General features: G+C 55.4%; 394 protein-coding genes, 3 tRNA genes, 2 pseudogenes and 1 riboswitch (1 of these 400 only partly in view). Of the genes and pseudogenes, 174 read left to right on the top strand and 225 right to left on the bottom strand.

All coding sequences use genetic code 11. From position 1 onward, the window contains the following. On the bottom strand, positions 1-596 hold the 5' portion of the coding sequence (locus tag M9H61_RS10100) for a CoA ester lyase (protein WP_250284895.1). It extends 391 nt beyond the left edge of the window; only the first 596 of its 987 coding nucleotides appear in the window; it begins with the start codon at positions 594-596; its stop codon lies off the left edge, out of view. Between the two features lie 377 nt (positions 597-973). Between M9H61_RS10100 and M9H61_RS10095 the strand changes: the two genes are divergently transcribed. Then, complete coding sequence (locus M9H61_RS10095) at positions 974-2,134, top strand: GGDEF domain-containing protein (RefSeq protein WP_068516919.1); 1,161 nt, start codon at positions 974-976, stop codon at positions 2,132-2,134. 54 nt (positions 2,135-2,188) lie between these two features. Here M9H61_RS10095 and M9H61_RS10090 read toward each other — a convergent pair whose 3' ends face one another. After that, positions 2,189-2,710 (bottom strand): glycine cleavage system protein R, encoded by a 522-nt coding sequence (locus M9H61_RS10090; protein WP_068516918.1) that lies wholly within the window; start codon positions 2,708-2,710, stop codon positions 2,189-2,191. Positions 2,711-2,977: 267 nt separating this feature from the next. On the opposite strand from M9H61_RS10090, the gene M9H61_RS10085 reads away from it, so the two are divergent. After that, positions 2,978-3,466 (top strand): fasciclin domain-containing protein, encoded by a 489-nt coding sequence (locus M9H61_RS10085; protein ID WP_068516917.1) that lies wholly within the window; start codon positions 2,978-2,980, stop codon positions 3,464-3,466. A 150-nt stretch (positions 3,467-3,616) separates the two neighbouring features. Here M9H61_RS10085 and M9H61_RS10080 read toward each other — a convergent pair. Continuing rightward, a tRNA-Arg gene (locus tag M9H61_RS10080) sits at positions 3,617-3,693 on the bottom strand. 56 nt (positions 3,694-3,749) lie between these two features. Next, positions 3,750-3,826, bottom strand: a tRNA-Arg gene (locus tag M9H61_RS10075). 336 nt (positions 3,827-4,162) lie between these two features. Between M9H61_RS10075 and M9H61_RS10070 the strand changes: the two genes are divergently transcribed. Both M9H61_RS10070 and M9H61_RS10065 read left to right on the top strand, forming a co-directional pair. Continuing rightward, the gene (locus M9H61_RS10070) at positions 4,163-5,281 is read left to right on the top strand and encodes a hypothetical protein (RefSeq protein ID WP_068516916.1); all 1,119 of its coding nucleotides are present in this window, start codon (positions 4,163-4,165) and stop codon (positions 5,279-5,281) included. A 131-nt stretch (positions 5,282-5,412) separates the two neighbouring features. Beyond that, positions 5,413-5,805: a DUF4169 family protein gene (locus M9H61_RS10065; RefSeq protein ID WP_250284892.1), complete on the top strand. Its 393-nt coding sequence runs from the start codon at positions 5,413-5,415 to the stop codon at positions 5,803-5,805. A 466-nt stretch (positions 5,806-6,271) separates the two neighbouring features. Here the strand turns inward: M9H61_RS10065 and M9H61_RS10060 are convergent, their stop codons facing one another. From M9H61_RS10060 to lipB, 3 genes are all read right to left on the bottom strand, one after another. Then, on the bottom strand, positions 6,272-6,811 hold the full coding sequence (locus M9H61_RS10060; RefSeq protein ID WP_250284890.1) for a hypothetical protein: 540 nt from the start codon (positions 6,809-6,811) through the stop codon (positions 6,272-6,274). Positions 6,812-7,166: 355 nt separating this feature from the next. Further along, complete coding sequence (locus M9H61_RS10055) at positions 7,167-8,096, bottom strand: diguanylate cyclase (RefSeq protein ID WP_068517010.1); 930 nt, start codon at positions 8,094-8,096, stop codon at positions 7,167-7,169. A 65-nt stretch (positions 8,097-8,161) separates the two neighbouring features. After that, positions 8,162-8,824 carry a lipoyl(octanoyl) transferase LipB gene (gene lipB / locus M9H61_RS10050; protein WP_206928107.1) on the bottom strand — a complete coding sequence of 221 codons (663 nt, stop codon included), beginning with the start codon at positions 8,822-8,824 and terminating at the stop codon, positions 8,162-8,164. A gap of 117 nt (positions 8,825-8,941) precedes the next feature. Here lipB and M9H61_RS10045 point away from each other — a divergent pair. From M9H61_RS10045 to mgtE, 3 genes are all read left to right on the top strand, one after another. Beyond that, positions 8,942-9,028 (top strand) — tRNA-Leu (locus M9H61_RS10045). A gap of 343 nt (positions 9,029-9,371) precedes the next feature. Beyond that, the gene (locus M9H61_RS10040) at positions 9,372-11,663 is read left to right on the top strand and encodes an NADP-dependent malic enzyme (RefSeq protein WP_068516912.1); all 2,292 of its coding nucleotides are present in this window, start codon (positions 9,372-9,374) and stop codon (positions 11,661-11,663) included. Between the two features lie 201 nt (positions 11,664-11,864). Further along, positions 11,865-13,268, top strand: coding sequence for a magnesium transporter (gene mgtE / locus M9H61_RS10035; protein WP_101247078.1), 1,404 nt, complete (start codon positions 11,865-11,867; stop codon positions 13,266-13,268). A 106-nt stretch (positions 13,269-13,374) separates the two neighbouring features. Here mgtE and M9H61_RS10030 read toward each other — a convergent pair whose 3' ends face one another. After that, entirely contained in the window at positions 13,375-16,002 is a 2,628-nt protein-coding gene (locus M9H61_RS10030; protein ID WP_068516910.1) for an EAL domain-containing protein, read from the bottom strand. A 390-nt stretch (positions 16,003-16,392) separates the two neighbouring features. Here M9H61_RS10030 and M9H61_RS10025 point away from each other — a divergent pair, with 390 nt between their 5' ends. Further along, positions 16,393-17,784, top strand: coding sequence for a class I SAM-dependent RNA methyltransferase (locus M9H61_RS10025; RefSeq protein WP_250284887.1), 1,392 nt, complete (start codon positions 16,393-16,395; stop codon positions 17,782-17,784). A 260-nt stretch (positions 17,785-18,044) separates the two neighbouring features. Next, entirely contained in the window at positions 18,045-19,091 is a 1,047-nt protein-coding gene (locus M9H61_RS10020) for a hypothetical protein (protein ID WP_250284885.1), read from the top strand. Between the two features lie 224 nt (positions 19,092-19,315). Here M9H61_RS10020 and M9H61_RS10015 read toward each other — a convergent pair whose 3' ends face one another. Continuing rightward, the gene (locus M9H61_RS10015) at positions 19,316-19,831 is read right to left on the bottom strand and encodes an SH3 domain-containing protein (RefSeq protein ID WP_114113000.1); all 516 of its coding nucleotides are present in this window, start codon (positions 19,829-19,831) and stop codon (positions 19,316-19,318) included. Between the two features lie 200 nt (positions 19,832-20,031). Between M9H61_RS10015 and M9H61_RS10010 the strand changes: the two genes are divergently transcribed. From M9H61_RS10010 to M9H61_RS09980, 7 genes are all read left to right on the top strand, one after another. After that, entirely contained in the window at positions 20,032-21,018 is a 987-nt protein-coding gene (locus tag M9H61_RS10010; RefSeq protein ID WP_068518754.1) for a D-glycerate dehydrogenase, read from the top strand. 171 nt (positions 21,019-21,189) lie between these two features. Continuing rightward, positions 21,190-23,937 carry a cation-transporting P-type ATPase gene (locus M9H61_RS10005; protein WP_250284883.1) on the top strand — a complete coding sequence of 916 codons (2,748 nt, stop codon included), beginning with the start codon at positions 21,190-21,192 and terminating at the stop codon, positions 23,935-23,937. A gap of 66 nt (positions 23,938-24,003) precedes the next feature. Further along, positions 24,004-24,690: a fumarylacetoacetate hydrolase family protein gene (locus M9H61_RS10000; protein WP_250284881.1), complete on the top strand. Its 687-nt coding sequence runs from the start codon at positions 24,004-24,006 to the stop codon at positions 24,688-24,690. A 76-nt stretch (positions 24,691-24,766) separates the two neighbouring features. Then, the gene (xth, locus tag M9H61_RS09995; RefSeq protein ID WP_068518756.1) at positions 24,767-25,564 is read left to right on the top strand and encodes an exodeoxyribonuclease III; all 798 of its coding nucleotides are present in this window, start codon (positions 24,767-24,769) and stop codon (positions 25,562-25,564) included. A gap of 182 nt (positions 25,565-25,746) precedes the next feature. Beyond that, positions 25,747-26,589, top strand: coding sequence for a hypothetical protein (locus M9H61_RS09990; RefSeq protein WP_228194418.1), 843 nt, complete (start codon positions 25,747-25,749; stop codon positions 26,587-26,589). Between the two features lie 559 nt (positions 26,590-27,148). Beyond that, positions 27,149-27,913: an OmpA family protein gene (locus M9H61_RS09985; protein WP_228194417.1), complete on the top strand. Its 765-nt coding sequence runs from the start codon at positions 27,149-27,151 to the stop codon at positions 27,911-27,913. A gap of 30 nt (positions 27,914-27,943) precedes the next feature. Beyond that, entirely contained in the window at positions 27,944-28,141 is a 198-nt protein-coding gene (locus tag M9H61_RS09980) for a YqaE/Pmp3 family membrane protein (protein ID WP_068518759.1), read from the top strand. Positions 28,142-28,248: 107 nt separating this feature from the next. On the opposite strand, the gene M9H61_RS09975 is transcribed toward M9H61_RS09980, so the two are convergent. The 3 genes from M9H61_RS09975 to htpG form a co-directional block, all read right to left on the bottom strand. Next, the gene (locus tag M9H61_RS09975) at positions 28,249-28,479 is read right to left on the bottom strand and encodes a hypothetical protein (RefSeq protein ID WP_250284879.1); all 231 of its coding nucleotides are present in this window, start codon (positions 28,477-28,479) and stop codon (positions 28,249-28,251) included. Between the two features lie 3 nt (positions 28,480-28,482). Further along, complete coding sequence (locus M9H61_RS09970) at positions 28,483-29,817, bottom strand: deoxyguanosinetriphosphate triphosphohydrolase (protein ID WP_250284876.1); 1,335 nt, start codon at positions 29,815-29,817, stop codon at positions 28,483-28,485. A 156-nt stretch (positions 29,818-29,973) separates the two neighbouring features. Further along, the gene (htpG, locus tag M9H61_RS09965; protein ID WP_068518761.1) at positions 29,974-31,854 is read right to left on the bottom strand and encodes a molecular chaperone HtpG; all 1,881 of its coding nucleotides are present in this window, start codon (positions 31,852-31,854) and stop codon (positions 29,974-29,976) included. 312 nt (positions 31,855-32,166) lie between these two features. Here htpG and M9H61_RS09960 point away from each other — a divergent pair, with 312 nt between their 5' ends. Beyond that, complete coding sequence (locus M9H61_RS09960; RefSeq protein WP_068518762.1) at positions 32,167-32,493, top strand: HPF/RaiA family ribosome-associated protein; 327 nt, start codon at positions 32,167-32,169, stop codon at positions 32,491-32,493. 219 nt (positions 32,494-32,712) lie between these two features. On the opposite strand, the gene M9H61_RS09955 is transcribed toward M9H61_RS09960, so the two are convergent. Further along, positions 32,713-33,303, bottom strand: coding sequence for an NADPH-dependent FMN reductase (locus tag M9H61_RS09955; RefSeq protein WP_250284874.1), 591 nt, complete (start codon positions 33,301-33,303; stop codon positions 32,713-32,715). Between the two features lie 115 nt (positions 33,304-33,418). Here M9H61_RS09955 and soxR point away from each other — a divergent pair, with 115 nt between their 5' ends. Next, positions 33,419-33,880: a redox-sensitive transcriptional activator SoxR gene (soxR, locus tag M9H61_RS09950; RefSeq protein WP_250284872.1), complete on the top strand. Its 462-nt coding sequence runs from the start codon at positions 33,419-33,421 to the stop codon at positions 33,878-33,880. 48 nt (positions 33,881-33,928) lie between these two features. On the opposite strand, the gene M9H61_RS09945 is transcribed toward soxR, so the two are convergent. Then, on the bottom strand, positions 33,929-34,690 hold the full coding sequence (locus M9H61_RS09945) for a hypothetical protein (protein ID WP_250284865.1): 762 nt from the start codon (positions 34,688-34,690) through the stop codon (positions 33,929-33,931). A gap of 497 nt (positions 34,691-35,187) precedes the next feature. On the opposite strand from M9H61_RS09945, the gene M9H61_RS09940 reads away from it, so the two are divergent. From M9H61_RS09940 to ftsY, 15 genes are all read left to right on the top strand, one after another. Beyond that, a complete protein-coding gene (locus tag M9H61_RS09940) occupies positions 35,188-38,028 on the top strand; it encodes a helicase-related protein (protein ID WP_250284863.1) in 2,841 nt (946 codons plus the stop codon). 95 nt (positions 38,029-38,123) lie between these two features. After that, positions 38,124-38,531, top strand: coding sequence for an RNA-binding S4 domain-containing protein (locus M9H61_RS09935; protein ID WP_250284861.1), 408 nt, complete (start codon positions 38,124-38,126; stop codon positions 38,529-38,531). 199 nt (positions 38,532-38,730) lie between these two features. Continuing rightward, complete coding sequence (locus M9H61_RS09930) at positions 38,731-40,452, top strand: peptidase domain-containing ABC transporter (protein WP_068518767.1); 1,722 nt, start codon at positions 38,731-38,733, stop codon at positions 40,450-40,452. After that, entirely contained in the window at positions 40,449-42,590 is a 2,142-nt protein-coding gene (locus M9H61_RS09925) for a peptidase domain-containing ABC transporter (protein ID WP_250284859.1), read from the top strand. Before M9H61_RS09930 ends, M9H61_RS09925 begins: the two co-directional genes overlap by 4 nt. Next, entirely contained in the window at positions 42,587-43,942 is a 1,356-nt protein-coding gene (locus tag M9H61_RS09920) for an HlyD family type I secretion periplasmic adaptor subunit (protein ID WP_250284856.1), read from the top strand. The genes M9H61_RS09925 and M9H61_RS09920 overlap by 4 nt, the downstream gene beginning before the upstream one ends. A 146-nt stretch (positions 43,943-44,088) precedes the next feature. After that, a complete protein-coding gene (locus M9H61_RS09915) occupies positions 44,089-63,630 on the top strand; it encodes an Ig-like domain-containing protein (protein WP_250284854.1) in 19,542 nt (6,513 codons plus the stop codon). Between the two features lie 159 nt (positions 63,631-63,789). After that, positions 63,790-63,924 (top strand): 50S ribosomal protein L34, encoded by a 135-nt coding sequence (gene rpmH / locus M9H61_RS09910; protein WP_007091264.1) that lies wholly within the window; start codon positions 63,790-63,792, stop codon positions 63,922-63,924. 4 nt (positions 63,925-63,928) lie between these two features. Then, a complete protein-coding gene (gene rnpA, locus M9H61_RS09905) occupies positions 63,929-64,390 on the top strand; it encodes a ribonuclease P protein component (protein ID WP_068517297.1) in 462 nt (153 codons plus the stop codon). After that, entirely contained in the window at positions 64,387-64,698 is a 312-nt protein-coding gene (yidD, locus tag M9H61_RS09900; protein WP_101248177.1) for a membrane protein insertion efficiency factor YidD, read from the top strand. The genes rnpA and yidD overlap by 4 nt, the downstream gene beginning before the upstream one ends. Before the next feature lie 45 nt (positions 64,699-64,743). Continuing rightward, positions 64,744-66,456, top strand: coding sequence for a membrane protein insertase YidC (gene yidC, locus M9H61_RS09895; RefSeq protein WP_068517296.1), 1,713 nt, complete (start codon positions 64,744-64,746; stop codon positions 66,454-66,456). A gap of 72 nt (positions 66,457-66,528) precedes the next feature. Further along, complete coding sequence (gene yihA, locus M9H61_RS09890; RefSeq protein ID WP_114114343.1) at positions 66,529-67,191, top strand: ribosome biogenesis GTP-binding protein YihA/YsxC; 663 nt, start codon at positions 66,529-66,531, stop codon at positions 67,189-67,191. Positions 67,192-67,228: 37 nt separating this feature from the next. Beyond that, positions 67,229-68,158 carry an acetylglutamate kinase gene (argB, locus tag M9H61_RS09885; protein WP_250284850.1) on the top strand — a complete coding sequence of 310 codons (930 nt, stop codon included), beginning with the start codon at positions 67,229-67,231 and terminating at the stop codon, positions 68,156-68,158. A gap of 196 nt (positions 68,159-68,354) precedes the next feature. Then, the gene (locus M9H61_RS09880) at positions 68,355-69,380 is read left to right on the top strand and encodes a GGDEF domain-containing protein (RefSeq protein WP_101248196.1); all 1,026 of its coding nucleotides are present in this window, start codon (positions 68,355-68,357) and stop codon (positions 69,378-69,380) included. Positions 69,381-69,591: 211 nt separating this feature from the next. Beyond that, positions 69,592-70,848, top strand: coding sequence for a tRNA (N(6)-L-threonylcarbamoyladenosine(37)-C(2))-methylthiotransferase MtaB (gene mtaB / locus M9H61_RS09875; protein ID WP_068517293.1), 1,257 nt, complete (start codon positions 69,592-69,594; stop codon positions 70,846-70,848). Continuing rightward, positions 70,845-71,780 carry a signal recognition particle-docking protein FtsY gene (ftsY, locus tag M9H61_RS09870; RefSeq protein WP_068517292.1) on the top strand — a complete coding sequence of 312 codons (936 nt, stop codon included), beginning with the start codon at positions 70,845-70,847 and terminating at the stop codon, positions 71,778-71,780. The genes mtaB and ftsY overlap by 4 nt, the downstream gene beginning before the upstream one ends. Before the next feature lie 56 nt (positions 71,781-71,836). Here the strand turns inward: ftsY and M9H61_RS09865 are convergent, their stop codons facing one another. Together M9H61_RS09865 and M9H61_RS09860 are read right to left on the bottom strand one after the other, a co-directional pair. After that, entirely contained in the window at positions 71,837-73,216 is a 1,380-nt protein-coding gene (locus tag M9H61_RS09865; RefSeq protein ID WP_250284849.1) for a diacylglycerol kinase family protein, read from the bottom strand. Positions 73,217-73,291: 75 nt separating this feature from the next. Beyond that, positions 73,292-73,795, bottom strand: a complete 504-nt coding sequence (locus tag M9H61_RS09860) for a Dps family protein (protein ID WP_068517290.1) — start codon at positions 73,793-73,795, stop codon at positions 73,292-73,294. A 226-nt stretch (positions 73,796-74,021) separates the two neighbouring features. On the opposite strand from M9H61_RS09860, the gene M9H61_RS09855 reads away from it, so the two are divergent. Together M9H61_RS09855 and M9H61_RS09850 are read left to right on the top strand one after the other, a co-directional pair. Further along, positions 74,022-74,489 (top strand): hypothetical protein, encoded by a 468-nt coding sequence (locus M9H61_RS09855; RefSeq protein WP_114114354.1) that lies wholly within the window; start codon positions 74,022-74,024, stop codon positions 74,487-74,489. Positions 74,490-74,586: 97 nt separating this feature from the next. Then, the gene (locus M9H61_RS09850; protein WP_250284838.1) at positions 74,587-75,171 is read left to right on the top strand and encodes a YqaA family protein; all 585 of its coding nucleotides are present in this window, start codon (positions 74,587-74,589) and stop codon (positions 75,169-75,171) included. A 71-nt stretch (positions 75,172-75,242) separates the two neighbouring features. Here the strand turns inward: M9H61_RS09850 and M9H61_RS09845 are convergent, their stop codons facing one another. Beyond that, on the bottom strand, positions 75,243-75,452 hold the full coding sequence (locus tag M9H61_RS09845) for a hypothetical protein (protein ID WP_068517289.1): 210 nt from the start codon (positions 75,450-75,452) through the stop codon (positions 75,243-75,245). Between the two features lie 344 nt (positions 75,453-75,796). Between M9H61_RS09845 and M9H61_RS09840 the strand changes: the two genes are divergently transcribed. The 4 genes from M9H61_RS09840 (at position 75,797) to chrA (ending at position 80,036) form a co-directional block, all read left to right on the top strand. Further along, positions 75,797-76,324 (top strand): RNA polymerase sigma factor, encoded by a 528-nt coding sequence (locus M9H61_RS09840; protein WP_068517288.1) that lies wholly within the window; start codon positions 75,797-75,799, stop codon positions 76,322-76,324. 1 nt (position 76,325) lies between these two features. After that, the gene (locus tag M9H61_RS09835) at positions 76,326-76,568 is read left to right on the top strand and encodes a hypothetical protein (RefSeq protein WP_068517287.1); all 243 of its coding nucleotides are present in this window, start codon (positions 76,326-76,328) and stop codon (positions 76,566-76,568) included. Between the two features lie 516 nt (positions 76,569-77,084). Beyond that, positions 77,085-78,554 (top strand): AMP nucleosidase, encoded by a 1,470-nt coding sequence (locus tag M9H61_RS09830; RefSeq protein WP_228194404.1) that lies wholly within the window; start codon positions 77,085-77,087, stop codon positions 78,552-78,554. 279 nt (positions 78,555-78,833) lie between these two features. Next, positions 78,834-80,036, top strand: coding sequence for a chromate efflux transporter (gene chrA / locus M9H61_RS09825; protein WP_250284837.1), 1,203 nt, complete (start codon positions 78,834-78,836; stop codon positions 80,034-80,036). A 61-nt stretch (positions 80,037-80,097) separates the two neighbouring features. Here the strand turns inward: chrA and M9H61_RS09820 are convergent, their stop codons facing one another. From M9H61_RS09820 to M9H61_RS09795, 6 genes are all read right to left on the bottom strand, one after another. Then, entirely contained in the window at positions 80,098-81,558 is a 1,461-nt protein-coding gene (locus M9H61_RS09820) for a serine hydrolase (protein ID WP_228194402.1), read from the bottom strand. Positions 81,559-81,654: 96 nt separating this feature from the next. Continuing rightward, positions 81,655-82,821 (bottom strand): CynX/NimT family MFS transporter, encoded by a 1,167-nt coding sequence (locus M9H61_RS09815; protein ID WP_250284834.1) that lies wholly within the window; start codon positions 82,819-82,821, stop codon positions 81,655-81,657. Between the two features lie 166 nt (positions 82,822-82,987). Beyond that, positions 82,988-83,575 (bottom strand): helix-turn-helix domain-containing protein, encoded by a 588-nt coding sequence (locus M9H61_RS09810; protein WP_233433189.1) that lies wholly within the window; start codon positions 83,573-83,575, stop codon positions 82,988-82,990. 133 nt (positions 83,576-83,708) lie between these two features. Then, the gene (gene rsmD / locus M9H61_RS09805) at positions 83,709-84,242 is read right to left on the bottom strand and encodes a 16S rRNA (guanine(966)-N(2))-methyltransferase RsmD (RefSeq protein WP_250284832.1); all 534 of its coding nucleotides are present in this window, start codon (positions 84,240-84,242) and stop codon (positions 83,709-83,711) included. Positions 84,243-84,284: 42 nt separating this feature from the next. Next, positions 84,285-85,661 carry a pseudouridine synthase gene (locus M9H61_RS09800; RefSeq protein ID WP_250284830.1) on the bottom strand — a complete coding sequence of 459 codons (1,377 nt, stop codon included), beginning with the start codon at positions 85,659-85,661 and terminating at the stop codon, positions 84,285-84,287. Then, entirely contained in the window at positions 85,658-86,380 is a 723-nt protein-coding gene (locus tag M9H61_RS09795) for a gamma-glutamyl-gamma-aminobutyrate hydrolase family protein (protein WP_250284828.1), read from the bottom strand. The genes M9H61_RS09800 and M9H61_RS09795 overlap by 4 nt, the downstream gene beginning before the upstream one ends. 296 nt (positions 86,381-86,676) lie before the next feature. On the opposite strand from M9H61_RS09795, the gene M9H61_RS09790 reads away from it, so the two are divergent. Further along, on the top strand, positions 86,677-87,129 hold the full coding sequence (locus M9H61_RS09790; protein WP_068517281.1) for a nucleoside deaminase: 453 nt from the start codon (positions 86,677-86,679) through the stop codon (positions 87,127-87,129). Between the two features lies 1 nt (position 87,130). Here the strand turns inward: M9H61_RS09790 and M9H61_RS09785 are convergent, their stop codons facing one another. Next, on the bottom strand, positions 87,131-87,604 hold the full coding sequence (locus tag M9H61_RS09785) for an Rrf2 family transcriptional regulator (RefSeq protein ID WP_101248164.1): 474 nt from the start codon (positions 87,602-87,604) through the stop codon (positions 87,131-87,133). A 156-nt stretch (positions 87,605-87,760) separates the two neighbouring features. Here M9H61_RS09785 and M9H61_RS09780 point away from each other — a divergent pair, with 156 nt between their 5' ends. After that, entirely contained in the window at positions 87,761-88,402 is a 642-nt protein-coding gene (locus M9H61_RS09780; RefSeq protein ID WP_250284827.1) for a bifunctional 2-polyprenyl-6-hydroxyphenol methylase/3-demethylubiquinol 3-O-methyltransferase UbiG, read from the top strand. A 62-nt stretch (positions 88,403-88,464) separates the two neighbouring features. Here the strand turns inward: M9H61_RS09780 and M9H61_RS09775 are convergent, their stop codons facing one another. Then, entirely contained in the window at positions 88,465-88,824 is a 360-nt protein-coding gene (locus M9H61_RS09775) for an Atu4866 domain-containing protein (protein WP_206928084.1), read from the bottom strand. Further along, positions 88,824-89,558: an SDR family oxidoreductase gene (locus tag M9H61_RS09770; RefSeq protein ID WP_371922227.1), complete on the bottom strand. Its 735-nt coding sequence runs from the start codon at positions 89,556-89,558 to the stop codon at positions 88,824-88,826. The genes M9H61_RS09775 and M9H61_RS09770 overlap by 1 nt, the downstream gene beginning before the upstream one ends. Before the next feature lie 182 nt (positions 89,559-89,740). Between M9H61_RS09770 and M9H61_RS09765 the strand changes: the two genes are divergently transcribed. Then, on the top strand, positions 89,741-90,658 hold the full coding sequence (locus tag M9H61_RS09765) for an AraC family transcriptional regulator (RefSeq protein ID WP_206928083.1): 918 nt from the start codon (positions 89,741-89,743) through the stop codon (positions 90,656-90,658). 58 nt (positions 90,659-90,716) lie between these two features. On the opposite strand, the gene M9H61_RS09760 is transcribed toward M9H61_RS09765, so the two are convergent. Continuing rightward, complete coding sequence (locus tag M9H61_RS09760) at positions 90,717-92,318, bottom strand: glucan biosynthesis protein (RefSeq protein ID WP_250284819.1); 1,602 nt, start codon at positions 92,316-92,318, stop codon at positions 90,717-90,719. 170 nt (positions 92,319-92,488) lie between these two features. Then, a riboswitch (cobalamin riboswitch) is annotated at positions 92,489-92,688 on the top strand. Between the two features lie 226 nt (positions 92,689-92,914). Here M9H61_RS09760 and M9H61_RS09755 point away from each other — a divergent pair. The 3 genes from M9H61_RS09755 to M9H61_RS09745 are packed head-to-tail and all read left to right on the top strand — an operon-like array spanning position 92,915 to position 95,842. Next, positions 92,915-93,940 carry an ABC transporter substrate-binding protein gene (locus M9H61_RS09755; RefSeq protein WP_250284818.1) on the top strand — a complete coding sequence of 342 codons (1,026 nt, stop codon included), beginning with the start codon at positions 92,915-92,917 and terminating at the stop codon, positions 93,938-93,940. Between the two features lie 40 nt (positions 93,941-93,980). After that, positions 93,981-95,045, top strand: coding sequence for an iron ABC transporter permease (locus M9H61_RS09750; RefSeq protein ID WP_250284816.1), 1,065 nt, complete (start codon positions 93,981-93,983; stop codon positions 95,043-95,045). Beyond that, a complete protein-coding gene (locus M9H61_RS09745) occupies positions 95,042-95,842 on the top strand; it encodes an ABC transporter ATP-binding protein (protein ID WP_068517274.1) in 801 nt (266 codons plus the stop codon). The genes M9H61_RS09750 and M9H61_RS09745 overlap by 4 nt, the downstream gene beginning before the upstream one ends. A 33-nt stretch (positions 95,843-95,875) precedes the next feature. On the opposite strand, the gene purD is transcribed toward M9H61_RS09745, so the two are convergent. After that, positions 95,876-97,159, bottom strand: coding sequence for a phosphoribosylamine--glycine ligase (purD, locus tag M9H61_RS09740; protein WP_250284814.1), 1,284 nt, complete (start codon positions 97,157-97,159; stop codon positions 95,876-95,878). 119 nt (positions 97,160-97,278) lie between these two features. On the opposite strand from purD, the gene xseA reads away from it, so the two are divergent. From xseA to M9H61_RS09725, 3 genes are read left to right on the top strand one after another with little or no spacing between them, the layout of a single operon-like run. Continuing rightward, complete coding sequence (xseA, locus tag M9H61_RS09735) at positions 97,279-99,006, top strand: exodeoxyribonuclease VII large subunit (RefSeq protein WP_250284812.1); 1,728 nt, start codon at positions 97,279-97,281, stop codon at positions 99,004-99,006. After that, entirely contained in the window at positions 99,006-99,860 is an 855-nt protein-coding gene (locus M9H61_RS09730) for a M23 family metallopeptidase (protein WP_250284809.1), read from the top strand. The genes xseA and M9H61_RS09730 overlap by 1 nt, the downstream gene beginning before the upstream one ends. A gap of 15 nt (positions 99,861-99,875) precedes the next feature. After that, entirely contained in the window at positions 99,876-101,432 is a 1,557-nt protein-coding gene (locus M9H61_RS09725; protein ID WP_250284807.1) for a gamma-glutamyltransferase family protein, read from the top strand. 31 nt (positions 101,433-101,463) lie between these two features. Here M9H61_RS09725 and M9H61_RS09720 read toward each other — a convergent pair whose 3' ends face one another. The 7 genes from M9H61_RS09720 to M9H61_RS09690 all read right to left on the bottom strand — a co-directional run bounded on the left by M9H61_RS09720 (position 101,464) and on the right by M9H61_RS09690 (position 108,450). Then, on the bottom strand, positions 101,464-101,967 hold the full coding sequence (locus M9H61_RS09720; RefSeq protein ID WP_068517269.1) for a MarR family winged helix-turn-helix transcriptional regulator: 504 nt from the start codon (positions 101,965-101,967) through the stop codon (positions 101,464-101,466). A gap of 113 nt (positions 101,968-102,080) precedes the next feature. Next, positions 102,081-102,674 carry a hypothetical protein gene (locus M9H61_RS09715; RefSeq protein ID WP_068517268.1) on the bottom strand — a complete coding sequence of 198 codons (594 nt, stop codon included), beginning with the start codon at positions 102,672-102,674 and terminating at the stop codon, positions 102,081-102,083. 100 nt (positions 102,675-102,774) lie between these two features. Next, positions 102,775-103,674, bottom strand: coding sequence for a lauroyl acyltransferase (locus tag M9H61_RS09710; protein WP_250284805.1), 900 nt, complete (start codon positions 103,672-103,674; stop codon positions 102,775-102,777). After that, positions 103,667-104,638 (bottom strand): tetraacyldisaccharide 4'-kinase, encoded by a 972-nt coding sequence (lpxK, locus tag M9H61_RS09705; RefSeq protein WP_250284803.1) that lies wholly within the window; start codon positions 104,636-104,638, stop codon positions 103,667-103,669. Before lpxK ends, M9H61_RS09710 begins: the two co-directional genes overlap by 8 nt. Beyond that, positions 104,631-105,923, bottom strand: coding sequence for a 3-deoxy-D-manno-octulosonic acid transferase (locus M9H61_RS09700; protein WP_250284801.1), 1,293 nt, complete (start codon positions 105,921-105,923; stop codon positions 104,631-104,633). Before M9H61_RS09700 ends, lpxK begins: the two co-directional genes overlap by 8 nt. Further along, complete coding sequence (locus M9H61_RS09695; RefSeq protein WP_250284798.1) at positions 105,920-106,693, bottom strand: lysophospholipid acyltransferase family protein; 774 nt, start codon at positions 106,691-106,693, stop codon at positions 105,920-105,922. The genes M9H61_RS09700 and M9H61_RS09695 overlap by 4 nt, the downstream gene beginning before the upstream one ends. Positions 106,694-106,719: 26 nt before the next feature. Then, positions 106,720-108,450 (bottom strand): ABC transporter ATP-binding protein, encoded by a 1,731-nt coding sequence (locus tag M9H61_RS09690; protein ID WP_256469501.1) that lies wholly within the window; start codon positions 108,448-108,450, stop codon positions 106,720-106,722. A gap of 256 nt (positions 108,451-108,706) precedes the next feature. Here M9H61_RS09690 and M9H61_RS09685 point away from each other — a divergent pair, with 256 nt between their 5' ends. Beyond that, a complete protein-coding gene (locus M9H61_RS09685; RefSeq protein ID WP_250284795.1) occupies positions 108,707-109,507 on the top strand; it encodes a lipopolysaccharide kinase InaA family protein in 801 nt (266 codons plus the stop codon). Between the two features lie 48 nt (positions 109,508-109,555). Here the strand turns inward: M9H61_RS09685 and M9H61_RS09680 are convergent, their stop codons facing one another. Further along, positions 109,556-110,695: a glycosyltransferase family 1 protein gene (locus M9H61_RS09680; RefSeq protein WP_250284794.1), complete on the bottom strand. Its 1,140-nt coding sequence runs from the start codon at positions 110,693-110,695 to the stop codon at positions 109,556-109,558. Continuing rightward, a complete protein-coding gene (locus tag M9H61_RS09675; RefSeq protein ID WP_250284793.1) occupies positions 110,692-111,609 on the bottom strand; it encodes a UDP-2,3-diacylglucosamine diphosphatase in 918 nt (305 codons plus the stop codon). Before M9H61_RS09675 ends, M9H61_RS09680 begins: the two co-directional genes overlap by 4 nt. Positions 111,610-111,828: 219 nt before the next feature. On the opposite strand from M9H61_RS09675, the gene M9H61_RS09670 reads away from it, so the two are divergent. After that, positions 111,829-112,776 (top strand): diacylglycerol kinase family protein, encoded by a 948-nt coding sequence (locus M9H61_RS09670; RefSeq protein ID WP_068517260.1) that lies wholly within the window; start codon positions 111,829-111,831, stop codon positions 112,774-112,776. A 498-nt stretch (positions 112,777-113,274) separates the two neighbouring features. Here the strand turns inward: M9H61_RS09670 and M9H61_RS09665 are convergent, their stop codons facing one another. Then, the gene (locus tag M9H61_RS09665) at positions 113,275-113,436 is read right to left on the bottom strand and encodes a hypothetical protein (protein WP_170310314.1); all 162 of its coding nucleotides are present in this window, start codon (positions 113,434-113,436) and stop codon (positions 113,275-113,277) included. On the opposite strand from M9H61_RS09665, the gene M9H61_RS09660 reads away from it, so the two are divergent. After that, positions 113,426-115,384: a methyl-accepting chemotaxis protein gene (locus M9H61_RS09660; RefSeq protein WP_250284792.1), complete on the top strand. Its 1,959-nt coding sequence runs from the start codon at positions 113,426-113,428 to the stop codon at positions 115,382-115,384. The genes M9H61_RS09665 and M9H61_RS09660 overlap by 11 nt on opposite strands. A gap of 103 nt (positions 115,385-115,487) precedes the next feature. Here M9H61_RS09660 and M9H61_RS09655 read toward each other — a convergent pair whose 3' ends face one another. Next, positions 115,488-116,837 (bottom strand): TldD/PmbA family protein, encoded by a 1,350-nt coding sequence (locus M9H61_RS09655; RefSeq protein ID WP_250284791.1) that lies wholly within the window; start codon positions 116,835-116,837, stop codon positions 115,488-115,490. Between the two features lie 251 nt (positions 116,838-117,088). Between M9H61_RS09655 and M9H61_RS09650 the strand changes: the two genes are divergently transcribed. Next, positions 117,089-117,676 (top strand): hypothetical protein, encoded by a 588-nt coding sequence (locus M9H61_RS09650; protein ID WP_250284790.1) that lies wholly within the window; start codon positions 117,089-117,091, stop codon positions 117,674-117,676. Positions 117,677-117,725: 49 nt separating this feature from the next. Here the strand turns inward: M9H61_RS09650 and M9H61_RS09645 are convergent, their stop codons facing one another. Then, positions 117,726-119,252: a UbiD family decarboxylase gene (locus M9H61_RS09645; protein ID WP_101248187.1), complete on the bottom strand. Its 1,527-nt coding sequence runs from the start codon at positions 119,250-119,252 to the stop codon at positions 117,726-117,728. Positions 119,253-119,506: 254 nt separating this feature from the next. On the opposite strand from M9H61_RS09645, the gene M9H61_RS09640 reads away from it, so the two are divergent. The 3 genes from M9H61_RS09640 (at position 119,507) to M9H61_RS09630 (ending at position 122,647) form a co-directional block, all read left to right on the top strand. Beyond that, positions 119,507-119,863 (top strand): DUF4170 domain-containing protein, encoded by a 357-nt coding sequence (locus M9H61_RS09640; RefSeq protein WP_068517306.1) that lies wholly within the window; start codon positions 119,507-119,509, stop codon positions 119,861-119,863. Positions 119,864-119,880: 17 nt separating this feature from the next. Beyond that, positions 119,881-120,630 carry a hypothetical protein gene (locus M9H61_RS09635; RefSeq protein WP_250284789.1) on the top strand — a complete coding sequence of 250 codons (750 nt, stop codon included), beginning with the start codon at positions 119,881-119,883 and terminating at the stop codon, positions 120,628-120,630. A 319-nt stretch (positions 120,631-120,949) separates the two neighbouring features. Next, positions 120,950-122,647 carry a PAS domain-containing methyl-accepting chemotaxis protein gene (locus M9H61_RS09630; protein WP_068517255.1) on the top strand — a complete coding sequence of 566 codons (1,698 nt, stop codon included), beginning with the start codon at positions 120,950-120,952 and terminating at the stop codon, positions 122,645-122,647. A 273-nt stretch (positions 122,648-122,920) separates the two neighbouring features. Here M9H61_RS09630 and M9H61_RS09625 read toward each other — a convergent pair whose 3' ends face one another. From M9H61_RS09625 to ubiA, 3 genes are all read right to left on the bottom strand, one after another. Continuing rightward, positions 122,921-123,628 carry a methyltransferase gene (locus M9H61_RS09625; protein ID WP_101248144.1) on the bottom strand — a complete coding sequence of 236 codons (708 nt, stop codon included), beginning with the start codon at positions 123,626-123,628 and terminating at the stop codon, positions 122,921-122,923. A 69-nt stretch (positions 123,629-123,697) separates the two neighbouring features. After that, entirely contained in the window at positions 123,698-125,497 is a 1,800-nt protein-coding gene (locus tag M9H61_RS09620; protein WP_068517253.1) for a sodium:proton antiporter, read from the bottom strand. Between the two features lie 213 nt (positions 125,498-125,710). After that, positions 125,711-126,664 (bottom strand): 4-hydroxybenzoate octaprenyltransferase, encoded by a 954-nt coding sequence (gene ubiA / locus M9H61_RS09615; RefSeq protein WP_250284788.1) that lies wholly within the window; start codon positions 126,662-126,664, stop codon positions 125,711-125,713. Between the two features lie 73 nt (positions 126,665-126,737). Here ubiA and M9H61_RS09610 point away from each other — a divergent pair, with 73 nt between their 5' ends. Next, positions 126,738-127,538, top strand: a complete 801-nt coding sequence (locus M9H61_RS09610) for a 16S rRNA (uracil(1498)-N(3))-methyltransferase (protein ID WP_068517252.1) — start codon at positions 126,738-126,740, stop codon at positions 127,536-127,538. A gap of 11 nt (positions 127,539-127,549) precedes the next feature. Continuing rightward, positions 127,550-128,920: a glutamate--cysteine ligase gene (locus M9H61_RS09605; RefSeq protein WP_250284786.1), complete on the top strand. Its 1,371-nt coding sequence runs from the start codon at positions 127,550-127,552 to the stop codon at positions 128,918-128,920. An 82-nt stretch (positions 128,921-129,002) separates the two neighbouring features. Here M9H61_RS09605 and glpD read toward each other — a convergent pair whose 3' ends face one another. The 5 genes from glpD to phnD all read right to left on the bottom strand — a co-directional run bounded on the left by glpD (position 129,003) and on the right by phnD (position 133,997). Then, the gene (gene glpD / locus M9H61_RS09600) at positions 129,003-130,523 is read right to left on the bottom strand and encodes a glycerol-3-phosphate dehydrogenase (RefSeq protein ID WP_250284784.1); all 1,521 of its coding nucleotides are present in this window, start codon (positions 130,521-130,523) and stop codon (positions 129,003-129,005) included. A 1-nt stretch (position 130,524) separates the two neighbouring features. After that, complete coding sequence (phnE, locus tag M9H61_RS09595; RefSeq protein WP_068517249.1) at positions 130,525-131,349, bottom strand: phosphonate ABC transporter, permease protein PhnE; 825 nt, start codon at positions 131,347-131,349, stop codon at positions 130,525-130,527. Continuing rightward, positions 131,343-132,149 carry a phosphonate ABC transporter, permease protein PhnE gene (gene phnE, locus M9H61_RS09590; RefSeq protein ID WP_250284782.1) on the bottom strand — a complete coding sequence of 269 codons (807 nt, stop codon included), beginning with the start codon at positions 132,147-132,149 and terminating at the stop codon, positions 131,343-131,345. The genes phnE (M9H61_RS09595) and phnE (M9H61_RS09590) overlap by 7 nt, the downstream gene beginning before the upstream one ends. Continuing rightward, complete coding sequence (gene phnC / locus M9H61_RS09585) at positions 132,146-132,943, bottom strand: phosphonate ABC transporter ATP-binding protein (RefSeq protein ID WP_068517247.1); 798 nt, start codon at positions 132,941-132,943, stop codon at positions 132,146-132,148. Before phnC ends, phnE (M9H61_RS09590) begins: the two co-directional genes overlap by 4 nt. Positions 132,944-133,028: 85 nt before the next feature. Beyond that, on the bottom strand, positions 133,029-133,997 hold the full coding sequence (phnD, locus tag M9H61_RS09580) for a phosphate/phosphite/phosphonate ABC transporter substrate-binding protein (protein ID WP_228194372.1): 969 nt from the start codon (positions 133,995-133,997) through the stop codon (positions 133,029-133,031). 228 nt (positions 133,998-134,225) lie between these two features. Here phnD and M9H61_RS09575 point away from each other — a divergent pair, with 228 nt between their 5' ends. Further along, a complete protein-coding gene (locus tag M9H61_RS09575; RefSeq protein ID WP_068517245.1) occupies positions 134,226-135,029 on the top strand; it encodes a DeoR/GlpR family DNA-binding transcription regulator in 804 nt (267 codons plus the stop codon). A 160-nt stretch (positions 135,030-135,189) separates the two neighbouring features. Next, positions 135,190-136,581: a class II fumarate hydratase gene (gene fumC, locus M9H61_RS09570; RefSeq protein ID WP_371922220.1), complete on the top strand. Its 1,392-nt coding sequence runs from the start codon at positions 135,190-135,192 to the stop codon at positions 136,579-136,581. 75 nt (positions 136,582-136,656) lie between these two features. Here the strand turns inward: fumC and M9H61_RS09565 are convergent, their stop codons facing one another. Further along, positions 136,657-137,157 (bottom strand): DUF2867 domain-containing protein, encoded by a 501-nt coding sequence (locus tag M9H61_RS09565; RefSeq protein ID WP_250284779.1) that lies wholly within the window; start codon positions 137,155-137,157, stop codon positions 136,657-136,659. A 59-nt stretch (positions 137,158-137,216) separates the two neighbouring features. Here M9H61_RS09565 and M9H61_RS09560 point away from each other — a divergent pair, with 59 nt between their 5' ends. The 4 genes from M9H61_RS09560 (at position 137,217) to M9H61_RS09545 (ending at position 139,671) form a co-directional block, all read left to right on the top strand. Beyond that, complete coding sequence (locus tag M9H61_RS09560; protein WP_371922226.1) at positions 137,217-137,735, top strand: DUF2946 family protein; 519 nt, start codon at positions 137,217-137,219, stop codon at positions 137,733-137,735. Positions 137,736-137,802: 67 nt separating this feature from the next. After that, positions 137,803-138,330 (top strand): copper chaperone PCu(A)C, encoded by a 528-nt coding sequence (locus M9H61_RS09555; RefSeq protein ID WP_250284775.1) that lies wholly within the window; start codon positions 137,803-137,805, stop codon positions 138,328-138,330. Positions 138,331-138,442: 112 nt separating this feature from the next. Continuing rightward, positions 138,443-138,946 carry a cupin domain-containing protein gene (locus M9H61_RS09550; protein ID WP_068517240.1) on the top strand — a complete coding sequence of 168 codons (504 nt, stop codon included), beginning with the start codon at positions 138,443-138,445 and terminating at the stop codon, positions 138,944-138,946. A gap of 77 nt (positions 138,947-139,023) precedes the next feature. Continuing rightward, entirely contained in the window at positions 139,024-139,671 is a 648-nt protein-coding gene (locus tag M9H61_RS09545; protein WP_250284773.1) for a LysE family translocator, read from the top strand. Between the two features lie 136 nt (positions 139,672-139,807). Here M9H61_RS09545 and M9H61_RS09540 read toward each other — a convergent pair whose 3' ends face one another. From M9H61_RS09540 to M9H61_RS09485, 12 genes are all read right to left on the bottom strand, one after another. Continuing rightward, the gene (locus M9H61_RS09540) at positions 139,808-140,803 is read right to left on the bottom strand and encodes a dipeptide ABC transporter ATP-binding protein (RefSeq protein ID WP_101248134.1); all 996 of its coding nucleotides are present in this window, start codon (positions 140,801-140,803) and stop codon (positions 139,808-139,810) included. After that, the gene (dppD, locus tag M9H61_RS09535) at positions 140,803-141,816 is read right to left on the bottom strand and encodes a dipeptide ABC transporter ATP-binding protein (protein WP_068517237.1); all 1,014 of its coding nucleotides are present in this window, start codon (positions 141,814-141,816) and stop codon (positions 140,803-140,805) included. Before dppD ends, M9H61_RS09540 begins: the two co-directional genes overlap by 1 nt. A 3-nt stretch (positions 141,817-141,819) precedes the next feature. Continuing rightward, the gene (locus tag M9H61_RS09530; RefSeq protein ID WP_068517236.1) at positions 141,820-142,743 is read right to left on the bottom strand and encodes an ABC transporter permease subunit; all 924 of its coding nucleotides are present in this window, start codon (positions 142,741-142,743) and stop codon (positions 141,820-141,822) included. A 14-nt stretch (positions 142,744-142,757) separates the two neighbouring features. Next, a complete protein-coding gene (locus M9H61_RS09525) occupies positions 142,758-143,768 on the bottom strand; it encodes an ABC transporter permease subunit (protein ID WP_068517235.1) in 1,011 nt (336 codons plus the stop codon). Between the two features lie 119 nt (positions 143,769-143,887). Continuing rightward, positions 143,888-145,495: an ABC transporter substrate-binding protein gene (locus tag M9H61_RS09520; protein WP_101248133.1), complete on the bottom strand. Its 1,608-nt coding sequence runs from the start codon at positions 145,493-145,495 to the stop codon at positions 143,888-143,890. Between the two features lie 408 nt (positions 145,496-145,903). Further along, complete coding sequence (locus tag M9H61_RS09515) at positions 145,904-146,923, bottom strand: low specificity L-threonine aldolase (protein WP_250284771.1); 1,020 nt, start codon at positions 146,921-146,923, stop codon at positions 145,904-145,906. Positions 146,924-147,038: 115 nt separating this feature from the next. Further along, a complete protein-coding gene (locus tag M9H61_RS09510; protein ID WP_250284770.1) occupies positions 147,039-148,058 on the bottom strand; it encodes a low specificity L-threonine aldolase in 1,020 nt (339 codons plus the stop codon). A 132-nt stretch (positions 148,059-148,190) separates the two neighbouring features. Further along, positions 148,191-150,356, bottom strand: coding sequence for a CHASE2 domain-containing protein (locus M9H61_RS09505; RefSeq protein ID WP_250284768.1), 2,166 nt, complete (start codon positions 150,354-150,356; stop codon positions 148,191-148,193). Positions 150,357-150,509: 153 nt separating this feature from the next. Further along, positions 150,510-151,961: a FecR domain-containing protein gene (locus M9H61_RS09500; protein WP_250284766.1), complete on the bottom strand. Its 1,452-nt coding sequence runs from the start codon at positions 151,959-151,961 to the stop codon at positions 150,510-150,512. Between the two features lie 2 nt (positions 151,962-151,963). Next, a complete protein-coding gene (locus tag M9H61_RS09495; RefSeq protein WP_250284764.1) occupies positions 151,964-153,433 on the bottom strand; it encodes a M48 family metallopeptidase in 1,470 nt (489 codons plus the stop codon). A 251-nt stretch (positions 153,434-153,684) separates the two neighbouring features. Further along, positions 153,685-155,118, bottom strand: coding sequence for a metalloprotease TldD (tldD, locus tag M9H61_RS09490; RefSeq protein ID WP_101248129.1), 1,434 nt, complete (start codon positions 155,116-155,118; stop codon positions 153,685-153,687). Positions 155,119-155,346: 228 nt separating this feature from the next. Further along, positions 155,347-156,402 (bottom strand): COX15/CtaA family protein, encoded by a 1,056-nt coding sequence (locus tag M9H61_RS09485; protein ID WP_250284762.1) that lies wholly within the window; start codon positions 156,400-156,402, stop codon positions 155,347-155,349. 255 nt (positions 156,403-156,657) lie between these two features. Here M9H61_RS09485 and M9H61_RS09480 point away from each other — a divergent pair, with 255 nt between their 5' ends. After that, complete coding sequence (locus M9H61_RS09480) at positions 156,658-157,218, top strand: bifunctional precorrin-2 dehydrogenase/sirohydrochlorin ferrochelatase (protein WP_228194365.1); 561 nt, start codon at positions 156,658-156,660, stop codon at positions 157,216-157,218. Then, positions 157,215-157,958 carry a phosphoadenylyl-sulfate reductase gene (locus M9H61_RS09475; RefSeq protein ID WP_228194364.1) on the top strand — a complete coding sequence of 248 codons (744 nt, stop codon included), beginning with the start codon at positions 157,215-157,217 and terminating at the stop codon, positions 157,956-157,958. The genes M9H61_RS09480 and M9H61_RS09475 overlap by 4 nt, the downstream gene beginning before the upstream one ends. 51 nt (positions 157,959-158,009) lie before the next feature. Here M9H61_RS09475 and M9H61_RS09470 read toward each other — a convergent pair whose 3' ends face one another. Together M9H61_RS09470 and M9H61_RS09465 are read right to left on the bottom strand one after the other, a co-directional pair. Next, on the bottom strand, positions 158,010-159,464 hold the full coding sequence (locus tag M9H61_RS09470) for a deoxyguanosinetriphosphate triphosphohydrolase (RefSeq protein WP_228194363.1): 1,455 nt from the start codon (positions 159,462-159,464) through the stop codon (positions 158,010-158,012). A 133-nt stretch (positions 159,465-159,597) separates the two neighbouring features. Continuing rightward, positions 159,598-160,017 carry a hypothetical protein gene (locus tag M9H61_RS09465; RefSeq protein ID WP_250284760.1) on the bottom strand — a complete coding sequence of 140 codons (420 nt, stop codon included), beginning with the start codon at positions 160,015-160,017 and terminating at the stop codon, positions 159,598-159,600. Positions 160,018-160,243: 226 nt separating this feature from the next. Between M9H61_RS09465 and gor the strand changes: the two genes are divergently transcribed. Beyond that, a complete protein-coding gene (gene gor, locus M9H61_RS09460; RefSeq protein WP_250284759.1) occupies positions 160,244-161,605 on the top strand; it encodes a glutathione-disulfide reductase in 1,362 nt (453 codons plus the stop codon). 58 nt (positions 161,606-161,663) lie between these two features. Here gor and M9H61_RS09455 read toward each other — a convergent pair whose 3' ends face one another. The 4 genes from M9H61_RS09455 to M9H61_RS09440 form a co-directional block, all read right to left on the bottom strand. Then, on the bottom strand, positions 161,664-162,971 hold the full coding sequence (locus M9H61_RS09455) for a TRAP transporter large permease subunit (protein WP_250284756.1): 1,308 nt from the start codon (positions 162,969-162,971) through the stop codon (positions 161,664-161,666). A 73-nt stretch (positions 162,972-163,044) separates the two neighbouring features. Next, a complete protein-coding gene (locus tag M9H61_RS09450; protein ID WP_250284755.1) occupies positions 163,045-163,662 on the bottom strand; it encodes a TRAP transporter small permease subunit in 618 nt (205 codons plus the stop codon). A gap of 156 nt (positions 163,663-163,818) precedes the next feature. Further along, complete coding sequence (locus M9H61_RS09445; protein WP_250284753.1) at positions 163,819-164,847, bottom strand: TRAP transporter substrate-binding protein; 1,029 nt, start codon at positions 164,845-164,847, stop codon at positions 163,819-163,821. After that, the gene (locus M9H61_RS09440) at positions 164,844-165,443 is read right to left on the bottom strand and encodes a gluconokinase (protein ID WP_250284751.1); all 600 of its coding nucleotides are present in this window, start codon (positions 165,441-165,443) and stop codon (positions 164,844-164,846) included. Before M9H61_RS09440 ends, M9H61_RS09445 begins: the two co-directional genes overlap by 4 nt. Before the next feature lie 164 nt (positions 165,444-165,607). Here M9H61_RS09440 and M9H61_RS09435 point away from each other — a divergent pair, with 164 nt between their 5' ends. Next, positions 165,608-166,633 carry a LacI family DNA-binding transcriptional regulator gene (locus M9H61_RS09435; RefSeq protein ID WP_250284749.1) on the top strand — a complete coding sequence of 342 codons (1,026 nt, stop codon included), beginning with the start codon at positions 165,608-165,610 and terminating at the stop codon, positions 166,631-166,633. A 23-nt stretch (positions 166,634-166,656) separates the two neighbouring features. On the opposite strand, the gene M9H61_RS09430 is transcribed toward M9H61_RS09435, so the two are convergent. The 3 genes from M9H61_RS09430 to M9H61_RS09420 form a co-directional block, all read right to left on the bottom strand. Beyond that, positions 166,657-167,229, bottom strand: a complete 573-nt coding sequence (locus M9H61_RS09430) for a YigZ family protein (RefSeq protein ID WP_250284747.1) — start codon at positions 167,227-167,229, stop codon at positions 166,657-166,659. Positions 167,230-167,281: 52 nt separating this feature from the next. Then, the gene (locus M9H61_RS09425; RefSeq protein WP_250284744.1) at positions 167,282-167,926 is read right to left on the bottom strand and encodes a hypothetical protein; all 645 of its coding nucleotides are present in this window, start codon (positions 167,924-167,926) and stop codon (positions 167,282-167,284) included. Positions 167,927-168,052: 126 nt separating this feature from the next. After that, a complete protein-coding gene (locus M9H61_RS09420) occupies positions 168,053-168,796 on the bottom strand; it encodes a sulfite exporter TauE/SafE family protein (RefSeq protein WP_250284741.1) in 744 nt (247 codons plus the stop codon). Positions 168,797-169,217: 421 nt separating this feature from the next. On the opposite strand from M9H61_RS09420, the gene M9H61_RS09415 reads away from it, so the two are divergent. Continuing rightward, entirely contained in the window at positions 169,218-170,603 is a 1,386-nt protein-coding gene (locus M9H61_RS09415; RefSeq protein ID WP_068517216.1) for a class II 3-deoxy-7-phosphoheptulonate synthase, read from the top strand. Between the two features lie 392 nt (positions 170,604-170,995). Continuing rightward, positions 170,996-171,481 (top strand): hypothetical protein, encoded by a 486-nt coding sequence (locus tag M9H61_RS09410; RefSeq protein ID WP_068517214.1) that lies wholly within the window; start codon positions 170,996-170,998, stop codon positions 171,479-171,481. 129 nt (positions 171,482-171,610) lie between these two features. Here the strand turns inward: M9H61_RS09410 and M9H61_RS09405 are convergent, their stop codons facing one another. The 3 genes from M9H61_RS09405 to M9H61_RS09395 are packed head-to-tail and all read right to left on the bottom strand — an operon-like array spanning position 171,611 to position 173,912. Beyond that, positions 171,611-172,186, bottom strand: coding sequence for a hypothetical protein (locus M9H61_RS09405; RefSeq protein ID WP_068517213.1), 576 nt, complete (start codon positions 172,184-172,186; stop codon positions 171,611-171,613). A 31-nt stretch (positions 172,187-172,217) separates the two neighbouring features. After that, the gene (locus tag M9H61_RS09400; protein ID WP_250284739.1) at positions 172,218-173,549 is read right to left on the bottom strand and encodes a M48 family metallopeptidase; all 1,332 of its coding nucleotides are present in this window, start codon (positions 173,547-173,549) and stop codon (positions 172,218-172,220) included. Positions 173,550-173,567: 18 nt separating this feature from the next. Next, positions 173,568-173,912, bottom strand: coding sequence for a YbjQ family protein (locus M9H61_RS09395; protein WP_082817668.1), 345 nt, complete (start codon positions 173,910-173,912; stop codon positions 173,568-173,570). A gap of 260 nt (positions 173,913-174,172) precedes the next feature. Here M9H61_RS09395 and M9H61_RS09390 point away from each other — a divergent pair, with 260 nt between their 5' ends. The 6 genes from M9H61_RS09390 to M9H61_RS09365 all read left to right on the top strand — a co-directional run bounded on the left by M9H61_RS09390 (position 174,173) and on the right by M9H61_RS09365 (position 181,992). Then, complete coding sequence (locus tag M9H61_RS09390) at positions 174,173-175,849, top strand: NAD+ synthase (protein ID WP_250284736.1); 1,677 nt, start codon at positions 174,173-174,175, stop codon at positions 175,847-175,849. 24 nt (positions 175,850-175,873) lie between these two features. Further along, the gene (gene gltX / locus M9H61_RS09385; protein ID WP_250284734.1) at positions 175,874-177,226 is read left to right on the top strand and encodes a glutamate--tRNA ligase; all 1,353 of its coding nucleotides are present in this window, start codon (positions 175,874-175,876) and stop codon (positions 177,224-177,226) included. 67 nt (positions 177,227-177,293) lie between these two features. Next, positions 177,294-178,670, top strand: coding sequence for a cysteine--tRNA ligase (gene cysS / locus M9H61_RS09380; protein WP_250284732.1), 1,377 nt, complete (start codon positions 177,294-177,296; stop codon positions 178,668-178,670). Positions 178,671-178,706: 36 nt separating this feature from the next. Continuing rightward, positions 178,707-180,128, top strand: coding sequence for an HAD family hydrolase (locus M9H61_RS09375; RefSeq protein ID WP_250284731.1), 1,422 nt, complete (start codon positions 178,707-178,709; stop codon positions 180,126-180,128). 172 nt (positions 180,129-180,300) lie between these two features. Further along, positions 180,301-181,242: an aldo/keto reductase gene (locus tag M9H61_RS09370; protein WP_101248181.1), complete on the top strand. Its 942-nt coding sequence runs from the start codon at positions 180,301-180,303 to the stop codon at positions 181,240-181,242. 24 nt (positions 181,243-181,266) lie between these two features. Next, on the top strand, positions 181,267-181,992 hold the full coding sequence (locus M9H61_RS09365) for a DUF6064 family protein (RefSeq protein WP_101248111.1): 726 nt from the start codon (positions 181,267-181,269) through the stop codon (positions 181,990-181,992). Here M9H61_RS09365 and M9H61_RS09360 read toward each other — a convergent pair. From M9H61_RS09360 to lsrA, 6 genes are all read right to left on the bottom strand, one after another. Beyond that, a complete protein-coding gene (locus M9H61_RS09360) occupies positions 181,982-182,653 on the bottom strand; it encodes a LysE family translocator (protein ID WP_250284728.1) in 672 nt (223 codons plus the stop codon). The two genes, M9H61_RS09365 and M9H61_RS09360, sit on opposite strands and share 11 nt — an antisense overlap. A 158-nt stretch (positions 182,654-182,811) precedes the next feature. Further along, a complete protein-coding gene (locus tag M9H61_RS09355; protein WP_250284726.1) occupies positions 182,812-184,059 on the bottom strand; it encodes a class II aldolase/adducin family protein in 1,248 nt (415 codons plus the stop codon). Positions 184,060-184,151: 92 nt separating this feature from the next. Further along, on the bottom strand, positions 184,152-185,177 hold the full coding sequence (gene lsrB / locus M9H61_RS09350; RefSeq protein WP_114114024.1) for an autoinducer 2 ABC transporter substrate-binding protein LsrB: 1,026 nt from the start codon (positions 185,175-185,177) through the stop codon (positions 184,152-184,154). A gap of 10 nt (positions 185,178-185,187) precedes the next feature. Then, positions 185,188-186,189: an autoinducer 2 import system permease LsrD gene (locus M9H61_RS09345; RefSeq protein WP_101248107.1), complete on the bottom strand. Its 1,002-nt coding sequence runs from the start codon at positions 186,187-186,189 to the stop codon at positions 185,188-185,190. After that, a complete protein-coding gene (lsrC, locus tag M9H61_RS09340; RefSeq protein ID WP_250284725.1) occupies positions 186,189-187,238 on the bottom strand; it encodes an autoinducer 2 ABC transporter permease LsrC in 1,050 nt (349 codons plus the stop codon). Before lsrC ends, M9H61_RS09345 begins: the two co-directional genes overlap by 1 nt. Then, positions 187,231-188,736, bottom strand: coding sequence for an autoinducer 2 ABC transporter ATP-binding protein LsrA (gene lsrA / locus M9H61_RS09335; protein ID WP_250284724.1), 1,506 nt, complete (start codon positions 188,734-188,736; stop codon positions 187,231-187,233). Before lsrA ends, lsrC begins: the two co-directional genes overlap by 8 nt. 236 nt (positions 188,737-188,972) lie before the next feature. Between lsrA and M9H61_RS09330 the strand changes: the two genes are divergently transcribed. Genes M9H61_RS09330 through M9H61_RS09320 form a run of 3 tightly spaced genes read left to right on the top strand, consistent with a single transcriptional unit; the run spans position 188,973 to position 191,838 of the window. Beyond that, on the top strand, positions 188,973-189,917 hold the full coding sequence (locus tag M9H61_RS09330; protein WP_101248104.1) for a sugar-binding transcriptional regulator: 945 nt from the start codon (positions 188,973-188,975) through the stop codon (positions 189,915-189,917). A gap of 3 nt (positions 189,918-189,920) precedes the next feature. Continuing rightward, positions 189,921-191,486 (top strand): autoinducer-2 kinase, encoded by a 1,566-nt coding sequence (lsrK, locus tag M9H61_RS09325; protein ID WP_250284723.1) that lies wholly within the window; start codon positions 189,921-189,923, stop codon positions 191,484-191,486. Positions 191,487-191,532: 46 nt separating this feature from the next. Next, positions 191,533-191,838, top strand: coding sequence for an antibiotic biosynthesis monooxygenase (locus M9H61_RS09320; RefSeq protein WP_101248102.1), 306 nt, complete (start codon positions 191,533-191,535; stop codon positions 191,836-191,838). 116 nt (positions 191,839-191,954) lie between these two features. On the opposite strand, the gene M9H61_RS09315 is transcribed toward M9H61_RS09320, so the two are convergent. Together M9H61_RS09315 and M9H61_RS09310 are read right to left on the bottom strand one after the other, a co-directional pair. Further along, positions 191,955-192,650, bottom strand: a complete 696-nt coding sequence (locus M9H61_RS09315) for a DsbA family oxidoreductase (RefSeq protein WP_068517206.1) — start codon at positions 192,648-192,650, stop codon at positions 191,955-191,957. 208 nt (positions 192,651-192,858) lie between these two features. Beyond that, a complete protein-coding gene (locus M9H61_RS09310) occupies positions 192,859-193,119 on the bottom strand; it encodes a hypothetical protein (protein ID WP_068517205.1) in 261 nt (86 codons plus the stop codon). Between the two features lie 307 nt (positions 193,120-193,426). On the opposite strand from M9H61_RS09310, the gene cimA reads away from it, so the two are divergent. The 3 genes from cimA (at position 193,427) to rpsD (ending at position 196,997) form a co-directional block, all read left to right on the top strand. Continuing rightward, positions 193,427-195,040, top strand: a complete 1,614-nt coding sequence (gene cimA, locus M9H61_RS09305) for a citramalate synthase (RefSeq protein ID WP_371833744.1) — start codon at positions 193,427-193,429, stop codon at positions 195,038-195,040. 262 nt (positions 195,041-195,302) lie between these two features. Further along, a complete protein-coding gene (locus M9H61_RS09300; protein ID WP_101248100.1) occupies positions 195,303-196,085 on the top strand; it encodes an RNA methyltransferase in 783 nt (260 codons plus the stop codon). A 294-nt stretch (positions 196,086-196,379) separates the two neighbouring features. Beyond that, on the top strand, positions 196,380-196,997 hold the full coding sequence (rpsD, locus tag M9H61_RS09295; RefSeq protein WP_068517202.1) for a 30S ribosomal protein S4: 618 nt from the start codon (positions 196,380-196,382) through the stop codon (positions 196,995-196,997). 196 nt (positions 196,998-197,193) lie between these two features. On the opposite strand, the gene M9H61_RS09290 is transcribed toward rpsD, so the two are convergent. From M9H61_RS09290 to M9H61_RS09275, 4 genes are all read right to left on the bottom strand, one after another. Beyond that, a complete protein-coding gene (locus M9H61_RS09290) occupies positions 197,194-199,323 on the bottom strand; it encodes a mechanosensitive ion channel family protein (RefSeq protein WP_250284721.1) in 2,130 nt (709 codons plus the stop codon). A 303-nt stretch (positions 199,324-199,626) separates the two neighbouring features. Further along, positions 199,627-199,962 (bottom strand): Grx4 family monothiol glutaredoxin, encoded by a 336-nt coding sequence (gene grxD / locus M9H61_RS09285; protein WP_068517200.1) that lies wholly within the window; start codon positions 199,960-199,962, stop codon positions 199,627-199,629. A gap of 93 nt (positions 199,963-200,055) precedes the next feature. Continuing rightward, the gene (gene rarD / locus M9H61_RS09280) at positions 200,056-200,964 is read right to left on the bottom strand and encodes an EamA family transporter RarD (protein WP_250284718.1); all 909 of its coding nucleotides are present in this window, start codon (positions 200,962-200,964) and stop codon (positions 200,056-200,058) included. 168 nt (positions 200,965-201,132) lie between these two features. Next, positions 201,133-201,366, bottom strand: coding sequence for a BolA family protein (locus M9H61_RS09275; RefSeq protein WP_068517198.1), 234 nt, complete (start codon positions 201,364-201,366; stop codon positions 201,133-201,135). A 308-nt stretch (positions 201,367-201,674) separates the two neighbouring features. Here M9H61_RS09275 and M9H61_RS09270 point away from each other — a divergent pair, with 308 nt between their 5' ends. Beyond that, the gene (locus M9H61_RS09270) at positions 201,675-202,169 is read left to right on the top strand and encodes a glyoxalase superfamily protein (protein WP_250284717.1); all 495 of its coding nucleotides are present in this window, start codon (positions 201,675-201,677) and stop codon (positions 202,167-202,169) included. Further along, a complete protein-coding gene (locus tag M9H61_RS09265) occupies positions 202,166-202,624 on the top strand; it encodes a DUF123 domain-containing protein (protein ID WP_250284715.1) in 459 nt (152 codons plus the stop codon). Before M9H61_RS09270 ends, M9H61_RS09265 begins: the two co-directional genes overlap by 4 nt. Here the strand turns inward: M9H61_RS09265 and moaA are convergent. The 3 genes from moaA to M9H61_RS09250 form a co-directional block, all read right to left on the bottom strand. Beyond that, a complete protein-coding gene (gene moaA, locus M9H61_RS09260; protein WP_068517195.1) occupies positions 202,621-203,619 on the bottom strand; it encodes a GTP 3',8-cyclase MoaA in 999 nt (332 codons plus the stop codon). The genes M9H61_RS09265 and moaA overlap by 4 nt on opposite strands. A 233-nt stretch (positions 203,620-203,852) precedes the next feature. Next, the gene (locus M9H61_RS09255) at positions 203,853-204,668 is read right to left on the bottom strand and encodes a hypothetical protein (protein WP_068517194.1); all 816 of its coding nucleotides are present in this window, start codon (positions 204,666-204,668) and stop codon (positions 203,853-203,855) included. A 202-nt stretch (positions 204,669-204,870) separates the two neighbouring features. Beyond that, positions 204,871-205,056, bottom strand: a complete 186-nt coding sequence (locus tag M9H61_RS09250; protein WP_068517193.1) for a DUF3553 domain-containing protein — start codon at positions 205,054-205,056, stop codon at positions 204,871-204,873. 556 nt (positions 205,057-205,612) lie between these two features. Between M9H61_RS09250 and M9H61_RS09245 the strand changes: the two genes are divergently transcribed. The 7 genes and pseudogenes from M9H61_RS09245 (at position 205,613) to M9H61_RS09210 (ending at position 213,972) form a co-directional block, all read left to right on the top strand. Next, on the top strand, positions 205,613-206,218 hold the full coding sequence (locus M9H61_RS09245; RefSeq protein ID WP_101248095.1) for a histidine phosphotransferase family protein: 606 nt from the start codon (positions 205,613-205,615) through the stop codon (positions 206,216-206,218). A gap of 143 nt (positions 206,219-206,361) precedes the next feature. Next, positions 206,362-209,046: a chemotaxis protein CheW gene (locus M9H61_RS09240; RefSeq protein ID WP_250284713.1), complete on the top strand. Its 2,685-nt coding sequence runs from the start codon at positions 206,362-206,364 to the stop codon at positions 209,044-209,046. Between the two features lie 15 nt (positions 209,047-209,061). Next, positions 209,062-209,568: a chemotaxis protein CheW gene (locus M9H61_RS09235; protein ID WP_068517189.1), complete on the top strand. Its 507-nt coding sequence runs from the start codon at positions 209,062-209,064 to the stop codon at positions 209,566-209,568. Positions 209,569-209,654: 86 nt separating this feature from the next. Beyond that, a complete protein-coding gene (locus tag M9H61_RS09230; protein WP_068517188.1) occupies positions 209,655-210,020 on the top strand; it encodes a PleD family two-component system response regulator in 366 nt (121 codons plus the stop codon). A gap of 74 nt (positions 210,021-210,094) precedes the next feature. After that, the gene (locus M9H61_RS20675) at positions 210,095-211,834 is read left to right on the top strand and encodes a chemotaxis protein CheB (protein ID WP_371922219.1); all 1,740 of its coding nucleotides are present in this window, start codon (positions 210,095-210,097) and stop codon (positions 211,832-211,834) included. Between the two features lie 9 nt (positions 211,835-211,843). Next, positions 211,844-212,653 (top strand): annotated as a pseudogene (locus M9H61_RS09215) (protein-glutamate O-methyltransferase CheR); the annotation flags it as partial. A gap of 671 nt (positions 212,654-213,324) precedes the next feature. Continuing rightward, entirely contained in the window at positions 213,325-213,972 is a 648-nt protein-coding gene (locus tag M9H61_RS09210; protein ID WP_250284711.1) for an isoprenylcysteine carboxylmethyltransferase family protein, read from the top strand. 98 nt (positions 213,973-214,070) lie between these two features. Here the strand turns inward: M9H61_RS09210 and ctrA are convergent, their stop codons facing one another. Then, positions 214,071-214,766, bottom strand: a complete 696-nt coding sequence (ctrA, locus tag M9H61_RS09205; RefSeq protein ID WP_068518026.1) for a response regulator transcription factor CtrA — start codon at positions 214,764-214,766, stop codon at positions 214,071-214,073. A gap of 403 nt (positions 214,767-215,169) precedes the next feature. On the opposite strand from ctrA, the gene fliI reads away from it, so the two are divergent. Further along, positions 215,170-216,753, top strand: a complete 1,584-nt coding sequence (fliI, locus tag M9H61_RS09200; RefSeq protein WP_250284709.1) for a flagellar protein export ATPase FliI — start codon at positions 215,170-215,172, stop codon at positions 216,751-216,753. Between the two features lie 79 nt (positions 216,754-216,832). Beyond that, on the top strand, positions 216,833-217,261 hold the full coding sequence (locus tag M9H61_RS09195) for a flagellar FliJ family protein (RefSeq protein WP_068518024.1): 429 nt from the start codon (positions 216,833-216,835) through the stop codon (positions 217,259-217,261). Positions 217,262-217,506: 245 nt separating this feature from the next. Here the strand turns inward: M9H61_RS09195 and M9H61_RS09190 are convergent, their stop codons facing one another. Both M9H61_RS09190 and M9H61_RS09185 read right to left on the bottom strand, forming a co-directional pair. Continuing rightward, positions 217,507-217,986: a YbaK/EbsC family protein gene (locus tag M9H61_RS09190; RefSeq protein ID WP_250284707.1), complete on the bottom strand. Its 480-nt coding sequence runs from the start codon at positions 217,984-217,986 to the stop codon at positions 217,507-217,509. Continuing rightward, a complete protein-coding gene (locus M9H61_RS09185; protein WP_170310308.1) occupies positions 217,983-218,723 on the bottom strand; it encodes a TerC family protein in 741 nt (246 codons plus the stop codon). The genes M9H61_RS09190 and M9H61_RS09185 overlap by 4 nt, the downstream gene beginning before the upstream one ends. A gap of 202 nt (positions 218,724-218,925) precedes the next feature. Between M9H61_RS09185 and M9H61_RS09180 the strand changes: the two genes are divergently transcribed. From M9H61_RS09180 to M9H61_RS09165, 4 genes are all read left to right on the top strand, one after another. Beyond that, positions 218,926-220,167, top strand: coding sequence for an ABC transporter substrate-binding protein (locus M9H61_RS09180; protein WP_250284705.1), 1,242 nt, complete (start codon positions 218,926-218,928; stop codon positions 220,165-220,167). A 6-nt stretch (positions 220,168-220,173) separates the two neighbouring features. Beyond that, on the top strand, positions 220,174-221,859 hold the full coding sequence (locus M9H61_RS09175) for an ABC transporter permease (protein WP_250284702.1): 1,686 nt from the start codon (positions 220,174-220,176) through the stop codon (positions 221,857-221,859). Positions 221,860-221,862: 3 nt separating this feature from the next. Then, positions 221,863-222,513, top strand: coding sequence for an ATP-binding cassette domain-containing protein (locus tag M9H61_RS09170; RefSeq protein ID WP_250284699.1), 651 nt, complete (start codon positions 221,863-221,865; stop codon positions 222,511-222,513). Between the two features lie 145 nt (positions 222,514-222,658). Beyond that, on the top strand, positions 222,659-223,213 hold the full coding sequence (locus M9H61_RS09165) for a 2OG-Fe(II) oxygenase (RefSeq protein ID WP_206928019.1): 555 nt from the start codon (positions 222,659-222,661) through the stop codon (positions 223,211-223,213). Here the strand turns inward: M9H61_RS09165 and M9H61_RS09160 are convergent, their stop codons facing one another. The 26 genes from M9H61_RS09160 to M9H61_RS09035 all read right to left on the bottom strand — a co-directional run bounded on the left by M9H61_RS09160 (position 223,214) and on the right by M9H61_RS09035 (position 256,513). Further along, positions 223,214-223,615 carry a hypothetical protein gene (locus tag M9H61_RS09160; protein ID WP_068518018.1) on the bottom strand — a complete coding sequence of 134 codons (402 nt, stop codon included), beginning with the start codon at positions 223,613-223,615 and terminating at the stop codon, positions 223,214-223,216. Positions 223,616-223,709: 94 nt separating this feature from the next. Then, positions 223,710-225,341 (bottom strand): hypothetical protein, encoded by a 1,632-nt coding sequence (locus tag M9H61_RS09155; protein ID WP_250284697.1) that lies wholly within the window; start codon positions 225,339-225,341, stop codon positions 223,710-223,712. A gap of 7 nt (positions 225,342-225,348) precedes the next feature. Continuing rightward, the gene (locus M9H61_RS09150; RefSeq protein ID WP_068518016.1) at positions 225,349-226,140 is read right to left on the bottom strand and encodes a MinD/ParA family protein; all 792 of its coding nucleotides are present in this window, start codon (positions 226,138-226,140) and stop codon (positions 225,349-225,351) included. Then, entirely contained in the window at positions 226,137-227,117 is a 981-nt protein-coding gene (locus M9H61_RS09145) for a GTP-binding protein (protein ID WP_250284695.1), read from the bottom strand. The genes M9H61_RS09150 and M9H61_RS09145 overlap by 4 nt, the downstream gene beginning before the upstream one ends. A 57-nt stretch (positions 227,118-227,174) precedes the next feature. Beyond that, entirely contained in the window at positions 227,175-229,337 is a 2,163-nt protein-coding gene (flhA, locus tag M9H61_RS09140; protein ID WP_068518014.1) for a flagellar biosynthesis protein FlhA, read from the bottom strand. 92 nt (positions 229,338-229,429) lie between these two features. Beyond that, positions 229,430-231,004, bottom strand: coding sequence for a sigma-54 dependent transcriptional regulator (locus M9H61_RS09135; protein ID WP_250284694.1), 1,575 nt, complete (start codon positions 231,002-231,004; stop codon positions 229,430-229,432). An 88-nt stretch (positions 231,005-231,092) separates the two neighbouring features. After that, complete coding sequence (locus tag M9H61_RS09130; protein ID WP_068518012.1) at positions 231,093-231,887, bottom strand: motility protein A; 795 nt, start codon at positions 231,885-231,887, stop codon at positions 231,093-231,095. A gap of 21 nt (positions 231,888-231,908) precedes the next feature. Then, positions 231,909-232,271: a flagellar motor switch protein FliN gene (gene fliN, locus M9H61_RS09125; protein WP_044827611.1), complete on the bottom strand. Its 363-nt coding sequence runs from the start codon at positions 232,269-232,271 to the stop codon at positions 231,909-231,911. Then, on the bottom strand, positions 232,264-233,880 hold the full coding sequence (locus tag M9H61_RS09120) for a FliH/SctL family protein (RefSeq protein WP_250284692.1): 1,617 nt from the start codon (positions 233,878-233,880) through the stop codon (positions 232,264-232,266). The genes fliN and M9H61_RS09120 overlap by 8 nt, the downstream gene beginning before the upstream one ends. A 79-nt stretch (positions 233,881-233,959) precedes the next feature. After that, positions 233,960-235,561 carry a flagellar basal-body MS-ring/collar protein FliF gene (gene fliF, locus M9H61_RS09115; RefSeq protein ID WP_068518010.1) on the bottom strand — a complete coding sequence of 534 codons (1,602 nt, stop codon included), beginning with the start codon at positions 235,559-235,561 and terminating at the stop codon, positions 233,960-233,962. 355 nt (positions 235,562-235,916) lie between these two features. Then, complete coding sequence (locus tag M9H61_RS09110) at positions 235,917-237,662, bottom strand: flagellar hook protein FlgE (protein WP_101248081.1); 1,746 nt, start codon at positions 237,660-237,662, stop codon at positions 235,917-235,919. A 50-nt stretch (positions 237,663-237,712) separates the two neighbouring features. Then, positions 237,713-238,477: a flagellar hook assembly protein FlgD gene (locus M9H61_RS09105; RefSeq protein ID WP_068518008.1), complete on the bottom strand. Its 765-nt coding sequence runs from the start codon at positions 238,475-238,477 to the stop codon at positions 237,713-237,715. Between the two features lie 21 nt (positions 238,478-238,498). After that, positions 238,499-240,139 (bottom strand): flagellar hook-length control protein FliK, encoded by a 1,641-nt coding sequence (locus tag M9H61_RS09100; protein ID WP_250284690.1) that lies wholly within the window; start codon positions 240,137-240,139, stop codon positions 238,499-238,501. Positions 240,140-240,414: 275 nt separating this feature from the next. After that, a complete protein-coding gene (gene fliS, locus M9H61_RS09095; protein ID WP_101248079.1) occupies positions 240,415-240,930 on the bottom strand; it encodes a flagellar export chaperone FliS in 516 nt (171 codons plus the stop codon). 57 nt (positions 240,931-240,987) lie between these two features. Beyond that, positions 240,988-242,757: a flagellar filament capping protein FliD gene (gene fliD, locus M9H61_RS09090; RefSeq protein WP_250284688.1), complete on the bottom strand. Its 1,770-nt coding sequence runs from the start codon at positions 242,755-242,757 to the stop codon at positions 240,988-240,990. A gap of 101 nt (positions 242,758-242,858) precedes the next feature. Then, a complete protein-coding gene (locus M9H61_RS09085; RefSeq protein ID WP_068518003.1) occupies positions 242,859-243,224 on the bottom strand; it encodes a flagellar protein FlaG in 366 nt (121 codons plus the stop codon). 97 nt (positions 243,225-243,321) lie between these two features. Beyond that, on the bottom strand, positions 243,322-244,665 hold the full coding sequence (locus M9H61_RS09080; protein ID WP_228194335.1) for a flagellin: 1,344 nt from the start codon (positions 244,663-244,665) through the stop codon (positions 243,322-243,324). 545 nt (positions 244,666-245,210) lie between these two features. Then, positions 245,211-246,551, bottom strand: coding sequence for a flagellin (locus tag M9H61_RS09075; protein WP_250284686.1), 1,341 nt, complete (start codon positions 246,549-246,551; stop codon positions 245,211-245,213). Positions 246,552-246,968: 417 nt separating this feature from the next. Next, a complete protein-coding gene (locus tag M9H61_RS09070; RefSeq protein ID WP_228194332.1) occupies positions 246,969-248,309 on the bottom strand; it encodes a flagellin in 1,341 nt (446 codons plus the stop codon). A 266-nt stretch (positions 248,310-248,575) separates the two neighbouring features. After that, positions 248,576-249,922 carry a flagellin gene (locus M9H61_RS09065; protein ID WP_228194331.1) on the bottom strand — a complete coding sequence of 449 codons (1,347 nt, stop codon included), beginning with the start codon at positions 249,920-249,922 and terminating at the stop codon, positions 248,576-248,578. Positions 249,923-250,032: 110 nt separating this feature from the next. Beyond that, complete coding sequence (gene fliW, locus M9H61_RS09060) at positions 250,033-250,503, bottom strand: flagellar assembly protein FliW (protein ID WP_068517440.1); 471 nt, start codon at positions 250,501-250,503, stop codon at positions 250,033-250,035. A gap of 367 nt (positions 250,504-250,870) precedes the next feature. After that, a complete protein-coding gene (locus tag M9H61_RS09055) occupies positions 250,871-252,100 on the bottom strand; it encodes a flagellin (protein WP_114113351.1) in 1,230 nt (409 codons plus the stop codon). A 26-nt stretch (positions 252,101-252,126) separates the two neighbouring features. Further along, complete coding sequence (flgK, locus tag M9H61_RS09050; RefSeq protein WP_250284684.1) at positions 252,127-254,535, bottom strand: flagellar hook-associated protein FlgK; 2,409 nt, start codon at positions 254,533-254,535, stop codon at positions 252,127-252,129. Between the two features lie 17 nt (positions 254,536-254,552). Further along, entirely contained in the window at positions 254,553-255,014 is a 462-nt protein-coding gene (locus M9H61_RS09045; RefSeq protein ID WP_156480807.1) for a hypothetical protein, read from the bottom strand. 3 nt (positions 255,015-255,017) lie between these two features. Continuing rightward, positions 255,018-255,362: a rod-binding protein gene (locus tag M9H61_RS09040; protein ID WP_231856664.1), complete on the bottom strand. Its 345-nt coding sequence runs from the start codon at positions 255,360-255,362 to the stop codon at positions 255,018-255,020. Between the two features lie 2 nt (positions 255,363-255,364). Next, positions 255,365-256,513: a flagellar basal body P-ring protein FlgI gene (locus M9H61_RS09035; RefSeq protein ID WP_250284682.1), complete on the bottom strand. Its 1,149-nt coding sequence runs from the start codon at positions 256,511-256,513 to the stop codon at positions 255,365-255,367. A 388-nt stretch (positions 256,514-256,901) separates the two neighbouring features. Between M9H61_RS09035 and M9H61_RS09030 the strand changes: the two genes are divergently transcribed. Together M9H61_RS09030 and dksA are read left to right on the top strand one after the other, a co-directional pair. Then, the gene (locus M9H61_RS09030; RefSeq protein WP_068517445.1) at positions 256,902-257,345 is read left to right on the top strand and encodes a flagellar assembly protein FliX; all 444 of its coding nucleotides are present in this window, start codon (positions 256,902-256,904) and stop codon (positions 257,343-257,345) included. Between the two features lie 150 nt (positions 257,346-257,495). Continuing rightward, complete coding sequence (gene dksA / locus M9H61_RS09025) at positions 257,496-257,912, top strand: RNA polymerase-binding protein DksA (RefSeq protein WP_008890403.1); 417 nt, start codon at positions 257,496-257,498, stop codon at positions 257,910-257,912. A gap of 259 nt (positions 257,913-258,171) precedes the next feature. Here the strand turns inward: dksA and flgH are convergent, their stop codons facing one another. The 4 genes from flgH to flgF all read right to left on the bottom strand — a co-directional run bounded on the left by flgH (position 258,172) and on the right by flgF (position 262,064). Next, positions 258,172-258,945: a flagellar basal body L-ring protein FlgH gene (gene flgH / locus M9H61_RS09020; RefSeq protein ID WP_068517446.1), complete on the bottom strand. Its 774-nt coding sequence runs from the start codon at positions 258,943-258,945 to the stop codon at positions 258,172-258,174. Between the two features lie 139 nt (positions 258,946-259,084). Continuing rightward, the gene (flgA, locus tag M9H61_RS09015; RefSeq protein WP_068517447.1) at positions 259,085-260,047 is read right to left on the bottom strand and encodes a flagellar basal body P-ring formation chaperone FlgA; all 963 of its coding nucleotides are present in this window, start codon (positions 260,045-260,047) and stop codon (positions 259,085-259,087) included. 398 nt (positions 260,048-260,445) lie between these two features. After that, positions 260,446-261,231, bottom strand: coding sequence for a flagellar basal-body rod protein FlgG (flgG, locus tag M9H61_RS09010; RefSeq protein ID WP_068517449.1), 786 nt, complete (start codon positions 261,229-261,231; stop codon positions 260,446-260,448). Positions 261,232-261,296: 65 nt separating this feature from the next. After that, positions 261,297-262,064, bottom strand: coding sequence for a flagellar basal-body rod protein FlgF (flgF, locus tag M9H61_RS09005; protein WP_101247569.1), 768 nt, complete (start codon positions 262,062-262,064; stop codon positions 261,297-261,299). Between the two features lie 128 nt (positions 262,065-262,192). On the opposite strand from flgF, the gene M9H61_RS09000 reads away from it, so the two are divergent. The 11 genes from M9H61_RS09000 to M9H61_RS08950 all read left to right on the top strand — a co-directional run bounded on the left by M9H61_RS09000 (position 262,193) and on the right by M9H61_RS08950 (position 273,953). Then, on the top strand, positions 262,193-262,576 hold the full coding sequence (locus tag M9H61_RS09000; RefSeq protein WP_250284679.1) for a hypothetical protein: 384 nt from the start codon (positions 262,193-262,195) through the stop codon (positions 262,574-262,576). Between the two features lie 222 nt (positions 262,577-262,798). After that, the gene (locus tag M9H61_RS08995) at positions 262,799-263,335 is read left to right on the top strand and encodes a flagellar basal body-associated FliL family protein (protein ID WP_068517452.1); all 537 of its coding nucleotides are present in this window, start codon (positions 262,799-262,801) and stop codon (positions 263,333-263,335) included. Between the two features lie 42 nt (positions 263,336-263,377). Further along, positions 263,378-264,523, top strand: coding sequence for a flagellar motor switch protein FliM (gene fliM / locus M9H61_RS08990; RefSeq protein ID WP_068517453.1), 1,146 nt, complete (start codon positions 263,378-263,380; stop codon positions 264,521-264,523). Beyond that, positions 264,523-265,242: a DUF6468 domain-containing protein gene (locus tag M9H61_RS08985; protein WP_250284677.1), complete on the top strand. Its 720-nt coding sequence runs from the start codon at positions 264,523-264,525 to the stop codon at positions 265,240-265,242. The genes fliM and M9H61_RS08985 overlap by 1 nt, the downstream gene beginning before the upstream one ends. 149 nt (positions 265,243-265,391) lie before the next feature. Further along, positions 265,392-266,135 carry a MotE family protein gene (locus M9H61_RS08980; protein WP_068517455.1) on the top strand — a complete coding sequence of 248 codons (744 nt, stop codon included), beginning with the start codon at positions 265,392-265,394 and terminating at the stop codon, positions 266,133-266,135. A gap of 217 nt (positions 266,136-266,352) precedes the next feature. After that, positions 266,353-266,739 (top strand): response regulator, encoded by a 387-nt coding sequence (locus tag M9H61_RS08975; RefSeq protein ID WP_008890394.1) that lies wholly within the window; start codon positions 266,353-266,355, stop codon positions 266,737-266,739. 35 nt (positions 266,740-266,774) lie between these two features. Continuing rightward, a complete protein-coding gene (locus M9H61_RS08970; protein ID WP_068517456.1) occupies positions 266,775-267,416 on the top strand; it encodes a protein phosphatase CheZ in 642 nt (213 codons plus the stop codon). 11 nt (positions 267,417-267,427) lie between these two features. Next, entirely contained in the window at positions 267,428-268,312 is an 885-nt protein-coding gene (locus tag M9H61_RS08965) for a flagellar motor protein MotB (RefSeq protein WP_082817696.1), read from the top strand. Beyond that, positions 268,312-269,037, top strand: coding sequence for a flagellar motor protein MotB (locus M9H61_RS08960; RefSeq protein WP_068517457.1), 726 nt, complete (start codon positions 268,312-268,314; stop codon positions 269,035-269,037). Before M9H61_RS08965 ends, M9H61_RS08960 begins: the two co-directional genes overlap by 1 nt. A 2-nt stretch (positions 269,038-269,039) precedes the next feature. After that, on the top strand, positions 269,040-272,534 hold the full coding sequence (locus M9H61_RS08955) for a hypothetical protein (protein ID WP_250284675.1): 3,495 nt from the start codon (positions 269,040-269,042) through the stop codon (positions 272,532-272,534). Positions 272,535-272,633: 99 nt separating this feature from the next. After that, a complete protein-coding gene (locus tag M9H61_RS08950) occupies positions 272,634-273,953 on the top strand; it encodes an SEL1-like repeat protein (protein ID WP_068517459.1) in 1,320 nt (439 codons plus the stop codon). A gap of 164 nt (positions 273,954-274,117) precedes the next feature. Here the strand turns inward: M9H61_RS08950 and fliP are convergent, their stop codons facing one another. From fliP to csrA, 5 genes are all read right to left on the bottom strand, one after another. Then, positions 274,118-274,825, bottom strand: a complete 708-nt coding sequence (gene fliP / locus M9H61_RS08945; RefSeq protein WP_068517636.1) for a flagellar type III secretion system pore protein FliP — start codon at positions 274,823-274,825, stop codon at positions 274,118-274,120. 107 nt (positions 274,826-274,932) lie between these two features. Next, positions 274,933-275,298, bottom strand: coding sequence for a flagellar biosynthetic protein FliO (locus tag M9H61_RS08940; protein WP_068517460.1), 366 nt, complete (start codon positions 275,296-275,298; stop codon positions 274,933-274,935). Between the two features lie 194 nt (positions 275,299-275,492). After that, positions 275,493-275,828: a hypothetical protein gene (locus M9H61_RS08935; protein WP_068517461.1), complete on the bottom strand. Its 336-nt coding sequence runs from the start codon at positions 275,826-275,828 to the stop codon at positions 275,493-275,495. Beyond that, on the bottom strand, positions 275,825-276,241 hold the full coding sequence (locus tag M9H61_RS08930) for an EscU/YscU/HrcU family type III secretion system export apparatus switch protein (RefSeq protein ID WP_068517462.1): 417 nt from the start codon (positions 276,239-276,241) through the stop codon (positions 275,825-275,827). The genes M9H61_RS08935 and M9H61_RS08930 overlap by 4 nt, the downstream gene beginning before the upstream one ends. 245 nt (positions 276,242-276,486) lie before the next feature. After that, entirely contained in the window at positions 276,487-276,765 is a 279-nt protein-coding gene (gene csrA, locus M9H61_RS08925; protein WP_068517463.1) for a carbon storage regulator CsrA, read from the bottom strand. 281 nt (positions 276,766-277,046) lie between these two features. Between csrA and M9H61_RS08920 the strand changes: the two genes are divergently transcribed. The 8 genes from M9H61_RS08920 (at position 277,047) to M9H61_RS08885 (ending at position 285,707) form a co-directional block, all read left to right on the top strand. Then, positions 277,047-277,448 (top strand): flagellar basal body protein, encoded by a 402-nt coding sequence (locus M9H61_RS08920; RefSeq protein ID WP_068517464.1) that lies wholly within the window; start codon positions 277,047-277,049, stop codon positions 277,446-277,448. A gap of 23 nt (positions 277,449-277,471) precedes the next feature. Further along, on the top strand, positions 277,472-277,879 hold the full coding sequence (gene flgC, locus M9H61_RS08915; protein WP_044829525.1) for a flagellar basal body rod protein FlgC: 408 nt from the start codon (positions 277,472-277,474) through the stop codon (positions 277,877-277,879). 46 nt (positions 277,880-277,925) lie between these two features. Continuing rightward, positions 277,926-278,252: a flagellar hook-basal body complex protein FliE gene (gene fliE, locus M9H61_RS08910; protein ID WP_068517465.1), complete on the top strand. Its 327-nt coding sequence runs from the start codon at positions 277,926-277,928 to the stop codon at positions 278,250-278,252. A gap of 166 nt (positions 278,253-278,418) precedes the next feature. Continuing rightward, on the top strand, positions 278,419-278,688 hold the full coding sequence (gene fliQ / locus M9H61_RS08905) for a flagellar biosynthesis protein FliQ (RefSeq protein ID WP_068517466.1): 270 nt from the start codon (positions 278,419-278,421) through the stop codon (positions 278,686-278,688). Between the two features lie 47 nt (positions 278,689-278,735). Continuing rightward, positions 278,736-279,500: a flagellar biosynthetic protein FliR gene (gene fliR / locus M9H61_RS08900; RefSeq protein WP_068517467.1), complete on the top strand. Its 765-nt coding sequence runs from the start codon at positions 278,736-278,738 to the stop codon at positions 279,498-279,500. Positions 279,501-279,550: 50 nt separating this feature from the next. Next, positions 279,551-280,621: a flagellar biosynthesis protein FlhB gene (gene flhB / locus M9H61_RS08895; RefSeq protein WP_250284673.1), complete on the top strand. Its 1,071-nt coding sequence runs from the start codon at positions 279,551-279,553 to the stop codon at positions 280,619-280,621. Positions 280,622-280,853: 232 nt separating this feature from the next. Further along, positions 280,854-282,857 (top strand): methyl-accepting chemotaxis protein, encoded by a 2,004-nt coding sequence (locus M9H61_RS08890; RefSeq protein WP_250284671.1) that lies wholly within the window; start codon positions 280,854-280,856, stop codon positions 282,855-282,857. Between the two features lie 237 nt (positions 282,858-283,094). Beyond that, positions 283,095-285,707: a PAS domain-containing sensor histidine kinase gene (locus tag M9H61_RS08885; protein ID WP_250284669.1), complete on the top strand. Its 2,613-nt coding sequence runs from the start codon at positions 283,095-283,097 to the stop codon at positions 285,705-285,707. On the opposite strand, the gene M9H61_RS08880 is transcribed toward M9H61_RS08885, so the two are convergent. The 3 genes from M9H61_RS08880 to M9H61_RS08870 all read right to left on the bottom strand — a co-directional run bounded on the left by M9H61_RS08880 (position 285,691) and on the right by M9H61_RS08870 (position 288,296). Then, positions 285,691-286,284 carry a PIN domain-containing protein gene (locus M9H61_RS08880; protein WP_250284667.1) on the bottom strand — a complete coding sequence of 198 codons (594 nt, stop codon included), beginning with the start codon at positions 286,282-286,284 and terminating at the stop codon, positions 285,691-285,693. The genes M9H61_RS08885 and M9H61_RS08880 overlap by 17 nt on opposite strands. Further along, complete coding sequence (locus tag M9H61_RS08875; protein WP_250284664.1) at positions 286,274-287,311, bottom strand: sodium:calcium antiporter; 1,038 nt, start codon at positions 287,309-287,311, stop codon at positions 286,274-286,276. The genes M9H61_RS08880 and M9H61_RS08875 overlap by 11 nt, the downstream gene beginning before the upstream one ends. 85 nt (positions 287,312-287,396) lie before the next feature. Continuing rightward, positions 287,397-288,296, bottom strand: coding sequence for a DMT family transporter (locus tag M9H61_RS08870; protein ID WP_250284663.1), 900 nt, complete (start codon positions 288,294-288,296; stop codon positions 287,397-287,399). A gap of 333 nt (positions 288,297-288,629) precedes the next feature. On the opposite strand from M9H61_RS08870, the gene M9H61_RS08865 reads away from it, so the two are divergent. The 3 genes from M9H61_RS08865 (at position 288,630) to M9H61_RS08855 (ending at position 290,568) form a co-directional block, all read left to right on the top strand. Beyond that, positions 288,630-289,337 carry an ABC transporter substrate-binding protein gene (locus M9H61_RS08865; RefSeq protein WP_250284661.1) on the top strand — a complete coding sequence of 236 codons (708 nt, stop codon included), beginning with the start codon at positions 288,630-288,632 and terminating at the stop codon, positions 289,335-289,337. A gap of 123 nt (positions 289,338-289,460) precedes the next feature. Then, on the top strand, positions 289,461-290,180 hold the full coding sequence (locus M9H61_RS08860) for a hypothetical protein (protein ID WP_250284659.1): 720 nt from the start codon (positions 289,461-289,463) through the stop codon (positions 290,178-290,180). Between the two features lie 235 nt (positions 290,181-290,415). Beyond that, the gene (locus M9H61_RS08855; RefSeq protein ID WP_156480808.1) at positions 290,416-290,568 is read left to right on the top strand and encodes a hypothetical protein; all 153 of its coding nucleotides are present in this window, start codon (positions 290,416-290,418) and stop codon (positions 290,566-290,568) included. A 109-nt stretch (positions 290,569-290,677) separates the two neighbouring features. Here the strand turns inward: M9H61_RS08855 and M9H61_RS08850 are convergent, their stop codons facing one another. Next, complete coding sequence (locus M9H61_RS08850; RefSeq protein ID WP_250284656.1) at positions 290,678-291,439, bottom strand: PH domain-containing protein; 762 nt, start codon at positions 291,437-291,439, stop codon at positions 290,678-290,680. A 202-nt stretch (positions 291,440-291,641) separates the two neighbouring features. Between M9H61_RS08850 and M9H61_RS08845 the strand changes: the two genes are divergently transcribed. Next, on the top strand, positions 291,642-292,541 hold the full coding sequence (locus tag M9H61_RS08845; protein WP_250284649.1) for a DMT family transporter: 900 nt from the start codon (positions 291,642-291,644) through the stop codon (positions 292,539-292,541). 36 nt (positions 292,542-292,577) lie between these two features. Here the strand turns inward: M9H61_RS08845 and M9H61_RS08840 are convergent, their stop codons facing one another. Then, positions 292,578-293,126 (bottom strand): hypothetical protein, encoded by a 549-nt coding sequence (locus M9H61_RS08840; RefSeq protein ID WP_250284648.1) that lies wholly within the window; start codon positions 293,124-293,126, stop codon positions 292,578-292,580. Between the two features lie 4 nt (positions 293,127-293,130). Next, positions 293,131-293,925: a DUF4198 domain-containing protein gene (locus M9H61_RS08835; protein ID WP_250284646.1), complete on the bottom strand. Its 795-nt coding sequence runs from the start codon at positions 293,923-293,925 to the stop codon at positions 293,131-293,133. Positions 293,926-294,022: 97 nt separating this feature from the next. On the opposite strand from M9H61_RS08835, the gene nikR reads away from it, so the two are divergent. Continuing rightward, complete coding sequence (gene nikR, locus M9H61_RS08830) at positions 294,023-294,502, top strand: nickel-responsive transcriptional regulator NikR (protein ID WP_068517479.1); 480 nt, start codon at positions 294,023-294,025, stop codon at positions 294,500-294,502. 90 nt (positions 294,503-294,592) lie between these two features. Here nikR and M9H61_RS08825 read toward each other — a convergent pair whose 3' ends face one another. Next, the gene (locus tag M9H61_RS08825) at positions 294,593-296,071 is read right to left on the bottom strand and encodes an autotransporter outer membrane beta-barrel domain-containing protein (RefSeq protein WP_250284644.1); all 1,479 of its coding nucleotides are present in this window, start codon (positions 296,069-296,071) and stop codon (positions 294,593-294,595) included. A gap of 900 nt (positions 296,072-296,971) precedes the next feature. On the opposite strand from M9H61_RS08825, the gene recA reads away from it, so the two are divergent. Further along, positions 296,972-298,045 carry a recombinase RecA gene (recA, locus tag M9H61_RS08820; RefSeq protein ID WP_068517480.1) on the top strand — a complete coding sequence of 358 codons (1,074 nt, stop codon included), beginning with the start codon at positions 296,972-296,974 and terminating at the stop codon, positions 298,043-298,045. A gap of 103 nt (positions 298,046-298,148) precedes the next feature. Then, positions 298,149-298,454 carry an NIPSNAP family protein gene (locus M9H61_RS08815; RefSeq protein ID WP_101247606.1) on the top strand — a complete coding sequence of 102 codons (306 nt, stop codon included), beginning with the start codon at positions 298,149-298,151 and terminating at the stop codon, positions 298,452-298,454. Positions 298,455-298,466: 12 nt separating this feature from the next. Here the strand turns inward: M9H61_RS08815 and M9H61_RS08810 are convergent, their stop codons facing one another. Continuing rightward, positions 298,467-299,537, bottom strand: a complete 1,071-nt coding sequence (locus tag M9H61_RS08810; protein ID WP_250284642.1) for an AraC family transcriptional regulator — start codon at positions 299,535-299,537, stop codon at positions 298,467-298,469. A 130-nt stretch (positions 299,538-299,667) separates the two neighbouring features. On the opposite strand from M9H61_RS08810, the gene M9H61_RS08805 reads away from it, so the two are divergent. The 6 genes from M9H61_RS08805 to alaS all read left to right on the top strand — a co-directional run bounded on the left by M9H61_RS08805 (position 299,668) and on the right by alaS (position 305,019). Further along, positions 299,668-300,720, top strand: a complete 1,053-nt coding sequence (locus tag M9H61_RS08805) for a hypothetical protein (RefSeq protein ID WP_250284640.1) — start codon at positions 299,668-299,670, stop codon at positions 300,718-300,720. Positions 300,721-300,958: 238 nt separating this feature from the next. After that, complete coding sequence (locus M9H61_RS08800) at positions 300,959-301,099, top strand: entericidin A/B family lipoprotein (RefSeq protein ID WP_068517483.1); 141 nt, start codon at positions 300,959-300,961, stop codon at positions 301,097-301,099. 62 nt (positions 301,100-301,161) lie between these two features. Further along, positions 301,162-301,338, top strand: coding sequence for a DUF1328 domain-containing protein (locus M9H61_RS08795; RefSeq protein ID WP_082817698.1), 177 nt, complete (start codon positions 301,162-301,164; stop codon positions 301,336-301,338). A 205-nt stretch (positions 301,339-301,543) separates the two neighbouring features. Next, positions 301,544-301,687: an entericidin A/B family lipoprotein gene (locus M9H61_RS08790; RefSeq protein WP_068517484.1), complete on the top strand. Its 144-nt coding sequence runs from the start codon at positions 301,544-301,546 to the stop codon at positions 301,685-301,687. Further along, on the top strand, positions 301,680-302,195 hold the full coding sequence (locus M9H61_RS08785; RefSeq protein ID WP_250284638.1) for a GNAT family N-acetyltransferase: 516 nt from the start codon (positions 301,680-301,682) through the stop codon (positions 302,193-302,195). The genes M9H61_RS08790 and M9H61_RS08785 overlap by 8 nt, the downstream gene beginning before the upstream one ends. Before the next feature lie 169 nt (positions 302,196-302,364). Next, positions 302,365-305,019 carry an alanine--tRNA ligase gene (alaS, locus tag M9H61_RS08780; protein ID WP_250284637.1) on the top strand — a complete coding sequence of 885 codons (2,655 nt, stop codon included), beginning with the start codon at positions 302,365-302,367 and terminating at the stop codon, positions 305,017-305,019. 85 nt (positions 305,020-305,104) lie between these two features. On the opposite strand, the gene M9H61_RS08775 is transcribed toward alaS, so the two are convergent. Next, positions 305,105-306,001, bottom strand: a complete 897-nt coding sequence (locus tag M9H61_RS08775) for a DMT family transporter (protein WP_250284635.1) — start codon at positions 305,999-306,001, stop codon at positions 305,105-305,107. Between the two features lie 143 nt (positions 306,002-306,144). Here M9H61_RS08775 and M9H61_RS08770 point away from each other — a divergent pair, with 143 nt between their 5' ends. Next, a complete protein-coding gene (locus M9H61_RS08770; protein ID WP_114113376.1) occupies positions 306,145-306,585 on the top strand; it encodes an Lrp/AsnC family transcriptional regulator in 441 nt (146 codons plus the stop codon). Positions 306,586-306,696: 111 nt separating this feature from the next. Here the strand turns inward: M9H61_RS08770 and M9H61_RS08765 are convergent, their stop codons facing one another. Beyond that, positions 306,697-307,689, bottom strand: coding sequence for a GyrI-like domain-containing protein (locus tag M9H61_RS08765; RefSeq protein WP_250284634.1), 993 nt, complete (start codon positions 307,687-307,689; stop codon positions 306,697-306,699). A 110-nt stretch (positions 307,690-307,799) separates the two neighbouring features. After that, complete coding sequence (locus M9H61_RS08760; RefSeq protein WP_250284632.1) at positions 307,800-309,179, bottom strand: DUF2254 domain-containing protein; 1,380 nt, start codon at positions 309,177-309,179, stop codon at positions 307,800-307,802. Between the two features lie 267 nt (positions 309,180-309,446). Between M9H61_RS08760 and M9H61_RS08755 the strand changes: the two genes are divergently transcribed. Beyond that, on the top strand, positions 309,447-310,193 hold the full coding sequence (locus M9H61_RS08755) for a TetR/AcrR family transcriptional regulator (RefSeq protein ID WP_101247548.1): 747 nt from the start codon (positions 309,447-309,449) through the stop codon (positions 310,191-310,193). A gap of 85 nt (positions 310,194-310,278) precedes the next feature. Beyond that, positions 310,279-311,538 (top strand): MFS transporter, encoded by a 1,260-nt coding sequence (locus M9H61_RS08750; protein WP_250284630.1) that lies wholly within the window; start codon positions 310,279-310,281, stop codon positions 311,536-311,538. A gap of 47 nt (positions 311,539-311,585) precedes the next feature. Here the strand turns inward: M9H61_RS08750 and M9H61_RS08745 are convergent, their stop codons facing one another. The 7 genes from M9H61_RS08745 to M9H61_RS08710 all read right to left on the bottom strand — a co-directional run bounded on the left by M9H61_RS08745 (position 311,586) and on the right by M9H61_RS08710 (position 318,883). Then, positions 311,586-312,437 (bottom strand): lipopolysaccharide assembly protein LapB, encoded by an 852-nt coding sequence (locus tag M9H61_RS08745; RefSeq protein WP_250284628.1) that lies wholly within the window; start codon positions 312,435-312,437, stop codon positions 311,586-311,588. A gap of 215 nt (positions 312,438-312,652) precedes the next feature. Beyond that, entirely contained in the window at positions 312,653-314,077 is a 1,425-nt protein-coding gene (locus tag M9H61_RS08740; RefSeq protein WP_250284622.1) for an aldehyde dehydrogenase family protein, read from the bottom strand. Positions 314,078-314,145: 68 nt separating this feature from the next. Then, complete coding sequence (locus tag M9H61_RS08735) at positions 314,146-314,877, bottom strand: MBL fold metallo-hydrolase (protein ID WP_250284621.1); 732 nt, start codon at positions 314,875-314,877, stop codon at positions 314,146-314,148. Beyond that, complete coding sequence (locus M9H61_RS20670; RefSeq protein ID WP_371922217.1) at positions 314,874-315,995, bottom strand: ABC transporter ATP-binding protein; 1,122 nt, start codon at positions 315,993-315,995, stop codon at positions 314,874-314,876. Before M9H61_RS20670 ends, M9H61_RS08735 begins: the two co-directional genes overlap by 4 nt. After that, entirely contained in the window at positions 315,992-316,783 is a 792-nt protein-coding gene (locus M9H61_RS08720; protein ID WP_250284619.1) for an ABC transporter permease, read from the bottom strand. The genes M9H61_RS20670 and M9H61_RS08720 overlap by 4 nt, the downstream gene beginning before the upstream one ends. A 1-nt stretch (position 316,784) precedes the next feature. After that, positions 316,785-317,648 carry an ABC transporter permease gene (locus M9H61_RS08715; protein ID WP_250284618.1) on the bottom strand — a complete coding sequence of 288 codons (864 nt, stop codon included), beginning with the start codon at positions 317,646-317,648 and terminating at the stop codon, positions 316,785-316,787. A gap of 146 nt (positions 317,649-317,794) precedes the next feature. Continuing rightward, complete coding sequence (locus tag M9H61_RS08710) at positions 317,795-318,883, bottom strand: PotD/PotF family extracellular solute-binding protein (protein WP_101247540.1); 1,089 nt, start codon at positions 318,881-318,883, stop codon at positions 317,795-317,797. A gap of 141 nt (positions 318,884-319,024) precedes the next feature. On the opposite strand from M9H61_RS08710, the gene M9H61_RS08705 reads away from it, so the two are divergent. Both M9H61_RS08705 and M9H61_RS08700 read left to right on the top strand, forming a co-directional pair. After that, positions 319,025-319,648, top strand: a complete 624-nt coding sequence (locus M9H61_RS08705) for a TetR/AcrR family transcriptional regulator (RefSeq protein ID WP_206927979.1) — start codon at positions 319,025-319,027, stop codon at positions 319,646-319,648. A 694-nt stretch (positions 319,649-320,342) separates the two neighbouring features. Continuing rightward, the gene (locus tag M9H61_RS08700) at positions 320,343-321,848 is read left to right on the top strand and encodes an autotransporter outer membrane beta-barrel domain-containing protein (protein WP_250284616.1); all 1,506 of its coding nucleotides are present in this window, start codon (positions 320,343-320,345) and stop codon (positions 321,846-321,848) included. Between the two features lie 329 nt (positions 321,849-322,177). Here the strand turns inward: M9H61_RS08700 and M9H61_RS08695 are convergent, their stop codons facing one another. Next, positions 322,178-322,897: a hypothetical protein gene (locus M9H61_RS08695; protein WP_068517501.1), complete on the bottom strand. Its 720-nt coding sequence runs from the start codon at positions 322,895-322,897 to the stop codon at positions 322,178-322,180. Positions 322,898-323,142: 245 nt separating this feature from the next. Here M9H61_RS08695 and M9H61_RS08690 point away from each other — a divergent pair, with 245 nt between their 5' ends. Beyond that, positions 323,143-324,129 (top strand): helix-turn-helix transcriptional regulator, encoded by a 987-nt coding sequence (locus tag M9H61_RS08690; protein ID WP_250284614.1) that lies wholly within the window; start codon positions 323,143-323,145, stop codon positions 324,127-324,129. Between the two features lie 97 nt (positions 324,130-324,226). After that, complete coding sequence (locus tag M9H61_RS08685; RefSeq protein WP_068517503.1) at positions 324,227-325,075, top strand: MoxR family ATPase; 849 nt, start codon at positions 324,227-324,229, stop codon at positions 325,073-325,075. A gap of 20 nt (positions 325,076-325,095) precedes the next feature. On the opposite strand, the gene M9H61_RS08680 is transcribed toward M9H61_RS08685, so the two are convergent. Next, positions 325,096-325,617, bottom strand: a complete 522-nt coding sequence (locus tag M9H61_RS08680; RefSeq protein WP_250284613.1) for an isoprenylcysteine carboxylmethyltransferase family protein — start codon at positions 325,615-325,617, stop codon at positions 325,096-325,098. A 177-nt stretch (positions 325,618-325,794) separates the two neighbouring features. Between M9H61_RS08680 and M9H61_RS08675 the strand changes: the two genes are divergently transcribed. The 5 genes from M9H61_RS08675 to M9H61_RS08655 all read left to right on the top strand — a co-directional run bounded on the left by M9H61_RS08675 (position 325,795) and on the right by M9H61_RS08655 (position 330,874). After that, positions 325,795-326,982 carry a VWA domain-containing protein gene (locus M9H61_RS08675; protein WP_250284610.1) on the top strand — a complete coding sequence of 396 codons (1,188 nt, stop codon included), beginning with the start codon at positions 325,795-325,797 and terminating at the stop codon, positions 326,980-326,982. Between the two features lie 135 nt (positions 326,983-327,117). After that, entirely contained in the window at positions 327,118-328,167 is a 1,050-nt protein-coding gene (gene glpQ / locus M9H61_RS08670; protein WP_250284609.1) for a glycerophosphodiester phosphodiesterase, read from the top strand. Between the two features lie 127 nt (positions 328,168-328,294). Beyond that, positions 328,295-328,897 carry an NAD(P)H:quinone oxidoreductase gene (wrbA, locus tag M9H61_RS08665; protein WP_068517507.1) on the top strand — a complete coding sequence of 201 codons (603 nt, stop codon included), beginning with the start codon at positions 328,295-328,297 and terminating at the stop codon, positions 328,895-328,897. Between the two features lie 178 nt (positions 328,898-329,075). Next, positions 329,076-329,939 carry a pirin family protein gene (locus M9H61_RS08660; RefSeq protein WP_068517508.1) on the top strand — a complete coding sequence of 288 codons (864 nt, stop codon included), beginning with the start codon at positions 329,076-329,078 and terminating at the stop codon, positions 329,937-329,939. A 176-nt stretch (positions 329,940-330,115) separates the two neighbouring features. Then, entirely contained in the window at positions 330,116-330,874 is a 759-nt protein-coding gene (locus M9H61_RS08655; protein ID WP_250284607.1) for an ABC transporter substrate-binding protein, read from the top strand. 63 nt (positions 330,875-330,937) lie between these two features. On the opposite strand, the gene M9H61_RS08650 is transcribed toward M9H61_RS08655, so the two are convergent. The 3 genes from M9H61_RS08650 to M9H61_RS08640 all read right to left on the bottom strand — a co-directional run bounded on the left by M9H61_RS08650 (position 330,938) and on the right by M9H61_RS08640 (position 333,290). Continuing rightward, positions 330,938-331,933, bottom strand: coding sequence for a hypothetical protein (locus tag M9H61_RS08650; protein WP_250284605.1), 996 nt, complete (start codon positions 331,931-331,933; stop codon positions 330,938-330,940). A gap of 107 nt (positions 331,934-332,040) precedes the next feature. Then, entirely contained in the window at positions 332,041-332,817 is a 777-nt protein-coding gene (locus M9H61_RS08645; RefSeq protein WP_250284603.1) for a hypothetical protein, read from the bottom strand. Continuing rightward, a complete protein-coding gene (locus tag M9H61_RS08640) occupies positions 332,814-333,290 on the bottom strand; it encodes a sigma-70 family RNA polymerase sigma factor (RefSeq protein ID WP_233433128.1) in 477 nt (158 codons plus the stop codon). The genes M9H61_RS08645 and M9H61_RS08640 overlap by 4 nt, the downstream gene beginning before the upstream one ends. Positions 333,291-333,525: 235 nt before the next feature. Here M9H61_RS08640 and M9H61_RS08635 point away from each other — a divergent pair, with 235 nt between their 5' ends. Then, positions 333,526-334,377: a hypothetical protein gene (locus M9H61_RS08635; RefSeq protein WP_250284601.1), complete on the top strand. Its 852-nt coding sequence runs from the start codon at positions 333,526-333,528 to the stop codon at positions 334,375-334,377. A gap of 267 nt (positions 334,378-334,644) precedes the next feature. Here M9H61_RS08635 and M9H61_RS08630 read toward each other — a convergent pair whose 3' ends face one another. From M9H61_RS08630 to M9H61_RS08610, 5 genes are all read right to left on the bottom strand, one after another. Beyond that, a complete protein-coding gene (locus M9H61_RS08630) occupies positions 334,645-337,251 on the bottom strand; it encodes a tectonin domain-containing protein (RefSeq protein ID WP_250284598.1) in 2,607 nt (868 codons plus the stop codon). A 36-nt stretch (positions 337,252-337,287) separates the two neighbouring features. After that, complete coding sequence (locus M9H61_RS08625; RefSeq protein WP_250284596.1) at positions 337,288-339,009, bottom strand: hypothetical protein; 1,722 nt, start codon at positions 339,007-339,009, stop codon at positions 337,288-337,290. Between the two features lie 458 nt (positions 339,010-339,467). Next, a complete protein-coding gene (locus tag M9H61_RS08620; protein ID WP_250284595.1) occupies positions 339,468-341,972 on the bottom strand; it encodes a tectonin domain-containing protein in 2,505 nt (834 codons plus the stop codon). Positions 341,973-342,408: 436 nt separating this feature from the next. Continuing rightward, positions 342,409-343,389, bottom strand: a complete 981-nt coding sequence (locus M9H61_RS08615; RefSeq protein ID WP_250284593.1) for a helix-turn-helix domain-containing protein — start codon at positions 343,387-343,389, stop codon at positions 342,409-342,411. 338 nt (positions 343,390-343,727) lie between these two features. After that, positions 343,728-344,942, bottom strand: coding sequence for an NADP-dependent isocitrate dehydrogenase (locus M9H61_RS08610; protein ID WP_250284590.1), 1,215 nt, complete (start codon positions 344,940-344,942; stop codon positions 343,728-343,730). A gap of 11 nt (positions 344,943-344,953) precedes the next feature. Between M9H61_RS08610 and M9H61_RS08605 the strand changes: the two genes are divergently transcribed. Continuing rightward, positions 344,954-345,295 carry a hypothetical protein gene (locus M9H61_RS08605; protein ID WP_170310256.1) on the top strand — a complete coding sequence of 114 codons (342 nt, stop codon included), beginning with the start codon at positions 344,954-344,956 and terminating at the stop codon, positions 345,293-345,295. 77 nt (positions 345,296-345,372) lie between these two features. Then, a complete protein-coding gene (locus tag M9H61_RS08600) occupies positions 345,373-345,543 on the top strand; it encodes a hypothetical protein (protein WP_170310255.1) in 171 nt (56 codons plus the stop codon). Positions 345,544-345,671: 128 nt separating this feature from the next. On the opposite strand, the gene M9H61_RS08595 is transcribed toward M9H61_RS08600, so the two are convergent. After that, positions 345,672-346,310 (bottom strand): TetR/AcrR family transcriptional regulator, encoded by a 639-nt coding sequence (locus M9H61_RS08595; protein WP_068517641.1) that lies wholly within the window; start codon positions 346,308-346,310, stop codon positions 345,672-345,674. 95 nt (positions 346,311-346,405) lie between these two features. Here M9H61_RS08595 and M9H61_RS08590 point away from each other — a divergent pair, with 95 nt between their 5' ends. Together M9H61_RS08590 and M9H61_RS08585 are read left to right on the top strand one after the other, a co-directional pair. Next, on the top strand, positions 346,406-347,509 hold the full coding sequence (locus tag M9H61_RS08590) for an HlyD family secretion protein (protein ID WP_250284588.1): 1,104 nt from the start codon (positions 346,406-346,408) through the stop codon (positions 347,507-347,509). Further along, positions 347,509-349,100 (top strand): annotated as a pseudogene (locus M9H61_RS08585) (DHA2 family efflux MFS transporter permease subunit). Before M9H61_RS08590 ends, M9H61_RS08585 begins: the two are co-directional and overlap by 1 nt. 361 nt (positions 349,101-349,461) lie before the next feature. Here M9H61_RS08585 and M9H61_RS08580 read toward each other — a convergent pair. From M9H61_RS08580 to M9H61_RS08545, 8 genes are all read right to left on the bottom strand, one after another. Then, positions 349,462-350,442: an EamA family transporter gene (locus M9H61_RS08580; protein ID WP_250284586.1), complete on the bottom strand. Its 981-nt coding sequence runs from the start codon at positions 350,440-350,442 to the stop codon at positions 349,462-349,464. Positions 350,443-350,661: 219 nt separating this feature from the next. Beyond that, positions 350,662-351,510: a carbohydrate ABC transporter permease gene (locus tag M9H61_RS08575; protein WP_114113402.1), complete on the bottom strand. Its 849-nt coding sequence runs from the start codon at positions 351,508-351,510 to the stop codon at positions 350,662-350,664. Further along, on the bottom strand, positions 351,507-352,400 hold the full coding sequence (locus M9H61_RS08570) for a carbohydrate ABC transporter permease (RefSeq protein WP_250284584.1): 894 nt from the start codon (positions 352,398-352,400) through the stop codon (positions 351,507-351,509). Before M9H61_RS08570 ends, M9H61_RS08575 begins: the two co-directional genes overlap by 4 nt. 91 nt (positions 352,401-352,491) lie before the next feature. Continuing rightward, positions 352,492-353,757, bottom strand: coding sequence for an ABC transporter substrate-binding protein (locus tag M9H61_RS08565; RefSeq protein ID WP_068517521.1), 1,266 nt, complete (start codon positions 353,755-353,757; stop codon positions 352,492-352,494). A 16-nt stretch (positions 353,758-353,773) separates the two neighbouring features. Next, entirely contained in the window at positions 353,774-354,895 is a 1,122-nt protein-coding gene (locus M9H61_RS08560) for an ABC transporter ATP-binding protein (protein WP_250284578.1), read from the bottom strand. Continuing rightward, a complete protein-coding gene (locus M9H61_RS08555) occupies positions 354,892-355,677 on the bottom strand; it encodes a DeoR/GlpR family DNA-binding transcription regulator (protein ID WP_068517523.1) in 786 nt (261 codons plus the stop codon). Before M9H61_RS08555 ends, M9H61_RS08560 begins: the two co-directional genes overlap by 4 nt. A 259-nt stretch (positions 355,678-355,936) precedes the next feature. Further along, positions 355,937-357,007 (bottom strand): cytochrome-c peroxidase, encoded by a 1,071-nt coding sequence (locus M9H61_RS08550; RefSeq protein WP_068517524.1) that lies wholly within the window; start codon positions 357,005-357,007, stop codon positions 355,937-355,939. Between the two features lie 196 nt (positions 357,008-357,203). Beyond that, positions 357,204-357,788, bottom strand: coding sequence for a TIGR00730 family Rossman fold protein (locus M9H61_RS08545; protein ID WP_250284576.1), 585 nt, complete (start codon positions 357,786-357,788; stop codon positions 357,204-357,206). A gap of 397 nt (positions 357,789-358,185) precedes the next feature. Here M9H61_RS08545 and M9H61_RS08540 point away from each other — a divergent pair, with 397 nt between their 5' ends. From M9H61_RS08540 to pssA, 4 genes are all read left to right on the top strand, one after another. After that, positions 358,186-359,163, top strand: coding sequence for a hypothetical protein (locus M9H61_RS08540; protein WP_250284574.1), 978 nt, complete (start codon positions 358,186-358,188; stop codon positions 359,161-359,163). Between the two features lie 295 nt (positions 359,164-359,458). After that, on the top strand, positions 359,459-360,577 hold the full coding sequence (locus M9H61_RS08535) for an Ig-like domain-containing protein (RefSeq protein WP_250284572.1): 1,119 nt from the start codon (positions 359,459-359,461) through the stop codon (positions 360,575-360,577). Positions 360,578-360,763: 186 nt separating this feature from the next. Then, positions 360,764-361,453 carry a phosphatidylserine decarboxylase gene (locus M9H61_RS08530; RefSeq protein ID WP_231856667.1) on the top strand — a complete coding sequence of 230 codons (690 nt, stop codon included), beginning with the start codon at positions 360,764-360,766 and terminating at the stop codon, positions 361,451-361,453. Further along, positions 361,453-362,313 carry a CDP-diacylglycerol--serine O-phosphatidyltransferase gene (gene pssA / locus M9H61_RS08525; protein ID WP_068517528.1) on the top strand — a complete coding sequence of 287 codons (861 nt, stop codon included), beginning with the start codon at positions 361,453-361,455 and terminating at the stop codon, positions 362,311-362,313. The genes M9H61_RS08530 and pssA overlap by 1 nt, the downstream gene beginning before the upstream one ends. Before the next feature lie 122 nt (positions 362,314-362,435). Here the strand turns inward: pssA and M9H61_RS08520 are convergent, their stop codons facing one another. The 5 genes from M9H61_RS08520 to M9H61_RS08500 form a co-directional block, all read right to left on the bottom strand. Next, on the bottom strand, positions 362,436-363,365 hold the full coding sequence (locus M9H61_RS08520) for a hypothetical protein (RefSeq protein ID WP_250284571.1): 930 nt from the start codon (positions 363,363-363,365) through the stop codon (positions 362,436-362,438). A gap of 89 nt (positions 363,366-363,454) precedes the next feature. Next, on the bottom strand, positions 363,455-364,381 hold the full coding sequence (locus M9H61_RS08515; RefSeq protein WP_250284569.1) for a TIGR02285 family protein: 927 nt from the start codon (positions 364,379-364,381) through the stop codon (positions 363,455-363,457). A gap of 339 nt (positions 364,382-364,720) precedes the next feature. Continuing rightward, positions 364,721-367,924 carry an efflux RND transporter permease subunit gene (locus tag M9H61_RS08510; RefSeq protein WP_101247511.1) on the bottom strand — a complete coding sequence of 1,068 codons (3,204 nt, stop codon included), beginning with the start codon at positions 367,922-367,924 and terminating at the stop codon, positions 364,721-364,723. Between the two features lie 23 nt (positions 367,925-367,947). Next, complete coding sequence (locus M9H61_RS08505; RefSeq protein WP_250284560.1) at positions 367,948-369,120, bottom strand: efflux RND transporter periplasmic adaptor subunit; 1,173 nt, start codon at positions 369,118-369,120, stop codon at positions 367,948-367,950. Positions 369,121-369,233: 113 nt separating this feature from the next. Further along, a complete protein-coding gene (locus M9H61_RS08500; RefSeq protein WP_068517533.1) occupies positions 369,234-369,818 on the bottom strand; it encodes a PadR family transcriptional regulator in 585 nt (194 codons plus the stop codon). Positions 369,819-370,216: 398 nt separating this feature from the next. Between M9H61_RS08500 and M9H61_RS08495 the strand changes: the two genes are divergently transcribed. The 3 genes from M9H61_RS08495 to M9H61_RS08485 all read left to right on the top strand — a co-directional run bounded on the left by M9H61_RS08495 (position 370,217) and on the right by M9H61_RS08485 (position 373,920). Continuing rightward, positions 370,217-371,680, top strand: coding sequence for an AraC family transcriptional regulator (locus M9H61_RS08495; protein ID WP_250284548.1), 1,464 nt, complete (start codon positions 370,217-370,219; stop codon positions 371,678-371,680). Beyond that, on the top strand, positions 371,677-372,990 hold the full coding sequence (locus M9H61_RS08490) for an AraC family transcriptional regulator (protein WP_250284547.1): 1,314 nt from the start codon (positions 371,677-371,679) through the stop codon (positions 372,988-372,990). The genes M9H61_RS08495 and M9H61_RS08490 overlap by 4 nt, the downstream gene beginning before the upstream one ends. A 168-nt stretch (positions 372,991-373,158) precedes the next feature. Then, positions 373,159-373,920: an isoprenylcysteine carboxylmethyltransferase family protein gene (locus tag M9H61_RS08485; RefSeq protein ID WP_250284542.1), complete on the top strand. Its 762-nt coding sequence runs from the start codon at positions 373,159-373,161 to the stop codon at positions 373,918-373,920. Positions 373,921-374,070: 150 nt separating this feature from the next. Here M9H61_RS08485 and M9H61_RS08480 read toward each other — a convergent pair whose 3' ends face one another. The 5 genes from M9H61_RS08480 to M9H61_RS08460 form a co-directional block, all read right to left on the bottom strand. Further along, on the bottom strand, positions 374,071-374,418 hold the full coding sequence (locus M9H61_RS08480) for a hypothetical protein (RefSeq protein ID WP_250284540.1): 348 nt from the start codon (positions 374,416-374,418) through the stop codon (positions 374,071-374,073). Between the two features lie 595 nt (positions 374,419-375,013). Next, positions 375,014-375,805: a 7-carboxy-7-deazaguanine synthase QueE gene (gene queE / locus M9H61_RS08475; RefSeq protein ID WP_250284538.1), complete on the bottom strand. Its 792-nt coding sequence runs from the start codon at positions 375,803-375,805 to the stop codon at positions 375,014-375,016. After that, positions 375,802-376,158, bottom strand: coding sequence for a 6-carboxytetrahydropterin synthase QueD (gene queD / locus M9H61_RS08470; protein WP_114113511.1), 357 nt, complete (start codon positions 376,156-376,158; stop codon positions 375,802-375,804). Before queD ends, queE begins: the two co-directional genes overlap by 4 nt. Positions 376,159-376,247: 89 nt before the next feature. Further along, on the bottom strand, positions 376,248-377,000 hold the full coding sequence (gene queC, locus M9H61_RS08465; RefSeq protein WP_250284532.1) for a 7-cyano-7-deazaguanine synthase QueC: 753 nt from the start codon (positions 376,998-377,000) through the stop codon (positions 376,248-376,250). A gap of 180 nt (positions 377,001-377,180) precedes the next feature. Further along, complete coding sequence (locus M9H61_RS08460; RefSeq protein WP_250284529.1) at positions 377,181-378,152, bottom strand: methyltransferase domain-containing protein; 972 nt, start codon at positions 378,150-378,152, stop codon at positions 377,181-377,183. Between the two features lie 106 nt (positions 378,153-378,258). Between M9H61_RS08460 and M9H61_RS08455 the strand changes: the two genes are divergently transcribed. Both M9H61_RS08455 and M9H61_RS08450 read left to right on the top strand, forming a co-directional pair. Further along, entirely contained in the window at positions 378,259-378,753 is a 495-nt protein-coding gene (locus M9H61_RS08455) for a hypothetical protein (protein WP_250284527.1), read from the top strand. A gap of 150 nt (positions 378,754-378,903) precedes the next feature. Further along, positions 378,904-379,824 (top strand): hypothetical protein, encoded by a 921-nt coding sequence (locus M9H61_RS08450; RefSeq protein WP_250284525.1) that lies wholly within the window; start codon positions 378,904-378,906, stop codon positions 379,822-379,824. Between the two features lie 100 nt (positions 379,825-379,924). Here M9H61_RS08450 and M9H61_RS08445 read toward each other — a convergent pair whose 3' ends face one another. From M9H61_RS08445 to M9H61_RS08420, 7 genes are all read right to left on the bottom strand, one after another. Further along, positions 379,925-381,277, bottom strand: a complete 1,353-nt coding sequence (locus M9H61_RS08445; RefSeq protein ID WP_250284523.1) for a flagellin — start codon at positions 381,275-381,277, stop codon at positions 379,925-379,927. 550 nt (positions 381,278-381,827) lie between these two features. Beyond that, positions 381,828-382,520, bottom strand: a complete 693-nt coding sequence (locus M9H61_RS08440) for a hypothetical protein (protein WP_250284522.1) — start codon at positions 382,518-382,520, stop codon at positions 381,828-381,830. A gap of 11 nt (positions 382,521-382,531) precedes the next feature. Then, positions 382,532-384,463: a hypothetical protein gene (locus M9H61_RS08435; RefSeq protein ID WP_250284519.1), complete on the bottom strand. Its 1,932-nt coding sequence runs from the start codon at positions 384,461-384,463 to the stop codon at positions 382,532-382,534. Then, entirely contained in the window at positions 384,450-384,560 is a 111-nt protein-coding gene (locus M9H61_RS20665) for an ABC-three component system middle component 5 (RefSeq protein WP_371922225.1), read from the bottom strand. Before M9H61_RS20665 ends, M9H61_RS08435 begins: the two co-directional genes overlap by 14 nt. An 89-nt stretch (positions 384,561-384,649) precedes the next feature. Next, positions 384,650-384,979, bottom strand: coding sequence for an ABC-three component system middle component 5 (locus tag M9H61_RS08430; protein WP_250284517.1), 330 nt, complete (start codon positions 384,977-384,979; stop codon positions 384,650-384,652). Beyond that, positions 384,967-385,452, bottom strand: coding sequence for an ABC-three component system protein (locus M9H61_RS08425; protein ID WP_250284516.1), 486 nt, complete (start codon positions 385,450-385,452; stop codon positions 384,967-384,969). The genes M9H61_RS08430 and M9H61_RS08425 overlap by 13 nt, the downstream gene beginning before the upstream one ends. Positions 385,453-385,681: 229 nt before the next feature. Then, a complete protein-coding gene (locus M9H61_RS08420) occupies positions 385,682-386,365 on the bottom strand; it encodes a DUF5610 domain-containing protein (RefSeq protein ID WP_206927943.1) in 684 nt (227 codons plus the stop codon). A 452-nt stretch (positions 386,366-386,817) separates the two neighbouring features. Between M9H61_RS08420 and M9H61_RS08415 the strand changes: the two genes are divergently transcribed. After that, positions 386,818-389,820 carry a leucine--tRNA ligase gene (locus tag M9H61_RS08415; RefSeq protein WP_250284514.1) on the top strand — a complete coding sequence of 1,001 codons (3,003 nt, stop codon included), beginning with the start codon at positions 386,818-386,820 and terminating at the stop codon, positions 389,818-389,820. A gap of 134 nt (positions 389,821-389,954) precedes the next feature. Next, complete coding sequence (locus M9H61_RS08410; protein WP_114113422.1) at positions 389,955-391,244, top strand: nucleotide sugar dehydrogenase; 1,290 nt, start codon at positions 389,955-389,957, stop codon at positions 391,242-391,244. A gap of 8 nt (positions 391,245-391,252) precedes the next feature. Here the strand turns inward: M9H61_RS08410 and M9H61_RS08405 are convergent, their stop codons facing one another. The 8 genes from M9H61_RS08405 to M9H61_RS08370 are packed head-to-tail and all read right to left on the bottom strand — an operon-like array spanning position 391,253 to position 399,280. Then, positions 391,253-391,627, bottom strand: a complete 375-nt coding sequence (locus M9H61_RS08405; protein ID WP_250284512.1) for an MmcQ/YjbR family DNA-binding protein — start codon at positions 391,625-391,627, stop codon at positions 391,253-391,255. Further along, complete coding sequence (locus tag M9H61_RS08400; RefSeq protein WP_250284510.1) at positions 391,624-392,784, bottom strand: glycosyltransferase family 4 protein; 1,161 nt, start codon at positions 392,782-392,784, stop codon at positions 391,624-391,626. The genes M9H61_RS08405 and M9H61_RS08400 overlap by 4 nt, the downstream gene beginning before the upstream one ends. Next, positions 392,784-393,533, bottom strand: a complete 750-nt coding sequence (locus M9H61_RS08395; protein ID WP_250284508.1) for a glycosyltransferase — start codon at positions 393,531-393,533, stop codon at positions 392,784-392,786. Before M9H61_RS08395 ends, M9H61_RS08400 begins: the two co-directional genes overlap by 1 nt. Further along, the gene (locus M9H61_RS08390; protein ID WP_250284506.1) at positions 393,526-395,040 is read right to left on the bottom strand and encodes a hypothetical protein; all 1,515 of its coding nucleotides are present in this window, start codon (positions 395,038-395,040) and stop codon (positions 393,526-393,528) included. Before M9H61_RS08390 ends, M9H61_RS08395 begins: the two co-directional genes overlap by 8 nt. Beyond that, a complete protein-coding gene (locus M9H61_RS08385) occupies positions 395,025-395,768 on the bottom strand; it encodes a hypothetical protein (RefSeq protein ID WP_250284504.1) in 744 nt (247 codons plus the stop codon). The genes M9H61_RS08390 and M9H61_RS08385 overlap by 16 nt, the downstream gene beginning before the upstream one ends. Beyond that, positions 395,765-396,952 carry a hypothetical protein gene (locus M9H61_RS08380; protein ID WP_250284503.1) on the bottom strand — a complete coding sequence of 396 codons (1,188 nt, stop codon included), beginning with the start codon at positions 396,950-396,952 and terminating at the stop codon, positions 395,765-395,767. Before M9H61_RS08380 ends, M9H61_RS08385 begins: the two co-directional genes overlap by 4 nt. Beyond that, the gene (locus M9H61_RS08375; protein ID WP_250284501.1) at positions 396,945-398,156 is read right to left on the bottom strand and encodes a glycosyltransferase family 4 protein; all 1,212 of its coding nucleotides are present in this window, start codon (positions 398,154-398,156) and stop codon (positions 396,945-396,947) included. Before M9H61_RS08375 ends, M9H61_RS08380 begins: the two co-directional genes overlap by 8 nt. Continuing rightward, on the bottom strand, positions 398,147-399,280 hold the full coding sequence (locus M9H61_RS08370; RefSeq protein ID WP_250284499.1) for a glycosyltransferase family 4 protein: 1,134 nt from the start codon (positions 399,278-399,280) through the stop codon (positions 398,147-398,149). Before M9H61_RS08370 ends, M9H61_RS08375 begins: the two co-directional genes overlap by 10 nt. 167 nt (positions 399,281-399,447) lie before the next feature. Here M9H61_RS08370 and M9H61_RS08365 point away from each other — a divergent pair, with 167 nt between their 5' ends. Both M9H61_RS08365 and M9H61_RS08360 read left to right on the top strand, forming a co-directional pair. Further along, positions 399,448-400,977, top strand: a complete 1,530-nt coding sequence (locus tag M9H61_RS08365) for a WecB/TagA/CpsF family glycosyltransferase (RefSeq protein ID WP_250284497.1) — start codon at positions 399,448-399,450, stop codon at positions 400,975-400,977. After that, entirely contained in the window at positions 400,974-403,100 is a 2,127-nt protein-coding gene (locus M9H61_RS08360) for a tyrosine-protein kinase domain-containing protein (protein ID WP_250284491.1), read from the top strand. Before M9H61_RS08365 ends, M9H61_RS08360 begins: the two co-directional genes overlap by 4 nt. A gap of 282 nt (positions 403,101-403,382) precedes the next feature. Here M9H61_RS08360 and M9H61_RS08355 read toward each other — a convergent pair whose 3' ends face one another. Then, on the bottom strand, positions 403,383-404,759 hold the full coding sequence (locus tag M9H61_RS08355) for an O-antigen ligase (RefSeq protein ID WP_250284489.1): 1,377 nt from the start codon (positions 404,757-404,759) through the stop codon (positions 403,383-403,385). 136 nt (positions 404,760-404,895) lie between these two features. Between M9H61_RS08355 and M9H61_RS08350 the strand changes: the two genes are divergently transcribed. The 4 genes from M9H61_RS08350 to hrpB all read left to right on the top strand — a co-directional run bounded on the left by M9H61_RS08350 (position 404,896) and on the right by hrpB (position 410,049). Continuing rightward, entirely contained in the window at positions 404,896-406,056 is a 1,161-nt protein-coding gene (locus tag M9H61_RS08350) for an O-antigen ligase (protein WP_250284487.1), read from the top strand. Further along, positions 406,034-407,122 (top strand): hypothetical protein, encoded by a 1,089-nt coding sequence (locus M9H61_RS08345; protein WP_250284485.1) that lies wholly within the window; start codon positions 406,034-406,036, stop codon positions 407,120-407,122. The genes M9H61_RS08350 and M9H61_RS08345 overlap by 23 nt, the downstream gene beginning before the upstream one ends. A gap of 3 nt (positions 407,123-407,125) precedes the next feature. Further along, positions 407,126-407,467, top strand: a complete 342-nt coding sequence (locus M9H61_RS08340) for a hypothetical protein (protein WP_250284484.1) — start codon at positions 407,126-407,128, stop codon at positions 407,465-407,467. Positions 407,468-407,544: 77 nt separating this feature from the next. Continuing rightward, positions 407,545-410,049, top strand: coding sequence for an ATP-dependent helicase HrpB (gene hrpB, locus M9H61_RS08335; protein WP_250284482.1), 2,505 nt, complete (start codon positions 407,545-407,547; stop codon positions 410,047-410,049). A gap of 14 nt (positions 410,050-410,063) precedes the next feature. Here the strand turns inward: hrpB and M9H61_RS08330 are convergent, their stop codons facing one another. The 13 genes from M9H61_RS08330 to M9H61_RS08270 form a co-directional block, all read right to left on the bottom strand. Further along, positions 410,064-411,335: an amidase gene (locus M9H61_RS08330; protein WP_250284480.1), complete on the bottom strand. Its 1,272-nt coding sequence runs from the start codon at positions 411,333-411,335 to the stop codon at positions 410,064-410,066. Next, positions 411,332-412,465: a M20 family metallopeptidase gene (locus M9H61_RS08325; RefSeq protein WP_250284478.1), complete on the bottom strand. Its 1,134-nt coding sequence runs from the start codon at positions 412,463-412,465 to the stop codon at positions 411,332-411,334. Before M9H61_RS08325 ends, M9H61_RS08330 begins: the two co-directional genes overlap by 4 nt. 44 nt (positions 412,466-412,509) lie before the next feature. Further along, positions 412,510-413,226, bottom strand: a complete 717-nt coding sequence (locus M9H61_RS08320; RefSeq protein ID WP_250284476.1) for an ABC transporter ATP-binding protein — start codon at positions 413,224-413,226, stop codon at positions 412,510-412,512. Positions 413,227-413,228: 2 nt separating this feature from the next. Then, positions 413,229-414,014: an ABC transporter ATP-binding protein gene (locus tag M9H61_RS08315; protein WP_068517566.1), complete on the bottom strand. Its 786-nt coding sequence runs from the start codon at positions 414,012-414,014 to the stop codon at positions 413,229-413,231. A gap of 1 nt (position 414,015) precedes the next feature. Then, entirely contained in the window at positions 414,016-415,167 is a 1,152-nt protein-coding gene (locus M9H61_RS08310) for a branched-chain amino acid ABC transporter permease (RefSeq protein ID WP_250284459.1), read from the bottom strand. A 3-nt stretch (positions 415,168-415,170) separates the two neighbouring features. After that, a complete protein-coding gene (locus tag M9H61_RS08305; protein ID WP_068517571.1) occupies positions 415,171-416,091 on the bottom strand; it encodes a branched-chain amino acid ABC transporter permease in 921 nt (306 codons plus the stop codon). A gap of 106 nt (positions 416,092-416,197) precedes the next feature. After that, positions 416,198-417,370 (bottom strand): branched-chain amino acid ABC transporter substrate-binding protein, encoded by a 1,173-nt coding sequence (locus M9H61_RS08300; RefSeq protein ID WP_068517573.1) that lies wholly within the window; start codon positions 417,368-417,370, stop codon positions 416,198-416,200. Between the two features lie 246 nt (positions 417,371-417,616). Further along, positions 417,617-418,180 (bottom strand): cupin domain-containing protein, encoded by a 564-nt coding sequence (locus M9H61_RS08295; RefSeq protein WP_197460770.1) that lies wholly within the window; start codon positions 418,178-418,180, stop codon positions 417,617-417,619. 327 nt (positions 418,181-418,507) lie between these two features. Beyond that, a complete protein-coding gene (gene greB / locus M9H61_RS08290) occupies positions 418,508-418,987 on the bottom strand; it encodes a transcription elongation factor GreB (RefSeq protein WP_068517575.1) in 480 nt (159 codons plus the stop codon). 99 nt (positions 418,988-419,086) lie between these two features. Continuing rightward, positions 419,087-420,352: an MFS transporter gene (locus M9H61_RS08285; RefSeq protein WP_228194244.1), complete on the bottom strand. Its 1,266-nt coding sequence runs from the start codon at positions 420,350-420,352 to the stop codon at positions 419,087-419,089. A 78-nt stretch (positions 420,353-420,430) separates the two neighbouring features. Next, positions 420,431-421,378: a LysR family transcriptional regulator gene (locus M9H61_RS08280; protein ID WP_250284458.1), complete on the bottom strand. Its 948-nt coding sequence runs from the start codon at positions 421,376-421,378 to the stop codon at positions 420,431-420,433. Positions 421,379-421,471: 93 nt separating this feature from the next. Continuing rightward, the gene (locus tag M9H61_RS08275; RefSeq protein WP_250284456.1) at positions 421,472-422,647 is read right to left on the bottom strand and encodes a DUF3095 domain-containing protein; all 1,176 of its coding nucleotides are present in this window, start codon (positions 422,645-422,647) and stop codon (positions 421,472-421,474) included. 77 nt (positions 422,648-422,724) lie between these two features. After that, on the bottom strand, positions 422,725-422,943 hold the full coding sequence (locus tag M9H61_RS08270; RefSeq protein ID WP_068517582.1) for a SlyX family protein: 219 nt from the start codon (positions 422,941-422,943) through the stop codon (positions 422,725-422,727). A 66-nt stretch (positions 422,944-423,009) separates the two neighbouring features. Here M9H61_RS08270 and M9H61_RS08265 point away from each other — a divergent pair, with 66 nt between their 5' ends. Continuing rightward, positions 423,010-423,576 (top strand): trans-aconitate 2-methyltransferase, encoded by a 567-nt coding sequence (locus M9H61_RS08265; protein ID WP_250284454.1) that lies wholly within the window; start codon positions 423,010-423,012, stop codon positions 423,574-423,576. A 27-nt stretch (positions 423,577-423,603) separates the two neighbouring features. Here the strand turns inward: M9H61_RS08265 and M9H61_RS08260 are convergent, their stop codons facing one another. From M9H61_RS08260 to M9H61_RS08250, 3 genes are all read right to left on the bottom strand, one after another. Next, positions 423,604-423,870, bottom strand: a complete 267-nt coding sequence (locus M9H61_RS08260) for a GDCCVxC domain-containing (seleno)protein (protein ID WP_250284452.1) — start codon at positions 423,868-423,870, stop codon at positions 423,604-423,606. Next, on the bottom strand, positions 423,857-424,741 hold the full coding sequence (locus tag M9H61_RS08255; RefSeq protein WP_068517657.1) for an NAD(P)-dependent oxidoreductase: 885 nt from the start codon (positions 424,739-424,741) through the stop codon (positions 423,857-423,859). The genes M9H61_RS08260 and M9H61_RS08255 overlap by 14 nt, the downstream gene beginning before the upstream one ends. Positions 424,742-425,075: 334 nt before the next feature. Further along, a complete protein-coding gene (locus tag M9H61_RS08250; RefSeq protein WP_082817709.1) occupies positions 425,076-425,489 on the bottom strand; it encodes a tellurite resistance TerB family protein in 414 nt (137 codons plus the stop codon). 363 nt (positions 425,490-425,852) lie between these two features. On the opposite strand from M9H61_RS08250, the gene M9H61_RS08245 reads away from it, so the two are divergent. Further along, a complete protein-coding gene (locus tag M9H61_RS08245; RefSeq protein WP_250284450.1) occupies positions 425,853-428,990 on the top strand; it encodes an EAL domain-containing protein in 3,138 nt (1,045 codons plus the stop codon). Positions 428,991-429,116: 126 nt separating this feature from the next. On the opposite strand, the gene M9H61_RS08240 is transcribed toward M9H61_RS08245, so the two are convergent. Continuing rightward, the gene (locus M9H61_RS08240; RefSeq protein WP_101247479.1) at positions 429,117-429,761 is read right to left on the bottom strand and encodes a Crp/Fnr family transcriptional regulator; all 645 of its coding nucleotides are present in this window, start codon (positions 429,759-429,761) and stop codon (positions 429,117-429,119) included. A gap of 189 nt (positions 429,762-429,950) precedes the next feature. Continuing rightward, the gene (locus M9H61_RS08235) at positions 429,951-430,397 is read right to left on the bottom strand and encodes a DUF2946 family protein (RefSeq protein ID WP_068517587.1); all 447 of its coding nucleotides are present in this window, start codon (positions 430,395-430,397) and stop codon (positions 429,951-429,953) included. Between the two features lie 388 nt (positions 430,398-430,785). Here M9H61_RS08235 and M9H61_RS08230 point away from each other — a divergent pair, with 388 nt between their 5' ends. Both M9H61_RS08230 and M9H61_RS08225 read left to right on the top strand, forming a co-directional pair. Further along, positions 430,786-431,355, top strand: a complete 570-nt coding sequence (locus M9H61_RS08230; protein ID WP_068517590.1) for an HdeD family acid-resistance protein — start codon at positions 430,786-430,788, stop codon at positions 431,353-431,355. A gap of 112 nt (positions 431,356-431,467) precedes the next feature. Next, complete coding sequence (locus tag M9H61_RS08225) at positions 431,468-433,390, top strand: heavy metal translocating P-type ATPase (protein WP_250284448.1); 1,923 nt, start codon at positions 431,468-431,470, stop codon at positions 433,388-433,390. 54 nt (positions 433,391-433,444) lie between these two features. Here M9H61_RS08225 and M9H61_RS08220 read toward each other — a convergent pair whose 3' ends face one another. The 8 genes from M9H61_RS08220 to M9H61_RS08185 form a co-directional block, all read right to left on the bottom strand. Further along, positions 433,445-434,821, bottom strand: coding sequence for a PepSY domain-containing protein (locus M9H61_RS08220; protein ID WP_250284446.1), 1,377 nt, complete (start codon positions 434,819-434,821; stop codon positions 433,445-433,447). A gap of 127 nt (positions 434,822-434,948) precedes the next feature. Further along, positions 434,949-435,368 (bottom strand): DUF2946 family protein, encoded by a 420-nt coding sequence (locus M9H61_RS08215; RefSeq protein ID WP_250284444.1) that lies wholly within the window; start codon positions 435,366-435,368, stop codon positions 434,949-434,951. Positions 435,369-435,471: 103 nt separating this feature from the next. Beyond that, complete coding sequence (locus tag M9H61_RS08210) at positions 435,472-436,800, bottom strand: glycosyltransferase (RefSeq protein ID WP_250284441.1); 1,329 nt, start codon at positions 436,798-436,800, stop codon at positions 435,472-435,474. 100 nt (positions 436,801-436,900) lie between these two features. Beyond that, a complete protein-coding gene (locus tag M9H61_RS08205) occupies positions 436,901-439,681 on the bottom strand; it encodes an ATP-dependent DNA helicase (protein WP_250284439.1) in 2,781 nt (926 codons plus the stop codon). Between the two features lie 252 nt (positions 439,682-439,933). Next, on the bottom strand, positions 439,934-441,217 hold the full coding sequence (locus M9H61_RS08200) for a TRAP transporter large permease (RefSeq protein WP_250284437.1): 1,284 nt from the start codon (positions 441,215-441,217) through the stop codon (positions 439,934-439,936). 11 nt (positions 441,218-441,228) lie between these two features. Continuing rightward, positions 441,229-441,702, bottom strand: a complete 474-nt coding sequence (locus M9H61_RS08195) for a TRAP transporter small permease (protein WP_250284435.1) — start codon at positions 441,700-441,702, stop codon at positions 441,229-441,231. Between the two features lie 62 nt (positions 441,703-441,764). Beyond that, positions 441,765-442,754 carry a TRAP transporter substrate-binding protein DctP gene (gene dctP / locus M9H61_RS08190; protein WP_250284433.1) on the bottom strand — a complete coding sequence of 330 codons (990 nt, stop codon included), beginning with the start codon at positions 442,752-442,754 and terminating at the stop codon, positions 441,765-441,767. A 45-nt stretch (positions 442,755-442,799) separates the two neighbouring features. Beyond that, entirely contained in the window at positions 442,800-444,443 is a 1,644-nt protein-coding gene (locus M9H61_RS08185; protein WP_250284431.1) for an amidohydrolase family protein, read from the bottom strand. Between the two features lie 299 nt (positions 444,444-444,742). Here M9H61_RS08185 and M9H61_RS08180 point away from each other — a divergent pair, with 299 nt between their 5' ends. Together M9H61_RS08180 and M9H61_RS08175 are read left to right on the top strand one after the other, a co-directional pair. After that, positions 444,743-445,585 (top strand): AraC family transcriptional regulator, encoded by an 843-nt coding sequence (locus M9H61_RS08180; RefSeq protein ID WP_250284429.1) that lies wholly within the window; start codon positions 444,743-444,745, stop codon positions 445,583-445,585. Between the two features lie 312 nt (positions 445,586-445,897). Continuing rightward, positions 445,898-446,929 carry a substrate-binding domain-containing protein gene (locus M9H61_RS08175; protein WP_250284427.1) on the top strand — a complete coding sequence of 344 codons (1,032 nt, stop codon included), beginning with the start codon at positions 445,898-445,900 and terminating at the stop codon, positions 446,927-446,929. 13 nt (positions 446,930-446,942) lie between these two features. On the opposite strand, the gene M9H61_RS08170 is transcribed toward M9H61_RS08175, so the two are convergent. The 4 genes from M9H61_RS08170 to M9H61_RS08155 all read right to left on the bottom strand — a co-directional run bounded on the left by M9H61_RS08170 (position 446,943) and on the right by M9H61_RS08155 (position 450,404). Next, positions 446,943-447,539, bottom strand: coding sequence for a LysE family translocator (locus tag M9H61_RS08170; RefSeq protein ID WP_101247472.1), 597 nt, complete (start codon positions 447,537-447,539; stop codon positions 446,943-446,945). A gap of 233 nt (positions 447,540-447,772) precedes the next feature. Beyond that, positions 447,773-448,225, bottom strand: coding sequence for a YqaA family protein (locus M9H61_RS08165; protein ID WP_114113445.1), 453 nt, complete (start codon positions 448,223-448,225; stop codon positions 447,773-447,775). 118 nt (positions 448,226-448,343) lie between these two features. Beyond that, positions 448,344-449,366 (bottom strand): 4-hydroxythreonine-4-phosphate dehydrogenase PdxA, encoded by a 1,023-nt coding sequence (gene pdxA / locus M9H61_RS08160; protein WP_250284412.1) that lies wholly within the window; start codon positions 449,364-449,366, stop codon positions 448,344-448,346. A 33-nt stretch (positions 449,367-449,399) separates the two neighbouring features. After that, positions 449,400-450,404 carry a 2-keto-3-deoxygluconate permease gene (locus tag M9H61_RS08155; protein ID WP_068517605.1) on the bottom strand — a complete coding sequence of 335 codons (1,005 nt, stop codon included), beginning with the start codon at positions 450,402-450,404 and terminating at the stop codon, positions 449,400-449,402. A gap of 210 nt (positions 450,405-450,614) precedes the next feature. Here M9H61_RS08155 and M9H61_RS08150 point away from each other — a divergent pair, with 210 nt between their 5' ends. Both M9H61_RS08150 and M9H61_RS08145 read left to right on the top strand, forming a co-directional pair. Then, positions 450,615-451,403: a DeoR/GlpR family DNA-binding transcription regulator gene (locus M9H61_RS08150; RefSeq protein ID WP_068517607.1), complete on the top strand. Its 789-nt coding sequence runs from the start codon at positions 450,615-450,617 to the stop codon at positions 451,401-451,403. Continuing rightward, positions 451,396-452,433: a four-carbon acid sugar kinase family protein gene (locus M9H61_RS08145; RefSeq protein WP_250284411.1), complete on the top strand. Its 1,038-nt coding sequence runs from the start codon at positions 451,396-451,398 to the stop codon at positions 452,431-452,433. Before M9H61_RS08150 ends, M9H61_RS08145 begins: the two co-directional genes overlap by 8 nt. 97 nt (positions 452,434-452,530) lie before the next feature. On the opposite strand, the gene M9H61_RS08140 is transcribed toward M9H61_RS08145, so the two are convergent. Next, the gene (locus M9H61_RS08140; protein WP_068517610.1) at positions 452,531-452,956 is read right to left on the bottom strand and encodes an organic hydroperoxide resistance protein; all 426 of its coding nucleotides are present in this window, start codon (positions 452,954-452,956) and stop codon (positions 452,531-452,533) included. A 148-nt stretch (positions 452,957-453,104) separates the two neighbouring features. Beyond that, a complete protein-coding gene (locus M9H61_RS08135; RefSeq protein ID WP_250284409.1) occupies positions 453,105-454,148 on the bottom strand; it encodes an alpha/beta hydrolase in 1,044 nt (347 codons plus the stop codon). A 418-nt stretch (positions 454,149-454,566) separates the two neighbouring features. Here M9H61_RS08135 and M9H61_RS08130 point away from each other — a divergent pair, with 418 nt between their 5' ends. Further along, entirely contained in the window at positions 454,567-455,022 is a 456-nt protein-coding gene (locus tag M9H61_RS08130) for a MarR family winged helix-turn-helix transcriptional regulator (protein ID WP_082817715.1), read from the top strand. 88 nt (positions 455,023-455,110) lie between these two features. Here M9H61_RS08130 and M9H61_RS08125 read toward each other — a convergent pair whose 3' ends face one another. The 3 genes from M9H61_RS08125 to M9H61_RS08115 form a co-directional block, all read right to left on the bottom strand. Beyond that, positions 455,111-457,174 (bottom strand): methyl-accepting chemotaxis protein, encoded by a 2,064-nt coding sequence (locus tag M9H61_RS08125; protein ID WP_305879854.1) that lies wholly within the window; start codon positions 457,172-457,174, stop codon positions 455,111-455,113. Positions 457,175-457,402: 228 nt separating this feature from the next. Further along, a complete protein-coding gene (locus tag M9H61_RS08120; protein ID WP_250284407.1) occupies positions 457,403-457,822 on the bottom strand; it encodes a DUF1801 domain-containing protein in 420 nt (139 codons plus the stop codon). Continuing rightward, positions 457,822-458,235, bottom strand: a complete 414-nt coding sequence (locus tag M9H61_RS08115) for an MAPEG family protein (RefSeq protein WP_114113452.1) — start codon at positions 458,233-458,235, stop codon at positions 457,822-457,824. Before M9H61_RS08115 ends, M9H61_RS08120 begins: the two co-directional genes overlap by 1 nt. A gap of 422 nt (positions 458,236-458,657) precedes the next feature. On the opposite strand from M9H61_RS08115, the gene M9H61_RS08110 reads away from it, so the two are divergent. After that, positions 458,658-460,250, top strand: coding sequence for a lysine--tRNA ligase (locus tag M9H61_RS08110; RefSeq protein WP_250284405.1), 1,593 nt, complete (start codon positions 458,658-458,660; stop codon positions 460,248-460,250). A 126-nt stretch (positions 460,251-460,376) separates the two neighbouring features. Here M9H61_RS08110 and M9H61_RS08105 read toward each other — a convergent pair whose 3' ends face one another. Next, positions 460,377-461,243 carry a LysR family transcriptional regulator gene (locus M9H61_RS08105; protein ID WP_250284403.1) on the bottom strand — a complete coding sequence of 289 codons (867 nt, stop codon included), beginning with the start codon at positions 461,241-461,243 and terminating at the stop codon, positions 460,377-460,379. Positions 461,244-461,373 lie beyond the last annotated feature (130 nt).

The raw sequence follows: 461,373 nt of genomic DNA, 5'->3' as shown, positions 1-461,373 counted from the left end.
CGCGGATTGTCGCCATCCTTGTCGGTTAGAACGCCATAATGCGGGTTCGGGCCACCAATGCCGGTCGTCATCGCCTTGGTCGAGGCCGCGTAATCGGCAACACCGAAATGCAGGCTTTCATTGCGCGGGGAGGCCGCGGCAATTTCGTGAATGTTCTGCATGCCAAGGGCGGTTTCAATGATCAGTTCAAACCCGATCCGCTTTTTGCGGCCTTTGGCCGTTTCGATCTGGGTTGTCAGCATATCAAGGGCATAGACGTCGGACGCGGTCCCGACCTTGGGGATCATGATCAGGTCAAGCCGGTCGCCGGCCTGTTCAAGGACATCAACAACATCACGATACATATAATGTGTATCAAGACCGTTGATCCGGACCGACAGAACCTTGTCACCCCAGTCAATGTCGTTGATTGCCGCGATAATGTTTTTGCGGGCCTGTTCCTTGTCGCTGGGCGCTACCGCGTCTTCCAGATCAAGGAAAATGGCATCGGCTTTGGATTTGGCGGCCTTTTCAAACAGCTCGATCCGGCTGCCGGGGACGGCAAGTTCCGATCTGTTCAGGCGTGCTGGCGCCGGGGTCGGTGTGGTGAAGCTCATGATAACGTCTCTCCAGAACCTGTCATTTCAAGTGGACTTCACGGGCAAGCAATCCCGTGAATGTCGCTGGCGTGTTTTGCGTCCCGTTTTCGGGATCGTACCGTGGCCGCCGTGACAGTTATGTGGTCCGCGATCATTGTGCGTCGCGGTAGTCCTGATCTCAATTTATGGTGCATATGCGAAGGCTGGCAAGCTTAAAAAGCGTGCGTTCCATTGTGCTTTCGACGCAGACGGGTGTTTAATAAGAAAAAGTGGAGATAAGCCCGATAAAGCAATAGCCCCTTAACAGCTCAGCCGCTAGATTACCGCCGATATCCGGGGGCGGCGTACTGCAGCCATTCCCGATGGTCACATCAGCAGGTAGTAAAAATCGACCCATGCGTCGCGCTTATTCCATCATTGTTTCCGCCGGTATGGCACCTGTCCTGATCATGGGGGCATGTCTGGTTCTGGCGATTTCGCCAAACCTTGTACCGAACGAACTGGCCGGGCTTGTCCGGTATGGTCCGTTTTTGCTGGCGGTTCTGGGCGGTGCGATCGCGTGGTGGTTCAACCGCGGGCGCGCGGTGTTTGTGATGCTATTGCTGCTGATCTGTTATTGGCTTCTGGTCGGTAACGGGGCGGGGTTTTCGCCCGACGGGTTGGCCTTTTTACGCATTGCGACGCTGTATCTGATCCCGATCAATCTGCTGATCCTTGGCTTTACCGCGGAACGTGGTGTTTTGAACCCGCGGGGCATCGCCCGGATGCTGGTTCTGGGATTGCAGATTTTTGTCATGCTGATGCTTGCCGGGCAGCCCGATGTCGGCTCGGCACTGTATCATCTGCTTGATACCCGGTTTTTCGTCAGTGCCGGTTTCCTTGACGCAATGCCTCACCCGGCCATGATTATCTCGTTTGTCGCCGTGGTGTTGTTGCTGATCCGTCACAAGCCGCTTGAAACCAGTTTTGCGGCGGCGATCATTGCCATTGATGTCGCAACAGTCATGGGGGCGGGCATTATCCAGTATGGATATCTTGCCGCCACCGGGGTGGTGTTGGCGGGGCTGGCCCAGGAAGCCTGGCGCATGGCATTTGTTGATGATCTGACGGGGCTGCCCGGGCGGCGCGCGCTTGGCCATGCGATGGCCGAACTTGGCAATCAATACACGGTTGCGATGCTTGACGTTGATCACTTCAAGAAATTCAACGACACCTATGGGCATGATGTTGGTGACATTGTTCTGAAAAAGGTGGCGCGTGAATTGTCACGTGTTGGCGGGGGCGGCAAAGCGTTCCGTTATGGCGGCGAAGAATTCACCGTACTGTTTGCCGGCCGGACCGCGCAAAAGGCCACAGAGCCGCTCGAAGCGCTGCGCAAACGGATTGCTGAAAATAAAATTGCCGTTCCTGAAAAGAACAAAACCGTTTCCGTGACGATTTCGGTCGGGGTTTGCGAACGCGACGATGATGCGACCGATCCATGGGGCGTTTTGAAACGCGCCGATCAGAAACTTTATGAAGCCAAGCAGGCCGGCCGTAACCGCGTGGTTGCTTGATCAGACAACAAAACTATCGGTTCGGGCCGGTGTCAGGCTTGGCTGCCTTGCTGCTCAAAGCTCATCAAATTTGAACACAAGTCGCATGGAACCCGCCGTATTGGCAAGGGTCGCCAGGCAGTTTGCCGCCCGTTCGGCCGGGATTTCGACAGCAAAACGGGTGGTATAGATGCGCGCATCCTTTTCATCGGTTGCCGATGCCGCCATGCGAACGATATTGGCATTATATTCGATGAAAATTTCCGACAGCCGGGCGATCAGGCCCGGCTGATCAATGCCGGAACATTCGATCAGATGGGTCGCGCCGGGGGCGGTGGTCAGTTCCGGGGCAGCCGCGATCTGTTCAACAACAATGTCGGCATTGGTCATCGGAAGTTCGCTGACAGCGGATTTGCATTCGGCAATGGAACAGCTTTCAGGCAGTTCGCAATCGGTTTCAAAGATCGCTTTTGCGTCCTTCATGGTGAAGGAAGTCGTGCCAAGGTTCGCTCCAATGTCAAACAGGCGTCCGGTAATGTCCGAAATAAGACCGACGCGGTCATCGCAAGAAATCATAATGCGTGCGTTGGCGTTCATCTGTCGCGCTCCGTATTGTGGAAGTTCCCTAAGGCTTTGTTTTGAATTGCCATCCTATCAATAGCTATATGCGCTTCGCACGGTCTTTTGTCGATTGTTCGAAACAAAGAAAAATAAGGTCAGTACGTGCGGGATCAGACATCCGATGAGGCATCCGGGTTCACATTTATATGATTGAACCAACCGTCAAACCGTGAGCGTAAGCGATCTCTGACAGCGAAATGCGGAATGCAAAATTCCGTAATCACGTTCCAAGGAGATTGAAACATGACTGCTTTCAGAACTTCGCTTATTGCTGTTAGCGCCGCTGCGGGCCTTTTGCTTGGCGCGGCATCGGCCAAGGCTGCCGACATCGTCGATACCGCCGTTTCGGCCGGTTCGTTCAAAACGCTGGTTGCTGCGGTACAGGCAGCAGGCCTGGTCGATACCCTTAAGGGCGACGGACCGTTTACCGTATTTGCCCCGACTGATGATGCCTTTGCGAAATTGCCGGCGGGCACGGTCGAAGACCTGCTGAAGCCCGAAAACAAGGACAAGCTTGTTGCGATCCTGACCTATCACGTGGTGCCGGGCAAGGTGATGTCGGGTGACATCGCCGGCAAGGAAATGGCGGTTGCCAGTGTGCAGGGCGACACTATTGATGTGAACGCCACCAGTGGCGTCATGGTCGATGACGCATCGGTCGTAACGGCCGATATCGAAGCCGATAACGGTGTCATTCACGTGATTGACAGCGTGATCATGCCATCGATGTAATTTGCCATAATTGGCACCCGTGCAGCCCGTCGTGCAATTGCGGCGGGCTGTTTTCTTTTGGGGATTGTGATCGAAGGGCAGTGGCAAAGTGCAAAAACAACAAAGGCCCCAAAAGAACAAAGGCCCGACGGGTAACGTCGGGCCTTTGACTGGCGCGCCCGGAAGGATTCGAACCTCCGGCCTTCTGATTCGTAGTCAGATGCTCTATCCAGCTGAGCTACGGGCGCTTTTTAAAGCTTATGTAAATGGTAAAGGCTCGACGCGGTAACGTCGAGCCTTTCACTGGCGCGCCCGGAAGGATTCGAACCTCCGGCCTTCTGATTCGTAGTCAGATGCTCTATCCAGCTGAGCTACGGGCGCATTGCCTTAATTTCCGGCGGTTTGCTTGGGTGTGCTCCCCGTCGGCGGAGCGGAACTTATGCAAACGAGCAGGGCATTGCAAGCAGTAAATTTCAAAAAAAGGTATTTTTTCACAAGCCACCGTTTACAGGACTGCTACGCACTTGTTTTGCCCGGCTTTGTCCGGTTTGTCGGACTTATGGACAAGACTCGGCAAAAAAGGGGCAAATGCGTCTTGTTCCATAAGTGGTCGTGGACTAAGATGCTTTCAATCCCGGGGGAGCAGGGGCTTGTTTCACCACATAAAAAGGCAAGCCCAGGGAGATTCGCATATTTCTACTTAGGTAATAGATCGAAATGGCCGTTCGTAAAACCTACCTTGCCGTAATCGGCACCGCCCTTATGCTGGGGGGATGTTCTTTTTCTTCTGAGGCCCTTTGGCCGACACTTGCTGGTGAAGAAGATACGACCCAGAACAATGTGGTCGCATCCGAGCCGGTTGGTGCCAATGCCACCACCAGTTACGATGTTGCTGCAAGCACGCAGCCGCTGACCGGTGTTTCTCAGACCGGGACCTTTGTCGGTTCCAAAGTCGAGAACATGCAGCAGGAACTCAACCGCCTGAAGGCGGCTCTGAATGAACACAACAACGAATTGCAACAGCTTCGGGCACAGACTGTTTCGCACTCGCAGGCCTATCACGGCACTGTGGCGGCAATCAGCGCGCGTCTGCAGGTTGGTACCACCCCGGGTAACCCGGTTCTGGTGCAGCAGTGGAACACGGCGCAGTCCGAACTGGATCGTGTGAATGACGATATCGCCGCGCTGAATTCGCTGGCAAACAAGGTTGCCGCCGACAGCACGCTTTCGACCTTCCTGCTTGAGTCGGTTCGTTCGGCTTATCAGGTATCGGGTGCTGTTGACGAAGATCACCGTCAGCTCGCGCTGCTTGAAGACGAAACCAACCGCACCACGGTGCTGATTGACCGTCTTCTCAATGAAATCAGCGAAAGCCTGTCGCGTCAGACATCCTATGTCAGCACCGAACGTGCAAACCTGAACGCCCTGGCACTGGCCGTCAAAAACGGTGAAATCTTCGGGGATTCGCTTTCCAAGCGTGTCTTCCAGTCACAGGCCGCACCGGCATCGAGCAGCCCGCGCATGGCCGCAACCAGCGACCGTCCGCTGGTGGTCATCCGGTTTGACAATGCCAACGTGAAATACGAGCAGGCGCTTTATAACGCGGTAAACCGTGTTCTGGAACGCCGCCCGCAGGCAAGCTTTGACGTGGTTGCCGTGACCCCGAATCGTGGTACCCCGGCGCAGGTTGCGTTGAATTCCAACAAATCCAAACGTAATGCGCAGGCGGTTCTTCGCTCGCTCACCGATATGGGCATGCCGAGTTCGCGCGTGCGTGCATCGGATGCCACCAGCGCATCTGTTTCGGCCAACGAGGTGCATGTCTTCGTGCGCTAAGTCCGGCTGACATACGGATTTTAAGAACGGCTATGGCGGGTGCTTCGGGAAATCGAAGCACCCGTTTGTTTTGGATAATGTGACCCGACAGATCCCCTGTCGGTTTGATAATGTTCCAAAGAAGAAGTGTGATGGGTGATCTCGTCAATTTGCGTCAGGTGCGCAAACGTAAGCAGCGCAATGAAAAGGCCAAAAAAGCCGACGAGAACCGGGTTCTCCACGGGCGCACCCGGCATGAACGCGATCTGAATGACGCCCGCAAACAATCGGCGGGCAAGCATCTTGATGGTCATCGCCGTGATGATCCTGATGCGTCCAATGCGCCCAATGGGCCCAAAGTGTCCGATGAACCGGATAATGCCGATGTGACTGATGCCCGGGATGCGGCTGTCAAAGACCATGATGCCGATCAAAGCCCGCAGCCGTCCGAGGCCGCGCTGACAAAAAGCCAATCAGACGAAACCGCGCGGGATAATGTCGTATCGATTTTCGGTCACGGCAAACCGGGGAATGATCCGGCCTGATCAGCCTTCCTGTCATAGATAATTTTCCAATCCTGTCGTCGCGTGTGACAGCGTGATGGTGGTTCATGTTCGCGTTCGTGTGTGATGGGGGTGCCCCGCAGTGCTTCTTCATGGGGGCAGTCAGCAGTCGTGTCTGCCTGCTGGGTGGTGGAGGCGATGTTGGACGTTCAAGGCATCACTGGCGCGCTTTTGACCGGTTAAGGGCGCCATTGTCGTTGAGCGTGGACATTGAATAGGGACATTGAACTGGGAAGCAGGGGGCAGAATACCGTCACCCGGGTCGGAAATGCAGTGTCAGGGGCCTGATGCCATCACTGCAAAACACGCGGGCAAATTCGGACCGTTACATCGGATGAGCACGGCAGTACCGGCGATATGCCGGGAATTCAAATCGCAGCACCAAAACCATTTTTGATCCGGTGCCGGTCACAGGTCTTTTGGGCGGATATTCCGGATGAACCGGAAATCAGTTCAGAAGCGTTTCGGCTTCGCGTTTGCTTTGATCAAGTGCCTCGTCCCAGCCCATAAGCCAGTCTTCATGATCGCGCGAATCTGACGGATAGGGATTTTCCGTCAGGCGATGCGCATCAAGCCCGGCGGAAAAGCCGGAACCATATGCCGAATTGGGCAGATGACGTTCATGCATCACAGGGGCATTGGTTTCATAGACCCGGTTGCGAAATGCCGGCAGCGAACACAGCACACCATCATCAATGCCCAGCGGATAGGCCATCATCATGGCTGTTCCAAGGGATGTGATCGAAAGTTCGTCACCGGTGGTCACACGAATAAGCCCGGCCATTTGCAGATTGGCAATGGCGGTGTCGATGCGCCGTTGCAAATCCGGACCATCTTCAATGGCAACCTGATTGCCATCATCGTCTGTGCAGAAAAGGGATAAAACGCGCCGCAACAGCATGTTGCGGTCAAGATTTGCTTCGGCACTGCGCAACACCGTGAGCATCAGCGCGGGATCGCCAGGTGCAAAATCCATAGAACTGGACATTCAGGGGCCTCCGTTCAGATAGAACCGAATTCCCTCCCAAGCTGGCAGCTTTTCTCTCTCACCTCGGCGTCGGGGCCGAAGCCATGCTGCCTTTTATTATTATAGTTTGCAGATATGTTTCCAACTTGTGAAGACAAGATTGCAGACCGAAAGAATTTTTTATTCCTGTGTGTGAAATGCATCGCACCAAAGCACCAGGTGTCTGTTTTTCCGTGAAAATCGACAGACCGGCAAAAGGCGATGATCACCCTATAAACCCGATGCAAACCCGATCATGGCGCCATGAAAACACGTCTGCATGCGCAAATCGCATCCACTTGGTCACTGTTCAGGGATCGGGAATGCGCCTTGCGCGCTATTTAGACGGTTTTGGGGCCGGTTTTGTGTCGGGGCTGCGCCAGACCCGCACCCGGTTGCGACCGCCTTCCTTGGCGGCATAAAGGGCCCTGTCGGCCTTTTCGATGATTTGTTCGATTGTGCGGCTTTTGGTCATCGGGGCCGCCCCGATGGAGGCAGTGACCGGAAGGGTGGTGCTATCGGATATTGTTACCGGGGATGCTTCGATCACCCGGCGCAGACGTTCCAGCACGCGCGCGCATTGTTTCATGTCTGCATTGGGCAGACAGATCAGGAATTCCTCGCCGCCATATCGGTAAACCTTGTCGAACGGGCGGACATGGGATTGCAGGATGCCGGCAACCGATTGCAGCACCAGATCGCCAGCCTGATGGCCATAGGTATCGTTAACCGATTTGAAGTGATCAAGGTCAACAAGGGCAATGGCGGTCGGGACCTGGGTTCGAATCGCACGTTCGCGTTCGGAATTCAGATCCCCCATCATGGTTTGACGGTTATAGGTCCCGGTCAGCGGGTCAACATCGGAGCGCGCCGTGCGAAATGCGCGTTCCAGACGACGCAACTGGGCAAAAAACGATTCGGCGCGCAGGGCCATCATATCGAATTCGGCCGAATCGATTTCGCCATCAACAGCGCGCGCACTTAAAAGTCGTTTGGCCGAATCGTGCAATTGTTGATGGGTGGCTGCCAGCGCATGCATGGCGGGTTGATCAATCAGGCGGTTATTGCGGTTAAGTTCGTACCAGGCGCCAAAATCGCAGTCATGTTCGTCATCGTCCATTTCGGACGGATGCGGAGAATCGGGAAACATCAGCTTCCGATTCCAGCGCAATATCAGTGCGATATGTTCGCCAAGTGCCTTTTCGAGCTCGGCCAGAATGTCGCGTTCAGCATCGGCCATGCCGCCCTCGGCAACGCTTTCGGGCATTTTGTGGCCCTTGCTGTTGCCTTTCGCCGATCGGGTGGCATTCGATGCTGGTTGCGACGTGTCATTCATTCAGCTGGCCCGGGAAATACTTCGGTAAAGGTCTGTTTTAACAGGCGATCAAGTTCATCCATAGTAATATCGACCCCAAGGTCGGCAAGGCTTGTGACCCCGTGATCGGAAATTCCGCACGGAACAATGCCACCGAAATGCGAAAGATCCGGGGCAAGGTTGATGGCAATGCCGTGGAAGGTCACCCAGCGGCGCACTCGTACGCCAATGGCGGCAATCTTGTCTTCACGACCATCCGCCCGCACCACCCAGATGCCGACACGGCCGTCCCGGCGTTCGCCCTTGACCCCGAGCAGGGCAAGTGTGCGAATCACCCATTCTTCAAGATTATGGACATAGGCACGCACGTCACGACCGCGATTCTTGAGGTCGAGCATCAGGTAAACCGTGCGCTGACCCGGTCCATGATAGGTATATTGGCCGCCACGGCCTGCGTCATAGACAGGAAAACGATCCGGATCGACCAAATCCTCCTGATGGGCGCTGGTGCCGGCTGTATAAAGTGGCGGATGTTCAAGAAACCAAACAAGTTCATTGGCTTCGCCAGCATGGATGGCCTCGGCACGGGCTTCCATTTCGGCAAGGGCTTCGGGGTAGGAAACCAACTCGGAGGTGGTGCGCCACTCTAGGATTTGCGCGGTTGGGGCGATGCTTTGCATTTTTCCTGTCAAATAAGTGAAAAGATCCCTTGATCAGGGGTAATCAATTTGCTATCTCCCTTTCCGCGCCAAGGCAAGCCCACTTCGAAACCTCACGGGACTTGCTGCAGACAATATGCGGTCGTGGCGGAATTGGTAGACGCGCAGCGTTGAGGTCGCTGTGGTAGAAATACCGTGGAAGTTCGAGTCTTCTCGACCGCACCATTATCTGGCCCACCCGGGCGACCGGGAAAGCCACGAAAAAGAGCCCGCCAGAAATGGCGGGTTTTTTCGTTTCAGGACCTTCCCCATATATGTCCTACAATGTTCCGGTCAGGCGGTGTCGGGCGATGTCCGGTAATCAACGCAGTTGCGATACAACTGATTGATTTATTGTGCAGTGCCGCGTTGAGAATTATGCAATGCAGCCCATTGGCCGTGCGTTACACTGAGTGCTTCTATCGCAGGGAAAACTGCTTTAGTCTGGGCGTCCCGCTAGAGTGAATTATCAGGATTTAACCATTTCGTGGTTAATTAATGTAAATACCTGAAATTAAAAGGTATTATAATGGCAAATAGAAATGACAAGCTGCGCGAAGCAGCTTTGGACTATCACCGGTATCCCACCCCGGGGAAATTGTCCGTAACGGCAACCACCACACTTGCCAACCAACGTGACCTTGCGCTGGCCTATTCGCCGGGCGTTGCGTTCGCATGTGAGGAAATCGTCAAGAACCCCGATACTGCGGCGGAATTTACCGCACGCGGCAATCTGGTTGGTGTGATTTCCAACGGTACGGCTGTGCTTGGTCTTGGTCCGATCGGCCCGCTGGCATCCAAGCCGGTGATGGAAGGCAAGGCGGTTCTGTTCAAGAAGTTCGCCAATATCGATGTCTTCGACCTTGAAGTCGCCGAAACGGACCCGCAGAAATTTATCGACATTGTCGCAGCGCTGGAGCCGACCTTCGGGGGTGTTAACCTCGAAGACATTAAGGCACCGGAATGCTTCATCATCGAAAAGGCATTGCGCGAACGCTGCAACATTCCGATCTTCCATGATGACCAGCACGGCACGGCAATCTGTGTGGCCGCGGCCGTCCTGAACGGTCTGCGTGTGACCGGCAAGGATATCAACAAGGTCCGTCTGGTGGCATCGGGTGCCGGTGCCGCGGCACTGGCATGTTTGAACCTTCTGGTGTCGATGGGCCTGCCCAAGGAAAACATCACGGTCACCGACCGGTTTGGTGTGGTCTATAAGGGCCGTCAGGAAGAAATGGATCCGTGGAAAGCGGAATACGCCATTGAAACCAACGCCCGCACCCTGAGCGATGTGGTCGAAGGTGCCGATATCTTCCTTGGTCTGTCTGCGCCAAATGTCATGGGCGAGGACGAGCTGCGCAAGATGGGCGAACGCCCGATCATCATGGCGCTGGCCAACCCGACCCCGGAAGTATCGCCGGAACTGGTCAAGGAAATCCGTCCCGATGCCGTTATGGCAACCGGGCGTACCGATTACCCGAACCAGGTGAACAACGTTCTTTGCTTCCCGTTCCTGTTCCGAGGTGCCCTTGATGTCGGCGCGACCGAGATCAACGAGGAAATGAAGATTGCCGCGGTCGAGGCAATTGCCGATCTGGCAACCGCCGAAGTATCGGACGTGGTGGCGACCGCCTATGGCGGGGAGGAGCTTAAATTCGGTCCGGAATACCTTATTCCCAAGCCGTTTGACCCGCGCCTGATGCTTGAAATTCCGCCGCGCGTTGCCAAGGCCGCGATGGACAGCGGTGTTGCCAAACGCCCGATCGAGGATTTCGATCATTATCGTCAGCAGCTTGAAGGCTTTGTCTTCCGGTCCGGTCTGGTGATGAAGCCGGTCTTTGACATGGCGCGTGCGCACAAGAAACGCGTTGTCTATCCCGAAGGCGAATCGCGCCGTGTGCTTCAGGCCTGCCAGGTGCTGGTCGATGACGGTGTGTGCCATCCGGTGGTGATTGGTCGTCGTGAAGTGATCCTTGACCGGATTGCCGAGCTTGGCCTGCGTCTTGTTCCTGATGAACAGATCGAAATTCACGATCCCGATGACAATCCGCATTTCGAACAGGATTGGCAGGATTTCCACAACATCATGGGCCGTCGCGGGATCAACCCGGAATATGCCCGTTCCATCGTGCGTACCCGTCCGACCGTGATTGCGGCCCTGATGCTGCGTCGTGGCGAAGTCGATGCGATGCTGTGCGGCTGTCAGGGCGGTTTCCTGCGTCATCTGCGCTATGTCCGCAACCTTGTGGGCCTGCGCAAAGGTGTCACCGATTTCTCGACCGTCAACATGATGATCATGAAACAGGGGACGTTCTTCCTGACCGATACCTATGTGTCGGTGGATCCGACCCCGGAACATGTGGCCGAAACCACGATCATGGCAGCCGATGTGGTCAAGCGGTTTGGCATCACGCCAAAAGCCGCGCTGATTTCGCATTCCAACTTTGGCAGCCACGAAAACAAGTCGGCCTGCAAAATGCGTGATGCGTTGCAGCTGATCCGCACCCAGGCCCCTGATCTTGAGGTCGAAGGTGAAATGCATGCCGATGCCGCAATTTCGCAGCCGATCCGTGATCGTATCTTCCCGCATTCGATGCTTAAGGGTTCTGCAAACCTTCTGGTGATGCCGACCCTTGATGCCGCCAACATCTCGTACAATCTCGTCAAGATGCTGGGCGACGGTTTGCCGGTTGGTCCGATTCTGGTGGGTGCGGCAAAATCCGCACACGTCGTCAGCCCGTCCATCACGGTACGCGGTATTGTCAACATGACGGCGATTGCCGTTGTTGACGCGGTGACGCGCAGCCAGGAAGGCCAATAAAAAATAGCCTGAACCCCACTTGAATTATTCGGCGGGGTTCAGACTTTAATCTTCTATCGGGGCCCTTGACCGGGGCCATGTGATAGCGCAGAAACAGCCGTGTCGGGATTTTGATTCTCAACTTCCCGGCGCGGCGTTTTCTTGGCGCAGTCGAAATCTGGTGCGGGACCAAAAAGCAGCACATCATTCAGGGAGGGGCAGATGACAGGTCAGGTTGAAGAACTGGACCGTCCGGCGGAAACGTCGACTGGCGATGAATATGTCGATCTGACACCTGAATATGCGCGCGAGATTTTCGACGCGCTTGGTGAAGATGACAGCAACACCGCATCCGAACTGCTTTCGGAACTTCACTTTGCCGATATTGCCGACTTGCTTGGCTGGGCAAGTTCCAACCAGCGTGCGCAGCTTGTCGAACTGATCCGTCCCGATTTCGATCCGGAATTCCTGACCGAGCTTGATGACGAACTTCGCGAAGAAGTCATCAATCTGCTTGGTACCGATGTGGTGGCAGAGGCCATCACCGAACTGGATTCCGATGACGTCGTCGAGGTCATCGAGGATTTCGACGAGGACGAACAGCGCGAACTTCTGGGTGCACTGTCCGATATCGAACGTGCGCGTGTTGAAGAAGCGCTGTCCTATCCGGAATATACCGCCGGCCGTATCATGCAGCGCGAGCTGGTGGCGATCCCGGATTACTGGTCGGTCGGCCAGACGATCGATTTCCTGCGTTCGGCCAAAAGCCTTCCGGATGATTTCTATGACATCATTGTTGTCGATCCGCGCTATAGCCCGGTCGGGATCGTGCCGCTGTCGCGTGTGATCCGCACCAACCGCCCGGTTCTGGTGCGCGATGTCATGGAATCAGAAGAAATGCGCACGGTTCTGGTCACCGAGGAACAGGAAAACGTCGCCCATCTGTTCCGTCAGCGCGACCTTATTTCCGCACCGGTGGTTGATGACAGCGGCCGTCTGGTCGGTGTGATCACGGTCGATGACGTCGTTGACGTTATCGATGAGGAATATGAAGAAGACATGATGCGTCTTGCCGGTGTTGGCGAGGAGGATGACCTTTCCAGTGCCATCCTTGATACCACGCGGTCGCGCTTTACCTGGCTTCTGGTCAATCTGGGCACCGCGATCATGGCGTCGCTTGTGATTGGGATGTTCGAAGGAACGATTCAGCAGCTGGTGGCACTTGCCGTTCTGATGCCGATTGTTGCATCGATGGGCGGCAATGCGGGCACCCAGACCCTGACCGTTGCGGTGCGTGCGATTGCCACCCGTGAACTGACCAGCACCAACGCCTGGCGCGTCATCCGCAAGGAAGTGGCCGTGTGCGGGCTGAACGGGCTTGCCTTTGCCGTGCTTTCGGGGGCGGTGACCTGGTTCTGGTTTGGTGATGTCATGCTTGGCGCTGTGATTGGTGTGGCAATGATTGTCAATTTGCTGTTTGCCGGATTGTTCGGAGCGCTGATCCCGCTTGGGCTTGAGCGCGCAGGCATTGACCCGGCGGTATCGTCATCGGTGTTCCTGACGACGATTACCGATGTGGTCGGCTTCTTTGCCTTTCTGGGACTGGCCGCGGCATTCCTGCTTTAGGACCGGACATCGCACAGCATAAATAAAAAGCCCCGCCTCAGTCCGAGCGGGGCTTTTATCATTTCGCGTGACAGGAACCGCAGGGGGGCGCACAGCCAGCACAGCTTTACTTGCCGGACTGTTCATCCTGTTTGGGTTTTGATTTGGGTTGAGCCCGCGTCGAGCTTTTCTGACGGGTCAGGAGTTCGGTCGTGTCCTGCGCATCAAGCGGAGCTGAAAGCAGGAAGCCCTGCATTTCATCGCAATCGGCGGCTTGCAGGACCGCCAACTGTTCTTCGGTCTCAACACCCACGGCAACGACTTTGCGGTTCAGGCTTTTGCACAGGCGGATTGCCGGCTGCAAAATGCTGTTTTCGGGCTGTTCATCGAGTGAAAGATTAAACAGCGATTTTGACAGCTTGATACGCTGAACCGGGAAGCGTTTCAGATAGCGCAAGGACGTGTTGCCGGCCGCAAAATGATCAAGTGTCAGGCCAATGCCTGCCTCGGCAAAGCGATAGAACTGGCCAAGTGCCCGTTCGGGTTCGCGCATGGCGATGTCTTCGGACACCTCGATCTCGATCATGGCCGCATCAATTTCATGTTCTGTGGTCAGATCCATGATGTTCTTGATCAGATCGGCCTGAATGAACTGGCGGCTTGAAACGTTCAGCGCAATCGGAACCGGGACATATCCCTGTGCCCGCCAGTCGGACAGTTGCTTGCACACGGTTTCAATGATCCATTGACCAAGCGGGGACAGCAACCCGGTACGATCGGCAACCGCGATGAAGTCGGGCGGCAGGCGGCGTTTGCCACTGTCATCGATCCAGCGCAGCAATGCTTCGAACCCGGTCAGGCTGCGATCCGATGTCCGGTAGCGCGGCTGATATTCCAGCACAAAGCGTTTTTCATCCACCGCACGGCGCAACTGCGTTTCCATCGACAGGCGCGCATGCATGACGTTGTTCATTGTTTCAACAAAGAAGCAATAAGACGATTCTGCCGATTTTTGCGCGCGATACATTGCCGCATCGGCATTGGCCAGCAATTGCGACGGCGCACGTGCGTCATTGGGATACAGGGCAACACCGACACTGACATGCAAGCGGATTTCATCGCCGGTTGCGGTCTGAATGGGTTGCGACATGGCTTCGACGACACGTTCGGCGACCAGTGCGGCACCCTCGGCTTCTGACAGGTCGGTTGCGATGATTGCAAACATGTCGCCGGAAAACCGCGCACAGGTATCCTTTTCGCGCACGGTCGCACGCAGACGCCCGGAAATGGTCCGAAGGGTTTCATCCCCGATATCCGCACCAAAGCGATCATTGATTGCGCGGAAATTGTCGATATCGACCACCAGAACCGACAACAGCTTTTCATAGCGTTTGGCATGCGCAACCGCCTGATTAAGGCGGTCTTCAAACAGTGCGTGGTTTGGCAATCCGGTCAGCGGATCATGGGTTGCCAGATACCGCAAACGATTGACCGACGCATTGGCAGCCGGATTGTGATGCAGGGTGATATCGACGCAATCGGCATTGGTCGTCGATGGCTTCATCGACAGATTGCAGACGACATGAACGCCCTCGGCGCTGCGCACAATCCATTCACGGCGCAATTCTTCGTCACCGCGATTGATCGCAAGCAGCATCTTTTCCTGTGACCGGCGCGATGCGGTGCCGTCCGACTGGAATTCGGGGGCCAGATTGTAAAACCGGATAAAGCCGTAATCTTCTTCGCGCAGGTCAAAGAATTCGGCGGTTTCGGGCGACATCGATTTCAGGTGACCATCAAGCTTGGTAATCGACAGCGCCAGATCATTGATGTCATCACCGGCATTGATGTGATGCATGGTCCGGCGGCCCGCCGGTCTTTGCCGGTTACAAAGCATGAAGATCAGAACGGTGAATATGACGGTCGCCGTTCCGCCGAACACAAGAATCAGTTCAGGATTGATGGTGCTTTGAGTTGCCAGTTTCGGATCGGCAATCACATCAACCAGCCATTGGCGTCCGACGATTTCGACCGGTACGGTCCGCTGCAACAATTCATTGTCGCCTTCGCCGCGGATTTCAAACAGGACGGTGTCACCTTCGCGGACGCGAACGGTGTAATCTTCGACCTGTTCGGTATTGATCACTGCTGCCAGCATGGACCGGATGCGAAACGCACCGTTGATCACGCCGATAATTTCCCCATCCCGCCCGAGGACCGGGCTATAGGCAGCAAAACCGCGCCCGCCCTGAAGAAGTTCAAGTGTCGGGGTGATCTGGGTGCGGCGTTGATCAAGTGCGATATCAAGCACAGGACCGGCAACCGGGTGACGTTTAAGGTCGGCACCGATCGCGGGCACATTGCCCTTGATCGGGGCGACATACAGAATGATGTAGTTGGGCGAAATCCAGTTGATGGCCTGAAGTGCGGGGAAGCGGCTTTGTAACGGCGTTGCAATCGACAGATATGCGCGTTCGTCTTCCGGTGCGCCGTCCTGCCAGTTATCGGCAAAACTTTCCAGCACAGCCAGATTGCTGGTGACGATCTGATTGACCTGCTGGGCAACGGCATTGGCGGTGATCTGGGCCGCAGACAGCAAAATGGTCCGGCGGTTGTTTTCAAACGTCTGCCAGAAAAAGAATGTCACTGAGGCAAAGAAAAGAGCCGTCAGAAAACCAGCCACCAAGGCCCGCTTTTTCAAACGGGTCGTTTGCGTGGATGTGTTTTCGTCGGCTTGCTTGTTTTCTTCTTCCATATCTCCCCCATACGTGACCCGCCAAACAGGTCCCCCCGACCTGTCAATACGCGCAGAAAACGTTTCCGTCGCGCCATTTGCGCTGATCATCAAACCCATGATGTCGCACAAATGGTGTCGTGTCACGCGGCCGATTAACAGTTCCCTGTATGTTTTATGGTGTTATTCTTACACGATTTTAAGGGTTTGGTCGCGTTCATTTGCGGATAAATTTTCGCGTCATGGTAATGCTGCCCCGGCCTGTCAGGCGATTGCGCGACATGATCGGGAGATAAATCTTTGATCGCCCCTGTTCGCGGTGCGTCAACTGGTGTATCTCAGGCAGGCATCTGACAGTGGCGTCGATCTGTCAGGCAAAGCGTGACAAAGATCACCCCCGAGAGAGAATTTATGAAACATCATCATCGCAATCCCCGGGCCCGCGGGGGACGCAAGCGTCAGCCGTCGCGGCGCGATCCGTTGATTGGTTTTGAAGCGCCGGTCACAATCGAACAGGTTGGGGCGCGTGGTGATGGTATTGCCCATGTCCAGGCGCCAGACGGCAAGTCCGTGCTGGTCTATGTCGATTGCGTTTTGCCCGGGGACGAGGTGCGTGTTGCCCTGCGTCAGAAGCGCGGTGATGGCTATGGCGCCGAAGTCATCGAGGAACTGAAAAGAAGCCCCGCATTCAATCCGCCGCGCTGTTCGCATTTCAAGGAATGCGGTGGCTGCGCGCTTCAGCATATGAATGATGATGATTACCGCGCCTGGAAACATGACAAGGCCAGAACGGCCGTTTTGCGGGCCGGGATTGACCCTGAAGATGCCGATGACCTGATTGCCGATGTTGAAATCTCCCCGCCGGCAAGTCGCCGACGGGCCGGTTTTTCGGTACATGTCGGGGCGGCTGGCGTGTTTGTCGGGTTCCATGGCCGGTTCAGCCATACTGTTCTCAATGTGCCGGATTGCGTGGTTTTGCGCCCTGAACAGATGGCATTTCGCGAAGCATTCGTGACGTTTCTGTCCTCCTGTCCGCCCGATCAGGCGCGCGACATCAAGGAAGTCTTTGTCACGCATGCCGATAACGGGCTTGATGTTCTGATCCATGCGACAGCCGATCCTGATCTTGATATGCGTCAGGACCTGGCGGAATTTGCAGACAGCCTGAATATTGCCCGCCTGAGCTGGAAGGTCGGTGATCGCCCTGATGAACCGGTTGCGGCCCGTCATACGCCAACGGTCGGTTTTGAAAATGTCGATGTGCCAATCGCCCCGGGCGGCTTTTTGCAGGCCACCCGCGAAGGTGAACAGTCACTGGTCACGGCCCTTAAGGCCGCATTGGCCGATATTGCGCCCAAACAGGTGGCCGATCTGTTTTGCGGAGTTGGCAGTTTCACCTTTGCCTTGGCCCTTTCCGGGAAAAGGCGTTCGGTCACCGCGGTTGAAAGCGATCCGCGTGCAGTTGAATTGCTGCAATATGCGGTCGGACAATCAGGAAGCCCGATCAAGGTCGTCAAACGGGATCTTTTCCGACAGCCCCTGACCGCGACCGAATTGGCGGGATTTGATCTGGTTGTGTTTGACCCGCCGCGCGCCGGGGCGCTTGCCCAGTGCGAGGAACTGGCGATTGGTGGTCCGGAATGGGTTTTGGCCGTGTCGTGCAATCCGGCGACATTCACCCGTGACATGCGGGTTCTGCGCAATGGCGGCTATGAAATCCAGAAAATTGTCCCGGTCGATCAGTTCCTGTGGTCTTCGCATCTTGAACTGTTTGCAGTATTGCGACGCACAAAGGCCGCTTGATCAAGGATCGATTCGGCGCCGATTTATGGTGCGGTTGGGTCCGGCATCACCATTGATGCGGGTCGATCAGGCCGGAAATCCCGATATCGCGCGCTGATTGTGCATTTGCGCTTAATGTTTAACGCCGAATAATCTATACTAATGGCTGGTATTTCCGCCGGACACCAGGAAGGTCAGGCGGGCAAAAGTTTGAAAGCAATTCAAATTCTTTGTCCGCGCAGCATGTAGTTGCCTCGCCGGCTTGTTTGTGCGGAAAAGCGATGGAACCACTGGCCAGCCAGCTTACGATCTATACCAATACTGCGCGTGCAATCGCACCGCAGAACAGGTTGATTGCGGGCGATGCGAACCAGTCTGCCACCAATGCCGGATCGGCCGGGCGCAATACCGATGCGGTGCGCGGCGCAAATTACACATCTGAAAAACTGCGTGGCACACTTGGCAGTGCCAGCGATCTGGTCTCGCAGGCCGCAAATGATCTGTCACGGATCGGCGATGCGCTTGATGAAATAGATGCGCTGATCAAAACCGCCGAAGAAAACCCGACCCTTTCTCGACAACAACGCGCCCAGCTTAACGCCCAGATCGAAGATTATCTGACCTCAATCGACGATATCGCGGCAAACAGCAGCTATGACGGTCGCAATCTTTTGGCCGAAGACCAGACCATCACCGTTCAGGCCGGTTCGGGAACCTCGTCGGACAACCGGATCAATGTCGATCTGTATGCGTCATCGGCCGATGATCTGGCAGCGGGGCTGTCATCGATTGACCTGTCGGATGCGGCGGGCGTCACCGATGCGCGCACCCGCATTGACGAGGCACAGCAGGCCCTTCGTGATCGCGAAATCTCGCTGGCGGCTGATAGCAGCAGCATATCGATTGCCCGCGATCAGAACCGTATTTCGCAGGTTGCCGGTGACAACATTGTCCAGGCACAGCTGGCGGCAAATGATGCTTCGGTAACTGACGATGTGCAGGCCAGAATTTCTGAAAACCTTCAGGCCTATCTGGGGGATATCGCCAGTCAGCTTGCCAACCAGACCGTGACGGTCGGTGGCTTTGCCCTGCCGGAACCGCAACCTGATCCGTTCCTTGAACAGAATGACACGGCGGCCTTCGATCCGAATGCTGATGATGACACCGGCTTTGAAACCGGATTTGGCGGCACGACACCAAATAGCCCCGCAGGCACACGCACCACCAGCACACCGGTCTTTGGCGGCTATGACAGTGGTGGTCAGGCGACCTCAAGTGGCGGTGGCGGCAATACACAGCGCCCAAGCCGGGTGTCTGTTGATGCCTGATGCCTGATGCCGCACCGGGCTATGGCGGGGTTATTGCCCTGAACCAGTGAGCTTTTTGGGTACGGGGCAATGACGACATCGGAAATCATCACCCTTAATTGCCCACAATCATTGGGTCGTATTCAGGTGATTACAATCAGTCGGTCAATTGCGATGACACGTGCATCCCGGGCTGCGAAGGTGATTGAGCGGGACGTGCTTTGGAAATGGACTGGGCATGGAGCCTAGCCTTCGACGGTTTCATCCTCATAGACGCCCCAGAACCCGTGGCGGGGCGCCCAGCCTTCAAAATCGCCAAAGCGCAGCTGACACCAGTTAATGTTGGCGGGGCAATCTTCGATGCGTCCGATGACACTGGCCGAAACCATGGCGATTTTCCGGGCGTTTTCATCTGCTGCGGAATAAAGCGTGATGCTGTCATCGGTAACGATGACATGACGCGACCCGACCAGAAGACTTTGATGAACCCAGCCTTCGCTGCCTTCCCAGTCGCGGACCTTGCGCCATGTATCAAATTCCGAAACGACTTCCATCGGCATGTTGCGGCGGTGATAGATCCAGACCTTCGGGTATCGCAAACCCGGGCCCGAACGCAGAAATACCTTGTCTGACCGCAGTGCGACAAATCGCGGAATGGGCAAGCCGGATTCTTGTGCGCTGGCCACGATCGGGGTGGTCAGGCTGCCCAAAATCGCCAAAGCCATGAAGCGATACAGAAATTTGCGCAAAATCTGCGGCATCGTGTTGGTATTCCTTCGTTTATTTTCTCTGACAGCGTCCTGCCAGAACTCTTCTTTGTGTAATAAAATTACAAAAACTGTGTCAAAATCCTTGCTTTTGTACCTTTGAGCGTGGCATCACTGCAATGCGGCAGGGCACAAAAGCGCGTCATGCCACATTTTGTCAGAAAAAGAGTTAAAAGACCGCATAGGATCGGCAGATGACCAAGAAAAAACCGCTTGTCGTCGTGACCCGGAAACTGCCGGAAGCGATTGAAACCCGCATGATGGAATTGTTCGATGCGCGTCTGAATATTGATGACGCTGCAATGAGCAAACAGGAACTCATTGATGCCGTCAAAGAGGCCGATGTTCTGGTGCCGACCGTGACGGACAAGATCGATGCGGCCGTGCTTGCCCATGCGGGGCCGAACCTTCGACTGATTGCCAATTTCGGGACCGGTGTTGATCATGTGGACCTGCAAACAGCGCGGTCGCGCGGGATTACGGTTACCAATACCCCCGATGTCCTGACCGAAGACACCGCTGACATGACCATGGCGCTGATCCTGTCGGTTTCGCGCCGCCTTGCCGAGGGCGAACGTCTTATCCGCAAAGGCGAATGGGCCGGATGGGGCCCGACCCTGATGCTGGGGCATCGTATCTGGGGCAAGCGTCTGGGGATTGTCGGCATGGGCCGTATTGGCCGTGCCCTGGCGCGCCGTGCCAAGGGGTTTGGTCTGTCTGTGCATTACCATAACCGTCGGCGTGTTCATCCCGAGATCGAAGACGAACTTGATGCGACCTATTGGGAAAGCCTGGATCAGATGTTGGCACATGTCGATATCGTTTCGGTCAACTGCCCGCATACGCCGGCAACCTATCATCTGTTGTCGGCACGCCGTCTTAAACTGATGCAGCCGCACGCCATTCTGGTCAACACGGCACGCGGGGAAATCGTTGATGAACCGGCCCTGACGCGGATGCTGGCCGATGGCGAGATCGCCGGTGCCGGTCTTGATGTGTTCGAACACGAACCGGCGGTTAATCCCAAATTGCTGGAACTGCAAAATGCGGTTCTGTTGCCGCATATGGGATCGGCGACCATCGAAGGCCGTGTTGATATGGGCGAAAAGGTTCTGATCAATATCAAGACCTTTGTTGATGGTCACACGCCGCCAGACCGGGTGATCGAAGGCCTTCTGTGACCCGGTTACAGTCCGGTTTTTCAAAATCCGACCAACAAATTTCGGGACGTCACCACATTTGAAACGTGTGGTGACGTTGCCAATTGCGTTCATGATCACAGTCTGTAATTGCGCTGCGGTGCAGCATGGTTATGATTGATGCCGGGTTCGAATTCGGCAGCAGGTGCTTTGATGGCGTCACGCAATGGTTCCAACAACGGTCAGTCTTCGCAGGACAAAACAGCACCCGCAGCCTGGCATGGTCTTGCCATTGAGGCGGTCTGTGATCAGCTAGAATGCGATCGCACCGGACTTTCCCATGACGCCGTTATTGCCCGCCAACGCCAATATGGCCCAAACAGCCTGCCGACGGCCAAACCCAAAAGCGCGCTCGTACGTTTTGCCAGGCAATTCAACAATCTTTTGATCTATGTATTGCTGATTGCGTCATCGGTAACCGCGATGATGGCGCACTGGATCGACACGGTGGTTATTCTGGCGGTGTGCTTTTTGAATGCGACTATCGGCTTCATTCAGGAAGGCAAGGCCGAAGAAACGCTGCGCGCCATCAAGAACATGCTTTCGCCAAGCGCATCGGTGCTGCGCGATGGACAGCGCAAGACAATTCCGACCACCGAACTCGTCCCGGGGGACGTTGTGCGTCTCGAAGCAGGGGATCGCATCCCGGCGGATATTCGACTTTTCATGGTCAAGAATTTCGGGGTGCTTGAATCTGCCCTGACGGGGGAATCCCTGGTGGTTACCAAAAATGCCGATCCGGTGGCCCGGGAAGCAGCCCTTGGTGATCGCAAATCGATGGCCTATGCCGGAACACTGGTTACCACCGGTCAGGCCCAGGGGCTGGTGGTGGCAACCGGATTCCAGACAGAAATCGGCAAGATCAACCGTCTTCTGGGCGATGTTGCGGCCCTGACCACGCCTCTTCTGCGCCAAATGAGCCAGTTCGCCAAGATCCTGACCGGCGTCATTTTGCTGGTTGCGGTGATGGTATTTGCCTTTGGCGTTGTGGTGCAGGGCATGAGCATCGACGCCACCTTTGTCGCGGTCGTCAGTTTGACCGTGGCCGGCATCCCAGAAGGTTTGCCCGCCATTCTGACCATCGCGATGGCGATCGGTGTTCAGCGCATGGCCGGCCAGCACGCCATCATCCGGCGATTGCCGGCGGTGGAAACGCTGGGCGCGGTATCGGTAATCTGTTCGGACAAGACCGGGACGCTGACGCGCAATGAGATGACGGTGCAATCGGTCTGGATGCCTGATTGCAATGTGAATGTTTCCGGGATCGGCTATGACCCGCATGGCGGCTTTGTTGTCAGTGGGGTCGAACAGGATGCCGATGACATTCCGGGCTTGGCGCTTCTGACCCGCGCGGCCATGTTGTGCAACGATGCCAAACTGGTGCGCAAGGACGATGCGTGGAACGTTCTTGGCGATCCGATGGAAGGTGCGCTTCTGGTTCTGGCGATGAAGGAGGGGTTTGATCATGACCGGCTTGATGAAACTGTTCCGCGTCTTGATGTTCTGCCATTTGATTCCAGCTACAAATACATGGCGACCCTTCATCATGATCATGCGGGGCATAAACTGATTGTTGTCAAAGGTGCGCCGGATCGTCTGGTTGCCATGGCAAGCCATCAACGCAACAGCGATGGCCATGATCATGAAATTGATCGGGAAAAATGGACTGCCGGGATTGCCGGACTTGCCGCACAGGGCATGCGTGTTCTTGCGATTGCCATTCGCGAAATGCCCGCAAGCCATCAGGAACTGACATTTGATGATGTCGAAAGCGGGCTTGTGATGATCGGGTTGCTGGGGCTTGTTGATCCGCCACGCCCCGAAGCAATCAGCGCGGTGGCAAATTGTCGTCAGGCCGGCATTCGCGTCAAAATGATTACCGGCGATCACGGCATTACCGCACAGGCGATCGGGGCACAGCTGGGCCTTGAAAATACCGAACGCTACCTGACCGGGCCCGAAATTGATGCGATGAACCAGGCCGACCTTCAACAGGCCATCGAAACCACCGACATCTTTGCCCGCACCAGCCCGGAAAACAAATTGCAACTGGTCATGGCGTTGCAGGCCGCAGGACGGGTGGTGGCGATGACCGGGGATGGCGTCAATGATGCCCCGGCACTCAAACGGTCCGATGTCGGCATTGCCATGGGCATATCGGGCACCGAGGCCGCAAAGGAAGCCGCCGAAATGGTGCTGGTCGATGATAATTTTGCCTCTATCGTCAATGCAGTACGCGAAGGACGCACAGTTTACGACAACCTGAAAAAATCGATCACGTTCCTGTTGCCGATCAATGGCGGGGAAACGCTTGGTGTTCTGGTTGCGCTTATGATGGGCGTCGTTTTGCCGATTTCGCCGTTGCAAATTCTTTGGGTCAATATGGTCAGTTCAATCGGGTTGGCATTGTCGCTGGCCTTTGAAAAGGCCGAACCCGATCTGATGGCACGCAAGCCACGGAATGTTGCCGAACCGGTTTTGTCGGGATTTCTGGTCTGGCGTATTGTGTTTGTGTCGCTGTTATTCATGGCGGGCATTTTCGGATCATTCGAACTGGCACTGATGCAAGGGGCATCTGTTGAAACTGCGCGTACGGTTGCGGTCAATGTTCTGGTCGCGATGGAGGTCTTCTATCTTTTCAGTGTGCGTTATCTCGGTGGCACATCCTTGACCTTGCGCGGCATGGTCGGGACCCGACCGGTTTTGATTGCCATATCGTCGGTTTTTGTCCTGCAACTGATCTTTACCTATGTGCCGGTGATGCATTTCCTGTTTGAAACCCGACCGGTCAGCATTGTTGCGGGCATCGGGATCATTGGGGCCGGGATCGGGCTGTTTGTCATTCTCGAACTGGAAAAACTGGTGATCCGTGTTGTTACGGATCGAATTGGCAAAACGTGACCATTTTCTTTTAGACGCAGAGCGACTATCACTATCTCAAACATGATTTTTTGAGGATGATTTCGAATGCGCAGCGTCTTTGAACCAGGTCAGCATACAACGGTTCCGGTTACCGGTTCGGATCAGGTTTTTCCTGTGAACCGCATTTTCTGTATCGGTAAGAACTATGCCGAACATGTGCGTGAAATGGGATCGGACCCGTCTGATACCCCGCCATGTGTTTTCATGAAACCGGCCGATTGCCTGGTGGTTGGCGATGGTGATCTGCCCTATCCGTCGGCAACCGATGACCTGCATTACGAAGGCGAACTGGTGGTTGCCCTGTCCAAGGGGGGCAAGGATCTTGACCGTGCGGCGGTCGAAGATGCGATTTTCGGATATGCGGCCGGACTTGATATGACACGCCGCGATGTTCAGGCAGGTCTCAAGGAACGCCGTTTGCCGTGGGACATGGCTAAATCCTTTGACGGTTGTGCGGCGATTTCGGAAATCAAGCCGAAAGCCGATGCCGGTAACCCGCATGCCACCAATCTGAAACTTTCGGTCAATGGTGATGTGCGCCAGAATGACACCACTGCGAAAATGATCTGGCCGGTTGTCGATGCGTTGGTGCATCTGTCCACACTGATCGAATTGAAGCCGGGTGACCTTCTGTTCACCGGTACGCCCGAAGGTGTCGGTCAGGTTGTGCGCGGTGACCGTATGGATCTGGTGATTGCCGATGTTGCGGAACTGTCGGTAACGCTGAAATAAGCCTTTTGGTTTTTATAGACTTTCCGGGGTTGTGGGGCAGGGGCCTTTCCCCAACAAGACTTGAACGGAGCCCGTTTTGAAGATTGTAAGTTGGAATATCAATTCCGTGCGCCTGCGCATCGAACAGGTGGTCCGGTTTCTCGAAGACCAGCAACCCGATGCATTGTGCCTTCAGGAATTGAAATGCCCGGATGAACATTTCCCGCATGAGGCATTCGAAGCCGCCGGGTATGTTCATCGCCATAACCATGGCATGAAAAGCTATAACGGTGTGGCGATCGTTTCGCGATTGCCCTTCGTTGAAACCGACATCACTCATTTCTGTGGCAAGGAAGATCGCCGCCACTGCATGGCGAAATTCGAAAACGGTGTCGAGCTTCACAATTTCTATATCCCGGCTGGCGGTGATGAGCCCGATCCGGCGATCAATGAAAAATTCGCCCACAAGCTGTCCTTCATCGATGAAATGACCAATTGGTGGTCCGATCGGCGTGCCGCAGATCCGAACCGCAAGGCGGTTCTGGTCGGGGATTTCAATATCGCGCCGTCGGAAAATGATGTCTGGTCGCACAAGCAGCTTCTGCGTGTCGTCAGCCATACCCCGATCGAGGTCGAAATTCTCGAAAAGTTCCGTCAGTCCGGCGATTTCATTGATTCGGTCCGTGAAGTCGTGCCCGAACCCGAAAAGCTTTTCAGCTGGTGGAGCTACCGGGCGCGCGACTGGCGTGCAAGCAACAAGGGACGCCGTCTTGATCATGTCTGGATGACACCGAACATGGCTGGAACGGTCCGCACCGCATCGGTTTATGACCTTGCGCGTGATTGGGAAAAGCCGTCCGACCATGCACCGGTGGTTGTTGAATTCAATTTGTAATCACGGCTTGACCATCACACTTCCAAACAGCGGGCCCGGGTCATCCGGCCCGCTGTTTGTCATTTGAAATAACTTGATTGTCCTGCCAATCAGCGCAACTCTTTGGGGAGCATGAAGCAGGACAGGTGCCCATAAGGTCAATGTCGCACCGTTTCGATGACTAATTACGCAGGATACGGGCAATGAAAAAGATACTGTTTGGTTTGGCAGCGATCATCGTACTGGTCGTGGGCGGGCTTGTTTATGTCTATGTCAATCTTGATGACATCGTGAAAACGACGATCGAAAAGGCCGGAACGCGGGTGACCCTTGCGGATGTCACGGTTGATGCCGTATCGATCGAGACAACGCAAAATACTGCGGCCATCAAGGGGCTGGTGATCGGCAATCCCGAAGGTTACAAAACCGACCATGCCTTTTCACTTGGCAATATTTCGGTACGTCTTGATGGATCGACGCTGACCAGCGACACCATCCGCATCATCGAAGTGGTGGTGGATGCGCCAAGTGTGACCTATGAACTTGGCAATGGCAGTTCCAATATCGCGACCATTCAGCGCAACGTGGAAAGCTTTGTCCATCGTGTTTCCGGTCCGTCCGGTGGTCAGGGCACAGATGACAGTGCTGCTGGCGAAGACGGCGCGTCGGGACCCAAAATCATCATTGATAATGTGTATGTACGCAACGGCAATGTCGGTGTTTCCGCAGCATTGCTTCAGGGCAAGTCACTGTCGGCCAATCTTCCGGAAATTCATCTCAAGGACGTTGGCAAGGAAGATAACGGCGCAACCCCGGCCGAAGTTGCCGGTGAAATCCTGACCGCGATCAACGCATCGGTGTTCAAGGCAGTTTCCAACCTTAATGTTGATGGCCTGCTGCAAGGAGTTGGTGATCTTGGCAAGGGCGTTGTCGGTGCGGTCGGTGCCGTTGGTGGTGCTGCCGGAACAGGTGGCGAGAAACTTAAAGACGGTGCCAATGCGCTTGGCGGGGCTGTCAAAGGATTGTTTGGCGGATCGTCCGACTGATCTTTTCTTTCTGCCGGATTTCCGGGACATATAATCAATCATGGCCTGATCGGGTGAAATGCCCGGTCAGGCTTTTTTATGCGTTTTGCAACAGCTTGTCACCCGTTCGGGAAATGGGGTGGGACAAAATCGCGCGGGATCAACGGTCTATGTTCGACCGTGAAGTATGAAGATTGTGAATTTTCTCTATCCCACTGCTTTTTTTCATGAAATTGACTTCTATATATCCTTGGATAGGGGTAATTATATCCCCGTCCATGTTGTGATGATGCGTTCGGGATATGAACTGGTTTCACATCCTTCTATTCGGGGTCGGTTCCGGGGATCTGATCGATGGCAAACAGAGCATGGAAAAACAGACAGGCAAAAACGACCTGTCAGGTGCATGTAAAAATCCGTCACATGATGACGCCAACATCACCGTCAAAAAATTGGGATTGGGATCAAAATGTCGGTCAGACAAGGAGTAATACCGATGAAAGCTAAACTGCTCGCTGTTGTGTCCGCCGCTGCCTTCTTGAGCGCGTGTGCAAATATGAACATTCCAGGGGTACGTGAGATGGCTGACGAAGGGTCGGCATTTGACGCAGCCCTCCATCAGAATTACGCCGACCTTGCCCAGGCAGAATATGACGAAGCCGATTGGGCGGATGCGCGGTACTTCACCAGCCGTGCCAAAATGGCTGCGATGAGCCAGGATACCGGCCCACAGATGATTTCCGAACGTTCCCTGCCCGAAGGCAGCACCGGTGAAGTCGAAGTCGCGCGCAGCGACCTTCTGGCAGCACTTGATGCCGGTGGCCGTGAAAAGGCCGCAACGGCTGCTGCACGGGCACAGGCAAGCTTTGATTGCTGGTTGCAGGAACTCGAAGAAAACATCCAGCAGGAAGACATCGACAATTGCCGTGCCGCCTTCTATCAGGCGCTGGCAATTGTTCAGGCTGAAATCGACACCGCACCGGCCCCGGTTGCCGCGATGGCAATGCCGGTTCCGATGAATGTCTATTTCGGCTTTGACAGTGCCACAATTGACGGCAAAGCTATGTCGGTCATTAACGGGATTGTCGAAGCATATGGCAAATACGACCCGGCTGCGATCAGCCTGGTTGCCTATGCCGACCGTGCCGGTGATGCAATGTATAACGATATTCTTGCAAAATCGCGTGTCGATGCGGTTGTAAAGGCGCTTCGTGATGGTGGTGTTCCGGCAAGCAAGCTTGCGATCAGCATCAGCGGCGAAGCCAATGTTCCGGTCGCAACCGAAGACGGTGTGGCCGAACAGGGTAACCGTGTCGTTGTTGTCACCTTCAAAGACAGCATGTAAGCACGTCAACGCAACAAGGGGATTTCATCCATGCGTCTTTTGATCGCACTTCTTCTGCCCTGGTTACTGTTCTTTACCATCGGGCGCCCAATCGCAGGCGTCATCTGCCTGATTTTGCAGATTACCCTGATCGGCTGGGTACCGGCGGCGATCTGGGCTGTCTATTCGCTTAGTCAGTACAATACTGACAAGAAAATCAGCAGTGCCATGGGTGGCGGTCAGGACTAACTGACTGTGTTTGCTCCATATGGGCCAAACAGACATTCCCAAGAATAAAGGCAGGCCTTCGGGCCTGCCTTTTTGATTGTCCGGACGTGTGGTCGGGGTCGCTGGCATCAACGCAGATGGCGTCTGACCCCGCCGACAAAACGCCCGATCAGGCGCGACACAACCAGCCGGGTGATCATAAAGCTCGTCGCGGCAAGGGCGGCGGGCCAATACCATGCCTGAACTTCCGGACGGGTACTTTGATCAACCAGCCCGTAAATGACGGCTGCCATTGCGCTTGCGGCAATAAAGGCGGTCCGTCTGCGATAGCGCGCAATAAAGGGGCCCAGCGTCCACATTGATCAGTGCTGACCGCCGCCAATGTCGCGCGCAAGGCGGGCGGCAAAATCATCGGTCATGCCCGATACATAATCCAGGATCACCAGATACAGATCATAAAGCGACGCACCGATCGGCATGGCATCATTGCCGATCAGTTCCCGAACACGTCCGGCCCGATAGGGAATGTCTGCTTCTGATCGGGCTTTGTGGACTTCAAGTGCGGTTTTGCAGAATGTCTCAAGCAGGGTTTCAAGATGGGCAAAGGCGCCGACCTCGATCTGGACCTTGCGGCGGTTCAGGATGATTTGTTTTTCCGAAAATGACTTGGCAGTGGCGATCAGCTCGTTATAGGGGCCATCGGCACAGGCAAGAAGATCACCTTTCCACACACCGGCCAGAAGTTCTTCCTCGTGGCGGACAAAGGCATCGACAAGCGCATCAAGAAGGCCCGACATGATCTTGCCGCGCAGGAAGGATATCTTGCGGCTGATATTCTGTTCGCGGTGATATTCGGCGGGAAGGTCCCCTTCGATACAGGGGCGCAGCATCTTTTCCAGCGTTTCGAATTCCACAAGTTCAAGCTCGACCCCGTCCTCGATATCAATCAGGGCATAGCAAACATCATCGGCGGCCTCGACCAGATAAACCAGCGGATGGCGGCAAAATGCCTGGTCGCTTGTCCGGATCAGACCGGTGGCATCGGCCACTTCCTCAAGCAGTGCGAATTCCTTCTGGAATGCCCCGAATTTCTTTTTCTGGGGAAACGGGCTTCCCGATGCCGACCACGGATATTTCAGGAAACTTGCCAGCGTCGCATAGGTCAGCCGCATCCCCCCATCATACAGACCAGTCCGTTTGTTGGTCAAAAGCCGGAACCCTTGCGCGTTGCCTTCATAGGTCGTCAGATCGGCAAACTGTTCACGGAACAGGCTGCCGGTAAAGGCCGGGTCGGCATCGATAAACCATTGGCGGATGGCATATTCACCGGCATGGCCAAATGGCGGGTTGCCGATATCATGACACAGGGCGGCGGCCTGAACGATGGCGGCCATGTGATCGGGGTCGATGGTATCAGGCAGGCTGCCCTTTTCCGAAAGACGATGACCAACCATCAGGCCAAGCGACCGGCCGATACAGGAAACTTCGAGACTGTGGGTCAGGCGGGTATGGACATTGTCATTTTCGGGCAACGGGTGAACCTGGGTCTTGCGTTGCAGGCGCCGGAACGCGGCCGAGAAAATGATGCGGTCATAATCCTTGTGAAAATCGGACCGGCCAAAAGCGCCGACACTTGAATGACGGGTGCCAAGGCGTGCGGGTGACAACAGTTTTTGCCAGTTCATCATCGCAGTCATGGTGTTTTGGGCCTTCCCGTCGGTTCCGAGCTTCTTTCACATGTGGGGCCTTTATGCCCGTTGTTGGTAAATAAGCATTTTAAATTTCGCAGATTTCCAAAAGAAAACGGCGCATCTTGTGACGCGCCGTTCTCAATATTGGTTGGTGTGTCGGGTTTATGCACCCAGACCCTTTTCCATGATCAGGTCCAGACGACGGGCAAAGCTGACCGGATCGGGCAGGGCTTCGCCTTCGAGAATGCGGGCCTGATCAAGCAGCAACTGGGCGGCATCATTAAGAATCGGTGCCTTGGCATCCTTGATGGCAATGTCAGACAGCTTTTTGATCAGGCTGTGCTTCGGATTGATTTCAAGGATACGCGGGCTGATTTCATCAACGCGGTTATGCTGCTTCATCAACCGTTCCATCCGCAGATCCATGCCGGTTTCATCGGCAATCAAGCAGCAGGCCGAACTGGTCAGACGATCAGATTCCCGAACGTCCTTAACACCGGTGCCAAGGGCGATCTTGATCGATGCGATCAATGCATCAAGTGACGCGTCGCTGGCGGCATCGTCCTTTTTATCGTCCTTGGCGTCATCCTTGTCATCGGATTTGACGTCATTGAGATCGGCACCGCCACGGGTGACCGATTTGAAGTCCTTTTCTTCAAACTGGCCAACTGACGGCATCCAGAATTCATCGACCGGATCGGTCAGAAGCAGGACCTCGATCCCCTTGGCGGCAAAGCCTTCAAGCTGCGGGCTGCGTTTCAGGGCTTCGATATCTTCGCCGCTGATATAGTAGATGGCCTTCTGGCCTTCTTTCATGCGTTCGACATATTCCGAAAGCGTGGTCCAGCCATCGCCATGGGTCGAACGGAACTTGGCGATTTTGAGGATGCGCGCACGGTTGGACTGGTCTTCGTAAAGCCCTTCCTTGACCACGGCACCAAAGTTTTCCCAGAAGGTGTCAAACCCTTCGGCGTCCTTCTTGGCGGCTGTTTCCAGTTCGGACAGGACCTTTTTGGTCAGGCCGTTCTTGATCTTGGTCAGGACGGGGTTGTGCTGCAACATCTCGCGCGAGACGTTAAGGGGCAGGTCCTGACTGTCGACCACACCGGAAACAAAACGCAGCCATGGCGGCAGCAATTCGTCTGCACCTTCGGTGATGAAGACCTTGCGGACATAAAGTTTCAGATGGCCTTTGCGCTGCGGATCATAAAGATCGAACGGCCGCATGGTCGGAAGGTAAAGAAGGCCGGTATATTCAATCGCGCCTTCGGCCTGATAGTGGATGGTTTTCCAGGGATCATCAAACGCATGCGAATTGTGTTTGTAGAATTCCTTGTACTGTTCCTCGGTGACTTCGGATTTCGGACGGGTCCAAAGGGCGGATGCCTCATTGAGTGTCTCGTCACCATCGGCCTTCATCAGAACCACCGGAATGCCGATATGATCGGAATAGGTTTTGACGATGTGGCGGAGCTTGTATTCCTCGGTGAATTCCTTGAATTCGTCGGTCAGATGCAGGGTGATCTGGGTGCCGCGGCCTTCCATTTCGGCTTCGGAAATGGTGTATTCGCCCTTGCCGTCCGATGACCATTTCCATGCCTGGTCTTCGCCGGCCTTTCGACTTACGACATCAACCCGGTTTGCCACCATGAAGGCGGAATAGAAACCGACACCAAACTGACCAATCAGGTCGACATCCTTCGGATTGTCGGATTTGGAGACCGCATCAAGGAACTTGGCAGTGCCGGAATTGGCAATGGTGCCAAGATTGTCGATCAGGTCTTCCTTGTTCATCCCGATCCCGTTATCGGCAATCGTCAGGACATTGCGGACATTGTCTGTCAGAAGGCGGACCTTGAATTCAGCGTCCCCTGCGAGCAGTTCCGGTTTGGCAATCGCTTCGTAACGCAGTTTGTCGCACGCATCCGAAGCGTTGGAGATCAGCTCGCGCAGGAAGATGTCCTTGTTCGAATACAGCGAGTGGACAACGATATCGAGCAGTCGGCTGACCTCGGCCTCGAACCGCATTTTTTCTTCCGTCATGACCTCTTTATTCTCCTTTGTTTCAAGCGTCTGTTGAACTTCCCCGCAATCGGCAGAAGTTGCAACACTTCAACGGGCTACACGAAATAGCAATGTGACCTGTTATTGCTACTGACCGCGCTTGATATGCGTCAACGCACCTTGCAGCGCAAGTCCTGTATCCTAAGTATAGATATAGACGGTTTTTCAAAAGGGGCGCGAAACCAAAACCCAAGCGTTCCTGAATTTCCCGGGACAGCAAATGGACCGGGGGTAAACGGCAGGGTGCAACGCCCTGCTTTGCGTCCAAGGCTTTAAACAGGAGGCCGTATCATGAAGGTTCCCGTTCAAATCACCTACCGTGATGTTGATCAGTCTGATGCGCTTGACGAGCGTATCCGTTTCAAGGTGCAAAAACTGGAAGAAACCTTCGATCGCATGACCAGTTGTCATGTTGTGGTGGAACGACCCCAAGCATCCCATAACCACGGTAACCGTTTCGCCGTGCATTTCGGGATCAATGTGCCGGGCAAGGAAATCATGGTAAAGCGTGACAGTGCTGATCATGCCCATGAAGATGTTTATGTCGCGCTTAAAAACAGTTTCCAGGCCGCTCGCCGACAGCTCAAGGATTATGCGGACAAGATGCGTAACCATTAATGACCCGACCGGTGATGGTCGAATGATGATGACCGACCGGCATTGATTGGCGGGGCGACTTTATGGTCGCCCCGTTTTGCTTTTGGGGTCTGATTTGTTTGAGCCTGATCTTGCGGTTTTCCGGCAAATGCGGTGGTGGCGCGCGAAGGGCAATGCACAAAAGTCGCAGTCGGACGGATATCGGGCTTTCGCCTGCCGGGTTTTGGCTGTTTTTATTGGTCAGGATGCAACAGCGCTTCGAAGCTGCTGGCTGCTGTTCGGATACCGGGCATCACGCAATGCACCGGCCCACCATTTCAGGTCGCCCACCATGTGATGCAGTGCCTGGTTTGTACTTTCCTGGTCGATTGGTTTTCCGTCCTCGTCAAAACGGTCCCAGACGTTTGCAAAGCTCACCACATCGCGCATGGTCACGGCATGAAGTTCGGCAAAGACAAGACGCAATTGCTCGACTGCGCGCAATCCCCCTGACATCCCGCCATAGGAAACAAAGGCGACCGGCTTGCGACGCCATGGCTGTTTGGCAGCATCAATCAGCAATTTCAGCTCGCCGGTAAAGCTGTGATTGTATTCGGGTGTCACGACGATAAAGGCATCGGCCTCTGAAAGGGCGGTGTGCAGTTCATCAATGCCCGGATGTTCTGAACGCGTATGTGCCGCCGGAAGGTTCAGGACAGCCGGATCAATCGTATCAAGTGAAAGATCGCGATCCGATCCGAGTGTTGTCAGTACCCAGCGCGCAACCATGTCACAAAGCCGCCCCTCTCGTGCACTGCCATAGATGACGGCGACATTGAATGATTCTTTCACGGATTTGACTCCTTGATAATTTCGCTTCAATGCGTAAGCTTCTAGAACCTCAACTAATGTTAAGGTCAACAACGAAATTCGATACCTGTCAGAAGGCAGGATGCAGGAGGGGGAAATGGCCGGAAGCGGTGTATTACAGCGTTATCTGAGCGTCGGAGAAGTCGCCAGCCGCTGCGGGATTGCGGTTTCGGCTGTGCATTTTTATGAACGCAAAGGTCTGATCAGTTCGATCCGCACCGATGGCAATCAGCGCCGGTTTCACCGCGGCGTGTTGCGCAAGCTCGCCATCATCAAGGTCGCCCAGAAAACCGGGATACCGCTTTCTGAAATTGCAGAAGCCTTTGACAAGTTGCCCCACAACACGGTCCCCAATGCCAAGGACTGGGAAAAACTGTCTTCGCAATGGCGCGATGACTTGAACGAGCGGATCGATCAACTGACCCGACTTCGTGATCAGTTGGGGCAATGTATTGGCTGTGGATGCCTGTCGATATCAGATTGCCCGCTGCGCAACCCGGCAGATGAGCTTTCGGGTGATGGGCCAGGCGCGCGTCTGCTGGAGCTGGAACACGAATAACAATCTGACGGAGATACCTGTTGATCACTTGAGAGTGCGCTTTGCGCACTACGTCATGTCACGTTGTTCGGAATAAGTCGGGCCCGTGTTGTCAGCTAGAAATCTGGGGCCATAACTTTCTTCTGTAATGTGTTCCAAATACCTCTGCCTATTGATCAAAGTGACAAAGCCTTTGTGAGCAGGGTATATCTGCTGAGCTTTCGCGTGGTTACAGACAGAGCATAGAAATGCAATGTTGGTCACGTCGAACCGGGCGAGATCGTAATAAAAGGTTAAATTATCGCCCCTGTGGACTCTGACGGCATTGTCTGCCATGTCGTCAACGCGGATTTGCTCTACTGTGACCTCGAAACTTCCCCTCGCCAAGGCGTCAACGTCTTGGGCAATCATCTTGATTTGGTCGTAACCGCCATCCCATGCGTCCACCTCGAAAACTCTCAATTTCTCGTAGTCAGGTAACTTGAAAGCAGAATTTTTTAACTGAACCGACCAACCATCATCGTCTTCAAAGCGTTTCTTGTTGGCAGACCGGGCTGCAGCAGAGAAAGTTGTCCAGTCTGTGTAAGAGAAGATCACACTCCCCATAACGCGGCGCAATGCCTTTTGAGGAAACATATGATCGGCCTCGGCATACGCCGTTGGCAGCAATCGTTTGCAAGTGGGACAAGTAAAAACATTCTCCTCGCCAAACCCGAAATTCTTGTTTTCGCTTATTGGGCTGTTAAATCGCCAATTATTAAACCACGCCGCTGTCTCTGGTGCGGGAAGAACTGGCCTGAAGGTTCGCGAGCTGGATGAAAAAATGATCATAAAGTTTCCTTCGCGTCCTCGTCCGAAAGACGCTTAAACAACTGCCAATATGTCAGGGGTTTGTCGAATGGCCCGAGGCCTATGTTCGGAAGGCCTGGTTTGTGTTGTTCCGAGGGTGGTTTGAGCGCTTTGCGCCATTGATAGTCCGACGGTGGACAGTCGTGGGGGTAGTCCGGTGGAATATCGGGATGCTTTGGGTCTATTTCTTCGGTAGTTTTCGTGGCTTCCCAGATTGTTTGTGGACTCCGTTTTATGGCTTTGGCTTTTGTTTTCGGCCATGGGGCCGCACAGCCATTGTCGGATTGTGTGTCATCATCGGTCATGGGAATGCCTGCAGTGTCTGTGTATCTCATAGGGAGTGACGCAGGACGTCTCGCTTTGTGAAGTTGGTAGGTGTTTCGATATGGCAGAAAGCTTGACATTGCGCCGGTTCGCGTGTTGAAAGGCCCAAAGATTGCGATGGTCCTGATCAATGGGCTGTCGATTGGAAAAGTTTGATGCAGATTTCAACCCGAACCGGTCCTCGTATCCTTGCCATATTGGGGCCGACCAACACCGGCAAGACCCATCTGGCCATGGAACGGATGTTGGCGCATACGACCGGGATGATCGGGTTCCCGTTGCGGCTTTTGGCGCGTGAAAACTATGATCGCGCAGTGGCCAAGGTCGGCAAGGGGGCGGTGGCGCTGATCACCGGCGAAGAGCGTATCTTGCCGAAAACCGCACGTTATTTCCTGTGTACCGTCGAAGCCATGCCCGTGGCCAAGCAGGTCGATTTCCTGGCAATTGACGAAATCCAGATGTGTGCCGATCCCGAACGCGGGCATGTCTTTACCGACCGGCTGTTGCATGCGCGCGGGCGCTCAGAGACCATGTTCATGGGGGCGGAAACCATCCGCCCGGTGATCCGCAAGCTGGTTGATAATGTCGAATTTGATCGGCGCGAACGGTTTTCGACCCTAAGCTATAACGGATCGAAGAAGATCCAGCGCCTTCCGGCCCAGTCGGCTGTGGTAACCTTTTCGGCACAGGAAGTCTATGCGGTGGCCGAACTGGTGCGCCGTCAAAAGGGCGGGGCAGCGGTGGTTCTTGGCGCGCTAAGCCCGCGCACCCGCAATGCCCAGGTCGAAATGTTCCAGAATGGCGAGGTCGAACACCTGATTGCGACCGATGCCATCGGCATGGGTCTTAACCTTGATCTTAACCACGTAGCCTTTGCCGCGCTGACCAAGTTTGACGGCAAGTTCAATCGTGGTTTGACGGCGGCTGAAACCGCGCAGATTGCCGGGCGTGCGGGCCGTCACATGAATGACGGGACATTTGGTGTTACCGGCAACCTTTCGGGCATTGATCCCGATATCATCGAACAGATCGAGGCCCACGAGTTCGAACCTCTTGCCAAAGTGTTCTGGCGGAATGCGCGGCTTGATTTCCGGTCTGTGGATGCGTTGCAGAAATCCTTGCGCCGGCGATCGGATGACCCGACCCTTATTCTGGCGCGCGAGCCTGTTGATGAAATCATGCTCGATCATCTGGCGCATAACGAAGATGTCGCACGCATTGCCTCGGCCCCGGATCGGGTACAGTTATTGTGGGAAGTCTGCCAGATTCCCGACTTCAGAAATATCCATACCGATGCCCATCCAAGGCTGCTAACATCTATCTATCGCTATCTTGCGAAACCCGGAAGCAAACTGCCCATCGACTGGTTGGGCGAACAAGTCTTGCGTCTGGATCGTTATGATGGTGATATCGATCAGTTGTCATCACGTTTGGCAGGTATTCGCGTCTGGACATATGTATCGCACAAGCATCACTGGCTCGAAGATGCCAATCATTGGCAGGAACGCACGCGGGCCATTGAGGATAAGCTCTCAGATGTGCTACATGAACGCCTGACCCAAAGGTTCGTTGACAGACGGACCTCGGTTTTATTGAAAAGTCTCAAGGACAAGTCTGAACTCATGTCTACCATCACTGCGAATGGTGAAGTACAGGTCGAAGGTGAATTTGTCGGCCGTCTTGATGGATTCCGTTTCATCCCTGATGAAACCGATGCTGCTTTCGAAGGCAAGGCTATTGCCAGTGCCGCACGTCGCGCGCTGACCGGCGAAATCGCCCAGCGTGTCAAACAACTTGAAACCGACGAAGACGACAAGTTCGCGGTGAATGGGCAGCTTGATGTCCTTTGGAACGGTGCGCAGGTTGGCGTGCTGAAAAAAGGTGACACAGTTCTGTCGCCCGAAGTTCAGGTGATCGACAGCGAGTTCTTTGACGGTCCGACACGTGAGCGTGTGCGCACCCGTTTGCAGAATTTCGTCAATGCCCATATCGAAGCGCGCCTTAAAATGCTGACCCGCCTGCGCGATTGTCAGTTGTCCGGTCCGATTCGCGGTCTTCTGTTCCAGCTGAACGAAGGTCTGGGCTGTGTTCCGCGCTCGGAACTCGAAAGCCTGGTCAAGGACCTGTCGGACGAGGACCGCAAGGCACTTGCCAAACTTGGCGTGCGTCTGGGTGTTGAAACCGTCCATGTGCTTGATGCGCTCAAACCCGATCCGGTTGAGCTGCGCGGCATTCTTTGGGCGGTTGCCCGTGAACTGGATGCGCTTCCGGAATTGCCGCCGGCAGGCCGGACATCGGTTCCCAATGATCGTGCCAATTCCAAGGGCTTCTACCTTGCTGCTGGCTATATGCCAGTTGGTCCGCTTGCGGCACGTGTGGACATGCTTGAACGTTTCGCAGCCCTTCTGCGTCAGAAGGCCCGTGAAAACGATGGCAAGGTACGTCCTGATCCCGATTTGCTGTCACTTCTGGGCTGCACGGTCGAGCAGGCCGAAGGCGTATTTACCGCTCTTGGCTGGCGTGCCGAGGTAACCAAGGTCAAGAAATCCGAACTTCTTGCCAAGGAAGCCGAGAAAAAGGCCGAAGAAACCGCCAAGACCGATGCCGAAGTCAAAACCGAAGAAGCTGCACCGGCTGAAAGTGCCGAAACAGCACCGGCAAATGACGCCGCATCCACCGACACCGCAGAAGCAACCCCGGCCGAAGCCGCGGAAACCGATGCGGATGGCGATGAACTGGTCGAGGTCAAATACTTTGTCCGTGTCGATCGCCGCAAGCGTGGCGGTGCCGGTCGTGGTCAGCAGCGCGGTCCGCGTCAGGATGCACGCGGCAAAGGCGGTCCCAAGGGCAAGGGCGGCAACCGTCCGAACCATGGCGGCAAGGGTGGTCGCGGTGGCAAGCCGGGCGGACGTGGCCCGGCCCCGGATAAAGGCAACCAGATCAACGAAGATTCTCCGTTTGCCAAACTTAAGGAGATGCTCGAAGCCAAAGGCTGATAGCATCCTGGAAATCGGAATTGAACGGCGATCCTTGCGGGTCGCCGTTCTGCGTTCTATGTCTTTATAATCACTTGATGCAGGATCGGATGGTTGTGAGCGAACAGTCAGAAAAGCTCAGGGTCGACAAATGGCTTTGGCATGCCCGGTTTTACAAAACCCGGTCATTGGCCAGCAAAGCCTGCCAGTCCGGGCATATCGTTCTGAATGGTCAGTCCGTCTCCAAGGCAAGTGCCACGGTCGTCGCCGGTGACCGGTTGCAGTTCTTTCAGGGGCCGCATTTGCGTGTGGTCGAAGTCATCGCCCTTGGCGAACGTCGCGGGCCCGCCCCGGAAGCCCAGGGCTTGTATGTGGACCATTCCCCCCCAAGATTACCGAAAAAGGAAGTTGCGTCAGATATACGAACCGCGCCGGTTGCGGAACGCGAAGCCGGTGCCGGACGCCCGACCAAGGCAGAGCGCCGGGCGCTTGACCGGCTGCGGGGTGACAGGGATGTCGGCTAGGACTTTTTAAGTTTTTTCTGATATTTAGGCGATCTCTGCGACTTAACGCCAGGATGGCAAGAATACAAAATTATCCGGTTGTGTCTGGTGCACGAATTTCTTGCACTGGGATTAGTGATCGGCTATGTATCCTATCTGATGGTATAATATCACCACTTTAGGATGGTATTTTCTGCATAACCTGGAGCATCCCCGCTTTATGACACGTCGTCCGGGCTTGAATATCGGGACATTGTCGCATCTGCGCACCGGCCGTTTTTCGCTGTTGATTGCCGCACTGGTGATCAATCTGCTGTCGCTTGCGCTGCCGATTACCCTGCTTCAGGTTTATGACCGTGTCCTGCCGCATAATTCCATACCGACGCTTACCTTGCTGATCCTGGGCGTTCTTGGCGCTCTTTTGATCGAGGCTGTGCTGCGTCTTGGCCGGGCCTATATTTCTTCGTTGTCGGCGGCGAAATTCGAACATGAAAGTTCGCAAAAGGCCGTCGGTCATTTGCTTTCGGCAAGTCTGATCGACTATGACAAAACCGCACCGGGGCTGCATCTTCAGCGTTTGAACAGTCTTAATCTGCTGCGCGATTTCTATTCCGGTCAGGCGATTGGCGCGATCGTTGACCTTCCGTTTGTCGTGCTGTTTCTGGCCTTGATTGCGGTTATTGGCGGGGTGCTTGTTGCCGTGCCGGTCGGCATATTGCTTGCCTTCTTTCTGACCGCGATGATTTTGGGGCACCAGTTGCGTGCCGCCCTGGACAAGCGCAGCCAGTCTGACGAACGCCGGTACAACTTTATCATCGAGACCCTAACGGGCATTCACACCATCAAGTCGATGGCGATGGAAAACCTGATGGTGCGCCGTCATGAACAGCTTCAGGAACAATGTTCGGGTGATGACCTGATTGCGGCGCGCTCGGCCCATGCAGCGGTCAATGCCAGTGCAACCTTTTCGATGCTGACCATGGTGATGGTTGCCGCGATCGGCAGTGTGCTGGTGATCAATGGTGATCTGACCGTTGGTGGACTTGCGGCCTGCACCATGTTGTCGGGGCGCTCGATCCAGCCATTGCAGCGCGCCATGAGCCTGTGGACACAGTTCCAGAATATCCGTGTTGCCCGTCAGCGCGTGAATGAACTGTTTGAAATCAAACCCGAAGACAGCGCGGTAACCGCGGAAATGCCGCTGCTTGAAGGCAAGATCGAATTGCGCAATCTGGGCTTTTCGCATGCCGACGGAAAGAAGATCTTTGACCGGCTTGATCTGGTGGTTGAACCGGGGGATTCAGTGGCGATCACCGGCGATAACGGGACCGGCAAAACCACGTTGCTGTGGCTTTTGATGGGGGCACTGCGCCCTGACAGCGGTGACATATTGCTCGATGGTAAAAATCCGTCCGACTATACGGCGGAATCAACGCGCCGCCAGATCGCCTACCTGCCGCAACATGGCGTGATGTTCAAGGGCACCATTCTTGAAAACATTACCGGTTTCCGCAAGGAAATCGGTGTGGACAGGGTGGTTGAAATTGCCCGTCGTCTTGGCCTTGATGACATTGTCATGCGCATGCCCGAAGGCTATGACACCGAAGTCGGCGGACAGGCATCCGAAACACTGCCGCGTGGCGTGAAACAGCGTATCGCGGTTGCGCGGGCACTGATTGATTATCCGCGCATCGTGCTGTTTGACGAAGCCAACAGTTCGCTTGATATGGCTGGTGACAACATCATGGCCAGCCTGATGCTGGAACTGAAAAAGCACTGCACCCTTGTCATGGTGTCGCACCGACCGTCATTGATTGCGCTGGCAAACAAGCAATACCGGATTGTCGACCATCATCTTGTGCCGGTTCTTAAACGCAGCAATGCCCGCGTTACCCGTGCAGAATCGAATTTCAGTGCACCAGTAGAGACGGGGGCACAATGAAACAGCTCGAAAACATGAACTATGCGCTGGGCTATCGCATGGGGATGGCAAGCATTGATGCCCAGTCGGATTTCGATGCCTGTCTTTGGCCGTTGCTTCAGGCGCTTGGCTGGCGCGGGTTGCCCCGCCAGGTCGCAGAAGCCCTGCCGCATCTGGACCAGACGCTTGATATCACGGATTTCCGCAACGTTCTTGCGCATCTCAACTATCAGTCGCGCGAAATTGACGCGACCTTCGATCAGATTGACGAACGCATGATGCCCTGCCTGTTTGTGCCCGATAACGGCACCGCACTGGTGGTCATTCGCCCCGAAGATAACGGTATCCGGGTTTTTGATGGCGGAACGGATCGTGAAATGGTCATCCGGTCATCTTCACTGCCGGGCAAGCTGTATCAGTTCACAATGGCCGATCGCCGCGCCCGCTATTTCGAAGATGACAAGCGCGGCTGGTTTGGTGGCATTGCTGCGCGGTTTTCCTCGCTCGGTTATCAGCTGCTGCTGCTTACGCTTGTTCTCAATATCATGGCGCTGGCAACGCCGGTTTTTGTTATGAGCATTTATGATCGGGTGATTGGAACCCGGTCCATTCCGATGCTGATCCAGTTTTCAATCGGGATCGTGATTGTCATGGTTCTGGGCTGGATCCTTCGATCCTTGCGCAGTCAGATCGTCAGTCATTTTGGGGCGCGTCTTGATACGCTGGTCAGTGGCGCGATCTTTGAACGGTTGCTGTCGTTGCCGCCGACCTTTACCGAACGGGCTCCGGTCGGGGTACAGATTTCGCGTATTCGCGACTTTGAAAGTGTGCGTGAATTCTTTACCGGGCCGATGGCCATGGTGATGCTTGAAATGCCGTTTGTTCCGATCTTCCTGATTGCCATGTTCTATCTCGGGGGCTGGCTGGCAGTCATTCCGATTGTCCTGATGGCGGTCTTCCTGCTGATCGGGATTATTGCCTTTCCGGTTGTTTCGCGCCGGGTGGTCGAGCTTGGCCGTCATGGGGCCAGCCGCCAGGAATTCCTGGTCGAAACGGTCGGCAAGATGTCGGTTTTGAAATATACCGCATCCGAGAAACGCTGGCTGGCGCGGTTCCGCGACATATCGGCCGATACGGCCTATGCCGGGTTCCGGGTATCGATGGTCAATAATATCATCAACACATCGGCCCAGATCCTGATGATTTCTGCGGGTGCGCTGGTTCTGGCTTTTGGTGCGGACCAGGTGATGAATGCGCAAATGAGTGTCGGTGCGCTTGTGGCCTCGATGATGCTGGCCTGGCGTGTTCTGGGGCCGATCAACCAGGCCTTCCTTGGTTTGCCGCGTCTGGCACAGCTGCGCGGAAGTGTCCGCCAGATCAACCGGCTGATGAACCTTCAGCCCGAAGGTGACCTTGTGCCGCGCTCGGTCGAACAGCGCCGCTTTGAAGGTGCGATTACGTTTTCGCGCGTCAGTTTCCGCTACAGCTCGGATTCCGATCCGGCACTGGTCGGGGTCAATTTTGACATCAAACCCGGACAGGTCGTTGCCGTGGTCGGGGCCAATGGTGCGGGCAAGTCATCCCTGATCAAGCTGGTGGCAGGCATGTATCAGCCCCAGGCCGGTGCGGTCCTGATTGATGGGGCGGATATCCGCCAGATGGATCCGCAAACCCTGCGTCAGGCCATTTCCTATGTGCCGCAGGATATCGAATTTTTCCGGGGATCGATCGCCCAGAACCTGCGTTTGGCCAATCCGGTCGCATCGCCTGATGACCTGCGCATGGCGTGCATGTCTGCGGGCATTTTGCAGGAAGTCGAAGCCTTGCCCGACGGGTTTGATACCCGTGTCGGTGATCAGCATTCCTCGCGGTTTTCGGCAAGCTTCCTGCAACGGCTGGCACTGGCGCGCGCCTTTGTGCGTGAAGCCCCGATCATTTTGTTTGATGAACCGACCAACGGTCTGGATCAGCGCGCCGATCGCGCCTTCCAGCACACAATCAACCGGTTGCGTGGCGGGTCGACCATTTTCCTGATTACCCATCGGCCAAGTCACCTTGATCTGGCCGACCGCATACTTGTTCTTGAAGCCGGACAGTTGCGCGGCGACGGCCCGCCCGAACGGATCAAGCAACAGGTGATAGACGGAGGCTACCTATGAGTGATGCAGCTGTGCAGAATACTGCGATTGAACGGTTCCGCCGGTCCCGTCGCATGGCGCGTTATCTTTCGCATGCCGTGCTGCTTGAAGAAGGCGGCATTTCGGTCTTTATCCGCTCGGCCATGGTGCTGCTATCGGTGGGCTTTCTGGCGCTTGTTGCCTGGGCTGCGACCACCGAGATCAAGGAAACGGCCATTACATTTGGCCAGGTGATGCCAACAGGTGCAGTCAACAAGATCCAGCATCTTGAAGGCGGCATCATCGAACAGATCATGGTGCGTGACGGCGATCTTGTTGAAAAAGGCCAGGTTCTTGTCCGGCTCAAGGCCGACGGCGCGCAGGCCGAACTGTCCCAGACGGAAACCAAGCTTGGCAACCTTCAGCTCGAAGCAGAACGCTATCGTGCGCTTGCCGAAGGCCGCGACCCGGACTTTGCCAGCCTGCTTGAGCAATATCCGGAACTCGCACGCAATCAGCAGGAAATCTATAACATCCAGACCGAACTTGATCGCAACCAGAACGAAATCCTTCAGGTTCAGATCAAGGAACGCAACGCCGAACTCGCCCAGCTCAGTGAACAGGAAGCAACGCTTCGCAAATCGGTTGATTTGCTAAGCCAGGAAGTCACCATGCGCCGTTCGCTTTATGAGCAGGGGCTGAATTCCAAGGTGCTGTTCCTCAATATCCAGCGTGAACTGAACGAAGCCCAGGGCAATCTTTCAGGGGTCGTTGCCGAACAGGCCCGGGCCCGCGAAACCATTGCCGAGGCCAAGCTGCGTCTGAATGAACTTGAAAAAAGCCAGCGCGAAGAAGCAATTACCGAGCTTGGCCGACTGGGCGGTGAAATTGCCCAGACCCGCGAGGCATTGCGCAAACTGCGTGATCGCGTTGCCCGCCTTGAAATTGTTGCGCCAACGCGCGGTTATATCAAGGGCCTGCAATTCACCACGATCGGCGGGGTTATTGCCCCGGCCCAGATCGTGATGGAACTGGTGCCGGTTGATGATGACCTGATTGCTGAGACCCGCATCTCGACCGAAGATATCGGTCATGTCCATCTCGGGCAGCCGGTGACGGTCAAGATCAGCGCCTTTGACTTTATACGTTATGGTGGTATTTCCGGCGAATTGGTATCGATCTCTGCATCTACTTTTATTGATGAGGAAGGACAACCATATTATAAAGGAAAGGTCGCGCTTGATACCGACATGGTTGGTGAAGGCGCTTCGGCTCAACGGATCATACCGGGCATGACTGTGCAGGCAGACATCCAGACCGGGGAACGTACCCTTCTTCAGTATTTGCTGAAACCTGTGTATGTCTCGCTTGATCAGGCGTTCAAAGAACGATGAGCTTTCATTTGGTCCCGCTGGAAATGCCGAAACCATTTCTACTGCCTGGCCGCACAAAACTCTGGCATGTGTCAGGGTGTCTATACTAAGGTATAGAAGTGTGAGTCGGGTTATACCCGTCTTGCGTTTCACGGAGAATGGGTTAGATGGCGGACGATCCTCGCGATACGGAAAATTCACGCAGTGAAGATATCAGCAGCGTCAATGAGGAAGCGACGCCAGAAGAGCTGATGCGCGTGGAGGAACAGGATGGGGAAAGTAATGAACTGGTCGAACTTCATGACGACCTGAACAATACTGCGCGTCCGCCGGAAGAGGAGCTTGGCTCTGTCCATTATGGCAACCAGGTTTTCAACCCCCAGGCCGAAGCCCAGCAGGCCTTCCGTCGACAGAATGCCGCGACGCAGCGCCAGGAACGCGTCCAGGCAGAAGAAGCGACCGAAAAGCAGTCAATCGCACAGGCGATAAATGCCGAGATTGAAAACAATCTTGATACGGTCGATGGAACCTTTGACGGCAATCTTGACAGCTTCGGTCATGACGACATTTCGCTGAAATCCGATCCCAGCACGATCGAGCTGCCTGAAATTCCGCTTTCGACCAGCGACACCAACCAGTTGCGTGGTGATCGCGAACAGCCGCGCGGCACCGGCCGCGGCGAACGCGGACCCGATTTCATCCCGTCCGGGGAAGAAGCACCTGCGACCGATGCGGATGCAACCGCCCTTGCAGATGATGCCGTCCAGTCCGAGATCACCGATGATGCGATCACTGATGACGTGATCGAAGTTGAAAAAGTCGCCGACGCGCCGACACTGTCGGCCGGCAGCGTCACCGGGTCGGAAGACAGTGCCATTTCGCTCAATGTGTCTGCTGCGCTTAATGACCTTGATGGCGGAAGTGAAACACTCTCGGTGGTGATCTCCGGCGTGCCCGAAGGTGCTATTTTGTCGGCTGGTACCAATAATGGCGATGGCACCTGGTCTGTTCCGGCAGGGCAGCTTGGCGGATTGAAAATCACGCCGCCGGAAAATTACAGCGGCAGTTTCAGCCTCACCGTGACCGCAACCAGCCGCGAAGCAAATGGCAGCACCAGCTCGACCTCTTCAAGCTTCACGGTTGATGTTGCCGGTGTTGCCGACGGCGCGACGCTTGATGTTTCGGATGCTTCCGGACGCGAAGACAGCGCGATTGCACTTGATATCGATACCGAACTTCTCGATGGCAGCGAAAGCATTTCCGTCAAGATTACCGGTGTCCCGGACGGCGCCACACTTTCGGCCGGGACCAACAATGGCGATGGCAGCTGGACGCTCAGCCCGGATCAGCTCGAAGGCCTGACCATTACCCCGGCACCGGATTTCAGCGGCGAAATTGACCTCTCGGTCCTTGTCTCGACCACCGATGGCGACGACACCGCCGTTGTGATGGAAGAAATCAAAGTCGATGTCGAAGGCATCGCAGATGCCCCGACGCTCGAGACTTCAAATGCTTCGGGCGCCGAGGATAGCGCGATTGCGCTGAACATCGATGCAGGCCTGACAGATTCCAGCGAGACGCTGACGGTTACCATCTCCGGCGTTCCGGACGGCGCGACCTTGTCGGCAGGGACTGATAATGGTGATGGTACCTGGACCCTGAACCCGGACCAGCTCGAAGGCCTGACGATCACTCCGGCTGAGGACTTCAGCGGGTCGTTCGATCTTGGTGTGACGGCACAATCTGCTGATGGTGAAGACGTCGCGACGACCACCGGTTCGATCACGGTTGAAGTTGCAGGTGTCGCAGATGCGCCGACTTTGGATGTGTCCGATGCTTCCGGCAACGAAGATACTGCCATTGCACTTGATATCGATGCCGGTCTGACGGACAGCTCGGAAGTTCTGACGGTAACGATCAGTGGTGTGCCAGATGGCGCGACCCTGTCGGCGGGGACAGATAATGGTGACGGCACCTGGACGCTGAACCCGGATCAGCTTGAAGGCCTGACGATCACCCCGGCTGAGGACTTCAGCGGGTCGTTTGATCTTGGCGTGACCGCGACCTCTGCCGATGGCGAGGACATTGCCAAGACCACCGGTTCAATCACGGTTGATGTTGCTGGTGTTGCCGATGCGCCGACTTTGGATATTGCAGATGCCTCTGGCAATGAAGATTCCGCAATTGCACTCGACATCGATGCGGGTCTGACGGATAGCTCGGAAGTTCTCAGCGTTACGATCAGTGGTGTTCCGGATGGCGCGACCCTGTCGGCAGGGACAGACAATGGCGACGGCACCTGGACGCTGAACCCGGAACAGTTGGAAGGCCTGACGATCACGCCTGCTGAAGATTTTAGCGGGTCGTTTGACCTTGGTGTAACGGCAGCTTCAACTGATGGCGAAGACGTCGCAACGACGACCGGCTCGATCACGGTTGATGTAGCTGGTGTTGCAGACGAACCAACGCTGGATGTGTCCGATGCTTCCGGGAACGAAGATTCAGCGATTGCACTCGACATCGACGCAGGTCTGACGGACAGCTCGGAAGTCTTGTCGATCACGATCAGCGGCGTACCGGACGGCGCGACCTTGTCGGCGGGTACCGATAATGGTGACGGGACCTGGACGCTGAGTCCGGATCAGTTGGAAGGTCTGACGATCACCCCGGCGGAAGATTTCAGCGGATCGTTTGACCTTGGTGTGACCGCGACCTCCGCCGATGGTGAGGATGTTGCAACGACCACGGGCAGCATTACGGTTGACGTCACGGGCGTTGCTGACGCACCAACCCTCGAAACCTCGAACGCCTCTGGTTCTGAAGACAGTGCCATTGCGCTCGATATTGATGCAGGTCTCACAGATTTCAGTGAAGTTCTGACGGTAACGATCAGTGGTGTTCCTGACGGCGCAACCCTGTCGGCCGGGACCGACAATGGAGACGGCACTTGGACACTGAACCTGGACCAGCTTGAAGGACTGACGATTACACCGGCTGAGGACTTCAGCGGGTCGTTTGACCTTGGTGTGACGGCGACCTCGGCGGATGGCGAGGATGTCGCAACCACCACCGGTTCGATCACGGTTGATGTTGCTGGTGTCGCGGATGCTCCGACGCTTGATGTCGCCGATGCATCCGGCAACGAAGATTCGGCCATAGCACTAGAAATTGACGCAGGTCTGACCGACATCTCGGAAGTTCTCAGCGTTACGATCAGTGGCGTTCCGGACGGCGCGACCTTGTCGGCGGGTACTGATAATGGTGATGGCACCTGGACGCTGAACCCGGACCAGCTTGAAGGTCTGACGATCACCCCGGCTCAGGACTTCTCCGGCAGCTTCGATCTGGGCGTGACCGCGACCTCTGCTGATGGAGACGATATCGCAACCACGACCGGTTCGATCACCGTTGATGTGGCTGCCGTTGCGGATGCACCGACCTTGGATGTCGCTGATGCTTCCGGTTCGGAAGATTCTGCAATTGCACTTGATATCGACGCAGGCTTGACCGACAGCTCGGAAGTTCTGAGCGTTACCATTTCTGGCGTTCCGGACGGTGCGACTTTGTCTGCTGGTACCGATAATGGTGATGGCACCTGGACACTGAGTCCGGATCAGCTTGAAGGTTTGACGATCACGCCGGCTGAGGATTTCAGCGGATCGTTTGATCTGGGCGTGACCGCGACCTCTGCTGATGGCGATGACGTCGCAACGACGACCGGTTCGATCATCGTCGATGTGGCTGGTGTTGCGGATGCACCGACCTTGGATGTCGCAGATGCATCTGGCAATGAAGATACTGCCATCGCACTCGACGTCGCCGCCGGTCTGACCGACAGCTCGGAAGTTCTGAGTGTTATCATCTCGGGCGTTCCGGACGGTGCGACTTTGTCGGCTGGTACCGATAATGGTGATGGCACCTGGACGCTCAGCCCGGATCAGCTCGAAGGCCTGACGATCACGCCTGCTGAAGACTTCAGCGGTTCGTTTGATCTCGGTGTGACAGCACAATCTGCTGATGGTGACGATATCGCAACCACGACCGGTTCAATCACGGTTGATGTTGCTGGTGTTGCCGATGCACCGACGCTTGATGTGTCCGATGCCTCTGGTTCTGAAGACAGTGCGATTGCACTTGATATCGATGCGGGTCTTACAGATTCCAGTGAAGTTCTGAGTGTCACTATCTCGGGTGTTCCGGACGGTGCAACCCTGTCGGCAGGTACGGATAATGGCGACGGCACCTGGACACTGAACCCGGACCAACTGGAAGGCCTGACGATCACGCCGGCTGAAGACTTCAGCGGATCGTTCGAGCTTGGCGTTACCGCGACTTCCGCCGATGGCGAGGATGTCGCAACCACGACCGGGTCGATCACCATTGATGTGGTGGGCGTTGCAGACGCCCCGACCCTTGATGTTGCTGATGCATCTGGCTCCGAGGACGGCGCAATTGCGCTCGACATCGATGCCGGTCTGACAGATTCCAGCGAAGTTCTGACGGTAACGATCAGTGGCGTTCCTGATGGCGCAACCTTGTCGGCAGGGACTGACAATGGTGATGGCACCTGGACGCTGAACCCGGACCAGCTTGAAGGTCTGACGATCACGCCGGCTGACGACTTCAGCGGTTCGTTTGATCTTGGTGTCACCGCGACTTCCGCCGATGGCGAAGACGTTGCGACCACAACCGGCAGCATCACGGTTGATGTTGCCGGCGTTGCCGATGCGCCGACTTTAGAAGTCTCCGATGCTTCGGGCAGCGAAGATTCCGCAATTGCATTGGATATTAATGCTGGTCTGACCGATAGCTCGGAAGTTCTCAGTGTCACGATCAGCGGCGTTCCGGACGGTGCAACCTTGTCGGCTGGTACCGACAATGGTGACGGCACCTGGACATTGAGCCCGGATCAGCTCGAAGGTTTGACCATTACACCGGCGGAAGATTTCAGTGGGTCGTTTGACCTTGGTGTGGCGGCTCAGTCAGCGGACGGTGAAGACTTCGCCACCACCACCGGCTCGATCACCGTTGATGTAGCTGGTGTTGCTGACGCACCGACCCTTGATGTGTCCGATGCTTCCGGCAACGAAGATTCGGCGATTGCACTTGATATCGATGCCGGTCTGACTGATAGCTCGGAAGTTCTGAGTGTTACCATTTCCGGCGTTCCGGACGGTGCAACCCTGTCGGCCGGGACGGACAATGGTGACGGCACCTGGACGCTGAACGCGGATCAGCTTGAAGGTCTGACGATCACGCCGGCTGAAGATTTCAGCGGTTCGTTTGACCTCGGTGTTACGGCGACCTCCGCCGATGGTGAAGACGTTGCAACGACGACCGGTTCGATCACGGTTGATGTGGCTGGTGTTGCCGATGCGCCAACCCTCGAAACTTCGAACGCCTCTGGTTCGGAAGACAGTGCAATTGCGCTCGACATTAATGCCGGTCTGACGGATTCCAACGAAGCTCTGACGGTAACGATCAGCGGTGTTCCGGACGGCGCGACCTTGTCAGCTGGTACTGACAATGGTGACGGCACCTGGACGCTGAATCCGGAGCAGCTTGAAGGTCTGACGATCACACCGGCTGAAGATTTCAGCGGATCGTTTGACCTTGGCGTTACCGCGACTTCCGCCGATGGTGAAGATGTTGCGACCACAACCGGTTCGATCACGGTTGATGTGGCTGGGGTTGCGGATGCGCCGACATTGGATGTCGCCGATGCGTCGGGCAACGAAGATTCCGCAATTGCGCTTGATATCGATGCGGGTCTGACGGACAGCTCTGAAGTTCTGACCATCACGATCAGCGGCGTTCCGGACGGCGCGACCTTGTCGGCGGGTACCGATAATGGTGATGGCACCTGGACACTGAACCCGGACCAGCTCGAAGGTCTGACGATCACGCCGGCTGAAGACTTCAGTGGGTCGTTTGATCTTGGCGTTACCGCGACTTCCGCTGATGGCGAAGACGTTGCCACCACGACCGGTTCGATCACGGTTGATGCTGTGGGTGTTGCGGACGCACCGACTTTGGATGTTGCGGATGCATCGGGCAGCGAAGATTCCGCAATTGCATTGGATATTGATGCTGGTCTGACCGATAGCTCTGAAGTTCTGAGCATTACCATCTCGGGCGTACCGGACGGCGCGACCCTGTCGGCTGGTACCGATAATGGTGACGGCACCTGGACGCTGAATCCGGATCAGTTGGAAGGTCTGACGATCACGCCGGCTGAAGACTTCAGCGGATCGTTTGATCTCGGTGTGACGGCAACCTCAACCGATGGTGAAGACGTTGCAACGGCGACCGGTTCGATCACGGTCGATGTGGCTGGCGTTGCTGATGCTCCGACGCTTGACGTGGCTGATGCGTCCGGCAACGAAGATTCGGCCATCGCACTCGATATCGACGCAGGTCTGACGGACAGCTCGGAAGTTCTGACGATCACCATCTCAGGCGTTCCGGATGGCGCGACCCTGTCGGCTGGAACCGATAATGGTGACGGTACCTGGTCGCTGAGCCCGGACCAGCTTGAAGGTCTGACGATCACACCGGCTGAGGACTTCTCGGGCAGCTTTGATCTCGGTGTTACAGCGACTTCCGCCGATGGTGAGGATGTTGCCAGTGTTAGCGGTAACATCACCGTCGATGTTGCGGGTGTTGCTGATGCTCCGACGCTTGATGTCGCCGATGCATCGGGTTCTGAAGATTCAGCGATTGCATTGGATATCAATGCCGGTCTGACCGACAGCTCGGAAGTTCTGAGCGTAACGATCAGCGGTGTTCCGGACGGTGCAACCTTGTCGGCAGGTACCGACAATGGTGATGGCACCTGGACGCTGAACCCGGATCAGTTGGAAAGTCTGACAATCACACCGGCTGAAGATTTCAGCGGATCGTTTGATTTGGGCGTGACCGCGACCTCAACTGATGGCGAGGACGTCGCAACCACGACCGGGTCGATCACCGTTGATGTTGCGGGTGTTGCTGATGCGCCGACTTTGGATGTTGCGGATGCCTCTGGCTCCGAAGATTCTGCCATTGCGCTCGACATTGATGCTGGTCTCACGGATTCCAGCGAAGTTCTGACGGTAACGATCAGTGGTGTGCCAGATGGCGCGACCTTGTCTGCTGGGACCGATAATGGTGATGGTACCTGGTCGCTGAATCCGGACCAATTGGAAGGTCTGACGGTCACGCCGGCTGAAGACTTCTCGGGCAGCTTTGATCTTGGCGTGACCGCGACTTCCGCTGATGGCGATGACGTCGCAACGGCGACCGGCTCGATCACGGTTGATGTGGCGGGCGTTGCAGACGCCCCAACGCTTGACGTGGCTGACGCCAGTGGTTCTGAGGATTCCGCTATTGCATTGGATATCGACGCTGGTCTTACCGACAGCTCGGAAGTTCTCAGTGTCACGATCAGCGGCGTTCCGGACGGTGCGACCTTGTCGGCGGGTACCGATAACGGTGACGGCACCTGGACGCTGAACCCGGATCAGTTGGAAGGTCTGACGATTACGCCGGCTGATGACTTCAGTGGATCGTTTGATCTCGGAGTGACGGCAACCTCTGCCGATGGTGAGGATGTTGCGACCACAACCGGCAGCATCACGGTTGATGTAGCGGGTGTTGCTGACGCACCGACCCTTGATGTGTCCGATGCTTCCGGTAACGAAGATTCCGCCATTGCACTTGATATCGACGCAGGCCTGACGGACAGCTCGGAAGTTCTGTCGATCACGATTAGCGGTGTTCCCGACGGTGCGACCCTGTCGGCAGGTACGGATAATGGCGACGGTACCTGGACGTTGAACCCGGACCAGCTGGAAGGGCTGACAATCACTCCGGCTGAAGACTTCAGTGGATCGTTTGATCTCGGCGTTATAGCAACTTCCGCTGATGGCGATGACGTTGCGACGACAACCGGCAGCATCACGGTCGATGTGGCTGGTGTTGCCGATGCACCGACCTTGGATGTCGCAGATGCCTCTGGTTCTGAAGACAGTGCGATTGCGCTCGATATTGATGCAGGCCTGACGGACAGCTCTGAAGTTCTGACGGTAACGATCAGCGGCGTTCCAGATGGCGCGACCTTGTCGGCTGGTACCGATAATGGGGATGGCACCTGGACGCTGAGCCCGGATCAGTTGGAAGGGCTGACGATTACACCGGCTGAAGATTTCAGTGGATCGTTCGATCTGGGCGTGACCGCGACCTCTGCCGATGGTGACGACGTCGCGACGACCACGGGCAGCTTTACGGTTGATGTCGCGGGTGTTGCCGATGCGCCGACTTTGGATGTTGCGGATGCCTCTGGCTCCGAAGATTCTGCCATCGCGCTCGACATTGATGCTGGTCTGACGGATTCCAGCGAAACGCTGACGGTAACGATCTCCGGTGTTCCGGATGGGGCGACCTTGTCGGCTGGAACCGATAATGGTGACGGCACCTGGACGCTGAACCCGGTTCAGCTGGAAGGTCTGACGATCACACCTGCTGACAACTTCAGTGGATCGTTTGACCTTGGCGTCACCGCGACTTCCGCCGATGGCGATGACGTTGCGACCACGACCGGTTCGATCACAGTTGATGTGGCGGGTGTTGCAGACGCCCCGACGCTTGATGTGTCCGATGCTTCCGGCAACGAAGATAGCGCCATCGCGCTCGATATCGATGCAGGCCTGACGGACAGCTCGGAAGTTCTGAGTGTCACGATCAGCGGCGTTCCGGATGGCGCGACCTTGTCGGCTGGTACCGATAATGGTGATGGCACCTGGACACTGAGTCCGGATCAGCTGGAAGGTCTGACGGTCACGCTGGCTGAAGATTTCAGTGGCTCGTTTGACCTTGGTGTGACAGCACAATCTGCTGATGGTGAGGATGTTGCAACGACCAGTGGTTCAATCACGGTTGATGTGGCCGGTGTGGCTGATGCGCCGACGCTTGACGTAGCTGATGCTTCCGGCAATGAAGATTCCGCAATTGCATTGGATATTGATGCAGGCCTGACGGACAGCTCGGAAGTTTTGTCGATCACGATTAGCGGTGTTCCAGACGGCGCAACCTTGTCTGCGGGGACTGATAATGGTGATGGCACCTGGACGCTGAACCCGGACCAGTTGGAAGGTCTGACGATTACACCGGCTGAGGACTTCAGCGGGTCGTTTGACCTTGGTGTGACGGCGACTTCCGCTGATGGCGAGGATGTCGCCACCAGCACTGGTTCGATCACGGTTGATGTTGAGGGTGTTGCGGACGCTCCGACCCTTGATGTCGCAGATGCATTTGGCAATGAAGATTCCGCCATCGCGCTTGATATTGATGCAGGCCTGACGGATTCCAGTGAAGTTCTCAGCGTTACGATCAGTGGTGTACCGGACGGCGCAACCCTGTCGGCTGGTACGGATAACGGTGATGGCACCTGGACGCTGAACCCGGGCCAGTTGGAAGGTCTGACGATTACACCGGCTGATGATTTCAGTGGATCGTTTGATCTGGGCGTGACCGCGACTTCCGCTGATGGCGATGACGTTGCCACCACCACCGGCTCGATCACGGTTGATGTAACTGGTGTTGCCGATGCCCCGACGCTTGAAGTGTCTGATGCTTCCGGGAACGAAGATTCAGCGATTGCACTCGACATCGACGCCGGTCTGACCGACGGCTCGGAAGTTCTGAGTGTTACCATCTCGGGTGTTCCGGATGGCGCGACCTTGTCAGCTGGTACGAATAATGGTGACGGGACCTGGACGCTGAACCCGGATCAGTTGGAAGGTCTGACGATTACGCCGGCTGAGGACTTTAGCGGTTCGTTTGACCTTGGTGTGACGGCACAATCTGCTGATGGTGAAGACGTTGCAACGACCACGGGCAGCATTACGGTTGATGTTGCGGGTGTTGCTGACGCACCGACCCTTGATGTGTCCGATGCCAGTGGCTCTGAAGATTCTGCAATTGCACTCGACATCGACGCTGGCCTGACGGATAGCTCGGAAGTTCTGACGATCACGATCAGCGGCGTTCCGGACGGCGCGACCTTGTCGGCTGGTACGGACAATGGTGACGGCACCTGGACGCTGAGCCCGGATCAGCTCGAAGGACTGACGATCACGCCGGCTGAAGACTTCAGCGGATCGTTCGAGCTTGGCGTTACCGCGACTTCCGCCGATGGCGAGGATGTCGCAACCACGACCGGGTCGATCACCATTGATGTGGTGGGCGTTGCAGACGCCCCGACCCTTGATGTTGCTGATGCATCTGGCTCCGAGGACAGCGCAATTGCGCTCGACATCGATGCAGGCCTGACAGACAGCTCTGAAGTTTTGAGTGTCACGATCAGTGACGTTCCGGATGGTGCAACCCTGTCGGCAGGGACTGACAATGGTGATGGAACCTGGACGCTGAGCCCGGATCAGCTTGAAGGCCTGACGATTACGCCGCCGGAAGATTTCAGCGGAACGTTTGATCTTGGCGTCACGGCGACGTCGGTTGATGGCGAAGACGCGGCATCAACAACCGGATCGATCACGGTTGATGTTGCCGGCGTTGCCGATGCGCCGACACTTGAGACCGCGAACGCGTCGGGTACAGAAGACAGCGCCATTGCACTTGATATTGATGCGGGCCTGACCGACGGTTCCGAAACATTGACCATCACCATTTCCGGTGTGCCGGACGGGGCAAGCCTTTCGGCCGGTACCGATAATGGTGACGGCACCTGGACGCTGAATCCGGACCAGCTTGAAGGTCTGACGATCACGCCGGCTGAAGATTTCTCCGGCAGCTTTGATCTCGGTGTTACAGCGACTTCCGCCGATGGTGAAGACGTTGCAACGACGACTGGTTCGATCACGGTTGATGTGGCTGGCGTTGCTGATGCGCCGACTTTGGATGTCGCTGATGCTTCCGGTTCGGAAGACAGTGCAATTGCACTCGACATTGACGCGGGGCTTACAGACTCTAGCGAGACGCTGACGATTACCATCTCGGGTGTTCCTGACGGTGCAACCTTGTCGGCGGGTACCGATAATGGTGATGGCACCTGGACGCTGAATCCGGACCAGCTCGAAGGTCTGACGATCACACCGGCTGAAGACTTCAGCGGATCGTTTGATCTGGGCGTGACCGCGACTTCCGCTGATGGCGATGACGTTGCCACCACCACCGGCTCGATCACGGTTGATGTAACTGGTGTTGCCGATGCACCGACGCTTGATGTGTCCGATGCTTCCGGGAACGAAGATTCAGCGATTGCACTCGACATCGACGCCGGTCTGACCGACGGCTCGGAAGTTCTGAGTGTTACCATCTCGGGTGTTCCGGACGGCGCGACCTTGTCTGCCGGGACGGATAATGGTGACGGAACCTGGACCCTGAACCCGGATCAGCTTGAAGGTTTGACGATTACGCCGGCTGATGACTTCTCTGGCAGCTTTGATCTGGGTGTGAGAGCTCAGTCTGCGGATGGAGAAGATGTCGCAACGACGACCGGGTCGATTACCGTTGATGTTGCTGGTGTTGCGGATGCACCGACGCTTGAAGTGTCCGATGCTTCCGGCAACGAAGATTCAGCAATTGCATTGGATATTGATGCGGGTCTTACGGATTCCAGTGAAGTTCTGAGTGTCACGATCAGTGGTGTTCCGGACGGCGCGACCTTGTCGGCGGGTACGGACAATGGTGATGGCACCTGGACGTTGAACCCGGACCAGTTGGAAGGTCTGACGATCACCCCGGCTGAAGACTTCTCCGGCAGCTTTGATCTTGGCGTTACCGCGACTTCCGCCGATGGCGAAGATGTTGCGACGACCACCGGCTCGATCACCGTTGATGTCGCTGGTGTTTCAGACGCCCCGACGTTGGATGTGTCTGATGCATCTGGCTCTGAGGACAGCGCAATTGCGCTTGATATTGATGCAGGCCTAGCGGACAGCTCGGAAGTTCTGTCGATCACGATTAGCGGTGTTCCGGATGGTGCGACCTTGTCGGCTGGTACCGATAATGGTGATGGCACCTGGACGCTGAATCCGGATCAGTTGGAAGGTCTGACGATCACGCCAGCTGATGACTTCTCTGGCAGCTTCGATCTTGGTGTGACAGCGACTTCAGCGGATGGCGAAGATGTTGCGACCACCACGGGCAGCATCACCGTTGATGTTGCGGGTGTTGTGGATACTCCAACGCTTGACGTGGCTGATGCTTCGGGCTCCGAAGATTCCGCAATTGCGCTTGATATCGATGCGGGTCTGACGGATAGCTCGGAAGTTCTGTCGATCACGATTAGCGGCGTTCCCGATGGCGCGACCCTGTCGGCTGGTACCGACAATGGTGACGGCACTTGGACGCTGAATCCGGATCAGTTGGAAGGTCTGACAATCACGCCGGCTGAAGACTTCAGCGGATCGTTTGACCTTGGCGTTACCGCGACCTCTGCCGATGGCGAGGATGTTGCAACGACCACGGGCAGCATTACGGTTGATGTATCTGGCGTCGCAGATGCCCCGAGGCTTGATGTGGCTGATGCTTCGGGCAATGAAGATTCCGCAATTGCATTGGATATCGATGCGGGCCTTGCCGATTCCAGTGAAGTTCTCAGCGTTACGATCAGCGGCGTTCCGGACGGTGCTACCCTGTCGGCTGGTACCGATAATGGCGACGGTACCTGGACACTGAACCCGGATCAGTTGGAAGGCCTTACAATCACGCCAGCTGAAGATTTCAGCGGATCGTTCGATCTTGGCGTTACCGCGACTTCCGCCGATGGCGACGACGTCGCAACCACGACCGGCTCGATCACGGTTGATGTGGCCGGTGTGGCTGATGCGCCGGCGCTCGACGTAGCTGATGCTTCCGGCTCCGAGGACAGCGCAATTGCGCTTGATATTGATGCAGGTCTGACGGATAGCTCGGAAGTTCTGACGGTAACAATCAGTGGCGTTCCGGATGGTGCGACCTTGTCTGCAGGTACCGATAATGGAGACGGCACCTGGACACTGAGCCCGGATCAGCTTGAAGGTCTGACGATCACACCGGCTGAGGACTTCAGCGGATCGTTTGACCTTGGTGTGACCGCGACCTCTGCAGATGGTGAAGACGTTGCAACGACGACCGGGTCGATCACGGTTGATGTAGCGGGTGTTGCGGACGCGCCGACGCTTGACGTAGCTGATGCTTCCGGCAATGAAGATTCCGCAATTGCATTGGATATCGATGCGGGTCTGACGGATTCCAGTGAAGTTCTCAGCGTTACGATCAGCGGTGTTCCGGATGGTGCGACCCTGTCGGCCGGGACGGACAATGGCGATGGCACCTGGACGCTGAACCCGGACCAGTTGGAAGGTCTGACGATCACACCGGCAGAGGACTTCAGCGGATCGTTTGATCTTGGTCTTACCGCGACTTCCGCCAATGGTAACGATGTTGCAACTACCACCGGCTTGATCACCGTTGATGTCTCCGCTATAGCGGATGCGCCGTCCCTGACTGTTTCGATTGGGGAGGGAACGCCAACCGGTGGGGGGACTGGCGGGGGCCAGAACGACTTTGTCGATAATGGCAGTTCCAATCATCAGGGCACCGGTGGCGATGATACATTTGTCATCGACCGTGACCTGAACATGAACGAGAATTTTGATCTGCAGGGCGGTAATGATCAGGTCATCCTGAATGGCGATACCAATCTGGGGAACAATATCCGTCTTGGCGATGGCAATGACAGCCTGACAATCAAGGGCGATATCGGCGAGACATCGGCCGTGGATGGCGGTTCGGGTAGTGATGTCCTGTATCTTGGCAAGGCATCCACTTCCTATTCCCTGCAGAACTTCACCAACAATCAGGGCGTCATCAATACACAGATCATTGATCTGGATACCGGCAAAACCCTGACCGTCAATCAGATCGAGGCGATTTCGTTTGGTGACGGCGTCGTGGTTGGAAATGCCGATCTGGTCCAGGCCCCTGAAACAGGCGGCATTTCATATCCGGTAACCATCGAAGCAGCCCTGAATGATGCCGATGGTTCGGAAAGCCTGAGCATTACCATCACCGGGGTCCCTGAAGGTGCGACCCTGAGTGCCGGTACGCAAAATGAAGATGGCAGCTGGAGCCTTGATCCTGATGATCTTGAGGGGCTGACGCTGACCACGCCGTCGGACTTTGAAGGCAGCATTGATCTTGTTGTTACGGCAACGGCAACCGATGGTACGGACACCAATTCGGTATCGGTAAGCCGCAGCATCGCAGTAGATGATGTCGCAAATGCCCCGGCGCTTGAGACTTCGGATGCCTCGGGCAATGAAGACAGTGCGATCGCGCTTGATATTGATGCTGCCCTGACCGATAGCGCGGAAACACTTACCGTCACGATTTCGGGCGTGCCCGATGGAGCAACCCTGTCGGCCGGAACCGATAATGGTGACGGCACCTGGACGCTGAGCCCGGATCAACTTGAAGGTCTGACGATCACGCCGCCGGAAGATTTCAGCGGAACGTTTGATCTTGGCGTCACGGCGACGTCGGTTGATGGCGAAGACGCGGCATCGACAACTGGCTCGATTACGGTTGATGTTGCCGGTGTCGCCGATGCACCGACACTTGAGACCGCGAACGCGTCGGGTACAGAAGACAGCGCCATTGCACTTGATATTGATGCGGGCCTGACCGACAGTTCCGAAACATTGACCATTACCATTTCCGGTGTGCCGGAAGGGGCAAGCCTGTCGGCCGGTACCGATAATGGCGATGGCACCTGGTCACTGACCTCAGACGACCTTGAAGGCCTGACGATTACCCCGCCGGAAGATTTCAGCGGCAGTTTCGATCTGGAAATCACGGCAAGCACACAGGATGGTGTGGATATCGCCAGCGTGACAGACACCGTGATGGTCAATGTCATTGGGGATGCTGATCTGCCGACACTTGATGTGTCCGACGCATTGGGCAACGAAGATAGTGCCATTGCGCTTGATATTGACGCTGGTCTCACGGATTTCAGCGAAGTTCTGTCGATCACGATCAGTGGTGTTCCGGATGGCGCGACCCTGTCGGCTGGGACTGACAATGGCGACGGCACCTGGACGCTGAACCCGGAACAGTTGGAAGGCCTGACGATCACGCCTGCTGAGGACTTCAGTGGGTCGTTTGACCTTGGTGTGACAGCGACTTCAACTGATGGTGAAGACGTCGCAACGACGACCGGCTCGATCACGGTTGATGTGGCGGGCGTTGCGGATGCGCCGACGCTTGATGTCGCTGATGCTTCCGGTTCGGAAGACAGTGCAATTGCACTTGATATCGACGCTGGACTGACCGACAGCTCGGAAGTTCTAAGCGTCACCATCTCCGGCATTCCGGACGGTGCGACCTTGTCTGCGGGTACCGATAATGGCGATGGTACCTGGACGCTGAGCCCGGACCAGTTGGAAGGTCTGACGATTACCCCGGCGGAGGACTTCAGCGGATCGTTTGATCTCGGTGTGACGGCGACTTCAGCTGATGGCGAAGACGTCGCAACTACGACCGGTTCGATCACGGTTGATGTTGCGGGCGTTGCGGATGCACCGACGCTGGATGTGAGTGATGCCTCTGGTTCTGAAGATAGCGCCATTGCACTCGATATTGATGCAGGCCTGACGGACGGCTCGGAAGTTCTGAGTGTAACGATCTCTGGCGTTCCGGACGGTGCGACTTTGTCGGCGGGTACGGACAATGGCGACGGCACCTGGACGCTGAGCCCGAACCAGTTGGAAGGCCTGACGATCACGCCGGCTGAGGACTTCAGTGGATCGTTCGAGATTGGTGTGACCGCGACCTCAGCGGATGGCGAAGATGTAGCGACGACCACGGGCAGCATCACGGTTGATGTTGCGGGTGTGGCGGACGCGCCGACTTTGACGGTCTCGAATGCCAGTGGTGGCGAGGGCAGTGCCATCAGCCTTGCGATTGCAGCAGGGCTAACCGATGCATCCGAAATTCTGTCGGTAACGATTGCCGGTGTGCCCGATGGCGCAAGTCTGTCGGCCGGAACCGATAACGGTGATGGCACCTGGACCTTGTCGGCGTCCCAGCTTTCCGGGCTGAAGATCACGCCCGCGGACAATTATTCGGGCAATTTTGATCTGACGGTGACCGCGACCTCGGTTGATGGAGCTGACAGTGCAAGCATTTCGCAGAACCTTCAGGTTGAGGTCATTGATAACCCGAACGAGACCGTAATTGGCACGGACGGCACCGACCGCATCACGACCGGTGATGGCGATGACTACATCAACGCCAAAAGCGGGCACGACACCATCAGCTCCGGTGGAGGTGCCGACACGGTTTATGGTGGCGGCGGCAATGACATCATCGATAGTGGCGGCGGCGATGACAGGGTCTTTGGCGGCAGCGGCAAGGACACGATTACCGGTGGTGCCGGGGATGATTACATCAATGCCGGTGGTTCGCATGACACTGTCGATGGCGGTGAAGGCAATGACACCATCTTTGGCGGCGGCGGCAAAGACACGATTACCGGCGGTGCCGGGGATGATTACATCGATGCCGGAAGTTCAAGCGACACTGTTGATGGTGGTGCGGGCAACGACACCATCCTTGGCGGCAGCGGTCATGACACCCTTGATGGCGGTGAGGGCACCGATACGCTGTATGGCGGGAATTCGAACGATATCCTGATCGGGTCGGGCGATGACAAGCTGTATGGCGAATCCGGATCGGATGAAATCCGCTATACGGTCGATCTGACCGGCGAGGGGACGGGCATTGTTGATGGTGGCAGCCAGACCGATACCCTGAAGCTGTATCTGACCTCGGAACAGCTTTCGGGCGATGGTGTCCTTGATGCGCTTCAGGATTTGCAGGACCACATTGCATCTGGCGGTGAGGGCAGCCTTACGCTTGAGGCACTGGGTGTTGAAGTCGACAATGTCGAAAATCTTGAAATCTATGTCGATGGCGAACTTTATGACCCGTCTGCAGAAAGCCCGACCCTGTCGGTTGCCGATGCAAGCGGCAATGAAGATACAAGCATTTCGCTTGATATTGCTGCCGGGCTGAATGACAGCACCGAAACGCTGACGATCACGATTTCGGGCGTTCCGGACGGGGCGACTTTGTCGGCCGGAACCGACAATGGTGATGGCACCTGGACGCTGAACTCGGACCAGCTTGAAGGTCTGACGATCACACCGCCCGATGATTATTCCGGGTCGTTTGATCTGTCGGTTACCGCCGTTTCAACGTCTGGTGCTGACAGTACATCAACCAGTGACGTCATCACGGTTGATGTGGCCGGGGTTGCCGATATGCCAAGTCTTGAGGTTGCCGATGCATCGGGCAACGAGGACAGCGCGATCAGCCTTGATATCAGTGCCGGGTTGAGCGACGCGTCCGAAATCCTTTCGATCACGATTTCCGGTGTACCCGACGGGGCAACCCTGTCGGCCGGAACCGATAATGGTGATGGTACCTGGACCCTGTCGGCAGGCGATCTTGACGGCCTGACCATCACACCGCCCGAAGATTATTCCGGCGGGTTTGATCTGGATGTGACGGTCACATCGACCGATGGCAATGACACATCAAGCATCAGTGACACCATCACGGTTGGTGTGACCGCGGTTGCCGATGCGCCTGACCTTGCGGTTTCCGACGCATCGGGCAATGAAGACAGCGCGATCAGTCTTGATATCAGTGCCGGGCTTGGCGACGCATCCGAAACCCTGTCGGTGACGATTTCGGGTGTACCCGATGGGGCGACCCTGTCGGCCGGAACCGATAATGGTGATGGCACCTGGACCCTGTCGGCAGGCGATCTTGACGGTCTGAGCATCACGCCGCCCGATGACTATTCCGGATCGTTCGATCTGAACGTCACGGTGACATCAACCGATGGCAATGACAGTGCAAGTGTCAATGACACCATTACTGTGGACGTTGCCGGCGTTGCCGATACACCAACGCTTGAGGTGTCTGACGCCAGCGGGGATGAAGGCAACAGTGTTCCGCTTGATATTGATGCTGCGGTTACGGACAGCAGTGAAACCCTGTCGGTGACGATTTCCGGTGTACCCGATGGCGCACGCCTGTCGGCCGGAACCAATAACGGCGATGGAAGCTGGACGCTTGGGGCTGCACAGCTGGTCGGGCTGACCATCACCGCGGCAAGCGACTATTCCGGTACGTTCGAACTGACGGTGTCTGTTCAGTCCCGGGATGGTGACGATACGGCAACGACAACGGCCATTCTGGAAGTCACGATCGAAGAACTGGCAGACAGCAACGAAACCCTGTGGGGGACGGATGCCAATGAAACCTTCGAAACCGGTTCGGGCAACGATACCATCGGTGCCGGTGGCGGTCATGACACGGTATCGACCAATGTCGGCAATGACACGATCTGGGGCGGGAATGGCAATGATGTGATCTATGCCGGGGACGGTGATGACAGTGTCACCGGTGATGACGGCCATGATTATATAGATGCCGGTTCCGGCAATGACACGGTGCATGGCGGCGAAGGCAACAACACCATCTATGGCGGTGCCGGCAATGATTACATCACGGCCGGAAGCGGTCATGACAAGATCTTTGCCAGCGATGGTGACAACATCATTTATGCCAATGAAGGCAATAACTATATCGAAACCGGTGACGGCAAGGACACCCTGTATGCCGGCGGTGGCAATGACACGATCATTGGCGGCGACGGTGACAACTTTGTCAGTGCGGGCGAAGGCCGCAATGTCGTCTGGACCGGCACCGGGAATGACACGATCAGCAGCGGCTCTGGCGACGACATCATCTATGACGAAGGCGGAGATAACAAAATCTCTGCCGGTGAGGGGCGCAATACCGTCTGGACCGGCGCAGGAGACGACAGCATCAGTGTCGGTTCCGGCGATGACAAAATCTTTGCCGGAGACGGCAACAACACCATCGGCGCTGGCGAGGGTCGCAACTATATCGAAACCGGCAGCGGCAATGACTCCATCACGGCGGGCAGTGACAATGACACGGTCTCGGCCGGGTCGGGCAACGACAATATCGACGTTGGCAGCGGCAAAAACACCGTCTGGGGCGGGGATGGCAACGACTCCATCCATGGGGCCTGGGGCGATGACACCTTCCTTGGCGGCGATGGCAATGACATTCTTAATGCCGATGGTGGTGACAACTATTTCGATGGTGGTTCTGGCAATGACACCCTGACCGGGGGCTGGGGCAAGGATACGTTCTATGGCGGGTCGGGCAACGACACACTCGATAGCGGTGGCGGTGACGACAAGCTGTATGGCGAAGAAGGCGACGACACCCTTTCGGGCGGTGCCGGGCGCGATACGCTAAGTGGCGGGGACGGTAACGATCTTCTGCTTGGCGGGGATGACGACGATACGCTGATAGGCGGCATCGGGGATGATACCCTGTATGGCGGCGGCGGTTCGGATCTGTTCATCTTTAATATGGGCGATGGCAAGGACCATGTAGATGGTGGTGCCAACGGCTGGACGACCGATACTATCGAATTGCATGGTGTTGGGGGTGGCCATCTCGATTCGTGTGACTGGACCCTGATTCTTGATGAAGGGACAATCACCGATTCGAAGAAACACTCGCTTGAACTTTCCACCGATTCGTCGGGAACCATCGTCTTTTCGGATGGTTCTGAGTTGACTTTCTCCAATGTCGAACGTATCGAGTGGTAACGAATTCACATTTCGGGTGCCGTCGGGACGAAATCCCGGCGGCATTGCCGGTTTTCTGGGGGGAATCACCCTGTCACGAGTTGACAGCCATTGTGTGAAGCCCTATACAGCGGACCTCGAATTTTATCGGATTACCTTATTTAGAACGGAGTAAGTGCAGTGAAGCGCACCTACCAGCCAAGCAAACTCGTACGGAAACGCCGCCACGGCTTCCGTTCCCGCAGCGCGACCGTCGGTGGCCGCCGTGTGCTGACCGCACGCCGCGCCAAGGGCCGCAAGCGTCTGTCGGCCTAATGTTGTGACCATTTCGGTGGAACGCCTTAAAAAGCGTGCGGAATTCCTCCGTGTTGCGGGCACCCGCCGAAAATGGGTTACACAAGGGTTGATCCTTCAGGGCGCACCGCGCCCGGGGATCAAGCCGGATACAGAATACGCCGGTGAAGATCGATTCGCACGAGTCGGATTTACCGTCACCAAAAAGGTGGGAAAGGCCGTCGTCCGCAATCGCGTTCGGCGGCGTTTGCGTGCTGTGGCAGAGCAATTGATGAGCGAACTCGCATTACCCGGTTGGGATTATGTCGTGATCGGTCGTGCCCAAACCATTGATCGGCCGTTTGACAAGCTGATTGATGATATGAAGTTTGCTCTGCGTCGGGTTCCTGATGCCAAACCGTCAGCACCGGATTCGCGCCGTCCCCGCAAGGGTCGCGGTGGCAATCCGTCCAGTGCCCAGACAAAGGCAGGAGGCCAGTCAAAATGACCTCCCGGACTCCCGCACCCGGTTTCGTAGCCCGTCTTCTTCAAATCGCTGTTCGCGGTTACCAGCTGTTTTTGTCGCCTTATATCGGGTGGTCCTGTCGCTATCAGCCGACCTGTTCGGCATTTATGATAGAAGCATTGGCCCGTCACGGGGCAATAAAAGGCGGCTGGATGGGATTTAAACGGATAATGCGTTGCCATCCATGGGGTGGTCATGGTTATGATCCCGTGCCCGGATGTGGCTGCGAACAAAACAAAGCGTCGTCGGACGGTGAAAACCGGTCCCCGGCGCTTTCGTCATGTAAATAGAATAAGCGGTCGGCGCGTGCTGGCTGAGCAAAGCGGAAAGAGGCGATGAACGAACAACGTAACCTGTGGGTGGCAATTGCATCGGCAGTTGTGATTCTTATCGGGTGGCAATTCTTCTTTGCGCCGGAGCCTGATACCCAGGTTCGTGAGGCGCAAGTTCGTGAACAGCTTGATGCAAACGGCACCAACACGCCGCAGGTATCAAACGGTACACCGCGTGTACCGGGCGGTGGACCGGCAGTGCCGACAGTCAAACGTGAAGATGCACTGGCGAAATCGCCACGCATCGCGATTGATACCCCGCGCATCGAAGGTTCGATTCGCCTTGTTGGCGGCGTGATCGACGATATCCAGCTTCAGGATTATCGCGAGACCGAAGAACCCGACAGCCCGCTGATCCATGTTCTGAACCCGACCGGCAGCGATGATGCCTATTTCGCCGAATTCGGCTGGGTCGGCGCTGACAGGAACATCGCCCTTCCCAACAGCGACACCCGCTGGACGGCAAGCAGCGACAAGCTGACCTCGGAAACCCCGGTTGTCCTGTCCTGGGACAACGGTGCGGGCCTGACCTTCAAACGTGAAATCGCCATTGACGAGAACTATCTGTTCACCGTCAAACAGTCGGTCGAAAACAATAGCGGTGCGGAAGTTACCCTGCATCCCTATGGTCTGATTTCGCGCAAGGGCATGCCCCATACATCGGGCTTTGCCGTTTTGCATGAAGGCCCGATTGGCGTCATCAATGGCAGCCTTGAGGAATACAAATACGATTCCCTTGCCGATGATGGTGCGGTTGAAGAAACCACCACCGGCGGCTGGCTTGGTTTCTCGGACAAATATTGGCTGGTCGCGCTGGCGCCGGCATCTGATGAACAGATGACCACGCGCTTTAGCCACCATATCGATAACAATACCGACAAGTTCCAGACTGATTACCTTGGTTCGGCCCGCACGGTTGCCGATGGTGCGTCCGCATCCTCGGAAAGCCGCCTGTTTGCGGGTGCCAAGGAATACAACCTGCTGGTCGAATATCAGGATGAATTTTCGATCAAGCTTCTGGACCGTGCGATCGACTTTGGCTGGTTCTGGTTCCTGACCATTCCGTTCTTTGAAATGCTGCAGTGGATCAACCATCTGGTTGGCAACTTCGGCGTTGCCATTCTTCTGCTGACGGTTCTGGTCAAGGCCGTGATGTTCCCGCTGGCGAACAAGTCGTACAAATCCATGAGTGCGATGAAAAAGCTTCAGCCGAAAATCACGGCGATGCGCGAACAGTTCAAGGATGACCGTCAACGTCAGCAGCAGGAAATGATGGCGCTTTACAAGCGCGAGAAGATCAACCCGGCTTCGGGCTGTCTGCCGATTATTGTTCAGATCCCGGTCTTCTTTGCGCTCTACAAGACCCTGTTTGTGAACATTGAAATGCGCCATGCGCCATTCTTTGGCTGGATCCAGGACTTGTCCGCACCGGATCCGACCACGATCTTCAACCTGTTTGGCCTGATCCCGTGGGATCCGCCCCAGATGTTGATGATTGGTGTCTGGCCGCTGATCATGGGTCTTACCATGTATCTGCAGCAGAAACTGAACCCGGCACCGGCCGATCCGACCCAGGCGAAGATCATGATGTTCCTGCCGTTCATCTTTACCTTCATGCTGGCAAGTTTCCCGGCTGGTCTGGTGATCTACTGGGCATGGAACAACACGCTGTCGATCATTCAGCAGCGCTACATCATGTACAAGATGGGGGTTTAACCCCCATCTACCCTTTACGGGTTTATCTTCCCTTCGGGGGAAAATCCCCGCCAGTTCGGGGAAGGAATGACAATGACACAAGAAAATTTGCCCTCGGATACTGCTATTCCGAAGCATGAAGACTCAGTAATCGAAGCCGGGCGGAAGCTTTTTAGCCGCCCGGTTAACTTCGTTCTTGGTGTGGCGCAGCTCGAACAGTTGCCGCCCGAGGAAAAAACAGAAATCTGTTTTGCCGGACGTTCCAATGTCGGCAAGTCCAGCCTGATCAATGCGATCACGGGCCGCAAGGACATTGCCCGGACGTCAAACACGCCGGGACGTACCCAGCAGCTGAACTATTTTGATCTGGATGGCGCGTGCTATGTCGTCGATTTGCCGGGCTATGGTTTTGCCCAGGCGCCAAAGGATATCGTCGATACTTGGCATGCACTGATCAAACAGTATCTGCGCGGGCGTGTGACCCTGCGTCGTGTGTTCGTGCTGATTGATTCCAGGCACGGCTTCAAAAAGGCCGATCTGGACATGATGAAGCTGCTTGATGAGTCAGCGGTGCCTTATCAGGTTGTGCTGACCAAGTCGGACAAGCTAAAAAAGGGACAGCTTGAAAAACGCATCAAGGAAGTGGTCGATGCCCTGGTGAAACACCCGGCCGCCTTGCCACAGATTTTTGCGACATCAAGTGAGAAGAATACCGGACTTGCGGAATTGCGGGCAGAAATATCCACGCTGCTGTAACATCGTCAGGTTCATCGCTTAATTATGGGGAAGTGAGATGAACGAAGAAATCCGTTCTGAAGAAGACCAATCGGAATCCAGCGCATACCGGACGCTGGCACGTGCCAAAGTCCTTTCCGAGGCTCTTCCCTATATGCGACGATTTAACGGTCAGACGATCGTGATCAAGTATGGCGGCCACGCGATGGGTGACCCGGAACTGGCCCGCCTGTTTGCCCAGGATATGGTGTTGCTCAAGCAGGTCGGCATGAACCCGATCGTGGTGCATGGCGGTGGTCCGCAGATCGGCCAGATGCTCAAGCAGCTCAATATCCAGTCGGAATTTGTCGACGGTCTTCGTGTGACCGATCAGCAAACCATCGACGTTGTCGAAATGGTTCTGGCCGGCAAGATCAACAAGGAAATCGTTTCCAACATCAATGCCGCTGGCGGTATCGGTGTCGGTCTGTGCGGCAAGGATGCGCATCTGATCACGGCGCGCAAACTGACCCGGACCAAGCGCGACCCGGAAAGCAACATCGAAAAGGTGCTTGATCTGGGCTTTGTCGGTGAACCGGCAAAGGTCAATCCGCATGTGCTTGATTGCTTCATCAATACCGACATTATCCCGGTCATCTCACCGATCGGTGTTGGCGAGGATGGTCAGACCTATAACATCAACGCCGATACGGCGGCCGGGGCGATTGCCAAGGCGGTCGGTGCGCGTCGTCTTTATATGCTGACCGATGTGAAGGGCATTCTTGATAAGGATAAAAACCTTGTAAGGGATGCCGATACCGACCACATCAACGAGATGATTGGCGATGGCACCATTCAGGGTGGCATGATCCCGAAAACCGAAACCTGCATGGATGCGGTACAGAACGGGGTCGAGGCCGCCGTGATTGTCGATGGGCGTGCCCCCCATGCCGTGTTGCTGGAACTGTTCACCGAACGCGGTGCCGGGACCATGATCCGCGGGAACTGATCAACGGGTACCGGTCCTGTCAATCTGGCTTGAATGATCAGCCGGACGGGCGGGACCGGATCCCTGCAATGAACCACCACTTTCGTATAGTTTCCCGCGACGGATATCGGGTTCCGTGATATGTTGATGCGCAGATTTACGCCGTTCTGGCGTAGTGCATTGACATGATTACCGAAAACGAGCCGGAGCAACCGTGGTGACGACGACGGACCAACAGATAACCCGTCATTGGGAATATGCGGATGCGACTTTAAGGGCTCTGCGCGAGCGCGGCCTGCGCCCCACGCCAGAGCTGTACCATGTATGGTTCGTCTATTTCGCCGAAGAAAATCCCGAAATCTTGCGCGTCATTGATGCGGTCCAGGCCAGCGGCGACCAACTTGCCGAAGACACCCTGCTTCAGCTTTATTACCGTTATATCTTTGACCGTCAGGCTGCCGATTTCCTGCAACGTGGCATGGAAGACTTTTCCGAGCTGGTGGAAAACAGCGACGAATGTCTGAGTACGGCGCGTGCCGGTCTTGGCAAATATGGCGATCTTCTTGGCCGGTCACTTGCGACCCTTAAGGATCACCGCGAACTAAGCCCGATCCTGACCGAGGTCATCGATCAAACCGATCAGATGCGCCAGACGATCGACGGTTTGCACAAGCGCCTTGATAGCTATCTGAGCCGCGTTGCCATGTTGCAGCGTGAACTCGATGAAACCCGCGAGCGATCCTATACCGACGGCCTGACGCGGGTGTCCAACCGCATGTATTTCGAAGAACAGCTGACCTTGCTGGCGGCGGAATATGATGCATCTGATCATCCCGAACCGTTTTGTGTGATGATGGTCGATCTTGATCAGTTCAAATCGGTTAATGACCGGTTCGGGCATCGCATCGGGGATGAAATTCTGGTTCTGATTGCTTCGATGCTGAAGGCTAATATCAAGGGGCGGGACATTGTTGCGCGTTATGGCGGTGATGAATTTGCCATCCTGCTGCCCCAGACGCCGCTTGGCGATGCCATGGCGCTGGCCGAAGATATGAGCAAACGCATCGCCGCACGCGAAATCAAGGCCAAGAGTTCCGGGACATCCTATGGCCAGATGACCATTTCGGTCGGTGCTGCGGAATATATCGCCAATGAAGGCGGTGCAAAGCTGATTGATCGTGCCGACAGTGCCCTTTATCGCGCCAAGAAGAATGGCCGGAACCGGAATTTCGCCGCCGAGTGACACGGGTTCTACTGTCGATTGGGGCAATGGGCGTGGTTTTGCACTTCAATGCATGTGTGCCATGACGGTGGCAGACTTGCATTGAAGCGTTCAAAAGCGTATGTAACCAGCGCCCGGCATGGTCTGATGACTGTGCCGGGCGTTCCGCACTTGCAGTCATCAACAATGTTGCGCAGGCGCAGAGTTTCCCGAACCAACAACAGATCGCAGAATGCAAAGCACCAAAGAGCCGCGCGTAGTTACATTTGGATGTCGCCTGAACACCTATGAATCCGAGGTGATGCGCGACCATGCCAAAAATGCCGGCCTTGATGATGCGATCATTATCAATACCTGTGCGGTCACGACCGAGGCCGAACGTCAGGCGCGGCAAAGCATCCGCCGCCTGCGCCGGGAAAACCCCGATGCCAAGATCTTCGTGACCGGGTGTGCTGTTCAGGTCAATCCCGACAAATTCGCCAAAATGACCGAGATCGACCGCATCTTTGGCAATGACGCCAAGATGAAGGCCGAAACGTTCCTTATGCCCGAACATGAACGCGTTGTCGTCAATGACATCATGTCGGTCGAAGAAACGGCAAGTCATCTGGTCTCGGGGTTCGAGGGCCGCGCACGCGCCTTCGTACAGGTTCAAAACGGCTGTGATCACCGCTGCACCTTCTGCATTATCCCTTATGGTCGTGGAAATTCGCGTTCTGTGCCGATGGGTGAAATTGTCAGCCAGGTGCGCGAACTGGTCGCCAACGGGTATGGCGAAGTCGTCCTGACCGGGGTTGATATCACGTCCTATGGGCATGATCTTCCGGGGCAGCCGACATTGGGCCAGATGTCGCGCCGGCTTCTGGCACAGGTGCCCGAACTGCCGCGTTTGCGCATTTCATCAATTGACCCGGTCGAGGTGGACGAAGACCTGTTTCGTCTGATCGAAACCGAACCGCGTCTGATGCCGCATATGCATATCAGCTTGCAGGCAGGCGATGACATGGTGCTCAAACGCATGAAACGCCGCCATCTGCGTCAGGATGTGGTCGATTTCTGTCAAAAAGTTCGCCAATTGCGCCCGGATGTGACATTCGGCGCCGATATCATTGCCGGTTTCCCGACCGAAACCGACGAAATGGCGGATAACACCCTGCGTCTGGTTGATGAGTGCGGTCTGATTTATCTGCATGTCTTCCCGTATTCCGCACGTCCGGGGACCCCGGCGGCACGGATGCCCCAGGTGCCCAAAGACCTGCGCAAGGAACGGGCAAGTGCACTGCGCGAAGCAGGTGATATTCAGCTCAACAAATTCCTGCAATCACGCATCGGCATGATCGAGAATGTGTTGGTCGAAAAGGAAAATACCGGTCATACCGAGCATTTTGCTCCCGTTCTGCTTGATCGCGTGATAGAACCGGGCTCAATAGCCAAGGCCAAGGTAACCGGCCTTGAAGATGGAAAACTGATAGCGGAGCTTGTGGGATGAGTGAAGAGGGGAAGAAAAGCTGGTTTAGCCGCCTGAAAGACGGGCTGAAGCGGTCCTCCTCAAAACTGACCACCGGGATTGCCGATATCTTCACCAAGCGCCGTCTTGACGACGATGCGCTTGAAGAATTCGAAGATCTTCTGATTACATCGGATCTGGGTGTTACGACCGCTGCCAAGCTGAGCGCGGAACTGGCCAAGACCCGTTTCGACAAGGAAGTTGATTCCGCTGAAATCCAGGAATTCATCGCCGACGAAGTCGCCAAAATCCTTGATCCGGTTGCCAGGCCGCTGGTTATTGACGCGACCAAGAAGCCGCATGTGGTTCTTGTTGTCGGGGTCAACGGATCGGGCAAGACCACGACGATCGGCAAACTTGCCAAGACCTATAAGGATCAGGGGCTCAAGGTCATGATGGCGGCGGGCGATACATTCCGTGCCGCCGCGGTCGAGCAGCTTAAAGTCTGGGGCGAACGCACCGATTGCCCGGTGATTGCGCGCGATACCGGCGCGGATGCCGCGGGCCTTGCCTTTGACGCGATCGATCAGGCACAGCGTGAAGGTTACGACCTGTTGCTGATTGATACTGCCGGTCGCCTTCAGAACAAGGCACATCTGATGGATGAGCTTAAAAAGATCGTTCGCGTGATCAAGAAACGTGATGACAGTGCGCCGCATGACACGCTTCTGGTGCTTGATGCAACGACCGGTCAGAACGCCCATTCCCAGGTCGAAACCTTTGGCGAGGCCACCGATGTCTCGGGCCTGATCGTGACCAAACTTGATGGCACGGCCAAGGGCGGCGTTGTCGTCGCGCTGGCTGAAAAATTCGGCAAGCCAGTTCATGCCATCGGCGTTGGCGAAGCGGCCGAAGATCTGCGTCCGTTCGAAGCCAAATCATTCGCCCGCAGTTTGGCCGGGCTTTCCGACTGATTTAAACGCACTGTTTCCCAAATCAAAAGGCAGCCCCGCGGGGCTGCCTTTTTGCGTCAGAATTTCGCGATGATATCGCCGATCGACTTTCGGAAATTTGCGATTTCCTGTGTCAGGGTCGCAATCTGCTTTTTCAGCTCATCTGGCAATGCATTCTGGTCAAGATGGTCCAGTTCGGCGGCAAGTTCCTTTGCACGGTGATCAAGCCCGTTTGCAAGGCGCTGGTCGGCATTGTCAAACAGCCACTCCATCACGCGGTCCCGAAGTTCTTCAAGGCTGTGCAAATCCGGATCGGGTGACGGTGCGGTGATCCCGAAGGGCCGCAAGCTTAATTCCAGCTGACGATACAGGTCGCGCAATGTGCGCGTGCTGTCATGACAAAGCGATTTGAGCTGGCCGTCATGAACAACCGGCAGGATGGCTTCAAGGCGCAAGGTGAAATCAACCGTGTCACGCACGACGTCATTGATTTCATTTTGCTGGTCGATGGTTTCGGGCATGTCGCTGCGATTGCGTTTTTCTTCAGCGACATAGCTGTTCGGGGCGAAAACCGGCAGCGCACCGGCGCGCAGGGTAAAGCGGGCCGGCAATTTACCGATGATTTCACCATCGGCAAGGATCGGCGCGCCATCTTCGCCCTCGATCGTGATGTCGTCGCATTCCATGGTCAGCGCATAGCTGCTGTTATCGACCGAGCCAAATAAAAGTTCGGCGGCGATATCAAGACCACTAAGTGTGTCGACACTGTCGCGAATGGCAAACATGTGCAAAAGACCGTCTTCCGGGCTTTTGGATTCGCTCGGACGCAGGCCGCCGCCAAAATACCGACCATTGGTAATGGTCAGCTGGCGCAGCTTCATTTTTTGCGGTTTCTCATCGCCGCAGGTAATCGTCAGATCCAGCGGATCCATTTCGTGCCAGCTTTGCCAATTGGCAACGGCATAGCTGATTGCGCCCAGGGTACGCTTAAGATCGGGATTGATCCGTTTGCGCGCATCGGCCGGAACACCGATGCTGGCCGCATTGATAAAGCTGTGGTCATTGACCCGCCCGACATCCAGCATCCTGATCTGACCATGAATGGCAGCGCGCGCGGCATCAACCAGATCATCGGGCAGGCCAAGGGTCCGTGCAAAGTCGTTTGCCGTGCCAAGCGGTACGGGGATCAGAACGGTCCCGGTTTCAATGACGGTTTCAAGAACCGCATTGATGGTGCCATCCCCGCCACCCACAGCGACAATGTCACCGGGTTTGGCAGTGGATTTCAGGTGTTTGCAAATATCATCCGGATTGTCACACAGCGTAAGATCGGTCTGATAACCGGCATCTTCGAACACGGTGCGCAGGGGTTCTGCGCCATTGGTACGCCAGTCATCAGGCAACTTTTTGCGGGTTAACAGCAAATGTACCTTACCGGTCAGATCGGAACTTTTCACGGCAATGGACTTTCACAAGATGAGAGGGGCTGGGGGCGAACCGGCGCCACCAGGCGCCGGTTCATAATATATGTATCAGGAAATCGTTGCGCGCAGCATCCAGGCTGCTTCTTCATGCACGCCGATACGTTCGGTCAGAAGATCGGCGGTTTTTACGTCATCGACTTCCTCGGCTGCGGCAACGCCGTCACGGATCAGGCGGGCCATTTTTTCGTGGTCATCAACAAGCTCGGCAACCATGTCATTGGTTTCAAGCAGCTTATCCTGATCAGAAATGACAGAATTTTCCATCATTTCCTTAAGACCGGTCGGTGCTGCAAAGCCGATGGCGCGAATACGTTCGGCCATATCGTCAATGGCGGCATGCAGGTCTTCATACTGCTCTTCGGTCATTTTATGCAGCGAATAGAAGGCCGGGCCGACCACGTTCCAGTGAACACCGCGCATTTTGGCATAGAGTACGTGCGACGAGCCAATGATCTGGGTCAGCATCGTGGCCAGTTCGCGGCGATCCTTGCGGTTCACGCCGGTTTCGACGGGAAATTCCTTTGCAACGGTCTGCATACTGCTATGTGCCATTTTAAAACTCCTTTGGTTTTGAGGCGCCCCCGCACGGCACGATATATATATGTCATGTGCCTTATTGCGATTTGGCGGGGCCGCTTTGACCATATAAACGTTGGCCTTTTTCAAAAGTTCCATGAAATAAAATCACCATAATTGGAACATTCTTTTGCACCATCCGTTTGTCAGTGTAAGCAGCGCGCAAGTAATTGTGCTGCCTATTATGAATAAGGAGGTTGTGATGTTGAGCAAGAAAACGCTGATGATTGGTACTGTACTTATGTCGATGGGTGTTGCGGTTCCGGCCTATGCCGGTTCGGCGAATGCCACCGACGCATCGGGCACGATCAAGACCGATGATGCAATGAAGTCGGACGCCAACAAGCTGGGCGACAAGATTGCGGCCCAGTATGAAGAAGCCAAAGACTTCACCTTTGAACAGAAAGAAGATTTCCTGGCGTGGGTCGATGAAAAATCCGACCAGCTTGGTGATCAGTATGACGACGTGTCTGCCCGTGTGAAAGATGACAGCGAAGACGCTGTTGATGAACTGGCAGAAGCCTGGGATAGCGCTACCGACGAGTTGAGCGATGCCATGGCATCGGCCAAGGACGCATCGGCAGATACGTGGGAAGACGTCAAACGCGATACGCTGAACGCGCTTGAAAATGCGCAGAAAGCCATCTCGGACAGTCAGTCCGCCGAATAAGACGTCACAACCTGAACTCGGCGATTGACGTCCGAGGGTGACAGCCCGCCCGTTTTGGGCGGGCTGTTCTTTTTTGTGCGGCAGGAAGGACATCATCTTGAAAAGCGATCAAAATCGTTCTTTCGGACGGCTCGGGGATTTTTTCCGTGCAGCCCAGGAACGGCTGGCAAAACTTGCCGCCGGGCGCAAGGGACTGGCCGGTATTGCCGGGGCGTCGTTTCTTGAAACAACCATCATCCCGATTCCGATTGAAATCGTGATTGCTCCGGTGATGGCGGCATCGCGTGCACGCGGCTTTATCGTCGCCACGGTGACTTTGGCCGGCAGTGTGGCCGGCGCGGTCGGGCTTTATTTCCTGGCCTGGGCATTATTTGATGATTTGGCCCAGCCCCTGATTGACATGATGGGCAGTCAGCAACAGTTTGATGAACTTCAGTCGAAATTCGAAGATGGCGGGTTCTGGCTGGTCTTTCTGGTCAGTGTCACACCCGTTCCCATGCAGATTGCCGCATTGGCAGCCGGGGCCGCGTCCTATCCGGTTTGGCTGTTTCTGATTGCCATTACGATATCGCGGGCTTTGCGATATTACGGATTGTGGGCAATGGTTTTGGGATTCGGCGCGGGAATCGCCCGCATTTTCGAAGGAAAGAAACCCAAAAACATTTCCGTTCCCGGAAAATAAGTCCTGTATTGGGAAAAAATAGATATGAAAAAGGCCCGCTTTTGACGGGCCTTTTTCATGGAAGATTTGTTTTATTCCGGCTCAACACGAAAATCTGTCGTGCTTTTGCCTTCTGTCTCCGGTTCTTCGACGTCCTCGGCGATAAGACCGCGGCGGATCAATTCACGGATTGCGGCGGCACGCGTTGGCATTCGATGATCGAAGCGCCAGTCATCAATGACCTTAAGCTCCTCGTCATCCAGCATGATCTGGAGCTTTTCTGTTCTTTTCGGCGTTGGCACGTGGGGTTTCCTGTCAATTTCAGGAGCTTTAATTAGCCCCTGAAGCCTTTGAAAATCAAGGCATTCAAAAATTTTGGAGTAACTTACGTTACCTCCGTTTCCTCCATAAGACAACCATCTTGCTGACTCTCGGTAAGTTCGAGCAGTGATGTAAGTAATGTAAAGTAATTACAGGCAGTAAATAATGTAACGTGATGCACTTAACTACATTGTGTCAGGTATGTGTTTTGATAATGTTGTGTATGTGCTGTTTGTTCATTGTATTGCCTAAGTTAACTATACGATTTTACTTTAAATTTCATTTTCTTTTGTTACGGTAAGTTCATCCGAACAAGGAGGTTGTGATGTCTACTCAAGTGATGAACGAAATCGAAGACCATGTGCCAGCACTGCGCCGTCATGCATATCGCCTGACCGGCAGCACCGATCTTGCGCAGGATCTGGTTCAGGACACTTTGTTGAAAGCCATCAGCAAGAAGGACCAGTTCGAAGAAGGCACGAGCCTTAAGGCCTGGTTGCACCGGATCCTGTTCAACACCTTTATTTCCAGCAAGCGCCGTGAAAAAACCCGCGGCCCGCAGGTCGACTGGGATGATCTTGGTGATGTGTATGGTCATGGCAGCAACCAGATGGCGCGTCTGCAATTGCGTGATGCTGACCGTGTTCTTGAAGAATTGCCCGAACAGGAACGCCAGGCCATCCTGCTGACCGCTGTTGAAGAAGTATCCTATCAGGATGCTGCCGATCAGATGTCTGTTGAAATCGGTACCGTGAAATCGCGTGTTGGACGTGCACGCCGCAAACTGCGTGCGTCGGTTGGTCGAATCGAAGCGCGCGAGCACGCCTCACGCTACGTCTCAGAGGCCGCATAATATGAGCCCGGTTCTTGCGATATATGGCAAGGAGCACATTCTTGGCTATGTACGCGGGACACTTCAGGACGACGAAGAGAAACACGAAATCGAAAGCCTGGTCCAAAGTGACCCGCGTGCCGCCAGAATTGTAAGTGACTTGAAAATGACCCATCTAGGTGACTCGTGGGCATTTGATCAGGGCGCGAAGCGCAGGCTTGAATACCTGCAAGAGATCGCCGAAGACGCCGATATATTAGCATGAGATATGCGTCAGGCGAATGGATGCTACGCGTCGATTAAAATTGACATTAATGACCAATGGTCATATAAAACTCACATCAGGGTTGACCGTCTTTTCCCTCAACGTCTAAGGCACCTCCCTGAAATTGCCGAAACCGTCCCCCGGTTTCGGCACTTTTTTTGCCCGGATTCCGGCACCCGCGATAACGTCACCGGTGCGCAGAATATTTGAGACCGGCCTTGTTATGGGCCGCGCATCAAAACTGTCATTTGGAATTCTTGAAAATAAATCCGACATATAAGTCATAAGCATCTGAAACCGCCGGAAAAGCGGGTTGTTTCGGCACAGCCGGTTCCCTGTATTTCAGGATATTCACCCAGGGATAGAACGGGATGAAAAAGTTTTCGGTTGTCAGAAGGCGGGCGGGCGGTGATAAATCTCTCGCTCCAAGGGCCTTTGTAATTGATCGGGCGTGATTTCACGCACCTTGATCAGACAGGGGTTCTGAAACAACAATAACAAAAAGGAGCATCCATTATGGTTTCTGGAGTACACGGATCGGTACGCGATCTGTTTGAATTCACTGACGCTGACAAGGCACTTGCGCGCATCAAGGATATCTATGCGACCGGTGCCAATGCCGTTCAGGAGGCCTTTAACCGTTTCGGTCAAGGTCAGCAATCTTCCCCCGTACGCGCCTATTACCCGTATCTTGGCATCGAAGTGCCGCCGGAAAAGCTGCATGTCGAAAGCACGCTTTCGTTCGGCGCACCACGCGATCCGGGAATTTACGGCACGACGCTGACCCGTCCGGACCTGTTTGAAGAATATTACCGCGAGCAGATCGAACTTCTGCTTAAGAACCACGACGTGCCTGTTGTGGTTGGTGTGTCTGATCGCCCGATCCCGCTGCCATTCCTGGTCGAATCGGCAACCGACAGTATCGGTCCGACCGATATCCGGTCGATGCAGCTGATCTTTGACATGCCCGATCTGGCCCGTACCGATGATGATATCGCCAATGGCGTGCATTACGGCAACAGTGACGGCCCCAAACCGCTGTCGCTGTTTTCCGGGGAACGTGTTGATTATTCACTGGCACGTTTGCGCCATTACACGGCGACTGCACCGGAACATTTCCAGAAGTTCGTGCTGTTCACCAACTATCAGCGCTATGTCGATGAATTCATCGAATTCGCCAAATTGCAGCTCGAAGATCCGCAAAGCCCCTATGTCGCCTTTGTCGAACCGGGGCCGAAGGTCCATGTGCGCAAAGACGCCCCGACGGGTTGGCAGGAATCGGGCGAGGCGGTCAAGCAACTGCCGCAAATGCCGTCCTATCACCTGATCCGTGAAGACGGGCTTGGTGTGACGCTGGTCAATATCGGTGTCGGGCCGTCCAATGCAAAAACGGCAACGGATCATATTGCTGTGTTGCGTCCGCATTGCTGGTTGATGCTTGGTCACTGTGCGGGGCTGCGGCGCAGTCAGTTGCTTGGTGACTATGTGCTGGCCCATGGTTATGTGCGTGATGACCATGTTCTGGATTCGGATTTGCCCTTGTGGATTCCGGTCCCGCCGATTGCCGAAGTACAGGTCGCGCTTGCCGACTCGGTTGCCAAAATCACCGGTCTTAAAGGCCGCGAGATGAAGGCACGCATGCGAACCGGCACGGTGGCAACCACGGATAACCGTAACTGGGAACTGCGTTACAGCGAACTGTTCGGCCGTTTGAACCAGTCACGCGCAATTGCCGTGGATATGGAAAGTGCGACAATCGCTGCCAACGGTTTCCGGTTCCGTGTTCCGTATGGCACGCTTCTGTGTGTTTCCGACAAGCCGGTCCATGGCGAATTGAAACTGCCGGGCATGGCCAACAATTTCTATCGTCAGCGGATCGGTCAGCATCTTCAGGTTGGTCTCGATACCATCGATACCCTGCGTCAGGACGTCAATCAGCTGCATTCACGAAAATTGCGTTCGCTTGACGAACCGGCATTCCGCTAAAACCCGGATTTCCGGTCTGGCGCTTTGATCTTGCCCCTGTCACCGCATCACGCCGGTGGCAGGGGTTTTATTATGGTTTGATGACGAACGGGCATGGGGCTGCTTTTGACTTTGCAGGTGCTGCCCGGTTGCGTAAGTTCAGGCAAAACGATCCTGACGAACGTGATCATGGGGCAATAACCCGCAATGTCTGACAACATGACAAACCCTGACTCGGACCCTAACTTTGACCCTGCGCCGGTGTCATCTGTCTCACCTGCTTCACTGCCGGAAAATGGTGTGGGGCTGTGGCAGATTTTCATGATTTTCCTGCGTCTTGGTTTGACCAGCTTTGGCGGGCCGGTCGCCCATATCGGTTATTTCCGCGAAGAATTCGTCGCCCGGCGCAAATGGCTAAGTGATGCGGCCTATGCCGATCTGGTTGCGCTGTGTCAGTTCGCACCGGGACCGGCCAGTTCACAGGTTGGCATGGGGATTGGCATGGCGCTTGGCGGTGTGCGAGGATCCCTTGTGGCCTGGCTTGGTTTTACGATGCCGTCGGCCATTGTGCTGGCGGTTCTTGGCATGGCGTTTGTCGGGTTTGATCTGGCATCGGTTGACGGGGTTCTGCGCGGTCTCAAGCTGGTGGCGGTGGGCGTGGTTGCCCATGCCTTGTTTGGCATGGCACGAAGCCTCTGTCCCGATATTGCGCGTGCGGTTCTGGCCATTGTTGCCGCCGCCATCATGATCGCAAGCAGCACGGTCCTTGCGCAGTTTGCGGTCATTCTGGGCGGGATGCTGGCCGGTTTTGTGATGCAGCGCGCCAAGGTCGATGACCATCCGATGGCGCCGATGGCCCCCCGTTCGGCCACGGGGGCGATTGTCGCACTTTGTTGTTTCTTTGCCCTTTTGGTCATTTTGCCACTGGCAGCCCATTTTGATCAAAGCGGGCTGTTTGCGGTGATTGACGGATTTTATCGCAGCGGGGCGCTGGTATTTGGCGGCGGGCATGTTGTCTTGCCGCTTCTGGAAAATGCTGTGGTCGATCCGGGCTGGGTCGATACACAGACCTTCCTTGCCGGTTATGGCGCGACCCAGGCGGTTCCCGGGCCGATCTTTACCTTTGCGGCGTATCTTGGTGCTGCCTTGCATAACGGGTCGGCCATGGATGGCAGCATCGTGATCAGTGCGGTGACGTCGATGATTACCCTGGTGGCGATCTTTTTGCCGGCCTGGTTGCTTGTTGTCGGACTGTTGCCGTTCTGGGACCGGGTGCGGCATATCGGCGCAATGCGGGCCGGGTTGCTGGGCGTTAATGCCGCGGTGGTTGGGTTGCTGGCGGCGGTTCTTTATGACCCGATCTGGACCGGTGCAATCCATGACATGTTTGATATCGGCTGTGTCGCGATCGCCTTTGTTGTTTTGCAATGGCGGATCATGCCGGTCTGGGCGCTGGTCGGGACCGGGGCAGGTGCCGGGTATGTTGTGGCGCTGCTGGCCTAGGATCTGAATCCGATTGAATGTTCTGGCCCTTGTTCGGCCCCCACAAATCAATCGATGCTAATCAATCAGTGCTGGGCCCGGTGGCATCCTGGATGTCTTCGCCGTCCGGGCTGTTGTGCGATGCAGTCGGGGCATCGGGAAACAGGTTGCTGATATCGGATACGAAATTGCGCAGGCTGAATGCTTCGCGCTTGCGGGTAACGCCAAGCCGCACGATGACCAGTTCCTTGGACGGGATGACGCTAAGTGACTGGCCATCATGGCCAAGTGCAAAGAACGCATCATCGGGCAGTTCGGCGATGCCGTTTCGCGGGTTGCCTTCGTCATCACGGTCGCCGGGCAGATCAAGCCACCAATGCGCTCCGTAAATGCCGTCGGGATCACTTTCATCCGGGCTGCTGGTGTAATCGACCCAGCCTTCGGGCAGCAAACGCTGTCCTTCCCAAACGCCATCCTGAAGATAAAGCTGGCCGATCTTGGCCCAGTCACGCGCCGTTGCATGCATAAAGCTTGATGCGATGAAATATCCTTCGGGATCGGTTTCGATCACCGCACTTTTCATGCCAAGCGGCCGGAACAAAAGTTCGGTCGGGCGGGCAAGATATGTGCTGCGTGAACCGCTCAGATTGCGAACAGCAGCCGACAGAATATTTGATGCCCCGGAATTATAGGCAAAGACTTCACCCGGGCTGTGTTCCAGCTGTTTGGACACGGCATAGCCCGCGGCGGCCGGCTGGACAAACAGCATCTGCACCACATCGGAAAGCGGGTTCCAGTAGGATTCGCTAAATTCAATGCCGCTGCGCATCCGAAGCAACTGGTCATAGGTAATGGCCGCGCGCGGATCATTTGTCTGTGCCTGCCATTCATTGATCAGAACCGGATCATGAATGTCGGGCATCATGCCTTCGTTCTGCATGCGGCCCAGAACGGTGTTCCAGACACTTTTGGTCATCGACCATCCCGGAAGCGGCGTCTGTGCGGTAATGCCGTCGGCATATCGTTCGGCAATGACCTTGCCGCGATACAGGATCAATACCGCGCGCGTGCGCCGTTCGGGGCGGACACCGGGTTCGTCCATGACATCAAACAGGATATTGTTCAATGCGCGGCGGTCGACTTCGGCCGGAAGGCTTGTGGTCAGAAGCGGCTTGGCGGCAATCGGTTTGATCACCGGTGTCGAATTGCGCAGGCGCGCAATATGGGCCTGATCATCGGCCAGCGTGCAGCCCAGATTCGGCCGATAAACCGCAAACCGTTTCCGGAAACCGAAAGCATGGGCGCTGACCGTCTGGTTGCGCAGATCGACATTGGTGGTGATCAGTGACAGCAACGCATTGTTGTCGGCAAGAACGTCTTCATCGCGCGCACGGCTGGAAGGCAATCCGTTTACAAAAATTGCCGAACACATGATCTTTGCGCTATAGGCCGCACCGACCGGCGCAAGCCAGATAAAGAACGCGGCAACAACAGACAGGCCAATCAATATCGTTCCGATAAAGATGGCCTTGATCAACTGCATCCCGCTTCCCTGCCCTGTGTGTCATTGCCTCTTTGATTGAGGGGATTGGAGGGTCGCCTGCTTCGCAGGATAGGTCAAGTCATCGTATCGTATAGGTCAGGCGGTTACGCGGCGTATGGGGGACCTGATCACCGAGATCATGAAGCCTGCAAAATAGAAACCGGCAAGGATCACCGCCGCACCACCCCAGCCATTGAAATCAATCATGGCCCCGGTAAGCGGTGGGACAATGACCACAAAAATCTCGGCAAACTGGGCAAGCATCCCCTGAAGGGCGGGCATTGAAAGACTGTCCTTGGCGATGGCCGGCAACAGGGCAAAACAGGTGCCGGCAACCGCCCCCTGACCGATATTGAAAATCACCAGCGCGATCAGGCTGATTGCCATGTCCATGCTGACAAACAAGGTCGCAATGGCGGCTGCCATCATCGGCAAAAACGCGATCAGAATGCGCCGCCCGGCAACCTGACGGCCAAGGGCAACGCCCGCACCGATACTGCCGATAATATTGCCGACAATCGCGGTCGTTCCAATGATCCCGGCTGCCGGTGCGATCCCGATATCAAGATTGTCGACCATCATTGCCGGCATGAAGGCAAGGGCTGCGGATGTTGCCCCGGCAAAGGCGGAAAATGTCAGCGCGACTTTCAGCGCGGAACGTGATTTCAGAACCCCCATAACCCCGCTGCCAAGGGATTTGCGCACGGTCGGGGTGGGCGGTTTTTCCATCAATGCCAGAAGCGGCAATAAAACAAGAACAGGAACCGTGCAGGCCGCAACCGCCAGACGCCAGTCCAGCCACACAACCATCGCCGCACTGATCCAGTTGCCCAATGCAATGCCCACCGGAATAAAGGTGCCCCAGATGCTCATGGCCATGGCGACCATTTTCGGATTGTCAAAGCCCGCCATCCAGCTCGGCGCACCGACCACAATCAGCAAATAGCCGATCGATGTCACCAGCCGCCCGGCATAAAGCAGTGGCGTCGCATTGGCCGTGGCAAAGATCACGGCACCGGCAATCATCATAAGCCCGCCCAGGACCAGTGATTTGCGCAAACCGGCGCGCGCAGCCCACACACCGGTTGGAATGGCGGCAAGTGCCCCGGCCGCGGTGATCAGGGATGCAACCAGACCGAATTCCGCCTGACTAAGGCCAAAGCCCGCCCGCAAATCGGGGGCAATCGGCCCGATCAGGCCAACCTGCATGGATGCAGTCAGTCCCAATCCATACAGAATGATGATGGCGAATATCGGTGGCATGTGGCGTTTCCGTCAGGTGGTGTTTTTTTATGGTTTGAAATGGCAGATCGCCGGGAATGCACGGCACTTCAAATGCACGGCAATTCCGGTGTCGCTATGACTACCCGAAATCGGGGGCCGGTGACCACGTATGAAATATGCGTGTGGATGGGAAAGTCGAACCGGATTAGATGTGGTTCGGTGCCTGGTCATAGCCGGTGGTCAGGCGCACCGCCGTTCCATCCGACAGGAAAAAACGTTCCCATAGGATGAAGCTGTCAACGATGCGCATCGGCGCACCGTCCCGTCGGGACGTCTCGAAGGTCAGATGATCGGCCTGATCTTCGTGCCATCCCATGTCATGCAGGCTTTTTTCCGCGGTTGCGATTTCCGGCGTGGCAAACCGCCAAAGCGATGTGCCAAGCAGTTCGGTGCAGTCGCGCTGCCATTCATGGGCCCGGGCATGGGATGCGCATAGCAGTCTGTGGGACCGGTCCTCGATCAGGTGGACCCGCTGGCTGGAATGGGTGACCAGCCGCTTGATCGCATGATCAAGACGGAAATTGCGTTTGCGCGTCATCATCTGATGGATCAGATCATATTGCAGCGGGGCGGGGCGCTGTGTGCCGTTTTCCCAGCGCGAAACGGTTGCCTGTGTAACACCCAGAATATCGGCCAGACGCGATTGTTTAATGTCGCTCATGCGGCGCCATTGGCGCAACAGGCGTCCAAATTCCTTGTCCGGGGCGGGTGTCGACAGGGCTTTCATGATCATCAACCGTTTCAATGCTGTCTGAACGGTATCACAAATTGCGCAATCTGGCAGCAGGCGGGTGGGAATGGCTGATCTGCGCGATCATTTCAATCGTGCCTGTAAGTGGCACTTGTAAGTCGCGTTTGGGCGATGATCAGCCTGCCATGCGGCCGATATCAATCTGGCAGCGGCCATATTTGCGTGAATCACAAAGTTCAAACCCGGCAAGGCCGATTTGCGGATCACGGGGATCACGTTCGGCAATGATCAGGGTATTGGCATCAATCCATCCGGCAGCGGCAAGGGCGGTGATGCTGGGTTCGAGCAAATCCTTGCCATAGGGCGGATCAAGGAAAATCATGCTGGCCGGTTCGATGGCGCGGGGCGGTTTGGTGGCATCCGCGCGCTGTGCCTTGGCCTGATTGCTGACCTTCAGGGTGTCAATATTCTGCTCGACAATGGCGATGGCCTTGCGGTCGGTGTCAAAGAACACGGCCTTTGACGCCCCGCGCGAAAGGGCCTCAAGACCCAAGGCACCAGACCCGGCATAGGCATCAAGCACCACGCCGTCATAAAGCGGATGGAAGTCATCCTCGTACCAGCGTGATGCGTGCGACAGGATGTTAAAAAGGGCCTCGCGCACACGATCAAGGGTCGGGCGGGTGTCACGCCCTTCTGGTGCGTTCAAAACCCGTCCACGATGACTTCCGCCAACAATCCGCATTTATGGTCAGTCCTTTTTGCCGCGCGGGCGGTTGCCTGCGGGTTTGCGACCCGGTGCGGAATTGCCCGATGATGCGGGCTTGCCGCCGCGTGCACCTGAACGACCGACCGGCTTGTTGCTGACATCGTTGAAGTTGCCACCCGAACGGTTGCCGGAACGACCACCGCCTGCACCTGCATTCGATCGGCTGTCCGCACCGGCACCAGAACCGGCACCACGGCCGCGACCGCGCCCGTTGCCGGGGCCATTGCGGTCATCGGATGCACCGGCCTTGCCGCCGGTGCCGTAACGACCGCGACCCTTGTTGGTCGGACGTGCTGCACCGCGTTCATCACGCTCTTCGCGTTCCGGGCGGGTATTCTGGGCGGCGGGCTTGCCACGTCCACCCGGACGCGGGGCAGCACCAATGCGCGGGCCCTTGCGGGCGGCACCGGAACTTGGGCGGGAAGCCGTGCGGTTGTCGCGCGCATCCTCGCCATCACTGGTGTTCTGGGTGGTGCCTGCCGGGCCACCCTGATTGCCTTGCGGGCGTTTGCGCTGGGCGGGTTGGCCAAATACGGTACGCGGTGCCTTCGGGCGACCGGTGCCGCCACGGGCAACCGATTTCTTTTCGGAAACCTTGCTGTAATCACCGCGGAAGAACGCAGCGAGCTGTTCTTTCATCACCTTGCCGGTGATTTCCTCGCACTCGCCCGGGGCCAGACTGCCCAACTGGAACGGGCCGTAAGATACGCGCATCAGGCGCGTTACCGGCCAGCCCAGATGTTCCATCACCCGGCGGATTTCACGGTTCTTGCCTTCGCGAAGGGTAACGGTCATCCAGGCATTGGTGCCTTTCTGAACGTCAACTTCGGCCTGGATCGATCCGTAATGGACGCCATCAACCGTGATGCCTTCTTCAAGCTGTTTAAGTTTTTCTTCCTCGATCCGGCCATGCACGCGCACACGGTACCGGCGCGCCCATCCGGTTGCCGGAAGTTCCAGATAACGGGCAAGTTCCCCGTCATTGGTCAGCAACAGCAACCCTTCGGAATTAAGGTCAAGACGACCAACCGAAATCACGCGCGGGACATAGCTTGGCAGATGTTCAAACACCGTATCGCGGCCCTGTTCATCGCGGTGGCTGGTGACCAGCCCGCGCTTTTTAAACAGTCGCCACAGACGCGGCTTTTCCTTTTCCGGCAATGGCTTGCCATCGACGATGATTTCGTCCTCGTCGGTGACCGTTACGGCGGGGCTATCAAGCTTTTTGCCATTCAGGCGCACCAGACCTTCGGCGATCATGCGTTCGGCATCGCGCCGGGAACAGACACCGGATCGCGCAATGCGTTTGGCAATGCGTTCGGGTTTGTTGTCGTTCTGGGTGTCGTTTTTGTCGCTCATTTGCGGGCCTCGGAAATCAGGGCGTCAAAGATTTTGGCATCGCCCGAGCTGATATGAAATTCGGGATGCCACTGGACCCCGAGACAATAGCGGTATTTCGGATGTTCAATCCCCTCGATCACGCCATCAGGCGCATAGGAATTGATGATCACATCCGGGCCAACCCCATCAACCGCCTGATGGTGGGCGGAATTGACCGACAGTGTTTTGACATCGCCAACGATTTTGGCCAGAAGCGTATCGGGCTCGACCGTGACGGCATGACCGGCCTCGTCGCGCGGGTTTGGCTGTTCGTGGGGAAGGCAGTTTTCGATCGCGTCTGGGATATGCTGGATCAATGATCCGCCCAGAATAACGTTCAAAAGCTGCTGCCCGCCGCAAATGCCCAAAACCGGCATGTCGCGTTTAAGCGCACCTTCGGCCATCGCCCATTCAAATTTGGTGCGTCGATCCTTGGTGACAACCGTGTCGTGTTTTTCGGTCGCGCCAAACAGACCGGGATCAACATCAAACGCGCCACCGGTCACCACCAGCCCGTCAATCAGATCAAGAAGATCGGGGACCAGTTCAATTTCATGGGGCAGGGGCATGGGAATGCCACCGGCTGCCGTGACCGCACCGGCATAGTTTTCACGCAGCGCATACCACGGAAATTTGGAATATCCGCCCGGTTCTTCGGAATCGAGTGTAATGCCAATGATCGGCTTGCGCGTGGTCATGACGATGCGAACCTTGATGCTGGTGACGGGATGGCGAAACAAGTTTGGCGGAAACTACCTTTCTAACCCGTGAAGGGCAACGGCAATTCACGCCGACAGTCTATGCGTTCTGCGCAGGCGGGCAAGGGTGTGTTGATCCGCCGATGCCGGTGATCATGGCTTGACCGACCCTGTGGAGTGATAGGACAATGTCATGAACCCAAAAAGGACCAAATGTCCTGAAATAAACTAAAAGACCGGACCCGGCAGGGATGACGCCGGTCTGTCACTGGTTCGATCATCGGGATGGAAAGACTATGAGCGCAGACAGCTATATGGACATGGCCCTTGAAGAAGCCCGCGCAGCCGCACGTCGCGGCGAAGTACCGGTCGGGGCGGTTCTGGTTGATGCCGATACCGGCGAAGTTCTGGCGCGCGCCGGAAACCTGACCGAAGAAATGAACGACCCCACGGCCCATGCCGAAATTCTGGTGATCCGGGCCGCCGCCGGGGCAAAGGGCGAACCACGTCTTCCCAATTGCGATCTTTATGTCACGCTGGAACCCTGTCCGATGTGCGCGACCGCCATTTCATTTGCCCGCCTTCGGCGCGTCTATTTCGGGGCCTACGACCCCAAGGGCGGCGGTGTTGATCACGGCCCGCGCGTGTTTGAAAGTTCAAGCTGCCATCACCGGCCCGAAGTTTACGGCGGGATTGGCGAGGTGGAGGCTGCAACCCTTCTGAAGGAATTCTTTGGCAGCCTGCGCTGACTCAGTGGTGCTGGTCAGCAAAATGATGCAGGTTATCCGGACTTAATCCCAATTCCGCCAGCCGCTTTTCAAAATCAACGGCCAGATCGGCCATGGTGACGGATGATAGTGCGGTGATGAATGTCTCGGATGCCAATTGCAATGCGCGCGCAGTCGCCGTATTGGCCGCCTTTTCCATCAAGCATTGAGACTCTTCGTCCCCGCAGCCAAGGGCGAAAAGGGTCGGTGCGCCCAGCGCCTGATAAATTTCCGCCAGTGTGATCTTTTCCAGCGGCCGTGCCAGTTGCCAGCCGCCGCCATGGCCCTTGATGGATGTTAATATCCCACGATCACGCAGCCCCGCCATTGTCCGCCGGACAACTGCGGCATTGGTATTGAGCATCCCGGCCAGTTGTTCGGATGTGGCGGGGTCTTTCATGTCGCTCAGATGCAAAAGCGCATGCAAAACCCGGGGCAGGCGGTTGTCCTGACGCATGAAGGCGGTCCTGTTCGTCGATCAGATGTTCCGTCATTTTTATCACATGTAACAATCAAAGATACATGAAATTGACAGGTGCGACAAATCATGTAACTTTTAATGTTACGTGATTCGCAATCACGGATATCCCCCGACTTTATCAAGAGAACCCCGATGAAATTTGATCCCAATGTTGATCCCAAAATGGACGCCAGAACCTTTTGGGAAGAAACCTATGAAAAGCAGTCCCCGCAAACCAGCGGCAAGCCGTCTGCTGTTCTTGAGCGGTTTGTTGCCGGTCGCCCGGTGGGGCGCGCACTTGAACTTGGTTGTGGTAAGGGCGATGACGCCGTCTGGCTGGCAAAAGGCGGGTGGCAAGTGACAGCTGTCGATATTTCGGAAACGGCACTGGGCTATGCGCGGGCCAATGCCCTGCGAAGTGGCGTGCAGGATAATATTACCTTCGCGGCCCATGATCTGGACGCAAGCATGCCCAATGGCATGTTTGATCTGGTAACTGCGCAATTCCTGCAATCGCCACTCGAATTTGCCCGCGACAGGATTTTGAACCGGGCAGCACAGCAGGTTGCGACAAACGGCTTGTTGCTGATTACCACCCACGGATCACGTCCATCATGGTCATCGGCCCCCGAAGACTTGGTGTTCCCGACACCTGAACAGGCACGCGATGCGCTGGGGCTTGATATGAGCCAGTGGAAAACCGTCACGGTGGATAATTTCGAACGCATGGCGACCGGTCCCAAGGGTGAAAAGGGCTCGGTCATTGATACGGTCATTGCACTTGAACGTATCTGAGTAAGACAAAACCGGGCGGGCCCGTATGCTCGCCCGCGTTGTCCGGGGGTCGGCAGGCTGATCTAGTTTATGGTCGCCTCGCGGAACATCACCATACCGCCGTGATAAAGAACGTCATTTTCAAAATATCCATCGGCGGTAAAGCCGGTGTCATCCTGATAGGTGATGTAATTGCCCGATACCTGATAATCGCCCTGATAGGCCGATTGACGGGTGCCACGGGCTTCGTCATAGCGACCATTGGGCAGCAGTTCCTGACGGACATGGCCGTCCTTGGTCACCCACATGCCGATATAGGGATGCGGGGCGGTTTGGGTGGTTTTGCGCATCTCGGTCTCCTGTTGGGCCGATGCTGATGGTGCAAGCACCACCAGCATCATCAGCAAAGTTGCAAAGCCGGATGAAAGGACGGATTTCCCCATCAGAAGGCCGATGCCGTCGGGCGCACGATGACTTCGTTGATGTCAACATCGGCAGGTTGATCAAGCGCATAAAGAACCGCACGGGCAATCGCATCGGGTGTCAGGGCGATCTGGCGGAACTGGGTCAGCAATTCCTTGCTGGTCGGATCGGAAATATCGTGGCCCAGTTCGGTTTCAACCACGCCCGGCGAAATGGTCGTGACGCGGACATTTTCGCTTTCCTGGCGCAGGCCTTCGGAAATGGCCCAGACGGCGTATTTGGTGCCGCAATAGACCGCCGCACTTGGCACAACGACATGTGCGCCAATAGATGCGGTATTGATGACATGGCCGCCGCCCTGTGCCTTGAAAATCGGAAGAACAGCAGCAATCCCGTTCAGAACACCACGGATATTGACGTTGATCATGTTTTCCCACTCATCGGTTTTAAGTTCCGACATCGGGGCAAGCGGCATCACACCGGCATTGTTGAAAATCGCATCGACGCGCCCGAAAAGGTTCTGGGCGTTATAAACCAGTGCCTCGACGCTATCGGCATTGGTGACATCAACCGACCGGGCCATGGCAGTCCCGCCGGCAGCCTCGATTTCAGTAACAATCTGATCAAGGCGTTCGGTACGCCGTGCGCCAAGGACAACCTTGGCCCCGCGCGATGCCAGAAGCCGGGCGGTGGCCTCCCCGATGCCGCTGCTGGCGCCGGTGATGATGACGGTCTTGTTTTCGAGATAATTGATCGGGTTCGTCATGACATGCTCCTTTGGTTTGTGTCATGGCGCTTACTGTGTCGATCAATGGGTATTTGTTGAATACACAGAACTCGAATTGGATTGCCTGATCCTCCAACTCGGGCAAAGTCCGCTTTTTCCAGTGTGCTGGGTGTGTATACTGCATCCAAGGAAATCAAAGGGATTTGGCCATGGACAGTTATCGGCGGCTTTGCGAACTGATTGATAAATACTGCGATGCGGATGGATCGGTGCGCACCGCGATCGAACCTGTCTGGATGTTTCGTTCGACCGCACCAAGCCTTAAGGTGCCAACGATTTACAAGCCCTGCCTGTGTCTGATTGTGTCGGGGGCCAAGGAAGTCACGCTGGGTCAGGAACTCTATCGATATGAACCCGGACAGCTTCTTGCGGCATCGGTGGATTTGCCCCTTGTCGGGCATGTGACACTGGCAAGTGATCAGCAACCCTATCGCAGTTTGTCGCTTGATCTTGATGGCAAGATTTTAAGCGAGCTGGTCACGCATATGGATCTCAAGATCGGGGCAGAAGGCGAAAGTGCCCGCGGACTGTTTGTCGAACAAACCACCGACAGCCTGATTGACGCGGTGTTGCGCGTGGTCGAGTTGCTTGAAAGGCCCGATGACATTGCGGTCATGTTGCCGCTTCTGATGCGCGAAGTGCATTACCGACTGTTGCGCACCGGCAAGGGCGCGCTGATTGCCGGTCTTGCGATTGGTGGCAGCAATATGCAGCGGATATCGGCGGTGTTGCGGTTGATGAAGGATAATTTCGACAAGCCGCTGAAGATCGAGGAGCTGGCAGATTTCGCCAATATGAGCCCGTCATCCTTCCATCATCATTTCAAACAGGTCACCGCGATGAGCCCGCTGCAATATCAAAAGCGCCTGCGCCTGACGACGGCGCGTCAGATCATGCTCGCAGAAATGAAGGACGCGGCCAGTGCGGCCTATGCGGTCGGCTATGAAAGTGCATCGCAGTTCAGCCGCGAATATGCGCGCATGTTTGGTGCACCACCGATGCGTGATGTCATGGCAATCCTTGGACAATCGGCCCAAGCGCGCCCGGGCGAAGGCATGGCGTCGTGAACATAAAAAAGCAGGGGGCGGTGTTGCCCGCCCCCTGATCATTCTTGCCGGGTTTTGATCAGCCTTGATGCTGATTACCCAATGCCGGCAGATGCTGGAACATCCAGGTTTCACTGAGCGGAGCGTCCCCGCGTTTGAGATACATGCGCAGATCAACCGGATCGGTGCCGGCCGCCTTCAGGTCAAAGGCCGCCCGCCAGATACGGGTATCCATGATCGGTTCGATCTTGGTGCGGGTGATTTCACCACGCGATGTCGATACGACGATTTCCGGGAACTCGCCATAGGCAAGGGTGCCAAGAACATCGCCTTCGAATTCGACGGAAAACTTGACCTCGTCTTTCGGGCGGTTGGTGCCCGGTTCGCCGCCGCGTCCCATGCGGGTCGAAGTTGCCTTTGCCAGTTCGGCAACCGGGAACGGGTTATGGGCCTGCCAGTGAAGGCGATATTTGAACTGATAGCTGTTCCCGGCCTTGGCCGGGGCGTTCGGAACCCAGAATGCCGCGATGTTATCGTGGATTTCATCGTCGGTCGGAATTTCGATCAACTGTACGGCACCGTCATTCCAGTCTTCCTGGGGTTCGACCCACAGGCTTGGGCGACGGTGATAGCGCACACCATCAAGATAGTTCTTCACATCGCGGTCGCGCTGCATCAGTCCAAAACCGCGCGGATTATGATCGGCAAAGGCCGATGCGCGGATGGTTTCGGGGTTGTTCAGCTGCCGCCAGATGCGTTCGCCACTGCCGGTCCACAGTTCCAGGCCATCGCTGTCATGGACTTCCGGGCGCCAGTCAAACCGGAATGATTTGTTCTGTTCGGAATACCAGAACATGCTGGTCAGCGGCGCAATGCCAAGCCGTTCGATATCGCGACGGACAAACAGGTGTTTTTCGATATCCATCGTCACACCCTGCCCGCGATAGAGCAGGAATTTGTATGCGCCCGTAATGCTTGGGCCATCAAGCAGCGCATAGATGGTGACCGGGTCTTCGGCATTTTTGGCCGGCTCGATAAAGAACTGGCGGAAATCGGGGAATTCTTCGGGTTGGGATGTGGCGGTATTGACCGCAATCCCGCGCGCGGACAGGCCATACTGGCCTTCATCACCGATGGCACGGAAATAGGAAGCGCCAAGAAACGCCGCCCAGTCCTGGGTTTTCCAGTCATCGCGCGACAGTTCTTCATGAAGTCGGAACCCGGCAAAGCCGCTGTTTTCGGGCAGCTGGCGGGCAATACTGTCGGCTGGCATGTCAAAGTAATCGGGTTTATAGATGACTTCGCGTGCCGTGCCGTCTTCCAGAAGATACATGTGCACGGGCTTGGCGAAATACATGCCCAGATGGAAAAACGTCACCGGATAGGTGCCTGATCCATCGGAAAACGGCGAATGGTCGCGTTTGTAATGCAATTTGCCATGGGTGTCGTAATCGATCCGCCCGACAATTTCCGGGTTGGGGGCGACTGGCGGCTCATAGGCGGCCTGCGCCATCGATTCGGCACGCGCAATCAGATCGGCAAAATCAAACGGCTGTTCCGCACCAAGGTCAAGCCCCGGTACTTCTGCCAATGCATGCTGATAGATCGACATTCCCGGCAGGATAAGACCGGCTGCCGCGATGGATTTCAAAAAGCGTCTGCGTTCAACAGAAGTCGTCATGTGCATCATGTTCCAATGGTTTCATTTGTCGGCAAGCATACCAGACAGTGTGGAGGTAATCGGGATGAAACATGGCAAATTCAAGGTCGTGTCGACTGCAATTTCTGCATGGACCCCTGTGTAAATGCCTCTGGTCATCTGCCAATTTCCTTGACCGGGTTTGGGCTTTAATCTAACGGTCAGATGTCGGTATCCGGATATCGGATAAAGGGAATTCGATCTGGGCTGCATGCCCATCAACCGAAGCTGCCCCCGCAACTGTAGGCGGTGAGCGTTTTTCTGACCAATGCCACTGGGATGAACCCGGGAAGGCCAGGAAAAGTGCTTTGACCCGCGAGCCAGGAGACCTGCCGACATGAATGCGACGGACCGGGCGGGGTGCCCCGGAGAATGTCGGCATATGTCGCGGTTTCCGGCAGTTTTTTGTAAATGCGCCTGAATACCGGTCCTGACATCTTCCGCCATTTCCCGACACTTTTGCCAGTCCCTTGACGATAGTAAAGTGTATGTTATGTTATAACATAACATTTGCGATATGCTGTGCAGTGGCCGGTAATTGCCGACCCTTGCCGGTATGTCTTTGAAAGGAAGTCAAAGTGATCAGTCACTATAAAAATGCGCTGGCAGTCGGGGTGTTTGCTGCCGGTTTTATGATTTCGGCCCCGTTTGCGGCTGCGACGGAGTATCCGCTTGCCATCGAAAATTGCGGCAGCACGCTGCACTTTGATGCAGCCCCCGAACGGGTTGTGTCGCTTGGACAAAGCACGACGGAAATCCTCTATTCGCTGGGGCTGGCCGATAAGGTCAAAGGCACCGGGGTCTGGTTTGGTCCGGTCATGGATGAATTCAGGGATGTGAATGCGTCCGTGCCGCGTCTGGCTGATAATGATCCGGGTTTTGAAACCGTGGTTGCCCAAAAACCGCAACTGGTCGCCACCCAGTATCAATGGCATGTCGGCCCCAAGGGGATTGTCGGCACCACCGAACAGTTCAATGAACTTTCCATTCCGGTCTATACCGCGCCTGCCGATTGCGTGGGCAAAGACAATGCCGGCGGCGGCGACGGGGTGCGCCATGACCGTTTCTCAATGGACCTGATTTATCGGGAAATTTCCGACCTTGCGCAGATTTTCGATATCGAGGATCGCGGCGCGGCCCTGATTGCCAGGTTGAAAGATCGTGAAGCCCGGTCCCTGGCACAGGTCAATGCCAGCGGGAACAGCAATGTTTCGACCGTCTTCTGGTTTTCCAGTGCCGAGATTAAAAGCGATCCCTATGTCGCGGGCAAAAACGGGGCCGCTGGCTATATCGCGGAAAAACTTGGCGTAACAAACATCATCGACAGCGACGAAGAATGGCCGACAGTGGGGTGGGAAACCATTGCGCGCGCCAATCCCGATATCATTGTGATCGGTAAAATGGGCCGTCGCCGGTTTCCGGCAGATGATTGGGAAGTCAAAATGAACTTTTTGAAAACCGATCCGGTTACACGCCAGATGAAAGCAGTTAAAAACGGCAATATCGTTGTGATGGATGCACAATCGATGGACCCGACAATTCGTCTGATTGACGGTATTGAAACGCTTGCCCAGGCTGTCGAACGCCTGAGTGCCTCGAACTGATTGCGTAACCCGATGGCGCTCGATATGCCCGGAGACTTCAATGTTTGAAAAAGCACCCCCTCAGCCCCCCGCACGATCGCGGGCGGGGCGGGCATATCTTGCGCGAAGCGGTGCCGCCGTGGCGGCTTTGATCCTGCTTGCCGCTGTGGTTGCAATTGCCGCTGCCAAGGGGGAGACACACATTCCCCTTGGTACGGTTCTTCAAACCATTGCCAATCATCTGTGGCAGGCGGGTTATGAGATTGATCCAATCGATTCCGGGATCATCTGGAATTACCGGATTTCGCGTGCACTTGTGGCTGCGGCCTGCGGGGCGTCACTTGCGTTGTCTGGGGCCGTATTACAGGCGCTTTTGCGCAACAGTCTGGCCGATCCCTATTTGCTGGGCATTTCGGCGGGGGCATCTACCGGCGCGGTCAGTGTTGCCATTCTTGGTCTTGGGGCGGGGATGGTTTCGCTGTCAATTGGCGCGTTTGTCGGTGCACTGGTGGCATTCGGGTTTGTCGCGCTTCTGGCCATTCCGGCCGGTCGTGGTGCGGGCGCGATCATTCTGGCCGGGGTTGCCGGATCACAGCTTTTCAACGCCCTGACATCCTTTATCGTCACCAAGGCAGCAACCGCGGACGAGGCGCGCGGCATCATGTTCTGGTTGCTTGGCAATCTGAGTGGTGTGCGCTGGGACGATGTCTATCTTGCGCTGCCCGTTGCGTTTGGCGGGCTGGTTGTGTGTCTTTGGTATGCGCGCGCACTTGATGCTTTTACCTTTGGTGTGGAATCGGCGGCATCGCTTGGCGTGCCGGTGCGCCGTGTTTATGTGGTTCTGATTGCGGTGGCGGCATCCATGACGGCTGTGATGGTCAGTCTTATCGGTTCGATCGGTTTTGTCGGTTTGGTCATCCCGCATGCGGCACGGTTCTTTGTCGGGACCCGGCATGGGCTTTTGCTGCCGGTTTCGGCCCTGATCGGGGCGATATTCCTTGTTGCGGCTGACATTGTTTCACGCATCATTCTGGATGGTCAGGTTCTTCCCATCGGGGTTATTACGGCCCTGATCGGGGCACCGGCCTTTGCGCTTATTCTTTGTCATGGAAGGGTTCTGCGATGACATTGGAACTGCGCGATGTTGGCTGGAATGCCGGTTTCAAGAAAATCATCACTGACGTGTCGTTGCGGGTTGAACCGGGGGAATTCCTTGGCCTGATCGGGCCGAACGGGTCTGGCAAAACCAGTCTGATGTCGGTTCTGGCCGGTATTCGTGCCCCGTCTCGTGGACAGGCCCTGCTTGACGGGCAGGCGATGAAAAAAGTCGGGCGTCGCAATCTGGCGCGACGGATCGGCTTTGTCGAACAACAGGCCGACACCATTGACCGCATTACCGTGCGCGAGGCGGTGGCGCTTGGCAGAACACCGTATCTGAGTTTGCTGTCACCCTGGTCGGAAGATGACCAGGCAATTGTCCAAAAGGCGCTGGAAGCAGTTGAGATGCATCTGATGGCTGACCGGATGTGGCAAACATTGTCGGGCGGTGAAAAACAGCGCGTTCATATCGCCCGGACATTGGCGCAACAGCCTGATTTCCTGTTGCTGGACGAGCCGACCAACCATCTTGATATCCATCATCAACTGGGATTGCTTGATCTTGTCCGTACCCTTCCGGTGACGGTGGTGGCGGCCCTGCATGATCTGAACCATGCGGCGATGTTCTGTGACCGGATTGCGATGATGGATCGCGGCAAACTGATTGCGATTGGCACGCCCGAACAGATTTTGACATCGCAAAACCTGCGTGATGTTTTCGGGGTTGCCGCCGATATCGAACGCGATGATCAGGGCCGCTGTCATATCCGCTATCAGGTCGGTATATCGGGCCAGTCGGGCATAAAAAAAGACCGGGTTGCGTAACCCGGTCTTTTGAAAATCGGTTTGGATGCGGGCTTATGCCTGTTCGCGGGCCACGGCGCGCCAGCCGATATCACGGCGGCAAAAACCACCTTCCCAGTCAATCGCATCAACCGCCTCATAGGCGCGTTTCTGGGTTTCGGTGACGGTTGCACCGCGCGCGGTGACGCCAAGAACACGACCACCGGTCGCAACCAGTTTGTCACCATCCATCTTGGTGCCGGCATGAAGGACTTTGACCTTGTCCATGGCATCGGCCGCCGGGACGTTTTTGATCTCGGTCCCTTTTTCATAGGACCCCGGATACCCCTTGGCGGCCATAACGACGACCATCGCGGTTTCCTCATACCATTCCGGTTTGACGGTATTAAGCGTGCCGGTGGCCGCACCATCAAGGATATCAAGCACATCTGATTTCAGGCGGGTCATCAGGACCTGACATTCCGGATCACCGAAACGAATGTTGTATTCGATCAGTTTCGGGTTGCCTTCATTGTCAATCATAAGGCCGGCAAACAGCACACCCTTGAACGGGTGGCCTTCATTGGCCATGCCTTTGACGGTCGGGATGATGATCTGTTCCATGACCTTGGCTTCGACCGCATCGGTAAAGACCGGGGCCGGGGAATAGGCACCCATGCCGCCCGTATTGGGGCCGGTATCGCCTTCGCCAACCGCCTTGTGATCCTGGGCTGCAACCAGCGGAATGACGTTTTCGCCATCACAAACCGCAAAAAATGAGGCTTCCTCACCTTTGAGGAATTCTTCAATCACGATTTCCGCCCCGGCATCGCCGAACTTGCCACCGACCATGCATTCATCGATCGCAGCAAATGCTTCGTCCGTGGTCTGACAGATCGTAACACCTTTGCCTGCGGCCAGGCCGTCGGTCTTAACGACAATCGGCGCACCGTGCGTTTCAACAAATTCCTTGGCATCAGCGGGATTGGTGAAACGGCCATAGGCAGCAGTCGGGACACCGAACTTTGCCACCATGTCTTTCATGAAACCCTTGGAGCCTTCAAGCTGGGCGGCCGCCTTGGAGCAACCAAACGACTTGATGCCCGCGGCGTCCAGTGCATCGACAAGGCCCGCAACCAGCGGGGCTTCGGGGCCGACAACGACCAGATCAACCGCATTGTCCTTGGCGAAGGTTACCAGACCGTCGATATCGCCATCAGAAATCGCGACACATTGCGCGGAATCCGCAATGCCGGCATTGCCCGGTGCGCACCAGAGTTTGGAAATGCGCGGGCTGCGCGCAATGGCCCAGCATAGTGCGTGTTCACGTCCGCCGCCGCCAACGACCAGAACCTTCATGACTTTATCCTTCGACTTGTCCGATTGCTTGATGGTCCATGCGCGATGAACTAGGCTAGACCCAAACGCCATCCCGCAGAATGATTCAATGTGCGGGCTTTTAGCATAAAGTGCCCTTGATGACGCAAGATTTGTTCGACCCTTATGCCCCGGTACCGGAAACCCCTGTGAAATCGGGAAATGCGCCCGAATTTTCGGTATCCGACCTGTCCAATGCACTCAAACGCACGGTCGAGGATGCCTTTTCCTTTGTCCGGGTGCGCGGGGAAATTTCCGGCTTCAAACAGGCCAGCAGCGGCCATATGTATCTGGCACTCAAGGACGACAAGGCGGTTCTTGATGGCGTGTGCTGGCGCGGGCAGGCGGCCAAACTTGGTCTGGCGCCCGAAGACGGCATGGAAGTCATCGTTACCGGACGCCTGACGACATTCCCGGGCCGTTCGAAATATCAGATCGTGATTGAAAGCATGGAAGTCGCGGGCGAAGGCGCGCTTCTGAAACTGCTTGAAGAACGCAAAAAGAAACTCGCTGCCGAAGGGCTTTTTGACCCCGATCGCAAAAAGCCGATCCCGTTCCTGCCCGATGTCATCGGCATTGTGACATCGCCGACCGGGGCGGTGATCCGCGATATCATGCATCGACTGCGTGACCGTTTCCCGCGCCGGGTTCTTTTGTGGCCGGTGCTGGTTCAGGGCCAGGGTGCCGCCGAACAGGTGGCCGAGGCCGTGCGCGGTTTCAATGATCTGTTGCCCTATGGCCAGATCCCGCGACCAGACGTTCTGATCGTGGCGCGTGGTGGCGGGTCGCTTGAAGATTTGTGGTGCTTTAACGAGGAAATCGTTGCCCGTGCAGTGGCGGATTCCAATATTCCGGTCATCTCGGCGGTGGGGCATGAAACCGACACCACCCTGATTGATTTCGTGTCGGACCTGCGCGCCCCGACCCCGACCGGGGCTGCGGAAAAGGCCGTGCCGGTGCGCATGGACCTGATCGGGCAGGTCGAAGAAGACGGTCTTCGACTGGCCCAGGCCGTCCGTCGTCTGGGACTTGAAAAGAAAACCGCGCTTGAAAGTCTTGCACGTGGTCTGGGGGATCCCAAAAGGATGCTCGAAGAACGCGCACAGACACTCGATAACTGGGCGGATCGTTTGCCGCGTGCGGCTGTTAACCTGACGCAGCAGGCGCGTGCGCGCCTGAACGAGGCCAGTGCGCGACTGGTCAGTCCGCGTGAACAGCTTTCGGAAAAGCGCGGGCGTCTTGAAAATGCGGCCCTTCGTCTGGACGGGGCGATGAAATCCGCCCTTCAGATCCAGCAAGCGCGTCTTGACCGCGCGGCTGCGGGCTTGCGCCCCGGTGATGCCAAACGCGATGTTGTGCGGGCGGAAAAACAGATTGCCGATCTTGGTGCCCGGATGCAGGCAGCGGTTGGCAATATCGTCAAACGCGAGGCCGAAGGACTGGCGCGTTATGACCGGCTTCTGGAAAGCTATTCCTATCGTAATGTTCTCAAACGCGGCTTTGCCGTGGTCCGTGATGGGGCGGGCAATCTTGTTGGCAAGTCGGGCGATCTTGTTACCGGGCAGTCCTATGATCTTGAAATGGGCGATGGCATCACCCGCGTCACCGCCGGCGAGGGTACCGCGACGTCGGGGCCGGAGGGCGCGAAACCGTCAGAACGGTCACAACCGTCAGAACCGGCAGAACCGGCACAGCGCAAGGATGATAGCGCTAACATCGTGGTTGAGACAGCTGGCGCAACCGTGGCGCCAAAGCCTGCCAAACCCAAGCCGGCGAAAAAGAAAAATCCGCGTCCACAGGACGATGACAGGCAGGGGAGCCTTCTGTAATGCGTTTGGCATTTAAAACCGTGATCGCAATTGCCGGTCTTTTGGGCGCAAGCATCACCGCACAGGCGGCCGAGCCGACCTATCAGGGGCAATTTGTTCAGGGCGGGATTGTTTTTGGTCAGACAAATGCCGGTGATGTTGTTCTGCTTGACGGGGATGCGATTGATACCATTGCCCCGGACGGGCGGTTCATCATCGGATTTCCCCGCGATTATGAAGGCCCGGCCAAACTAACGGTTCGCCATGCAGATGGCAGCACCGAAGAATTCGCCTATGCTATTGCCGATCGCGAATTTGATATTCAGCGCATTGACGGTCTGCCGCCCAAAATGGTCACGCCCGATCCCGACGTCATGAACCGGATCAAGGATGACAGCCGTCAGGCCCGCGAAGCCCGCACCGAACGCTTTACCGAGAATTTTCTTGAGAACGGCTTTATCTGGCCTGCCCTTGGCCCGATCAGCGGGGTTTACGGATCACAGCGTATCCTGAATGGCGAACCGCGTGCGCCGCATTGGGGGGTGGATATCGCCGTTCCGACCGGAACCCCGGTGGTGGCCCCGGCTGACGGGATCGTGACCCTTGCCCATCCCGATATGTATTTTTCGGGTGCCACCCTGTTTATCGATCACGGGCTTGGCATGGTGTCGGCCTTTTTGCATCTGTCTGAAATCGACGTCAAAGTTGGTGATGTCGTCAAACAGGGGGATGTGATTGCCAAGGTGGGCGCATCAGGTCGGGCAACCGGTCCGCATCTGGACTGGCGGATCAATGTCGGGGCGGCCCGCGTTGATGCCCAATTGCTCGTGCCCCCGATGGACCAAGCCCAAAAGGCGGCAAACGCCAATAATTAACGGGAAACGCAAGCCATGAAAAAGCACGGGGCCGTCGCCGCAGGACATGAAGTCACCGCACGCGCCGCCGCCCGTGTGCTTGATGATGGTGGCAATGCGTTCGATGCGGTGGTGGCGGCCATGTGGGCGGCCTGTGTTGCCGAACCGGTTTTGGCGTCCCTTGGCGGTGGCGGGTTTGTGATGGCACGCCCGGCCGGTGAACCGCCGCGTCTTTATGATTTCTTTGTTGAAACCCCGCTTGAAAAGCGATCCCGCGAAGATCTTGAATTCGAAAGCCGTCTTGCGACTTTTGCCGGGGGTGTCACCCAGGAATTCCACGGCGGTTATGGATCGGTGGCAATGCCGGGCGTTGTTGCCGGCCTGTATGAAATTCATGATGATCTGGCGACATTGCCAATGGCGCAACTGGCCGAACCGGCAATTGACGCGGCCCGCAATGGCGTGATTCTGGATGATTTTCAACGCTATGTGATGGGGATTGTCGAACCGTTGCTGGGCTTTTCGGCGCAAAGCCGTGCCGTTTTTGGCAAGCCGGGCCATACCGACGAAGCCGGGTTTGAACTGCTCGAAACGGGTACCCGCCATGTTCAGTCCGATCTTGCAGACAGCATTGAATATCTGGTGCGGACCGGTGCCGACGGGTTTTATCACGGTGACATTGGACATGCGCTGATCCGGGAATGCCGGGAATTCGGCGGATATCTTGGGGCGGATGATCTTGCGGCTTATCGTGTTTTAGTGCGGGACCCGCTTCTGGTTGGCGGGCGCAAGGGCCGGTTTGTCCTGAACCCGCCCCCGGCATCGGGCGGGGTGCTGGTGGGATTTGGTCTTAAGCTTGCGCGGGAAATGGCACTGGGTGGTTTCGGGTCGGCCCGCCATCTTGAAGCAATTTCACAGATCATCCACGCAACCGGTTTGGTGCGCGGGGAATATGGCGCGACGTCGGCGATCCTGTCGGACGAGCTTTGCGAACGCTATCGTCTGATGATTGGGGAACGCCCGCTTAGTCAGCAGGGCACGACCCATATTTCGGTTGTCGATGAAGACGGCAACCTTGCCGCTGCGACCATCTCAAACGGGTCAAGTTCCGGGCGGATCGTGCCGCAAACCGGCATCATGATGAACAATATGCTTGGCGAAGCCGATCTTTCGCCCGACGGGTTCCATATGTGGCCTTGCGGGGTGCGGATGACATCGATGATGACGCCTGCGCTTTATCTTGGTGATGATGGCGGGGCGATTGCGCTTGGATCGGGGGGATCAAATCGCATCCGGTCCACCATGCTTCAGGTGCTTTTGAATATTGATGCGTTTGACATGACCCTGCACGGGGCGGTATCCGCGCCGCGCATGCATGTCGAAGACAGCCTTCTGTCGGTGGAACCGGGCTTTGATGATGCGTTGCTTGATCAGCTTAGTCTTGAAAATCAAAGCCGCTGGGACCGCGAAGACATGTTCTTTGGCGGGGTTCACGCCGCCAAGGTCAGCGCGGATGGCGCCAGATTTTCGGCGGTTGGCGATGCCAGACGCAATGGAAACCAGATCATCGGTTCGCCCGAACAAGGCGTCTGATCGCGACCGGACTTGGGCGTGGTTGTGCGGTCTATCCGTTCTGGCCGCTTTGCGGCGGCACCCAGTCGGCGGCCTTGACGTCAAGGATTGGGGCGGCGTCAATCTGTTCTGCGTCCATCATGGTTGCCACGCGCTGCATTGACGACAAAAGCTGTGTTTTTTCCCAGTCGGGCAGGGCTTCGAACTGGGTAATGAATTCTTCATGCAGCATGGTCGGCGCCGTTGCCAGAACGTCACGCCCGGCATCGGTCAAAAAGGTGTTTACCACCCGTTTGTCGGTTGAACTGCGGCGGCGTTCGGCAAGGTTGCGCTGCTCAAGACGGTTCAAAATGGTTGTCACAGTCGCCTGGCTAAGCGACACGTGATTGGAAATGCGCTTGACCGTTACATTCTGCAATTCGTCAATGGCGCGCAACACCATGACTTGCGGGATGGTCAGGCCACATGCCTTCATCACACGTTTGGAATGGAGATCCGTCGCCCGGATAATCTGGCGCAAGGCGACAAGAATGTCCTGCCAATAGGCTTCGGTCATGACGGTTCCCTTTGACGTTTCGGGCGTGTGAAGGTGTGAGTTACCGGGTAACGACCTTTGCGTGATTGATCAAGACCAATTGTCCTGTGACAAACGCGATGGGGCGTTGAATTCTATCTGAACCGCTGGATCACGGCAAAAATCAGCGAAAAGATCGCAAGCAGGATAATCGCCACTGTTGCGATCAGTAAGGCCTGCTTGGTGCGCAATTCATTGGCCTGTTTCAGTTCGATATAGGCAATGACATTGTGGCGCAACTGATCCATTTCGGGGCCGACATCAAGACTGTTCATGTAAAGTTTGGCGCCAGCACGCGCCAAAAGATCATTGGTCTTGTTCATTTGCTGGGTAAACAGGGCAAACCGTTCTTCGGTATCGGCAAGATCGCCTGTCAGGTCGTCTTCAGTATCGCCCGCACGTGCAATCGTGATTGCCGTTCGGGTCAGGTCATTGGCGTCGGCTTCGACACATTCGGCAAGTGTGGACCGTGGATTTTCGTCCGAACATTCGACCGGGCGGTCGCCATATTCCTCGATGGCCTTGCGCAGATGTTCCTTGAGCTGCTGATCAAGTTCGGATATCCGCAGCCGGATTTCACGGGCGGTTTCGCGGATATCGGCAATGTCATGATCAAGCGCCATGCTTGGCCAAACGACAAACATCGATCCGGCGATCATCAAAGTCAGAATGATCAATAAGCGGCGCAAGAAAGGGTAGCTCCTGACCCCGGGGTTCAAATTTCAGAACCGCAAGTCTGAAGCAATGATGTTCTCAATGCGTTAATAAATGCCCGAAAATTTGCAAATGCTAATTTGGCCAGCGCCGATGGACCCAAAGCCACTGGGCGGGGCGTTCGCGGATCCAGGATTCCATCATCGCATTCACATCGGTCATGATTTTGGCGACATCGGCGTGACGGTCGCCGGTTTTGGTGACCGTAACGGGGGGATAGAACGTCATGCGAAAATGCGCACCATTGATCCGTTCTGAACGCACCGGAACAATCGGCGCGTCATATTTAAGTGCAAATTGCGCAAGTGCAGGGGCCGTCATTGCATCGCGGCCAAAGAACGGGACCGCGATGCCGTCGCTCATTTTCTGATCGACCAGCATGCAGGCATGGCCGCCATCTTTCAGGCAACGCGTCAGTTTGCGGGCGCCGCTTGGACCTTTTTGTACCAATTCGCCCCGGAATGTCTTGCGGGCGCGCATGAACAGGTTATCGACCCACGGATTGTCGGGCGCGCGATAGACGCTCATCATTTCCATGTCCAGCACGGTGGCAATGCACATGGTGACTTCCCAGTTGCCGATATGACCGGTAAAGAACAGGCCGGGTTTGCCATCGTCCTTTAGCGCCAAGCCGTTTTCCACGCCAACGATCTCGATGCGAGGTCCGCCCGGGCGCAATTTGTGAAGATGGGGGATTTCCCCGGCCGACCGGCCAAGATTGTCCCACATATCAACGATGATCTGATCAATTTCGGCCGGTGACTTTTCCGGGAATGCCTTGACCAGATTGTTGCGGGCCTTTTTGGACTGTCCCAGTTTGGGGCCGATTGTTCGCAGCAGCCAGCCCCCAAATCCCGATGCCATATCGATCGGCATGATGGCGAACATCCAGTAAAGCAGATAGGCCCCGAACCCTTGCAACGGGTGGGACAGGTATTTTTGGCGCATCCGGTAAAGGTCGCTGTTTTTATCCATCGGCGAGTACTGTCTTCACAATCTGGGAAAGCTGATCGGGTGCCTCGAACACCAGTCGAATGTCGAGACTGTTTATGCCGTTCCGGCTGTCGGATGGCAAGCGCATCAGGTCTTTTTGCGTGGTCACAAGTTCCGCATCGAGTTTTGCCGCTGTCATGCGCAAAGCTGTCAACTCATCGGGCGCAAACACATGATGGTCGTCAAAATCCTGTGTGGCGACGATCCGTGCCCCGACCGACGCCAGACTGTCATAGAATTTCTGCGGGCGGCCAATGCCGGCAAAGGCGACCACATTCTTGCCGGCAAAGCGGTCGCCGTTAACAGGCACGATCCGCGCGCGCAGGATCGGTACGGATGCCGGAAGATTGGTGATGAAGTCCGGGGTCTTATCGCCGATCAGAATGATCGCATGCACTTTTTCAAGGCCGCTGATCAGGGGTTCGCGCATGGGGCCTGCGGGCATGACGCGACCGTTTCCGATGCCATAATTGCTGTCGATAACGGCAAAGCTGCAATCCTTGATCAGGGACGGATTTTGCAATCCGTCATCAAGAATGATCGCATCCGCGCCGTTATCCCGGGCCATTTCCGCACCCAGAAATCTTTCGCGCGATATCCATGCCGGACCATGGTGCGCCAGAAGCAACGGTTCATCCCCGACCTTTGATGCGTCATCAAGATCAGGGTCGACGCGATGGGGACCGGCAATGGAACCGCCATAGCCGCGGCTGACAAAATGCGGGTGACGACCCAATGCGCTTAGAACGTCGAACAGGGCAACGGATGTCGGTGTTTTGCCCGCACCGCCGACGGTGAAATTGCCAACGCAAAATACCGGGCAGCCCGGATGGCGCGCGGTTGTGGTTTTTGCGCGCAGACATGCCCCGGCACGCCACAGCAATGACAACGGGCTTAGCAGCTTCGGAACCAGACCATCTTTCTGCCAGAAGCGGGGATCACGCATGATCGGCCTCGTCGATTGCTTTTTGCGCCATCAGCGGGCGCAGCGCATCAACGGTTCGGTCAAGAACTTCGGCCTTTGAATTGGCATAGTGCAGGGCGGCTTCGGCGATCGTTCGCGCGGTTTCGCGATCACGCAGCAGGGCGCCGACCTGACGGCATAGATCATCTGCATCCGATGCCGGGCGGCATGCACCCGCAATACGCATTTCTTCGCTGATGGTGGCAAAGTTGCTCATATCCGGGCCATGCAGGATGGCGCAATTCAGGCGGGCCGGTTCAAGCGGGTTTTGCCCGCCCGATGCGCAAAGCGTCTTGCCCATGAAGCAGACCGGCGCGATCCGGTAAAACAGGCCCAGCTCGCCAATCGTGTCGGCAAGATAGATATCCGTGCCCGGGGTGATGATGTGACCAAGGCTGCGTCGGGCAACTTGCAACCCTTGTGCGATCAGCTCGGCCTCGATCTCGTTTGCGCGGTCCGGGTGGCGGGGCACGATGATGGTCAAAAGCCCGACCTGTTCGGCTGAGAGCTTTTTGTGAATGTCCCCGGCAATGCGTTCTTCACCGGCGAATGTGCTTGATGCCAGCCAGACCGGGCGCAGTCCGATCTGTTCCTGAAGCTTTGCCAGTGCGCTTTCATTGGCAGGCAGCGGCGGGGCAGCGAATTTGAGGTTCCCGACCGTTTTGACATTGCCAGCGCCTAGTGAGGCAAACCGATTTGTTTCGTCATCACTTTGCGTCAGGACAAGATCAAACGCCGATATGACCGGGCGAATGAATGACGGATAGCGGGAATAGCCCTTAAAGCTTTTTTCCGAAATCCGGCCATTAAGAAGGGCAAGTTTCACACCGGCCTTTTGTGCCTTGGTCAGCATATTGGGCCAAAGGTCACTTTCAAGCCACAGTGCGACATCGGGTTTCCAGTGATGCAGGAAACGGGCAACGCAGACCTGTCGGTCGATTGGAATGAATTGATGGATCACACCTTCCGGCAGGCGGGCATTCATCAGTTCGGCCGAGGTAACAGTCCCCGTCGTCACCAGAATGGACAGGCCGGGATAACGACGGCGAATTTCATCAATCACCGGCAAGGCAGATAATGATTCACCAACACTGGCGCCATGGATCCAGACAAGATGACCCTTGGGGCGAACCGCACTTGGATGACCGAAACGTTCGCCAATACGGCCCGGATCTTCCTTGCCGCGTTTTTTTCGCCGGTTCAGATAAAGATGAAGTGCCGGACCAAGCAGGCGGGTCGCCGCGCGATAGGCGTAAAACAGGCTCATTTGCCGGTTTCCCCCGCTGCGATTTCGGACCGTTTCTGTTTGGGCAATTCATCGGGCCCGGCAGGTGCAATGACGTCAAGTCCAAGACCGCGATCGGTATCCTGGGTCAGTTTGGTCAGGGCGTTTTCGATTTCAAGCCGCTTTGCTTCAAGACCGGCATCATCGAGTTTGCGCTCAACGAAAACCGGCTCCCCCCAATGAAAGACACCGCGGGCAAATGGCACCGGCAGGGGCAGGACAAAACGGTCCCAGCTTTTGAAAATCTTGCGGCTTGATGCGGAATAGGTCAGCGGAAAGACCGGAACGCCGGCCATGCGGGCTGCCTGTACGACCCCGTCGGATGCCCGCATTCTGGGGCCGCGCGGGCCATCGGGGGTCATGCCGACAACATCACCGGCCTTGAGTGCCTTTATGATCTGACGCAGGGCCGCAGCACCGCCTTTGCCAACCCCGGTGGAGCCCGCGATGGTTTGAATGCCGAAATGGGCCACGGTGCGCGAAATGATTTCACCATCGCGATGTGAAGAAATCAGCATATGAAACGGCAAATCACCGCCAACCGCACGCCAGGTATAGGGCATCATCAACAAACGTTGATGCCAGAACGCAACGATGAATGGTTTGCCGTCGCGCAAATATTGCGCGGGCAAGTCGCCGCCTTCTGTTTTCCAGCGGCCGGTCACGCGGACAAGGCGCACATAGGCCGCTGCTATCCAGCACAAGGTGCTGCGCATCGTGTCGCTTTTGATGATCCGCTTATGCCACTGCACGCCCGATTATCCCGAAATTGCCCGGATCAGTTTCCGTTTTCTTCTGAGAATTGCAGATTATAGAGGTTTGCGTAAGCCCCTCCAAGTTCAAGCAATTCTTCGTGCTTGCCCTGTTCAATGACGCGCCCGTTATTGATGACACAAATCTTGTCGGCATCAACAATGGTCGAGAGACGGTGCGCAATCACAAGTGTGGTGCGGCCCTTCATCAATTCGGAAAGCGCGCCCTGGATATGGCGCTCGGATTCCGTATCAAGGGCCGATGTTGCCTCGTCCAGAAGCAGGATCGGTGCGTTTTTAAGCATCGCGCGCGCAATTGCAATACGTTGACGCTGCCCGCCTGAAAGCTTCACGCCATGTTCGCCAACAATGGTGTCATAGCCGTGTTCAAGCTGAAGGATAAAGTCATGGGCGGCGGCGTGACGGGCGGCTTCCTCGATCTCGGCGTCGCTGGCACCGGCGCGACCATAGGCAATATTGGCGCGTACCGTATCGTCAAACAGGGTGATTTCCTGACTGACCAGTGCGGTTGCCTTGCGCAGGGATTCAAGCGTAACGTCACGGATATCCTGACCATCAATGGTGATCGCACCGGCATCAATGTCATAGAAACGCGGGATCAGGTTCAGGATGGTGGATTTGCCTGCACCGGACGGACCAACAAGTGCGACGGTTTCCCCGGCCTTGATATCCAGATCAATATCGCGAAGGGCGGTGATTTCCGGATTATAGGAAAAGGCGACGTTTTTGAAGCTAATATCGCCACCTGAAACCGTCAGCGCTTTGGCATCCGGCGCATCCTTGATTTCGGGTTCTATATCAAGAACTGTGAAAACGCGCTGTGATGCTGCCAGACCTTGCTGCAGGGTGATGTTGATATTTGCCAGACGTTTTACCGGCTCATAGGCCAGCAAAAGGGCCGTGATAAAGGCAAAGAAGCTTCCGGGATCGCTGGCACCGTCGATCACCCGGCTGCCGCCATAAATAATAATCGCTGTAATCGCCGCACCCCCAAGCGTTTCCATGATGGGGGATGAACGGGCACTGACGGTTTGTGCCTTGAAGCTCAGTTTGAAGACTGTCTCAACCAGCTTGCCCATACGTGAGCATTCGTAAGGTTCCATGCCATATGCCTTTACATGGCGGATGCCCTGGAATGTCTGTTCAAGCAGGGTGGCAAATTCACCAATTTGCTGCTGGGTGTTGGCCGACACCTTGCGCATCCGGCGACCCAGTCGCGCAATCGGGTAGATCGCAGCGGGAAAGACCGTGAATGCAATGATGGCAAGCAGCCAATCCTTGTAGAACATGACGCTGATCAGGACGATGGCAGTCAACAAATCCTTGCCAAATCCGGTCAGCGAGTTGGAAACGGCCGCACGCATTGCCGTGATGTCGTTGGTAAAGCGCGTGATCAGCTTGCCGGTATTGGTGCTGTGGAAGAAGCCGATATCAAGACGAATGACATGTTCGTACAGACGGTTTTGGATGTCGGCCAGAATACGTCCACCGACATAGCTCATCAAAACGGTCTGGCCGTAATTGGCGAAACCTTTCAGGGCAAAGGAACCAAGAACTGCGGCGCCGACAGGAACAAGCATCGCTTCGCGCTTGTTGATGAAGACATCATTGATAATGGGGTCCATCAGAAGCGCATAAAGGCCGGTTGCACCAGCCATTAAAGCCATACACAGAAGAGCAAGAAGAATTTTCCCGAAGTATGGAGCAACGGCATCTTTAACGATGCGCTTGACCAACGGCCATGTGCCCCAATGTTCTGTGGTGTGGTCCAAGGAGTTCTTGGGCAATTGCTTCTTCCTGGTCGTTTAGGCCATTTCCACATTGTATCGAACTGATACTGTCTATATGGATTAGGCTTCAAATAAATATTCAAATGTACGCGCTGTTGCTAGCACGCCGAGCCATAAGCGGCAAGCCGCAGTAAGCTTCATACGGACACAAAACTGATCTGTAGATCAGCAGGTCACAAAGAGCGACATATAAGACAAAATAATGAACGAGCAACTGCACGCACTTGTCGAGCACACAATAGCCCAGGGCGTGGGCGCACGCGTTTTCCCGTTAAGCTGGAATGGTCGGCGGATATGGGTCAAACAGGCGGTGCCTGCAAAGGAAAAAGTCTGGCATCGGTTGCAGCGTTTTCTGGCCAATGTCACGGGCATTCCGCTTTTGCGTCCAACGGTGTCGCCCGGCGGCAAGGCGGGGCTTGTGAATGAAGCCAATACCCTGCGCAAACTGGCTGCACATGGTGTACTTGTGCCCGATCTGATTGGCGAAGGGGCGAACTGGATCGCAATCGGTGACAATGGCGGTATCCTTCAGACCAGGATCGAAGATGATGTTCGGTCCGGCAATGAAGACTGGGTCAAACAGCATATCACTGCTGCTGCATCCGCTTTGGCGCGACTGCACGCATCGGGTGTGTCGCACGGTGCACCGTTATTGCGAAACATGACGATACGCGATGATGGCCAGATCGGCTTCATTGATTTTGAAGAAGACCCGAATGCACGTATGCCATTGGAAGATGCGCAGGCCCGCGACATTTTGTTGTTCGTATTTTCCATTCAGCGCGAATTCAAAAAACGTCCGGAATTGTTGCGGTCAGGATGGGCAACCTATGTTGCCACAGCGGGCGAGACTGCCGGGCAACTTGTCCCTTTGCGCAAGGTCATCAGGCTTTTGCGACCGGTTTACATGATTTTGCGTCCGTTCCGCAGATGGCTGGGAACGGACGCGTTGAATGGTATTCTGGCTTATCGCACTTTGCGCAAAAGCCTTTATCGCAAATAGAACTTCACCCGTTCCACGCTTTCCGTCGGTTTCCCCGGGGCTTGCCACTTACTGGGCGGGTTGACCGACCGGAGTTGTGCCAAGGCTTTCCTGATCTTGATCCGGGGATGTCGCCGGGTTTGTGCCCGCATTGTGGCGGGTGGCATCGTCGACCGAAATCCGGACGGCCTCGATCCCGTCAAACCCACCGGAAAACGGTGCCAGATTGTGCAGGAACTGGGTGGCGGAATTCTGCCAGCTATATTGTTCAGCCAATGCACGGGCATCGTCGGATGTCAGCTCTAGTGCAGCCAGGGCTGCTTCGCGCAGGTCGGCATCAATCGCACCGGCCTTGGTGCCGCGCACGATATCGGCTGGTCCCTGAACCGGGAAGACAGCAACCGGGGTGCCCGATGCCAGTGCTTCAAGGATCACAAGGCCGAAGGTGTCGGTCTTGCTTGGAAACACAAAGACATCCGCCGAAGCAAAGGCTGTTGCCAGTTCTTCGCCAACCTTTTTGCCCAGAAACTGCGCATTGGGATATTTGCCCTTAAGCTCGTTAAGTTGCGGGCCGTCGCCAACCACGAACTTTGTCCCGGGCAGGTCAAGGTCAAGGAAGTGGCCGATATTCTTTTCCACCGCAACCCGCCCGACAAACAGCCAGTGTGGTTTCGGGAAATCGCCAAATGAGGCGTCTGGTCGGGGCCGGAACAGATCAAGATCCACCCCGCGCGACCAGATATGTAGGTTTTCAAAGCCCCAGTCGGACAGTTCCTGACGCAGGCTTTCGGTGGCGACCATGACCGAGCGTGATTTGGAATGGAATTTGCGCATCCCGCGATAGGAAATCGACAGCGGCAGCCGCCAGCGCGCATGAATATATTCCGGAAACCGCGTGTGATAGGCGGTTGAAAACGGCAAGCCGTGTTTCAGGCAATAGGAACGGGCCGCCTGACCCAGCGGGCCTTCGGTCGAAATGTGGATGGCGACCGGGTGCAATGCCTCGATCATTTTGGCCATCTTGCGTTTGGCAAACAGGGCCAGACGGATTTCCGGATAGGTCGGGCATGGAACGGTTTTGAACTGATCGGGCGAAATGATGTGAACATCATGTCCCATCGCGCCCAGCTCGCCACGTACGGTTTCAAGGGTACGGACAACACCGTTTACCTGCGGATACCAGGCATCGGTTACGATCAGTATTTTCATGCAGTCTTTCCAATCGGGGCATCGCTGCGTTTTTTGGACGCACCCGATGCGGAATTGTCCGTGCCATGGGCAATGCGGAACATGGAGATCAGTTTGCCAAGACCCAGTGACGGGGTGCTTGCAGCGTCCCGGCTGGGGCTGGAATGGCTCATGGCCATCTGGCGCATTTCGGTCCAGTGCAGAAGTTCAAGCTTGCCATCCTTGTCTTCGACAAGGGCGGTGCAGCTTTCGACCCAGTCTCCGTCATTGCAATAAAGCACATCACCGATCATGCGTTTTTCGGCATGATGGATATGACCGCAAACCACGCCATCGACCTTGCGCTTGGCGGCTTCGTGGGCGACGGCATTTTCGAAATTGCAGATGAACTGAACGGCGTTTTTGACCCGGTTTTTAAGATAGGCCGAAAGCGACCAGTAACCGTATCCAAGGCGGCGGCGAATGCCGTTATAGTAACGGTTAAGGGCGATGGCCAGGTTGTAGGCCGTGTCCCCAAGATAGGCCAGCCATCTGGCATATTTGACAACCCCGTCAAATTCATCGCCATGAATGACCAGCAGGCGTTTGCCATCGGCTGTTTCGTGGATATCGTTCATTTTGACATCGACATGCCCAAAGGTCATATCGACAAATTCACGGGCAAATTCATCATGGTTTCCGGGGACAAAGATGACTTTGGCGCCATTTTTTGCCTTATCCATGATTGTCGTGATAACAGCATGGTGACTTTCCGGCCAATACCAGCTTTTCTTGAGCCGCCAGCCGTCAATAATGTCACCGACCAGATAATAGGTATCTGCTGTTACTTCATTGAGGAAATCCAAAAGAAGATCTGCCTGACATCCACGTGTCCCCAAATGGACGTCTGAAATCCAGACCGTGCGGTAATGCGGTTGCAGCGTCATCGCTGTCATTGCCGCTCCTCCGTATCCTGCCAAAAGGATGGCTGGAATTCGGCGTTTCGAGGTGCCGAATACTGTCCCCAACCAGTATCGGTTTAAAATAAAAAACGTGATTTTATAACCCGTTCACAGAAATTTCGTCGTTCTGTAAAGCAACTGTTACATTTTTTCTTTCATATGGTAGTGCGTGTGTGTGATTTATTTCGGTTTTATTTCGGAAGTATGTTCTGAATGACCCATGCCGATGTGACTGTGATTTTCAATCCCCGTGCGGGGGGGAACAAACAGCGGTTTCTGTCCAAGATTTTGCAACATGCAGGGATCAGGGTGGAATTGTTGCAGACCACCCATCCCGGCCATGCCCGTGAATTGGCGCGCAAGGTGCGTGCCCATCAACGCCTGTTTGTTGCCGGCGGCGACGGATCATTGAACGAGGCGCTGAATGGTCTTCTTGATGCCCAAATCGATGGTCACGAAGTCCCGCCACTTGGCGTGATCCCGCTCGGGACGGCGAATGTTCTGGCCGTCGAAGTCGGGCTGGAACGCAAGGCAAAGGCAATTGCCGACTATATCAATAATCCTGGTCAGGTCTGGATCCGGCCCGGACTGGTCAATGGGCGGGCCTTCTTTTTGATGGTCGGAATGGGGGCCGATGCCGATACGGTTGCCAATGTGTCGCTCAAGCTCAAGCGGATGATCGGCAAGGGTGCCTATGTTCTTGAAGGGTTGCGGAACATCTTTTTCCCGCGTCATCGCGACTTTGAAGTCAATATCGGGCGGGAAAACTATCGGGTGGCCGGGGTTGTGGTGACCCATGCGCAGCATTACGGCGGCGAATTCATTATTTCACCGACGGCGAAGCTGACCGATAACGGTTTTGATGTTGTTCTGATGCCCGGCAACGGTATCGGTGCATTGTCGCGCTATGGGCTGGCCCTGACGTTAAACAGGTTGCATGAACAAAGCGATGTCTCGGTTGTGCGGTCTGAACGCATCACGATCACCAGCCATTGTGGCCCGGCTCCGCTTCAGATTGACGGTGAAAGTGCCGGAAAACTGCCATGCGAAATCAGTCTGTCGCCCTATCCGGTGCGGCTGATGGTGCCACAGGCCTATGCAATGGCCGCGGGTGGTGTGGTTGAAACCGGTCCGGAACCACTTCGCCTGACCAGCGGTTAACCCCGATAGCTAAATCTTTATTGCAAATGCACGATATCCCGGTTGTTTGCGGCCGGGATATCAGAAGGCATGTGATCACGCTTGGAAGTTGCAAAGCAAAGATCAGGCATTCTTTGAAAATCCCCATGATCTTACTCGTCATTTCGCGGTTTTTCCGCGTGTAAATCAGCGTTTTATCAACCGGTGTGCCGGGGCTGATTATTGATGCCCTTGGGTTGATAGCAGGGGATGGTCCAATGCGTTTGCCCTGCTTTGCAGCGTTTGCCAGCTTGTCTGGAAATTACGGTGTTTGGTGTTGTCAAACAGGGAAACTGATCCGCCGAATTGGGCCGATCTGCCGGGCATATTCGAAAGGACAGGTATACAGGTCTTCTGGATAGGTCGGCCTTACTTTTCCTTGTAATTTCGCATGTTACGCCAAACCTTTAAGTTAGTTGCAATATTGTGATTATCTAAAACAAGGGTTGTGTACTCCCCATATGGGGAGGGTAGTGACTGTCATGAGCAGATACCTTGGTAATCAAAGAGATCGTAGCGCGGTGCTGCGAACACGGAGGGTATGATGGTGTCGCGTGTTTCTTCTGCGCCGACGGGGGCGTTTTTGGAAAACTTGGGTGTTAAGACAAAGATTCTATTGGGGTTTTCAGCAGTGCTGGTCATTCTTGTCTCAGCGCTGGCATTCGCATTCTACAGCTTCACCAAAGTTGCACATGATGTTGATGAATATGCGTTGCGGGTCGAAGAGGCCGCACTTGTTGCCCAGATTGAAACGCGGTTTTTGCGTTTCAAAAGTCATGCCCGCGAATTTGCCAACAAGGCAAGCGCCCATGACGCGGAACAGGTGTTCGTCATCGCCGATCAAATCCGCCCAATTCTTGACAAGGCATTGCAAAGTTTCGAATCAGCTGAACATCGTGCCCGGATCGAGAAAATATCAGGGGCACTTGATCGCTACATGCAGGATTTCGAAAAAGTCCGTGATCTGAGTGATGAATATCACGCCCTGATCACGGACCGGCTTGAGCCCGACGGGATCAAGGTCGTTTCCGATCTCAATGCATTGATCGCACGTGCAGAAACCACTCAGAATATCGATGCCCTGAAAAAGGCGGTGGCCGCGCGCGAACATGCGCTTCTGGCGCGTCTTTATTCCAATATTCTGATCGGGCGTCAGGATGACAGCTTTGGCGAAAAGGCAGCCAGCGAGTTCGGCCTTCTCAAGACCGGGCTGATTGAAATCAACCAGACAGTACCCGATGCGGAATACAAAAAGACCATCGGCGAAGTCATGACATTGTTTGATGATTACCGTGATGCATTTGACAAGATCAGGTCAAATGAACTGGTCATTATTGAAACGGTCAATGGCGATATGGAACAGGCATCCAGTCTGTTGCTGTCCGAAGCAGCCGATCTGATGGCGGAATTTTCGGCGACCGAACATTCAATTTTTGAACGGGTTGTTGATGAAATCGGTCTGGCGGAAACCGAAATCCTGATCGCGTCGCTGATCGGTATGGGGCTTGGCATCGTCATTGCCCTTCTGATCGGTGATCGTCTGTCAAAGCCGATCATTGCCATCACCCAGATCATGCGCAAGCTTGCCGATCATGATCTGACGGTCAATGTACCCTGGCAGGAACGGCGCGATGAAATCGGCCAGATGGCCGGCGCGGTTCAGGTCTTCAAGGAAAATGCCATTCGCAATGACGAACTTGAAGCCAAGGCAATCGAAGATGAAAAACGCGCCAAGGAAGCCCAGCGCCAATTCATGAACCAGACGGCCGACACGTTCAATTCCGATGTCGGGCAAATCATTGAAACCGTTGCCGCGGCTGCGGTGGAATTGCAGGCAACCGCAGACAGCATGTCACGGCTGGCAAGTTCGGCATCCGAACAGACGGTGGCTGTGGCATCGGCAACCGAAGAAGCCAGCGGCAATGTGCATTCTGTTGCCTCGGCCACAGAGGAACTCAATTCCTCGATCGAGGAAATCAACCGGCAGGTTGTCCATTCATCTGATGTGGCTCGCAGTGCAGTCGGGCAGGTCAACAAGACCCAGGCGGACCTTCAGCAACTGGTCGAAGCATCGGAAAATATTTCAAATGTGCTGAAACTGATTTCCGATATTGCCGATCAGACCAACATGCTGGCCCTTAATGCCACGATTGAAGCCGCACGGGCCGGTGATGCCGGGCGTGGTTTTGCCGTGGTGGCAAATGAGGTCAAAAATCTTTCCGATCAGACCGCCAAGGCGACCGAGGAAATCACCCGTTATGTCGAAAACCTTCAGGCCCGCACCGGAAGTGCAGTCAATCAGGTCGAGGCAGTCGGCAAAACCGTCAGTGAAATGGATGCAATTATTGCTACCATTTCATCGGCGATCGAAGAACAGACCGCAGCAACCCGTGAAATCGCCTTTAACGTTGAACAGGCGGCAACCGGCACCACCACGGTCAGTTCAAACATCGCAACCGTCAGTTCGGCCGTCAATGAGGCCGGAACAGCATCCGGGGATGTCTTGCGCGCGGTCAGTATGCTTTCGGAAAACTTCACGACCCTGAAAGGTGCCACGGACAATTTCGTAAACACGATCCGCGCAAGCTGATCGGTGAGGTAATCTGACGATTACAAAAGATCCGAAAAAAAAACGCCCGGCACATTCAAGTCCGGGCGTTTTTGTATCGGGATGTCTGTTGGTGTCGGTCAGGTTACTGACCGGCCAGCGTCATGCCATCAATGCGCAAGGTCGGTGCATTGGTGCCGTATTTGAAGGTCAGATCATTGGCCGGAACCACGGATTTGAATATGTCCTTGAGGTTCCCGGCCACCGTGATTTCCGATACCGGATAAGCCAGTTCACCATTTTCAATCCAGTAACCCGACGCACCGCGCGAATAATCGCCGGTAACGCCATTGACGCTGCTTCCGATCATTTCGGTGATATAGAGACCCGATTTGATATCCTTGATCATGTCTTCGGGCGAAATGGTGCCCGGTTCCATGTAAAGGTTGGTGGTTGACGGCCCCGGAAGGCTTCCGGCCCCGCGCGATGCGTTGCCCGTTGATTTCAGCCCCAACTGGCGGGCCGAGCGCAAATCAAGAATCCAGGTTTTCAAAACGCCGTTTTCAATCAGGTAGCGTTTTTCATTGGCGACACCTTCGGCGTCAAACGGTTTTGAGCGCAGACCGCGTTTGCGGTGGGGGTCGTCGACAATGTTGATATGCGGGGCAAAGATTTCCTTGCCCATCGCATCAAGCAGGAAGCTGGTTCCGCGCGCAATGCCTGATCCGTTGATCGCACCGGACAGATGGCCAACGATTGAGGATGAAACACGCGGATCATAAATGACAGGAACCTGCGTGCTTTTGACTTTGCGCGGGTTCAGACGGCGCAGGGTTTTTTCTGCGGCCTTTTTGCCGATTTCGACCGGGTCACGCAGGTCGGTCGAAAAGACCGCGCTGTCATAATCATAGTCGCGTTCCATTGCCGTTCCGGTCCCGGCCAGCACCGAAACCGAAATGTGACTGCCCGAACCGGCATAGGAATTGGCAAAGCCATTGGTCGCGGCCAGCGTGATCTGATGGCGGCCCCAGCCGGCTTCTGATCCTTCGGAATTGGTGATGCCTTCGACGGAACGGGCGGCTTCCTCGCAGGCACTTGCCCATTCGATCAGTTTGTCCTGGCTGACTTCGCCCGGTTCACAAAGTTCAAGCGCGTCGACATCAAAACTTGCGGCAAGTTCGGACGGGTCGGCAATACCGCAATACGGGTCTTCCGGGGCGTTCTTGGCCATGGCAACGGCCCGTTCGACCAGTTCGTTCAAGGCGGCGTCGCTGGTGTCCGATGATGACACGACAGCCTGCTTTTTGCCGATCAGAACGCGCAGACCAAGATCGGCGCCTTCGGATCGTTCTAGCTTTTCCATCTTGCCCAGTCGCTGGGCAACCGAAAGAGATGTTCCTTCGACATAGACGGCATCTGCGTCATCAGCACCGGCTTTCTTGGCGCGCGCCAGCAGATCATTGATACGATCAAGTGTCATGTCGGTCTTGGGCATGGAAGCTCCCTTATTTCGGAATGTATCTATCGGCTAGTTATAGGCGGCAGGGACGTATTCGCAAAGAACAGAAACGGTTTGATGCATCTGCATTGCAGGTGCCCTTGGTCTTGTTCCCAAAGGTGGCGTGAATGTATCTGTGGGGCAAGGGGCTGGACGTTCTGTTTTCATCCCTGTTTCTGCTATAGTCCGGAAAACAGCAAATAATTGGCGGTGATGCCGCCAGACAAAGCACACGGGATAAAATGCAAATGCGGAACATAAGGTCGGGCGCAATCGGCTTGGCAATGATTTTGGGAATTTCCCATCCGGCTTTGGCAGATGAGCCGGGTAATCCGTCTGGTCCCGATGAAAATGGCGTTTGGGAACTGAATCCCAATGGCAATGCCGACCCGGTGTCAAGCGCGCAGCTTTATAGCGAAATGCGCATTCAGGGTGGCCAATATGCGCGCAATTACCGGCATCAGATGCTGACCGGGGATTTTACCTGTGACGATGTGGTCGACCGGGTTGCGGGCTGGGTCGATCTTGACAGTCCGGACGGTCCGAAATTTGCCATGCTGTTTGTCACCAACCATGGCGGCAAGGCACAAAGCGAAATCCGCTACCTGCCGTTCGAGCAGTCCGAACAATATGCACTTTGCATCCATGATGAAACCGCCCCGCCGGTCATGAGCTGGCAGGAAAACAGCCCGGAATTCATGGAAGAAGTCATCGGATCGAAAGAGATGTGCAATTTCGCCATCCGGGTGGATGACTTCATGTGCGACGCGCCACAATTCTTCTATTCCGAACAACCGGCGGACAATGGCGACCACTGGTTCTTTTTCCGAAATTGATCGTGAGTTCTTGAAAAGAAAAGGCGGGTTAGAAGCCCGCCTTTGTCAACTAATCCCGCCAGATTTTCTTGCCTGATCCGGGCAGGCCATAGCGTTCCCATTTCTGATCAACCCGGTCGATGATGTCATCATCCATATAGATTTTTTCGCCCCATTCGCGGTCGGTTTCGCCCGGGAATTTGTTAGTGGCATCAAGGCCAAGCTTGCCGCCAAGGCCCGAAACCGGGGATGCGAAATCAAGATAATCGATCGGGGTGTCGGTAACCGTGGTGATGTCGCGCACCGGGTCCATCCGGGTCGAGATCGCCCACATGACGTCCTTCCAGTCGCGCACATCAATGTCGTCATCCACGACGATGACGAACTTGGTGTACATGAACTGACGCAGGAATGACCACACACCCATCATCACGCGCTTGGCGTGACCGGCATAGGCCTTTTTCATCGATACAACTGCGATGCGATAGCTGCATCCTTCTGGCGGCAGCCAGAAATCGACGATTTCGGGGAATTGCTGTTGCAGGAGTGGCACGAACACGTCGTTGAGTGCCTCGCCCAGAACCGACGGCTCGTCTGGCGGACGCCCGGTAAAGGTCGACAGATAGATCGGGTTCTTGCGCATGGTGATCGCGGTCACGGTAAAGACCGGGAAATCTTCAACCGAGTTATAATATCCGGTATGGTCGCCATACGGTCCCTCGGGCGCATATTCATCAAGCGAGACATAGCCTTCAAGCACGATTTCGGCCGTTGCCGGTACCTTGAGCGGCACGGTCTTGCAATCAACCAGTTCAACCTTTTCACCGCGCAGAAGCCCGGCAAACTGATATTCCGAAAGGGTATCGGGCACCGGGGTAACCGCGGCAAGGATCGTACCGGGATCGGCGCCCAGCACGATGGCAGCCGGAAGCGGATCACGCTTTTCCTGTTTCCAGCGGGCATGATGTTGTGCCCCGCCACGATGTTTGAGCCAGCGCATGATGGTCTTGTTCTTGCCAAGCACCTGCATGCGGTAAATGCCAAGGTTAAACACATCGCGCTTGTCGCCGCCTTTTTCACCGGCCGTCGGGCCCTGGGTCACAACCAGGGGCCAGGTGATCAGCGGGGCGGGTTCGCCGGGCCAGCAGGACTGAACCGGGATTTTGGACAAATCAATATCGTCGCCCTGAAGCACCACTTCCTGACAGGGGGCCTTGGAAACAGTTTTGGGTTTCATCGCCATGACGGTCTTGGCCAGTGGCAACATCGAAAATGCTTCGCGGATGCTTGCCGGTGGTTCGGGCTGTTTGAGGAAGGCCAGCGTTTCGCCGACTTCACGCAATTCTTCGGGTTTGCGGTTCATGCCCGCGGCAACCCGGTCCACCGTGCCAAACAGGTTCACCAGAACCGGCATGTCATATTTTTTGCCGTCATCGCCAACGACGTTTTCAAACAGAACCGCCGGGCCGCCTTCGGCCAGAAGTCGGGTCTGGATTTCCGTCATTTCAAGATTGGGGGATACCGGTTCAGTGACACGAACAAGACGGCCGGACTTTTCCAGCGCATCCATGAAGTCACGAAGGGATTGATAGGGCATGGCACCTGTCATCTGCAAAGCTTTGAAACCTGATTGTCTTCATACGCGTGCACGCGGGCTTGGACAACCTTGCTGTTATCAAATACGCCATTTGTAACTGGACCGATCGCTTCCTACATGAAACCGGGATGCTGCGTTGCATAATTTTGCGGTTTTGGTTGACGCATCATTTGGTTATACATTGGCTTAGAATTGAGTCGCGTGGCCCACAACACGCGACATGGCAACTCACCAAAAGCATGAAGGACGCACAGATGGCCAAATACTGGGTTATCGGGGGCACCTATCAGGATACCGGTTTCGACAAGCCGATCGGCGAAGAAACCAAAGTCGGTCCGTTTGGCAGCTTCGAAGACGCGGAACAGGAATGGTCGAAAATGGCCTGGCAGTCGGTCGATGACGCGAATTCGCGCTATCGCATCGAACGCCTTGAAGAATACTGGGTCGTTGGCGGTGAATATGAAAGCACCGACTTCGAAAAGCCGGTTGGCGGTTCCGAAGAACGCCATGGTCCGTTCGCCACATTCAGCGACGCTGAAAAAGCATGGTCGAAACTGGCCTGGCAGCATGTTGATGACTGCAACTTCCGCTACCGTGTCGTTGAAGGCTAAGCCGGATCGACCAGACAATGTTTTCGATATCCGATGTGCGGGCGATCAGTGACCCCGTACTCCGTGAACAGATCGAACATCATCCACGCGCGCAGGATCTTCTGCGCGCGTTTTTGTATCCCTATGCCGCCCCGGACCGGGATTTCCTGTTTCGTGGTGGATCGGTAACGCCGCTTGATGCATCGGAAGTCGGCGACGCCATCGCCGGGAGGGTCCCGGTTCTGGCCGTCGGGTCAAACCGTGCACCGGTTCAGTTGACGCGCAAATTCACCCATCAAAATCTGCCCGATGATGTTCCGGTGACACTGGGATGGATGCGCCATCATGATATTGTCTATTCGGCACATGTCACCGGGTATGGTGCCTTTCCGGCAACCCTTGCCCCGTCACCGGGGACACGGGTCCGGGTTGCGGTGACCTGGCTTACGGCGGCGCAGCTTGGACATATGCATGTAACCGAAAGCGTTCCGACACATTACCGTTATCAGCAATTGCATGGCCGTGATCTTGACCTTGATTGCGGTATTACGACCGACCATGTCGGTCTTTATCAGTCGGTTGCCGGGTTTGAATTCGCATGTGGCCAAATCTTTGCCCTGAACGCAGTTGAGGCAACCGGGCGCAGATATCCGTCCCTGGAACAGTGGCAGATGGTCGCACATGTCGCGCGCCTTGCAGGGCAGGTTTTTCGACCTGATCTGGTGATCCGGCTTATTGACGATCCGGCCTTCAGAAAGTCGTTTGGCGATCTGGATCACACAAAATAGCGCCGACCCTGTAATTGCCATTGGTGTGACCCTATATATATTCCAGAAATGTGTTTTGATACTTGAAATTGTGTCAGGATTTTCGGTAAGTACTTGAAAATTAAATGCTTCTGTAAAATCCGGTAAGCCGTCCAAAGAACGGTGTATTCAACCGGCTAATTTCGGAATGAACGGTTGAATTGTAATTTCAAAGGTACCAATTGTGCAGCAAGGGTACCGAAATTTGGGTGAATCAATCTGGGAGAATGCCGACGACGCGGTTTGCGTGCGTTATGTGTTCGCGTGCGTGTTTCACGCTTCGTGATTAAGGGAGAACTAAATGTTTGGCTCTGGTTCTGATGACCGTCATATCGTTCAGGCTATAAAGCAGTCACAAGGTACGATCGAATTTACGCTCGATGGTAAAATCCTTGATGCAAACAAGAATTTTCTGGATCTGGTCGGATATGATCTGTCAGAGGTGCGTGGCAATCACCACAGCATGTTTGTTGATCCGGAGTTCGCCAGAAGTGCGGAATACAAGAATTTCTGGGATCGCCTGAAGGGCGGAGAATCCTTCACCGCCGAATTTCAGAGGTTCGGCAAGGGTGGCAAGGAAATCTGGATCCAGGCGACCTATAATTCGGTCAAAGGCAGCAATGGCAAACCCTATAAGGTGTTCAAGGTTGCAAGTGATGTCACTGCGCAGAAATTGCAGGCCGCCGACTATGCCGGGCAGATTGACGCCATCAGCAAGTCGCAAGCCGTGATCGAATTTGATCTTAAGGGCAATATCCTTAATGCCAACGAGAATTTCCTTGTGACGATGGGCTACAAGCTGTCGGAAATCAAAGGAAAGCATCACCAGATCTTTGTTGATCCGGCCTATGCCAAAAGCGACGAATACAAGGATTTCTGGAAACAGCTTGCCGCGGGCAAGCATCTGATGGCCGAATATCAGCGGTTTGGCAAAGGCGGCAAGGAAGTCTGGATTCAGGCCAGCTATAACCCGATCTTTGATATGGCCGGGCGGCCGTTCAAGGTGGTGAAATACGCGACCGACATTACGGAGCAAAAGCTTCAGGCGGCCAACTTTGCCGGACAGATCGAAGCAATCCACAAATCACAAGCCGTCATTTCGTTTGAAATGGATGGCACCATCCGCAATGCCAATGCCAATTTCCTTAATGCGATGGGATATAGCTATGACGAGGTGATCGGCAAGCATCACAGCATCTTCATGGATCCGGCCGAAGCCCAAAGCACCGAATACAAGGAATTCTGGGATGCCTTGCGGCGCGGAGAGCACAAGGTTGCCGAATTCCGACGCTTTGGCAAAGGCGGCAAGGAAGTCTGGATTCAGGCCAGCTATAACCCCGTGATGGATATGAACGGGCGTCCGATCAAAGTGGTGAAATATGCGACCGACATCACCAAGCAGATCTATGCCCGCCGCAAGGCCAAGGATTTGGCCGAAGGATCAAGCACCAGTGCCGAAGCCGTGGCCAGCGCATCCGAGGAAATGCTGGCAGCCATTCAGGAAATCAGCGAAAGCATGCACCGGTCACAAATCGCGATGAACGATATCGTGTCCAAGACCGAAGAAGCCAACGAAGTACGTGCCGATCTGGAAACCACGTCGGAATCGATGGCGGGCGTGGTTCAGATCATCCGTGATCTGGCTGAACAGGTGAACCTGCTTGCGCTTAACGCGACGATCGAAGCCGCGCGCGCCGGTGAAGCAGGCAAGGGCTTTGCCGTGGTCGCAGGCGAGGTCAAAAACCTTGCCAACCAGACCGCCAAGGCAACCGATGAAATCGAAACCCAGATCGAAGCGATGATGAATATTACCAAGCGGGTTGTTGCGTCGACCGCCGGGATTTCGACATCGGCGGAATCGGTCAGCAGCTATGTCGATTCCATCGCATCAGCCGTCGAGGAACAAACAAGCGTCACCCAGGATATTTCCAAGAATATCCAGTTTGTTTTTAACGGGATTTCCGAACTGAATGATTGTGTGAAAAGCATCGCAAGCTGACGCACAACAAACATCCCTGATCACGCAAAAGCCCGACGGTCCCAAAGACGGTCGGGCTTTTTTTTCAGGCGATATGCAATGTGTTCCAGAGCCGTTTCCGTTTGGGATGCCCCGGCCCGTAGGGTCCGCAAGGTCCGCAGGCTTCAGTTTGGCAATGTTTTGCGGCGTTACACCGCTTGAACGGTGCCCCCCATCGCCCTTGCGCACAGGGCCTTGTCAAACAATTCGCCAAACACGACCGAAACGCTTCAATCTAACGAAACAGAAATTGCCCTAGCCGCGATCGGGCAACAGTTGCCAGATGCGGGTGAATTTGGTGTCGGCATCTTCGACCGCGACATCGACGGGCACATCATATGTTTCGAGCTCGTCAATATTGTGGGTCGGCGCATAGGTCCGGCCCGGATCGGCCAGAATGACCCGGGTGCCAAGACGGGCTTCGGCCATCAGCCATTGCAGAACCGCATTTGCCATATCCTGCTGATAGCAGACATCACCGGCAAAAATCACATCCCAGCGTTTTTGCGGGGCGCTGGTGCCGACAAAATTGTCCGTCGTGGTGGCAAATTCGACACCATTGCGTTTGGCATTGAGGCGCGTGGCAGTGATGGCCACCGGATCAATGTCATTTGCCGTGATGTCCGCCGCATCCGCCATCACACAGGCAATCGCCTGCATGCCGCCGCCGCAAGCAAAATCAAGCACCCGCTTGCCACGCACCAGTTCGGGGTGGTCCAGAATATAGCGCGTGATTGCCTGCCCGCCGGGCCAGGCAAAGGCCCAATAGGGGGGCGGGATATCAAGGATGCCCAGAATATCCTCGGTCGCCTGCCACAGTGGCGTGATATGGGTCGCCAGATACATTTCGATTTCCGGCGCCAGCGGCACGCGCGCGGGCACGGTGAAAGTTTCGATCAGATCGGCAAATTGCGGATCATCGACATTTGGCACCAGGGCATCGGCAAAGACGTTATCGGTCATGCTGGGCTGCTTTGACTATGAACATTTGCGCCGGAGTAACGGCTTTGCCGATCTTGGGCAAGCAGTTCTTCATGATGCGGTTTCGGTTTCAGCCATCCCGAGATACAGGATCACGTCACGCGGTTTGGCTTTGGGAATTTCGGTTCCCAGAAACAGCTGGTTGCCGCGCACCATGGCAAGAACGGTGGGCGCTTCGTCATGCAGGGCAATAAAATCATCCCAGCCAAAGCTGTCGGTGAACCGTGTCTGACGGACGGAAACGCCGCTGCGATAATCATAGCGGATGTCATCAGTGGTCAGCGGTTTGGCACATAGCGGCAATCCGCCAAGCGTCTGGCTGGCACTATGACGGCTGCGATCATCCGACCCGCGATGAATGCCGGTCTGGAAGACCGAGCGTCGCCCGAATTCCGGGGCGAAGTCGGTGCAAACCAGCGTGTTGTAGGCATCATTGTCGGTGGCCGCGATCAGTTTGCCCAATGCGCTAGTATCAAGGTGATGTTCAAACACCTCTGACAGGACTTCACCGTAAAATGTCGTCAGGCCCGCTTCACGTGCCGGGCGCAAGGCGTGCCAGCGTGAATCGGTCACCACGACCGGAATATCAAGTTCATCAAGGCGGGTGGCCAGGTCAATTGTCCATTGATGGGCACCGACAATCAGAACGCCGGGCGGACCATTGACCGCAAGATCAAGATAACGGGCCATCGGCCGGATCGAAAATCCGTGCAGAACCACGGTTGAAAACACCATGGCAAAGGCAAGCGGGATCAGAAGCGCCCCATCGGCATACCCAAGATGGACAAGCTCGGCGCCAAAAAGACCGGAAACAGCAACCGCGACAATCCCGCGCGGTGCGATCCAGCCGACCAGCAACCGTTCACGCCATTCAATCTTGGAAAAACTGAGCGCGCCAATGATCGAAACCGGGCGCACAATCAACAACATTGCCGCCACAAACAGGCCATGCCCCAGGGTCAGTTCTTCGACCATCGACCATTTCAGGGTGGCGGTCAGAATGATAAAGACGCTTGAAACCAGAATGACCGTCAGGGTTTCCTTGAACCGGCGGATTTCATCAATCGCCATCAAATGGGCGTTGCCGATGACAAGACCAAGAACAGTCACGGCCAAAAGACCGGTTTCTTCCTGAACGATATTGGCCCCGGCAAAACAGGTCAGCAACACGCCCAGAACCAGCGGCGCCTTGAGAAATTCCGGTATCCAGCCCCGGCGAAACACCTGGGCTGTGCAAATGCCGGCAATCAGGCCGATGGCGATGGCGACAAGGATGTTAAAGGCCAGATGGCCGATCACACCACTTAGTCCGTTGCCATGTTCGGTCGCGACAATGATTTCATAGACCAAAACGGCAAACAGCGCCCCGATCGGGTCATTGACGATGCCTTCCCATTTCAGAAGTGTGCTGGGATGTTTTGCCAGACGGGCATGACGCAACAACGGGGCAATCACGGTCGGCCCGGTCACAATCATGATGCCGCCAAACAGGGCCGCGACCGGCCAGCTCAGCCCGGCCAGATAATGGGCGGCGAAAGCACCAAGCAGCCAGGCCAGAAGCGGCGCAATCGTCGTCAGGCGCAATATGCCGCTGACACTGTGGCGCAATTCACGGAAATCAAGCGCCAGACCGCCTTCAAACAGGATCACGGCAACTGCAACCGCAACAAGGGGCTGCAATAACGGACCGAAATCGGCAACCGGATCAAGAAGCCCGGTCCCCGGTCCAAGAATAAGCCCAAGTGCAGACAGCAACACAATGGCCGGCACACCTGCGCGCCAGGCAAACCACTGTGCGCCAACGCCAGCCAGGATCAAGCTTGCAATCATCAAGGCAATCGGTGCGGCCATCTATGCGCCTCTGTTGTTGGTATCAGTTAATCGAAAAAGGTTTCAGACAGATGGTGTCTGGTTTCCAAAAACCTATACGGCGCGTTCAATTCAATTGGCTGAAATTGCACAAAAACTTTCGATCCGGTTGCGCCCGATCATCCCGCAGGCAAACGCCCACAGTTTTCTTAGCATCTTTTGACGGTGTGTAATCCTTACAAACCTGTGACGCTATCAGGCAGCAGCAATCAGATGCGAAAGAACGATGGCCACAAGCACCAGAAGTCCATAGTCGCGATTTGATTTGAAACGCCGCAGGCAATTGGCCGCATCGTCGAGTTTGACGGTTGCAACCTGCCAGCCAAGATGAATGCCCGCCAAACCCAGCAAGATGAAATAGGACCAGTGCAGATCGGCCAGCATCCCGGAAATGCCCAGCAACAGCGTGGTCAGGGTATAGAAACCCTTGGCCCATTTCGGGGTGTCATCCCCCAGACGCAGGGCAAGGGATTTGAGCCCGATCTTGGCATCATCATCCTTGTCCTGATGGGCATAGATGGTGTCATAGCCAAGCGTCCAGAAAAAGCCCGCTGCATACATGGCAATCGCAGCCGGTTCGACCGTGCCGGTAACCGCCGCCCAGCCAACCAGCGCGCCCCAGTTAAACGCAAGTCCCAGAACCGATTGCGGCCAGTAGGTGTATCGTTTCATGAACGGATAGACGATGATGATCGGGATCGAACACAGTCCGACAATGATCGCTTCAATCCGGAATTGCACCAGAATGGCCAGGCCCAGCAACATCATGAACCCAAGAAACAGCAAGGCCTGCCAGACCTTGACCTGACCGCTGGGAAGCGGACGGGTGATGGTACGTTCGACCTTGCCGTCAAAATTGCGATCGGCCAGATCATTGATGACACAGCCCGCACCACGCATAATCACCGCACCAAGCCCGAACAGGGCCATCATGATCACGATCTGTTTGGCATCGACGTCCGGTGTGATGCCGCCTGCCATGGCTGTTGACCACCAGCACGGCAATAACAAAAGCCAGGTGCCGATCGGGCGATCAAGACGCAGCAGCTTGAGATACGGCCGTATGGGTACGGGCATATAGCGGTCAATCCAACCATCTGCCGGCATGTCGTTTTTGGTATTCTGTATTGGTTGGTTGACCTGTGTCATAATTGGCCTATCTAACGATTTAATCTTATAAAATCCCGGCGCGACCATTGCCCGGGCATCTTTGGGGACATCCATGACCGCAGACGCCACCCGCGCCCGTCAACGCCTTTTCGTTCACGATCCTATCACGGCCGGTTGCGAGATCGAACTTGCTCCTGAACAGTCTCATTACCTTGAACATGTGATGCGTCTCAAGCCCGGAACGCCTGTTAAGATTTTTAATGGTCTGGACGGCGAGTGGCTAGGCACGATCAGCGAACTTCGCAAAAAGAAGGGGCGCATCACCGCAGAGACCCGATTGCGTGAACAGGGGACCGAAACCGGACCGACTCTTGTCTTTGCACCGATCAAAAAGCAGCGGCTTGATTTCCTGATTGAAAAATCGGTTGAGCTGGGTGTCGGAAAACTTCAACCCATCATCACTCAGCATGGCATCACCGACAAGGTGCGCCTTGACCGGTTGCAGGCACAGGTGATCGAGGCCGCCGAACAATGCGAACGCCTGACTGTGCCCGAAATTGCCGCCCCGGTACGGTTGCTTGACTGGGTCGCAAACGGTGCTGAAAATCACCATGTTCTGTTCTGTGACGAAACAGGAACCGGGTCACCAATTGGTGAAGTGTTAAGTCAGCTATTGGCAAAGGGCGCTGGCTCGGTTATCGACAATACCAATGTTGTTAACCATGCACTCGTGATTGGACCTGAAGGCGGCTTTAGCGCCGACGAACTTGAACGTATCCGCAAACAGCCTTTTGCAACGCCTGTCAGTCTCGGCCCGCGTATCCTGCGTGCCGAAACAGCGGCAATTGCTGCATTGGCGGTATTTCAGGATCGCATCGGCGATTGGTCGCACCGGCCAGTTACGAGAGATTAGGGGAAGCCCTTATGACTGTCAGCGCCTCCACTGGCGACAGCCCGGTTATTGAAAGCCGGCGCCAGCTTGTCGAATGGTTTGAGTCCGGTTGTAAACCGAAAAGTGACTGGGCCATCGGCACCGAACACGAAAAATTCGCCTTCACCCGCGATGATCTTCGCCCGATCCCCTATAAGGGGGAGCGCGGTGTCAAAACCCTGCTTAATGCCCTTGCCGAACGCTATGACTGGGAACCGATCATCGAGAACGGCAATGTCATCGCCCTGACCAAGGACAAATGTTCTGTGTCGCTTGAACCGGGCGGTCAGATCGAATTGTCGGGTGCCCCGCTTAAGAATATTCACCAGACCTGTGGTGAAGTTCATACCCATCTTCATGAATTGCGCGAAATTTGCGGTGATCTTGGCATCGACATGCTTGGTGTCGGTCATCAGCCGAAATGGTCGCGCGAAGATACGCCCTGGATGCCCAAAGGGCGTTACGGGATCATGCGCGACTATATGCCAAAGGTCGGCAAGCTTGGTCTTGATATGATGCTTCGGACCTCGACCATTCAGGTCAATCTGGATTTCAGTTCGGAAGCCGACATGGTGAAGAAGTTCAGAACGTCATTGGCACTTCAGCCGGTTGCGACCGCGCTGTTTGCCGCATCCCCGTTCGTCGATGGCAAGCCAAGCGGTTTCCTGTCGTCGCGATCCAATGTCTGGACCGATACCGACCCGGATCGTTGCGGCATGTTGCCATTCGTGTTCGAAGACGGTTTCGGCTTTGAACGTTATGTCGACTATATGCTTGATGTGCCGATGTATTTTGTCTATCGCGATGGCAAATACATCAATGCTGCGGGCAAGTCGTTCCGTGACTTCATGAATGGCAAACTTGATGTTGTTCCGGGCGAACGTCCGACCATGAATGACTGGTCCGATCACATGACCACGGCTTTCCCGGAAGTGCGCCTTAAGAAGTTTCTGGAAATGCGCGGGGCCGATGGTGGTCCGTGGAAACGCATTTGTGCCTTGCCGGCTCTTTGGGTCGGGCTTCTTTATGATGATGCGGCCCTTGATGCGGCCTGGGAACTGGTCAAGGACCTGTCGGTTGAGGAACGCGAAGCCCTTCGCAATGATGTGCCGCGCACGGCCCTTGCCACCAGGTTCAAGAATGGCACGGTGCAGGACCTGTCGAAGGATGTTCTGGCGGTTGCCAGACAGGGTCTTCAGGCGCGTGGCCGCATGGATGGCTATGGCGATGATGAAAGCCACTTCCTTGACAGTCTTGACGATGTCGCCCAAAGCGGCCGGACTCTGGCCGAGGAATTTCTTGATAAATACGAAACCGAATGGAACGGGTCGGTCGATCCGCTCTTTAAGGAATACGCCTATTAAGGGGGGCGCTATCCCGGTATCGGCAAAAAAGGGCAGTGAAATCACTGCCCTTTTTTCATGTGTCGATTGTCGATACGACGGCTTACTGTGCAGCCTGACCAAGTCGGGCTTGGGTGGCAAACCAATGATGGACAGCATCGATCTGATCAGGCTGCATCCCGAGACCAAGCTTGGTTCTGCGCCACAGGACGTCGTCTGCGTCACAGGCCCATTCATTGGCAATCAGGTAGTGCAGTTCAGCTTCATACAGGTTTGGGGCAACCTGTTGACCCAATTGCGCCACTGACGTGGCAGTACCCAGAACGGTTCTGATTGCTGTGCCATAACAGCGTGCAAGGCGTTCAAGCAGGGGTTGCGGCAACCAGTCAAACTCTGCGCGAAGATCACCGAGGAAACGGTCATAGTCGCCATCTGCCATATCCCCGCCGGGCAGGGTTGCCGATGCGGTCCAGTCGGGGGCCTTGTTGCCAAGGACCGGGGCCAGTTTTTGCATCGCATGTTCGGCAAGTCTGCGATATGTCGTGATCTTTCCGCCGTAAATCGACAGGATGGCAGGCGCGGTACCACCAGTGCCGGTATCAAGATCAAACACATAGTCGCGGGTCACGGCAGATGCATTGGCATTCTTGTCGTCATAAAGCGGCCGGACCCCGGAATAATCCCAGACAACATCATCGCGTGTCAGCGGCTTTGCCAGATAGCCATTGACCAGATCAAGCAGGTAATCGACTTCCTGATCGCTGATCTTTACCTGTGCCGGGTCCCCGTCATAGGGCACATCGGTCGTGCCGATCAGGCTGTAATCGCGCTGATAGGGGATGGCAAAGGCAATGCGGCCATCGTCATTCTGGAAGATATAGCAATGATCATGGTCATGGATGCGCGGCACGATGATATGGCTGCCCTTGACCAGTCGAAGACCGGCGGCCTTGTCGCCAAGACCGGCATTTTCCACCATCTGCGTTACCCATGGTCCCGCCGCATTGACAATCGCGCGCGCCTTGACGGTGCGTTGCGATCCGTCGGCCTGCGCCAGTTCGGCCGTCCAGTGGTCAATCTGGCGCGACAGGCTTGTGCATTTGGTGCGCGTGCAAATTTCGGCACCGCGCGCCATGGCATCCTGCGCATTGAGAACCACCAGACGGGCATCATCAACCCAGCAATCCGAATAGGAAAAGGCACGGGTGAATTGCGGCTTTAACGGGCTGCCTTCCGGGGTTCCGGGCAGTGACAGGGCCTTTGAGCCCGGCAGTCGTTTGCGTTTCGCCAGATGGTCATACAGAAACAGACCGGCACGCAGCATCCATTGCGGGCGCAAACCCTTGTGATGGGGCAGAACGAACGTCAAAGGCCAGATGATATGCGGGGCAGCAGCCAGAAGAACTTCGCGTTCCTGAAGGGCTTCACGCACCAGACGGAACTCATAATGTTCCAGATATCGCAGGCCGCCATGAATGAGTTTGGTCGAAGAAGAAGAGGTGGCCGAGGCAAGGTCGCGCTGTTCGACCAGAAGAACAGAAAGTCCGCGACCGGCGGCATCACGTGCAATACCTGCACCATTGATGCCGCCGCCTACGACCAGAAGGTCGTATGTTTTATCCACGTCAGATCACCTTTTTACGCAGGTAAGCTGAAATGGCCTCGCCAATAATCACCAGACCGATGATCGCCAGAAGAATGGTGGCAACCGTCTGCCAGGCAAAGGTGTCAATCGCCCCCTGAAGGATGATCCCGATGCCGCCTGCACCGACCAGACCCAGAACCGTACTTTCACGCAGGTTGATGTCCCAGCGCAGAATGGACACGGCAAAGAAGGTCGGCATGACTTGCGGAATGATCCCATAGATCAGAATCTTGAAGCGCGACGCGCCAACAGATTCCAGGGCTTCGATCGGTGCGCGGTCGATTTCCTCGATCGCTTCGCCCAGCAATTTGCCAAGGAAACCAAGCGACCGGAAAATGATTGCCAGAATACCGGCAAGCACACCGGGGCCGAACACCGCCACAAACAGCAATGCCCAGATGATGGTGTTAACCGAACGCGATGACACCAGAATGAACCGGCCAAGCCACAGCGTGAAGCGGTTCGGCGTCGTGTTCTGGGCGGCGATCAGGGCAATTGGCAAGGACAGGAACACTGCAAAGAATGTCGCAATCGTTGCGATATTGACGGTTTCAAGCAGCGTCCAGGCAATGTCTTTCCAGCCATCCAGCGATGGCGGGAACATGCGTGCAAACAGATCGCCCATCTGTTCGGGCGCATCCCAAAGCCACGGCCAGATGATGTTGATGGTCGACAGTGACCAGACAACAGCCAGTGCAACCAGTGCCATGACACCATAGCGGCGCCAGCGTTCTTTGGTGGTGTAACGTGACCATTCGCGATGGGCGATTGCGTCCGGTCCGGTAGGTTGAGTGGTGGCTACCATAGGTTCCTCCTGATCCGGCCGCTGATGGCCTCGCTGACAAGGATCACACCGATGATGCAAAGGGTGATGGCCAGCGCAAAGTCATAGTCATATCGGCCAAACGCATTCAAAAGCGTCGATCCGATGCCGCCCGCACCGACAATGCCGACAATCGCCGACGCACGCAGGTTGCTATCAAGCTGATAGATCGAAAGACCGATCTGACGGGGCATGATTTGCGGAATGACGGCATAAAGCAGGGTGACAAAGGTCGCCCCGCCCGCAGCACGGATGGCTTCGACCTGTCCCCAGTCGATTTCCTCGATCCGTTCGGCCAGCATTTTGGCAACAAAACCGATGGAATAGACCGTCAGGGTCAGGATACCGGCAAGCGGGCCGAAACCGACTGCTTTGACAAACAGGATGGCGACAATGACCGGGTGGAAGGAACGGGCAACGATGATCACGCCACGCCCGATGGTATAAAGCCATTTCGGTGCGATGTTCGATGCCGATGCAAAGGCAATCGGAACGCTCAGTGCCAGACCCAAAAGAGTCGAGACAATGGCGATCTTGATGCTTTCCATAAAGCCGTCAAACAGCAACTCGCCACGGATGAAGCTTGGCGGGAAGGCACCCTTGAAAATGCGAATGGCGCGCGGAACACCATCCTGGATACGGTCCCAGTCAAAGGGCAGGCTGGTCAAAGCCCACCAGACATAGGCCACAGTCGCGATCAGAAGACCCCAGCGCAACACAGGGTTGGCAATAAAGGGTGGCTTCTTCCATGTGCGGCCCGTTGATTGAACGGTGCTGCTCATCGTGCTGCTACCTCGCGCAGGTGGGTGTTGCTTTCGGCACCACCGCGTTCTTCGGCCGGAACACCGGCATAGATTTCATCCATCGCGTCATTGTTCAGATCAGTCGGTTCGCCGTCAAAAATGATGCGGCCAAACCGCATGCCGACGATGCGCTGGGTATATTCCTTGGCTTCGTTGACGTTATGGATGTTGATCAGAACCGGCAGATGCAGCTCTGACGCCAGGGCGCGCAGCAGTTCCATGATCTGGCGCGACGTTTTCGGATCAAGCGACGCAGTCGGTTCGTCGGCCAGCAGGATTTCTGGTTCCTGCATCAGGGCGCGGACAACGCCAACACGCTGACGTTCGCCGCCGGAAAGTTCGTCGGCGCGTTTGTCGGCATAATGGGCGATCCCGACACGTTCCATCAGATGAAATGCACGGTCGATGTCTTCTTGCGGATATTTGCGGGTCACGGCACGCCAGGCCGGAAGATAGCCAAGGCGCCCGGATTGAACATTTTCCATGACCGTCAGGCGGTCAATAAGGTTAAAGCCCTGGAACACCATGCCGATACGGCGGCGCGCCAGACGCAGCGCCTTTCCTTCAAGCTTGGTCAGTTCGGTGCCATTGAGTTCGATGGAGCCCGATGATGGCTCAACAAGGCGGTTGATACAGCGCAGAAGGGTACTTTTACCCGCCCCGGATGCGCCAATGATCGAAACCACGCTTTCGCCAGGTACTTCAAGGTTCAGGTTCTTCAACACTGCCTTTTCGTCGCCATAGCGTTTTACAAGTTCTTTGATACGCAGCATTGCGTTACCCCGGTTTGAATGGGAGACGACACAGGGCCACGGCAAGCCGGGCCCTGTGATGTTTTCGTCAATTGATTGAGGTGAATTACTTCAGGTTGTCCGGGGTGTATTTGACACCGTTGGCAGCCTGGATTTCACGAATGACGGCCCAGTCTTCCTGATAGGTGACCGGCAGGAACTTCGACACACCCTTGAATTCTTCACCAAGGGCGGTGCCCTTCATGTCGAAGGTAAAGAAGGCTTCCTTGATCTTTTCGATCAGTTCCGGCTTCAGGTTATAGGCATAGTTGAACGAAGTGGTCGGGAACGGCTTGCTTTCGTAGATGATCTTGACTTCTTTGGGATCATAAAGGTCGCGCTGGGCCATACGTTCGACAACTTCGGAGGCAACCGGGGCTGCGTCATAGTCACCGGCGACAACACCGAGGATCGACTGATCGTGGGAACCGGAATAGACGACTTCGTAATCCTGTTCCGGAACAATGCCCTGACCCGGAAGAAGGGCGCGCGGTGCCAGGTTGCCCGAGTTCGAGGTCGGCGAAGTGTGGGCAACACGCTTGCCTTTCAGGTCGGCCGGGGTGTTGATGCCGCTGTCAACGCGGGTGTAAAGCTGAAGTGTGTAACCGAAACGACCATCATCGCCACCCATCAGGGCGAACGGAACCGCACCGGCAAGGTTGACGGCAAACGGGGTCGGACCGGTCGAGAAGCCCGCAACATGCAGACGGCCGGAACGCATGGCTTCGACTTCGGCCGAGTTCGACTGAACCGCAAAGAAGTGAACGTCCTTGCCGGTTACTTTTTCAAGATGCTCAAGGAACGGCTCCCAGATGTCGGCATAAACGGCCGGGTCTTCGACCGGGGTATATGCAAAGACAAGGGTGTCGGGATCAACAAGCTGATCGGCGGGCGGTGCATCGGCAACCAGATCGCCATCCATGTCGCAATAAATCGGATCAAGATCGCCACGCGCGATGCAGTCGTCAGCCGCAGCTGCCGGGCTGGCGGCGAAGCCAAACATACCAACCGCAGCAAGCAGTGTGGTGAGTTTCAAAACGTCAGTTTTTTTCGGATGTGAAAACACGGCTACCGAACCTTTCTTCCCTGTGAACGCTGGATTTCAGCCATTTGTGATGTGGTTTTGTTGGTTTTATTGTTGCTTTTAACAACATTATGGGTTCGGAAAAGTTGAGAAATCAACATAAAACTGTAACAAAAGATTTCAGCAGAGGTTGCTAGAATGCCTGTATCATCATGAAAGCCGCCAATATTCAAAGGGGATATGGCTTTGCGTTTGGGAAAAAAAGAACGCCAACAACGCATTCTCCATGAACTTCAGGTTCACCCGCATGTGAGAGTTGCCACATTGGCCGAGCGATTCGACGTGGCGACCGAAACAATTCGCCGCGATCTTGATGCGCTTAGCAACGAAGGCCTGATCAAGCGCGAGTTTGGCGGGGCATCTGCCCGACCGATGGGCCATCAACCCGATCTGGCCGAACGCCAGTTATCCGCCGTTGCCGGGTTTGAACGGATTGGCATGCTGGCCGCGGATATGGTGCGTTCAGGCGATGTTGCGATGATCGATGCCGGATCAACCGTGGCACAGATCGCCCCGTTTCTTGCAGCACGGCGCAGCCCCTTGCCCCGGACCTTTCTGACCAATTGCTATGCGGTCGTGCAGGGCATGGCTGATCTTTGCGATTATGATGACGTCCTGATGTGCCCGGGTCAGTATGACCGGCGTGAAAATGCGGTTTACGGGACGGATACGGTTGAATATCTGCGCCGTTTTCATGCCAATATCGCCTTTATCGGGGCATCGGGCGTATCGCGCCAGGGATTTAGCGACGTCAACCGTCGCGCAGTTGCGGTCAAGCGCGCCATGATGGAACGCTCAGACGAAACCTGGCTGATGGTGGATCACACCAAGTTCGATCAGCGCTATCTTGAAAATGTCGCACCACTCGAAGATCTGACCGGGATCATAACCGACCGTGCCCCGGCCCCGGAAATCGCATCCCAGCTTGAACGGGCCGGCATCAGATTGCTGGCCTGGCAGGAGCAGATGGAAAAGGCGGGCTAGGCCGATCGGGCAATAAATGCAAACAAATCTTATTTGCATTTGCCTTTGCGCATGTTCCGAACCATATTTCTGGGCGACGTCCCGCGTTGAAGCGCACGGGATTGTTGCACCGGGTTTCCCGCCCCGGTCAGTTTGACGTCTGACACGGAGGATATCTATCGTGACTACAACAGTGACCACCCGTACTGAACAGGACACCATGGGCGAAATCGAGGTGCCAGCAGACCGGTATTGGGGGGCGCAAACCCAGCGTTCAAAACAGAATTTCCGCATTGGTGGCGAACGGATGCCTGATGCCCTGATCAAGGCATTCGGCATTCAGAAGCTGGCAGCATCACGTGCCAATGCCGTCCTTGGCAATCTTGACCCGGAACTGGCCAAGGCGATCGAGGCCGCGGCACTCGAAGTTGCCGATGGCAAATTGCTTGATCATTTTCCGCTGGTTGTCTGGCAGACCGGGTCGGGTACCCAGACCAACATGAACACCAACGAAGTGATTGCCAACCGTGCGTGTGAAATCCTTGGCAAACCGATGGGCATGCGCGATCCGGTTCATCCCAATGATCACGTCAATCGCGGGCAATCCTCCAATGACAGTTTCCCGGCTGCGATGCATATCGCCGCGGTGGTGGAAATTGAACGGGCGCTTAAACCGGCCCTGAAACATCTGAAACAGGCGCTTGATGACAAGGTCGCGGCCTTTGCCGATATTGTCAAAATCGGCCGAACCCATATGCAGGACGCCGTCCCGCTGACATTGGGACAGGAATTTTCCGGTTATGCGGCACAAATCGAACTGGGGCTGGAACGGATCGAAGATGCGCTGAAACGGCTGCGCAAACTGGCGCAGGGCGGGACTGCTCTTGGCACCGGGTTGAACGCGCCCAAGGGCTTTGACGTTGAATTTGCCAAACAGGTTTCCGAGATTACGGGACTTGATTTTTCAACCGCTGAAAACAAGTTCGAAGCCCTGGCCGCACATGATGCCTGTGTTGAAATGTCGGGTGTCATGAATGTGCTGGCCGCGTCCCTGATGAAGATCGGCAACGATATTCGTTTGTTGGGATCGGGACCGCGCTGTGGTCTTGGCGAATTGATCCTGCCGGCCAACGAGCCCGGATCATCCATCATGCCGGGCAAGGTGAACCCGACCCAGGCCGAAGCATTGACCATGGTCTGCGCACAAGTGATGGGCAACCACGTGGCCGTGACGGTTGGCGGTTCGAACGGGCATCTTGATCTTAATGTGTTCAAGCCGGTGATCATTTATAACCTGCTGCAATCGGTGCGCCTGATTGCCGATGCGTCGGTCAGTTTTGCTGATAATTGTGTGGTCGGGCTTGAAGCCGATCAGGAAAAGATCGACCACTATGTCGAGCAAAGCCTGATGCTGGTAACCGCGCTGGCCCCGCATATCGGATATGATAATGCGGCCGCCGTTGCCAAAAAGGCCCACAAGGATCGCAGCAGTCTTAAGGAAGCCTGCATGGCGCTTGGTTTCCTTGACGGGGAAAAGTTCGATGAACTGGTTCAGGCCCGCGACATGATCTGATCACACTGATCCGATCCATTCCGATTTTCCAAGGCCGGGCACTGTTTGTCCGGCCTTTTTGCGTGCCCGAACAAGTTATCCGCGGCCATAGGCAGCATTCAGCATCGCCGGCACAATCAGGTTGTGAAACGGCAGGACCGCTGCAAGATAGATCCGCCCAAGGGTATTGTTGCGCCGGACAAGTGTGATGCTGCGGACAAGGGTGCGATTGCGTTCCAGTGCTTCGGTCTCGAACACAATGCGGAAATTCAGATGATGGTCATCCAGACCAAGGATGACGCAGTTATCTGTTTCCGATATCACCGGAAACACGCCGATCGTATCGACCTTGGTCATGGCGGCGGTATCAAGGTCGGTCTTCAGTCCAAGCGGCCTGACAATGGCGTTTCGCAGTGCCAGCAGATGATAATACCAGCGCGGTGCCGAATTGATGACGTGACGGGCGGCTTCACGGGCGCCAAGCCCGGGCTTGTCGACCGTAATGACAAATGAATCCCCCCAGTCTGCATCTTTAAGGGCGCGGTGGGGCAGTTTGACGGGACGGGCACTTGCATTGGTGCTGGCGGGGTGGTGCATCGCGGGACTCCCGGTGGGGCGACAGGATCGCATCATCATCGCAAGATGTGATCTTGGCAATGATCAATGTCATTGCAGGTGATGATGAATTCGGGCATATCAACCAGATGATCTCAATCCGGCGCCATACCCGTCATGATCCGGGACCATCAATCACCCGCGTTTTGCAAACGTGGCTGATGGCGTTTGTGATCCTGCTTGCCGGGGTTACCCAGTCCGGTTTGATCCCGGCCTTGCTTGGCGGGCAGGCAAGCGGAATTGCCCGGGCCAGCGCGACTGATGTGTTTCCGGGTGGTGATGTTCTTCTGATCTGTACGCCAAACGGCATCAAGTCGGTGACTATGGCCGACGGGGATGTCGGACACGCGTCGGCACCCGACGGGATACCGTCACCCGCAGGACATGCGTTTTGTTCGCTTTGCGCGACCCATCACGGGGCGGTGGTTGCGGTCGAACTGCCCGATATTGCGCTGGTTGCTGTTGTTCATGATGTTCGCTTTGCCGCGGCAAATGGCGTGGCCAACGGGCATGAATGGCCACGCATCCGTCATTCGCGCGCCCCGCCAGCCGTCGTCTGATTTTCAATTCCCACTCAATTGATGAAATCGGACCCGCATGTGGCGGGCAAAAGACGGATGAATTTTCATGAAAAAGCTGTTTGCTGTTCTGGCGACTTTGGCGTCGCTGTTTGTTGTGACCAATGCCTTTGCGGCTGATATCGAAATCAAGGATGCCTGGGCAAAGGCATCCCTTGGACAGGTGCGCAATGGCGCGGCGTTTTTGACGGTTGTGAACCATGGTGGTGCGGACCGCATCATTGGTGTACGCAGTGACCTTGCCGATAAAACCGAACTGCATACCCATATCATGGCCAACAATGTCATGAAGATGCGCCAGGTCGAAGGCGGCATTGAGGTGCCGATGCATGGCGAAGTTCTTTTCAAACCGGGCAGCTATCACGTGATGATGATGGGCCTGAAAAAGCCGCTTGAACAGGGCGAGATGGTTCAGGTGACGCTGGAATTTGAAAAGGCCGGTGACATTCCGGTGATGATCCATGTGATGGATGCCATGGCCAAGGGTCCGGCAGGCATGGATCATGGCCAAATGGACCACAACCAGACGGAACATGGTCAAAAGGACCATGGCGGCATGAACCACAACGCCAACTGATCGGGTCCGTATCTTCGGATCGATACTACTATTTTGCGGGGGAAGGTTTGCGCCTTCTCCCGTTTTTCGTCATGATGGGAAAAACAATCGCGCCGGTCAGAGGGAGCCCGTCATGTCAGAAAACATCACCATCGACGATCTGATTACCAAACTCGGCCTGCAACCCCATCCCGAAGGCGGCTATTACACCGAAACGTTTCGCGCCTTTGAAACATGCAATCCCGGGAACCGTTATCTCGGTGTGCGCAGCACCGGTACCGCGATTTACTATTTGCTGACACCCGATACCTTTTCGGGGATGCATATTCTGACCAGCAACGAGATTTTCCACCATTATCTGGGCGATGCGGTTGAACAGCTTCAGCTGTTTGATGACGGCACCCACAAACAGGTTGAAATCGGCAAGGACCTGTTGGCCGGGCAAAAACCGCAAGTGGTCGTGCCCAAGAATGTGTGGCAGGGGGCGCGTCTGAAACCGGGCGGGAAATATGCCTTGTTGGGATGCACGGTCGCGCCGGGATTTGATTTTGCCGATTTCTCCATGGGCAAACGCGCCGCGCTGACCGCAAAATGGCCTGCGGCGGCGGATATGATTGCGGCATTGACGCGCGACTGATTTTCGGGCGAAATCACACGGTCACCCAAACGGGATGTATTTACGCAATACGATCCCGCCTTACAGGATTTTGCCCCATGCAGTTCGATACCTGGCTTTTATTTGCCGGGGCTGCGATCGCTTTGGCGATGGCCCCGGGACCAAACAATCTTCTGGCGATGTTTAATGGTGCGCGTTTTGGTGTCTCGTCCGCTGCAATCGGGGGGATCGGGCGCATTGTCGCCTTTGCACTGATGATCGCCATTACCGCGACCGGACTTGGTGTTATTCTTGCGGCCAGTGAAACCGCATTCTTTGTGATCAAATGGGTCGGGGCGATTTATCTGGTATGGCTTGGTGTCAAAAGCTGGCTTGCCAAGGTCAATGATACCGATGAAACCGATGGCCAGATGGCGCTTATGACCAATCCCGGGGCGCTTAATCTGGCGCGCACGGAATTCATCACGGCAATCGGCAATCCCAAGGCAATCCTGATCTTTACGGCCTTCTTCCCGCAATTTCTCGATCCGGCTGTGGCTTACGGTCCGCAATTCGCCGTGATGGGTACGACCTTTATTGCGATGGAAGCGACTGTTTTGCTGGCCTATGGCCTGATTGGCGGCCAGGTCAAAGGTCTGATCCGGTCGGCAACCCACATGCGGATGCTCAATCGGGTGTCGGGAACGCTTCTGGTGGGGGCCGGTGTGCTTTTGGCCTTTACCGACCGGACGCGCTCAGCCGCCTAGGCAAAGGGCGGAATGCCCGCAAATGGGCGCACCGCGTTCAATCCGTTTTTCATTCAGAAATGCGCAGGGGCGCAGCTCGTTAAAGCGCGCCCCCTTGCTCCCTTGTCTACCCGGACATCCGGGTGATCGCCTGTTCTCAGGCGATTTCTTCGACCCGATGGCATGCCACCTCGCGGCCTTCGAATGTGCGCAGTTCGGGTCGAACTTTTGCGCATTCCTCGGTCGCAAACGGGCAGCGTTTATGGAACGCACAGCCCGAAGGCGGATTGATCGGCGAAGGCAATTCACCGGTAAGCGGTTCTGCCTTTACACGATGTGCCGGGTCGATCTTCGGTGCCGATGCCAGAAGCGCCCGTGTATAGGGGTGCAGCGGCTTGGCAAAGATTTCTTCGGTCGGTCCTTTTTCAGCGACGCGCCCGAGATACATCACCATGACGTCATCTGCAATATGTCTGACGACAGAAAGATCATGAGAGATGAAAACATAGGCGACATTCATCTCTTCCTGAAGGTCCATCATCAGGTTGAGAACCTGTGCCTGGACCGACACATCAAGGGCCGAAACCGGTTCATCGGCAACGATGACTTTTGGTTCAAGAATAAGCGCACGGGCAATCGCGATACGCTGACGCTGCCCGCCCGAGAACATGTGCGGATAACGCTGATAGAACTCGGGGCGCAGGCCAACCTTGGCCATGGTTTCGCGCACACGTTCTTCGCGTTCCTTGCGGCCCAGCTGATCCATGTTCAGCAAAACCGGCTCGGCCAGGATCTGACCGACCTTTTTGCGCGGGTTCAGCGACCCGTAAGGGTTCTGGAAAATCATCTGAACCGTGCGACGGAACAGTTTGGCTTCCTTGTCCGACAGGTTGCCGACCGTGTTGCCGTTGATTTTCAGTTCGCCGGCACTTGGCTGTTCAATCAGGGTCAACTGACGGCCAAGGGTCGATTTGCCGCAACCCGATTCACCAACAACCGCAAGGGTCTTCTGGGCTTCGAGCGTGAAGGATACGCCATCAAGCGCCTTGACCGTGGCATTGGGTTTGCCAAAGCCGCGATTGACGTCGTAATGGCGGACAAGATTATCGGATTCCAGAAGCGGAACACCGGGTTTGGTTTCCAGAAAGCTCATTATACATTCTCCCCGGTGGCCATATCGGCAGTCAGGCCGGTGGGCTGGCCCTGATCGTTTAGCGGATAGAAGCAGCGGACATCGCGTCCGTTGAAGTCACGGACTTCCGGACGGGCAGTGATGCAGCTTTCATTGGCGTAGCGGCAACGCGGTGCCAGTAGACATCCCGTCGGGCGGTCATACTGACCCGGTACCACGCCGGGGATGGTGCGCAGGCGGTCATGGCCTTCTGAACGTTCCGGCAATGCTTCGAGCAACGCCTGCGTATAGGGATGACGCGGGGCGGCAAAGATGCTGTCGGCCGGGCCGCTTTCAAACAGCTGACCGGCATACATGACCTGAATGCGGTTGGCAGCTTCGGACACCAGTGCCAGATCGTGGGTGATCAGGATCAGCCCCATGTCACTGTCTTCCTGAAGCTTGAGAAGAAGATCAATGATCTGGGCCTGAATGGTGACATCAAGCGCCGTGGTCGGTTCATCGGCGATCAAAAGGCGCGGCTTGCAGGCAATCGCCATGGCAATGACGATACGCTGGCTCATGCCGCCCGACAGCTGATGCGGATAGGCGGTCATGCGCGACTTCGGATCGGGAATGCCAACCTGATTAAGAAGTTCGAGTGTGCGTTCGCGACGCTGCTTCTTGGTGCCGCCTTCATGGACCTTGAGGGCCTCCATGATCTGGGCTTCGACCGTGAAGCATGGGTTAAGCGCCGACATCGGATCCTGAAAGATCATGGCGATGTCTTTGCCGGTGATTTCACGACGACGCTTGGCGGGCATGCCCAGAAGATCCTGACCATCAAAGGTCAGGGCATCTGCGGTGACACGCCCGGGGAAGTCGATCAGGCCCATAACGGCCAGGGATGATACCGATTTACCGGAACCCGATTCACCGACGATGCCAAGGACTTCGCCGCGATCGACGGAATAGCTTACTGAGTCAACAGCACGAAACGGCTTGTCTTCGGAGCCGAACTCGACTGTCAGGTTTTTTACTTCGAGAAGAGCCATGACTTACCGTTTCATCTTGGGATCAAGGGCATCGCGCAGACCATCACCCATCAGGTTGAAGGCAAGCACGGTGACAAGGATGCAAAGGCCGGGGAAGGTGATCACCCACCAGGCCGAACCCACGAATTCACGGGCTTCGGACAGCATGGTGCCCCATTCCGGCAGCGGCGGCTGTGCGCCAAGGCCAAGGAAGCCAAGGGCGGCAGCGTCAAGGATCGCACTCGAAATACCAAGGGTGCCCTGAACAATCAGGGGCGCCATGCAGTTCGGAAGAATGTTCACAAACATCTGGCGCATATGTCCGGCACCGGCAATCTGCGATGCGATGACATATTCCTTGTTCAGTTCGGATACCACCGATGCACGGGTCAGACGCACATAATGCGGCAACTGGACGATCGCGATGGCCAGCATGGCGTTTTCAAGACCCGGGCCGAGGATGGCGACAATGGCAAGCGCCATGATCAGGCTGGGCAGGGCCAGCATGATGTCCATCAGGCGCATGATGCAAACTTCGACCCAGCCGCGGAAATAACCCGCAACCATGCCCAGGCAAATGCCTGAAATCATCGACAGGATCACAACGAACACGCCGATGGACACCGACAGCTGTGCACCATGTATCAGACGCGACAGGATATCGCGGCCAACCGCATCGGTTCCAAGCAGGTAACGCGGGTCACCGCCTTCCATCCAGACCGGCGGTTTCAGGAACGCGGTGCGGTCCTGTGCAATCGGATCAAACGGTGCAATCCATTGGGCGGTTAGTGCCAGGAACAGGATGAAGGCAATGACCATCAATCCGACATAAGCACCACGGTTCTTACGGAAATAGTCCCAGGTTTCGCGCAGCGGGCTGGGCGGAGCACCAATCGGCTCTGCGACATTGGCTGCCGGGGCTGCGGACGGGGTGGTATTCTCGCTCATCTTTCGCAGTCCCCTTAGCGTTTATGACGAATACGGGGGTTAACAATCCCGTACAGAAGATCGACGATCAGGTTCACGCCCATAACCAGGAAGGCAATCATCAGAATGCCGCCCTGAATGGTCGGATAATCGCGACGGTTCATGGCTTCGATGATCCATTTGCCAATGCCCGGCCAGGAGAAGATCGTCTCGGTCAGGATCGCACCGGCCAGCAACACACCGACCTGAAGGCCGATGACGGTGATAACCGGGATCAGGGCATTGCGCAGGGCGTGGACCATGATGACACGGATCGGTGCCAGACCTTTGGCACGGGCAACGCGGATATATTCTTCGCCGAGAACTTCAAGCATCGAAGAACGTGTCATACGCGCGATCACGGCCATCGGTATGGTGCCAAGCGCCACCGTTGGCAGGATCATATGGCGCAGCGCGCTGATAAAGGCACCTTTTTCATCACTGATCAGGGTATCGATCAGCATGAAGCCCGTGGTTGGCTGAATGTAGTACAGCACCGACAGACGCCCGGAAACGGGGGTCCAGCCAAGTGTTGTCGAAAAGAACATGATCAGAAGAAGCGCCCACCAGAAAATCGGCATCGAATACCCGGTCAGGGAAACTGACATGGTCAGATGGTCGATCCATTTTCCACGATGGATGGCAGCCAGCACACCGAGCGGCACGCCCAGGATAACGGCAAACAGGATCCCCATGATGCTGAGTTCAACCGTTGCCGGGAACAAAGTCAGGAATTCTTCAATGACCGGCTTCTTGGTGACAAACGATTTGCCCAGATCACCCTGGAATACGCCCATCAGGTAATCGAAATACTGAACGATAATCGGTTGGTCGAAACCGTATTGTGCCTGAAGTTCTGCGTATCGTGCTGCATCAACACCACGTTCACCGGCCATCATCAGAATCGGGTCGCCGGGAATGAGGCGTATCAGGAAGAATACCAGAAGGGTGACACCGAAGAAGGTCGGGATGATGTCCCCCAAACGGCGAAACAGGAATCCTAGCATGCCATCGGGCCTTTTTGTGCATCCACGCGTGTTCTCGGCACGGGTGGACGTCTCTCTCTATTGCGGAATTGCAAAGAGGCCCGGAAGACCGGGCCTCTTCGACAAGGTTTTAGGTCGTCTTATTCTTTGATGTCGACGCCATAGAAGATGTGACCGCCAAACGGATCAATCTTGTAGTCAACGACTTCGTTACGGATCGGTTCGAAAACGATCGAGTGTGCGATGGTTGCCCACGGTGCTTCACGTTTGAAGACCAGCTGAGCTTCTTCGTACAGACGGGTACGCTCAAGAACGTCCGAGGTGGTTTTTGCCTGCTGGATCAGCTTGTCGAACTCTTCGTTGCACCACTGTGCACGGTTCGAGCCGCCAACTGCATCGCAGCCAAGCAGAACAGCAAGGAAGTTGTCGGGGTCGCCGTTATCACCGGTCCAACCGAGCATGAAGGTACCCTGTTCACCTTTTTTGGTGCGCTCAAGGTATTCGCCCCACTCGTAAGACACGATTTCGGCATCAACACCGATTTTCGCCCAGTCAGCCTGAATCAGCTCGGCCATACGGCGTGCGTTCGGGTTGTAAGGACGCTGAACCGGCATGGCCCAGATGTCGGTTTTGAAGCCTTCCGGGAAACCTGCTTCTGCAAGCATTGCTTTTGCAGCTTCCGGATCATACGGGTCATCAACGGTGTCGTTGTTGTAAGACCAGATGGTCGGCGGGATCGGGTTTTTGGCAGCAGCACCGGCACCCTGATAAACACCTTCGATGATGGCGTCTTTGTTGATCGCCATGTTCAGTGCTTTACGGACTTTCGGATTGGTGAACGGTTCTTTCTGGGTGTTGTAGCCCAGATAGCCGACGTTCAGACCTTCCTGGCTCATCAGGTTGATCGACGCATCTGCATCCATCTCGGTCAGGTCAGCCGGGTTCGGGTACGGCATAACATGGCATTCGCCAGCTTTAAGCTTCTGGTAGCGAACGGTGCTGTCCGGGGTAATGGCAAAGATCAGGTTGTCGATTGCGGCTTTGCCTTCCCAATATTCCGGGAATGCCTTGTAACGGATGACCGCATCTTTTTGATACTGAATGCGCTGGAACGGACCGGTGCCGACCGGCTCAAGGTCAACCTGCTCCGGCGTGCCGGCTTCCATCATCTTGTCGGCATATTCTGCCGACAGAACGGATGCGAAATCCATTGCCATGTTGGCGATGAACGGTGCTTCCGGACGGTTCAGAACAAATTTAACGGTGTAATCGTCAACTTTGACGATGTCCTTGATCAGGTCCGGCATGGACATTGCGTTGAAGTACTCGTACGAGCCGCCGGAAACACCATGATACGGATGATTTTTGTCAAACTGACGCATGAAGGTGAAGATCACGTCATCAGCATTGAAATCACGGGTCGGTGTGAACAGGTCAGTCGTGTGGAACTTCACACCTTTACGCAGGTTAAAGGTATATTCCTGACCATCAGCCGAAACGTCCCAGCTGGTCGCAAGACCCGGAACGATGGTGGTGGTGCCGCGTTTGAACTGTACCAAACGGTTGTAGATCTGACGCGAAGAAGCGTCAAACGTGGTACCTGCGGTGTAAAGCGACGGGTTGAAGCCTTCCGGGCTACCTTCCGAGCAATATACCAGGGTTTTTGCCGAAGCGGCGGTCGGAGCAGCAAGTGCAGTGGCCGCAAGCAGGCCTGCACCAATCGCCACTTTGACGAAATTCGCTTTCATTAAATGCCTCCCTCAAGGCTGGTCCGTGCAAATCAAGGCGGCCTGCATGATCTTGTTCAGGTCATGTTTGACTTCGCCATATTGGAACGGACGGGGTTTACCCGATCCAACAGAAATTTATGTTGGCAATCGACGAGGGAAAATAATCAGGGTTTCTACGTATCGTCAACGCTTGCTGCGTGGTTCTACGTAGTTTGGACATGACATCCGAATGATGAATTTATGTCAAGTGTTTGTTATTTTTATGAAAATCACCCCAACATTTACGTATGGGAGATGTGCATTTTTTTCGGGGCTCGGACCGGCAAGGATGAATATCACGTCATTCAGATGTGCTTTTAAACGATTCATAATCCGTTGAATTTTAATGATTCGTTTGATTCGCAAGCCGGTCCGAAAGCCAGTTTACTACCCCAGGGTAGTATTCAATTCGGTGATTTGCCCGATATCCGTGTTCCAGGCCGCAACAAAGCGATAGATATCCGCCCCGAGTGACGGCCACGGATGGAACATTACCCCGGCGTCCCGCAATTGCGAAGCCAGTTCAGGCGACAGTTTGACAAACAGTTCGTTGCCATCGGCCGGATGGGCCAGGCTTGCACCACGCCCGATCAGGATGTCGCCAAGGGTCGCGGCGGCCTTGTTGGCATGCGCGGCATTCTTGAGCCACACGTCATTTTTGACATAGGCCAGAAGCTGGGTCGCCAGATAGCGATGTTTGGAATGCAAATGACCACTGCGTTTGCGGGCCTGCTCGACCCGATGTTTCAGGCTTGTGTCAAACAGCACAATGGCATCAACCGCCATTGCACCATTTTTGGTGGCGCCGAAACTGATGGCGTCCACGCCGGCTTTCCAGGTGATGTCTGCCGGGGAACAATCAAGATGGGCAACCGCATTGGCAAAACGTGCGCCATCCATGAACAGGCGCAGACCGTGTTTGCGGCACACATCGCCAATGGCCGCAACCTCGTCCGGGCGATAGACCGTGCCAAGTTCGGTGGCCTGGGTGATGGCAACGCATTCCGGCGCAACTGAATGCACCCCGCGATTGACCTGACCGGCAACAAAGCGGTCAAGGGCATCTGCTTCAAGCTTGGCGGTCGGGCCGTCCATCGCAATCAGTTTTGCCCCGCCGGTGAAAAAGGCAACCCCGGTGCTTTCATCTTCGTTGATGTGGGCCTCGTGATGGCAAATGATGCCGCCATAGGGGGACACAAGTGCCGACAGGCTGATGCAATTGGCGGCTGTGCCGGTCGCAACCGGGATGACGGCCACTTCCTTGTCAAACAGTTCGGAAAAGGCATGGTCAAGTTGCTGACTGATGTCATCACCACCATAGGCCGGGGCGTTGCTTTTGGCTTCTGCGCTCAGGGCTTCAAGGATTTCCGGGCAAAAGGGCGACACATTGTCAGAGGCAAAATTCATCTTCTATCTCGCAGTTATCTGGTGGCAGTCCGGTGAACCCTGATCGGGTGCAACCGGGCAGGCGGGCTTTGAATGCTTATCACATGGCGGGCGTTATTTTGGCAAACAGCGCGGATCAGGCAAGTGTGCGTGGCAGATCGCGGATGGCCTCAATCGGGCTGTTCCAGGCACAGACAAACCGATAGGCATCCGGGCCAATGGATCCCCACGGGCGAAATACCAGGCCATTGTCGCCCAGGCGTTTGGCAAGATCGTCATTCATATGCATGAACAGCTCGTTGCCTTGTGGCGGAAAGGCCGCAGTTGCACCAAGCTGTTCAAGGCTTTTTTGCAGTTCTTTGGCCGCTTCATTGGCGTGGCGGGCGTTGCGCAGCCAAAGATCATCTTCCAGATATGCCAGCAATTGTGCGGCAAGATAGCGGTGCTTTGAAAACAGGTGTCCGCCACGTTTGCGGTTTTTTTCGGTGTGACGGCGCAAGGCCGGGTCAAACAGCACAATCGCATCAACCGCCAATGCGCCATTCTTTGTCGCCCCGAAGCTCAGAACATCAACACCAGCCTTCCAGGTGATGTCGGCCGGATGACAATCAAGGGCTGCGACCGCGTTGGCAAAACGTGCCCCGTCCATGAAAAGACGGGTCTGGTGTTTCTGGCAGACCTTGCCGATCGCCCGAATTTCGGAAACGTCATAAACGGTTCCGAATTCCGTACTTTGGGTGATCGCAACACATTCCGGATCAACCGAATGCATGCCATTGGAAATATGGGTGCTCAGATACCGGTCAAGGGTTTCGGCCTCGATCTTGGCTGACGGACCGTCAATGCCGAGAAGTTTGGCGCCATTGCCATAAAAGGCCACACCGGTTGATTCCGTCATATTGATATGGGCGTGATGGTGGCAAACAATCCCGCCGAACGGGGAAACAAGCCCGGATAATCCGATAAGATTGGCCGCCGTCCCGGTCGCCACCGGCACCACCGAGACATCTGTGCCAAACAATCTGGAAAAGGCAGCATCAAGTTGCCTGCTTTTATCATCTGCCCCGTATGGAAGGGCGGCACTTTCGCTTTCGGCGGCAATCGCGTTCAATATTTCCGGACAGATTGGCGACACATTATCAGACGAGAAATTCATCAGGGCCTCGTTACATTGGTGGGGCGCAAGGCAGGTGGCAATCAATCCGATAGTGGTCGGTATTTTCCAGCCACCATCAAGACTGCCTGTTTTCTTTCACAGTGTTGCGAAACCGGCCTTTTGGCAAGCCAGCTATTTGCTGGTTGCCACAAACACCCCGTTCCAGTCGGCGGGCGGCGGGCTTGTGCGGAATGTGGCAATGCGGTCGGCATACATGTCATACAGACCTGCAAGCGCGCCAATACCGCGTGATGCCTGACGACATTGCGCAATCAGGTTTTCGGCCTCTTGCCACTGTTGCTGGCGATAGGCCGCAAGCATGGATTTATGAAGTGTCACACAGTTGCGGAATGCGTCAGTCTGGCACAGCTTGCCATCACCAAGCAGTGCAAAGATGTGGACAGCTTCGCTTTTGCCTTTGACTGCAATCAGGTCAAGTTCAAGGGTGGCGAAATCGTTTTCCACCCGTTTGGCGACCTCTTCGCCCAGAACGATATCAACACCGTAATTCTTTGACTGACCTTCAAGGCGCGACGCCAGATTGACCGCATCGCCCAGCACCGAATAATCAAACCGCTGATCGGATCCCATATTGCCGACCAGGCAATCCCCGCAATTGATCCCGATCCCGATATTCAGCGGCAGGAAGGGTTCATTGTCGCGTTTGGCTTCGGCAAGGCGTTCGGTATTGAGAACATCAAGTGCTTGTCGCATGGCAAGGGCGCTGTCACACGCATGGTGGGCGTGGTTTTCCACATCAAGCGGCGCATTCCAGAAGGCCATGATGCAGTCGCCCATATATTTGTCGATGGTGCCTTCGCGATCGAGAATGCATTTGGTCAAAGGTGTCAGAAGCCGGTTGATCAGGCGTGTCAATCCTTGCGGATTTGATTTGAAACCTTCGGAAATGGATGTAAATCCGCGGACATCACAAAACATCAATGTCATGTCGCGGGTTTCACCGCCCAGTTTCAGGCGTTCGGGATGGCGCGACAATTCATTGACCAGTGCCGGGGACAAATAGTTGCCAAATGCCGTGCGCACCTGGCGACGTTCGCCTTCGGTCCGCATGAAGCCGATTGAACTGGTGGCAAGATACACTGCCAGCAAACTGACCAGCGGATAGACCGGATCAATCAGCAGCAGTTTGGCATCATATGCCCACCAGGAAATGCCGGCCGCACCGAATGCAAGGGTGCCGCCAATCACGGCTGGCCAGACCGCACCAAGTCGCGGAACCGCAAACACAAAAAACAGACCGATCAAAAGCAGGGCAAGGCTTTCGCTTTCCGCGGCCCAATAGGGGCGGGTCAAAAAATGCCCAAGCAGCATCTGTTCAAGCATTTCGGCATGGACCTCGACACCGGGAAGAACCCGGTCAAGCGGGGTCGAGCGCAAATCAAGCAGGCCGGCTGCGCTGGTGCCGATCAGAACATATGTGTTGCGCAGGCTGTCGGCTGGCAGCTTGTCGGTCATGACATCAACGGCTGAAATGTAACGTTCGGGCTTATGACCGGTAAAATGCACCCACATATATCCGGCATAGTCGGTCGGGATGATGACCGCGCCAACGCGGATGGCTTCGACCCCTTCGGACTGGGTCCAGCGGGCGCTGCCGCTTGCACCCGAAAGACGGACATTCATGGTTCGCGGGGCATCTTGCAGAACGCGCAGCATCTCCATCGACAGGGTCGGATAGATCGGCATGCCAATCGCGGGCAGGTCATAGTCAAGGGCGGCCAGCAACGGAACCCGCCGGACCACCCCATCCTGACCGGGTGAAACATTGACCAGTGCGTTGCCGCTTGCGGCGTCTTCTATGACATCAAGGTTCTTCGCAGCCCCGGGCAATACGGCGATGAAATCGGATAATTGACGCCCGGCTTCGCCGGAAACACTGAAATTGCCAATCTGGCGCGGCGGGGTTTCAAGCTTTTTGGTGCTAAGCTGAATGGCTGTGACGACCTGCCCCGTACCGCGGATGAATTTGGCAAATAGGCTGTCATGATCAGGAAGGCTTTCGGCCAGTGCCGTGATTTCGTCGATCTCACGACCCTTGGGCCAGTCCTTTACCACGCGCGCCGGCGACGTCCGGTCGGGTTCGGCAAAGACCACATCAAAGCCGACAACCCGTGCACCTGCCGAACGCAACCGATACACCAGCCCGGCAAGCCGGGTGCGCGGCCAGGGCCATTGGCCCAGTTCCTCAAGACTTTTTTCGTCGATATCAATGATGCGCACCCCGACATCTTCAAAAGGACGCGGTGCAATACGTTGATAGGTGTCAAAAACACTCATCCGCATCTGATCGACGAATGGAACATCCTGCCACCGCAAAAAGATGCAAGTCAGCAGGATGCCCAATGGAATCAGATAATTAAGAACGCGAAGCAGGCTGTTTTTGCTCAGGCGCATGTCTGGTCCTGTTTTCGTATTACAGCCTGCATCAGCCTAGTTCAGTGTCGCGCTGCCGTCCGTCCCCGAAGTGTAGGTCGTGGTCGACAAATTGAATTCGACATTATAGGCGTCCTTGAACGTGGCAGTCGCGCTACATCCGAGTGAGGAGCAGTTCGGATCGTACGAGAAATCCCCGCTTGCAAACTCAACATTGCCCGAGCTGCTGGTGTAATCGAGGGTCGTTGGATTGAAGCTGCCATCCAGAATACCAGCCTTGCCGGTCAGGCCCGATCCAGTCTGGGTGATGTTCGAAAACAGGACGGCAATTGTCCGGTTGGCGAAATCGACTGTCGAGCTGAAGCTGTAATCCACGTCTGCTCCGTCAATATTGATCGTACCGGTCGACACGGAACCACTGGTGATCTGGCGCAAAGCATCGTAGGTGAACGGATCATTGCTGCTGTTGTTATTGCTGCTAGCAGTATCAACATTGCCAAGAATTGACGTGATTTCGCCTTGTGAGCCCGATGCTGCTGTTGCACCAAGTTGCGCCATGGCCACTTCGATGCTGCCGGCCATGTTCGAGCCGGTTTGTGCATTTGCCTGTTGGGCCTGGCCGGCGGTCAGGCCGGTTTGTTGCGGGGATGCAGCATTTTGTGTGGTTGATGTGCCACTGCTGGTGCCGTCACTTTCATCATCGCTGCGCGATGCCGTGCGAACAAGGTTGGTCGAGAAATCAAAACTCGCTGCACCAAGCGGGAAGCGTGATGGTTCTGTCACCACGTTGCTGCCAACAAACACCCCGAAATTTTCCCCGGTGATGTTTTCACTGTTGCCATTCTGATCGGTCACAGCGAAGGCGCCCGGGCGCGATGTTGTGTCGTTACGTGCAAGGCCGGGGCCCTGATTGACCGCCATAAAGATCTGCTGATTGGCGGTGTCGGGATCGGATGTATCAAAAGAACCCGGCAGAATTGCATTGGCCTGTTCGACCGAAACCGACCGGATCAGGCCGATGGTTCCCCGGATGCCGATTGAGCCGACCGGAAGGTTGATATCCATGCTCGACGGGTTATTTAGCGGAATTTTGCCGGTGACAAACCGCATGACCCCGCGCGCCATATCGGCAACAATCCGTCCATCGCCCGTGGCCGGGTCATAGACAAACTCGTCAATGGCAACGTCGCTGTCCGGACCAATGGTGAAAACGGTTTCGTCAAGCAGCAGGATCTGCATTCCCGAATTGGGGGATGTGATGACCCGGTCGCCCAGATAGACCGGCATGCCGCTTTCGACAAGGATGCCGATTTCGCCTGTTACCTTGTTAAGTGTCACATCACCGGTAACAGCGGCGGATACGCCTGCCATTTCAACGGTGACTTCGGCCCGGGCCGGTGCTGTTTGCATCAGGGGCAGGGCACAAACGGCACAAACGGCACAAAGCGCAGCACCGCGCACAAGGCGTTTGAACCGGTAGTGAAGGGTGGTGGTCGCATTGTTCAGCATCACTAGAACTCCCATCGCCGGGTCAGATAAATCTGCGCCCTGGCATTGTGGTATTCATAGTTGGGAATGTTCGATTTAGTGTTCAGATATTCACCTGTGATCGACCAGTTGATTGGCGCAAGCAGGTCATAAATCTGATTTGCCGTATTACTATCCCCAAACAAATCCGATGGCAGTATTTGTGAAAGAGGCGCGCCATAGGTCAATCTTGTCCGTGCGCTGCGATCCATGCGGTGGCGGGGTGAATTGCCCGTCACCAGATAATCCGGATCGCGATACCGGTCGATCCCATAGCGGAAACTTCCACTTATGTAACTTCCCCCACCAAACAGATAAGCATGGATCAACTCGCCACTCAAGCTGTCATAGCTGTAATAGTTGCGCGCAGCCTCCTTTTTACCTGCAGAAAGGTTAAACGAGGTGCGGTTATTGGGGGTCCAGCTGTAATTCGTGCCCAGCCTGCTGCCATAACGTTGACCGGAATGAAGGCGCAATGCACTGGATTCACTCGTATTCTGAAAGCGCTCATCAGCGTAGCTGACTTCGCCATTGAGGTTGAAAAACGGGCGCGGGTTCCAGTCAAGGCGCAGCCGTCCTGAACGGGATGTCAGGTATTTTTCCTTGCTCAGCGATTGGACGGTCTGGTTCACACTTGGTGTCAGCATCCAGTAACCGCCGCGCAGACGGGTTCCGACGTCAACAGAAAACGAACCAAGATCAAGGGAATCAAGCCTGACCTGATCACTGCCATAACCGGTTACGCTGGCAAAGACTTCGTGCCCTTCCTGATAACCCAGGTCATAGCTGATGTCGTAACGCAGCGCCCCGATATAGGCGATGTCGTTTTGCGGTTTGTCACCACTTGCTGTGATGTTTGTCAGGGTGCCGGTCACCAACTGCTGTTTATCATTCGGGGCCGAGTTTCTGTTGCTATCGACTTGCGAACCCAGCGTGACAGTCAGTGCCTGACGAAGCCGTTGGCGCCGTCTTTCGATGGCATCAACATAGCTGTCGATACTGGCGGCGACCTCGGGCGAGATGTCCATATGGCGCAAACGGTCAAACTGTGCGCGTGCCTCATCAAGACTATCAAGACGATACAGCACGATAGCGTAGTAAAGCCGCACCGGCGCAAGATCCGGGTCAAGAACCAGAATGCGTTCAAGGGTTGCCGAAGCGCCACGGACTTCACCGCGCGCCAATTGCGCTTTGGCCCAGCGGAAATTCAGAACAATGTCGTCAGGATTGGCAAGAATATCGGCATAGGTAATGTCGCCGCCATCGTCGGTGCGCAAAAGCAGGTTAGCACGTTCCGTGGCGTCTCGCAGGCGGTCAAAATCGTCCGAAAGCTGACGTGCTTCATCTGTGCGCACATCAACGCTTTGCTGGGCATTGGCACCGGAAACCCCCATTACCAGTGTGCCAAGTACGGTTGCAATTGCAGAACCGTGCCGCCATCGGCTTGTCTTCAAGCTTTCCCCCAAATGTTCTCGGATCGTGACGGCCGCCTCGACTTGATCATGACAATCAAGCCGGGTGGCAAACTTCAACCCTGACGCGTCAAAACCTTATTGATCTTCTTTAGACAGATTATGAACTATGACGGGCCGATGGAAGCCATTCAGGTGACCGGTGAGATTGGATTTGTCTGTATAGTTTTCTTATACTTGCGGATGCAGGAATTGGCGAAAACCCCTGCATCCGGATGAGTCGGGTCGGATTATCAGACAGCGGTCCCACCCACTGTCAGGCCATCAATGCGCAAGGTCGGCTGACCAACGCCAACCGGTACACCCTGTCCATCCTTGCCACAGGTGCCGATGCCGTTATCAAGGGCCATGTCATTGCCGATCATGGAAACCTTGGTCAGGCTGTCAGGGCCATTGCCGATCAGGGTCGCGCCCTTGACCGGGGCGCCGAGCTTGCCGTCTTCGATCAGGTAGGCTTCCGATGCGGAAAATACGAATTTGCCCGACGTGATGTCGACTTGGCCACCGCCGAAATTCACGGCATAGATGCCTTTTTTGACGGACGCCAATACTTCTTCGGGTTCCTTGTCACCGCCCAGCATATAGGTGTTGGTCATGCGCGGCATTGGCGCATGGGCATAGGATTGGCGACGGCCGTTACCCGTTGATTTTACCCCGGTCAGGCGCGCATTGAGGCGATCCTGCATAAAGCCTTTGAGGATACCGTCCTCGATCAAAACGGTGCGCTGGGTCGGGGTGCCTTCATCATCAATGGAAAGCGACCCGCGGCGATCATTTATGGTGCCGTCATCAACCACTGTGACACCCGGCGATGCAATGCGCTGACCAAGCAGCCCGGCAAAGGCCGATGTGCCCTTGCGGTTAAAATCACCCTCAAGCCCATGGCCGATGGCTTCGTGCAGCAGAATGCCCGGCCAGCCCGGGCCAAGCACCACGGTCATTTCACCCGCAGGGGCGGCAACGGAATCAAGGTTCACAACAGCCTGACGAAGCGATTCATCAACGGCCTTTTTCCAGGTTTTCTCATCAAAGAAACCGTCATAGCCGATCCGGCCGCCTTCGCCATGCGATCCGGTTTCCATGCGGTCGCCCTGTTTGACAACGACCGAGACATTGAAACGTACCAGCGGGCGGATATCGCCAATGCGCTGCCCACCCGAACGCCAGATCTGCACGGCCTGCCAGTTGCCGGAAATCGATGCGGAAACCTGAACAACGCGCGGATCACGCGACCGGGCATAGGCATCAATCTGGGCCAGAAGATCAACCTTGGCCTCGAACGTTGCTTCGCCAAGCGGGTTCACATCGGAATAAAGTGAAACATTGGTGCCGATTGATCCCAGATCGACCTTGCCCGAACGACCCGATCCGACCGCCTTGACGGTTTCGGCGGCACGGGCAACCGCATCATTGGACAATTCGTTGGAATGGGAAAAGGCCGTGGCTTCGTCGGCAACCGCACGCAGGCCAAAACCCTGGGCCGTATCGAAATTCGCACTGCGCAGGCGTCCGTCATCCCAGACAAGGCTTTCGGACTGGCGGTATTCCAGGAACAGTTCCCCGTCTTCGGCGGTACCCAGCGCGTCATTGACCTGTGATTCAAGCCGGTCACGATCAAGATCGCCCTTGGCGAAAAACAGATTATCAGTGGTGCGAAGATCGGTCATGGAACCTCCTTGGGGGCTGAAAATTTCAGCCTGGGCAATTTGACTTTCCCTTTGTGGCAAATGGCTGTGACGCCAGATATTCCCGAAAAATGTCCGGGTATCCATCCGTGCCGACCGGTGCCGTCAAAGGTACTTTTCGGTCAATGGCAAAGAACCATTGCCGTAGCGTTTTATATAGACCGCAAAGCACGATTATGAAAGCCCGCGGCACTGTTTGTTCGATATTGATCAGTTCTCGGAACGTAACCGGTATGCGGCATAGGTTGCCGTGCCGACCAGAACCACCGCCCCGGCCTGATGTGCAACGCCAAGCGGAAGCCAGATGACACTGAGCAGGGTCGAAATGCCAAGCGCAACCTGAAGGCAGGCCGCAGCCAGAACCAGATGTGTGGCAAAGCGCTGATCAGATGTCAGGTTCCATTTGCCCGCACGCCACCAGAAGACCAGAACCATGACAAAGGTCAGTTTCGCCAACCAGCGATGATCCCATTGCACAGTCATATGGTCCTCGAACGGGGCCAGCCAGACCGGATCAAACACATAAAGCCCGTCGGGGATCAGTTGCCCGTCCATCAGCGGGAAGGTATTAAAGGCATATCCGGCATCAAGCCCGGCAACAAAACCACCGGAAAGGGCGGTAAAGACAATAAGCCCCAAAAGCTGCCAACTGCGCCCTGATGCATTTGTGGCAATCACACGCGGTGCAAACTGTTGCAGCCCGACCCACAGAAGGGCGATGAAAATCACCAGTGCCAGCCCGAAATGTGCGGTCAGGCGGTACTGGCTGACATCGGGGCGGTCGACCAGACCGCTCATCACCATGTACCAGCCCATCAGTCCCTGAAGACCACCAAGAATGAAAAGCCCCCACAGTTTCCACTTGGTGGTGCCATCAATCGACTTTTTGGCCAGGAACCAGACGAACGGGATAAAGAACACAACCCCGATCAATCGACCCCAAAGGCGATGGATGAATTCCAGCCAGAAGATCGATTTGAAATCTTCGACCGACATCCAGGCATTGATTTTCTGGAATTCGGGATACTGGCTGTATTGCTGATAAAGGGCGGTCCAGTCTGCTTCGTTCAGCGGCGGGATAATGCCGGTGAACGGACGCCATTCAACGATTGAAAGTCCCGACTCTGTCAGGCGGGTCAGGCCACCGATCACCACCATGATAAAGACCATCGCCGCACATCCGAAAAGCCAGATGGCAACATTCTTGTGGGCAACAGGGGTGGTGGTCGGGTGATCGGACAGGGCAGGGGCGGCACTGCTTGGCATCGGGACGCTCTCTTGGTCGTTATTCTCAAGGGCACAGATGTGCCTGAATTTGGCCCAATATAGGGGCTTTTTCGAAAAATTGCAGGAAAAGCTTTACGGGCGCAGGTGGCCTTTCGGATCAAAAATCACCGCGCTTAATAAACACAAAATAAACTGTTGTATAAATATAAAACACATAAAAAATGTATTGAATGTTTCCATTTCCACACCCATAGTCATGGACAACAAACAGAAACTACGTTTAGAGGATCGACGATGTTTCCCATCAATCTGGACCTTACGCGACTTTCGGTCGCTTTGGTTGGGAACGGTCAGGCAACCCTGAACCGTTTGCGCCAGTTTGACGGTGATGGGGCAAAATACGTCACCGTTTATTCAGAAAACCCGATACCCGAACTGGTCGATCAGGCCGGTGATCGTCTGCATCGCTATTTGCCGAATTCGGCGGATGTCAATGCGGCATCGATCATGTTCATTGTCGACCTTGGCGAAGAAAAGGCAGCCGAACTTGCCGCCATTGCCAAGGCCGTCGGCACCATTGCCAATGTCGAAGACGTCAAAGAATACTGTGATTTTTTTTCGCCAGCGCGGGTACAGCGCGGTGACCTGATGATTACGGTATCGACCAACGGTAAAAGTCCGAGACTTGCCGGACGTATTCGACGTGCGATAGAACGTTGGTTGGACCCTAACTGGTCCGAACGTCTTTCCATGCTCGCTGCTGAACGCGAGAAATGGAAAGCAAATGGTGCGGACATGAAGCAATTGCTTGAAAAGACAGACGACTATATTGACCGTCGCGGATGGTTGCCATGAATGTCATGCGAGAAGAGGACATCGTCTCCGGTGGCTCCATGTCAGTTGAGGAAGCAACCGATCGTGCGGCGGAATTGATGAGCAGATATGGCAACCTTCAAGGCGTTGCCCTTATCGAACCGATGGTGCATGAAGAATTCCAGGGCCGCGTGACCATGACCTCGTCCTTCGGGACCGAGGCCGCGGCTTTGCTCGCACTGGTTGCCGAGGTGGATCGTGATCTGCCGGTGATTTTCCTCGATACCCGCAAGCTGTTTGGTGAAACCCACAAATACCGGGAACAGCTGGTTGATCAGTTGGGCCTGACCAATATCCGGATCATGCGCCCGGACGAGGAAAAGCTTAAAGCCGAAGACCCAAACGGGATGCTGTTTGCCTCGGACACGGCGAAATGCTGCTACCTGCGCAAGGTCGAACCGCTGCAACGTGCACTGGAAGGCTATGACGCCTGGCTGACCGGTCGCAAACGGTTCCATGGCGGGGAACGTGATGCCCTTCCGGTGATCGAACCGGCTGGCACGCGGATCAAGATCAACCCGCTGGCGGGCTACAAGCGCGAAGATATCGAAGATATCTTTGAACATCGTGCGCTGCCACGCCATCCGCTTCAGGCCGAAGGTTTCCTGTCGATCGGCTGCATGCCCTGCACGGACCGCGTTGATCCCAATTCAACCGATGTTCGTGCCGGTCGCTGGGCCGGTCAGGACAAGACCGAATGCGGTATCCACTACATCATCTAGGCACATTGTTGCTTGAAACGAAAACCCGGCCATGTGGCCGGGTTTTTTCATTCAGATCGTAATGCCCTGAAGCTTGCGAAACAGGGTGACGGCATAGCGATCCGTCATGCCAGATATGTAATCCATCACCCGCATCAGACGGCTGTAAAGATCGGGCGCCTCGGACAGTTTGCCCGACAGAAGCTTGTCAATCCGGTCCGCCTGGGGCGGCAAGCGCTTGCCATGATTTTTATGTTCGTCAATGTCGATGGCAGCACGGACAAAGCTGTCGAGAAGACCGTTTATGACCTCGAACCCGGCCATCTCGATCGGCAGGACATGGGGCGCATTGTAAATCTTTTCGACCGCAAGTTTCTTGCAGGCCTTGGCATGCGGGCCAAGCGGGGTGTTGGCCAACAGATCGCCTTCAAGTGTGCCGGCCAGAAGCGCGTCTTCATGTTCGATAAAGGCATCAACCGCGGCCTTGACCAGATTGCCAATCGCCTTGCCGCGCAGGAACCCGATCCGGTCATTTTCCGATTTCTCGGCATACCAGCCCTCGGCGCGAAGGTCTTTCCAGCGTTGTTCGGCATCACCCTGATATTTTTCCGGATGGCGCGCAATCGGGGCAAGGGCACGTTCGACTTCCTCGAAACTGACACAGCCCAGTTCCCAGCCATCTTCAAGATCAACCACCGAATAGCAAATATCGTCCGCCGCCTCGACAAGGTAAACCAGTGGATGGCGCCGCCATGCCCCGTCAAACCCGTCAAGCGGGCTAAGCCCGCAAACGCGCGCAATGGCAAAGGCGATATCGCGTTCCGCCTGATAATAGCCGGGCTTTTTAAGGCCGGTATATTCGCGGCGGCGGCTATCGGGGACCGACGTGCTGCGCGGATATTTGATGAAACTGCCAAGCGTTCCGTATGTCAGGTTAAGCCCGCCGTCAAAGCGCTTCATTTCAAGCTGGCTGATGATGCGCAACCCTTGCGCATTGCCTTCGAAATGACGAAGGTCTTCAAGCTCCGGCCCGGAAAGACGCGATGTCAGCTCATCCTTGGCAAGGCGCGATGTGGTGAACCATTCATTGATGGCATCTTCGCCGGAATGGCCAAAGGGCGGGTTGCCGATATCATGGGCAAGACAGGCCGCCTGAACCATATAGCCGATATCGGCGACCGTGGTTTCCGATCCTTCGGGCAGGTTTTTGACGATATGTGCCCCGGCCATCAGGCCAAGTGACTGCCCGACCGATCCGACTTCGATTGTATGGGTCAGACGGGTATGGACATGGTCGTTATCGGAAAGTGGATGAACCTGTGTCTTGTTCTGAAGGCGACGGAACGAGGAGGAAAAAATCACCCGATCCACATCGATCTGAAACGGGCTTCTGCCATCTGGCGTCGGATAGGGCGCACCTTCGGGCAGGCGGATTTTGCCATCCCGAAATTCAAGCCGATGAGATGAAAGAAGGTTTTCCCAGCGCATTTTATCGCCAGACCCTTGCGCAGACGACGCCAATGTCATGGCGGTGCTACCCCTGTCCGTGTCGTATGTCTTGTGTTCCGACTGACTTTAACGGGCGAGGGAGTCCGGTGCAATCGGGCAAAGTGATTTCGGGCCGATTGCACCATATTTAAAGCATCTTTGGAGTGCGGAATTAGCCGAAGAACCAGCTTTGCGGGTTGTCGATCGGACGCCCGTTAAGGGCACGTAAAAGCCCGATCACATTGCGCCCGATGAACCAGGCAGTGGTATAAAGGCCCATCAGGCCGACAATCGCCCAGCCCAGAAGCGGAACCCAGCCAATCACAAAGGTAAAGAAGCCCAGAATGATGGCATAAAGGATGCTGATCCAGAATGTGCGGATCACGAATGTGTAATGGCTGTTGGTCCAGTGATTGTCATCTTCGCGCGCGATATAGGAAACGATCAGCGCAATCAGCCCGGTGGCAAAGGCCGTAAACAGGGTTGCGATCATAAGCCCGTAACAGACAAGGGCGGTATTGCCGCCACGCTCGTCCGCATAATGCGGTGCATTGTCAAAAGACGCGTCCTGACCTTGAATATGGTCGTTCATCGAGTTTTTCCTTTATTCATCGCAATCCCCATCGCGTCTTGCCCATCATATAGCGCGAAAGTTTAAAAATGCTATCTCGGGTTGGTTAATCTGATCATCCTTTTTGATCTTCACGGCCCTTCACACGAAATTTACGGCCACTTTGCTTGGTTTTACCTCGACTTTGGGAATTATCGCCCTACATTTGGCGCCATGTTGTCAATTGACCGAAAATAGGGATTTCCGCATGTCGGACTATGATTTTGATCTGTTTGTAATCGGTGCCGGATCGGGTGGCGTGCGCGCAGCCCGCGTGGCATCGGGATATGGTGCAAAGGTCGCCATCGCCGAGGAAAGCCAGGTCGGCGGCACCTGTGTCATCCGGGGCTGTGTGCCCAAAAAGCTGCTGGTGTATGGCGCACATTTCGCCGAGGATTTCGAAGACGCATCTGCCTATGGCTGGACCCTTCCGGGGGAGCCGACCTTCAGCTGGAAAACGCTGATCGCCAACAAGGATGCCGAAATTGACCGTCTGAACGGCATCTATAAAAAGCTTCTGGCTGGCTCGAATGTCGAACTGTTTGAACATCGCGCTACTTTCAAGGATGCCCACACCGTCATCGTTGGCGACCGCGAAGTCACGGCCGAGCGCATTCTGATTGCCGTTGGTGGCCATCCGACCAAGCCCGACATTCCGGGGGCGGAGCATGCCATCACCTCGAACGAGGCATTCTATCTTGATGAGCTGCCCAAACGCGTTGTCGTGGTTGGCGGTGGCTATATCGCGGTTGAATTTGCCGGGATTTTTGCCGGTCTTGGATCCCGCGTGACCCAGCTTTATCGCAGTGAACAGATCCTGCGCGGCTTTGATAACGACATCCGCAACCATCTGGCCGAGGAAATCGTTAAAAAGGGCATCGATCTGCGCGTGAATATCAACGTCACCGCGATTGAAAAACAGGCTGATGGCAGCCTGTCACTGACCCTGACCGATGGTTCGACCATGATTGCCGATCAGGTGATGTTTGCCACCGGGCGCGCCCCCAATACGGCGGGCCTTGGTTTGGAAAAAGCCGGTGTTGAAACCGATAAACGCGGTGCTGTCAAAATCAATCAGGGCCTTCAGACCACGACCGAAAACATCTATGCGGTTGGCGATGTGACCGACCGGGTGCAACTGACCCCGGTTGCGATCAAGGAAGGCATGGCCTTTGCCGATACTGTTTATGGCGGCAAGCCTTGGCACATGACCTATCAGGCGATCCCGACCGCCGTATTCAGTCAGCCGCCGGTCGGCACCGTCGGCCTGTCCGAGGAAGAAGCACGTGCCAAGGGTGGCGAGGTCGTGATTTACAAATCAACCTTCAAACCGATGCGCCACACGCTTTCGGGGCGTGATGAAAAAACGCTGATGAAGCTGATTGTCGATAAAACGACCGATGTCGTTCTTGGGGCCCATATGGTCGGTCCGGATGCGGCCGAGATCATTCAGGGCATCGGCATTGCGGTTCGCATGGGTGCGACCAAGGCCCAGTTCGACCAAACCGTCGCAGTTCATCCGTCCGCGGCCGAGGAATTCGTCACAATGCGGTTCCCGGTTGGCGAATAAAACTGACTGGACAAGCTGAAACTTAAACAGGCGGTGCTGTATGGCACCGCCTGTTTTGTTATCCGCCGGCAAGTCCCGGGAACAGGATCAAAAGTCCGACTGCCAAAATTTGAAGACAAATAAAGGGCAAAAGGGCCTTGAAGATATCGCCAAGTGTGATGTCCGGTGGCGCGACGGATTTAAGGTAAAATGCGGCAGGACCAAACGGCGGTGACAGGAAGCTGACCTGCATGTTCATGGCAAACAGAACGCCGAACCATACCGGGTCAAAGCCAAGCTGTTTCACGATCGGGACAAAGATCGGCATGGTCAGAAGTGCGATACCAACCCAGTCAAGGAACATGCCCAAAATGAACAGGATCAGCATCATGAACAGGATGATCATGGTCGGATCATCGGAAATGCCGGTAATCAGGCCCGAAACAAACTTGATCCCGCCCATCAGGTTGAATACCCCGACAAGGGCCGATGCGCCAATCCCGATCCAGACAATCATGCCACAGGTCGAAAGTGTTTGAATGGCCGCGGCCTTAAGCATCGAAAGCGAGAATTCACGACGCAGGATGGTCGATGCAATCACACCGGCAACACCAACAGCTGATGCCTCTGTGACCGATGCAATCCCCCCGTAAATCGAACCCAGAACACAAATCACCACAAGAATGGGCAGGAACAGGCCCTTGAGCAGACGGACCTTTTCCGCATGTGGGATTTTTTCGGTCTGGGGCGGCGGGGCGATATTGTTGCCGGTATAGGACCGGAACAGGACATAGGCGACATAAAAGCCCGCCAACATGAAGCCCGGCACAAAGGCCGATGTAAACAGATCACCGATCGAAACATTGGCGGTCAGGCCGTAAATGATCAGAACGATCGAAGGCGGGACCATGGTGCCAAGCGACCCGCCCGCACATACCACACCGATCGCAAGGTTCTTGTCATAGCCTTGACGCAGCATCTGGGGCAGGGCAATCAGGCCCAGCAGTACAATTTCGCCGCCGATAATGCCGCTCATGGCGGCCAGAATGACCGCAACAAAGATCGTCTGAACCGCAACACCACCGCGCAAACGCCCGCCAAACAGCCGCATAGCATCAAACAGATCACGCGCAATCCCCGATCGGTCAAGGATGGCTGCCATCAGCACGAACATCGGGACCGAGACAAAGACAAAGGATGAAACGAATGAATAAACCCTGCTGGTGATCAGGGGGACGGCCATCGGGCCAAACCAGCCAAGGGTGAAAATCAGGGCAATCAGGAGCGTCACAAACGCCAATGGCATGCCGGTAATCAAAAAAACAAGCAGCATGACGAACATGGCAAGGGTGCCGTATTCAATGCCCAAAGACTGTAAATCAAACATCAAAAGTTATCCTGTCGCGCCGGTCGCATTCAAAATGACGTTCCGGCTGTCGGTGCATCAAATGAAGGTCGGTCTATTCGTTCTGTTCCGAACCGGTGATCGGCGCGCTGCGCATATAATTGATGGCCTGCCAGAAAAACTGGACCATCAACACAATCAGGGTCAGAAGCAGGAAAGCCTTCAATATGCCGGGATAGGGGGCATTAAATGCACTCCCCGTGGTTTCAAAATGAATGTCACCGGCGGGTGTCATCGTTGCACGTTTGACCATCAGCCAGGCCGCCCAGGCAAAGAAGCCCGATGCGATCATGCAGACAATCGAAATGCCGACATCAAGGGCCTTGCGCAGTTTTGGCCCGGCAATGTCATAAAGGATCACGACACGGATATGTTTATCCCTGGATGCGCAGTAAAGCCCGCCAAACACAAAGCCGACAGCAGACAGAAAAGTGGTTGTTTCATGGGCCCAAAGGGTCGGGCTGTTGAAAACATGGCGCATGAAAATTTCAAAAATCAGAATGCCCATCGCCAGTAAAAAGCCGAATGCAAATACCGGACTGATTTTGTTTACAGCCGATCCAAGCCGTCCGGAAACAGCCGGGAGTGTCTCGGTTCTGTCGTCCGGTTCTATTGGCGGGTCTATAGACGGGGTGGGGGTGTCACGCGTGTTATCAATGGGACTGGTAGCCATACTCAGCATTCCTTGCGATGCAGAGAATACAATCCGGCAACAGGGAGGTTGCACCCCGTTATCGTCTCTTATAACGGGGATTCCGGATTGTATTCAGGTCGTTACCGGTGGCGATGTTTGGGCATCGCCACCGATGATCCAGTTATGATATCGGGCTTAGATCAAACCTTGTGCGGTCAGATATTTAACAAGGGTATCATAAACCCGTTTTGCATCGTCGGAACGTGCTGCGACTTTTTCCCACTGGCTGGTGGCAATCTGACGGAATTTGGCACGTTCTTCTGCCGACCAGTTGTGAATGGTTACGCCACCTTCAGAACGGGCCTTGGCCACGGCTTCCATGTCTTTCATGGCAAGGCGTGCGTCCATGTCCTGTGCCAGATCACGAACAGACATTTCCAGAATGGCCTGGATGTCTTCTGGCATGGAATCCCATTTGGTCTTGTTGATCGATACTTCCAGCATCGGCATGGAATGGAAACCCGGATAGACTGGATGTTTTGCAACATCATGCAGGCCCATTGCCTGGTTGGTCGAGAACACGGTCGCATCGGCCGCATCGATTACTTTTTTATCAAGCGATGTAAAGACCTCGGACTGCGGGATGTTAACCGGTGCGGCACCAGCCGCGGCAAAGACCTGCTGGACCATGCCTTCCGGGGCGCGCATTTTAAGGCCCTTAAGGTCGGCAACACCATCAAGCGGCACCGAGGAGACAAAGGCTTCTAGGCCCGGTGTTACCGCACCAATGAATTGCAGGCCACGTGGGTTCAGCAGGCTGTTCATCAGTTCCTTGCCGCCACCATATTCAACAAAGCGCAGCATTTCAGACGGTGCCGACCATGCACCGACCGGGTTGGCAATCAGGCCGAATGCCGGGTCTTTGCCAGAAAAATAGCTGGTGTCGGTGATGTGGCCGTCAAGGATACCTGCGGCGATGGCGTCCTGGGTTTCGGCATGTTCGACAATCGAGTTAACCGGAAGCATTTCCACTTCGACACGGCCGCCGGTCATGACGCCAACGCGTTTGGCCCATTCCTGTTCCAGTTCGAAGTTGGGAACGCCTGCGGCGTCACTTGATTGCACTTTAAGGGTAAATTCCTGTGCATTAGCGGCAAAGGGCGCTGCTGCAATAAGGGTTGCGATAAAGGTTGCTCCTGCGAGCGATTTGAAAGTCTTGGTCATCGTTCTTCTCCCTGGCATACCGTTTTTCCGGTGATGTTATCTTTGACAAAAGAGGAACTGCCGTTTTCGCAGTTTTTCAGTCTGGTAATGACTGTCGAAACAACAGCATCAATCGGGGCATCGACAAAGACAGTCACACAATTCTCGTCCGGCCCCGGCGTTTCGAGATCTGCAAGCTGACTGTCCAAGAGTGCGGAAGGCATGAAATGTCCGACGCGACGTTCCAGTCTTGATTTGATCACGTCACGGGTGCCGTCCAGAAATACAAATGTGACCGGGTCCAAATTCCGGCCCAGAACATCGCGGTAACTGCGCTTGAGCGCGGAACAGGCAATGAAAATGGTGTTTGCTGTATTGCCCGGGGGGCACTGATCGGCTTTGGCCTGTGCAGCCCGGCTCACAGCTTCAAGCCATGGCCAGCGCATTTCGTCATTCAATGGCTGTCCGCGGCGCATATGTTCGACATTGTTGGCAGGATGATGGTCGTCTGCATCAAGCCACGGGCAATTCGTTTCCGTTGCCACACGGCGGGCGATTTCAGTTTTTCCCGAACCTGAAACCCCCATAACCACGACATATCGCGCCTGTCGATCCATCAAGATATTTCCGCCCGTTTATTGTTTTCAGGGTCGTTTTTAACGTTGTTTCGCCCTGTGATTTGCAATGTTAGCGCTAACATAATGTTAGCGCTAACATTGAGTCAACTGCCTAATTCACAAGGCTCTTGTCCATATTGAAAAGACGTAATAAATCTAATGGCATGAGAAAACGCAAAGGGGCCGGGCGGCCGACCATTGCTGATGTTGCCGACAAGGCAGGGGTCAGCACGATTACAGTTTCACGTGCTTTGCGCGATCCTTCAAAGGTGTCCGATCACCTGCGCAGGAAGATCAACAATGCCGTGAGAAAGCTCAATTATGTGCCGCACAGCCATGCAAGTGCGCTGGCGTCGACTCGTTCCAACATTGTTGGTGTGATTGTGCCGTCGCTGACCAACAACGTTTTTGCTGACACGTTGCGCGCCATTTATGACGACCTTGAACAAGGACCGTTTCAGGTCCAGTTGGGGAATTCGCGTTATGTGGCCGCCGATGAGGAACGCCTGATCAGGACCTTCCTTGGGCAGGGGCCATCCGCGATGATTGTTGCGGGCATTGACCAGACCGATACCGCACGTGAACTTTTGCAAAATGCCGGTTGTCCGGTCGTGCAGGTCATGGATATCGGCGATGACCCGATTGATATGATGGTCGGCTTTTCTCATTTTGAAGGCGGGCGTGCGGCGGGTCGTCATCTGGTGCAAAAGGGCTATAAGCGGATCGGGTTCCTTGGCGCACGTATGGACCCGAGGTCCCATCGCCGGCTTGAAGGTTTCAAGGACGCCCTGCAATCAGGCGGGCGTTATGACCCCGATTTGATCATGACCACCACGGTTTCATCCAGTGTGTCGCTTGGTGCGGAACTGATTGGTCAGTTGTTGGCGCGCCGTTCCGATCTTGATGCCGTGTTCTGCAACAATGATGACATGGCACTTGGCGCCTTGTTCGGATGTCAGAAGGCCGGTATTTCCGTGCCTGATGACATGGGCATCATCGGGTTTAACGACCTTGAAATGATGGCGGCAAGTCACCCGTCCCTGACCTCAATCCGAACCGACCGCTATGCCATTGGCAAACGTGCGGTCGAAATGATCAAGGCCGAACTTGACGGCGAAGTGCCCGAACAAAAGATCGTCGATCTCGGGTTTGAGCTTCAGCAACGCGAAAGCACGTCACGCCAGAAGTAACGCACGCCTGATTTGTCACTGGCCTAATCGGCATCGGGTAACGGGAAACGTTTGGTAAGGTCGCCAAGTATCTCGCGCGGCCCGGCAATTTTGATGCGCGTGCCTTGGGTGTCAAACTGCCGATCAAGGATGGTGATGCCATCCTGCGCACAGGCCTGTTCAAGTGTGCCGGCATCGGAAAACCCGGCAAACAGATCAGCCTCGCCCTGCGGGATATAATCAATGATTTCCGCAACGTCACAAACCGCATTGGCCGCCCCGCTATAGGCGCGAACCAGCCCGCCGGTGCCGAGTTTTGTGCCGCCGAAATAGCGGGTAACGATCACCGCCACATTGATCAGATCATGCCCCTGAAGAACCTTGAGGCACGGGATGCCCGATGTGCCCGACGGTTCGCCATCATCCTTGCCATGCTCGATCAGCTGATCTTCCTCATTGAGGTAGCGATAGGCATTTACGTGATGGTTGGCCTTGGGATGAAGGGCGCGCAACGCGTCAATCCGCCGGGCCAGATCGTCATGAAAAACGAGTTCGGCCAAAAAGCGTGATTTCTTTTCTTCGGTTTCGGCAAAAGCGGGGCGGGCGATGGTTTTCATTGAAGCGTTGATATCAAAATCCCTCAGCGATCACCAGTCAGGATCGGTTTTGCTATTGGGTAGCGGAGATGAAGCTGACAGTCTGACCGAATTCTTCGAGCAGGACAGCGTTCCAGACGTCATCAATCGCCACAGAATGCTGTTTGCTTGCCGCCGAGAAATCCGGCTTTTCGGGGGCCGGGCTGTTCCAGTTCATGGTTTGCGGATCGATGAATTCAAAGACATGCTGCATTTCGCCATCGACATAGCGATAAAGTGTCGCGCGGGGTTGATAGAATACGCGCGCGTTCGGTTGGCCGATATGTTGTTTGATCTTGCGATGGCCAATGACGGTGTAGAACAGCTTTCCTTCGATATTAAAGCCCTTCAACATTGCCAGAAAATCCGATGTGCCGCCCTCAATCCGTTCGCCTTCGTGGTAAAACGTCCATCCGGTATTGGCAATGCTGCGCCCTTTCAGCGCGCGCATACACAGCAGCTCGAAAACGTCATTTTCTTTGGTTGCCTTGGAAAGGTCGCTGGCTGACATGATGTTGCGGTTGCTGTCGCAGAACTGCAAGGCCTGTACATGCATGTACTTCAAGTCGCGCAAAAACGCATCCATCGCCGTGATACTTTGGGCATGTGCGGTTTGGTGGGCTGCAGTGGCAAGCCAAAGGGTCGCCGCCGCAATGGCGATCGTCAAAATGCGTGTCATCAAATCAGTTTCCGGGCTTTGCGCTGTGCGGGTGTGCTTCGGGATTACTGATCCACTATAAATTCCATGCGATTGATTGCACGCGCTTTTCTGCCACATCCCCCGTGCGGGGGATGTGTGATTGCCTTAGTTGGTCACGAATTTCGCAGCAAGGATCACGCCAAAAATAATCAGCATGATCAGAACGACCTTGCGGAATGTTTCGGCATCCATGCGGTTGCGCACAGCACTGCCAAGTTTCGTTCCGATATAAACCGGAACCAGTCCGGCAAGTGATATCCAGATGGTTTCAAGCGTCATCAAGCCCATCCGGCTCAGGCCAAAAGCCATTACGATGCTTGAAAGACTGAACGAGATATTGATGGCCTGGATAAAGCGTTTGGGATCAAGGCGCATGGAAAGCAGAAAGGGTAGAACCGGCATCACCTGTGACCCGGTAATGCCATTGACCAGCCCGGTGGAAAAACCGGAAATCGGTGCCAGTCGGCGTGCGATCTTGTCCGAAATCGGCTTGCCATGGCGAAACAGCGTGATCGCCCCGTAATTCATCAGAACCAGCCCCAGAACCGCACCCGCCACAATGCTGTCGACCATTTCAAGGACAGCAAGCCCGATCAGAAGTCCCGGGATGGTCGCCAGAAACATTGGCCAGAACCGGTTGACGGTTTCGCGGAAATGCCCGGCCTGGACCATGATGATTGAATTGCTGACAAGCGACGGGATGATGACAAGCGGCATGCCGGCCTTTAACCCCAGTCCAAGGGCCAGGATCGGCAGGGCCGATGTCGAAAACCCGAGACCCGTTGCGCCCTTTACGAAGGCGGCAACAAAATAGGCGCAGGCAATAATGGCAATGGTTTCAATGGGCATGGAGGGTCCGGACAATGGTGTGACGCGTGCGCAGTGTGCCCGCATTTGCCAGACTGTGCAATTGATCAGCGTTGTGGGTCAGCGGAATTGGGTGGCGTAACTGGTTGGGATAACTCGTCCGGCGATTGCGCATGGGCGGATTCGCACCTAGTTGATTGCTATGACTGTTTGGTCAAGCCCGCCGCCATCCGGATAATCTGGCGGGAATGAGTGGAATTTTGCGTGGTTTTTGGGTGTGTTGGCAAAAAATTGCGGGTTTTTATCGTCCTTAAGTCTAGAAGGGGTGGAAATGCGTGATCAAAACCCGTATCAAGTTTGGCCCGGTTCAATGACCGGACCACAGGGCGGAAATCCGCCGAAAAACCGGATTTGTGTTATAATGGCGGCATGATCAAGAACATGCCGGATTGAGAGGAAGCAAATGAGCAAGAGCTGGAGCATTGATAGCTGGCGCAACCTGCCGATCAAGCAGGTGCCGACTTATCCAGATGCACAGGCCCTCGAGGCCGTAGAGCAAGAGCTCGGCAGCTATCCTCCTTTGGTATTTGCTGGCGAAGCGCGCGCACTTAAAGAAAAGCTTGGTGAAGTCGCAGAAGGCAATGCCTTCCTGCTGCAGGGCGGCGACTGCGCCGAAAGCTTTAAGGAATTCCATCCGAACAACATTCGCGACACCTTCAAGGTCATGTTGCAGATGGCGGTTGTTCTGACCTTTGGCGCGTCCTGCCCGGTGGTCAAGGTCGGCCGTATGGCCGGCCAGTTTGCCAAGCCGCGTTCGGCGGATACCGAAACCATCAATGGCGTCGAACTGCCAAGCTATCGCGGTGACGTGGTCAACGGGATCGAGTTCACCGAAGAAGCCCGCATTCCCGACCCGCAGCGTCAAATTCGCGCCTATAACCAGTCGGCCGCGACGCTTAACCTGCTGCGTGCGTTTGCCCAGGGCGGTTTTGCCGATCTGACCAAAATCCATCGCTGGAACCTGTCATTCGTTGATGGCAGCCCGGCGGCAGAGCGTTACAGCAAGCTGACCACCCAGATTGACGAGGCGGTCGCCTTCATGCAGGCGTGCGGCATTACCGCCGACAGCGCCCCGCAGCTGCGCGAGACCGATTTCTATACCTCGCACGAAGCATTGCTTCTGGGTTATGAGCAGGCCCTGACCCGTCAGGACAGCCTGACCGGCGAATATTATGACTGCTCGGCGCATATGCTGTGGATTGGCGATCGTACCCGTAACCTTGACGGGGCCCATGTTGAATTCATGCGCGGGGTCAAAAACCCGATTGGCATGAAATGCGGCCCGACCATGGATGAAGATGACCTGATCCGACTGATTGATCGTCTGAACCCGCAGAACGAAGCCGGTCGTCTGACCCTGATTGCCCGTATGGGTGCTGACAAGGTTGGTGATCATCTGCCGCGTCTGGTCAAACGTGTTAAGGCCGAAGGCCGCAAGGTCGTCTGGTCGTGCGATCCGATGCATGGCAACACGATCAAGGCCGCGAACGGTTACAAAACCCGTCCGTTTGATTCGATTCTGTCGGAAGTCAAAAACTTCTTTGACGTTCACAAGGCCGAAGGCACCCATGCCGGTGGCGTTCATTTCGAAATGACGGGAACGGACGTGACCGAATGCATCGGTGGTGCACGCGAAGTGACCGAAGACGCGCTTTCGGATCGTTACCACACCCATTGCGATCCGCGCCTTAATGGTGGTCAGGCGCTTGAGCTTGCCTTCCTGATGGCCGAAATGATCAAAAAAGAACGCGACAGCATCCGCGCAGAGCAGCTTGCGGCTTCTGCCTGATCTGATTTCGAATATTTCGACATGCGTGTCGATCAGCAAGGCGTCCGGGAAACCGGGCGCCTTGTTTTATAAGGGGCCCCGATGGCCAATAAGGACCGTGATCGACAAGAAACGAACATCGCAGCCGCATTGCTGCGGACGAATTTCTTGCGATTTTGGTGTGTTCGGGGTGATGATGGTTGGTGATGCAGGCAATTTCACAAAATTGAATCCCGTTTGGGGGCTGAATATCAGTATTTTGTGGGTTAAATTGCGTTACAGGAACGTTTCGTCGTGCAATCAAGGGGCCTGGCTGTAAAAAAACCTCTACCAAACGCCAAGAAATATCCTTAAGTATAAAGAAATTCAGGGCAATCCTGCACAAGAACAAAATTCAAGAGGTCGCAACGCGGATGGTGGATGAAGCGGATTTCACCGAATGGCAACAGAAAGTAGAGGGAACAAATATTTCCTCGACCACGCTTTTGGCGACCGATTATCTCAATCATTTCAATGAGATCGTGATGCTTCTCGAAATGGTGCCGGACATGCCTGACATGATCGAGGATTGCAAGGAATGGGCACCGAAAAGCTATCAGGACCATTTCCGCGATAGCACCTTTTCCGACAAGGAACTGGCGATCGAGGCCTATGAACATGTGCCGCCGCGATTCCGTCAACCGTTTGAAGAAACGATCAATCACCTCAATACCATTGTTGCCCACGCGATAACCCAGCTTGAAGCCATCATTGCGGACGGGAACGAGGCATTGTTGCGCGAAACCGCGCATGCCATCACCGTATCGCTGCAAAAATTCATGGATGTCGCCAGTGGCATTATCCACGGTTCGGCCAAAACCATGAGCCAGGATGAAATTGACGCCGCACTTGCGCTTTGAGCGGTCACTTTGGCGTGCAGCTTGGCGGGGCGTCAGTCGTCGTTCGGCCTGCTTTCCCGGATCCACCGAAAGAAAAAGCCGGGACAGTTTTGCCCCGGCTTTGTGATGATCGGATATGGCGGATGATACTCAGTCCGTCATGTCTGCCAGTTCCCCGTCCAGACGTTCGATTTCCGATCTGAGCAACGGCAGGACGCCGTTGCGTGCCGTGGCGACGATTTCCCCCATATTCTTAAGGGCATTGCGTGCCATGCCATTGGCATTTTGCTGCATGAACATGATGGTCATCTGGGCGTCAATGTCGGAATAGAACCGGCGCACACCGGTAATGATTTGCGGATCGACCTCGAAAGTGCGCGGGGAATAGCGCATGGTTTCCCAGACCATATCATCAAGTTTGTGGCGTTCGCGCGGTGCAAGTTGCGGGGCATGCCAGGTCATGGGGCCTTCCGGATATTCGGCAATCCAGGTTTCGACTTTTTCGATATTGTCGACAAATTCCGCTTCGAGCGATCGTTCAAGGTTATAGACATCCGATGTGCTTTGATAGCGGTCGAAATCGACGGCAATCTCAAAGCCGGCAAAGCTTGCCAGATACACACCCAGAACGGTTGATGCCAGAATGATGCACTGGGTCAGCCAGAATTCGGTATTGGGCTGGCCGCTGACGCTCAGAAAGCGGAACGGGGCGAAAAGTCCACGCATTGTTCAATATCCTGTGTCGGAAAGTTGTTGTTTATTGGAATTCCAAAGACTGGGCCGGGATTTCGTCAAACTTTTTAAGAAAGTTATCAAACCCGGTTTGCAGATCGATCGTCTCGCCAATCGGAAGTCCCCGTTCACGGGCCATGTCATCAAGCCGGTTTACGCGGTCCATCGGGTGGGGATGTGTCGACAGATAGTCCATGACGCTGTGATCCCCCTGCATGGCGGCCAGTTTTTCAAAGGTCCGCGATACGCCGCCAACATGACCGTATTTCGCCATCAGGATCTTGAGGCTCCAGTCATCGGCATCGAGTTCCTGACTGCGTGAATGATCCCGGTCAGCCAGCAATTTCGGCCATCCGGCGACCCATGTTGTCAAAATCGCATCGGTCTGGAACATCATGGCGGACAAGGCGACACCGACAATTTCGCGTCCCAGTCCTTCAAGATGATCGCGGCCGTTATAGTGACCGATTTCATGACCAAGGATCGACAGAAGCTCGTTCTCGCTTTCGACCAGATCAAGCATCCCGCTATTGACCAGGATCAGGCCGCCGGGTAGGGCCGCGGCATTTGGCGACGAATCAGGAATGATCATGACGTCAAAGTCATAATCACGTGCCGGACCAAGGGCCTCTTTGGGGACAGAATTGATCAGATCAACCAGATAGTTTTCAAACACATTGCGTTGGGAACCGACGCGATGGCCGTCAATGATTTCCGGTTCAAGTTCAGACCAGATCGCGACTTCGTCCTTTACCGAAATGCTGCTTGCCGCCCATTCGATGGCAAAGCCGCTTGCCGTATAAATCCCCCAGCAGATTAAAAGAAATGCCATGCTGGCCGATGCCAGTTCGGTCAACAGATTGCGGTGACTGATATTCACCCCGTCATCGGGCAGGGAGGCCGGTTTGCCACCCGTTGGACGATGATCGGTATAAAGGGCGGTGCCCGATGCGATCATTTCGATCATGCCGCGACTGATTTCGGCCGACTGGAACCGAAGCCCGATGATGTGGCTTGCCCCCTTGGCATTGATGCGCAGGCGCAGGACGGCTTCGCGTTTGGCGCGGATAACGGCGGCCTCGTGGGCGGCAAGACGTCCGCCAACAAAAACGCGCAAGCGCGCCAGCAGATTGCGAAAACGGTCTTCGGCAATGACGACCTTGCCGGTCACCATGCGGGATTGCTGTATTGAAACTGTGTCGGGAACTGCATCCCCGGAATCAAGATATTGATGGGGCAACAATGCTTCGTCGCGCACAAGCGCGCGTTCATGTGCCCTGTCGGCCAGACGGCCGGTCAAATAGGCGATTCCGATCAGGATGGTCAGTGCAATTCCCGGAAGAAACAGGTCTTCCATGATAAATGCACCTGTTCCTTATTTCAGTCTTACGGCCGTGCCGTATGCAAAAATCTCGGCGGCTTTGTAGGCAACCTGGGATGTGGCGAAATGGACGTCAACGACAGCATCGGCATCCATTTTTTGTGCCTGGGCGACCAGACGGCTGGTGGCTTCGTGCTGGGCGTCTTCAAGAAGTCGGGTATAGGATCGGACTTCGCCACCGAAAAGGTTTTTGAAAGTGGCGAAAATATCAAACAGGAAGCTGCGGCTGCGCACCGAACTGCCAAAAACGATACCAAGATTTTCGCTGATCTCCCGACCCGGGATATGGGAAATGGTTACCACCGCCATTTCGGCGGCAGAGGTGGGGCTGTTGGCCATTTTGTTTGCTCGTATCAATTGTTATGTTTTTTGCCGTGTGTTCACGGTCGGGTGAAATAGACCGGGCTGCTTGCGGAATTGCAAGTCATTATCAACATGAAAAAATCATGACAGATGCAGAAACAGACTGCGATCCCAGTCAATTAGCGGGATTCGAGGTGCTGCAATTCTGCCATGCAGGAATGGCAATCTCGTTTGAAACATGGGATATTGCGTATTCCGCAATTGACACCGCGTAAGGCGGCTCCTATTCCAACATCATGACAAATATGCTTGCCATTGCGATTGCCCAGCTTAACCCGATTGTCGGCGATGTTGCCGGTAACCGGGACAAGGTTGTGGCTGCCTGGGAATCTGCGGCCGATCTGGGCGCTGATATTGTTTTGTATTCCGAATTGGTGTTGTCGGGTTATCCGCCGGAAGACCTGGTGATGAAGCCTGCTTTCATGCGTCACCTGCATGAAGCAGTCGCCAGCATTTGCGAACAGACAGCCAATCGCGAAAATGGTCCGGCATTGCTGTTGACCACGCCATGGGAAATTGACGGTATCCGTCATAACGCGGTTCTCCTGATTGATCAGGGAAAGATCGTTGATGTCCGGGCCAAGCAGGATCTGCCGAATTATGGCGTGTTTGATGAAAAACGCGTTTTCGCAGCCGGTCTGATGCCCGAACCGGTTTCGTTCAGGGGTGTGAAGCTTGGCGTTCCGATTTGTGAAGATGTCTGGACCCCCAATGTGGTCGGCCATCTTGCCAAAGCCGGGGCCGAGATTTTCCTGGTGCCCAACGGATCACCGTTCGAGGCAGACAAGGGCGATTTGCGCCGCAAACTGATCGAGGACCGCGTTTCGGAAACCGGCGCGCCGATGATCTATTGCAACGAAGTTGGCGGTCAGGACGAGCTGGTCTTTGATGGCGGATCGTTCGGGCTTAATGGCGACGGATCGCTTGCGGTTGCCCTGCCGGCCTTTGCCGAGGACGTCGTCGTGACCACATGGTCGAAGGACGATAACGGCAAATGGCGTTGCGGCGATGATGCGCCCAAGGCCGATTACCCGGTTGGTCTTGATGCGATCTATCAGACCCTTGTTCTGGGCTTGCGCGATTATGTGAATAAAAACCGGTTCCCCGGTGTCGTGATCGGCATGTCGGGCGGCATTGACAGTGCGCTTTCGGCCGCGGTTGCGGTTGATGCACTGGGGGCGGATCGGGTGCGTCTGGTGATGATGCCATCGCCCTATACGTCGCGCGAAAGCCTGGAAGACGCGGAAATTTGTGCGGGGATGCTGAAAACCGGGATTGAAAGCATCAATATCGGTCCGGCCATGGCTGCGTTCGAACAGATGCTGGCCCCGGCCTTTGACGGGCGTGATGCCGACATCACCGAAGAAAACATTCAGGCCCGTTCGCGCGGGATCATCCTGATGGGGATTTCAAACAAGTTTGGCCACATGGTGCTGACCACCGGCAACAAGTCGGAAATGTCGGTCGGCTATGCCACGCTTTATGGCGACATGTGTGGTGGCTATTCGGTTCTGAAAGACCTTTATAAAACCACGGTGTTTGCCCTGTGCCACTGGCGCAACGAACACAAACCGGCCGGGGCACTTGGCCCGGATGGCATGGTGATCCCCGAACGGATCATTACCAAACCGCCATCCGCCGAACTGCGCCCGGACCAGAAAGACGAAGATAGTCTGCCGCCTTATGATGTTCTTGATGATATTCTTCATCAGATGATTGAAGGCGAGCGGTCAGTACGCGATATCGTGGATAGTGGTCACGACGAGGCCACAGTACGCCGGGTCTGGCGGTTGCTGGATCGGGCGGAATATAAGCGCCGTCAGGCACCGCCGGGGGTCAAGATCACCCCGCGCGCCTTTGGCCGTGACCGCCGCTATCCGATCACCAATGGCTTCACGAACCTTGTTACGTGATTCAAGTGAACTGAAAAGTTAGATATGACAAAACCTGTCCTTCGATTTGCCCCCAGCCCGACCGGGCTTCTCCATGTTGGTAATGCCCGCGTTGCCATGATGAACTGGCTTTATGCCCGTAAATCGGGTGGCCAATTCATTCTGCGCTTTGACGATACCGATCCGGAGCGTTCCAAGGATGAATATGTTGATGCCATCCGTGAAGATCTGGAATGGCTTGGCATTGACTGGGACCGCGAAGAACGCCAGTCGCTTCGTCAGGACAAATATGATGCGGCAATTGCCGACCTGAAAAAGCGTGAATTGCTTTATCCGTGCTATGAAACCGAAGGTGAGCTGAACTGGAAACGCAAGGCCGCCCGCCAGCGTCACCAGCCTTTCATCTATGACCGCAAGGCGCTGACCCTGTCGGCTGACGAGATCAAGGCACTCGAAGCCGAAGGCCGCAAACCGCATTGGCGTTTCCTTCTGACCGACGGCATGGTCGAATGGGATGATCTGACGCGCGGGATTTGCTCGTTTGACACCGAACATGTGTCTGATCCGGTCTTGATCCGCGAAGACGGATCGCTGCTTTATATGCTGGGCTCGGTGGTGGATGACCTTGAAATGGGGGTTACCCACATCATTCGCGGCGAAGATCATGTGACCAACACCGTGTCGCAGATTTTGCTGTATCTTGCCCTTGGCGGTAAGCCGGGTGCGCTTGAATTTGCCCATATGCCGCTTTTGGCCGGACCGGGTGGTTCGCAGCTTTCCAAACGTCTGGGCAGTCTGTCACTGCGTGAATTGCGCAATGACGGGTTCGAGGTCGAAGCCCTTGTCGGTCTTCTGACAGGTCTTGGGGCGTCCGATAAAATCGAACCGGCCAGCCTGACCCAGGTTCTTGATAAATTCGATCTGGATCATTACGGCCGTTCAACGCCGAAATTCGATCCGGCTGAACTGGCCAGCCTGAACGAAAAAGTCATCCATGACATGCCGTTTGAAATCGCACAGCCGAAACTGGTTGCTGCGGGCATGAATGATGCCAACGAGATGTTCTGGAATGCGGTGCGCGGCAATTGCTGGCGCGTGGCCGAGGCCCTGGAATGGTGGGATGTTATTCATCAGACCGTGATCCCGGAAATCGATGCCGAGGATGCCGAGTTCGTCAAACAGGCGGCCGATATGCTGCCTGAAGGTGAGCTTGACGCAACCAGCTGGAAATCCTGGACCGGCGCGCTCAAGGAGGCGACGGGCCGCAAGGGCAAACAGCTTTTCATGCCGCTTCGCAAGGCGTTGACCGCGCGTGAACATGGCCCGGAAATGTCGGCGATGCTGGTTCTGATCGGGTCTGAAAAGGCGCGTGCGCGGTTGTGTGGGAAGGCGGTCTGAGCATCTGCTTTGATCGCCGGAAATGCCCGCATTCAATCGCCAATACAGCCAAACGGACAATTTTGACATGACCAAGACCCTTCGTATCTATGACACGCTGACCCGCGAAAAGCAGGTATTCGAGCCGATTGATCCCGATCACGTGCGCCTTTATGTCTGCGGCCCGACCGTTTACGACTATGCCCATGTCGGCAATGCGCGCCCGGTGGTGGTGTTTGATACGCTGGTGCGCGTTTTGCGCCATATCTATCCCAAGGTAACCTATGTCCGGAACGTCACCGACGTTGACGACAAGATCAATGCCCGTGCCAAGGAAAGCGGCGAGCCGATTTCCGAAATCACCAAACGCACGCATCAGGCTTATCTTGATGATATGGGCGCGCTTAATGCCGCCAAGCCCGATATCGAACCGCGTGCGACTGAACATATCGCCGAAATGATCGCCATGTGCGAAAGCCTGATCGAACAGGGCTTTGCCTATGCCGCCGAAGGCCACGTTCTGTTTTCGGTCAGCAAGTTTGACGACTATGGCAAGCTTTCGCGTCGCGATCGCAAGGAAATGATCGCTGGTGCCCGCGTTGAAGTCGCCCCCTACAAACAGGACCCGGCGGACTTTGTTCTGTGGAAACCGTCCGAAGATGACATTCCGGGATGGGACAGCCCGTGGGGCCGTGGTCGTCCGGGCTGGCATATTGAATGCTCGGCCATGTCGACCCGTTATCTGGGCGAGAATTTCGACATTCATGGCGGCGGTTCGGATCTGGTGTTTCCGCACCATGAAAACGAACTGGCGCAAAGCTGCTGCGCGAACAAGGGTTCGAGCTATGCCAAATACTGGATGCATAACGGCCATCTGATGGTCGAAGGTGAAAAGATGTCCAAGTCGCTTGGCAACTTTGTCACCGTGCATGAGCTTCTGGAAAAATGGCCGGGCGAGGCCATCCGTCTGGCGATGATGGGCACCCATTATCATCAGCCGATCAACTGGACGGAAGAAAACCTGCGTCAGGCCAAAGAGGCGCTTGATCGTTTCTATACAGCCCTTCGCCAGAGTTCCGACGTGACCCCGGAAAATGTGCCGGTGCCGCGTGCGGTTCTTGAGGCGCTGTGTGATGATCTTAATACGCCGCTTGCGATTGCCGAGTTCCATAACCTTGTGACCCGTTTCAACAAGGCGGAAACCAAGTATGAACGCGCCGAGGCCAAGGGCGAAATCCTGGCCGCGGCCAAGCTGCTTGGTATTCTTGAAGGTGATCCGGAAGCCTGGTTTACCGGTTCTGCCGATGCGGATGAGGCCGCCGAGATCGAAGGCCTGATTGCCCAGCGTGCGGACGCCAAGAAGAACAAGGATTTCGCAACTGCTGACAAGATCCGTGATGATCTTCTGGCGCGCGGCATCATCCTTGAAGACTTCAAGGAAGGTACTAGCTGGAAGCGGGTATAGGCAGACAGAAACAAAGATGCATGGGAAGGGCAGATTATGTCAGTGAGTTTATCTCCAAAGGCTAGTGTGTTGATTACAGACTTGGACAATACACTTTTTGACTGGGTTGATGTTTGGCATGCTTCTTTTCAGGCAATGGTGGAGGAGATATCGCGGATCAGCGATATTGGTTTGGATGAGTTGCTGCCAGAAATAAAAGAAGTACACAAAAAACATGGTACTTCGGAATATGCGTTTCTGATTGAAGAGCTTCAGTGCTTACGGAAAAAGTTTCCAGACCAGAATCTCCTTGAAGTTTTTGCACCTGCAATCAATGCCTTCCGAGAGAAGAGGCGTGAACACCTTAAACTTTATGATGGCGTGAAAGAGACTCTGATAGAATTAAAAAAACGCGGGGTCCTAATAGTAGGATACACAGAGTCCAAAGCGTTTTACTCAAACTATCGAATGAGAAAGTTGGAACTCGATGGTTTAGTAGATTACTTATATTCTCCACCAGACCATAAAATTCCGAATAATCTTAGCCGGCAAGAGATCCGGAAATATTCTGAAGATAGCTACGAGTTTAATTATACTGAGCATAGATACACTCCTGAGCATGAGCTAAAGCCAAGTGTTGATGTTCTGAACAGTATTCTCGTCGACTTGGCGGTTTCACCCGAGGAATGCGTTTACATCGGCGATAGTTTGATGAAAGACATCGCTATGGCGCAAGGGGCAGGGGTGCTCGACGTGCATGCCGAGTATGGCAAAGCACAGGACCGAGAGGCCTACGATCTGCTGAAGCAAGTTACTCATTGGACGGATGCTGATGTTGCCCGCGAGAAAGCAATTCTTGAGGGGGAAACAGTAAGACCGACAGTTAAGTTGACAGCTTCAATGAAAGAACTTCTTAGCCACGTCAATTTTGTAAGGTTCCGAAGACCAGTTGATCACGAAAAGCGGATTGAATTGATGTTTCGTACCTGGGATAAAATTGTAGACGTGCAGAAGCATTTTAACGATTTACAGATGAAGGTGCGAAGTTTTGCAATTGCTGTGGTTGGCGCCTTCATGGGTGGTGCTGGTTTAGCGATAAAGAATGAAGTTTTTGTTCATCTTTTTGGCAAAGAGTTTCCTGTTTCCGCTTTAATTGTCGGCGGTGTGATTCCTATTTGGTTCGTGTTTTTTTTGATGGATAGGTATTGGTATCATAACTTCCTCACAGGAGCTGTGAAGCAGGGGTTATACTCTGAGAAAATACTTAAGCCTTTCATTCCTAATGTTGGTTTGACAACTGCAATCGGTAAGGAAAGTCCCAGCAAGATTGGAGGAATGGTCATTCACTCACGACACAAGATAAATTCCACCTACATGTTGGTTGGCCTTGCGCTGGTTGCTGTGTGTATTGGCTTGGCAACTGCTACGCCTAACAGCGCAATAAAGCATATTGATACAAACACAACCGCTACAGAGTGATTTTGTAGGTGGCGATATGAAAAAGGCCGCAGCATCGACTGCGGCCTTTTTGTTTGGGCGGGCAACAGTCGGGCAATAAATACCAAAGGTTGCGCATGGGCAGATTTCTGCCCAATTCATGTTGGATCATAGTTCGGAACGGATTGGACCCAACAGGAAGGCAACGTCTTTCATGTCTGAAATTGACCGTCGCAGATTTATGCAAGGGGCCGGTGCGCTTGGCCTGTCGGCCTCTTTGGGGGCCTTGATGCCCGGTGTGGCGCATGGCGCCCTGCGCAAGGATGTGCCTGACATTATCCGCAAACAGGTACCGTCCACCGGCGAAGCAATTCCGGCGGTCGGACTTGGCAGCTGGATCACGTTCAATGTCGGCAATGACATGGCCCTGCGTGATCAGTGCGCGGATGTGGTATCGGCGTTTTTCAATGCCGGCGGGCGGATGATCGACAGTTCGCCTATGTATGGATCGGCCCAGGAGGTTATCGGTTATTGTCTTGATAAACTTGGTGCCCATGACCGGGTGTTTTCAACCGACAAGGTCTGGACGTCCGGGGACGGGCTTGATCAGATTTCCGAAACACGCAAACGCTGGAACACCCGAAAATTTGACCTTTTGCAGGTCCATAATCTTTTGGGGATCAATGATAATCTGCCGCTTCTTTTCCGTCTGAAGAATGAAGGGCAGTTGCGCTATGTCGGGGTGACGACATCCCACGGGCGGCGGACCGAAGACCTGATTGCGGTGATGAAAAATGAACGGCTTGATTTCGTTCAGGTGACGTACAACCCGGTCGACCGCAAGGTCGAGGAATATTTGCTGCCGCTGGCCTATGACCGGGGCATTGCCGTCATCGTCAATCGTCCGTTTCGCGGTGGCAGTCTTCTTGATCAGCTCGAAGGTGAACCTTTGCCGGAATTTGCCGCCGAGCTTGAAGTGGAAAGCTGGGCACAGCTGATTTTGAAATATTTGATTGCCCATCCGTCCGTGACCTGTCCGATCCCGGCAACGACCAACCCGGCCCATGCGGCGGAAAACATGCGCGCAGCAACCGGACGTTTGCCCGATGACAAGATGCGCGAACAGATCGCAGCGGTTATCGGCGTTCTGATCTAGGAAACAGGATATGGGAAAGCTGGCATGACCGAATGGTGGGATTACGGACTGGCGGATTTTCTGCTGTTTTCGCCGCGTGTTTATTACCGTTTGTTTGAAACCATGAACAGCGTGTGGTGGATGGCGGTACTGGCGGCCTTTGTTGCCGGTCTGGTGGCGGCTGGCATGGCGATGCGCCATGGCCATCGCGGCAACCGGGTGATCCTTGTTTTGCTGTCGCTGATCTGGGCTTGGGCCAGCTATGGCTTTGTCTGGCAATATTATCAGCCGATCAACTGGGCGGTGGCCTATATCCTGCCGGGCTTTGTGATCGAGGTCCTGTTGCTTCTGGTTTTTGCCGCCCGTCCGTTGCCGTTGCGGTTTGGCTGGCGCGGGGATCTGACATCTTATGTCGGGGCGGCGATCATGGTTGTGGCAATCGTGATCTATCCTTTTGTCGGACTGCTTGAAGGGCGTGATCTGATACAGGCGGAACTGTTTGGCAGTGCTGCCGATCCGACCGCACTGGGCACATTGGGGTTTGTTCTGATGGCGCGCGGCACGTGGCGCTGGTTGCTTCTGCCGGTGCCGCTGATCTGGTGTGCCTTTGCCGCGGCCACGCTTTGGGTGATGGATCAGCAGATTGCCTATGTCATGCTGATTGCTGTTTGGCTGACGATCTTTTCGGGCTGGCTTGATCTTAAAAATGGGGTGACGACCCGTCGGCTGACCAAGGCCGAACTGGCCGATCCCCCGCCAATCAGCGATTGACCAGCAGCCGCAATCCAACCACGGCAAAAAACACGCCAAGCACCCCGTTGATCCAGTTGGCTGCCCGGCGATAGATCGATATGGCCGGGGCCGTCGAAAAGGCGGTGGCATAAAGCAAATGGATGCTGGTCGAAATCATGCCGCATCCGATCACGATGGCTGCGCCAACCCATAAGGGTGCGCCCTGGTGAAAGCCGATCGAAATGATCGCAATCCAGGTCAGGATGGCTTTGGGGTTGGTCAGATGAAGCGCAAGCCCGCGGAAATAATATCCGCGTCCGGAAATCTGGCGTGGTGACGTGCCATCGGTCGCGTTGCCTGTCCCTTGTGGATCGGCAGATGGCGCCTTGCGAAAGGCGGTGCGAAACGCCCGATAGGACATCCAAAGCAAATACAGGCCGCCAAAAATGCGAATGGCGGTCATGGCATCGGCATAGGCGGCAAGAACCGCCGACAACCCGGTCAGGGTCAAAAGCCCGATGGAAAACGACCCGGTTCCAATTCCCAGCGCAAAACGCTGTCCGGCGAAGCGTCCCTGTTCAAGCGATACCCCCATCAGGCCCAAAAGAGCAGGGCCGGGGCTGATCAATCCGACCAGAAGGGCGGCATAGGATAGCAATATTCCGGGCAAATACAGCCCGATCTCGGCAAGTGACGGCATGGGGCAGGTTCCTTTGCTGGTGGCAAAAGAACAGTAAGTCGCCAGCTACCCAATGTCGAGCAAGCAAAAAGAAACCCCTGTCAAAGACAGGGGCGAGTTGAGCTTGCGGTTGTTCCAACACCAAGTGGGGGAGTGAAAAGCATTGGAGCAACAGGGAGTTATTTCTTCTGGAGTTTCGCCTGTTCAAGCGACCAGTATTCCATGTCAAACAGATCGGCTTCGTTGATCGGGGCGAAGGTGCCGACTTCTTCGGCGGCATTGATGATGCGTGCGGTCTGTTCGCCAAGATCACCGGCAATGCGTGCGGCCTTGTCATTGGCACCAAGACCGATCAGGCCGACACCCTTGACCAGAACCATGCGCGGCCAGGCATCAAGCATGACTTTCGGTTCACTGGCATTCGGGGCATTGCGTTCGAAATAGGCCGCATATCGGGTTTTGAAATCAGCCAGTGCGGCGGCGATGTCATCAATGCCTGCATTGGCGGCGATGATCAGCGGGAACGGCTTGATGCGGATCACGTGATCGGGCGTTGCCGTGCCGCGTGCGGCAATGGTTTCAAGGTTATCATTTTCAAGATAACGCCGGATCGAGGGGGTGCTGCGGAAATCAAGGGCAATGCCGCCGGCAAAGGGGGAGTTACCAGCGCGCAAAACGGTTTCAATATTCTTCGCCAGCACCGGATCAATGTCGCGGTCCGAGCTTTCCGGACCGGGCAGGGCAATGCCCTTGGCGCTCAGATAGTTTTCGGCATCGGTGACGAAATCGATCATGCGGTCATAGGATTGCTTGGCGGTATCGCCAAAGGTGAACAGGCCATGGTTTTTAAGCCACAGACCTTCGCAATTCGGGAACTGGTCAAACAGATCCGCACCGGCAATCGAAAGATCATAACCCGGCATGACATAGGGCAGGAATGCAAGGCGATCACCATATATTTCCCGCATGATTTCTTCGGAATGGTCCTGGTTGGCGAGCGCGAGGACGGCCGTGGAGTGGGTGTGGTCGACGAAATCAAACGGAAGATAGGCATGCAGCAATGCTTCGACCGACGGGTTCGGGGCGGACGGATCAAGCAGGTTGCTGCGCAGAAGTGCGACCATTTCAGGATCGGAAAGCTTTTTGCTTTTGCGTGCGGCATGAAGCGGGGCGAGCTTCACCGCCGGCAAGCCGGGGGCTTCGATGGTTTCAAGGTCCCAGCCGCTGCCTTTGACATGCATGATGGCGTCGCCGTTGGTATCGGTAACCTTGACCGATGTATTGCCACCGCCATGCAGGACAAGATCGGCGACCTGACCAATGATGCGCGAGGTATAAACGCGCAGGCCAAGGGCCTCGGGCTGGCCGGCTTCGCGGGCCTGGTTGGCATAGCGCGCGGCGTCGTTATCGTTCCAAAGGTTTTCCATCAAAAAATCCGTAGGGTTAACAAGGGGGAGCTGGTCTGAAGAAATCCGGGTACGGCAAACCCCCAGGATCGCCGTACCCGTGGTGCCAAAGATCAGAAATCGAAATTGTCGATATTGTCTTTGGTAAAGACGGTGCGGTGCGGCAGCAGGATGATGCCGTTACCTTCGGCTTCGTACTCGTAACCCTGAACACTGTTCGGGGAAACTTCGACGGTGCCGACACCCGGAATGTCGAGCTTGTCGCCAACATTCATCGGGCCGTTATCAAGAACGTGGTTGGCAACAAAGACCGAAATTTTGCCCTGTTCGGTGACGTCCCAAAGGCCGAAACGCTCAACCGTGCCGCGTTTGACATAAGGACGCATCACGTTCGGGGTCGAGAAGCCGACAATGGTTACCTTGCCAGCGCGGTCAAGGTTCTCGGCAGCCTGTGCCGATGCCGGAAGGGCGTTGGCATCCGGGGCGATGATGGCATCAAGATCCGGATAGGCTTTCAGGATGCTTTCGGCAGTCTGAAGGGATTTCTGCGCATCGTTATAGCCATACTGGGTGGTAACGATTTCCCAGCCCGGATGTTCAGCAGCAATTTTGGCCTTGGCGGCATTGGCCCAGGCATTCTGGTCGGTCACGGTCGGGCTGGAATAGAAGAAGGCAACTTTTGCCTTTTCCTTTTTCACGCCGTCATTTGCCATATCGACAAGAAGACCGCCAAGCTGTTCCGGGGTTCCCTGGTTGATATAGTACGAACGGCATTCCGGTTTGACATCACTGTCCCAGGTCATGACCAGAACGTCGCGCTTCATGGCGCGCTGCAGGGCCGGGCAAAGACCATCCGGGGAAACCGACGACAGAATGATCGAGTTGTAACCCTGGTTCACGAAGTTGTTCACGAACTGGACCTGACCGGAAACGCTTGGTTCGGTCGGGCCATCATAGGTCACATCAATGCCCAGTTCCTTGCCAGCGGTGGTGGCACCATTGCCGCCACTGGTAAAGAAGCCGACACCGACAAGTTTCGGAATGAAGGCGATCTGGTTTTCGGCAAATGCCGGTGCTGCTGCCAGAAGCGAGCCGGCAATGGCCGCGGCTGACATCAGTTTTAACGTTCTTCCTGACATTTCTTCCTCCTTATGATGCTGCGCGTTTCCGGTTCATCGCCATTATTCGCGCAGCGACAAAATCGGCCAGCACGGCGCTTCCGTGGCGCAATGCGACCGCAACGACCAGCAACGCACCTGAGAGCGCGCTGGAAATCTGGCTGGGGACACCGCTCATTTGCAGGCCCTGCTGCAAATAACCGATGACAAGGGTGGCCAGAAGGGTGCCGATGATCGACCCCTGACCGCCGTAAATGGATGCACCACCAAGGACCGCTGCGGTGATCGCAGGCAGCAATGTCGCGGTGCCCAGGTCCACACGTGCCGATCCGAAATAGGATGACAGAACAAGTCCGGCAATCGCGGCAAAGACACCGGTCATGACATAGGTGATGGTTTGAATGGTTTTGATCGGAAGGCCGCTATAACGGGCGGCATGTTCGCTTAGTCCGCACATAAATACCGACCGGCCAAAGCGCGAATAATGCAAAACAACAAACAGGATTGCCGCTTCGACCAGCAGGACCAGGAACGGGGCGGGCAAACCACCCAGTTCGAAATAGGCAAAGGCGGTAAAGGCATCGGGGAAGTTGCCGATCCCTTCGTAACCGCTGGCCCCGACAACACCCGAAAGCACGGTCGCCGCACCGCCAAACAGGTACAAGCTGCCAAGCGTTACAACAAGTGGCTGAATGCGGGACACATGAATGACGGTGGCATTAAACAGGCCCGCCGCCGCACCCGCCGCAAGCGATGCCAAAATCGATACCGGCAACGGCATGCCAAAGAAGTTGGCAATGCCAAAGACAATGGCGCAAAGGCCAACCGCAGAGGCGAACGATACGTCAATCCCGCCAGCAATAATCACGATGGTCAGAGGCAGGGCAACAATCCCGATCTGGGCAAAGTCACTGGTGCTGTAAAGCAGGTTCGACAGATTAAGAAAACGCGGATTGATCATGCCAAAGATCGCAAATTCAGCGACCAGCATGGCCAGAAGGGCAGTTTCCCAACGCAGAAGATAACGTTTCATTATTCACCTGCCTCCTGGGTGCGGGGTTTGGACATGGTTTCGGGGCTGGACGCGGTTGACTGGTCGGGGTTGGTGTGGTGATGCACCGCATAGCGTTTGGCGCGAATGGCACGATCAACGGCCATGCGCACACGACCATCAAGCAGCAAGACCAAAAGCAACACCGCACCGGCAATGAAATCGTTCCAGAAGGCCGGGATTTTCAGGAAAACCAGTGCACTGTCGATCGAGGTCAGGAAAATGACGCCGACAAAAATGCCCGGAACCGTGCCGCTGCCCCCAAGAAGGCTGACGCCACCCAGAACGTTTGCAGCAATGGCTTTCAGCTCCAGCCCGTTACCGGCCTGATTGGGGATAAAGCCGATCTGGGCGGCAAAGATCATGCCGGCGATGGCGGCCAGAACGCCAGCCGCAACAAAGGCCGCGATCTGTACCAGTTTGACCGGAATGCCAAGATGGCGGGCGGCTTCGCGGTTATCGCCCACGGCATAGAAATAGCGCCCGAAACGGGTTTGGCGGACAAACAGGCCAACCACGATCAGGGACGAAATGACAATGACGGTCAGAACCGAAAACCCGACAGCGCCGTTATCAGCCAATGCCTTAAGCGACAGCGGAAGTTCTTCGATCCAGTTGCCGCCGGTCAAAATCAGCATCACACCGCGAAACAGGCCAAGTGTGCCAAGGGTTGCGATGATCGACGGCACATTAAGCATGGTGACAAGCAGGCCATTGATCAGTCCGGCAACCGCCCCGGTCAACAGGCAGGCGGCTATCGCAAGGCCAAGGCTGTGCCCGTCATTGAGCATCATGCCAAGCACCACGGCACTCAGTCCCAGCACAGAGCCGCTTGAAACATCGATATTACGGGTCAGGATCACCAGCATGGTGCCCAGTGCGACCGACATCAGAACAAGGCTGTTGGACATCACGACCGATGCGGTCGACAGCGACAGATATCCCGGTGCCGCCGCCCCGATCAGAAGAAAGGCAAGAATGGTGACAGCACACAGGGTCGCCACGCGATTACGTGCGAAAAAATCAAGCATGTGCCGGGCTCCCAGATTCAAAGGCAAGATGGGCAATGGCATCAACCGTCACCGCGTCACGTTCGAGCGCACCGCATTGCAGGCCATGGGCCATGACGACAACCCGGTCGGCAAGTTGTTCGATTTCGTCAAAGTCCGACGAAATGAGAACCACGCCCAATCCCTTGGCGGCCAATTCGCGAATAAGACGGTAAATGTCGTTGCGTGCGGCCACATCAACGCCGCGGGTTGGCTCATCAAGGATCAGAACCCGCGGATCGGCGGCAAGGCATTTTGCCAAAAGAACTTTTTGCTGGTTGCCGCCCGACAGGCGACCGGCTTGCTGGCCTTCGCCTTCGCACTTGATGCCAAGACTTTGACGGAACGTGTCAAAGGCCGATGTCTCATCCTTGCGTTTCGGGAAGAAACCAAGACGGTGCATGGTATAACCCGACATGTTCCAGGCAAGGGATGCTTCAAGAAACAGGCCGTTTTGCTGACGGTCTTCGGGAAGGTAAACCAGACCGGCATCAACGCAATCACGCGGGGAGCGTTTGGTAAGCGGCGTGCCCAGAAGATTAAGGTTGCCGCTGCGTGCCGGGCGCAGTCCAAACAGGGTTTCGGCCAGTTCCGATCGACCCGCACCAACAACACCGGCCAGACCGACAATTTCACCAGCCCGTACATTAAAGGAAATGTCGTGGAAGCCTTCGCCGCTGAAACGGTCGATTTCAAGAACCACGTCGCGGGTAGTGAAATCGATGTTGTTTTCTGTGCGTTTCACCGGCTGGGCGGACTGCACGGTTTTGGTCATGACTTCGACGATCCGATTGTCGTCATAATCGGAAAGAGGACCGGAAAGGACAATCGCACCATCGCGCAGGACGCTGATCACGCTGCAAATTTCGCGGATTTCGCGCAGCTTGTGCGAAATAAAGAAGATTCCGACACCTTGGGCCTTGAGCTGACGGACGCGATCAAACAGGGCGTTGGCTTCGTGCGGTGTCAGGGCCGATGTCGGTTCATCAAGGATCAGCACGCTGGCCTTGCGGATAAGTCCGCGCATGATTTCGACAATCTGGCGGTCGGCAATTTCAAGGGTGGCGGCCTGCGCATCAAGATCAAGCGAAACCGCAAGATCGCGCAGCAGAGCTTCGGCCTCGGCGCGAAGGGCGCGCGGCTTGGCTTTCAGGCCAAGGCAGATGTTTTCAAGCACGGACTGGTTCGGAAGAATATGCGCTTCCTGCGGGACCAGATACAGACCAAGCGACTGGGCAGCTGACGGTGACGCAGTGCCCAGTGTCTGTTCGTTGATTTCGACACTGCCCTGATCGGCATCCACCAGCCCGGCAATTGTTTTCATCAAGGTGGATTTGCCCGCACCGTTCCCGCCCAGAAGGGCATGAACCTGTCCGGCAAGCAATTCGATGTTGATCCCCTTAAGAACCGGTGTTCCGCCATAGGATTTCCATATGTCGGCGACGCGGACCGCGGTCCGGGGTGTTGTATTCTGTTCCATCCCTGGGAGCCTGTTCATTTGTTTTTATGAAAAACATTTGATCATATGATTCCAAATTCGTCAATAACCATGATTTCGAATGAAGATCAGTATATTTACGAATAAATGGCGATATATATGCCGCGTTGCAGTATGGAAGGCTGCAATTTTACGCTGTGCGCGGACCTGTTGACGTGATCATTTGTTTCATAGATAATCAAATGAACAGCGATACAGAAAATTCAGGGACTGGAAATATGGCGTCGGATGCAAACGACTGGAGTTATGCGGATGCGGAGGAGGAAACTCTAACCCGTATTGCGTGGTACTACTATAACGATGGCATGACCCAGGGCGAGATCGGCGAAAAGCTTGGTCTTTCGCGGATCAAGGTTTCCCGTTTGCTTGAAAGTGGTCGCCGCACCGGCATCATTCAGGTGCGAATCAATTCCCGTTATCAGGGATGCCTTGAACATGAACAGCGCCTTCAGGATGCCTGGGGTCTGCGCGAAGTTCGGGTGGTTCCCCATCTTGAAAATGGCGATCTGAATGAACGCCTTGGTCAGGCGGCTGCACAGTTTCTGATGCAGCGCCTTGGTAATGATGACCTGCTTGCTGTTGGTTGGGGGGCGACTGTCAGTCACACCATCCAGCGCATTGGTCATATGGCCAATGAACGCAATGTGTCGCTGGTCAGCCTTACTGGCGGGGTCGCGACCTATGTTGATGGTATGCGCACGGCAAACTGGGGCAGCAGTGTGCATCTGTTGCCCGCGCCACTTGTTGTGTCCGAGGATGCGGTTGCAGCCGCCCTTATGGGCGAACCGGGCATTTCCAATGTTCTGGAAATGGCGCTGAATGCGGCCTATCAGCTGGTCGGTATTGGCGAATTGAATAACGAGTCGACCGTTGTGCGTAGCGGATATGTCACCCCGGCCGAGGTTGAACCTTTGCGCCGCAAGGGGGCTGTCGGTGACATCCTGTGTCAGTTTTTCGATGACAATGGCGATGTGCTTGATCTGTCGCTGCATCAACGCGTGATCGGTGCGCGCCTCGAATCCCTGAATAAATCAAAGAATGTCATCGCCGCTGCCGGTGGTGACGGCAAAGTGCGCGCGATTCGTGCCGCGCTTAAAGGAAAATATGTCGACATCCTGATTACGGATGAAAAAACGGCAGAAAAATTGTTGGAGGACGTCTAGGGAATGGCAGCAGGAAATTACCTGCTTGCGATCGATGCCGGTACCGGCAGCGGTCGGGCAGTTGTGTTTGATCGGGATGGTCATCAGCTTGGCGCTTGTCAGCGCGAATGGTGGCACAAGGAGGATCCGCGTTTTCCCGGGTCGATGGATTTTGATGTTGATGGCAACTGGAAGCTGATTTGCGACTGTATTGCCGGTGCCCTGTCCGAAGCCGGTGTTTCAGGTGATGATATTGCGGCCGTCAGTGCGACATCAATGCGCGAGGCCATTGTTGCCTTTGATGCGGATGGCAAGGAAATCTGGGCCTGTGCCAATGTGGACGGTCGCGCGGTTGATCAGGTGCGCGCGCTTAAGGAAAGCTTCCCTGCTGTTGAAAAGGATCTGTATGGCAAAACCGGGCAGACCTTTGCGCTTGGTGCCTTGCCGCGTCTTCTTTGGATCCGCGAACAGATGCCTGACATCTATGAAAAGATTGATCGCATCGCGATGCTGTCTGACTGGGTGGTGGCACGGCTTTCGGGTGTGATCGCATCTGATCCGTCAAATGCCGGAACCACCGGGATTTTCGGTCTGCGTGAACGCGACTGGCTGCCTGAAGCCATGCGCGCGGTCGGGCTTCGCGATGATATCTTTCCCCAGGCCTATGAAACCGGGACCGCCGTTGGTCATGTGACGGCAAAGGCAGCCGTGGAAACCGGACTTTCGACCAGAACAACGGTTGTTGTCGGCGGTGGTGATTGTCAGCTGGGTACGGCCGGGCTTGGTGTTACCGGGATCGGGGATTGTGCGGTTCTTGGTGGCACTTTCTGGCAACAGATCGTCAATGTTGATGCAACCCTGACCGATCCGTCGATGAATTTGCGCATCAATCCGCATGTCATCACCGGGCTTAATCAGGCCGAGGCGATCAGTTTCTTTGTCGGTGCGGTCATGCGCTGGTTCCGCGATGCCTTTGGTCAGGAAGAATTGGCCAAGGTCGATGACCCGGGCAAGGCCTATACACTTTTGGAAAATCTGTCGAAGGATGTCCCGCTTGGGGCGCACGGGGTTATCCCGATTTTCTCGGACGTGATGCGCTATGGTAGCTGGTATCACGCAGCCCCGTCGTTCCTTAATCTTAGCATCGATCCGGAAAAATCGGGCAAGGCCGTGCTGTTCCGGGCGTTGCAGGAAAATGCCTGTATTGTCGCGGCGCGCAACCTTGATGCGATCTTCAAGCTTAGTGGCAAACGCCCTGACAAGATCGTCTTTGCGGCCGGTGCGGCAAAAAGCCCGCATTGGTCACAGATGCTGGCCGATGTGACCGGCATTCCTGTTGCAACCCCCGTGATCAAGGAGGCAACCGCACTTGGCTGTGCCGCTGCGGCGGCTGTTGGTGGCGGATTGCATGATGATCTTGCGGCCCTTGGACGGGAATGGGTGCGTTGGGACGGCATGTTTGAACCAAATGACAAGGTCAAATCTGACTATGACGCATTGGGGGAACGCTGGGCGCGGGCCTATGCCGCGCAGCGCCAACTGGTCGATCAGGGGGTTACGACCTCTATGTGGAAAGCCCCGGGTATCTGATCCGGAATGATTTTATCGAAGTGAATTAAGTTAAAAAGGATACATCATGCTCGTACAAATGGTGCATATCGAAGTCAAACCGGGACATGTCGACGAATTCATCGAAGCGTTCCGGATCAATTACGAAGGCACACGCAAGAACGAGGAAGGCAACCTGCGTTTTGACGTGCTGCGCGACCCGGAAAACGAACATAAATTCATGATTTACGAAGTGTTCCGTTCCGAAGACGATTTTCAGGCCCATCGCCAGACGGATCATTACAAGGAATGCGTGCGCCGCATCGACCCGATCATCACCGGTCCGCGCACCAAAACCTATTTCAATGCGGAAATGGCCGATTATCTGGCCTGAGTTTTCGTTGGATACTTGCAGGCGGTCTGTCAGCGCCTGTCAAATGACAAAGCCCCGGCAAATGACCGGGGCTTTGTGCATTATATAATGTGTCTGATCTTTGTTGTGCTGATTGATCAGGCTTCGCTTTCGGCTTCTGCGAGGATTTCATCCCCCTGACGGGCGATTTCGGAAAGTGCCTGTTCAAAGACTTCGGGCGGGTGACCGCCGGAAATGGCGAATTTGCCATTGACGACATAGGTCGGGACGGAGCTGATGCCTGCTTCGCCAAACTCGTCTTCTTCGGCGCGGACTTCCTTGGCGAATTCGTCGCTGGCAAGGATTTCTGCGGCACGGTCCGGCGAAAGCCCGACTTCCTCGACTGCGCGTTTGAGAACACCGTGATCAGCCATATTGTCGCCACCCTGGAAGTAGGCGGCAAACAGGTTGAGTTTAAGGGCGGTCTGCTGCCCGTACTCGCCTTCCTTGCCCGCCCAATAGAGCAGGCGGTGGGCGTCAAAGGTGTTATAGATGCGGCTGTCCGAGCTGAAATGGATCGGGAAGCCGACATTTTCACCCATCATGGTGATGCGCGCACGGTTGTCCGCACTCTGATCGGCGGTCAGGCCGTATTTTTCCTTGATATGCTCGGCGAGGTCCTGGCCTTCTGGCGGCATGTCGCGGTTCAGTTCGAACGGATGCCAGCGCAGTTTGACGTCGATCTCGCCATCAAGACGGCTGATGGCATCTTCAAGGTTTTTATACCCGATAATGCACCAGGGGCAGACAACGTCCGAAACGATGTCGATCTGCATGGGAATGGCGTTCGTCATTGGTAAGCCTTGCGTTTATTCGTGTGATCCTGCCCATCACATAATGCAACCGCCTTCAAACGCAAGAACTGATCGCAATCGATTGTCAGAAAACGGGCCGGCACAGCATGCCAAATGCCCCGGATCACGCGGGCACAAACATCACCGGATTGGCGCCCAAAAAATCCGCCTGACAGACGCAGGATAAATAAGGTGAAGTAGGAAAAAGTCAGTCCAGATCGTCCGTCGGGCTGCGCCGGGCGTGATCGACCATATATTCGGCAAAGGTTTCAAGGATCGGACAGGACCAGTTCGCGCGAATACGTTCGCCATCGCGTTCCCATTCCCCGTACCAACGTTCGTCGATATCGCGGAAAATGGTGTAATGGGCGAACCTGTCAGAAGCTGTCCAGCAATTCTTACCCGTACGTTCCCAGGTAAGTCCGGCAAGCATCATTAAATCAACGCTGGTGGTGGCTTCATGTGCCATCGTCGATGTCCCTAGACCGCAACCGGGCGACTTCAATTTATGGAGCAGTCCCCGGCCACTTTGCAATGTATAGTAGAGTTAAGCATTGATAGGTGGGGGTTACAATCATTCAAGGGGACAGGTCCGCTATCCTAAAGATGGGTTAGGGAGGGGATAGGGGGTGAAATTGCCCGAAAACCCCATTTTGCGTAATGCTGTTGCGCTGTGGGGTGTTTTGCGGCAATTTGCCAGACCCGTTTGCGGATCAGGGCTGCCGTAACGTAAAGCCCGGATCCCGAAGAGAGATGATCGATCAGTTGGAATGAATATGTCAGACAAGCGCGTCTATCTTTATGACAGTACCTTGCGCGATGGGCAGCAGACCCAGGGCGTGGATTTTTCGGCCGCGGACAAGACCGCGATTGCCAAGGCACTGGACGAATTGTCGATTGACTATATCGAAGGCGGCTGGCCCGGGGCAAACCCGACCGATGATGCATTTTTTGCCAATCCGCCCAAACTTAAAAATTCCAAACTGACAGCCTTTGGCATGACCCGTCGTGCCGGTCGTTCGGCATCGAATGATCCGGGGCTTGCCAGCCTGGCGCAGAATGCACCGATTGTGTGCATGGTCGGAAAAAGCTGGGATTTTCAGGTGACCGAGGCACTCGGGATCGAGCTTGATGAAAATCTGGCGATGATTTCGGACTCCATTGCCCATCTGAAATCAAAGGTTTCCGAAGTCATGTTCGATGCCGAGCATTTCTTTGACGGCTATAAGGCCAACCGTGATTACGCGATTTCGGCAATCAAATCGGCCTATGATGCCGGGGCGCGCTGGGTGGTGCTGTGTGACACCAATGGCGGCACATTGCCCGACGAGATTTTTGACATTGTGACCGATGTCTGCACGGTCATTCCGGGCGGGAATGTCGGCATTCATTGCCATAACGATACCGAGAATGCGGTTGCGAACTCCTTGGCCGCGGTCCGCGCCGGTGCGCGACAGGTGCAAGGGACGCTTAATGGTCTGGGTGAACGGTGCGGCAATGCCAACCTTATTTCGATCATCCCGACCCTGATGCTCAAGATGGGGTATGACGTTGGTGTTTCGCGCGAACAACTGACCCATCTTCGCCGGATTTCCCATATTCTGGACGAACGCCTGAACCGTGAACCGCTGCGTCAGGCGGCCTATGTCGGTGACAGTGCCTTTGCCCATAAGGGCGGTTTGCATGTCTCGGCGGTGGAAAAGAACCCGGCCTGCTATGAACATGTCGAACCGGAACTGGTCGGCAATCAGCGCCATATCCTGGTATCGGATCAGGCGGGGCGTTCAAACATTCTGGCCCGGTTCCGCGAGATCGGTGTTGAAGTCGATCCGAAATCCGAAGCAGTCGGCAAACTGGTTGAAACGGTCAAGCAGCGTGAATTTGACGGCTATGCCTATGACGGGGCCGAGGCCAGCTTTGAATTGCTGGCGCGCAAGGCCATGGGCGAACTTGATCGCTATTTCCGTGTGACATCATTCCGCGTGATTGACGAACGGCGCTGGGTCGATGAGCAGGACGAACAGGTCATCACCATGAGTGAGGCCACCGTCAAGGTCGTGGTCGGTGACGAACAATATATGTCGGTCGCCGAAGGGAACGGCCCGGTCAACGCCCTTGATGCGGCGCTTCGCAAGGTTCTGGTGACGGTGCCGGAATATCGCGAAGCGGTCGAGCAGATCGAACTGATCGACTATAAGGTCCGCATCATAACGCGCGGCGACGGTACGCGTGCGGTGACCCGTGTCATGATCGAAAGCCGCGATGCCGATGGCAATAACTGGGCGACAGTGGGCGTTTCGACCAACATTATTGAGGCATCCTATAACGCGCTTCGGGATTCCATTACCTATAAGCTGTTCAAATCCGGCGTCCGCAGCCAGCATGGCTGAGCGGTCTGGAATGGCATGATGCATATGGCGGCCGGGGTAAATGCCCCGGCCGTTTTGATTTGGCCGGGCTGGGAAGTTCAGCCTCTGCATCCCAAGGGGCGTGATGCTTGCGGACTGGCGTCAGGCGACGGGGCAAGGCGACTGGCTTTATAAGACCGGCTTAAGGAGACTGGCGCAAGCGGTTGGCTTTTGCTAAGTAAGCGCCAATATGGACGGGAATATCCGTCACCAACCCGCATATCACGACCGGAGATCTGACCCGATGAGCGACGCCGTAGGGAGTGCCAAACCCGAAACCGGTGGCATTGCCAACCCGCCCGTAATCATTCTGATTGAACCGCAGCTTGGCGATAATATCGGCAAGGCGGCGCGTGCGATGTTGAATTGTGGTCTGGTTGACCTGCGTCTGGTCCGTCCGCGTGATGGCTGGCCCAATGAACGGGCAACAGCCAATGCATCGGGTGCCGATATCGTGATTGATAACACCAAGGTGTTCGAGCGCGAAGAAGATGCGCTTGCCGATCTGAACCGTGTCTATGTGACAACCGCACGCACGCGCGATGCGATCAAACCGGTCTTTACCCCCAAGGGGCTGGCACCGGAAATGCGCAATGTGATTTCGCGGGGTGAAAAGGTCGGCGTGATGTTCGGCCCGGAACGGACCGGCGTTCGTAACGAACATATCGCCATGGGCGATGCGGTGGTGACCGTGCCGCTTAATCCCGGTTTCACATCGCTTAATCTGGCACAGGCAGTTCTTCTGATCGGCTATGAATGGTGGCAGGCCGGTGTCGACGTGCCCGATTATCAGATGATGATGAATGACACCTTCCCGGCGACCAAGGATGATATGGAGCGCCTGTTTGTGCATCTGGAGGCCGAGCTTGATGCATCGGGATTCTTCCGGGTCGAGGAAAAGCGCCCGAACATGCAGCGCAATATCCGCAACATTTTCAACCGTGCCAACCTGACCCATCAGGAAGTGCAAACCCTGCGCGGGATGATTGTTGCCATGCGCGGTGGCAAATACAAATCCAAGGATTGATCAGGCCAAAGCCGATATCTTCCAGACGGTTAGCCGCGATACGGCCCGGTTGGAGCGGGCAGTGTGATCGACCCGATCTGCCAGATCGCCCAAGATCGCAGAAATGCAGGGCTTCCATGCAGGTCCGGTGCGGCGATTAATGTTTGACTCTTGATCAATCATCTCTATATTGCGCCTCACTTCCGAGAAAGCGGGTCGAAAAAGGTGTTTTCGTCCCCGTTCCGCATGTCCGTTATTCGGGCGGTTGGAAACTATCGGGACAATAAGTGATCTTTAAAAAAAGAGAGTTACAAAATGTCGAAACGTATTGCTGCAAAGCATAAGATTGACCGCCGCCTTGGCGTGAACCTTTGGGGTCGTGCAAAATCGCCGCTGAACAAGCGCGAATACGCACCGGGCATGCATGGCGCAACCCGTCGTAAGAAGCCGACCGACTATGGTACCCAGCTGTTCGCTAAACAGCAGCTCAAAGGCTACTACGGTTCGATCTCCGAAAAACAGTTCCTGCGTTACTTCAAAGAAGCATCGCGTCGTCCGGGCGATACCTCCGAGCATCTGGTTGGTATTCTTGAACAGCGTCTTGACGCAGTTATCTACCGCATGAAATTCGTTCCGACCGTGTTCGCCGCACGTCAGTTCGTTAACCACGGCCACATTCTTGTCAACGGCAAGAAAGTAACCATTCCGTCCTACCTTGTTAAAGAAGGTGACGTTGTCGAAGTGAAATCCGCTTCGCGTGAAATCCCGATGGTTCTCGAAGCTGCCAACCTTGCAGAGCGTGACATTCCGGAATATCTCGACGTTGATGCGAAAGCCTTCAAAGGTACCTTCGTTCGCGTTCCGAAATTCGCAGAAATTCCGTACCCGGTTCAGATGCAGCCGAACCTGGTCATCGAATTCTACTCGCGTTAATCCTTACGGATTTCGCGACGAAACGATACGAAGACGCCCGCTGGAAACAGCGGGCGTTTTTGTTTGTCCGGATCGTTGGTAAAATTGCCGCTGACCGACCATAAAACCCCCGACGCGAAACAGGCATCGGGGGTTTTGGTGTTTGGGGCCACTTTTCGGGGCGGGCCGGTCTATTGTTTTTGGCTTTTCTTGTGGCCTATGGCTTGTTGAGCTGCTCGGACGCCTGTTGGGCGGCCGCGGCAACGGCTTCGTGTTTCTGTTCGGGGGTGGCATCGGCGGGGACGTCGACCTTGACGTTGCGCGATGCCATCTGGATGCCGTTTTCCTTGAACATCGCAAGCACGCTTTGATAGACGGTTTTGCGGATGGTGAATTGTTCGCCGGGTTTGGCGGTGTATTTCAGGCCGATCACCATGTTGAATTCTTCCATCCGGCGCACACCCTGGGATTTCAACGGTTCAATGAAGCTGTCACCGATCAGCGGATCATTCAAAAGTTCCGCAGCCAGCTTTTTGACCAGTTTCTTGATCTTGTTCACATCGGTATCAAACGGCACCCGGAATTCCAGTTTGACGATCACCCAGTCGCGGCTGTGATTGACGATGGATTTGATTTCGCCAAACGGGATGGTCTGAAGCGGGCCGCGATGATGGCGCAATTGCATGGACCGGATTGAAATGTTTTCAACGCGCCCGCGCAGGTTATCGACTTCGATATATTCGCCAAGCCGGAAGGCATCATCAAGCAGGAAGAAAACCCCGGCCACCACATCGCGCACCAGTGCCTGACTGCCAAAGCCAAGGGCAAGGCCGACCACACCGGCACCGGCAATCAGTGGCCCGATATCAACGCCAAGCGATGACAAGGTTACCATCGCCACCATGATGACAATCACGGTCAGGGCAAAGTTTTTAAGCAACGGCAACAGGGTCTCAACCCGCGAAAGCCCCGATCCGCCGCCTTCATCCCCGCCATGCCCGGCGTTTGACGCGCTCATGCGTTCGTCAAGGAATGCCTTGATCAATGACCAGATCAGATCGGCAATCAGCAGGATCATGATGATTTCGGTCGACGCATCAATGACGCGGGCAACGATGCCGGCATCCTCGGCCATGGCCAGCCGGTCAAGTCCCCAGATCCGCCACATGCTGCCCAGAACAAACACAAGGGCAAGCAACCTTACCCCGCGTTTGAGAACCTTGGTAAAGACCGGAAGTTTGGGAGCGACCGGTTCGAATTCGGTATCGTTTTCAAGGGCCGCGGCCTGTGCGATGGCGTTTTGTTCGTCTGCTTCCTGCTGTGCTGTTTTGACCTTGAGGCGGTGCTGGCCTTCGATGATGTTGCGAAACACCACATCAAACACACAGGCAAGCCCGATGGCGATCAGCGCCTTGAGAATGCGTTCCGCACCAATGATCGCAGCCCCGCCCATCAGGATGATCCAGGCCGAAACAATCACCGGCCAAAGCCGCGCAATCGAAGTCGGAAGGGCGATCTTTTCGATCCCGTCGCCGGACTGATGGCGGGCAAAGAACCGGCCCAGCCACCAGGTGGCAACACAAAACGAAATCACCGAAATCACCACGGCATGGTCAAACAGGATGATATCGCCCTGAACCATGGTGGGGGCGGCACTGAAAACCCCGGCAATGCCAAATGAAAACAGCGAAATCCCCGCCGCCCAGGCCAGGCTTCCGGTCAGGGCGCTTGCGGTTTGCGGATCGACATTGATCATGCGCAGGCCGTCGGCCTTTGGCGCGAACAGGAATTGCAGGACAATCATGATGATGCGCAGCAGGAAGAATGCTGTCAGCAACGACATGATCGCGGCCTTCATGATCGGAGGCCAATCAAATATCAGGAACGTGCCCACCGACCCGATGGCAAACACACCAAGTGACAGCAGCGACAAAACACAAAGGGCCGCCATCTGTTTGAGGCGGTCGGAAAACTTTTGCGGGGATTGGCGTTCAAGATAGGCACATATCGATGCCGAAAAACGGCGATATATCACTTCGGCGACAATGCCCACACCAACAAATATCGCGGTAAACAGGGCAATCCACATCAACCCGGTCTTGCCGACATCCGATGATATCAGATCAAGGGTGGCGGCAACTTCATGCGGAAACGCTTCAAGCCCGCGCAGGGTCGCGTCGATATGGGCCTGGGTGCGGTTAATGCCTTCGTCAAGGAAGGCATAATAGCTAAACGTTTCGGCAACAACGGTGTCGGGTGCGCGATTGGTTGTAGCATCTGGTGCCGTGGCATCCGGGGCCGGTGCTTGGGCATCGTCCGATCCGCTGATGGCGGCAATTGCAGCCATTTGTGCCTGTGCGGGGGCCGGTGGATTGGCAATCCAAGCCAAGCCGGAAAATAGCAAAAGACATGCTATTGATTTGATTGCTGCTTTCATCCCCGGTCACTTCCCCTGTTGCGCGAAGAATAGCATCCCTCAAGGATGGGGGAGAGCGCGCCAAGCATCAAGAAATAGTTTTACGAGGATGCCTGTAATGAACGCAAAAGATGTGCCCGGGATGTTTCCGGGATATGCACGGATGGATCGCAGGCACAAAAAAACGCGCTGGCGATCATCGCGCAGCGCGTTTGATGTCGGGCTGGTCGCGCCTTAGGCAGCGACGGCAACGCCCTTGTCTTTAAGATGCTGGGCCAGTTCGCCCGATGCAAACATCTCACGGACGATGTCACAGCCACCAAGGAACTCGCCCTTGACGTAAAGCTGCGGAATGGTCGGCCAGTTGGAGAAGTCCTTGATGCCCTGACGGATTGCCGGGTCGACCAGAACGTTCACGTCTTTGAACTGAACACCGAGTTCAGCCATGACCTGAACCACAGCAGCAGAGAAACCGCACTGCGGGAACATTGCAGTACCCTTCATGAACAGAACGATATCGTTATCGTCAATGTCCTTCTGGATGCGATCGAAAACCGGATTGTCGGTCATAATGATTGTCCTTGGCTTGGGCGGCGATCTCTCGGCCGCGAAAAACGGGTTAAACTTTTATGGCCGAAGATATGGCTGGAACCTGTGGTTCTGTCAACTGTTGCGGCGGTTTTTGCGCACATTGCGCAGGTTATCCCACGTGAAAATGCCAAGTCCGAACCACACCAGCCCATAGGTCACCATATGCGCGCTGGTAAAGGTTTCGCCAAATACCAGAACCGCGACAATGAATTGCAGGGTCGGGTTAAGATACTGCATCAGACCAAGCACGGAAAACTTCATATTGCGCGCGGCATAGGCAAACAGAACCAGCGGAATGGTGGTGCAGACCCCAAGTCCGATAAACAACAGATCGTTGGTCATGCCGGTATGGCCAAATGCCATCTCACCCTGCGCGCCAAGCCAGACCATGTAACCAAGGGCAATCGGCGTGATCAGCGCGCATTCAACAAAAAGACCGGCAATCGGATCGGCCGGAACAAATTTGCGGATCACGCCATAAAACCCGAACAGCGACGACAGGCTAAGCGCGATCCAGGGCAGATGCCCATAGGAAACCAGAAGGTTCAAAACCCCGAGTGCGCAAATACCCACAGACAGGATTTGAACGCGGTTAAGCTTTTCGGCAAAGAAAATGCGCGCCAGGATCAGCATGATCAGCGGCATGATGTAATAGCCAAGGCTTGCTTCAAGCGCATTGCCGGTATTGACCGCCCAGATGTAAATCACCCAGTTGCCCGCCACCAGAAGGCTGCTCAGAAACAGAAGGCCAATTGTCTTGGCCGATGAAATCAGCACCCAGAGTTGCTTGCGCCGGCCAAGGGCAATGATCATCGCAAATGTCAAAACCGCCGACCAGATGATCCGGTGGGACAGGATCTCAAGCGGCACCGCAAAGGATACCATTTTGAAATACAGCCCGAAAATGCCCCAGATGGTGAAGGCACCAAGTCCGGCGAGCGGTCCGGCACCGATCAGGGCCGGCTTATCTTGTGATGACATTTGATGAGCCGTGGTCAGTTAATGGGGCTGGTCATGCCGGATGTCGTCGGGTGGCGGCAAATCCGGTCTTGACGGGATCGGGCGCCGATGGTTGGTCGGCGCCCGAAAAAATCATCATCGCGCATCAAAGGGTGGCTTGCGCGTCTGGTAATCAGGGCAATCGGGGACTTATTCCGGTGCAGAGGTCTGAAGGGCAAGGGCATGAAGATCACCGCCCATTTTGCCTTTCAACGCGGAATAGACCATCTGGTGCTGAACCACGCGGGTTTTGCCGCGGAACTGTTCGGACACCACAATTGCAGCATAGTGATCGCCATCACCGCGCAGATCTTCGATCCGGACTTCAGCATCAGGAAGAGCTTCCTTGATCATGCTTTCGATTTCATAGGCTTCCATGGCCATGGCGTTTATTCCTTATAATGGACCGGTGCCCGGACGGGCCCGGTAAAACCTGTTTTCTCTGGTATATGTTGTTGTCCCGGGGGCTGTCAATTTCTGCGCAACAGCACTGCCCAAACATCTCGCAAAGTTGCGCGCAGGCTTGTCTTGCGCCCGATATTGCGGTAATTAGCCTGCCCTGGGTTGCCCACACCTGCCGTCCGCAAGGTCGATCCTTTGGTAAAGTGGTGTTTTGAAATCTTTCGGACCCGTTTCCCGATCAGGGTACGGCCCGGCAATGCGGACACCCGGCCTCCTGTGTGGAGACGAAAATGACTTCAAACAGTCTGAATATCGGTCGTGCGGATATCGAAACCGACCCGACCGAAAGCTTCAAGGCACAGGCAAAACGCCTGCGCAAGGCCCTGGCTGGGCGTGATGTTGCGATATCACATGCCGGGTCGCTTGAACTTCTCGCCCAAAGCCACGGCTTTCGCGACTGGAACACCGCCGTTGCCATGGCACGTCGCAATATCCCGACCAATGTTTCCGATCTTGGGATCGGCAAACGGTTTGCCGGATCATACCTTGGTCATGCGGTGACCGGCCTGATCCGTTCTGTGACCGCGACCCCGACACCGGGCGTGTTCCGGGTCGAGGTGCATCTTGATGAACCGGTTGATGTGGTGGAATCCAAACGCTTTACCGGCTTTCGCCAACGCATCGCAGCCCGGATCAACGAACATTGCGAACCGGTTCTGACCAACGGTATGGCCGGACCGGGGCTTTCGATTGATCTGCTTTTGCGTGATCAAGACGGCCAGTGACCCGGTTTATCAAAACGATAAATGACGAAACGCTCCGGCAGCTTCCAAAAGTTGCCGGGGCGTATGTTCTGGTGATCGAGCTTGTCGCGGACCTGACCCTTCAAAACAAACGCTTTGCCGAAACAATCCTGCGCAAAGGCACCTACTTTTATTGTGGCTCGGCCAACGGCCCCGGCGGTATTGCGGCCCGCGTCAAACGCCACTGCAAGGCAACCAAGAAACCCCACTGGCATGTCGATGAACTGACATCAAACGGGGCCGGGCGGGTTGTTTCGGTGCTGGTGGTGCCGGGCGGGAATGAGTGCGAGCTTCGCGCACGTTTGCAAGGGCCTGATGGCGGTATTCCTGCGCCCGGATTTGGGAGCAGTGATTGCGCAAGCTGTCAGTCGCACCTGATCGGGTGGTCTGCCCGTGATCTAACCGACATTATGATCACACTAGCAGGCGGTGTTTAGCCGCCCGTCATGCTCATATGCCGACCGACGGCCGGTTTCTGGCCTTTGCGGTCGATGACGAAGTCATGGCCTTTGGGTTTGAGGTCCATGGCGGCATCAAGCATCTGATCAAGCGAACGCGGATCGCCGGTGCGGAGCGCTGCGCGCAGGTCAACATGATCTTCCTGGCCCAGGCACATGTAAAGCGTGCCGGTGCAGGTCACGCGCACGCGGTTGCAACCTTCGCAGAAATTATGGGTAAGCGGCGTGATGAAGCCCAGACGTCCGCCGGTTTCGGCCACCGTGGTATAGCGGGCCGGGCCGGGGGTGACATGGTCGGACGGGATCAGGGTGAATTCCTGTTCCAGGCGTTCGCGCACCACGGTCAGTGGCAAATACTGGTCGGTGCGATCACCGTCGATATCCCCCAGCGGCATGGTTTCGATCAGGCAAAGATCAAAGCCTTCTTTCCCGCACCATGACACTAGACGCGACATTTCATCTTCGTTGAAGTTGCGCAGCGCGACCGTATTGATCTTGATGCTGATGCCGGCGGCCTTTGCGGCCTCCAACCCGGCCAGAACCTGTTCAAGGCGGCCGCGACGGGTGATTTCGGTGAATTTCCGGGAATCGAGACTGTCGAGCGAGATATTGAGGCGCTTCACGCCAAGCCGCGCCAGATCATCGGCATAGGTGGCAAGCTGACTGCCATTGGTGGTCATGGTCAGTTCATCAAGCGCGCCGGTTTTAAGGTGCCGCGACAGATCGGAAATCAGATCCATGATGCCACGGCGCACCAGCGGCTCCCCCCCGGTCAGGCGCAATTTGCGCACACCCCGATTGATGAAGGCCGTGCAGAGCTGATCAAGTTCTTCAAGGCTGAGAACTTCGGCCTTTGGCAGGAAGGTCATGTTTTCCGCCATGCAATAGGTGCAGCGGAAATCGCAGCGATCGGTTACCGAAACGCGCAGATAGGAGACATGCCGGCCATATTTGTCGATCAGTGGTTTGGTCATGGCGTTGATTTGAAACAGTGTCGTGGTTGTCGCGGGGCGTTGTTTCTTGCAAGGTGACTGTGGCACAGCAGACCGGGTTTTGACCAGCCTGTTTAGATCGCGGCACATCACCTTTCCGTCAGATGAAAACAAAAAGCCGCAGGCGATACCCGAAGATATCGACCATGCGGCTTTGACTATTGCTGTTTACCGGGTAACCGTCGGGTAAATGCCTGGCGGTTGTCCTGCGCCGGTCAGCTGTTGGCGTGGGCGGCGACGTCGGCGTCGATTGATTTCATGACTTCGCGCAGGGTTGCGACATCTTCACTGCCCATTTTGGCGACCAGTTCGGCCGAATGTTGCGGAACGGTCAGGATTTCGCGCACGTCGCTGAACAAGGCATCGAGCAGGCGCACACAATGGGCCTCGGTAAAGGACCAATGCACTTCACCCGATGGCAGATTGTCATTGACCAGTTGCAGCAACCATTTCTTGCGGCGTTCATATTCACGGAAATGCAGCGCCATGCGCGCAAATACCAGATTGATGCGCAGCTTGACCGCCGGTTCCTTGGCCAGATGATCCCAATATTCGGCGGGGTTGCGCAGCTCGTCCTCGTCTTCGGCATGGGCTTCGATGATTTCGTGAATTTCGCGGTCGATTTCCTGAAGCATGTCCATGCCGACCATCATGCGGATGACCTTGAAGAACGGTTGCAGGATTTCACGCGACAGTGCGCCGTCTTCGATGCTGCCTGCGGCATTGCCTTCCAGAAGGTGGTCAAAGCGCGATACCAGCAAACGCCCGAACGGATCGTGGCGGACGGCGGCATGTTCGCGGGCCTTGATGGCTTCGAGATCGCTTTCAAGCACGGCCCAGGCCGCATCAAACAGGTCTTCCTTTTCGCGGATGCCGTCGATGGCCTTGATGATCTGTTCTTCGGAAATCGAACCACCGTGGTTGCGCGCGTAATGGATCAGCCCCTGGGTAAATTGTTCCAGTACCGTAAAGGCGGCGACATGGTGGCGCTGCTTGAAGGTGTCTTGGGGTGGTTTGTTGGCTGCAATCATGAAGTGTCCAGACCTTGATTATGACGGTTGTGCATGATCAGGCAGATCCATCGGCGGGGATGGAATCCATGCGGCCCTGATTCTGCATACGCCGAATTTATTAATAAATTGATGTCAGCAAATCGTGTGCCAAGGACAGCCAGGCATGGGCCAAACCGGTCTGTGATCCGCCTGATCGGGACTGATCGGGGGAAACGGCCCCTTATTCGTAACCGACCGCGGCCTCGACAATCTCAAGCACGACATGGCGGGGCCGGATGATCTGGCGACCGGCTTCCTCGAAATTGACGGCGATTCTGTCACCATCGACAGCCTGAATGCGGCCAAGACCCCAATCGGGCTGGTTGGGGTGGCGAACGATGGTGCCCGGTGTCAGCAAGAAATCCATGGGGTGCTCTGTGTTCAGTGTATCTTGTTTACATATAGGTCAAACGCCGCCGATCCACAATTTCACAGATTGCAAAACCTGATCCGGTCGGTGTTTCGGTCGTCAGTCGGCAAAAATTGCCGGGTCGGATGGCGGTCTGTCACCAGACATCCTGACGGGCCGGTGCGGGTGTTTTCTGTGGTCGGGATCAATCGCCAGGATGCGACCGGCATTTTTCAAATACCTTCGTCATCAAGGCGTCGGTTCGATCAGAAGTCAAACTGGTTTTACCGGATGGGGGATTGGGTGCGATGGGTGCGGGCTTCTTTGCCATGTCGATGGCCGGAATGGCAAAATCGCGATGGGTCGGGTCTAAATTTCGTTCTGGCTAAATAAGCTCTTAACATATCACGGTCAATCTTGGGCATCAGAGACCCGCTTTGAGGGCGCGATATTTCGTCGTCCCGTCACGGAACGCCACCGGTGATAAAATCGGGCGGGGGACAGAGACCGGGCATCATGTTTGGGGATGTGATGCTTTGAAGAATAAATAGAAATACCTTGGAGAACCCGCGTAATGGTTCAGGACATCGCCCTTGAAATGACGCTGATCGAGTTGATCAGTTCGCGCATTTGTCATGATCTTGTCGGTCCGGTCGGGGCCGTCAATGCCGGGGCGGAACTGATGGGCGAAGACGGTGTTGCCGATGACGAGGCGCTTGCGCTGATGCGCAAAAGCGGCCTTGAGGCAGCCCGCCGTCTGCAATTGTTCCGGCTGGCCTTTGGCCGGGCGGGCAACAGCGTGGACACCAAGTCCATGCGCGATGCTGCGCGCCAGACCTATGAAGCCGAAGGCAAGGTCAGCCTGGACTGGCCGGATCTTCCGATTGATCCAGCTCATGGACGAGTCGTATTGAATATGGTGATGCTCGCCCGCGAGGCTCTGCCATTTGGGGGGACGATCACTGTTTCGCACGAATCCGGTCGCACGACCGTTCTGGCAGAAGGCAAACGTGCCGCATTCCGTCCGGAAGTCATGGAGGTGTTGGAAAAAGACGTGTCGGCAGATGCACTTGATCCACGCACAGTGCACGGATTCTTCGTGAGAAATCTTGCCAATCGGACGGGTGGGGCGCTTTCGGTCTTGCAACAGGATGCAAATATTGCATTGATCTATGGATAAAAAATTGACCTGTGGGTCTGGTAATAACGTGTGGTAGCTTCTACGTAAGTAACCGATGTAACATACGTTTCTCGCCATGCGCGTGTTAAATGGGAGTTCCGGTTCCGGTAAATCTAGCTTTGCCGGAGATTTGGAGGGGGTATATGGACGATCTATTAAGTGAATTTCTGACCGAGACTTCGGAAAGTCTCTCGACGCTTGACGTTGAGCTGGTGAAGCTCGAGCAGAACCCGAATGATCCGGACATTCTGTCTAACATCTTCCGTTTGGTGCATACCATCAAAGGGACGTGTGGATTCCTTGGCCTGCCACGCCTCGAAGCGGTCGCGCATGCCGGCGAAAACGTTCTGGGCAAGATCCGCGACGGTGAACTGGTGGTCACACCGGAAGCCGTGACGCTGGTTCTTGAATCCATCGACACCATCAAATATCTGCTGGGCGAGCTTGAGCAGAACGAGGCAGAGCCGGATGGCAATGATGCCGAGTTAATTGCACGTCTCAACCATTTTGCCGATACCGGCACGATGATGGGCGGCGCTGCACCCGCAGCCGCACCGGTTGAAGAACCGCCGATAGAAGAAGTTTCCGAAGGCGGCGCTGTTGATAGCGACGCGCTTCAGGCGGCATTCGATGCCGCAGAAGTTGATCCCGAATTTGCCACTTCCTCCGAACCGGAAACCCCGGCACCAGCCGCAACACCGCCTGCTGCTGCAAAATCCAAGGAAGTCGCACCGGCTAAGAAACCGGCCGAGCAAAAGGCAGAAGCCCCGCGCGGCGAAGCCAAGGAAAGCTCGGTTGCAGCCCAGACCATTCGCGTGAATGTCGAGCTGCTTGAAAACCTGATGACGCTGGTTTCCGAGCTGGTTCTGACCCGTAACCAGCTGTTGCAGATGGTTCGCGGCAAGGATGACAGTGAATTCACCGTTCCGTTGCAGCGCCTGTCGCACATTACGACCGACCTTCAGGAAGGCGTGATGAAGACCCGTATGCAGCCGATCGGCAACGCCTGGGCGAAGCTGCCGCGTATTGTTCGCGACCTTGCCCTTGAAATGAACAAGAAGATCGATCTTCAGATGATCGGTGCCGACACCGAACTGGATCGCCAGGTTCTTGAACTGATCAAGGATCCGCTGACCCACATGGTACGTAACTCTGCCGACCATGGTCTGGAAGATATCCCGGGCCGTCGTGACGCCGGCAAGCCTGAAACCGGTACGGTTACCCTTAATGCGTATCACGAAGGCGGTCACATCATCATCGAGATTTCCGATGACGGTCGCGGTCTGAACCTTGAACGCATCAAGGCCAAGGCAATTGCCAACGGCCTGACCACCGAAAGCGAACTGGAAGGGATGGCTGATCAGCAGATCCAGCAGTTCATTTTCAAGGCCGGTTTCTCGACAGCAGAAAAAGTCACCTCGGTCTCCGGTCGTGGTGTGGGTATGGACGTTGTGCGTACCAATATCGAAAAGATCGGTGGTACGGTTGAACTGAAATCGGTCGAAGGCCGTGGTTCGACCTTTATCATCAAGATCCCGCTGACCTTGGCCATCGTGTCGGCCCTGATTGTCGAAAGTGGCGGCGAACGCTTTGCCATTCCGCAGATCAGCGTTCTGGAACTTGTTCGTGCATCGAACAATTCCGAACATTCGATCGAACGCATTCACGACACCCCGGTCCTGCGGTTGCGTAACCGTCTGTTGCCGCTGGTGACACTGAAGAAGATCCTCGGTCTCGATACCAAGGAGGCCACCGACGAGGGTGTCGATGAAGAAGCATTCATCGTTGTGGCGCAGGTCGGGACCTATTCGTTCGGCATCATCGTTGACCGCGTCTTCGACACCGAGGAAATCGTTGTCAAACCGGTTGCACCGATCCTGCGTGATCTGTCGCTGTTCTCGGGGAACACGATCCTGGGCGACGGTAGCGTGATCATGATCCTTGATCCGAACGGCATCGCGACCCGTACAGGTGAAATCACCGTTGGTGGTTCGCAAGGTGTTGAAGGCAAGGCCAAAACCGACGCGTCCGATCGTGAAACCACCTCGATGCTGGTGTTCCGTGCCGGTGGCAGCGAAGTCCGTGCGGTTCCGCTGGCCCTTGTTGCCCGTCTTGAAGAAATCGATGTCGAGAATATCGAACATTCCAACGGACGTCCGCTGGTTCAGTATCGTGGCAAACTGATGCCGCTGGTCTTTATTGACGGCAGCTATCAGATGAAGGCCGAAGGCCGCCAGCCGACCCTGGTCTTCCAGGATCGCGAACGGACCATGGGTCTTGTGGTGGACGAGATCGTCGACATTGTCGATGACGTGCTTAATGTTGAATTGACCGCAGATCAGGACGGGCTGGTTGGCTCGGCCGTGATCGACGGCAAGGCGACCGACCTGATTGATGCCGGTTACTATCTTGAACTGGCCTTTAGTGACTGGTTCGGGACCGAAGACAATGGCGGCGAGAAGAAGCGTGTTCTTCTGATCGATGACAGCCCGTTCTTCCGCAACCTGCTGACACCGATGCTGTCGGTTGCAGGTTTCCGGGTAACGGCAGTCGAGACCGCCGAACAGGCGATGGAACTCAAGAACCGTGGCCAGTTGTTTGATGCGATCATCAGCGATATCGAAATGCCGGGCATGAACGGCTTTGAATTCGCCGAGGCGCTTCAGAATGACGAGCTGTGGGGCGAAGTTCCGATCATTGCCCTGTCTTCGCACACCAGCGAAGAAGACTTCGAACGCGGCCGTCAGGTAGGTTTCAGCGACTATGTCGCGAAGTTTGATCGTGATGCCCTTGTCTCGACCTTGGTCCAGACCTTGAGCAACGTTTAATCGGGAGAAAGTCCAATGAGCGATAGTAACGCACTCGTCCCGAGCCACGATAGAGGCGGCGCACTGGATCTTGGCGGTGATAGCCAGGATTTCGTCACCGCGAATATCGGCAAACAGCTTTTCGGTATTCCGGTTCTGACGGTTCAGGACGTTCTTGGTCCGCAGCGTATCACCCGTATTCCGCTGTCTCCGCCCGAAGTCGCAGGGTCGCTTAACCTGCGCGGGCGTATTGTGACGGCGATTGATGTCCGCAAACGTCTTGGTTTGCGCGACAAGGATGACGATGATCCGGGTATGAGCATCGTTGTCGATCAGGGTGGGGAACTTTACAGCCTGATGGTTGATCAGGTGGGCGAGGTTCTTAGCGTTCCCAAGAAGGCGTTCGAGCAGAATCCGGCAACGCTTGATCCGCGTTGGCGTGAATTTTCCGACGGTATTTTCCGTCTGGATAAAAAACTTCTGGTTATTCTGGACGTTACGCGTCTGCTTGATTTTACCTCATCGATCAAGCAGGCTGGGTAACCGATATCTTGATATGTCGGGCGCGCAATGCGCCCGGTATTCTGCCGTTAGTGGCTTAACGACCTAAAGAAACGAGAAGGAAGTCGATGAAGAGTTGTCTCGTCGTCGATGATTCGAAAGTCATCCGAATGGTGGCGCGCCGTATCCTCGAAGAAATCGGGTTTGCGGTCGTAGAGGCGGTGGATGGACAGGAGGCATTGGACAAATGTCTCGAATCCATGCCTGATGCAGTTCTGCTTGATTGGAACATGCCGGTCAAAAGCGGGATCGATTTCCTGCGTGACCTGCGCGCAACTCCGGGAGGAGATGAGCCAGTCGTCGTCTTCTGTACAACGGAAAACGACCTGGAACATATCCAGGAAGCAATCACAGCTGGTGCGAACGAATACATTATGAAACCGTTCGACAGCGAGATCATTCAGGCGAAGTTCGAACAGGTCGGCCTGATCTAGTCCGGGTGGCACAGATTCTGTGCCATGCCGGGACTTTGAAATTGATCTCGTGACTCAAGCGGGGACGCTGCTACGTGGAAGACACGCCTATCCATTCGCCATACAAAGTTCTGATCGTGGATGATTCCGCCATCGTGCGCGGACTTGTGACACGCATGATGACCGAAGACAGCGATATTGACGTCGTCGGATCGGTCAATAATGGCGAAGAAGCATTATCGGTAATGGAACAGGGTGGCGTCGAAGTCATTGTTCTGGATATCGAAATGCCGGTCATGGATGGCCTGACCGCCTTGCCCAAACTGTTGGAAATCGATCCGACCGTTCGGGTGATCATGGCCTCTACCCTGACCAAGCGAAACGCCGATATCAGCTTCCAGGCCATGACCCTTGGGGCGGTGGATTACATTCCCAAACCAAGTTCGTCCAAGGACCTCAATGTCGGGGCAGGCTTCCGGGCCGAGCTTCTGGACAAGGTCAAGGCATGGGCCGAACAGCGTCGCAAGATGCTGGAAGTCGAGCAGGCGGCAGCTGCCGCTGCTGCTGCCGAGGCCCAGCTTGAGGACGAGGAAGAGCTTGCGCAGGACGCAGCCGCACAGACAGCGGTTGAGACAGCGGCTGAGGCCGCGCCAGAAGCCGCACCGGAGCCAGAGCACGATGGTGACGGCGATGGCGGCGATCAGGACGGAAAGTCGACGACCTTCCGTGCTGAAATGTCGATCGAACATCAGCAGCTCCATAAGCCTGGCCGGATCCAGCGTAAAAGATTTACCGCCGAATTGCGCCCGCGTCCGATGCAACAGCATCCGCGTCCGCAACAGGTCCAGATGCGTCCGGCCCAGCCACAGCCAAGCCCGGCCGCGCAAAGCCAGTCTGCACCGCCATCCCAGGCCGCAGCAGACAGCAACGCGGCCGAGGCCCCGCGCACGGCACGCAGTGCGGCGGCAGCCAATCCGATGCCGACCCGCCCGCAGACACCGGCCCGTGATCCGGGGCGTTTGATCCGCGATGCGGCGATTGCCGCGGGTGGCGGTCACAAATCAGCGGCACAAACGTCAACACGCAGTTCGCCGACTGCGGCAGCGGCAAGAACCGTTGCGGCTCCCAAACGGGCGGCGAGCAATGCCCCGGAAGGCGCGAAAGCAGCCCGTGCAAAAACCGCACGGGGTGGTTCCGCACCGGCGCCGGTCCGTCGACAGGCGTCACGCGGGGCGATTTCGCTGTTGCCGGAAAAGCGGGTCAATGTCGAAGCCATCGCGATCGGCAGTTCGACCGGTGGCCCCCAGGCATTGTTTGAAGTTTTGCGCGGCCTGAATGGCGTGCGTCAGCCGATTTTTATTACCCAGCATATGCCTGCAACTTTCACCACAATTCTTGCCGAACATATCACCCGCCTGACCGGGTTGAAGTGTCAGGAAGGCAAGAACAACATGCCGATTGTGGGGGGACAGGTTTATCTTGCGCCCGGCGATTACCACATGACAGTAGAAGGACGTGGCGGTTCACGGCATCTTATGCTTAATCAGAACCCGCCAGAGAACTTCTGTCGCCCGTCTGTCGATCCGATGTTGCGCAGTCTGGTGGCAAGTTATGGTGGAAATATTCTAACCGCGATACTGACCGGAATGGGACAGGATGGTATGCTGGGAGGCCGTGACGTTGTGAATGCCGGGGGCATGGTCGTTGCGCAGGACGAACAAAGCAGTGTTGTATGGGGGATGCCTGGTGCTGCTGCGCATGCGGGCATTTGTTCTGCTGTTCTGCCGGTTGGCGGAATTGCGGCCTATATCAAAAAATTTGCGGGGGGTCGTTAACCCACAATGATGAAGCCGGAAGACTTCGATTTCGTAAGCAGACTGATAAAGTCCAAGTCCGGGCTCGTTCTGAGCGAGGACAAGACTTATCTGCTCGAAAGCCGGCTGATGCCGATTGCGCGCAAGCGTGGCCTTAAGGATCTGGGCGAACTGATTGGCGCATTGCGTGGCGGTGACCGCAATCTGGTCGAAGAAGTCGTCGATGCGATGACGACCAATGAAAGTTTCTTCTTCCGCGATACCAAGCCGTTTGACCAGTTCCGTCATGTCGTTTTGCCGCACATGATCAAGGAGCGCGCGTCCAAGCGCCACCTGCGTATCTGGTGTGCGGCGGCGTCATCGGGTCAGGAACCCTATTCGCTGGCGATGATCCTTGATGAATTCAAAACCCAGCTGTCTGGCTGGCGGGTTGAAATCATCGGTACTGATATTTCGCGTGAAATTCTGGCAAAGGCCCGGGCCGGGCTTTATTCCCAGTTCGAAGTCCAAAGGGGCCTTCCGATCGGGCTTCTGGTCAAGTATTTCCAGAAAAAGGAAGACCAGTGGCAGATTTCCTCGGAAATCCGGTCAAAGGTTCAATACAAGGAGTTCAACCTTCTTGAGGACTTCCGTCCGCTCGGCCAGTTTGACGTGGTTTATTGCCGTAACGTGCTGATCTATTTTGATCAGCCGACCAAAAGCGATGTGCTGGCGCGTGTCTCGGCATTGATGCCTGATGACGGCTTCCTGTTCCTTGGCGGGGCGGAAACGGTTCTTGGCATTTCCGATAAATTCAAGCCGCTTGCCCGTCAGCGCGGTATTTACCAGCTGAACCGTCCCGGCGCGCCGGATGTCGATCTGACCGCACTTGAAAAGGTGCAGGCAGGCGGTGCCGCGGCTGCTGCGGCCGGCGGGGCTGCGGCGGGGGGCTTTGCCTTCCCGAAACCGAAACATATGCAAACCGGCGCCGGGACCACCGGAACAGCTGGTGCGGGGACGACTCCGGCACGCCCGGGGACAACCGGGACCACTGGCACCACCGGCATTCGGCCGATCTCTGCAACCGGAACGTCCGGACTTGGCAGCACGACGCGTCCTGGCACCACCGGAACGACCGGGTCCACCGGCACGGCAGGTGGCACCACCGGGACAACGCCGCGCCCGCTGGGCGGGGCAGGAGGGTCGACTACGCGTCCGACCGGCACCACGGGAAGTTCGTTCAGCAAACCGTCAGGTTCGACTGGTACTGGTTCGACAACCCGTCCGGGGACAACAGGAACGACCGGTACCACCGGTTCGACCTATCGCCGGCCGCTTGGTACCGGCACAGGTAGCAGTGGCACGACATCAAGGCCGACGACAGGCACCGGGAATACAAGCGGTTCTTCCGGAACGACACGCCCGTCCACGACCTTTGATCGATCACGTTTTGGCAAACCGGACGACAAAAAGTAGTCGGCAGCCGGTGTGACCCCGACTGTTTCCGTTAAACCGAAACGTCGGGAATGAATATGATCCCACAATTGACCGAGACCGTCGCAGCCCCGCGTCAGGCGCTGACTGTTTTGCAGCGCCGCCGCAAGCTGGTTATTGCGGCGCTTGCGCTGGTGTTGCTTGGTACATTGCCGCTGATCCAGTCTGTTGCCAAAGTTCAGATGTCGCTTCACGAGGGGATCGAGCTGGGTGGTATTGGCCTGATCGCGGTGGCGATTTTCGGCCGCGCCTGGTGTACGCTTTATATCGGCGGGCGCAAGGCACAGCAGCTTACCGATCGTGGTCCCTATTCCATCAGCCGCAATCCGCTTTATGTCTTCAGCTTTATCGGTGCAGCCGGTGTCGGTGCGCAAACCGGAAGCCTTGTGATTTCGGCCATCTTTGTTCTGGGCGCAGTTGCGGTCTTCCTGCCGGTCATCCTGCGCGAGGAACGGGCCCTAGCGCAGCTGTTCGGTCTGCAATTCGAACGCTATCAGGCCCGGGTTCCACGGTTTGGCCCGCGTTTTTCGGCATGGAGGGATATGGACGCCATCGAAGTGCGTCCGAAGCTTCTATGGCGGACCTTGCGCGACGGGCTGGCCTTTTTCCTGGCGGTGCCGTTGTTTGAGTTTTTTGACTGGTTGCAGGTCAGCGGGATTGTTCATCCCCTTGTGCATTTGCCCTGAGGGGGCAAATGCAAAACGCCCCGGTGCAGAACCGGGGCGTTTTGTGTAACGAGCACTGCTGTGACGTTTCCGGGCGCTTGGACAGGAAAGGTCAGATATCAGGCCGCAGCACTGTTGGTGTCGGGATCGCGCAGGACATAGCCCCGGCCCCAAACCGTATGAATGTAGTTGTCGCCTTTGGTTGCCGACTGGATTTTCTTGCGCAGTTTGCAGACAAAGACGTCAATAATCTTGAGTTCCGGCTCGTCCATACCGCCATAAAGGTGGTTGAGGAACATTTCCTTGGTCAGTGTCGTGCCTTTGCGCAGCGACAGCAATTCAAGGATGCCATATTCCTTGCCGGTCAGATGCAGCGGCGATCCGTCGACATCGACGGTGCGAGCATCAAGGTTGACGTTGAGTTTGCCCGTCGAAATCATCGACTGGGCATGCCCACGCGAGCGACGGACGATCGCCTGGATGCGTGCCAGCAATTCGACCTTGTCGAACGGCTTGGTGAGATAGTCATCAGCGCCAAAGCCAAGACCTTTGACCTTGTCTTCGGTTTCGGTCAGACCCGACAGGATCAGGACCGGCGTGTCGACGCGTGCGTCGCGCAAACGTCTGAGAACCTCATAGCCGTCAATATCTGGCAGCATCAGGTCCAGAAGAATAATATCGTAATCATACAGCTTGCCGATCTCGAGACCATCTTCCCCAAGGTCGGTTGTGTCAATCACCATGCCTTCCGACTTAAGCATCAGTTCGATGCTATCAGCATAGGTGTTGTCATCCTCAACAAGCAGCACCCGCATGTTTCTGCTCCGTTACCGTGTTCCGCAATAAGTCCGTGTTAATCCGGATATTTGACAAGCGCCCCAACGTTTGTCGGTGGGAAATTTTTTCCCATTCCGTTAACGATACGTTGCTTTGCGACTCGTGGCAAGCAGGCGAGTCGCATCTCGTTAACTTTTTTTCATCACAAGAAGCGACTCGGGGCCGGAATGCGAGTTTTCCCAACGGTTTGCGGCGTTAACCGTCATGGGGCGCGCAAACAAAAAAATTTGCGATTTGCTGTCTACACAGCTTTTTAACATCGATTATGCCAATATATTTGGTACGACGCGGCGCGATTTGCCACCCCCATGTCATGTTCGGGGAGCAAAATCGCCTGCTTGGAAAAATTGAAATCAACTGCTGGCTGAGAAGGTCCGGGGCGTGTTTCAGATTGGTCGCAACATCATCGCAGAACTCAGACGCATTCCCGATTACCGGGTTGTCGGGCGCGTAACCGCGGTGCTCGGCCTTCTGGTCGAGATCGGCGGTGTCGAAGGGGCTCTGTCGGTTGGCGACCGCTGCAAGGTGAAGCGACGCGACGGCAAGGCGGTGATTTGCGAAGTCGTCGGTTTCCGCAATGAACGCGCGCTTTTGATGCCGTTTGGCATTCTTGACGGGATCGGGATCGGTTGCGAAGTCGAACTGGGGGATACCCAACCACAGGTCTATCCCGATGAAAGCTGGCTGGGGCGGGTGGTCAATGCCTTTGGTGAGCCGGTGGACGGCAAAGGTCCGCTGTCTGAGGGCAACAAGGCCTATCCGATCCGCAACATGCCGCCATCGGCCCATTCGCGACAGCGTGTCGCGGGCAAGATCGATCTTGGCATCCGGGCGATGAATACGTTTCTGACCTGTTGCCGCGGGCAACGTATGGGCATCTTTGCCGGGTCCGGTGTCGGTAAATCCAGTCTTTTATCGATGATGACACGCCATACGACATCGGATGTGTCGGTGGTCGGGCTGATCGGGGAACGTGGCCGCGAAGCGCGCGAATTCATCGAAGACGATCTGGGCGAAGAAGGCCTGCGCCGGTCGGTGGTCGTGGTAGCGACATCGGACGAACCACCGCTTATGCGTCGTCAGGCGGCCTATATGACCATGGCGATATCGGAATATTTCCGCGATGTCGGGCGTGATGTTTTGTGCATGATGGATTCCGTGACCCGTTTTGCCATGGCCCAGCGCGAAATCAGTCTATCGGTTGGCGAGCCGCCCGCATCAAAGGGCTATACGCCAACCGTGTTTGCCGAATTGCCGCGTCTTTTGGAACGTGCCGGCCCCGGTGGCCCGGGGCAGGGATCGATTACCGGCCTGTTTACCGTGCTTGTTGACGGCGATGACCATAACGAACCGATTTCCGATGCGGTGCGCGGCATTCTTGACGGGCACGTGGTGCTGGATCGATCGATCGCCGAACAGGGGCGCTATCCGGCGATCAATATTCTGCGCAGCGTGTCGCGTACCATGCCCGGCTGTAACAGCGAGGAAGAAAACCAGATCGTGGCGCGTGCCCGCCAACTGCTGGCAACCTACGAAGACATGGCCGAGCTGATCCGGCTCGGGGCCTATCGCCAGGGGACCGATCCCAAAGTTGACGAGGCGATCCACTATTTCCCGCTGATCGAGGAATTCCTGAAACAGCGCAAAACAGAATGCACGCGCCTGAATGAAGGATATGTCGAACTGGCCCGCCGTCTGGATCTTCTGGCCGAAGAACCCGAAGACCCCCGTATCGCCAAGGGGCGCCAGTCCCAACAGGCGCAGGCCGCACAACAAAACGCCCAGGCTGGTGGTGCGCCACAGGGTATCCCCGATGAAATGCCCGCACCCGCCCCGGCACCGCCGCCGTCCATCGGTCCGAAAATCAATCGGGGGCCAAAGGTCAACAGTCGGTCACGCGCTGGCAGCGAACGCGAACTCAATGATGCCAAACGCGCCCTGCGCCGCGACAAAAAAGAAGGCTAGTGCGCCGATGATGGGGATGCCACATGACAGGCGCGGCCGTCAGGGCCGCTTGGGCAGCCTGAACAGCAGGACATAATCCATGGCCAAGGATTTCAAAACACTGGTGCGCATGCGCAAATGGGCGCTTGATGACAAGCAGCGTGAACTTGGTGAAATGTTGGGTGTTCTTGGCAAACTGGAAGCCGAGAAAGAAGCACTTGAACAGGCAGTGATCAACGAACAGCGAATTGCAGCGGAAAATCCCGAACTGGCCGGATTTGCCTATGGCGGGTTTGCCAATGCGGTGATTGCCGAGCGCGAAGCAATTTCAAAAATGATCGCCCAGCAGGAAGAAAAGATTGATGCCTTTCGCGATGAAGTTGCCGATGCCTTCAAGGAACTGAAAACGGCCGAGATCGCCGAACGCAACCGGGCCGAAGCCGAACGCGCAGAAGAAGAAAAGAAAGAACAGGACGAACTTGATGAAATCGGCACCCGTTCGGCAACCCGCGATGATGGCCTGATTTAACGCGTGATTTAACACCTGATCTAAGGCCCGGGCTAATGCGCCTGAAACGATTGTGTCGGTGCCTGGCGAACGCGCTTTGACAAGGAACAAAACGCAAAGCACACGGCATTGAGGCCGCGTTCCTTGACCGGTGGGCAAGGAAAACATCCGACCCACCCAAAGCCAAACAATATCAAAGCGGTCAGGTGACGATCAGGCGGGTTTCAAAAAACCGCATATGCTTGTTTGCAAATACCGTCCGTTGATCACGCGGCAATCGTGACCCCGGTTTCAATGCCGGTAACGTTGCGCAATTCATCCGGGCTCAGGGCAAAGACCGTTTTTGGTGTGCCCGCAGCAAGCCAGATGGTTTTCTTTGCCAGCAATTTGGCATCAATCAGGGTTTCAACCGGATGGACATGGCCAAAGGGCGGGACGCCGCCAATGGCGTAACCCGTATGTTCGCGGACTTCATTGGCATCGGCCTTGCGGATCGAAAGTCCGATCAGGCTTGCGACCTTGTTCAGGTCAACCTGATCGGCCCCGTTCATGATGATCAGGACCGGTTTGCCGGCTTCGGTCATGAAGACCAGTGATTTCCCGATATCACTGATGTCACAGCCGATGGCATTTGCCGCGTCGGCCGCGGATCGGGTGCCATCGGGGAATTCGAATACGTCAATATGACCAAGATTGTTGGCATCAAACGCATTTTGCAGACATTGCGGCGGAGAAACTTTTTTCATTGGCCTGTCTCTTGTGCGCGACGGTTCAGTTTGCGTTTGCGGTTGAGAAGATTAAGCGTCTCGACCGAAAGGCTGAAGACCATCGCGAAATAGATGTACCCTTTGGGGACGTGAATTTCGACACCGTCAAGCAACAGCACAAACCCGACAAGAATAAGGAATGATAGCGCTAACATTTTGACCGACGGATGCTTTTCAACAAAGTCGCCAATGGTCTTGGCCGCGGCCAGCATCACCAGAACCGACAGGATGACGGCGATCACCATGATCGAGATGTGATCAACCAGACCGACAGCGGTAATCACGCTGTCGAGCGAGAAAATCATATCAAGCAGCATGATCTGCACGATGGTCATGGCAAAGCCCGACATGATTTTGCCCGGCCCGTGTTCTTCGGGTTCGTCAATGGTGTGATGAATTTCCTTGGATGCCTTGGCAATCAGGAACAGCCCGCCAATGATCAGGATCAGGTCACGTCCGCTGATTTCCTGACCAAAGGCGGAAAACAGCGGGGCGGTCAATTGCATGACCCAGGCAATCCCGGCCAGAAGTCCAAGCCGCATGCCCATCGCGGCCAGCAATCCGACCCGGCGTGCCGGTGCCTGCTGGTTCGGGGGCAGTTTGGAAACGATCACTGACAGAAAAACGATATTGTCGATCCCGAGAACGATTTCCAGCGCGGTCAGGGTGGCAAGACCCATCCACATGTGCGGGTCGCTCATCCATTCAAACATCATCAAAACCCCGTAACAGGCAGCACAGACAAAAATTGACCGCAGATAAGGTGTGGCTCATCGTGTTCTAACGCAAGCGTGAATTGATTTTACCCAAGGCCGGCTTAAAAAAATGCCAACACTAAAATCAAACGGCTAACCATGGTCATGCCCATATCAAAATGGGGTATGATGACAGGTCATCAGGTGAAAAGGATTGTCCGATATGCGTTCAAGAATGCGTGCTTTTGTCTCTGCGTTGGCCCTGGCGACAGGCATTGCAACAGCATCGGTGTCATTGCCGGCATATGCGGACCCGGCCCCCGATGTCGGGAACTGGCAGTCGGTTCTTGATCAGGCCCGCGGGCAGACCGTTTATTGGCATGCATGGGGCGGGGAGCCGCGCATCAATGATTACATCGCCTGGGCCGGTGATCAGGTTTTTGAACGTTACGGGGTCAAGGTCGTTCAGGTCAAACTGACCGATACCGCCGATGCCGTGACCAAGGTGCTGTCGGAAAAGACCGCCGGGGTGAATGATGGCGGTGCGGTTGATATGATCTGGATTAACGGTGAAAACTTTGCCGCGATGAAGCGCAATGAATTGCTGTTTGGTCCGTGGGTCGAAGAAACGCCAAATTTCGAATATGTCGATGTTGAAGGCAAACCCACGGTGGTCAACGACTTCACCGTTCCGACCGACGGGCTTGAAGCGCCGTGGGGCATGGCACAGGTCAGTTTCTATTACGACACCGCCAAACTTGATAGCGTGCCGAAGTCCGCGCAAGCCTTGCTGGAATGGCTGGCAAAAAATCCCGGGCGCTTTACCTATCCGCAGCCGCCAAACTATATGGGATCGACCTTCCTGAAACAGATCCTGACCGAACTGGTCCAAGACCCCAAGGTCTTGCAGCAACCGGCTGACGAAGTTGATGCCAAGGCGGTTCTTGAACCGCTTTGGGGATATCTTGAAGATTTGCAGCCGCTATTGTGGCGCAATGGTCAGGCCTATCCGCAGAACGGGGCGGCGATGCGGACCCTGCTTGGCGATAACGAAATCGATATCGCGTTTTCATTCAGCTCGGGCGAAGTGTCATCGGCGATCGAAGCGTTCGAGCTTCCCGATACGGTGCGATCCTATGTGTTTGACAATGGCACATTGGGCAATACCAACTTTGTGGCCATCCCCTATAACGCATCGGCAAAGGCCGGTGCGGTCGTACTGGCCGACTTCCTGATGTCACCGGAAGCCCAGCTGCGCAAACAGGACCCGCAATATTGGGGCGCTGATACGGTTCTTGCGATGGATAAGCTGCCTGCCGACATGCAGGAAGCCTTTGCCAATCTTGATCTTGGTATTGCATCCCTTGCACCGGCCGAACGTGGCACGGTTTTGCCTGAACCCCATCCAAGCTGGATGGAGCTGGTCGAAACCGAATGGCAGAAACATTACGGCGTGGTGCAATAATCGCGCATGTTGCGATTTGTCCCCATCATCACGATTGCCTTTATGATCGGCCCGGTATCTGCCGGGCTGATTGGCACTTTATTGCCGGCATTTGGCATCTTGCCAGCACTTGGCGGAACTGAGCCCGGACTTGATCCGTGGGCCGCAATTTTCGCGCAACCGGGGATCTGGCAGTCGGTGCGGCTGTCGCTGATCAACGGCCTGATTGCAAGTTTCGTTTCGGTTGCGATTGTCATGCTGTTTTGTGCCGCCTGGCAGGGCACCCGAATTTTTCGAGCCATGCAGCGGATATTGTCACCGATCCTGGCGGTTCCGCACGCGACCGCGGCATTCGGACTGGCGTTTCTGATTGCGCCGTCGGGCTGGATTGCACGTTTGATTGCCCAGTTTGCCGGATGGGATCGTCCGCCCGATATCGCGATCATTCACGATCCGCTGGGGATTGCGATGATTGCCGGGCTGGTGGCCAAGGAAATCCCGTTTCTGTTTTTGATGACCCTTGCAGCCTTGCCGCAGGCCGATACCGACCGCACCGCCCAGATTACCGCCACATTGGGCTATGGCCGGATTGCCGGATGGTTCAAGGCGACATTGCCACGGATTTACCCGCAAATCAGATTGCCGGTATTGGCGGTTCTGGCCTATTCGACGTCGGTTGTTGATGTTGCGATCATTCTGGGCCCGACAACACCGGCACCGCTGGCGGTTCGGATATTGGGGTGGTTGTCCGATCCTGATCTTGCATTGCGGTTCATGGCATCAAGTGCGGCAATCTTGCAGTTGCTTGTCGTTGTGGTGGCCATCGGGATCTGGGTGGCCGGGGAACGGATCATAGCACTGGCCGGGGGCCAGATCGCCGCAAACGGCCAGCGGTTCCGCCATGATGGCGGCATGCGTGCCGGAAGTGCGGTTTTGGCCGGATTGTCGGCCGGGGCACTGATATTGGGGCTTGTGGTCCTTCTGATCTGGAGCATTGCCGGGTTCTGGGGATTTCCCGATATTTTGCCCCGCAGTTTCAGTCTGCGTCTTTGGCAGCGCGAATATGATGCGATCGGAAGCAGCCTTGTCACCACGCTTTTGATCGCGGTGCCGACTGTTGTGATTGCGATTGCGCTTGTTCTTGGATGTCTGGAGCACGAAACCAGAAGCCGTCACAAACCCGGTCGCGGGGCGATTTGGCTGCTTTACCTGCCGCTGATTGTGCCGCAGATCAGCTTCATGTTCGGATTGCAGGTATTCTTTACCCTGATCGGGCTTGAACGGACGTTGATATCGGTTGTGCTGTCGCATCTGGTGTTTGTGTTGCCCTATGTGTTCCTGTCGCTGTCTGATCCGTTTCGGGCACTTGATCCGCGATACGGGCAGACGGCACTTTGTCTTGGGGCATCACCAATGCGGGTATTTTGGCACGTGCGTTTGCCATTGCTGACCCGTGCGGTTCTGACCGCGATGGCGGTTGGGCTGGCGGTGACGGTCGGGCAATATTTGCCAACACTTCTGATCGGGGCGGGGCGGTTTGCCACCGTCACGACCGAGGCCGTGGCACTGGCATCGGGGGGCGACCGCCGCATGATCGGGATATACGGATTGTTGCAGATGGTTTTGCCATTTGCCGGATTTGCCTGTGCATTGCTGATACCGGCCATCCTGTTCCGCCATCGGCGGGGCATGAATGCACAGAACAGGGGATAGAAAATGCCATCGGATCATTCCGAAACCGGGCTTGAACTTCGCACTGTCAGTATCCGTCTGGACGGGCAGGAATTGCTTGCGGTTGATCTTGTGATTGCGCCTGGTGAAATCGTCACCCTGATGGGGCCAAGCGGTTCTGGCAAATCAAGTTTTCTTGGCCATATCTGTGGCACCTTGCCCGCGCAGTTTGATGTTTCAGGACAGGTCGTTCTGAATGGCAGATCCCTTGATGGATGCCCGCCCCAGGATCGCCATGTCGGTATTCTGTTTCAGGATGATTTATTGTTTCCGCATCTGTCTGTTGGCGGCAATCTGGCCTTTGCGCTACCGGCATCAGTCAAGGGCAAAGCCAAGCGCCGCATGCTGGTTGAGAACGCCCTGAAAAATGCGGATATGGACGGGTTTGCCGATCGCGATCCGGCAACCCTGTCGGGTGGGCAGCGTGCGCGTGTGGCCTTGTTGCGCGTCTTGTTGTCCGAACCTTGTGCGCTGTTGCTTGATGAGCCGTTTTCGAAACTTGATAGCGAATTGCGCGGTCAGTTCAGGTCATTCGTGTTTGAACAATGCCGTAAAAACCGCCTTCCGACATTGATGGTCACCCACGATCCCGAAGACGGCAGTGCCGCGGGCGGAAGGGTGATCAATCTTGCATAGATCCCTGTGAATTATGTCATGGCCAATAGCGGCAAATTTGCTGGTATTGGGGGGAGTTTGGTCGTAATAGCAATTCACCGCAAAGAATTGTCTTTGGGGCCGGGGCAACCAATACCGGTCCTGTGCGGCATGGAGAATGTCGTGAATGTTTCCAGAAGAAATGTTTGCCATCATCCCGAACGCATTGGACGCAGCCACCTGTGACCGTCTGATCGCGGGATTTGCGCATGAAATGGACGAAGGCGGCCTCGTACAGGGGCAAACCGCAACCCATATCCGCCGGTCAAAAATCACCTGGTTCAACGAAGAACAGGAACCGGTTGTTTGCCGCAGGATCATCGACCTTGTGGCCGATGTGAACCGCAATGTGTTTGACTTTGCCCTGACCGATTTTGCCGAAGAAGCCCAGATCGCCTGTTATGCCGGCGACTTGCGCGGTCATTATGACTGGCACAGTGATGTTGGCGCATCCGAAGTCGCCCGTCGGCGCAAACTGACCATGGTGATCCAGCTGTCCGAACCCGACCAGTATGAAGGCGGTCAGTTGCAGCTTAACCCGGCGGGGAATTTCCTGGATGCGCCGATGGAACGCGGAACCGCGATCTTTTTCCCGAGCTTTGTTCTGCACCGTGTTGCACCGACAACCGCGGGTCTGCGCTATTCGCTGACCCAATGGGTGCACGGAAACCCGTTCCGCTGATCAGTAGCGTTCCAGACGATCGAGCAGGCGCGGGTTGCCCCATTTCGGCTGACGGTCTTCAAGGGCGGTTTCGTGATGGAAGACCTGATCATTGTCCGCGGTCTGTTTATCAAGACGCAGGCTGATCCAGCGCGGCACCAGTTCGTTGTTGAAATCATCCATCAACAACACGGCCGCGGCCTCGAAGCTTTCGAAGGTGATGGTGGAAATTTCGGCGTAATAATCCGCCAGACAATCGGTTTTCAGGATCAGCCTGTCGGGCACATAGCGCAGCGTCATGCGTGCCGGAAAGACATTTTCCACACCCGTCAGGTTGCTTTGCAACGTCACCACATAATCGACCTGTGGTCCCGGGTTGGCTTCGGTCAGGATCAGATTGCGACGTTGATAAATTTCAAGCATGACGTTTAACCGTTCTTATATATGAAAATCAGGCGATCAGGATACGCTTGTGCACCGGGCAGTAAAAGCATTCATTTCATAAGCTTGTCGTGAATTACGCCTGAATCCCGCTGTGGGAATTGGGGCCGCTGCTGTCGGCAGGCGGGGCGATATGGACAAAACGCGATCCGTCCTGAAACAGGATATGCCCGCTATAACCGGAAATCTGAAGTGCCTCGCGGAAGATGCCGCGAATGTCATCGCGGTTATGTGACTGCAATGGATTTTCGGTACGAATGATCAGATCGAACTTGCTGTCTTCGCCTTTGACAAGGCCGTCAAGCTGGGTATGTCCCACGACGCTAAAGGACAGATCCAGCAGGAAACGCGTGCCCTGATCGTCCTTTTTCTCGGGATCGTCTTCGCGATCGCCATGGCGCCAGCCAAATTGCAACTGTTCGATTTTGCCACCCATATTGAACGGCATCGCCATGACACGCCAGCCATCGGGGCGTTCGTCGGCTGCCATGGTACGCAACTGGCCAAAGTCACCTTCAAGACGTTTTAACCCGCCGCCATCGGCCTCTGACAGGGATGACAGGCTGTTGGCGGCACGATCCCCGATCCAGCTACGCAAACCGCCCTTTGTGCCGGTCATCGCGGCAAAAAAGAACATCATCGTGGTTGTCAATTTCGGGCCGGGTTGTGGCAGATTGTTCAACAGGCTCATCGCCGCACCCGGGTCATGCTGTTGCAGGGCATGAACCGCCTTTTGCAGGCTGTCCCAATCATGGGTCAAAGCCGCATTTTGCCCGCGCAGGATCAGGTCGGCCTCGGTCATCGGCATGGATGTGGCAACGCGCCCGCTGCCCGCAGCATCAACACTGAATGACAGGGTCGCACCGGTTGGTGCCGGAACCGGCAATTTGATGCCGACAATCCCGGCTGACGTCCGAAGGGCGGTAACGCCCTGTGGCAGCAGGCGGGCCTCGGCACTGTCAGGGGGCAAGACCGTCCCGCTCAGCAACAAGCCCGGTGCCTGTCCGGCTGCGGTTTGTGCAGCAATTGTCGGCGCGATGCCAGCCCCCGGTGTTGCCCCGGCAACCGTGCCACCGGCCACTCCACCCGCTATTCCACTGGCCGCATTCAGAACATTGGCAGCCTGTTGGGCTGTGACTGTGCCCTGACCAAGAAAAATCACCTGTGTCTGACTGCCGGCGGGCAATTGCGTGCCATTCGGCATCGTCAGGACAGAGGTGGTAACCGCATTGAATGTCTGGCCGGGGGTAAGGGTGGTCGCACCGATATTGCCAGATGCCAGACTGCCCGACATAGCCGATGATCCGGGCATCAACGTTTGCGGCAGCAATTGCAGGCGCAAGCCATCACCGGGATTGGTCGCACCCATTGTTGCCGAACTGGTGGCGGCATTTGATGTCGGCAAGCGCGCCCAAAGCAGATCACCGAGATTTGTTGGCAAGGCGCTGGGAAGTTTGACCGTAACCTGCCCAAGTGCTGTGACAAGGGTCAGTTGATTGCCCGATTGTGATTGGACGGATGCCTGAAGCAGCGTTTCAACCGGCAGCTTTGCAAGGGCAGCGGCAACCTGTTGCGAGGTCGCGCTGGTCACGGTTGCCGTGACCTGGGCCGGGACCGAGCCCTGGGATGCCTGTCCTGTCGTTCCGCCCGCCGAGGCCTGCCCACCGACCGCGGTTCCGGGCGAGATAGCCTGTGGCGGGAGGGTCATGACAAGGTTACTCCTCGTCCAGGAGGGTCTGGGCGATGGCTTCTATGTCACGGGCGGCATCGCAATTCGGATGGCGGGTCAAAAGCGGCGTCTGATTGCGAATGCATTCCGAAACGCGCGCATCGGCCCGAATAACGCCAAGCAGCGGTGGCGAAATTTTGAGGAAGCCCTCACACGCCTTGAGCAGCTTGTTATAGATCGCCTGACCTTCTTTTTTGTCCTTGGCCATATTGATCACCACCCGGATATCTGTTTTCGGACGGGCCATATGGGTGATCTTGATAAAGGCATAGGCATCGGTCAGTGACGTCGGATCGCCATTGGTGATGACAATTACGGTATTGGCAAGGCCGGTCATCTGGCGCACGCCCTGATCAACGCCCGCACCAAGGTCAATCAGGACCTTGTCATAGGATTTCCCGGTTTGCAGAAGATCGTCGGAAAGGGCCTGCAAACGGCTGGCCGGAAGGTTGGCGAGACTGCCCGAACCACTGCGACCGGCGATGATGTCAAAACCGCCATCGGGGAAATGGGTGATGGCGTCTTTCAGGCTGATGCGCCCGGAAATGACACCGCCCAGATCATGCTTGGGCATCAGGCCAAGCTGAATGTCGATATTGGCCAGACCAAGGTCGCCGTCAAACAGAAGCGCGTTATGCCCTTCGAGCACCATTGCATGGGTGAGCGTAATGGAAAACCAGGTCTTGCCCACGCCGCCTTTACCAGACGCGACGGCAAGAACATTGCGGCCTCTGGTGCGCGGGGCAGTTTTGGGTACAGCATCAGACTTGGTAGTCATTTCACGACCTCGGAGAAGCTCGGTTTTGCGGTGTCAGCGCGATGGGACGGTATCAGAAGTTTAGCCAAGGCAAGGGGACTTAGCGCGGTCAGGCCGTCCGCAACCTGGGCTGTCATACTGACATTGCAAAGGGAAAGATTTCCTGAATCCGCACCGTATAGCGCACCACCAAGGCGGGCGACAACATCAAGACGCGATATCATGACACGCGTCGCCCCCCCATCAGCAAAGGCATTGGCGATATCGGCGGACTCATAGGCATCAATCCCTGCCGGGTTAACCAGTATCGGTTCACTCGGAATTGCCTTCATGAATTCACAAAGCGTGCCAATATCGGTTTCAAGATACGGATTGCAGCTTGCCGTATCGATCAGGATCACATCGGCTTCGCGGATATCGGCAAAGCGCGATTTAAGTTCATCGGGTGACTTAGCCTGAAGCAGCTCGACCTTGAGAATACGGGTAAAAGCTTCAAGCTGCGCGATGCCGCCAGCCCGTTTGTAATCGGTTGAAAGAACGGCAACTTTGCGTTTTTTCATCACCGCACGCGCAGCTGTTTTGGCAACGGCCAGCGTCTTGCCCGAACCGGGTGGACCGACAAAGGCCAGGGCGCGCGGCGTGTTTTTTTCAGGCAGCGGTGAGAAATCAAAAATTTCATCAAGCGCCCCGGCCAGAAGTTGCTGCGCAGAAGCGGCCGCGGTTTCGCGTGCCATGATGTCACACAGGCGAATGCGCAGCCGTTCCGGCAAATTATGCCGCGTCAAGGCGGCTTCTGCGGTTTCAAGCTGTTCCTGCAAGGCCGGGGCAGGGGCAATATCGTCATCAAAATCAGGATCGCGATCAAGGGCCGCGGTCAGGCGCACGCCGCTTCCCGGGATGTCCTGGGTCGAAACGATGATGGCATCCGCGCCCATGTGCTCTTTTACAAGGGCCATGGCCTCGGTCATTGTCGGGGCGGTAAAGGTCTTAAGACGCATCAATCCCCCCTGTCATTTCCCTGACCACAATGCCGGTGGTCATGATGTTGTTGATCATCAGACCTGCCCCAATGTTTTCAATTGTGCCTTGGGATGAATTTCGTTCTGCGACATCACCACGGTGCTTGGGCGGAAGCGTTCAACGATCGAGCGCACATAGGGACGAATGCCCGGGCTGGTCAAAAGAACAGGTGATTCCCCCATCATGCCCAGCCGTTCAAACGTGGTGCGGACCTTGTTGATGAATTCCTGAAGCTGGCTTGGCGGAATGGAAAGCTGCTTTTCCTCGCCGGAACCGACAAGGCTTTCGGCAAAGATCTGTTCCCATTGCGGTGACATGGTCACCAGCGGAATGACGCCATCCTGATTGGTGTTCACATCCGACAGTTGGCGCGCAAGGCGCGAACGCACATGTTCGGTCATGAAGGTCGGGTTGCGGGTAAAGGCGGTGGATTCCGCAATCCCTTCAAGAATGGTCGGCAGATCGCGGATCGATACGCGTTCGGTCAACAGGTTCTGAAGCACGCGCTGAACACCACCAACCGATACCTGACCCGGAACGATGTCTTCGACCAGTTTCTTCTGATCTTCATCAAGTTCATCAAGCAGCTTTTGCGTTTCGGCATAAGACAGCAATTCGGGCATGTGGTCCTTGATCACTTCGGTAATGTGGGTCGTGATCACGGTTTGCGGGTCAACCACGGTATAGCCGCGGAACATGGCTTCTTCCTTCATGCCCTGTTCGATCCACATGGCCGGCAGGTTGAAGGTCGGCTCCATGGTCTTTTCGCCCGACAGGGTGATTTCCTCGCCGCGCGGGTCCATCACCAGCAACATGTTCGGGCGCAGATCACCACGGCCGGCCTCGATCTCCTTGACGCGCAGCACATAGGTATTGGCCGGAAGCTGCATATTGTCCTGAATACGGACCGAGGGCATGACAAAGCCCATGTCACCGGCAAGCTGACGGCGCAGGGCCTTGATCTGGTCGGTCAGTTTCTGACCGCGTTCGGTACTGATCAGCGACAGCAGGCCATAGCCCAGTTCAAGCCGCACATAATCCATGCGAAGCGCATTGGCGATCGGTTCTTCGGGCGGTGGGGCGGCGGCTTCTGCGGCGGCCTGGCTTTCCTTCATCTGTTCTTGGACGACGGCGGCCTTTTGGCGCTTGCCCATGTAATAGGCCAGATAGCCAAGGCCGACCGCCAGACCAAGGAACCAGACCATCGGAATGCCCGGCAGAAGCGACATGCCCGCCATCAGGGCTGCGGCAACGCCAAGGGCAGCAGGGTAGTTACTGACCTGGCCAAAGACGGCCTTTTCGGTTGCGCCATCAAGGCCGCCCTTGGTGACCAGAAGACCGGCCGCGGTCGAGACGATCAGGGCAGGGATCTGTGATACCAGACCGTCACCCACCGTCAGGATGGTATAGGTTTCCGTTGCCTGACCCAGTGACAGGCCCATCTGTGCGGTACCGATGATGATGCCGCCAACCACGTTGATAAAGGTGATCAGAATACCCGCAACCGCATCACCACGAACGAATTTGGATGCACCATCCATGGAACCGAAGAACGAACTTTCGTCTTCGAGTTCCTTACGGCGTGCCTTGGCTTGTTCTTCGTTGATCAGGCCCGATGACAGATCGGCGTCAATCGCCATCTGTTTGCCGGGCATGGCATCAAGGGTAAAGCGGGCGGCAACTTCGGCGATACGGCCAGAACCCTTGGTGATCACGACAAAGTTGATGATGACAAGGATGGCAAAAACAATGATCCCGATGACGAAATTGCCCGAAATCAGGAAGCTGCCAAACGCCTCGATCACGGCACCGGCGGCATGTGTGCCTTCGTGACCATGACCAAGGATCAGGCGTGTGGTCGCAATGTTCAGGGCCAGTCGAAGCGATGTCGCGACCAGAAGGATGGTCGGGAACGAGTTGAATTCAAGCGGCTTTTGAATGAACAGCGACGTCATCAGAATCAGCACGGAAAAACTGATCGATAATGCCAGCATGAAATCAAGCAGCCATGGCGGCATCGGGAACATCATGACCACAAGGATCATGATAAATCCAAGCGCCATGGCGATATCGCCACGCTTCATTGCCGATGCAACACGCGACTGCACGGCGCCGAAATTTATGCCTCCGGACGCACCGCCACCCTGGCCGTCAGAGCCGCCAGAACCAGTCGGTGTGATATCTTGACCTTCGGCCATGGTGTTTGCTTGTTATCCTGTTGGTTGCTCTGTGTCGCTTGCGCTTTTGTTGGTTCCCCTTGATATGGGGCGCGCAAAGCCGGATGTCATCGTCAGTCCTGGCCATCACCCGGGGCGGGAACTGCCAGACCTTCGTCGGTATATTGGCGCAATTTGTTGCGCAATGTGCGGATCGAAATGCCCAGAATATTGGCCGCGTGCGTACGGTTGCCAAAGCAATGTTTCAGGGTATCAATGATCAGATCGCGTTCAACATCGGCCACGGTACGCCCGACAAGGGCGGCGGTTATGGACCCGTCATTGCCATTACCCGTGTCGGTGTCATTCGCATCGGACCCATTTTCATCGGATGTGGCATGTGCCGGTTCGACCGGGGCCTGTGGCGTTGGTTGGGCTGGTGCCGGTGTGCCGGACTGATAGGCCGATGATGCCGCCCCATAGGCCGCATTCGCATTGGCGTAGGCCGAACTTGCGCGTGCTGATGCCGGGGAAGCAGGGGAAACAGGGGCCGCCGGTGCGGGCGATTGCGTATCCGGGCTTGTCTGGGTGCGTGCGGGTTCGCTGCTGCCGGTGCCCGACAGCATGATGGCCTCGGGCCCGATTTCATCGGGACCGGCGGTCAGAACGGCACGGTGCATGGTGTTTTCAAGTTCGCGCACGTTGCCGCGCCAGTGATGGGACAGCAGACGCTGGATGGCCAGCGGGCTGATCGGGCGGATCGGCACATCATTGGCATCGGAGTATTTCTTGACGAAAAATTCGGCCAAAACCGGAATGTCATCGGGACGTTCGCGCAAGGACGGAATATCAAGATTGACGACATTCAGGCGGAAATACAAATCTTCGCGGAAGTTGCCGGCATTGACTTCGGCCTCGAGATTGCGGTTCGAGGTCGCAAGAATTCGGACATCGACCTTGACCGGGGTTTTGCCACCCAGACGGTCGATTTCCTTTTCCTGGATCGCACGCAGAAGCTTGGCCTGAAGACGGACATCCATTTCGCTGATTTCATCAAGCAAAAGGGTCCCGCCATTGGCTTCTTCAAACTTGCCGATACGCCGCGCCTGTGCGCCGGTAAAGGCCCCTTTTTCATGACCGAACAATTCGGATTCAAGAAGGTTATCAGGGATGGCAGCACAGTTGACCGCAACAAACGGCTTGTCCGCGCGGTTGGACTTACGGTGCACATAGCGTGAAATGATTTCCTTGCCGGTGCCGCTTTCACCGGTGATCAGGATCGAGGCCGAACTGTTGGCAACCTGGGATGCCAGACGCAGCGTTTCGGCCATGCGCGCATCGCGATGGATCAGCGCATGGCTTTCTTCGGTCACAGCTTCGAAGATGGCCGCAATCAGATCTGCTTCGGGCGGAAGGGGGATGAATTCCTGGGCACCGGCCTTGATCGCATTGACCGCACCATTGACGTCATTGCCAATGCCGCACGCAACCACCGGAACATTGATGCGTTCCTTGCTGATCGCATCGATCAGGGCAGCCACATCAAGGGCGATATCGGCCATCACCAGATCAATGCGGTTGCCTGCCCGCAGGATATTAAGCGCAGTCGTGACGCTTTCGGCCAACTGGACCGATGCGCCGCGCGCCATTGCGATCTTGCTGGCTGCGCCTATCTGTCCGCCCAGTCCACCAACGATCAGTACCTGCATAGTCTCATCTCTTTCCGATCATTTCCAGATGGCCCCGGCGACCTGCCCATATGGACGGTTTTCGGGGCCGGAATATTCACGTTTCAGATCAATCGAAATAGCTGACGCGTTTTGACGGCGGCAGGATCGAGTTGATCAGCATTTCCAGACGGCGCGGGTTTTCCTGACGGCCGATGGAAACAGCGCCGACCATATAGACCGAATTCAGAAGTTCTTCGTCGCTCGAGTTACGTTCAAGTTTACCGGCAAGCGGCATGAACACCATGTTGGCCAGAACCGCGCCATAGAAGGTCGTCAGAAGCGCAACCGCCATGGACGGACCAATTGACGATGGATCATCAAGGTTGCCAAGCATCTGCACCAGACCGATCAGCGTCCCGATCAGGCCCATGGCCGGGGCAACGTCACCGGCCTTTTTCATGATGTTCGCACCTTTCTGGTGGCGGCCGATGGTAGCGTTCATGTCTTTGCGCATGATCGCTTCGACTTCTTCGGCCGGCGTGCCGTCAACAACCAGCGACAGGCCTTTCCACAGATATTCTTCGCTTTGCAGACTGTCGAGATGCCCCTGAAGGGAAAGCACGCCACCTTTACGGGCGATTTCGGCCAGCTGCAGGATTTGCAGCGCCGCATCCGCAGGATTGCGCGACTTATGGAAAATCGTCCGCATCAGGATTTTGCCCGAGCCAAGAAACTCGCCCAGTGCAAAACTGACCGCGGTGATCGCAGCCGTACCGCCGATAACAATCAGCACAGAAGGGATATCGATAAAGGCACCCGGCGAGCCGCCGAAAATAATCGCGGCAATCACCAGCGCAAAACCGATGATCAGTCCCCCGACTGTCGCAATGTCAAACGACGTTTTAGTCCCCCCTTCGGCCATAGTCGCAGATCCTCTCTTACGTTAGCTTTTCTCAGATTTGATGATTTCCGTCATGGTCACACCAAGACGATCTTCCACAACCACCACTTCGCCACGTGCGACCAGACGGTTGTTCACATAGATATCAATAGCTTCACCAACTTTGCGGTCAAGCTCTACGACAGCACCACGACCAAGTTTCAGCAACTGACTGACCTGCATGGTTGCTTTTCCAAGGACGGCAGAAACCTGGACGGGAATGTCATAGACGGCTTCAAGGTCCTTGGATGTCTTCATTTGCTCGCTTCCGGCTTCGGCAGCGGCAAGAAGTTCGGTACCTTCGCCCTCCAACTCGATATGATCGTCGTCAAGTTCCGAGAGTTCGAGATCGTCATCATCAGCCATTTTCGTCTCCTGCGTCTTTGGTCGGTTGCTTCACAGCAGCCTGCTTCTCGGCGTCGGTCGGCGTCGCAGCCGGTTCTGTTGCAGCATTTCGAGGCGGTTGGTTCTGCCCCTGAGATACCTGTGGCGCGGCCTGCGGTCCGGATTGCATGGCGGTCGTGTCCCCAGTGCCCTGCGGTCCGGTTGTGGGTTGCCCTTCGTTGTTTTTTGTCTCGCCCGCGGATCCTGATGCCGGTTGGGTACCAGGTGCGGGTGCTTTTGCCTGATCTGCCGGGTTTTCCAGTGCGTTGTCAGGTTTCGGCATTGCATTATCTGTCGATGTTTGCACATTCCGCGCGTCGGTGCCATCGCCTTCTTTGGGCGCGGTGTTTTGGCCTGTTGCACTATTTTGTGCAGGACCGGCATTCGCGGCTGCCATATCGGGTTTCGCATTGCCAGAAACCTGGGGCGGGGCGGGCTGCGCCGGGGTTTGTACCGTGGTTTGCGCTGGCGTGGCAGCCGGGCCGTTATGTGGTCCGGCTTGCTGTGCCGCCGGTCCCGTTTGGGGCGATGCGGGCGCACTGTTTGATTGTGTTGCCTGTGCCCCCGGATTTGCCGGTTGGCCCGGATTGGCGGATTGCGGTGCCGGTTGTGGCGCGGGTGCGGTTGCCGCGGGCTGCGAAGGCTGGCTAGCCGGGGCGGGCGGAGTAGGCTGCGCTGTGGCAGGGGTGGGTTGTGCCGTGGCTGCCTGTTCCGGTGCGGCTGTTGCCGGGGTTTGCGCAGATGTTTGCGCAGGCGTTGGTGTCGACGCCTGATCTGGTGCGGACTGCGCGTTTTGGGATGCCGGTTTTTCCGGCGCGGGTGTGGCCTGAATTTCCGGGTCACCCATGTCGCTTTCGGGCAGGTCGTGTTCACTGGCATGCAGGCTCAGGGCATTTTCAATAATGCCATTGATTTCAGACCAGACGCGCGCACTGTCACGCACAGCCGTACCGTCGCCCCACGATACCATGCAATCACCAACCGCGACATCGGGTTCGCCAACAACGACGACCTTGCCGGAAAAGCCCCGCGATTCCGCAATGCGATGGGCGACTTCGACCAACTGGGTTTCAAGCCCCGGATTGACCTTGATCATCACTTTCGGGGCGTCAAACAGATTGGCCAGACATTGGCGAATGATGTCTTCGATTTCGACAAGCTGATATTGCTTTGACCAGGCCGGAGCCAGTTTGCGAATGACCCCAAGCGCAACGTGAATGGCGTCTTCGTTGATTTTGGCATTGGCGCGTTTTTGCTGTTCGTCGATCTGGCCCAGCTTCTCGGCAATTACGGATTCAACATCGCCGATGGCCTTTTCGACAGATGCCATGACTTCCTGATAGCCTTGTTCAAGCCCCTTGGCGTGACCTTCGGCATAGCCTTGCTCGTGGCCTTTCTGTTCGGCCTCGGCAACCATCTGGGCGGCTTGTTCTTCGGTATAGACGGCCGGGGGCGGCGGTGGCGTGTCGTCTTTTTTCTTTTTCTTCTTTTTGCCCAGCTCGTAATGCTCATCATCATCGCCGGCAGAACGGATCACGTTGTCTGCGTCGTCGAAGCTTAGGGCAAAAGTGAACTTTTCAATGGCCGTCATATCGAACTGTTAAACCGCCTTGAGCGACAAAAGGAAGGCAGCCAAAGGGCTGCCAGTGAGCCGTCGACTGATCGGAACATCAATTTTCCTGATACAGCCAGTTGCGAATGATCGAAAGAGCTTCTTCCGGATGCTTTTCCACGATCTCGCCGATTTTCTTGACCGAGGATGCCTTAACGCGGCCTTCGACCTGCGACAGGTTGATCAGTTCCTCGCCGTCATCCATGCCCGGGGCCATCGGAACCGGTGCCGGTCCTTCAAGGGCCGGCGTGCCTTCGGCGGTCATGTCATCTGCCAGAAGCTGACGCTGGGCCATGTCCGCTGCACTTGGCAGGGTTTCAAACGCACGGGTCAGAAGCGGGCGAACCACCAGCAGGATGACCAGGATGGCGACAATGGCCAGAACCAGCATTTCAGCAATGCGGAAGATTTCGGCTTTGTCCAGACCAAGGAAGGTCTCGATTTCTTCATCCGGGAACAGATCACCGGCATCGGCGAACTGCATGTTGATGACTTCGACCTGGTCGCTGCGCTGCGGGTCATAGCCGATCGCGCTGCGCACAAGGGCTGCGATCTTTTCGAGATCCTCGGGGGAGCGTTCCTGATACTGACGTTCGCCATTCTCGTCGGTGGTATAGGTCCCGTCGACAAGGACTGCGACAGTAACGCGCGAAATTTCGCCGATTTCCTTGACCTGGGTCGTCGTGGTTTTGGAAATTTCGTAATTTACGGTTTCTTCGGACCGGCTTTCCTGACTTTGGGCGCCGGCACCGTTGGCCCCGCCAAGGTTGGGATCAGGCAGGTTGTTTTGCAGGGTAACCGGATCGGTGCCTTCGGTCTCGGAATTGGTCGAGTTTTCTTCGATCGTCTGGCTTGAACGGATCACACGTTCATCCGGGTTGAACCGTTCATCGGCAGTGGTGACCTTGTTGAAGTCCATTTCAACGGAAACTTCGGCACGCACTTCGCCATATCCAAGCGACCGTGACAGCAGATCTTCGATCGTATTGCGCAGGCGGCTTTCAGTGCGGATGCGCATTTCATCGGCCGTCTGGGTCAGGAAGGTCGATGATTGCTGTTCGCCATCGCCGCGCGCCAGAAGGCGACCACGTTCGTCGATGATCGAAACCTTGCTTGGCTGCAACTGCGGAACGGCGGCCGCGACCAGATGCTGGATGGCGACAACCTGTTCGGGTTTGAGTTCACCACCGGACATCTTGACTGCGATCGATGCACTGGCTTCCTGGGTTTCGCGCGAGAACATCTGACGTTTTGGCAGAACAAGATGCACACGGGCCTGCTGGATCGACTGGATCGATGCGATGGTGCGGGCCAGTTCGCCTTCCAGGGCACGAACATGGTTGATATTCTGCTCAAAGCTGGTGGCGCCAAAACCGTCGGAATTGTCAAAAACTTCATAGCCGACAGAACCGCCGGCGGGCAGGCCGCTTTCGGCCATGCTCAGGCGCATGCGGTTGACCTGATCGGCGGGAACCAGAATTTCCGTGCCGCCATTCAGAAGCTGATACTGGACTTGCTGATCTTCGAGACGGTTAACGATCTGGCTGGCATCAGCCGGCGACAGATCGCGATAGAGCAGTTCCATATTCGGCGCGGATACACGCAAAATCAGGAAGGCAAAGAATACAAGCAGCAACACACCCACGCCGCTGATGGCCATCAGGCGTGTAGGTCCAAGACTCTTGAGTGTTTGCAACAAGCCGCCCACGTTCGACTGCTCCGAAACCAAATTTAACCACTGTCCCCGATGCGGGTCGGTCCATACGGAATTCGACCAGCATCAACAACGAATAGTTCTCCATGCTGAAGAACAGGTTAACAACCGGCAATTTTTGCCCAGTTGCGTGATTCAAATTCACCAGTGATTTGAATCATTTGTATCTTTGTTGACCGGTTTGGCCTGCGTTTAATGTAGTGAGTCATTGTGCCAAAAAGAAGCCCGGCACAAGTGCCGGGCGAGTCCCTGTAAAAGCAGAACATCGCAGGGCGGGCTAACGCCCTGCAACAGATATCAATTACCGTTTGATCCGGATCAGCTCGTCGAGCATTTCATCGGTCGTGGTAATCGTCTTGGTGTTCGCCGAGAAGGCACGCTGGGTCACGATCATGTTGGTGAATTCTTCACCGAGATCGACGTTCGACCCTTCAAGGGCGGATGCCACAACGTTACCGGCACCGTTCAGGCCCGGTTCACGCAGCAGATAGTCACCCGATTCACGTGTCTGGCGGTAAACGTTGCCAGTGTGGTTTTCCATTTCATCGGGGGCCTCGAAGGTGGCGATTGCCAGCTTGTAGACCGGGCGTTTCACACCGTTGGCGAATTCGACTTGCAGGAAGCCTTCTTCGGTCAGGGCGTAGTTCACCATGGTCCCGGCCTGTGCGCCGTTCTGGTTGATGAAGTGGGTGGTGTAATTGACAAGGTTACCGTTTGCATCGGCACCGGCAGCGAACTGCGTGATACCGTTACCAAGGCCGATGGTCCCGAAATCAAGGCTGAAGGTGCTGTCATCGGCACCATTGGTCCATTCCGCAGAAATATCGGCATCGTCAAGGTCACCGGTCGTGCCGACAGTTACACCGCCGATGGTTGCTGCAACACCAGTAAAGGTCTGAAGGTTGCCCGACCCGTCAAAGGTGATGATACCAGCCTGAATAAGACCGTTCGGGTGATCTGTCGCGTCGAGTTCACCAGCTGTGGTGTTGCCGGTCAGCTCAAAGCCCCAGCGGTTCTGACCAAGTTTCACGACCTGAAGGTTGACCGTATGGGCCGAACCCAGCGAGTCATAAATCGTGACAGGCATGGTGTTGTCTTCGGCAACAGTGCCGGTTGCAAGGTTACCAGCAACATAGGTCGGTGCCAGGGTGCCCGGCACACCCGGAACCGTGATGCCGGTTGCACTGAATGGCGTGCCGGTCACGTTGGCAAAGGTCACGCCCTGATCGGCAAAGGCCGCAGTCAGGGTCAGGGTATCGTTGGTGCCGGTTGTGGTGGTTGTCGCATTGATCCCGGTCACGGCACTGATGGCAGCGGCCAGATCTTCAAGCGTGTCACCGGTACTGATCGTGATGTTGGTTGTCGTACCGTTATGGGTGATGCTGAACTGGTCACCGTTGTTGATACCGGCAAGGGTGGTCAGGTCGGTGGTGTCATAGTCGATACCGGTCGTGGTCGAGGTGGCGGTGCCACCTGTCACAGCGGTTTCGTCAGCGTTAAGGTTCGCACCGAACTCGATCGAGGTCGTCGAAGCCGCAGCCGTCAGGATCGAGTTGATGTCGAGAACCTGAAGATCCGTAACAGCCGAGCTGTTTGATGTCGTGGTGTTACCATTTGCATCAAGAAGCGTACCTTCACGGTCGGTTGCCCAACCCTGAACATAGTAGCCCGCCGTATTGCGCAGATAGCCGTCATCATCAGGCTTGAAGTCACCGGCGCGGGTAAAGAACAGTTCGTCATTCGTGCCCGGGTTCGCATTATCGCGGACGATAAAGAAACCGTCGCCGGAAATTGCGGCCGCCGTGGTCGATGACGTTGCCTGAAGCAAGCCCTGCTTGCTGATCAGGGCAGTCGGGTGGAACAAGACACCGCCCGGGGTGTAACGGGTGTTGGTGGCGGATTCCGTCACCAGGGTCGAAAAACGACCAACCGTACCCTTGTACCCGATGGTATTAAGGTTCGAGATGTTGTCCGAAATGACGCCCAGGTTCTGCGACTGCGCGTTCAGGCCGGATACACCGGAAATCATTGCACCAAAAAGGCTCATTTTTCTTCTCCTGCACTTACAGGGTGTTGATCAAAATCGGAAGAAAGCCCTCAGGCTGCTTCGTCCTGTTCGTCACTTCCGGTATCATTGCCGCCCGTGTTCGTATCTGTAGAGCTCGCACCCAGCTTGACGTTGGTAAGGGTCGAGAACGGTACAGAGACGTCACCAATGCGGAGATAGATGTCGCTATCGTCGATATCGACACTATCGACAGACCCGATGATGCCAATGGCAACAGATGCAGGTTTGCCTTTGTCAGTCTGGAATGTGTCGCCGTTTGCGGCCATCGGCTTGAGAACCAGGGTATAGGCCCCGGCTGCCTGTTCGACGCCGCTATTGTTTTTGCCGTCCCAGGTAAAGGACTGCAGACCGGACACATCGGTAAGTTCTTCGGAATAGATGGTTTTGCCGCTCTGATCCTGAATCTGCAGTTGCAGACGCGGAACTTCGGGCGAAACGTTGTATTTGTATTTCAGCTCGCCGCCTTCTTCGAGCCAGTTGGTATCACCAACGGCTTCGATTTCGGCCCCGACATAGGACAGGGCAGAAAGCTGACGCTGCTGACTTTGCATCGCAATCAGGTCTTCGAGGTTCTTGTTGCTCTGGATACCCTGTTCAACCTGGGCGAACTGGCTCAGTTGGTCGGTGAATTTATCACTTTCCATCGGCGAGGTCGGGTCCTGGTTCTTGAGCTGGGTGGTCAGAAGCGTCAGAAACGTATCAAAGTTCTGCGCAAGCTGGCTTGCCGAGCTGCTGGACGCGGCGTTGGTATCGCTTTGGGACAGACCAACGTTGGTTAGGGATGAAATGGCCATGGGAAGTTCCCTCTACCTTTCCTAGATCCGAATATCGACAAGGCCGTTGGGATTGATCCCATAGCCAATGCCAACATGTTCGGCGAGTTCGGCTCCGCTCAGGATGTCGCCATCGCCCGGGCTGCTGCCCTGGTTGGCGGTCATCCGAGATTGGCTCTGGCCTTCCTGACCCCGGCCACCTTGATCTCTGTGTTCAAAGGTGAAGCTCTGACTGTCTGCATTCAGGCCGGCATCCTTAAGAGCCTGCTGCAATGCACGGGAATCCTGGCGCAACATGTCCAGTGTTTCGCGTGTATCTGCCTGAATGACACCCTGGATACGGCCATCGTGGCCGATCTCCATTTTCACATCCACCCGCCCAAGATGTTCAGGGCGAAGCTGGACCGAAATTTTATCAACACCGTCACTGGCGGCGTTTTTGATCGACACGGCAACCTGCTGCTGGACCTGCTGGGCGGGGGCCTGACGCGCGGTCTGTGCGGTTTGGCCACCGGTATTGGTCTGATGCAGGCTGTTGGTGCTATTAAGCTGTCCCGGCGCGGTCTGGGCGGTTGCTTCGCTTGCGCCGGCTGCTGTTACCGTGCCATTTGCAGCGGCATTCGCCTGTGCCTGCGGGCTGCCAGCTGCATTTTGCATGTTCTGGGCACCGGCTGCTGCGGCCATGGCTTGCTGTGCTGCCTGTGCGGTTTGTGCCGGGTTGGTTGCGGTTGACTGTGCACCATTGGCGTTTGCCGACTGGCCATTGACCGTTGCGTTGGTGATGCCTGTTGCGTCGGTTTTGGCTTTGCCATCGGCGCTCATTGCATCAACAATGCGCGACAGGAATTTATCAGACGAGACGTCATCACCGGCGGTCGTATCCACGCCATTCATCGCCATTTTTGCCGATGAAGCGGCGGCCGGCTGCGAGAGTGCTGTTGAACTCATCAGACCGTCGGTCGTGCCATCGCTGGCAGCTGCATTGGCGGCCATTCCCGGATTGACCTGACCGTTTGCCGGTGTGCCGTTCTGGCCGTTGGTGCCGGCATTTGCATTGATTGATTGCGATGCGGCGGCCTGTGCTTTGGCCAGATCAATCGCCTGCTGCGATCCCGGAAGCGGGACGGTCTGGGCGGGCTGATTGGGATCGGTTACGGCAAGCTCGACCTGGGTGTCGTTACCTTCGGCAGTTTCTTTATCGCCAGCGGCAGATTTTCCATCTTCCGACGGTGCGCCATCATCATCAGAGGCCGCGACATTTCCGTCAGAAGGCTGATCGCTATCTGCGCTTTGGGTTTGATCCTCAGCGCGGTCGGCATCACGGCTGCCGGTATCGACATCGCGATTGTCATCGGCCTTGCGATCATCGGTTTTGCCATGATCGTCGCGGTCATTGCGCTCTGCGCGCATCGGTTCATCATCGCGTTTGTCATCGGAACGTGATGCGCTTTTGGCATCGTCATTTTCAATGCTGCGATCGGCATGCCTCTCTGCGCGGCTATCGTCCCAGGTGCTCTGGGCAGATTTTGCCGTGTCATATTTGATCTGGCTTTTGCGCTCCGACCAGTTTTCCGTGATCGATGCCATGACATCGCCAAAGCCCGAACCCGCACTTTCATTGGCGGTTGAGCCCGGAATGGAGATGGTTGGCATGGTGCTGTTTGTAATCGCAGAGCTGTTCATGACCTTGGTCCTTTTGGAAACAGTGTCAGAACATTTGCAAGCGCCGGGCCAGTTTCAGGTGTTAACAAATTGTATAGAATTTCAGCGCCTTAGCGGGCTGTTACCGGCAGGGGAAATTTTTGCCCGACCTGTCTATCCCCCCGGAACCGGGCAAAAATGATCCTGTTTCGGGAGGGCCGCAACGAATGGCTTGGCTCAGACATGCAAAAGGCCCCGACAAATATGCCGGGGCCTTTATGCGGGGCAAATGACCGAATTTGTTTCCGCGATCCGGATCAGGCCGAAATTGACAGGCCCGATTTTGCCGGTGCGGGCGCTTCTTCGGTGCCCGATGCCGTATCCGGTGCTTCGATCTGTTCCGATGCGGCGGGTGCCGGGCGGTCCTGCTGGGCAATCATGATGGCCTGACGCAGTTCGCCTTCGCTTTTTTCAGCCAAGGCAGCCCACGAATCACGAAGCGGTGTCAGAAGACGGGCGACTTCATCGGCAGGTGCCGGGTCATTCTTGCGATCAACATCCATCAAGCGGATCAGGCAATGCGCATAAAGGCGCTCCAGATTGGCGGCGATTTCGCCACCCTGTTCCATATCCAGCGTATTTGAAAGATGGGCAATCAGTTCCTGTGCGCTGCAATTCGCGTTGCAGCGCCCCTGAATGTCGTTGCGCTCAATCGCGTTCTTTGCCTCTTGCAAGCGCGACAGGGTCTTTTCGAACAGCATATACACCATCTTGGCGGGTGAAGCTGTATTGACCTGCTGGTGCTTGTACGTTTGGGCGGCGTGTTCATTCATGCGACACTCCTTGGTATGCGACGCGTCTCTTTAGTGTGCATGTATGGCATGGAAAAGTTAACTACTATCTTTACCTGCAGCCATCAATTCGTCGAGAGAGCTCTGAATGTTCTTCATCCGTGCGAGGGCAGATTCCATCGCAATGAACTGATCCATCAGGACTTCTCGCTGTCGGGAAAGGCGGTCGTCGATCCGCTCAACTTTTTCGTCATAGGACGTGTTTTGCGTTTCGAGATCCGAAATTGCCTGGGTCAATGTGCCGTTTTCATCATCCAGGATTGAGTCGAGTTCAAAATAGAACTGCGCACCAATACCAACAGATGTGGTCACAGTGGCCGTGTCGTTTGCCAGACCATCGCCACCATAAATCAGGCGAAGACCATCGGCTGTACGAATGCTGTTCCCGGTCACAACGGCGTTTTTGCCCGTCGTGGTCACGCCATCAACCGTGATGTCATAGGTCACGCTGGTGATGGCACCGCCGGACGCATTGATGTTGAAATCATAGGTCGCGGCATTGGTCTTGTTGCTAAAGCCGGTCATGGTGACGTCGGAATTGTTCGATTTCCCGCGGAACAGGAACAGTTCCATCACCTCATCGGGCTCATTGAGCAGGGCCGCATTCAGGGCTGCTTCATCGACTTCGATGGTTTTGCTGACAAGCGGGTCTTCGTTCGAGCCATAGGCCACGAAATCCAGACCGATTTCAGCCAGTACCGAATAGTCATCCTCGCCTGCACGGTCGGTTACACCATTGGCAAAGGAACCGGCAATCTGCTGAAGTGCGGACTCAATACTTTTGACAGACGTATTGCCAAGCAGAATCGCGTCTTCGGATGCTTCGCCGGTAGTCGGATCGACAAAGGTCTTTTCGTTGATAAAGGTCTGAACCGCGTTATAGGCATCGACGAAGTCAAGGATTGCCGTTTTCGCCTGGTTCAGGTCCTGTTCGATCTCGATCGTGATTTCGGTGCCCGGTTCGGCATCATAAAGGCTGATGGTCAGGCCATCGATCAGATCGGAAAATTCGTTGGTGCCACGGGTAACGGTAATGCCGTCAAGGGTAATGGAGGCATCATTGCCATCATCAATCACATTGGCGGCGTTGATCGTGGTCGGATCGGTCAGAATGCCCAGACTTTGCAGGACGTTACCGGTATCGTCACTAAAGGACATCCGGTTATCAACGCCTTCTTCGGTCGAGGTGAAGATGATCGTACTTTCGGTCGCCGAAACCTTGATAACAGACGCCTGAACGCCGGTGGTGTCCTTGACGTTGTTGATCTTGTCGCGAATATCCTGAAGCGTATCGCCAGCCGAAACCGTGATCGACGAACTGCCCACACCACCGGTAATGGTGAAGCTGCCAGTGCCGGTAAGACCGGTGACGTCTGCGCTTGCCGCGACGGCCTGGGTATCACTGGACAGTTTGTGCTTGCTTGCGACATCGACGATTTCAAACTTATAGCTGCCGGTCGCCGCAGCATTGGTCGCGGTAACCCCCATCAGGGACCCGGCGTCGCTGCCGTTCGAGGCGGCGAAAATCTGTTTTGCTTCGAAGATGTTCTTCGATTTGTCGAAACTGGTCGCACCATAAAGGTTCGCCATGGAATCCTTGAGCGTACCAACAAGGGTTTGCAGCTCTTTCAGGGCGGCAATTTTTTCGTCGTTTGCTTCGATGCGTTTTTCAAGATTGTCCGCAGGAATACGACGGGCAGCAATCATCTGGTCGACAGTGTCGACGAAATCGATGTTGGATGAGCCGCCAGACAACTGGACGCGGCCGTTATCGCCAACATAGATGTTATTTAAATTCAAGCTGCTCATTGGTTTAGCTCCTTGGGCGCGCCCGGTCGATTTTGCCTATGTGCGGACGTATCTGTCCGAAATGTTTGCAAAAACCGTGCCTGATGTGCCCGCTGGTCCCGTTAAATTTCTTCGTCCACGAAGCTGCCGAGATATTCGCGCATCTGGGAAAACAGTTGCTGCAACTCTTTGGACGGGATTTCACGCAGGACATCGCCGCTTACGCGATCGGTAACCTTTGCGACAACACGACCGGTGTCCTGATTAAAGTTCAGCTCGACACGTGCCGATCCGTCAGCGACATCAGGCAGATCAAGGCTTGCCAGCGCGTCCTGCAATTCTTTGGGAACAGCAGACTGCTTTTCTGCCGACTTCGCAGCAGTGCTTGCCGCGGTCGTGTCGATTTTCGGGGCAGGTGCAGGCGACGCAGCAGCGTAACTGCTGCCCGCTGAACCTGGTGAACTATAACTGTTGTTTACAACTTCCATTTTCCTAAGCTCCTAAGCCGCCATCCTGTGACAGCAGGATGTCTTGTTGAATTACAAAGGCAATCCAACATGGACGTGCCCAAGTGAGACAGCGTGCTTACTGCAACAGACGCAGCAAATTCTGCGGCATCTGGTTTGCCTGTGCAAGCATTGCTACACCGGACTGAACAAGGATCTGCTTGGAGGTGAAGGCGGTCATCTCGGCCGCAACATCAAGGTCAAGCAGGGTCGAACGCGCAGATTCAGTGTTTTCCTGCGTGGTTGCAAGGTTCTGTCCCGCAAAGTCCAGACGGTTCTGGGATGTACCCACGGCTGCACGTGCGCGCTGTAGATCGTCAATCGCGCGGGTGACAACTTCAACCGAAGACTGCGCATTGGCTGCGGTGCTGATCGCAGTCGCGCCAAGGTCCTGCAACGATGTCTGGGTTCCCAGCGCACCGGCACCCAGGGTGTCGGAATCAACCGCGTTCAGGGTGATCGAAAGACGGTCATTTGCGGTGTTGCCACCACCGACCTGGAATTCGATGGAACTCTGAAGCTGCTGACCGTTATCGGCTGCCATGGATACGATATTGCCGGTTGCGGAGTTGATGCCGCTCGCGCCAAAGGTTGTATCAGTGCCAAAGTCGGATGCGCCGGTATTGTCAGCGCGAATAGCTGCAACAGACGTCGAGAAGTTGGTGTTGACTGTGAAAGTCAGACCCAGTTCGTCAAAATTAAGCGTCGCATTTTCGCCGGCGCTAATAGCGGTCGTGCCGCCTGTTCTATAATCGGTGATATCAATTGACTGCGTGCGATCAGCGGCACCGTCGATGGTGCTGGTAACGGTCATGATGACCTGGTCGCCCGCACCGTAATTGATATTGACTTCGAAGCTGTTGTCAGTCAGGTCGGTGTCGGTATCTGTTGCCCAATAATTGTTATCGGTAATGACAAAATTATCAAAACCGTTTACCGGAACAAGGGCCTGTCCTTGTTGACCAGCCGCCAGATCACCAAACTCAAGTGCCACGTCACCGCCATCGCCCAGCAGCTGAATGCCGTTGAAATTGGTGGAAGATGCGATACGATCGATTTCTTCACGCAGCTGAACGAATTCATCGTTTAGGAAGCCGCGTTCAGTGTCTGAAAGGTTGCCAGAGGATGCCTGAACAGCCAGCGTTTTCATACGCACAAGGATGTTATCGATGGTTGCCATGCCGCCATCGGCGATCTGGAGCATCGAGTTGGCCTGGCCAACGTTTACAGAAGCGGTTTTAAGGGCCTCGGTCGTCGCGTTCAAGCGGGCGCCGATGGCCATGGAAGCTGCGTCATCGCGCGCGGAAACCACACGCGTACCGGACGACAATTTCGACAGCGAACGGGTCGCCATCGTGTCAGAAGCCGAAAGGTTACGGTGTGCTACGTTCGCAGCATAGTTCGAAATAATATTAAGAGCCATGACGCATCTCCTACTTGGACAGCTCTGAACAACATCTTGCTGTTCGTATCCGGCACATTTGCCAGAATTGCTTTTGCTGTTCTACATGGCAACAAAAGCGAAACTACAGGTAAGATGAAATATACTTTTAGGTTAGTTGCCTGTCCAGTGAAAAAATTAATCTGTAGTTAATCATAAAAAACAAAAGGTTAGTGGGTCGGAAAATATTGTCCTGTTGCCAAAGTCGCAGATTTCAAGGCGAATCCGAGCTGGATTTACTCGGATACTGTATATTGCAGTGCGGGAGACGTCATTCGTATAGGTATGCTTGTGGCTGTTCTGGTTGTGGGTGCTGTGTCGTGTGGTTGCAGTCGGTTTACAATTTCGAGGCAAGCAGCAGGGCAGTTTCGTCTTCGGTGATGGTGTAACGTCAACGTGGAGCGAGGAGCTGTAGTCATCCTCTGCGGAGCTCATGCGCGCCAAGGCCAGAAGATGGTATTGGTCACCACGAAATAAAAAAAGGCGGCCAAGAGGCCGCCTTTTCGTGAATTTTCAGGTCGCCAGGATTACTGGAGCAGACGCAGCAGGTTCTGCGGCATCTGGTTTGCCTGTGCGAGCATGGCCACACCGGACTGAACCAGGATCTGCTTGGAGGTGAAAGCGGTCATTTCCGCAGCCACATCAAGGTCAAGCAGGGTGGAGCGTGCCGATTCAGTGTTTTCTTGCGTCGAAGCAAGGTTCTGACCAGCAAAGTCCAGACGGTTCTGCGAGGTACCGACAGCAGCACGTGCGCGCTGCAAGTCGTCAATCGCACGGGTGACAACTTCAACGGTGCTCTGAGCAGCGGCAGCAGTTGCAATGTCAACAGTTGCGGCATTCAGAGCGGTTTCAGTGCCACCAACGCCGGTTCCGAGGGATCCGGAGTCAACGGATGTCAGGTTGATCGACAGACGGTCGTTTGCGGTGTTGCCACCACCAACCTGGAACTCGATGCTGTTTGCCAACTGCTGGCCATTGTCAGCTGCCATGGTGACGACGTTACCGGCAGCAGAGTCAAGGCCGGAGCCATTGAAGTCGGTGTCGGTGCCGAAGTCGGATGCGCCGGTGTTGTCAGCGCGGATTGCAGCGACCGAAGCCGAGAAGTTGGTGTTAACCGTGAAGCTCAGACCAAGTTCGTCAAAGTTCAGGGTTGCGCTTTCACCTGCGCCAATCGCCGTGGTGCCGGCTGTCCGGAAGTCGGTCACGTCGATCGACTGGGTACGGTCAGCAGCGCCATCAATGGTGCTGGTGACGGTCATGATGACCTGGTCGCCGGCGCCATAATTGATATTGACCTCGAAGTTGTTATCGGTGAGGTCCGTATCGGTATCGGTCGCCCAGTAGTTGTTGTCGGTGATGGCAAAGTTGTCAAAGCCGTTTACCGGAACAAGGGCTTCACCAGATCCTGCTGCTGCAAGATCGCCGAACTCGATAGCGACATCACCACCGTCACCCAGCAGCTGAATGCCGTTGAAGTTGGTGGAAGATGCGATACGGTCAATCTCGTCACGCAGTTCAGTGAATTCGTCGTTCAGGAAGCCGCGTTCGGTATCGGACAGGTTGCCCGAAGAAGACTGAACAGCCAGCGTCTTCATACGAACCAGGATGTCATCGATGGTTGCCATGCCGCCATCGGCGATCTGGAGCATCGAGTTTGCCTGGCCAACGTTAACGGTTGCCGTTTTAAGGGCCTGGGTGGTTGCGTTCAGACGTGCACCGATCGCCATGGAAGCGGCATCGTCACGTGCAGAAACAACACGGGTACCAGAAGACAGCTTCGACAGCGAACGGGTCGCCATCTCGTCAGATGCGGTGAGGTTACGGTGCGCAACGTTGGCGGCGTAGTTTGAAATGATATTGAGAGCCATTTTTCATCTTCCTACTTGGAATGAGTGCTGAAACGACATGTAACAGCGGAATGGAACCCTGAAGTTCTTCTTGAACAACATTTATGGGAACCCTGTTAGATATTGATAATCGAATTTCTTTTGGCGTCTACAAAAAATTCAAACTACGGCTGATATTGATATTAACATATTGAAAATAAATAAATAAATTTTATAAATCGAGGTCGTATAAATCGAGCATCTCTGCTTGTAGGGTAGGATCAGGCCGAATCGAAGAGACTCGAACCTATAGTTTTTCAACTGCCATTTCTTTGCCTGGCTTAGAATGGTCGGGGTGCCCAGTGATGGCGGCTGTGTGTAATGAGTGGCCTTCGATAGGTAGTAAACAAAAAAGGCGGCCTGTTGGCCGCCTTTTCGTGAATTTTCAAGTAGCCAGGATTACTGGAGCAGACGCAGCAGGTTCTGCGGCATCTGGTTTGCCTGTGCGAGCATGGCCACACCGGACTGAACCAGGATCTGCTTGGAGGTGAAAGCGGTCATTTCCGCAGCCACATCAAGGTCAAGCAGGGTGGAGCGTGCCGATTCAGTGTTTTCCTGCGTCGAAGCAAGGTTCTGACCAGCAAAGTCCAGACGGTTCTGCGAGGTACCGACAGCAGCACGTGCGCGCTGCAAGTCGTCAATCGCACGGGTGACAACTTCAACAGTGCTCTGAGCAGCAGCAGCGGTTGCAATGTCAACAGTTGCGTCATTCAGAGCTGTTTCAGTGCCACCAACGCCGGTTCCAAGGGATCCGGAGTCAACAGATGTCAGACTGATCGACAGGCGGTCATTCGCGGTGTTACCGCCACCAACCTGGAACTCGATGCTGTTTGCCAGCTGCTGGCCATTGTCAGCCGCCATGGTGACGACGTTACCGGCAGCAGAGTCAAGGCCGGAGCCATTGAAGTCCGTGTCGGTGCCAAAGTCGGATGCACCGGTGTTGTCAGCGCGGATTGTGGCGACCGAAGCCGAGAAGTTGGTGTTAACCGTGAAGCTCAGACCAAGTTCGTCAAAGTTCAGGGTTGCGCTTTCACCTGCGCCAATCGCCGTGGTGCCACCCGTACGGAAGTCGGTCACGTCGATCGACTGGGTACGGTCAGCAGCGCCATCAATGGTGCTGGTGACGGTCATGATGACCTGGTCGCCTGCGCCATAATTGATATTTACCTCGAAGTTGTTATCGGTGAGGTCCGTATCGGTATCGGTCGCCCAGTAGTTGTTGTCGGTGATGGCAAAGTTGTCAAAGCCGTTCACGGCAACGAGGGCTTCACCAGATCCTGCGGCAGCAAGATCGCCGAACTCGATGGCGACATCGCCACCATCACCCAGCAGCTGAATGCCGTTGAAGTTGGTGGAAGATGCGATACGGTCGATCTCGTCACGCAGTTCGGTGAATTCGTCGTTCAGGAAGCCGCGTTCGGTATCGGACAGGTTGCCCGAAGAAGACTGAACAGCCAGCGTCTTCATGCGAACCAGAATGTCATCGATGGTTGCCATGCCGCCATCAGCGATCTGGAGCATCGAGTTTGCCTGGCCAACGTTAACGGTTGCCGTTTTAAGGGCCTGGGTGGTTGCGTTCAGACGTGCACCGATCGCCATGGAAGCGGCATCGTCACGTGCAGAAACAACACGGGTACCAGAAGACAGTTTCGACAGCGAACGGGTCGCCATCTCGTCAGATGCGGAAAGGTTACGGTGCGCAACGTTCGCAGCGTAGTTCGAAATGATATTGAGAGCCATATTGTAACTCCTACATGGATAGCTCTGGTGGACATGTCCACCAAAAGAGTCTGGCAAGCGCCAGTGCTGCAATTGCAGCCTGCACAGTCATCCTGACTGCACCAAGCAAAGCCTAGCTTTATCATGCTATACTTAAGGTTGATGTACTGTCTACGAAAAAATTAAGTAACCCTTAACAGTCACTTTTGATCATTTAATCATGAAAATGAAAAAGGGGGCGGTTATGACCGCCCCCTTTGTAAGGTCGATTACGACTAAGTGCGATGTTATCCCTGAAGCAGACGCAGAAGGTTCTGCGGCATCTGGTTTGCCTGTGCGAGCATGGCCACACCGGACTGAACCAGGATCTGCTTGGATGTGAAAGCAGTCATTTCCGCAGCCACGTCAAGGTCAAGCAGGGTGGAACGTGCCGATTCAGTGTTTTCTTGCGTGGACGCAAGGTTCTGACCAGCAAAGTCCAGACGGTTCTGATAGGTGCCGATATTGGCGCGCGCGCGTTGCAGGTCGTCAATTGCGCGTCCGATAACTTCAACAGCACTTTGTGCATTTGCAGCAGTATCGATCGCGTTGTCGGTAAGATCTGCAATAGAGTCCTGTGTGCCGGCGGAACCGGACCCAAGAGTCTCAGAGTCGACTGCGGTAAACGAAATTGCCAGGCGATCATTTGCCGTATTGCCAGCGCCGACCTGGAAGTCAACGGTTTGTTGCAATTTCTGCCCGTTGTCAGCCGCCATAGTGACGACGTTGCCAGCAGCAGAGTCAAGGCCCGAGCCATTGAAGTCTGTGTCGGTGCCAAAGTCGGATGCGCCGGTGTTATCAGCGCGGATTGCCGCAACCGAAGCTGAGAAATTGGTATTGACCGTGAATGTCAGGCCAAGTTCATCGAAGTTCAGTGTCGCATTCTCACCGGCGCCGATCGCAGTCGTTCCACCCGTGCGGTAATCGGTGATATCAATCGACTGGGTGCGGTCAGCAGCGCCATCAATTGTGCTGGTGACGGTCATAATGACCTGGTCGCCTGCACCATAATTGATATTTACCTCGAAGTTGTTATCGGTGAGGTCCGTATCGGTGTCGGTTGCCCAGTAGTTGTTGTCGGTGATGGAAAAGTTGTCAAAGCCGTTCACCGGGACGAGGGCTTCGCCACCCTGACCTGCGGCAAGGTCGCCGTATTCAAGTGCAACGTCACCACCATCACCGAGCAACTGAATGCCGTTGAAGTTGGTGGAGGAGGCGATACGGTCGATTTCCTCACGCAGCTGAACGAATTCGTCGTTCAGGAAGCCGCGTTCGGTGTCCGACAGGTTGCCGGACGATGCCTGAACGGCCAGCGTTTTCATACGCACAAGGATGTTGTCGATGGTTGCCATGCCGCCATCTGCAATCTGCAGCATCGAGTTGGCCTGGCCGACGTTAACCGTTGCCGTTTTAAGCGCCTGTGTCGTTGCATTCAGTCGGGCGCCAATCGCCATCGACGCTGCATCGTCACGTGCGGAAACAACACGGGTACCAGAAGAAAGCTTTGCAAGCGACCGTGTCGCCATCGTGTCCGAATTGGTCAAGTTGCGATGGGCGACGTTCGCTGCATAGTTGGAAATAATATTGAGAGCCATTTTTTTCCTCCTACACGGATAAGACTGAATGGCCCGGCCATTCGATCTCTCGGCTACATTGCCTTGTGGAACATCAAAGCAATGCGCGTGCCAGTTATGCTAGGCAAAAATTACAGGTCATGCTGCACGGAGTATTTCTCGTTCGGCAGAATATGCTGCCAGGCGACCTGACGGCCGGTATCGACAAGAATGGGGGCGCGCAAGTTGGTTGACATCGTGATGCCCTGGCCACCCGGTGCGCTGCGGATCGTCACAACCATCAGAATGGCCATGTCCGCGCTGTCAATCGCCAGGCTTTTTTGCGCATTCGTAAGGTCTTTTTCAGCATAAACGCCGCTTTCCATATTATAGGGTGCGACGATGAAGGACAGATTGGCGTCCGTCAGGCTTTGATACAGTTTGAACTGATCAAGCGACGTGTTCGGGATATTCGCCAGACCGAAGACATGATGTTCAGGAAAGCCAAGAAGGCCAACCGGCATATAAATGCCCTTGTCCCAACTGAATTCGATATCGCCAAAGCGTGTTTCCACTGTGACGGATTCAGGTGTTCCGTTTTCGGCGACGTTTTCGGTATCCATTCCCGTTATACTCCGGCGGTCGAAAAGTTCTGTCTGCTTGCACGTTATGCGCTATTAAGCGGACAAAACAGTTAAAGAAGCAATTAAATATCGAGGCCCAGCCCCCATTAACATGCTTGCAATGGCAGGTCAGAATTCAAAAGACGCTTCAGGCAAGATATCAGAAAGATCGCATTCTTTCAAAAACTTGCAATTGAATGTTCCCCCGAATTCCCCCGTCATCTCAAAGAACAACTGCACTTTTCGAAACCTTTGCCACCATCCGTGAACCCGGAATGATCGCCCGGATGCCGTGAAACAGTGCCATGTTTTCGAAAATAGCGGTTGTCATCACATTCATGTTAATGAGGTCTGACCCGTTGAATAATCAACGCAAATAGTTAGCCAAAGATAAATCTGACGCCCGCGAAATGGCAATAAAGCTTGCCTGCAGGGCAGTTTCATACTGCGACAGTTCGGCAAGGGTCAGCGGCACGTCAACAGTTTCAATGTCACTGATCGCCTGGGCAGCAAAAACCTTGAAGTCCTGATGGCGCGTTTCAAACCGTTCGACATTGGCGATATCAAGCCCGATCTGGCCCTGAACATTGGGCAGATCGTTGATGGCTTCGTTGATAAAGCCGATCGCAACCGTCATTGCATCTTGATCTTCGGTGCCGGCTGCAATGCCAAGCCCCTGGATCAGTTTCTGGAATGCCGGATTGTCGGCCAGAATACCGTAAGAGACGTTGTATTGTTCATCGACACGCACTTCGAGGATTTGCTTGTCGCCGTCATAATAATCGGCATCCGGACGCGGGTTCGGGATCTTTTCCATCCCCAGTTTGGTCAGGAAATCACCCGCACCGCTTTCGGTGATCGTGATTGTCCCGTTGCCGACATTTTCGATATTGAGCAACGGATTGCCTTCACCGCCAAAACCGCGCAGCGATGCAATCGCGCCATTGGTCGTGACACTGTTGATGGCATCGAGAATATCGTCAATGTCATCGGTCGCAGCGTTATAGTTGACGTTGGTTGTGACACTGTTGCCATCAACATCGGTGCTGACGATCTGAAGCTGTCCGGTGGTAACGCCAAGTGCGGCAAGGGTCGTCGTGCCGGTCAGCGCAACGTCAAGATCGCTCATATAGTTGTCCGGCGCGCCGATCTTGTCGATATCGACAGCCGGATCTTCGGAACGGCCACCGGCAAACAAATAGCGCCCGTCAAGATTGGTATTGAGCAGGTTGGCGATCTGCTGCAAGGCCTGTTCGGCCTCGTCCATGATGTTGACGTCGTCGGCCTGCTGGGCCGAACTTGCCTGAATAAGCAGCGTCTTCATCTGGGTTGCAATTTCCAGCATGCTGTCAACAGCTGTTTCCATGCTTTGCAAACGCAGCTTGGCCTGTGTCGTGTTGCGCAGATACTGCTCGGTACGGGTATATTCGCCCTCAAGATTGAGCAGGCGCTGTGCACTGTCGGCAATACCGGCATAGTCGCGCGATTTATAACCGCTCGATGCCTGGTTCTGCAAATCCGTTACCTTGGCCGCGTTCCGGATCGCCAGATCCGACAACAAGGTATGGTTTGTATAGGTTGCGACACGAGATACCATGATATCCTCACTTCATAAGCCGCAGTTTAAACTGCATTGAGCAATGCATCAAACATTTCATCAACCGTAGAGATCACCTGGGCTGATGCTGTATAGGCGCGCTGGAAGATGATGAGGTCTGACATCTCTTCATCAAGGTTGACGCCTGCTTCGTTCTGGATGCGGGTGCTCAGATCCGTGACCAGTCCGGACTGGAATTCATAGGAGCTTTCAGCCACCTTGGTCTTGGTCGCAGCAGTTGCAACGATGCCGGCTGCATAATCGGTCAGCGACGTGCGTTCACCAGACAGACCGTCGGTTGCTTCGAAATCGATATCGGTGCGTTCAAAGGTGTGGCTTAGCGAAAGGGCCGCGCTGTTGTCGCCTTCATGGACACCGAACTGAATGCCAAGCCCAAGCACCGTGGTCAGGGCGTCCGCATTCGGCAGGCCGCTGTCGGTGAAATAGAATGCATCGCCATCGGCATCGGTGACGCTAAGCTTGTAGCCACCGATCTGGCTGTCAAACACGACTTCGGCGGTAATGTTGTTATCGGTCAGGGTCGCGCTGTTATTGATCGCATCGGCGATATCCTGAAGCGAAGATGTGCTGTCATAGGTGATGTTGACATCGGTGAACTCGCCACTGACCGTAAGGGTATAGTTCAGGGGCGGCGGCACCAGCGGACCTAGGTTGGGAATGGCATTGTCGGGATTGACCACTGCGGTCGTGGTTTCATAGGTGTCGGCATTCATCTGACCGCGCACAATACGTGACGGGTCGTTCTGAATGGCCGAGGAAACGCTCATATTCCCGGAAAGGTTCGGCTGGTCCTCTGTCAGGCCAAGCTTGCTTGACAGGGTACCGGAATCGGTAACCGTCAAGTTGGCGTTATATTCAATGACAAGACGATAGCGATCACCATCCTCGACGATAAAGGCTGTAGACTCTGAATCCGCGACAGTCATGCCGGCCCCCTGCAGGGCCGTACGGATATTGTCACGGATGTCTTCAAGGGAATCAGTTGCCGTGTAATTGACGGTGACCCCGCCAACCAGCACGCCGGACCCTGCCGAGATCGTAAAGGAATTGGCCGTAATATTCAGCGCGTCGGTCGAGCTGCGTTGTGCGGACGTCGTAATGGTGTCCGATTGCTTGACGGTCGCGATAAAGTCGTTCAGGCCGAAATAGTGCGACATGCCCTGTTTGCGACCGTCACCGGTGGTGATCTGACTGTCCATTTCGTTGATGGCAACACGGTTGCCATCTGTGCCTTCGATGACAAGCTTGTTGTCAATCAGCGACGCCGTCAGATAGCTGCCTGCATCAGAGTTGTTGATGGCATCAATAATACCCTGAACTGTCGCCGGGGTCGTCGGCAACGCGATATCGGCCCAGCTGTCACTTGCGACAAGCTGCCCGTCGGCATCCAGTGCCGCCACGCGAAACGCACCGGTTGCAGTCAGCGGATCACTGGCTGCGACGATGCGGTTACCGGAAAGGTTGGCCGGGGGCGGGAATGCGGTGCCTTTGTTATGCTCTTCATTCAGGGCATCACGCAATTCGCCGGCAAGTTCGTTCACCTGATCGTTGATGGCCGGGATTTCAGCATCACGCATTTCAAACAGACCCTTCAGCGTACCGGTACGCAGGGTGTCTGTGATGTCTTCACCATTTAGGGTGATACCGGAGCCACCGGTTCCAGGTTCGAAGCCGGCCGTTTGGGTAAAGGTCAGTTTGTTGGGCGTGCGATCAAGCAGGGTATTTGCACCCGCAGCCGAATAAATCACCATCGAACCGTCGCTGCGGCTAAACGTGGTGATGTCAATGATCTTGGATAGCGCGTTGAGTTTCTGGTCGCGCTGGTCTTCAAGCTCGGTGGTCGGCTGTCCAAGGTTCTTGAGGCGGATGATGCCGGTATTCAGATCTGCAATCTGACTGAGCAGCGTATTGGCGGAATTGACCTCGTCCGTGATCTGGTCGTCGATGTCATCGCGCATATCCTGAAGCTGACTTGACAGCTTCTCGAAGGATTCAACAACCTGAATGGCGCTTTCGATGGCCTCGATCCGGGGTGAGTTCTGGTCCGGGGTGACACCAAGCTGTTCAAACGCGTCTGCAAGATCGTTGATGCGCTGACTGATCGCTGCATCAGACTGAACCGTGCCAAACAGCGTCTGGACACGCTGGAAAAACTCGTAGCGCGCTTCTTCACGACCGGCTTTGCCCAGTTCACCGCGAACTTCGCGCAGAAGGCCTTCATTGACGTTGCGATAGATGTCGGCGATCTGGGACCCGGCACCCGTGCCATCGAGTGTCAGGGTTTCCTGCCCGGCAATCTTTTTGGAATAGCCTTCGGTATTCACGTTCGAAATGTTCGAAGACGTGATGGCTATGCGTGCCTGGGCCGTGTTGAGGCCGGAAATCGCAGTGTTGAGTGCCTGGGTCAGTGACATGATACGCGCCTTTACACTTAGAGCGTTTCATTGACGCTGTATGCGCCGCCGGATTTGTTTAACGTACGCCCGTAACCGCCAAGCGATGCCTTGCTGGTTTTCGCCGACCGGTTATAGGTGGTGCAGTCTTCCTTGGCCTTGTCATTTACAGCGCGGACAATGGCCTGAACGACACGTTCATTGGTGGCCTTGGCTGCCTGGAGTGCCGTCATGTTGCGACGGGCGGCTTCCTGGAACTCGGCTTGGAGTTCACGCAGTTCAGCGCGGTCTTCTTCGGGCATGGCACGAAGTTCTTCACCGCGGCCGCGCAATTTCACGACCAGCTGCTCATACTGCATCGACAGGGCAGATTTTTCCGACAGGAACTGCTCATATTCGCCGCGTGACAGCGTCCGCAGCCCCGTGGTTTCACGTTCCAGCAGGGACATGAGGTCATAGGTGACGCTTTTCAGTTCTGTAACCAACTCTTGAGTGGTCATTTTTTACCCCTCCTGGATTTTGAGGATCTCGCGTGTGACAGCATCTGCAATTCCGATGCCACCTGCGCGGGTCATTTCTTTGGCATATTCATCAACCAGCATGGAGCGCATCATCGTTTCGCCGTGACCACCACCAAACATTTCGTTGGTTTCGATCCCGGAAAACATGTGGCTCAGCATCTGGCCGAGGAACATGGATTCAAATTCTTCACCGGCTTTGCGGGCTTCGGCTTCGGTCTTGATGTGACCATCCGTAAGCGAATTCATCCGCGCGGCCATATTGTTCTGGGTGCCGTATTGTGCGCTGGCCTGGGCCTGCGCCATCAGGGCAGTTGCGCCGTCGGTCATCATCACATCACCTCGATTTCGGCCTGAAGGGCGCCCGACGTCTTGATCGCCTGCAAGATGGTGATCATGTCGCGCGGCCCGACGCCAAGGCTGTTAAGGCCATTGACCAGTTCCTGAAGACTGACACCGCCATCCATGATGCCAAGCTGGTTGTCTTCGCCTTCGTCAACCGCAACATTGGTGCGATCAACCGTCTGGGTGGTGCCGGTTTGCGAGAAGGGCGACGGCTGGGACACCTGCTGGGTTTCGGTGACCCGGATGGTCAGATTGCCCTGCGCAATGGCAACGCGGTTGATCCGGACATTTTCGCCCATGACAATGGTGCCGGTATTTTCGTCAATCACCACGCGGGCAATCTGGTCGGGTTCAACACGCAGCTGTTCGATATCGGTCAGCAGCGAAACCACATTCTGATTATAGCGTTCCGGGATGCTCAGCCGCACGGTGCCCGGATCGCTCGGGCGGGCGGCAACTTCGCCCAGATAGGCATTAATTGCATCTGATACGCGGCGCGCAGTCGTGAAATCAGGGTTGCGCAAGACAACAGATATGTCCTGCATGGAGTTCAGGTTGAAATCGATTTCGCGTTCAACAATACCGCCATTGGCGATGCGGGCCGAGGTCGGAACACCTTTGACAACCGTTTCGGCATTGCCGCCGGCCGAAAAGCCGCCAACCGCCAGATTGCCCTGGGCAACGGCGTAAACTTCGCCATCCGCACCAACCATCGGGGTCACAAGAAGTGTACCGCCCTGAAGGCTTTCAGCCGTGCCAATTGCACTGATATTAACGTCGATGCGCGATCCCTGACGGGAAAATGGCGGCAGGGTCGAGGTTACCATAACAGCTGCGATATTGTCAGAATCAAGGTCGTCGATCTGATCGCGCACATTGATGCCAAGACGTTCAAGCATGGCCACAAGGCTCTGACGGGTGAAGTCGGCATCGCCAAGATCATCACCGGTGCCGTTCAGGCCAACCACAAGGCCGTAACCAACCAGCATGTTGTCACGTACGCCTTCGAAATCGGCGATATCCTTGATACGTGACTGGGCCTGTGCAGGTGCAGTGCCAAGCTGCAAGACGGCGAACAAGCCAAGTGCGACGACCATTGTCGCTTTGCGTGCTGTTTTGCCAAGACCTGTGATCATATTCTCAATTCCGCTTTGACGTGGGATGCAACTGCATCCGGCAAATGGTGCGATTGAAGATGTGAACCGCGTTTGTCAGCTGTTTTGCGAAAATCATGCCAAGTGAGGCTTTCCGCGCGCTATCGGACCAAGCCCGCAGAAAATGGCGGCAAAACATGTCCATATGCAGATATGGGCCTGCGCCGGTGCGATTGTTTCGTCCAACCCGGCATTTTTTTCCCGTTGCGCGCGTCCCGCGATTGAGGGAGACTCCACGTTTCCAGTGAACTGAACGGTAAACGGTTATGTTCAGTCTGGCGAACAGGGCGGGCAAAGCCGATATGGCAGAAACCGGGTGCCTGTTTGCGATAGTGAATATGATCTTACCACAACGAGACGGATACGGGTCATGAAGGTTAGCGGATCCAAAGCAACCGGGACGAGCGGAACATCACGCAAAAAGGCGTCAGGGTCATCTGGCGGCAGCGGTTTTGCCGATACCATGCGTTCGCTTGACTCGTCGGGCGATGCCGGCGGTTCTGTCGGTGTCCACAGTACGGGCAGTGTCAGCGCCCTTGATGCCCTGCTTGCGCTTCAGCAAAGCGGGGATGCATTGGACTCCCCGCGCAAGGCCGCCGTGCTGCGTGCCAAAAGTCTGCTGGAACAGCTCGAAGCTGTTCGGGACGGTTTGCTAAGCGGGGCGCTTTCTGGTCCGCGTCTCAAGCAACTTGTCGGTCTGATGGATCAACAGCGCGAAATGATTGATGATCCTGAACTTTCCGCGGTTCTCGACGAGATTGACCTGCGGGCACGGGTCGAACTTGCAAAACTTGAGGTTTCAGGCCTGATCTGACTGTTTAATTTACAGTATTTTTCAGCTGAAAATCGCAGTTTTCTGCCCGTTTGGTGGCAATTTACGATTTATTTGTTCAATCGGCTTGCACCACCCGCTGGCTCCCTCTATATTGCCGCGCGATCGATGAGTCCTGTATAGAGGGCATACATGACTATCACACTACCACCTGACTATCGTCCTGCTGAGGACGAAGAGTTCATGAACCCGCGCCAGCGGGAATATTTCCGGCAGAAACTTCTGACCTGGCGGGCAGAACTTCTGCACGAATCTTCGGAAACATTAGCGAACCTGCAAGATGGCGGGCTGCAAGAACCTGACCTGACCGACCGTGCGTCGGCTGAAACGGACAGGGCGCTTGAGCTTCGCACTCGTGACAGGGCGCGCAAGCTTATTTCAAAAATTGATGCTGCTTTGCGTCGAATTGAAGACGGGTCATATGGTTACTGCGAAGAAACCGACGAGCCGATCAGCTTGAAAAGACTTGAAGCTCGTCCAATTGCAACCCTGAGCATTGAAGCCCAGGAACGCCACGAACGGATGGAGCGCACGCGTCGCGACGACTGATCGCGCCGGGTGACCAAAAGATCAGGAGCCGCAAAGTCGGCCCTTACCATGTAACATCATGGTCTTGTGGGAGATTACTGGTTAGGGATAACCAAATTCAAAAGCCCGGCCCTTTGGCCGGGCTTTTCCCGTTTTTGAACCGGACACAAAAAAAAGACCGCCGGTAAGGGGCGGTCTTTTTGGATGTCGTGGTCGTCTTTTATATCCTGTCTGACAGGAACCCGGGAATGCGGATCAGACAGGGATCATAGACGCTGCCTTAGAACGGCAGAATGATATCAAGCACTTCGCTGCCATAGCGCGGCTGCTGGACATCGGAAATGGTGCCGCGTCCGCCGTATGAAATGCGGGCTTCGGCGATCTTGTCATAATTGACTTCGTTGGCCGAACTGATATCGGCAGCGCGGATGACCCCGGCAATCTGGACTTCACGAACTTCGCTGTTTACCCGGATTTCCTGACGCCCGTGGATGACATAGTTTCCGTTGGGCAGGATCTGGATCACGATGGCTGCAACGCGAAGATCGATGGCTTCGGTTCGGTCAAGCGACCCGGTACCACGGTTGGACGTGTTGCTGTCCATATTGAACATGTTGCTCGGATCGATCGTCTCGGGCAGAACTTTGGTGAATTCGGACTCAAGCCCGAACAGGTTCGGCACTGCCAGGTCTTCGCTGTTGGTGCGCGACCGGGTTGTGGTGTTGGCCAGTGCCGCACTGTCAGACATGTCGACAACAACGGTCAGGATGTCGCCAACCTGATTGGCGCGCTGATCCTTGAAGAATGACCGTGCCCCGGCCCGCCACAGCGAGTTCGGGTTGCTTTCGGCAAGTTGCGGTGCAGGCATCGGCAGGCTGACCGGACGATAGCTTTCCGACTGGGTCGGATTGTCGATCGAGGACAGCTTCGGCGGTTCGCCGACTTCCGAAAGACGTTTCATCGCATTGCAGCCCGAAAGCAGCGCTGTTGCGCCGATCAGGCCGGTGACAAGCGCAAGGCGCCGCCAAGAATTCTGTGTGGTTTTACTAGGCATGAGGTCCTCCTGGGTTCCTACGCCTATTTACGCAAGGATCATGCCAGTTCGCATGCCCTGATCTGGGAAAAGCTTGCCGGGTGGTGCAGGGACAACGGGGCAGTAGACGACGGGACGGGGAGTGCGGAGCAGGTGCGCCCTATTGCGACATGGCGGGCAGGGCGCGGACTTCGTTTTCGGCAACAACTTCAACCTGGATGGTTTTGTTGCTTGATTGATTGACCACGCGGATCACGTCCCCTTTTGACCCGTTTTCAAGCGCCTTGCCGCGTGCGGTCAATGACATGTTGGCCGTGACCAGCCGGATGGTGACCAATGCACCGCGGCGCACCAGGATCGGATTGGTCAGATCGCGGAACAAAAGTGGCTCGTTCGGTGTGCCGGCCCGCACAACTTCCTTGCCGATCACATCATTGATATCGCGGATCGCCCCGGACGGAACGCGTTCGGATCGGAAATCACGATATTCGACCTGGTCGGGACGAATGATCTGGCCGCGTGACACCGGTTCGACCAGAACCGGCACGGATGACAGCGGGTAATATTTGCCGCTGATGCGATATGTGCGTTGCTGGGCGGTTTGGGCGGCCGCCGTGACGCTGGCAACAAAACGCTGGGTGCGCGAATTGACTTCAAGTGCGGTCACATCAACATTGTTCAGCGCATCAACCGGCAGATGGATCTGGAAATTCTCGCTCGACAGGTCAACCGTGAACGGGCGCTGGATGCCATGGTCAACCAGGGCGATTTCAACCGCATCGCGGATTTCATCAATGGTGATGATCTGGCTTGCGCGTGTTACCAGAACCTGATCGGCGGTGGTGCGCGGACGCCAGTTGATGTTGTGGCGCTGGGCGATGCCATAAAGCCAGCGGTAATCAAGAACAACCTGCTTGCCCGGTTGCGGCGCATGGGCAACGGCGATATCGGCCTGTTGCGGATCAATGCCGGTAAACAAATCCCCCAGCGTCACATACTGTCCTTCGACCAGCGCATCTGGTTTCAGAAGGATGTTGGCTTCGAGTTGCTGGCTGTTATTGCGCGAATTGCCACCGTTCGAGGATTGCGCAAAGGCCGTCCCGACCGGAACAATAAGCGACATAATCGCGAGCGAGAGGATTATTTTCTTTATTTTCATGCGCCTAGGGTCAGGGCCTGTTTGTTTTCGTGTGACAGTCAATCAGGTTTGCGCTGACTTAAAAAGCAAAACCGCAAAAAAGATATGAACTTTTGGGATCTTGCGACCAGTCAACCCGTACCGATCCGACCGGCTTTGAAGACAGCCATTATGTTTGAAAACCCGGTTTTGTGCCGTATTCGGGGCGTGGCCGGGCAACGTGCCAAGGCTTGCAAACATAACGGTTGCCATTGCATCGGATGGCATCGGATCTTGCCACTATAGCATGGAACAGTATACGTGGCGTAAATACAGTTTGCGCAAGTACGCGATGGATCAGACCGCGACTTGCGCACACAAACTGCATTACCGATATCGCGAAATTAACGCAGGTTACTGACTGCGCTCATCATTTCGTCGGTCGTGGAGATGGATTTGGAATTCATTTCATAGGCACGCTGTGCCTTGATCAGGTTGGTGATTTCCTGAACCACGTTGACGTTCGATGATTCAAGATATCCCTGCTGGACCGTGCCATATCCGACATCACCCGGTGCGCCGGTATTGGCCTGACCCGATGCCTCGGTTTCAAGGAAAAGGTTGTCACCCAGCGCATCAAGACCGGCCGGGTTGATAAAGGTCGCAAGCTGGATCTGACCCAGATTGGAAAGCGCGACCTGACCATCGATCTCGGCATAGACTTCGCCGTTGGTATTGATGGTTACGGATGTTGCGTTGCTGGGCACGGTGATGCCGGGCTGAACCGCATAGCCATCCTTGGTGACCAGTGCGCCATTGGCATCAAGTTTCAGCGTACCGTCACGGGTATAGGCGGTTTCACCACTTGGCAGGTCGATCTGAAGATATCCGCGGCCCTGAATGGCGATATCAAGTTCGTTTTCCGTCAGGGTCAAAGTACCCTGACCCATATAGCGGCCGATTGCCGCGGTCTTGACACCCAGACCGACCTGGACGCCGGTGGGCACGATGGTGCCGGTATCAGATGACGGCGAACCGGCACGGCGCAGATCCTGATACAGCAAGTCCTGGAATTCGGCGCGCTGGCGTTTATAGCCGGTGGTGGTCATGTTGGCGATGTTGTGCGATGTGACGTCCACGTTGGTGGACTGGGCCTGCATCCCCAAAGCACCGATATCAAGTGACCGCATCTGTCTTCTCCTTGGCTTGCGCTGTTTGTGCGCTTAATTTCCGTAAAAGGGGTTCAGCGACCGGATCAGGCGCGAACATCCCCGAGTTTGCTGATCATGTTACGCATGCGCTCGTTCTCGCTTTCAAGAGAGCGGGTAACAGACTGATAGGTCCGCAAAACGTCGATCATCTGTGTCATGGCGCTGATCGGATTGACGTTTGATTTTTCAAGTGCGCCCTGAACAATGCCGGCATTGTCGACCTGTTCGATGGTGACTTCCTGGTCATCGCCAGCCTGCAGGCTGGGGGCACGATAAAGGGTGTTTCCGGTAACCACCATGCGCTGGACGTTATCAACCGATACGACCTGCAATTTGCCGATCTGGCCGATATCGGTCGAAACGGTGCCATCGCCCTTGATTTCAATCTGGCCATCCGCCTGATTGAAGAAAAGCGGCTGACCGGCATCGCTCAGAACAGGATAGCCGTCATTGGTGATCAGCTGCCCGCCCGGATCCAGCGTGAAATTGCCGTTGCGCGTATATTGAACGCCCGACGGGGTTTCGACGGCAAAGAACATGTCCGGCTGGCTGAGTGCGACATCAAGCGGGCGGTTGGTATGTTCAATATTGCCGACCGTTGTATTGCGATATTGGGAAATGTCCTGAACAAGGGAAATTTCACGTTCGCCGCGGAACGGAGCGTCTTTGTTTTTCGCAATCCAGTCGGTGAACATCATGCGCTCTTCTTTGTACCCGGTCGTGTTCATGTTCGCCAGGTTCTGCGAAATGTTGTTCATCATGCTGCGAAGTGTCTTCTGACGAGACAGCGCGATATATGAAACGTTTTCCATAGTCAGTATCCCATTTGGGGGCAGTGATTTGCCCAACACAAATGCGAAAGCCGTGCCAGAGTTATTAAGTATATGAAAACAAACAATTAAATTTGAATTCGGCATTTGTTGCCGGGGTGGATTTCACCATGTCTGGCAGAAACTGCCGTGATCAGGACGACAAGCAGGGACAAAGTTTTCCGGGTGGCCGCGCGGCAGTTCTTTCCGGTGTCGCCCGGACGTCGCCCGGAAAGGGGCAGGAACGGGGTCGGGAACGGTATTTTGTTTATCCGGGCCCGCTCAAATCAGCAGGAACGCATGCCCATATTGATGGTAGCGGTCAGATGGTGCGGCCAGATGGCGCGGTAAGACTGCGCGGTTCGATGGGCCCGGTGTCGCGTTGGGCGACCGAACGCGTGTGTGATTATGGCATCCTCCCTTACGGCATCGTGGTCGATTGGTGGTCCTATGGTCGCCATCAGGTCATCGGGCTCCCGGGCTGGATGGCATGGATTGTTGGTCGGTATGCTTGACCTTTTGGCGATGGCAGTGACCGATCGGCAAATTTCACCTGATGACGGCTTTGGAAAGCGAAATGACAAAGCCGAACCATGGGGCCAAACCGTGATGCAACTTACGGTCTAAGCTATGGGAAACGAAACGGATTTTTAACGTGATAGCGTTATGGCTGGTATTCCGGCACAGTGTTTGCTGGATATAACGGCATAACTTCAAGCGCAGGAATTTGCGAAGCTATGGGCGACGACGTCGACGAAATCGATATGGATGAAGGTGGCGGTGGCCGCAGCAAGAAGATGCTTGTTGTGGTGATCCTGCTTGTGTTGCTGCTTCTTGGTGGTGCGGCTGCGGCCTATTTTACCGGGCTGCTTCAGCCGGTGATTGATATGCTGACCGGCGGTGACGGCGCGCAGACCGAAGAGGTGATTTCTGAAGATTCCATCGAAGAAGCACCGGGCGTTCCCGAGAATGTCGGCTTTGTGGATTTGCCGGAAATTCTGGTCAACCTCAATACTGGCGCAGGCAAGCAAAGCTATCTGAAGATTCGTGTCAGCCTCGAAGTTGCCGATCAGGCAATGCTGCCGCAGGTCGAACAGATGATGCCGCGCATTGTTGACAATTTTCAGGTCTATCTTCGGGAATTGCGGCCCGAAGATCTGTCGGGCTCCGAAGGCATGTTCCGGTTGCGTGAAGAATTGCTGATCCGGGTCAGTGCGGCGGCAAAGCCTGCAAAAATTAACGACGTTCTGTTTAAGGAAATGCTGGTACAATAAGCCTGTACCGGCGCGAATGCCAAAATCAGGAAGCAATCGCTGATGGCTGATGAAGAAGATGATGATGCACTCGCCGCTGAATGGGAAGCCATGGCGGGTGGAGATGACGAGGGTGGAGACGACGGCGGCGAGGATATGGCCGCCGAATGGGAATCCATGCTCGGCGATGACGATGAAGACGACGGTGGCGGCGATGACATGGCCGCCGAAATGGGCGGCGGTTCTGCGCGTGTTCTGAACCAGGACGAAATCGACAGCCTGCTTGGCTTTGACGATGGTTCTGGTGCGGGTGACCAATCGGGCATCCAGGCGATCATCAACTCGTCGATGGTGGCCTATGAACGTCTGCCGATGCTCGAAGTCGTCTTTGACCGCCTTGTGCGTATGATGTCGACATCGCTTCGTAACTTCACATCCGACAACGTCGAAGTGTCGCTTGATAACATCCTGTCGCTGCGTTTCGGTGATTATCTGAACTCGATCCCGCTGCCTGCGATGCTTGGTGTGTTCAAGGCGGAAGAATGGGACAACTACGGGCTTCTGACGGTTGACTCGGCCCTGATCTATTCGATCGTGGACGTGTTGCTGGGCGGGCGTCGCGGTACGGCGGCAATGCGTATTGAAGGCCGCCCCTATACCACGATTGAACGCAACCTTGTCGAACGGATGATCCATGTGGTCCTTGGGGACCTTTCGGCTGCGTTCGATCCGCTAAGCCCGGTGACCTTCCGGTTTGAACGACTTGAAACCAACCCGCGTTTTGCCACCATTGCCCGTCATGCCAACGCCGCCATCGTGGCCAAGTTGCGCATTGATATGGAAGACCGTGGCGGGCGGCTTGAACTGCTGATCCCGTATGCGACGCTCGAACCGGTTCGTGAACTTCTGCTTCAGATGTTCATGGGTGAAAAGTTCGGTCGTGACTCAATTTGGGAAAACCACCTCGCAAACGAACTGTGGCAAACCCATGTTAACCTGTTAGCAGTGCTGGACGAACAGGTGATGTCACTTGGGGATGTGCTCAATCTTGAAGTTGGCAACCGTCTGGTTCTTAATACCAGTCCGACCTCGCCGGTTGAGGTTCGGTGTGGCGATGTCCCGCTGTTCAAGGGCATGATGGGACGTAAAGGTGATCGTATCGCCATTCAGGTGCGTGATCGTGCGCGCATAACCGAGGAAGACAAGTGATGGACTTCGCGTTCTACCTGGATCTTTTGATGATCGTCCTGCTGGTGGTGACGATCGTCTATGCGATCATTTTGAACCGCAAGCTCGCGGCATTCCGCCGCAGCCGTGAAGACATGCAGAATTTCCTGACCGCCTTTAACGCGGCCAATGAACGGGCTGAAAGCTCGATCACCGCCCTTAAGGACATGGCGGAACAGTCTGGCGAAAAACTGCGCGAAAATATCGAAAAGGCCAGCGGCCTGAACGAAGATCTGAGCTTTATGGTCGATCGCGGCGAAAGCATTGCCAACCGTCTTGAAAAGGCTGCCAGTGACGCCAACGCGGTTCGCCGGTCCGGTGTTTCGGGGGCGGCGGCTTCTGCCAGTGCGGGGGCTGGTGCATCTGATGGCGCGCGTGCCGGCAAGTCTGGCGGTGCCGGGCTAGGGGGCATGATGGGCGGTGGTGCGGATCGTCCTGATGTGATTGATGATCGTGATCGTGATCGTGTCGGTGTTGAAACGCGCGCCGAGGAACTGGCTGCGCGCATGGTTGGCGAATTTGAACGCAGCGGCAATGCCATGACCGATCGTGAAGATGGATCGCGTCCGGCATCGGCTGGCAATGGTTCGGGAAGTTATGGCGACGGCAATGGCGGGTCTGATTTGTATGATCAGGACGAAGATGCCGGTCGTTCAGAGGCCGAGCGCGAGCTTCTCGCAGCCTTGCGCTCGGTTCGATAAGAGACGGAATTTGGCCGGGATTGCGGTTCCGGTCTTGAGATCATGACATTTCTTTATATCTAAAGAGTGATCGGTCATTCTGACAGAATAAAGATAGTTCGAGCGTGAAGGAGCATGGGCACAAGGTGCCGCATTGCTTAGGTGAATAGATGTCTGGTGTGCGTATCTTGCCATTGGTTGTCCTGGTTGGGCTGATGGTGTTGTCAATGCGGGTGGTAAACCTGTTTTCCGGCGGCGGGGAAGTTGCGACAACTTCTGAGTCACAGCCTGCTGGTGTCAGCATGGTCCAGATGGCACAGGCCCAGGCACCGGCACCGACCCCGGGCGCAACCCCGGAAGGCCAGGGGGCAGATGTGTCTGCTGCGGGTCCGGGGCTGGATGATCCGGCCGGACTGACGATGGAAGGAACCCCGCTTGAAGGTGAAGGCGGCCCGAACGATATCGCGCCGACCCTCGGTGGTGACCCGACCCTATTCACCCAGGAAGAGATTGATCTGCTTCAGAATCTGTCGGTGCGTCGTGGCGAGCTTGACCGCAAGGAACAGCGTCTTGATGAACGCGAAAGCCTGATTGCCGCCGCCGAAGCCCGGATCGATGCCAAGATCGAAGAAATGAAATCCTTGAAAACGGCCATCGAAGGACTGGTCGAAACCAAGGAAGCCCAGGAAGATGATCGGATCAAGAAACTGATCAGCGTCTATGAAAAGATGAAACCCAAAGACGCGGCCAGGATCTGGAACGATCTGGATATGGATATCCTGTTGCAGGTTGCCCTTGGCATGCGCGAAGCCAATACTGCGGCGGTTTTGTCGCAGATGACGCCGGAACGCGCGCGGGCATTGACAGCCGAACTGGCATATAAGCAAGATATCAATATGCTGCCATTGCAATAGGGCAAACGAGAAGACGTTGGGGTGGATCTTCGCCTGTTTCAAGTGAAGAACCAGCCAAAATTTCGAGAATAGTCAATGTGATGAGATGATTTGATCTCTGGTTAAAAACCTTGATTAACCAATATTAAATATGTACATCACGATTATTAGGGGCCTTGTCTGTATTCGTAGGAATATGCGGCAAGGGTGAGAGATCAGATAGCTGATGGAGTTGTGAATGGCCGTCGATCCGAATATGCCGATCCTGATTGTGGATGATTACAAAACGATGTTGCGTATCATCCGTAACCTTCTGCGGCAGCTCAACTTTACGAATATTGAAGAAGCGACCGATGGTAGCATGGCGCTTCGTAAGCTGCGTGAAGCTCCGTTCAGTCTTGTGATTTCCGACTGGAACATGGAGCCGATGACTGGCCTTCAGCTGTTGAAGGAAGTCCGTGCCGATGCCAAGTTGAAGGATATGCCCTTCATCATGATTACCGCCGAAGCCAAGACCGAAAACGTCGTTATGGCGAAAAAGGCCGGTGTCTCCAATTACATCGTGAAGCCGTTCAACGCTGAAACGTTGAAAGGCAAAATGAAAACGGTTATTGGCGATTTCTGATCAGGAGCGCGGGGCCTGTGTCCCGCGATACCGCTATGTCCAAAGCGTCCAAGGACGAACTCCGGAAGTTGCTTAACGATCTTCGTGCGCGCCTTGATGGTGACGATCTGAAGGTCGAGCAACTGTCTGATTTGATGGATCAGCTGTCCCGCTTTATGGGGGATGCGCCGTCCGACGATCAGAAACGTCTGTTTGGTGAACTTGATGAATTGTCGGGCATCATCCGCAAGATGAAGTCCGAAATCGCATCGCTTCGTCCCGATGACATCAAGGCCGAATATATCCCGAACGCCACCGATGAGCTTGATGCCATCGTGGATGCGACGGCCGGCGCCACGCATGAAATCCTTGACGCCATGGATGCGCTGGAAGAATTCGCCACGACCTTGCCGCCCGAACAGGCCAAAGTCGTTACCGATGCGACAATGCGTGTCTATGAAGCCTGTAACTTCCAGGACATCACCGGTCAGCGCACGACCAAGGTGATCAAGGCGCTGAAATCCATCGAAGAACGGGTTGAGGGTCTGGTGACCGCATTTGGCGACGAAATTGCCAAATATGCCGCGGCCAATCCAAAGCAGAAAAAAGAACCGGAAGGCGAAGAAGCATTGCTCAACGGGCCGCAGCTTGAGGGCAAAGGCGTTTCGCAGGCTGACATCGACGCGATGTTCAATTAAGTGGCGTTGACATGGCGGAGATAGAGGACGACGGACCAACACCACCATCCCCCCCTGCGAACGGGGCGGTGGCGCTGTTTCTGGCTCTCTATCTTTTGCTGCTCGCCTTCTTCATTCTGCTCAATACCATTTCGACCTTTGAAGAGGTCAAAACCCGCGAGGTGCAGGAAAGCCTTTCCTCTGCCTTTGCGGCCATCCTGCCACCAACCACCAGCCTGCAAACCGTGACCTCGATCGAAGGTCCGGTTGTTGCCGCCGAGGACGTGCAGGAAAAGCTTGGTCAATTGTTTGAGACCGCCATCAAGGTTGTCCGGGTTGAAGTCATTCAGCCCGGCAAACTGATGGAAATCATCATGCATGTCGATCAGCTGTTTGATCCCAATTCCATTCTGATCCGCGAACGCCAGGCAAGCTTTATGAAACAGCTTGCCGCGGTTCTGGCCGATGACGAAGGCTATGCCTCCTACGAGATGGAAATGGTGATGGGCAGCCAGATCGAATCAAAGGGCGTGATCGAAATCGACAACAATCTTCAGATCGCGCGGGCCGGATCGTTTGCCCGCGAACTGATTGATGTCGGCGCGCCCGAAGATCATCTTTATGTCGGCATTGATCCCGGGGCGGACCCGTTCATTGTCACATTCCGTTTCTTCTGGAATTTCGGCCCGAAAGAGCCGCCAACGCCGATTGAACGCACCAATGCCAATGGATCGGACCTGCCCGCCGGGTCGGGCAACGGCAACGGTTCGTCAAACGGTGCAGGCAACGGTGTGCCAAGCGGTACACCGGGCCAGATGATGATCCCGCCGAAAATGGCCATTCCGCTGCCGGGTAACAATCAGCCCGCCGTGAACCAGCCTATTCCGCTTGGACCGCAGGCCGGAGGAGGTGGCTGATGAGCGATGAAGTCAAAAAGGATACCGGACCCAACGGGCCACCGGTCTGGATGCTCAGCCTTGCGGATCTGATTTCGCTGCTGCTGACATTCTTTGTGATGCTGTTTGCCATGTCCAAGGTCAAGATCGACCGCTGGGACGAGGTTGTTGATGCGCTGTCGCAAAGCATCAAACCCGCCCCCAAGGAAGAAAATGACGAGCCGATGGCAAGTCTGAACATCCCGCGTGTTTATCGCAAACCGGCGATGAACCTTGATTATCTCAGTGCGGTGATTGACGACGCGATTGATGACAACCCGGTACTTGGCGATGCGCGCATGTCGCGCGATGCCGACAAACTGGTCATTTCCCTTCCTGGGGACATTCTTTTTGTTTCGGGCAGTTCGGATATGACCCCCAAGGCAAAGCAGGCCTTGTTCGTGCTTGGTGGTGTTTTGCGCAATATCGGCAACCGCATTGGTGTGCAGGGCCATACCGATCCGCGACCGCTGAGCGGGCGGGGGCAATATGCCTCGAACTGGGAACTGTCACTGGCCCGTGCCGGGGCAGTCGCCAACGAGTTGAAAAGATCGGGCTACACAGATTACATAAATATTTACGGATTTGCGGCATCAAGGTACGACCAGCTTCCGAAGCTGCTTGATGAAGAGGCGCGCTTTGTGATGGCGCGACGCGTTGATATTGTCATCGAGCCGCATGGTGGAAGCGGTATCGGAGGCACGTAAGTATGGCAAAATTTGCCGTGCGCGTCCTGCTGGCGGTTGTAGTCGCGACCACCACGGCAATGTTGTTGCCCGTTAGCGGAATGCGCCCTGCAATGGCCCAGGTAGTGGATCCTGTTATCATCCGCTCCGGGCTGCATAGCGGTTATGGACGAATTGTTCTGCAATGGAACAAGCCGGTCAATTACAGCGCTGAAATCATCGGCAACCAGCTTGTCGTGCGTTTCGACGAACCGCTTGTGGCATCCTTGCGCGGTGTTTTGAACCCGGTTTCCAAATATGTTTCGGACGGCTTTTTTGATCCGGATGGCCGGACCGTTGCCTTTGTGCTGAGTGACGATTACGAAGTGCGCGCCTTTAATGTCGGCAGCAACGTCGTACTCGATATTCTTGACAAGCCACAGGCTGCACCAGCCCCGGCCCCCACACCGCCAACCCGGCCCGGTCCCGATCAAACACCGCAAATCACCCCGGCCCCGGTCAGTCCGGTTGAAACCGTTGCGACCGAAAATACGGCACCGGCGGCATCAGATGCAGCGGCGAACCTTCTTGATGTGCGGGTCGGCCGCCATCCGACATTTTACCGGCTGGTATTTGACTGGCCGAACCGGACCGATTACGCCCTTGAGGGCGATCAGGGGGCGCAAACCATTGCCTTTGACGCCCCGGCGCGGATTGATGCCACCGGTCTGTCACGCCGTCTGCCCGAAGGTGTCCGCATCCGTCAGGCTGCCACCAACCCGCTTGATGTTGTGATTGAAACAAATCCGGCCCGCCCACTGCGCCATTTCCGGTCCGGTAACAAGGTTGTGGTCGATATCATGGGCGCGCAGCGCGCCCCGGCGGCGGAAACGGCACAGACGCGTCCGACAAACCAGACGCGCGGCAATAACACGGCAACCGGGACGGATGCGCCAGCCGCCCCTGCCGCACCAAACGCACCGGCACCACAACCTGCCACCCAAACCGCCTCAGAGAACGCGACAGGGACCGGCACAGCTACATCAGATACCGCCGAAGCCCCCGTCGAGGCACAGGCAGCCGATGCCGCACAGACCGCAACCCCGGGCGCAAATGGCGAACCACAACAACAGGCAAGCATTGGCGACCTGTCGGTAACGGTCGAGCAGACGACAACGGAAATGACCCTTGGCTTCCCGTTCGGGCAGCAGGGTGGGGCGGCTGTCTGGTCGCGCGCCGGGTTCCTGTGGATGGCCTTTGATGTGCGGGCAAATCTTGATCTTGATACTGTCCGTCAGGAAGCTGCCCAGATCATCGGCGTGATCGAACAGATCGACAGCCCCTATGCCACGGTATTGCGCATGACCATCCCTGACGGGATTGGCCTTTACACCACACGAACCCCGACCGGGGACTGGCGTGTGACCCTGCAACAGGGCACCATGCAGCCGGTTGAAAAACTTGGCCCGTCGATCGAACTTGATGACCAGACCCGGGCGCGCCTGATTGTGCCGCTTGAAGATGTCGGACCGATCATTCCGATCGATGATCCCGAAGTCGGCGATACCTTGCGGGTCGTGACCACCACGCAATCGGGTTACGGCATTGAAGTTGCCCTGCGCTATCCGGAATTTGAAGTTCTGCCATCGGTGCAGGGCGTGGTCGTTGCCCCGATGAATGAAAGTGTTCAGGTTGCTGATCGCGACGACGGGCAGGCGGTTATTGTGACCGCGGCCGATGGTTTGAACATTTCGCCCGAAGGCGCACGGTTGCTGGCATCGGCCACCGGGGTCCGCGCCAGCACGGGTGACGGGCGCGAAGGCCTGATCTTTGATCTGGATACCTGGCGCCGGGGCGGCCTTGACAATTTCAATAAATCGATCCGCAAGTTGCGCCGTGAAATTGCAGAAAGCGGGGATGAACACCGCAACAAGGCCCGGCTTGATCTGGCGCAGTATTACATGGCCAATGGCCTTGGTCCCGAGGCCGACGCGGTTGTATCGGCCATGGAAGGTGACGATCCGCTGATTGCCCAGAAATTGCAGTTCCGCGCCCTTAAGGCCGCGGTCAAGTTCCTGGATCGCGATTATGCCGAAGCGGCCCGGTTGCTTGAGGACGAGCGCCTGCGTGCCATACCGGAAATGAAGCTGTGGCGGGCGGTGACCCTTGCGGCCCTTGGTCGTCCCAACGAAGGGGCGCGGGACCTGCTTGAAAGTTTCCATATTCTTGATTTCTATCCGCCGGAATTGCTGTCACGGCTGGGGCCGCTTGCGACCGAACAGGCGCTTATTGTCGGCAACCCGGATGCGGGTATGGATCTGATTGAAAAGATGCTGGTGACCGACGGGCTATCAGAATCCAAAATCATGGATGTGCAGTATCTCAAGGGGTTCTTCGAAGAAGAAGCCGGCGAACTTGAACAGGCCGTCGCAACTTGGGACCAGGTGGCCGAAGGCGACAACCGCAAAGCCCGCGCCCATGCGATCTTTGACCGCACGGAATTGCTAATGCGCTTGCAGCGCCTGACGGTGGAAGACGCGATTGAACAGCTTCAGCAACTGCGTTTTGCATGGCGTGGTGACGGGTTCGAGATGGCGTTGCTCAAACGGATTGGTGAACTTCAGATCGAGAACAAGGATTTCCGCGACGGGCTGAATACGCTTCGTCAGGTGGCGATCTTCTTCCCGAACAAGCCGGTCGCGGCCGAGGCCACCGACCTGATGCACAAGACGTTTGAAAATCTGTACCTTGGCGAGGACATCAACAATATCTCGGCGATCAAGGCGGTTGCCCTGTATGACGAGTTCCGCGAATTGACCCCGGCTGGCGACAAGGGCGATGAACTGATCCGGCGTCTTGCCGATCGCATGGTGGATGTCGAACTGTTTGAACGCGCCGAAAGCCTTCTGGAACATCAGGTCGATTTCCGCCTTCAGGGGGTGGAAAAGGCCCGGGTGGGCGCGCGCCTTGGTCTTGTCTATCTGCTTGACAGCAAACCCGAAGAAACCATTCGCGTTATTGATAACACCGACGATCCGGCGATATCCGAAGAACTGGCAACCCAGCGCCGCCATCTTAAGGCGCGTGCCTTGCTTGATACCGATCGCGGGGCAGAGGCCATCGCATCGCTTGAGGGTGATTTTTCCAAGAATGCGGAATTGCTGCGCGTCGATTATTACCGCCAAACCCGTGACTATATGTCTGCGGCGGAAACCTTCCAGCGTCTGGTTGGCGATGATGAAAAAAGCCCGACCGGCGAAATCAATGACGAACGGGCGCGCTATCTTTTGAACTGGGCGGTCAACCTTGCCATGGCGGGGCAGGAACGCACGCTTAACATGCTTAAACGCCGCTATGGCGAGGGCATGGCACAAAGCCCGTTTGCCGAGGCATTCAACCTGATCACGTCATCACCAACGCAGGGGTTGATTGACTATCGCACCCTTGCCGACAAGGTGGATGAGGTCGAAAACTTCCAGGGCTTCCTTGCGACCTATCGCGATCAGTTGGAAAAGTCGCAGCTTAGTGCTATAAATTAACGTTCGATAAATCTGTAACGTGGGTGAGCTTCGCCAAACTGTGGAGTTTGCGCCCGTTTTCTGCTGGTTTGAACGTGTGATTGCGAGTGTCGTGCTGTGATGGATCGTGCTCTTAAAATGGTCTATTACGATGAGGCGAATGTCGAAAAGGACATTTTCGCGCAGCTTTCGCTTGCCCAAAAGCATTTTCAGGGCGATGGCATGCCGCGTGACGAGTCCGCGACCCGTCGTATTCTTGACCAGATTCACCGTCAAAGCCGTGCGTTTGCCGCCGTTTGCTATGGCTATATGCGCAGCAAGGGACTCGGGGTTTCCGAAGACCTTGGCGAAGGCCAGCAATGGTACCGCGAAGCGGCTTACTGGTTCCACGAAGAAGCATCATCGGGCGAACCGATTTCGGCCAACAATCTTGGCTATCTCTATGCCAAGGGCCTTGGTGTTCAGGAAAATGCCGAGACCGCCGCGCACTGGTTCGAAGAAGCCATCGAATACGGATCGGTTGCAGCCCTTTATAATCTTGGTGTTTGCTATCTCAATGGCTGGGGCGTTGCACAGGATGATGAAAAGGCCATCGAATATTTCGAGCGCGCAAGCGATCTGAACGATCCGTCCGCGGCCAGTGTTCTTGCCTATCTTTATCTTGAAGGGCGCGGTGTGAACCGTGATCCGGCCAAGTCATTTGAATTCAACATGCGTGCCGCCCGTGCCGGCAGCATCGAAGCCGCATCCGCCCTTGGCTATGCGCTGGGTGTCGGGCTTGGTGCGGAACGCAATATTGCCGAAAGCATCAGCTGGTTTGAACTGGCCGCAAGCGAAGGCGATGCCTATGCGCAGGCCAATCTTGCGATGTATTTCTGTCATTCCCCGGAACTGAAACTGTTCAACCGGGGCTGGACGATGTTGATGAATGCCTGTGATCAGGGCGATGCATCTGCGAAATATCAGATGACGCAAATCCTGATCTTTGGGGTGCCGCATCGCGAACCCGATTATGCCAGTGCGCTTGATCTTGCCATGGATCTTGCCGAACTTGGCCATCCGGGCGGCTATCACCTGATCGGGGTCATGTATGAACATGGCCTTGGTGTGCCGGTTGATATGGCGCGATCTGCAAGCTGGTATGAACGTGCCGCGCGTAAGGGATCGTCGAATGGTCAGGCCGCACTTGGTCGGCTTTATGCGATCGGAAGCGGTGTCGAGCAGGATAATATTCTGGCTTATTACTGGCTGCGCATGTCCTCACCGACCGAAGGCAGTCAGGCCCAGCGTGAAATGGGGGCGATCCATGCCCGCATGACCGAACGCGAACGCCAGATCGCCGAAAAGTTTGTTGCCGACAACCCGGGGCCGCGCCGGGGCAGCTTTGGCCTGAAGCCGCTTGAACAGGATGTGTTCAAGGCTGCAAAACGGCGGTCCTGACAGGTTTCGCACATTGAGATTGTGCGCACCGCCATCTGGCAAAAGCCGGAGTGCCTGAGTCTAGGGAACCAATGGGCAAAGCCCGCAAAAAAGCCGCCAGCTTGTGCTTGGCGGCTTTTATAATTCCGGTGTCTTGTCTGTGGTTGGCAGGGGCTATGCGCCCGCTAACGGCCGAAACTTTCGACCAGCGATCCGGCAATCAGATACCAGCCATCAACCATCACAAAGAAAATCAGCTTGAAGGGCAGGGAAATGATGACCGGGGGCAACATCATCATGCCCATCGACATCAGGATACTGGCCACCACCATGTCGATGATCAGGAACGGAATGAATAACAGGAAGCCGATTTCAAAGGCGCGACGCAATTCACTGATCATGAAGGCCGGGATCAGCGACCGCAACGGAATGGTTTCGGGTGTCGTGACTTCAACCCCGGCCAGATTGACAAACAGCTGAAGATCGCGTTCGCGAACCTGGGTCATCATGAAATCATGAACCGGTTTGACGGACCGTTCGAACCCTTCGAATTCGTCAATATTGCCATTGATCATCGGTTCCAGCCCCTCGTCCCAGACGCGTTCAAGGGTCGGCATCATGATGAACAGGGTCAAAAACATCGCCAGACTGATCAGAACCTGGTTGGGCGGGGATTGCTGAATACCCAATGCCGTTCTGAGCAAACTCAGGACCACGATGATACGGGTAAAGGACGTCACCATCATCAGGATGGCCGGGGCGATGCTCAGAACCGTGATCAGGCCGATCAACTGGATCAAGCGCCCGGAGGATGTAACCCCCGGTCCATCGCCCAGATCAAAATTGAATGTCTGGGCCTGAACCGTGTCGCCACCGGCAAGCAATGCGATCATGGGGATCAGTGACCAGATCGCACATAACGTCAACCAGCGCGGCGCGCGCCATCCGGTTTTGGCCGGACGCGGGGCGGGGGGTGACGGGGAATGTTGCTCGGTGCGGCTCATGCAGGGTTTTTCCTGTCGTTGGGATCGGAATCCTGTGTGCTGTTGCTGTCGGTGGTGTGATCGGGGGCTATGTCGCTATCGATCAGATCGACAAAATGTGTGCCGATATTGCGTTCAATCACAGTATCGCCCTGCGGACCAAGCATCACCAGATGTTCGGTGTCATCACGCCGCAACAGAACCAGTCGTCTTTTGGTATCAACGGGAACAACTTCGACCACCGAAAGCCGGCGCTTTGCCCCGCGCCGGTTGATGTTACGCGCACCGGGGATGATGCGCCGCGCCACCAGCGCGAATATACCGATGATCCCCAGCACAAACACCAGGGCGGCAACAAACCGGTAATAGGCGCTTAATTCCATCAGGTATCTTTCCCCGTCAACACCCTGTAAAGGCCATCAGGCCCGACTGCCGGGCCATATCATGACCATTGGCTGCCTTTGATCATTCTGTTTACCGTGCCCCTTGCACGCAGGCAAGTTGCCATCGGCACAAATGGCTTGGCCGGGCCGTTTGAAATCAGTCCTTTGGCGGACTTTTTGCGGCCTGATAGCGGTTATTTCGTGCGTGCAGCCTGTGCATAGGCATTTGTTGCCTGTGCGGTATTGCTGATGCCGCGCAGCTGGCGTTGAATGTCGGAATATTCCTGCTGCATGTTGCTTTCGAGCTGGCCCAGTTCATCTGTCAGAGCCGCCAGCAACGGGGCAATTTCACGGCGTTGCTCGGTTCCCATCGCGCGGGCCTGATCACACAGATCGGCAATCCGGTGTTCAAGGGCCGAAAGTTCGACAACCTTGCCGTCTTCCAGATAACGCTGCCCGGTTCGGATCAGGGACAGAACGCGCTTGAGATCTTTCTTGAACTGATCGGGCTTGAATTGTTCAGGGCTCATGATTGGCCTTCCCCGTTGCGATCAAATGATGTCGTTGCCGCGACCTCGTCTTTCGGCTCGGTCTGGCTGCGTGACGAACCACCGTAAATGCGGTTGATCCGGTAGATATAGTTCAGAATTTCGGCGACCGCGGCAAAGGCCTCCAGCGGGATTTCGCTGTCGACATCCACGGCCATCAGAATTTCCGTCAGATCCGTATCCTTGCGGACCTTGATCCCGTTGGCAAAGGCGACTTGCAAGATCTGTTCCGCAACGCTGCCTTCGCCCTTGGCACTTAATATGGGGGCATTGTCACGCCCATGGGCATACCGAAGTGCAACGGCCTTCTGGCCGTGCTCGCCCGGTGCGGCAAGATTTTCCGTCTTGCTTGCCGGTGTATCGGTAATGTCATAGGTGGGCTTTTTCCCGCTCATAAGGCCCTTCAATTCAGGACACAGGTGCCTGGCTGTCATGATCAAGCGTCGACCATAGATCAAAGATGGTCAACAAATCGTTGTCGGCACAGCAGATCGCCAGCCACAACAAAATCAGTGATAAATGCCAAGTGAGAGCGAGATGAAGGTCAATATCCGGGCTACCTGCCTGGAAGATGACGGTGCCTGAAATCAGGCGATATGTTTGTCTTGCGCACCGGACATCCCGGCATTGCGTGGATTAATCAGCTGTTACCAACATTCTCGTCGGTATCTGATTCCTTGTCGCTGCTGCCCTTGGCAGGACTGTTTGATCCTCCGAGATGGCGGATGATGTCTTCGCTGACCGCAGCCGAACGGTTTTCTTCCTGAATACGGTCATAAAGTTCGCGTCGAAGAACCTGAACATCTTCGGGGAAAGTAAAGCCAAGCTTGACGGTCTTGCCACGGACCTCAACGACGGTGACTTCGATATTGTCGTCAATGACAACGGAGTCGCCGACTTTTCGTGTGAGATAGAGCATACAGTGTCCCGGTTTCGATAGATGGCAACCTCAATTTGCCAGATCGGTCACAATATGCCTGCTTTCAAACGCGGGGTCTAGTACCCGCCGTCAATTGCCCGCAATCCGGGGGATTTCAAAGCTCTTTCATTCTTTGGCACGCTTCATGCATCTCATTTGGCAGGATCATCAGGGGCGGCAAAATCAACCGTCCGGGCGATCCGGCCCCGATCAGGGCGATGGCGTTAACGTCGGCTTTACCCGCGCGATCAATACTCGAAAGCGCAGACAAGGAGCAGGAAATGGATATCGGCAAACTTGGCATGTTCGCCAATCTCAAGGAAAAGATGGACTGGCTCACCCAGCGCCAGGAAGTCATTGCGCAGAATATCGCCAACTCCGATACGCCGAACTACCGCGCCAATGATCTCAAGAAATTCGATCCGGACAATATCGGCCGTGACCGCCAGTTCATTCTGGCCATGCAGGCGACCACGCCGGGCCACAGCCAGGGTCTGAACAAACCGCAGAACTTCAAGGACGAGGAAGTGCGCAAGAACTACGAAGTCGCACCGGGTAAAAACGCCGTCATCCTTGAAGAACAGATGGTCAAGATGAACGAGAACCAGGTCGATTATCAGACCATGACCCGTCTGTATGCCAAACAGAAATCAATGTTCATTTCGGCCCTTGGCCGCGTGTAATCCAAGCATAGAGAGTTAGAAACATGGAACTTTACAAGGCTTTCAAAATCTCTGCTGCTGGCATGCGTGCCCAGGGTACCCGTCTGCGCATTGCCGCGGAAAACGTTGCCAACGCCGACAGCCTTCCGACCGCACCGGGCCAGGACCCGTACCGCCGCAAGCTTCTGACGTTCAAGAATGTCATGGACCGCGAAGTCGGTGTTGAAATGGTCAAGGTCAATAAGGTAATGCCAGACCGTTCCGATTTTGGTATGAAATACGAACCAAGCCATCCGGCAGCCAACGATCAGGGCTATGTTCAGACCCCGAATGTTGAAACGCTTGTCGAAATGATGGATATGCGCGAAGCCCAGCGGTCTTATGAGGCCAACCTCAATGTGATCCAGTCATCGCGCAGCATGTTGCTCAAGACCCTTGATATTCTGCAGTAAGCACGCGATATCAAGCAGGACTGAAGAAGTTTAAGGATTGATACCCATGGTCTCCAGCTTCAACGATGCCATTTCTGCCTACCGCAATGCGGCTGCGGGCAAGACCAATACCGTTGCGGAAACCGTAACCGGCACCGGCACGAAGGTGAACCCGGGGGAAAGTTTTGCCGACATGGTACGCGGTGCGGCACATGATGCCCACGCAACCATGGTCAATAGCGAACAGATGACCCAGAAGGCCATTACCGGGGATGCGGAACTTCATGAAGTGGTGACCGCCGTTTCGGCCGCCGAAGTCACCCTGCGCACGGTGGTCTCGGTCCGTGACAAGGCTGTGGAAGCATATCAGAGCATCCTGAACATGCCGGTCTGATCCCTGTGATCCCGGCCTGATAACGAAACCGCACGTAATTCGTGCGGTTTTTTGTTTGCCGATACCGGTTTGCCGATCAGGAAATCATGGCAATGGCCTTGCCAAATCCTGTATGAATAACAGTGGTACTTCAAGGTACTGCGTGAATGTGAAGGCGGGAAGACCAATGGATCAAGCTGAAATCATGGATGTGGCCTATGATGCAGTATGGACGCTGCTGAAGGTGACCACACCGCTGATGTTGATTGCGCTTGGGGTTGGTCTGATCATCGCGCTGTTTCAGGCCCTGACACAGATTCAGGAAATGACCCTGACCTTCGTTCCGAAAATCCTTGTGATTTTCATTGCACTTCTGGTGTTGCTGCCCTGGATGATTACGGAAATGACCGAATTCATGGGGCGTATGGTGGACCATTTCATTGGCCTGCCCAATTAGCGGCGAAACGCCGGGCTGACGCGTTGATGTAAGGCGGTCGAAGACATATGGATCTTCAGGAGCTTCTTACTCTTAATGTCTATGTTGTCCTGATGGCATTTGCCAGGGTCGGGGCGGCCTTTGCCTTTATGCCGGGCATCGGGGCACGCACGGTTCCGGCGCGCGCACGGCTGATTTTTGCCTTTTGGGTTGCGGTGGTCATCTCGCCGCTGGCAGGGCCGCTTTTCCCGCCGCAACCGGCCGATGCGCCGTCGCTTTTGCTGTTTATCGGCTATGAGGTTACGGTTGGCCTGTTCTTTGGCCTGTTTGGTCAGGTCATGATGGCCGGGCTTCAGACTGCCGGGTCGATCATTGCCTATTTGTCATCAATGGCAAACGCCTTTACCGCCGATCCATTATCGGGTGCGCAAAGTGCGGTAACCGGCAATTTCCTGATGCAGGTCGGGCTGGTTTTGCTGTTTGCGACCGGGATGGATCATCTGATGATCCAGGCGGTTTTTGAAAGCTATTCACTGTTTCCGCCGGGCGGGGTGCTGCCGGTCGGGGATATGAGCGAATTTTTCGCCAATGCACTCAATGACAGCTTCATCATCGCCGCCCAGTTATCCGCGCCGTTTCTGATTGTGGCGATCTGCTTGCAGATTGCGCTCGGCTTGCTGAACAAGCTGATGCCGCAATTGCCGGTATTCTTTGTGGCCATGCCGATTCAGATCGCGCTGGCCTTGCTTCTGTTGACCTTGGCCCTGCCATCCATGATGATGGTCTATCTCGGTTATTTCGAGAACGGGCTTGAGGCGTTTCTCAATCCCTAGGGCGGTACCGCGCAGCAAAGCGCGACTGTCCGTCAAGCACGGGTTAGCCAATGGCAGAAGAAGACGACAGCCAAAAGACAGAAGACCCCACAAGTAAAAAGCTTGAGGATGCCCGAAAAAAGGGTCAGGTGCCGGTTTCCAAGGAAGTCGGCAACTTCATGCTGTTGTTTGGTGGTGGTCTTGTCACAGTGATGATGGGCCCGACCATGGCCGAAAGCGTCCGTGATCTTGCTGTCGGCTTTATCGAACATCCGCACATGTATGATGTGTCCGATGCCGGGCTGCCTCTTTTGTTCAGGGATATCATTATCGGCATGCTCTGGGTGCTGGGCATTCCGTTTGTGCTGCTGGTGTTTTTTGCCGCGGCCGGGCATCTGGTGCAAAACGGCATCGTTGTTGCGGTTGAACGTATCGAACCCAAACCTGACAAGCTCAATCCCCTGAACGGGCTGAAAAACCAGTTTTCTCTCAAGACGCTGGTCGAATTCGCCAAGAATGTCAGCAAGATCGTTCTGGTCGGGGTGGTTCTGGCATTGGTCATCATGCCCGAAATGCTTGATATCGAACTCTATCCCCAGATGTCGCTGGGGCTGACCCTTGAACGGCTTTACGACATGATCGTGATCCTGCTGATCGCGACAATTTCACTGACGGCGGTGATTGCCGGGCTCGATTTCGCCTATCAGCGATACGAGTTCAACAAACAGATGAAAATGTCCAAGCAGGAGATCAAGGACGAATACAAACAGACCGAAGGCAGCCCGGAAATCAAGGCAAAGGTCCGCCAGATCAGAATGGAGCGCGCCCAGCAGCGCATGATGTCAAACGTTCCCAAGGCCGACGTCGTGATCACCAACCCGACGCACTATGCGGTGGCACTTCAATATGATGTCGGTGCGATGGCCGCCCCGGTCTGTGTCGCCAAGGGCCAGGACAATATCGCGCTTAAAATCCGCGAAGTTGCCGAAGAACACAACATCACCATCATGGAAAACCCGCCGGTCGCGCGTGCGCTGTTTGCAACCGTCGAGGTCGATCAGGAAATCCCGCCTGAACATTACAAGGCGGTTGCCGAAATCATTTCGTTCGTGTTCCGCCAAAAAGGCAAGAAGCTGGGCTAAGGCTGTTCATTCGACCGGCGTGTTGCCGGTTTCTTTCAGCTGCCTGTCATCTTTTTCTTCTAGAAAGTCGTTTGAAATTCCAGTCCGCGACGATCCCGATCAACCCGGTTGGCAAATTAGCGGTGTAGTTTGAAAAATAGAGTTCCCTTTGTTTCGTGCAGATATTATACGAATGGCAAGGGATGTTGTCCTTCTGTGCAGGGGCGGTAATGGGACTAACGGGGATTATGTAATGAAATTAAGGATTGCCGGGCAAATTGCCCTGTCGAATGCGATCATTGTGGTTATGTTGATCGTGGTCGCTGTTAGTATAGGGGTGCTGAACTCGGATGGCAGCAAGGCAACGCACGAAGCCGCCGAAATCGGGGTTGTCGCCAGTACCGATATTCCGCGCCTGATCAAAAGCATCGAAGGTGCGCGTTATAATGTGATCCAGGTTCAGCAATGGCTGACCGATATTTCGGCCACACGCGGACTTGATGGGCTGAATGACGGCTTTGACGAAGCCGAGGCCGCGGCAAAGGGATTGGCTGAAAACCTTGCGACCGCAAAGTCGCTTGCCGGCAAACTGGGGCAGTCCGAACTTCTCAGTTCGCTTGAGGCCGTCGATGCTGCCTTCCCGGCATATTACGCCGCAGGCAAGAAAATGGCGCAGGGCTACATTGATGGCGGCCCGGAAGTCGGCAACAAGATGATGGCGAATTTCGACGCCGAAGCGGCAAAGCTTGCCTCAGCCCTGGAAGTGGCAGTCGAAAACACCGATGCCTATGCGATCTCGGTCGAGACCGAACTGGTCGACAAGCTGGTGGCCCTGGATGAAAGCGTTCAGTCGATCTTCTGGCTGACGACCGGGGTGACGATTGCATCGATCGTGATCTGTGCGCTGATTGCCTGGGTAATGCATCGCCGGATTTCCAAGCCGGTCGCCGAAAGTGTCGGCATTCTGGCCAAGCTTGCCGATGGCAATTACGACCTGAAACTTCAGAAATCCGACCGCGGTGATGAGATCGGCGATCTTGTGCGGGTGATGCATATCTTCCGCGAGACCGGCGTGAATAACATCAAGATGCGCGATCAGCAGGAAGCCGATCGGAAAGAAGCCGAAAAACAGCGTCAGAAATCCCTGATGCAGATGGCTGAACGTGTCGAAAGCGAAACCCGTCGCGTTGTCGATACCATTTCGGGGCAGACCAACGAACTGGCCGATGCGGCACAGCGCATGTCGACATCTGCCGATCTGGTGCAGGGCAATTCCGAAACCGTGGCGTCGGCCTCAACCCAGGCACTGGCAACGGTCGAAGCCGTCGCTGGCGCGGGCGAAGAGCTTAATTCGTCGCTGGGTGAAATCAACAGCCAGATCGCGCGCGCCAACCGTGTCAGCGAAGACGCCGTCGAGGCAAGCCGGTCAACCGAAAGCACGGTTTCCCAACTGGCCGAAAGCGTGCGTGGCATTGGCGAGGTGGTCGAACTTATTTCCGGAATTGCCGAACAGACCAACCTGCTGGCTCTTAATGCCACGATTGAGGCCGCGCGCGCCGGGGATGCGGGCAAGGGCTTTGCCGTGGTGGCCCAGGAAGTCAAAAATCTGGCGACCCAGACCAGCCGGTCAACCGATGAAATCACCCGTCAGATCGCGGAAATTCAGTCGGTCACCGATTCTGCGGTGCATGCGGTGGCAACGATTGCCGAAAAAATCCACGAAATGGACGAAGTATCGACAGCAATCGCAGCCGCGGTTGAAGAACAAAGTGCTGCCACGGGCGAAATTGCCCGCAATGTCAGCGAAACGGCCGCCGCGTCGCGCGAAGTTTCCCTGCGCATCAGCGAAGTTTCAAGCGAGGCATCGGAAACCGGCCGAATGGCCGCCGAGGTCGGAACACTTGCCGATCAGGTTGCCGGTGCTGTGCGTGACCTGCGGCTTGTTCTGGTCGAAGTCGTTCGTACATCGACATCCGATGTCGATCGCCGCCGGTCAAAACGCCATCGCACCGCGATCGAGGCCGTGGTACGCCAAGGCAGCAATTCTTGCCGTGTGCGTCTTGAAAACGTCTCGGAAAAAGGGGCGTTGCTCCATACCGATGAAAACTTCGCCAAAAGCAGCAGGATCGAACTTGATCTGCCCGGGATTCCGGGGCCGGTTCGGGCAATTGTGCGAAATGTCGGGGATGGCAATGTCAGCGTTGAATTCGATGGCACCACACTTGACGAGGCACAGATCAAACGGATGGCCCGCTAGGCGCATGATCTGGCCGGGCTTGAAACAGCCTGTTTGCCAAACAATCTGAACAAAAGGCAGGGCCGGAAACGGTTCCTGCCTTTTTGCCGATGGCAGTCCGCACAGGGTGTCTTTTATGGTCGACCCGGTACAAAACCCGCCCGATGCGGGGGACAAAACTTGTCGGTAGCCAGTCGCGTGATAACCAGCTAAAAGTATAGACTATATTGATAAGTTATTGTCGTTAAAGGCGGTCGCGTGCTGTTTCGGGGGCTCATCCTTGCTGTAAGTGTCGCATTCGTTGCGTTTGTCTTTGTCCTGATGGATGTTCTGGCAAAGGCGGGCCTTGATGCGCGTTTAATGTGGATCATCGGTGCAATGGTTACCGGTGTGGCAATTATTGCCGTCGCAGCCCTTTCACTGTCGGCGCGCTGGCGCAATGGCGGGCATTCCGAACTTGGACCGCTGATCGCCGGTCTTGGCAAATCTGATATCGGTGTTGCGCTGATTGATGCCTATGGCCGGACGATTTATGCCAACCCGGCCTTTTCACGAAAACTTGGTATTGAACCGGGATCGGACATGTTGTCCGCACTTGAAGCGCGCCTGTCCTTCCTTGGCATTGGCAGTGAAGAACTGGCCGAATTGCGCACCCGTGCGATGCGCGGTGAAGGCGGTCAGATGTTTGTCGATCTGTCGCGTTCCGAAAAATTTGCAAGCCAGCCCGATGGTGAAACGCAAGCCCCGGCAACTGACGGGGCCGAAAATCCCGCCCTCGGTGATGACGCGGCTTCGGATGATAAAACACCATCCCGGGCAACCTGTTTGCGCATTTCCGTGGCCGAGGCCAATGCACGTGCCGGTCAGATGTTATGGACTGTTGACGGTGTCGATCCGTCGGTAATGGCGGATGCCGATGCATCGATGTTGTTGCCATCGGGGGAAAGCCCGTCTGCATTCGCGCTTTCGGCACCGGTTGCACCGGACCTTGTTGCCAATCTTCCGGTCTCGGCGGCCGCTGGTGGCTTTGAACATGCCGATCAGATGATCGAACGGCTGCCGGTCGGGGTCTGTGGCCTTGATGAAGAAGGCCGTATTCTTTATCTCAACCGCCGTCTGGCAAGCTGGCTTGGCGGTGAACCCGAAGACTTCAATAACGGCACCGTGGAACTGGCCGACCTTATCGTTGGTGACGGCATCAATGGCGAGGTCAAATTCAAGGTTGCCGGGGGCGAACCGATCCGGTGCTTTGTCACCCATTCGATCAATGCGCCGGGCACTGGTCCGGTTCGCAGTCAGGCCGTGATCTTCCCTGATCCGATGCCCGCCCATGAATGGGAACATGCCCTGGCCGAAACCGAACGTCGGGTGCGCTGGTTCTTTGATGAAAGCCCGCTTTCGATTGTTCTGGCCGACATGTCGGGCACGGTTACCGACGCCAACCGCGCCTTTATCGAAACCGCCGGGCAGAACCATGCCAATGTGGTCGGGCGTTCGATCCTTGAACTGATTGTTCCCGAAGACCGCGACGAAGTGGCGCGTTATTTGTCCAAGGCCGTGATGGGCATGGGCAAGGGCGGTCAGATCGAAGCCCGTCTTGCGGGTGCGCGCGGCGTTGCAGCCCAGATTTATCTGCAACGGGTTGCGGGTCGTTCGGGCGAAGCAGGCGCGCTGCTTCTGAACTTCCTTGATACGACCGAACAGAAGAATCTTGAGGAACAATTTGCCCAGTCCCAGAAAATGCAGGCTGTCGGCCAGCTTGCCGGCGGGGTGGCGCATGATTTCAACAACCTTCTGACGGCGATGATCGGGTTCTGTGATCTGTTGTTGTCGCGCCACGGGCCGGGTGATCCGAGCTTTGCCGACATCATGCAGATCAAACAGAATGCCAATCGTGCTGCCAACCTTGTCCGGCAGCTTTTGGCATTCTCGCGTCGTCAGACCCTTCAGCCGAAAATCATCAATATCACCGATGCGCTGGCTGAAATGTCGAACCTGCTGCGCCGCCTGATCGGCGAAAAGATCGATCTCAAGGTCAGTCACGGGCGCGATATCGGTTTGGTAAAGGTCGATCCGGGCCAGCTTGATCAGGTGATCATTAACCTTGTCGTCAATGCGCGCGATGCCATGGCCGGCGAAGGCGGAACTTTGACGGTTCAGACCAGCAGCGAAATTGTTGATGAACCGACCGCAACCGGCACCGAAATCATCCCGCCGGGCGATTATATCGGCATCAAGGTCACCGATACCGGTATCGGTATCCCCAAGGACAACCTGACGCGGATTTTCGAACCCTTCTTCTCGACCAAGCAACGCGGCGAGGGAACGGGTCTTGGTCTTTCGACGGTTTACGGCATCGTCAAGCAGACCGGCGGCTTTATTGCGGTCAACAGCGAAGAAGGCAAAGGCACGACCTTTACCATCTATCTGCCGCGCTATGAGGCAACCGAACAGGAACTTGCCGAAACCCAGGCGGTCACCGAAGAAGCCCCGTCACGCGATCTGACCGGAACCGGTGCGATCCTTCTGGTCGAGGATGAGGATGCCGTGCGCACATTCGGCGCGCGCGCCCTGCGCAGCAAGGGCTATGACGTGCTTGAAGCCAATAACGGCGACAACGCGCTTGAGGTCCTGAATAACACCGACAAGACGATTGATCTGGTGATTTCCGATGTCGTGATGCCGGGCATCGATGGCCCGACACTTGTCCGCATGCTGCGTGAAAAGAAACCCGAACTCAAAGTCATCTTCATTTCCGGTTACGCCGAAGATACCTATCGCGACGAACTGGACGAAGAAAACGGTGTTCACTTCCTGCCCAAGCCCTTCTCGCTCAAGGATCTGGCCACCAAGGTCAAGGAAGTGCTTTAGCGAAAGCCCAAAGTTGATCCCTGTACATAGCTGTTTGCCTGCTATCGTTTAGGTCAATCACTTTGATTTCTTCGGACAGATACTCTTTAAATGCTTTGTCCAGTGTTACTAGACATGCATTTTCGATTTTCGCAATACAGGCAAAAATCAGGTCAGCCCCGCGTAGTCTATCGAAGCCTTTTTTTGCGAAAAGTGGATATGCCTTTGAAATGAGATTTTCATCAATGGGGTATATCTCTTCGTGGTCGCCGAGCATGTAAAATTCGCGCAAAAACCTTTGATTGTCTCTATTTTTTGATGAAGCTGTCGCATTGACCTCAAAGATCGCGATTGACGGAATAATGTTCACGTATTTTTCGGTGAAAACCTCGTCAGATAAATCTCTCCACAAACTGTATGCCGGAGAGTAACCGCTCTCATTACCTTCTTTAATGTTAACGATTGCAGAGCTATCCCAAACAAGTTTTAACAATGCTTTGGTCTCCACTGTCAGGTACTGAAAAAAGAGAACAATCATAATAGATTGGGATAGTTGCGAGGCAAGGAGAGGCTGCAAACGAATATAATTACGCAGCAAGATAAAATGCCGACGCCCCGTAAAGGGCCAGTACCACAAAGCTTTCCCAGCCAATATTGGCAATGCCGCGCCGTTCGCGGTTGAGCATCCCCAATAGCAACACGCCGCTCATCAATATGACCAGTGCGATGGTAAAGACGTGCTGTTGGCTAAAGGCCGCATAGATTGATCCTTCGCGATAGGCGATGTCTGATGCCGCCAGAAACAGTACGTCAAAGGCGTTGCCGCCGATAATGTCCCCAACAGCCAGATTGACCGCCCCCATGCGCACCGCCGCAATTGCAGAGACAAATTCCGGGAAGGACGTTGAAATTGCGGTCAGGAAGGTGCCAACAGCGGTTTCGCTGATATCTGTCACGGCAACAATCGCAAGCCCGGCCTGACCGATAATGTGGCCGGCAACGGCTGTTACAAGCGCAAAGGCAAGAAATTCGCCCCACAGTCGCGCGGTGCTTTCGGGGTGGGTATCGGCGCTGTCATGTTTGGCGTCTTCTTCGGTCAGATCGGTTTTCTTGGGAAGCCACATCGGTTCATCACGGATTGCCGATAAAAGATTAAGGCCAAGCGGATAGATCACCAGAAGCAGGATGGATGCCGGATGAATGTGAAAAATCATCCAGTCCGGCCCGGCATAGGCCAAAAGCGGCAAGGACAGCATGCTGAGCAAAAGGGTGGTCTGGGCAAGGCCGGTGGCGCTGGCCGCGGCATGTTCAAGATTGCCTTTGCGATAAAACAGATCGGCAATCGCCAGAAACGTCGTCTGGGCCGCAATCCCGCCAAGCGCATTGCCAATCGCAAGATCGGTATGCCCCTGCCAGGCGGTGGTCACAGATAACACACTGCCCGGCAGGCTGGTCGACATGCCGACAAACAGGGCACCGGCGATGATTTGTCCCATGCCGGTGCGCTCAGCCAGTTTGACGGCGATACTGGCCAGTCGGGTACCGGCAAAAATGATGATCAATGTGCAGACCGTAAAGGTCGCGACGATAACGCCGAGCGACTGCTGACCAAGGTCAAAGGGCATGCAATGCTTTCCGTGATCAAAGAAGACTACAATATGTAACTTCCGACAGGGTAGCTTGTTCCACGGCTGCTGTCTTTGCGTTGGCTCAGGGGATTTCAGGAACGCTTGGCCGCGGCCGCATCCAGGCCGGCACAAGATTAAGAACAAGCGCACATCCCGCCATGATCGTGATCCCGCCGACAAGCTGCATAGGCGAAAGCCTTTCGCCCAATGCCGTGGCACCGATCAGCACCGCAATCACGGTAACCAGAAATTCGACACTGATCGCGCGGGTCGGACCGATTGATGCCACCAGCCGGAAATAGACGATATAGGTGCAAACACTCATCAAACAGGCGGCAATGATCAGATACAAATAGTCCATGGCAACCGGAATGCGTTCAAGTGGCACGGCAAAGATCATCGGCAAGGTCACGATCCCGCCAAACAGAAACGCACCGATTGTGGTTTCCCAGTTGCCGCTTTGGCGCAAATGACGGCTGGCATAATTGCTGCCAAAGGCCGCGCACAGGGCCGACAGGATCGATGCCACGCAGCCAAGGACAAATTCCGGTGTGACGGCAACCGCGGGAAACCCGACCAGAAGCACAATCCCGCCAATGCCAAGTGCCAGACCGGCGAAACCTTGTTTGCTTGCGCGTTCAATGCCCCAGAACTGACTGATGATCATGGAAAAAAGCGGGATGGCCGCGACAAATATCGCCGTCATCGCCGTTCCGATGCGCGGTGCGGCATAGGACAACCCGATCAGCTGTCCGGCAACGGTGGTCGCCCCGACAATGGCAAAGGGCCGCCAGCCCGCACTGAAATCAAGTTTGCGACGGCAAAGCCTGGCAACCAGGTAAAGCGACCCGGCCGCAATCAGGGCGCGGAATGTTACCGCCCCGACCCAGCCAAAGGCATCAACAACCTTTACGACGACAAGAAACGAAAGTCCCCACACGACGGCAAGGAACAGATAGCGGGCGATATCCCCTGGTTTCATTTGTGATGTACTTAAAACGGGGCGTGGGCATCCTTTGTCGATGCGCAGGCGATGTTGACGGGAAATCGGGTGGTGGCTGTTAGCAGGTGGCGCGGAGGCCCGATATTCCGGCTGACCGCGGGCCTGATGGTGCGACCGGCATCGTTTCCGGTCAAGCGCGAAATGCACGTCCGGGATGCAAAAGTTCCCTTAAGCCTATAGGCAAACCGGGCAATCCTGAGTATCGTCTCAGACAACAGACCAAAAAGGTCTGACAAACAAGGTTTTCATCCGGAATGGAAACCGATTGCGGAGTGGGCGGCATACCGGTATCGGGTGCCGTAATGGGAATTTATGGCAGTCGTCATTTGCGATGGGTCGCATCGACCTTGGGGCTTGTGCGCGCATCTTTTGCGCGGATTTATCCTGTCCGTTCTTTTGGTCCCGTCCGTACAGGCAAAGGATGCCTGTCTTCGGATTGCAATGCCCGAAATTCATGTCAGCCCGGAGAATATGGCGCAATATCGCCGCGTGATGGCGGATGCCGGACTGTGTGTCGAACCCGCATCACTGCCACAGATCCGGGCGGTTGCGGCCCTGCGGGCGGGTAAGATTGACGGGGTGTTTGCCGGACAGGATGATTTCCCCGAACTTGTTGATATTCCGGTGGTCCCCGGCGAGGTCGTCCTTGGGAAATTGCCGGGACTTCTGATTGTGCGCAAAGGCCCGGTCACCGGATTTGATGATTTGACCAATGAAGTTCTGGGCGTGCCGCTTGGCGCGACCTGGCCCAGAAAGCTGATTGCGGGCTATGCCAATATTGTCCGGGTGCCGCGCGGGGCGGAAATGTTAAAGGAAATGCTTCGCGAAGGGCGGATCGATGCGATGTTGCTTGATGGTTATTCCCTGAATTGGGCTGGCGGGGTGCCTGATGGCTATAACGCCATACCCGTGGCAACGATCACGGTTCACAGCTGGCTGCGTGCGGAATTTGCCGAACATATCCCGAAATTCGATCAGGGAACGCGGGCCTATCTCAAGGCTGTGCAGGAAGAAGAATAGGCAAGGCCATGCGTGATGTGAAACAACCGGACCGGATCACCAGAATACAAGAAATGCCGCCCGCGTGCCGGTGTTTGACACCCGGCATATTTGCGGAAAATCCAAAAAGCCGTGGGGGTAGGAATGGCGCGTGATCTGAATTTCAAGGTGTTCAGGGCCTGTCTGTTTGCCGTCGGCTTCGGATTGGCCGGGCTTAGCAGTTTGTTGATGTCATCCGGTGCGCGGGCTGATGAATTCTGTCTTCGCATGGCGATGCCCGAAGTCACCCGTGATGCCGTTGGTGTCGAAGCCTATCGCCGGGCCATGGCCGATGCCGGGCTTTGTATTATTCCGGTATCAATGCCCAATGCGCGTTCCGTGGTTGCCATGCGCAATGGCGAAGTCGATGGTGTATTTGCCGGTCTTGATGATTTTGCCGAACAGGTCGGTCGTCCGCTGATCCGTGGGGATCTTCCGGTCGGGGCGGTATCTGGCGTGCTGGTTGTACGCGACGGCGATATCAAATCGCTTGATGATCTGACCGATCAGGCGGTGGGGATCTGGCTTGGTTCAAGCTGGGCTGAAAAGCTGATGGCGGGTTACCCTAATGTGATGCGCTGTCCGGCCGGTCCCGAAATGATGCAGGAACTGATGCGTGCCGGGCGGCTTGATGCCATGCTGATCAATGAATTTTCGCTGATCCTGACGGGCGGCTTGCCCGATGGCTTTGTGTCGATCCCGGTGATGGAACTTGAAGTCTATACTTGGCTGCGTGCCGAATTTTCCGACTATTTGCCACTTATTGAAAAAGGCAATCAGGCCTATGTCGATATCCTGAAGAAATGGCGGAAAAAGGCATCATGATGCCCGGCGCGTGACGGGGACGAAAAATTCGAAAATGTTTGTTTAGATTTCTTGTATATGTCTTTTCTTTTTATCTATAGTTGATCAGCACAGCAGACGGAAAAACGGTGGCTGTGCGTTAAAATGAACAATGAAGAATTCCGGTCATGACAAGGTGACCGGCACAACAGGCGAGGCCCGGTATCGGCACAAGGTTCATCAAAGAATCAGGCGTGATATCGGCTTGGGGGTTTGAATGGTAAAACGCAAATCAACCGGGATCGTGCGATCCTGTATGGTGGTTGCTATTTTCGTGACGGCATTGCTGTTGTCATTTGAATTGCTGCCCTCGGCTCAGGCCGATGCCGCAAACCAGCAGGCAAAAACCATTACCTGGGTTCAGAAATAACTGCCGACGGCCTGCATTGGGAAATCGGTTATCGCCAACAGGACAAAGCACCAGGGACCTGGCACCTAACACTTTGCACACAGCCTGTGTGTGACCAGACCTTCCTGGATCAAAGGTCTGTCTTGTCCGGTGTCTGGACGTGGGATTCAATGGCCTGATCCGATCCCAGATGGGTGATGTCGATCGGCGTGTTTGTATCCCGGTTGGCATAGACGCGCCCGAAAAAGTCCGACAATTTCTTGGCGACATCTTCGGGCTGGCTGACCTGATGCAGGGTGAATTTGTGGCCGATGCGATCGGTAATATGAAGATCGCCATAATCAAAGATATTGCCAACGATACTTTTGCTGATGCGGGTTGATTTGATGGCTTCGAACCCGCGATCATCCTGATCCTTGCGCAGGACGCCGCTGCGCGTGATGATGCGGTTGCTGGTAATCACGCGTTCAAAAAAGAACAGATCGCGGATCGCAGTCAGCGGCAAAAGAAGACTGTCCTTTGCCGCGCGTGTCGATGCGCCAAGCACGCGGCGCAGAAGGCTCCATACAATCGAAATCGCTGCCAGGATCAAGCCGATCAGCGCAAATGAAAACACGAATTCATACTGTTCCCAGATTTCATCAAGGGCTGAAAAGGCTTCGGGTCCGGTCAAAAGATTTCGAAATTGCGGCATCAGGAAATTGTAAATTTCGCGCCAGTGATAGGATGCGTAAATCAGGGCCACGATCCAGACAATCTTGATCAGGCCGGGCACCAGCACCGATACCGGGGCAACCGGCAAATCCATGATCACCACTTCACCATCCTGAAGATAGCGGCGAATTCCCTTGAACGGTTTGCCGTTATTGTCGGTCTGCTGGGCCTTGGTCATGCCGGTTTCCTTTTGCACGCAATTTCATGAACATACGGTGCGGGCAAAAAATCGCAAGCAGTTGCAAATTTTCGAATTCTGACCGGCGATAATTCTGATTACAAACGCCTGAAAATTTGCGCTTATAGATTAATTGGCCACGCCACCATGGCCACAAACCGGTACATCGCCGGAACAACAACAATGACAGGAAACGCGCCCCATGATCCCCCTGTTTGGTGAGGCCGCCGCCTTTACCGCCGCCCTGTGCTGGGCAACATCAAGCATGATCTTTTCCAATGTTGGCGGCAAGGCCGGTGCGCAGACGGTCAATCGCGGGCGTCTGGCCTGTTCGATTTTTTGTCTGACGGTTCTGCACTGGCTTCTTTTGGGAACACCATGGCCGGAATCAGTTACCTGGGAACAGCTGGGCTGGCTTAGCCTGTCATCGATTGTCGGGCTGGTGATTGGTGATGCCATGCTGTTTCAGGCCTTTGTCCTGATCGGGGCACGGTTGTCGATGTTGTTGATGTCGACAGTGCCGATCATGGGGGCGGTACTGGCATGGGTGCTGTTTGATGAAACGCTCCGCCCGATTGAAATTCTGGGCATCGCCTGTGGAGTGGGCGGGGTTCTGATTGTCATTCTGGGCAAAAAGGGCCGCCCGGTCGGGCTGGTCGGGCGTAACTATGTGATCGGCATCCTGTTCGGACTGGGTGGTGCCATCGGTCAGGTCGCCAATCTGATCACGGCGAAATATGCGCTGATTGATGGCTATTCCGCATTGTCCGCGACCTGGATCCGTACCCTTGTTGCGGTGATTGCCATGTGGGGAATTGCCCTTGTCTTCGGGCGGGTGCGCCGCACGGTGACTGCGTGCCTTGCCCCGGATGTGGGCAAGTGGCTGTTGCTGGGGGCTTTGATCGGGCCTGCGGTTGGGGTCTGGCTTTCGATGTTGGCGGTTCAGAATGCCAATGTCGGGATTGCATCGACCCTGATGGCCTTGCCGCCGGTTTTGCTGATTGTCTATGAAGGCGTGATCCTGCGCCGGCCTGTGGGCTGGCAGGCCGTTATCGGGACCTGCCTTGCCTTTGCCGGGGTGGCGTTACTGTTCCTGCATTAGAGATCAAGAGATCAAGGTGTTTAGGCATTTAGGCAACTAGGACTGATGCGCCTTTCGCATGCGTCCCCACAACAGCAACCCGCCATAAAGGTTCGCGAGCAAGCTTAACCCGAACAACATCCCCGCCCAGACCGGCAAATCAAATATTGCCGCCGTGCCACGCATTGTTGTGTTGGCAACTCGCACGGTCGGGGCAGTCGGGGCTGGTGGACCGGACGTTATGTCGGGTTTGCTCTGATGGGTCAGTTGCACCACATGCCCCATGCCATCACCCACCCGGATGTGCCAGTTTTGCGGTTGTGTGATGTCATGGCCCGGCTGATCCGGGGCAAAGGCAAAATGGCCGCTGCGATCGGTGTGCGCCTTTTGCCAGATCTTGCCATCAGGGGCGGTGACGATGACTTCGGCAAATCCCATGGGGCTGCTGTCGGTATAGCCAAACCGGTATCGAACCGTATTCTCATTGCCAACAGCCTGCCAGCCAGCCCCGTGGGCACGGGCATCTGTCGGTTCCGATATGATCAGAACCGACAACGCCACAAGAACCACAAGAACCGGCACCCGGCTGATACCCGCTAGATGCATTTTCCTAGCCGTCCACATGGAAGCTTAGCGTCGCACGAAGGTTATGAACCCGCACCCCGTCTGCGGTATCGGGGATATCGGTTGCAACCCGCACGACCCACAGGCCGGGTGCCGAAATGCGGACCTTGGCAATGGCACTGCCGCGGTCATCGGCAAGGGTTTCGGTATAATAGGCCCAGGAAGACGGGGTTTGGGTAAACCCGGCATAGGTCGCAAGAACGGTGGTGGTCGAAGGCTGCCCGTCAAGCAGGATGCGGAATTCGGCGTCCATGCCGATTTTGGTCCGGCGCGGATCGCCAAGCGGAACGATTTCAAGCCGATCACCAAGCGGAGTTGTGAGCACGGCATTGTCATCAGTTGCTTGCGGGCCGATCAGATGTTTTGCGAATTTCTCGTAACGCGAAGCGGTCAGGGCATCGGGATGCTGTTCAAGCCCGCCTTCCTGCCAGCCATCGGGCGTCTGTGACCAGACAACCGGCAAACGGTGGGCGGCAATCCAGCCGGTTTGCGCATGATCGTCAACAGATGCAACAAGGTTCGGGGCGTTCGGATTTGGTGTGACATCAAGTTCGCTCTGCCCGGCACCGGTGATCAGGCGGGCGCGCACATTTTCGATGGCTTCGGCTTCTTCAGGTGCGCCGAACTGATGGGTCGAATCAAGGAATATCGTTGCCGGTTGGCCCGGCGCAATGGTGCTTTGTGCGGTGCTGGCGATGAATTCATGGGCGGTTGTCGCACTGCTGATCAGGCACCCGGTCACGCCAATTATCAGGGCGCGTGCGAACTTTGATTGAAACATCTGCTATCCTTTGGGAAATTAGGTCTATGAAATGGCGGTATGAACTTTTCAAAATTGTTCATACGAGTCAAGCTGATGATTCTGAAAGGGAATTGATATGACCCGCGTGACGGTATCAATCGAAGATGATCTGATGGAAGCGTTCGACACCTTCCTTGAAGGGCGGGGCTATACCAACCGGTCCGAAGGATTCCGTGATCTGATCCGCGAAAAGCTTCAGAATGCCAAGCTTGACGAAGACCCCAACGGGGTGGGAATTGCCGTTCTGAATTATGTTTATGACCATGAGGAACGCATGCTGGCATCGCGTTTGATGAGCACCCAGCATGAACATCACAATCTGACGGTCTCGACCGTGCATTTTCACATCGATCATGACACCTGTCTTGAAAGCGTGACCCTGCGCGGGAAGCTTGCCGAAATTCGCGCCTTTGCCGACAAGGTCCTGGCACAGCCCGGTGTGCGCCACGGGCAGCTTTATTCCGTTCCGGGAGAACTGCATATTGAATCCCATCACCACGGGGATGAAGACCACGGCGCGGCCCATACCCACGAACATCTCAAAATTACCACCTGATCGTTCCTGGCTTTGCAGACATGCGCCATAAAAAAACAGCCGCCCCGGTGACAGGGCGGCTGTTATGGTTTTGTTTAGGGATAATGCTGTTTAGAACGCGAGTGTCATGTTGACTTGCGCAACACTGGCGGCATTGCCCGATTGGGAAATGTCATGGGCCAGTGACAGGCGGCTCGACATCGGACCAGTGTCAAAGCCAAAGCCGGTCGACATCGACTGGTTGCCATATTCATCAACATCACTGCCAAAGAACGGGGACATGAAGCCGACGGACGCACCGGTAAGGTCGCGCAGTTCGAAACCATAGCTCAGCGTTCCGGCAAGGGTATATTCATTATAGTCCGTACGACCGGCAAGGTAGCTTGCCTCAAGTGCGGCATTCAACCCCGTCGTCGCATCCGACAACCGCAGGCCGCCGCCGATGTTGAAAGCTGATTTGTCGTTATTGAGTTCATCGGTAAAGTCATAGATCAGACCGGTTTCGACAAACGGTGTCAGTTTCAGGCTGTGCAGCTCGAAATCGTAAGCAGCCTCGAGCGACGGTTTGACCTGACGGGTGTTGGAGCGGGAGCTTTCAACGAATGTGTTGTCGCTCTCGACATAGCTATCAATCGTTTTTTGTGCGGCCAAAAACGATACGGACGGGCTGATAGAGACCGGATAATCGGCAAGGGGCTGATAGAAATAGCTGGTTTTGAGCGAGGCATACCACATGGCGGAGTTGGTGGAGCCATTGATGCTGCCATTGCTGCGGGTAACGTCAATATCGCCTTGTGAATAGCCCGCCTCGGCAACAACCGAAAGGTTGGCAATCGGCTGATAGATGGCATAGGGCGAAATGACCCATGCGCTTTCATCGTAGCTGCCGTTATTGAAGGACGTGGTCAGGTTGGTATCGTTGTAGCCAACAGACGCCCCGGCAATCAGACCATTTTCAAACCGGTAATCCGCGCCAATGTTATAGCCCCAGACATCACCGTCATATCGGTTGTCCTGACCGCCCGAATTGAAATCGTTGTCGACCGATGTGTAAGACCCATGGCCCCAAACTGTGATTGGCGAATAGGACTGAAGGGCAGCACGGCCATCAACCCCGGCAGCTCCGCCAACAGAACCCTCATCGGTCGGGCCAAGGGCCAATGCATGATCGCGCGCCAGATCCGCTGCAATAACAGAGCTATCGAAAGCAGCATTCATCGCCAGTTTGCGCATGACAGCCCGCATATCATCGGCGCTGTCGCGATATGCAAATCCGCCACGAGAGACCGCCCCATATCGGTTGTCCGCAAAGGATGCGGTTTCATCATTTCCAGCCCCCGGTACACCACCAGATGCCCCGCCCGTTGAGCCACCGGTTCCAGTACCACCGGCACCAGCACCACTAGGTGCGCCGACGCCGCCACTGCTTACACCCGCACCGGCACTGCCGACCACCGTTGCAACGCGGGCCCCGATATTCTGTTGAATGACAGAGGTCTGGGACCGCGAAACCGCACTGGTGACGGCTTTGGACGTGGTTTCGGAGGAAGTCTCATTGCTGGCTGTGGGCTGTGCGCAGCTAATTGTCACGCGAAAGTCTGCTGCGCTTGCTCCATTTTTTGAGAAGTACGATGATACTTGGTACTCTGCGCTGGACTGGGCTGTGACCACCAATTGGCCAGTGCCGCCGTTTGCCGAAACGGTTGTCTGTACAGTGTTCTCACTCGTGCTCGTATCCATATTATAAATGGTCAGGTTCGGTGTTGCATCTACCGAGAAATTGTTTTGCCACAGATACGTGACTTTATCGCCGGCTTGTAAGTTTAGCGTGGCAGTTCGGTATAAACTTGAGCTGTTCTGACTAGGTGGCTGGTTCGAGATAAGGCCGTTGATAGACGTGCAGTCATAGTTGGTCGCGGCATGTACAGGTGTTGTGGTCAGTGGAAGCGCGCCAGAAATGCCAAGAAATAAAGCTGATGAAATTGCCAATTTAGATAGTTTCATTAATCCCGATCCATAGCGTTGGTTTAGGTCCAAAACAGAAGGTTTATGAAAATCAGTGCCCGGACATTTTGTGCTTTGGGGTCGGATCACATCCCCGGGATGCCACGTCAAGCTTGGGCGGAAACTTGTCAGTAAGTGTCAGATTTACGAGCAAAATCAGATGTTTGTCCCGGGTCTTATGCAGCCCAGAGTTATGATGCCTAAGCTGTTAGAATAGATACCCGGATCCTTGAGGATGGATGGGGTGTTGTAGGGCAGAAAGACTCCTGTTTGCGTCTTTCTGATCTGAGAAATGAGAACAAACTTGCAACATCCAAAATTTTATGACAATGTTCACATTATGTTCTCAATTCGGCTGCTGACGTGAACAGGGAAACTATTCTGTCTGGGCAGCAGGTTCTTCAAGCGGTGGCGTTCCGCATTTAGGTCCGGGGAACCGCCTGCGTTGCATCCTACCCGGCCCTGTGGAATAAGAGAGTTCGAGCAATGATTCAGACCGCGCTGCATTTGGTGGATAAGGATACTATGGATAAGCAGAAGGCACTCGAAGCCGCCCTTGGGCAGATCGAACGGGCATTTGGCAAAGGTTCGATTATGAAGCTGGGTCAGCGGGAAAGCGCCGTTGACATTTCAGCCATTTCAACCGGATCACTCGGTCTTGATATCGGACTTGGTATTGGTGGTCTTCCGCGTGGCCGTATCATCGAAATCTATGGTCCGGAAAGTTCCGGTAAAACGACCCTGGCCCTGCACACCATTGCCGAGGCACAGAAACTTGGCGGGACCTGTGCATTTGTCGATGCCGAACATGCGCTTGACCCGGGCTATGCCCGCAAGCTTGGCGTGAATACCGACGAACTTCTGATTTCGCAGCCCGATGCCGGTGAACAGGCACTTGAAATCGCCGATACGCTGGTGCGTTCCGGTGCGATTGATGTTCTGGTCGTTGACTCGGTCGCGGCCCTTGTTCCGCGGGCCGAACTCGAAGGTGAAATGGGCGACACCCATGTCGGTCTTCAGGCCCGCCTGATGAGCCAGGCCTTGCGTAAGCTGACCAGCTCGGTGTCGCGGTCGAACTGCATGGTGATCTTCATCAACCAGATTCGTATGAAAATCGGTGTGATGTTCGGCAGCCCGGAAACCACCACCGGTGGTAACGCGCTCAAGTTCTATGCATCTGTTCGTCTGGATATCCGTCGTATCGGCCAGATCAAGGACCGTGACGAAGTTGTCGGCAACCAGACGCGCGTCAAGGTCGTCAAAAACAAGATGGCCCCGCCGTTCAAACAGGTCGAATTTGACATCATGTATGGCGAAGGCGTTTCCAAGATGGGTGAAATCCTTGATCTTGGTGTCAAGGCAGGCATCGTTGAAAAGTCCGGTTCCTGGTTCTCCTATAACTCGACCCGGATCGGTCAGGGCCGTGAAAACGCCAAGAACTTCTTGCGCGAGAATCCGGAAATGACCCAGGAAATCGAAAACAGCATTCGCGAAAGTGCCGGCCTGATCGCCGAAAGCATGACGAATATGAGCGAAGATGACCCGGTCAATGACGATTGATCGCGCTGTTTTTGTACGATGATTTTAAAAAGACGGGCCGTGATTTCGGCCCGTCTTTTTTGTTTGGGCCATCAAACCCTTCACCCCGTTCAAAGGTGCAGCCATGATTACCTGTTATTTGAAATACATAATTGACAGTCACAAAATTCCCGAGTTCGAGGCATATGCCAAACGCTGGATTCCGATTGTCAATCGCATGGGCGGGACCCATCACGGCTATTTCCTGCCCCATGAAGGGGCGAGTAATGTTGCCTATGCGCTGTTCAGTTTTCCAAGCCTTGCCGAGTATGAGGATTACCGCAATCGCATGGCTGACGATCGCGAATGTCAGGATGTTCTGAATATGGAAATCCGCAATCGCAGCATCATTTCCTATGAACGGAGTTTCATGCGCCCGGTCCTGGACTAGGGGCGGGCGGGGCTATGATCCGCGCCGCGTTGCGGTCGTCGCCACTGCCGCTGCCGGGATTTGCTGCTGTTGCCACTGGCTGGGTGTTTGGCCGGTAATGCGCAGGAATTCGCGATTGAAATTCGATTTGGTGTTAAAGCCGCTTGAAAGCATGGTGGTTGTGACATTCTGTCCGCGCAGGAGTTCTTCGCAGGCATGATCAATTCGGAACCTGTTGATATAGCGCGACACATTTTCCCCGGTACTTTGATTGATCGCTGTGGATACCTGTTTCAACGGATAGCCCAGCCGCCGCGCAATCCGCGCCAGCGTCAGATCGGGATCAAGAAACAGCTTCTGACCGCTTATAAGCTGCTCAACTGCCGCCATGATTTCATCGACCGGGATATCGGGCGTATCGGGCGCGGTTTTGTCAGGCGCGCTTGACCGTTCGATATCATCACCCCCGTTGTCATCATCGCCCGATCCGATGGCAAGATCGGGCGAAAGCGCCAGAAACCCGATGGTCAGCACTGCCAGCGACGAAAAGATGCTTAAAATCACACCGGTTGCGCCTTCTGCCCCGAATTGCAGGGCTGCTGCGATCAAAAGATCGCTAAAGGCCGAAACAATCAGCGCAATGGCAATCACCCGCCAGATCAATGCCGGTACATGCCCGGATGCCAGACGCGAATGGGCCAGATCATTGCCCTGACGATGCAGGGCAATCAGGATGGCAGACGCATAGCCGACAAACAGCCCGCCAAGCAGGGCATCAATCAGGACCGGCATGGCAAGGATCACGATCACCATCACCACCGGGGCCAGAAAATGGCAAAGATCGGTGGCGACAAGGCGCGACCGCACACTGCTTTGCAAAAAGGCCATCCAGGCCAGCGCCGGGATCATTGATGCCATGACCGGCTGCAACAACCGGATGGCATCAAACCCGTAATAATGAACAAGCGACACCGTCACACTCTGACAGGCGCAGGCCAGCAGCAAGGCGGCAAGCAACCGGCTGGTCTTTTCAAACAGGATTGCCCGCAAAAACAGATAACCCAGCAACAGGGCGACGATCATGGGTACGGGAAGTGCGATCATGTTTTGTGGCGATCCGATCATAAAACGTCCGAAAACCGGTTTTGCACGTCCTATAACCGGTTCAAGGACGCAAAGCCCCGAAATCAGGAGCAATTTCAACCCGGTGAAGATTAAAACACGGATTGAAATCATGAAACATGTAACTTCTGCGGCCCTGCTTTCACTTGGTCTTGCCAGCGTTCCTTGCATGGCGACCCCGTCTGCGGCACATGAACTGGCGGGTTATGACCGGTTCGATGTCACCGCATCACACAGATCCACGCCGCTTGCTGCGTCCATCTGGTATCCGGCCGGGACTTATATCTATCGTGCGCCGGTCACCAAAAGCGCGATCTGGCAAAGCACGGATGCCTATATCGGGGCGGCGATTGCACCGGGAAAACACCCGCTGATCCTGCTCTCGCACGGATCGGGCGGCAATATGGATGCGCTGGGCTGGTTGTCATCGCAACTGGCACTTCGCGGGGCAATGGTGCTTGCGGTCAATCATCCCGGCACGACATCGGGGGATTCATCGCCCCGGCGCACCATTCATCTGGCGCCGCGTGCGGCCGATATCACGGCCCTGCTTGATCAGGTTCTCGCCGATCCGGATTTCGCCCCCTATATCGACCGGGACCGGATTTCGACGGTCGGCTTTTCGTTGGGGGGGACAACGGTTCTTAATCTGGCGGGGGTGCGATTTGATGGCGACCTGTATCGTGATTTTTGCAAGACACATGGCGATGTGATGCAGGATTGCGCCTTTTTGAAACGTGGCGGGGTCGATTTCGATCATCTGTCTGATGACATTGCCATCGATGCCAAGGATCCCCGGATTTCGCGATTTGTTGCGATCGAGCCCGGCATGACCTATGCGGTTGATGACAACAGCCTGAAAAACACCGATCAGGATGTGCTGTTCATCCGGCTTGGCAAAGAACATGGCTGGCCGGCTGCTGATCTTGAGGCGACCGGAAGCAACTTGTTGGGCAAGCTTGATCATCCGGCCTATGCGGTTTTTGCCCCGGCTGACCATTTGACCTTTCTGGCGGAATGTGTGCCCGGTGCGGCCGAACTTCTGGCGCGGATGGATGATGATCCGGTCTGTTCGGACCCGGCGGGCACCGATCGTGGCCATATCCACCAACAGATCATTGATGAAATCAGCCGGTTTCTCGACCTTGGCATGTCGCCATCCTGATTGGCGCATCTGATGACGGATATCACGGATCATTCCCCGGAAAGCGGCCCGTATGACGGGTTTCTTTCTGGTGCCCCAAAATGATCACGATTTCGCATAACTATATGAAAAATATATCATTAAATGGTGTCGAATGGGGTGAAAAACTCCCTTTAGTGATATGGGGGCGGAACAATTTTGAGTTGTCCCCGTTTGATATCCTGTGAGCAACACATCACGAGCAAACAGGAGAACAAACATGTCAGACCTGATGAAAAAAATTCTCGCCGTTCTGATGATTGGTGGTCTTGGTCTTGGCCTTGCGGCCTGCGAAACCGCCGAAGGTTTCGGCGAAGACGTCGAAGATGCCGGTGAAGCCATCCAGGACAGTGCTTCGTGATCCGGGCTGATTAAACAGGTCGCTTTACCCTCAAAGCACCCAATAACTGCAGGAGAATTCCCATGATTGGTTGGGCCGTATTCTGTCTGATCCTTGCCCTGATTGCCGCCGTATTGGGTTTTGGCGGCTTGGCCGGGACTTTCGTTGGCATTGCGAAGATTCTGTTCTTTGTCTTCATCGTGCTGTTTGCCGTTTCACTTCTGGTGAATGCATTGCGTGGCCGCCGCCCGCCGATGTAACCGGCAACGAAAGACAAAAAAGGGTTGGGATAAAAAACCGAACCGACGAGCACACAAAAGGGCGCCATATTGGCGTCCTTTTGCTGTGTCTGGATGGGGCCGGGCAATGGCGATATCGGTTGCAACCAAAAACCGGTCGCGCCAAAATGGCGTATATACTCAAAGGCGGTATCCGAACCGCACAGCGTTGGAGCATTCAACAAACATGGTAACGATCACAAAACGTCTGTTGGCAGTTGCGATGGTTCTTGGCTTTGGCATGGCGTTGTCGGCCTGCGAAACCGCCGAAGGATTTGGCCGCGATATGGAAAAGCTGGGCCAGCAGATCCAGGAAAGCGTGAATGAGTAACCGTTCAAGCGCCCTTGCCAGCCAACGGTTATATTATGCCCCGGTAAAGGTCGCCGATTTTGGCGACCTTTTTGTGTTTCTGGGGGATGCTGCGGCAATGCGCTTTACCCATTGCGATCAATCGCTTGAAGATTGCCAGACCAGATTGCTGGCCTTTGAAGCACGTCGCAATCAGGATGGCTTTGCCCCCTGGGTCGTACGGCACAGGGAAACCGACAGAATCATCGGTTGGGGCGGGCTTTATATCGACCCGTTCGACCCCGACTGGGGACCGGAAATCGGTTATTTCCTTCATCCCGACCATCATGGTCGCGGCTTTGGCCGTGAACTTGCCGAAACCGCCATCGCCTTTGCGCGGGCCCGAACATCCTGCCGCATGCTGGGTGCCTTTGCCCATCCCGACAATCATCCATCGGCCAAGCTATTGTCCCGATTGGGGTTTGTGCAGATCGGTTTTGTCGCGTCAATGAACCGCAAGCGGTTTCGCCTGATGATTGACCGGGCCTAGCGCGCGGCGATTTTTGCCTTGTTGCAATCACGCAATTCATAAAACTTGATACATTTGCCGCCCAAGCCCTTCGCCTGACTGGACAGGGCAGGGCCGAGCCGCTAAATAGGGCAGTCCGTCCGCCAACATGGCGGATGAAATTGTTCCGCGTTTTCCGGGTTGGAGAGATATGCAGACCGTTAACGATATCCGCACCACGTTTCTGGAGTTCTTCCGCAAGAACGGCCACGAAGTCGTTTCCTCCAGCCCGCTGGTGCCGCGCAATGACCCCACCCTGATGTTTACCAATGCCGGGATGGTCCAGTTCAAGAACGTTTTCACCGGTCAAGAGCATCGCGATTATTCACGCGCGACCACCTCGCAGAAATGCGTGCGTGCCGGTGGCAAACATAACGATCTTGAAAATGTCGGTCATACCGCCCGCCATCACACCTTCTTTGAAATGCTCGGCAACTTCTCGTTTGGCGATTATTTCAAGGAAAACGCGATTGAATTCGCCTGGAACCTGATCACCAAGGAATATGGTCTTCCCAAAGACAAGCTTCTGGTCACGGTTTATCACACCGATGACGAAGCCCATGGTCTTTGGAAAAAGATTGGCGGTCTGTCTGATGACCGCATCATCCGCATTCCGACCTCCGATAACTTCTGGTCGATGGGCGATACCGGCCCGTGTGGTCCGTGTTCGGAAATCTTCTTTGACCATGGCGATCACATCTGGGGCGGCCCTCCGGGCAGTGCCGACGAAGACGGCGACCGTTTCATTGAAATCTGGAACCTCGTCTTCATGCAGTATGAACAGATGGCAAATGGCGATCGCATTGATCTGCCCAAGCCGTCTATTGATACCGGCATGGGTCTGGAACGTATTGCCGCTGTCCTTCAGGGCAAGCACGACAACTATGACATCGATCTGATGCGCGCCCTGATCGAAGCATCGGCCGATGCCACCAATACCGACCCGGATGGTCCGCATAACGTGTCGCACCGTGTGGTTGCCGACCATCTGCGTTCGACCAGCTTCCTGATTGCCGATGGTGTTCTGCCGTCCAATGCCGGTCGCGGTAACGTTCTGCGCCGTATCATGCGCCGTGCAATGCGCCACCTGCACATGGTCGGCACCCAGGATCCGGTGATGTATAAACTGGTTCCGGCACTGGTCCGCAAAATGGGCGGTGCTTTCCCGGAATTGGTCCGTGCCCAGGCACTGATCGAAGAAACGCTCAAGCTCGAAGAGCAGGGCTTTAAAACCATGCTTGATCGCGGTCTCAAGATGCTTGATGACGCGACCGACGGCATGAACGAAGGCGCCACCCTTTCGGGCGAGGTTGCCTTCAAGCTTTATGACACCTATGGCTTCCCGCTTGATCTGACGGCCGATGCGCTCAAGGCACGCAAAATCGGCATTGATGAAGACGGTTTTACTTCCGCCATGGAAGAACAGAAGGCCAAGGCACGTGCCGCATGGTCGGGGTCGGGCGAAGCAGCGACCGAAGAAGTCTGGTTTGACATCAATGACCGTGATGGCGCGACCGAATTCCTTGGCTATGAAACCGAAACCGCCGAAGGTGTTATCACCGCCCTGATCAAGGATGGTGCCGAAGTCAAAACCGTATCAAAAGGTGACGAGGTTGCCGTTCTTGCCAACCAGACCACCTTCTTTGGTGAGTCCGGTGGTCAGCAGGGCGATGCCGGTGTGATCAAAACCGAAAAGGGTGCGATCATTGAAATCACCGACACCCAGAAAAAGCTCGGCGCGCTGCATGTGCATCTGGGCAAGATTGTCGAAGGCGACGTTTCGGTTGGCGATGCGGCTGAATTCCGTGTTGATCATGCCCGCCGCTCAAGCTTGCGTGCCAATCACTCGGCAACCCATCTTCTGCATGCGGTGATGCGCAAGCATCTTGGCGATCACGTCACCCAGAAGGGCTCGCTGGTCGCACAGGATCGCCTGCGTTTTGACGTTTCCCATCCCAAGGCCGTAACAGCCGAAGAAGCCGCAATCATCGAAGCAGACGTCAACCGTCTGATCCGTGAAAACAGCGAAGTCACCACCCGTCTGATGACCCCGGATGAGGCGATTGAACTGGGTGCGATGGCGCTGTTTGGTGAAAAATACGGCGATGAAGTCCGCGTTGTTTCCATGGGCCTTCCCGAAAGCAACGAACATGCCTACTCGCTTGAGCTTTGCGGTGGTACGCATGTCAAACGCACCGGTGACATCGGCATGTTCAAAATCGTGTCCGAGGGTGCGGTTTCAAGCGGGGTTCGTCGTATCGAAGCCCTGACCGGTGCCGATGCTGCCAATTACATGGCGGCCCGTGAAAACGTGCTGGCAACGGTTGCTGCCGACCTTAAGGCCGTGCCCGAAGATGTCCCGGCACGCGTCAAGGCGCTTCAGGAAGAACGCCGTCGTCTGGAACGCGAGGTTTCCGACCTGCGCAAGAAACTTGCGACTGCCGGTTCCGGCGGTGCATCGGGCAGTGATGCCTTCAAGGAAGTCAATGGCGTCAAACTGGCCCTGCGTTCGCTTGACGGCATTCCGGCCAAGGAACTCAAAGGCATGGTTGACGAACTGCGCGACCAGATGGGTTCTGGTATTGTTGCCCTTGTTTCGGGCGATGGTGGCAAGGCATCCATCGTGGTTGGCCTGACCGAAGACCTGACCGCGAAATTCAGCGCGGTTGACCTTGTCCGTATCGGGGTTGAGAAACTCGGCGGCAAGGGCGGCGGTGGCCGTCCGGACATGGCACAGGGCGGTGGTTCCGACCCGTCGCAGGCCGATGCCGCACTGGCCGCGATCGAGGCACATATCGCCGGCTGACGCGATCAAAAGTATGAAGAATAAAAAAGGGCCCCGACCGGGGCCCTTTTGTTTTGTCTGATGATTGCGATTTGGGCAGGGATTGTCAGGGCGCTACATTGCGTTGTGTGCGGGGGCGGATGATTTGCCAGCCAAGGTTCATGCCTGATGCCGCAATCAGGATGGCGATGGCACCGATGATCTGAGCGGTATCGGGGCGATAGCCAAAAGCAATCAGGTCAACAATGATCGCCACCACCGGATAGATGAAGCTGAGCGATCCTTGCAGGTGGGTCGGCAGTTTCTGAACTGCGCCATACATCAATACATACATGATCCCGGTATGGACCACCCCGACCGTGATCAGGGAACCCCAACTGATTGCCGTGGTTGGCAGATTTTCAAAATCGGCAAATGGCGCAAGCATCACAATACCGATACAGACCTGAACAAGGGCGATCAGATGGGGCGGGGTGCCTTTGAGCTTTTTGGTGATGATGGCCGCTGTCGCCCAGAAAAACGCCGCCCCAAGCGCCATCAGAATGCCACCGGCATAATCCGATCCGCCAAGGCCGCCCCGGGATTTGCCAGAAATGATCAAAAGCAGACCGGCGAAGGCAATGCCAAGCCAGACGAATTTGTTGACGGTCAGTTTTTCACCGAAAAAAGCCGCACCAAACAACACCAGCATAAAGGGCTGGGTGTTATAAACCGCGGTCGAGACCGAGATTGAGGCCATCGAATAGGACTGAAACAGCAGGTACCAGTTGGTGACGATGGCAACCCCGCCAAGGGCGGCCCAGCCCAGCATGCGCACATTCAAAAGCCCGCGCAAAAGCCCCATGGTCGCACAGATCACCAAAAGCGAAAGCGCCCCAAAGAAGCAGCGCCAGAAAACCACATCCATGGCCGGGCGGTCCGACATCACAACAAACCAGCCAATGGTGCCCAAAATTGTCATGGCAGCCGTCATTTCGACCGTGCCGCGGACTTGTTCTTTCATCGCAAAGCTCCGTTCAGGAAGTCATTTGATGGGATTACTTTCCGCTTTTTAGGCCGGGTTTTATATGGCTTGTGAAAGGTGAATTTGGCATGTAGCCTTTTTATTCAAGGCCGGATCGTCAATTTTGTGGAATTTGTAAAGTCATGGACGAGATCGATCAGAAGATTCTGAAAATCCTGATGCGTGATGCCCGGATTTCGCAAAAGGAACTGGCCGCCAAGGTCGGACTTTCCGCCCCCGGTGTAGCCGAGCGGGTCCGGCGGCTTGAAGAACGCGGGGTTATTCGCGGTTTCACCATTGATATTGACCCTGAAGCCCTGGGATATCCGTTGCAGGCGATTGTGCGCATTCGGCCGTTGCCCGGGAAATTGCATATCGTGCAGCAACTGATTTCCGAAATTCCCGAATTTGGCGAATGTGACAAGGTGACTGGCGATGATTGCTTTGTCGCGCGGCTTTATATCCGGTCGATGAAGGAGCTGGACGGGTTGCTTGACCAGATTGTCGACAAGGCCGAAACCAACACCGCCATCGTCAAATCCAAGCCGGTCGAACGCCGGATGCCGCCACTTTCGCCGAAATGAGTGTGCGGCCTTGCGCGAGGCATCCGGTGCCATTCGCCATTCGCATACACTAAACGCCATGCGTCACGTGCGATGTGTGATGCCTCATGCGTTGCCTGTGCGCACGGTGTTCTATGCCAGTGGCAGCAGGATATCGGTAACGGCCTGATGGTCCGGGACGTCGGGGAAAAAGGCGACGCGCTGGAAAACAAGCGGGAAGTCGCCGGGCGTTTCACCGCTTTGCGGCAACCAGTCGCGATAGAGCGCAAGCGCGCTGTCACCAAGTGTCTGGTCGCTTCCGACATGACGCAATTTCGCATATCGCCCGGCCGGGATTATCAGGGGATAAAGACAGGCTTTTTCATCCTCGGCTGTCAGGGGCCGTTTTGTGGCAACGCAAAGCCCCATGCGAAATTCATCGGGCGGCGTATCATCGGGATTGCACCAGACAATATTGTATGTCGTGTGTTTTGACGGATGCAGATGATGGATTTTGCGCCAGGCAATAAAACGTTGAATGGTCTCGCCGATGCGCGCAGGCGGGCCGACATGATCCAGACAGGCGGTGGGTGTTTCGGGGAAGTCGATGATTGAAACGGCGGTGTGATCAGGGCTGGTCATCGTGTTTCTCCTGATTTTCAGCAACCCGTCATAGGGGGCCTGCCAATTGTCCCAATCGGTGGATTTGCGAAAGTCACGCGGGGCGATCCCGTGGATCTGGCGAAACGCGCGCGCAAAGGATTCCGGTCCCTCGTACCCGGCAACAAGGGCGATTTGCAAAATCGGGACATCTTGGCGAAAGGCCAGCATATGGGCGGCACGGCGCATCCGGATCAGGCGGATATATTGTCCGACATTCATCCCGTAAAATGCCGCAAATTGCCGATGGAAATGAAAGACCGAAAAGGCAGCAATGCCGGCCAGAGTTTCAAGCGACAAGGCCTTGTCTTCCCGAACCTCGGGACTGGCATCAGGGCCGGTATCAAGACAGGTATCAAGACTTGTATCAATATGGGTAATGACCCGGTCAAAACGGCGGGCGATGTCTGATTTTGCCGGGGCATTCATGATGGCGTGGCCTGACGGTTGCGATTGCTGATTGCGGGCTTGATCCTGTGCCATCATGCACAAATCCGCTGCCCAATACCTGACCGATCTTGCGGACTTGTTTCGGGGGGGCGGAAAAACGGGAATGTGGCCCTGTGCCGAGCTGACAGCATGTTGGTCAGGGTGCTTCAGGAAACCGAATAATCATCCTTGGCCTGTTGTTGGCGCAAGACGCGGTTAACGGCGCGTTCGACGGCCTTGCGATCGGTGGCGTCCGCAATGTCGCGCGCAGCGGCCCGACCGATCAGGCGTGCATGTTCGCGCAGGATTTCCAGATGTTTTGGATGTTTGGCAAGGCCGGTCAGGCTTTCAAGGACCTCTGCCATCGGCAAAAGGACGTCGGGTTTGGCACTGGCCGATTGGCGGATCTGGTTGAATGCCGCGTTCATCATGCCGCCGAAATCCGATAGATGGGCGCAGATGCGTTCCTGTCCCTGATCATCGCGCCACAGCCCCATCGGATAATGGAAATCCATCGCCTGTGGCAAGGCGCGACCCAGCTGATGGATCACGGCAATTGCGGTGAACGGATCATTGATCCCGGGCGAAAGGGCGCGCAAGGCGACCTCGACCAGTTGTCGCAGGGCAAATTCGATATCAAGCATGGCGGTGCGCTGACTGCCGATCATGATTTGTTGGGCGATGGCGTCATGTATTGCATCAGATCGGGTGTCAGAAGGCCCGGTGTCAGAGGGCTTGGTGTCGTTGTTTTCATCCTTGCCGATTTCACCGATAATATCACCGGCAATCACATGCTGTCCGGCGCGGACAGTCAGTGCGACACGAATATCGTTCTTGATGGCAACATCAAGCAGGTCGTCATAATCAATGCCCTGCACATAGCCCGATTTCGCTGCCGTGATCGTGCGATCCGACGTGTTGGCACCCGCATCGGGCAGGGTGCAGCTTTCCCTGGCGGCATTGTCAATCGGCCCCGACAGGGTTTCAAGCGACGAGGAAATCGTTTCTTCAAGATTGGCCCCGACCTTCTGGATCACGTGGTCGGCAACGATGGAACGTCCCAGATGATGGACAAACAAAATCAGCACAAACAGACTGACGACAAAAAGCGCAATGCCGGTCATGGCGGCGATCTGCGGGACCGCGCTATCACCGGTCTGCCCGCCCATCAGGACCAGACCTGTAATCAGAAACAGGATCGTGCCGACGAAACTGCCCAACGCATTTTGGGTTTTGGGATCGCCCATGAAGTTGCGAATGGTGCGCGGCCCCAACGACCCGGCCGCAAGGGTAAGCACCACCATGGTGACCGACAGCGCAAAGGTGGTCATCGTCACAAGCGTCGCCAGCAGCGTCGATGTCAGGTCCTGGACCGTTTCAACCGTTTCAAAGCGCGGCCAGAAATCGGGCAGGCTGGCAATGATATCTTCGCCCGGCAACCGGATGGCCAACAGTGAAAGCACCGCACCGCCAATCGCATAAAGCAACGGGGTGAACCACAGGCTGTGGCCGACAAATTCCCATATTCGGATAAAGCGGTGAAACATGTGCCGTGATCCTGTTGTGAATGCGTGCCCGGGCGACAAATGCCGCCCGTCGGCAAGACCGGACCGGGACAGCGATCAACATATAAACGTCTGGAACTGTGGCCGGTTCCCGGTTTGCTGTTGTGCTGGTCCGGGTCGATATCGCGCAGATCATTTTTGCCGGTTATTGCGGTCAATGTCTCCTGACTTTTTGGGGGAATGACACCTATGCAAAAATCACGATTGCCCGTGTTTGAAAAATGAACCAAATTCGATTTTACGTCAAAAATGATCCAACGGGTAGAAGGCCGCATTGGCATGGTTGCGCAAAACCGCATGGAAAAACGCCAGCAACGCGAAGAAATGATCCTTGATGCCGCCGGGAAACTGATTTCAGAAGTCGGCTTTTTCGAGCTCAAGATGTCGGATATTGCGCGGGCCTGTGACATTTCGGTCGGTACCCTTTATGGCCATTTCGCCAGCAAGGAAGATTTGCTGATCGGGCTTGCGGTCATGGCCGGTGCCAAACGCGCCGAAAAGTTTGATATCGCACGCAATCATGATGGCAGCGCGATTGAAAAATACATCATCGCCAATCTGCTTGATCTGGGTTTTTCCATCGATCATCCGCAATTGTTCGAGGCGGAATATCTTGCCCTTGCGCCGTCGGTCTGGAAACGCGCAACCCCGGCCCGCCATCAGGCCCAGCTTGATCAGATCAATGCCATCACCACGATGTTTCAGACCTTCCTGACCGAGGGGGAGGATGAACTTGGCATTGCCCCGGATATGACCAGCCGAAGCCGCAACCTTAACCTTGGCAGTTGGGGGCTTGGTTACGGGATCAATGTGCTGGTTCTATCCGAAATTACCGACCGTCATTATGGACAGGAACTGCGCAAGAATGCGGTCAGTATCCTGTGCGACGGTCTGGCCGATCTTATGATCGGGGCCGGGTGGCAGGTCGATGATGCCAGGGCCAAGGTCCGTGCCCTTGCCGCCACCTATGTCGATGCCCCCGGTTTTGATCAATGAATTGAAATAACTTCTATCGCCCTTTTGCCCGCCAATAGCCCCTAACAACCGTCGCTTACCAGCGCAGCGCCCCACGGAGTTCCCCATGTCGCAAGAAAACAAGGCAATGTCGGCGGTCTTTTTGACCGTTCTGTTCGGCTTTGCCGGGTTCAGTTTGCCCTATCCGGTCTTTGGACCCATGTTTCTGAAACCTGAACTTGGTTTTCTTGATCCATCCATTCCCGAACAATATCGCACCATCCTGTTGGGCGTTGCCATGGCGCTTTATCCCATCGGGCAGTTTATCGGTGCGCCATGGCTTGGCCGGTTATCGGACCGGGTTGGGCGCAAACCGGTTTTGATGGCATCGCTGTTCGGGGCGGCCAGTGGCTATATCGTTGTTGCCATCGGGGTGGCGAGCGCCAATTTGCCGCTGGTTCTGGTCGGGCGGTTTGTATCGGGCCTGTGCGAAGGCAATATGGCAATTGCCCAGTCGATTGCATCGGATATCAGCACCCCGGCAAACAAGGTCCGCAATTTCGGCCTGATCACGGTGGCGATCAATGTCGGCTGGATCGTCGGGCCGTTGATGGGGGGCTTTTTCTCGGACCCGTCCATTCATCCGTCCTTTAACGTGTCCTGGCCGTTCTTCTTTGCCGCGGGCATGTATGGCTTCAACCTTCTGGTCGTTGCGGTGGTCTTGCATATTCCGGAATATGCCCGCCGTCGCGGACGGACCAAGGATGATCAGGCGATTGCCGGGCGGACTGTCTGGGCGACCTTGACCGATCCTGTGCTGTTGCCGGGCTACGCGGTTTCATTTGCCAGCTATTTTGCGATCTATCTGTTTTTCTGCTTCTTCGGGGTTTACCTGGTACAGACCAGCGATGTGACCAGCAGTTTCCTTGGCATGTGCTCGGCGATCATTTCGATCCCGCTTATTCTGGCCGGATTGACCGTGGAACGCGCGCAGCGCCCGATGGGCCTTCGCGGGGTGGCGGCCCTTGGGCATATGTTGCTGGCCATCGGTTTGATTACCTTTGTCCTGCCTGACGGGCTGGTCTGGGTGTTTGTACCGATGTGTATTGCTGCCTTCGGGATTGCATGGTGCGAAGTTACCACCAGCCTGTTCATTTCAAACGGGGCCGGTGCCCACGAGCAGGGGCAGGCATTGGGCATTTACCGATCCGTGCACGTTTTGGCCGAAGCCGCAGCAGTTTTGACCGGCGGGGTTCTGGCCGGGCTTGATAATACATCACCCTTCATGGTCGGCGGGATCGCGGCATTGATTTGCGTGATCGGCATTCTGGGCTGGGTGAAGTCATCCGCCCTGATCCCGGCCCGCGCGGATGGCACAGCCGAATAGATATCCGGAAAATGAAACGCCCGCACATCAATGCGGGCGTTTTCAATTCAGATATCGGTCGGATCATGCGGGGCCAGTGCGGCACGCCGGATCAATGCCTGTGCGCTATCATTTTCCTGACGGTTTTTATCGGGCAGCTTTGCCACCTGATCGGCAAGGGCGCGGATATCGTCCAGATCTTCCATATCGCCACAGATTTCCATGACCCGCCCCCAGATTGCGTCATGATCCATACCGCCCATCACGGTAAGGGTGATGGCGCGATTAAGGGTGGCTTCGCGGTGTTCGGGATCTTGCGACAGGATTTGTTCAAAGGTTTCAAAACCTGCGATCAGGTGACCTTCGCGCAGATTGATCACACCAAGATCGTTTGACGCGGTCAGTGACGACGGATCAATGCGCAGCAATTGTTCAACAGCGCGTCGTTCCCCTTCAAGATCGCGACTTGCGCGATAGCACGCCGCCATCAGCCGGTGAATGGTTTCCGATCCCGGACTGTGATGTGCCGCGGTCTGAAGGGCAGAAAGGGCATTGTCACTTTGATCAAGTTCAAGCAATGCCTGCGCGCGCAGGGTCAGAAGTTCCGGGTCGGTCGGTTTGGCGCGCAAAACGATGTCGACATGATTAAGCGCGTCGCGCGCATCACCGTTTTCAAGCAGGGCGCGTGCAATGTGATAGAGGCAATCGGCATTGTCCCCATCAGATTGCAGCACCGTGCGATACTCACCGAGTGCTTCGGTAATCGAACCTTTTTCATGCAGGGCACGGGCCAGACCAAACCGTGCTTCAAGATTATCCATATCTTCGCCAAGTGCCTGACGAAGCATATTGATGGCGGCGTTATATTGCCGCCTTTTCAAGGCAGCAAGCCCCATGTCAGCAAAGGACATGGCATTCATTTTTCGTCTCCCAATCCATACGACATCCGTTCCCCGGATCATCAGATTTATCGATTTACGATGGGATTATAATGGCCGGGCCGGGCATTGCCACTATTATGTCATTTGGGAACTTTTTACGGCGATGGCACCTGCTGGTTGCAAAAAAGACAGGGCCCCGGAATTGTCCGGGGCCCTCTCCAATGTGCAATGTGCCGGAATGCGTGCCGTGCAGATCACGGTTTATGCAGCATTTTGATTTCCATGAAATCTTCAAGACCAAACAGACCGCCTTCGCGCCCGATGCCCGATTGTTTATAGCCGCCAAACGGGCTTCCCGGACGGGGGAAGGCACCGTTGATGCGGATCATGCCCGCACGCAGTTTGCGGGCAACGCGGTCGGCCTTGGCATCATCGGGGGTCTGGATATAGGCCGCCAGGCCATAGGGCGTGTCATTGGCAATTTTGATGGCTTCTTCTTCGGTGTCGAACGGGATCATGGCGACAACCGGGCCAAAGATTTCTTCGCGGGCGATGCGCATAGTGTTGTTCACATCGGCAAAGATCGTCGGTTTGACGAAATAGCCTTCATTCACCCCGTCGGGTTTGCCAACCCCGCCAGCCAGAAGGGTTGCGCCTTCGTCAATGCCGGCCTGAATAAGGGTTTGCACCCGGTCAAACTGGATGTGGCTGACCAGCGGGCCGATATGATCGCCTTTGACCCGCGGATCGCCAACCTTGGCGGCATCGCCGACACGTTTGGCAACCTTGACCGCCTCGTCATAAATCGATCGCTGAACCAGCATCCGGGTCGGTGCATCGCAGGTCTGGCCGGAATTGTTGAAAACATCAAGAACGCTAAACGTGATGCGGTCTTCGACATCCACATCGTCAAACACGATGTTTGGCGATTTGCCACCCAGTTCCAGGGTGACGCGTTTGACGTTTTCGGCCGCATCCTTGGTGATGGCCTTACCCGCGCGGGTCGATCCGGTAAAGGACATCATCGCGATATCGGGATGGCGTGAAAGCGTCGCACCGGCCACCGGACCCGCGCCCTGCACAAGGTTGAAGGCCCCGGCGGGGAAGCCTGCCTCGTGGATCATTTCGGCATAAAGCGTTGCATTAAGCGGGGTGAACTCGGATGGTTTGAGAACACAGGTGCAGCCAGTTGCAAGGGCAGGAATGACTTTCAGAACGATCTGGTTGATCGGCCAGTTCCAGGGCGTGATCAGGCCGCAAACCCCGATCGGTTCACGCAACAGCGTTTCCCCGTTATGCAGGGTTTCTTCGAGCTTGAGTTTTCGCAAAACATCAATGAAATCGACAAGATGGTCGGTTCCGGCCGCGGCCTGCTGTTCATGGGCCATGGTTGTGGGCGCGCCAAGTTCGGCGGTGATGGTATCGGCGACCTCGGAATAGCGGCGCTTATAGATCGCAAGCAGATTTTCAAGCCAGCCAAGGCGCTGTTCAATGGTGGTCTGGCTATAGGTTGCAAAGGCGCGTTTGGCCGCGGCAACCGCAAGATCGACATCTTCTTCGCTGGCCAGCGTGATTTGGGTGATGACTTCTTCGGTGGCCGGGTTGATCACATCCATTTTCTCGGACGAAATCGGATCAATCCATTTGCCATTGATGTAAAATTTGCCTGCGTTTTCCATAGGAAGCCTTCCTGATCGTATGGGTGTATCTGGCGCGGTCTGATGCGGTCGGCATCAAACCGGTATCTTCAGGTCCGTTCCCTCAGCCAGCTTTTTATAATCTCGCGGTGGCGTTCGCCGCTGTAACTGGCAAAATGTCCGCCATGGACGACACGAACCGGCAAGTCATAAAGCCGTTCCATCGATCGCACGTAATCCTTTGCATTCGCATGATAAGTGTCTTCGATCAAAGGTCCATCATAAACAATATCGCCCGAAAACAGGATGCCGGTTGATGCTTCCCAAAGGGCAATGCCGCCCGGCGAATGGCCCGGTGTGTGGATGACTTCGAAATGCCGGTCGCCAAGATCAATCACGTCGCCATCTTCGACAATCCGGGTCGCCGGGGCGGCCTTGACCGCATAGGTGGTCGAGGTATAGGGAAGCGGTGGCAATTTGGTAAAGATCTCGTCCGTGACATAGGGATCGGCAAGGGTGTTTTGGCGCGTCGGGTGGGCAAGAAGGTCTGCCTCGCAGCGATGACAGATGCGGTTTTCAAATTCGTGATGGCAGCCGATATGGTCAAAATGCGTATGGCTGGCGACCGCCTGAACCGGGCGTTCGGTGACCAGCGGCACCCAGTCGGTCAATGACACCACACCCATGCCGCTATCAACCAGCATGTCGCCATCGCGCCCGCGAATGTGCCAGATATTGCAGCGATAAAATTCCTCGATAAACGGTTCACCGATATAGGTGACATCATCGCCAACGGATTTGGTGCTGTACCAGTCTTCGGGTTTGGCATGTTCAAGGGTCATGATGCCACGGCCTCCTGCGGCTGGGCGGGGGTGGCGTGACCGGGCAGAATTACCACCGATGACGGATCAATGGTCAGGTCAATCCATGCGCCGGGCTCGATCGTTGCCGATTGCGGCATATGGGCGGTGATCGTCATGTTGGGATAATCAGCCGGACTTAGATGCGCACGGTGATGGGTGCCAAAAAACGACCCGTCTTCGACCTTGGCAGCGCCAAGGGTGATGCGCGGGCCTGCCCCCGTACTGGCGCGGAAATGTTCGGGGCGAATGGCCAGGGTGATTTTCTGTCCGGCGGAAATGGCCGGATCGGCCAGTGCCGTTTCGGGCAGTTTGACCGCGCCCAGAACCGTATTGACGAGAATGCCGTCATCGGTTTTGGCATCAACCGTGCCGGGAATGAAATTGACCTCGCCCATGAAGCTTGCCGAAAACACGGTTTTGGGCCGCATATAGATTTCTTCGGGGCGACCGACATCTTCGATCCTGCCTGCATTCATCACGACAATGCGGTCGGCAATTGCCATGGCTTCTTCCTGATCATGGGTAACATGAACAAAGGTGGTGCCAACGCGTTTCTGGATGGCTTTCAGCTCATCCTGCATCTGGCGGCGCAGTTTCAGATCAAGCGCGCCAAGCGGTTCATCAAGCAACAGCACATCTGGCTCAACCGCAAGCGCACGGGCAAGGGCAACGCGCTGGCGCTGCCCACCGGAAAGCTCGTGGGGTTTTTTGGATGCCGACGCCTTAAGGCCAACCATATCAAGAAGTTCTTCGGCCCTGGCATGGCGTTCGGCCTTGCCGACCTTGCGCATCTTAAGGCCAAAGGCGACATTGTCGCGCAAGGTCATATGCGGAAACAGGGCGTAATCCTGAAACATCGTGGTGGTCGGGCGTTTGGATGGTGCCACTGACCCCATATCGCGCCCGTCAATTTCAATCACCCCGCGGGTTGGCGACAGAAACCCGCCCAGAAGCGACAGCAAGGTGGTCTTGCCACAGCCCGACGGGCCCAGAAGAACGATGAATTCACCCGCCGCGATTTCAAGGCTGACATCATCAAGTGCGGTAAAATCGCCAAAGGTTTTGGTGGCATTGCGAATGGAAACAGGGGCGGTCATTTCTTTGCCGTCCTTCTAAAGACAATCAGTTCAAGAATAAGCAGCAGCGCAACCGATACCAGGAAGACAACGCTTCCGACCGCGTTGGTTTTCGGGTTCAGGCCCGATCGCAGCATGCTCCAGATTTCGACAGGCAGGGTGACGTCAAACCGTGACAGCAGAAACGCGATGATAAATTCATCCCAGCTGAACGTGACCGACAGGAAAAATGCCGCCAAAATCGATGGCATCAACATCGGGGCAGACACCTGTGTCATCACCTGCCATTCAGCCGCCCCAAGATCGCGCGCGGCCCGTTCGATGTTTTTTTGATGATCGCCCATCGATGCATAAATGATGGCAAAGCACAGCGGCAAATTGATCACCACATGCCCGATGCCAACCGTCCACAGCGACAGCGAAACCCCCACCCAGTTAAAGGTCGACAGCAAACCAAGGGCGATGATCAGGTAGCTGACCGTCATCGGTGCCACCAGAAGCCCGCGCTGAAGCCGGGATGCCGGAAGAACAAAGCGCGCCAGCCCGTAAGCGGCACAGAAACCAAGCACACAGGCAACAAGTGACGACCCGATGGCCACGATTAGTGAATTGCCAAGGGCGGACATCAGGCGACTGTCAGTAAAAACCTCGCCATACCATTTAAGGGTCGCGCCGTTAAATGGCGGGACGGGCAGGCGCCCGTCCTGAAATGAAAACAGCACAAGGACCGCGACCGGCAAAAAGATAAAGCTGTAAAGAACCGCCAGATAAGCCCATGAAGCAATTTTGGAAAGGCGTGAAGAGATCATTTTATGTTCTCTCCATCTTGAGCCATCGGGCACAGGCAATATAGGCCAGCGTCACCACCACCATCAGAATGATCGAAAGCGTTGCCGCCATCGGGAAATCGGCCCGTCGGCCCAGTTGCAACATGATGACCTGTGGCAGGGCCAGTTCATTATTGCCGCCCAAAATCTGGGGCGTGATGTAATCGCCGATACACAGCACAAATGTCAGAAACGCGCCAACCATGATGCCCGGCAAGGTCAGCGGCAAGACCACATGCCAGAATACCTGAAACCCGTTGGCGCCAAGGTCGGCCGCCGCCCGGCGATAATTTGGCGGCATCTGCACCAGATTGGCATAGATGGTCAGGGTCAGAAGCATGACAAAGAAATGTACGAACCCGATCACGGTGGCGGTGCGTGTGCTCGCCAGTTCAAGCGGTTCGGCAATCAGACCGACATGCAAAAGCGCGTTATTGATCACGCCGTTTTTGGCCAGAACCAGAAGCCAGGAATAGGACCGCACCACATAGCTGGTCCAGAATGGCAGGATCGCCAGAATCAATGCCATGCGCTGCCATTTTTGCGGGACGCGCTCGGCAATGATCCAGGCCAGCGGATAGGCCAGGATCACCGAAATGATGGTGACGGTAAACGTGATTTCCAGCGAGACAAAAAGGCCCTTGAGCAGATGGGCCTTCTCAAAAAACGTAATGTAATTATCCAGATTCCAGGCCATCACGATGTCGCGGCCCTTGCGGGTGGCAAGGCTGATCGCCGCCATGACAACAAACGGAATGACGAAAAACGCGACCGTCCACAAAAGTGCCGGGGTGACAAATCCCCATGCGCGGCGATTTTCGCGTGTTTCAAGGGTGGCTTGGGCCATCACGGTGTCCTTTGTTGCAACACAGGCATTTTGCCCGGTTACCGGTCTTGGTGTCGTGGAAGGTTGGTCGCCGTTTTGGCAAGCTTAGCAGAACCATTGCCCCGCAAAAAGCGGGGCAATGGCGGGTGGCAATAAGCAAGGGATGCTTACTGCTGGAGCATCTCGACCCAGGCATCCTGCATCTGGGCGTCCAGATCGGCATCCGGGATCGGATAAAGCTGCGAGTTTTTCAGATATTCGGGCTGATCATCCCAGCGAAGGGCTGCTTTTTGCGCATCGGACAGGTTTTCCCCGGCCTTGGAATTGGCAGGCATGCCCCAGTAACAGGACGATGTCGCAAGACGCGCCTGACCTTCGGGGCTCAGGATGTATTGCACGAATTTCAGCGCAAGGTCGGGCTTGGCAGATTCCTTCATCACGCCAATCGACTGGGCCCAGCGCAGGCCGCCTTGTTTCGGGATGACCCAATCAAGGTTCGGTTTGTCTTCGGACAGAACCGCCGTGATCCATTCACCACCACCCACAAGGATATCGACCTCACCCGTGGCCAAAGCCGTCTGGGAGGAAACCACTTCGCCAACCTGTTTGGAGACCTTTTTCATCGCAAACAGCTTTTCCTTGATGGCGTCCATATCATCCGCCCCAAGATCGGCCGTATCAATGCCAAGTCCCAGCCCGACAAGGCCGATAACCGGCAGGTAATAGTCATAAATCGCGATGCGCCCGGCGTATTTGTCCGACCAGATCACCGACATGTCTTCCATGTCCTTGGGATCGACCTTGGTCTTGTCGAACGAAATGGTGTTGTAGCCGAACTTTTCGGTAACCGCATAGGTTTTGCCATCAACCACATTGTTTTCGGCCATCACGACTTCCGGGAAAAGATCGGAAGTCGGAAGGGCATCGGCCGGAATTTCGGCCAGAAGATCCATTTCAACCGCACGATGGACATCAACGCCGTCAATCACGAACACGTCCCAGTCCCCCGGGCGGGATTGTTCGATGATCGAAAGGCCCGCACCCGTGCCTTCATATTCCTTCAGATTGACTTTGACGTCGTATTTCTTTTCGAACGGTTCGATCAAGGCCGGGTCGGTATGATCGCACCAGACAAGCGCGTTGAGTTCTTCTGTGGCCTGTGCGCTGTTTGCAACGGCAATGGCACCAAGCAAGAAGGTCGCAGCACCGCCCAAAAGCTTATTGCGGGTTTTCCCCGTGGAAACGTGACGAAACATAGGCTCTCCCTGATTTCATATTGAGGCCTCCCTTTTATTGGGTAACTCGGCACTCATTCTGGCACCGTTGAAAAAATATTGAACGCGTTCATTTTTTGAGTCAATGTAATTTTTGAACCCGTTCAGTTTTCCGGAGTGACCATGTCAGGTCTGCGCGCCCAGAAGAAAGCCGATAAGAACCGCCGTATTCTCGAGGCGGCGACAACGCTGTTTCGCAAGGTCGGCTATGACAGTGCCCGCATCGAAGACATTGCCGAAATGGCCGGGGTATCGGTCGGAACGTTTTATAATTACTACAAAAACAAGGGCGACATGCTGATGGCGACGGTCTCGATGGAGGTCGAGGAAGTGCTGGCAGCGGGCGAGGGGATCATTGCCAAAAAGCATGATCAGGTCGCGTCGGCCCTGTTTGATCTGATCGGTAAATATTACGACCATTCCCTGACCTATCTGTCCAAGGAAATGTGGCGAACGGCGATGTCGCTTTCAATTGCCCAGCCCGAAACCCCGTTTTCCAAACGCTATACCGCGCTTGACCACCGGCTTTCCAAACAGGTCTGCGACCTTTTTCGGTCGTTGCAGGATCGCGGCATTGTCCGCAAGGATGTCGATTGCACCGCACTGGGCGAGCTTGTCTTTAACAATGTGAACATGATGTTCATCGAGTTTGTCAAAGACGAGGAGATGGATGTTGATGGCCTGAAGGCAAGCGTGGCAAAGCAAAATTTGCCTGTGGCATCGCTGATATCTGTTGGTGCTGACTGACCTGCCATTAAGTTCGTCCGGAAAATCATCGGCCTTCTCCAATGCATCGCATTGGCGAATGGGCGCAGATTTCCATACCGATTTCGGTGTTATCCGCGCCTGACCGGAAAATTTTCGCTAAACCAATTCGTTATCCCGGCCTTCGGAGCACAGCCAATTTCTTTTGCATGTTTTGCGGGAAATCGTGAATTATCTTGCTAATATAAATAGTTGCCCCTAAAAAATAGATATTATTCAAGGGGGTACTTATGCAATGTCTCTTTTGCCAGTTGTAAAAGAGCATGTTGTGCGTCGCGTGAAAGCGGCATCAAGCATGCAAAGCATGTCCGGTCGAGGTGGGGATTTCGTCCGGAATTTGTTTGTTCTGACAATATTTTGTCTTGTTGCCGGCCTCGGCATGGCGCCAAGCAGCGTTCATGCCGCAACCGTTACTTGCACCGGTGCCGCTGCCGATAACCCGTCAACCGTAACATCTGTTCTTTATTCTGCTGCGAACAAGACGTGCACCATTGCCAATAATACGCAAACCCAGAACACAGGTGATATTCTGTTTGTGACATCTGGCGGAGTCAATAACGCCCAATTCTTTGGCGATAGCAGTTTAGATGAGATACCGCAGCTTACAGATCATCTCGGATGTACCATCGGTGATTTGGGTACGGTGACGGCCGGGGGGACATGTAATGACGGGTCTGTGGCCCCTGGAACCTATGCAAACACTCTCAAGGCCAATGTTTCCGCCGGTGTTGTCGCCACAATGACGGTAAACTTCACGGTTGTCGGGACTGACGTTGATATTACCTCTGCCAGTGTTTCGCTTCCTGATGACGAATCATCGTCATCGTCATCGAACGAATCTATATCCCACGAATTGCAGGCTTCTGTATCGCGGTCTCAGGCGGCGGTTGTTGGCAAGAATTTCGAGGCACGCGTTCTTGCCATTTCGCGGGCCCCCACCACGGGTGGTGTCGCAGCACCCAATACGGGTGGTGTGCCTGCTCCGACGACCGGTGATCAACCTTCGTCCAGCAGTTTCTCGGGCCATACCGGTTCGAAGACCCTGGCCAAGCCAGCGATGGTGATGAAGTCGCGTGGCACCTCGCTGCGTGAATTGGCCATGCAGGCCTCGTTTGACAGCTCGCAAACCACGCTGTCAGCGGCCGGTGATGCAAACGCGGGCGATGATCCGCTGCGCGGGATCGAGCAAAGCCTGGGTCTGCTGGCACAGCAGGGTTATACGGTCTGGGGACACGGGTCTTATACCTCGGTTAACAATGACCGGAACAATGCCGCGGGCGACAGCCGCTATGACGGGGATGTGTGGGGCTATAATCTGGGGTTTGATGTGCGTTTGCGCCCGGAACTGGTCGGCGGTATCTCGATGGGATATTCGCAAACGGCCCTGACCACGACCTACAATTCCGGTTATTACGATGAAACCAACTGGACGCTTTCGCCCTATATTGTCTATCAGCCGGCCGCAGGCGTGACGCTTTCGAGCATTATTGGCTACAGCCTTGGCGATATTGACCTTAGCCGCGATAGTTCGGTCACGGGCGATACAGAGTCAGATATGTGGTTCGGGTCGCTCAGCGGGGCATATGCCATGCGTCCGTCAGAAACATTGCCACTGGATGTGACCGTCAATGTCAGCTTCATGGCGGCGCGCAAAACCGTTGATGCCTATACCGAAAGTGACAGCACACAGGTCGGCAAAACCGTGTCCAACACCCGCCGTCTCAAGCCGGGGATCGAGGCGGCCTATAGCTTTGATGCCGCAGAGACAATCTTGCAGCCATTCGCCAAAACAGATTTCGTCTATGACATGACTGATGAAACAAACGGTGACAAGACGGCATTCAATCTGGGCGGGGGGCTTCGCATCATATCCGGTGCAACCGGGCTTTCCGGTTCTATCGAAGGTGAACAGCAATTGGGCACCGATGATTATAGCGAATACACCATTGGTGGCCTGATCGCGTATGCATTTAGCGTCAATGGCAGCGAGGGCGCTTCACTTGGTGTCGTTTCGCCCTATGTTCGCAGTAACTTCACCCCCGACAGCGGTCAGACATTCGGGACCGGTTTTACCTTCACCGCCGAAGATGAAGCATTTAGCACCGAAGTTAACCTGACCCACACCAATGCGGTTTCGTCTCGCGAAACAGTCGCAGAGATCAATATCACTCTTGCATTCTAGGGATGGGGCATCTCAAACCGGTATATTTGATACAGACGCATCTTTGACACCGGCGGCGTGAAACACGTCGCCGGTGTCCGCAAGATGATTGCGCGCCGGGGATTTTGAGTGCGCACTCACCGGACTGCCAGACATCTGCGCGCAAATACCTCCGAGGTTAACCTGACCTGATTGATGACGCTGGCAATCCGATACATGGCCTTGGGCCGAAGTCGCCCGTCAGAATGCGCCGGTTGTGGTGCCGGTTTCACGCGGTGGTGGCGTGGATTGATCAGGGTTAAAAGCGTTACGTGAATACAGGCAGCGGCTTTCGTTTTTATCCCCTGATCCTAGTCGAGAAATTCCGTTTCGATCCGTTCGGCATTGGCCCGTGCCCAACGAATAACAGCTTCAGCATTTTCGGTTTTCTCTTTGGGAGAGAATGCACGCGGTAGCGAGATTTCTTCGCCTGTTTCATAGCCAGGTGCCATTTCGGCGGCGTCCTGCCGGTAGTCAAAGCCATACTCGACAACCAGGAATTTATTGCGCCGTGTGATGCGGAATTCGGCGCTGATCATGTCATAGGGGCGATCAACATCCATCGCGTAAAGATTGCTTGTGCCGACTTTCACAAAATCATCGAAATTGGCAAAGGCACTGATGGTTTTCTTTTTGACGCTAAAGCAGCTCTGATTGCCCAAATCGACATTGGCATTGGTCTGGTGATACAGCAAAGTCACATTTGGATTACAGAAGGACGAAGAATAGAACGAATATCTGATCGGAACGCTGAGCGGGCTGGAGATGGTGATAAAACCGCGCAAGAACTTCTGATCGTCAATCCGGCCCAAAACCATGTTCCCGAAAGGATGGTAGTTGTTGTTGCGGTAAAGTTCGTTGGCAAGAACAGTCCAGTCACCGGGCGGCAGTACCACATCGCCTTGTGGCATGGTTACTTTGTCCTGCACCACTTTCCCGACTGGAAAATCGTTCTGGAACTGGTTGTCGACTGTGGCAAGGCAGGCTGACAGCAGCATCGCAAGCCCGATCGCCAGTAATTTCGTTTGCATCGTTTGTTGTCCCCTGATCCTGTTTTGCCAGATACTAATGCCATGAAAAGAAATAAAAAACTGTCCAAACGGGCAGGTTGAAGACAGGTGTATTGTCGTCCGGGGAACATGGAACGCTGATGCTTGACGTGACAGTAGTCACAAGTAACCCTGTCCGGGAATGATAACAACATCAACGATATGATCGTTTGGCACGTATGTGATCTGGCGACAATTTTGGTAAGGGCAGGTTGGGGATGGGACGGATGGACGAACAGGCCGGAGACGGTTTTGGCTTTGTATCGGGCCATGAACCGGATGCAGATATTGGTGAGCTACGTCTTGCCGACGGTGATTTGTTCGAATTGCCCGGTGTCAGCGGGCGTCTTGAACGCATTGATTTTAGCAATGGCATTTGTTTGCACCGTGCGGAGATCAATGTCCGCGATGATTCCAGATTTGATGTGCAAAATGCCTTGCCACCCGGATGGTTGGCCGGGTCGGTTAACATTCTGGGGCGTCACGATTTTGAATGTCCGGATGGCCAGAAACATACCATGTCGCCCGAAACCGGATTGATGATGCGGGTAGACCCGCCCGGCACCAGATATTTCCTACCCGGTGGGCAATTGATCCGCCATGCCGGGGTGACCATTGACCTTGATGCATTGCGTGCCCGATTTGGTGACGGGATGCCAGATGCCCTAACGCCGTTTCTTTCTGATAGTCACGATGTAATTGATGTCAGACCGCTTGCCCTGAACAACAAGATCAGAAGTATCGTCAGTGCAATGTTCTCGGCGCAAATGACCGGTTTGGGCCGCAAGTTCAAGCTTGAAGGTTTGTCGACCCTGTTTCTGGCTGAGATGATTGATGCCTATTGCCTGCTGTGCGCAGGCAGTGAAAAGACGCCGGAACCAAGTGTTCTTGAGCAGACTGTTACGGAAGAGGCAATTTCAAAGATCACCAATGATCTGGCAGCTCCGCTTTCCGTTGCGCAACTTGCAATTGCCGCAGGCATGACCGAAAGCCGGTTGAACAGCTTGTTCAAGTTGGAAACCGGCAAGACATGCGCTGATTTCGTCCGTTCCAAACGTATGGAGCGGGCCAAGGAGCTTCTGGCAACTGGTGATAGCAACGTCAAACAGGTCGCAGCCGCTGTCGGGTTTAACCATGTCAGCAATTTCTCACGATCCTATCGTGACTGGTACGGCGAAAGCCCCGCTCAGGCACTTAACCGCAGCAGCGGGTGATTGTGGTTCTGGGGTTCCCGCATATCTTTGCCCTCTTGCTCAAGTCGCTTTAACCCCCTAGGTTAACGTAAACGTCAACTTATGTTGCAGGGCAAAAATGAAGTTTCAGGGTACGGAAAATTACGTCGCAACCGAAGATCTGATGGTGGCGGTCAATGCCGCGATCACGTTGCAGCGTCCACTTTTGGTCAAGGGTGAGCCCGGTACCGGCAAGACGGTGCTGGCCGAAGAAATTGCCAAATCACTGGGCAAAAAACTGATCACCTGGTCGATCAAATCCACCACCCGCGCCCAGCAGGGGCTTTATGAATATGATGCGGTTTCGCGTCTGCGCGACAGCCAGTTGGGCGACGAACGCGTTCATGACATTGCCAATTACATCGTCAAGGGCAAGCTGTGGGAAGCATTCGAGGCCGAGGGTGAAGCCCCGGTTCTGCTGATTGACGAGATCGACAAGGCCGATATCGAGTTTCCCAACGATCTGTTGCAGGAACTCGATCGCATGGAATTCTTTGTTTACGAGACCCAGCAAACGGTCAAGGCGACCAATCGCCCGATCGTGATCATCACGTCAAACAATGAAAAGGAATTGCCAGACGCCTTCCTGCGACGCTGTTTCTTCCATTATATCCGCTTTCCCGATGCCGATACCATGGCCGAGATTATCGAGGTCCATTATCCCGGTATTCAGAAACGTCTGGTCGCCGAGGCGCTTAACCTTTTCTATGACATCCGCGAGGTTTCGGGGCTCAAGAAAAAGCCGTCAACGTCCGAGCTTCTGGACTGGTTGAAGCTTCTGATGGCCGAGGACCTTCCGCCCGAGGCCCTGCGCGCCAAGGATGCCAAAACAGCCGTGCCGCCCCTTCATGGGGCGTTGCTTAAAAACGAGCAGGACGTGCATCTGTTTGAACGGCTGGCCTTTATGGCGCGTCGCGAAGGACGTTAGATGCGCGGTGGTTCCCGGCCTTAATAGGCCGGGAAGGTTGCCTTCATTGCCGCTTCTTCCGCCCGAATACGACGCCACAGGATGGCGGCGTAAACCGGCAAACCGACAATGAGTGTTCCCCATGCCTGAAGGGCCAGGCCAAAGCCGATCAGCTCAGGGGCGATATTCAGGAAGTAATTGGGATGCTTGCAGATTTTATAAAGGATGCTGGTGCGGATCTCGTGATTGGGCGAGATGAAAAGCTTGACCGTCCAAAGGTCACGCAGCGTGGCAATCACGCCTGCAAGCATGATGATCGAAACCGTCCAGATCGCAATTCCGGCATAGGTCATGGTGCTGATCGGGGCTGCTTTGAATTCGCTTTCGATAATGCAGGCAACATAAAATCCGACATGGGCGATGGTCAGAATGCGTGTGGTGGCAACATCATATTCGGTGGCGCCGGCCGCACGCAAACGCGCTTCGTTTCGTTTGGAAATGGCCAAGGAAACCAATCGGGCAATGATGGCAATGGCAACAAAGCCATACAGAAAATCAGTCATGAAAAGAATGCTCGTGCGTTTGTTTTTGATAAGCCGCGGCAATCACGCCCGGTATGTGCGGGCGCAAAGTGCCCGATGGGGACTGACTTGTCCAGAAGTGGGTTGCATGGATTGATGTTTTGTATCGCAAAAGTTTCAGTCGCGCCTTTTTGCTTCTGCTGGATCGGGGTGTAAGTAATGTTCACCAGCTTCTTCTATAAGCTCAAGGATGTCCGTATTCCTGTGTCGCTGCGCGAATATCTGACGCTGCTTGAGGCGGTGGAAAAGGGACTGGCGGGCTATTCGGTCGAGGATTTCTATTATCTGGCGCGTGCGGCCCTGGTGAAGGATGAGCGCCATCTTGATAAGTTCGACAGGGTGTTTTCCGAACATTTCAAAGGCATTGCCGATCTGGCTGCGGGCATGGACGAAGTTGCCCAAACTGATATCCCCGAAGAATGGCTGCGCAAACTGGCCGAGAAATTCCTGACTGACGAGGAAAAAGCCGAAATCGAAGCCCTTGGCGGTTGGGAAAAACTGATGGAGACGCTTAAACAGCGTCTTGAAGAACAAAAGGGCCGCCATCAGGGCGGCAATAAATGGATCGGCACGGCCGGAACATCGCCGTTTGGTGCCTATGGCTATAACCCCGAAGGGGTGCGGATCGGACAGGACAAATCCCGGCATCGGCGCGCGGTCAAGGTCTGGGACAAGCGCGAATTCAGGAACCTTGATGACAGTGTCGAAATCGGCACGCGCAATATCAAGGTGGCCCTGCGTCGTTTGCGCAAATGGGCGCGGACCGGGGCGGCGGACGAGCTTGATCTGCCCGGTACCATCACATCAACCGCACGTCAGGGATGGCTTGATGTGCAAATGCGCCCGGAACGCCATAACGCGGTCAAGGTGCTGATGCTGTTTGATGTTGGCGGATCGATGGATGATCACATCAAGGTCTGCGAGGAACTGTTTTCCGCGGTCAAAACCGAGTTCAAGCATCTGGAATATTACTACTTCCACAACTGCCCCTATGAAGGGTTGTGGAAGGACAATGCCCGTCGCTGGAACGAACAGGTTTCAACATGGGATGTGATCAATACCTATGGTGCCGATTACAAGCTGGTGATCGTCGGGGATGCAACCATGAGCCCCTATGAAATCACCTATCCCGGCGGGGCGGTGGAACACTGGAACGAGGAAGCCGGTGCGGTCTGGATGCAAAGACTGCTTGAACATTTCACCCATGCGGCCTGGATCAACCCGCAACCGGAAAACTGGTGGCGTCATCATCAGTCGATCCAGATCATGCATAAATTGATGGAAGGCCGGATGTTTCCGCTGACGCTTGATGGATTGGATCGCATGACCGGGGAACTTAACCGCTAGGCCCGCGTTACCCGGATAGAGTAACAGTTTCATGAAGATTGCCTCGGGATGCCCGACAGGGATTTCTGAGCCGTGAAACCGCGCCTATAGTCCAGAAACCCCGAAAAAGGGGCCGTGATAAAAAGGAAATCTGGGATGCCGGTGAAAAATTTGATCAAGTCGAGTGTTCTGGCCGTCGGGCTGTTGATGGCTGGTTCTGTCAGCCTGGCCCAGGCGCAGGATATTCAGGCAGAGCAGGTCGTGATCGCCCATCGTGGCGCATCGGGCTATTTGCCCGAACATACACTTCCGGCCAAGGCACTGGCCTATGGCATGGGGGCTGATTACATCGAACAGGATGTGGTGCTGTCCAAGGACGGGGTCCCTGTGGTCCTGCATGATATTCATCTTGATACAACCACCGACGTTGCCCGCAAATTCCCCGATCGCAAACGGGATGACGGGCGCTATTACGTGATTGATTTCACCCTGGCGGAGCTCAAATCCCTGACGGTGACCGAACGGTTCAAGGCCGATAGCGGCAAGCAGGTCTATGAAAACCGCTTCCCCGGTGATTTCGCCATGTTTGAAATCCCGACCCTTGAAGAAGAAATCAAACTTATCCAGGGTCTTAATCATTCGACCGGCCGCGATGTCGGCATTTATCCGGAAATCAAGGACCCGGCATTCCATCGTGGCGAAGGTCTGGATATTGCCAAAACCGTGATCTCGGTTCTTGAAAAATGGGGCTATAACAACCCGAATTCGAATTCGTTTGTGCAATGTTTTGACTGGGCCGAGACCCAGCGTATTCGCAACGAACTGCATTACCAGGGCAAGCTGGTGCAGCTTCTGGGCGAGAACCGCTGGGGCGCACCGGCGGGAACCGATTATGACTATCTGAAATCGGGCGAAGGCATTGTTGAAATGGCCAAGGTGGTCGACGGTATCGGTCCGTGGTTGCCACAAGTGATTTCAGGCCTTGGTGAAAATGGCAAGGCCACCATGACCCCGACCCTGATTGCCGCCCAGCGCGCGCAACTGCTTGTTCATCCCTATACCCTGCGTGCCGATCAGCTGCCGAAATGGGCGGGGGATATGAACATTGCCCTGACCGCGATTTTTGACGATGCCGGGATCAATGGCATTTTCACCGATTTCCCTGATCAGGTTGTCCAGTTCCTGGCGCGCAATCCGGCATCCTGACCGGTCGGCGCGCCGGTTCGCTCGATATTTTCGATTTTCGAAGCAGTCTGTTTCCAATCTGAGCGTTATCAGACAGGCACAGGCAAGTCATCATTGCTGTTCATGAAATTCAACCAAGGAGGCAGAAATGGCAAAGGTACTGGTTCTTTATTATTCGATGTATGGTCACATCGAAACCATGGCAAATGCCGTGGCAGAAGGCGCACGTGGCGTTGCCGGAACGCAGGTCGATGTCAAACGCGTTCCTGAAATCATGCCCGAAGATGCGGCCAAGGCCGCCGGCGCGAAACTTGATCAGGTGGCACCGGTCGCATCCGTTTCCGATCTTCCGGAATATGATGCCATCATCTTTGGCGTGCCGACCCGCTTTGGCAACATGTCCGCCCAGATGCGCAATTTCCTTGATCAGACCGGCGGTCTTTGGGCCAAGGGTGCATTGATTGGCAAAATCGGTTCGGTGTTTGCATCGACCGGCACCCAGCATGGCGGTCAGGAAACCACCATCACCTCGACCCATACGACGCTTTTGCATCATGGCATGGTGATTGTCGGTGTGCCCTATAGCTGTTCGGGCCTGACCAATATGGACGAAATTACCGGTGGTTCGCCCTATGGTGCAACAACGCTTGCCGGGGCGGACGGATCGCGTCAGCCGTCTGAAAACGAACTTGATATTGCCAAGTTCCAGGGCAAACACGTTGCCGAACTCGCTGCCAAGCTGGCAGGCTGATTTTTCGGTTTTATCACGATCAAATGGCAGTGCCGGATTCCGGTGCTGCCATTTTTTTTGTTGCCGCCTGGTAAACAATCAGATGCCTGATTACGTCTTGTTTGGCGACAGTTTTGTGCGACAGTGATGGATATGAAGTTCACCCGGTGGCTGCACCGGCACGCACAGGAGATTTGACATGTCTGACACAGTGGCAAATGCACGCGCCGTCAAACGGGTTTTGCGCGCCATGGATACATCTGATGGTGCGGGGGTGTCGCTGAAACGGTCAATCGGAACGCCGCAGCTTGATATGCTTGATCCGTTTCTGATGCTTGATTCCCTGTCGACCGACAATCCCGATGAATATATTGCGGGCTTTCCCGAACATCCCCATCGCGGTTTTGAAACCGTGACCTACATGGTCGAAGGGGCCATGCGCCATAAGGACAGCATGGGCAATGAAGGCATCCTGCGGTCGGGCGGCGGACAATGGATGACAGCCGGCAGCGGCATCGTCCATTCCGAGACACCCGAACAGGAAAATGGTCTTTTGCAGGGCTTCCAGCTTTGGATCAATTTGCCGGCCAAGGACAAGATGATTGATCCGCGCTATCAGAATATGGAACCCGATGAATTACCGGAAATCGAACCGGTGGCGGGTGCGCAATTGCGCTTGCTTGCGGGATCGATGCATGGGGCAACCGGGCCGATCAACGGCATTTCGACCGATCCGGTCTTTGTCGATGCCAAACTTGATGCCGGGGCCGAAGTCACCGTGCCGCTGCCCAAAGGGCACACTGCGGTGGTTTATGTCTTTATCGGCGATGCGGTGGTTGGCGGCAAGGATGTGCCGACCCATCATCTGGCCATTCTTGACGATGGTGATGGCGTGACCCTTAAGGGCGGCTCGGACGGCGGGCGTATGCTGGTGATTGCCGCCCGTCCGATCAATGAACAGGTGGTCCGCTATGGCCCGTTCGTCATGAGCAGCAAACAGGAACTCATGCAGGCCTTTGACGATTATCAGCGCGGCACTTTCGTGCGCAAGGCGGCATCGTGATGATGCGCTGATCGAAAAAATTTCCCGATGAATTCAACGCAAAACGCCCTGATTTTCGTGATCAGGGCGTTTTGCATGCGGCTAAAGGATAGCATCGGGTGCGGGGCCGTTGCCTTGAAACCGCGCCCCTGCTGTCTAACCTGTAAAAGGAACGCAACAAAAGGATAGCGATCCGCATGAACAGGTCGCTCTGGCGCGCATTGAAATGGGTTTTGATCCTGTGGGGGAGCATCCTTGCCGTCTCCGCCCAGGCCAGGGAGTTGCGCTTTGTCACCGGCGATGCCTTTCCCCCCTTTACCGACCGCGATATTGCCGGTGGCGGCATTGTTACCGAGATCGTGCGCACGGTGTTCGAACGCGCCGGATATGAAACCGTCACCATCATCTGGCGTTCATGGCTTAAGGGATATGAATTGACGGTCGAGGGAAATGTCGATGGTACATTCCCCTATGCCTTTACCCGTACCCGTGCCAAATCGGTGCTGTTTTCCGACCCGATCACCAGCCTTAAGGCCTATGGCTGGTATTCGCGCAACGGGGTACGTTTTGATGACAAGGTCGATCTTCTGGGCAAAAGCCTGTGCCTGCCGCTGGGCTATGCCGAACTTGGCTATGCCGGGCGGCTTTTTGGCAATGGACAGGCAAAACGCGTGTCGCCACCCGATATGAAAACCTGTTTCAAACTGCTTGATGCCGGGCGCGTTGACAGCGTCATCAGCCCGATCCCCGAAGCCCTGGGCGCAATTCAGGCCGCCGGACTGTCCTTTGACGATTTCGGCCATATCGAAGAAGGCCTGTCGGACATGCCGCTTCATTTCATTGTCGGCAAAAACAATGCAGATGCGGCAAAAATCATCGCCGATTTCAATGTTGGCTTGTTGCAACTACGTCAAAGCGGCGAACTGGACAGCATCCTGGCCACGGCGGAATATTGACGGGCAGGGCAGTCGAAAATGCGCCTGATCCGGCTTCCATCCAGTTCAAGGCACCGGCCGATTTCACATCTCTGTTGTCTTGACTTCAGCAACCTGATCTTCAATCACCCAACCCGTTTCCGTACGGCACGCCGATTTGACCTGTTGGCTGGTGCGTTTGCGGGCGGTCAATTCTTGACGATACGTTCTGCACCAGATGCCTTTGTCGGTTTGAACGGTTTTGATGGGGGTGACCACAATCTCGATTGATCCGGCATGCGTTTTTTCTGCGTCGCCCGAGTTATTGTTCTCAAGTGCGGTTTGAACGGTTTTGGCCAACTGCTCCTGTGCGTTTTTCGCTATTTTTGTTGGTGCGGGGCCATAGGTCAGAAGTTCCTCGCTATGATCGGTTCCCGAATTCCAGGAACGATCACGTTTGACATAAAAGCCGATCTCGGGCGCATACCACCATTTGGTGGTTTGCATCCACCACTGCTTATAATAGCGCGAACATTCGATGACATAGGTGTCAAAGGTGCCGGCAGGGACTTCGATCCGTTCGGTTGCGGGCACCTTGCAGGTCAGCCACTGGTCATAGCTGTTGACTTTGCCGGTGTCAGGATCGATGTTTTCCGACTTGGTCGAAATCCGAACCATCTTGTCATATTCAAGTGGCCACAGGGATTGCGAGCCCTCCTTAATCTTTGTGGTACCCGACCGTTTGCGGTCTTCCTTGTCGGTATAGGACCATTCCAGATTGGGGCCGGTGAAATCGGCACTGGTTTCAAAGCGATAGTCGCCACCACCATTCCAGACAAAGTTATCGCCGCTTATTTTTTCGACATAGATGGCACGACCACTGTCAAAGACAAAGGCATCACCAATTCCGAAATCGGGGAGGGTGGCAGGCGCCAGTGCGGGACCGGTATTTACCGTCTTCTCGGCATATTGCCCCATGCCGTCATTCAGTTCATTCAGCTTGGCACCAAAATCATCAAGGGTCTGACAGGCCCCCAATGATGAAAGGCCCAAAACGCATGAAAGCGCCCCGAAGTGACGCGAAAGTGTCGGCATCTTCATAGTCCTGATCCTGCTTATTCTTTTTGGTCGATATTTGCGTCGTGTTTTGTTGTGTCGTTGAGCATGACAGACAAGGACGAAGCCCAGCCTTCGTCCCAACCGGGCAATTACAATTTATGATCTGGTGCGGGCGGCTCCAGATCAGGCAAATCAACGCCCGGGATCAGGCGATAAACCGTTTCCCATTGACCTTCGCCGGTACGACATGCCCGCCCGTAGAAAGCTGTTTCACTGCCCGTTATCCGGTCACCGGCGAAGCTGACCTGGTATTCGCGGCAGAAACGGCCTCCTTGTCTGAAGGTTCGAAGGGGCTCAATCAAAGTTTCGGAACCGCCTTTCTGGTCGCTATCCAGTGCTACATGGCGAATTTCACCGCTGAGTGTCTTTTCCAAAGTCAGGCTGATTTCCTGATCAAGAACCGGATTGCCGATCGGGGAAAAGGCCGTCATTTGTGCCGCGTTTTGTGATCCGCTTGCCTGCGGGTCATTGACAAGATTTTCGTTAAACCAGTTACCACCAACGAATGCGATCAGGACAGCGGCGGCCGCACCGATACCGGTCCAGATTGCATTATTGTTGTTCGCGGCACGTGGTCCCGGATGCACATTGCCTGCGTCATGCATGGTGCCACGTTTTTCAACCGGCTTCTGATCAAGGATATCCTGGATGCTTTTGCTCAGCTCCGGATAGACGTGATCATCAAGAAGTCGATTGGACTGGTTGCGCAGAACAACTGCCTGTCCGGCCATGATATTAAACTGGCGGCTCAGCTCCGGGCAATTGGCGATCCGGTCTTCAAGCTTTTGGCACTCGGCCGGTGCAAGTTCGCCGTCGATATAGGCTGACAACAGAATGTAGTCCTGTTCCATAAGTTCAGTGGTCATGGCGAACCTCTTTGGATGCCGTCATTATTTGTCAAATTGCTATCATCGTCATGCAGGGCGGCAAGTGTCTTGCGGGCCCGTGCAACACGGCTCATCACGGTTCCATCGGGCACGCCCAGAATGTCAGCAGCTTCGCGATAGCTGTATCCTTCAATCAAAACCAGTGTCATGGCCGCACGCTGATCTTCGACCAGTGATGCCATGGCAGATTGCAAAAAGATCCGGTCGGTTCCGCCATGTTTTTGCATGGGCATGACGGTGTCACGGGCATCTTCAAATGAAACAACATTGCCGCGTCTTTGGTCGCGACGTTTCTCATCGATCCAGCTTGTCTGGATGATGCGATACAGCCAACTGTCAAGCCGGGTGCCAGGCTCAAACTGATCAATACGTTCGACGGCCTTGATATAAGCAGTTTGCACCAGATCCTCTGCAGCCACCGTATCGCGAGTCAGAGACCTTGCAAATCGCATGGCACGCGGGAGTAGGCCGGTCAATTCTGAGCGAAGTGCAGTCTCCAAACCAAAAGTCCCATTTCCGAATTTGTGGTCCTGTTGTCTAGATAACGCCCGCATGTGGCTATTTCTTCCGTCACAGATGAAAAAAAATATTTGGAAATTATTTGCCGGGGGGCGGAAGAAATTGTTCAGCCGGTGCGTTGTCCCTGCAAACAATGCGAAATCCCGGACAATGGACAGGAGCCTGAAGATGACGACCGAAATGAAAAAATCACTTCGCACCAAGATTGTGACGGCCGGAATCCTTGGTTTTGGCGCTTTTGCGTTGATTGCCGCGCCGGTCTCTTTTGATCTCTCGAAAATGGATCTGACCGATAACGCAGCCTTTGCGCAAGGTAATGGCAATGGCGGCGGCAACGGTAATGGCGGTGGAAACGGAAACGGTGGCGGCAATGGCAACGGTAATTCCGGTGGCAATGGCGGCGGCAACGGAAATGGTAATGGTGGCGGCAACGGCGGTGGCGCGAATGGCGACAGCGGTTCTGGCGGCCCCGATGGTCCGGGTAACAGCGGCAATGCTGGTGGCAATGGTAATGGCGGTGGTAACGGAAATGGCGATAGCGCGGATGGTCCGGGCAACAGTGCCGCTGCACGGTCCAATGCAAAGAGCCTGGGTCTTCAGTCCAATGGTTTAGGTCGTAGTGCTGCGACAACCGACGAAGGTGAAGAAGGCGAGGAAGCCGAGCTTAATGGAAAATCGATGCCACGTGGCATTACCAACGCACCGGGTCTTGCGGGTGCGCTTCCTCCCGGTATCCAGCGTGTCTTTGGCGCACCGGCTGGTCCTGACGTTGATCCTGATGTCGAACAGGAAATCATTACCCATGGCTGGAAAGAACTGACCCGTCCCGACGCTGGTGATGATGTCGATACGCCAGACGATGGCGAACCGGACACTGGTGATACGGGTGACACCGGCGATACTGGGGATACTGGGGATACTGGGAATACCGGCGATACGGGAGACACGGGCGATACAGGCGATACCGGTGACACTGGAGATACCGGTGACACCGGAGATACCGGCGAAACTGCCGCATAATAATCCCATTCAAGGCAGCTGATCCTGCTTTGACCGCCGCGGCCCGTATCCGGGTCGCAAAACTGGAAACCCCGTCAGGTCCCCCGGCCGACGGGGTCCTTTTTGTTCGGACCAAACAGACAGAACCGGATTGATCAGACCTCTACTGCTGCCGGACGTTCATCCAGTTTGTCGATGGACCAGTATAAGTTCAGCCATTTTCAGGTTGGGTTGATCTGCAATTGGGTAATGATTTTGTTGACAATAAATTGGTTGGAAACACCGCACCTAGTCCTTGGCGCGTTTTGCATCCGTATTACTGTTGGTATCTGTGATCCAGGGGCGGCCATCGGAAAGCACGTCGACCTTGTCGGCATTGATGTTGTTGACCTTGTCAAACGAGCTGTTGGTGGCATTCCATTTTTTCAGCACATACGCGTTCCCATCCAACACCGTGACATAGATGCTGCCGTCCGACCCGGCGCCGATATCCTCGATCTTGGTGCTTTGGCCCAACGGGCGGTTTTCGAACCTGGTTCCGGTAAATTGCTGTACGATGTTGTTGGCATCGGCAATCCACAAATCACCAGCGCGGCCAACGGCAACCTTGCGGACATCATCATTGTTGAATTTGGTAAACGCGTTTGTTCCCGGTTTAAGGTGATAAAGCCTGTCGTCAATAACGACATACACCGTGCCATCCGACCCGATCGAAAGGTCTCTGATATTGCCTGATGTGACGGAATAGGTGCGCTGGACAGTGCCGTTCGATGACAGTCTGTAAATCGAACTCGAACTGTTTCCATTGGTCCAGATGCTGTCATCACTTGCCACATCGAACACGATCAGGTCCTGACTGAATGACAGGGAAACTTGCTCAAACTTTTTGGTCTTGGTGTTGAACTTCAATAACTGTTTCGCCCCTTGCGAAAGTGGCGAGCCAAATATGTAGAAACCGTCATTTTGTCCGACGGTCATTGCATCAACCGTATTCAGGTCCGTGGTAAATGTTTCAAAGGTTATGTTTTTTGAAAATGTAAAAGCGTTGTCTGACGGGATATCGACAACGGCGGCTGTATTGCCGCTGCCGGTGGTATCCCCGGCGGTGGATGCGGCAATGCGACGGTCTGCCTGTTCGTCCCGGTCAAAGAATTTCGAGGCCAGAACATGGGTATCTTTGGTCACCACCCAGGGAAAGCCGTTCGGTCCGACCGCGACACTTTCCGGAATATGGCCCGGCGTCAGGACAACTTCGAAATCTTCGCCATTCGCAGCCAGTCGCATCAGAAACTGGGTATCTGACACCACATAGACGCTGCCATCCGGACCGATCGAGATGTTTTTGGCCCGTTGCCGGATGATCTTGCATGGCGATGTATCGCATCTTTGTACCAGCCCGTCAGAACGGATGGTCCACGGGGTTCCTTCGGGGGCAACCGCAACCGAAATACCCTGGCCGGGAATGCGATCGAACCGGGTCATTGTGTCATTCAGTTTGGATAAATTTCCGCTGGCATCGGCGATCACCACCGATCCGTCCCCGCCAATCGCGATGTCTGACCCGGTCGCACCGGGAATTTGTTTCCAAAGATTTCCTGTATGGCGAAATACCCGGCCCAAGGTGGAAATGCCCCACGGGTTGCCATCGGCATCAACAGCAATGCGCACCAGCGTTCCCGGAAAATCTTCAAACCGGCGACGACTGTTGGACCAGCGATAAATGCTTCCGCCAGCATCAAGGCCAAACACACTTCCGTCCCGTCCGATTGAAACGACCTTTGCGGTCTGCCGGGTATCGGTAAAAGTAATATCTTCGCTGGTTGTGATGGTTGCCGGATCAAGCACCGGATCATTGCCGCCTGACGGGGCGACTGTTCTGCTAGCGCCCTGACTTGCCCCATTTCCCGCAGCATCGGCGGACACATCAGATGCGCTTACGATGCCAGGGACCGGAACAGGGGCGCTTGACGGTGCCGCGACAGCCGGGGGCGGGGGCACGGCACCTGGTGGTGATATTGGTGTTGCGGCAACCCCGGATGCGACGGCTTCGGGGGCGTTTTCGACAGGGGCAACGGCCTGGGGCGCCCGGCTTTGCGGTGCCCGTCCTTTTTCGGTCTTGATCTTTTCGGGGGCGACCAGCAAGGTTGTCGCCATGATGGCACCGCCTTCGATAACGGCCCATGGGCCGCCATCAGGGGCGGCGGCGGTGGCTTTTGCGCCATCGACCCCGGCGACAATACGCCAACTGCGTCGCGCAGGGTCCCACATCCTGATCTGGCCTTCGGCATCGACGATCACCACCGCATTGTTGCCGCCAATTGCGATGTCGGTTGCGCGGCCGGGCATGTTGATCCAGTCCTTGCCGTCAAAGGAACGAACCCGCCCGTCCCGGGCAACTGCCCAGGGATTGCCAGTCATGTCGAGCGCAATGCGATACGCTGTCCCGTCAACCTGTCGCCATTCGCTGCGCAACGGGTTCCATTTTTTGAGCGCACCATCAACCTTGGCAATATAGACATTGCCAAGCGTATCGGCGGCCACATCCACAACGTCGGTATCCTTGTTTTCCCACCACAGCCCGTTATAGCGATAAACAACGCCGTCAGAACTGACAGCCCAGGGCCGGTTTCCTTCTGCGGCGGAAATCCGGACAAAATCCCCCGACATTTTACGCCAGCGCTGTTCCTCGGCATCCCAGCGCCATGGTGTGCCATCCGGGGCAACGACATAGGCCTGCCCGTCGCTGTTGATCGATATATCGACAGCTGTGCCCGGCAAACGGGTCCAGTTTTGGGATGCGGGGCTGTTTTGCGCATGCAGGTGCGATATCGGATGAATGGTCGCAAATGCGATACAAAGCAGAACAACACAGGACCGCATGAACAGCAGCGTCATTGGGTAACCTCGCATCACCGTTTTCGAAAACAAATGCTATTCACCAAGCAATCGGTTCTGCACCATCGCGATGTGTTTCTGGTTGCTGGCGTCATTTTGCCAGGAATGAACTTTGACGTCCCCGGACCTGAATTCTTCGAAGAATTCGCGACCTTGCAGTTTTTCGATCACTTCGTTGAACGTCGCACGCGGGGTGAACCAGTCCTTGTGGCGATGCTGAAGACGTTCGATATCGCGTTCAAGATCCGACATTTCCTCGATCGTGACATCGCGATCTGCCTGGGCGCGGCGGGTGTAATGGGGACGGCGCGGGGTCATCAGAATAAGGACCGATCTTTCGAACTGGCGTTCGACACGCTGCGAAAACAACAGATTAAGGATCGGCACATCCATCAATCCCGGCACACCGTCCGCAGATTTCGATGTTTCGCGTTCACTCAGCCCGCCCAGAACAAGGGTTTCACCGAATTTCATCGTGACGGTCGAATTGACATTGGTTTTGGTGGTGTCGAGACGAAATTCAAACACAACCGAGTTGGACGGGTCCGTCAGGAAGGTCCGTTCTGCGACCACATGCAACCGGATCATGTCATCGGGCAGGATTTCAGGCGTCACCGCCAGTTTGACGCCGACCTCCTTTTGCACCGAAACACTGTCACCATTCCCCCCCGAAACCGCAGCGGCCAGAATTTCAGTGCCAGAGAAAAATTCCGACGTTTGTCCGGCCTGGGCCACCAAACTCGGCTTTGCCAGAACCTGATTGTTGGCATCGGCGGAATTGGCGATGTTCAGTGAATATGTGACGGCGGGAATGCTGATGGCCCGGGTGATTGTCTGGGTGCTTTGTTCAAGCCCGGTATCAAGATAATCCTTGGTTCTGGTTGATCCATAGCCAAAACCGGCGGTCCCGGTCAGCGGATCCCCGAATTGCAGCTGCAAACCGTTCAGAAGGTTGATGCCGCGTGAATTGCGCACGTCTTCCTGCGTGCCGATCAGGACGACATCCACCACAACCATGCTGGAATCGGCAAAGCCCTGCTGCATCGGGTCGTTGGCGTTGTATTGCCCGGGTTGTGGTGCGCTATAGGGATCAGATGACGATCCATAGGGATCCGCGCCATACGGGCTGCTTTGACCATATGGGTTGCTTGATCCGTAAGGATCGCTGCCATACGGATCATTCCCGTACTGGGCCATCAGAATTTTGGCGTCGCTGTCATAAAACGACTGCCAGCCCTGAATACGACGTTCAAGATAGGCAACGCTTTCCGGTCCCATGACTGCGTCGCGATAGGCCGAGACAAAGGCCGATGCCCCGGCACGATCATCCATTGCCGCCAGGGACAAGGCCGTTGCCTTGAGAATTTCGGGCTGTTGTCTTGCTTCCGGTGCGACTGCAAGCAATCGCTTCAGGGCAGCTTCGGAAGTTCTCGGGTCCCGGGCGTAATAGGATGCAGAGGCCAGGCTGTAGAGAACGGACGGGTCGTCATCGCGATGAAGGGCGACCGCTGCGAAATATCCCTGTGCCAGGCCATAGCGCCGCTGATCCATATAGAGAAGGCCCAGCTGATATGTCGCCGAAAGATTTCCCGGATCAAATTTCAGCGCCTGCTTGTAACCCTGTTCTGCCAGATCAAACTTGCTGGCGTCACCCTGAACCCCCATCAGGTGATAGGTTAGTCCGTTCAGAAACTGCAAATCCGGGTTGGTGACATCAAGCTTCAGGGCCAGATTGATCAGCCGTGAAGCTTCATCCATCTTTCGGGCTTCCAGTGCCTCGATACTTTGGCGTACCAAAACCTGAACGGCATCTTGCGAAGCAGCTGATTGTGTAAAGGATGATTGTTGCGTGCGGTCATGCGTCGATGACGCAGCAGTGCCGAACCCCAAAGAGTGACCCGGTGTCAAACCCGCAGTTTGACACCCCGCGACCAGAATTGTTGATAAAATCAATGCGCCGCGAAGCGATGTCCCAAGCAACTGGCTTCGCTTGAATTTTTTCGTTAAGTCCCGCAACCGTCATTTCCCCACAAAAATCAGACGATGTGTGATCAAAACCGATGTGCCCCGATCAATTGTCCCGGATATGGCCGATGTCAGACGCACTGCCTTTCGGTGAAAGCAGGCAATCCGCACCGGATGATCCAAAAATGTAAAGTTGAAAACCGGCAAGAGTGCCAAAGCCGAGATCGCGTCGGCACTCTTGCCGGTGGTCGTCAGCGCAGTCGGTAAATGTCGTTATTTTTGGTAACCCGCCATACCTGTCCACCACCGGCACCGATTGCTTGGGCGTCCTCTTCCCGGGAAGTCGCAACCCAATTTCGTTTCGTGCCGTCATAGACAAAGATGTTGCCAGATTTATCAATCACCGTGGCCTTGCCGGGGACGTCGACGGCCACATCAATGCCCTGGCCTGGCAATCTTTGCCATTGCAGGTTGTTGCTGTGGACCCAGATACTCCCTTTCTCGTCGACCGCCCATGGCCGACCATCCTGATCAATGTCGATACGCGACGCTATTCCGGGAACGTTTTTCCATCCATTGCCTTCGCGTTTATGGATTTTCCCTTTGAAATCGACGATCCACACGCCTTTGGCGCTGGCACCGATATCCTTGGCTTGCGGGCCACTAACATGTTGCCAATTGGAACCGGACTGGGAGTAGATCTGACCGCGGAGATTGATAACCCAGGCCGTCGTATCTGAAACAGCAATCCGGTATCCGGCCCCTGGAAGTTTGGTCCATTTATTCGCCGTGCTCTCGCGTTTATATATCTGATAGCCGCTACTGTTGACTTTGGTCGGGCTAATTACATAGGCCGTGCCATCGGTGCCAATGGCAATGTCGGTGGCTTTGCCTGACACGCTTTCCCAACCATCGCTGCCATTTGTACCGGCGGTGGTTGTCGTCGTGATTGCATTAATCTGCGCCATCGGGATGACCGGGATGTCGGGCGCGCCTACGATCACTTTTTCACCGTCAAGAACAACCCTCGGCACAGTATTCGTCGAGGTCTTGCTCGGCATCAAGCGTGCCCAAAGCGCAGTATTCGGCTTGATTGGCTCCTGGGTCATCAAAGCCCAGTTGTTTGCAACTTCGTTCCGTCCGTCGTCAGTTTTAAGTAGGCGGGCAAGAATGACCGGACGCTGTGCGACGGCGAGTGCATCATTGACGAGCGCTTCCTGCTTGTTTTGTTCAATCGCGATGTCCGTCGCGATTGATACAAGGACAGATGCGACGCCCATGCCTACCAATGGGGCGAGTGCAGCACCCATGAACCCTGAGCTACCGATAGTAACGCCTTGAAAGATTTCTTTGGCGCGATAAGGCAGCATTTGAAGGGCTATGCGACCGGCCAGCTGCTTGAATGCAGGCGAAAGTGCTTCTGCCGCGGTGCCTCCGAGATAAAGCAAAGTGAATCCTGCCGCCGGCCCAAGATGCATGATCGAACTGATGGCAATACGAAGGTCAGGTGGTGCAATACCGGTATCGTATATGTTCGAGCCGACCGATGGACGTGACTCTATTTTGGCTCTCAGGCCCTTTTGCCAACTTTCCATTACAAGTTTCATCTCGGACGCTGATAACTTGCGGGTGTCTTGCACATAAGCTGCAATATAGGCGACCATGTCCCTTTCTGGTTTTGTCTTCGCGCCACGCTGGATCACTTCGAATATATGATCGTACACAGCCCCTTTAAGCTCCGGGGATGTTTCAGGTGCATCTTGTATCTGTTTCCACACTTCAATCCGATATGCTTCGGCATCGCTTTTGTTCATCTTCGAGTCTGAGATGAACTTTTCACTTGCCGCATCAACGCGCTTACGTTCAGCAATGACCTCTGCTGCGATCTCGTGTCCACCTGGGATCCCAAAAAGGCCGTTCGGGGTACGTTCGGCAGCTTGCCAACGCATGGTCGTATGTTCACAAGCTTCGTTCGACTTGACACTAAAAATGGACCTTACTGAATCTTTAGGGCAGGTCCAGCAGGTGCCGCCATCAATAAAATCGAAAATTTCACCCGCTTTGCAGGTTAGGGCCGCTGTTTTCTCAGCGGGCATCAAACTTTCATTTCGTAAACATGCATTGCCGGCCGTTACAGCCGCTGCTGTACGGAGAAAACCTTCGGGGCAGGTATAGCAACTGCCATTGAGGTCGGTAATCGTGCCTTCCGGGCACACCCGGTCAATGAATTCTGCACGACGGGCCGATTGACCAAACTTGCCACAGGCATCCCATGCATCCACAGGTGACCAGGTACGGCGAAAGCCTGCCGGGCACGACCAGCATTCGCCACCATTTCGCAGGTCTTTGAACGAACCGGACGGGCAGGATTTGTGTGAACCGATACGCGTTGCCGGTTTGTATTGGGTTGATACCTGCTTTGAACAGGCCTTGGGCGTATCTACGGCAAAACCGGTCCGATTATAACCGGCCGGGCATGAGAAGCACGACCAGGTCCCGATGTCAAAGAATGATCCACGCGGGCACTCGCCAACGGCCTTGCCAGTTTTGGTGGCTTTGCTGAATTCACAGGGAGGCAAGAGGGTATTTGTGCGTAAATCCAGTGCGCCGCAAAGGGCATGACCCGGTTCAGAAAAGGCTGCTTGGGTTTGTTGCGCTGCTGCATTTGATGAACTTGCCAGAATGCTGGCGGCAAACACAGTTACAAGAAGCAATGCCCGCCACACTATGTGACCAGACTTGAAACAGCTTTCCATGGATCCATCCTCAAGCAAACAACGCGCGCGATATCACTGTTGTCCCCTGACTGCGGTCAAAGCAGACAAGGTCATGGTGCAACTGCCATAAGGGCTGCCCTATGGTTTGCATTGGGGATGAGAAGGCGTTCCACGTCAGGTTTTCTGGTCTGACGGCGCCATCAGATTGCGACATCCCAGGGTTTTTCAAACCCCGGTCAACGCAGAAATGAGCGCCGTCAGACACGTCTTTGTTGATGCTTCAACTTCCGTCAAGCAAAGACACCCCAAGACCGGTCAAAGACCGATCAAACCTTTGAATGAACAAAAGATGCCTCACCCCCCGCACCGAGAATTGAACAGCATCACCGAGAATGGAATATGCAAATCAGCGCCGTCATACGTTTGATGCGCTTTGGGGATATGCCGGACGTTTTTTGGATATAGCGGACTGGTTCTAGACGTATTTGCGAATTGTCTCGGATGGAAGTTCGCCAAATTCCCGCTGATAATCCTTGGCAAATCGTCCCATATGCGAGAAGCCCCATTGTCTGGCGACTTCTGCGACGGTTTTCCCGTTCAGTTCCGTCTTGAGAATGGTCCTGACGCGTTTTAACCGAACGGTTCGCAAATAGGCAATCGGGGGCTTGCCATAGGCATCCATGAAGCCCTTTTGCAATCCGCGATACCCGCATCCGGCGGCTGCCGCGATGTCGGCAAGGCCGAGTTTTTTGTGTGCATGGGCATGGATATGGTCGCGCGCGCGTTTAACGTAATAGGGAACGATTTCTGTTACCGCGCGCCCGTTCATGACATCCTGATAGCTGTTGGGCAACAGGCTCAGGCACTGGGTGAACAGCATGTCCTTCATCTGGGTGGTTATGAACGGGTTTTGCACATCGCGTAACGGCCCATCAAGATTGTGGGCCACATAATCAACTGTGTGACGAAACACGTTCCATCCCGGCGTCGCCGGATCAATGGCCGGATTGAAACGCAATCCTTTCAAATCGACATCGTCGCCAACCAGCGAACGGGCATGGTTTTTCAGCTTGTTCTTGGAAAGGCGCAGGACGACTGCGCCAAAATCGTCTTCTGTGGCGCTGACCGGCACAGCCAGATCACGCATGAAGCCCGCATTGGCGGAAAATTCCAGCTCTTCGCCGCAATGTTGTGCGACACCCGTTCCACTGGTGACAAGATAGAGTAACAGGCCGTCATCATCTTCTTCGGAGGATTCAACACTTAGTCGTGCATTGCCAAATGTGACATGCATCAGATTGATGTCGTCACGTTCCACCGCGGCAACACGCGCATGAAAGTCCGCCTGCCGTCCCTTGACGTCAAGGTCGTGTCGCGCCGCAAGGTTCTTTATCGACTCACGAACCTCGTCAAGATCGCCCGAAGACAAAATCGTATGATTTTGCAGATAGGTCATCGCCGTCCCCCGACGTCCATACCCCAAAACAATTGTTCATCATGCCGATGACAGCGCATTCAAGGCTCGTGTTGCCCGTCGATGAATATATGCGGATGATAGTCTTTCGTAACGTAATAATCTATTGTTGATTGATTTTATAAATGACGCAATCGCTTCGTTCCGCCATTGCGCGCAAACGTACTTGCTGCAAGCGGGGCCGGAGTGGGGGCCGGGGCCGGGTCTTGGGCTGGGACTGAGGCTGAGGCGCGCAAGAGGACAAGACAAAGAAAAAGCCCCTGCCGGTTTCCCGGCAGGGGCTTCTTTATTTTGGCAAACTGCCAGTCTGATCAGATGGATCAGGCCATTGCAGCTTTCAGACCTTCGTCCAGTTTGTCGAGGAACTGGGTGGTGGTCAGCCATTTCTGGTTCGGGCCGATCAGCAGGGCCAGATCCTTGGTCATGAAGCCGGCTTCGACGGTGTCGACGCAAACTTTTTCAAGGGTTTCGGCAAACTTGACGACTTCCGGGGTACCATCGAACTCGCCACGGTACTTAAGACCCTGGGTCCAGGCAAAGATCGACGCAATCGGGTTGGTCGAGGTTTCTTTGCCCTGCTGGTGCTGACGGTAGTGACGGGTAACGGTGCCGTGTGCAGCTTCTGCTTCGACGGTCTGCCCATCCGGGGTCATCAGAACAGAGGTCATCAGGCCGAGCGAGCCGAAGCCCTGTGCAACGGTGTCGGACTGAACGTCGCCGTCATAGTTCTTACAAGCCCAAACGAAACCACCGTTCCATTTCATCGCACATGCAACCATGTCGTCGATCAGGCGGTGTTCGTAGGTGATGCCTGCTGCTTCGAACTTGTCTTTGAATTCTTCCTGGAAGACTTCTTCGAACAGGTCCTTGAAGCGGCCGTCATAGGCTTTCATGATGGTGTTCTTGGTCGACAGGTAAACCGGCCAACCGAGCGACAGACCATAGTTCATGCAAGCACGTGCAAAGCCCTTGATGGAATCGTCAAGGTTATACATCGACATCGCAACGCCCGAAGACGGGAAGTCGAAGACTTCGTGTTCGATGGCTTCGCCGCCGTCTGCCGGCTGGAACTTGATGGTCAGCTTGCCTGCGCCCGGAACCTTGAAGTCGGTCGCACGGTACTGGTCACCGAATGCGTGACGGCCAATAACGATCGGCTGGGTCCAACCCGGAACCAGACGCGGAACGTTCGAGCAAATGATCGGCTGACGGAAAACGGTACCGCCGATGATGTTACGGATGGTGCCGTTCGGCGACTTCCACATCTTTTTCAGGCCGAATTCTTCGACGCGCTGTTCATCGGGGGTGATGGTTGCGCATTTGACGCCAACGCGGTGTTCCTTGATGGCATTTGCCGCATCAATGGTGATCTGGTCGTCGGTCTCGTCACGTTTCTGAACCGAAAGATCATAGTATTTCAGGTCAACGTCGAGATAAGGCAGAATCAGTTTGTTTTTAATGAAGTCCCAGATGATCCGGGTCATTTCATCGCCGTCAAGTTCGACGATCGGATTCTTAACTTGAATCTTGCTCATAGAATACTCCCTTGCTGGCCGCTGCCGACTTGCAGCGCGGCTGCCATTCAAGATGGTTAATCTTTGTCTTCCGGCGCGCGAGGGAGCGCCCTGGCCGCGTCGGGAGCCCGCAACATACAGGAAGCCACCAGAAAATCAAAGAGGGCGACGCAACATCATTACTTTCTTTGATGAAATCGCCGCTTTCTGCGCGCGGAAGCGCCGGTTTTGCGCGCTTTGAGCGTGTGAAAAAGGGTAAGTTTGTCCGTGATTTACGCGGTTCTTTTTCAAAAACCGGTTCGGGGGATTTGAAAATGTGTCGTGCAATCATTTTCACGCCCCCTGTGATCAGGATCAAGGAAGCCGTCCTTTAAACAGGTCTAAAGTGATGGCGTGACGGGAAACAGACCAAGACTCCGATATCGTCACATCAGAAAAAAAGGGGATAGACATGATCATGACGACCGAAAACATCATCATTCTTGTCGTATGTGTGATCGGCTTTTGTCTGTTGGGGTTCGGCTTTAACAACCGCAATCAGAATTGGGGCGTTGCCCTGATGTGGGTTGGGGTTGTCACCATGCTGGGTCCGATTGCCTATCGCTTGCTGACCTTGTTCTGAGCCGGACAGCCCGCAAGGAACAATCAGCCAGGCACAATCAGAAAAAGGGCACACAACAGATGGCAAAACAGGGTCGGGGGGCCATGTTGCCGGATGTCTTGGCCCGAATGTCAAACCCGCAATTGGGGTTATTCCATTTTTTGGGGATCAAGCCCGTAACCGCGCAGGAACATGTCAACTGCGGCAATCACATGGGCATGCAAATCCTTGGCCTGCGGTTCCCAGCCGACATAGGTCATCTGCCGGAAATCGTAATCCGCCTTGAGCAGACTGGTAAAGAACACAGCCGCCTGTTTCGGATCGTTTTTCGGAAAATTACCTTCTGCCATCTGGCGTTCGAAAAAGGATGTGATGATCCGCCGACCGGTCATCAGGCCGCTTTCATAAAACACCTTGCCCAGATGCGGGAAACGCGGAACTTCCGATAAAAACAGCCGCATATACCGGATGGTGTCGGGCGTGGTCAGAAGCGTCATCAATGTTTCGCCAAAATGGATCAATGCCTGGCGAAGCGGCAATTGCGACAGTTCCAGATCCGCCATGATCGATGTGACTCGTCCCGTGCAATCGCGAATGACCGCTTCGAACACACCGTCCTTGTTGCCAAACAGCTCATAGATCGTGCGGCGTGACCCGCCGGCCTCGGCCGTGATCATTTCCAGTGTCGTGCCCGCAAGCCCATGTTCGCAAAACAATTCCCGCGCGGCTTCGATCATGGCTTCGCGGCGTTTGAGCGTTCTGGGATCGATCTTTTTGGCTTCAGACAAACGTTTGTTCCAATTCGGCACTTGACGGTTGGTACTGATTGGTACCATAAAGGCACAAATGGTACTGATCAATACCAAAAGGATTTACCAAGACGATGAGTGTGAAGAAAATCATTCTGCCCCTGATCGCAGCGGCGATTATCGGTGGCGGTGGATATTACGGGTTCTATTGGGTGACCGAGGGTCAGTACTTCGAAGGTACCGACAATGCCTATTTGCAGGCCGATGAAGTCGCCATTTCCCCAAAAGTATCGGGCTATGTCGGTGAGCTGGCGGTTGCCGAAAACCAGCCGGTGCGCAAGGGCGACCTGTTGCTGACCATCAATGACGAAGATTACCGGCTTGAAGTCGCACAGGCGACCGCAACGCTTGAAGCCCGCCAGTCCGCGGTTACGACCATGGATGAACAGATCGCCTTGCAGGAAGCCGCAATCTCGCAGGCCGAGGCCAATCTGCGCATTGCCCAGGTCGAACTCGACCGCACGACCGAAGATTACGAACGCTACAAGGATCTTGTGCAAAAGGGTGCCGCCAGCCGTCAGAAATTCGACTATGCAAAGGCCGACCGCCAAAAGGCACAGGCACAGGTTGCGGCTGCCAATGCGACCCTGTCGGTTGAAAAAGGCCGGCTTGGTGTGCTGCGCGCACAAAAGATCGAGGCCGAACGCGCTGTAACCCAGGCCAAGGCTGCCCGCGATGTCGCGATGCAGGCGCTTGAAGATACCAAAATCTATGCGCCGTTTAACGGGGTTGTCGGCAACCGGTCGGTCCAGACCGGTGCGCTGGTGCAGCCGGGTGAACAGCTTCTGGTACTGGTGCCGCTGCCCGGTGTCTATGTGGTCGCCAATTTCAAGGAAACCCAGATCGAACACATGGCCCATGGCCAGAAGGTAAAGGTATCGGTTGATGCCTTCCCGAATGCCGATATCACCGGCACAGTCGAAAGTTTTGCCCCGGCAACCGGCGCGCAATTCAGCCTGCTGCCCCCGGAAAATGCCACGGGCAACTTCACCAAGATCACCCAGCGTGTGCCGATCCGTATTTCGCTTGATGACAGCAAATGGGCGGCTGCCCTGCGCCCCGGTCTTTCGGTGGTGGTCGATGTCGATACCCGTGATCCTGACGGGTCGCAGCATGTGGCGGGCAGCGGTCTTGCGCAGAATGTGCTTCCGGCAACGGAAGTATCGGAGCTTAACTGATGAGCAGTGCCACCAATACCGGTAACCCGACTGCCATGCCCCAGGCGGGCGATCATGCCGGTCATGTCGACCGGGCCAAGCTGATTGGCTGGGTGGCAATGGTTGTCGGTATGTTTCTGGCGATCCTTGATATCCAGATCGTGGCAAGTTCGCTTGAAAACATTCAGGCCGGCCTGTCGGCAAGCCCCGATGAAATCGGCTGGGTTCAGACAAGCTATCTGATTGCCGAAGTCGTGATGATCCCGCTTTCGGGGTTCTTGTCGCGGCTGATGTCGACGCGCTGGCTGTTTGTGATCTCGGCCATCGGGTTCACGGTGATGTCGGTGGCCTCGGCCTTTGCCTGGTCGATTGAAAGCATGATCTGGTTTCGCGCGGCCCAAGGGTTCCTTGGCGGGGCGATGATCCCGACCGTGTTTGCCACGACCTATATCATTTTCCCGCCTGAAAAGCGGAACACCGCATCGGTGATGATCGGTCTGATTGCCACCATGGCGCCGACCATCGGTCCGACCCTTGGCGGGTTTTTGACCCATGGCACTGGCTGTTTCTGATCAATGTGTTGCCGGGCCTTGCGATTGCCGCTGTGGTGGCGATGACGTTGCGCGTTGACCGCGGGGACCCTTCGCTTCTCAAGGGGTTTGATCTTTGGGGGCTTCTGGCGATGGCGGTGTTTCTGGGCAGTCTGGAATATGTGCTGGATGAAGGCCCGAAAGATGACTGGTTTGATGAAACCGCGATCATCTATGGCACCATCGTATGCGTGATTGCCGGCATCTATTTCTTCTGGCGGATGTTTACCTATGACAAGCCGATTGTTGATCTGAAATCCTTTGCCGATCGCAATTTTACGATGGGCTGTGTATTCAGCTTTACACTCGGCGTCGGGCTTTATGGCAGTGTCTATATCATGCCGCTGATGCTAAGCCGGGTGCGCGGCTATGACAGTCTGGAAATCGGCATGATCATGGCGGTGACCGGGATTGCGCAGTTCCTGTCGGCACCGATCGCCGGGAAAATGACAGCCAAATATCCGCCGCGGGTGGTTCTTGGCATCGGGCTTGGTCTGTTTGCCACCGGCCTTGCCATGCATGGTTTCAATAACAGCGAAGTGTCGTTCAATGAACTGATCCTGCCGCAGATCGTGCGCGGTGCTGCTTTGATGTTCTGCATGTTGCCGGTGACCAATCTGGCCCTTGGGACCTTGCCGCCCGAAAAGATCAAAAATGCCAGCGGGCTTTATAACCTGATGCGCAATCTTGGCGGGGCTATCGGGATGGCGGCGATCAATACGCTGCTTGATAAGCGCATTGATTATCATTTCTCGCTTCTGTCCGAACATATCAATCCGGCCAGCACCGCCTTCAAGGAATATCTGGCCACCATGATGGCGCGTTATTCGGAAATGGGCATCGCCGATCCCAAGGCCGCTGCTATGAAATTCATCGTCAATCTGGTGACCCGCGAAGCTTCGATCATTTCGTTCAACGATGTCTATCTTGCGATGGCGGCTACCTTCTTTATTGCCTTCTTGCTGTTGCCTCTTGCCCGCCCGCCACGGGCAACTGCGGGTGGCGGTGGTGGCGCACACTGATCACAAAGGATCCAAAAAGCCGAAATCAGGCCGCACAAGCATTCCCCCGACCCCGCGAGCTTTTCCCGCTCGAGTGCGGCCTGGCCGGTCCCCGTCCCCCGGGGACCGGCATTTTTGTTCTGGAAATGGAAACACCCGGGTGGGGACCCGGGCGTTTCGACCTTTCGGGGGAGACTCCGAAAGGGACAAGATGCGATCGGCACGTAACGACCGGGGAAGTCGTTTGGTGCCACCCTGGGACAAGGCGATACGCATCTTGCAGGGATCAACAGCACAAAAAGCAACAGGTCAAAACTGCGCCAAAAATCGTGCCAAAGAACGCGCAAAAAATGCAAAGGGATCGGGCCCCGGCATATTTGGGTTAGCCTGCATTTTCCGGTGTTGCGGCCGCCGCCGCGATCCGGTCCTGTGCCCTGCGTTTGGCCGCATGACGATGTTTCGATACTGTTATCTGAATAATCCCGATCATCACCAGAAGGGAAGAGATCCAGAACACACTGTCATGGGTCGGCATCGGGGTAAGCGCGAACTGTGCCGCGACCATTTCAAGACCAAGCAGCACAAAGGGCAGAACGCTGGTCGACAGGATGTATTTTTCAATGCCGGCGGTTTTTATCGATCGCAGCGACAGCACCATCGCCGGACCGCGAAACAGGATCCCGATCAGAAGTCCGGCAATCAGCGTTTCGGTGCCAAACAATCCGCTGGTCGAAATATAGGGGATCGGCACCGGACTGATCAGGGCGATCAGGGGCGGCACAATCAGAAAGATCGATGCAGTAATCAGCAACAGCACCCCGGTAAAGCGCAGATGCGCCCAGGTATCCTTGATCTGGTTGTCGGGATGAAGTTCGGCCAGAACCGATGATGAAATCGCCGTGACCTCGGATGCCAGCATCAGCAACACCGCAGGATTGCCAAACCCGCCCGGCAGATGCCAGGCCAGCCAAAGCGCCCCGCAAATCAGGGTCGTATGACCAAACCATTCATATCGCCCGGGCGCCCGGCCCAGAACAAAGGTCGCGGCAAGGGCGGCCAACGGCATCCCGGTCTGGGACAAAATGCCGCTTTCCGGTGCGCTGATATATAAAAGCGACGCGGTCCAGGTAACCCCGGTCATGACACGCAGAAATCCATATGCCCAATTGATCGGCAAGGTGAATTGCCGCCACGGGATGCTGCGCCCCGGTGCCAGAAGCACAAGCGCGATCCCGCCAAAGACCAGCTGCCAGCAGGTCATGGCATAGGGATCAATATCAAAACTGGTAAGCGCAATGCGGTTGCATACCAGAAGCATGGCCCAGATGAATGTGGTGCCAAACAGCAGGAACAGGACAGGCATATGAAGAATTTTTAAAAATTATGATGGCGAGGGTCATGATGCATGAATTGCACGTTTTTGACGACGGAAATTTAACCCGACCAGAAGCCTGAGCAGAAGTCCGGCCAGAATCCTGTGGCGCAAAACGATGCCGCGATCAAAGCAAACCCCGCCGTGCCTCTGCGACGCGACGGGGTGTTGTGTCCTGTTTGTTTGACGGGGTCGGGGGAACAGGCTCCCTTACCGGATGCCTGCACGCAGGAAGGCTTGGATAAACTGGCGCTGGAAAATCAAAAACGCGATCAAAAGCGGCGCGATGGTCATGATGGTCGCCGCACTGATCACCGAAATATCGACCCCGGTTTCCGGCGCGCCAAACAGCGACAGGCCGACGGTCAAAGGCCGGGTGTCGGGTGAATTTGTGACAATCAGCGGCCACAGGAAATTGTTCCAGTGTGTGGCGATCGAGACCAGGGCATAGGCCAGATAGACCGGCTTTGCCGCCGGGACATAGACCTTCCACAAAACACCCATCCAGCTGCATCCTTCGATCCGGGCGGCTTCTTCAAGTTCGACCGGCACGGATTTGAAGGCCTGACGCAACAGGAAAATGCCAAAGGCACTGGCCATGTAGGGCAACCCGATGCCAAGGGCGGTGTCAAACAGGCCAAGCTTGGAAACGATGGCATAGTTTTCGACAATCAGGACTTCGGGCAGGATGAAAAGTTGCAGCAGAACGAGGATAAAGATCGTATCGCGGCCTTTGAATTCAAAGCGCGCAAAGGCAAATCCCGCCAGCGTGCAAAGAACCAGCTGCCCGGCAAGGATCAGGGTAACCAGAATGACCGTATTGGTGAAATAACCAATCCACGGCACTGCATTCCAGACATAGGTAAAATTCTCGAATGTCAGCGGATTGGAAAAATCCAGACCAAGTGCCGTGCCCGATGGCTGCAAGGCTGCCCATGTCGCAAACAGAAGCGGCGAAATCCAGACAATCGCCAGAACCCAGGCGCCAAGGGCATCGAGAACCTTGTCAAAATCGGGCAGGGCGCGTTTGGCAGGATGCGAAGCAAATGCAGTATTCATCGGTAATGGGTCCGTTTTTCAACCAGTCGGAACTGCGCGACGGCAACAAGGCCAAGTCCCAGAAGAACAAGGATGGTCATGGCGGCTGCGTGCGGGCTGTCGAAATAGGCAAATGCCATTTCCCAGATCCAGTAGAGGATCAGTTTGGATGCATTGTTCGGCCCGCCCTTGGTCAGGATGAACAGATGGTCGATCAGTTTGACTGAATTGATCATCGCATTGACGAACACAAAGATCGTGGTCGGCATCAAAAGCGGTAAAAGCACACGGCGTGTATAGGTCCAGCGACCAGCCCCTTCGATCCGGGCGGCTTCGCGCAAATCAGGCGGAATGGTCTGAAGGGCTGCCAGGTAAAAGATCATGAAAAACCCGGCTTCTTTCCAGATCGTCACCACAATCACCGCGGCAAGGGCGGTGTCGGGCTGCCCCAGCCAGTTGGTCGGCGACGCCCCGAAAAATCCGGTGATCTGATCAATAACCCCAAGATCGGGCGTATAGAAAAACAGCCACAAATTGGCCGCCGCAATCATCGGCAGGATGGTCGGGGTGAAATAGGCACTGCGCACGAATGATCGGGCGGGAATATGGGCATTGGCCCAAAGCGCCATGATCAGCGCAAAGATGATCGAGACCGGAATGGTCACCCCGGCATAGATCAGATTGTTCCACACCACGGTCGCGAATGTCGGATCGGCAAACAGGTCGCTATAGTTTTCAAACCCGGCAAAAACCGACGGGCGGCGCGTTGTGCCCCGGGTAAACAGGCTGTGCCAGAATGTTGCAATGGCCGGGTAAAAGGCAAACAGGCTCATCAATGCCAGGGCCGGTGCCGCAAGCATCCAGCCATAAAGCGCAAGCCTTTGTTTTTGAAGTCTTGCCATGTCATTCATGGTCGGCACGTCCGTCAAAATGGATTAAGCAAAATCACAAACAAAAGTGCCGAAGCAGGCATTGGGGGCCTGCTTCGGCGTGCAGATCGGGTTAGTGGAACGCCCGAAGAAGACGGTTTGCTTCGGCCTGTGCACCTTCAAGGGCTTCTTTCGGTGATTTTTCACCGGTCAAAGCCGCCTGAATGGCGTTGTTCAGACCTTCGCGGACGCGTGCCGTGTCATAGGTCGAGAATTCCGGGATCGCGACTTCAAGCTGATCACGGGCAACAACGGCCTGCGGGAATTCGGCCGCATAGGATTTCAGGGCATCGGTTTCATAGGCGTCCGGCGTGACACCGACATAGCCCGTGGCAATCGACCATTCCGCCGCACGTTCCGGCGCGGTCATGTATTTGATCAGCGCAAGGGATGCTTCTTTCTGTGCATCGGTCGAGTTTTTGAACAGATAGAAGTTACCGCCACCGGTCGGAGAACCCGGCTGTTTGTGTTTCGGAAGCATCGCAACGCCGAAATCAAATTTGGCTTCGCGTTTGACAGCCGACAGGTTGCCGGTCGAATGCCACATCATCGCGGTCTGGCCCTGAACAAAGGCCTGACGCAGCGTACCCCATTCAATCGTGCCTTCGGGCATGATCTTTTCTTTGGTGGCAAGACCGCGCCAGAATTCAAGCGCCTCGATCACGGCCGGATCATCAAAATAGGTTTCCGTGCCATCCTTGCTCATCAGTTCCTTGCCATTCTGAATGGCAAAGCACTGGAACATCCAGTACGGATAACCGGTCGACGGCACCATAAGACCCCATTTGCCGTCCTTTGAAAGGGCCTTGCCAGCCGACACCAGTTCTTCCCAGGTGGCCGGTGCGTGTTCCGGATCAAGACCGGCTTCGCGGAACATGTCCTTGTTATAGTACATGACAATGGTTGAACGCTGGAACGGGATGCCCCAGGTTTTGCCATCAACTTCACCATTGGCCATCAGTGCCGGATAGAACGAGTTGAGCCATTCCTTGTCTTCGGCGGTTTTGACAACATCATCAAACGGTACAATCAGGTCCTGTTCGATCAGGTCATAGACATCGATCGAGAACATGACCGAAAGCTGTGCCGGGTCGCCGCTTTTAAGGGCGGAAACCGCACGCAGGCGGGTATCGTCATAGTTGCCGGCATAGATGGCATTGACTTTGACATCCGGGTTTTCGGATTCAAAACCTTCGATCATGCCGTCAATAACGTCGGTCAGCGGGCCGCCGACCGCGATCGGGTAATACATGGTCAGTTCGGTTGCGGCAAAGGCCGGTGATACCGCCGTTGCCATCAGTCCGGCCGCAAAGGCGGCACTGGTTACGATGTTCCGCATGGATTTGTTTTCCCTGTTACAAACTCGGAATTGCAGTGTCAGTGTCGAAGGAGGTATTTGGTTCGCGCGCTGCTTCGCGGGTCGCCGTCGGTGCAAGACGTTGACCGTCTTCGCCAAACCAGTGGGCCGCAGCGCCAGCCCAACTGAGCGAAACCTGTGTGCCCGGTGCGATATGGACCTGACCGGGCAGGCGGGCGGTGGCCCCGGATGTTCCGGGGATCGCGACATAGACAAATGTCTCTGCGCCCAGAAATTCACTGCCGGTCACCGTGGCTGAAATGCCCCACGCCTTCGTGCTGGTGTCTGTGCTCAGAACCAGGTCTTCGGGGCGGATGCCAAATGTCAGGCGTCCGGCATCGGTTTTTGGCGGGATAACCGCATCGGGAAGTGCAGAGGCCGGAAGCAACGCCATGGGCGGGCTTCCGACAAAGCCGGCGGCAAAGGCCGTGGCCGGTTGCAGATAAAGATCGGCCGGATTGCCCGCCTGTTCGATACGGCCATCCTTCATCAGGATGACGATATCGGCCATGCTCATGGCTTCGGTCTGGTCATGGGTGACATAGACAACCGTAATGCCAAGGCGCTGTTGCAGATCGCGGATATCCTTGCGCACCGAATGGCGCAATTTGGCATCAAGATTTGATAACGGTTCATCCATCAGACACAGCGGATGCCCGGCAACAATGGCACGCGCAAGGGCAACGCGCTGGCGCTGGCCGCCGGAAAGTTCGGCTGGTTTGCGGTCTTCATATCCCTGAAGACCGGTGACATTAAGCGCCTCGGTCAGGCGGGACTTGATTTCGTCCTTGCCGGTTTTGCGGACCTTGAGGCCAAAGATGATGTTTTCGGCAACGCTCAGATGCGGGAACAGCGCATAGGATTGAAACACCATCGACAGGCCGCGTTTGGATGGCGGAACATTTGTGACATCCTTGCCATCAATGGCGATTGTGCCGTGATCGGCGGTTTCAAGACCGGCAATCAGACGAAGTGTCGTTGATTTGCCGCAGCCCGACGGCCCCAGCAACACGACAAAACTGCCGCGCGGAATGTCGATGGACAGATCATGGACCCCGTTGCCGCCGTTAAAAACGCGCGAGACGGACCTGATCTGGATGAAAGGCGTTTGGGCAGTCATTTTGAAGTTTCGCTTTTTGCAATTTGCAGACGGGCGCGGACGTCCTGACGGTTGAACAGCGGGTCGAACACCCCGCCGGGGATGCCATCGACAACAATCACGTCCGGGTCGGTGATATGTCCGCCCTTGGCCGGGGCCGGGCGGCCGAATTTCGATTGATCGGCAACAAGGATGGAATTGCGGCAATTGCCGGCAATGGCCTGACGCAACGACACTTCGCGATGGTCAAAGTCGGTCAGCGTGCCATCGGGTTCGATGCCGCCAACCCCGAACAGGCCGTAATCGACCTTGTAATTGTTGAACATCGTTTCGGCATCGGGGCTGATGACATCACGATCAGGCAGGCGCAGCGTCCCGCCGGGAATGACGATCCGGTTGCCGGTATTGTTGCCAAGGGCCATGGCCGCATTGAGATTGTTGGTAATCACCGTCAGATGACGATGTTCAACAAGGTTTAGTGCGACGAGTTCCAGCGTGCTGCCAATCCCGATCAGGATCGATGCCCCGTCCGGGATCATATTGGCGACATGAAGCGATATGGCGTGCTTGGCGGCGATATTGGTGACCTGGCGACTGTCATAGGACAGGTTCATGCCCGGTTCCCCGGCATATTCAACACCGCCATGGCGGCGACGCACCAGATTGGCATCGCTCAGCATATTGACGTCGCGGCGGACCGTTTGCGGCGTGACGTCAAAATGGGCCGCCAGCTTGTCGATCGAGGCAAAGCTGTCACGGCGCAGAATGTCGATGATGTCGCGTTGTCGTGCAGAAATATTCATTTGATCGTTCAATTTGTTGCTTTGAACATGAAAACGATCATACGCGGCTTCGTTGTCACTAAGATTTCAGAAGCATGACATTCATATGAATGTTGCCAGAACCCGTTGAATTGGCGGAATTATGCGGACTTTTGATGCCTGTTGTGCAAATTCGCCTGCCGATTGTGCAGGTGAACATAAAAAAGGCCGCCTTGCTGCGGGCGGCCTTGAGGTTGCCGGATCGGATGACAACCGATCCGGGCTCTGGGGGACGTGATGATCAGTTCGCGATCATCGCTGCGGGTTTCGGGGTTGTCGGGCTGCTGACTGGCAAAACCGGATATTCAACGCTTGGCGTTTCCCCGGTCAGGGTATGCAGGAAGGCGGTAATGGCCTGGACTTCTGCATCATTCAGTTCCGTGCCCAGTTGGGACGAACTCATGATTGCGACCGCCTGTTCAAGGTTCCAGACCTTGCCGGAATGGAAATAGGGGGCGGTCAGGGCAATGTTGCGCAGCGGTCCGGCCCGGAAGACATAGTCATCGGTCGCCGTCTGGGTGACTGCAAACCGTCCCTTGTCATCGGGCGGCAGAATTTCGGCCCCGGGCTGTTCGACAACACCGAACGGATAATAACCGGTGCCGCCGACATTCACCCCGTTGTGACAGGATGCGCAGCCGGTATCGATGAACAGTTCAAGCCCGGCCAGCTCGGTTTCGGTCATTATGGTGTCATTGCCTTCAAGGAACTGGTCAAACCGTGATGCCGGGGTGATCAGGGTTGCCTCGAATGCTTCGATCGCCATTGCCATATTGTCAAAGGTGACCGGGTCGTTTTGCCCGGGGAAGGCGGCATTGAACTGTGCGACATATTCGGGCATCGAATTCAGAACCGTCACAACCCGTTCGGGGGTGCTGGCCATTTCGACCCCGGCCTGAACCGGGCCCTTGGCCTGTGCTTTGAGGTCCTCGGCACGACCATCCCAGAATTGGGCTTCGTTAAAGACGGCGTTGTAAACGGTCGGGGCGTTGCGCGGGCCTTTCTGCCAGCCATGCCCGATCGATGTTTCAAGATTGTCATCGCCGCCCATGCCAAGATTGTGACAGGTATTGCACGAAATGATCGCGCTGGCCGACAGGCGCGGATCAAAAAACAGCTTCTTGCCCAGATCGACTTTTTCGCGGGTCACGGCATTTCCGGCGATGGCGGGAACCATCGATGGAATGACTTCGAAATAGTCTTTGGCACTTTCACGGAGCTGGGCGGGATCAACGGCAAATGCGGCATTGCTGATGCCAACCAGTGTGCCGCCAGATATCAGGATCGTCGCGAGAAATTGATGCGGTCTCATGTTCTCTCTCCCAATTGGTGGAGAAAGTACAAGATCAAATTCTACGTCGGCGTGTGGTGATTTACATCAAGATTCAGAAAATTATTTAATATCAACAAGTTAGTTGAAATTTGACTAAATCGAAATTTTACGTCTTGTTCTTGTAATATCACGGATATTGCCAATGGACCGCAAACGGCCCATTGACATGACCGGATCAGAAAAGCTTTTCGCGCGGGTCGAATTTCGGTGCCGGTTCGGCGGAAAGCTGTTCAAAGATTTCATCAAGCGTGTTGGCGACGGTATAAAGATTCTTGTGGCTTTCGCGGGCAAAGCCTTCGTCAATGATGCCGTCAATCATGTCAAAGCACTTGTCCCAATAGCCAAGCGCATTAAGGAACACCATCGGTTTGTCATGAATGCCAAGCTGACGCAGGGTCATGGCTTCGAATGCTTCATCAAGGCTGCCAAGACCGCCGGCCAGCGTCACGAAGGCATCGGAACGACGGAACATTTCAACTTTGCGCTGATGCATGGATTTGCAGACAATCAGTTCCGAAAGCCCGGTATGTCCGACTTCGATATCATGCAGATGTTCGGGGATGATCCCGATCACTTCGCCGCCATTTTTCATGACGCCATCGGCAACAGCCCCCATAAGGCCGATACGGCCCCCGCCATAAACCAGCGCGATGCCCCGTTCAGCCATCATTTTGCCAAAGGTGATGGCATTTTCCATATGCTGGGGATTTTCCCCGTTCGAAGCGCCGCAGAATACACAGATTGATTTTACTTTAGTCATGGCGACCTGCCTTTTGTTTCTTGTTTCGCAGGTAGCGGGGCGATTTTGGTGCTGTCGCCCCGTACGGAATTTGAACATAGCCGATCAAATCGCCAAGAGGTCAGGAATTTCCGCATGACAGCAATTTAAATTTCAATGACGCTATTGCGCCGTATTTCCGTTGCTTTTGTTTGTCACAACGGCCCGGCCATCCGGCAATCTGATGAAACGATCCGGTGATCGGGCCAACCGTTCTGCATAACGGGCTGATCACGCGCGCTGCTTGTGCTGTGCGGAATTCGCACGAGAGTTAACAAGTTATGAACCTGATTGTGGGATGGGTAATGCTGTGCACATCATCGTGCCCGGCAAAAGCAACAGATAACCAACCAACGAAAAGAAGGCAGGATCGCCCACCGTGTTTGTCGACAATCCCTTATTACTTGCCATTCTGGTATCGGGCATTATTGCCGCGGTTCTGATGCTTGCGCTGTGGCTTGGCCTTGAACGGGCGGTGGCGCGCCGTCTTGTTCTGGGCGCGATTATTCCGGCAGTCGCGGTTGCCGTGCCAGCCGCAATCGGTCTGCCCGATACTGCGCGCGGGGGTGTCGGGGCGGCGTTGCTGATGCTGGTTCTGGGCGGTGTCTGTGGCGCGATCCTTGATTTTTCGCGATTGTCCGAACGGGTATGTCTGGTGGTTTCGGCGGTATTGCTGCTGTTGGGGGCATGGCTTGTGCTTGCGGCCCCGATCAGCGGGCTTTCCTATCATCCGGGCGGGATCAAGATCCTCGCATGGCTGGCCTTTCTAATTATTGGCGGCTGTTTCCTGTGGGTGACACGCCCGGACTTTGATCAGGATGACGACCCTTCCGACAAACCGGCAAGGGGCAAAAAATCCAAGACGGCCAAAACCCGAAATACCAAATCATCGACCCAGGATGCCGGTGCGGGTCCCGCGGGCGATGCCAAGCCCGGCCCGGTTGCCATGCTTATGACGCTGGCATTGGGGCAGGGGATCATTGCCCATCAATTCGGCCTTGGCCAGCATGTGGTGTTTCAGGCCGCCTTATGGATCGCACTGGTGGTTGCCCTGGTGTCGGAAAAGGCCGCCCCGCAATATCGTGCGACGGTGTGGCTGGGCGTTGTCGGGGCCCTGATGGCCAGTGCGGCGGCGATGATGATCCTGATGCCGGCATCATGCTTTGCCTTTGCGGTGTTGTTGCTGGTGGTGTCGGCCGGGCGCGGTGCGGCCCGGCTTGGCGCGCTGGTGCCTGATGCCAATCCGGCACAGGCCGTGCTGGTGCGCAGCGTGATCCGGTTCGGGGTGCTGGTTCTGCCCCTGATCATGACAGCACTGGTTGCCTATGTCGCAGCCCAGATGGCCAGCAGCCTGTAATCGGGATCCGGGCGGTGGCGCGTGACCGGCGATTGATGATTGCTGTGGCGATTTGACTGATTAAGCATTCTGTTATTTAAGCAAACAGACTGATTCTATTCATCTTTACCTAACGGTTGCGCGATATCGTTTGTTCGTTACGTTATGGAAACTGTGATCTGAAAGTAGTACAAGTTTCTAATTAACGCGTCCAAAGGGGTTGTTTGAGGGGAATATGGCAAGCAATTCCAACGATTTGGCCGCGACCATGGGGGTAAAACCCTGATAACATAAACATCGTTCAAGGATATTTCCGGTGAAACGACCCTATATCCTCGTCATTGTCGGCGTTGTACTGATCATTGCGGCGATTGCGCTGAATTACATGTTGACCCAAAGTGCAGATGAAGTCACTGCGCCGGTCACACAGGCGCCCGCGGTTACGACCACAGATACCTCTGAGGTCAAGGCTCCGGAACCGGCAGCATCGCCGGAATCTTCGGCACCGGAAATCACCAATCCAAGTTTTGATGTTGTGCGCATCGGTCCGGATGGCAATGCCGTGATCGCCGGTCGTGCCGCCCCCAACAGCAAGGTCCGCATCCGCGAAGGCGAAGAAGTCATCGGCGAAGCAACAGCTGACGAGCGTGGCGAATGGGTCGTTCTGCCGGGCAAGCCGCTGGCAAGTGGCGACCGCGAACTTTCCCTTGAATCCGAAGATGCCAGCGGCACGGTTGCCAAGGCCGACGACAAGGTCGTGGTGCTGATCCCCGATGCCAAACCCGATGCCACAACGGCGGACGGCGGACCGGAAGGTAACGCTGAAACGGCGGAAACCAAGGAAGAAAGCGCTCCGATCATCGCCCTTAAGGTTCCATCCGAAGGCGATGGTGCCGCAACCGTACTTCAGGGCCCGGCCAAGCTTGAAGAACCGGTCGATGCCAAAAGCGAAGATGTCGGTACTGACGAACCGGGCATGCCGCGCCTGTCGATCGATGTTGTCGATTATGACGAACAGGGCCGCGTTGCCATGTCGGGCAAGGCTGACATGAACCACAGCGTTCAGGTCTATCTTGATAACCAGCATGTCGGGACCGCGCCCGCCGATGAAAACGGCAACTGGGCGCTGACCATTGGCGAGCCGATTGAACCGGGCAATTACACCATGCGTGCCGATCAGCTTGATGATACCGGCAAGGTGACAGCGCGTGTTGAAATTCCGTTTGAACGTGCCCGCCCTGATGAAATTCTTGAGCCGGGGTCACGCTATGTCGTTCAGCCGGGCAACAGCCTGTGGCGGATTGCACGGCGCACCTATGGTGACGGTTTGAAATACTGGGTGATCTATCACCAGAACCGCAAGCAGATCCGCGATCCTGACCTGATCTATCCGGGCCAGATTTTCGCCCTGCCCAACGAAGAAAAAGCTCAGTAAGCATCGCTTTTCTTTTCGAGGCGCAAAACACATGATAAGTGTGTTTTGCGCCTTTCGATTTTTTGGCGAACAGTTTTGTCGGGTTGCGTTGCCCTTTGTCATCACTAGATGCTAAGAACGCGCCCGCATGATACCGATGGTATCGATTTGATATGCCCGATCCATGGCAACCAGGGAATTAAGACTTTGAAATCCGTTCTTGTACCGATCAATCCTGAAGGCTGGAAATTCGTTGCGATTTTCGCGGCAATTACTGTGGGCTTGTTCCTGATTGCGGAACCATTGGGCTGGATCGGCGTGATCCTGACGCTGTGGTGTGCCTATTTCTTCCGTGATCCGGACCGCATCACCCCGACCGATGAAAATCTGGTGATTTCGCCGGCCGACGGGCGTGTCTGCATGATTTCGCAGGCGCCGCTGCCCAAGGAACTGGAACTTGACGACAAGACCCCGCGCACCCGCGTTTCGATCTTCATGAACGTTTTCAATGTCCATGTGAACCGTTGCCCGGTGAATGGCGAAGTCGTTGGCGAGGCCTATGTGCCGGGCAAATTCGTCAATGCCGAACTCGACAAGGCATCGGAAAACAACGAACGCCAGATCCTGCTTGTCCGTGACAAGGAAGGCCGCGAATTCGGTGTTGTCCAGATCGCCGGTCTGGTCGCGCGTCGTATTCTGTGTGATGTCGGTACCGGATCGCAGCTTAAGGCTGGTGAGCGTTTCGGCCTGATCCGCTTTGGCTCGCGCGTTGATGTCTATCTGCCCGAAGGTGTGTCGCCGAACGTGATTGTCGGTCAGACCACGATTGCCGGTGAAACTGTTCTTGCCGATGTTTCGGTCAAGGGCAAGGAAGCCGCCGTCGGGGAGATCCGCTAATGGCTGGCGGCATCGAACCGACCCGTCGTCCGCGTCGTTTCAAGGCGATGTCGCTTACGCGGCTGGTGCCCAATGTGGCGACGATCATGGGTATGTGTGCCGGTTTGACCTCGATCCGCTTTGCGATGCAGGATCGGTGGGAAGCCGCGGTTGCCGCCATTCTGATTGCCGGGATCATTGACGGCCTTGATGGCCGTCTGGCCCGGATGCTTAACGCATCAAGCCGCTTTGGCGGCGAACTCGACAGTCTGTCGGACTTTGTCTGCTTTGGCGTTGCACCGGCGATGATGCTGTATTTCTGGTCGCTTCATGAATTCGGTGGCATCGGCTGGGCTTTGTCGCTGCTGTTTGCGGTTTGCATGATGCTGCGTCTGGCACGGTTTAACACCCAGATGCTGGGTGAACCGGAACTGCCGACATGGGCTTATCGCTTCTTTACCGGGGTTCCGGCCCCGGCGGCAGCCGCCCTTGCCATGTGGCCGATTGTCCTGACCTTCCAGTTTGGCGAAGGCATCTTTGACAGCCCCTATATCGTCGCACCTTATGGTGTTCTGATTGCCGGTCTGATGGTGTCGCGCCTGCCGACCTTCAGCTTCAAGAAGGTCAAGGTCCCGCGCGCATGGGTATTGCCTCTGATGCTGGCCTTCGGGGCGTCGGTGGCGTTTCTGGTGTCCTCGCCGTGGCTGACGCTTTCGGCGATTGCCGCGATCTATTTCATCACCTTCCCGCTATCCTATCGTTCCTATCGCCGCATGGGTGTCGAACATCAGCAGGAACAGGATACCCCGGACGAAGAAGATGACGATGGCGAACCCGATGACGACCCCGACGAGGGGCTTAATCGCGTCCATCAGAACTGATCCGAATTGATCCGCAAAAAGCCGACAGTCTGTCGGCTTTTTTTTGTTTGTGACGGCTGGGAAGGTTGTGCTGGCTGTGCGGGAAGGCTGAAACGTATCGGGACGCAAAGGCGTCATCCGCCTTACTGATCAATCACCTGTGACAGGCTTGAACCGGGCGCACGTTGATAGTTGCGCAGTTTTTGCTGATAGCGGATCTGGTCCTGTTCGGACAGGGACGAGGCATAAAACCGGGTCCAGGGCATGCCGGGATTGTCTTTGACCAGGGTATTGATCGCGGCAACAATCGCATCGCCGACCACGGTTTTGCTGCATGCAATCGATGCCGGCATCAGATGGTCATTGCCCGCGATATGCCAGCTTGAAAAGATTTCACCGGGCAGTTTGGTACGGCGGTAATATTCTGCTTCGGCGGGCAGATACAGCGTCCAGTCCAGCCGGCCAAGCGCAATAAGCTGCAAGAAATTGGCGTCATTGCCAATAAAGCTCAGGCCCGGGTTGGTGATGTTTCGCCGCAGGATCGCGTCAATCGTCGCCCCGTAGGAGCGCTGCGAGCGCAAGGCACCATTAAGCTTGCCAAACGTGATCATGCGTTCAAGATCGATTTCCCCGTCTGGATTGAGAAACGGCTTGATCTGTTCTTCGCGCTGCGGGCTTGTGATCAGGCTGACCGGAAGATGCGGCAGCACCGCTTCGCTGAAATGCAGGAACTTTTTGCGTTCTTCGGTCGGGTTCATGCCGATATTGCAATAGGTGCCCGGCCCGGTAATGGTTTTGACCAGCCGGGGTAGGGGAATGATTTCCTTTTGATGCTGATAGTTGGGAAGGCGGGCGGCAAACCAGTCCAGAATGTCCACCCCGTAACCGACAATCGCCCCGTCCTTTTCAAGCATCGCGGGCGGCAGGGGTGTCAGCGCCCAGGTGACGGGTTGTTTGGTCTGGGCATGGGCGGACATTCCCGCCCCGACCAAGGTCAGGCAGATTGCCAAAAACAGCACAGCAAAACTGGATCGCGCAACCCGGCGCACATGACGGTTCCCGATGGGGCGCATTATCATTTCTCCCCGTTCAAGCAGGAAATTCAACTGCTTACTTATAAGGGAATTCGGGGCGCTAAATGCAAATATTTATTGGTAAAATTCTATTTTTCCGGCCGGTGGTGATATTGCAGCCGGGCTTCGAACTGGTTGGGATTGATGAACTGATCGCGCGCGGCCTTGAACCAGTCGCGGTCCTGCGGGCTTAGCCATTCGGTATAGAAATCGGTCCAGGGCATGGACGGGTGGTCATCGACAATCCTGTTGATTTCGGCAATGGCTTTGCGTCCGGCCGGGGTGTTGGCACAGCCGATGGTCGCTTCGAGCAAGGTGGTACTGCCGGCAATCGGAAGCGCCTTGATTTTAAGGTCCGGGGTCTGGTCGCGGCGGTAAAATTCGGCCTCTGACGGGAAATACAGCGTCCAGTCAATGCGATGAAGTTCAAGCATGCGCAGGAATTTGGTGTCATCGGCGACCTGCATGACATGGACATCATTGCGATGGGCCATCAATTGTTTGTCGACCTGGGTGCCATAGGCCCGGCCGATGCGGATCGCCGTCGTAAGATGCTGATCCGAGACAAGACGCGACAGTTCGACATGGCCGGCATCATCAAGATAGGGCGCAAACAGGTCCTGGTCTTCGACCCGGATGACAACCGAAATCGGCAGATGCAAAAGGATCGTCTTGGCAAAGGTAATATATTCGCGGCGTTCCGGGGTGGGGATCAGGGTCGCCGAACAGCGCAGCTCGCCATCGCCGCTTTTCATTTCGGCCAACAACCGGGCAAGTGGCACTTGCAGGATTTCGTGATGATAGTGCGGAAGACGCTGGGCAAACCAGTTCTGGGTATCGGCGGCGTATCCGGTCAGTTCGTCCTGATCGGTGATAAAGGCCGGGGCAAAGGGCGGCACAGCCCATGTGAATGTCGGACTGTTTTGCGCCCGAACATCACCGGATGCCAGCAATATGCACAGCCATGCCCCAGCCAGCAGGCACAAGCTGGTCGGGCCGAGTTTACCCCTCGCCATTGCAATCCCCTGTTCCCGATTACGAATTCTTTTTTGTATTTTGTTTAACGATACACGCAACTTCCTTAGCAAAGTGTGTATTAGCTTTGCCCGGCATTGCATTGCAATAACGGCCTGTCTACGCCTTTTGTCGAAGGCAGAACCCTGATTGCACGTGTGAATTCGTTTATACGTATATTTCGATATATTGTCTTGAAGGCAAATGGTTAGGGTCCGTGTTTTCTTGGCCGGAAAATAAATCACCAAAATAAGTCACCAAATAAATCACCGGCCCCCGGGGAAGGGGGCCGGTGTAACCGCGCGGCGGGGTCGGGGGAAAAAGTCGCGCGGCTATGCGGATCAGGCCGTCGGGCCGGACTGATTTTTGGGACCACGACCAAGCCAGGTCGCACTGACCGATTTTACCCACGGGCCAAGATGGCGGAACTTGCCGCCAAGCTTGTGACGCATCATCAATGCGCAGGGCGTAAAGATCAGGGTCAGGGCCGTGGCAAAGGCCAGACCGAATGCGATCGAGGTCGAAAGCTGTACCCACCACTGGGTCGACGGCGCGCCGATTGAAACATCCCGGGCGGCAAAGTCGATATTGATCTGAAGCACCATCGGCACCAGACCAAGAATGGTGGTCACCGTGGTCAGCATCACCGGGCGCAAACGCTGTGCACCGGTTTGCAGGATGGCGGCCTCGATGCTTCCGGCGGTGTGTTTAAGCCGGTCAAAGGTATCGATCAGAACGATATTGTTGTTCACAACAATCCCGGCCAGTGCGACGACGCCAATACCGTTCATCACGATCGAAAAGGCTTGCCCGGTGATCATAAGCCCCAGGAACACACCCGCCGTCGACATGATGATTGCGATCATGATCAGAAGCGAGCTCGAGATGCTGTTGAACTGCGTTACCAGAATGATGAACATGATGAACAGCGCGACCGTAAAGGCATTCATCAGGAAGTCCGCAGACTTTTTCTGTTCTTCGTCCTGTCCCTTGAATTCGACCGAAATCCGCGGATCGATATCAAGCGTCTTCATCCATTCCTTGACCTCGCCCAGTTTGGTATCAACCAGCACCCCGTCCTGAACATCGGCCTTGACGGTCAATGCACGGCGGCTGTCCACACGGGTCAGGGTCCCGGTTTTGGGTTTGGGGGTGCGTGTGATGAAGTTCGACAGCGGCACCAAACCCTTGTCGGTCACGATCTGAAGGTTTTCAAGTTCATCAAGTGACCGGTACTGTGCGGGATAGCGCCCGACAATATCGATTTCCTCGGTTGAATCATCCGGACGATAGGTCGAGAAATTGATGCCGTTGGTCACCAGCTTGACGACATTGCCGATCTGGTTGATATCGGCCCCGAATTTAAGCGCCTGGGCACGGTCAACCGTATATTCCCAGTCAATGCCCGGGGGCGATTTGCCGTCTTCGAAGTTATACATGCCGCCCATTTCCTGCAAACCGTTGACCAGCATGGTCGCGGTTTCATCCAGAAGTTCGGGATAGAAGGAACGCAGCTGTATCTGGATGTCCTTGCCCTGGGGCGGACCTGCTTCCTGGGCGCGGACTTCGACATGAATCCCGGCAAGATCGGCCGTTTCGGCCAGAATGCGTTTTTCGATCTCGGTTGCCTTGGGGCGGTTCTGCCAGTCGGCATATTCAAGCTGCACGACACCGATCACATCTTCGGACGCCTCATTGCCACCGGCATTCTTGCCCGACCGGGCATAGACCGTATCAAACCAGTGTTCGCCTTCGTGACGGGCATCAAGGTCAAGAATGCGGTCTTCGACCTCTTTGAGCAACGCATCCTGTTCATAATAGGACAGGTTGCCGCGCGCACGGACCTGGACAACGGCGACTTCCGGTTCGACCGCCGGGAAGAATTCAACACCCTTGCCCAGCACGCCAAACGCACCCCAGACCACAATCAGAATGACAAAGGCCGCAGGCACCACCAGCCAATAGAAGCGAAGCGATGTCCTGAGCATCCGGACATAAAGCCCGGTGCCGCCCTTGACCTTGTGAATGTCATCGGCATGATCAGCAGCAATGGCTTCGAGGCTTTCATTGCTTTCACTGCCCGGTTTGCCAAACCATGCCCCGACCGTCGGGACAAAGATCAGCGCCATGACAAGCGATGCCGATAGGGTAAACAGAACCGTAATCGGCAGGAATTTCATGAATTCGCCAACGATATCGGGCCAGAATGCCAGCGGCAGGAAGGCCGCAAGCGTGGTGGCGGTCGATGCAATGATCGGCAATGCCATGCGTTTTGCCGCAAGCGGATAGGCTTCCTTGCGATGCAGGCCGTCAATCATTTTGCGATCGGCATATTCGGTGACAACAATGGCGCCATCCACCAGCATCCCGACCGCAAGGATCAGGCTGAACAGAACGACGATATTGACCGTCATGCCCAGCGCCCAAAGGATCAGGATCGCCGTCAGGAATGATCCCGGAATGGCCAGTCCGACCAGAAGTCCCGACCGCCAGCCCAGCGACCAGATTACCACCACCATCACCAGAAGGATCGCCAGAATCACACTGTTCTGAAGATCGGTCAGCATGGTGCGGATGTCAGATGACTTGTCCTGTGAATAGCTGACCGTCAGGTTGGGCGGAAAGGCTTGCTGTGCCTCGGCCGTGGTAGCCTTGATCGCATCGATGACCTCGATGATGTTTTCACCGACACGTTTGGAAACCTCGATCGCGATTGCCGGTTCGCCATTCAGGCGGGCAAAGCTTTCGGCATCCTTGAAGGTCCGGCGCACATCGCCGATATCGCGGAACCGGATCACGGAATCCCCGTCAACAATCAGCGGCATGTCAAGAATGTCGGACACGCTTTCAAACAGGCCGGGCACCTTGATGTTGAACCGTCCGGTGCCGGTATCGACCGCCCCGGCGGCGACAAGCGCGTTGGAATTGCGCACCAGCGATACGATATCGATGCCGTTCAGGCGATAGGCCTCGACCTTCATCGGGTCGATGACAAATTCGACCAGTTCTTCGCGGTCCCCGGCAAGATTGGCTTCGAGAACCGCCGGGATGCCTTCGATTGAATCCTTAAGGTCACGGGCCATGCGCAGAAGCGCACGTTCGGGCACATCCCCCGAAAGGGTCACGACCAGAACCGGGAACAGCGACAGGTTCACTTCGTGAACTTCGGGATCGTCGGTATCTTCGGGCAGTTCGGATTTGGCGATATCAACCCGTTCGCGGACATCTGCCAATGCCTCGTCGATTTCAACATCGGAATAGAATTCAAGCGTCACCGATGCCCCGTCCTGATAGGACTGGGAACTCATTTCCTTGACACCTTCGATCGAACGCAATTCCTGCTCCATCGGGCGCAGCAACAGCCGTTCGGCATCTTCGGGCGAAACACCGTCATGATGCATGGTGACATAAAGAACCGGGATCTGGACGTCGGGATCGGCTTCTTTCGGGATGGTGTTATAGCCAACCCAGCCCGCCGCCAGCAGCAGGATCAGAACAAGGATAACGGTTCGCGACCTGTTTAACGCGTGATCAATCAGGGACATTTTCTATCTCCTCATGCACGCGCTTATTGCGCGGTCCGTTCCGAAAGTGTCGTGCCGGTATCGGCATTGCCGGTCGCGGATGCCGCCGCCGGTGCCGGTGCAATCGGAAGACCGTTTTCATCGGTTTCCAGATGCACGACATCGACAATCGCACCTTCCTTGACCCAGTCATGGCCAACCACGATCAGCTCGAACTCCTGGGGCAGGCCGCCGATCCAGACGCGGTCACGCGATCCGCCCTGCAATTCTGCGGGCAGGAAAACGACCTTGTTGCCGTCGGTCACGGCCCGCACACCAAGTTCACCGGCATCATTAAGGGTCAGAACCGATGGCAAAACCTGATGGGCGCGCTTGGTGCCGACCGGGATTTGCAGTTCGGCAGTCATGCCGTCAGGGATATGCTGATCGCGATTGTCGATTTCGACTTCGACCCGGAATGTGCGGGTATTGTTGTCAGAAACCCGCGCGGTATAGCGCACAATGCCATCATGACGGGTGCCGTCATAAAGCGTCACACTGGCAAGCTGGCCCAGCTCGATGGCACCGATCGAATGTTCGGGAACCTGGGCAACCACCAGCATCGGGTCTGTCTGGATCAGGGTCGCAACCGCATCGCCGATCGACAAAAGATCGCCGACCTCGGCCGGGCGCGTTTCGACGATACCGTCAAACGGCGCACGGATTTCGGTATTGTTCAGCTCGGTCCGTGCAATGGTCAGATCGGCCTTGGCTTCTTCGAGCAATGCCAAAGTCTGGGCAACACCGGTTTTGGAGCGATAGTTCTTTTCGGCCAGACTTTTGGCCGCCGAATGTTCAAGTTCGCGCTGGGCGACAAGGGCGCGCGCCTTTTCGACCCGTGCCAGCCGGTCATCAACGGCAAGTTTGGCAATCAGGTCACCCTTTTTGACAGCCTGGCCTTTGGTGGCGCCGATTTCGATCACGCGGGCTTCGGTTTCTGCACGGATATCAACGGAAATGACCGCTTCGGTCCGCCCGGAAATGCGCAGATAATCGACATGATCGACCGCCTTGCTGGTAATGGTGCGGACAGAGGCGCGCGGTTTGGCGGTTTCCTCGGTCGCGTGTTGTTCGGACGGGTTTGCGGCCTCTGCGGAATCTTCACCGAGATAGGCGCTGCCGATCCAAATAACGGTCCCCAAGACCAGTAAAATTGCGATCAGGCGTGAAGCGTTCATGTTCTTGTTCCCTCAAATATTCCGGTGACGGAATGCGTCCTTGGCACTTGGCAGGCACGTCTTTTTGCGTCAATTCGCAGCAGGTCGGGCTGTTTTCCGATCAGATATGGCGATCAGGGTTTCCGCGCCTTGAAGTTTCGCAATTCATCAAGCAGGCCCTGTTTGTTTTCCCGGATGAATTTCAACGTCGCGTCACACATCGCCTGTCCCAGTCCGGCAACAAAACAGCATCCCGGTTTGGGATTGCCATTTTCATCACGGCCATAAGTTGACGGGCTTCCTTGCTTGTCTTCGTTATCCGGATCGATCTGGTGGCTCATCAATTCATGACGGGCGGCAAATTCATCAATCAGGGCTTCGGTCAATTCGATCGGCATTTCTTCGGCAAAGGTCAGCATGAACAGAATGTCCGAACGATAGCGATCCTCGGCCGGGCGTGTTTGCAACAGGGTACGCAGGAATGTCCGGCGGCCTTCCTGGGTCAGTTGATAGACCTTCTTGTCCGGGCGGTTTTCCTGTTCATGTTCGACAAACGTAACCAGGCCATCCTGCGTCAGTTTGGTCAGGGCCGGATAGATCGAGCCAAGGGATGCGATTTGAAAATGGCTGAAAGTGCCATCCTCGAACATCTTGCGAATTTCATATCCCGTTGCCTCGCCACCCATCAGGGCGCCCAGACAGAGTGTGCGTACGTCCATCTTCTGTTCTGTGTCCTTGTTTCTTCCCCCGGACTGATCACGACATGGCGGGGGAAGGTGCCAAAATCGTTATATCAGTCCGATATATGTCGGACTATCATATATCAGTTCGATACAGTCAATCGAATATGATAGAAATTTTTATGACACGGACTCTACCTGGACGATTGGTGCGGGCGATCTGTTACATAACAGGATCGCTGCATCAACCAGCCGCGTCGGGTCGGTGTCTGTTCGGGAATGTGACGCAAAGCGGTGTGCGATGCGTCCGTCTGTGCATAGTCGGACGCCTTTTGTGTCCGATTGTGTCTATTGAAACGATATAGTCGGTTTGTGCGGTAAGCTTGCGCCAAACCCGGATAACAGCAGACCGCAGCAAAGATCAGGAGCACACCGGAATGACCGGTTGGACGGAATATATAAGTATCACCGTGGCCGTCGTTGGATTGATACAGGCAGTTTTCCTGTGTCTTATTCTGCGTTCGGAAGGTGCGCGTGCCTTCGGGGCGAACCGCTGGATGATGATTTTCATCTTTGCGATTGCCTGCAACCTGATCGAAGACGTTATCGAACATTTTGTCTCCCCCGATGTCGATCGGGCGCTTGAACTGTTTTTCGGTCCGATCAATTTTGTCATCGCCCCGGCGATCTATCTTTATTTCCGCGAAATTTCGGGCAAGCCATCGCGGCGGCCATGGATCCATGCGATTTTGCCAATGGTGGTGTTCAACCTGATTGCCTGGATCATCACCCATGATGGCGGGCGGACCATTGCCCTTGATGGTGGCTATACAGTGCGGCAACTGATTGCCGTGTTCTGCTGGACGGCGATTTTTGTCCAGATATCACTTTATATTGCGCTGCTGTGGCGTGTCGCATGCCGCTATTTCCAGCAAACCCAGGAACAGCTCGGGGCTGACCGTGATCTGATGCGGCGCTGGATCGGGGTTATTCTTGGCGGATTGACGCTTGTTTTTGTCACGGTCGCGATTGGCAAGATTGTGGGTCTTTATCTGCCGCGCAGTACCGAAATGTTCGGCACCGAAATGGCCTTTGTCGCGGTTCTGTTTGCCATGACATATGAAATCGCCACAAGGCCGGCCCTGTTTGTGATGGCTGACTGGCCATCTGACACCGACATCGATGATGCCGATGACGGGCCTGTCATCATCCGTCAGGACCGCTTCTTGCGATCCGGCCATCCCGATCCGGTTCCGGCTCCGGCATCGACGCAGGTATCGGCATCAGCACCTACGTCGGAGCAGGGGCACGCCGCCCCAAAAACCGATGACCCAGTCACAAACCCAGTCACAAGCCCGGTCACCAGTCCGGTGCGTCCGCTTCTGGACGAGGAGGGGCTGACACGTGCCATTGCCCACTTAACGGACATTCAAAATCGCGGTGACATATTGCTTGATCCGCTGGTTTCCCTGCCAAAGCTTGCGCGTGCGGTCGGGGTGACCCCAAATCAGCTGTCCTATGTTCTGAACCATCATATCGGGCAAAGCTTCTTTGATTTCGTCAATGCGGCGCGCATCGCCGAAGCGCGGTCTGTTTTGTTGCTCGAACCGGATCGCACCATTCTTGATATCGCGCTGAGTGTCGGGTTCAATTCGAAATCGACCTTTAATCTGGCCTTCAAGAAAATCACCGGCGAAACGCCAAGTGCATTTCGCGAAGCCGGGCGCGACAATGCTGTTGCACCCCCCGCGGATCAGACCCTCGATCAACCGGCCGATCAGCCAGCTGCGACCAAGATTGCCGCGTCATTGGCGCAAAAGGCGGCTGTGCTTGCCAATCCCGGTTCCGGCCCCAATCCCGGCAACGGGGACACAGCACAAGGTGCAGTTGGCAAATCATGAGCAACGGGGTGCTGGATTATCTTGATGTGACAATTGCCGTGGTCGGGCTGTTGCAGGGCGGGTTTTTGTGCCTTTTGCTCAGATCCGAAGGCGTCCGCGCACTTGCTGCCAACCGCTGGATGATGCTGTTTCTGTGTTGTCTGATGCTCAATCTTCTGGCTGATGTTGGCGACACATTCGGATCGGATCAGGTACAGGACCTGATTGTTCTGTTTTTCTTTCCATCCAATTTCGTGATTGGTCCGGCGATCTATCTTTATTTCCGGGAGCTGTCCGGGACCCCGGATCGTCGTGCGTGGGTCCATTTTGTTCCGGCTGCGGTGATTTTCAATCTGCTGGCCTGGCTGTTCACCATTGATGGTTTCGGGGCGGTTCCGGCAACAAACGAACAGTCGGTGATTGTCGAAACGGTCAAGGCGGTGTGCTGGCTGGCGATTTTCGTGCAGGCGGCGTTTTATATCCATCGCCTGTGGCGGTTGTCAGAAACCTATTTCCGTCAGACCCAGCAACAGCTTGGCGCAGACCGCCGGGCCATGCGGCGCTGGATTGCCGTCATTCTGGGCGGTGTTTGCCTGATTTTCGTGACGGTCCTGTTGAGCCGCATCATCGCGTTTTACATTCCTGAACCCATGGCAATGACCGGGACCGGCCTTGCCTTTGTGCTGGTTCTGTTTGCCATGACCTATGTGATTGCCACCAGACCGGCGCTGTTTGTCATGGCCGACTGGCCCGATGGTGACGCAGGCAAAACCGCACCTGCACCCAGACCCGCAATCCCCGCAACCACTGGCCGTGCACAAGTCGCATCGCCAAACCCGGATGATAATCTGGGCAATGACGCCGGGGATGAGGTGCATGACAGCCCGGATGCTGGCCTGACTGGTGGCCTGGAACGTGCGACGGCATCTGACATCCGGCCGACACCTTTGGACGCCGCGCGATCGCTGCTTGATGATGACGGGGTGGAACGCGCACTTGCCAAGCTGGCCGATATCCGGGGACGGCGGGAATTGTTGCTTGATCCGCTGGTATCCTTGCCAAAGCTTGCCCGTGCGGTCGGGGTGTCACCCAATCAGCTTTCCTATGTTCTGAACCGGCATCTGAGGCAGAATTTCTTTGATTTCGTCAATCAGACCCGGATCGAAGAAGCCCGTGCGGTGCTTGTGCTGGAACCGGAAAGAACGATCCTTGATATCGCGCTGAGTGTCGGGTTCAATTCCAAATCGACCTTTAATCTGGCATTCCGGAAATTTACCGGCGAAACGCCAAGTGCGGTGCGCGATGCTGCTTTGAAAAATACCGCCGGATAACGCTGTCCGCCCCAAAAAGGCGGCGGTGGTTTTGGCGGGTAAATCCGCAATCAACGCCGTTGCCTGCGACCGAACCGGCATCCGAACGACCGGATACGCAGCACCGGACGCCAGATGGACCGGGCAGGGGATAGGGATTCTGTGTCATAAATTCACAGGAGCCCGCAAATGTCCCCGGCATCATTTTCCCCGCCGTCATTTTCCCCGGTCACAATCGACGAGCGCGCACAAGCCTTGTCGTGCCAAACGCCATTGCCGTTGCCACCCATTGCCTGCTGCGACGCCCATCACCGCGAAATGGCAAACCGATCCGCCGGGGATGCCGATTTGCAACGTCTTCAGCGTCGGCGCAAAAACGTGATCCGGGTCGGGATCGGCGGGCTTTTGCTGCTTGTGTTGCTCAGCCGGTCTGTCCTTCCGGTGGACAGTCCCGCCCATGACGGGGTCGAGGCCATCGGCCTTGCGGCCATTGCGATCTGTATTTTCGGGCGGGGGTGGTGTTCGCTTTATATTGGCGGGCGCAAAAAGACCGAGCTGGTGACAACCGGCCCTTATTCGATATGTCGCAATCCGCTGTATCTTTTCAGCATCATCGGCGCGTTTGGCATTGGTGCTCAGACCGGAAGCCTTGTGATCGGGGTGCTGTTTGCGATTTTGTGCTGGCTGGTATTTCGGGCGGTTGTCCTGCGCGAAGAGGCCCATCTTGCCGCCCGGTTCGGGGTTGCATTCACGCGCTATAAAAACCTTGTACCGCGGTTTCGCCCGACCTGGCATCGCTGGCGTGACGAGGCCGATCTGGTATGTCGGCCATCGCTTTTTCTAACGACCACGCGCGATGCGCTCTGGTTCCTGATGGCAATACCGGTGTTTGAAGGGATCAAGATTTTGCAGGATCACGGCTGGATCGTGCCGGTCATTCATGTGCCCTAGGGGGAGGGCGGTTTTGGACTGGTAAAGTCCGAAAAACTCGGGAAATGGCCAGAAATGACTGCGAAAAATCAGCCGGGATGCGCCGGGACGCGATGGCGCAGTTTTCAGTGATGACGGCGATGGCGCGATAGGCTGTATCGTGCGGGCGTGTTACGCCGCGTCATTTTCGGGCAATCCGCCAAATGATTTGATCATCTTCTTGCGTTCATCTTCGCGCAGCGGATCGGAATCAAGGGCCAGGGCCGCCTCAAGTTCGCGCGGATTGACCGTCAGGACCTTTTCGCCCTGATCCTGCTTTCCGGTCCGCCTTGTGTCGCCGTCCGACCAAAGATGCAGATGGCATTCCAGTTTGATATAGCTGCGCGTTGCGGCCTCTGTATCAAGCTTTTCAAGTGTATCGACGTCATATTCACCCGCCGGCAGCAATCCGTCATGGCAGGACAGATGGAACGGATGAAAGAACGTCACCGTGCGATGGGTTGTGCGGGTAATGCTCATGATCATGGCTCCTGCGAGCATCCGGAAGATGACCGCGTGCGGGGCTGATCTGGTTTTTATTGTGAATGCGCCCCCTTGCGGGCGATCAGGGTCCGGCAATGAAACCGGGTGCTGTGACCGTTCGGCTGCTCAAACCGTCGGGTTGATGATAAAGCACCTGCAAGACCCGCGCACCGTTCCGGCACAACCGGGCTTGCATATTATATATGGTATGGTGATTGCCAAAACGCAAATTGGCGCTGTGGTGTTTCCAAGCCAAGGCCCAAGCCCAAGCCCAAGCCCAAGCCAAGCCAAAGCCAAAGCCCCAAGTTCCTAGCTCCAAGCTAGGCCTGCGCCCAACAAGCCCCAAGCTACGCCCCGCCGGGCCCACGCTTACGTCCACTCCCACGCCCCAAGCACGATGCATCATGTACGATGCTGATGCCTCCGTCATCGTTTGCTGAGGTTCAGCAAGTGTCCCGTGTGCTGTGTGCCGTATGCCGTGTCTGTGTATTCGGTGCCGAGTGACAGGTGACAAGTAAACAGATGCCGGGCTTGGCGTGCCGGGTGCGTTGCGCCGTTTCCGGGCACAGCATGGCGGTCACAAGTTGTCGGCTTACACCCCGCGCAGATTGCCCCAGACATGGACGTGCCATTGCGGCAAGACACGGACATCAAACCACTGGCGTCTGGCGATTTCATCGACCAGCCAGCGATAGCGGGCGGTCAGGGCCTCGATATCAACGCCGTCTTTGCCATCCGGATGCGGTTCGGCGGGGGTTGTGTTGACCGGCTGTACACAGACCGGAATGCCAATGTGAAGGTTCCTCACATAATCGGCAAACATCAGGTCGGCCTCGTCACGGACCGGGAATTTCAACGTAATTGCAGGACCATCCAGCATCCCGCGGGACTGGGCAGCATCAATGCAGGCGGCCAGGGCATCGGCATCAAAACTGGTTGAGGCACTGGGCGGTTTCGGGCTGATCGTCAGGTAATTAAGGTCGGCAAACCAGTCCTTGGCGATGCTGCCCTGGGTTTCGATGGCAAAGGTGAAACCTTCCTGCTTGCCCATGGCAATCAGGGCGCCCAATGGCTGGATCGCCGGGTTGCCACCCGACAGGGTGACCAGGATCGGCTTGCCGCCTGAAAGTTTTTTGACCGCGTCCAGAACCTCGGCCGCAGTCATCGGTTTCCAGTCAGCCCGGAAGGCTGGATCAACCGCATAAAGCGTATCGCACCAGGAACAGCGAAAATCACAGCCACCGGTACGCACAAACACGGTCGGCACCCCGATCAGCGCGCCTTCGCCCTGAACGGTCGGGCCGAAAATCTCGGATATGCGGATTTTGCCGCGATGTTCGGCCGTGTCCGACATGGCTGCCAGATTGCGATCAATCACCGTCATGGACGATATTCCGCCCAGGTTTTCGGTGTTTCGGAAACCCGCACTGCGCTGACTTCGGGCCAGCGATCATGCGCCCATTGATAAAAGAACAGGGCAAGCTTTTCGGCCGTCGGGTGATCATGGCCCAGAACTTCGTTCAGGTGACGATGATCAAATTCATCATCAATCAGCCGTTTAAGCGGCCCGAGTTCACGGTAATCGCGCACAAAGCCGCGGGCATCAAGGTTTGCGCCTTTAAGTTCGACCTCGACGATATAGTTATGGCCATGCAGGCGCGAACAGGGGTGATCGGCTTCCAGCCCGGCCAGTTGGTGGCTGGCGGAAAAGGCGAATTGTTTGGTGATGGTAAACATCAATCTGTCTTTCATGGCGCGACAGGCCGGGTGCATGCCGGATGGAAATCCATCGGCGCAAGCCCGGTCAAATCACGGTATTTCAGGAATTATTCGGCGGCGTTATTGGATGCAGATGCCGTTTCATGTGCGGCAAGCTGACGCGCACGGTGATCGGCGCGGGCCTGTTTCCAGTATTCGCGATCGACATAAACGGTCGGGTCCTTGATCCCGGCCAGTTCAAGGGCCTCGCGCCGTTCGACACAGGTACCGCAACGACCGCAATGGGTTTCCCCGCCCTTGTAGCATGACCAGGTCAGATCAACCGGCACGCCAAGCCGACCGGCTTCAAGCGCGATATCGGCCTTCGAGACATTCACAAACGGCGTATAAAGGGTGACGTCGCGAACCCCTTCAAGGGCGTGGTCCTGCATGGCCTGGAACGATTTGATGAAATCGGGACGGCAATCAGGATAGATAAAATGATCCCCGCCGTGAACGGCGGCTGCAACCGCATCGGCCCCGGCACTGGCCGCCGCACCAAAGGCCACCGCCAGCATGATGGCATTGCGGTTGGGCACCACGGTGACGCGCATGGTTTCTTCGGCGTAATGGCCATCGGGCACATCGATATCATCACTGGTCAGTGACGATCCGGTCAAAAGGGCACCAACCGGGGTCAGATCAACAATGTGATGTTTGACGCCAAGATCGCGTGCGGTGCGGGCCGCGAAATCGAGTTCCTTTTTATGGCGCTGGCCATAATCGAACGAAATCAGGGAATGCAAATTGTGCTCGGCTGCAACCTTATAGGCCAGCGTGACGGAATCCAGTCCGCCAGAGCAGACGACAATCGTCTTCATAATCATATGTCTTTCGTGTTTTTAACCTGGTGCTACGACAGGGAAGCAATCATCGCTTCAGGGCGGGCATGTGCCATGATGGCCGCCAAAAGGCAAGCAAAAATCACCGCATGCAACCACGCGTTTGGCGCAGGAATGCTGTGATTTTGGCCTTGTCATGTGATGGGAGGCGGGTGTCTGTCAGGCCCGCTTGGCGCTAAGCACATGAAAACAAATCGGAACCTGAAAATGGCCGTCTTCGATATAGGGTGAAAGTGTTTCAAACATCGCCGCATCAATCGCGCCGCGATCCATATCCGATGCATCGCGCAGCACATTGCCAAACAGCATGTCCATTTGCGGTTTCCAGAACGGGACCTTTTCGGGGATGCGTCCGGCCGGGCTGTGGGTGGTGGCGGTGATGCCGGTAAAGCCCGCCGTTTCCATCCGGTCCATGGATTGATCAATATTGCCAAACGAAAACGGATCAAGCCCGGCCTGATCAAACCCGATGCCCAGAATATTGCCCAGAACCGCATCCATCGCGGCAAAAAGCGGGTTATCAACCATCGGTGCCCAAACCATGTAAACCGCCCGTCCGTCGGGCCGCAACACCCGGTGGCTTTCCCGCAATGCCCGATCCGGATCATTGCAAAACATCACGCCAAACCGACAGGACACCACATCAAAGCTTTGATCGGAAAATGGCAGATTTTCCATATCCGCCGGGATCACGGAAATATTGGCGATGCCTTCTTCTTCTGCGCGCGCGGCCAGCCCGTCACACATTTCAGGCACGATATCGGATGCGGTTACATGCCCTGATAGACGGGGCGTGTTAGCGCTAACATCGTTGCTGTTCGCCGGTCCTGCGTCATTCGCGGCCCCGCCACCCGTCGTCGTTTCGCCGGTCAGTGCTGCGAGTGCACGGGCAAAGGAAAAGGCCGGTTCCCCAACCCCGGACGCCAGATCAAGCACATCAAGCGGCGCATCACCGCGCAACCGCGCCAGGGTATCGAGATGCGCCGCCTCGATCATATGGCGGTTGATTTTCTCGGCTGCCGGGGCAAGCCGGTCGGCCCAGTTGATCCAGTCAGAAGAAAGGTGCTGCCAGGTGTTCGGGGAATTGTTGGTCATGTCGATCCGGTCTTTTTCTGATTGTGGTTTTGACAATAGGATCAAATCCTGCCGGACGCAAAGCCCGCAACGGGATTTTTGTGCCCTCACAAGCATTTCGCCTGCCCGTCGATAAAAGGTTCGCAGCGATGGCAGGTAACAGATGGGTCAGGCACAAGAGGATGGTTTCAATATCTGGAGAATGGCCGGATCGATCATTCTGATCGCGCTGACCAGCGCCTTTTATTTCGGCTTTGTGATTACGCTTTTTGCCGGGTTTACCGCCGATATTCAGCGCGATGCCCTGCGCCGGGAATTGGGGGCATCGTCCCCGGGGACGCTGGAACGGCTGGTGCTTCAGGCCTATCACGAGGCCGTCGCCCTTGAGGAACAGGCAAGATTGCGCACCAGCATCCGCGAACTTGACGCCCGCGCCCTTCAGGACACACGCAACGGCCTGATCATGCAAAAGGACGCGGTACTTGCCTGGTGGGAAGCCTTTGACGGCTATTCCCGACTGGCAGCGACCGTGACAAAACACCGGGCGTCCTTTGATAGCGACTTCACCGCAGTCTTTTCCGATGTCATGAATTCCGCCTATCAGCTGGTGTCGGACCAGAAATCGGCCGTCACCATGGACGGGGTGCCAACCCCGTAAAACAGGGTCAATAGCAGCGGCATTGCCGGGAATGCCGGCAATCCTTTTGCTGCTGGTGCTTCTGATGCTGGTGGCGCTGGCATTGGTGGCGCTGGCGCGGGCGTTAGTGATGCTGATAGTGCGGGCAGTACCGATCAATCCGGCGGGAATGTGGCACCACCGGATTTTCTGGTCGATGAAATCACAACCGACACAACGCGCCAGGCCGAGGCCGCCGAAGTGATGGCCAGTTTGCATGTGCTGCTTGATAAGCCGAAATTTACCAAGGATGCCTCACCGGCCCTTGTCGAACAGGTCAATCTGCAAGTCGATGCCATTCGTGCCGCGATGATCCGTTATGACGAGAAAAATGCCCGCGCACAGGTCGAATGGGCAAATATTCATTCGGAAAACCGGCATGCGGCACTTTTGCGCAAAAGTCTTGAAAACGAACTTGAAGAAACACAGGCGCAATTCATCCATCAAAGCGATGATCTGCGTCTTGAAATGCAGTCGCTTGTCGCGCTGTTTCAACATCCGGTCGGGCGTATCCTTTCCTATCTGATCCAGCTTCCGACCATCATGCTTACCTTGCTGGTCACCGTGGCCGCAGGCGGGCTTGGTGCGGTGGTGGCCTTTACCCGGCAGAATTTCGGCCGCCCGGTCGCGCCATATCCCGCCGGTTTCGGTGTGGGTCAGGATAATGGAATCAATGACGCCAATGCCCGTAATCCCGATGCCCTACATGCCAATACGGGCCGGACGGATGTGCAAAGACAGGGCTGGACACATCTGGGGGAACGGGTGTTGCCCGCCGCCCGATTGTTTGTCATGACCGGAGAAGGCATAGCTGCCGCCATGGCCATTTTCCTGTGTGCCGAGGCCGGGATGCTGATGGTCAGTCAGGGCGGACCGGACGGCACCGGACAGATTGATATCAGCCCGTTTCTGGTGACCTTCATGGCGTTCGTTTCGGGCTTTATGGCCGAGGATGCCTTTGCGCGCATTCAGTTTGCCGGCAAAAAGATCTTTCGCATGCCCGGCGGGGAAGGCGATCACGATCCCAAAAAGCCCGACGCGCCAACGCCATAAGGCAAAAGAAAACCGGCGTGCAATGACGCCGGTTGAAGTTTCGTTGGATAAATGCAGGCACGCTTTAACGGGGCGAGAAACCGGTCGAAAAACGGCGCGATCAGCCTTGCAGCAGGCGCAAAAGATTTTGCGGCATCTGGTTGGCCTGGGCCAGCATGGCAACGCCGGACTGCACCAGGATCTGCTTTGATGTGAAGATCGTCATTTCGGCTGCGACATCCAGATCAAGCAGGGTGGAACGGGCTTCTTCGACATTTTCAAGCATGGTGGCAAGGTTCTGCCCCGCGAAATCAAGCCGGTTCTGATAGGTGCCGACATTGGCACGCGCGCGTTGCAAATCGTCAATCGCTCGGGTGACGACCTCGACCGCGTTCTGGGCCGATGCCGCGGTTGAAATGGCATTGACGCCAAGATCATCAAGCCCGTCTTCGGTGCCAGCCGCACCGGTGCCAAGGGCGGCACTGTCAACCGACTGAAACGAAATCGCCAGCCGGTCATTGGACGTATTGCCCGCCCCGATCTGGAACGAGATATTGGTCGGCAGTTTCTGTCCGTTATCGGCCAGCATGCGCACGGTGCTGTTATCGCCGGGCGTCGCACCGCCGCCAATCACCTGTGCGGTGGCAAAACCGTCCGCCCCGGCCCCGTCGGAACCAAGGGTGATGGTGTTGGCGATGATGGTGCTGATATTGTTGTTAAGATCAAAGCTTAACCCCAGCTCGTCAAAGGTCACTGTTGTCTTTTCACCGGCCGACAGGGCCTTGGTCCCGCCGGTGGCAAAATCGGTGACATCAATGCTTTGCACCCGGTCATTCACGCCATCAATCGTCGTGATGACATTGATCAGTGCCGAATTCCCGACCTTGACGAAATGAAGCTTGAATGAGTTGTCATTGACACCGTTACTGTTGGCATCCGTCGCCCAGTAATTGTTGTCGGTAATCGCAATGCCATCAAACCCGTTGGCCGGCGAAATGTCTTCGCCCTGGTTGCCCGAATTCAGGTTGGCATAGTCAAGCGACACATCGCCGCCATCGCCCAGCAACTGAATGCCGTTGAAATTGGTCGAGGACGAGATACGGTCGATTTCGTCACGCAGCTGGGTGAATTCGTCATTGAGAAAGCCGCGTTCGGTATCGGACAGGTTGCCCGACGATGCCTGCACCGCCAGCGTCTTCATCCGCACCAGAATGTCGTCAATGGTGGCCATGCCGCCATCGGCGATCTGCAACATCGAATTGGCCTGACCGACATTGACGGTGGCAGTTTTAAGGGCCTGGGCCGTGGCATTCAGGCGTGCGCCAATTGCCATCGAAGCCGCATCATCACGCGCGGAAACCACACGCGTTCCCGAAGAAAGTTTGGCAAGCGAACGGGTTGCCGCAGCATCGGACGCCGTAAGGTTCCGATGGGCAAGGTTCGCCGCATAGTTTGATATTATATTCAAAGCCATGACGCAGTTCCTACCTGAACAAGCAAGGCGTAAAGAAGATTACGATAAATAACGCGCAACGCCCTACATGAGCGTTTTCGCATCTAGACCCTACGTGACTTTGTTCGGGAATACAAGTGTATAGGATTTCAAAGGTGTCAGTATAAGGTTTTGATTTTTAATGATTTAATTTCGGGCTATTCTTGAGTGTAGGCCGCGTGAAATCCATAACTGCCAAAGCTGGCGTTCCATGGGGGATATGGTGGTCTTATTGCGCGGGGCATCAGATGCCCGATTGCTGGTCCCGACCGGGGAGGAGATTGCTACCGCAATCGCGATTTTCCTGTTTACCGAGGCTGGGATGTTGATGGTTAGCTAAGGCGGCCCGGACGGCTTGGGCCAGATCGATATCCAACCATTTCTTGTCATATTCATGACCTTCGTCTCAGGCTTCATAGCCGAGGATGCGTTTGCGCGGATTCAGTTTGCGGGCGAGAAGTTGTTTCAGGTCACGGCTGATCGATGGCCGGGTTAGAGACGTTTGGAGTAGAAGGGGTTGGAAAGGAAGGCACTAACTGTGGAAAATTGTGCACATAACTCTGAGTGTAAATGCAGTGGAAGGAATTGCGAGCAAAATTGCGCCGAGGATCAGGAATAATGCGGACATTAATACTGTGCCTCTGTTTTGATGTCTGCTTTGAACCTGAAAGAAATTGCGGAGTATATCGAGTATAGTGTCTTCGTTGTCATTCTTGCTGAATTCAACTGATGCTCGTTTTATTGAGATGGATTTATCCACCCAAGGTGCGCTTGATTGAATTTCACCCCCAATTCGAGGGCGTTTGGAGTTAATCGTGCGATACATTGACCTAAGTCGTCTCGCAGTAAGGTTTTTTCGTTCATTCTCAATGAACTCGTTTGCGCTCGGATACATCTGTATCTCTTTTGGGGCTAGTGCTTTAAAAAGTATGGCTGACAAGCCGGTAAAAAATAATCCTAAGTACATTAAGTTGATTTTGCTAAATAACGATATGTATTGAGGGCAGCTTTCAGAAGCTTGTTGTTGGTTGAGTAAGCCGCCCAACTCTCCAAAGTACTTTGAAATCTCTGTGTTGTATAAAATCACATAGCCAAGGAAAGGCATTATTGCTGTTGCAGAGGCTAACTTGGAAGAGCCAAATCCTCTCAAAATTAGCCAATTTACCTTCTCTTGGAGAAAGCTCTCATCAGTGCCTTTTTTTCGAAAAAATGATTTTAGCGACATTTTGTAAATACTCAGGATTTAATTTTCAGAGTTCTGTTTTCGTGAGTGTAATGTTGTCCTATTACAAACTCTGGGGTGTTGAGCTCTTCTGCAATCATTGATGTCGCAATAATGATCTGGTGATCGCTATTTGTATTCTTAGATCGATGTGCAAGTAGTCGCTGGAAGTGCTTGCTTCGTTCTTGCTCCATGCCTTTGTCTTCAATTGTGTCCATCAATAGAAATCGTGGATGACCGAAGTTGCGATCTAAGGCAGAGGCGAAGTGAAAGGCTGCGAGAAAGCTATTACGCAGATATACCATCGAGCTTGCGGAGAAAAAGCTTTCCCCGTCAACCGATAGCCGGTCTCCTTCAAAATCAAAATCAACTTTGGTAGCGTTCTTAAATGTTGATTGACGGTCCAAATCGTCATGTAGAAAACCTAGAACAATCTCTTCAATTTTCTGCCTTGCAAGCGATTTCCGTTCAATATTCTGACGTTTTTCTCTCTCGATTACTGATCGTAAAGCTGAAATTTCCGCTTCAAGGTCACTGCGAGTTTCTCCAAGTTGCCTAAGTTCTTCGACAATTGATTGCTTTGTGACTACTTCCTCCAGTTGACGGTTTTTATAGCCGGCCTTTCTGGTTAGGTCGCGGAGCCGTGATCTGAGTTCTGTGGTCGGGGAGCGTAAGGCAATGCTATAGTGACGACTTGCATCTTCCCAAAGTAAGCGAGTTTTTTCCAGTTTTTGTATTAGTTTCTTCTTCTCGGCTACTCTTTCATTCTGGATGTTTATGGAGCGATCCCGTTGTCTGATAGCTTCGTTTAACATCCTGGCGGACCTGTCGATTACCGCACTGCGTTGGAAAGGTTGCTTGCAGAGGGAGCAGCCACCTTCAAGTTTTTGATCATCGACTAGTCCCAAGCAAGCAGGGCAGATATCGAAGTCAAGGTATTCATACTCTTCCACTACTGCTTTTGCATTGGTCAGATCATCTACTTTTCGCTCCATTGCTGCGATGAACTCAGCTGCTTCGGAAATATCGAGTTCAGTCGCATCCAATTTGCTTCGAATGTCTCCAAGCTGTGTCTGTAACTTTACCAACGCTTCATAAGTTTTCTCCTGATCATTCAATGTCAGGCGATCTTCAAACTGTGTCGAAAATATTTGATCTTCGAGGGCTTCGATCTCTTGCGTGATGAGCGATATTTCCTCGTTGAGTGAAGAAATCTCAGAGCTTAGCCACTCCGAGGTAAGTGGGTGGCCATTCACTTGGTAGCGATCACGTATTGATTTGATTTGCGCCAATATACTTTTGAGTTCGTCGTCTGCTTCCTTGATTCTTAAGGTCGCGGAGTAGAAATCATCGCTATATGCTCCGAGCAGTATGTCTCCAACGGTGGACCTAGTCGTGGCATCATCGGGTTGTTGTTGTCTAAAGATACGTTCAACCGAAGTTAGTTGGTCCGAATAGAGCAAGCGAAGTAACTGATGGATAGTGATCTTTACGTTTTGCTCTTCAATTCGTACTTCCGGTAGGCCGAGTTGTCTGAAAATGGCTTGACTAAAGCTCTCTTTTTTGTTGGTCCCTCCACCGCGGGAATATGGATAGTTTTCCCACTGCGAAATAGGCGCCGAAAGTGCTTCAGAATGTTCTCCAAAAAATATTTCCATAGGTCGGAACTTCTTTGGTTCAATTCCCCTTTTCAGCGTCAGTGTGTTGCCGCTTAACTGAACCGTTATCAAGACATCCGAGCAAAGTAGTGATGTCTCTCTCCATTGGTGTTCAGCAAGGTCGCCACCCAATCCATAGAAGATGAAATCCATGATGCTGGATTTTCCGGAGCTGTTTTCACCGCTGATAATATTCAGCCCGGAGTGGAACTGTTCAGAAAAAACAGTATTTTCCCCGCGTAGAACGGTGAGGTCAGTGACCTTAAGTGACGGCTTAAATGATATCATATCTAAACTCTCCCAACCCGCTCCTGTCCTTCAAACCGCCGGGGCCAAGTAGTGGGACAATTGCTAACTTACTAACCAAGAAGTTCAGCAAATCCATATTGGATTTTGAATATTCATTTAGACGTAACGCGAGCGGTCCGTCATCAAGATGCTGGGGGTGTATCGTTATCATTTGCTCATCTTCGTTTAAATAAAATATTTTTTTCGAATTAAAGCGTTGATTGACGACAATTGGCTTGAGTGCATCCGCTGAAAAACAATAAATTTGTCAGGTATTATTTCGAATTGTGTTGTTGCCGAATTTTTTAAAGCAGCTTTCTTTTCTTTTTGAAATCCTTTTATTTTATTTGTCGATTTGAAGTCATCTAGAAGCCACGGAAATTTGTGATAAAAATCAATAATTCTTAGAGATTCGACAGGTAACGTTACAGGTTTTTCAATGGTAATGGTTAGCGCCAACATTCTAAATACTGTATGATAGGGGTCGTAAGCTGCAGAGTATGTTAAGCTGAACACTTGTCATCCCACCTTACGTAACATCTGTCTGCTAAGAAGTAGACCATTCCTCTTACATGGTTGGCATTGATCGTAAAATGAACCGATCCATTGCCCATGTCTGCTATGATCTTCTCGACGATTTGCGTGCGGATCACGTCATCTATTTCGCTATCCGACAGGTTCTTTCCTTTAATCTGAAATGTAAAAACGTCGTGAATATGCGAAAGGAAAAATGCCAGCAGTTTTTGACCGGATGGAAAGTGTTGATACTTTTCCAAGAGCATAGTGAATCGCTCTAGCGTTCTGTTGGCATGTGATAACTCCTCCTGACGATTGGCGCTCTCTAGTTTTGTATCCAGCGTGTCAGGGTCTTCTTCATCGCGCTGGTGAACGTAGAGATAGAGGTCGCTGGCAAATTCTTTAATTGCTTCTTTTTCGTCAGCACTAATTTCTTTTGATAAGCATTCTAGCAGCGTGGTGATTTGGTTCATTTGACTAGGCTATCTATACGCTTGATATCGAATGTTTTCTGAGGTTGATCAGTACTCTCTGACGATATCTATCAATATAGCCTTAATCAACCAATTGTTGCATTTTCTCAGCGTTTAAGCCGGAAGGTTGATTTAGCTGGCATGTAAGCGCGGTGGATCGCTGGCGGAAAACAACAAACCCGGCTCCAAAGGAGCCGGGTTTTTTGTAAGAACCAAATGTCTGGATGGGTTAGCCAGTGGTGCCGTAGCGCGGGGTGTTGCGCTGGGCGTTGGTGCCGGCTTCGGCGTAGGCCTGGCTTGCCTGTGCGGTCTGGGTGATCTGCGATTGCAGGACCTGTTCATCGCGTTCAGGGGTTATGGATTCGGCGGCTTCTTCTGACGCGCTTGAGTTATAAAGCTCGGTCAGGCGCTGCTCGATCGATTTGAGGCCTTCATTCAGGCGTTCTTCGGTCTCGGTGATGTTGCCGTTGATTTCTTCGTTAAGGGCGCCCAGGCCCTCAAGAAATTCGCGGGCGTCATCAAGACCCTTCTGGATGCCTTCGCTGGCCTTGTCGAAAATCTCGCGGGCTTCGGCTTCTGAATCGGCGTTTGATGCGATCAGGTCGCCAACCCGGGCAAGAATGCGGTCGGCCACGGCTTCGGGGGTGTATTCGCCCGGATCGACATTGCCGATTGAAATGCCGGTCGAAGACAGGCTTTCATTAATCGCAGAGACGATCTGATCCGTGGTCAGGCGGTTGGCCGACCCGGATGACAGGGAAACCGACGTTGCCGCAGCAAAGGCCGAGGTTCCGTTATTGCCGGTTTTTTCAGAATCACTCTGACCCGGAACAAAGGATTGGGCCGAGCGCACCGAGTTTCCGGACTGGGCACCCGATTGCTGGGACGTGAGGCCGCCAATGGTGATATCCATAATCGTCCTCCCTGGACGAAGTCTTTTGAGAGCTGTGCTGGCAATCAGCACTTTTGCCAGACAGAAAATGCACAATTTTTCACGCGCGATCAGCTGTCTGGCGAATTTCACCCCCTAATATGGCATGGTATGGGTGAAAAATCCAGTCCTGACACACAAGTCGGGGTTGATGGGGGCGCAAGGGGGCTGTGCAGATTGTCATGGCTGTTGCGCGAAAATCGTCTGCATTTCCGCTGATTTCAGTCGATCTGATGTTGCACAGTGATCAAAGCGCGCTTATGAACACTGCTGAGGGCGTAAACTTATTCACATGACGGTCGCGCAAACGGATCGGCATGATGTGAAAGAGTTTGGCACCCAATATTATTTTAAAACCCGGTTCGGGATGGCGGGCGCGATGCGAAGCGGTGCCCGGGCCACCGACGGGTGTGACAGGCAGGAGTTGAGAGAGCGTGGCGAACTATCAGGAAAGTGCGCGGGAATTTGAAAAGCGCTGGCAGGAATATTGGCGGGAAAACGATACCTATCGTACCCCCAATCCCGGTGATGCCGACTTTGATGCTTCGAAAAAGAAAAGCGTCATCCTTGATATGTTCCCCTATCCAAGCGGGGTTGGCCTGCATATCGGTCATCCGCTGGGTTATATCGCGACCGATGTAAAGGCACGGTTCGAACGCATGCGCGGGCACAATGTTCTGCATTCCATGGGCTTTGATGCCTTTGGCCTGCCGGCAGAACAGTTCGCCATCCAGACCGGTCAGCATCCGCGCATCACGACCGAAGCCAATATCGAAAATATGCTGCGTCAGCTTCAGGTGATTGGTCTTGGCCATGATCCGCATCGCCGGTTCGCCACCACCGATGTGGATTACTACAAATGGACGCAGTGGATTTTCCTTCAGCTTTTCAACAGCTTCTATGACCCGACTGTCGAATGGAAAGGCCCGCAGGGTCAGACCATCACCGGCCGTGCCCGCCCGATTGCCGAGCTGCGCCCGCTTCTGGAAAGCGGTGAATGGTTGCTTGACGAAGATGGCGTGCCGCAGCCGAAATCCGTGATTGGCGAAGGTGTCAAAGCCGAAGGCAAGGAGATCGACCGGGCGATTGATCGCGGGCGTCTGGCCTATGTCGATGAGGTGCCGGTCAACTGGTGCCCGATGCTGGGTACGGTTCTGTCGAACGAGGAAGTCACCAACGAAGGCAAGTCAGAACGTGGTGATTACCCGGTCTATAAACGTCCGCTGAAACAGTGGATGTTGCGCATTACCGATTATGCCGATCGTCTGGTGGCTGATCTTGAAGGGCTTGATTGGCCCAATGGCGTGGTCGAGATGCAGAAGGGCTGGATTGGTCGTTCTGTTGGCGCGCGGGTCAATTTCCCGGTGAAGACCGTTGATGGTGCGGACGAGAAAATTGCGGTTTACACCACCCGTCCGGATACGATTTTTGGTGCGACCTATATGGTTCTGGCACCGGAACATCCGCTGGTGGACAAGCTGTGTGCCGAGGATAAAAAGGGCGATGTTGCTGCCTATCGCGCGCAGGCGTCCGAGCTTAAGGCCGTTTCTGCCAAGGATGATGCCGAACGTGAAAAGACCGGTGTGTTTATCGGCGCATATGCGACCAACCCGGTGACGGGTGAAGAAATCCCGGTCTGGATTGCCGATTATGTCCTGATGGGCTATGGCACCGGGGCGATCATGGCGGTCCCGGCCGGCGATCAGCGCGACTTTGAATTTGCCCATAAATTCGGCCTGCCGATCAAGGCAACCACCAAGCCGTCCGAAGGCTGGCTTAAGGATAATGCACCGGCCGATGCGGGTGATCTTGACGGGGCTGCGTTGGCGGCCCTTTATGAAGCAAATCCGAGCAGCTTCAAAACAGCCCAGACCGAAATTGGCGAAACGATCAATTCCGCCAATGACGAGGTTTCGATCAACGGTCTTTCGACCCCCGATGCCAAGGCCAAAATCATCGAATGGATGGAAGGCAAGGGCATTGGGCGCGGTCGCGTGCAGTATAAATTGCGTGACTGGCTGTTTTCGCGCCAGCGTTATTGGGGCGAGCCGTTCCCGGTTCTGTTTGACAAGGAAACCGATCAGGTTCACGGCATTGCCGAGGCCGCACTTCCGGTTGTTCTGCCGGAAATGACCGATTTCAAACCGCAATCGAACGAAGACCCGAATTCCGAGCCGGAGCCGCCATTGGCGCGCGCCAAGGAATGGATGGAAGTCACCGGTATCGTCCTTGGCGATGGTTCGGTTCTTCCGGTTGATGCGGCTGTGGGGGCAAAATACGCCCATGACGGTGCGGAATATGAAGTGCGTGCGTTCAAACGCGACGCCAACTCCATGCCGAACTGGGCAGGGTCGTGCTGGTATTATCTGCGCTATTTCGATGCGAAGAACGATGCGAAATTCGCATCAGACGATGCGGCGGCCTATTGGGCGAACAGCACCGACAAGGATGGCAAGGCGCTTCCGGGGGCGGTTGACCTCTATGTCGGCGGGGCGGAGCACGCAGTACTTCATCTGCTGTATTCGCGTTTCTGGCACAAGGTTCTGTTTGATCTTGGCTATGTCGCAACGCCCGAGCCGTTCCAGAAGCTGTTTAACCAGGGCATGATCACGGCTGATGCCTATACCGATGCGCGCGGTGTTTATGTCGACATTCATGATGTCGAAATGCGCGATGTCGATGGCAAGAAAGTCCCGTTCAATGCCAAGACGGACGAACAGCTGACGACCGTGCCGGGCAAGATGGGCAAACGGTATAAAAACGGCATCCCGCCCGAGGAAATCTGCGAGCAGTACACCATCGATACGTTCAGAACGTACGAGATGTATATGGGCCCGCTTGACAGTTCCAAGCCGTGGCAGTCCGATGCGATTGTCGGCATGATGCGGTTCCTGTCCAATGTCTGGAAAGTTACTACCCAGATGGAACGCACCGACAGCGTTGACGGCAAGATCGAAACGCTTGTGCACAAGACGATTGCCAAGGTGACCGGCGATATTGCCGATCTTCGTCTGAATACGGCGATTGCCGCCTTGATCGAACTGACCAATGCGCTGACCAAACAGAATGCGGTTCACGATGACCATGCCAAGGCTTTGGCCTTGATGGTTGCACCGTTTGCGCCGCATCTGGGCGAGGAACTGATGAGCCGGATGGCTTCGGATGAATTCGGCGCCAAGAAGTCGGTGATCAAGTTCGACTGGCCGGAATTCGATGCCGAAAAGGCCAAGGATGACGAATTCGAAGTCCCGGTTCAGGTCAATGGCAAGAAACGCGGTTCTGTCATGGTGGCCGCCGATGCCGATCAGGCAACGGTCGAAGCCCTTGCCAAGGCGGACCCGAATGTTGCGCGCCATCTTGAAGGCATGCAGATCGTCAAGGTGATCTATGTCGCCAAGCCGACACCGAAACTGGTCAATATTGTCGTGAAGGGGTAAGTCCCGTTCACGCAGCGATTTCAAGGCAGGGCATCAGAAATTCTGGTGCCCTGTTGCTTTTTGATCTCGATTATTGACGGTTGAGATGAGGCTGGCTAGAAGTCAGTTCAGCATATCTTAGTAAGGGTTGAGTAATGAGCCACGGGCGCAAGATTTCTGTTATCGGTTTGGGCTATGTCGGGTTGCCGGTTGCGGTTGCATTCGGAACGTCGATCGGGCGCACTGTTGCCTTTGATATCAACAAGGCCCGTATTGCCCAGCTCAAGGCCGGACATGATGCGACGGGCGAAGTCGATGATCACGAACTGGCGGCAGCCGACCTGTTGTTAAGTGACAATCCCGAAGATCTGCGCCAGGCCGATTTCCATATCGTTACCGTGCCGACCCCGATTGATGGGTCGAACCGCCCGGATCTTTCGCCGTTGCGCTCGGCATCGAAAACCGTTGGTGCCATCCTGAAAAAGGGTGACATCGTGGTCTATGAAAGCACGGTTTATCCCGGGGCGACCGAAGAAGAATGCGTTCCGATCCTGGAACAGCTTTCGGGCCTTAAGGCCGGGACCGATTTCACGGTCGGCTATTCCCCCGAACGCATCAACCCGGGGGATCGTGAACATCGTTTCACCACCATTACCAAGGTCGTATCGGGTCAGGATCAGGCGACCCTTGATATTGTCGCCGAGGTGTATGGCAGTGTCGTCACCGCAGGCATTCACAAGGCGCCGACCATCAAGGCCGCCGAAGCCGCCAAGGTGATTGAAAACACCCAGCGCGACCTCAATATCGCGCTGATGAACGAGCTGTCGCTGATCTTTGACCGGGCGGGCATTGATACCCGTGATGTGCTTGAAGCCGCCGGGACCAAGTGGAACTTCCTGAAATTTACCCCGGGTCTGGTTGGCGGTCACTGCATCGGTGTCGATCCCTATTACCTGACCCACAAGTCCGAAGAGCTTGGCTATTACCCGCAGGTGGTCCTGGCCGGTCGTCGCGTGAATGACGGCATGGGCGAAGTTGTCGCCAACAAGGTGATCCGGGCATTGCTGCGCGAAGGGGCGACCAAGAACCCGACCGTGACTGTGCTTGGCCTGACCTTCAAGGAAGATGTTCCCGATATCCGCAATACACGCGTGATTGACATCATCCGGTCGCTTGAAGATGCCGGGATCAATGTTCAGGTCCACGACGTTCACGCCGATGCCGAGGAAGTCACCCACGAATTTGACGGTTTGAAACTGTGTGGTGATGATGATCTGAAACCGGCAGATGCGCTTGTCCTTGCCGTGTCGCACAAGGAATATGTCACCAAGGGTTGGCCGCTTGTTTCGGGGCTTCTGAAAGACGGCAAGGGCTTTGTCGCCGATGTGCGTGCGGTTCTGCCGCGCGACGCGGTTCCGGCCGGTATTGATCTCTGGCGTCTGTAAGCCCGGCCTTAATCAGCGTCATCCTGATAAAGATCAAGCTCGCGCTGCATTTTCTTCGTCAAACCTTTGGCGACAATGCGGTGCGAGCTTTTTATATGATCGCAAAGATCAGCATCACCAAGACCCGGTGCATCATGATGCTGGATCCATTTCATGCCCCTTGATGCCAGATAGGGGGCAGGGCGCAGCCCCGGCATTTCTTTAAGCACCTCATAGCCGATTTCAGATGTCTTGAAGGTGATGCCAAGGGTTTCGTTCCGGGTCCATCCGGCAATGGCAAAGACCTTGCCGCCCACCTTCCAGACATCGGCACCACCCCATTGCACAACATGCGTGGTGTGGGGCAGTGATTTGCAAAAGGCATTGAATTCTTCGCGGGTCATTTGCGGTCATCCGGATTGGGGTTCCCGGCATTCTGATGGGTGGTGCCGGTGATGGGAAGTGTGTTTTGCAAAACATCCATAACCGTCATTTGGATTTGATCGGCAAACCGCGCGCGGTGAAAGCGGTTCTGACACAGCGTCCAGGCATTTCGACGGATCATGTCGGTGCGGGCGGGATCACGGGTCACGTCGATGATAGCACGGGCAAGCAGATCGGGATCGTCTGGCGGGCATAGCCAGCCGGTTTGACCCGGGATGACAAATTCCGGCAATGTGGCGATATCGCTGGTAATTACGGGAATGCCCGCTGCCATGGCCTCAATCACGACTAGCGGCTGCGCTTCGTTGGCATAATTGGTTGGCAACACAAACAGATCGCAGTTTTGATAAAGGGCCGTGCGCGCATTCGGGGCAATCGGACCGACATAATTTGAAAATGTTCTGATCCCATAGAATGCCAGAAGGGTGTCGAGTTCGGCCGTGGTCATATCACCCGGTGCCCCGGCAATGGTCAGGTTGAAGGAAACACCACGTTTACCGAGCAGGGCGCACGCCGCGATCAGGGTTTCAATCCCCTTGGCGCGAAACAGATTGGACAGCCATAAAATGCGCACAGGCGATGCCGGGCACCAATCAGGGCCGGGTGGCCTGGCAAAGGCATCATTATCCAGGCAATTGGCAATGATAGCGGATCGGCAATCCAGGCCGGTAATTTCAGAACGCAGCGTTTCGCCAAGCAAAATGGCGGTCTGGCCCGAAAAGACTCGCTTTTGAAACCATGCTGACCCCGCGGTTTGGCGCATGGCGCAAAGACCACGGCCATGCAGATGGATGATGGTGGGAACGCCAAACAATCTGGCCAGCAAGACATAAAGGCAATCACGGTAATAGGCCCCGCCCGTCGGGGCAAAGCAGATATAAAGGGCATCCCGACCGGGAAGGGCAAAAACAAGCCGGATGGCAAGCCAAAGCGCACGCAGGATTTTTCCAGCAGTTGGTCGGGCGATGTCTGAAAGCTTGTTGGCAAAGCGCATTTCGATGACATGCGTGTCGAACTTTTCCGACAGCGCATCAATCGCATGCCGGTTCATTTTGGCTGCCCCGTGCATGGGTGGGGGCAATTGAACCATGGCAACAAGCCGGTTGCGTTTTGTCATCACCCGGTCCCCCGCGCAAAGCCAAATTTTGTATGCATCATCGCCAGTATCATCCAGTGTGAAAAACCGACATCGGCCCGATAACGGTCCAGAACAGTCTGCAAGGTCGTCCGATAGATATCAGACGGGATCGCGGCATAAAAACGTTCGGCCGGATCAAAGTTGCGGGTCATGAATGGGGTGTCGAGCTGCCAAAGCGATGCGCCAGCCCGGCAGGCCGCGCGCAAATAGAAATCAAGATCGATACAGCACGGAAGGTTGGTGTCATAGCCGCCCGCACGAACCCAGATATCGCGGTGAAATGCCAGGGATGAGTGATGGAACGGATTGCTGACATAAAGGCGGGACGGGGCAATTTGCCGTGATCCTTTACAACGGATGATTGGCCGGTCCGATTGCGCCGGGGTGAATGACAGCGCGTCCGGTCGGGCGACAAGAAAGTCCGCCTGTGCGGCGAGACGACCGGGAAGTGACAGGTCGTCAATGTCCTGAATGGCAATCAGGCCGGTTTTGCAATTGCTGATGGCCAGATTTAAGGCCGCCCCGCGCCCAATCCGTTTGGCTGTGACCAGCTTTATCCGGGTATCTGTACGAAGGATTTCTGGCAAGACAAGCGGCGGATTTGATCCATCATCAAGCAGGATGGCGCGATCTTGCGTGCGCAGTGTTTGAACAAGGTTGCGGGCAAATCCGTCGATAAAACGCGATCCGTTATAGATGGTTGTGATGACCGTGACCGGATCAGTCATTTTGCCTGTTCTCCCACCCGATGATGAGGGTTGCGTTGTTTGTCTTCGGGGCCGTGATGCGCTGGGCCGGGCCTGCAACCGTAAACGCGTCCTTGTCATCAACCACGATCGGCTGATCGCACGTCAAACGAATGCCGGTTTGCGCGATGGCCAGTTCGGTATCGGAAACGCGGTTCAGCTTTGCATCCGCGGTGATGAGAACGCGCAGCAAATCGGGTTTTGGTGAAAGGCGTTCATCGCAACTGTCTGCAATCCGGATTTCGGTATCGTCAAAATCAATGATCCGCTGCCCTGTTGTTCCCGCCAATTGAAAGGTTACTACAACCCGCCGGTCCGATTGGCACGTGGCAGTGATAAAACGTGCGACCGTGCCATCCCGGGGCGCCGGAAGCGGTATGGTCGCCGGGACATACAGGCTAGGCTGATCCTGCTCGCCGCCGGTTGGCGGGAACAGGAGCATCGCACCGCTCCCCTTTCCCGATACAATGACAGGGGCGGGCGTCACATCAAAAATCCGGGCGCCGGAAAGAAGCATCTGTGCGTCATAATGTGCCGATGTGGTGGTAAACAGCATCCGGGTTTGGTGTGGATGATTGGTCGGCGTGCTTTGCGGCGTTTCTGGTGAAAGTCCGGCTGCCTGCAACAGCCAGTAACCGCCAAAAGCCAGATAATCGTCATGACGGTTATAACCATACCAGCCCGGTGTTAAGCGGTTGGTCGGACCGGGATTTTCGGGAACGGGGCACGGTGCAAGAAGATTGAGCGGCAAGGTCGCGGCATTTAGCATGGCATCTTCGATGCGATAAAGAACCGCATCGGCCGCGTCATGAAAACCGTATTTCAACAGAACATAAAACGCACAGACCGCCCCGAAACTTTGCCCCGCACCGCGACCAGCCAAATTCGCATATCCGTGGTTTTGGCATATGGTGGCAATCAGATGCGTTGCCTTGCGTGCCAGTGCCTGATCGGTCCGGTTAGCGCTTTGCGACAGCAGGGCCGCGCAAAAGGCATGATATTGCGCGGAAAAGCATCCGGGTCGATCAAGAAATAGATCGGATCGCCAATAACGCATGCGAATAAAGCAGCGGTGCAAGGAAGCAGACAACCGGCTGAATGCGGCCGAAGTATTTGCCTGACGGTTGCGCAATTGCAGGATCTGCCAGTTTGCGACATCGGGATTTTGATTGCGGGCATTTTTCAGGATGGCGCGACGGGCGGATGCCGATATGCCCGGCATTGAAAGCAAGGCATATTCGATGAATTCACGGTGATAGGTTTTGTCGGGAATTTCGCGTTGAAGGGCGATTTGTGCACGGGTTATCTGTCGATGATACTGATCGCGATCAAGCCCGGACCAAAGCGCGCAGGCAAAAGCCTTGCCGTAAAAATCGGGAAGCACGAAATCGCCATCCGGTTTCTGACGGCGAACCAATTCATCGGCAATGATTTTTGCCAGTCTGAGACAGCGGTCGGTCATCCCGGCATGGGTCAGTGGAAGTGACATGTGACCTCCATCCCGAGTGTCTGACCAGCCTTGAGCCGGTTGAGAGGTGCGGCCTGAATTTCCGGGCAATGTCGGCCCCGACGTTCGCGAAGTCGCCATAAAAATCGCCGAACCGGTCCCATCCTCCAAAGCCGTTTGGCAGCCCAGTCCGGGGCGGAAAGGGTAAAGAACCGGTTGGCCCAGCGCAGCCAGACCTGATCAACCGGGCCGGAGGGCAGCAGGCGGGCATGAATGATCCAGTGATCATCGCGATCACGCAGATAAAGATAAGGATCAAACCGCCCCGCGCCATCGGACCGGGTCAGGGTAAGGACTGCCCGATGGTTGGCATGGCTGACCAGTTCGGCCTGCCTGACAGGGTAAAGACGATATTTGTCGCTATTGACATGTTTAAACGATTGATCGGCAATTATGCCGTGATCAATACCGGTTTTGGCAAAGACAAACCGGATCACCGCATCCTGAAGCATGATGTCATCGAGCGCAGTGAAACTTGCCGACACGGCAAGGCATCGGGGGGCCACAAGATGCGTTTTCAGATCAATCTTTAACCGCCCGCCCGACAGATGCCAGATATTGCCGGTGTTATGGGCATTACGCGGGGTATCGGTCAGGGTGACAAAGGAATGCCGATCCGAACATTCAATGCCCCAATCGGCAAACGAGATATCGCCAAATTGGCCATCCATAACCCGGTTATCGGTAATCGTGACGTCGAGTTTGCTCATGTGCGCACATCCTTGCGCATCAGCCAGACCTGACAGCCTGCCAATATGACGCACAACACGCCGAGCCTGATCTGGGCAATGATCATAAGGTTTGCCAACAAGCCCGGTGTTTTCATTGGTTCGGAAAACAGCGGAAGCGTTACAAACAACAAGATCAGAAGAAGCCACCCCAGCCAGATCACCCGACCGCTTTCCTGCAAGACAAGGCATTGGCGAATAATGACAGCCAAAAGAAGCGGCCAGAACGCGCCGGTGCGCAGGATTGCGACAAGATGCGTGTCTGGCGCTGCATAGATCAGATGTGCGATCAGGTCGGGGAAAAACAGCAGCAAGATGGTGACAGATGCCATCGGTACAAACAGCCAGAATTCCCGTATCAGCCCTTCCTGGCGTTTGGCAAACAGGGTGGCCGCAATCGCAGTTATCAAACCGGCACAAAACAGAAAAACACGTTGCGCAAGGAACAACGCGTGCGATCCATCCCCCAACAACACAAAATCAAGGTTGGGCAGGAAGCCGGCCAGAAGCGTAAAGCCGATCAGGCCGCATATCTGTTTGATATCAGGTGCGGGCGCGACCAAAAGCATTTGCGGTTTGCTGCGCAAGCGCACCGCAAAGCAGATTGATGCAATAAAGGCCGCGATCGAGATCGTCGGTGCGATGGTAAACAAAATGAAATTGTTGTTCGTTGCGACGGCCAAAAATGCAGCCCCGATACCGGCAAGCTGGGCGATCACGGCAATCTGCCCAAGACGGGAAAATGCGGTCCGGGCGGTAATGATCCAGTCGGGCGACAGGGCCGCAGAAATCGGCATGATCACGAACGGCCAGTGGATTGGAAGGACAAATTCCGGTCGGGTCACAAGCAGCGCAATCGCGGCAAAGGCGACCAAAAGCCTGAAAGTGACAACGAGAATAGCGGTGGTGTGCGCCCCGGTCTGAACCAGCCGGATCAAAAGCGGACCGGTGCCCGCCTGTGTCGCGGTAACGGCAAGTCCGGTCATTGCCAGTATCGCAAAATACCCGCCAAGGATGTCGGGTGCAAAACCATGCCCGATCAGCAAAAGAATGATCATGCCACCCAGTCTGGCGATCAGGTTCGCCCCGACCATCCATAACGGAAACAGATTGGCCGTTATTGCCAGAATGACTTTATCAATGACTTTATCGATGGCTTTATCCATGGCGTGACAACACGGCTTCATAGGCCAGATCAACCCGATTGCCATAGCCGGTGACAAGATCCCGGCTGATCTGGTCCCGGGCAGCGTGCGACAGGTTTTTGCGCATGGCCGGATTTTCAATCAGGGCCGACAGGGCGGTTGTCATTGCATCGGCATCGCGTGGCGTAATGATCAGGCCGCTTATGTGATTGATTACCGGGCTTCCGGCATCAGAGGTGGTGACAATGGCGCAACCGGCTGCCATGGCCTCCATCACGGCAAGGCTGCTGCCTTCTGACAGGCTGGGAAACACAAAGATGTCAGAGCCCAGCAACCGGTCGGCGACCGCGGATCGGGGTTGGGGACCAAGCCATTCACAGCCGTCTGGAAGATTGGCCAAAAGTGGTCTGGCACAAGGTTGCGTCGGCCCGATTAGGGTCAGGCAAATGCGCAGGCGATATTTGGCCCGAAGGGTCGACCAGGCGCGCAGAAGGTGCGCAATCCCCTTGGCCAATGACAGATTGCCAACATAAAGCAGCCGGATAACCGTCCCGGCGTGGGCCGGGCGGGCGCGGTGGACAAGTTCCTGGCATTGCGGGGATATGAAGGGCACCAGATAAATCTTGTCCGGATTGATGCCACATGTTTGCAGACCGTATGCGACCGCATCGGATGGTGCCAGAACCGCATCGGCAAACTGTGCTTCACGGGTTCTGCGGCGGGCAAGGAATGCGGAAATTTCGCGATATGTCAGACCATGTGACTGATATTCTGCGGCAAGTTGGCGATGCCGGATCGGGGCCAGTTGGCCGGTAATATCGGCAATGGTCACCATACCGCGTGCCTTGGCGCGGCGCATGGCAGGAAGGCTGTAATTGCCCTGACCGTGGAAAATATCGGCCTTGGGATTGTGAAGCGATGCCAGAACCGACAACGGAATGTCGGAATATAGGTTGGCGGCGGGCAGGCGCAATTTGCGGGCGATCTGCCCCATAAGATCGGGCATCAAATGCCGACCGGGAATTTGTGCAAGGACGGGGTCGGTCGCGCGCGATGGCGGGGTTGGAAAGCCATGCCCGTCATGGCGCCAGAAACTGTCCCAACGGATCAGGCGGTTCTGCCGGGCAAGGTAACCTGCCAGAATTGCCGACTGATCAACCCGGCTGACCATCCACACAGATGGGCCGGTTTTGGACGATGTCGGAACCGGGTGGATCAATTCCATTGGCAATGACCCCGGTTCCTGGCGATGCCGTGACAAACGGCCTGCCACAGAGTGTCGGCATGATGTCGGGCGGTGTTGGCGGTAATCCGGCTTGCCTGTCTTTGCCGGGTTTGACGCCAAAGATCAGGATTGCGCAGAAGGTTTGAACAAGCCGATACCCATGCCGATGGCGCGTTCGTCAAAAGGGTTTCATCGGGATCGAGTATATCGGGGGCACACCCGACAGCATCACTGGCAAGTGCGACCGCGCCACATGCAATCGCCTCAACCACGCCAAGGCCATAGGCATCATTGTGGCTTGGAAACAGGCAAAGCCTGGCCGCGCCAAGATGTGCGGGAAGCTGTGCCGGGGGAAGTTGACCCCATGTTTGGGTAATGTCTGCAAGACCTGTATGGCAAAGGCGATCCTTGATCTTCCGGGTATCGGTGCATCCGACAATGCCGATCTTATGCACAATGTTTGATCGCACCAGTCTTACGGCAATTTCAAGGAAGGTGTCGAAGCCCTTGCGGCGGGTTGTCCGACCACACCACACAAGATCAAAGGGGCGTTCGAAAAAGCCGCGATTGGAAAGGCCGACCGGGATCGCATCATTGCCAAAGGACGCGGGTATCGGCGAGACAAGGATATCTTCGGTTTTGGCGCCGTGGGTGGCAAACCAGTCTTTGCTGCGTGTGCTGGCAGCAATATGGCCATCAGCCGTGCGGACCATCTGGCGTCGGATGAAACGACGTACCGGATTGTCATAAAGGGCGTCCGATGCGGACCATCCGTCAAACTGGACAATGACGGGAATCCCTGATTGTGCGGCCAGATTTCGCGCCCGCCACTGCGCCATGCCAAATCCGGCAAGGATCACGATATCGGGCCTTGTTTTCCGGATGGCCTTTTTGACGCCAACCGGAAAAGTCAGATTGCGGTTTTCACCGAGATATAGATTCAAACCGGCAAGATTGATCTGCGCAAAGGGGGGCGTGAGGTCGGGCCAGTTGCGTTGCGGTTCGGTGCGGTTGGTGCAAATGACGGTCAGGCCGCCACCGGCATTTCGGGCGTGGTGATGCAGGGCGCTGTAACTGTCAAACCGGTACGGCGCAACAATGTTGGTCAGCAACGCTATTTTCACCAGAAGCTCATCCGTGGATGCTGTTGTTGCTGTTTAATCAATCATAAGTTACCTTTTCCATCAACGATACAAAAGTGCAGCCATGGGCATAAGTATCTATGGATGCTGAAAAAATGTGATCTGGTTGGATTTCCGGGCAGTTGGTTCTGGACTGGCGGGGACGATGAATGCGACAGGGGAAAGCTGCGATTTTCGGGTTGCGTCTTGATCTCAGGCAGCGCGAAAAACTATGCGCAGATATCTGTAATTGGCTGGCATCTCGTGACCGGTATGCCAATGGTCCCTGTTTTCGACAGCAATCCCTGAATGCATTGAAATTGCCACAGGCACGAGGTGACGCCCGGTTGTTCCGGGCATTGGCAAATGCCGACAGCCTGAATGCCGATGGCATGGGCATTGTCTGGGCTGCGCGGCTTTTGGGCATCAAGGTGCCCGAACGGGTGACCGGCATTGACGTCATGACCGCATTGTTGCCCCTGTTTGAAAAACAGGGGGTGCGGGTTTTCCTGCTTGGGGCGCGCCCCGATGTTGTGCGCGAACTTCGGGTGGGCTTGATGCGCCGTTATCCCGATCTTCAAATTGCCGGCATTCATCACGGATTTGATCCCGATGACGCCAAACTGGCTGCGATTGTCCGGCAAAGCCGGGCCGATGCGGTCTTTGTTGCCCTGCCATCGCCGCGCAAGGAGATCTTTGTTGACCGGTTTGGTGATCAGACCGGATGCGGTTTTATCATGGGGGTTGGCGGGGCATTTGATGTTCTGTCGGGCCAAATAAGGCGGGCGCCGGTTTTCATGCAAAAGGCCGGGTTGGAGTTTTTGTGGCGGATTGCCTGTCAGCCCCGATACATGTTGCCGCGTTACGGGCGCGGGCTTTGGGCGTTTGCGCGGCTGGTGATGCCGAAAATCATTGCCCATCGCGTCGGACACATGCCCGGTTGGGTCAGGCTGGCGGCAATGATCACACTGGCAACACCGGTGATCCTGTTTGCGCGTGATGCCGGTTCCCAGGTCATCACACCTGCCCCCGATGTACCCCCCGCTGTGCCCACCGATGCGCCCACCGATGCGCCCCCCGGGATTGAAACCCCGGAAATGCGCACGCAGATCGCACAAAAGATCAGCGCCCTTACCACCCCGCAGGACGTCCGGGACATGATTGATCGGCTGCTTGATCTGGCGCTGTTTGGCGAGACGGTGGAAGTGACCGAAAAGGCCGATGCCCGTCAGACCGATTACCGTCAGGTCGATTGGCAGAGTGCGGATGCAACGATTTCGGCGGTGCTTAAAATGATGGAGGTGATCCTGAGTGCTGCGGGGGGAAACAGCTTTTTGGTCGAGGCGGTTTTTGGCGGCGTGTTAAAGCAGCTTCTTGGTCTGCATCCGGAGCCAAGCCGCCTGACCCGCATGATTGAAAATGATGTGCCGACCCTTGCATCACGCTTTTTCGGTGACGGGGCCGTTCGGTTTGTACCGGGCGATGACCGGTTTGATGATGATATCGTAGTTGTCGAAACAGGGATAATCACCCCGTCATCGGGCATAACCGTCCCGCCCGCCCAAGTCCGCCAGGCGGTTTCCTATGACGTGATTTACCGCGTTGTGCAGACAGGCGGGCAGGCCAGCCCGGTCTGGCAGGATCTGGTGGACGAGCTTGGCGATGCGACATATCAGCAGGAGGATGTCAGTCCAAGATGACGGGCCCATCATTTGAACAGTTTGACCCGTCCTTGCGTGAACTGGTTGCGATCTTGTGGCGGCGACGTGGTGTCGCAATTCTTGCCTTTGTCATTGTGCTGGTGGCGTTGCTTGGCGTGATTGCCAATTGGCAGCCGGGATATCGTGCGACGGCGGAAGTCGGCCTGATACCGGTTGTCACGGCGTCTGGTGATCGCGCCAGTGACGGTGCAGGCCCCCGCGCCGGTGAATTGACCGCCCAGCAAATAGAAACCGTGATTGCTGAAATGCGCAGCGAGGAAACCCTGGCGACCGCCACGGCGGTCCTGCGCGGTGCGGGCATCGGTTTCGATCCGGTTGGTGTCGAAAACAGTTTGGCAAATGATCCTGCGCCCCGAACAGGGACATCTGAAACGGGTGCAATCAACTGGTTGCGTGCCCGGTTCGGGGCCGAACGGATCGGTCATTCCGCCGTGATTGAGGCAAGCTTTGTCGCAACGGATGCGACCGTCAGTCAGGTCGCCCTTCAGGCAATTGTCGAAAGCTATGTCTGGCAGCGTGAAGATCGCCAGAAACATGTCATTCGATCCCGTCTTGAGGATGCGGACAATCAGCTTGCCACCGCCCGAGGCGACCTTTTTGCCCGCGAAGGTGATTTGCTGGCCTGGCAACAACAGGCCGGGATGCTTGATCAGGAAGAAGGCGCATTGATGCTTGAACGGATCTATGCGCTTGACGAGCAGGCCGAAAAAATCGGTCAGGAGGTTGCAACCCTTGAACTGGCGGCCCGTCGCCGGGCGATGGCAAACGGGCTTGACGATCTTTTGGCCATTCCCGATATCGCCGGGCATCCGATGGTCGCGCAACTTTCGCAACGCTATGAAACCGAACGTCAGGAGTTTGACAGGCTTGATCAGCGTTATGGGCCCAAACACCCGGTAATGCAGGGCCGCCAGAAGGTGCTTGATGATCTTTATGCGCAATTGGTGGATGTGGCAATGACGGTATCGGGGCAAATGGGTGATGCGCTTGCCAGTGCGCGGGAAAGGCTTCGTCTGATCACCGGGCAACGTGATCTTTGGCAAAGCCGATTGAATGACCGCCATGCCCGTACACAAGGTCAGGGCCAATTGCAGCGTGCGGTGGCACTGGCGCGTGACAATGTCGATCAACTTTCCCGGCACGTTCAGACATTGCGTCGTGAACTGGCATCCTTTCGCGGCGATTTGGAAATTCTGCAATCACCGACCCTTCCGGTGTCGGCGGAATTTCCGGCCAAACGCGATCTGATGGCGCTGGCCATCATGGTGGCATTGTTTGCCGCGGTGATTGCCGCTTTGTTGCGGCACTATTTCGATCAAACCATTGCCGATGATTTCGAACCGCAAGATGTTTTGGGCGTGCCGCTTTATGCGCGCATCCCCGCCCGCAACCTGACGGATGGCAGGGGCCTTGCAATGGATGCCGGGGGGGATGAAGCAACCGGCCATCTGGCGGTTTTGATGCGCATTGTTGATCAGAACCGAAAACCCCCGCCAACCGGATCAACCGCGCAGATCATTGCCATCGGATCGGCACAAACCGGCGAAGGCAAGAGCCACATCGCCCACGCACTTGCATCACGCTTTGCCGGGCTTGGTCACAAAACCCTGCTGATTGATGGTGACCTTCATGATCCGACCGGCGGGGAAAATACCAACCGCGTCTTTGCCGATCTGGTCGCCCTTCTTTCCGGCGAGACGGATGTGGCCGGATTTAAAGACGCCGCTGCCAAGGCCGACGGGCACACCGGGCAATATTGGCATCTGGGGGCAAGGATGGCAGTGCCCGGATCCATCGCGACCGGACTGATTGAGCGACATCTGGGACCGCTTGTTGATCAATTGCGCGATCAGTTTGATTACATCATCCTTGATACGCCGCCGATCCTGTCGGTTGCGGACGGGCTGGTTGCCATGGGGCTTGCCGATGTCAGGCTGTTTGTTTTGCGACACGGATCAAGCAAAAAGCGCGACGCCAAGGACGCGCTTGATCGTCTTGCCACGGCGGGGATTGTTGCCAGCGGCATCGTCTTGAATGGCGGTCCTGCACGACCGGCCTATGGACGGGCCGATATGCCCCAAACGATGGGGGACCGGGCATGATGCGGGGCATGATGCGGGGCATTGTGATGGCCGGGGCACTGGCCGTGATCCTTTATGCTGGCTGGCAACTGGCGACAGAAGCGACCGCATTGCGCAAACTTGATGACCTGCGAGCCGGATTTGCCAATGCAAACGGATTTGAAGCCGCCCTTCGCACCGAGGCATTGCACAAGGCACTGGCGACGGGGGACCCGAAAATCCTTGATCACATCATCACCGATCAGCGCAGTCATGCCCCGTTCGATCCGTTTTTAGTGGCGGTTTCCGCCCTTTCGGGGATGGTTAGGGATGACCGTGATCTGCAACGGCGTGCGGCCCTGTTTGACCGGGCCTTGTTGCTTGCCCCGCATGACCGGCGGATAAGGAAGATGCGCGATGCCGGGCAATTGATGCTTCAAACCCGGCCCCCAGAATGGCGACAACCGGCAAAATCAGGGCCGGAATCCCGATGACCCAGTCAAATATCGTGCTTGTCAGAAACAGGCTGATCACGGCTATCACAAGGCCCCGAAATGGCTGGTTCCATGTGGTGCGCATGATCAAGGCTGCACTGAAAATCACGGTAATTGCCAGTGCCAAAACGACCGGCACCCCAAAGATAATTGCACCATCAAGCCACAGGTTATGCGTACTGAACCAGTTGGCATCTTTATTGAGTTCCGGGGTCGCAAAATGACCCATTACAAGGGCAATGCTGTCTGGTCCAAAGCCGGTGAATGGTCGATCGGAAATGGCCCGAAGGGCCGTCGCCCAGGCATCATCGCGCTGGATCAGGTCAAAGCGCGTCAGATCATGAAACCGCGATACCAGTTCAGGCACGCTAACCGATGCGACAAGCCCGATGCCGATCACACAGAAACCGGCAAAAAGCAGCTTTCCCCAATGCCGCGCGCGCGTCGATCTGCCCGGATGCCGGGCAAAGCCGATCATGAAAAAGGTCGCGATCAGAACCAGGGCAAATGCCAGGCGCGAATGGCTTTGGGTCAGGGCTGCGACAAACAGAATGGCAAGTGCAAGATAGCCGCCCGACTGATCAAGGCGTCGTCCAATCGGCATATGATGGCGGGTATCGGCATCAGCGCCAGCATGACGGTGATTGGTATGGGGGACCATAAACAGATAGATGCTGGCGATATATCCGATCCCCATCAATCCGCCAAACGCACTGCGATTGGCAAGGCTTCCGGTCCAGTCCCCGATATGGGCGGTCTTGGCAAACCAGAATGTTGTCTGTGCGTCAAAAACCGCATTGCCAAGCGCCAGCACCATCTGAAGGGTGCAAGCAATGATGATGGCATGCAAAATTGGCAAAAGCCCGCCATTGGGGGCCTTTTGCGCGATCAGGGATATCAGCGTGACGGTCGCGCAAAGCCAGATGATATCAAAGGTCTGATTGATCCAGGCCGCGGGATAAAGCGCAACAAAGGGAACATCAAACGGAAAGGATTGATCCGGCCAGACCGGGGATGCCTGTATGATCATCCAAATGACCATAATGGCGGCAAACAGCCAGACACCGATCACGTAGCGGGGCAGGGATATGGTGTGCATTCGTCCGCATATGGCGATCAACCCAACCCCGGTCAGGATGGCGAGAACCGCAATCGCCCAAGGCCGCGCCCCACCCAGCATCACGGGGGCAAGAATGAATTCCGCCATCAGACAAAACTGCGCCAGTCGCACCATCGACCTGTGCCAATCTGCTTTAAAATTAAGGAGATGACCCTAGCCCAATTTGATCGGCCTGTCGCCAGCCAAACCGGCAATCCTGATCACAAGCAGCGCGGGGATTGCCATGAACAGCAATAGGCAGACCGTATCATTTGCCAAACCGGGAATTGGCAAAACAGGACCACGCAAACCACCCATTGGCAAACCACACCTTGGCAAAACCGATCGGCATTCCGGCCAGAATGCCCGGCGTCGATTGCCGATATGGGTGGTGATTGCGGGCAACGGGGTGATGGCAACATCATTCTGGTTGCTGGGAGCCGGGGGGATGTTGGCCAAGCTGGTTTTGCTGGTCTTTTGGGTGCTGATGGTGGCGGGTTCGCTCCGCACGATCCGGCTTGGCCCCGGTTTGCTGAGCGGTTTGCTGGTCCTTGCCGGATTGACCGGGCTGATCATGTTCGGGAATGGTGCAGGTGATGAAAAGATCCGCCTGATCGGCAATCTGATGATGGTGCCGGTCGGGCTTGTGGCCGGGGCGTTGATCGGGCGTGATTGTTTGCGCATCCTGATGCCCGCCATGCTGTTTTACCTGATCCTTTCAAGTTCGTTTTATCTGACCCATGAAGGTACGAGGCTTAATCACGCCTTTTTGTTTCTGGGATTTTTTGCCCTTTGTTCTGTTTGCAAATTTGGCCATCGGCGCTGGTTGATGATGGCGACTGCGGGTGCGGTCTTTCTGTCCCAAACCCGGATTGCCGTGATTGCGATGCTGATCAATGCCGTTGGTATGATCCGGTTTTCACGGGCGATGACGTGGATTGCGGGCTTGATCGTTGCCGGCATTGCGGCCGAGGGGGTGATGGCGTATCTGCCCCGTCTTGTGATGACCCATGACAGCGGACGGCTGGCATTCTGGAAGATGTTTGCTGAAATCTGGCGTGACGGATCAGACGGGCAAAGGTGGCTTGGCTTCGGGGCCGGGTCGGTGGAAGAAATCCTGTCTCAGACCGCATCGTTCGGATCATTTGGCGCACTTCACAACGATCATTTCCGTATTCTGTTTGAGACCGGGATTGTCGGCGCGTTGCTGTGGGGGACGGGATGGGCTGTCGTGATTTTGATGGTGCGCCAGACGCGGTTGGCGGTTTGTATCTTGCTGTCGGTTTTCGTCACCATGATTACGGACAACAGTCTGAATTACGGGCATTATCTGATCTGTTGTGCCATTGCGGCCGGGATCAGCGCGCAAGAAGGAAAGAACGGTGAACCGGTCCGAAATGATTGATATCCGCGATCGGGTTTTGGCCAGAATGGCGCAAGGCGATTTTGCCGGTGCCGATCCGTTTGACGGGCTTGAAAGCCGCCTGTTTGCAGCAAGCGGGCTTGGCCGGTTTCGGGTATGTCGACTGATCTGGCTTCAGACGATCAAGCGCGGACCACGCTTTTTGCGCCTGTTGGCCGATATTGCCCCGATGATCAATCCCAAGACACTGGCCTTGCTGAACGGGGCAGGCGACGGGATCAGGCTTGGTGACTTTTCAGACCGGTTGCGTTCCATGCAACAAGCCGATGGCGGGTGGGCTTATCCATTTGAATGGCAGGCGCGCGCCTTTCATGCCAAACGACATCAAAGCAACGCAATCGTTACAAGCTTTGTCATGGACAGCATCATGGATGGCATCTGCAAGGGCGCCGTCACACCCGATGACCCCGCCCTGATCCGGGCGGCAGATTTCATCGAACGGGACCTTTGGCGGGACGGGTATTTTGCCTATTTCGCCCATGATGATGCCGAAATCCATAATGCCAGCCTGTGGGCGGCCTTTGCCCTGAACCACATCAGGCCGGGAAATGCGAAATCGGAAAGCGCGTTGCGCCGGGTTGTCGATGCCCAGCAACGCGATGGCAGCTGGGCTTATGGCACGCGTGGCCATCATGGCTTTGTTGACGGGTTTCACACTGGCTATGTGCTTGATCTTTTGGACCGGTTTCGGGCAGTGGGTGTAGATGGCCTTGATGACGCGATTGCACGCGGATGGGCATTTTATCGCAAAGCCTGCTTTGACGATGCGGGCATCCCGCGCAGCTATGCCGGCCGGGGCGGATATCTTGATGCCCATGCGGTCGCGCAGGCAATGGCAAGCCTGTGCAGGTTTGGTGATCTCGGGGGGGCAATCCATGTGGCAGAATGGGCGGTGCAGACCCTTTATGATCGCAAACGGGATGTGTTTTATGCCGGGATTGGGCGATTGGGGCGCGATAGGCGCGTTTATATGCGCTGGACACAGGCCTGGATGGTCTGGGGGCTGTCAATCGTGATAGAAGCAATGAAACCCACGCAGCAAAAATGACCAATGCCGGAATTTGATCCAACCGCACCACTTTCATTTGCCCATCCCGATCCGGACCGCCCGGCAAAGGAGGCGGCTTTGCGCGCCGTGTCCGAGGATACCTTTCGCGCCCTTTATGCAATCACGCGGGCCGAAGCCACGCGCATGAAAGCCGCCGGTGATATGGAAGCCCTTTATGGCCTGACCCGTGGCATGAAGACGTTGCAACGGATTGGCGGGGAACGCGGGATCATTCTTAAAGCAACCCGCATCGGCTTTCTGAAGGGGGCGGGGATTGAAGTGCCCGGTGATTTTGATCAGATGGGGCAAGCCGAAGTCGTCAAGACGTTTGAAGACGGAAACTAGTCCCGCGCGCTGATATTGCGGGTAGGGCGGCTTTGCGTCATAAACAGCCAGAACCCTGCTGACTGATGAAAGCCAACATGCCCGAATTTCCAGCCCTTCCGATTGACACCGTCCTGCCCGATCTGTGTGCGGCGCTGGAAACCGGGACCAATGTGGTTTTGCAGGCCCCGCCGGGCGCGGGTAAAACGACCAAGGTGCCCTTGGCGTTGCGCAATAGTGGATGGCTTGGTGATCAGAAGATCATCATGCTCGAACCCCGGAGGCTTGCCGCCCGTGCGGCTGCGCGCCGTATGGCGCAGCTTTTGGGCGAAGGGATTGGCGAGCAGGTTGGCTATCGCGTCCGGTTTGACAGCAAGGTATCGGCAAAAACCAAAATCGAGGTCGTGACCGAGGGTATTCTGGTTCGGATGATTCAGGATGACCCGGAGCTTTCAGGCATTGGCGCGATCCTGTTTGACGAATTTCATGAACGATCCCTTGATGCCGACCTTGGATTGGCGCTGGCACTGGAAACCCAGGGCGCGTTGCGTGATGATCTTCGCATCCTTGTGATGTCGGCAACCCTTGATGGCGGGCCGATTGCATCGCTTATGGGCGATTGTCCGGTAATCACGTCCGAAGGGCGCGCCTTCCCGGTCGAAACCCGGTATTTCCCGCCCAAGCCCGATAAATGGGGCAATATCCGCATCGACGGAGAAATGACCGCCGCGATCAAAACCGCCCTTCGCGAGGAAAGCGGATCGATCCTTGCCTTCCTGCCCGGTCAGGGGGAAATCACAAGGGTTGAGGCAGCCCTTAAGGAAGCGGTTGGTAGCGATATCATCATCGCCCCGCTTTATGGCGCGATGGATGCCAAGGCACAGGATATCGCGATCCAGCCCGCACCCGATGGCAAGCGCAAGGTGGTTCTGGCAACCGCGATTGCCGAAACGTCGCTGACCATTGATGGTATCCGGGTCGTGGTCGATAGCGGGCTGCAACGCCTGCCGCGTTTTGATCCGGCATCGGGCATGACCCGCCTGATCACGGTGAAATCATCACAGGCAAGTGCCGAACAACGCCGTGGTCGTGCCGGACGTCTGGAACCGGGTATCTGTTATCGTCTGTGGGCGGAAAATGAACAACGTGCCCGTGCGCCCTTTACCGCGCCGGAAATTGCCGAGGCTGATCTGGCACCATTGACGCTGGAACTGGCCCGTTGGGGTGTCACCGATCCCAAAAGCCTGCCGTGGCTTGATGTGCCCGAAGCCGCCAAAATTGATCAGGCCCGCGATATCCTGCGCGGGTTGGAAGCGATTGATCATGAAAACCGCATCACCGCGATGGGAACGGCGATGGCGGGCATCCCGGTCCATCCCAGACTGGCGCATATGATGTTGCGCGGGGCGGCCTTGGGCCTTGATCAGGTTGCCTGTGCGCTGGCAGCCCTTCTTTCGGATCGGGATTTCATGCGCGGGCGCGGGGCGGATTTGCGGTTGCGGATTGATGCCATCCTGCGCGGCCATGCACCCAAAATGATCAGCGAGGCCGCCAGGCAGCTTGCCCGCAGGCTGGGCGATGTCATGCGCCAGGCCAACCTTCCAAAAGGCAAGGACACAAAGGTTGATCGCGCTGACGAGGTCGGGTTGCTTCTGGCCTTTGCCTATCCCGACCGGATTGGGGAACGGCGCAAGGGGGCCGATGCGCGTTATCGCCTGTCGGGCGGGCGCGGCGGCGTTTTGCCCAATGAAGACAGCCTTGCGAATGAAGCCTATATCGCGGTTGCCGAACTGGACGGGCAGGCACGTGAGGCCAAGATATATCTTGCTGCCCCGGTGGCGCGCGCAACCCTTGAAACCCATTTCACCGATCAGATTTCCGAAGGCACCGAGGTTTTCTGGGACACGCAATCAGATGCGGTACAGGCCCGCTGGCAACGCCGGATCGGTGCATTGGTGCTGAATGAAAAAGCCACCCATGACGAAGCCGATCCCGATGCGATTGCAACCGCGATGATCGAAGGCATTCGCAAGATCGGTCTGCATTGCCTGCCATGGGATAAGGCATCGGAAGGTCTGCGCGAACGGTTATCCTTCCTGCATCGGGTCGATGGCGATCATTGGCCTGATATGTCCGATGACGGGTTGCTGGGATCGCTTGAAGACTGGATCGCGCCCTATTTGACCGGGATTACCAAGCGCGGGCAGCTTAAACAGATCAATCTGTCCGAGGCATTGCTGGCCGGGATCGACTGGAACCAGCGTCAGGAACTTGATCGTTTGGCACCCACCCATTGGCAAGTGCCGACCGGATCAAATATCCGCATTGATTATAGCGGCGAAACCCCGGCCTTGCCGGTGCGGATGCAGGAAATGTTTGGCGCGACCGAAACGCCCAAGGTTGCCGGTGGCAAGGTTGCCGTGACCTTGCATCTTCTGTCCCCGGCCCAGCGCCCGATCCAGGTGACAAGTGACCTGGTGGGCTTCTGGAACGGGTCCTATGCGCAGGTCAAAGCCGAGATGAAGGGACGTTATCCCAAACATTACTGGCCCGATGACCCGCTTCAGGCGGAACCGACACGCCGGGTCAAAAGCCGCATGTAGGTTCCTGCCCGAAATCAGAGATGGCGGGAAATCCAGTCCGCCGCCTTAAGCATGCGGGCATCATCGCCAACGCGGCCAATCACCTGCAAGCCGACCGGCATGTTGTTCGGGCCAGACAGACCGGGAATGTTGATGCAGGGTACGCCAGAGAATGTCCAGATACGGTTAAACACCGGATCACCCGTGGCGTTCAGGCCAACCGGGGCCTCGCCCGGGGCACTCGGACAGATCAGGATGTCATAATCGCCCATGGCATCGGCAAGGGCCGTGCGGCTTTGTTTGGCCTGATCCAGTGCCTTGTCATATTCAGATGTCAAAACCTTCATCCCGGCATCAAACCGTTCGCGGAATTTTGCGCTGACCTGATCGGGGTGGTTTGAAACATCATAAAGGCCGGTGAAGCTGACTTCGTAATCCATCGCAATGCCATGGGCATTGGCAAGCGTTTCAAAGATGTCGGGCAGTGCGAAGCTGGAAACTTTCGCGCCGGCCTTGCCCAATCTGGTTGCGGCATCTTCAAGAAGCGACTGTGTCGATGCCTCGGCCGCGTCCCATTGCGGTGTCTGGCAAAAACCGATGGTGGGGACGAAATCATCGCTATCCTGATGAATGGCGAGTTCGGGACGACGTCCAAGAACAGAAGCAAGGAAACCGGCATCCTTCACCGTACGGGTCATAACCCCGAGGTGATCCATCGATGGCGCGAGGGGACGGATGCCGGTTAACGGCAAGAAGCCGTAACTGGGTTTATAGCCAACAACCCCGCAATAGGATGCGGGACGAATGATCGAACCAGCCGTCTGGGTGCCCAAGGCGGCCGGAACATGATAATCGGCAACTGCGGCGGCCGAGCCACTTGATGACCCGCCCGGTGTACGGCCAAGGTCATTGGGGTTGGCTGTTTTGCCCGGCTGGAAATAGGCAAATTCCGTCGAAACGGTTTTACCAAGAACAATCCCGCCCGCATTGCGAATGGTCGCAACGCAGGTTGCATCCTGTGCCGGTTGGTGGCCTTCATAGATCGATGATCCATAGCCGGTGGGCATATCGACGGTATCAATCAGGTCTTTGATCCCGATGGGAAGGCCCGAAAGCGGGCCGGTCGCAGGATTGCCTGCCCGTGCCTTGGCGCTGTCTGCATTGATATGCATCCATGCGCCAACATCGCCTTCACGTTCGGAAATGCGATCAAGGCAGGATGCCAAAAGCATTTGCGGCGTCAATTGACCGTCGGAAATCGCACTCGCCGCATCGAGAAGCGACAACCTGTTTGGCTGTGACATCATTGATTGTTCCAGTTTTCGGCCAGTGTGCGGTATATGCCAACCGCCTCTTCGATCCGCGAGACATAGCAAAACTCGTCGGTCTGATGAGCCATGGCGGCTTCGCCCGGGCCGAGGATGACAGTTGGGGCAAAGTCATAGGCACGGGTGAAAATCGACGCATCGGTGAAATAGGCCGCGGTCTTGTTGACAATGGGATCGTCATGAAGCGGTGCAACCACCTCGAATACCGACTGCATCCAGGGATGTTCCGGCGATGTCCAGACCGGTTCCAGATTGACCGTCGGGGTCAAGGTCACCTCGTCCCCCAGATAGGAAGCGAGCTGTTTCAGAATGACATCATTATCCTGACCGGGGATGGTGCGCACATCGATGCCGATTTCGGCCCGGTTGGGTACGGAATTGACGTTAATGCCGCCATCAACCGTCCCGACATTCAGGGTCGCAGGACCCATGACCGGATGGCGGGCAACGTTGAAGTCATAGTCTTCAAGCTTGGTGATCGCACGCGATGCCTTATAGATGGCGTTAACGCCAAGTTCGGGCATCGAACCATGGGCGGTAACACCATCGGTCACGGCCTTCATCCACAAGGCCCCCTTGTGCCCGACATAGGGATAGTTCGATGTCGGTTCGGCGACAACGATGGCCCCGGCCTTGCCAATTACATCGCCAAGGCCCGCGATATAGGCCGCACCTTCGCACCCGGTTTCCTCGCCCGCAGTAATCAAAAGAACCACACCGGGACCCTTGGCCAGATCAGAAGCAATTTCAATCACGGCGGCGACAAATGCCGCCACACCCGATTTCATGTCGCTTGATCCGCGACCATAAAGTTTGCCATCCGCAATATCGGCATCGAATGGCGCCATCGACCATTCGGAGTGACCCAGCGGGACGGTATCAAGATGGCCGGTAAAGCAGATCGGCGGACAGGTTTCCGACCCGCCGATCCGGGCAATCAGATTGGTTCGACCCGGTGCGAAGTCATGGTAGGAAATGTCAAAACCGTTTTCGGCCAAAAGCTTGCCGACATATTCGACGCAATCCTTTTCGGGATTGACCGGATTGACGGTTTCAAACCGGATCAGTTGACGGGTCAGTTCGACCGCATCAATTTTGGTGTTGGGCACGTTGTTTCCTCTGCGTTCTTTGGGCGCTGAATTTCGAATTTGGATCAGCCGAAATAAGCCTCGTGGACTTCCTTGTTTTCCGACAGTTCCTGTGCCGTACCTTCGGCGACAACGCGCCCCTGCGACATCACATAGCCGTAATGGGCGATGGCCAGCGTCTGGTGCACATTCTGTTCAACAAGGAACACGGTGATGCCCTGATCGTTGATCCGTTTGATGATGTTGAAGTTTTCTTTGACGAACAGCGGCGACAAACCAAGGGACGGTTCATCGATCAACAGGACCTTGGGGGCGGCCATCAGGCCACGCCCGATGGACACCATTGCCTGTTCACCACCCGACATCGTACCGGCCAGCTGATTTCGGCGTTCCTTGAGACGCGGGAAAATCTCGAACACCTGATCCATGCGATCGCGCAGGACGGCTTCGGTATTTTCCTGATAGCCGCCAAGACGCAGGTTATCGACCACCGTCATTTTCGGAAATACCTTGCGGCCTTCGGGAATGCAAGCGATGCCCGCCGAGATGATCTTGTGGGTCGGAAGCCCGATCAGGCTTTGGCCATCGATCTGGATGTCACCGGAACGCGGTGGCGTCAGGCCAAGAATGGCGCGAATGATGGTCGATTTACCCGCACCGTTTGATCCCAGCAGGCAGGTGATTTTGCCTGCCGGGACCTTAAGCGACACGCCTTCGAGAACGTCGGCGGAATCATAGGCCGCATAGATGTCTTTGACTTCAAGTGCACTTGCCGTGTCCATGATTATTCTCCCCCCAGATAGGCTTCCTGGACAAGCTTGTCCGAGGCGACGTCACGATAGGCGCCTTCACAAATTTTCTGTCCGAAGTTCAAGACAATGCATTTGTCTGTCACACGTTCGATCATGCCCATTTCATGTTCGACCAGAATGATCGAAAGACCATCGATCATTTCGCGGACTTCAAGAATATCATCCATCAATTCGCGGGTTTCTTCGTGGGTCATGCCGGCGGATGGTTCATCAAGAAGCAACAGGCGCGGGTGACTGATCAGCGCACGGCAAATTTCAATGCGGCGACGATCAATCATGCGCAGGCTTCCGACCGGATCGAACATCTTGTCGGCCAGGGCCGGATCAAAAATCTTAAGAAGCTTGCGGGCTTCTTCGTGATTTTCCCGGATCTGTTCGCGAAGGGCCTTGCGCTTGAAAATGTTGAACAACAATCCCTGATCAAGGCGCTTGTGATTGCCGATCATGATGTTGTCAAAAATCGACAATTCAAGGCACAGGCGCGAACGCTGAAACGTGCGGGCAACGCCGGCTTCGTAGACTTTCTGGGCAGGCCAGCTTGTGATGTCCTGTCCGAGAAATTCGATGCTGCCGCCATTGGCTTCATAGATGCCGGTCAAAACATTGAACGACGTGGTTTTACCCGATCCGTTCGGCCCGATCAGGCCGAGGATCTGGCCATTGGTAAGTTCCATGTCGAACTTGTTGAGTGCGACGACACCGCCGAAACGCCGGGTCAGTTCGCGAAAGGCCAATACGGTTTCTTGTTGCTGGGCCATATCAACCTCTCCAGCCTGGAATATATGCACGCAAACCACGCGGAAGGATGCCCTGCGGACGGAACAGCAGGATCAGGATCATCACCACCGCATAGATCAGGAACCGGTATTCCTGAATGACCTGAAGCTTTTCAGGCAGCAGAACGACAAGACCGGCAGCAAGGATCGTGCCCCATAGGCTTCCCATCCCGCCAAGCAGAACAATCGAAACCAGAATAAGGGAGTCCGAAAATGCAAAGTTCGATGGTGCAATAAAGCCAAGCATCATGGCGTAAAGCGCGCCAGCCGTTCCGGCCAGGAAGTTGCCAAGGGTAAAGGCAACAATTTTCCAGCGTTTGATGTCGATGCCAAAACAGGCAGCAGCGGTTTCATCAAGACGTACGGCATCGAAATTCAACCCGATCCACGACCGTTCGATACGACGCATCAGAACAAAGGTCAGAATGACCATGACAAGAGCCAGGATCACGTAGTTCAGATAGAATGAAAGTTCGATGTTTTCGGTGATTTCGATGTTGTTGTTGAAATCCCAACCAAACAGGTTCATGCCCGAAACGCCCAGTCCCTGCGGACCGCCAAGCGTGTCATTGACTTCAAGGAAGGTGCGGAACAGAAGCCCGAATGCAATGGTAACAACCGCCGCATAATGGCCACGTGTGCGCAGAACCGGAATAATCAGCACCGATCCGACAATGGCGGCGATGACGCCCCCCAGAATGATGACCAGCAAAAGCGGAATGGATGTATCGCCAAGAACAGCGGCGGTATAACAGCCAACCCCGAAGAAGGCCGCACCGGCAAAGTTCACAACACCGGTATAGCCGAACTGCATGTTCAGCCCGCAACAGGCAATCACGTACAGCATGACAGTCGCGATCATCAGCAACGGGAAATGGTCTTCGCGGAACCAGAAAATAACCACCAGGGTTGCAGCAATCACCGCCGCATTCATCAGCCGTTCATTACGCGAAAGCGATTGTGCGATTGACCGGGTAAAGCCGAACTTTGCACCGGCAAAGACCAGGGCAGCGGCGAATAAAATCAGTGCGAAAATCTCGGCCTGTTCTTCGATGGCGATGAATGTGATCGTGAACGCCGCCGCAGCAGCGGCCAGAAGAACAATCACGGCCTTGTCTTTAAACGATTGCGTCATTGATCAGACCCTTTCGCTTGTTTTTTCGGCGATCAGGCCGGTCGGGCGCCAGGCGATGATGGCAATGACCACTGCAAACGCGAAAACGTCTTTGTATGCACTGGCAAAGGGCAGGGCGACGGCACCAAGGGTCTGCAATCCGGCAAACAGGAAGCCGCCAAGAATGGCGCCATAAATGTTGCCAAGACCACCAACGATGGCGGCACTAAAGCCAATCACGCCAAGCAGCAGGCCCATGCCGAAGTTGATTTCATTGTAGTAAAGACCGTTCATCACCCCGGCAAAGGCGGCAACACCGGACCCCAGCGCAAAGGTCAGAAGCACGATCATCTTGAAATTGATGCCCATGCATTTGGCGGTTTCTTCATCCTGGGCCACAGCACGGATGGCCAGACCAAGACGGGTGCGATTGATCAGCACATTCACGCCAATAATGACCAGAAGCCCGCCGATCAGAAGGATCACGCTGTCAGCGCGCAATGTGAAAGATCCCAAAGACCAGGATTCCGTCGGCAACAGCGACGGGAAGTGTTTGGGGTTGGAACCGTCGGGATAAAACAGACGGATCGCTTCGCGCAGAACGGTGCCAAGCATAAGTGTCACCAGCAGCGTATTGAGCGGCGGTGCAGATTTAAGCGGAAGCACAAGATAGCGCGCAATAATGGCCCCGAGAATGGCCATCGACCCGACGGCGATCACCAGAACACCGACAAGCTGAATGAACGCGTTATCGATCCCGATCGCGGTCATACCGAGATAGGTCGAAAAACCCGCAAAGGTGCCGACCATCAGGACATCACCATGAGAAAACTTGATGACATCAAGCACACCGAAAAACAGCGTGAAGCCAACAGCAACAAGGGCATACATCATGCCAAGCATCATGCCGTTAACAACAAACTGACCCAGAAGGCCCACATCCATGGCCAACCTACCTCTTTGATTTGATTAGTTGAGTTTCTTGCGAAGAAAACAGCCCGTCCTTCCCCGTCAGGAACAACCCGACAGGGAAGGGAGCGTTTCAACCGGCTTATTTGCCTGCGAGCTTGCGCTTGCCTGTTGCGTATTCGCTGTCTTCCCAGACAACCCATTTGCCGTCCTGGACGACATATTTGGTGATGGCCGCAACGGTGTTCTGACCGTGATCATCGAACGAGATTTCGCCGACAATTGACTCATACCCGTGGATGTCACCAAGGTATTTGGTCAGTTTTTTGCGGTTCGGGCCGACTTCCTCGATACCATCAAGGATCAGGTTCATCGCCGCAAACGCAAACGGTCCATAGGCTTCTTCGGATTCAGCAAAACCGGCTGCCTTGTATTTTTCGGTGAAATACTGGCCACCTGGCAGTTTGTCGACCGGTGCACCTTCAAGGAAGCTGACCACGCCTTCGGACAGGTCGGCACCGACACCGTCAATAAAGGAGTCAGACTTGATGCCCGAAACGCCCTGGAACTGTGCAGTGATGCCAAGTTTTTCCATCTGGGCACGGATGCGCACGCCAAGCGGGGTCAGACCACCGAAATAAATGACATCCGGGTTAAGCTGCTTGGCTTTGGTCAGTTCGGCGGTAAAGTCCTGCTGATCGGCCGGAACACCGAAATCAGCAAGGATTTCGCCACCGTTCTGGGTCAGGTATTCAGAAAAATACTTGTCGTGGCCTTTGCCGTAATCGGTCGTGTCATGAATGATGACCCAGGTTTTGTAGCCCTGTTCCGTCATGAACTTTGCCGCAACATCGTTCTGGTTGATCATCGTGCCGTTGACACGGTGAATTTCCTTGTAGTCATTGCCATAGGTGACATCAGGCAGAACCGCACCCCAGACCGACATTGGCAGGTTGAATTTGTGATAGATATCAACCGCGCCCATTGCGACCGCCGAACAATAATGTCCGACAAGGCCAATGATCGATCTGTCTGCGGCAATTTTGGTTGCGACCTGAACGCCAACGTTCGGTTTGCATTCGGAATCCATTGCAACCAGCTCGTACTCGTATTTGGCATTCGGGTCGGCATTGCGAAGCTGAACTGCCAGTTCTGCCGAGTTACGGCCACCCACACCCACCGCGGAAACACCGCCGGTCAGCGGGCCGATAAAGGCAACTTTTACCTTGTCTTTGGCGTCGGCGAAATGCGCGCCAGCGGTCAGCGCCATCGAGAATGCAATCGCAGAAACAGCCGATTTGCTTAGAAATTTCATAAAGATAAGCCCCCTGTTGGCTTTTTTGAAAACAGCCCGGAAAGACCCTTTGAAAAGGGTTCCGAGGTTTCGCCAGCCACATCGATGCGAGAGTTATGTTTCTTCCCGAACCTGGGTCATTTTGACCTGGCCACCTTGTGTGCGGTGGGTTTGCGAGTTAGCCAGCAGGGGGCATACTGACCAAGTCTTTCCTATTGGTCAAGTCACTTGCCTAATACGCAAGTAATTTTACTTAGGCCTGAAAAATCAGAAGGTCGGCGGGGTGTTGACCCAGAGAACCCGGGTTTCCTTATCGGTCGGATTGCGATAGCCATGTGGCATTCTGGACGGGAAGAAGAATGAGTCGCCCGGCATCAGATGGTATTCGACGCCATCGACATTCAGATCAAGTTCACCTTCGAGCACATAGCCAAGTTCTTCGCCTTCGTGAACGATGGTGCCCGAACTGCCGCCACCGGCGCGGACAATATGGATCGTGCCAAACAACAGATGCCCCGATGACGGGGAAACCAGCGTTTCAAGGCTGACACCTTCGCCCGGACGGATGTTGCTGGTATGCAGGACCTGTCTTGTTCCCGCACGCGAAACGATGCTGTCACTGGCTTCGCTGAACAGGGCGCTGATGGATGTTTCCAGTACTGCGACAATGCGATGCAACAGTTGCAGTGACGGTTTGACCTTGTCGTTTTCAAGTTTTGACAGGAAGCCTTCGGAGCATTCGACCTGATCGGCAAGATCGCACAGTCTCATTCCTTTGAGCTTGCGTGCATGGCGCAGTTTCATGCCAATCGGGAACGTAGAATCACTCATTTTCAATTTCCGGCCGTTTTCTTGAATGTCGATAAAGTTCGTCAGAAATCACGTGTTTCGGGGGAAGAAATCCATCTTCAATCCGCCGCGTTTTACGACCCAATCATGGGCGCGAATTGATTGATTGCGCAAGACTTCTCAGCACAAATTGTTTCATCCTGCCCGCCAAAGTAACGAATTGACGTCCATTCATGACGCCTTTTTCTGACAAAAGATATGCAACTTTTGCCAGAAAAAGATGCCGGGAAAAGTGGCCAGAAAAGCGACAGGCTGACCATGGGCCTGCATGTGCCGATTACGGGCAATTGATGCAGAAATTCTTGCCGGTCAGGCAGGATAGCGGATATCGAGGATTTCGAGTTCGTCCTCGCCAGCCGGGGTACGGACCGTTACGACATCGCCGACACCCGATTTCATCAGGGCGCGGGCGACCGGGGAAATCCAGCTGATCTTGCCATTCAGGCTGTCGGCCTCGTCCTCGCCGACGATACGGATGGTTTTTTCCTCGTCACGGGAATTGACGTAAGTCACCGTCGCGCCAAAGAAAATACGGGAATGATCGGGCTGTTCTTCGGGGCGGACAACCACCGCATCCTCGATCCGTTTGCGCAAATAGCGCACCCGGCGGTCAATCTCGCGCAGGCGCTTTTTGCCATAGATGTAATCGCCATTTTCCGAACGATCGCCATTGCCCGCCGCCCAATGCACAACGGCAACCACTTCGGGCCGTTCCTTTTTCCAAAGGTGGTCGAGTTCGGATTTAAGGGCGTCGAGGCCCTCGGGCGTGATGTAAATCGGTCTGTCCATGACCGGCTTTTACCCCAAAGAACCTGACGAGAAAAGACCGTAAAAAAGGGGCGACCTGCCAAAACAGATCGCCCCGGTTTTCAGATATTCACGCAGCGATCAGGCCGCTTTGGCCGTGCTGCGCAATTCCTTGTCATCAATCGGCATATGGACGAGGGCCGCAAAGATGCCAAGCGCAACCGATGCCCACCAGACCGCATCGAAATTGCCGGTCAGGTCATAGACAATCCCGCCCATCCAGGCGCCAAAGAACGCCCCGATCTGATGGGACAGCATGACGATGCCAAACAGGGTCGCCATATAGCGCGGGCCGAAAACCTGTGCGATCAGGCCACTGGTCAGCGGCACGGTCGAAAGCCACAATGCCCCCATCGATGCCGAAAACAGCAAGATGGTTTCAGATGTTTTGGGCGCAAAGATAAAGGCGACAATCACAAGGGCCCGCATGCCGTAAATCACCGACAGACCATTTTTCTTGCGCCATTTGCCACCGGCCCAACCGGCCGTCAGGGTGCCAAAGATGTTAAACAGCCCGACCAGTGCCAGACCTTCGGCGGCGACAGAACGTGGCAAGCCGCACAGTTCGGTAAAGGTCGGAAGGTGGGTGGCGATCACGGCGATATGGAAACCGCAGACAAAGAACCCGGCATTCAAAAGCAGGAAGCCGCGATGTTTGCGGGCCTCATGAAAAGCCGCGGCCAATCCTTGCGGACCAAGATCGGGGGCCGCGGTCGGGCTGTTGCCTTCGGCCTTGCCGGTCAGCGCAAAGGCGGCCGGAACAATCAGCATCGAAATCGCGGCAAGAATGGCAAGGGTCGTGACATAGCCAAGCGATCCGTTAAGCGCCTGTGCGGTCGGGGCCATGATGAACTGGCCAACCGAACCACCGGCCGATGCCAGACCAAGGGCGAAGCTTCGACGTTCCGGGCTGAATACCCGGCTGATGGCAGCAAGGATCACCGGGAAGCTGGTGGCACCAACCCCGGTCCCGATCAGGAAGCCCGCGGTCAGGTGCAATTCGCCGGGCGATGATGATGTGCCCATCATATAAAGGCCAAGACCATATAATACCGATCCGCCAATCAGGGTACGCGTGGTGCCGAACCGGTCGGCCAGCGCCCCGGCGATCGGTGCCGAAATCCCCCACATCAGGTTCTGGATGGCAAAGGCCAGACCAAAGGTGGCAGCATTCCAGCCGGTATCATTGAGCATGTCGGGAATGAAAAGGCCAAGCGACTGTCGCACGCCAAGGTTCAGCGACAGAACAAGGCAGCCGCAAAGCAGAACCAGCCACGGGAACCATTTGGTCGCGCGCATGATGGTCATGCGTCCCGGACTGTTTTGCGGGCTTTGGGTGGGGCTCATCAGGTGTCCTCCGAAAGGCAGATTGCAAGTTGGTGGCGATTGTGGCGGCGGACCGTCAATGCGTCCAATTCATTCGGTTCATGATGCTGATAACATTCGTGCATGATCGAGGTTGGACATCTCGCCAGCCCGAATGACGATTTCACCAACCTTGTCGATAATGTCGTTAAGGTCCCCGCTGGAGGCCCGCCGGATTAGCGTGATCGCCATGCCCCAGTTCATGCCGGGAATATCAAGAATGCGGATGCGGTCATGGGCGGGACTGTGCATGCAAAAACGCAGTGCCATGATGCCATAACCGGCCCCGGCAGCGACCATTTCGATTTGCAGTTCAAGTGCCGATACTTCGAGAACGGAATTGAATTCGACCCCGTTCTTGTGGGCCCAGGCATTGCCAAGGGCGCGAAAAGTGCATCCTTCGGGCATCAGCACCATCGGGTGTCTGGCAAGTTCGGCGATGGTGGTCGGGTGCTGACGCGCCGATTTCGGACCGATGGCAACGATATGATCATCAAGCAGGGTTTCCGGCAGCAAGCTTGCCGGAAGGTCGCGGCTTTGAACACCGCCGACAATGCCGTGCGGCCCATCAAGCGACAGCATGGCATCGATTTCACCCCGGCGCAAAAGCGGCAGCAGTTCCGCCGACCAGCCGCTTTTGATCGTAAGCGACATGTCGGGGAATGCCTGATGGAGATCGCGCAATTCGCGGGCGGCAAGCAGCGGGGCGGCACCGTGACTGACGCCCAGGCGGAACGGACCATGACAGCGCGCCATGCCGGTGACGGAATCACTGAACCCGTCAAGCCTGCGCAACAGATCGCGGGCCTCGGTCAGGGCGCGATGACCGGCCGGGGTGGGTTGCAGCGGCTTGGTCGAACGGTCAAACAGCGATGTGCCGATGCGTTCTTCAAGTCGTTGAATACGCCGGGTCACCGCAGGCTGGGTCAGGCCCAGCCGGTTTGCCGCCCCGTGAAAGGATTGGGCATCGGCAACAGCAATCAATGCTTCGAGTTCGCGGGTATCCATGATTCATATCCACAGCTGCCAAGGGTCGCGACAGTGTCATGGATTTTTTATCGCGATGCAATCAATCTATTGGTTCGAAATGATTGATGCATTTCATGCATGGTATGAGGGGTCGGCATCGGGAATTTTGGCTTTATAGGCCGATGCGGCGGCAGCATAACCGCCTTCGCCGCCATCCAGAAAATGGAAATGGGCATCATTGGTGATGGACGGCACGATACAGGTCATGATTGCAGTGCGCTGACGATGAAGGCCAAAGCGGATATCACCGCGATCTTCGGCTGCCCACAAAAAGGCATCGATTTCTTCGCTACGCTGTACCGTGCAATTGACCGTCATCCAAAGTCCATCCCCGAACTTGCGAAAATCGGTGTTGTAGCCGGTAAAATCGCGATAGCGTTTGGGGTCAAATTCCCCCAGTTTCCAGCCGGTTTTCATCAGAACCAGCGCAATCAGCGAAATATAAAGCGCCTTGAGCCAGGCCTTGATATAGCCGCCTTCCTTATGCTGGGTCGCCAGGGCTTCGAGTTTCAGGCCCTTGGGCGGAAAGGAAAAGTCGGGACCGCGCGCCGGGATCGGGCTGCTTTTGCGCGGGCTGTCATCGAGAATGTCAAAAAGGCCCGTGACGACGTGATCAAACCGGGCGCGGTCATCGGCGGGATGGACAATGATCGACAGGATATGGTCGCTGCCGGTTGCGCGGATCGGTGACCAGCGACAGGACAGACCCGACAGATCGGGTCGGGTGCCCGGCGGGGCTGGCGGGATCATGTTATGGCCTGATTTCATCTGGTCTTCGGCCCATCTGAGGCCACGGCCATTGAACATGGCATAGGATACCGGCGGTGAAACGGCAAAGCGCGCCACCCGCACATCGCGGCCGGTCGCGCGGATATCGGCAATCGGCACCAGCGCGATGCGCAATTCAAAGCCAAGGGTTTCGCGTGCCCACGTCGCGGTTGCCGCCATTGCGTCACCGACCGCATCAATGCGGTCGGGCGCACAGGCAAAACTTGCACCATCGCCGCCAAACATGAACGGATAGTCGGAATGACCCAGCGCATTGCCAACCGCACAGATCACTGATGCCCCGACCATATTGACATCCTTGAACCGGCCCGCGGCAATGGCCCCGGTCGATCCGACAATATCGGATGTACCAACCCACCAGTCATCGGGAATGGACCGATAGACAGACCCGTCAAGAACCTTGGCAAAGTCGTCAAAGACGGGAATGTCGAGATAAGGGTTGGGGTTGGGGTTGGTCACGTCTTTCTCGCAAGCTCGGTGGCGGGGCGCGATCGATCAGGGCACAGCCAAAAGATCGCGCGAAACGAAGCCCGGCCTTAATAATGTGGCGGCGGGGCGTCGTCTTCGGGGGCTGTACGCAGAAAATCGATCATGCGTTTAATATCAGAAGACATCAGTTTGTTCTGACGTTCGAGAAGATCGATGCGGTCCCACTGGGATTTGATCATGTCAGAAAGGTCGCTTACCACGGAATCCATGTGGGCGAGCTGGGTTTCAAGTTCGGTGATGCGGTTTTCCGTATCGTCGTTATGCATGCTTGTATCTTCTGGATTTGGATGCCGCCATATGGCAGGACTGTGATTGAACCTGGGTCGGAACCCATGGCGGACAGTAACATATTTCGCGGATATATGACGGATTTATCGGTACTTGTTTTTGTTGTGATCATTCTGGCGCTGATTGCGATCTATTCGGTTCGCCTGCAATCGGTGCCGATGCCGACTTTGCGTTCTGCGGCCGATGAAATTATCGCCTATATCCCCGCCGATATCCGATCGGTGACCGATTTCGGATCGGGCTGGGGGGATCTGGCGATCGCGATTGCGCGGGCCCGTCCCGATATTTCGGTCACCGGGATTGAACTTTCGCCTGTTCCCTATGCGATCAGCCGGATGCGCGCGGTTCTGGCGGGTAAGCCGAACCTGCGCTTTATCCGTGGCGATTTTCGCAAACTTGATCGCGATCCCGGGGATGTTGTGGTGTGTTTTATTGATCCGCGCGTGATGACCGATGTTGGCGATGTCTGTTCGCAGCGTCTGGGCGACGGGGCGATTGTCATATCGCGCGGCTTTGCCATTCCCGGATGGCAGGCGTTTGGCGAAGTGCCGATGAAAACCAGCACCGATCGCCTTTACCTGTATCGGTTTGGCAAACATAAACCGGCCTGATGATGGCGGGGAAAATCCGGTAACAGCCTAGTCGTGCGGTGGAACACCCGATCGGGTCGGGGCGCAGCAATCGGCATTTTTGCCATGCAGCTGCACCGGCGGGCAGGGGACGGTGCCGTATGAGCAATACACACAGCAATCCCCTGGAAGGGGGCGCAAAACTGCACCGCATCCCGTGCAGTCATAGAAATACTGGCAGGCGTCCGTCGGCATGGTTTCGGTACTGACATGACCGCATTCCGGACAGGTCAGTACCGATGTCAGTTCGATGCGGTTTTCGTCAGTCTTCTTCATAGACTTTGATCAGGGCCGAATGATCAAGATCACCGTCCCCCATGGCGATGACTTCGTCATAGAGTTCCATCACCAGACGGGTGATCGGCAATTCAAGGCCAAGCTCGCCTTCGGAGAAATCAAGCGCCTGATAAAGGTCCTTGCGCTGGGTGACGACCTTGCCGCCCGGTTCGAAATTGCGTTCGATCATACGTTCGCCATGTTTCTGCAAGATCGCAGAATCGGCAAAGCCCCCGGTCAATGCCGAGCGCAGCTTGCCAAGATCGACACCGGCTTCATCGGCCATGGAAAAGGCTTCGGCGACGGCGCCGATGGTAATGCCGACAATCATCTGGTTGGCGGCCTTGGCGATCTGACCCGATGTGACATCGCCAACATGGGTCACGCGGGCCCCCAGAACTTCAAAGACGCGGTGGGCGCGTTCGAAATCTTCGGGATCAGCACCGACCATGATCGATAATGTGCCGTTTTCCGCACCATGGGTTCCGCCCGACACCGGGGCGTCGATCCATTTGCCACCGGCATCTTCGACCGCATCGGCAAACCGGCGTGTCGCATCAACTGCCGTGGTGCCCATATCGATGACGATTGTGCCTTCTTCCATGCCGTCAATAACCCCGTCTTCGCCCAGAAGGACGTTTTCAAGGGCCGGGGTGTTGGCAACACAAATGATGACGATATCGGCATCGGACACGGCATCGGCCGGTGTGCCGGCCGTTGCAATACCAAGATCTTCAAAGGCATTGAGCGTTTCGGGATTGCGGGTATTGACCGTCAGGTGGGCACCCGCCTTTTCAAGGTTCAGCGCCATCGGGCGCCCCATCAGTCCAAGTCCGATAAAGGCAATCTTTTCCCCGGAAAGAGCAGTCATGACAGCAGTCCCTTTTTGGCGGTGGGCGAAAACAGTTACGTCGATACGCAACCGCACCTGCGCCGGACGGGCGCATGTGCGGCAAAACATGTTGGCAAGGCCATATCACATTGCGGCATGGATGAAAGCTGCGATTTCAAGGGGACCATGCCCGAAATGCGCTTGTTATGCCACAACTTCAATCAGACGGGCCTCGTTCTTTCAGGTAATGCTGATTTATAATGTTGTGTTTTGTGTTGTCCCGTGCGGGACGGTTACGGTCGGCAGAGCCGGGCGATCCGGACCATACATTGAGCATAACAGTGAGCATACAGTCTGGTGTGCCGGGTCGGTCTTAAAAATCGCCGGGGCGGACATAGCGGGCGGCCATGGCCCGTTCGATTGCCGCACCCACAAGCCGATCGATATCAAGCCGGTGACGCAGGAGTTCAAGGATACGCAATTCTTCCTGGCTGATTTCACCGTCAGACAAAACAATTTCGCAGGCAAAGACATAGGCGGTCTCGCGCAATTTGCGCGGGAGGGCGTCGCGAATCATCGTCAGGGCACGGTCCATCCCGTCTTCTTCGCCAAGCAGACTTGCGCAATCGCGGGCAACCGTGGTCACCCCGTCATTGTCAAACCCGGCAAAAATCGGAAGGTAACGCACCCGGCGTCCCATCGCAGAAAGTTCGGCATCGGTAATGTCGTTATCGGCGGCCGAAACCATAACCATTGTGTAGATCAAGGCGTCCTGATGCGAAATCACGTTGGTTACTCCTTTCCAATATGGGTGTCAGAAACGCGTCTCTGCGGACATTTGACGGGGATACCGCCAAACTGTGACAACCATTAGGCGTTCAAATGGTAAGCTGATAACAATTTACGGGCAACAGTTAAGCAATTAAATTTTTTGGATTTTAATGATTGCGTAGGAAAATCTGGCGCAATCTGTTTGCGCCGGTCACGCGGGGGTTAAAAATGCGTCGAATGACGCACGTGTCTCGGGCAAAATAAAAAAACACGTCGGATCAAAATAATAGCGAAATAAAATGGCTGCCTGCTCTCTTTGGGGAAAAATTGCCTTTGCAGTGCATGGGGTAGCAGTTATGGTCTCGCAGCGATAACGAATATGACGATTAAAGCGGATATGGGAGACATCAAAGCAATCAATTCCGTCGACACATTGGCGGCATTGATCAGCCACCTGCGTATGCCGGCTGGATTGTTTGATCCTGTCCGCAAGCGACTTCTTGTCAATTCGTTATGGATTCCCTGGTTCGACAAGTCCCTGGAAGAGTCCGAATGGCACAAGATCGATGATCTTGGCTGCCTGGCGCAACTGTTGCCCGATCTGGCAGACGAAATCCTTGAAAAAGGCGGTTATCACAGCCGCACATCAGAGGTCAAAGGCACCGACAGGGTTCTGTTTGGCTGGAAATTAACCGTGGGCGGACATGATTACATCCGTCTGCTGGTGATGGATGATGATGTGTCATCGGGCATGGGCAGCCTGATATCGCCGCAACCGGTTTTGATTTTTGAACGTGGCGGTGCGTTGCGCTGTGCCAACAGTGCGGCAGAACAGGTTGCGCTTGAAATGGGGTTTGTCACCCCGTTTGCCTTGGCCCATCCCAGCGATCAGCGCGCCCTTGTCGATCATGACGGACCGCAATTTGATGCGGAAAATTCGCGCACGGTCCATTACGGACAGCGTTTCTTCCAATGGCAATGCATGCCGCTGTTCGGGGCCGATTTCGTGGTTCTGTTTGGACAGGAACGCACCCGCGAGGAAAGCTATCGCCGCGCACTTGAACATGCGGTTCACGGGATCATTGAACTGAGTGCCGATGGCACCATTACCAGTGTGAACGAAGAAACCGCGAGCCTGTTTAATTATGATTCCGTGCGCGAGGTCATGCAGGCCTATTTGCGCCGTCCGGAATCCTTCTATGCACAGGACAGTGACCGCATCCAGTTGCGCCGTGATCTGGCGAACGGCATCGGTGTTCAGGCCCGCGATATTGAAATGCGCCGCTCGGACGGCAGTCAGATCTGGGTGCGCTTCAACGCAACCGAAATCCGCGGCGAGGGCGGCGGGCTTCTGGGATATAGCGTCACAATTACCGACATCACCAAAAGTCGGCAGGCGGAATATGATCTGCGTCGTCGTCAGGAACGCTATCGTGCGCTGGTCCAGACTGCGGGCAGCGTGATCCTGTTTTTGGATTCCGAAGGACGCATTCTTGAATATAACCGCGAATGCGAATGGACCTTTGGCTATTCCTGGATGGAGGCCGCCGGTCAGAACTTCTTTGATTTCCTGTTGATCGAAAGCGACCGAGCGCGGGTGCGCATGGCTGTGCGCCGCCTGTTATCGGGTGAAATCATCAAGGATGAAGTGTTTTCGTTCAAACGACGCGACGGGGAAATCCGCCTGTTGCAGTGGAATGCGCGTGCGCATTTCGGCGAGGATGGCGATGTTGCCGGTGTGATCTGTATCGGGCAGGACGTGACCGAAAAGCTTGCGGTTGAACGCGCGCTGCGCCATGCCGAGGAAAAATTCCGCGGGATTTTCGAAAACTCCGCCGAAGGCCTTTATCAAAGCCGGCCACTTGGCCCGGTCCTGTCGGCCAACCCGGCCTTTGTGTCGATCCTGGGATATGAATCCGTTGATGAATTGATGGCCCAGGGTGAGGAACTTCAGCATCATTACCTTAATCCGGTCAGCCGGTTGCGCCTTACGGGGCGGTTGATGCGCGATGGTGCGATCCACGGTTTTGAAACCGAACTGCGCCGCACGGATGGCAAGATCATCTGGGTCGAGGAAAATGCCCGTCTGGTCCGCGATGAAAAGGGCCGGCCGAGCCTGATCGAAGGATCGATCACTGACATTACCGACCGCAAACGCAGCGAAGCCCGCATTCAGTTTCTGGCCCATCATGACGGGTTGACCGGGCTTCCCAACCGCACCCTGTTCCAGGAACGCCTTGCCGCGGCGGTCGAACGGTCCAAACGCGAACGGCGCAATTTTGTGCTGATGATGTTCGATCTTGATAACTTCAAGGATATCAACGACACGCTTGGTCATCCTATCGGCGACCTACTCTTACAGGGGGTGGGGGAGCGCATGCGCGTCTGCCTGCGCAACGAGGATGTGGTGGCCCGGCTTGGTGGTGACGAATTTGCGGTTCTGATCCATGAACCGGGTTCGGTCGAGGAAGTCACCTTTGTTGCCCAGCGCCTGATTGAACGGGTGTCCGAACGCTTCATGCTTGATGGTAACGAGGTGCAGGCATCGACATCGGTCGGGATTTGCATGTATCCGCAAGATGGTCGCGACGAAAAGGACCTTTTGCGCAATGCCGATCTGGCGCTTTATTGCTCCAAGGCCGAAGGCCGCAACCGGTATCATTTCTTTGAACCGAAATTGCAGGTCGAGGTCCAGGAACGCAAGGCGATGGAACGCGATCTGAGCCATGCGATCGAAAATGACGAACTTGAACTGTTCTATCAGCCGATCATTGATATGGGCGGGCATCGCATCATCGGGATGGAGGCACTTGTACGCTGGTTCAGCCCGTCGCGCGGGCCGGTCAGTCCGGTCGATTTCATCCCGGTGGCCGAACGCATGGGCATTATCGGCGATATCGGCAAATGGGTTTTGACCCGTGCATGCGAACAGACCCGCGCCTGGCGCGATGACGGATATGGCGACTTGACGATTTCGGTCAATCTGTCGCCGCTTGAACTGGCCCGTCATGAAGATCTGATCGAAAGTGTCGGAGAAGTTCTGTCGCGGTCGGGGCTTAATCCGCGTCAGCTGCAATTCGAAGTCACCGAAGGTGCGGTGATGGACAATCCGCGCGAAGCGGCCATCACATTGGGCATTTTGCGTAATCAGGGTATCCGGATCGCGATTGATGATTTCGGCACCGGCTATTCGTCGCTGGCCTATCTGAAACGGTTCCCGGTCGACAAGATCAAGATCGACCGGTCCTTTATCATTGATATCGATAGTTCAGACGGCAATGCCGCGATTGTGCGTGCGGTGGTGTTCCTGGCGCGGTCATTTGGCATGGCGGTCAATGTCGAAGGCATCGAAACCGAAACCCAGCTTGAACATATCGCATCCGAGGGTGTCGACGAAGTTCAGGGCTTCTATTTCAGCAAGCCGGTTTCGGCAACCGACATGGAAGCGTTGCTCAAGGCCAACAAAATCGCGCCGACCCACTTCCCGCTTAGCGGTCATGGCAATACCGCCCACTAGCCCTTTGGCCTGCTAAGCCAATAGTGCCGCGGGCCATTTCCCGAAAACCATGAAAAAAGGTGCATGACAAAATGCCATGCACCTTTTGGTTTGACCGGATCGGCCTGGATCGCGCGGATCGGCATTTCAGGCCGCGGATTGTTGCGGGGCTTCGCCCGCCCCCTTGCAGAGTTTGTCACGATTGATCTGCATGACGGTTGGCAAGGCCGGGCTTTTGGAAATGGCCCCTTCACGTTTGAGATTGGCGATCATGCGACTGGCCGTTTCGGTCGTGGTCGCAATGATATTGCCAAGCTTTTCACGGTTGGGCAGGGCAACCTGATCCTTGTGCGACGCCCAAAGCAGGAACCGGCAGATGCGCCGCATCGCCGATCCGGTGCCAAAGCTTATTTTAAGCTGCTGGGCGTCCATGACCTCGGTCGCAAGCAGTGACATGACCGCAGCCTGTATATGCCGATCCTTTTGCTGGGCGGCTTGCACCCGCTGGATCGGCAGGCGTTTGATGATCGATGGCGCAATGGTTTCGATCACCAGTGACGGATCACTGACTGCGAGCATCTCAAGCCCGATAAAGTCACCGGGACGATAGACCCGGCAGACCTGTCTTTCACCGTCTTCTGTATATTTGCACCGAAGCGCAAGGCCGCTTGCCAGAAGATAGATATAGGTCTGATCTTCGGCATGGTGGCCGATGCTGGCATCTGCGGGCAGGTTAAGAGCTGCCGGCTCCGCCAGTTTTTCAAGCAGTTCAAAGGCGTCTTGTTTGTTCATGGGTTGTCCCCCATTGGCAAAATCAGGATACGCGGCAAGTGCGGGGTCGCGTATCGACACCAGTCTTTTGACCCGGCATGGCATCCGGGATGGCCCGATTGGATGGGCAAGGACAACTGTTTCAGGCACGGATTCCGGGCGTCTGGATACATCAGTGGCGCAAAACCGCCCAACGCAGCCGAAACAAAATCAGATCAAAGCGGGCGGGGCGCGCGGTGATGCCGCAATCGGGCAGAAATCATGCAGGCGGGCCGTAATATGAAGGGCCGTAACCTGATTTGACAGCCGGATGCGGTGAACTTGCGGAAGTTCCGGTTCGACGGGCATGCCCACGGCATGATTGCCAAGACCGCAACTGGCGCACTGGAAGCCTTCATAAGCGTCCGAGCTGTGCGGCGATGTGCCGCCATCCTTGGCGATCTCGGCGGGAACCGAAATGGTTTTGATGCCGTTTGCCGTACAGATGATCAACGGCACATAGGTCACATCGGAAGTTTCAATGCCGCTTGGAACTGATGCAAGGGCGACAGGCGCATGCATGAACCCGAACATCAGGGCGTTCACCAGCAACAGCCACCCGACAAAGAGTGACAGTGTGCGTCGAACGACCGGTATGGTGTTTCGGGTGGTTCTCACGGCTTTCTATCCAGATTGGAAAGATACGGATTTTCAATAGACCTTTGAAACCGGCCTGTCAAAGCCTGCATTTGTGAACCAGTTATCACTATTTCTTTATAATACTTCCAGAAAGTCCCGCAATGGCAGGCCACCCGTGCCCTGTGCATCCGGATGACCATCAGGCGGCGCAAAACAGGGGTGAAATTTTTTCGCCAAAGGCCGGGTTTCAAGACCTTGCCGGGGCGGTTTCAGAACCGGTTTTTCATCCCGGCCTTGGTTAGGGACACCGCCAATCACAGCTTCCCAACATATTGCAATTCATAAACTTTTGTATTCAGTCGGAACAAAATGAACTATTTTGAGTTGAAGCTGTTGATACAAACCGCAGTCAGGCAGGAGCAAGCCAATGACCCAGATCGTAAATGACGGCACCCCGGAAATGCGCGGACTTCTTGACAAGGGCCGCAAGCGGCTTCGCAATATTGGCGTGGTCATGCTGGTGCTGGGGATCCTTGCGGTGGCGTTTCCGTTTGCGACCACGATTGCGTTCAAGACGATCATTGGCTGGCTGTTTATCATCGGCGCACTTGGCCATTTTTACGGGGCCTGGAATGCCGATACCCCGACACGCCGCGGTGTTGATATCATTCAGGGGCTTGTATTTGGCGTGATTGGTGTGTGGCTGGCGTTCCTGCCGCTTGGCGGGATTGTGACGCTTACTGTGTTGCTGGCGATCGGCTTTATCCTGCATGGCTTGTTCGAGCTTGTCATGGGGATGTGGCTGCAACAGTTTCCCGGCTGGAAATGGATGCTGTTTTCAGGCGCGATCGCCATTCTTGCCGGTATCCTGATCTTTGCCGAATTGCCAAGTTCGGCCACCTGGGCGATCGGATTGCTTTTGGGCATCAATCTGTTGTCTTCGGGCTTCAGCTATTTGATGGTGTCGATGGCAATGGGCAAGGTCGCGCGCGTCTGATCGGGGTTTGATCGGTCTTTGATCCGTCTCTGACCGCCTTTTGGCTGTTTCCTGAACGCTGGCGTTATCATTCATTTTACGCCATGATAATGTAATGATGTTCGGAGGCGGCATGACGGATCACGCGATTGACAGGGTTCTTGCGCGGATTGATGACGCCCTGTCTGCGCCCGCGCTGAACCGGGCCATTCTGGCGGTGACGCTGATTGCCATGGCGGGGCATTTTGTCCTGATGTGGGGCGCACCCGAGCAGATCGGGGCATATCGAACGGCCGATATTCCACTTTTTATCCTGTTTGTATTGGGCGGATTGCCGATCCTCGGGCAGCTTGCCATCAAGTTGCTCAGACGGGAAATGGGGGCGGATTTTCTGGCTGCGATTTCCTTTGTCACGGGCATTGTGCTGGATGAATATCTGGCGGCCAGTCTGATCATTCTGATGCTGACCGGCGGGCAGGTTCTTGAAAGCTTTGCCATGCGCAAGGCATCCTCTGCCCTGAATGCGCTGGCACGCCGCATGCCCAGTGTCGCGCACCGCAAGGATGCCGATGGCGAAATTGCCGACATTGCCCTTGATGATATTGCAATCAATGACCTGATTGCGGTCTTTCCCCATGAAACCGCCCCGGTCGATGGCACGGTTGTCGACGGGCATGGCACGATGGATGAAAGCTATCTGACGGGGGAACCCTATGTCGTGTCAAAGGCACCGGGAACGGCAGTCCTGTCAGGTGCGATCAATGGCGAGGCGGTCCTGATCATCCGGGCGGAAAAACGCGCACGTGATTCCCGTTATGCCCAGATCATGAATGTCATGGCCGAGGCCGAACAAAAACGCCCGCATATCCGCCGCCTTGGCGATCAGATCGGGGCGTGGTTTGCCCCGGCGGCATTGTTGTTTGCCATTATTGTCGGGTATCTGAGCGGGGATTCATCGCGGTTTCTGGCGGTCCTCGTGGTGGCGACACCCTGTCCGCTTCTGATTGCCATTCCGATCACGGTGATGAGTGCGATTTCGATTGCCGCACGGCGGGGCATTGTCATTCGCGACCCGACCGTACTTGAACGATTGCCGACCTGTCAGACCGCGATTTTTGACAAGACCGGCACCCTGACCTATGGCCGACCTGAACTGGTTGATGTTTTGGCGTGGCCGGGTTTTGATGCCGATCTGGTGTTGCGTTTGACGGCCGGGCTTGAACGTTATTCCAAGCATCCGCTGGCATCGGCGGTTCTCAAAGAAGCCCGGCTCCGAAATTTGCCCCTTGATGAAGTCTCCCACGCATCCGAAAAACCCGGACAGGGTCTAAGCGGGCAGGTCGACGGCCATGATGTGGTGGTGACCCATCGCAACAAGCTGGTGAAATCCGATCCGAAAATCGCGGCCCTTCTGCCGGAAACGGCGGCGGGGCTGGAATGCGTGGTGCTGATTGACGGGCAGTATGGCGCGACTTTTCGTTTCCGCGATACCCCGCGGGCCGAGGGCGAAAATTTCGTCGGGCATCTGGGCGCGATCCATCATTTCAAAAAAGTCATGTTGCTGTCGGGCGACCGCGAAAGCGAGGTCAGCTATCTTTCCGACCTGCTTGGCATCCGCGACAGCCTTGCCTCGCAAAGCCCGGAACAGAAAGTCGCCATCGTCCGGGCCGAGGCCGCCAAGGCCCCGACCCTATTCATGGGCGATGGCATCAATGACGCCCCGGCATTGGCGGTCGCCACGGTCGGTATCGCGTTTGGCAAGGAAAGTGCGGTGACCGCCGATGCCGCCGGGGCGGTCATCCCCGAAGCATCGCTTGTGACCGTTGACGAGCTTCTTCACATCAGCATGGCAATGCGCCGCATCCTTTTGCAAAGCGTGATTGGCGGTATGGTTTTGTCCATCCTTGCCATGGGCTTTGCCGCCGCAGGCCACATCACCCCGGTCGCCGGTGCGCTGTTGCAGGAAGGCATTGACGTGATCGCGATCCTCAATGCGCTCAGACTGGCAATCCGGCATGATATTGATGCCGATATTGTCGAGGAAACCAGATTTTGATGGTGCGATGTGCAGCCCGAATGTGACCCGGGCTGCACCTGTTTTCGTGCGGGATCAGGCAGTTCTTTGCCTGCGTTGCGGACGGACAACGAACAGGTAATCAAGCAGCCAGATCACAATCATGGATGCGCCGACCATCGGATAGATGATGCCGCCAATGGCAAGGATCACGGTTACGACCGTAAGGTTGCGGGTATCACGCGGCATCGGCGGGACGCCAAGTGCGCCAGCCGGGCGGCGTTTCCACCACATGACGCCCGCAGATACCGACATGAAAATGATCAGGCCACAGATCACCAGCAACAGGATCTGGTTGGCGATGCCAAATTCCTGTCCCAGATGGACATTGATGCCAAATTCCATGATTTTGCCAAAGGGGCCGTAATCGTCATATCCCATGTCGATCAGCGGTCGCCCGGAATATTGATCAAGGTGAATGACCCGTTGCAGGGACAGATCATCAGGATAGATCGAAGCAGAGTAAACGCCGGTTTCCCCGCGCGGGAGCGAGATGGCATAGCCCGGTGTCAGGCCCATTTCGTTAAAAATCGACACCGCACGATCAATGCCAATCGGGCCCGGAGTGGCGGTTTGTCCATTTCCGCCATCAACCGATTGCGGCAGCGGGATGTTTTCATTGGTCCAGCTGGTTTCGCCAAAGGCCTCGATCATCGGGATGGTTGAAAGCGGCACATCCACCCGCACCCCGGATGGATAGCCATTGGGCGTGCCATTGGCAAATTCGTTGGCATATTTGCCCCAGAAGACCGACCAGAACATGCCGGTTCCAGCCATGAAGATGATGAAAATGCCGATAAAAATACCGGTCACCGCATGGGCATCACGCCACCAGCGACGACGTTTTGGCGTGTCGCGGAGTGTGACAACACCGCCTTTTTGATCGCCACGAGGCCACCACAAATAGGTACCGGTCAGCACCAGCAAGATCGCCCAGCCCGATGCAATTTCAATCACATAGTTCGGGACGGTGCCGAACTCGGCCAGACTGTGGATACGCCGAACCACCCACATCAAAGTGGTGCGATCGGGCATGTGGCCCAAAACATCCCCGCGATAGGGATCGACATAAACCGCCTGCCGTCCGCCGGCATCGGCGGCAATCACGATCTCGCTGCTGCGTGTCGGATCGGCGGGCGGCATCACCTTGACCGGGGTGCCCGGAACGGCAAGAAGGGCCGCGTCGATCTGGGAACTGATCGGAAGGGCTGTATTGCCGGATGCCTCAACAAACTTAAGATCGGCGTGATACCAGTCGTCAATTTCATCGCGATAAATATAGGCCGCGCCGGTGACCGCCATCAGGATCATGAAGGGCAGGATCAAAAGACCGGCATAGAAATGCCAGCGCCAGACAGCGCGATAGAGGCTTGTATTCCCCTGATTTTCAGAGGATCGGGAATTGTTGGTCATGTTTCTTGTCCAGATGCGTGCATTCCCGGTCGAAGCTTTGTCGACCCGGCAAAGGCACTTGAATTTCAGGAAAAGCAGACCGGAAAACGCCGCGACCGATGGATCTGGTCCGATCGGGTGCGTTTTTTCAGGCGTGCTTGGTCACAGGACAGGAAACAGCAGGCGGGGCACGCGGCGACGGGGCAATGGCGCAAAAGCCATGCATTGTCGCGGTGATATGAAGGGCGGTGACGGCGTTGCTAAGCTCGATCGCGGCAAGCTTGGGCAATTCCGGTGCGACGGGCATGCCAAAGGCATAATTGCCCAAACCACACAGTGCACATTCATAACCATCAGGCGTATCGGCATTTTGGGCCGGTTCATCGGGCAGGCCGTCGGCACGGACCAGAATGGTTTTGAAGGTGGAGCCGGTACAAATCACAATCGGAATGCGAACCACGCCATCCATCATGGATGCCAGCGACGCCCCGTTGGCCTTGGCCATCGGAATATGCATGAAGCCGAACATGATGGTATTGGCCAGGAACAGGACGCTGACCAGCGCCAAAAGGCACTGTCTGCAGATCAGGCTGATATGCCAGCAGCGTCGCACGTATCGCGTTCCATCACGGTTTGACCATGATGCTGTTTATGGGGTTTGGGCGCTGCTGTCAAAGGCTTGCAGTCCGGGGGTGGTCGGTTTCTTCGACCGCACGGATGATTTCGGCAATTGCTGTGTTGATCCCGTCTTCGGCCGCAATCCTGCCCGCGAGATGTTGGGCATTGGCGCGATAGGACGGCGTTTGAAGAACGGTCTTGATCCGGTCTGCCAGAATTGCGGCATCGAGTTTTGCGGGCTTTATCGGCTTTGGCGCAACGCCCAGCGTCCAAAGGCGTTTGGCCCAGAATGGTTGGTCGCCAAAAAACGGAATGATGATTGACGGGCGACCGGCGCGAAGGGCCGCCGCACAGGTACCAGCGCCGCCGTGATGAAGAACGATTTTGACCTTGGGAAACAGCCAGTCGTGGGGGACCTCGCGCACCGCAAGGATATTGGATGGCCAGTCAATGTCATCCATACCACCCCAGCCGGTTGCAACAATGGCTGCCAGATCGGGTTTGCCGGTTTGTGCAACGGCATTTGAAATCATTTGTGCCATTGCGGTCGGATCATTGCCATGCATCGATCCAAACCCGATATAAATCAGGTTCTTGTGGCGTTCGACAAAGTCTTGCAACGCGCGATCGGGTATGCCGGTTTGGGGATCGGTATCGAGAAACCAGTACCCCGTGACACGGGCATGTTTCGGCCAGTCGGACGGACGCGGGATCACGGCGTTGCCAAAGGCATGAATGATCCGAAGGGCACCGGACTGGCATGATTTCACGATGTCCAAAGACCTGCCATCAATGCCGTTCTTGCGTCGGGCCGCCCAGCGACAAAATTGCCGACGCAATGTTGCGTTCAACAACCTGTAAACAAGCTTGCCGGTCAGACGGTTATAGCATCGTGCGAACCGGTTTCGCAGACCAGTATCGGGGACGCCCATATGGGGATAATCGCCGGTCGGGATAAAGCACGGGATCAGTTGCGCCATGACCACCGGAATGCCGAAATGATTGGCAATCGGAAATGCGCCAAAGGTCTTGGGATGAAACACAATGACGTCGGGTCTGTTCTGATCAATTGCGCGGAAAATATCATCGATCAGCCCGTCCTGAAGTCGGCGCGCCTTTTTGCCAATCGCAAACAGAGAAATCAGTTTTTGCAACCATGATGCTTTGGGATCGGACGCCCGGCCAAAGTGCGGATCGTCCATAAGCGCGATCAGCGCATCGCCAAGGGCAGCGAATTCAAGATTGTGACCCGTAACAAAACCGGCAAAGCGTTCGGGGGCGGCAAGTGTGACCTGATGCCCGTTTTCGATGAGACCACGGCCAAGGGCGACAAAGGGCTGCACATCACCGCGTGTCCCATAGGTCATCAGCATGACATGCATGATCTATCCTTTTTGCCGTTCGCAAAAGCGGTTCACGGATCAGAAGCCTGACAGACTTTAATACGCAATTCCGGCAGTGAAAAGGCGGTCGGACGGATAATCAGTTTTCGCTGTTCTGCACATTGCCAAGGAAAAGGCGGGTCTGTTCAATCGCTTCGCGCAGGCCAACACGCTGGACTTCGACATCTTCGGGGAAGGCGCCCAGAAGCCGTGATGGCATGCGGTTATCAAGAAGGACAAACACACCGCGATCCTCGGCGCGGCGGACAAGCCGGCCAAAGGCCTGCTTCATGCGCAGGCGTGTGAGCATGTCGTCATAGCGTGCGCCGTGGAAGGCCGATTTGCGCGCACGGTGCAGGATATCGGGGCGCGGCCATGGCACGCGGTCAAACACGATCAGACGGAGGCTGTCACCCGGGACATCGACCCCGTCACGCACCGCATCGGTCCCCAGCAGGCAGGCATCGCGTTCAACCCGGAAAATATCAATCAGGGTCGAAACATCCATGCCGTCAATATGCTGGGCCAGCAATTGCAGGCCCGCATCATCCATCGGCCCGGTCAACCGTTCGTAAATCGCGCGCAAGCGTGAAATCGCGGTAAACAGGCCAAGCGCGCCACCGCCGGATGCCAGAAACAGTTCGCGATAGGCCGCGGCAATGTGGTCCGGGTTATCACGGCCCAGATCATTGACGATGAAAACGCGGGTCTGTTCGCGGTAATTATAGGGGCTTTTCATCGCCGCCCGGATGGCCGGAAGCGGCATGTGCGATGCCCCGGTGCGGTCCTCGGCCACGGCCCAGTCAAAATCTTCGTCCCCGGTGCCATCGCGAAGGGTCGCGGACGTCACCACCATGCCATGCGCGGTGGGGGCCAGTGCCGATGTCAGCGGCAATGTCGGGTCAAGATAATGACGATGCATGCCGACATCAAAGTCCCGGCCGAACTGGCGTTCAATCGCAAACCAGTCGACAAAGGTTGGCGGCGTTTCTTCGACCAGGGATGCCAGCATTTCACGCCAAGCAGCGACCTGCATGATCGCGCGGCGTTCAAGGGACCGGATGGCGGCATCAAGGCGCTGGCGTTCGGCACTGTCAAGTTCATCGGCCTTTTCATCAAGCATATGGGCGATGATCTTGATCAGCGATCTGGCCGGTTTTTCCATGGCTTCAAGTGCGCGGTCAAGGTCGGCCGCACTGGCCAGAACTTCGTTCAAGGCCGGTTTGCAATCGGTTTCAATCGAATAGCCGCGATCCCCATCGGCGGACCGTGCCATCACCTGTGCGCGCACATGGGCCAGAAATACTTCTGCCGGGCCCTTGGCATGTTGCGATCCGTCGTGAATACGGCCAAGCCATCCCTGTTCGGGAAGGCATTGTGCGGCAACGATGACCGCATTGACCGCATCGCGCAATTCATCACGATCATGGATCAGGGTTTCAAGACGCTGCTTAAGACCGCGCGCCCGCGATGATCCTTTTTGCTCGGCCCCAAGCAGCCAGCGGCGCAATTCCTGCCCTTCCTGTCCGGTCAGGTGCGATGAAAATGCCTTGTCGGCGGCATCAAACAGATGGTGTCCTTCGTCAAAGACGTATCGCGTCGGCATCGAACTGTCATCAAGCCCGCCAAGAGCTGCCTGCACCATGACAAGGGCATGGTTGGCGACCACGATTTCAGCCGAACGGGCGCGGCGCACGGTCTTCTCGATAAAGCATTTCGAATAATGCGGGCAGGCGGCATAGATGCATTCGCCGCGCTGATCGGCCAGCGCCCCGGTAAAGCGATTGCCCAGAAGTTCGGTCAGCCAGGCGGGGAAATCCCCACCGACCATATCGCCATCGCGCGTGGTCGATGCCCATCTGGCAATCAGGCCAAGCGGGGTGGCCTGATGGGGTTGCTGGGCCAGCGGGCGCTGGGCTTCTTCGAAGTTCAAAAGACAGAAATAGTTTTCACGCCCTTTACGCACCACGGCCTTAAGGCGCTTGTCCTTGGGATCGTCATAGAGGCGATCCAGTTCCTGATCGATCTGACGTTGCAGGTTGCGGGTATAGGTCGAAATCCACACCGCCCCGTCATTCTTTTGTGCCCAAAGCGATGCCGGTGCGACATAGCCCAGTGTCTTGCCGGTGCCTGTTCCGGCCTCGGCCAGAACGATATTGGGCGCACCATCATGAAGGCGCGGGCCAAAGGCCGAACAGACAGACGATGCATAATCGGCCTGTTGCGGGCGTTCCTCGGCCCCTTCGCCCAGAAGTTCTTTCAGGCGCTTGCGCGCATCCTTGGGATCAACCGGATAGTTGGCGGGCGGCGGTGGCGGGGCATGTTCGGCCCATTCACCAAGCTTTTTCCAGACTTTTAGCCCTTCATACACCGCATAGCGATGTGGGCCATCGCCATCCGCGCCAAGGGCGGCCAGAACCGAAACGCCCCACGGCCAATGCCCGCGTGCCATCGGCCACGCGATGGATAGGGCCGGGCCGCGTTTGTTACGGTGAAGGGTGGCAAGTTCCTGCAAAAGCCGTTTCATGGCTTCCGCCAGGGCCTCGGCCTGACCGATCAGGTCATCGGCGGGCTTTTGCCCGGTGGCAAGCGCAATACCGCGCGGGGTCGGCACGCAAAACTGTGCGGGGCGGACAAAGGCAAACAGTTCGAGCAAATCATGTGCGGCAAACGGATCAATTTTCAAACGCCGCGCACAGGCCGGGGTATGGACCAGAATGGGCCGCGTTGCGCGTGCCCGCTTGGCCGCCGCACCGTGCGGCAGTTCCTCGATCTCGCCATCGGGCGACAGAAACACAGCATGACGCAATCCAACGACCATGACAGGTGCATTGGGCGGCATGAAACGCGGCTGGGCTTCTTCGGAACGATCATCGAACATTTGGGGCACTATAAGGGCGCACGTGCAGTGGCGCTACCGGGGAAACAGATTTTTGTTTTCAAAATCCGAGCATCATTCGAGGTTGGTAATGTTTGACGCCTGTATCAGGAACGGAGAAAAACAGGAAGCCTTGATAATCAAGACAGGAAGGCCCGGGACAGGTCTAGGTTCGTTGATAAAAAATGGCCGGCAAAAATGTTTGCCGGCCATTGTGGACGTCCTTCGGATCTGGTTGCCTGAAAGGAGCGCCAGCTATCGGATTAGCGATGGCAGGGCCAAAGTGATGAACGGAACATAGGTCACGAGCATCAGGATAACCAACTGTACCAAGAGCATTGGCCACAGAGCCGTTGTAATGCGCTCGATTGAAAGTTTGCTGGTTGCTGCTGCCACAAACAGAGAATAGCCAAAGGGTGGGGTAGCCATGCCGATGGCAAGGTTGATTACAACGATTGCACCGAGATGGGTCGGGTCCAGTCCGATATGTACGCCAATTGCCTGCAGAATTCCGCCCAGAATGATCATGGCCGCAATATTGTCCATGATAGCACCGACAAAGAGCAGGAACAGGTTAAGCAAAAGCAGGATCACATACGGATTTGACGAAACCGACAAGATTCCGTTGGCAATCGTGGCAGGGAGCTGTTCGATGGCAACCAGCCAGCCGAATGCCGAAGCAACTGCAATAATGAAACAGACAACCGTGGCTGTTTTCATTGATTTTAAAGTGATGGCGTAAAGTTCGCTTATGCGCAGTTCGCGATGGACAAAAAGACCGATCACAAGCGCGTAGGTGACGCCGACGGCTGCTGCTTCGGTCGGAGTGAAGATGCCGCCATAGATGCCGCCAAGAATGAAGACTGGTGCCAGAAGCGCCCATTTGCCATCATTAATCGCGGCGATCAGTTCAGATTTGGTGGAGCGGGAGGTTTCCGCAGAAATACCCTGACGACGTGCGGAGAAATAGCACAGTATCATCAGGCCTCCGGCAATCATTGCACCTGGAATGATTCCTGCGAGAAAAAGTTGGCTGATGGATTCTTCGGCGACAACACCCCAGATAATCATCGGAATGGATGGTGGGATCATCTGGCCGATCGGGCCTGCGGCGGCGGCCAATGCCGCGGCAAATGGTTTTTTCCAGCCGCGCTTTTCCATTTCCGGGATCATGATGCCGCCGATTGCGGCGGTGGTGGCGGGGGCGGACCCTGAAATGGCGGCAAAGAAAGTTGCCGCGAGTACCGTGACCATGCCAAGTCCGCCGGTGACATGTTGTACGAGCGTCTGGCAAATGCGCACCAGGCGTTTGGACAGGCCGCCATGCATCATCAGATCGCCGGCAAGAATGAAGCCCGGAATGGCGAGAAGAGAAATAACATTGGTGCCCGAAAGAACACGCTGGGCAAGGATCATTTGCGGGAAATCTGCGACATAAAGGGTCGCGACCGACGCGAGGCCGATACAAAAGACAATCGGGATGCCAGTCAGGAGGCCGCCAATAAAGACAGCGAGCAACGTGATTGCAGCAACGCTCATGGGGGGAACTCCTATTCGGTCCGTGGTGAAATCAGTCGACAGAATGCGTGAATACAGCCAAGCGCGCCACAAACCGGCGCAGCAAGGTTGACCCATCCCATTGACAAGCGTAGCGCAGGGGTCACCTGTCCGATTGTCGATTGCAGATACTGGGTCCCGGCAATCGCAAAAATGATGAAGAAGGCAAAAATTCCAATGCTGATAACACGTTGCCAAAGCGAGCGAAGTGGTTCGGGCAATGCGTTTGCAAGGAAATCAAGGCTGACATGAGAGCCGTCGCGCAATACCGAGGTGGCAGCAAGAAGAATGCACCAGGTAAAGCAGAAAAGGGCCAGCTCTTCGGTCCAGATAAAGGTTGCGCCCAGCACGTAACGGGAAAAAACCTGCAGAACGAGTGCCAACATCATGATGGTAGCCAGAATAACTACCAGAAGGTTGGTTGCGCGGGCTATTTGGTTTGCGAATTTGTCAAAGAAACGCGACATATTGGTTCGTCCGGCTATGGGAAACTGCCCGGCACGAATGCCGGGCATGAGGGGTTGGTCGCTTACTTGAGTTGGGTAAGTGCCTTGTCCATCAAGTCTTCGCCAATCGACGATTTGAAGGTCTCGTAAACTGGCATAACCTGTTCGCGGAACTGGGCAGGGTTCTTTACCTCGTTGATTTCCATACCTGCCTCTTTCAGGCTTTCAACAAGTTCAGCCGAGTTCTTGGCAACTTCCTTGCGTTGGTCGGCAATGGCTTTCTTTGCGGCTTCGTGTACGGCCTGCTTTTGGGTGTCAGAAAGGCCGTTGTAGAATTTCTGCGATACCAGAAGACCCAGTGCAGAATAGGTGTGCTTGGTCAAAGACAGATATTTCGTGACATCGGCGTATTTGTTGGCCCAGATCACCGCAAGCGGAATTTCGAGACCATCAATGGTGCCCTGCTGGGTGGCGGTATAGGTTTCGCCCCATGCCAGCGGAATGGCGTTGCCGCCAAGAGACTGGAACATATCAATGAACACGCGGTTTTGCATGACGCGATACTTGACGCCTTCGACGTCTGACGGTTGTGTGACCGGGCGCACGTTGTTGATCATGTTGCGGAAGCCGCCTTCGGAAAAGCCAAGGCCAACGATCCCGTTCTGGCTGAGGCGCCCCATCAGGTCCTGCCCGATTTCGCCGTCAAGGAAGGTGTGGGCCTGTTCTTCGGAGCCAAACATGAAAGGCATGTCAATGAGCTGGAAGCCGGGCTGAATGTTGGCGATTGCAGCATTGGTGATGACGGCCGCGTCAAGGATGCCGAAATTCATGGCTTCTAGCATTTCACGCTCGTCGCCGAGCTGGTTGTTGGGGAAGTATTGAGTCTTAACCTCTTCACCCAATGCACCTGACAATTCCTTGACAAAATTGCGTACTGTGATTGCGTACGGGTCTTTTTCACCATCAGATGTCGTCCAGCCGACCCGCATTTCCAAGGCAGAGGCAGCGCTCGACATCATGGAGATCGCCATGGTGGCAGCGAGGGCGGTTTGACCAATTTTTTTCAAGAACATTCCTGTTCCTCCCTATTTATGAGGTTTTTTTACGATGTGAGAGAGTTAGTCCGAAAAACCGTAAAGTTTTGCCGGGTTGTCGACCAAGATGCGGTTTCTGGTTTCGCTGTTGGGGCACCAGTCATCAAGTAAATCAAGCAAGCTGCCGTCATTTGGCATTTTGGTGTTTACGTAAGGGTGCGGCCAGTCCGTGGCCCAAACGATACGATCAGGGTTGGTCCTGATGATTTCACGGGCAATCGGGGCAACGTCGTTGTAGGGGGTATCATTTTCAGAAGTGATCCGGTAGGCACCGGAAATCTTCGCCCAGGATTTTCCATCAGCGATCAGAGACAGCATTTCCCGGAAACCCGGGTGGTTGATGCCCGCCGATGTCGGCATGTGGCCCATGTGATCAAATACGGTTTCAATCGGCAGAGAACCGAGCGTGTCCCGGATATCTGAGAATTCCGAGACGTCAATCAACAGTTGCAGGTGCCATTTGAAAGGGGCAATTTTTTCAGCCAGTCGGCGCACGTCCGAAACTTCGATGCCGCTGCGGAACAACAGATTGATGCGCACACCGCGCGCACCGGCTTCGTGCATCTGTTCAAGTTCTTTTTCGGTGACGTCCTCGTCCACGACAACCACGGCGCGGAAGTTATCCCCCGCCGCACGCACAGCATCGAGCGTCGCACGGTTATCGGTGCCATAGACGCTTGGCTGTACGATCACCGCACGTTGCAGGCCAAGAACGCCCATCATTTTCTGATAGGAGCCTAGGCTTGCCTCTGGCGGGGTATAGGTGCGTGGCATCGTCAGTGGATACGTTGCCTGAGGGCCAAATATATGTGCGTGGCAGTCACAGGCACCCTGCGGTGGTGTGAAACGTGGGGCGATAGGGTTCGGATCTGCGGCGTCACAAACAGGGATAAGATTCTCACCGACCTGAGTCATCCGTGTTTCCTCCCAGCCTTGAAGGCCTCGAAGTCCCAGGCGGTCGGCAGAACGCAGAACATGTTGCCAGGCTGCGCGACGCGCTTTATCCGGGTCGCCGACCCGGATTGCAGTCGAAATATTCTCATACTCAGTAATCAACCTTTGTTTTCCGACTTCATCGAGCGGCTTATGCCGGTTGCTTGCTGCGAGACTTTCACTGATCCGGTGACTGAGGAACTGAATGAAGTCACGAAAATGCGAGTTGCCGGTTGCCGCTGCGAGAACCCGGTGAAATTCCGTTTGCTCGTTGACTGCCTGACCGCCGTGGCGGAGTTCGATGCGCAAGTTTTCGAGCGCCTGATCGATCAGTTCCATTTGTGCCCTTGTCCGGCGGCGAGCGGCCATCGCAGCAGCCCCCACTTCCATCTCAAGGCGTATTTCAAGGATCTGTCGCAGGCTTTCAATTGACTCCAGATCGGAGGTTTCAATTCGGAATGACTGCCGGGCCGGGTTTTCCGAAACAAAAACGCCCACACCCTGACGGGTTGTTACCAAGCCTGCTTCGCGCAGTTTGGCAATTGCTTCGCGCACAGCACTTCGCCCGACACCAAGTTCGGCGCAAAGGGTCATTTCTGTTGGCAACTGATCGCCTGCACTCAGATTGCCAGACGAGATCATCTCCGAGATCTGTTCAGCGACCTCATCCGAGCGACGGCGCGGTTTGCCCAAGGAATGGAATTGCATGTGCGTATTGCTGTTCGATTTTGACACGATTTTACCCTGTGATATTTAATCCTATAATCTGATGTCAGTCATCAGACAAGTTGTTTTGTCTCATATGAATGCCGGCTCATTTTGAGCGTTTACTAAGATCAAATTTAAAATTTTCTCATTTGCTATCAAACTGTTATGTGAATTTAACTTGCTTCTCTAATGCTGGATTCTGACAGTGGTGCTGTAGGGCAATGATACTTTTTTGATGAAGTTGTTTGCAAAAGTACCGCTAAAAGGTGGCAAACAAGTAAGCAAAAGCCTATTTTTATTTCGGGAGTCGCAACGGATCATTTGACTTGGCTGCATGGATCAAAAATCAGCATTTCTGGCGCGACGACGCATTGCCGTTTGTCGAGCTTCGGCGTGTGGCGGACGGGCGGGCGGTTTGTTACGAGCGTCACAGCCACGATACCTTTTCCATCGGCACGGTGAATGGTGGTCACAGCACCTATTGGAACCGGGGCAAAACCCATGAAACGCAGGCGGGATCAGTGGTTATTCTGAACCCCGAGGATTTGCATGGCTGCAACCCGGTCAAGGGGGCGGACTGGTGCTATGACATGCTGTTTGTCGATCCCGACTGGCTTTTGGGTCTGCAGGTTGAAATCGATGCCGATGCGGCCGGCAAGTTTGCGATGTTTTCCGATACGCTAAGCCATGATCCCCATCTTTATGGCGGGTTGCTTGATCTGGCCGATACGCTGGTCAATGCGGATATTGATATTCTTGGCAAGGAAACGGCACTGGTGTCGTTCTTTGGCGATCTGCATGTGCGGCTGAACCGGCGCGGGGTGCTGGACGGGACGGGCGGGTCGGTGCATGACCGCAAAATGATCCGGGTCGGCGATTATATCCAGACCCATTATGCCGAAACCATCAGTCTGGACGATCTTGCAGTACTGGCGGGCTATTCGCGGTCCTATCTGGTGCGGGCGTTTAAAAAGACCTTTGGCATGACGCCCTATGCCTATCTGATCAATTGCCGGGTGCAGCGCGCCCGGCATGCGCTCAGGCGCGGGGAAAAGATCGTTGATGTCGCGCTTGAAACCGGCTTTGCCGATCAGGCGCATTTTCAACGCATGTTCAAACGCCTGATGGCAACCACACCACGCCAATATGCGCGCGTGCAGGCCGCCTGATTTTCCCTGATCTTCCGCCGCAATGACCCGTTGACGCGACACCCGGTCAAGCCCGGTGCGCGTTTGTGTGTTCGTGTGTAATCCGTTGTGGCCCGGTGGTCCCGGATGAGGCCGGGGTCGGCGCGGATGCGGTCAGGGTTGGATTCAGTATGTGATTTGTTTTGATTTAAATCTCATTGATCTTAATCAACCAAAACGTGTTTCATTTTAGTTATTCTATTTTAAAGAAGGGGCGAGCAGATAAATCGGGCGCGGCTTTTGGCATGGATCGGGGTGCCAAAACCAGCCGCGCCGAAAAGGAGACCGTTTGGAATGATTTCCTGTGTCAGGGCCGGTTTTGGTCTTCAGTCCTTATTGCTGGTGGTTGCAACAATCAGCATTTTTGCTGGCCCGTCGCGGCATGCCATGGCCGAGCGGGTTTTTGCCCTGATCACCAAGAATGTCGGTGATCCCAATTTCATCGAGGCCTGGCGCGGATGCAATGATGCTGCGCGCATCAAGGGGGATCGGTGTGTGCATCTGGGCGGCGACAATCTGGGATATTTCAGGGCCCAGAACCGCGCGATCGAAGATGCGGTTGGCGAAGGTTATAGCGGGGTTGCCATTTCGGTCACCAAATCGGAATTCATTGCTGAAAACGGGCTGCCCAAGCTGATTGAAACCGGTGTGCCGGTCATTACGTTTGATTCCGATCTGATTGCGCCGTTTCACCATCTCAGACAGGCGTTTATCGGTGTGGAAAACCATCTGATCGGGCGGATGCTTGCCCGTGAATTGCAAAGCCGCCTGCCATTTGGCGGGAATGTCTGTTTGATGAGTGCCGGGCCTTATGACCCCAATCTGAATGAACGGATCAACGGGTTTCGAAGCGAAATCAGAAAGACGTCCGATCTGGGCAGTCAGCCGCCGTTAAATGGCAGTGGCGGCTGGTTCGAAAGCCCGCGCTGTCCGTGGTTCAACAAGGACAATCTTGATCTGGCAATGACGCAGTTCCGCCAAAGCATGCTGGATGACAGGCTTGATGCCTTTATCACGGTCGGATCATGGCCGTTGCATGATCCACAGCGATATGTGCAGACCTTTCGCAATTTGCCGGCAGACGCACGCCAGAACCGGCCGTTGATCCTGATTGGCGGGACAGGCGCGCCAACACCCGAACATGTGTCGATCCTGCGCGACGAAATGGTCGACGGGCTGGTGGCGATTGATTTCTATAACCTTGGCAATGTTGTCTATCACTATCTGGTGTCACTAACCCAGGACAAGGTGCTGGGCGATCTGCCGATTGTTCAGCCGCACTTTATCGGGGAGGATGCCTACAGCAACAAGGACGACACCCAGTAGCCGCACGGTCGGCTTATAGTGTCAGATAGATCGCACTTGCCGCCAGCAGGGCCGCCATGATGCGGTTAAAAATGCGGATGCGGGCGGGATCCCCCAAAAAGCGTGACAAAAACGCACCGGCATAGGCCCAGCAGGCAACAGAAGCAAAACAGATCACGAAATAGATCGCGGTAAATTCCCAGATCAGGGTCGGCGCGCCGGACGCGGCATAGGCGCCCATCCCGGCGATTGATGCCAGCCACGCCTTGGGGTTAAGCCATTGCATCACCGCACCGGTCATGACCGACGGGCCCGTGCCGGCATCGGATTTTCCCAACTCGCCATTTGATGAAAACAGCTTCCAGGCCATGAACAGCAAGAAGGCAACACCGGCCCACTGAATGATCGTGGTCAGCTGCGGAAAGGTTTCAAGCAACTGATGCAGGCCAAGCCCGATCAAAAGCAGCAAAAGGCAAAAGCCCGCCGTCGCCCCGAAGACAAGACGAAGCGAAGGGCGAAACCCGTATTGGACGCCGGAACTCAGCACCAGAATATTGACCGGGCCCGGCGTGATCGAGGCGGCGAGCGCGAAACTTGCCATGGAAAGATAAAGGCTGAGGGTGGCGGTCATCGGATGTTTCCTGCTGGCTGGTGTCCGCTTTGTGGGGCCGGAGCGGTTAAATCGTTGCAGGCAGAATGAGGCCGTTTTGCCGTGATTTATTGAACGATATTGCCCTGTCGGGAATTTTGCCCCGGCGGATGCCGTGCCCAAGCGGATTGCCAGTGCCTATTGCTCATGCGGATTTCTCAAACCGGTGACCCCAGCCGATGGTCCGCATCAATGCAGGGTATGAGGTGATGGCATTATGACAGCATCGATGCCAGTGCCGATGCCCCGCCGGCAATCATGGCATAGCGCGCGGCCTTGCCAATGGTGACCAGGATCAGAAACGGGATGAAACGGACCCGCATCACCCCGGCAAACAGGGTCAGCGGATCGCCAATGATCGGAAGCCAGGCCAGAAGCAGTGACCACAGCCCGTATTTCGAAAACCATCGTGCCGCACGATCAAGTGCCGCGCCCGATACCGGGAACCAGCGACGATCGCGAAACCGGTCGATATAAAGGCCAAGCGCCCAGTTGATGATCGATCCGATGACATTGCCCGCAGTCGCAATCATGACAAGCAGCCAGACCGCGTGATCCCCCTTGGCAACAAGGGCGCCCAGTGCCGCCTCGGACGTGCCGGGCAGGATGGTGGCCGAGGTCAGGGCAGAAAAGAATAACCCGGCAAAAAGGGCGATATCGGTTGTCATCGCACCGGATTAGCCTGCTTTTGCACCGCGGTCCAGCATCGAAGACATAAAAAAGCCCGGCGCATTGACGCCGGGCTTTGGTCGGTCCACCCCCAGAAGCGATAATCTGAAAAACAGATTATGCCGCAGGACCGATAGCGCGATCATTTGGTGCCAGCTGAACCCCATAACGGATGGCCGCGATCAGGCTTTCGTAACGGGCAATGCCCTTGCCGGCGATGTCGAATGCGGTGCCGTGATCGACCGACGTGCGGATAATTCCGCCCTTAAGACCGACGGTGATATTCACACCTTCGTCAATCGACTGCACCTTGACCGGGCCGTGGCCCTGATCGTGATAGCAGGCCACCACGACGTCAAAATCACCGCGTGTCGCACGGTAAAACAGGGTATCGGCCGGAAGCGGGCCCTGAACATCAATGCCTTCCTTTTGGGCGCGTTCGATGCCGGGGATGAGTTTTTCCTCTTCCTCGCCCTCGCCAAACAGGCCGTTTTCACCGGCATGCGGGTTGATGCCGCAAACGGCAATACGCGGCGATGTCTGACCGGCCTTTGACAGGGTGTCATGGGCCAGCCGGATCACCTGATAGGTCCGTTCCGGGTTGATGCGGCGGATGGCTTCGATCAGACCAACATGGGTGGTCAGATGAATGACCTTCATCTTTGGGGTCGCCAGCATCATCGAATAGCTTTCGGTCCCGGTCAGTTCCGCCAGGATTTCGGTATGGCCGGGGAAGATATGGCCACCGGCATGCAGGGCTTCCTTGTTGAGCGGAGCGGTGACAATTGCTGCCACGCGCTCTGCCTTGGCCATATCGATGGCGGCACTCAGATATTCAAAGGCGGCATGACCGGCCTTGGCATTGACGTCGCCAAACGGAAGATCGGCAAGATCAAAGCCCGGATCGGCACAAAGAACGGTGCCCATTTCCGGTTCTTGCGGAACCGGATCGGTTGGCAGGAACGTCTTGATGTCGAATTTTGCACCGACGATATCGCGGGCGACGGCCAGTTTGCCTGCATCGCCAATAACGATCGGGCGGGCCATTTCGTAAGTTTGCGGATCGGCAACGGTGCGTGCAACGATTTCCGGACCTACACCGCAAACATCGCCCATGGTGATTGCTACGATCGGTTTCATGTTTTTACCTTCTTTTATCTGCGTGCCGGGTGATCAGGCGGTGGTTTCGCCCGACCCGGTTGTGGTTTCTGCCTGCTGGTCGGTCATCCCGGTCAAGTCGGTGCGGCGAACAAGGAACGAGATATAGATTGGCAGCAAAATGGCCGTTGTCACGGTCGATGCCGCGACCTGAACGGTTGCAAGGTCGGCCAGCTGACCAAACAGCGGGTTGGCCGCCGCAATCGCCATCGGCGTGGCAACAGCGTTACCGGCAGTCGATCCTTCGGACGCGCCGACAATCGGGTTCCATTTCATGACACGGAACACGATATAGCCCGCAGTACCGGTGACAAAGACCGTCAGGATACCGATCAGAATGCCGGCAAGGCCGCCTTCGATGATGGCCTGGAAATTGATGCCCATGCCAAGCGCAAAGGCAAAGAACGGGATCAGCATGTCGCTGCCCTTGGCAAGGAATGCGCGCAGTTCATGATCAAGGTTGCCAAGCACCATGCCAACAACAATCGGCAGCAACACGGCAACAAACGAAATGATCGAGAAGAAGCCTTCGACAAAGCCCATCGCACCAAAGACCGTCAGCGCGATCATGGTCAGGAAAGGACCGTCATTCAGCGCAAGGATCGAATAGGCAGCCTTGTCATCGGCGCGTCCGTACTGACCGACAATCGCGACATAAAGTCCGCCGTTCGAGTTGGTCATTGCCGCGATGATGGCAATCGGCACCATGCCAAAGAACAGACCGCCACTATCGGCCATGGCATAGGCCAGAAGACCGACCGCAGCACCGGCAATCCATTTGACAACCAGAAGGGTCGCGCCCTTGGCCGCCGCCGTTCCGACATTTGACAGGGTGATCTGTGCACCGGCACAGAGCAGGAAAAGTGCGATCAGTGCGCCCGCGCTATTGACGAAAAGGGCTTCGGTGAAATTGCCGATGCGCAGCAGGTCCGGCGCAAAGGTATTGATGGTCGCGCCAAGCAAAAGCGGGACAATCATCATGCCGCCAGGAATGCGTTCGAGTGTGTGTTTGATTTTCATGGGTTCCTCCCGAAGGACCGCTGTGGGGAAATTAATTTCCCGATTGATTTTGATTGATCGTGGGAGAAATTGACACTAAATGGAATTTATTGGAAGAAAATATTCATAAAAATATCCAAAATTTGTATCCGTTGGGTGATTTTGGAAGATATTGGCTCGTCTTGGCGTGCGGAGATGTGCTAACACAAAGAAAAAACCAAGGAGGCGTTCATGTTGCCAGCCAAGCGACGTGCCAGAATTATCGAATTCCTGCGCCGGGAGGAAATGGCGTCACTCAAGGAACTGGCCGAACGGCTGGACATGTCGGTGTCCACGATCCGGCGCGATGTGGAATATCTGTGTTCCACCGGGCATCTGACACGCACCCATGGCGGGGCGATGATGAATGTCAGCGACCGCAAGGGGTTCGAACCCGAAGCCGCGATTTCATCCGAACTGGAAAGGGATGCCAAGAACCGCATCGGCCAACGCGCGGCTGCACTTATTCAGCCCGGTCAGACCGTTTTGGTAGATAGTGGAACAACCACCCTTGCCGCGGCACATGCCATGGTCGAACGCGATGTGCCTTTCACCGCCTTTACGAACGATCTTTCGATCGCGTCGGTTTTTTCCCAAAGCAACACGATCAATACCTTTGTCGCGGGTGGGAATGTGCGCCCCGGGTCATCGACATTGCTGGGGGCGTCGGCCGTGCGCATGATCGAACAGCTTCGCGCCGATGTCGCGATCATCGGGGCCCACGCGGTTTCAAACGATGGTCTTTCCGACAGTTCAATCGAGCTGTGCGAAGTCAAACGCGCAATCATTTCGGCGGCGGAATTCGTGGTTCTGCTGGTCGACAGCAGCAAGTTTTTCAGCCGCAGCTTCAGTCTGTTTGGCGGTCTTGAGGAAATCGGACTGATCATTACCGATGACCGGATCAGCCCGGACATGCTCAAGGAACTGAAACAAAGAAACATACCGGTCGAAACGGTATCACAAGAGGTGCCCAATGAGTGACGTGCGTATTCTGGCCGATGATTTGACCGGTGCACTTGATGCCGCTGCCCCGTTTGCATCGCCTGATGCGCCGGTGCGCCTGATTTTGTCGGATGGCGGAATGCTTGGCGCCAAGGTGACGATCAGCAGCGAAAGCCGCGATCTGCCCGAAGATCAAAGCCGGGCCGCGGTCGGGCGAGCCTTTCAGTTGCTTGGCGATGGCGGGGATAATGTGAACCGCACGGGTCAGGATCGGGCCCTGTGGTTTAAAAAGGTCGACAGTGTCCTGCGCGGCAATTCGATCCTGGAAACCATCGAGATGATGCGATGCGGGGCGTTTTCGACCTGTATCTTTGCGCCGGCCTTTCCCGAAATGGGACGCCGGACACGCGATGGCATGCATGAAGTACGGTCCGGCAATGACTGGGAACCGGCATCGGTCCATGATTTGCGCCAGGCGTTTGCCGATTTCGGTGCCGATGCACAGATATTTTCACCCGGGAACCCGGTCAAGGGCGTTGTGATCGGCAATGCGGTGACGCAATCAGATCTTGATGTGCTGGTGGCGCGCTGTCGCGATGTGCCCGACATCCTTTGGGCGGGAAGTCGCGGACTTGCACAGGCACTGACCCCGGAATTCACAAGCCGCCCGCAACCGCGGTTATCCGTCATTGTGGCGGGTACGGCCCATCCGGTGACCCGAAAACAGATTGCAAATGCCGTGCGTCACGGTCTTGGATCCGCCGCGAACGGGCCGGTCCTGCTTGATCCGGTGCCGACGGCAAAAAACGCCGAGGAAACAGTCGCCGCACTGATGGAAGAAGTCCCGAAACTTTCGGTGCATCCGGGAACCGGGCTTATGGTGATTGGCGGGGATACATTGTCGGCCATTCTTGCGGCCAGCGGCGCACAATCAATGGAATGTTTTGGCGAAGTCGGACCGGGATTGCCGGTGTCGCGCATTCTGGGCGGGCAGTTTGACGGTGTCGATATCGTGACGAAATCCGGTGGATTTGGCGACGAAGCATTGATCGAACGCATGATTGCCTGAGCGCGCCATAAAAAAGGCCCGGTGCGGGGGACACCGGGCCTTGCAACGCCGATCAGCTTTCGGGGGGAGTGCCGATCAGCAGGGGGGAGCCTTGTGATCAGGCAATGACCGATTTGACATCGACATTGCCGCGCGTTGCATTCGAATACGGGCAGATCTTGTGGGCTTCTTCGACCAGTTTTTCAGCCTCGGCCTTATCAAGGCCCGGAAGCGAGACGGTCAGGGTGACGGCAAGGCCAAAGCCGCCGGCCGAACGCGGACCGATCCCGACATCGGCGGTTACCGAAACATCGGCCGGGATTTTCGGGCCGCCCTGAGAAGATACGAATTTCATCGCACCGATGAAGCAGGCCGAGTACCCCATGGCAAACAGCTGTTCGGGGTTGTTGCCGTCGCCACCCGCACCGCCAAGTTCCTTGGGTGTGGTCAGCTTGACATCAAGCGAGCCATCAGCCGTTTTGGCGCGACCATCGCGGCCACCGGTTGCAGAAGCTTGTGCGGTGTATTTGACATCTACAGACATGGTTTTCATCCTTTGTTTGAACCGTATTTCAGTTCTGGTTGACGACCCGGCTGTCCATCGCATCTTCTTGCATATGTCGCCGGGGGTGGGCAGGCGCAACCGCGCCTACCCGAAAGAGAGTGTGAAGGTTTCGTGTCAGACCGGGTGATCAGTTGCCATGAAGGGCCGTGTGCAGGTATTGGGCTGCCTGGGCAATCGCGCCTTTGGCGGCTGGTGTATCGGCAAGGGCATTAAGCATGACAAAATCATGGATCGTTCCGTTATATCGGGTGACCGTGACATCGACGCCAGCCTGGGACAGTTTGCGGGCATAGGCTTCGCCTTCGTCACGCAGCACGTCATTTTCAGCGGTAATCACAAGAGCAGGTGCCTGTCCGGAAAGCTGTTCGGTGCTGGCATGGATCGGTGTTATTTTCGGGTCTTTACGATCAACGCCTTCGGGCAGGTACTGGTTCCAGAACCATTCCATTGCCGGCTTGGTCAACCATGGGCCATTGGCAAAGGCACGATAGGAGCCATTGTCAAAATCGGCATCGGTCACCGGATAGAACAGGACCTGGGCGGTGATGGCCGGACCTTTGCGTTCCTGGGCCAGAAGCGAGACCACAGCGGTCATGTTGCCCCCGACACTGTCACCGGCAATCGCAAGGCGGGTCGGGTCGATATTAAGCTGTTCACCATGTTCGGCGACATATTTGGTCACGGCGTAATCCTGTTCGATGGCGATCGGATAACGCTGTTCGGGTGAACGTTCGTAATCGACAAAGACAAGGGCGGCATTGGCGCGCACGGCCAGTTCCCGAACCAGGCGGTCATGGGTGCCGGTATCGCCCATTACCCAGCCAGCGCCGTGGAAATAGACAATCGCAGGCAGGCGATCCTGATTTCCGGCCGGGCGGATGATGCGGACTTTTGTCTGGCCGGTCGGACCGACGCCAAAGACGGTATCGGTAATATCGACGGCCGGTTTGGCAATTTTGCCGGACTGGGCACCGGACAGAACATTGCGGGCCTCGGTCGGGGTCAGGGTATAGATCGCCGGGCCGCCCGATGCTTCCAGGGCATTGATGAAGTTCCGGGTGGTCGGTTCAAGAACCGGTTCAGCAAAAGCAGCAGAAGAGGCAATCGCGGTCGAAAAGGCCAGTGCGGCAGATACTGCGGCGGTGGCAATTCTTGATTTCAATGGGCTCATGGGTCTGTTCCTTTGATCGGCCCGGTAGCGGGCGCTGTGTGTCTGTGTGGAATTATGTATCGCACACAATTTAATCGCGCACGATATAAAAATTGAAATAGCAGGCATGCAAATTAATCTCTTGTAATTAAATCGTGCGCGATGTAAATTATCGGGCTTTGTGTTTCACGCCGATCCGGATTGCGCCGAAGGTTTCGTGAAGCAGACAGCAGAAAGCTTAAGAAAAAAGCAGAAAAACCCGCAGGACACCGGCAAGAAAGCCGAAGGTGATCCTGTGATGTCGCCCGAATGCCGGGCCGCGGGTTTGACCATAACCGCTGCCCGATATATGTCAGGGCACCATATATATAGATGTCAGGACACCGTGTGGTGATCTGACAAAGACGCGATGCCCGCCAGTTTCAGACAGGATGAACCGATGAAAGACACGTCCAAGGAAGACTTTTTGCAGCTTGAAAAGTTTCTGTGCTTTTCGGTTTATTCGGCAAGCCATGCCTTTAACCGGATCTATAAGCCGCTGCTTGACCAGATTGGCCTGACCTATCCGCAATATCTGGTGATGGTCAGCCTGTGGCAGGAAGACGACCAGTCGGTTCGCAGCATCGGTGAAAAGATGTATCTGGAATCCAGCACCCTGACACCGTTGCTTAAGCGGCTCGAAGCCAATGGTCTGGTCATGCGCAACCGTGATCCCAATGACGAACGGTCTGTGCGCATCCGCCTGACAGAACAAGGCAAGGCATTGCGCGAAAAGGCCGAGGAAATTCCGACCTGCATTCTTGAGGCCACCGGCCTTGATATCGAAACTGCCAAGCGCCTTAATCGCGACTTGCGGGCATTGCGCGATCAGATCGAAAAACCGCGCCGCGCCTGATCATCTGGTCTGCGCAAGTGTCGGCACACCAAAACGGGGCGGTCATATGGCCGCCCCGTTTCACCACCACTCCCAATTCATTTTATGATTATGCAGCCTGTTTGTTGTGTGTGGTGAGTGTATCGATATGGGCGCGCATCACCGCAAGATGGTCACCATCAAGCGGGAATTGCAGGATGCTGTGTCCGTCTTCATGGCGGGCAACACGGGCATTGATCGGCTGATTGATGCCATCAATCACCAGTTCGACCACTTCGCCCGGGCGCAGATCCGGTGACGGCGAAATCCGGACATGGGCACAGGAAATTTCCGACAGGGTGATGTTCATCGCCTGTTCGCCAAACGTGATCCTGCCGCCGACATTAATGTCATGGACGCTGTAGGTATCGTCATGAATGTCGGAATTCTGTACCGCAGCCAGGAAAATATCGACCTCGCGGCTCAGAAGGGCGGCTTCTTTGGCGGTGGTTTCCGCAACGGTGTGGACTTCGGATGCATTGCCGCTGACATCTTCGACCTGACCGCGGATTTCACCCATATTGCCGGCCACCCGTGTCGCGCTTTCCGATACAAAGGTCACGTTGCGCGAAATTTCGCGGGTTGCGGCATTTTGCTGTTCGACGGCCCCGGCGATCCCGGTGACATATTCGTCGATGCTTTCGATCACGGCGGCAACATCGTCAATCGCACGGGCCGAACGGTCGGCGACTTCCTGAATGCGGGTGATGCGCTGGGCGATTTCATCTGTGGCGTTTGATGTTTGCTTGGCAAGGGTTTTGACCTCGCCTGCGACCACGGCAAAGCCTTTGCCCATTTCACCGGCACGGGCGGCTTCGATGGTGGCGTTGAGTGACAGCATGCTGGTCTGTTGCGCGATCGAGGTGATCAGGCTGACCACTTCGCCGATTTCGCTTGCCACTTCCTGAAGGTTTTTCATTTCTTCGCGCGAGACTTCGGAATGGCGCACGGCATCACGCGACACATCGGTAAAGTTCGAAACATGGTTCGAAATTTCTTCGATCGATGCCACCATTTCCTCGACCGCGGAACTTAGCGAACTTGCATTGCCCGATGATTGTTCGGCTTCGGTGGCGACCGTCAGGGCCAGGTCATAGGTCCGGCCCGAATTGTCACGCACACCACTTGCACGGTTTACCATGCTTTCGGAACTGTTGAGGATACGGCCGAAAACCGCCCCGATCGAGGATCCGAACACGTTGACCAGATGGTTGCGTTCATCCTGGCGGCGCATTTGAAGGGCATCGATTTTCTTTTGTTCTTCTTCAAGTTTGCGGGCGCGGATCATGTTGGCCTGGAAAACTTTCATCGCATCGCCGATATCGGCAACCTCGTCGCGATACTTGCTGGCCGGGATCGGGGTATCGAGTTTGCCATCAGCCAGCGCACCGAGTGCCGACGTCAGGTTCTTCATCGGGCCGGAAATGCTGCGTCCCAGCAGAACCGACAAGATGATGGCAAGCACGGTCGCCGCACTTGAAAGGATGGCGATCATGGTCTGACCGCGAATTTCATCCTGAAGGGCAACTTCCATCGAGGCACGGGTAAAGGCGGAAACTTCCGAAAGAAGGGCTTCGACTTCGTGATCAAGGACGTTTTGTTCTTCCTCGACCTTGATGACGGCCTGCTCGAACGTGGCGGCGTCATAATTGCCGGTGGTGACCTGATCAAAGATTTCCTCGATATGAAGTTCATAATCGAGATGTTCTTTTTCGATCCGTTCAAGCGCGATCAGGACTTTTTCAAATTCCGTGCGCGCCGCATCACTGAGATCACCGGCCAGGAAATCCTTGACCATCTGATGGGCGGTGGCGATTTCGTTGTCGGTCAGGTGAGCGACTTCGGTGAAATGTGCGCGCACGGACTCAAAGGTTTCGCTTTTGTCATGGGCGGAAATATTGGCGATCCGCAATGCCTTTTCCATCAGGATGGCCTGTTCAAGCTGATGCTGCGTGATTTTTTCCAGAATACCATTCAGCGGCAGGTCGCGATGGGCGACTTCTTCGAGCTCATGGCCGATAACCGACATGGTATAGACACCCACGGCACCCAGAATGCCGATGAACACGACCAGCATTCCAACCAGACTGTAAAGCCGGTGCGAAATACGTAAATTCCTGAAAACGCTTGGCATTGACCTTTATCCCCGATGTAGTTCTATCTGTAAAAGTATAGGGAACTACCCATAGGTATATAATACCATAAGATAGGAATATACCCTCATATGGGGAGGTATTTGTCCGCACTCATACAACCATGTACCGCCATCGTGCGGCACACGGGCGTTTCAGGGGTATTTCAGGCGTTTTTTGGGGTGTTTTTTCAGGCTGATTTTTTTAAAACCGGCGGCATGTCGCCGCCATCAGGCGCGCTTTTTGCGGTCCAGATGATAGGTCAGCGCCCATCCCAAAAGGGTCCTGATCGCATTTTCAGGAAGCGGCTGATCAAGGGCGAAGATGACCGCGCGATTGCCCGAACAGGTCAGTTCGGGGTGCAAAAGGCTGCGGGCGCGGTCAATCAGGTCGGTTTTGCAATCAAGGAAGATCATCACCTGATCGGGTGTCCTTTCCTTCCAGTCGGCACGGATGGTGGTGCCCGATCCCGATATCGGGCGCCAGGCCGGTTCCCCCCATTTCAGGCTTTCCTCAATCGCACCAACCCCGTCCAGCCCGGCAGCCAGATCATGGATCATGTCGCGGATCCGGCTGATCTTGTCGCGGGCCGGGGCGGGGAAATGTGCGATTTTTGCCGTTATGGCGGGCGATTTTTGGTCAATGCCCATCACATGCCAGCAGCCATGGTCAGATTGCCAAATGTCTGAACCAGCAACCAGACACCGCAAATCACCATGGTGGCATGTTGCATCACCATGGCCGGCGGGATCAGCCGTTTGCTTGACCAGTTCAGGGTCCCGACTGCATGCATGATGCGCGCGGCAATCAGAATGATCGCAACCACCCAGATAATGTCAGACGTTGCCAGAACGGCCTCAAGCGCAAGCACAAGCAGGGTGCAAAGCGGTGCATTTTCAATGAAATTGCCATGGGCACGAATGCGCCGGCGCAGGATGCGGTCATCACCATCACCGGTCGCGATCCCCAGATCACGGCGGCGCAGCGACACAAACAAACTCAGCCCCGTAAGCATCAGGGCAAAAATCGCAACGGTACAGACGGTCACAGGAAGGGGCAGCATTGGCAAATTCCTTGTCTGATGGCACAGGATGCAAAGATCACGTCCCATACAACCATGCATTCGGGTTGCTATCAACAAAATGCCGGTATCGGGACGCTGGCCACCCCGAAAAGATCGGGGCTTTGCAATGATCTATCGGGAATGTGCGGCAATTATCGGGCAGGTTTGGCAAAGCCGGACCGACATGGCTGTTGCGCCCGGGGGCGGGCGGGGCTGGTGCGGGGCAGGGACGGGGCAAACGGGTTTGCATGAGGTCGCAGGCATGATGAATTCCGCGATTATTTGGCAGCCATGCGCAACAGATGCTTGATCTTGGGCGGTGGTGAGGTATAGCTTCGCGCACGCACGCGATCCGGGTGATCTGCCGTGCATTGGTTTTCCACGTTAATTTAACGATCCAACTGACAAACAAGGTTTCAAAAATGACAGCCGATCTTCGAGATGCCGCACTTAACAGCAACGTCTGGGCTTTTCAGGAAGCCAGCAAGCTGGTCAAGCGGTATAAACAGAAGGCGCCTGAAAAGGGCTATGTCCTTTTTGAAACCGGTTATGGTCCGTCGGGTTTGCCCCATATCGGCACCTTTGGCGAAGTCGCGCGCACAAGCTATGTCCGCCGCGCGTTTGAAACCATGTGCGATATCCCGACCAAGCTTTTCTGCTTTTCCGATGATATGGATGGCCTGCGCAAGGTGCCCGACAATATCCCGAACAAGGACATGGTCGCCCAGCATCTTGGCAAGGCGCTGACATCCGTTCCGGACCCGTTTGGCACCCATGAAAGCTTTGCCCATCACAACAACGCCAAACTGCGCGAATTCCTTGACGGGTTCGGGTTTGAATATGAATTCAAATCTTCGACCGAATGCTATCGTTCGGGCATGTTTGACGATGCATTGCTGCGCGTTCTGGAACGGTATGACGCGATCCAGAAAATCATGCTGCCGACCCTTGGCGAAGAACGCCGTGCGACCTATAGCCCGTTCATGCCGGTCGAACAGGACACCAACAAGGTCCTGATGGCCAAGGTCACCGAACTGAAACCCGAAAGCGGCACCATCGTTTACGAACATCCCGAAACCGGCAAGCTGGTCGAAACCCCGGTCACCGGCGGTCATTGCAAATTGCAGTGGAAGCCCGACTGGGCGATGCGCTGGTATGCGCTGGGTGTGGATTACGAAATGGCCGGCAAGGACCTTATTCCGTCGGTTGAACTTGGCAACAAGATCGTCAAGGCGCTTGGCGGTACCCCGCCGGAAGGCTTCAATTACGAGCTGTTCCTCGATGAAAATGCCCAGAAGATTTCCAAATCCAAGGGCAATGGCCTTTCGGTTGAAGAATGGCTGACCTATGCGCCGGAAGACAGCCTGTCGCTGTTCATGTTCCAGAAGCCGAAAACCGCAAAGCGTCTTTATTTCGATGTCATCCCGAAAACCGTGGATGAATATCTGACCTTTGCCGAGAAGCTCAAAACCGAAACCGATCCGGCCAAAATCCTTCAGAACCCGGCCTGGCACATCCATGCCGGTACGGCCCCGGATCGCGACATTCCGCTGTCGTTTGGCATTTTGCTGAACCTGGTTTCGGTGTGTAACACCGATGACCGTGATCTGCTGTGGAAGTTCATTTCGCGCTATGCCACCGGTGCAACCCCGCAAAGCGCGCCGTATCTCGACAAGCTGGTCGGCTATGCGATCAACTATTATCGCGACTTCGTCAAACCGACGAAGAAATACCGTCCTGCTACCGAGGCCGAGCAAGCAGCCCTTCGCGATCTGCGCGATGCGCTGTCGAAAATCGAACCGGGCACCGATCCGTCAGACATCCAGACCGAAGTCTTCACGGTTGGCAAAAACCACAATTACGAGAACCTGCGTGACTGGTTCAAAACGCTTTATGAAATCCTGCTGGGTCAGGAACAGGGCCCGCGCATGGGCTCCTTCATTGCCCTTTATGGTCTTGAAGAAAGCGTTACCCTGATCGACCGCGCCTTGGCCGGTGAAGATCTGGGGGCCTGATTACAGGTCGACCGTTACCAAGCATGACAAAGGCCTGCATCGTGGTGATGCGGGCCTTTTTGTTTTGGGGGGCGGGCTTGTCGCTTGTTGCCTGTACCTAATGGCAATTGTTTTCAGGTGTGGTTGTCAGCACCGGGCGAATTCAGCGATCAGTTCATTGGTTTCCGGTCTTGATATCTGATGGCGATAGCGCAGGGCGACCACATCGCGCGCGATTTCCATATCGCGGATCGGCAACGATACCAGACCGTCCCCCGCCGGAATTGCCGTTGCCGGCAGGATCACGGCCCCGGATCCCTGACGCGCCAGTTCAATCAGCCAATCCACCCGATTGGAACGATAGGCCGCATACAGCACATGCCCCTGATCGGCACAGGCGGCATGGAGGGTATCGCGCATTTCGCAATTGGGTCGGTCCAGCATGTTGATATTGGCAAGATCGCCAAGTGAAACGCCTTCGCACCGGGCAAGCGGATGATGGGGGGCGACGACAAGTTTATAGTCCTCACGATAGAGAGTATCTATGCGATACAGCGTCGGACTGGCCGGTTGGGCGGTGATGACAATGTCGAAATCACCATCACGCAACCCGGAAAACAACCCGTCAGCCGGTGCGATGATCAGTTCGATTTCGGCCTGTGGGATGCGTGTTCTGAACCGTTCGACCGCCCTGGAAACCCTGCTATGGCCAATGGTTTCGCCGATGCCGATGCTGATCGGGACCCTGTCTAATCGGGTATGGCGGATTGCGTCGGCCTTGGCTTCGATCGTTTCGGCAAGAACCCGGGTCAGGCGCGGTTTGACCAGTTTGCCAAGCGGTGTCAGCCGGCACCCGGCCCGGTCACGGATAAACAGAGGGCCGCCCAATTCATCTTCAAGCTTTTTGATCGCAGTGGTCAGGGACGGTTGCGACACATTCGATGCATTTGCCGCATGGGTGAAGTTGCGATGTTCGCATACCGCCAGAAAATAGCGGATCTGGTTCATCTCCATGACTGTCTCCCGCTTTTGTCACCTTTGACAGGGTCTTCCGATCAATATGCATAGTCAATGGCTATCGTAAAATAGGGCATCGGAATTGGCGCAGACCCGGCACGTCATGGGACAAGTGTGGCACGGGATA

Source organism: Thalassospira sp. GO-4 (assembly GCF_023588965.1).
Taxonomy (GTDB): domain Bacteria; phylum Pseudomonadota; class Alphaproteobacteria; order Rhodospirillales; family Thalassospiraceae; genus Thalassospira; species Thalassospira povalilytica.
This window is presented reverse-complemented; position numbering and strand designations above follow the sequence as displayed.

What these genes read in the sequence shown, in the direction of transcription:
- yihA (WP_114114343.1), top strand. Translation starts at nt 66,529, where the DNA reads ATGACACAAGAAAATTTGCCCTCGGATACTGCTATTCCGAAGCATGAA.
- M9H61_RS09420 (WP_250284741.1), bottom strand. Translation starts at nt 168,796, where the DNA reads ATGCCCATTGAAACCATTGCCATTATTGCCTGCGCCTATTTTGTTGCC.
- M9H61_RS08845 (WP_250284649.1), top strand. Translation starts at nt 291,642, where the DNA reads ATGATCCCCCTGTTTGGTGAGGCCGCCGCCTTTACCGCCGCCCTGTGC.
- M9H61_RS08420 (WP_206927943.1), bottom strand. Translation starts at nt 386,365, where the DNA reads ATGGATATCACCATTGGCGGCCTCACGTCCCAGCAATCGGGTGCCCAG.
- M9H61_RS08660 (WP_068517508.1), top strand. Translation starts at nt 329,076, where the DNA reads ATGTCTGACACAGTGGCAAATGCACGCGCCGTCAAACGGGTTTTGCGC.
- M9H61_RS09410 (WP_068517214.1), top strand. Translation starts at nt 170,996, where the DNA reads ATGGTGGATGAAGCGGATTTCACCGAATGGCAACAGAAAGTAGAGGGA.
- M9H61_RS09150 (WP_068518016.1), bottom strand. Translation starts at nt 226,140, where the DNA reads ATGACTACCAAGTCTGATGCTGTACCCAAAACTGCCCCGCGCACCAGA.
- M9H61_RS09360 (WP_250284728.1), bottom strand. Translation starts at nt 182,653, where the DNA reads ATGCCGTCACTTGCCGAGATCGGGCTGTATTTGCCCGGAATATTGCTA.
- M9H61_RS09920 (WP_250284856.1), top strand. Translation starts at nt 42,587, where the DNA reads ATGAGTGATGCAGCTGTGCAGAATACTGCGATTGAACGGTTCCGCCGG.
- M9H61_RS08800 (WP_068517483.1), top strand. Translation starts at nt 300,959, where the DNA reads ATGTCAGACCTGATGAAAAAAATTCTCGCCGTTCTGATGATTGGTGGT.
- M9H61_RS08390 (WP_250284506.1), bottom strand. Translation starts at nt 395,040, where the DNA reads ATGTCACTTCCACTGACCCATGCCGGGATGACCGACCGCTGTCTCAGA.
- M9H61_RS09575 (WP_068517245.1), top strand. Translation starts at nt 134,226, where the DNA reads ATGGCTTTGCGTTTGGGAAAAAAAGAACGCCAACAACGCATTCTCCAT.
- M9H61_RS08320 (WP_250284476.1), bottom strand. Translation starts at nt 413,226, where the DNA reads ATGGACACGGCAAGTGCACTTGAAGTCAAAGACATCTATGCGGCCTAT.
- M9H61_RS08960 (WP_068517457.1), top strand. Translation starts at nt 268,312, where the DNA reads ATGAGCGATGAAGTCAAAAAGGATACCGGACCCAACGGGCCACCGGTC.
- M9H61_RS09160 (WP_068518018.1), bottom strand. Translation starts at nt 223,615, where the DNA reads ATGCTTGAAATTTATCAACGTCGCAATCTGATCCTGACCGAAGCCAAC.
- fliD (WP_250284688.1), bottom strand. Translation starts at nt 242,757, where the DNA reads ATGAGCAGCTTGAATTTAAATAACATCTATGTTGGCGATAACGGCCGC.
- M9H61_RS08965 (WP_082817696.1), top strand. Translation starts at nt 267,428, where the DNA reads ATGGCGGAGATAGAGGACGACGGACCAACACCACCATCCCCCCCTGCG.
- M9H61_RS09430 (WP_250284747.1), bottom strand. Translation starts at nt 167,229, where the DNA reads ATGAAAACCATCGCCCGCCCCGCTTTTGCCGAAACCGAAGAAAAGAAA.
- M9H61_RS09675 (WP_250284793.1), bottom strand. Translation starts at nt 111,609, where the DNA reads ATGACAGCGATGACGCTGCAACCGCATTACCGCACGGTCTGGATTTCA.
- M9H61_RS08135 (WP_250284409.1), bottom strand. Translation starts at nt 454,148, where the DNA reads ATGAGCCCATTGAAATCAAGAATTGCCACCGCCGCAGTATCTGCCGCA.
- M9H61_RS08425 (WP_250284516.1), bottom strand. Translation starts at nt 385,452, where the DNA reads ATGAACCAAATCACCACGCTGCTAGAATGCTTATCAAAAGAAATTAGT.
- fliN (WP_044827611.1), bottom strand. Translation starts at nt 232,271, where the DNA reads ATGGCTGATGATGACGATCTCGAACTCTCGGAACTTGACGACGATCAT.
- glpQ (WP_250284609.1), top strand. Translation starts at nt 327,118, where the DNA reads ATGCCGGTGAAAAATTTGATCAAGTCGAGTGTTCTGGCCGTCGGGCTG.
- M9H61_RS09980 (WP_068518759.1), top strand. Translation starts at nt 27,944, where the DNA reads ATGCGTCTTTTGATCGCACTTCTTCTGCCCTGGTTACTGTTCTTTACC.
- M9H61_RS09250 (WP_068517193.1), bottom strand. Translation starts at nt 205,056, where the DNA reads ATGGATTTCTTGCTGACACCGGGCACCATCGTTCGCCACCCCAACCAG.
- M9H61_RS08985 (WP_250284677.1), top strand. Translation starts at nt 264,523, where the DNA reads ATGGACTTCGCGTTCTACCTGGATCTTTTGATGATCGTCCTGCTGGTG.
- M9H61_RS08940 (WP_068517460.1), bottom strand. Translation starts at nt 275,298, where the DNA reads ATGGAATTAAGCGCCTATTACCGGTTTGTTGCCGCCCTGGTGTTTGTG.
- M9H61_RS20670 (WP_371922217.1), bottom strand. Translation starts at nt 315,995, where the DNA reads ATGACCGCCCCTGTTTCCATTCGCAATGCCACCAAAACCTTTGGCGAT.
- M9H61_RS08815 (WP_101247606.1), top strand. Translation starts at nt 298,149, where the DNA reads ATGATTACCTGTTATTTGAAATACATAATTGACAGTCACAAAATTCCC.
- M9H61_RS10020 (WP_250284885.1), top strand. Translation starts at nt 18,045, where the DNA reads ATGGAACCACTGGCCAGCCAGCTTACGATCTATACCAATACTGCGCGT.
- M9H61_RS08580 (WP_250284586.1), bottom strand. Translation starts at nt 350,442, where the DNA reads ATGCCTGTCCTGTTCCTGCTGTTTGGCACCACATTCATCTGGGCCATG.
- recA (WP_068517480.1), top strand. Translation starts at nt 296,972, where the DNA reads ATGATTCAGACCGCGCTGCATTTGGTGGATAAGGATACTATGGATAAG.
- alaS (WP_250284637.1), top strand. Translation starts at nt 302,365, where the DNA reads ATGCAGACCGTTAACGATATCCGCACCACGTTTCTGGAGTTCTTCCGC.
- M9H61_RS09290 (WP_250284721.1), bottom strand. Translation starts at nt 199,323, where the DNA reads ATGGCTGCAATTGCCGCCATCAGCGGATCGGACGATGCCCAAGCACCG.
- M9H61_RS09505 (WP_250284768.1), bottom strand. Translation starts at nt 150,356, where the DNA reads ATGAGTGTTTTTGACACCTATCAACGTATTGCACCGCGTCCTTTTGAA.
- M9H61_RS09555 (WP_250284775.1), top strand. Translation starts at nt 137,803, where the DNA reads ATGAAAAAGCTGTTTGCTGTTCTGGCGACTTTGGCGTCGCTGTTTGTT.
- M9H61_RS08695 (WP_068517501.1), bottom strand. Translation starts at nt 322,897, where the DNA reads ATGCAAACGAAATTACTGGCGATCGGGCTTGCGATGCTGCTGTCAGCC.
- M9H61_RS09075 (WP_250284686.1), bottom strand. Translation starts at nt 246,551, where the DNA reads ATGGCTCTCAATATCATTTCAAACTACGCCGCCAACGTTGCGCACCGT.
- gltX (WP_250284734.1), top strand. Translation starts at nt 175,874, where the DNA reads ATGACAAAACCTGTCCTTCGATTTGCCCCCAGCCCGACCGGGCTTCTC.
- M9H61_RS09565 (WP_250284779.1), bottom strand. Translation starts at nt 137,157, where the DNA reads ATGCACCACCCCGCCAGCACCAATGCAAGTGCCCGTCCCGTCAAACTG.
- M9H61_RS08220 (WP_250284446.1), bottom strand. Translation starts at nt 434,821, where the DNA reads ATGACCAACAATTCCCGATCCTCTGAAAATCAGGGGAATACAAGCCTC.
- M9H61_RS09320 (WP_101248102.1), top strand. Translation starts at nt 191,533, where the DNA reads ATGCTCGTACAAATGGTGCATATCGAAGTCAAACCGGGACATGTCGAC.
- M9H61_RS08550 (WP_068517524.1), bottom strand. Translation starts at nt 357,007, where the DNA reads ATGAGACCGCATCAATTTCTCGCGACGATCCTGATATCTGGCGGCACA.
- M9H61_RS09130 (WP_068518012.1), bottom strand. Translation starts at nt 231,887, where the DNA reads ATGGCCGAAGGGGGGACTAAAACGTCGTTTGACATTGCGACAGTCGGG.
- M9H61_RS08200 (WP_250284437.1), bottom strand. Translation starts at nt 441,217, where the DNA reads ATGAGCGTTGCTGCAATCACGTTGCTCGCTGTCTTTATTGGCGGCCTC.
- M9H61_RS09470 (WP_228194363.1), bottom strand. Translation starts at nt 159,464, where the DNA reads ATGACATTGGCGTCGTCTGCGCAAGGGTCTGGCGATAAAATGCGCTGG.
- M9H61_RS08120 (WP_250284407.1), bottom strand. Translation starts at nt 457,822, where the DNA reads ATGGGCATTGACCAAAAATCGCCCGCCATAACGGCAAAAATCGCACAT.
- M9H61_RS09190 (WP_250284707.1), bottom strand. Translation starts at nt 217,986, where the DNA reads ATGAAAAAAGTTTCTCCGCCGCAATGTCTGCAAAATGCGTTTGATGCC.
- M9H61_RS08500 (WP_068517533.1), bottom strand. Translation starts at nt 369,818, where the DNA reads ATGGACGTACGCACACTCTGTCTGGGCGCCCTGATGGGTGGCGAGGCA.
- mtaB (WP_068517293.1), top strand. Translation starts at nt 69,592, where the DNA reads ATGCAAAGCACCAAAGAGCCGCGCGTAGTTACATTTGGATGTCGCCTG.
- M9H61_RS09480 (WP_228194365.1), top strand. Translation starts at nt 156,658, where the DNA reads ATGTTTCCCATCAATCTGGACCTTACGCGACTTTCGGTCGCTTTGGTT.
- M9H61_RS08245 (WP_250284450.1), top strand. Translation starts at nt 425,853, where the DNA reads ATGACGATTAAAGCGGATATGGGAGACATCAAAGCAATCAATTCCGTC.
- M9H61_RS09725 (WP_250284807.1), top strand. Translation starts at nt 99,876, where the DNA reads ATGAAAAAGCACGGGGCCGTCGCCGCAGGACATGAAGTCACCGCACGC.
- M9H61_RS09455 (WP_250284756.1), bottom strand. Translation starts at nt 162,971, where the DNA reads ATGTTTGATTTACAGTCTTTGGGCATTGAATACGGCACCCTTGCCATG.
- M9H61_RS09330 (WP_101248104.1), top strand. Translation starts at nt 188,973, where the DNA reads ATGGCGTCGGATGCAAACGACTGGAGTTATGCGGATGCGGAGGAGGAA.
- M9H61_RS08950 (WP_068517459.1), top strand. Translation starts at nt 272,634, where the DNA reads ATGGATCGTGCTCTTAAAATGGTCTATTACGATGAGGCGAATGTCGAA.
- phnE (WP_250284782.1), bottom strand. Translation starts at nt 132,149, where the DNA reads ATGAGCAGCACCGTTCAATCAACGGGCCGCACATGGAAGAAGCCACCC.
- M9H61_RS10010 (WP_068518754.1), top strand. Translation starts at nt 20,032, where the DNA reads ATGACCAAGAAAAAACCGCTTGTCGTCGTGACCCGGAAACTGCCGGAA.
- M9H61_RS10095 (WP_068516919.1), top strand. Translation starts at nt 974, where the DNA reads ATGCGTCGCGCTTATTCCATCATTGTTTCCGCCGGTATGGCACCTGTC.
- M9H61_RS08130 (WP_082817715.1), top strand. Translation starts at nt 454,567, where the DNA reads ATGAAAGACACGTCCAAGGAAGACTTTTTGCAGCTTGAAAAGTTTCTG.
- M9H61_RS08140 (WP_068517610.1), bottom strand. Translation starts at nt 452,956, where the DNA reads ATGTCTGTAGATGTCAAATACACCGCACAAGCTTCTGCAACCGGTGGC.
- M9H61_RS09620 (WP_068517253.1), bottom strand. Translation starts at nt 125,497, where the DNA reads ATGGCCGCACCGATTGCCTTGATGATTGCAAGCTTGATCCTGGCTGGC.
- M9H61_RS08510 (WP_101247511.1), bottom strand. Translation starts at nt 367,924, where the DNA reads ATGTCCCTGATTGATCACGCGTTAAACAGGTCGCGAACCGTTATCCTT.
- M9H61_RS08855 (WP_156480808.1), top strand. Translation starts at nt 290,416, where the DNA reads ATGGTAAAACGCAAATCAACCGGGATCGTGCGATCCTGTATGGTGGTT.
- M9H61_RS09835 (WP_068517287.1), top strand. Translation starts at nt 76,326, where the DNA reads ATGAGCCCGGTTCTTGCGATATATGGCAAGGAGCACATTCTTGGCTAT.
- flgG (WP_068517449.1), bottom strand. Translation starts at nt 261,231, where the DNA reads ATGCGGTCACTTGATATCGGTGCTTTGGGGATGCAGGCCCAGTCCACC.
- M9H61_RS08265 (WP_250284454.1), top strand. Translation starts at nt 423,010, where the DNA reads ATGGCGGACAGTAACATATTTCGCGGATATATGACGGATTTATCGGTA.
- M9H61_RS08240 (WP_101247479.1), bottom strand. Translation starts at nt 429,761, where the DNA reads ATGAACAAACAAGACGCCTTTGAACTGCTTGAAAAACTGGCGGAGCCG.
- M9H61_RS08775 (WP_250284635.1), bottom strand. Translation starts at nt 306,001, where the DNA reads ATGAAAGAACAAGTCCGCGGCACGGTCGAAATGACGGCTGCCATGACA.
- M9H61_RS09700 (WP_250284801.1), bottom strand. Translation starts at nt 105,923, where the DNA reads ATGAGCCTGTTTTACGCCTATCGCGCGGCGACCCGCCTGCTTGGTCCG.
- M9H61_RS09375 (WP_250284731.1), top strand. Translation starts at nt 178,707, where the DNA reads ATGTCAGTGAGTTTATCTCCAAAGGCTAGTGTGTTGATTACAGACTTG.
- dksA (WP_008890403.1), top strand. Translation starts at nt 257,496, where the DNA reads ATGACTATCACACTACCACCTGACTATCGTCCTGCTGAGGACGAAGAG.
- M9H61_RS09650 (WP_250284790.1), top strand. Translation starts at nt 117,089, where the DNA reads ATGCGGAACATAAGGTCGGGCGCAATCGGCTTGGCAATGATTTTGGGA.
- M9H61_RS10030 (WP_068516910.1), bottom strand. Translation starts at nt 16,002, where the DNA reads ATGGAAGAAGAAAACAAGCAAGCCGACGAAAACACATCCACGCAAACG.
- M9H61_RS08645 (WP_250284603.1), bottom strand. Translation starts at nt 332,817, where the DNA reads ATGACCACTGAACTTATGGAACAGGACTACATTCTGTTGTCAGCCTAT.
- M9H61_RS08195 (WP_250284435.1), bottom strand. Translation starts at nt 441,702, where the DNA reads ATGTCGCGTTTCTTTGACAAATTCGCAAACCAAATAGCCCGCGCAACC.
- M9H61_RS09040 (WP_231856664.1), bottom strand. Translation starts at nt 255,362, where the DNA reads ATGACCGACGGCGCAACTGCCCTGATGGCGCAGGCCCAGGCCAGCGCA.
- M9H61_RS08110 (WP_250284405.1), top strand. Translation starts at nt 458,658, where the DNA reads ATGACAGCCGATCTTCGAGATGCCGCACTTAACAGCAACGTCTGGGCT.
- M9H61_RS08760 (WP_250284632.1), bottom strand. Translation starts at nt 309,179, where the DNA reads ATGTTTCACCGCTTTATCCGAATATGGGAATTTGTCGGCCACAGCCTG.
- M9H61_RS08385 (WP_250284504.1), bottom strand. Translation starts at nt 395,768, where the DNA reads ATGAGCAAACTCGACGTCACGATTACCGATAACCGGGTTATGGATGGC.
- pdxA (WP_250284412.1), bottom strand. Translation starts at nt 449,366, where the DNA reads ATGAAACCGATCGTAGCAATCACCATGGGCGATGTTTGCGGTGTAGGT.
- M9H61_RS10005 (WP_250284883.1), top strand. Translation starts at nt 21,190, where the DNA reads ATGGCGTCACGCAATGGTTCCAACAACGGTCAGTCTTCGCAGGACAAA.
- M9H61_RS09120 (WP_250284692.1), bottom strand. Translation starts at nt 233,880, where the DNA reads ATGACGGCCATTGAAAAGTTCACTTTTGCCCTAAGCTTCGACGACGCA.
- M9H61_RS09790 (WP_068517281.1), top strand. Translation starts at nt 86,677, where the DNA reads ATGAGCGCAGACAGCTATATGGACATGGCCCTTGAAGAAGCCCGCGCA.
- M9H61_RS09085 (WP_068518003.1), bottom strand. Translation starts at nt 243,224, where the DNA reads ATGGAAGTTGTAAACAACAGTTATAGTTCACCAGGTTCAGCGGGCAGC.
- M9H61_RS08790 (WP_068517484.1), top strand. Translation starts at nt 301,544, where the DNA reads ATGGTAACGATCACAAAACGTCTGTTGGCAGTTGCGATGGTTCTTGGC.
- M9H61_RS09975 (WP_250284879.1), bottom strand. Translation starts at nt 28,479, where the DNA reads ATGTGGACGCTGGGCCCCTTTATTGCGCGCTATCGCAGACGGACCGCC.
- xseA (WP_250284812.1), top strand. Translation starts at nt 97,279, where the DNA reads ATGACGCAAGATTTGTTCGACCCTTATGCCCCGGTACCGGAAACCCCT.
- M9H61_RS08570 (WP_250284584.1), bottom strand. Translation starts at nt 352,400, where the DNA reads ATGAATGACATGGCAAGACTTCAAAAACAAAGGCTTGCGCTTTATGGC.
- M9H61_RS08155 (WP_068517605.1), bottom strand. Translation starts at nt 450,404, where the DNA reads ATGAAAATCAAACACACACTCGAACGCATTCCTGGCGGCATGATGATT.
- M9H61_RS08105 (WP_250284403.1), bottom strand. Translation starts at nt 461,243, where the DNA reads ATGGAGATGAACCAGATCCGCTATTTTCTGGCGGTATGCGAACATCGC.
- M9H61_RS09860 (WP_068517290.1), bottom strand. Translation starts at nt 73,795, where the DNA reads ATGGCACATAGCAGTATGCAGACCGTTGCAAAGGAATTTCCCGTCGAA.
- M9H61_RS08340 (WP_250284484.1), top strand. Translation starts at nt 407,126, where the DNA reads ATGCCGGAATTTGATCCAACCGCACCACTTTCATTTGCCCATCCCGAT.
- M9H61_RS09425 (WP_250284744.1), bottom strand. Translation starts at nt 167,926, where the DNA reads ATGACACGCATTTTGACGATCGCCATTGCGGCGGCGACCCTTTGGCTT.
- flgC (WP_044829525.1), top strand. Translation starts at nt 277,472, where the DNA reads ATGGAACTTTACAAGGCTTTCAAAATCTCTGCTGCTGGCATGCGTGCC.
- fliR (WP_068517467.1), top strand. Translation starts at nt 278,736, where the DNA reads ATGGATCTTCAGGAGCTTCTTACTCTTAATGTCTATGTTGTCCTGATG.
- M9H61_RS09100 (WP_250284690.1), bottom strand. Translation starts at nt 240,139, where the DNA reads ATGAACAGCTCTGCGATTACAAACAGCACCATGCCAACCATCTCCATT.
- M9H61_RS09775 (WP_206928084.1), bottom strand. Translation starts at nt 88,824, where the DNA reads ATGGGGAAATCCGTCCTTTCATCCGGCTTTGCAACTTTGCTGATGATG.
- M9H61_RS08495 (WP_250284548.1), top strand. Translation starts at nt 370,217, where the DNA reads ATGACCGGTTGGACGGAATATATAAGTATCACCGTGGCCGTCGTTGGA.
- M9H61_RS09155 (WP_250284697.1), bottom strand. Translation starts at nt 225,341, where the DNA reads ATGACCCTCCCGCCACAGGCTATCTCGCCCGGAACCGCGGTCGGTGGG.
- M9H61_RS09045 (WP_156480807.1), bottom strand. Translation starts at nt 255,014, where the DNA reads ATGACCACTCAAGAGTTGGTTACAGAACTGAAAAGCGTCACCTATGAC.
- M9H61_RS08955 (WP_250284675.1), top strand. Translation starts at nt 269,040, where the DNA reads ATGGCAAAATTTGCCGTGCGCGTCCTGCTGGCGGTTGTAGTCGCGACC.
- lipB (WP_206928107.1), bottom strand. Translation starts at nt 8,824, where the DNA reads ATGCAAAGCATCGCCCCAACCGCGCAAATCCTAGAGTGGCGCACCACC.
- M9H61_RS08770 (WP_114113376.1), top strand. Translation starts at nt 306,145, where the DNA reads ATGGACGAGATCGATCAGAAGATTCTGAAAATCCTGATGCGTGATGCC.
- M9H61_RS08615 (WP_250284593.1), bottom strand. Translation starts at nt 343,389, where the DNA reads ATGACCTATCTGCAAAATCATACGATTTTGTCTTCGGGCGATCTTGAC.
- M9H61_RS08805 (WP_250284640.1), top strand. Translation starts at nt 299,668, where the DNA reads ATGAAACATGTAACTTCTGCGGCCCTGCTTTCACTTGGTCTTGCCAGC.
- M9H61_RS09110 (WP_101248081.1), bottom strand. Translation starts at nt 237,662, where the DNA reads ATGAGCCTTTTTGGTGCAATGATTTCCGGTGTATCCGGCCTGAACGCG.
- M9H61_RS09745 (WP_068517274.1), top strand. Translation starts at nt 95,042, where the DNA reads ATGACATTGGAACTGCGCGATGTTGGCTGGAATGCCGGTTTCAAGAAA.
- M9H61_RS09945 (WP_250284865.1), bottom strand. Translation starts at nt 34,690, where the DNA reads ATGATCATTTTTTCATCCAGCTCGCGAACCTTCAGGCCAGTTCTTCCC.
- flgA (WP_068517447.1), bottom strand. Translation starts at nt 260,047, where the DNA reads ATGTCGCTTATTGTTCCGGTCGGGACGGCCTTTGCGCAATCCTCGAAC.
- M9H61_RS08375 (WP_250284501.1), bottom strand. Translation starts at nt 398,156, where the DNA reads ATGGAATTGATCCACCCGGTTCCGACATCGTCCAAAACCGGCCCATCT.
- M9H61_RS08740 (WP_250284622.1), bottom strand. Translation starts at nt 314,077, where the DNA reads ATGGAAAACGCAGGCAAATTTTACATCAATGGCAAATGGATTGATCCG.
- M9H61_RS09530 (WP_068517236.1), bottom strand. Translation starts at nt 142,743, where the DNA reads ATGAGCGAGAATACCACCCCGTCCGCAGCCCCGGCAGCCAATGTCGCA.
- M9H61_RS09310 (WP_068517205.1), bottom strand. Translation starts at nt 193,119, where the DNA reads ATGGCACATGAAGCCACCACCAGCGTTGATTTAATGATGCTTGCCGGA.
- M9H61_RS08380 (WP_250284503.1), bottom strand. Translation starts at nt 396,952, where the DNA reads ATGGATAAAGCCATCGATAAAGTCATTGATAAAGTCATTCTGGCAATA.
- M9H61_RS09270 (WP_250284717.1), top strand. Translation starts at nt 201,675, where the DNA reads ATGACTTCAAACAGTCTGAATATCGGTCGTGCGGATATCGAAACCGAC.
- M9H61_RS10060 (WP_250284890.1), bottom strand. Translation starts at nt 6,811, where the DNA reads ATGTCCAGTTCTATGGATTTTGCACCTGGCGATCCCGCGCTGATGCTC.
- M9H61_RS09990 (WP_228194418.1), top strand. Translation starts at nt 25,747, where the DNA reads ATGAAAAAGATACTGTTTGGTTTGGCAGCGATCATCGTACTGGTCGTG.
- M9H61_RS09445 (WP_250284753.1), bottom strand. Translation starts at nt 164,847, where the DNA reads ATGACCAAGACTTTCAAATCGCTCGCAGGAGCAACCTTTATCGCAACC.
- M9H61_RS09300 (WP_101248100.1), top strand. Translation starts at nt 195,303, where the DNA reads ATGAGCGACGCCGTAGGGAGTGCCAAACCCGAAACCGGTGGCATTGCC.
- M9H61_RS09630 (WP_068517255.1), top strand. Translation starts at nt 120,950, where the DNA reads ATGTTTGGCTCTGGTTCTGATGACCGTCATATCGTTCAGGCTATAAAG.
- M9H61_RS08485 (WP_250284542.1), top strand. Translation starts at nt 373,159, where the DNA reads ATGTCCCCGGCATCATTTTCCCCGCCGTCATTTTCCCCGGTCACAATC.
- tldD (WP_101248129.1), bottom strand. Translation starts at nt 155,118, where the DNA reads ATGACCGATCTTCGCACCACTGATAATCTGTTTTTCGCCAAGGGCGAT.
- M9H61_RS09800 (WP_250284830.1), bottom strand. Translation starts at nt 85,661, where the DNA reads ATGAGCGACAAAAACGACACCCAGAACGACAACAAACCCGAACGCATT.
- M9H61_RS09180 (WP_250284705.1), top strand. Translation starts at nt 218,926, where the DNA reads ATGCGTTCAAGAATGCGTGCTTTTGTCTCTGCGTTGGCCCTGGCGACA.
- M9H61_RS09525 (WP_068517235.1), bottom strand. Translation starts at nt 143,768, where the DNA reads ATGCTAGGATTCCTGTTTCGCCGTTTGGGGGACATCATCCCGACCTTC.
- M9H61_RS08630 (WP_250284598.1), bottom strand. Translation starts at nt 337,251, where the DNA reads ATGACGCTGCTGTTCATGCGGTCCTGTGTTGTTCTGCTTTGTATCGCA.
- M9H61_RS08175 (WP_250284427.1), top strand. Translation starts at nt 445,898, where the DNA reads ATGATTTCCTGTGTCAGGGCCGGTTTTGGTCTTCAGTCCTTATTGCTG.
- M9H61_RS09830 (WP_228194404.1), top strand. Translation starts at nt 77,085, where the DNA reads ATGGTTTCTGGAGTACACGGATCGGTACGCGATCTGTTTGAATTCACT.
- M9H61_RS10055 (WP_068517010.1), bottom strand. Translation starts at nt 8,096, where the DNA reads ATGCCCGAAAGCGTTGCCGAGGGCGGCATGGCCGATGCTGAACGCGAC.
- M9H61_RS09545 (WP_250284773.1), top strand. Translation starts at nt 139,024, where the DNA reads ATGCAGTTCGATACCTGGCTTTTATTTGCCGGGGCTGCGATCGCTTTG.
- M9H61_RS08675 (WP_250284610.1), top strand. Translation starts at nt 325,795, where the DNA reads ATGTTCACCAGCTTCTTCTATAAGCTCAAGGATGTCCGTATTCCTGTG.
- M9H61_RS09195 (WP_068518024.1), top strand. Translation starts at nt 216,833, where the DNA reads ATGGCCAAGGATTTCAAAACACTGGTGCGCATGCGCAAATGGGCGCTT.
- M9H61_RS08750 (WP_250284630.1), top strand. Translation starts at nt 310,279, where the DNA reads ATGTCGCAAGAAAACAAGGCAATGTCGGCGGTCTTTTTGACCGTTCTG.
- M9H61_RS09760 (WP_250284819.1), bottom strand. Translation starts at nt 92,318, where the DNA reads ATGACGACTTCTGTTGAACGCAGACGCTTTTTGAAATCCATCGCGGCA.
- fliQ (WP_068517466.1), top strand. Translation starts at nt 278,419, where the DNA reads ATGGATCAAGCTGAAATCATGGATGTGGCCTATGATGCAGTATGGACG.
- M9H61_RS08860 (WP_250284659.1), top strand. Translation starts at nt 289,461, where the DNA reads ATGGCGCGTGATCTGAATTTCAAGGTGTTCAGGGCCTGTCTGTTTGCC.
- hrpB (WP_250284482.1), top strand. Translation starts at nt 407,545, where the DNA reads ATGCCCGAATTTCCAGCCCTTCCGATTGACACCGTCCTGCCCGATCTG.
- M9H61_RS08870 (WP_250284663.1), bottom strand. Translation starts at nt 288,296, where the DNA reads ATGAAACCAGGGGATATCGCCCGCTATCTGTTCCTTGCCGTCGTGTGG.
- wrbA (WP_068517507.1), top strand. Translation starts at nt 328,295, where the DNA reads ATGGCAAAGGTACTGGTTCTTTATTATTCGATGTATGGTCACATCGAA.
- htpG (WP_068518761.1), bottom strand. Translation starts at nt 31,854, where the DNA reads ATGACGGAAGAAAAAATGCGGTTCGAGGCCGAGGTCAGCCGACTGCTC.
- M9H61_RS09105 (WP_068518008.1), bottom strand. Translation starts at nt 238,477, where the DNA reads ATGGCCATTTCATCCCTAACCAACGTTGGTCTGTCCCAAAGCGATACC.
- soxR (WP_250284872.1), top strand. Translation starts at nt 33,419, where the DNA reads ATGGCCGGAAGCGGTGTATTACAGCGTTATCTGAGCGTCGGAGAAGTC.
- M9H61_RS08115 (WP_114113452.1), bottom strand. Translation starts at nt 458,235, where the DNA reads ATGCTGCCCCTTCCTGTGACCGTCTGTACCGTTGCGATTTTTGCCCTG.
- M9H61_RS10070 (WP_068516916.1), top strand. Translation starts at nt 4,163, where the DNA reads ATGGCCGTTCGTAAAACCTACCTTGCCGTAATCGGCACCGCCCTTATG.
- M9H61_RS09345 (WP_101248107.1), bottom strand. Translation starts at nt 186,189, where the DNA reads ATGAAACGTTATCTTCTGCGTTGGGAAACTGCCCTTCTGGCCATGCTG.
- M9H61_RS08305 (WP_068517571.1), bottom strand. Translation starts at nt 416,091, where the DNA reads ATGGATGTGGGCCTTCTGGGTCAGTTTGTTGTTAACGGCATGATGCTT.
- M9H61_RS09210 (WP_250284711.1), top strand. Translation starts at nt 213,325, where the DNA reads ATGATCCCACAATTGACCGAGACCGTCGCAGCCCCGCGTCAGGCGCTG.
- M9H61_RS08440 (WP_250284522.1), bottom strand. Translation starts at nt 382,520, where the DNA reads ATGTCGCTAAAATCATTTTTTCGAAAAAAAGGCACTGATGAGAGCTTT.
- M9H61_RS09915 (WP_250284854.1), top strand. Translation starts at nt 44,089, where the DNA reads ATGGCGGACGATCCTCGCGATACGGAAAATTCACGCAGTGAAGATATC.
- M9H61_RS08405 (WP_250284512.1), bottom strand. Translation starts at nt 391,627, where the DNA reads ATGACCCGCGAAGAATTCAATGCCTTTTGCAAATCACTGCCCCACACC.
- M9H61_RS09500 (WP_250284766.1), bottom strand. Translation starts at nt 151,961, where the DNA reads ATGCTGAACAATGCGACCACCACCCTTCACTACCGGTTCAAACGCCTT.
- M9H61_RS08755 (WP_101247548.1), top strand. Translation starts at nt 309,447, where the DNA reads ATGATCCAACGGGTAGAAGGCCGCATTGGCATGGTTGCGCAAAACCGC.
- cimA (WP_371833744.1), top strand. Translation starts at nt 193,427, where the DNA reads ATGTCAGACAAGCGCGTCTATCTTTATGACAGTACCTTGCGCGATGGG.
- M9H61_RS08210 (WP_250284441.1), bottom strand. Translation starts at nt 436,800, where the DNA reads ATGCATGTCATGCTGATGACCTATGGGACACGCGGTGATGTGCAGCCC.
- M9H61_RS09810 (WP_233433189.1), bottom strand. Translation starts at nt 83,575, where the DNA reads ATGATCATGAAAGCCCTGTCGACACCCGCCCCGGACAAGGAATTTGGA.
- ftsY (WP_068517292.1), top strand. Translation starts at nt 70,845, where the DNA reads ATGAGTGAAGAGGGGAAGAAAAGCTGGTTTAGCCGCCTGAAAGACGGG.
- M9H61_RS09315 (WP_068517206.1), bottom strand. Translation starts at nt 192,650, where the DNA reads ATGACGAACGCCATTCCCATGCAGATCGACATCGTTTCGGACGTTGTC.
- M9H61_RS08835 (WP_250284646.1), bottom strand. Translation starts at nt 293,925, where the DNA reads ATGTTTCAATCAAAGTTCGCACGCGCCCTGATAATTGGCGTGACCGGG.
- M9H61_RS08255 (WP_068517657.1), bottom strand. Translation starts at nt 424,741, where the DNA reads ATGACTGCTCTTTCCGGGGAAAAGATTGCCTTTATCGGACTTGGACTG.
- M9H61_RS08850 (WP_250284656.1), bottom strand. Translation starts at nt 291,439, where the DNA reads ATGACCAAGGCCCAGCAGACCGACAATAACGGCAAACCGTTCAAGGGA.
- M9H61_RS08840 (WP_250284648.1), bottom strand. Translation starts at nt 293,126, where the DNA reads ATGCATCTAGCGGGTATCAGCCGGGTGCCGGTTCTTGTGGTTCTTGTG.
- cysS (WP_250284732.1), top strand. Translation starts at nt 177,294, where the DNA reads ATGACCAAGACCCTTCGTATCTATGACACGCTGACCCGCGAAAAGCAG.
- ctrA (WP_068518026.1), bottom strand. Translation starts at nt 214,766, where the DNA reads ATGCGGGTGCTGCTTGTTGAGGATGACAACACCTATGCTGATAGCATC.
- M9H61_RS08395 (WP_250284508.1), bottom strand. Translation starts at nt 393,533, where the DNA reads ATGACTGATCCGGTCACGGTCATCACAACCATCTATAACGGATCGCGT.
- M9H61_RS09765 (WP_206928083.1), top strand. Translation starts at nt 89,741, where the DNA reads ATGGACAGTTATCGGCGGCTTTGCGAACTGATTGATAAATACTGCGAT.
- M9H61_RS08735 (WP_250284621.1), bottom strand. Translation starts at nt 314,877, where the DNA reads ATGACCCTTGAACATGCCAAACCCGAAGACTGGTACAGCACCAAATCC.
- M9H61_RS08230 (WP_068517590.1), top strand. Translation starts at nt 430,786, where the DNA reads ATGACCCAGATCGTAAATGACGGCACCCCGGAAATGCGCGGACTTCTT.
- M9H61_RS09475 (WP_228194364.1), top strand. Translation starts at nt 157,215, where the DNA reads ATGAATGTCATGCGAGAAGAGGACATCGTCTCCGGTGGCTCCATGTCA.
- M9H61_RS08720 (WP_250284619.1), bottom strand. Translation starts at nt 316,783, where the DNA reads ATGATCTCTTCACGCCTTTCCAAAATTGCTTCATGGGCTTATCTGGCG.
- M9H61_RS09240 (WP_250284713.1), top strand. Translation starts at nt 206,362, where the DNA reads ATGGACGATCTATTAAGTGAATTTCTGACCGAGACTTCGGAAAGTCTC.
- M9H61_RS09520 (WP_101248133.1), bottom strand. Translation starts at nt 145,495, where the DNA reads ATGAAAGCGAATTTCGTCAAAGTGGCGATTGGTGCAGGCCTGCTTGCG.
- yidD (WP_101248177.1), top strand. Translation starts at nt 64,387, where the DNA reads ATGACCTCCCGGACTCCCGCACCCGGTTTCGTAGCCCGTCTTCTTCAA.
- M9H61_RS08330 (WP_250284480.1), bottom strand. Translation starts at nt 411,335, where the DNA reads ATGATGTCACAGCCAAACAGGTTGTCGCTTCTCGATGCGGCGAGTGCG.
- M9H61_RS10090 (WP_068516918.1), bottom strand. Translation starts at nt 2,710, where the DNA reads ATGAACGCCAACGCACGCATTATGATTTCTTGCGATGACCGCGTCGGT.
- M9H61_RS09370 (WP_101248181.1), top strand. Translation starts at nt 180,301, where the DNA reads ATGTCTGAAATTGACCGTCGCAGATTTATGCAAGGGGCCGGTGCGCTT.
- M9H61_RS09730 (WP_250284809.1), top strand. Translation starts at nt 99,006, where the DNA reads ATGCGTTTGGCATTTAAAACCGTGATCGCAATTGCCGGTCTTTTGGGC.
- M9H61_RS08575 (WP_114113402.1), bottom strand. Translation starts at nt 351,510, where the DNA reads ATGAATACTGCATTTGCTTCGCATCCTGCCAAACGCGCCCTGCCCGAT.
- queD (WP_114113511.1), bottom strand. Translation starts at nt 376,158, where the DNA reads ATGTTTACCATCACCAAACAATTCGCCTTTTCCGCCAGCCACCAACTG.
- M9H61_RS09135 (WP_250284694.1), bottom strand. Translation starts at nt 231,004, where the DNA reads ATGCAGGTACTGATCGTTGGTGGACTGGGCGGACAGATAGGCGCAGCC.
- M9H61_RS08445 (WP_250284523.1), bottom strand. Translation starts at nt 381,277, where the DNA reads ATGGCTTTGAATATAATATCAAACTATGCGGCGAACCTTGCCCATCGG.
- M9H61_RS08170 (WP_101247472.1), bottom strand. Translation starts at nt 447,539, where the DNA reads ATGACCGCCACCCTCAGCCTTTATCTTTCCATGGCAAGTTTCGCGCTC.
- M9H61_RS08565 (WP_068517521.1), bottom strand. Translation starts at nt 353,757, where the DNA reads ATGCGGAACATCGTAACCAGTGCCGCCTTTGCGGCCGGACTGATGGCA.
- yidC (WP_068517296.1), top strand. Translation starts at nt 64,744, where the DNA reads ATGAACGAACAACGTAACCTGTGGGTGGCAATTGCATCGGCAGTTGTG.
- M9H61_RS08355 (WP_250284489.1), bottom strand. Translation starts at nt 404,759, where the DNA reads ATGGCGGAATTCATTCTTGCCCCCGTGATGCTGGGTGGGGCGCGGCCT.
- M9H61_RS08600 (WP_170310255.1), top strand. Translation starts at nt 345,373, where the DNA reads ATGATCATGACGACCGAAAACATCATCATTCTTGTCGTATGTGTGATC.
- M9H61_RS09820 (WP_228194402.1), bottom strand. Translation starts at nt 81,558, where the DNA reads ATGCAGTTGATCAAGGCCATCTTTATCGGAACGATATTGATTGGCCTG.
- M9H61_RS09795 (WP_250284828.1), bottom strand. Translation starts at nt 86,380, where the DNA reads ATGACCACGCGCAAGCCGATCATTGGCATTACACTCGATTCCGAAGAA.
- M9H61_RS08640 (WP_233433128.1), bottom strand. Translation starts at nt 333,290, where the DNA reads ATGCGATTTGCAAGGTCTCTGACTCGCGATACGGTGGCTGCAGAGGAT.
- M9H61_RS08765 (WP_250284634.1), bottom strand. Translation starts at nt 307,689, where the DNA reads ATGATGGCACAGGATCAAGCCCGCAATCAGCAATCGCAACCGTCAGGC.
- M9H61_RS09000 (WP_250284679.1), top strand. Translation starts at nt 262,193, where the DNA reads ATGTCTGGCAGAAACTGCCGTGATCAGGACGACAAGCAGGGACAAAGT.
- M9H61_RS08970 (WP_068517456.1), top strand. Translation starts at nt 266,775, where the DNA reads ATGTCCAAAGCGTCCAAGGACGAACTCCGGAAGTTGCTTAACGATCTT.
- purD (WP_250284814.1), bottom strand. Translation starts at nt 97,159, where the DNA reads ATGAAGGTTCTGGTCGTTGGCGGCGGCGGACGTGAACACGCACTATGC.
- fliF (WP_068518010.1), bottom strand. Translation starts at nt 235,561, where the DNA reads ATGGCCATCAGCGGCGTGGGTGTGTTGCTGCTTGTATTCTTTGCCTTC.
- M9H61_RS08295 (WP_197460770.1), bottom strand. Translation starts at nt 418,180, where the DNA reads ATGAGTGATTCTACGTTCCCGATTGGCATGAAACTGCGCCATGCACGC.
- rarD (WP_250284718.1), bottom strand. Translation starts at nt 200,964, where the DNA reads ATGTCATCACAAGATAAGCCGGCCCTGATCGGTGCCGGACCGCTCGCC.
- M9H61_RS08930 (WP_068517462.1), bottom strand. Translation starts at nt 276,241, where the DNA reads ATGAGCGGGAAAAAGCCCACCTATGACATTACCGATACACCGGCAAGC.
- lpxK (WP_250284803.1), bottom strand. Translation starts at nt 104,638, where the DNA reads ATGCGTGATCCCCGCTTCTGGCAGAAAGATGGTCTGGTTCCGAAGCTG.
- M9H61_RS08260 (WP_250284452.1), bottom strand. Translation starts at nt 423,870, where the DNA reads ATGAAGAAGACTGACGAAAACCGCATCGAACTGACATCGGTACTGACC.
- M9H61_RS08205 (WP_250284439.1), bottom strand. Translation starts at nt 439,681, where the DNA reads ATGTTCGATGATCGTTCCGAAGAAGCCCAGCCGCGTTTCATGCCGCCC.
- queE (WP_250284538.1), bottom strand. Translation starts at nt 375,805, where the DNA reads ATGACGGTGATTGATCGCAATCTGGCAGCCATGTCGGACACGGCCGAA.
- M9H61_RS08560 (WP_250284578.1), bottom strand. Translation starts at nt 354,895, where the DNA reads ATGACTGCCCAAACGCCTTTCATCCAGATCAGGTCCGTCTCGCGCGTT.
- M9H61_RS08795 (WP_082817698.1), top strand. Translation starts at nt 301,162, where the DNA reads ATGATTGGTTGGGCCGTATTCTGTCTGATCCTTGCCCTGATTGCCGCC.
- M9H61_RS08810 (WP_250284642.1), bottom strand. Translation starts at nt 299,537, where the DNA reads ATGATCGCACTTCCCGTACCCATGATCGTCGCCCTGTTGCTGGGTTAT.
- M9H61_RS08690 (WP_250284614.1), top strand. Translation starts at nt 323,143, where the DNA reads ATGGACGAACAGGCCGGAGACGGTTTTGGCTTTGTATCGGGCCATGAA.
- M9H61_RS08455 (WP_250284527.1), top strand. Translation starts at nt 378,259, where the DNA reads ATGGGTCAGGCACAAGAGGATGGTTTCAATATCTGGAGAATGGCCGGA.
- greB (WP_068517575.1), bottom strand. Translation starts at nt 418,987, where the DNA reads ATGGACAGACCGATTTACATCACGCCCGAGGGCCTCGACGCCCTTAAA.
- M9H61_RS10065 (WP_250284892.1), top strand. Translation starts at nt 5,413, where the DNA reads ATGGGTGATCTCGTCAATTTGCGTCAGGTGCGCAAACGTAAGCAGCGC.
- phnE (WP_068517249.1), bottom strand. Translation starts at nt 131,349, where the DNA reads ATGGTAGCCACCACTCAACCTACCGGACCGGACGCAATCGCCCATCGC.
- M9H61_RS09645 (WP_101248187.1), bottom strand. Translation starts at nt 119,252, where the DNA reads ATGCCCTATCAATCCCTTCGTGACTTCATGGATGCGCTGGAAAAGTCC.
- M9H61_RS08300 (WP_068517573.1), bottom strand. Translation starts at nt 417,370, where the DNA reads ATGAAATTTCTAAGCAAATCGGCTGTTTCTGCGATTGCATTCTCGATG.
- M9H61_RS08480 (WP_250284540.1), bottom strand. Translation starts at nt 374,418, where the DNA reads ATGAGCATTACCCGCACAACCCATCGCACGGTGACGTTCTTTCATCCG.
- lsrA (WP_250284724.1), bottom strand. Translation starts at nt 188,736, where the DNA reads ATGGAACAGAATACAACACCCCGGACCGCGGTCCGCGTCGCCGACATA.
- pssA (WP_068517528.1), top strand. Translation starts at nt 361,453, where the DNA reads ATGGCTGGCGGCATCGAACCGACCCGTCGTCCGCGTCGTTTCAAGGCG.
- M9H61_RS09275 (WP_068517198.1), bottom strand. Translation starts at nt 201,366, where the DNA reads ATGGCCATGGAAGCCTATGAAATCGAAAGCATGATCAAGGAAGCTCTT.
- M9H61_RS08400 (WP_250284510.1), bottom strand. Translation starts at nt 392,784, where the DNA reads ATGACAAAACGCAACCGGCTTGTTGCCATGGTTCAATTGCCCCCACCC.
- M9H61_RS09785 (WP_101248164.1), bottom strand. Translation starts at nt 87,604, where the DNA reads ATGCGTCAGGACAACCGCCTGCCCCGGGTTTTGCATGCGCTTTTGCAT.
- M9H61_RS09440 (WP_250284751.1), bottom strand. Translation starts at nt 165,443, where the DNA reads ATGGATCGACAGGCGCGATATGTCGTGGTTATGGGGGTTTCAGGTTCG.
- M9H61_RS09395 (WP_082817668.1), bottom strand. Translation starts at nt 173,912, where the DNA reads ATGGCCAACAGCCCCACCTCTGCCGCCGAAATGGCGGTGGTAACCATT.
- M9H61_RS09670 (WP_068517260.1), top strand. Translation starts at nt 111,829, where the DNA reads ATGACCCATGCCGATGTGACTGTGATTTTCAATCCCCGTGCGGGGGGG.
- M9H61_RS08590 (WP_250284588.1), top strand. Translation starts at nt 346,406, where the DNA reads ATGAGTGTGAAGAAAATCATTCTGCCCCTGATCGCAGCGGCGATTATC.
- flgH (WP_068517446.1), bottom strand. Translation starts at nt 258,945, where the DNA reads ATGCCTAGTAAAACCACACAGAATTCTTGGCGGCGCCTTGCGCTTGTC.
- M9H61_RS09665 (WP_170310314.1), bottom strand. Translation starts at nt 113,436, where the DNA reads ATGACCAGCACTGCTGAAAACCCCAATAGAATCTTTGTCTTAACACCC.
- M9H61_RS09070 (WP_228194332.1), bottom strand. Translation starts at nt 248,309, where the DNA reads ATGGCTCTCAATATCATTTCGAACTACGCTGCGAACGTTGCGCACCGT.
- ubiA (WP_250284788.1), bottom strand. Translation starts at nt 126,664, where the DNA reads ATGACACAGGTCAACCAACCAATACAGAATACCAAAAACGACATGCCG.
- M9H61_RS09560 (WP_371922226.1), top strand. Translation starts at nt 137,217, where the DNA reads ATGATCAATGTCATTGCAGGTGATGATGAATTCGGGCATATCAACCAG.
- M9H61_RS08285 (WP_228194244.1), bottom strand. Translation starts at nt 420,352, where the DNA reads ATGAGCCCCACCCAAAGCCCGCAAAACAGTCCGGGACGCATGACCATC.
- M9H61_RS08685 (WP_068517503.1), top strand. Translation starts at nt 324,227, where the DNA reads ATGAAGTTTCAGGGTACGGAAAATTACGTCGCAACCGAAGATCTGATG.
- M9H61_RS10040 (WP_068516912.1), top strand. Translation starts at nt 9,372, where the DNA reads ATGGCAAATAGAAATGACAAGCTGCGCGAAGCAGCTTTGGACTATCAC.
- M9H61_RS08490 (WP_250284547.1), top strand. Translation starts at nt 371,677, where the DNA reads ATGAGCAACGGGGTGCTGGATTATCTTGATGTGACAATTGCCGTGGTC.
- M9H61_RS08555 (WP_068517523.1), bottom strand. Translation starts at nt 355,677, where the DNA reads ATGAATATTTCTGCACGACAACGCGACATCATCGACATTCTGCGCCGT.
- argB (WP_250284850.1), top strand. Translation starts at nt 67,229, where the DNA reads ATGAACGAAGAAATCCGTTCTGAAGAAGACCAATCGGAATCCAGCGCA.
- M9H61_RS08150 (WP_068517607.1), top strand. Translation starts at nt 450,615, where the DNA reads ATGTTGCCAGCCAAGCGACGTGCCAGAATTATCGAATTCCTGCGCCGG.
- M9H61_RS08505 (WP_250284560.1), bottom strand. Translation starts at nt 369,120, where the DNA reads ATGAACGCTTCACGCCTGATCGCAATTTTACTGGTCTTGGGGACCGTT.
- dctP (WP_250284433.1), bottom strand. Translation starts at nt 442,754, where the DNA reads ATGTTCTTGAAAAAAATTGGTCAAACCGCCCTCGCTGCCACCATGGCG.
- M9H61_RS09365 (WP_101248111.1), top strand. Translation starts at nt 181,267, where the DNA reads ATGACCGAATGGTGGGATTACGGACTGGCGGATTTTCTGCTGTTTTCG.
- M9H61_RS08635 (WP_250284601.1), top strand. Translation starts at nt 333,526, where the DNA reads ATGACGACCGAAATGAAAAAATCACTTCGCACCAAGATTGTGACGGCC.
- M9H61_RS09780 (WP_250284827.1), top strand. Translation starts at nt 87,761, where the DNA reads ATGAAATTTGATCCCAATGTTGATCCCAAAATGGACGCCAGAACCTTT.
- M9H61_RS09815 (WP_250284834.1), bottom strand. Translation starts at nt 82,821, where the DNA reads ATGCCACCGATATTCGCCATCATCATTCTGTATGGATTGGGACTGACT.
- nikR (WP_068517479.1), top strand. Translation starts at nt 294,023, where the DNA reads ATGACCCGCGTGACGGTATCAATCGAAGATGATCTGATGGAAGCGTTC.
- M9H61_RS08715 (WP_250284618.1), bottom strand. Translation starts at nt 317,648, where the DNA reads ATGGCCCAAGCCACCCTTGAAACACGCGAAAATCGCCGCGCATGGGGA.
- M9H61_RS08350 (WP_250284487.1), top strand. Translation starts at nt 404,896, where the DNA reads ATGAACAGCAATAGGCAGACCGTATCATTTGCCAAACCGGGAATTGGC.
- M9H61_RS09415 (WP_068517216.1), top strand. Translation starts at nt 169,218, where the DNA reads ATGAGCAAGAGCTGGAGCATTGATAGCTGGCGCAACCTGCCGATCAAG.
- M9H61_RS08410 (WP_114113422.1), top strand. Translation starts at nt 389,955, where the DNA reads ATGAGCCACGGGCGCAAGATTTCTGTTATCGGTTTGGGCTATGTCGGG.
- M9H61_RS09185 (WP_170310308.1), bottom strand. Translation starts at nt 218,723, where the DNA reads ATGATGTTTGAATGGATGAGCGACCCGCACATGTGGATGGGTCTTGCC.
- M9H61_RS08980 (WP_068517455.1), top strand. Translation starts at nt 265,392, where the DNA reads ATGTCTGGTGTGCGTATCTTGCCATTGGTTGTCCTGGTTGGGCTGATG.
- fliP (WP_068517636.1), bottom strand. Translation starts at nt 274,825, where the DNA reads ATGATCGCATTGCTTGCCGGTGGCGACACGGTTCAGGCCCAGACATTC.
- M9H61_RS08680 (WP_250284613.1), bottom strand. Translation starts at nt 325,617, where the DNA reads ATGACTGATTTTCTGTATGGCTTTGTTGCCATTGCCATCATTGCCCGA.
- M9H61_RS09680 (WP_250284794.1), bottom strand. Translation starts at nt 110,695, where the DNA reads ATGAAAATACTGATCGTAACCGATGCCTGGTATCCGCAGGTAAACGGT.
- M9H61_RS09970 (WP_250284876.1), bottom strand. Translation starts at nt 29,817, where the DNA reads ATGACTGCGATGATGAACTGGCAAAAACTGTTGTCACCCGCACGCCTT.
- gor (WP_250284759.1), top strand. Translation starts at nt 160,244, where the DNA reads ATGTCGGACTATGATTTTGATCTGTTTGTAATCGGTGCCGGATCGGGT.
- flhA (WP_068518014.1), bottom strand. Translation starts at nt 229,337, where the DNA reads ATGGCCGAAGGTCAAGATATCACACCGACTGGTTCTGGCGGCTCTGAC.
- M9H61_RS08310 (WP_250284459.1), bottom strand. Translation starts at nt 415,167, where the DNA reads ATGACGCAATCGTTTAAAGACAAGGCCGTGATTGTTCTTCTGGCCGCT.
- flgK (WP_250284684.1), bottom strand. Translation starts at nt 254,535, where the DNA reads ATGTCACTGACCCAGGCACTCAACACTGCGATTTCCGGCCTCAACACG.
- M9H61_RS08435 (WP_250284519.1), bottom strand. Translation starts at nt 384,463, where the DNA reads ATGATATCATTTAAGCCGTCACTTAAGGTCACTGACCTCACCGTTCTA.
- dppD (WP_068517237.1), bottom strand. Translation starts at nt 141,816, where the DNA reads ATGGCTCTTCTCGAAGTAAAAAACCTGACAGTCGAGTTCGGCTCCGAA.
- M9H61_RS08270 (WP_068517582.1), bottom strand. Translation starts at nt 422,943, where the DNA reads ATGCATAACGACGATACGGAAAACCGCATCACCGAACTTGAAACCCAG.
- lsrB (WP_114114024.1), bottom strand. Translation starts at nt 185,177, where the DNA reads ATGTCAGGAAGAACGTTAAAACTGATGTCAGCCGCGGCCATTGCCGGC.
- M9H61_RS09230 (WP_068517188.1), top strand. Translation starts at nt 209,655, where the DNA reads ATGAAGAGTTGTCTCGTCGTCGATGATTCGAAAGTCATCCGAATGGTG.
- M9H61_RS09465 (WP_250284760.1), bottom strand. Translation starts at nt 160,017, where the DNA reads ATGAACGACCATATTCAAGGTCAGGACGCGTCTTTTGACAATGCACCG.
- csrA (WP_068517463.1), bottom strand. Translation starts at nt 276,765, where the DNA reads ATGCTCTATCTCACACGAAAAGTCGGCGACTCCGTTGTCATTGACGAC.
- M9H61_RS09540 (WP_101248134.1), bottom strand. Translation starts at nt 140,803, where the DNA reads ATGAGCTTTCTGGAAACCAAACCCGGTGTTCCGCTTCTGGAATCCGAT.
- M9H61_RS09030 (WP_068517445.1), top strand. Translation starts at nt 256,902, where the DNA reads ATGAAGGTTAGCGGATCCAAAGCAACCGGGACGAGCGGAACATCACGC.
- lsrK (WP_250284723.1), top strand. Translation starts at nt 189,921, where the DNA reads ATGGCAGCAGGAAATTACCTGCTTGCGATCGATGCCGGTACCGGCAGC.
- M9H61_RS09055 (WP_114113351.1), bottom strand. Translation starts at nt 252,100, where the DNA reads ATGGTATCTCGTGTCGCAACCTATACAAACCATACCTTGTTGTCGGAT.
- M9H61_RS09035 (WP_250284682.1), bottom strand. Translation starts at nt 256,513, where the DNA reads ATGATCACAGGTCTTGGCAAAACAGCACGCAAAGCGACAATGGTCGTC.
- M9H61_RS08360 (WP_250284491.1), top strand. Translation starts at nt 400,974, where the DNA reads ATGACGGGCCCATCATTTGAACAGTTTGACCCGTCCTTGCGTGAACTG.
- M9H61_RS09605 (WP_250284786.1), top strand. Translation starts at nt 127,550, where the DNA reads ATGACTGTCAGCGCCTCCACTGGCGACAGCCCGGTTATTGAAAGCCGG.
- queC (WP_250284532.1), bottom strand. Translation starts at nt 377,000, where the DNA reads ATGAAGACGATTGTCGTCTGCTCTGGCGGACTGGATTCCGTCACGCTG.
- M9H61_RS09640 (WP_068517306.1), top strand. Translation starts at nt 119,507, where the DNA reads ATGGCCAAATACTGGGTTATCGGGGGCACCTATCAGGATACCGGTTTC.
- flgF (WP_101247569.1), bottom strand. Translation starts at nt 262,064, where the DNA reads ATGGAAAACGTTTCATATATCGCGCTGTCTCGTCAGAAGACACTTCGC.
- M9H61_RS08365 (WP_250284497.1), top strand. Translation starts at nt 399,448, where the DNA reads ATGCGACAGGGGAAAGCTGCGATTTTCGGGTTGCGTCTTGATCTCAGG.
- M9H61_RS09840 (WP_068517288.1), top strand. Translation starts at nt 75,797, where the DNA reads ATGTCTACTCAAGTGATGAACGAAATCGAAGACCATGTGCCAGCACTG.
- M9H61_RS09405 (WP_068517213.1), bottom strand. Translation starts at nt 172,186, where the DNA reads ATGCGTGGACTTTTCGCCCCGTTCCGCTTTCTGAGCGTCAGCGGCCAG.
- M9H61_RS09485 (WP_250284762.1), bottom strand. Translation starts at nt 156,402, where the DNA reads ATGCCAAGCAGTGCCGCCCCTGCCCTGTCCGATCACCCGACCACCACC.
- M9H61_RS09685 (WP_250284795.1), top strand. Translation starts at nt 108,707, where the DNA reads ATGAACGAGCAACTGCACGCACTTGTCGAGCACACAATAGCCCAGGGC.
- M9H61_RS09245 (WP_101248095.1), top strand. Translation starts at nt 205,613, where the DNA reads ATGGTTCAGGACATCGCCCTTGAAATGACGCTGATCGAGTTGATCAGT.
- M9H61_RS09855 (WP_114114354.1), top strand. Translation starts at nt 74,022, where the DNA reads ATGTTGAGCAAGAAAACGCTGATGATTGGTACTGTACTTATGTCGATG.
- M9H61_RS08145 (WP_250284411.1), top strand. Translation starts at nt 451,396, where the DNA reads ATGAGTGACGTGCGTATTCTGGCCGATGATTTGACCGGTGCACTTGAT.
- M9H61_RS08785 (WP_250284638.1), top strand. Translation starts at nt 301,680, where the DNA reads ATGAGTAACCGTTCAAGCGCCCTTGCCAGCCAACGGTTATATTATGCC.
- M9H61_RS08225 (WP_250284448.1), top strand. Translation starts at nt 431,468, where the DNA reads ATGACGGATCACGCGATTGACAGGGTTCTTGCGCGGATTGATGACGCC.
- mgtE (WP_101247078.1), top strand. Translation starts at nt 11,865, where the DNA reads ATGACAGGTCAGGTTGAAGAACTGGACCGTCCGGCGGAAACGTCGACT.
- rpsD (WP_068517202.1), top strand. Translation starts at nt 196,380, where the DNA reads ATGTCGAAACGTATTGCTGCAAAGCATAAGATTGACCGCCGCCTTGGC.
- M9H61_RS09435 (WP_250284749.1), top strand. Translation starts at nt 165,608, where the DNA reads ATGAGAAAACGCAAAGGGGCCGGGCGGCCGACCATTGCTGATGTTGCC.
- M9H61_RS08655 (WP_250284607.1), top strand. Translation starts at nt 330,116, where the DNA reads ATGAACAGGTCGCTCTGGCGCGCATTGAAATGGGTTTTGATCCTGTGG.
- M9H61_RS09635 (WP_250284789.1), top strand. Translation starts at nt 119,881, where the DNA reads ATGTTTTCGATATCCGATGTGCGGGCGATCAGTGACCCCGTACTCCGT.
- M9H61_RS08610 (WP_250284590.1), bottom strand. Translation starts at nt 344,942, where the DNA reads ATGAGCAAGATTCAAGTTAAGAATCCGATCGTCGAACTTGACGGCGAT.
- M9H61_RS08625 (WP_250284596.1), bottom strand. Translation starts at nt 339,009, where the DNA reads ATGGATGAAGCTTCACGGCTGATCAATCTGGCCCTGAAGCTTGATGTC.
- M9H61_RS09450 (WP_250284755.1), bottom strand. Translation starts at nt 163,662, where the DNA reads ATGGCTACCAGTCCCATTGATAACACGCGTGACACCCCCACCCCGTCT.
- moaA (WP_068517195.1), bottom strand. Translation starts at nt 203,619, where the DNA reads ATGACCAAACCACTGATCGACAAATATGGCCGGCATGTCTCCTATCTG.
- M9H61_RS08705 (WP_206927979.1), top strand. Translation starts at nt 319,025, where the DNA reads ATGTCAGGTCTGCGCGCCCAGAAGAAAGCCGATAAGAACCGCCGTATT.
- M9H61_RS09065 (WP_228194331.1), bottom strand. Translation starts at nt 249,922, where the DNA reads ATGGCTCTCAATATTATTTCCAACTATGCAGCGAACGTCGCCCATCGC.
- fliE (WP_068517465.1), top strand. Translation starts at nt 277,926, where the DNA reads ATGGTCTCCAGCTTCAACGATGCCATTTCTGCCTACCGCAATGCGGCT.
- M9H61_RS10085 (WP_068516917.1), top strand. Translation starts at nt 2,978, where the DNA reads ATGACTGCTTTCAGAACTTCGCTTATTGCTGTTAGCGCCGCTGCGGGC.
- M9H61_RS08935 (WP_068517461.1), bottom strand. Translation starts at nt 275,828, where the DNA reads ATGAGCCCTGAACAATTCAAGCCCGATCAGTTCAAGAAAGATCTCAAG.
- M9H61_RS09550 (WP_068517240.1), top strand. Translation starts at nt 138,443, where the DNA reads ATGTCAGAAAACATCACCATCGACGATCTGATTACCAAACTCGGCCTG.
- M9H61_RS10000 (WP_250284881.1), top strand. Translation starts at nt 24,004, where the DNA reads ATGCGCAGCGTCTTTGAACCAGGTCAGCATACAACGGTTCCGGTTACC.
- M9H61_RS08280 (WP_250284458.1), bottom strand. Translation starts at nt 421,378, where the DNA reads ATGGATACCCGCGAACTCGAAGCATTGATTGCTGTTGCCGATGCCCAA.
- M9H61_RS09165 (WP_206928019.1), top strand. Translation starts at nt 222,659, where the DNA reads ATGTTTCCAGAAGAAATGTTTGCCATCATCCCGAACGCATTGGACGCA.
- M9H61_RS09610 (WP_068517252.1), top strand. Translation starts at nt 126,738, where the DNA reads ATGACCGCAGACGCCACCCGCGCCCGTCAACGCCTTTTCGTTCACGAT.
- M9H61_RS08745 (WP_250284628.1), bottom strand. Translation starts at nt 312,437, where the DNA reads ATGAATGCCATGTCCTTTGCTGACATGGGGCTTGCTGCCTTGAAAAGG.
- flhB (WP_250284673.1), top strand. Translation starts at nt 279,551, where the DNA reads ATGGCAGAAGAAGACGACAGCCAAAAGACAGAAGACCCCACAAGTAAA.
- M9H61_RS09400 (WP_250284739.1), bottom strand. Translation starts at nt 173,549, where the DNA reads ATGGAAGACCTGTTTCTTCCGGGAATTGCACTGACCATCCTGATCGGA.
- M9H61_RS20665 (WP_371922225.1), bottom strand. Translation starts at nt 384,560, where the DNA reads ATGGATTTGCTGAACTTCTTGGTTAGTAAGTTAGCAATTGTCCCACTA.
- M9H61_RS08920 (WP_068517464.1), top strand. Translation starts at nt 277,047, where the DNA reads ATGGATATCGGCAAACTTGGCATGTTCGCCAATCTCAAGGAAAAGATG.
- M9H61_RS09080 (WP_228194335.1), bottom strand. Translation starts at nt 244,665, where the DNA reads ATGGCTCTTAATATTATTTCGAACTATGCTGCGAACGTAGCACACCGT.
- M9H61_RS09235 (WP_068517189.1), top strand. Translation starts at nt 209,062, where the DNA reads ATGAGCGATAGTAACGCACTCGTCCCGAGCCACGATAGAGGCGGCGCA.
- M9H61_RS09255 (WP_068517194.1), bottom strand. Translation starts at nt 204,668, where the DNA reads ATGATTGCAGCCAACAAACCACCCCAAGACACCTTCAAGCAGCGCCAC.
- M9H61_RS09625 (WP_101248144.1), bottom strand. Translation starts at nt 123,628, where the DNA reads ATGACCGATAACGTCTTTGCCGATGCCCTGGTGCCAAATGTCGATGAT.
- grxD (WP_068517200.1), bottom strand. Translation starts at nt 199,962, where the DNA reads ATGACCGACAATCCGGTTTTCGATCGCATCCAGAAGGACATTGACGAT.
- M9H61_RS08875 (WP_250284664.1), bottom strand. Translation starts at nt 287,311, where the DNA reads ATGCCCTTTGACCTTGGTCAGCAGTCGCTCGGCGTTATCGTCGCGACC.
- M9H61_RS08125 (WP_305879854.1), bottom strand. Translation starts at nt 457,174, where the DNA reads ATGCCAAGCGTTTTCAGGAATTTACGTATTTCGCACCGGCTTTACAGT.
- M9H61_RS09985 (WP_228194417.1), top strand. Translation starts at nt 27,149, where the DNA reads ATGGCTGACGAAGGGTCGGCATTTGACGCAGCCCTCCATCAGAATTAC.
- M9H61_RS09355 (WP_250284726.1), bottom strand. Translation starts at nt 184,059, where the DNA reads ATGGAAAACCTTTGGAACGATAACGACGCCGCGCGCTATGCCAACCAG.
- M9H61_RS08620 (WP_250284595.1), bottom strand. Translation starts at nt 341,972, where the DNA reads ATGGAAAGCTGTTTCAAGTCTGGTCACATAGTGTGGCGGGCATTGCTT.
- lsrC (WP_250284725.1), bottom strand. Translation starts at nt 187,238, where the DNA reads ATGCTTGATTTTTTCGCACGTAATCGCGTGGCGACCCTGTGTGCTGTC.
- M9H61_RS09145 (WP_250284695.1), bottom strand. Translation starts at nt 227,117, where the DNA reads ATGCGTCTTAAGACCTTTACCGCCCCGACAATGACCGAGGCCATGGCC.
- fliW (WP_068517440.1), bottom strand. Translation starts at nt 250,503, where the DNA reads ATGGATACCGAAAACGTCGCCGAAAACGGAACACCTGAATCCGTCACA.
- M9H61_RS08545 (WP_250284576.1), bottom strand. Translation starts at nt 357,788, where the DNA reads ATGACTAAAGTAAAATCAATCTGTGTATTCTGCGGCGCTTCGAACGGG.
- M9H61_RS09175 (WP_250284702.1), top strand. Translation starts at nt 220,174, where the DNA reads ATGTTGCGATTTGTCCCCATCATCACGATTGCCTTTATGATCGGCCCG.
- M9H61_RS08995 (WP_068517452.1), top strand. Translation starts at nt 262,799, where the DNA reads ATGGGCGACGACGTCGACGAAATCGATATGGATGAAGGTGGCGGTGGC.
- M9H61_RS08520 (WP_250284571.1), bottom strand. Translation starts at nt 363,365, where the DNA reads ATGCGCCCCATCGGGAACCGTCATGTGCGCCGGGTTGCGCGATCCAGT.
- M9H61_RS09940 (WP_250284863.1), top strand. Translation starts at nt 35,188, where the DNA reads ATGCAGATTTCAACCCGAACCGGTCCTCGTATCCTTGCCATATTGGGG.
- M9H61_RS08650 (WP_250284605.1), bottom strand. Translation starts at nt 331,933, where the DNA reads ATGAAGATGCCGACACTTTCGCGTCACTTCGGGGCGCTTTCATGCGTT.
- M9H61_RS09750 (WP_250284816.1), top strand. Translation starts at nt 93,981, where the DNA reads ATGTTTGAAAAAGCACCCCCTCAGCCCCCCGCACGATCGCGGGCGGGG.
- phnC (WP_068517247.1), bottom strand. Translation starts at nt 132,943, where the DNA reads ATGCTGCGTATCAAAGAACTTGTAAAACGCTATGGCGACGAAAAGGCA.
- M9H61_RS08165 (WP_114113445.1), bottom strand. Translation starts at nt 448,225, where the DNA reads ATGACAACCGATATCGCCCTTTTTGCCGGGTTATTCTTTTCTGCCCTG.
- M9H61_RS09710 (WP_250284805.1), bottom strand. Translation starts at nt 103,674, where the DNA reads ATGGATAAAAACAGCGACCTTTACCGGATGCGCCAAAAATACCTGTCC.
- M9H61_RS08865 (WP_250284661.1), top strand. Translation starts at nt 288,630, where the DNA reads ATGGCAGTCGTCATTTGCGATGGGTCGCATCGACCTTGGGGCTTGTGC.
- fliS (WP_101248079.1), bottom strand. Translation starts at nt 240,930, where the DNA reads ATGAATGAACACGCCGCCCAAACGTACAAGCACCAGCAGGTCAATACA.
- M9H61_RS10025 (WP_250284887.1), top strand. Translation starts at nt 16,393, where the DNA reads ATGAAACATCATCATCGCAATCCCCGGGCCCGCGGGGGACGCAAGCGT.
- M9H61_RS08975 (WP_008890394.1), top strand. Translation starts at nt 266,353, where the DNA reads ATGGCCGTCGATCCGAATATGCCGATCCTGATTGTGGATGATTACAAA.
- M9H61_RS09720 (WP_068517269.1), bottom strand. Translation starts at nt 101,967, where the DNA reads ATGACCGAAGCCTATTGGCAGGACATTCTTGTCGCCTTGCGCCAGATT.
- M9H61_RS09960 (WP_068518762.1), top strand. Translation starts at nt 32,167, where the DNA reads ATGAAGGTTCCCGTTCAAATCACCTACCGTGATGTTGATCAGTCTGAT.
- M9H61_RS10015 (WP_114113000.1), bottom strand. Translation starts at nt 19,831, where the DNA reads ATGCCGCAGATTTTGCGCAAATTTCTGTATCGCTTCATGGCTTTGGCG.
- M9H61_RS09510 (WP_250284770.1), bottom strand. Translation starts at nt 148,058, where the DNA reads ATGAATTTCTCGTCTGATAATGTGTCGCCAATCTGTCCGGAAATATTG.
- M9H61_RS09390 (WP_250284736.1), top strand. Translation starts at nt 174,173, where the DNA reads ATGACAAATATGCTTGCCATTGCGATTGCCCAGCTTAACCCGATTGTC.
- M9H61_RS09925 (WP_250284859.1), top strand. Translation starts at nt 40,449, where the DNA reads ATGAAACAGCTCGAAAACATGAACTATGCGCTGGGCTATCGCATGGGG.
- fliM (WP_068517453.1), top strand. Translation starts at nt 263,378, where the DNA reads ATGGCTGATGAAGAAGATGATGATGCACTCGCCGCTGAATGGGAAGCC.
- M9H61_RS08515 (WP_250284569.1), bottom strand. Translation starts at nt 364,381, where the DNA reads ATGGCGAGGGGTAAACTCGGCCCGACCAGCTTGTGCCTGCTGGCTGGG.
- M9H61_RS08315 (WP_068517566.1), bottom strand. Translation starts at nt 414,014, where the DNA reads ATGGCCCAGCAACAAGAAACCGTATTGGCCTTTCGCGAACTGACCCGG.
- M9H61_RS09170 (WP_250284699.1), top strand. Translation starts at nt 221,863, where the DNA reads ATGCCATCGGATCATTCCGAAACCGGGCTTGAACTTCGCACTGTCAGT.
- M9H61_RS09655 (WP_250284791.1), bottom strand. Translation starts at nt 116,837, where the DNA reads ATGCCCAAGACCGACATGACACTTGATCGTATCAATGATCTGCTGGCG.
- M9H61_RS09515 (WP_250284771.1), bottom strand. Translation starts at nt 146,923, where the DNA reads ATGAATTTTGCCTCTGACAATGTGTCGCCCTTTTGCCCGGAAATCCTT.
- M9H61_RS08710 (WP_101247540.1), bottom strand. Translation starts at nt 318,883, where the DNA reads ATGTTTCGTCACGTTTCCACGGGGAAAACCCGCAATAAGCTTTTGGGC.
- M9H61_RS09930 (WP_068518767.1), top strand. Translation starts at nt 38,731, where the DNA reads ATGACACGTCGTCCGGGCTTGAATATCGGGACATTGTCGCATCTGCGC.
- M9H61_RS08890 (WP_250284671.1), top strand. Translation starts at nt 280,854, where the DNA reads ATGAAATTAAGGATTGCCGGGCAAATTGCCCTGTCGAATGCGATCATT.